Annotated in this window: 421 protein-coding genes, 6 tRNA genes, 3 pseudogenes and 4 riboswitches (1 of these 434 cut by a window edge); of the genes and pseudogenes, 214 read left to right on the forward strand and 216 right to left on the reverse strand. The window is 59.7% G+C overall.

Annotated features, from left to right (window positions below):
* The first annotated feature begins 826 nt into the window (after positions 1–826).
* Positions 827–4054, forward strand: coding sequence for a TonB-dependent receptor (locus tag QM647_RS05885; RefSeq protein ID WP_414994576.1), 3228 nt, complete (start codon positions 827–829; stop codon positions 4052–4054).
* Between the two features lie 326 nt (positions 4055–4380).
* A complete protein-coding gene (locus tag QM647_RS05890) occupies positions 4381–5118 on the forward strand; it encodes a FadR/GntR family transcriptional regulator (RefSeq protein WP_414994577.1) in 738 nt (245 codons plus the stop codon).
* Between the two features lies 1 nt (position 5119).
* On the opposite strand, the gene QM647_RS05895 is transcribed toward QM647_RS05890, so the two are convergent.
* From QM647_RS05895 to QM647_RS05905, 3 genes are all read right to left on the reverse strand, one after another.
* Positions 5120–6076 carry a glycoside hydrolase family 43 protein gene (locus tag QM647_RS05895; protein WP_414994578.1) on the reverse strand — a complete coding sequence of 319 codons (957 nt, stop codon included), beginning with the start codon at positions 6074–6076 and terminating at the stop codon, positions 5120–5122.
* Positions 6073–7092 (reverse strand): family 43 glycosylhydrolase, encoded by a 1020-nt coding sequence (locus tag QM647_RS05900; RefSeq protein WP_414994579.1) that lies wholly within the window; start codon positions 7090–7092, stop codon positions 6073–6075. The genes QM647_RS05895 and QM647_RS05900 overlap by 4 nt, the downstream gene beginning before the upstream one ends.
* Before the next feature lie 209 nt (positions 7093–7301).
* Positions 7302–10052 carry a TonB-dependent receptor gene (locus tag QM647_RS05905; RefSeq protein ID WP_414994580.1) on the reverse strand — a complete coding sequence of 917 codons (2751 nt, stop codon included), beginning with the start codon at positions 10050–10052 and terminating at the stop codon, positions 7302–7304.
* Between the two features lie 688 nt (positions 10053–10740).
* Here QM647_RS05905 and QM647_RS05910 point away from each other — a divergent pair.
* Positions 10741–12243 carry a tryptophan halogenase family protein gene (locus tag QM647_RS05910; RefSeq protein WP_414994581.1) on the forward strand — a complete coding sequence of 501 codons (1503 nt, stop codon included), beginning with the start codon at positions 10741–10743 and terminating at the stop codon, positions 12241–12243.
* 35 nt (positions 12244–12278) lie between these two features.
* Here the strand turns inward: QM647_RS05910 and QM647_RS05915 are convergent, their stop codons facing one another.
* From QM647_RS05915 to QM647_RS05940, 6 genes are all read right to left on the reverse strand, one after another.
* Positions 12279–13442, reverse strand: a complete 1164-nt coding sequence (locus QM647_RS05915) for a 1,4-beta-xylanase (protein WP_414994582.1) — start codon at positions 13440–13442, stop codon at positions 12279–12281.
* 19 nt (positions 13443–13461) lie between these two features.
* Positions 13462–14604: an aldose epimerase family protein gene (locus QM647_RS05920; RefSeq protein ID WP_414994583.1), complete on the reverse strand. Its 1143-nt coding sequence runs from the start codon at positions 14602–14604 to the stop codon at positions 13462–13464.
* Between the two features lie 119 nt (positions 14605–14723).
* Complete coding sequence (locus tag QM647_RS05925) at positions 14724–16046, reverse strand: extracellular solute-binding protein (protein ID WP_414994584.1); 1323 nt, start codon at positions 16044–16046, stop codon at positions 14724–14726.
* A complete protein-coding gene (locus QM647_RS05930) occupies positions 16043–16879 on the reverse strand; it encodes a carbohydrate ABC transporter permease (protein ID WP_414994585.1) in 837 nt (278 codons plus the stop codon). The genes QM647_RS05925 and QM647_RS05930 overlap by 4 nt, the downstream gene beginning before the upstream one ends.
* Positions 16876–17775 (reverse strand): carbohydrate ABC transporter permease, encoded by a 900-nt coding sequence (locus QM647_RS05935; RefSeq protein ID WP_414994586.1) that lies wholly within the window; start codon positions 17773–17775, stop codon positions 16876–16878. Before QM647_RS05935 ends, QM647_RS05930 begins: the two co-directional genes overlap by 4 nt.
* The gene (locus tag QM647_RS05940; RefSeq protein WP_414994587.1) at positions 17775–18884 is read right to left on the reverse strand and encodes an ABC transporter ATP-binding protein; all 1110 of its coding nucleotides are present in this window, start codon (positions 18882–18884) and stop codon (positions 17775–17777) included. Before QM647_RS05940 ends, QM647_RS05935 begins: the two co-directional genes overlap by 1 nt.
* Positions 18885–19043: 159 nt before the next feature.
* Here QM647_RS05940 and QM647_RS05945 point away from each other — a divergent pair, with 159 nt between their 5' ends.
* The 4 genes from QM647_RS05945 to QM647_RS05960 all read left to right on the forward strand — a co-directional run bounded on the left by QM647_RS05945 (position 19044) and on the right by QM647_RS05960 (position 24570).
* Positions 19044–19463: an antitoxin Xre/MbcA/ParS toxin-binding domain-containing protein gene (locus QM647_RS05945; RefSeq protein ID WP_414994588.1), complete on the forward strand. Its 420-nt coding sequence runs from the start codon at positions 19044–19046 to the stop codon at positions 19461–19463.
* The gene (locus QM647_RS05950) at positions 19460–19990 is read left to right on the forward strand and encodes an RES family NAD+ phosphorylase (RefSeq protein ID WP_414994589.1); all 531 of its coding nucleotides are present in this window, start codon (positions 19460–19462) and stop codon (positions 19988–19990) included. Before QM647_RS05945 ends, QM647_RS05950 begins: the two co-directional genes overlap by 4 nt.
* A gap of 118 nt (positions 19991–20108) precedes the next feature.
* Positions 20109–20987: an ABC transporter ATP-binding protein gene (locus QM647_RS05955; RefSeq protein WP_414994590.1), complete on the forward strand. Its 879-nt coding sequence runs from the start codon at positions 20109–20111 to the stop codon at positions 20985–20987.
* 1 nt (position 20988) lies between these two features.
* Positions 20989–24570 carry a M1 family aminopeptidase gene (locus tag QM647_RS05960; RefSeq protein WP_414994591.1) on the forward strand — a complete coding sequence of 1194 codons (3582 nt, stop codon included), beginning with the start codon at positions 20989–20991 and terminating at the stop codon, positions 24568–24570.
* Positions 24571–24597: 27 nt separating this feature from the next.
* Here QM647_RS05960 and QM647_RS05965 read toward each other — a convergent pair whose 3' ends face one another.
* Together QM647_RS05965 and QM647_RS05970 are read right to left on the reverse strand one after the other, a co-directional pair.
* Positions 24598–25392 (reverse strand): DUF1365 domain-containing protein, encoded by a 795-nt coding sequence (locus QM647_RS05965; protein ID WP_414994592.1) that lies wholly within the window; start codon positions 25390–25392, stop codon positions 24598–24600.
* Entirely contained in the window at positions 25389–26762 is a 1374-nt protein-coding gene (locus tag QM647_RS05970; RefSeq protein ID WP_414994593.1) for an NAD(P)/FAD-dependent oxidoreductase, read from the reverse strand. The genes QM647_RS05965 and QM647_RS05970 overlap by 4 nt, the downstream gene beginning before the upstream one ends.
* 106 nt (positions 26763–26868) lie before the next feature.
* On the opposite strand from QM647_RS05970, the gene QM647_RS05975 reads away from it, so the two are divergent.
* From QM647_RS05975 to QM647_RS05995, 5 genes are all read left to right on the forward strand, one after another.
* Complete coding sequence (locus QM647_RS05975; protein WP_414994594.1) at positions 26869–27534, forward strand: sigma-70 family RNA polymerase sigma factor; 666 nt, start codon at positions 26869–26871, stop codon at positions 27532–27534.
* Positions 27531–28187 (forward strand): ChrR family anti-sigma-E factor, encoded by a 657-nt coding sequence (locus QM647_RS05980; protein ID WP_414994595.1) that lies wholly within the window; start codon positions 27531–27533, stop codon positions 28185–28187. Before QM647_RS05975 ends, QM647_RS05980 begins: the two co-directional genes overlap by 4 nt.
* A gap of 7 nt (positions 28188–28194) precedes the next feature.
* Positions 28195–28611: a DUF2177 family protein gene (locus QM647_RS05985; protein WP_414994596.1), complete on the forward strand. Its 417-nt coding sequence runs from the start codon at positions 28195–28197 to the stop codon at positions 28609–28611.
* 37 nt (positions 28612–28648) lie between these two features.
* Positions 28649–30100 carry a DUF6880 family protein gene (locus tag QM647_RS05990; RefSeq protein WP_414994597.1) on the forward strand — a complete coding sequence of 484 codons (1452 nt, stop codon included), beginning with the start codon at positions 28649–28651 and terminating at the stop codon, positions 30098–30100.
* 280 nt (positions 30101–30380) lie between these two features.
* Positions 30381–31184, forward strand: a complete 804-nt coding sequence (locus QM647_RS05995) for a DUF1295 domain-containing protein (protein WP_414994598.1) — start codon at positions 30381–30383, stop codon at positions 31182–31184.
* A gap of 1 nt (position 31185) precedes the next feature.
* On the opposite strand, the gene QM647_RS06000 is transcribed toward QM647_RS05995, so the two are convergent.
* From QM647_RS06000 to QM647_RS06020, 5 genes are read right to left on the reverse strand one after another with little or no spacing between them, the layout of a single operon-like run.
* A complete protein-coding gene (locus QM647_RS06000; RefSeq protein ID WP_414994599.1) occupies positions 31186–31725 on the reverse strand; it encodes a hypothetical protein in 540 nt (179 codons plus the stop codon).
* Positions 31726–31744: 19 nt separating this feature from the next.
* Entirely contained in the window at positions 31745–34189 is a 2445-nt protein-coding gene (locus QM647_RS06005) for an ABC transporter permease (RefSeq protein ID WP_414994600.1), read from the reverse strand.
* 42 nt (positions 34190–34231) lie between these two features.
* On the reverse strand, positions 34232–36676 hold the full coding sequence (locus QM647_RS06010) for an ABC transporter permease (RefSeq protein ID WP_414994601.1): 2445 nt from the start codon (positions 36674–36676) through the stop codon (positions 34232–34234).
* 12 nt (positions 36677–36688) lie between these two features.
* Positions 36689–37369, reverse strand: coding sequence for an ABC transporter ATP-binding protein (locus tag QM647_RS06015; RefSeq protein ID WP_414994602.1), 681 nt, complete (start codon positions 37367–37369; stop codon positions 36689–36691).
* Positions 37366–38667, reverse strand: coding sequence for an efflux RND transporter periplasmic adaptor subunit (locus tag QM647_RS06020; protein ID WP_414994603.1), 1302 nt, complete (start codon positions 38665–38667; stop codon positions 37366–37368). Before QM647_RS06020 ends, QM647_RS06015 begins: the two co-directional genes overlap by 4 nt.
* 174 nt (positions 38668–38841) lie before the next feature.
* Here QM647_RS06020 and QM647_RS06025 point away from each other — a divergent pair, with 174 nt between their 5' ends.
* A complete protein-coding gene (locus QM647_RS06025; RefSeq protein WP_414994604.1) occupies positions 38842–39375 on the forward strand; it encodes a response regulator transcription factor in 534 nt (177 codons plus the stop codon).
* Positions 39365–40594: a sensor histidine kinase gene (locus tag QM647_RS06030; protein ID WP_414994605.1), complete on the forward strand. Its 1230-nt coding sequence runs from the start codon at positions 39365–39367 to the stop codon at positions 40592–40594. The genes QM647_RS06025 and QM647_RS06030 overlap by 11 nt, the downstream gene beginning before the upstream one ends.
* A gap of 93 nt (positions 40595–40687) precedes the next feature.
* Here the strand turns inward: QM647_RS06030 and QM647_RS06035 are convergent, their stop codons facing one another.
* Complete coding sequence (locus QM647_RS06035) at positions 40688–43573, reverse strand: TonB-dependent receptor (RefSeq protein ID WP_414994606.1); 2886 nt, start codon at positions 43571–43573, stop codon at positions 40688–40690.
* A gap of 709 nt (positions 43574–44282) precedes the next feature.
* Here QM647_RS06035 and QM647_RS06040 point away from each other — a divergent pair.
* Positions 44283–45128, forward strand: coding sequence for an IclR family transcriptional regulator (locus tag QM647_RS06040; RefSeq protein WP_414995213.1), 846 nt, complete (start codon positions 44283–44285; stop codon positions 45126–45128).
* Here the strand turns inward: QM647_RS06040 and QM647_RS06045 are convergent.
* From QM647_RS06045 to QM647_RS06055, 3 genes are all read right to left on the reverse strand, one after another.
* Positions 45096–47255 carry a malate synthase G gene (locus QM647_RS06045; protein ID WP_414994607.1) on the reverse strand — a complete coding sequence of 720 codons (2160 nt, stop codon included), beginning with the start codon at positions 47253–47255 and terminating at the stop codon, positions 45096–45098. The genes QM647_RS06040 and QM647_RS06045 overlap by 33 nt on opposite strands.
* A 135-nt stretch (positions 47256–47390) precedes the next feature.
* The gene (locus QM647_RS06050) at positions 47391–48152 is read right to left on the reverse strand and encodes an SDR family NAD(P)-dependent oxidoreductase (RefSeq protein WP_414994608.1); all 762 of its coding nucleotides are present in this window, start codon (positions 48150–48152) and stop codon (positions 47391–47393) included.
* Positions 48153–48161: 9 nt separating this feature from the next.
* On the reverse strand, positions 48162–48989 hold the full coding sequence (locus QM647_RS06055; protein WP_414994609.1) for an IclR family transcriptional regulator: 828 nt from the start codon (positions 48987–48989) through the stop codon (positions 48162–48164).
* A 104-nt stretch (positions 48990–49093) separates the two neighbouring features.
* Here QM647_RS06055 and rhmD point away from each other — a divergent pair, with 104 nt between their 5' ends.
* The 5 genes from rhmD to rhaT are packed head-to-tail and all read left to right on the forward strand — an operon-like array spanning position 49094 to position 53951.
* Positions 49094–50293 carry an L-rhamnonate dehydratase gene (gene rhmD, locus QM647_RS06060; protein ID WP_414994610.1) on the forward strand — a complete coding sequence of 400 codons (1200 nt, stop codon included), beginning with the start codon at positions 49094–49096 and terminating at the stop codon, positions 50291–50293.
* A 10-nt stretch (positions 50294–50303) separates the two neighbouring features.
* Complete coding sequence (locus tag QM647_RS06065; protein ID WP_414994611.1) at positions 50304–51176, forward strand: fumarylacetoacetate hydrolase family protein; 873 nt, start codon at positions 50304–50306, stop codon at positions 51174–51176.
* Positions 51173–51919, forward strand: coding sequence for an SDR family NAD(P)-dependent oxidoreductase (locus tag QM647_RS06070; RefSeq protein WP_414994612.1), 747 nt, complete (start codon positions 51173–51175; stop codon positions 51917–51919). Before QM647_RS06065 ends, QM647_RS06070 begins: the two co-directional genes overlap by 4 nt.
* A 57-nt stretch (positions 51920–51976) precedes the next feature.
* Positions 51977–52864 (forward strand): amidohydrolase family protein, encoded by an 888-nt coding sequence (locus QM647_RS06075; RefSeq protein ID WP_414994613.1) that lies wholly within the window; start codon positions 51977–51979, stop codon positions 52862–52864.
* Positions 52865–52886: 22 nt separating this feature from the next.
* The gene (gene rhaT, locus QM647_RS06080) at positions 52887–53951 is read left to right on the forward strand and encodes an L-rhamnose/proton symporter RhaT (RefSeq protein ID WP_414994614.1); all 1065 of its coding nucleotides are present in this window, start codon (positions 52887–52889) and stop codon (positions 53949–53951) included.
* A gap of 52 nt (positions 53952–54003) precedes the next feature.
* Here rhaT and QM647_RS06085 read toward each other — a convergent pair whose 3' ends face one another.
* From QM647_RS06085 to QM647_RS06105, 5 genes are all read right to left on the reverse strand, one after another.
* Positions 54004–56811, reverse strand: coding sequence for a TonB-dependent receptor (locus QM647_RS06085; RefSeq protein ID WP_414994615.1), 2808 nt, complete (start codon positions 56809–56811; stop codon positions 54004–54006).
* A 437-nt stretch (positions 56812–57248) separates the two neighbouring features.
* The gene (locus tag QM647_RS06090; RefSeq protein WP_414994616.1) at positions 57249–58784 is read right to left on the reverse strand and encodes an FAD-dependent oxidoreductase; all 1536 of its coding nucleotides are present in this window, start codon (positions 58782–58784) and stop codon (positions 57249–57251) included.
* Positions 58781–60277, reverse strand: a complete 1497-nt coding sequence (gene glpK, locus QM647_RS06095) for a glycerol kinase GlpK (RefSeq protein ID WP_414994617.1) — start codon at positions 60275–60277, stop codon at positions 58781–58783. Before glpK ends, QM647_RS06090 begins: the two co-directional genes overlap by 4 nt.
* Positions 60274–61956 (reverse strand): carboxylesterase/lipase family protein, encoded by a 1683-nt coding sequence (locus tag QM647_RS06100; RefSeq protein WP_414994618.1) that lies wholly within the window; start codon positions 61954–61956, stop codon positions 60274–60276. Before QM647_RS06100 ends, glpK begins: the two co-directional genes overlap by 4 nt.
* Positions 61957–62038: 82 nt before the next feature.
* On the reverse strand, positions 62039–62443 hold the full coding sequence (locus tag QM647_RS06105; RefSeq protein ID WP_414994619.1) for a helix-turn-helix domain-containing protein: 405 nt from the start codon (positions 62441–62443) through the stop codon (positions 62039–62041).
* An 885-nt stretch (positions 62444–63328) separates the two neighbouring features.
* On the opposite strand from QM647_RS06105, the gene cas9 reads away from it, so the two are divergent.
* Positions 63329–66439, forward strand: coding sequence for a type II CRISPR RNA-guided endonuclease Cas9 (gene cas9, locus QM647_RS06110; RefSeq protein WP_414994620.1), 3111 nt, complete (start codon positions 63329–63331; stop codon positions 66437–66439).
* Between the two features lie 362 nt (positions 66440–66801).
* Here cas9 and QM647_RS06115 read toward each other — a convergent pair.
* Positions 66802–66936: pseudogene (locus tag QM647_RS06115) on the reverse strand (IS3 family transposase); the annotation flags it as partial.
* Between the two features lie 947 nt (positions 66937–67883).
* Between QM647_RS06115 and QM647_RS06120 the strand changes: the two are divergent.
* Positions 67884–68349, forward strand: a pseudogene (locus QM647_RS06120) (integrase core domain-containing protein); the annotation flags it as partial.
* A gap of 9 nt (positions 68350–68358) precedes the next feature.
* Here QM647_RS06120 and QM647_RS06125 read toward each other — a convergent pair.
* Positions 68359–69861, reverse strand: a complete 1503-nt coding sequence (locus QM647_RS06125; protein ID WP_414994621.1) for a phosphomannomutase/phosphoglucomutase — start codon at positions 69859–69861, stop codon at positions 68359–68361.
* Between the two features lie 102 nt (positions 69862–69963).
* Positions 69964–70839 carry a UTP--glucose-1-phosphate uridylyltransferase gene (locus QM647_RS06130; protein WP_414994622.1) on the reverse strand — a complete coding sequence of 292 codons (876 nt, stop codon included), beginning with the start codon at positions 70837–70839 and terminating at the stop codon, positions 69964–69966.
* 383 nt (positions 70840–71222) lie between these two features.
* Between QM647_RS06130 and QM647_RS06135 the strand changes: the two genes are divergently transcribed.
* Complete coding sequence (locus tag QM647_RS06135) at positions 71223–72452, forward strand: glycoside hydrolase family 27 protein (protein WP_414994623.1); 1230 nt, start codon at positions 71223–71225, stop codon at positions 72450–72452.
* Between the two features lie 33 nt (positions 72453–72485).
* Here QM647_RS06135 and QM647_RS06140 read toward each other — a convergent pair whose 3' ends face one another.
* Positions 72486–72776, reverse strand: coding sequence for a hypothetical protein (locus QM647_RS06140; RefSeq protein WP_414994624.1), 291 nt, complete (start codon positions 72774–72776; stop codon positions 72486–72488).
* Between the two features lie 508 nt (positions 72777–73284).
* Complete coding sequence (locus QM647_RS06145) at positions 73285–73983, reverse strand: FadR/GntR family transcriptional regulator (protein WP_414994625.1); 699 nt, start codon at positions 73981–73983, stop codon at positions 73285–73287.
* A 229-nt stretch (positions 73984–74212) separates the two neighbouring features.
* Here QM647_RS06145 and QM647_RS06150 point away from each other — a divergent pair, with 229 nt between their 5' ends.
* From QM647_RS06150 to dxs, 7 genes are all read left to right on the forward strand, one after another.
* Entirely contained in the window at positions 74213–75880 is a 1668-nt protein-coding gene (locus tag QM647_RS06150; RefSeq protein ID WP_414994626.1) for a DUF5597 domain-containing protein, read from the forward strand.
* A 100-nt stretch (positions 75881–75980) separates the two neighbouring features.
* Positions 75981–78854 (forward strand): TIM-barrel domain-containing protein, encoded by a 2874-nt coding sequence (locus QM647_RS06155; RefSeq protein WP_414994627.1) that lies wholly within the window; start codon positions 75981–75983, stop codon positions 78852–78854.
* A gap of 165 nt (positions 78855–79019) precedes the next feature.
* Positions 79020–80261 carry a class I SAM-dependent methyltransferase gene (locus QM647_RS06160; protein WP_414994628.1) on the forward strand — a complete coding sequence of 414 codons (1242 nt, stop codon included), beginning with the start codon at positions 79020–79022 and terminating at the stop codon, positions 80259–80261.
* Positions 80262–80379: 118 nt separating this feature from the next.
* A complete protein-coding gene (locus QM647_RS06165; RefSeq protein ID WP_414994629.1) occupies positions 80380–81012 on the forward strand; it encodes a phosphoglycerate mutase family protein in 633 nt (210 codons plus the stop codon).
* Positions 81009–81245: an exodeoxyribonuclease VII small subunit gene (locus QM647_RS06170; protein ID WP_414994630.1), complete on the forward strand. Its 237-nt coding sequence runs from the start codon at positions 81009–81011 to the stop codon at positions 81243–81245. The genes QM647_RS06165 and QM647_RS06170 overlap by 4 nt, the downstream gene beginning before the upstream one ends.
* Positions 81246–81248: 3 nt before the next feature.
* Positions 81249–82160 (forward strand): polyprenyl synthetase family protein, encoded by a 912-nt coding sequence (locus tag QM647_RS06175; protein ID WP_414994631.1) that lies wholly within the window; start codon positions 81249–81251, stop codon positions 82158–82160.
* Positions 82161–82267: 107 nt separating this feature from the next.
* Complete coding sequence (dxs, locus tag QM647_RS06180; RefSeq protein WP_414994632.1) at positions 82268–84184, forward strand: 1-deoxy-D-xylulose-5-phosphate synthase; 1917 nt, start codon at positions 82268–82270, stop codon at positions 84182–84184.
* A gap of 41 nt (positions 84185–84225) precedes the next feature.
* Here dxs and QM647_RS06185 read toward each other — a convergent pair whose 3' ends face one another.
* From QM647_RS06185 to QM647_RS06200, 4 genes are all read right to left on the reverse strand, one after another.
* Positions 84226–84564: an RcnB family protein gene (locus QM647_RS06185; protein WP_414994633.1), complete on the reverse strand. Its 339-nt coding sequence runs from the start codon at positions 84562–84564 to the stop codon at positions 84226–84228.
* 197 nt (positions 84565–84761) lie between these two features.
* Positions 84762–85160: an RcnB family protein gene (locus QM647_RS06190; protein ID WP_414994634.1), complete on the reverse strand. Its 399-nt coding sequence runs from the start codon at positions 85158–85160 to the stop codon at positions 84762–84764.
* A gap of 96 nt (positions 85161–85256) precedes the next feature.
* Complete coding sequence (locus QM647_RS06195) at positions 85257–85793, reverse strand: DUF1285 domain-containing protein (RefSeq protein WP_414994635.1); 537 nt, start codon at positions 85791–85793, stop codon at positions 85257–85259.
* Positions 85793–86884: an alpha/beta hydrolase fold domain-containing protein gene (locus tag QM647_RS06200; protein ID WP_414994636.1), complete on the reverse strand. Its 1092-nt coding sequence runs from the start codon at positions 86882–86884 to the stop codon at positions 85793–85795. The genes QM647_RS06195 and QM647_RS06200 overlap by 1 nt, the downstream gene beginning before the upstream one ends.
* A gap of 314 nt (positions 86885–87198) precedes the next feature.
* Here QM647_RS06200 and QM647_RS06205 point away from each other — a divergent pair, with 314 nt between their 5' ends.
* Entirely contained in the window at positions 87199–87402 is a 204-nt protein-coding gene (locus QM647_RS06205; protein WP_090648391.1) for a cold-shock protein, read from the forward strand.
* Between the two features lie 68 nt (positions 87403–87470).
* Here the strand turns inward: QM647_RS06205 and gluQRS are convergent, their stop codons facing one another.
* Positions 87471–88268, reverse strand: a complete 798-nt coding sequence (gene gluQRS / locus QM647_RS06210) for a tRNA glutamyl-Q(34) synthetase GluQRS (RefSeq protein ID WP_414994637.1) — start codon at positions 88266–88268, stop codon at positions 87471–87473.
* A gap of 205 nt (positions 88269–88473) precedes the next feature.
* On the opposite strand from gluQRS, the gene QM647_RS06215 reads away from it, so the two are divergent.
* The 3 genes from QM647_RS06215 to QM647_RS06225 are packed head-to-tail and all read left to right on the forward strand — an operon-like array spanning position 88474 to position 90653.
* Positions 88474–89034 carry an HNH endonuclease gene (locus QM647_RS06215; RefSeq protein WP_414994638.1) on the forward strand — a complete coding sequence of 187 codons (561 nt, stop codon included), beginning with the start codon at positions 88474–88476 and terminating at the stop codon, positions 89032–89034.
* A 44-nt stretch (positions 89035–89078) separates the two neighbouring features.
* The gene (locus tag QM647_RS06220) at positions 89079–89408 is read left to right on the forward strand and encodes a hypothetical protein (protein ID WP_414994639.1); all 330 of its coding nucleotides are present in this window, start codon (positions 89079–89081) and stop codon (positions 89406–89408) included.
* A gap of 3 nt (positions 89409–89411) precedes the next feature.
* Positions 89412–90653, forward strand: coding sequence for a hypothetical protein (locus QM647_RS06225; RefSeq protein WP_414994640.1), 1242 nt, complete (start codon positions 89412–89414; stop codon positions 90651–90653).
* Here the strand turns inward: QM647_RS06225 and QM647_RS06230 are convergent.
* Genes QM647_RS06230 through QM647_RS06245 form a run of 4 tightly spaced genes read right to left on the reverse strand, consistent with a single transcriptional unit; the run spans position 90625 to position 93685 of the window.
* Positions 90625–91890 (reverse strand): NRAMP family divalent metal transporter, encoded by a 1266-nt coding sequence (locus tag QM647_RS06230; protein WP_414994641.1) that lies wholly within the window; start codon positions 91888–91890, stop codon positions 90625–90627. The two genes, QM647_RS06225 and QM647_RS06230, sit on opposite strands and share 29 nt — an antisense overlap.
* A gap of 45 nt (positions 91891–91935) precedes the next feature.
* Positions 91936–92502, reverse strand: coding sequence for a demethoxyubiquinone hydroxylase family protein (locus QM647_RS06235; RefSeq protein WP_414994642.1), 567 nt, complete (start codon positions 92500–92502; stop codon positions 91936–91938).
* A 10-nt stretch (positions 92503–92512) separates the two neighbouring features.
* Complete coding sequence (locus tag QM647_RS06240) at positions 92513–93088, reverse strand: disulfide bond formation protein B (protein WP_414994643.1); 576 nt, start codon at positions 93086–93088, stop codon at positions 92513–92515.
* Positions 93089–93103: 15 nt separating this feature from the next.
* Positions 93104–93685 carry a YqaA family protein gene (locus tag QM647_RS06245; RefSeq protein ID WP_414994644.1) on the reverse strand — a complete coding sequence of 194 codons (582 nt, stop codon included), beginning with the start codon at positions 93683–93685 and terminating at the stop codon, positions 93104–93106.
* A 240-nt stretch (positions 93686–93925) separates the two neighbouring features.
* Between QM647_RS06245 and QM647_RS06250 the strand changes: the two genes are divergently transcribed.
* From QM647_RS06250 to QM647_RS06275, 6 genes are all read left to right on the forward strand, one after another.
* A complete protein-coding gene (locus QM647_RS06250; RefSeq protein ID WP_414994645.1) occupies positions 93926–94387 on the forward strand; it encodes a MarR family winged helix-turn-helix transcriptional regulator in 462 nt (153 codons plus the stop codon).
* Positions 94388–94485: 98 nt separating this feature from the next.
* Positions 94486–95223, forward strand: coding sequence for a hypothetical protein (locus QM647_RS06255; protein WP_414994646.1), 738 nt, complete (start codon positions 94486–94488; stop codon positions 95221–95223).
* A gap of 3 nt (positions 95224–95226) precedes the next feature.
* Complete coding sequence (locus QM647_RS06260) at positions 95227–96084, forward strand: hypothetical protein (protein WP_414994647.1); 858 nt, start codon at positions 95227–95229, stop codon at positions 96082–96084.
* 73 nt (positions 96085–96157) lie between these two features.
* Positions 96158–96242 (forward strand) — tRNA-Leu (locus QM647_RS06265).
* Positions 96243–96566: 324 nt separating this feature from the next.
* Complete coding sequence (locus tag QM647_RS06270) at positions 96567–97448, forward strand: TonB-dependent receptor plug domain-containing protein (protein WP_414994648.1); 882 nt, start codon at positions 96567–96569, stop codon at positions 97446–97448.
* Positions 97420–98427: an outer membrane beta-barrel family protein gene (locus QM647_RS06275; protein WP_414994649.1), complete on the forward strand. Its 1008-nt coding sequence runs from the start codon at positions 97420–97422 to the stop codon at positions 98425–98427. Before QM647_RS06270 ends, QM647_RS06275 begins: the two co-directional genes overlap by 29 nt.
* 14 nt (positions 98428–98441) lie before the next feature.
* On the opposite strand, the gene QM647_RS06280 is transcribed toward QM647_RS06275, so the two are convergent.
* Positions 98442–99728 carry a sensor histidine kinase gene (locus tag QM647_RS06280; protein WP_414994650.1) on the reverse strand — a complete coding sequence of 429 codons (1287 nt, stop codon included), beginning with the start codon at positions 99726–99728 and terminating at the stop codon, positions 98442–98444.
* Entirely contained in the window at positions 99725–101089 is a 1365-nt protein-coding gene (locus QM647_RS06285; protein ID WP_414994651.1) for a sigma-54-dependent transcriptional regulator, read from the reverse strand. The genes QM647_RS06280 and QM647_RS06285 overlap by 4 nt, the downstream gene beginning before the upstream one ends.
* A gap of 170 nt (positions 101090–101259) precedes the next feature.
* Between QM647_RS06285 and QM647_RS06290 the strand changes: the two genes are divergently transcribed.
* From QM647_RS06290 to QM647_RS06300, 3 genes are all read left to right on the forward strand, one after another.
* Positions 101260–101694, forward strand: a complete 435-nt coding sequence (locus QM647_RS06290) for an ATP-binding cassette domain-containing protein (protein ID WP_414994652.1) — start codon at positions 101260–101262, stop codon at positions 101692–101694.
* Between the two features lie 61 nt (positions 101695–101755).
* Positions 101756–102025 (forward strand): hypothetical protein, encoded by a 270-nt coding sequence (locus QM647_RS06295; RefSeq protein ID WP_414994653.1) that lies wholly within the window; start codon positions 101756–101758, stop codon positions 102023–102025.
* Complete coding sequence (locus QM647_RS06300; RefSeq protein WP_414994654.1) at positions 102022–102636, forward strand: hypothetical protein; 615 nt, start codon at positions 102022–102024, stop codon at positions 102634–102636. The genes QM647_RS06295 and QM647_RS06300 overlap by 4 nt, the downstream gene beginning before the upstream one ends.
* A 24-nt stretch (positions 102637–102660) precedes the next feature.
* On the opposite strand, the gene QM647_RS06305 is transcribed toward QM647_RS06300, so the two are convergent.
* The 7 genes from QM647_RS06305 to QM647_RS06335 form a co-directional block, all read right to left on the reverse strand.
* Entirely contained in the window at positions 102661–103569 is a 909-nt protein-coding gene (locus QM647_RS06305; protein WP_414994655.1) for a LysR family transcriptional regulator, read from the reverse strand.
* Positions 103570–103634: 65 nt separating this feature from the next.
* Positions 103635–104435, reverse strand: a complete 801-nt coding sequence (locus tag QM647_RS06310) for an ABC transporter permease (RefSeq protein WP_414994656.1) — start codon at positions 104433–104435, stop codon at positions 103635–103637.
* Positions 104432–105352, reverse strand: a complete 921-nt coding sequence (locus QM647_RS06315) for an ABC transporter permease (RefSeq protein WP_414994657.1) — start codon at positions 105350–105352, stop codon at positions 104432–104434. Before QM647_RS06315 ends, QM647_RS06310 begins: the two co-directional genes overlap by 4 nt.
* A gap of 53 nt (positions 105353–105405) precedes the next feature.
* Positions 105406–106575 carry an ABC transporter substrate-binding protein gene (locus QM647_RS06320; RefSeq protein WP_414994658.1) on the reverse strand — a complete coding sequence of 390 codons (1170 nt, stop codon included), beginning with the start codon at positions 106573–106575 and terminating at the stop codon, positions 105406–105408.
* A gap of 36 nt (positions 106576–106611) precedes the next feature.
* Entirely contained in the window at positions 106612–107607 is a 996-nt protein-coding gene (locus QM647_RS06325; protein ID WP_414994659.1) for an ABC transporter ATP-binding protein, read from the reverse strand.
* Positions 107604–109034: a gamma-aminobutyraldehyde dehydrogenase gene (locus QM647_RS06330; protein ID WP_414994660.1), complete on the reverse strand. Its 1431-nt coding sequence runs from the start codon at positions 109032–109034 to the stop codon at positions 107604–107606. The genes QM647_RS06325 and QM647_RS06330 overlap by 4 nt, the downstream gene beginning before the upstream one ends.
* A 251-nt stretch (positions 109035–109285) precedes the next feature.
* On the reverse strand, positions 109286–109750 hold the full coding sequence (locus QM647_RS06335; RefSeq protein ID WP_414994661.1) for a hypothetical protein: 465 nt from the start codon (positions 109748–109750) through the stop codon (positions 109286–109288).
* Positions 109751–110045: 295 nt separating this feature from the next.
* Here QM647_RS06335 and QM647_RS06340 point away from each other — a divergent pair, with 295 nt between their 5' ends.
* Entirely contained in the window at positions 110046–110360 is a 315-nt protein-coding gene (locus QM647_RS06340; RefSeq protein ID WP_414994662.1) for a hypothetical protein, read from the forward strand.
* Between the two features lie 7 nt (positions 110361–110367).
* Here the strand turns inward: QM647_RS06340 and QM647_RS06345 are convergent, their stop codons facing one another.
* From QM647_RS06345 to QM647_RS06360, 4 genes are read right to left on the reverse strand one after another with little or no spacing between them, the layout of a single operon-like run.
* Positions 110368–111735: an amidase family protein gene (locus QM647_RS06345; protein ID WP_414994663.1), complete on the reverse strand. Its 1368-nt coding sequence runs from the start codon at positions 111733–111735 to the stop codon at positions 110368–110370.
* Positions 111732–112709, reverse strand: coding sequence for an alpha/beta hydrolase (locus tag QM647_RS06350; RefSeq protein ID WP_414994664.1), 978 nt, complete (start codon positions 112707–112709; stop codon positions 111732–111734). Before QM647_RS06350 ends, QM647_RS06345 begins: the two co-directional genes overlap by 4 nt.
* Before the next feature lie 24 nt (positions 112710–112733).
* Complete coding sequence (locus QM647_RS06355; RefSeq protein WP_414994665.1) at positions 112734–114881, reverse strand: S9 family peptidase; 2148 nt, start codon at positions 114879–114881, stop codon at positions 112734–112736.
* 24 nt (positions 114882–114905) lie between these two features.
* Entirely contained in the window at positions 114906–117146 is a 2241-nt protein-coding gene (locus QM647_RS06360) for a TonB-dependent receptor (protein ID WP_414994666.1), read from the reverse strand.
* Positions 117147–117388: 242 nt separating this feature from the next.
* Here QM647_RS06360 and QM647_RS06365 point away from each other — a divergent pair, with 242 nt between their 5' ends.
* Positions 117389–118189 carry an AraC family transcriptional regulator gene (locus QM647_RS06365; protein ID WP_414994667.1) on the forward strand — a complete coding sequence of 267 codons (801 nt, stop codon included), beginning with the start codon at positions 117389–117391 and terminating at the stop codon, positions 118187–118189.
* A 2-nt stretch (positions 118190–118191) separates the two neighbouring features.
* Here QM647_RS06365 and QM647_RS06370 read toward each other — a convergent pair whose 3' ends face one another.
* Entirely contained in the window at positions 118192–118818 is a 627-nt protein-coding gene (locus QM647_RS06370) for an FMN-binding negative transcriptional regulator (protein WP_414994668.1), read from the reverse strand.
* 168 nt (positions 118819–118986) lie between these two features.
* On the opposite strand from QM647_RS06370, the gene yghU reads away from it, so the two are divergent.
* Positions 118987–119967 carry a glutathione-dependent disulfide-bond oxidoreductase gene (gene yghU / locus QM647_RS06375; RefSeq protein ID WP_414994669.1) on the forward strand — a complete coding sequence of 327 codons (981 nt, stop codon included), beginning with the start codon at positions 118987–118989 and terminating at the stop codon, positions 119965–119967.
* A 438-nt stretch (positions 119968–120405) separates the two neighbouring features.
* On the opposite strand, the gene QM647_RS06380 is transcribed toward yghU, so the two are convergent.
* On the reverse strand, positions 120406–120843 hold the full coding sequence (locus QM647_RS06380; protein WP_414994670.1) for a GNAT family N-acetyltransferase: 438 nt from the start codon (positions 120841–120843) through the stop codon (positions 120406–120408).
* Between the two features lie 111 nt (positions 120844–120954).
* Between QM647_RS06380 and QM647_RS06385 the strand changes: the two genes are divergently transcribed.
* From QM647_RS06385 to QM647_RS06400, 4 genes are all read left to right on the forward strand, one after another.
* Complete coding sequence (locus QM647_RS06385; RefSeq protein ID WP_414994671.1) at positions 120955–121410, forward strand: hypothetical protein; 456 nt, start codon at positions 120955–120957, stop codon at positions 121408–121410.
* An 81-nt stretch (positions 121411–121491) separates the two neighbouring features.
* The gene (locus QM647_RS06390) at positions 121492–121707 is read left to right on the forward strand and encodes an alkylphosphonate utilization protein (RefSeq protein WP_414995214.1); all 216 of its coding nucleotides are present in this window, start codon (positions 121492–121494) and stop codon (positions 121705–121707) included.
* A 5-nt stretch (positions 121708–121712) separates the two neighbouring features.
* Complete coding sequence (locus QM647_RS06395) at positions 121713–122483, forward strand: hypothetical protein (protein WP_414994672.1); 771 nt, start codon at positions 121713–121715, stop codon at positions 122481–122483.
* Positions 122484–122921: a GNAT family N-acetyltransferase gene (locus QM647_RS06400; RefSeq protein ID WP_414994673.1), complete on the forward strand. Its 438-nt coding sequence runs from the start codon at positions 122484–122486 to the stop codon at positions 122919–122921.
* 126 nt (positions 122922–123047) lie between these two features.
* Here QM647_RS06400 and QM647_RS06405 read toward each other — a convergent pair whose 3' ends face one another.
* Both QM647_RS06405 and QM647_RS06410 read right to left on the reverse strand, forming a co-directional pair.
* Positions 123048–123254, reverse strand: coding sequence for a helix-turn-helix transcriptional regulator (locus QM647_RS06405; protein ID WP_414994674.1), 207 nt, complete (start codon positions 123252–123254; stop codon positions 123048–123050).
* Positions 123251–123649 (reverse strand): hypothetical protein, encoded by a 399-nt coding sequence (locus tag QM647_RS06410; protein ID WP_414994675.1) that lies wholly within the window; start codon positions 123647–123649, stop codon positions 123251–123253. The genes QM647_RS06405 and QM647_RS06410 overlap by 4 nt, the downstream gene beginning before the upstream one ends.
* Before the next feature lie 206 nt (positions 123650–123855).
* On the opposite strand from QM647_RS06410, the gene QM647_RS06415 reads away from it, so the two are divergent.
* Positions 123856–125055: an acyltransferase family protein gene (locus QM647_RS06415; RefSeq protein ID WP_414994676.1), complete on the forward strand. Its 1200-nt coding sequence runs from the start codon at positions 123856–123858 to the stop codon at positions 125053–125055.
* A gap of 13 nt (positions 125056–125068) precedes the next feature.
* On the opposite strand, the gene QM647_RS06420 is transcribed toward QM647_RS06415, so the two are convergent.
* Genes QM647_RS06420 through QM647_RS06430 form a run of 3 tightly spaced genes read right to left on the reverse strand, consistent with a single transcriptional unit; the run spans position 125069 to position 127310 of the window.
* Positions 125069–126271, reverse strand: a complete 1203-nt coding sequence (locus QM647_RS06420; RefSeq protein ID WP_414994677.1) for a glycoside hydrolase family 5 protein — start codon at positions 126269–126271, stop codon at positions 125069–125071.
* 54 nt (positions 126272–126325) lie between these two features.
* Entirely contained in the window at positions 126326–126646 is a 321-nt protein-coding gene (locus QM647_RS06425; RefSeq protein ID WP_414994678.1) for a rhodanese-like domain-containing protein, read from the reverse strand.
* Between the two features lie 40 nt (positions 126647–126686).
* Positions 126687–127310 carry a DUF4166 domain-containing protein gene (locus QM647_RS06430; protein WP_414994679.1) on the reverse strand — a complete coding sequence of 208 codons (624 nt, stop codon included), beginning with the start codon at positions 127308–127310 and terminating at the stop codon, positions 126687–126689.
* A 165-nt stretch (positions 127311–127475) separates the two neighbouring features.
* Here QM647_RS06430 and QM647_RS06435 point away from each other — a divergent pair, with 165 nt between their 5' ends.
* The 4 genes from QM647_RS06435 to QM647_RS06450 all read left to right on the forward strand — a co-directional run bounded on the left by QM647_RS06435 (position 127476) and on the right by QM647_RS06450 (position 133083).
* Complete coding sequence (locus QM647_RS06435) at positions 127476–127793, forward strand: metalloregulator ArsR/SmtB family transcription factor (RefSeq protein WP_414994680.1); 318 nt, start codon at positions 127476–127478, stop codon at positions 127791–127793.
* Between the two features lie 91 nt (positions 127794–127884).
* Positions 127885–128550 carry an OmpW/AlkL family protein gene (locus QM647_RS06440; protein WP_414994681.1) on the forward strand — a complete coding sequence of 222 codons (666 nt, stop codon included), beginning with the start codon at positions 127885–127887 and terminating at the stop codon, positions 128548–128550.
* Between the two features lie 124 nt (positions 128551–128674).
* Positions 128675–130789 carry an exo-alpha-sialidase gene (locus QM647_RS06445; protein WP_414994682.1) on the forward strand — a complete coding sequence of 705 codons (2115 nt, stop codon included), beginning with the start codon at positions 128675–128677 and terminating at the stop codon, positions 130787–130789.
* 146 nt (positions 130790–130935) lie between these two features.
* A complete protein-coding gene (locus QM647_RS06450) occupies positions 130936–133083 on the forward strand; it encodes an exo-alpha-sialidase (RefSeq protein WP_414994683.1) in 2148 nt (715 codons plus the stop codon).
* A 192-nt stretch (positions 133084–133275) separates the two neighbouring features.
* Here the strand turns inward: QM647_RS06450 and QM647_RS06455 are convergent, their stop codons facing one another.
* Both QM647_RS06455 and QM647_RS06460 read right to left on the reverse strand, forming a co-directional pair.
* Positions 133276–133812 (reverse strand): hypothetical protein, encoded by a 537-nt coding sequence (locus QM647_RS06455; RefSeq protein WP_414994684.1) that lies wholly within the window; start codon positions 133810–133812, stop codon positions 133276–133278.
* Positions 133813–133883: 71 nt separating this feature from the next.
* Entirely contained in the window at positions 133884–135005 is a 1122-nt protein-coding gene (locus tag QM647_RS06460; RefSeq protein WP_414994685.1) for an endo-1,4-beta-xylanase, read from the reverse strand.
* A gap of 125 nt (positions 135006–135130) precedes the next feature.
* Here QM647_RS06460 and QM647_RS06465 point away from each other — a divergent pair, with 125 nt between their 5' ends.
* From QM647_RS06465 to QM647_RS06505, 9 genes are all read left to right on the forward strand, one after another.
* Positions 135131–137530 carry a glycoside hydrolase family 3 N-terminal domain-containing protein gene (locus QM647_RS06465; RefSeq protein WP_414994686.1) on the forward strand — a complete coding sequence of 800 codons (2400 nt, stop codon included), beginning with the start codon at positions 135131–135133 and terminating at the stop codon, positions 137528–137530.
* A gap of 14 nt (positions 137531–137544) precedes the next feature.
* A complete protein-coding gene (locus QM647_RS06470; RefSeq protein WP_414994687.1) occupies positions 137545–138396 on the forward strand; it encodes a GDSL-type esterase/lipase family protein in 852 nt (283 codons plus the stop codon).
* Positions 138396–140033, forward strand: a complete 1638-nt coding sequence (locus tag QM647_RS06475; protein ID WP_414994688.1) for an alpha-L-fucosidase — start codon at positions 138396–138398, stop codon at positions 140031–140033. The genes QM647_RS06470 and QM647_RS06475 overlap by 1 nt, the downstream gene beginning before the upstream one ends.
* The gene (locus QM647_RS06480) at positions 140033–141475 is read left to right on the forward strand and encodes a DUF5597 domain-containing protein (RefSeq protein WP_414994689.1); all 1443 of its coding nucleotides are present in this window, start codon (positions 140033–140035) and stop codon (positions 141473–141475) included. Before QM647_RS06475 ends, QM647_RS06480 begins: the two co-directional genes overlap by 1 nt.
* Position 141476: 1 nt before the next feature.
* Positions 141477–142481 (forward strand): cupin-like domain-containing protein, encoded by a 1005-nt coding sequence (locus QM647_RS06485; protein WP_414994690.1) that lies wholly within the window; start codon positions 141477–141479, stop codon positions 142479–142481.
* Position 142482: 1 nt separating this feature from the next.
* Positions 142483–145071, forward strand: coding sequence for a glycosyl hydrolase 115 family protein (locus QM647_RS06490; RefSeq protein ID WP_414994691.1), 2589 nt, complete (start codon positions 142483–142485; stop codon positions 145069–145071).
* A 669-nt stretch (positions 145072–145740) separates the two neighbouring features.
* A complete protein-coding gene (locus tag QM647_RS06495; RefSeq protein WP_414994692.1) occupies positions 145741–148773 on the forward strand; it encodes a TonB-dependent receptor in 3033 nt (1010 codons plus the stop codon).
* Positions 148774–149325: 552 nt separating this feature from the next.
* Entirely contained in the window at positions 149326–152400 is a 3075-nt protein-coding gene (locus QM647_RS06500; protein ID WP_414994693.1) for a TonB-dependent receptor, read from the forward strand.
* Positions 152401–152650: 250 nt separating this feature from the next.
* Entirely contained in the window at positions 152651–152860 is a 210-nt protein-coding gene (locus QM647_RS06505; RefSeq protein ID WP_414994694.1) for a DUF2061 domain-containing protein, read from the forward strand.
* 4 nt (positions 152861–152864) lie between these two features.
* Here QM647_RS06505 and QM647_RS06510 read toward each other — a convergent pair whose 3' ends face one another.
* From QM647_RS06510 to QM647_RS06540, 7 genes are all read right to left on the reverse strand, one after another.
* Positions 152865–153710, reverse strand: a complete 846-nt coding sequence (locus tag QM647_RS06510; protein WP_414994695.1) for a fumarylacetoacetate hydrolase family protein — start codon at positions 153708–153710, stop codon at positions 152865–152867.
* 75 nt (positions 153711–153785) lie between these two features.
* Positions 153786–154511 (reverse strand): SDR family oxidoreductase, encoded by a 726-nt coding sequence (locus QM647_RS06515; protein ID WP_414994696.1) that lies wholly within the window; start codon positions 154509–154511, stop codon positions 153786–153788.
* Positions 154512–154594: 83 nt separating this feature from the next.
* Positions 154595–155995 carry a DUF4832 domain-containing protein gene (locus QM647_RS06520; protein WP_414994697.1) on the reverse strand — a complete coding sequence of 467 codons (1401 nt, stop codon included), beginning with the start codon at positions 155993–155995 and terminating at the stop codon, positions 154595–154597.
* Between the two features lie 162 nt (positions 155996–156157).
* Positions 156158–158875 carry a TonB-dependent receptor gene (locus QM647_RS06525; protein ID WP_414994698.1) on the reverse strand — a complete coding sequence of 906 codons (2718 nt, stop codon included), beginning with the start codon at positions 158873–158875 and terminating at the stop codon, positions 156158–156160.
* A gap of 596 nt (positions 158876–159471) precedes the next feature.
* Positions 159472–159615, reverse strand: coding sequence for a hypothetical protein (locus QM647_RS06530; protein ID WP_414994699.1), 144 nt, complete (start codon positions 159613–159615; stop codon positions 159472–159474).
* A gap of 302 nt (positions 159616–159917) precedes the next feature.
* The gene (gene thiC, locus QM647_RS06535) at positions 159918–161765 is read right to left on the reverse strand and encodes a phosphomethylpyrimidine synthase ThiC (protein ID WP_414994700.1); all 1848 of its coding nucleotides are present in this window, start codon (positions 161763–161765) and stop codon (positions 159918–159920) included.
* A 69-nt stretch (positions 161766–161834) separates the two neighbouring features.
* A riboswitch (TPP riboswitch) is annotated at positions 161835–161955 on the reverse strand.
* A 33-nt stretch (positions 161956–161988) separates the two neighbouring features.
* The gene (locus tag QM647_RS06540; RefSeq protein WP_414994701.1) at positions 161989–163689 is read right to left on the reverse strand and encodes a hypothetical protein; all 1701 of its coding nucleotides are present in this window, start codon (positions 163687–163689) and stop codon (positions 161989–161991) included.
* 233 nt (positions 163690–163922) lie between these two features.
* On the opposite strand from QM647_RS06540, the gene QM647_RS06545 reads away from it, so the two are divergent.
* Entirely contained in the window at positions 163923–164756 is an 834-nt protein-coding gene (locus tag QM647_RS06545) for a TIGR00266 family protein (RefSeq protein WP_414994702.1), read from the forward strand.
* 88 nt (positions 164757–164844) lie between these two features.
* Positions 164845–166158, forward strand: a complete 1314-nt coding sequence (cytX, locus tag QM647_RS06550) for a putative hydroxymethylpyrimidine transporter CytX (RefSeq protein ID WP_414994703.1) — start codon at positions 164845–164847, stop codon at positions 166156–166158.
* Here cytX and QM647_RS06555 read toward each other — a convergent pair.
* Together QM647_RS06555 and QM647_RS06560 are read right to left on the reverse strand one after the other, a co-directional pair.
* Positions 166103–167242 carry an acyltransferase family protein gene (locus QM647_RS06555; protein ID WP_414994704.1) on the reverse strand — a complete coding sequence of 380 codons (1140 nt, stop codon included), beginning with the start codon at positions 167240–167242 and terminating at the stop codon, positions 166103–166105. The two genes, cytX and QM647_RS06555, sit on opposite strands and share 56 nt — an antisense overlap.
* Before the next feature lie 291 nt (positions 167243–167533).
* On the reverse strand, positions 167534–168145 hold the full coding sequence (locus tag QM647_RS06560; RefSeq protein WP_414994705.1) for a TetR/AcrR family transcriptional regulator C-terminal domain-containing protein: 612 nt from the start codon (positions 168143–168145) through the stop codon (positions 167534–167536).
* 65 nt (positions 168146–168210) lie between these two features.
* Here QM647_RS06560 and QM647_RS06565 point away from each other — a divergent pair, with 65 nt between their 5' ends.
* Positions 168211–169395, forward strand: coding sequence for a TCR/Tet family MFS transporter (locus QM647_RS06565; protein WP_414994706.1), 1185 nt, complete (start codon positions 168211–168213; stop codon positions 169393–169395).
* Here the strand turns inward: QM647_RS06565 and QM647_RS06570 are convergent.
* Positions 169386–169859, reverse strand: a complete 474-nt coding sequence (locus tag QM647_RS06570; RefSeq protein ID WP_414994707.1) for a hemerythrin domain-containing protein — start codon at positions 169857–169859, stop codon at positions 169386–169388. The two genes, QM647_RS06565 and QM647_RS06570, sit on opposite strands and share 10 nt — an antisense overlap.
* A 177-nt stretch (positions 169860–170036) precedes the next feature.
* Here QM647_RS06570 and QM647_RS06575 point away from each other — a divergent pair, with 177 nt between their 5' ends.
* From QM647_RS06575 to QM647_RS06590, 4 genes are all read left to right on the forward strand, one after another.
* Positions 170037–170408, forward strand: a complete 372-nt coding sequence (locus tag QM647_RS06575) for a hypothetical protein (RefSeq protein ID WP_414994708.1) — start codon at positions 170037–170039, stop codon at positions 170406–170408.
* Between the two features lie 66 nt (positions 170409–170474).
* Positions 170475–172100, forward strand: a complete 1626-nt coding sequence (locus QM647_RS06580) for an alpha-amylase family glycosyl hydrolase (protein ID WP_414994709.1) — start codon at positions 170475–170477, stop codon at positions 172098–172100.
* 121 nt (positions 172101–172221) lie between these two features.
* The gene (locus tag QM647_RS06585) at positions 172222–174249 is read left to right on the forward strand and encodes an alpha/beta hydrolase family protein (RefSeq protein ID WP_414994710.1); all 2028 of its coding nucleotides are present in this window, start codon (positions 172222–172224) and stop codon (positions 174247–174249) included.
* 193 nt (positions 174250–174442) lie between these two features.
* The gene (locus QM647_RS06590) at positions 174443–177439 is read left to right on the forward strand and encodes a TonB-dependent receptor plug domain-containing protein (protein WP_414994711.1); all 2997 of its coding nucleotides are present in this window, start codon (positions 174443–174445) and stop codon (positions 177437–177439) included.
* A 125-nt stretch (positions 177440–177564) separates the two neighbouring features.
* Here QM647_RS06590 and QM647_RS06595 read toward each other — a convergent pair whose 3' ends face one another.
* Positions 177565–178359: a PhoH family protein gene (locus tag QM647_RS06595; protein ID WP_414994712.1), complete on the reverse strand. Its 795-nt coding sequence runs from the start codon at positions 178357–178359 to the stop codon at positions 177565–177567.
* 330 nt (positions 178360–178689) lie between these two features.
* Between QM647_RS06595 and QM647_RS06600 the strand changes: the two genes are divergently transcribed.
* Both QM647_RS06600 and QM647_RS06605 read left to right on the forward strand, forming a co-directional pair.
* The gene (locus QM647_RS06600) at positions 178690–179220 is read left to right on the forward strand and encodes a gamma carbonic anhydrase family protein (RefSeq protein WP_414994713.1); all 531 of its coding nucleotides are present in this window, start codon (positions 178690–178692) and stop codon (positions 179218–179220) included.
* A 54-nt stretch (positions 179221–179274) separates the two neighbouring features.
* Complete coding sequence (locus QM647_RS06605) at positions 179275–179565, forward strand: zf-TFIIB domain-containing protein (RefSeq protein ID WP_414994714.1); 291 nt, start codon at positions 179275–179277, stop codon at positions 179563–179565.
* Between the two features lie 28 nt (positions 179566–179593).
* Here QM647_RS06605 and QM647_RS06610 read toward each other — a convergent pair whose 3' ends face one another.
* The 3 genes from QM647_RS06610 to ispH form a co-directional block, all read right to left on the reverse strand.
* Complete coding sequence (locus QM647_RS06610; RefSeq protein ID WP_414994715.1) at positions 179594–180424, reverse strand: flagellin; 831 nt, start codon at positions 180422–180424, stop codon at positions 179594–179596.
* A 124-nt stretch (positions 180425–180548) separates the two neighbouring features.
* Complete coding sequence (gene rnhA, locus QM647_RS06615) at positions 180549–181001, reverse strand: ribonuclease HI (protein ID WP_414994716.1); 453 nt, start codon at positions 180999–181001, stop codon at positions 180549–180551.
* Positions 181002–181054: 53 nt separating this feature from the next.
* Positions 181055–182014 (reverse strand): 4-hydroxy-3-methylbut-2-enyl diphosphate reductase, encoded by a 960-nt coding sequence (gene ispH / locus QM647_RS06620; RefSeq protein WP_414994717.1) that lies wholly within the window; start codon positions 182012–182014, stop codon positions 181055–181057.
* Positions 182015–182216: 202 nt separating this feature from the next.
* Here ispH and QM647_RS06625 point away from each other — a divergent pair, with 202 nt between their 5' ends.
* The 12 genes from QM647_RS06625 (at position 182217) to QM647_RS06680 (ending at position 193169) form a co-directional block, all read left to right on the forward strand.
* A complete protein-coding gene (locus QM647_RS06625) occupies positions 182217–182942 on the forward strand; it encodes a Tat pathway signal sequence domain protein (protein WP_414994718.1) in 726 nt (241 codons plus the stop codon).
* A 61-nt stretch (positions 182943–183003) separates the two neighbouring features.
* On the forward strand, positions 183004–184839 hold the full coding sequence (gene argS, locus QM647_RS06630) for an arginine--tRNA ligase (protein WP_414994719.1): 1836 nt from the start codon (positions 183004–183006) through the stop codon (positions 184837–184839).
* 185 nt (positions 184840–185024) lie between these two features.
* The gene (locus QM647_RS06635; protein WP_414994720.1) at positions 185025–185756 is read left to right on the forward strand and encodes an NYN domain-containing protein; all 732 of its coding nucleotides are present in this window, start codon (positions 185025–185027) and stop codon (positions 185754–185756) included.
* Positions 185749–186183, forward strand: a complete 435-nt coding sequence (locus QM647_RS06640; protein WP_414994721.1) for a hypothetical protein — start codon at positions 185749–185751, stop codon at positions 186181–186183. The genes QM647_RS06635 and QM647_RS06640 overlap by 8 nt, the downstream gene beginning before the upstream one ends.
* Complete coding sequence (locus QM647_RS06645; RefSeq protein WP_414994722.1) at positions 186180–186656, forward strand: hypothetical protein; 477 nt, start codon at positions 186180–186182, stop codon at positions 186654–186656. The genes QM647_RS06640 and QM647_RS06645 overlap by 4 nt, the downstream gene beginning before the upstream one ends.
* A gap of 58 nt (positions 186657–186714) precedes the next feature.
* Positions 186715–186803: riboswitch (glycine riboswitch) on the forward strand.
* Positions 186804–186910: 107 nt separating this feature from the next.
* Complete coding sequence (gcvT, locus tag QM647_RS06650; protein WP_414994723.1) at positions 186911–188047, forward strand: glycine cleavage system aminomethyltransferase GcvT; 1137 nt, start codon at positions 186911–186913, stop codon at positions 188045–188047.
* Between the two features lie 11 nt (positions 188048–188058).
* The gene (gene gcvH, locus QM647_RS06655; protein WP_414994724.1) at positions 188059–188424 is read left to right on the forward strand and encodes a glycine cleavage system protein GcvH; all 366 of its coding nucleotides are present in this window, start codon (positions 188059–188061) and stop codon (positions 188422–188424) included.
* Between the two features lie 173 nt (positions 188425–188597).
* Positions 188598–189938 carry an aminomethyl-transferring glycine dehydrogenase subunit GcvPA gene (gene gcvPA / locus QM647_RS06660; RefSeq protein WP_414994725.1) on the forward strand — a complete coding sequence of 447 codons (1341 nt, stop codon included), beginning with the start codon at positions 188598–188600 and terminating at the stop codon, positions 189936–189938.
* Positions 189935–191473, forward strand: coding sequence for an aminomethyl-transferring glycine dehydrogenase subunit GcvPB (gene gcvPB, locus QM647_RS06665; protein ID WP_414994726.1), 1539 nt, complete (start codon positions 189935–189937; stop codon positions 191471–191473). The genes gcvPA and gcvPB overlap by 4 nt, the downstream gene beginning before the upstream one ends.
* 80 nt (positions 191474–191553) lie before the next feature.
* On the forward strand, positions 191554–191958 hold the full coding sequence (locus tag QM647_RS06670) for a PGPGW domain-containing protein (protein ID WP_414994727.1): 405 nt from the start codon (positions 191554–191556) through the stop codon (positions 191956–191958).
* Between the two features lie 266 nt (positions 191959–192224).
* Positions 192225–192677 (forward strand): hypothetical protein, encoded by a 453-nt coding sequence (locus tag QM647_RS06675; RefSeq protein WP_414994728.1) that lies wholly within the window; start codon positions 192225–192227, stop codon positions 192675–192677.
* Between the two features lie 117 nt (positions 192678–192794).
* Positions 192795–193169 carry a hypothetical protein gene (locus tag QM647_RS06680; RefSeq protein WP_414994729.1) on the forward strand — a complete coding sequence of 125 codons (375 nt, stop codon included), beginning with the start codon at positions 192795–192797 and terminating at the stop codon, positions 193167–193169.
* Between the two features lie 9 nt (positions 193170–193178).
* On the opposite strand, the gene QM647_RS06685 is transcribed toward QM647_RS06680, so the two are convergent.
* The 11 genes from QM647_RS06685 to QM647_RS06735 all read right to left on the reverse strand — a co-directional run bounded on the left by QM647_RS06685 (position 193179) and on the right by QM647_RS06735 (position 203013).
* Positions 193179–193604, reverse strand: a complete 426-nt coding sequence (locus QM647_RS06685) for a hypothetical protein (RefSeq protein ID WP_414994730.1) — start codon at positions 193602–193604, stop codon at positions 193179–193181.
* 111 nt (positions 193605–193715) lie between these two features.
* Positions 193716–194207, reverse strand: a complete 492-nt coding sequence (locus tag QM647_RS06690; protein WP_414994731.1) for an ATP F0F1 synthase subunit B — start codon at positions 194205–194207, stop codon at positions 193716–193718.
* Between the two features lie 3 nt (positions 194208–194210).
* A complete protein-coding gene (locus tag QM647_RS06695; protein WP_414994732.1) occupies positions 194211–194906 on the reverse strand; it encodes a hypothetical protein in 696 nt (231 codons plus the stop codon).
* A gap of 75 nt (positions 194907–194981) precedes the next feature.
* Positions 194982–195239 (reverse strand): F0F1 ATP synthase subunit C, encoded by a 258-nt coding sequence (locus tag QM647_RS06700; protein ID WP_414994733.1) that lies wholly within the window; start codon positions 195237–195239, stop codon positions 194982–194984.
* A gap of 50 nt (positions 195240–195289) precedes the next feature.
* Positions 195290–196051, reverse strand: coding sequence for a F0F1 ATP synthase subunit A (locus tag QM647_RS06705; RefSeq protein WP_414994734.1), 762 nt, complete (start codon positions 196049–196051; stop codon positions 195290–195292).
* Positions 196052–196111: 60 nt separating this feature from the next.
* Positions 196112–196408: an AtpZ/AtpI family protein gene (locus tag QM647_RS06710; RefSeq protein ID WP_414994735.1), complete on the reverse strand. Its 297-nt coding sequence runs from the start codon at positions 196406–196408 to the stop codon at positions 196112–196114.
* Between the two features lie 381 nt (positions 196409–196789).
* Positions 196790–200263 (reverse strand): chromosome segregation protein SMC, encoded by a 3474-nt coding sequence (gene smc / locus QM647_RS06715; protein ID WP_414995215.1) that lies wholly within the window; start codon positions 200261–200263, stop codon positions 196790–196792.
* A 188-nt stretch (positions 200264–200451) separates the two neighbouring features.
* Positions 200452–201072, reverse strand: coding sequence for a thioredoxin domain-containing protein (locus QM647_RS06720; RefSeq protein WP_414994736.1), 621 nt, complete (start codon positions 201070–201072; stop codon positions 200452–200454).
* Between the two features lie 3 nt (positions 201073–201075).
* The gene (locus tag QM647_RS06725; protein WP_414994737.1) at positions 201076–201696 is read right to left on the reverse strand and encodes a thioredoxin domain-containing protein; all 621 of its coding nucleotides are present in this window, start codon (positions 201694–201696) and stop codon (positions 201076–201078) included.
* Between the two features lie 9 nt (positions 201697–201705).
* Complete coding sequence (locus tag QM647_RS06730; RefSeq protein WP_414994738.1) at positions 201706–202353, reverse strand: thioredoxin domain-containing protein; 648 nt, start codon at positions 202351–202353, stop codon at positions 201706–201708.
* Between the two features lie 105 nt (positions 202354–202458).
* Positions 202459–203013, reverse strand: a complete 555-nt coding sequence (locus QM647_RS06735) for a DUF721 domain-containing protein (protein WP_414994739.1) — start codon at positions 203011–203013, stop codon at positions 202459–202461.
* Between QM647_RS06735 and QM647_RS06740 the strand changes: the two genes are divergently transcribed.
* Positions 203012–204115 (forward strand): A/G-specific adenine glycosylase, encoded by a 1104-nt coding sequence (locus QM647_RS06740; protein ID WP_414994740.1) that lies wholly within the window; start codon positions 203012–203014, stop codon positions 204113–204115. The two genes, QM647_RS06735 and QM647_RS06740, sit on opposite strands and share 2 nt — an antisense overlap.
* A gap of 198 nt (positions 204116–204313) precedes the next feature.
* On the opposite strand, the gene QM647_RS06745 is transcribed toward QM647_RS06740, so the two are convergent.
* The 8 genes from QM647_RS06745 to QM647_RS06780 form a co-directional block, all read right to left on the reverse strand.
* Complete coding sequence (locus tag QM647_RS06745; RefSeq protein ID WP_414994741.1) at positions 204314–204601, reverse strand: superinfection immunity protein; 288 nt, start codon at positions 204599–204601, stop codon at positions 204314–204316.
* A gap of 88 nt (positions 204602–204689) precedes the next feature.
* A complete protein-coding gene (locus tag QM647_RS06750) occupies positions 204690–206273 on the reverse strand; it encodes a hypothetical protein (protein WP_414994742.1) in 1584 nt (527 codons plus the stop codon).
* Positions 206274–206383: 110 nt separating this feature from the next.
* A complete protein-coding gene (locus QM647_RS06755) occupies positions 206384–207505 on the reverse strand; it encodes a site-specific DNA-methyltransferase (RefSeq protein ID WP_414994743.1) in 1122 nt (373 codons plus the stop codon).
* Between the two features lie 184 nt (positions 207506–207689).
* Positions 207690–208295, reverse strand: a complete 606-nt coding sequence (locus QM647_RS06760; RefSeq protein ID WP_414994744.1) for a ribonuclease HII — start codon at positions 208293–208295, stop codon at positions 207690–207692.
* Between the two features lie 29 nt (positions 208296–208324).
* A complete protein-coding gene (locus QM647_RS06765) occupies positions 208325–208921 on the reverse strand; it encodes a DUF805 domain-containing protein (RefSeq protein WP_414994745.1) in 597 nt (198 codons plus the stop codon).
* A gap of 20 nt (positions 208922–208941) precedes the next feature.
* Positions 208942–209469 carry a DUF805 domain-containing protein gene (locus tag QM647_RS06770; protein ID WP_414994746.1) on the reverse strand — a complete coding sequence of 176 codons (528 nt, stop codon included), beginning with the start codon at positions 209467–209469 and terminating at the stop codon, positions 208942–208944.
* A gap of 31 nt (positions 209470–209500) precedes the next feature.
* On the reverse strand, positions 209501–210085 hold the full coding sequence (locus QM647_RS06775; protein WP_414994747.1) for a DNA-3-methyladenine glycosylase I: 585 nt from the start codon (positions 210083–210085) through the stop codon (positions 209501–209503).
* Between the two features lie 13 nt (positions 210086–210098).
* On the reverse strand, positions 210099–210947 hold the full coding sequence (locus QM647_RS06780) for a YgfZ/GcvT domain-containing protein (protein WP_414994748.1): 849 nt from the start codon (positions 210945–210947) through the stop codon (positions 210099–210101).
* A gap of 41 nt (positions 210948–210988) precedes the next feature.
* Here QM647_RS06780 and QM647_RS06785 point away from each other — a divergent pair, with 41 nt between their 5' ends.
* Together QM647_RS06785 and QM647_RS06790 are read left to right on the forward strand one after the other, a co-directional pair.
* The gene (locus QM647_RS06785) at positions 210989–211948 is read left to right on the forward strand and encodes a glycosyltransferase family 9 protein (protein ID WP_414994749.1); all 960 of its coding nucleotides are present in this window, start codon (positions 210989–210991) and stop codon (positions 211946–211948) included.
* 108 nt (positions 211949–212056) lie between these two features.
* Positions 212057–213385 carry a dihydroorotase gene (locus QM647_RS06790; protein WP_414994750.1) on the forward strand — a complete coding sequence of 443 codons (1329 nt, stop codon included), beginning with the start codon at positions 212057–212059 and terminating at the stop codon, positions 213383–213385.
* Between the two features lie 15 nt (positions 213386–213400).
* Here the strand turns inward: QM647_RS06790 and QM647_RS06795 are convergent, their stop codons facing one another.
* Positions 213401–214231 (reverse strand): hypothetical protein, encoded by an 831-nt coding sequence (locus QM647_RS06795; RefSeq protein WP_414994751.1) that lies wholly within the window; start codon positions 214229–214231, stop codon positions 213401–213403.
* 114 nt (positions 214232–214345) lie between these two features.
* Entirely contained in the window at positions 214346–215788 is a 1443-nt protein-coding gene (locus QM647_RS06800; RefSeq protein ID WP_414994752.1) for a hypothetical protein, read from the reverse strand.
* Positions 215789–215973: 185 nt separating this feature from the next.
* On the opposite strand from QM647_RS06800, the gene QM647_RS06805 reads away from it, so the two are divergent.
* The 5 genes from QM647_RS06805 to QM647_RS06825 all read left to right on the forward strand — a co-directional run bounded on the left by QM647_RS06805 (position 215974) and on the right by QM647_RS06825 (position 219946).
* Complete coding sequence (locus QM647_RS06805; protein ID WP_414994753.1) at positions 215974–216729, forward strand: enoyl-CoA hydratase-related protein; 756 nt, start codon at positions 215974–215976, stop codon at positions 216727–216729.
* A gap of 135 nt (positions 216730–216864) precedes the next feature.
* Positions 216865–217377, forward strand: coding sequence for a GNAT family N-acetyltransferase (locus QM647_RS06810; protein WP_414994754.1), 513 nt, complete (start codon positions 216865–216867; stop codon positions 217375–217377).
* 30 nt (positions 217378–217407) lie between these two features.
* The gene (locus QM647_RS06815; protein ID WP_414994755.1) at positions 217408–218625 is read left to right on the forward strand and encodes a CCA tRNA nucleotidyltransferase; all 1218 of its coding nucleotides are present in this window, start codon (positions 217408–217410) and stop codon (positions 218623–218625) included.
* A 36-nt stretch (positions 218626–218661) separates the two neighbouring features.
* A complete protein-coding gene (locus QM647_RS06820) occupies positions 218662–219378 on the forward strand; it encodes a type 1 glutamine amidotransferase (protein ID WP_414994756.1) in 717 nt (238 codons plus the stop codon).
* Positions 219379–219715: 337 nt separating this feature from the next.
* Complete coding sequence (locus tag QM647_RS06825; protein WP_414994757.1) at positions 219716–219946, forward strand: YdeI/OmpD-associated family protein; 231 nt, start codon at positions 219716–219718, stop codon at positions 219944–219946.
* Between the two features lies 1 nt (position 219947).
* Here the strand turns inward: QM647_RS06825 and hemF are convergent, their stop codons facing one another.
* Entirely contained in the window at positions 219948–220835 is an 888-nt protein-coding gene (hemF, locus tag QM647_RS06830) for an oxygen-dependent coproporphyrinogen oxidase (protein ID WP_414994758.1), read from the reverse strand.
* Positions 220836–220956: 121 nt separating this feature from the next.
* Here hemF and hemN point away from each other — a divergent pair, with 121 nt between their 5' ends.
* Positions 220957–222345: an oxygen-independent coproporphyrinogen III oxidase gene (hemN, locus tag QM647_RS06835; protein WP_414994759.1), complete on the forward strand. Its 1389-nt coding sequence runs from the start codon at positions 220957–220959 to the stop codon at positions 222343–222345.
* Between the two features lies 1 nt (position 222346).
* Here hemN and QM647_RS06840 read toward each other — a convergent pair whose 3' ends face one another.
* Positions 222347–222817 carry a tRNA (cytidine(34)-2'-O)-methyltransferase gene (locus tag QM647_RS06840; RefSeq protein ID WP_414994760.1) on the reverse strand — a complete coding sequence of 157 codons (471 nt, stop codon included), beginning with the start codon at positions 222815–222817 and terminating at the stop codon, positions 222347–222349.
* A 348-nt stretch (positions 222818–223165) separates the two neighbouring features.
* On the opposite strand from QM647_RS06840, the gene petA reads away from it, so the two are divergent.
* The 3 genes from petA to QM647_RS06855 are packed head-to-tail and all read left to right on the forward strand — an operon-like array spanning position 223166 to position 225879.
* Positions 223166–223699, forward strand: coding sequence for a ubiquinol-cytochrome c reductase iron-sulfur subunit (gene petA, locus QM647_RS06845; protein WP_414994761.1), 534 nt, complete (start codon positions 223166–223168; stop codon positions 223697–223699).
* Positions 223700–225010, forward strand: a complete 1311-nt coding sequence (locus QM647_RS06850; RefSeq protein ID WP_414994762.1) for a cytochrome b — start codon at positions 223700–223702, stop codon at positions 225008–225010.
* A gap of 5 nt (positions 225011–225015) precedes the next feature.
* Complete coding sequence (locus QM647_RS06855) at positions 225016–225879, forward strand: cytochrome c1 (protein WP_414994763.1); 864 nt, start codon at positions 225016–225018, stop codon at positions 225877–225879.
* Positions 225880–226059: 180 nt separating this feature from the next.
* Here the strand turns inward: QM647_RS06855 and ychF are convergent, their stop codons facing one another.
* The 8 genes from ychF to lgt form a co-directional block, all read right to left on the reverse strand.
* Positions 226060–227172, reverse strand: a complete 1113-nt coding sequence (ychF, locus tag QM647_RS06860; protein WP_414994764.1) for a redox-regulated ATPase YchF — start codon at positions 227170–227172, stop codon at positions 226060–226062.
* A gap of 67 nt (positions 227173–227239) precedes the next feature.
* Positions 227240–227872, reverse strand: a complete 633-nt coding sequence (gene pth, locus QM647_RS06865) for an aminoacyl-tRNA hydrolase (protein ID WP_414994765.1) — start codon at positions 227870–227872, stop codon at positions 227240–227242.
* A gap of 138 nt (positions 227873–228010) precedes the next feature.
* Positions 228011–228610 (reverse strand): 50S ribosomal protein L25/general stress protein Ctc, encoded by a 600-nt coding sequence (locus QM647_RS06870; RefSeq protein WP_414994766.1) that lies wholly within the window; start codon positions 228608–228610, stop codon positions 228011–228013.
* Between the two features lie 173 nt (positions 228611–228783).
* On the reverse strand, positions 228784–230064 hold the full coding sequence (locus QM647_RS06875) for a hypothetical protein (protein WP_414994767.1): 1281 nt from the start codon (positions 230062–230064) through the stop codon (positions 228784–228786).
* Positions 230065–230351: 287 nt separating this feature from the next.
* On the reverse strand, positions 230352–231287 hold the full coding sequence (locus QM647_RS06880; RefSeq protein WP_414994768.1) for a ribose-phosphate pyrophosphokinase: 936 nt from the start codon (positions 231285–231287) through the stop codon (positions 230352–230354).
* A gap of 159 nt (positions 231288–231446) precedes the next feature.
* Positions 231447–232226 carry a peptidoglycan editing factor PgeF gene (pgeF, locus tag QM647_RS06885; RefSeq protein ID WP_414994769.1) on the reverse strand — a complete coding sequence of 260 codons (780 nt, stop codon included), beginning with the start codon at positions 232224–232226 and terminating at the stop codon, positions 231447–231449.
* Positions 232227–232389: 163 nt separating this feature from the next.
* Positions 232390–233466, reverse strand: a complete 1077-nt coding sequence (locus tag QM647_RS06890; protein WP_414994770.1) for a class I SAM-dependent methyltransferase — start codon at positions 233464–233466, stop codon at positions 232390–232392.
* Positions 233459–234364, reverse strand: a complete 906-nt coding sequence (gene lgt / locus QM647_RS06895) for a prolipoprotein diacylglyceryl transferase (RefSeq protein WP_414995216.1) — start codon at positions 234362–234364, stop codon at positions 233459–233461. Before lgt ends, QM647_RS06890 begins: the two co-directional genes overlap by 8 nt.
* Before the next feature lie 236 nt (positions 234365–234600).
* On the opposite strand from lgt, the gene QM647_RS06900 reads away from it, so the two are divergent.
* The 3 genes from QM647_RS06900 (at position 234601) to proC (ending at position 236333) form a co-directional block, all read left to right on the forward strand.
* Positions 234601–234864 (forward strand): accessory factor UbiK family protein, encoded by a 264-nt coding sequence (locus QM647_RS06900; protein ID WP_414994771.1) that lies wholly within the window; start codon positions 234601–234603, stop codon positions 234862–234864.
* A gap of 18 nt (positions 234865–234882) precedes the next feature.
* On the forward strand, positions 234883–235440 hold the full coding sequence (locus tag QM647_RS06905; protein ID WP_414994772.1) for a YbjN domain-containing protein: 558 nt from the start codon (positions 234883–234885) through the stop codon (positions 235438–235440).
* 89 nt (positions 235441–235529) lie between these two features.
* Positions 235530–236333 carry a pyrroline-5-carboxylate reductase gene (gene proC, locus QM647_RS06910; protein ID WP_414994773.1) on the forward strand — a complete coding sequence of 268 codons (804 nt, stop codon included), beginning with the start codon at positions 235530–235532 and terminating at the stop codon, positions 236331–236333.
* Positions 236334–236389: 56 nt separating this feature from the next.
* On the opposite strand, the gene QM647_RS06915 is transcribed toward proC, so the two are convergent.
* A complete protein-coding gene (locus tag QM647_RS06915; RefSeq protein WP_414994774.1) occupies positions 236390–237508 on the reverse strand; it encodes a phytase in 1119 nt (372 codons plus the stop codon).
* A 96-nt stretch (positions 237509–237604) separates the two neighbouring features.
* Here QM647_RS06915 and QM647_RS06920 point away from each other — a divergent pair, with 96 nt between their 5' ends.
* Positions 237605–240178 (forward strand): TonB-dependent receptor, encoded by a 2574-nt coding sequence (locus QM647_RS06920; RefSeq protein WP_414994775.1) that lies wholly within the window; start codon positions 237605–237607, stop codon positions 240176–240178.
* 95 nt (positions 240179–240273) lie between these two features.
* On the forward strand, positions 240274–241902 hold the full coding sequence (locus QM647_RS06925) for an NAD(P)/FAD-dependent oxidoreductase (RefSeq protein WP_414994776.1): 1629 nt from the start codon (positions 240274–240276) through the stop codon (positions 241900–241902).
* Here QM647_RS06925 and QM647_RS06930 read toward each other — a convergent pair.
* The 3 genes from QM647_RS06930 to QM647_RS06940 form a co-directional block, all read right to left on the reverse strand.
* Positions 241899–243191 carry an ATP-binding protein gene (locus QM647_RS06930; RefSeq protein WP_414995217.1) on the reverse strand — a complete coding sequence of 431 codons (1293 nt, stop codon included), beginning with the start codon at positions 243189–243191 and terminating at the stop codon, positions 241899–241901. The genes QM647_RS06925 and QM647_RS06930 overlap by 4 nt on opposite strands.
* Positions 243192–243272: 81 nt before the next feature.
* Positions 243273–243986, reverse strand: a complete 714-nt coding sequence (locus tag QM647_RS06935) for a response regulator (RefSeq protein WP_414994777.1) — start codon at positions 243984–243986, stop codon at positions 243273–243275.
* 106 nt (positions 243987–244092) lie between these two features.
* A complete protein-coding gene (locus QM647_RS06940) occupies positions 244093–247440 on the reverse strand; it encodes a tetratricopeptide repeat protein (RefSeq protein WP_414994778.1) in 3348 nt (1115 codons plus the stop codon).
* A gap of 117 nt (positions 247441–247557) precedes the next feature.
* On the opposite strand from QM647_RS06940, the gene QM647_RS06945 reads away from it, so the two are divergent.
* The 3 genes from QM647_RS06945 (at position 247558) to QM647_RS06955 (ending at position 253377) form a co-directional block, all read left to right on the forward strand.
* A complete protein-coding gene (locus tag QM647_RS06945) occupies positions 247558–249183 on the forward strand; it encodes a sulfotransferase (protein WP_414994779.1) in 1626 nt (541 codons plus the stop codon).
* Between the two features lie 203 nt (positions 249184–249386).
* Entirely contained in the window at positions 249387–251969 is a 2583-nt protein-coding gene (locus tag QM647_RS06950; protein ID WP_414994780.1) for a TonB-dependent receptor, read from the forward strand.
* Between the two features lie 121 nt (positions 251970–252090).
* Positions 252091–253377 carry a NupC/NupG family nucleoside CNT transporter gene (locus tag QM647_RS06955; RefSeq protein WP_414994781.1) on the forward strand — a complete coding sequence of 429 codons (1287 nt, stop codon included), beginning with the start codon at positions 252091–252093 and terminating at the stop codon, positions 253375–253377.
* Here QM647_RS06955 and QM647_RS06960 read toward each other — a convergent pair whose 3' ends face one another.
* A complete protein-coding gene (locus QM647_RS06960) occupies positions 253378–253836 on the reverse strand; it encodes a PaaI family thioesterase (RefSeq protein ID WP_414994782.1) in 459 nt (152 codons plus the stop codon).
* A 30-nt stretch (positions 253837–253866) separates the two neighbouring features.
* On the opposite strand from QM647_RS06960, the gene QM647_RS06965 reads away from it, so the two are divergent.
* The 5 genes from QM647_RS06965 (at position 253867) to QM647_RS06985 (ending at position 257877) form a co-directional block, all read left to right on the forward strand.
* Positions 253867–254130 carry a DUF3253 domain-containing protein gene (locus QM647_RS06965; RefSeq protein ID WP_414994783.1) on the forward strand — a complete coding sequence of 88 codons (264 nt, stop codon included), beginning with the start codon at positions 253867–253869 and terminating at the stop codon, positions 254128–254130.
* A gap of 128 nt (positions 254131–254258) precedes the next feature.
* The gene (locus QM647_RS06970) at positions 254259–255428 is read left to right on the forward strand and encodes an MlaE family ABC transporter permease (RefSeq protein ID WP_414994784.1); all 1170 of its coding nucleotides are present in this window, start codon (positions 254259–254261) and stop codon (positions 255426–255428) included.
* Positions 255428–256216, forward strand: coding sequence for an ABC transporter ATP-binding protein (locus QM647_RS06975; RefSeq protein WP_414994785.1), 789 nt, complete (start codon positions 255428–255430; stop codon positions 256214–256216). The genes QM647_RS06970 and QM647_RS06975 overlap by 1 nt, the downstream gene beginning before the upstream one ends.
* An 18-nt stretch (positions 256217–256234) precedes the next feature.
* Positions 256235–257170: an MlaD family protein gene (locus tag QM647_RS06980; protein WP_414994786.1), complete on the forward strand. Its 936-nt coding sequence runs from the start codon at positions 256235–256237 to the stop codon at positions 257168–257170.
* 8 nt (positions 257171–257178) lie between these two features.
* Positions 257179–257877 (forward strand): ABC-type transport auxiliary lipoprotein family protein, encoded by a 699-nt coding sequence (locus QM647_RS06985; RefSeq protein WP_414994787.1) that lies wholly within the window; start codon positions 257179–257181, stop codon positions 257875–257877.
* Positions 257878–257912: 35 nt separating this feature from the next.
* On the opposite strand, the gene QM647_RS06990 is transcribed toward QM647_RS06985, so the two are convergent.
* The 7 genes from QM647_RS06990 to QM647_RS07020 form a co-directional block, all read right to left on the reverse strand.
* A complete protein-coding gene (locus QM647_RS06990; RefSeq protein ID WP_414994788.1) occupies positions 257913–258554 on the reverse strand; it encodes a 3-oxoacid CoA-transferase subunit B in 642 nt (213 codons plus the stop codon).
* Entirely contained in the window at positions 258554–259267 is a 714-nt protein-coding gene (locus QM647_RS06995; RefSeq protein ID WP_414994789.1) for a CoA transferase subunit A, read from the reverse strand. Before QM647_RS06995 ends, QM647_RS06990 begins: the two co-directional genes overlap by 1 nt.
* A 95-nt stretch (positions 259268–259362) precedes the next feature.
* Positions 259363–260583, reverse strand: coding sequence for an NAD(P)/FAD-dependent oxidoreductase (locus QM647_RS07000; protein WP_414994790.1), 1221 nt, complete (start codon positions 260581–260583; stop codon positions 259363–259365).
* A complete protein-coding gene (locus tag QM647_RS07005; RefSeq protein ID WP_414994791.1) occupies positions 260584–261507 on the reverse strand; it encodes a bifunctional 5,10-methylenetetrahydrofolate dehydrogenase/5,10-methenyltetrahydrofolate cyclohydrolase in 924 nt (307 codons plus the stop codon).
* 15 nt (positions 261508–261522) lie between these two features.
* Entirely contained in the window at positions 261523–262338 is an 816-nt protein-coding gene (hutG, locus tag QM647_RS07010; protein WP_414994792.1) for an N-formylglutamate deformylase, read from the reverse strand.
* Between the two features lie 32 nt (positions 262339–262370).
* Entirely contained in the window at positions 262371–263120 is a 750-nt protein-coding gene (locus QM647_RS07015; RefSeq protein WP_414994793.1) for a class I SAM-dependent methyltransferase, read from the reverse strand.
* A gap of 40 nt (positions 263121–263160) precedes the next feature.
* Positions 263161–264585: a GH1 family beta-glucosidase gene (locus QM647_RS07020; protein WP_414994794.1), complete on the reverse strand. Its 1425-nt coding sequence runs from the start codon at positions 264583–264585 to the stop codon at positions 263161–263163.
* Positions 264586–264736: 151 nt separating this feature from the next.
* Here QM647_RS07020 and QM647_RS07025 point away from each other — a divergent pair, with 151 nt between their 5' ends.
* Positions 264737–266554, forward strand: a complete 1818-nt coding sequence (locus tag QM647_RS07025) for a monovalent cation:proton antiporter-2 (CPA2) family protein (protein ID WP_414994795.1) — start codon at positions 264737–264739, stop codon at positions 266552–266554.
* A 4-nt stretch (positions 266555–266558) separates the two neighbouring features.
* Here QM647_RS07025 and QM647_RS07030 read toward each other — a convergent pair whose 3' ends face one another.
* Positions 266559–267278 (reverse strand): response regulator, encoded by a 720-nt coding sequence (locus QM647_RS07030; protein WP_414994796.1) that lies wholly within the window; start codon positions 267276–267278, stop codon positions 266559–266561.
* 145 nt (positions 267279–267423) lie between these two features.
* Here QM647_RS07030 and QM647_RS07035 point away from each other — a divergent pair, with 145 nt between their 5' ends.
* Both QM647_RS07035 and QM647_RS07040 read left to right on the forward strand, forming a co-directional pair.
* Positions 267424–268470: a glycoside hydrolase family 43 protein gene (locus QM647_RS07035; protein ID WP_414994797.1), complete on the forward strand. Its 1047-nt coding sequence runs from the start codon at positions 267424–267426 to the stop codon at positions 268468–268470.
* An 81-nt stretch (positions 268471–268551) separates the two neighbouring features.
* Positions 268552–268737, forward strand: a complete 186-nt coding sequence (locus QM647_RS07040) for a hypothetical protein (protein ID WP_414994798.1) — start codon at positions 268552–268554, stop codon at positions 268735–268737.
* 104 nt (positions 268738–268841) lie between these two features.
* Here the strand turns inward: QM647_RS07040 and QM647_RS07045 are convergent.
* A tRNA-Val gene (locus QM647_RS07045) sits at positions 268842–268916 on the reverse strand.
* Between the two features lie 59 nt (positions 268917–268975).
* Positions 268976–269650, reverse strand: a complete 675-nt coding sequence (locus QM647_RS07050; RefSeq protein WP_414994799.1) for an HAD hydrolase-like protein — start codon at positions 269648–269650, stop codon at positions 268976–268978.
* Between the two features lie 85 nt (positions 269651–269735).
* Between QM647_RS07050 and glmU the strand changes: the two genes are divergently transcribed.
* From glmU to QM647_RS07090, 8 genes are all read left to right on the forward strand, one after another.
* Positions 269736–271097 carry a bifunctional UDP-N-acetylglucosamine diphosphorylase/glucosamine-1-phosphate N-acetyltransferase GlmU gene (gene glmU / locus QM647_RS07055; RefSeq protein ID WP_414994800.1) on the forward strand — a complete coding sequence of 454 codons (1362 nt, stop codon included), beginning with the start codon at positions 269736–269738 and terminating at the stop codon, positions 271095–271097.
* On the forward strand, positions 271097–271789 hold the full coding sequence (rpiA, locus tag QM647_RS07060; protein WP_414994801.1) for a ribose-5-phosphate isomerase RpiA: 693 nt from the start codon (positions 271097–271099) through the stop codon (positions 271787–271789). The genes glmU and rpiA overlap by 1 nt, the downstream gene beginning before the upstream one ends.
* A gap of 33 nt (positions 271790–271822) precedes the next feature.
* On the forward strand, positions 271823–273199 hold the full coding sequence (gene gorA, locus QM647_RS07065; RefSeq protein ID WP_414994802.1) for a glutathione-disulfide reductase: 1377 nt from the start codon (positions 271823–271825) through the stop codon (positions 273197–273199).
* A complete protein-coding gene (locus tag QM647_RS07070; RefSeq protein WP_414994803.1) occupies positions 273196–274575 on the forward strand; it encodes an O-antigen ligase family protein in 1380 nt (459 codons plus the stop codon). Before gorA ends, QM647_RS07070 begins: the two co-directional genes overlap by 4 nt.
* A gap of 98 nt (positions 274576–274673) precedes the next feature.
* Positions 274674–276047: a class II 3-deoxy-7-phosphoheptulonate synthase gene (locus tag QM647_RS07075; protein ID WP_414994804.1), complete on the forward strand. Its 1374-nt coding sequence runs from the start codon at positions 274674–274676 to the stop codon at positions 276045–276047.
* A gap of 56 nt (positions 276048–276103) precedes the next feature.
* Positions 276104–276775 (forward strand): hypothetical protein, encoded by a 672-nt coding sequence (locus tag QM647_RS07080; protein WP_414994805.1) that lies wholly within the window; start codon positions 276104–276106, stop codon positions 276773–276775.
* A 144-nt stretch (positions 276776–276919) separates the two neighbouring features.
* Positions 276920–277594, forward strand: coding sequence for an MATE family efflux transporter (locus QM647_RS07085; RefSeq protein ID WP_414994806.1), 675 nt, complete (start codon positions 276920–276922; stop codon positions 277592–277594).
* Between the two features lie 125 nt (positions 277595–277719).
* Positions 277720–278301, forward strand: a complete 582-nt coding sequence (locus tag QM647_RS07090; RefSeq protein ID WP_414994807.1) for an MATE family efflux transporter — start codon at positions 277720–277722, stop codon at positions 278299–278301.
* Here QM647_RS07090 and QM647_RS07095 read toward each other — a convergent pair.
* Positions 278273–278602, reverse strand: a complete 330-nt coding sequence (locus QM647_RS07095; RefSeq protein WP_414994808.1) for a YnfA family protein — start codon at positions 278600–278602, stop codon at positions 278273–278275. The genes QM647_RS07090 and QM647_RS07095 overlap by 29 nt on opposite strands.
* Positions 278595–279503: a cobalamin biosynthesis protein CbiG gene (locus tag QM647_RS07100; protein WP_414994809.1), complete on the reverse strand. Its 909-nt coding sequence runs from the start codon at positions 279501–279503 to the stop codon at positions 278595–278597. The genes QM647_RS07095 and QM647_RS07100 overlap by 8 nt, the downstream gene beginning before the upstream one ends.
* A gap of 190 nt (positions 279504–279693) precedes the next feature.
* On the opposite strand from QM647_RS07100, the gene QM647_RS07105 reads away from it, so the two are divergent.
* Complete coding sequence (locus QM647_RS07105; protein WP_414994810.1) at positions 279694–280653, forward strand: Gfo/Idh/MocA family protein; 960 nt, start codon at positions 279694–279696, stop codon at positions 280651–280653.
* Here QM647_RS07105 and QM647_RS07110 read toward each other — a convergent pair.
* From QM647_RS07110 to QM647_RS07140, 7 genes are all read right to left on the reverse strand, one after another.
* Complete coding sequence (locus QM647_RS07110; RefSeq protein WP_414994811.1) at positions 280634–280810, reverse strand: hypothetical protein; 177 nt, start codon at positions 280808–280810, stop codon at positions 280634–280636. The two genes, QM647_RS07105 and QM647_RS07110, sit on opposite strands and share 20 nt — an antisense overlap.
* Before the next feature lie 127 nt (positions 280811–280937).
* Positions 280938–281624, reverse strand: coding sequence for an NnrU family protein (locus tag QM647_RS07115; protein ID WP_414994812.1), 687 nt, complete (start codon positions 281622–281624; stop codon positions 280938–280940).
* 67 nt (positions 281625–281691) lie between these two features.
* Positions 281692–282432: a hypothetical protein gene (locus QM647_RS07120; RefSeq protein ID WP_414994813.1), complete on the reverse strand. Its 741-nt coding sequence runs from the start codon at positions 282430–282432 to the stop codon at positions 281692–281694.
* Positions 282433–282503: 71 nt separating this feature from the next.
* Positions 282504–283199, reverse strand: a complete 696-nt coding sequence (locus tag QM647_RS07125) for a hypothetical protein (RefSeq protein ID WP_414994814.1) — start codon at positions 283197–283199, stop codon at positions 282504–282506.
* Between the two features lie 55 nt (positions 283200–283254).
* Positions 283255–284058: an exodeoxyribonuclease III gene (xth, locus tag QM647_RS07130; RefSeq protein ID WP_414994815.1), complete on the reverse strand. Its 804-nt coding sequence runs from the start codon at positions 284056–284058 to the stop codon at positions 283255–283257.
* A 59-nt stretch (positions 284059–284117) separates the two neighbouring features.
* A complete protein-coding gene (locus QM647_RS07135) occupies positions 284118–284519 on the reverse strand; it encodes a VOC family protein (protein ID WP_414994816.1) in 402 nt (133 codons plus the stop codon).
* Between the two features lie 43 nt (positions 284520–284562).
* A complete protein-coding gene (locus QM647_RS07140; RefSeq protein ID WP_414994817.1) occupies positions 284563–284940 on the reverse strand; it encodes a HesB/IscA family protein in 378 nt (125 codons plus the stop codon).
* Positions 284941–285003: 63 nt separating this feature from the next.
* Between QM647_RS07140 and QM647_RS07145 the strand changes: the two genes are divergently transcribed.
* Together QM647_RS07145 and QM647_RS07150 are read left to right on the forward strand one after the other, a co-directional pair.
* Positions 285004–286161, forward strand: a complete 1158-nt coding sequence (locus QM647_RS07145) for a deoxyguanosinetriphosphate triphosphohydrolase (protein ID WP_414994818.1) — start codon at positions 285004–285006, stop codon at positions 286159–286161.
* 148 nt (positions 286162–286309) lie between these two features.
* Complete coding sequence (locus tag QM647_RS07150) at positions 286310–286534, forward strand: hypothetical protein (protein ID WP_414994819.1); 225 nt, start codon at positions 286310–286312, stop codon at positions 286532–286534.
* 245 nt (positions 286535–286779) lie between these two features.
* On the opposite strand, the gene QM647_RS07155 is transcribed toward QM647_RS07150, so the two are convergent.
* Positions 286780–287661, reverse strand: a complete 882-nt coding sequence (locus QM647_RS07155; protein ID WP_414994820.1) for a GGDEF domain-containing protein — start codon at positions 287659–287661, stop codon at positions 286780–286782.
* Between the two features lie 235 nt (positions 287662–287896).
* Here QM647_RS07155 and purE point away from each other — a divergent pair, with 235 nt between their 5' ends.
* From purE to QM647_RS07170, 3 genes are all read left to right on the forward strand, one after another.
* The gene (gene purE / locus QM647_RS07160) at positions 287897–288388 is read left to right on the forward strand and encodes a 5-(carboxyamino)imidazole ribonucleotide mutase (RefSeq protein ID WP_414994821.1); all 492 of its coding nucleotides are present in this window, start codon (positions 287897–287899) and stop codon (positions 288386–288388) included.
* A gap of 2 nt (positions 288389–288390) precedes the next feature.
* On the forward strand, positions 288391–289467 hold the full coding sequence (locus QM647_RS07165; RefSeq protein WP_414994822.1) for a 5-(carboxyamino)imidazole ribonucleotide synthase: 1077 nt from the start codon (positions 288391–288393) through the stop codon (positions 289465–289467).
* A gap of 87 nt (positions 289468–289554) precedes the next feature.
* Entirely contained in the window at positions 289555–289857 is a 303-nt protein-coding gene (locus QM647_RS07170; RefSeq protein WP_414994823.1) for a YciI family protein, read from the forward strand.
* Positions 289858–289915: 58 nt separating this feature from the next.
* Here the strand turns inward: QM647_RS07170 and QM647_RS07175 are convergent, their stop codons facing one another.
* From QM647_RS07175 to QM647_RS07185, 3 genes are read right to left on the reverse strand one after another with little or no spacing between them, the layout of a single operon-like run.
* Positions 289916–291202 carry a hypothetical protein gene (locus tag QM647_RS07175; protein WP_414994824.1) on the reverse strand — a complete coding sequence of 429 codons (1287 nt, stop codon included), beginning with the start codon at positions 291200–291202 and terminating at the stop codon, positions 289916–289918.
* Between the two features lie 42 nt (positions 291203–291244).
* Positions 291245–291616: a hypothetical protein gene (locus QM647_RS07180; protein WP_414994825.1), complete on the reverse strand. Its 372-nt coding sequence runs from the start codon at positions 291614–291616 to the stop codon at positions 291245–291247.
* The gene (locus tag QM647_RS07185; protein ID WP_414994826.1) at positions 291613–292275 is read right to left on the reverse strand and encodes a COQ9 family protein; all 663 of its coding nucleotides are present in this window, start codon (positions 292273–292275) and stop codon (positions 291613–291615) included. The genes QM647_RS07180 and QM647_RS07185 overlap by 4 nt, the downstream gene beginning before the upstream one ends.
* Before the next feature lie 316 nt (positions 292276–292591).
* On the opposite strand from QM647_RS07185, the gene rpsU reads away from it, so the two are divergent.
* The 3 genes from rpsU to QM647_RS07200 all read left to right on the forward strand — a co-directional run bounded on the left by rpsU (position 292592) and on the right by QM647_RS07200 (position 293963).
* Positions 292592–292831, forward strand: a complete 240-nt coding sequence (gene rpsU, locus QM647_RS07190; protein ID WP_414994827.1) for a 30S ribosomal protein S21 — start codon at positions 292592–292594, stop codon at positions 292829–292831.
* Positions 292832–292929: 98 nt separating this feature from the next.
* Positions 292930–293367, forward strand: a complete 438-nt coding sequence (locus tag QM647_RS07195) for an acyl-CoA thioesterase (RefSeq protein WP_414994828.1) — start codon at positions 292930–292932, stop codon at positions 293365–293367.
* 92 nt (positions 293368–293459) lie between these two features.
* The gene (locus tag QM647_RS07200) at positions 293460–293963 is read left to right on the forward strand and encodes a hypothetical protein (RefSeq protein ID WP_414994829.1); all 504 of its coding nucleotides are present in this window, start codon (positions 293460–293462) and stop codon (positions 293961–293963) included.
* Between the two features lie 3 nt (positions 293964–293966).
* On the opposite strand, the gene QM647_RS07205 is transcribed toward QM647_RS07200, so the two are convergent.
* The 10 genes from QM647_RS07205 to QM647_RS07250 form a co-directional block, all read right to left on the reverse strand.
* Complete coding sequence (locus QM647_RS07205) at positions 293967–294692, reverse strand: hypothetical protein (RefSeq protein WP_414994830.1); 726 nt, start codon at positions 294690–294692, stop codon at positions 293967–293969.
* A gap of 122 nt (positions 294693–294814) precedes the next feature.
* Positions 294815–295495 (reverse strand): hypothetical protein, encoded by a 681-nt coding sequence (locus QM647_RS07210; RefSeq protein ID WP_414994831.1) that lies wholly within the window; start codon positions 295493–295495, stop codon positions 294815–294817.
* A 127-nt stretch (positions 295496–295622) separates the two neighbouring features.
* Entirely contained in the window at positions 295623–297041 is a 1419-nt protein-coding gene (locus tag QM647_RS07215) for an NAD(P)(+) transhydrogenase (Re/Si-specific) subunit beta (RefSeq protein WP_414994832.1), read from the reverse strand.
* Complete coding sequence (locus QM647_RS07220; protein ID WP_414994833.1) at positions 297041–297409, reverse strand: NAD(P) transhydrogenase subunit alpha; 369 nt, start codon at positions 297407–297409, stop codon at positions 297041–297043. Before QM647_RS07220 ends, QM647_RS07215 begins: the two co-directional genes overlap by 1 nt.
* Positions 297396–297782: a nuclear transport factor 2 family protein gene (locus tag QM647_RS07225; protein WP_414994834.1), complete on the reverse strand. Its 387-nt coding sequence runs from the start codon at positions 297780–297782 to the stop codon at positions 297396–297398. Before QM647_RS07225 ends, QM647_RS07220 begins: the two co-directional genes overlap by 14 nt.
* Positions 297782–298918: a Re/Si-specific NAD(P)(+) transhydrogenase subunit alpha gene (locus QM647_RS07230; protein ID WP_414994835.1), complete on the reverse strand. Its 1137-nt coding sequence runs from the start codon at positions 298916–298918 to the stop codon at positions 297782–297784. Before QM647_RS07230 ends, QM647_RS07225 begins: the two co-directional genes overlap by 1 nt.
* Before the next feature lie 219 nt (positions 298919–299137).
* Positions 299138–299383 carry an aa3-type cytochrome c oxidase subunit IV gene (locus QM647_RS07235; RefSeq protein ID WP_414994836.1) on the reverse strand — a complete coding sequence of 82 codons (246 nt, stop codon included), beginning with the start codon at positions 299381–299383 and terminating at the stop codon, positions 299138–299140.
* Between the two features lie 62 nt (positions 299384–299445).
* On the reverse strand, positions 299446–300606 hold the full coding sequence (locus tag QM647_RS07240; protein WP_414994837.1) for an FAD-dependent oxidoreductase: 1161 nt from the start codon (positions 300604–300606) through the stop codon (positions 299446–299448).
* A gap of 138 nt (positions 300607–300744) precedes the next feature.
* Positions 300745–302043 (reverse strand): amidohydrolase family protein, encoded by a 1299-nt coding sequence (locus QM647_RS07245; protein ID WP_414994838.1) that lies wholly within the window; start codon positions 302041–302043, stop codon positions 300745–300747.
* A 67-nt stretch (positions 302044–302110) separates the two neighbouring features.
* Positions 302111–303916 carry a M3 family oligoendopeptidase gene (locus QM647_RS07250; protein WP_414994839.1) on the reverse strand — a complete coding sequence of 602 codons (1806 nt, stop codon included), beginning with the start codon at positions 303914–303916 and terminating at the stop codon, positions 302111–302113.
* 207 nt (positions 303917–304123) lie between these two features.
* Here QM647_RS07250 and QM647_RS07255 point away from each other — a divergent pair, with 207 nt between their 5' ends.
* Positions 304124–305584: a sigma-54-dependent transcriptional regulator gene (locus QM647_RS07255; protein ID WP_414994840.1), complete on the forward strand. Its 1461-nt coding sequence runs from the start codon at positions 304124–304126 to the stop codon at positions 305582–305584.
* Here the strand turns inward: QM647_RS07255 and QM647_RS07260 are convergent.
* Positions 305568–306962, reverse strand: a complete 1395-nt coding sequence (locus QM647_RS07260) for an MFS transporter (RefSeq protein WP_414994841.1) — start codon at positions 306960–306962, stop codon at positions 305568–305570. The genes QM647_RS07255 and QM647_RS07260 overlap by 17 nt on opposite strands.
* A 138-nt stretch (positions 306963–307100) precedes the next feature.
* On the opposite strand from QM647_RS07260, the gene QM647_RS07265 reads away from it, so the two are divergent.
* On the forward strand, positions 307101–308225 hold the full coding sequence (locus QM647_RS07265) for a lactonase family protein (protein ID WP_414994842.1): 1125 nt from the start codon (positions 307101–307103) through the stop codon (positions 308223–308225).
* Here QM647_RS07265 and QM647_RS07270 read toward each other — a convergent pair.
* The 6 genes from QM647_RS07270 to ykgO form a co-directional block, all read right to left on the reverse strand.
* Positions 308222–310558, reverse strand: a complete 2337-nt coding sequence (locus QM647_RS07270) for a GH36-type glycosyl hydrolase domain-containing protein (protein WP_414994843.1) — start codon at positions 310556–310558, stop codon at positions 308222–308224. The genes QM647_RS07265 and QM647_RS07270 overlap by 4 nt on opposite strands.
* Positions 310555–311916 carry an MFS transporter gene (locus QM647_RS07275; RefSeq protein ID WP_414994844.1) on the reverse strand — a complete coding sequence of 454 codons (1362 nt, stop codon included), beginning with the start codon at positions 311914–311916 and terminating at the stop codon, positions 310555–310557. Before QM647_RS07275 ends, QM647_RS07270 begins: the two co-directional genes overlap by 4 nt.
* 79 nt (positions 311917–311995) lie before the next feature.
* Entirely contained in the window at positions 311996–313009 is a 1014-nt protein-coding gene (locus QM647_RS07280) for a hypothetical protein (protein WP_414994845.1), read from the reverse strand.
* Positions 313006–313380, reverse strand: a complete 375-nt coding sequence (locus QM647_RS07285) for a hypothetical protein (RefSeq protein WP_414994846.1) — start codon at positions 313378–313380, stop codon at positions 313006–313008. Before QM647_RS07285 ends, QM647_RS07280 begins: the two co-directional genes overlap by 4 nt.
* Positions 313381–313465: 85 nt before the next feature.
* Positions 313466–313744 (reverse strand): DUF2312 domain-containing protein, encoded by a 279-nt coding sequence (locus tag QM647_RS07290; RefSeq protein ID WP_414994847.1) that lies wholly within the window; start codon positions 313742–313744, stop codon positions 313466–313468.
* A gap of 179 nt (positions 313745–313923) precedes the next feature.
* Positions 313924–314049 (reverse strand): type B 50S ribosomal protein L36, encoded by a 126-nt coding sequence (gene ykgO / locus QM647_RS07295; RefSeq protein WP_090644072.1) that lies wholly within the window; start codon positions 314047–314049, stop codon positions 313924–313926.
* Between the two features lie 322 nt (positions 314050–314371).
* On the opposite strand from ykgO, the gene QM647_RS07300 reads away from it, so the two are divergent.
* The 9 genes from QM647_RS07300 (at position 314372) to QM647_RS07340 (ending at position 321526) form a co-directional block, all read left to right on the forward strand.
* Positions 314372–315691, forward strand: a complete 1320-nt coding sequence (locus QM647_RS07300; protein WP_414994848.1) for a lytic murein transglycosylase — start codon at positions 314372–314374, stop codon at positions 315689–315691.
* A 66-nt stretch (positions 315692–315757) separates the two neighbouring features.
* A complete protein-coding gene (locus QM647_RS07305) occupies positions 315758–316513 on the forward strand; it encodes a VOC family protein (RefSeq protein WP_414994849.1) in 756 nt (251 codons plus the stop codon).
* A gap of 125 nt (positions 316514–316638) precedes the next feature.
* The gene (gene motA, locus QM647_RS07310) at positions 316639–317508 is read left to right on the forward strand and encodes a flagellar motor stator protein MotA (protein ID WP_414994850.1); all 870 of its coding nucleotides are present in this window, start codon (positions 316639–316641) and stop codon (positions 317506–317508) included.
* Positions 317509–317805: 297 nt separating this feature from the next.
* On the forward strand, positions 317806–318021 hold the full coding sequence (locus tag QM647_RS07315) for a hypothetical protein (protein ID WP_414994851.1): 216 nt from the start codon (positions 317806–317808) through the stop codon (positions 318019–318021).
* Between the two features lie 80 nt (positions 318022–318101).
* Entirely contained in the window at positions 318102–318281 is a 180-nt protein-coding gene (locus tag QM647_RS07320; RefSeq protein ID WP_414994852.1) for a hypothetical protein, read from the forward strand.
* A gap of 84 nt (positions 318282–318365) precedes the next feature.
* Positions 318366–320150, forward strand: a complete 1785-nt coding sequence (mnmD, locus tag QM647_RS07325) for a tRNA (5-methylaminomethyl-2-thiouridine)(34)-methyltransferase MnmD (RefSeq protein WP_414994853.1) — start codon at positions 318366–318368, stop codon at positions 320148–320150.
* Between the two features lie 76 nt (positions 320151–320226).
* Positions 320227–320682, forward strand: coding sequence for a DUF6491 family protein (locus tag QM647_RS07330; protein ID WP_414994854.1), 456 nt, complete (start codon positions 320227–320229; stop codon positions 320680–320682).
* Positions 320683–320696: 14 nt separating this feature from the next.
* Positions 320697–321116 carry a DUF6491 family protein gene (locus QM647_RS07335; RefSeq protein WP_414994855.1) on the forward strand — a complete coding sequence of 140 codons (420 nt, stop codon included), beginning with the start codon at positions 320697–320699 and terminating at the stop codon, positions 321114–321116.
* Positions 321117–321118: 2 nt separating this feature from the next.
* Positions 321119–321526, forward strand: a complete 408-nt coding sequence (locus tag QM647_RS07340) for a DUF6491 family protein (protein WP_414994856.1) — start codon at positions 321119–321121, stop codon at positions 321524–321526.
* 6 nt (positions 321527–321532) lie between these two features.
* On the opposite strand, the gene QM647_RS07345 is transcribed toward QM647_RS07340, so the two are convergent.
* The gene (locus tag QM647_RS07345) at positions 321533–322318 is read right to left on the reverse strand and encodes a response regulator (protein WP_414994857.1); all 786 of its coding nucleotides are present in this window, start codon (positions 322316–322318) and stop codon (positions 321533–321535) included.
* A 164-nt stretch (positions 322319–322482) separates the two neighbouring features.
* On the reverse strand, positions 322483–324288 hold the full coding sequence (lepA, locus tag QM647_RS07350; RefSeq protein ID WP_414994858.1) for a translation elongation factor 4: 1806 nt from the start codon (positions 324286–324288) through the stop codon (positions 322483–322485).
* Between the two features lie 233 nt (positions 324289–324521).
* Between lepA and QM647_RS07355 the strand changes: the two genes are divergently transcribed.
* Positions 324522–324971, forward strand: a complete 450-nt coding sequence (locus QM647_RS07355) for a hypothetical protein (RefSeq protein ID WP_414994859.1) — start codon at positions 324522–324524, stop codon at positions 324969–324971.
* Between the two features lie 127 nt (positions 324972–325098).
* A complete protein-coding gene (locus tag QM647_RS07360; RefSeq protein ID WP_414994860.1) occupies positions 325099–325848 on the forward strand; it encodes an SDR family NAD(P)-dependent oxidoreductase in 750 nt (249 codons plus the stop codon).
* Between the two features lie 13 nt (positions 325849–325861).
* Here QM647_RS07360 and QM647_RS07365 read toward each other — a convergent pair whose 3' ends face one another.
* Complete coding sequence (locus QM647_RS07365; RefSeq protein WP_414994861.1) at positions 325862–327097, reverse strand: SGNH/GDSL hydrolase family protein; 1236 nt, start codon at positions 327095–327097, stop codon at positions 325862–325864.
* A gap of 145 nt (positions 327098–327242) precedes the next feature.
* Between QM647_RS07365 and QM647_RS07370 the strand changes: the two genes are divergently transcribed.
* Positions 327243–328871 (forward strand): M28 family metallopeptidase, encoded by a 1629-nt coding sequence (locus tag QM647_RS07370; RefSeq protein WP_414995218.1) that lies wholly within the window; start codon positions 327243–327245, stop codon positions 328869–328871.
* Position 328872: 1 nt separating this feature from the next.
* On the opposite strand, the gene QM647_RS07375 is transcribed toward QM647_RS07370, so the two are convergent.
* On the reverse strand, positions 328873–329226 hold the full coding sequence (locus tag QM647_RS07375) for a hypothetical protein (protein WP_414994862.1): 354 nt from the start codon (positions 329224–329226) through the stop codon (positions 328873–328875).
* Between the two features lie 208 nt (positions 329227–329434).
* Here QM647_RS07375 and QM647_RS07380 point away from each other — a divergent pair, with 208 nt between their 5' ends.
* The gene (locus QM647_RS07380) at positions 329435–330055 is read left to right on the forward strand and encodes a DUF1134 domain-containing protein (RefSeq protein WP_414994863.1); all 621 of its coding nucleotides are present in this window, start codon (positions 329435–329437) and stop codon (positions 330053–330055) included.
* Here the strand turns inward: QM647_RS07380 and QM647_RS07385 are convergent.
* The 5 genes from QM647_RS07385 to QM647_RS07405 all read right to left on the reverse strand — a co-directional run bounded on the left by QM647_RS07385 (position 330050) and on the right by QM647_RS07405 (position 333330).
* Complete coding sequence (locus tag QM647_RS07385) at positions 330050–331093, reverse strand: oxidoreductase (RefSeq protein WP_414994864.1); 1044 nt, start codon at positions 331091–331093, stop codon at positions 330050–330052. The genes QM647_RS07380 and QM647_RS07385 overlap by 6 nt on opposite strands.
* Positions 331086–331730, reverse strand: a complete 645-nt coding sequence (locus QM647_RS07390) for a TIGR02466 family protein (protein ID WP_414994865.1) — start codon at positions 331728–331730, stop codon at positions 331086–331088. Before QM647_RS07390 ends, QM647_RS07385 begins: the two co-directional genes overlap by 8 nt.
* 38 nt (positions 331731–331768) lie before the next feature.
* A complete protein-coding gene (locus tag QM647_RS07395) occupies positions 331769–332266 on the reverse strand; it encodes a DUF805 domain-containing protein (RefSeq protein ID WP_414994866.1) in 498 nt (165 codons plus the stop codon).
* 57 nt (positions 332267–332323) lie between these two features.
* On the reverse strand, positions 332324–332464 hold the full coding sequence (locus tag QM647_RS07400) for a hypothetical protein (protein WP_414994867.1): 141 nt from the start codon (positions 332462–332464) through the stop codon (positions 332324–332326).
* A gap of 119 nt (positions 332465–332583) precedes the next feature.
* Positions 332584–333330 (reverse strand): SIMPL domain-containing protein, encoded by a 747-nt coding sequence (locus tag QM647_RS07405; protein ID WP_414994868.1) that lies wholly within the window; start codon positions 333328–333330, stop codon positions 332584–332586.
* A 165-nt stretch (positions 333331–333495) separates the two neighbouring features.
* Here QM647_RS07405 and QM647_RS07410 point away from each other — a divergent pair.
* Positions 333496–333571: transfer RNA gene (locus tag QM647_RS07410), tRNA-Ile, on the forward strand.
* Between the two features lie 33 nt (positions 333572–333604).
* On the opposite strand, the gene QM647_RS07415 is transcribed toward QM647_RS07410, so the two are convergent.
* The 3 genes from QM647_RS07415 to QM647_RS07425 form a co-directional block, all read right to left on the reverse strand.
* Positions 333605–333973, reverse strand: a complete 369-nt coding sequence (locus tag QM647_RS07415; protein WP_414994869.1) for a hypothetical protein — start codon at positions 333971–333973, stop codon at positions 333605–333607.
* 173 nt (positions 333974–334146) lie between these two features.
* On the reverse strand, positions 334147–334389 hold the full coding sequence (locus QM647_RS07420; protein ID WP_414994870.1) for a hypothetical protein: 243 nt from the start codon (positions 334387–334389) through the stop codon (positions 334147–334149).
* Between the two features lie 121 nt (positions 334390–334510).
* Positions 334511–335779, reverse strand: coding sequence for an MFS transporter (locus tag QM647_RS07425; protein ID WP_414994871.1), 1269 nt, complete (start codon positions 335777–335779; stop codon positions 334511–334513).
* Positions 335780–335847: 68 nt separating this feature from the next.
* Here QM647_RS07425 and QM647_RS07430 point away from each other — a divergent pair, with 68 nt between their 5' ends.
* Together QM647_RS07430 and QM647_RS07435 are read left to right on the forward strand one after the other, a co-directional pair.
* On the forward strand, positions 335848–336411 hold the full coding sequence (locus QM647_RS07430; RefSeq protein ID WP_414994872.1) for a TetR/AcrR family transcriptional regulator: 564 nt from the start codon (positions 335848–335850) through the stop codon (positions 336409–336411).
* Positions 336412–336494: 83 nt separating this feature from the next.
* The gene (locus QM647_RS07435) at positions 336495–337700 is read left to right on the forward strand and encodes an ATP-binding protein (RefSeq protein WP_414994873.1); all 1206 of its coding nucleotides are present in this window, start codon (positions 336495–336497) and stop codon (positions 337698–337700) included.
* Here the strand turns inward: QM647_RS07435 and QM647_RS07440 are convergent.
* Positions 337697–337957, reverse strand: coding sequence for a GNAT family N-acetyltransferase (locus tag QM647_RS07440; protein WP_414994874.1), 261 nt, complete (start codon positions 337955–337957; stop codon positions 337697–337699). The two genes, QM647_RS07435 and QM647_RS07440, sit on opposite strands and share 4 nt — an antisense overlap.
* 236 nt (positions 337958–338193) lie before the next feature.
* On the opposite strand from QM647_RS07440, the gene QM647_RS07445 reads away from it, so the two are divergent.
* The 10 genes from QM647_RS07445 to QM647_RS07490 all read left to right on the forward strand — a co-directional run bounded on the left by QM647_RS07445 (position 338194) and on the right by QM647_RS07490 (position 346751).
* Positions 338194–339060, forward strand: coding sequence for an SPOR domain-containing protein (locus QM647_RS07445; RefSeq protein ID WP_414994875.1), 867 nt, complete (start codon positions 338194–338196; stop codon positions 339058–339060).
* A gap of 5 nt (positions 339061–339065) precedes the next feature.
* Positions 339066–340154 (forward strand): beta-N-acetylhexosaminidase, encoded by a 1089-nt coding sequence (nagZ, locus tag QM647_RS07450; protein ID WP_414994876.1) that lies wholly within the window; start codon positions 339066–339068, stop codon positions 340152–340154.
* Positions 340151–341011: a segregation and condensation protein A gene (locus tag QM647_RS07455; RefSeq protein ID WP_414994877.1), complete on the forward strand. Its 861-nt coding sequence runs from the start codon at positions 340151–340153 to the stop codon at positions 341009–341011. The genes nagZ and QM647_RS07455 overlap by 4 nt, the downstream gene beginning before the upstream one ends.
* On the forward strand, positions 341008–341649 hold the full coding sequence (scpB, locus tag QM647_RS07460) for an SMC-Scp complex subunit ScpB (RefSeq protein WP_414994878.1): 642 nt from the start codon (positions 341008–341010) through the stop codon (positions 341647–341649). The genes QM647_RS07455 and scpB overlap by 4 nt, the downstream gene beginning before the upstream one ends.
* 167 nt (positions 341650–341816) lie before the next feature.
* Entirely contained in the window at positions 341817–342002 is a 186-nt protein-coding gene (locus QM647_RS07465; protein WP_414994879.1) for a twin-arginine translocase TatA/TatE family subunit, read from the forward strand.
* 46 nt (positions 342003–342048) lie between these two features.
* Positions 342049–342567 carry a Sec-independent protein translocase protein TatB gene (gene tatB, locus QM647_RS07470; protein WP_414994880.1) on the forward strand — a complete coding sequence of 173 codons (519 nt, stop codon included), beginning with the start codon at positions 342049–342051 and terminating at the stop codon, positions 342565–342567.
* A complete protein-coding gene (gene tatC / locus QM647_RS07475; RefSeq protein WP_414994881.1) occupies positions 342564–343496 on the forward strand; it encodes a twin-arginine translocase subunit TatC in 933 nt (310 codons plus the stop codon). The genes tatB and tatC overlap by 4 nt, the downstream gene beginning before the upstream one ends.
* A gap of 180 nt (positions 343497–343676) precedes the next feature.
* The gene (serS, locus tag QM647_RS07480) at positions 343677–345110 is read left to right on the forward strand and encodes a serine--tRNA ligase (RefSeq protein WP_414994882.1); all 1434 of its coding nucleotides are present in this window, start codon (positions 343677–343679) and stop codon (positions 345108–345110) included.
* Between the two features lie 211 nt (positions 345111–345321).
* Positions 345322–346113, forward strand: coding sequence for a 5'/3'-nucleotidase SurE (gene surE, locus QM647_RS07485; RefSeq protein ID WP_414994883.1), 792 nt, complete (start codon positions 345322–345324; stop codon positions 346111–346113).
* On the forward strand, positions 346110–346751 hold the full coding sequence (locus QM647_RS07490) for a protein-L-isoaspartate(D-aspartate) O-methyltransferase (RefSeq protein WP_414994884.1): 642 nt from the start codon (positions 346110–346112) through the stop codon (positions 346749–346751). Before surE ends, QM647_RS07490 begins: the two co-directional genes overlap by 4 nt.
* 25 nt (positions 346752–346776) lie before the next feature.
* Here QM647_RS07490 and QM647_RS07495 read toward each other — a convergent pair whose 3' ends face one another.
* Genes QM647_RS07495 through QM647_RS07510 form a run of 4 tightly spaced genes read right to left on the reverse strand, consistent with a single transcriptional unit; the run spans position 346777 to position 348252 of the window.
* Entirely contained in the window at positions 346777–347058 is a 282-nt protein-coding gene (locus tag QM647_RS07495; protein ID WP_414994885.1) for a hypothetical protein, read from the reverse strand.
* 19 nt (positions 347059–347077) lie between these two features.
* Positions 347078–347617 carry an RNA polymerase sigma factor gene (locus QM647_RS07500; protein WP_414994886.1) on the reverse strand — a complete coding sequence of 180 codons (540 nt, stop codon included), beginning with the start codon at positions 347615–347617 and terminating at the stop codon, positions 347078–347080.
* A gap of 10 nt (positions 347618–347627) precedes the next feature.
* The gene (locus QM647_RS07505) at positions 347628–348050 is read right to left on the reverse strand and encodes a hypothetical protein (RefSeq protein WP_414994887.1); all 423 of its coding nucleotides are present in this window, start codon (positions 348048–348050) and stop codon (positions 347628–347630) included.
* 10 nt (positions 348051–348060) lie between these two features.
* Entirely contained in the window at positions 348061–348252 is a 192-nt protein-coding gene (locus tag QM647_RS07510; RefSeq protein ID WP_414994888.1) for a hypothetical protein, read from the reverse strand.
* Between the two features lie 411 nt (positions 348253–348663).
* Here QM647_RS07510 and QM647_RS07515 point away from each other — a divergent pair, with 411 nt between their 5' ends.
* From QM647_RS07515 to QM647_RS07545, 7 genes are all read left to right on the forward strand, one after another.
* The gene (locus QM647_RS07515; protein WP_414994889.1) at positions 348664–349902 is read left to right on the forward strand and encodes a peptidoglycan DD-metalloendopeptidase family protein; all 1239 of its coding nucleotides are present in this window, start codon (positions 348664–348666) and stop codon (positions 349900–349902) included.
* Between the two features lie 156 nt (positions 349903–350058).
* Complete coding sequence (yajC, locus tag QM647_RS07520) at positions 350059–350421, forward strand: preprotein translocase subunit YajC (protein ID WP_414994890.1); 363 nt, start codon at positions 350059–350061, stop codon at positions 350419–350421.
* A 33-nt stretch (positions 350422–350454) separates the two neighbouring features.
* The gene (secD, locus tag QM647_RS07525; protein ID WP_414994891.1) at positions 350455–352050 is read left to right on the forward strand and encodes a protein translocase subunit SecD; all 1596 of its coding nucleotides are present in this window, start codon (positions 350455–350457) and stop codon (positions 352048–352050) included.
* 11 nt (positions 352051–352061) lie between these two features.
* Complete coding sequence (gene secF, locus QM647_RS07530) at positions 352062–353036, forward strand: protein translocase subunit SecF (RefSeq protein ID WP_414994892.1); 975 nt, start codon at positions 352062–352064, stop codon at positions 353034–353036.
* Between the two features lie 14 nt (positions 353037–353050).
* Positions 353051–353677: a DUF998 domain-containing protein gene (locus tag QM647_RS07535; protein ID WP_414994893.1), complete on the forward strand. Its 627-nt coding sequence runs from the start codon at positions 353051–353053 to the stop codon at positions 353675–353677.
* A gap of 32 nt (positions 353678–353709) precedes the next feature.
* Positions 353710–354348: a hypothetical protein gene (locus QM647_RS07540; protein WP_414994894.1), complete on the forward strand. Its 639-nt coding sequence runs from the start codon at positions 353710–353712 to the stop codon at positions 354346–354348.
* A 56-nt stretch (positions 354349–354404) separates the two neighbouring features.
* Positions 354405–355088, forward strand: a complete 684-nt coding sequence (locus tag QM647_RS07545) for a squalene/phytoene synthase family protein (protein ID WP_414994895.1) — start codon at positions 354405–354407, stop codon at positions 355086–355088.
* Here the strand turns inward: QM647_RS07545 and QM647_RS07550 are convergent.
* Together QM647_RS07550 and trmFO are read right to left on the reverse strand one after the other, a co-directional pair.
* Positions 355085–355807: a DUF1353 domain-containing protein gene (locus QM647_RS07550; protein WP_414995219.1), complete on the reverse strand. Its 723-nt coding sequence runs from the start codon at positions 355805–355807 to the stop codon at positions 355085–355087. The two genes, QM647_RS07545 and QM647_RS07550, sit on opposite strands and share 4 nt — an antisense overlap.
* 69 nt (positions 355808–355876) lie before the next feature.
* Entirely contained in the window at positions 355877–357277 is a 1401-nt protein-coding gene (trmFO, locus tag QM647_RS07555) for a methylenetetrahydrofolate--tRNA-(uracil(54)-C(5))-methyltransferase (FADH(2)-oxidizing) TrmFO (protein ID WP_414994896.1), read from the reverse strand.
* Between the two features lie 184 nt (positions 357278–357461).
* On the opposite strand from trmFO, the gene QM647_RS07560 reads away from it, so the two are divergent.
* On the forward strand, positions 357462–358265 hold the full coding sequence (locus QM647_RS07560) for a hypothetical protein (protein WP_414994897.1): 804 nt from the start codon (positions 357462–357464) through the stop codon (positions 358263–358265).
* A gap of 37 nt (positions 358266–358302) precedes the next feature.
* Positions 358303–359238, forward strand: coding sequence for a hypothetical protein (locus QM647_RS07565; RefSeq protein WP_414994898.1), 936 nt, complete (start codon positions 358303–358305; stop codon positions 359236–359238).
* On the opposite strand, the gene QM647_RS07570 is transcribed toward QM647_RS07565, so the two are convergent.
* Together QM647_RS07570 and uvrA are read right to left on the reverse strand one after the other, a co-directional pair.
* Positions 359235–360065, reverse strand: coding sequence for a carbonic anhydrase (locus QM647_RS07570; protein ID WP_414994899.1), 831 nt, complete (start codon positions 360063–360065; stop codon positions 359235–359237). The two genes, QM647_RS07565 and QM647_RS07570, sit on opposite strands and share 4 nt — an antisense overlap.
* A 58-nt stretch (positions 360066–360123) precedes the next feature.
* A complete protein-coding gene (gene uvrA / locus QM647_RS07575; protein WP_414994900.1) occupies positions 360124–363033 on the reverse strand; it encodes an excinuclease ABC subunit UvrA in 2910 nt (969 codons plus the stop codon).
* Positions 363034–363279: 246 nt separating this feature from the next.
* Here uvrA and QM647_RS07580 point away from each other — a divergent pair, with 246 nt between their 5' ends.
* Complete coding sequence (locus QM647_RS07580) at positions 363280–364362, forward strand: hypothetical protein (RefSeq protein ID WP_414994901.1); 1083 nt, start codon at positions 363280–363282, stop codon at positions 364360–364362.
* 2 nt (positions 364363–364364) lie between these two features.
* On the opposite strand, the gene QM647_RS07585 is transcribed toward QM647_RS07580, so the two are convergent.
* Genes QM647_RS07585 through QM647_RS07595 form a run of 3 tightly spaced genes read right to left on the reverse strand, consistent with a single transcriptional unit; the run spans position 364365 to position 366322 of the window.
* On the reverse strand, positions 364365–364805 hold the full coding sequence (locus QM647_RS07585; RefSeq protein ID WP_414994902.1) for a flagellar basal-body protein FlbY: 441 nt from the start codon (positions 364803–364805) through the stop codon (positions 364365–364367).
* Positions 364805–365179, reverse strand: a complete 375-nt coding sequence (locus QM647_RS07590; RefSeq protein WP_414994903.1) for a rod-binding protein — start codon at positions 365177–365179, stop codon at positions 364805–364807. Before QM647_RS07590 ends, QM647_RS07585 begins: the two co-directional genes overlap by 1 nt.
* A gap of 15 nt (positions 365180–365194) precedes the next feature.
* Positions 365195–366322 carry a flagellar basal body P-ring protein FlgI gene (locus QM647_RS07595; RefSeq protein WP_414994904.1) on the reverse strand — a complete coding sequence of 376 codons (1128 nt, stop codon included), beginning with the start codon at positions 366320–366322 and terminating at the stop codon, positions 365195–365197.
* A 287-nt stretch (positions 366323–366609) separates the two neighbouring features.
* Between QM647_RS07595 and QM647_RS07600 the strand changes: the two genes are divergently transcribed.
* The 3 genes from QM647_RS07600 to dksA all read left to right on the forward strand — a co-directional run bounded on the left by QM647_RS07600 (position 366610) and on the right by dksA (position 368298).
* The gene (locus QM647_RS07600; RefSeq protein ID WP_414994905.1) at positions 366610–367035 is read left to right on the forward strand and encodes a flagellar assembly protein FliX; all 426 of its coding nucleotides are present in this window, start codon (positions 366610–366612) and stop codon (positions 367033–367035) included.
* A complete protein-coding gene (locus tag QM647_RS07605) occupies positions 367035–367631 on the forward strand; it encodes a hypothetical protein (RefSeq protein WP_414994906.1) in 597 nt (198 codons plus the stop codon). Before QM647_RS07600 ends, QM647_RS07605 begins: the two co-directional genes overlap by 1 nt.
* Positions 367632–367878: 247 nt before the next feature.
* Positions 367879–368298 carry an RNA polymerase-binding protein DksA gene (gene dksA, locus QM647_RS07610; protein ID WP_414994907.1) on the forward strand — a complete coding sequence of 140 codons (420 nt, stop codon included), beginning with the start codon at positions 367879–367881 and terminating at the stop codon, positions 368296–368298.
* A 35-nt stretch (positions 368299–368333) separates the two neighbouring features.
* Here dksA and QM647_RS07615 read toward each other — a convergent pair whose 3' ends face one another.
* On the reverse strand, positions 368334–370472 hold the full coding sequence (locus QM647_RS07615; RefSeq protein ID WP_414994908.1) for a putative bifunctional diguanylate cyclase/phosphodiesterase: 2139 nt from the start codon (positions 370470–370472) through the stop codon (positions 368334–368336).
* 204 nt (positions 370473–370676) lie between these two features.
* Between QM647_RS07615 and gltX the strand changes: the two genes are divergently transcribed.
* On the forward strand, positions 370677–372017 hold the full coding sequence (gene gltX, locus QM647_RS07620) for a glutamate--tRNA ligase (protein ID WP_414994909.1): 1341 nt from the start codon (positions 370677–370679) through the stop codon (positions 372015–372017).
* A gap of 3 nt (positions 372018–372020) precedes the next feature.
* On the opposite strand, the gene QM647_RS07625 is transcribed toward gltX, so the two are convergent.
* A complete protein-coding gene (locus QM647_RS07625) occupies positions 372021–372617 on the reverse strand; it encodes a TIGR00730 family Rossman fold protein (protein ID WP_414994910.1) in 597 nt (198 codons plus the stop codon).
* Positions 372618–372729: 112 nt separating this feature from the next.
* Here QM647_RS07625 and QM647_RS07630 point away from each other — a divergent pair, with 112 nt between their 5' ends.
* Positions 372730–373512 carry a hypothetical protein gene (locus tag QM647_RS07630; protein ID WP_414994911.1) on the forward strand — a complete coding sequence of 261 codons (783 nt, stop codon included), beginning with the start codon at positions 372730–372732 and terminating at the stop codon, positions 373510–373512.
* A gap of 133 nt (positions 373513–373645) precedes the next feature.
* Here QM647_RS07630 and QM647_RS07635 read toward each other — a convergent pair whose 3' ends face one another.
* Both QM647_RS07635 and QM647_RS07640 read right to left on the reverse strand, forming a co-directional pair.
* Positions 373646–374278 carry a 2OG-Fe(II) oxygenase gene (locus tag QM647_RS07635; protein WP_414994912.1) on the reverse strand — a complete coding sequence of 211 codons (633 nt, stop codon included), beginning with the start codon at positions 374276–374278 and terminating at the stop codon, positions 373646–373648.
* A 60-nt stretch (positions 374279–374338) separates the two neighbouring features.
* A complete protein-coding gene (locus tag QM647_RS07640; protein WP_414994913.1) occupies positions 374339–375079 on the reverse strand; it encodes an aspartate/glutamate racemase family protein in 741 nt (246 codons plus the stop codon).
* A 127-nt stretch (positions 375080–375206) separates the two neighbouring features.
* Here QM647_RS07640 and QM647_RS07645 point away from each other — a divergent pair, with 127 nt between their 5' ends.
* Positions 375207–375671: an Lrp/AsnC family transcriptional regulator gene (locus QM647_RS07645; protein WP_414994914.1), complete on the forward strand. Its 465-nt coding sequence runs from the start codon at positions 375207–375209 to the stop codon at positions 375669–375671.
* Here the strand turns inward: QM647_RS07645 and QM647_RS07650 are convergent.
* The 7 genes from QM647_RS07650 to QM647_RS07680 form a co-directional block, all read right to left on the reverse strand.
* Positions 375668–375868, reverse strand: a complete 201-nt coding sequence (locus tag QM647_RS07650; protein WP_414994915.1) for a hypothetical protein — start codon at positions 375866–375868, stop codon at positions 375668–375670. The two genes, QM647_RS07645 and QM647_RS07650, sit on opposite strands and share 4 nt — an antisense overlap.
* 2 nt (positions 375869–375870) lie before the next feature.
* Positions 375871–376104: a hypothetical protein gene (locus QM647_RS07655; RefSeq protein ID WP_414994916.1), complete on the reverse strand. Its 234-nt coding sequence runs from the start codon at positions 376102–376104 to the stop codon at positions 375871–375873.
* 115 nt (positions 376105–376219) lie between these two features.
* Positions 376220–377410 carry a DUF5009 domain-containing protein gene (locus tag QM647_RS07660; protein WP_414994917.1) on the reverse strand — a complete coding sequence of 397 codons (1191 nt, stop codon included), beginning with the start codon at positions 377408–377410 and terminating at the stop codon, positions 376220–376222.
* A 54-nt stretch (positions 377411–377464) separates the two neighbouring features.
* Positions 377465–378229 carry a 3-oxoacyl-ACP reductase gene (locus QM647_RS07665; RefSeq protein ID WP_414994918.1) on the reverse strand — a complete coding sequence of 255 codons (765 nt, stop codon included), beginning with the start codon at positions 378227–378229 and terminating at the stop codon, positions 377465–377467.
* Between the two features lie 45 nt (positions 378230–378274).
* Positions 378275–378370, reverse strand: a riboswitch (TPP riboswitch).
* Positions 378371–378430: 60 nt separating this feature from the next.
* Complete coding sequence (locus QM647_RS07670) at positions 378431–379339, reverse strand: DMT family transporter (RefSeq protein ID WP_414994919.1); 909 nt, start codon at positions 379337–379339, stop codon at positions 378431–378433.
* A 126-nt stretch (positions 379340–379465) separates the two neighbouring features.
* Positions 379466–381172: a Na/Pi cotransporter family protein gene (locus QM647_RS07675; RefSeq protein ID WP_414994920.1), complete on the reverse strand. Its 1707-nt coding sequence runs from the start codon at positions 381170–381172 to the stop codon at positions 379466–379468.
* 261 nt (positions 381173–381433) lie between these two features.
* Positions 381434–381509 (reverse strand) — tRNA-Asn (locus QM647_RS07680).
* Positions 381510–381828: 319 nt separating this feature from the next.
* Here QM647_RS07680 and QM647_RS07685 point away from each other — a divergent pair.
* Positions 381829–383118, forward strand: a complete 1290-nt coding sequence (locus tag QM647_RS07685; RefSeq protein WP_414994921.1) for a methyl-accepting chemotaxis protein — start codon at positions 381829–381831, stop codon at positions 383116–383118.
* A gap of 2 nt (positions 383119–383120) precedes the next feature.
* On the opposite strand, the gene QM647_RS07690 is transcribed toward QM647_RS07685, so the two are convergent.
* The 3 genes from QM647_RS07690 to QM647_RS07700 all read right to left on the reverse strand — a co-directional run bounded on the left by QM647_RS07690 (position 383121) and on the right by QM647_RS07700 (position 384303).
* Complete coding sequence (locus QM647_RS07690; RefSeq protein ID WP_414994922.1) at positions 383121–383702, reverse strand: rhomboid family intramembrane serine protease; 582 nt, start codon at positions 383700–383702, stop codon at positions 383121–383123.
* A 51-nt stretch (positions 383703–383753) separates the two neighbouring features.
* Positions 383754–384179 (reverse strand): MarR family winged helix-turn-helix transcriptional regulator, encoded by a 426-nt coding sequence (locus QM647_RS07695; RefSeq protein ID WP_414994923.1) that lies wholly within the window; start codon positions 384177–384179, stop codon positions 383754–383756.
* Between the two features lie 50 nt (positions 384180–384229).
* A tRNA-Cys gene (locus QM647_RS07700) sits at positions 384230–384303 on the reverse strand.
* Positions 384304–384518: 215 nt separating this feature from the next.
* On the opposite strand from QM647_RS07700, the gene QM647_RS07705 reads away from it, so the two are divergent.
* The 4 genes from QM647_RS07705 to QM647_RS07720 all read left to right on the forward strand — a co-directional run bounded on the left by QM647_RS07705 (position 384519) and on the right by QM647_RS07720 (position 390336).
* Positions 384519–385148 (forward strand): protein-L-isoaspartate O-methyltransferase family protein, encoded by a 630-nt coding sequence (locus tag QM647_RS07705; RefSeq protein WP_414994924.1) that lies wholly within the window; start codon positions 384519–384521, stop codon positions 385146–385148.
* 257 nt (positions 385149–385405) lie between these two features.
* The gene (locus QM647_RS07710) at positions 385406–386806 is read left to right on the forward strand and encodes a TolC family outer membrane protein (protein ID WP_414994925.1); all 1401 of its coding nucleotides are present in this window, start codon (positions 385406–385408) and stop codon (positions 386804–386806) included.
* Between the two features lie 190 nt (positions 386807–386996).
* Entirely contained in the window at positions 386997–387557 is a 561-nt protein-coding gene (locus tag QM647_RS07715) for a DUF2497 domain-containing protein (RefSeq protein ID WP_414994926.1), read from the forward strand.
* An 82-nt stretch (positions 387558–387639) separates the two neighbouring features.
* Positions 387640–390336 carry a valine--tRNA ligase gene (locus tag QM647_RS07720; protein ID WP_414994927.1) on the forward strand — a complete coding sequence of 899 codons (2697 nt, stop codon included), beginning with the start codon at positions 387640–387642 and terminating at the stop codon, positions 390334–390336.
* Between the two features lie 34 nt (positions 390337–390370).
* Here the strand turns inward: QM647_RS07720 and QM647_RS07725 are convergent, their stop codons facing one another.
* Positions 390371–391627, reverse strand: coding sequence for a hypothetical protein (locus QM647_RS07725; RefSeq protein WP_414994928.1), 1257 nt, complete (start codon positions 391625–391627; stop codon positions 390371–390373).
* Positions 391627–392868 (reverse strand): hypothetical protein, encoded by a 1242-nt coding sequence (locus QM647_RS07730; protein WP_414994929.1) that lies wholly within the window; start codon positions 392866–392868, stop codon positions 391627–391629. Before QM647_RS07730 ends, QM647_RS07725 begins: the two co-directional genes overlap by 1 nt.
* Before the next feature lie 225 nt (positions 392869–393093).
* Here QM647_RS07730 and QM647_RS07735 point away from each other — a divergent pair, with 225 nt between their 5' ends.
* Positions 393094–394263: a glycosyltransferase gene (locus QM647_RS07735; RefSeq protein WP_414994930.1), complete on the forward strand. Its 1170-nt coding sequence runs from the start codon at positions 393094–393096 to the stop codon at positions 394261–394263.
* Positions 394264–394317: 54 nt separating this feature from the next.
* Here the strand turns inward: QM647_RS07735 and QM647_RS07740 are convergent, their stop codons facing one another.
* Positions 394318–394740 carry a glycine zipper domain-containing protein gene (locus QM647_RS07740; RefSeq protein WP_414994931.1) on the reverse strand — a complete coding sequence of 141 codons (423 nt, stop codon included), beginning with the start codon at positions 394738–394740 and terminating at the stop codon, positions 394318–394320.
* Positions 394741–394900: 160 nt separating this feature from the next.
* Positions 394901–395326, reverse strand: a complete 426-nt coding sequence (locus QM647_RS07745; RefSeq protein ID WP_414994932.1) for a hypothetical protein — start codon at positions 395324–395326, stop codon at positions 394901–394903.
* A 150-nt stretch (positions 395327–395476) separates the two neighbouring features.
* Here QM647_RS07745 and QM647_RS07750 point away from each other — a divergent pair, with 150 nt between their 5' ends.
* Both QM647_RS07750 and QM647_RS07755 read left to right on the forward strand, forming a co-directional pair.
* A complete protein-coding gene (locus QM647_RS07750; protein WP_414994933.1) occupies positions 395477–396715 on the forward strand; it encodes a class I SAM-dependent RNA methyltransferase in 1239 nt (412 codons plus the stop codon).
* A gap of 11 nt (positions 396716–396726) precedes the next feature.
* Positions 396727–397380, forward strand: a complete 654-nt coding sequence (locus QM647_RS07755; RefSeq protein ID WP_414994934.1) for a glycosyltransferase — start codon at positions 396727–396729, stop codon at positions 397378–397380.
* On the opposite strand, the gene QM647_RS07760 is transcribed toward QM647_RS07755, so the two are convergent.
* Positions 397381–399780 (reverse strand): transglycosylase SLT domain-containing protein, encoded by a 2400-nt coding sequence (locus QM647_RS07760; protein WP_414994935.1) that lies wholly within the window; start codon positions 399778–399780, stop codon positions 397381–397383.
* Positions 399781–399979: 199 nt separating this feature from the next.
* A complete protein-coding gene (locus QM647_RS07765; RefSeq protein WP_414994936.1) occupies positions 399980–400807 on the reverse strand; it encodes a uracil-DNA glycosylase in 828 nt (275 codons plus the stop codon).
* Between the two features lie 148 nt (positions 400808–400955).
* Here QM647_RS07765 and QM647_RS07770 point away from each other — a divergent pair, with 148 nt between their 5' ends.
* The 3 genes from QM647_RS07770 (at position 400956) to QM647_RS07780 (ending at position 405416) form a co-directional block, all read left to right on the forward strand.
* Positions 400956–402638, forward strand: a complete 1683-nt coding sequence (locus QM647_RS07770) for a 4Fe-4S dicluster domain-containing protein (protein ID WP_414994937.1) — start codon at positions 400956–400958, stop codon at positions 402636–402638.
* A gap of 111 nt (positions 402639–402749) precedes the next feature.
* Complete coding sequence (locus QM647_RS07775; protein ID WP_414994938.1) at positions 402750–404549, forward strand: tetratricopeptide repeat protein; 1800 nt, start codon at positions 402750–402752, stop codon at positions 404547–404549.
* Between the two features lie 3 nt (positions 404550–404552).
* The gene (locus QM647_RS07780; RefSeq protein ID WP_414994939.1) at positions 404553–405416 is read left to right on the forward strand and encodes a 4-(cytidine 5'-diphospho)-2-C-methyl-D-erythritol kinase; all 864 of its coding nucleotides are present in this window, start codon (positions 404553–404555) and stop codon (positions 405414–405416) included.
* Here QM647_RS07780 and QM647_RS07785 read toward each other — a convergent pair.
* Positions 405351–405830 (reverse strand): DUF6157 family protein, encoded by a 480-nt coding sequence (locus QM647_RS07785; protein WP_414994940.1) that lies wholly within the window; start codon positions 405828–405830, stop codon positions 405351–405353. The two genes, QM647_RS07780 and QM647_RS07785, sit on opposite strands and share 66 nt — an antisense overlap.
* Before the next feature lie 98 nt (positions 405831–405928).
* Entirely contained in the window at positions 405929–407242 is a 1314-nt protein-coding gene (locus QM647_RS07790; protein ID WP_414994941.1) for an AmpG family muropeptide MFS transporter, read from the reverse strand.
* A 138-nt stretch (positions 407243–407380) separates the two neighbouring features.
* Between QM647_RS07790 and QM647_RS07795 the strand changes: the two genes are divergently transcribed.
* From QM647_RS07795 to QM647_RS07815, 5 genes are all read left to right on the forward strand, one after another.
* Positions 407381–408268 carry a glycine--tRNA ligase subunit alpha gene (locus QM647_RS07795; RefSeq protein WP_414994942.1) on the forward strand — a complete coding sequence of 296 codons (888 nt, stop codon included), beginning with the start codon at positions 407381–407383 and terminating at the stop codon, positions 408266–408268.
* Entirely contained in the window at positions 408268–410577 is a 2310-nt protein-coding gene (gene glyS / locus QM647_RS07800) for a glycine--tRNA ligase subunit beta (RefSeq protein WP_414994943.1), read from the forward strand. Before QM647_RS07795 ends, glyS begins: the two co-directional genes overlap by 1 nt.
* 96 nt (positions 410578–410673) lie before the next feature.
* The gene (gene ppdK, locus QM647_RS07805; protein ID WP_414994944.1) at positions 410674–413340 is read left to right on the forward strand and encodes a pyruvate, phosphate dikinase; all 2667 of its coding nucleotides are present in this window, start codon (positions 410674–410676) and stop codon (positions 413338–413340) included.
* Between the two features lie 135 nt (positions 413341–413475).
* Positions 413476–414414, forward strand: coding sequence for an OmpA family protein (locus QM647_RS07810; RefSeq protein ID WP_414994945.1), 939 nt, complete (start codon positions 413476–413478; stop codon positions 414412–414414).
* A 129-nt stretch (positions 414415–414543) separates the two neighbouring features.
* Positions 414544–415287, forward strand: coding sequence for a hypothetical protein (locus QM647_RS07815; RefSeq protein WP_414994946.1), 744 nt, complete (start codon positions 414544–414546; stop codon positions 415285–415287).
* Between the two features lie 7 nt (positions 415288–415294).
* Here QM647_RS07815 and QM647_RS07820 read toward each other — a convergent pair whose 3' ends face one another.
* A complete protein-coding gene (locus tag QM647_RS07820) occupies positions 415295–416245 on the reverse strand; it encodes an NUDIX hydrolase (protein WP_414994947.1) in 951 nt (316 codons plus the stop codon).
* 3 nt (positions 416246–416248) lie between these two features.
* A complete protein-coding gene (locus QM647_RS07825; protein ID WP_414995220.1) occupies positions 416249–416809 on the reverse strand; it encodes an HD family hydrolase in 561 nt (186 codons plus the stop codon).
* Between the two features lie 236 nt (positions 416810–417045).
* Between QM647_RS07825 and QM647_RS07830 the strand changes: the two genes are divergently transcribed.
* Positions 417046–417882: a universal stress protein gene (locus QM647_RS07830; RefSeq protein ID WP_414994948.1), complete on the forward strand. Its 837-nt coding sequence runs from the start codon at positions 417046–417048 to the stop codon at positions 417880–417882.
* A gap of 8 nt (positions 417883–417890) precedes the next feature.
* On the opposite strand, the gene QM647_RS07835 is transcribed toward QM647_RS07830, so the two are convergent.
* Genes QM647_RS07835 through QM647_RS07845 form a run of 3 tightly spaced genes read right to left on the reverse strand, consistent with a single transcriptional unit; the run spans position 417891 to position 422482 of the window.
* A complete protein-coding gene (locus QM647_RS07835) occupies positions 417891–419048 on the reverse strand; it encodes an FkbM family methyltransferase (RefSeq protein ID WP_414994949.1) in 1158 nt (385 codons plus the stop codon).
* Between the two features lie 22 nt (positions 419049–419070).
* The gene (locus tag QM647_RS07840) at positions 419071–420594 is read right to left on the reverse strand and encodes a tetratricopeptide repeat protein (RefSeq protein ID WP_414994950.1); all 1524 of its coding nucleotides are present in this window, start codon (positions 420592–420594) and stop codon (positions 419071–419073) included.
* Positions 420584–422482, reverse strand: coding sequence for a tetratricopeptide repeat protein (locus QM647_RS07845; protein ID WP_414994951.1), 1899 nt, complete (start codon positions 422480–422482; stop codon positions 420584–420586). The genes QM647_RS07840 and QM647_RS07845 overlap by 11 nt, the downstream gene beginning before the upstream one ends.
* Positions 422483–422685: 203 nt before the next feature.
* Here QM647_RS07845 and flbT point away from each other — a divergent pair, with 203 nt between their 5' ends.
* From flbT to QM647_RS07910, 13 genes are all read left to right on the forward strand, one after another.
* Positions 422686–423081 carry a flagellar biosynthesis repressor FlbT gene (gene flbT / locus QM647_RS07850; protein WP_414994952.1) on the forward strand — a complete coding sequence of 132 codons (396 nt, stop codon included), beginning with the start codon at positions 422686–422688 and terminating at the stop codon, positions 423079–423081.
* Positions 423071–423469, forward strand: a complete 399-nt coding sequence (gene flaF / locus QM647_RS07855; RefSeq protein ID WP_414994953.1) for a flagellar biosynthesis regulator FlaF — start codon at positions 423071–423073, stop codon at positions 423467–423469. Before flbT ends, flaF begins: the two co-directional genes overlap by 11 nt.
* A 332-nt stretch (positions 423470–423801) precedes the next feature.
* The gene (locus QM647_RS07860; protein ID WP_414994954.1) at positions 423802–424632 is read left to right on the forward strand and encodes a flagellin; all 831 of its coding nucleotides are present in this window, start codon (positions 423802–423804) and stop codon (positions 424630–424632) included.
* 294 nt (positions 424633–424926) lie between these two features.
* The gene (locus QM647_RS07865; RefSeq protein WP_414994955.1) at positions 424927–425757 is read left to right on the forward strand and encodes a flagellin; all 831 of its coding nucleotides are present in this window, start codon (positions 424927–424929) and stop codon (positions 425755–425757) included.
* A 112-nt stretch (positions 425758–425869) separates the two neighbouring features.
* Positions 425870–426205, forward strand: a complete 336-nt coding sequence (locus tag QM647_RS07870) for a flagellar biosynthesis protein FlaG (RefSeq protein WP_414994956.1) — start codon at positions 425870–425872, stop codon at positions 426203–426205.
* Positions 426206–426350: 145 nt separating this feature from the next.
* A complete protein-coding gene (locus tag QM647_RS07875; protein WP_414994957.1) occupies positions 426351–427181 on the forward strand; it encodes a flagellin in 831 nt (276 codons plus the stop codon).
* Positions 427182–427357: 176 nt separating this feature from the next.
* Positions 427358–430327 carry a transcriptional regulator gene (locus QM647_RS07880; protein WP_414994958.1) on the forward strand — a complete coding sequence of 990 codons (2970 nt, stop codon included), beginning with the start codon at positions 427358–427360 and terminating at the stop codon, positions 430325–430327.
* A gap of 148 nt (positions 430328–430475) precedes the next feature.
* Complete coding sequence (locus QM647_RS07885) at positions 430476–431150, forward strand: hypothetical protein (protein WP_414994959.1); 675 nt, start codon at positions 430476–430478, stop codon at positions 431148–431150.
* Positions 431151–431231: 81 nt separating this feature from the next.
* The gene (locus QM647_RS07890; RefSeq protein ID WP_414994960.1) at positions 431232–431690 is read left to right on the forward strand and encodes a hypothetical protein; all 459 of its coding nucleotides are present in this window, start codon (positions 431232–431234) and stop codon (positions 431688–431690) included.
* A 175-nt stretch (positions 431691–431865) separates the two neighbouring features.
* Complete coding sequence (gene ssb, locus QM647_RS07895) at positions 431866–432363, forward strand: single-stranded DNA-binding protein (RefSeq protein ID WP_414994961.1); 498 nt, start codon at positions 431866–431868, stop codon at positions 432361–432363.
* A gap of 82 nt (positions 432364–432445) precedes the next feature.
* Complete coding sequence (gene gyrA / locus QM647_RS07900) at positions 432446–435250, forward strand: DNA gyrase subunit A (RefSeq protein WP_414994962.1); 2805 nt, start codon at positions 432446–432448, stop codon at positions 435248–435250.
* Positions 435251–435272: 22 nt separating this feature from the next.
* Complete coding sequence (coaD, locus tag QM647_RS07905) at positions 435273–435779, forward strand: pantetheine-phosphate adenylyltransferase (protein ID WP_414994963.1); 507 nt, start codon at positions 435273–435275, stop codon at positions 435777–435779.
* An 18-nt stretch (positions 435780–435797) separates the two neighbouring features.
* Positions 435798–436694: a peptidylprolyl isomerase gene (locus tag QM647_RS07910; protein WP_414994964.1), complete on the forward strand. Its 897-nt coding sequence runs from the start codon at positions 435798–435800 to the stop codon at positions 436692–436694.
* A 50-nt stretch (positions 436695–436744) separates the two neighbouring features.
* On the opposite strand, the gene QM647_RS07915 is transcribed toward QM647_RS07910, so the two are convergent.
* Positions 436745–437932 carry a Ppx/GppA phosphatase family protein gene (locus QM647_RS07915; RefSeq protein WP_414994965.1) on the reverse strand — a complete coding sequence of 396 codons (1188 nt, stop codon included), beginning with the start codon at positions 437930–437932 and terminating at the stop codon, positions 436745–436747.
* A gap of 283 nt (positions 437933–438215) precedes the next feature.
* Between QM647_RS07915 and hspQ the strand changes: the two genes are divergently transcribed.
* A complete protein-coding gene (hspQ, locus tag QM647_RS07920) occupies positions 438216–438548 on the forward strand; it encodes a heat shock protein HspQ (protein WP_414995221.1) in 333 nt (110 codons plus the stop codon).
* A gap of 139 nt (positions 438549–438687) precedes the next feature.
* Here the strand turns inward: hspQ and QM647_RS07925 are convergent.
* Positions 438688–438764 (reverse strand) — tRNA-Lys (locus tag QM647_RS07925).
* 258 nt (positions 438765–439022) lie between these two features.
* Here QM647_RS07925 and QM647_RS07930 point away from each other — a divergent pair.
* Positions 439023–439688, forward strand: a complete 666-nt coding sequence (locus QM647_RS07930) for a hypothetical protein (RefSeq protein WP_414994966.1) — start codon at positions 439023–439025, stop codon at positions 439686–439688.
* Here the strand turns inward: QM647_RS07930 and tgt are convergent.
* The 7 genes from tgt to QM647_RS07965 all read right to left on the reverse strand — a co-directional run bounded on the left by tgt (position 439685) and on the right by QM647_RS07965 (position 444195).
* The gene (gene tgt / locus QM647_RS07935; RefSeq protein ID WP_414994967.1) at positions 439685–440818 is read right to left on the reverse strand and encodes a tRNA guanosine(34) transglycosylase Tgt; all 1134 of its coding nucleotides are present in this window, start codon (positions 440816–440818) and stop codon (positions 439685–439687) included. The genes QM647_RS07930 and tgt overlap by 4 nt on opposite strands.
* Positions 440815–441876 (reverse strand): tRNA preQ1(34) S-adenosylmethionine ribosyltransferase-isomerase QueA, encoded by a 1062-nt coding sequence (gene queA / locus QM647_RS07940; protein ID WP_414994968.1) that lies wholly within the window; start codon positions 441874–441876, stop codon positions 440815–440817. The genes tgt and queA overlap by 4 nt, the downstream gene beginning before the upstream one ends.
* Before the next feature lie 39 nt (positions 441877–441915).
* Positions 441916–442317, reverse strand: a complete 402-nt coding sequence (locus QM647_RS07945) for a hypothetical protein (RefSeq protein WP_414994969.1) — start codon at positions 442315–442317, stop codon at positions 441916–441918.
* Positions 442314–442724, reverse strand: a complete 411-nt coding sequence (locus tag QM647_RS07950; RefSeq protein ID WP_414994970.1) for a hypothetical protein — start codon at positions 442722–442724, stop codon at positions 442314–442316. The genes QM647_RS07945 and QM647_RS07950 overlap by 4 nt, the downstream gene beginning before the upstream one ends.
* A 62-nt stretch (positions 442725–442786) precedes the next feature.
* Positions 442787–443191 carry a hypothetical protein gene (locus QM647_RS07955; protein ID WP_414994971.1) on the reverse strand — a complete coding sequence of 135 codons (405 nt, stop codon included), beginning with the start codon at positions 443189–443191 and terminating at the stop codon, positions 442787–442789.
* A 120-nt stretch (positions 443192–443311) separates the two neighbouring features.
* The gene (locus tag QM647_RS07960; protein WP_414994972.1) at positions 443312–443779 is read right to left on the reverse strand and encodes a peptidylprolyl isomerase; all 468 of its coding nucleotides are present in this window, start codon (positions 443777–443779) and stop codon (positions 443312–443314) included.
* Positions 443780–443847: 68 nt separating this feature from the next.
* Entirely contained in the window at positions 443848–444195 is a 348-nt protein-coding gene (locus QM647_RS07965; protein WP_414994973.1) for a hypothetical protein, read from the reverse strand.
* Between the two features lie 93 nt (positions 444196–444288).
* Here QM647_RS07965 and QM647_RS07970 point away from each other — a divergent pair, with 93 nt between their 5' ends.
* On the forward strand, positions 444289–445017 hold the full coding sequence (locus QM647_RS07970; RefSeq protein WP_414994974.1) for an RlmE family RNA methyltransferase: 729 nt from the start codon (positions 444289–444291) through the stop codon (positions 445015–445017).
* Positions 445018–445024: 7 nt separating this feature from the next.
* Here QM647_RS07970 and QM647_RS07975 read toward each other — a convergent pair whose 3' ends face one another.
* From QM647_RS07975 to QM647_RS07990, 4 genes are all read right to left on the reverse strand, one after another.
* Entirely contained in the window at positions 445025–445483 is a 459-nt protein-coding gene (locus tag QM647_RS07975) for a response regulator (RefSeq protein WP_414994975.1), read from the reverse strand.
* Positions 445484–445568: 85 nt separating this feature from the next.
* The gene (locus tag QM647_RS07980) at positions 445569–446372 is read right to left on the reverse strand and encodes a response regulator (protein ID WP_414994976.1); all 804 of its coding nucleotides are present in this window, start codon (positions 446370–446372) and stop codon (positions 445569–445571) included.
* Positions 446356–446754 (reverse strand): response regulator, encoded by a 399-nt coding sequence (locus QM647_RS07985; RefSeq protein WP_414994977.1) that lies wholly within the window; start codon positions 446752–446754, stop codon positions 446356–446358. The genes QM647_RS07980 and QM647_RS07985 overlap by 17 nt, the downstream gene beginning before the upstream one ends.
* Entirely contained in the window at positions 446751–447893 is a 1143-nt protein-coding gene (locus QM647_RS07990; RefSeq protein WP_414994978.1) for a sensor histidine kinase, read from the reverse strand. The genes QM647_RS07985 and QM647_RS07990 overlap by 4 nt, the downstream gene beginning before the upstream one ends.
* 221 nt (positions 447894–448114) lie before the next feature.
* Positions 448115–448180, forward strand: a riboswitch (guanidine-III (ykkC-III) riboswitch).
* Between the two features lie 46 nt (positions 448181–448226).
* Between QM647_RS07990 and QM647_RS07995 the strand changes: the two genes are divergently transcribed.
* The 5 genes from QM647_RS07995 to guaA all read left to right on the forward strand — a co-directional run bounded on the left by QM647_RS07995 (position 448227) and on the right by guaA (position 453423).
* Positions 448227–448553, forward strand: coding sequence for a DMT family transporter (locus QM647_RS07995; RefSeq protein WP_414995222.1), 327 nt, complete (start codon positions 448227–448229; stop codon positions 448551–448553).
* Between the two features lie 95 nt (positions 448554–448648).
* Complete coding sequence (gene guaB / locus QM647_RS08000) at positions 448649–450106, forward strand: IMP dehydrogenase (protein ID WP_414994979.1); 1458 nt, start codon at positions 448649–448651, stop codon at positions 450104–450106.
* Between the two features lie 31 nt (positions 450107–450137).
* On the forward strand, positions 450138–450530 hold the full coding sequence (locus QM647_RS08005) for an MAPEG family protein (RefSeq protein ID WP_414994980.1): 393 nt from the start codon (positions 450138–450140) through the stop codon (positions 450528–450530).
* A 14-nt stretch (positions 450531–450544) separates the two neighbouring features.
* On the forward strand, positions 450545–451873 hold the full coding sequence (locus QM647_RS08010; protein ID WP_414994981.1) for an RsmB/NOP family class I SAM-dependent RNA methyltransferase: 1329 nt from the start codon (positions 450545–450547) through the stop codon (positions 451871–451873).
* Positions 451874–451875: 2 nt separating this feature from the next.
* Positions 451876–453423 (forward strand): glutamine-hydrolyzing GMP synthase, encoded by a 1548-nt coding sequence (gene guaA / locus QM647_RS08015; protein ID WP_414994982.1) that lies wholly within the window; start codon positions 451876–451878, stop codon positions 453421–453423.
* 435 nt (positions 453424–453858) lie between these two features.
* On the opposite strand, the pseudogene QM647_RS08020 reads toward guaA, so the two are convergent.
* A pseudogene (locus QM647_RS08020) lies at positions 453859–453997 on the reverse strand (P-type conjugative transfer ATPase TrbB); the annotation flags it as partial.
* Positions 453998–454572: 575 nt separating this feature from the next.
* On the opposite strand from QM647_RS08020, the gene QM647_RS08025 reads away from it, so the two are divergent.
* Together QM647_RS08025 and QM647_RS08030 are read left to right on the forward strand one after the other, a co-directional pair.
* Positions 454573–456405 (forward strand): CocE/NonD family hydrolase, encoded by a 1833-nt coding sequence (locus QM647_RS08025; RefSeq protein ID WP_414994983.1) that lies wholly within the window; start codon positions 454573–454575, stop codon positions 456403–456405.
* A 207-nt stretch (positions 456406–456612) separates the two neighbouring features.
* Positions 456613–456862, forward strand: partial view of a TonB-dependent siderophore receptor gene (locus QM647_RS08030; protein ID WP_414994984.1) — the beginning only. 1718 nt of this gene lie beyond the right edge of the window; only the first 250 of its 1968 coding nucleotides appear in the window; its start codon is at positions 456613–456615; its stop codon lies off the right edge, out of view.

Here is a 456862-nt window from a genome sequence, read left to right on the forward strand (position 1 = left end):
CCTGGGCACTTTCCCCTCGATTGCACAGCTCGATGACACCGGCCTGTTTCAGTGCGTCCGGATAGGCGGGAGGCCAGGAGCGGCCGACCATGGCCGTTCTGGTCTCGGGACAGGCTTCACGAATCCATGCAGTCAACGTTGTGCGCCCCCGGAGCAAATTTTGATGGCTCGATCTATCGATTAAGATCGATCAGTCCTTCTTGGTGGGTGACTTATGAACTCATGCCATTATTGTGGCGCGGGGTGGCTGCTAACGCAGAAATCAGCGCACCGAGCACGATCGCTTTCGGCGTCAATTCTCGATGGTTTCGGTCTGTGCAGGACCTTTATTGTAAAAACATAGCTTCAGATGCCAAAAACGTAATGAAAATGCCGAACAGTCGCGAGACCTTAAATTCTATGACATTATTGGCACTATTGTCCCTTTCCTGAAATGACACTATGGTGACGATTTCGAGTCAATCCCGCGAGACTGCGGCGTTAATCGCAGAGAGCGCCATACATAAGCATCATTATGTATCACGTGCGCAATAATGTTTCACAATAAATATATTACTTGGCATATATTTGAAGCATTGTATCTAAATGGTAATTTAGATTTCGAATTTTATGTAAATTGCGATAATTATCCCACAATAATTCAACATGTCGCCATGTATGCCAAATTCAACTGGTCTGTGGCAGTTCTTCGACCATATAACCCAATTTGAAATAATTATTATTTCCCTCGAGTCCGAGACGCAACCGATCGAGGGGAATGAAATTAGATCGCGTTTCATAAGCACGGTCATATGTGTTGATGACTGTAGAAAAGCTGGGAGAGAAGATGAAGACGTCACGCCGCAAGGCACCCTCACACCTGAAATCCGCCGTTTCCCTGATTGCCCTCGCCGCTTTTGCCTCGGGCATGAGCAGCGGTGCCATGGCTCAGGAGACGACGACGGCGGCAACAACCGACGCCACCACGACAGACACCAGTGAACCGAAGGAAGTGGTCGTTGTTGGTGTGCGTAAGTCACTGCAATCGGCCCAGCAGATCAAGAAAAACGCCGATACTGTCGTCGATTCGATCACTGCCAACGATATCGGTTCATTCCCCGACAAGTCGGTGGCCGAAGCGCTGCAGCGCGTGGCCGGTATCACTGTCAACCGTTTCGCCGCTACCGGCGACACGGCTCACTTCTCAGCGGAACCCTCCGGCGTTATCGTCCGTGGCTTGCAGCAGGTGCGCTCCGAATTCAACGGTCGCGATATCTTCACGGCCGACTCCAACCGCGGCCTGTCCTGGTCGGACGTCTCGCCGGAACTGATGGGCGGCATCGATGTCTACAAGAATCAGACCGCGGATCTGATCGAAGGCGGTATTGCTGGCACGATCTCCCTGCGCACCCGCCTGCCCTTCGACCAGAAGGGCCGCCTGATCGCCGCCACGGCGGAGTATACCTATGGCGACCTGGCCGAGGACGGCAAGCTCGGCTATTCTGGCATCTATTCTGACCGCTGGCAGACCGATGCCGGCGAATTCGGTGTCATGCTGAACTTGGCCCATTCAGAGGTGACGACCAACTCGGAAGGCATCAAGTACGGCCGTATCGTCAAAGTGTCCAACGAGAACAACTGGGGCACGACCGATACCCGCTACATCCCCTCCTCTATCGGCATCAGCGACAATACCTACGACCGCGTCCGTGACGGTGGCTCTTTCGCTGCCCAATGGCAGAACAACGACCACACCATGCTGGCCACCTTCCAGTACAATATATCGCGCAAGCACGAGACGTGGGAAGAGTATGTGATGACCTCGTCTTCGGGCGCCAGCGCCTATGGCAAGGACTACGATTATCTGTCCACCTCCGATAGTGAAGTGCAGTGCCTCAACGGCACGACCTGTACCTTCGACGACGACGGTTTCTTATCTTCCGGAACCTTGGTGAGCGGTGGCAATTCCTACAAAGGCCAGGTGACACAGGCGGACGGTACGGACTGGATCAATTATGACTGGAGCGGCGGTGGCGGTCAGCTGGGCACCGACTTCACTACCACGACGCGGTACAGCGACAGCGTGAACGATACGCAGGACGCCTCGTTCAACTTCAAGTGGGACCCCACCGATCGCCTGAAGCTGAACTTCGATGTCCAATACATCAAGGCGACCCAGACCAATTACGACATCTCAGCTGAATTGGCGACCTATGCCGATACAAGCTGGGATCTAACGGGGGATATACCGCACTTCACGGTTAGCAACCCGACCAATATCGACGTCACCGAAGGCGGTATCACCGATCCGGCCAATTATCGCCTGACCGATCTCATGGACCATGTGACCGATAGCGATGGCACGGAAGCCGCCGCTCGTTTCGACGCAGAATACAGCTTCGACTCGCCGTGGCTGAGAAGCATCAAGGTGGGCGCGCGCGTTGCCGACCGTGACCAGACGGTGCGCTGGACGACGTACAACTGGGCCAGTGTCGTGAACTACTGGAGCAGCTATAGCGCCGACGACTATTTCATCACCGGCAGCTCGTTCCCGGATTCGAACGCCTACGGCGTGAAGAACTTCGATTCCAATTTCTTCGGTGGCGGCGTCACCAATGCCACATCGGCCGTATTCTTCAACATCGATTACCTGAAGAACCAGTCCCTGATGGCCGAGATGTTCGGCAAGGACAATTACACCGCCGGCGGTTCCAATGCGTGGGAATCGGTTTGTGACCGCGATGGCCTGGTAGAAGGCTGCTTCAAGGCGGCGGAAATCGCCAAGGTCTCCGAATCGACCAAAGCCTTGTATGCCGAACTCAAGTTCGGCGGCAATGAAGCGACCATCTTCAATGGTGTGACGGTCAGCGGCAATATCGGCCTGCGCTATGTTGTCACTCAGAATGACAGCACAGGCGGCGTGAACTATTCAAGCGGCCTGACCTATTCGACAAGTGCGACCGAAACTCAGGCAGACGGTACGGTCATCCCGAGCATGACCTATTATATCAGTGCCGACGACCGCCTGTTCATGACCTCAAGTGATGAGATATATACGGCTTCGGTTACCCATCGGAACTGGTTGCCCAGTTTCAACGTCCGGTTCGGTCTGTCGGACAAGTGGTTCGTCCGCTTCGCGGCCTCGAAGGCCATGTCGCGCCCGGATATCGGCAATCTGAAATACTACAAGACGGTCAGCGCCACCACGCCGAGTTCCAGCGAACTGAGCTGCGGCGTCGGTTTCACCTGTGATGCCGACGGCAACATCGTCAGCACAAACATCACATACACGGCTCAAGCCAATAACCCGTATCTGAAGCCGATCACCGCCGACCAGTTCGACCTGACGCTAGAGAACTACTTCTCCAGCACGGGATCATTCACCTTCAACCTGTTCTACAAGAAGTTCCACGACTACATCCAGTATGGCAAGTGGTACCAAGACTTCACCAACAATGGGGTAACGCGTACGGTTGAAGTCAGTGGCCCAATCAACGGCCAGGGCGCTTCCGTCAAGGGCTTCGAAGTGGCCTATCAGCGCTTCTTCGACTTCCTGCCCTCACCGTGGAACGGTCTGGGTGTCCAGGCCAACTACACCCACATCAAGAACACCGGCGTCAGCAGCACGGGTCTGGCCGTCAATTCCGGCGACGGTTCCTCCGGTCAATCGGGTGGCGGCACCACAAAGAGCGCCAATACCTACAACGATCTGCCACTGGAAGGCCTGTCAGACGATACGTTTAACGTCGTCGGTATGTTCGAAAAGGGCAAATGGTCGGCCCGCGCTGCCTATAACTGGCGTTCCCAGTATCTGGTTACGGCCCAGGATTGTTGCGTCGCCTACCCAGTTTGGCAGCGCGCTGCAGGATATCTCGATGCCCGTATCGCATATCGCCTAAACGACAATTGGGAGCTGTCGCTGGAAGGTTCCAACCTGCTTAACACCCGCACGGAGCTCATGCAGCAGGTTGAGGGGCCGACGGATGAGAATCCGGACACCGCTCGCAAGCTCGTCGACTACGCCTGGTATCAGAATGACCGCCGCCTGCAGGCAACGGTTCGCCTGAAGTTCTAGGGCATACACTACGCAGGCCAGCCCTCCCTTTTCTGATCTGAAATGGGGAGGGCTGGCTTACGTGTGTTTCTATTAGTTAAATATAAACAGTAATTTATATTTAATTCAGCGTAGAACGACCTCTATCGTGGAGAGGGTGAAATAATCGTCTCCAAAGTTATCCATATAGGGTGGAGGCGCCGCGCCCGAGAGACGCGGTGCTTTTTTTGTGCCTTGCCTCATCAGGGTTGATGCGCCCGTTCAGCCGATAAATACGATCAGAACTTTCTATTTAAACAATTTGTGGTTACATGGGGCCCGGTTTAGCTCCGTGGGTTATCTACTGAATGTTTGTTGAGAAAGATGGCGATCCCTCAGCCCTCCTCGGCCGTAATCTGACGATTGGGCTGCTCGATCATGTCGGCAAGGCGATCGTCACCGGCGTCTACGATAACAAGCCCTTCCCCACCGAGGCGCAGCTTGCTGATCAATACCGCGTCAGTCGCTCGGTCACACGCGAAGCCGTAAAGATGCTCACCGCCAAGGGTCTGCTGACGGCGCGGCCGAGGCAAGGCACGGTGATCCAGGCGACCCTGCACTGGAACCTGCTCGACAAGGACGTGCTTCGCTGGTTGCTGGAGCGCAAGTTTTCCCTGCAGCTACTACGCCAGTTCACCGAACTGCGTGTCTCGATCGAGCCCAAGGGCGCTGAGTTGGCGGCCAATAACGCAACTTATAACGACCTGCAGCGCATGAAGGCCGCGTTCGACCGCATGGTGTTGGCCGATGGCGGGGAAGGCGATCCGACCGAGGCTGACATCAACTTCCACGTCTCCATCCTCTATGCGTCGGGCAATCCGTTCTATTATCAGTTTCAGGAAATGATCCGCACGGCGCTGATGACCTCGATCTCGTTCACCACACGCGTCAACGGCGTGACTCCGAACATCGTGGCGCATGAGAATATCATGAAGGCCATTTTCGACCGCGACCCGCGCCGCGCCTATGACGCCATGCACCTGATCGTCAATGACGTGCTGATGGTCATTTACGAGCAGGAAGCCCAGAACAAGCTGAAAGCCTAATTTACGGCCGGATGACCGGCTTGCCGTCCACCCAGTCGAGTGGCGAGATATACATGGCACGGTAGCGCTTGCGCGGATTTTCAGTGTTGCGCCAGCCATGATAGGCGATCCAGGTCCGCCCCTGGAACTCAAAGACGCTCTGGTGGCCCGGACCGATCAGATCCGTGGCGCTCTTGAGAATAGGGTTTTCCGATGCATCCTGGCATGGCCCGACCGGACCGGTGCAGAGCGCATAACCGGTGGCGTACTTGTCACTGCCATAGTCGTTAGCGGCGTAGATCATGTAGTAGCGACCATCGTGCTTGATCATCTGCTCGCCTTCGACCACCCCGCCTTCCCAAGGCTGGTCATTGGTCACGCCTTCGACAAGCGCCGGCTGACCGGCCAGGTGCAAGCCATCGGGCGTCAGGCGCTGGGCGATGATACCGATGGGCACACCGCAGCAATTGCCATCGGTCTTGACGTAGAGCCAGAGATCATCGCCGTCGCGAAAGGGACTGGCGTCGATGGCGCCCAGTTCGCCACCGCAGGTCAAGGGTGCGGATTGCGGCTTAAAGGGGCCTTCTGGCTTGTCGGCGACCGCAGCGCCCACACAGAGGGTCAGGCCATCCGGACGCATCCGTGTCTTGTGCCGGCCCGCGAAATACATGACGTATTTATCGCCGATCTTCATCACCTCGGGGGCCCAGATATCCGGTCCGTCAGATCGCACCCAGCGTGGGAGTTCCGGCATGGCCTCGATGGGCGCACTCCAGCTTTTCCCGTCGCTTGAGCGTGAGAAGGGAATGTGCAGCGGCTTGCCGTTCGGCTTGCCATTTGTGGCATAGGCGACCAGTCCCTCCCCTACCGGCAGGACCAGGGGGTCGGGGAAATTGACATCTAGCACTGGCGTTGCAGCATGGACGGAGCCGGCCATAAAGCCCAGCGCCGTCAGGGCAGCGGAAAAGTGACGCTTCATTTGGGTGCCTCGAAGGGTACGTTTTCCTTGACGGGTTCGCCGAAGACCGGATGGCCGTCAGGTCCCCAAGTGAAGGGCTGAATATGCGGTGCGCGTTTCGGCGAGCAGCCCATGCCGGGCCCGGAATTCGCGTGATAGATGATCCAGTTGGTCTTGCCATCGGGCGAGGTGAAGAAGCCGTTATGGCCCGTGGCATAGACGCCATTGGCCACAGACTTGGAAAGCACCGGTGTCGGCGATTTGGTCCAGGCCTTGGGATCGGTCGGGTCGCTGCCCTTTGGCGCGCTCAGGAGGCCTAGGGCATAGTCGTCTGACCAGCAGGCGCTGGCGGAATAGGTAATGAACAACTGGCCGTCCGGTCCCGGCAAGAACTCAGGCCCTTCGACGATCTTGCGGCCACCCTGCTGTTCCCACGTCTGATCGGGGATGGCAATGATGGTCTCGCCGCCGGTCAGGGTCCAGGGGTTGGACATCAGGGAAATGCTCAGCACGCTGCCAATCTCGGCGTAGGCGGAATAGATGAAATAGGATTTGCCGTCATATTCGAAAGTCGTTCCGTCGATACCGGGAAGGGCTGTATTCACCCGCCCCTTGTCGGTCCAGCTGCCTTCGGTGGGATCGGCATTGTCGTTTTCCAGCACGAAGACGCCACGATGCTGGTCATCGTCAGCCCCCGCCTGCGCCGCCGTATAATAGAGGAACCACTTGCCGTCGATCTTGTGCAGTTCCGGCGCCCAGATCGAGATGGAATTGATCGCATCGCGCGGCGGCACCCAGGTCTTGCGCTTCGCCTTGTCGAGCGCCGTGAGATCGTCGGTCTTCCAGATGGTGATCTTGTTGCCCAGGGTATGCATGTAATAATAGGTGTCGCCGTCACGCGTCACCCATGGGTCCGGCCCCGATGGCAGCAGCGGATTTGTGTAGGTGCCGGCCGACGTTTCAGCATTGGCGACAAGCGGCGCCGCCAGCATCATGGCCGCGGCAAGAAGGGGTAAACCCAGGGCGGATTTCGGCATTGCTTCAGGCTCCCTAAATTATATTATTTATAGGACCATAACCAAGATACTATTGATAGACAACAGGATTCTGGCGGCTTGATTCAAAAAAGAGGCCTTTCTGCGCGGGGCAGAAAGGCCAGGACCAGCTATAGTCAGGGAACCATGCCGGGGAGAAATCTTTTCGCTCTATATCTTCCCCCGCTCACGCAGGGGAGGATCAAGAACGACTAGTAATGGAAGTGGATACCCACCGAGTAGACAGTTTCTTCGGTGCGGACACCAAGGGTGTACTTTCCGCCGGTGCTGCCGTTGATGTCATTCAGATAGACACGGTACAGTTGCAACGGCTTCGGGAACAGGTTGTTCAGATCCAGCGAGAGACTCAGATTATCCGAAAGCTTGTACCCGGCCGAGAAGTCGATGCGCTGCGTACCCTTGTAGTAGACGCAACCCGGATTGCCGGCATATTCATCATTGGTATCGCAATAGCTCAACCACTTGCTGCGGGCATTATAGGTCAGACGCGCCGACCAAGGGCCGTTTTCGAACATACCAGTGAGGTTGCCAGTCAGGCGCGAAACGCCGGCCTGGTTCTTATCTTGCTCCGCCGTACTCTTCACATGGCTGTCCATGTAGGTCGCATTGGCCTGGATGCCGAAGTGACTGGCCCAGGTCGGCAGGAAGTCAAAGTCGAAGAAGGTGTTGAACTGCACTTCCGCACCCTTGAACGCGACGTGGGCAGAATTGTAAGGCACCGTGATTTTCACGTTCTGCGTATCGGTCGGGTATTGCGGCGTCGTTTCCGTCGCGGGACGATCCGGGTCCGGCGTTGTATCGTTGGTGAAGCTCGTGTCGGTGATCGTGATCGTGTGATAGTTGATGAAGCCATCGACCTCGCGATTGAACAGGTCGGCCGCGAACAAGCCCGTCGTGCCGAAATAATGTTCGTAGGTGACGTCGAAATTATCAGAGGTGTAAGGCTTCAAATCGATATTACCCGAACTGCCGCCGTTGTGGTAGAATATGCTGCCATCATAAGAAAGACCGTCGCCCGGATTCACCGTATAGTTGGGGTTCAGGTCGGAGAAGTTCGGACGCGTCCGGGTCTTGTTGGCCGCCAGGCGCACCTGCGTCTTGTCGGACAGGTGGAAGCGCATGCTGGCGGTCGGGAGGGTGTCGGTATAGTCACTGTCCGAGGTACGCTGGCTGCTGGTTACGCTTTCGTCGGTTTTGACGACACGCACGCCGACAATGCCATCGACCGGCACGGTCCCCAGATTAAAGGCATAGCTGCCCTGTACGAAGCCGGCCAGAGACTGTTCGTCCGCCGTGAAATGAGACGAGGTACTATAGGGCGGCGCACCGGTATCCCACCCCATCAATTGGCGAAGCATGGTGACATTGTTACGGATTGAGTCGTAGGTCGGCGTCACCCAGCTGCGCACAGACGGATAGGTACTGCCCACAAACCCTGCCTGACCGATTACCAGATCCAGACCCAGATCCGACATGAGGATATTACGATCTTCAACATTCAGATAACGATCACCGTTATCATAGCCCGCCTTCCTGTCGACGGCACGCATACCAAACTTGACCCGCGGCAACCACGACAGATTGGTCCGGTATTCGGCATCCGTGCGGAACTGGATGTCACGGCCGCGAGCTGCCAGTTGCCGGTCATAGAAGCCGCGCAATTTGAAATTGCTGGGGTCGGTCGTATCGAAATCATCGAGGGTGAAATTCACGCCGCCGTACTCGCCGGCATTATAATCGACATTGACGGTAGGGGTGCTGGTGGCCGCCCAGTCCAGACTGTAGACCGACAGCACATATTTCGACTCGGTGGTCGCCAGGTCGGTCGTGATCGTCCAGTTGCCGGGCGTCCATTTCGCGCCGATGGCTTCCTGCCAGGTGTCGGTGTGGTCGGTCGTGCCCGCCTGCCAGCCCTGCATACGGACCGGGTTGGTGACGCTCATACTCTCGATCTGTTTGCCGTCGTCACTCAGCTCGATATTGCTGTAATCGGAGCCACCCCATAGCGGCACTTCCATGTTGCGGTCCGAGGTCTTGGAGTTATAGCCTTGGTAAAGGAAGTCGGCATAAAGCTCCAATTCCTGATTGGGGCGCCATTGCAGCGCCGCATTGGCTGATGGACGCTCGCGGTCGTGTTGCGAATAGTTGACACCGATGTCGTCAGCAAAGCGGTTGCCGCCCGTAGACGCACTGACCCAGTTACCGATGAAGCGGTTCGAGTCGAGATACTGGAAGCGGTTGTAGGAAACGTTCAGCAGCGCGCCGAACTCCCCATGCGAGGTCGCCCAGCGGTCGCTGATCAGGAAGTTGCCGTTCGGCGAATACTTCTTAGACTGGTTGGCATAGAGATAATTGACCATGCCGGAGATTTCGCGGCCCTTGAAATCGAACGGACGGCGGCCACGCACGTTGATCAGGCCGGCAATGCCGCCTTCGACCTGGTCGGCGGTGGTAGACTTGTAGACTTCCAGCGCGGCCACGTTGCCGGCGGCGAAATCCTGCGAGGCGACAAAGCGGCCTTCAGCGGTGAAGATATCGCGGCCATTATAGCTCGTGGCGATATTCGGCAGGCCGCGCACCAGCACGCTGTCGGCTTCGCCGCCATCGCGCCCCACGGTAACGCCGGTCACCCGCGCCAGCGAGTCGGAGACAGTGGTATCCGGCAGCTTGCCGATTTCGGAGGCGACGACCGCGTCGACGATCTGGTCGGAATTCTTTTTCAGCGAGCGCGAAGAGGCCATGCTCTTGCGGATACCGGTCACTACGACCGTGGTGCTGGCATCGCCAGTGCCGCTGTCGGGCGTGGCGGACGTCTGGTCGGTGGTCGTGCTTGTGGTGGTCTGATTGGTCGTCTGGTTCGCGTCCTGAGCCAGCGCAGCGCCGCTCATGGCCAGAATCGACACGGCCGAGGCCGTAGCCAGTATATAAGCTTTGGTTTTCATTCCCTGTTCCGTTCTTGGATCGAGTTTTCGCGCTTTGTGGCAGTGCGCGCTGATTGCGATATATTATTTATATGATTATTAGTGCAATTCATTTTTTTATGGAAAGCAGCAATCTGCGGCCTATGATGCAATTATGCTACAATTTAAATATCGTCATAATTTCAGTTACATAACTTCAATAATCAGCAATTTTACTCCCTCGGCCATGCCGTGAAGACTAGCAAGTGCTTCATATTTATAATACTTTTTAGATGACTCTATCACAGGCCACGGTGCTGGAGTTTGCAGAGCAGGCGCAAAAAACCTAGATGCACCTTATGCCCGCAATTTTGCGGAATTGTCGAAAACAGCCTAATCCCGACAAAACGTTTTCTGCGCCCCCTCCAGGGAGTCGCTTCCGTGCGGTAAAGTTTAGTAAAAAAGTCTCGTAAAATCCTATAAAACAGGGGTTTCACGACTTTTGGGCACGATGCGTGAATTCACACGTCGCATTGCGGTCGCATTTCGCTCGGTCTTTATAAGGCGCGCACTTATGACAGCGACCACAAGCGCAGACACCAAAACAATTTTGTCTTTATTATCGTACAAATTAATTGTCAGCGCTGGTTACCGATGATAGGCAAACCGGCAGATACATGAAGAAGCATCCTTCAGATGCCGATAATAACAAGTCTTTCGGAGAAAACGCATGGATCGCCACATCCGTAATATCGTCATTGTTGGCGGCGGCTCCGCCGGCTGGATGGCCGCGGCCGCCCTGGGCAATGCCGTGCAGAAAGACTGTTCGATCACCCTGATCGAATCGGAGGATATCGGCACGGTCGGCGTCGGCGAAGCGACCATTCCGCCGATCCTGCGCTTCAACCAGACCCTCGGCATCGACGAGGCCGAGTTCATGCGCGCCACGCAAGGCTCGTTCAAACTTGGCATCCAGTTCGTCAACTGGGGTAAGCAGGGTCACAGCTATTTCCACCCCTTCGGTACCTTTGGCCGACCATTCGATCTGGTGAACCTGCATCACTACTGGTGGCAGGCCTTTGAAAACGGCGAAGTGACGGGCCTTGACGACTACTGCATGGCCTGGTCGGCGGCGAAACGCAACCGCTTCGCCCCGCCCTCGCATGATCCCCGCCATGTGCTGTCGACCTATGATTATGCCTATCATTTCGACGCCGGCCTCTATGCCCGCATGCTGCGCGGCTATGCCGAGGCCAAGGGGGTAAAACGCCAGGAAGGCAAGATCGTCGATGTCGCGCTCAATCCGGAAACCGGATACGTGCAGTCGGTGACACTGCAGGGCGGGCAGGTTATTGCCGGTGAGATGTTTATCGATTGCTCGGGCTTCCGTGGGTTACTGATCGAAGGCGCGCTCAAGACCGGCTACGACAACTGGTCGCACTGGCTGCCATGCGACCGCGCCCTGGCGGTCCCTTGTGCTGCCTCAGCCGATTTTACCCCCTATACCCGCTCGACCGCCCATCAGGCCGGCTGGCAGTGGCGCATCCCCTTGCAGCACCGTACCGGCAACGGCCATGTCTATGCCTCGCAATTTATCAGTGATGACGAGGCCGCGCGAGTGCTGATGGAAAATCTCGATGGCGCGCCTCTGGCCGATCCGCGCCCCCTCGCCTTTGTCACCGGCCGCCGACGCCAGTTCTGGAACAAGAATGTTGTCGCTATTGGTTTATCGAGCGGTTTTATGGAGCCGCTGGAATCGACCAGTCTCTACCTGATCCAGTCCGGAATCGCGAAGCTCCTGACCCTTTTCCCTGACAAGGATTTCGATCCTGTGCTGCGCAATGAATTCAACCGTCAGGCCCTTACGGAATTCGAGCGCATTCGTGACTTCATCATTCTGCACTACAAGCTAACCCAGCGTGACGATTCCCCGCTATGGCGTTATTGCGCTAATATGGAGGTGCCAGACTCATTGCAGGACTCGCTGGAACTGTTCGGGCGCTACGGCAAGATCCCCAGCAAGGAACTGGACCTCTTTGGCATGCATTCCTGGTTGGCGGTCCATATCGGCCAGCTGCATTTCCCGAAGCGCAACGATCCCCTCGCCGCTTATCGCAACACCGATGGCGTCGCCTGGCTCAATCGTTTCCGCGGCCTGATCGAAAATGCCGCGGAAGGACTGCCATCGCATATGGGCTATATCAAACAGGCCGGCATGTCAGCGCAGGCATAAAAAAGCCGGAAGCTTTTGGGCTTCCGGCTTTTTTATTACTTCTTCTTGAACGCCTTTTCGGCCTCTGCGGTCATGGCCTTGATCTGGGCCGGTTCGGCGGCACGATAGGGTGTACCGTCCGGATAGAAGATATCGTGGAACCAAAGGGTCGGCGGGGTCTTGGTATAGGGCTTTTCCCATGAGTCCCAAGGCATGTTGGTCTGGCTCTTGCCCAGCACGAAGCCCCAGTTGATGGCGCCGACATTGTATTTGCGCGCCATCGGCAGGGCTGAATCAAACGTTGAGCCGTTACCCCGGGCCATATATTCGGTCATGATCAGCGGACGACCATAGGGCTGCAGCGACTTGATGCGTTCTTCCAGGCGTTCGGGCCAGTCATAGCTGTGGAAGCTGATGACGTCCGACTCGTCGATCTGCACGCGCTCAACCGCGTTCAGCTTACCGTTCGGCGACCAGTCGTCATTGTGCCACACGCCCGAGGTCAGCGGTTGGATCGGGTCTTGCGTCCGCGCCCAGGCAAAGACCTGCGGCAGCAGCTTGGCGACCTGCGTCGTCTTGGTGGCTTCATCGAGCTGCTTGTAATTGCCGCCGCCCTGGTTATCTGGCTCGTTCCACACATCCCAGGCCAGGATGCGGTCATCCTTGGCAAAGGCACCGACAATGCCCTTGACATAGGATTCGTACTGGCTCCAGCCAGCCTCGTCCATCAGGCCGGCGGTGCCAGGCGACTGCACCCAGCCGGAATTATGCACACCGGGGATCGGCGGATGCTGCGGCCCCAGCTTCGGGTTCGGATCCCAGCAGGAATCGAACAGGACCAGCATCGGCTTGATGTGGTGCTTGGCCGCCAGATCGAGCACGATATTGATGCGCTTTTTGAAGCCTTCCGGATCCTGCGCCCACAACTGGTCTTGCAGGAAGATGCGCATGGTGTTCATGCCGATGCCCTCGGCATACCCGAACTCCTTGTCGATTTCGGCCGGGTTGAAGGTATCGGCCTGCCACATCTCGAACTGGTTGATCGCGTCGGTTGGCAGGAAGTTGGACCCCACCAGCCAGTGCTGCTGGCCATACCAAGAATTGGCCTTCGCCGCGGACCACCGAGACGTCTCGGCATGGGCAGGGGCGAACAGGCCCTGGGTCGATAAGGTCAGGGCACTCGCCACCATAAATACCTTCGCTACGGATGTCATTTTCATACGGAATTCCTCCCTGATCTTATTGAGTGCTGAAACGGTAGATCAGCGTGTTGGAATAGGTCTCTCCTGGGTGCAGCAGGGCAGAGCCGAAGGCCGGCTGGTTCGGCGTGTCCGGGAAGATCTGGGGTTCCAGCACGAAGGCGTCGCTCTCGCGGTAGATGCCGCCCGACTTGCCGGACGAGGTGCCATCCAGGAAATTGCCGGAATAGAACTGGATGCCCGGCTGATCGGAAAGCAGTTCGAGCTTGCGGCCCGAAACGTCGTCCTCCACGACGGCCATCAGGCGCGGTGCCGCCGCCTTTTCACGGCTGGCGACCCAGTTGTGATCATAGCCACGGCCGTAGACCAGTTGCTGATCCGAGGCATCGCGCACACGGGCACCGATGGGAGTTGGCGTGCGGAAATCGAACGCCGTGCCCTCGACCTTACGCACCTCACCCGTCGGAATGGCGCCGGAATCGGTAGGCAGGTAAGCGTCGGCCAGCAGGGTCAGCTTCGAGTCATTGACGCTGTGGGCCGAGCCCTCGCCGTTCAGGTTCCAGTAGGTGTGGTTAGTGATATTGACGATCGTCGTCCTGGTTGTCGTGGCTGTATACTTGATCGTCAGTTCGTTATTTTCATTGAGCGAATAGGTCGCGTGAACCGTCATCTGACCGGGATAGCCCATATCGCCATCCGGGCTGACATATTCCAGCTCGACCGAGGCGCTGTCGCCATCGGCGACCTGCACAACCTTCCAGTTGACCTTGTCGAAACCCTTGGTGCCGCCGTGCAGTGAATTGACGCCGTTATTGACCGGCGCCTGATAGGCCTTGCCATCGATCTTGTACTTGCCTTTGGCGATGCGATTGGCGAAGCGGCCGACCGTGGCCCCGAAATACTGCGGATTGGAGACATAGGTAGCGAGATCGCCATAGCCCAGCGCGATATCGGCCGGCTTGCCGTTGCGGTCCAGCGTCACCAAGGCCTGCAGGCTAGCGCCATAGGTAATGACCGTGGCGGACGTGCCCTTGTGATTGCTGAGCGTTATGGCCTCGACCGTCTGGCCACCGGCCAGCTTGCCGAAATCGCTGCGCTTGGCCTCGGCGCATTGACCCGCCATCGCTAGGGAAGCCCCCAGCAACAGGGTTAAAGCGCCCACCAGAGGCTGAACTCTACCCATTGTCGTTTCCTCACTTCAATTGTGTTTTGTCGTCGAACTGGGTCTTATCCTATTTATCTTATAATTAAAAGTCTGAATCTGCTTTGCTTATCGAAGCTGTGGAAACACTTCTGCGGGGCTCAGGAGAGATTGGTCAGCATGTCATTGATGCGGGTTTCGGCATCGGAGAGCGCACGATCAATAGGTTTTATGCCCACGATCGCCGCGTTCATTTCCTCGCTGACGATTTCCTGAATGGCGAACTGCTTCTGCACATCGCCCGGCAAACCCTGGCCATAGGCCGTGATAGAGGTGAGGTCGCTGCGATGCGGCTGGGCCTGGTAGGCCGGGTCGCTGATCACAGCCGCCAGGGAGGACAGGTGCCCGGATCGCGTCCATTCGGCCTCATGGGTTTTGAGGAATTTCAGCAGCCTGAACGCCGCCTCGGTCTCGGCCGGGGTGCGCGTCTTCACCGGCATTACCCAGGCATGGCCGTCGACAAAGGCCGCCGGACGGCTGCCGAACAGCTGTGGATAGGGCATGACTGTATAGCCCTTATAAAGCGGCCGACCCGGCGTATCGGCCTCGGCATCGAAGGCACCGATCATCCAGGTGCCGACGATATAGACTCCGCCCTGGCCATTGACAAAGGCCGCGGTCGCCGTGGCGTAGTCCTGGTCCCTCGTTGTCAGGTTTTCATCATAGAGCTGCTTGAACAGCCCGACGATCTCACGCGCATGCGGCGTATTCAGCCGTATATGTTTCGGGTCCGGGAAGATGACCTCATCCTGGGCCAGCAGGTAGGTATAGAGATTGCGCGCGAAGGCGGCCCGCTCATTGACCGTGGACTGGACGAAATAAGGTTTGCCGGTGCGCTGGCGGAACTGACGGACCTGAACCAGCAGTTCGGCGGCATTGCGCGGCAGGACAGGACGGCCGTTGCGCACCAGCCCGGCCTTGGCGAACAGGTTCATATTGATGTGAAACAGCTGCGTCCAGCTGTCGAACGGCAGGCCATAGATATCGCCATCCAGGGTCACGGCGCGGCGTGACACCGGCGTGAACTGATCGGGCGTTATGCCTTCGCGTGCCAGCCCCTCCCCTAGCGGCATCAACAGGTGATGCTTCTGGTAATCGGGGATCACCACCATATGCATGGTCACCAGATCCGGTGCATCCTCGGCGGCGAACTGGGCCGACAACTGGTCATAGCCCGGCCAGGCCACCGTATTGACCGTCAGGCGGATATCGGGATTTTCGGCTTCGAAACGGTCCAGCAGAGATGTGACGATCTCGCATTCGCCGTTGGGATTGAGGCGCGGCGGCTGGCCTTTAGGCACATGGGCACGGCAATCGCCAAAAATGCGCTGGACGACCAGAGGCGTGCGCGGATCGGGCTTTTCGCATGAGCCTGCGGTCAGCGGCAGCAGCAGGATCAGCAGGAGACGAAACCAGGTCTTCACAGCCGTATGATCCCTGTGATCGCCGAAACGATATGCTTCTGGAAGACAATATAGACCATCAGGACCGGAAGGCCGGCCAGGACCGCTTCTGCCATCAGCACCCCCATGCCGGTCACCTCGGCATAGTTGGTCTGGGCCGCGGCCATGCCCTCGGTCAGGGTATACATATCTGGCCGGGTCGCCGAGATCAGCGGCCACCAGTAGTCGTTCCATGATTGCAGGAAGGTATAGATACCGAGACTGGCCAGGGCGGGCACGGTCTGGGGCAAGAGAATGCGCCAGAAGATGGCGAAGGACGAGGCACGGTCGAGCCGGGCGGCATCTTCCAAGCCCTGTGGCAGGGCGCGGAAGGTTTCGGTCATCAGGAAGACGCCGAGTGGCGCCGACAGGCCCGGCAGGACCAGGGCGAGATAAGTGTTGTGCAAGTGCAGGGTGGAAAAAATGTGGTGGCGGGTTAAAATCAATGATTGATCTGGAATGGCCAGGCCCAGCAGGACCAGGACATATAGCCAGTTACGCAGAGGAAAATTCAGGCGACCGAAGGCATAGCCGGCAAACGACGACAGGGTCAGGACACCCAAGACTGATAAGGTGGATACGATCAGCGAGTTGAGGAACCAGCGGAAGATCGCCGGGGTCTTCAGCAGGGCGCCGTAATTGGCCACCGTGTAGGAGCCCAGCGGATTGAGCGGCGCCTGACGCATCAAATCCGTATTGCTGCGAAGGGACAGGAATACCGTCCACAACAGCGGCAGGAGGATCAGGGCCAGCATGACGGCACAGAACCCCCAGCGCAACCAGCGCCAGACATCGCGGCCCCGCACGGTACTCATCGCCACCTCCGCCGGAACTGCTCGGCCAGCCAGCGCCATACCGGCGGCACCATAACGACCGTCAGCACCAGGGCGAACAGCATCTGCGAAGCCGCCGCCGCATAGCCCATGTCCCAGTGATTGAAGCCGGTCTCATAGATATAGAGGACGAGCGAGCGCGACGCCCCATTGGGACCGCCTTGAGTCAAAAGCTGGGGCTGCCCGAAGACCTGGAACTGCAAGGCGCATTCATAGGCGGTGACCAGAATCAGGGTCGAGGTGACGCCCGGCAGGGTGATGCGGCGAAAGATCGACCAGGGCGTGGCGCGGTCGAGCGCCGCCGCCTCATAGACCGACCGGGGTATCTGCTGGAGGGCGGACAGGAACAGCATCATCGGCAACCCTAAGCTCCACCAGACGGTAATAATGGCCAGGCTCGGCAGGACAAGGTTTTGGTCGCTGAGATAGGGCAAGGATTTCAGATGCAGGGCATGCGACAGGTGGGCGAGAAAGCCGCCATCGGGCACCAGGATCTGGCGCCAGATAAGGGTCAGGACCGTTACCGACAGGACCGACGAGGCGAAGACGGCGCTGCGCATGAAGGCGGAGAAGCGGTCAGCGCGGTTCAGAGCCAGCGCCAGGCATAGCGCCAGAACGACCAGAAGAGGCACGCTCAGGGCCACGAACAGCAGGCTGTTGACCAGGGCTTGCAGGAAGGTCCGGTCACGGAAGAGGCGAATATAGTTCTCGAAGGCGATGAAGTGTTCACCGCCGAACAGGTTGGCGCGGTAGAGGCTGAGGCGCATGCCGGCCAGCAGCGGATAGACCAGCAGCCACAAATAGATGCTGAGAAACGGCAGGGCGAACAAAAGATTGCGCCAGCCCTTCAGGCTGTATGGCTGGGAGGAGACCGCCATCAGGCCGGCTCCGGATGCCAGGCACGGCCATCGGCATCGAACAGATGGGCGCGGCCGCCATCCAGCTTCACACCGACGCGGTCGCCGGGCTGGTGGAGGCTGACGCCAGCCTCGGTGGCCACCAGTTCGCTGCCATCGGCCAGGCGGACATGGACCCACGACTGCTCACCCAACCGCTCGACAAAATCGACCGTGGCTGGGATATGCGGCGTCTTGGGCGTGGTCAGCTCGACATGTTCGGCGCGCAGGCCCAGTCGCCAGTCAGTGGATTGGGGTAGTGTATCGGTTCTGATGACGGTGTGGATGTCGCCTTCGGGCAGACGAAAGATCGCCCGGCCCCCCTCGCCCGCGACCACGTCCCCCATGAGCACATTCATCGGCGTTGCGCCGACAAACTGCGCCACGAACAGATTGGCCGGCCGGCTGAACAGCTCCAGCGGCGTGCCGATCTGCTGGATACGATGATCGTGCATGACCATGATGCGCGAGGCCAGGGTCATGGCCTCGACCTGATCGTGGGTCACCATGACGACCGTGGCCAGGAGGCTGCGCCCCAGAGTCGCCAGTTCGCGGCGGGTCTTCAGGCGCAGGGCGGGATCGAGGCTGGAAAGTGGCTCATCCATCAGCAGGATGTCAGGCTTTTTCACCAGGGCGCGGCCAAGGGCGACGCGCTGTTGCTGACCGCCAGAAAGCTTGCCAGGCTTCTTGTCGAGAAAGGAGTCAATGGCCAGGCTTCTGGCCGTCTCCTGAATGCGCACGGCGATCTCGACCGGGGGCACACCCATATTGCGCAGGCCAAAGGCCAGGTTTTCCGCCACCGTCATGTGCGGATAGAGGGCATAGTCCTGGAAAACCATGGCCACGCCGCGATCGCCGGCCTCCATAGCGTGGATCGGGCGGCCATTCAGGAATATCTCACCGCCATCGACAGCCTCAAGGCCGGCGATCAGGCGCAGCAGGGTGGTCTTGCCGCAGCCGGAGGGGCCCAGGATCACAAAGAATTCGCCCTTGCCGATCGTCAGGTTCAGGTTATCGAGCACCCGGTTGCCATCAAAGGCCTTGGCCACGGCGCGGAATTCGAGCCCCTGATTTTCCGGCGAGTTATCCATTTCGTTCCCTGAAGCGGCTTTTCAGCCTTGGGCGACCTTATATCAGGGTATAGGGAAACCGAAAGCCCTGATCGCTCACCGTGTTACAAGCCCCGTGTTACGAGCCTTGCATTTTCGTCCATATGAGACTATTTTTTGTCTCAAGAGAGAGATAATGTCATGACAGCCGCAGCGCTAGACCATATCAGACAAGCCGCTGGTGGCGCCGCCGCCAGCCCGGAATTCCTTCAGCAGATGCGCGAAGGCCTGCCGGTTGAGGCTGTACGCTGGCTGGCGCAGGATATCGCGCCGTCGGAATCAGGCTTTGCCGAACGGCTTGTGCCGCGCGCCACCCTCGCCCGTTTCAAGGCGCGTCGCCGCCTGTCCCAGGCAGCCAGCGAACGCATTGTGCGCATCAGTAATATCTGGAACCTGGCCCTCACCGTCTTCCAGAACCGGGACAAGGCCTATCGCTTTCTCACCACGCCCAATCTGATGCTGGGCAACCAGTTGCCCCTCGATGTGGCGCTTGACGGCGAAGCCGGCGGGCGGCGTGTCGAAAATATTCTTGGCCGCCTGCTTTACGGGGCGGCGGCTTGATTGCCCAGATTCTGGACCGCCAGCTGATGGCGTTCCGCATCGGTGATCCGGCCGGCCGCTTCCCAATCTATGACGGCACCGGCGCCGGTCTCTATCCCGGCCGGTGGAACACGGCGCGGTCACCACTTATCTATGCCAGCGCCAACTACGCCACGGCCCTGCTGGAAAAGCTGGTCCACGGCGGCGGTATCCTGCCCGACAACCAGCATTTCATCCAGATCACCATACCGCCGCAGGTCAGCTATGAGCGCTACGACACAAAGGCGCATCCCGGCTGGGATTCATCAGACGAGCGCCAATGCAAGACCTATGGCGACGCCTGGTACGCGGAAAGGCGCTCGGTCATCCTGCTGGTCAAAAGCGCCGTCACCAAGATCGATGACAATATTCTGATCAATCCGACCCATCCTGAATTCGGGCGGCTCACCGCTTCGCTGCATGAGCCGGTCTATTGGGACGAGCGGCTGTTTCCCTCCATCACCGCCCTGCCCGTCCGGCCTCGGCGCGCCCGCCGCGACAAGGATTAGGCTTGGAAATACCGTTTCTGGCAAGCGTGCTGGAAATAACCGATACATGACAAATCGGTCAGATGACAAATGGCAAAAGTGATATAGATTGCAACCGGATATTGGGCGGGAGGCACACATGTTGCGCATTACGGATCTGGTACATGTCTACGGTAACGGTGTGCGGGCGCTGGATGGGGTGAGCCTCGACATACCGCCTGGCATGTTCGGCCTTCTGGGGCCTAACGGCGCCGGCAAGTCCAGCCTGATGCGTTGCATCGCCACACTGCAGACTCCGACCTCCGGCCAGATCCGTTTCGGCGATCTCGATGTCTTAGGTCAGCCCGAAAAGCTGCGCGAATCGCTGGGTTACCTGCCGCAGGATTTCGGCGTCTATCCGCGCATCTCCGCCTATGCCATGCTCGATCACCTGGCCGTGCTCAAGGGCATATCGAAGGCCGGCGAGCGGAACGATGTGGTCTGCACTCTCTTGCAGCAGGTCAATCTCTGGGGCGTGCGCAACAAGGCCCTGGCCGGGTTTTCCGGGGGCATGAGACAGCGCTTCGGCATCGCTCAGGCCCTGCTCGGCAATCCGAAGCTGATCATTGTCGACGAGCCCACGGCGGGCCTCGATCCGGAGGAGCGCAATCGCTTTCTCAACCTTTTGGCCGGGATCGGCGAGGACGTGGTGGTCATCCTGTCAACCCACATCGTGGAAGATGTCGCCGATCTCTGTCCGCGCATGGCCATCCTGGCCGGCGGACGCATCCAGCTGGAAGGCGCGCCGCTCGATCTCATCACTTCGCTGAAGGGGCGCATCTGGAAAAAGACCATAGAGCGCGGCGAACTCGAGGCCTACAAGGCGAAATATACACTGATCTCGCAGCGCCTCTTCGCCGGCAAGACGGTCGTGCATATCGTGGCCGACAGCGATCCGGGCGACGGTTTCGAGGCGGTTTCCGGCTCGCTGGAAGACCTCTATTTCATGACCATCCAGACCCCCGCAAAGGCCGCCTGAGATGTGGAGCGCCATCGCCGGATTCGAGCTAAGATATCAACTTAAAAGCCCGACCTTCTGGGTCTCCTTCATCCTCTTTCTGCTGATGGGCTTCGGCCTGGTGGCAACACCGAATGTCACCATCGCGGCAGGGGCCAATGTCTACAAGAACGCGCCGCTGGTCGTTGCCTACGGCCTGATGATCCTGACGACCTTCTTCATGTTCGTCACCACGGCTTTCGGCGCCAATGTCATCATCCGCGATCAGGAAACCGCGTTCGGTCCCCTGCTCTACACGACGCGCATCGGGCGCTCGGACTATGTCTTCGGCCGCACGCTCGGTGCCTTTATCGTCTGTGCCCTGTGCCTGATCAGCGCACCGCTCGGCATGCTGATCGGCTCCCTGATGCCCTGGCTCGACAAGGAAACCATCGGGCCTTTCAATATCGCATACTACGCCTGGCCCTTCCTGACCATGGCTCTGCCGTCGGTTCTGTTCATGGTGGCAGTGTTTTCGAGTGCCGCGACCCTCACCAAGTCGATGATGGGCAGCTACCTTACCACGGTTGGCATGCTTGTCATCTATTTCAGCTTAAGCGCCCTGTCGGGCAAGAGCGAGCTGGCCCGCCACATCTATGCCTGGCTCGATCCGTTCGGCCTGGGGGCGGTCTCCGACGTGACCCGCTACTGGACGCCGGACGAAAGCAATACCCGCCTCCTGCCCCTCTCCGGCGTGATCCTCGGCAATCGCCTGCTGTTTGCCGCTCTGGGCATTGCACTCGTCATCGTGACACGCCTGGTCCTGCGTTTCGATATCTCCGGCGCCAAGCCGACAAGAACGCAAAAACTACAGAAAAAACTGGAAACGGCCACGGCGCCGAAGACGATCGACCTGAATGGTGTCAAGCCCAGCTTCGGCACCGCCACGGCTATCGCTATCCTGATCAAACGTACCCGTTTCGAAATCGCGCAAGTCTTTACCGGCCCGGTCTACCCGATCCTGATGCTGCTGGCCATGGCCATGACCGTCCTTTTGACCTTCACCGCGAACCAGCTCTACGGCACGGTCGTTTATCCGGTCACACGCGTCATGGTCTCAGTCGTCAGCGCCGGCTTTATTCTGCTGGCAAAGATCATTGCCATCTTCTACGCCGGCCAGGTGATATGGCGTGAACGCGACCGCCGCATCAGCGAGATCATCGATTCCACCGCCATCCCTAACTGGGCCTTCCTGATCCCCAAGACCATCGCCCTGCTGATCGTACTGGCGTCCACCCTGATTTTTTCGGTTGCCGCAGATGTGGCTGTCCAGCTCTTCAAGGGCTACACCCATTTTGAATTCGGCAAGTACCTTATGTGGTTCGTGCTGCCGCTGACGGTGAATTTCGGACTGACAGGTGTGCTGGCAATATTCGTGCAGGCGCTGTCACCCAACAAGTTCGCGGGCTGGGCCATCATGGTGGTCTACACGGTCTTCACCATGGTCGCCGGCTTCATGGGCTGGAACCACGTGCTCTACATGTATGGCAACTCGCCGCCCATGCCGCTATCAGACATGAACGGGCTAGGCCACATGTGGCAAGGCTGGCTGACGGTCAAGCTCTACTGGGTGGCTTTCGCTGTCGCCCTTCTGGCCATCGCGCACCTGCTCTGGCGCCGCGGCGTCGTCTCGGGTCTCAAGGCGCGTCTGTCAGCGGTGCGAGGGCGCCTTACAGGCGGCGCCGGTCTGGTTCTGGTAGGCGCCCTGGCGGTGTTCGTAGGGCTGGGTGTCTTCATCTTCTATAACACCAATACCCTCAACATCTATCGTGGCAAGTCGCAGACCGAAAAGAACGAGGTCGCCTATGAAAAGACCTTTACACCGGTCACGGGTCTGCCCCTGCCGAACGTCACAGATGTGAAACTGGCAGTCGATCTTTATCCGCATGATCTGAAGTTCGCTGTGAAGGGCGTCTATACGCTGGAAAATCGAACTTCCGGACCGATTACCGAAGTCTATCTCAATTCGCCCGAACAACTCGAATACAGCGATATCTCCATCGACGGCGCGCACCAAGCCAAGGAATGGAAGAATTTCGGTGTGCGCCGCTTTGTATTCGACAAGCCCATGCGGCCAGGCGACACGCGCACCCTTGCCTTCTCCGCCAGCCAGGCACAGAAAGGCTTTGGCAATGATGGCATCACCACGCGCATTGTCGACAACGGCACCTTTCTGAACAATTTCGAGTTTGCCCCGCGGGTAGGTATCACCGATGCACAGGCCATGCAGGACAAGCGCCTGCGCCGCAAGTACGGCCTGCCCCTGCTCAAGCGCATGAATTCGCTGGACGACAAGACAGCCGATGTGCGCAACTATATCGGGGCCGACTGGACAAGATCGGACATCACGGTCTCGACCGTGGCCGATCAGACGCCGGTGGCGCCGGGCTACAAGCTCTCGGATGCTACCGCCAACGGACGGCGCACCGCCCGCTTCGTCTCCGATACACCGATCCTGAACTTCTTCTCGGTGCAGTCGGCGCATTATCAGGAAAAACACCTGAAGCATGGCGACATCGACCTGACCGTCTATTACGATGCCCAGCATCCCTACAATGTCGATCGCATGCTGTCGGCCATGGGAACCTCGCTCGATTATTACCAGGCCAATTTCTCCCCTTTCCAGTTCCGCCAGGCACGTATCCTGGAATTCCCGGCCTACGCCACCTTCGCCCAGTCTTTCGCCAATACCATCCCCTATTCGGAAGGGATCGGCTTCATCGCCGACGTGCGTAACCCCGACAAGATCGATTACACCACCTATGTGACCGCCCACGAACTCGGTCATCAGTGGTGGGCGCACCAGATCATCGGGGCCGACAAGGAAGGCGCCGAGGTGCTGTCGGAAACCCTGGCGCAATATTCCGCCCTGATGGTGATGGAAAAGCTCTACGGCCCGGACAAGATCCGCCGCTTCCTGAAATACGAGCTGAATACATACCTGATTGGACGCCAGACCGATCCGGATCAGGAAATGCCGCTCTATCGCGCCCAGCACGAGCAATATATCCACTATAACAAGGGCTCGCTGGTCATGTACCTGCTGAAGGACCGCATGGGCGAGGACAAGGTCAATGCAGCCTTGCGCAGCCTGCTGGCCAAATACGCCTTCAAGGGCGCGCCCTATCCGAAGTCCACGGACCTGATCGACGCCCTGCGCGCCCAGGCCTCGCCTGCCGATCAGGCCCTGATCACTGATCTGTTCGAAAAGATCACCCTGGTCGACCTCCGCGCCCGTGACGCCAAGGCCGTGAAGCGGCCGGACGGCAAATACGACGTGACCTTCACAATCGAAGCGCACAAGTTCTATGCCGAAGGCAAGGGCAAGGAGACCGAAGCGCCTTTCGATCAACCGGTCGATCTCGGTGTCTTCACCGCCAAGCCTGGGGAAGGCAAGTTCGGCGCGGGTAATGTGCTGGTTATGGAACGCCGCCAGGTGAAGACAGGGATTCAGACGGTGACCTTTACCGTCAACGCCAAGCCGTCCTTTGCCGGGATCGATCCTTATAACAAGTGGATTGACCGCGATTCCGACGACAATCTGACCGAGATCAAAGGCAATTAGGCCAGTGCCGATAAGCCTCTTCAGGTATCAGGATTTGTAGGCGCTGATGGCGGATCGTTCGGTGACAGGCTTTGGCTTTAGCGCTATGCCTTTCAGTGCGATCCGCAGGGCCTCCCAATGAATGCCGGCCACGACTTTCAGGGTCATCAGCGGCAGACCGAAAAACAACCGCCAAAGCGTCGCGTCGTCGAGCGCCTGGCGCTGCCCCATAAAGCCGGCAAACAGCATGTCCTGGCCGGTCGTCCGGCGAAGATGGATATTGAGGGTAAAGGTCTCCGCCGGCGTACTGAGGGCGAAGTCATAGACCATGTCACGCGTATCCATGAAGGGCGAAACATGCAGGCGCTTGGGCGCGGTCTGGTGAATCTGCCGGTCCGGCGCGCTGGCTGGCAGGATTAAGGCTGGAAGCACATAGGAATGGCGATCGCCAAAGGTATTGTTGACCTCGTACACCACGGTCGTCACCTGCCCTTTCCAGTTGGTGACGAAATACAGGCAGATCGGATTGAAGACGAAGCCCAGTACGCGCGGCATGGTCAGCAGGAACAGCCGGTCGCCCTCGGCAAGCCGTCCCTGTTGCCTGAGCATCGCGGTCATGCGGCCGTACAGGGTACCGGAGCGGTCAGCCTGGTCCGGCCCATGGTCGCGGTCATGAAAGCTGAACAGGTTGAAGCGGTTGTGCGAGAGAAAACGCAGCGGCCGCAGGTCTTCTTCCACCCGACCCAGATCGATCAGCATCATGAAGATGCGATAGCACAGCCGGTGCCGGCGCGGCGCGAACCGCTGATGCACCACTTCGCCGCTGTAAAGCCCGGTCTTCATTCCGCCGCCTCAACCCTGTCTGCTTCCGGCTCGGACCACGGGTTCCAGGCAATGCGGCTGCGCGACCAGTCCATAGGCCACGGGCGGCGAATGCCACTGATCGCCTCGGCAACCGCAAGCCCGGCCTGCAGGCCGTCCTCATGGAAGCCTGAGCCGAAATAGGCGCCACAGAACCAGGTGCCGTTCTGTCCCTGCAGGTCGCCTAGTCGCGCCTGTGCGGCGATGGCGCAGCTGTCAAAAAGCGGATGCTCGAAGACGATGCGTTTGATGATCGCCGCTTCGGCGACCGGATGCGTGGGATTAAGCGTCACGAAATAGTTCTGCCTTGTGCTGAGCACCTGAAGCAGGTTCATCCAGTAGGTCACACACAGCTGCTGCTCATCGCTGGCGGTACGTTCGCCGCGATAGTTCCAGCTCGACCAGGCGGCACGGCGGCGCGGCATGAAGCTGTCATCCGTATGCAGCACCACCTCGTTCGGTGTGTAGCGGAAGCAACCGAGCACTTCGTGCTCAGCCACCGTGGCCTCATCCCCCAGAATTTTCAGTGTTGTATCGGCGTGAGTGGCGAAGATAACCTGATCATGGATATGGCTGACGCCTTGCGCGTCCGTCAACACCACGCCGCGCGGGGTGCGCCGAACCGAGATAATGGCCGCGCCGGTGTGGATACGGTGACGAAACGGGGCGATTAGTTTGCCGACATAGGCCTGGGCGCCGCCGATCACGCTGCGCCACAGGATGCGGTCGGCAATCTTCAGCAGGCCGTGATTCTCGAAAAAGGCGATAAAGGCGCGGAAGGGATAGTCCATGATGGCCCGAGCCGAGGTCGACCAGATGGCGGCCGCCTGTGGCAGCAGGTGGTCGTCAATAAAGGCACGGCCATAATTACGGTCACGCAGGTAATCGCCCAGCCGGTAATCCTCGCGATTGCGCGCCGCCTGGTCCCTGGGCGCTTCACGGTAAAAACGCACGATGTCCAGGAGAAGCGACAGGAAGCGCGGCCGGAACAGGTTGCGCGTCTGGGCGAACAGGCCGCGCAGCCCCAGGCTGCTGTATTCCAGCCGACCGCGGTCGATCGAGACGCCGAACGACATGTCGCTTAGCTGGTGCGCTACGCCGATATGGTTATAGAGCGCCGTCAGATTGGGATAGCAGGGCGCGTTGAAGACGATGAAGCCCATGTCGATCCAAAGGGGATCGGCCTCGCTGCCAACATTGACGCTGTGGCTATGGCCGCCGATGCTGTCTTCGCTTTCGTAAACCATGATGTCGCAATGCGGGTGCAGCATCCACGCCGCCGACAGCCCGGCGATGCCACTGCCAACCACGGCGATTTTCTGGCGGGCGGGCTGTGTATCCGGTTCGGTCATCGCGGCTGGCTCCAGGCTTTACCGGAAGTCTACGAAGAAGCCAGGGCGGCGGATCACTCAAGCGCCGGGTGATCCCCGGTGTGATCCATGACGGGATCAGAGCCGTATGACAAGCAACCTGCCAATCGAGGCCCTGACGCACATGACCTTTGACCGCGCCGACATTATAGGCTCTTGTGGGCGCATGACAGACCCGCACGCCGCCACTGTGTCTTCGGCCATGGTCCCTTCGCCGGAAGAGCTGATCGTGCGTATCGCCGACCAGCGTGACCGGTCGGCCTATGCGACGCTCTTCATGCAATTTGCCCCGCGCCTCAAGGCCTTTGTCATGGGACTGGGCCTGACGGCGCAGGAGGCCGAGGATCTGGCCCAGGACACCCTGCTCACCGTGTGGCGCAAGGCCGATCTGTTCAATCCGCAAAAAGCCCGGGCCTCGACCTGGATCTATTCCATCGCCCGCAACCTACGCATCGACCTGGCTCGCAAGGCGAAACGCATCCGCGACCTGCCGGAAGACCTGTGGCAGCCAGAAGCCGAAAAAACAGGCGATCAGGCCCTGATCGACGGCGAGGACAGCGGCTCGGTCAAGGCGATACTGAAGATACTACCGCCGGAACAGCTGGCCATACTGAAACTGTCGTTTTACGAAGATCTGTCGCACGCCGATATCGCCCGCAACCTCTCCCTGCCGCTCGGCACGGTAAAATCCCGCCTGCGGTTGGCCATGGAACGGTTGCGGAGCACTCTCAAACAAACCGGCGGTGTGGCATGACGCAAGCCATAGTCCATCATCCGAGCGAAGACCTGCTGTGGGCGCTCCACAAGGGGAAGCTACCGCCCGGCCTCAGCCTGGCTGTAGCGGGCCATGTTGACATCTGCCCGCATTGCCGCGGCCAACTGAACCTGCTCGATGCCATAGGCGGCGCCCTGCTAGAGGATGTCGCCGGCGTGGATATGTCGGAAAATGCCCTCAACCTGGCCCTGGCACGGATAGAGCGTCCTGAGCCCGCAATCGCGCCACAAAAACCGCAGCCGTTATTTTTAAAGGGATTCGAGCTGCCCGTACCCTTGCGCAAAGCGCAGATTACCGGCCGCTACTGGGCCGCGCCGGGCGTATGGATGGCGCCGGTGCATCTTGACGGCGCCCCGCCGGGAGACAAGACCTACCTGATGTCAGTCAAGGCGGGAATGGTGATGCCGGAACACAGCCACCACTGCCTCGAGGCCACCCTGATGCTCAAAGGGCGCTTCTCCGATAACCTTGGCGAATATACCGTTGGCGATTTCCTGCTGTGCGATCCGGATATTTCGCACGCCCCAGCCATGGCGCCGGATGAGGACTGCCTGTGCCTAATCTGGCAGGACGCGCCGATCCGACCCAAGACCTGGCTCGGCCGCCTGTTGCAGCCGTTTGCACGTATCTGAGGTGGGCATGCGTTTTTTGGTTTGCGTCATCACCACGCTCGGCGTCATGATTGCCAGCGATGCCATCTGGCTAGGGCTAAGCTATGTACCGCTGTACCAGCCACAGATGGCCGCCCTGCTCAGCGCGAAACCGAACCTGGCGGCAGCCTCTGCCTTTTACCTGCTCTACGCGCTGGCGCTCAATGCCCTGATCGTCTGGCCGCTCGTCAAGACAGGCCAAACCGACTGGCCATCGCTCCTGTGGCGCGCGGCCCTGTTCGGACTGGTCACCTACGGCACCTACGACCTTACCGGGCTGGCGGTTATCAGTTACTGGCCCCTGCCTTTGAGCCTGATCGATATGGCCTGGGGCATGGTCATCACTCTGTTTGGAGCTGCCGGCGCTGCGCTCGCCGTAAGCCTGGTGTGGCGAAGATCAAAATAGATGCGATATTTAGCCTAACGCCCTTGCCGATTTTCATTTGATCCCCATAAATCTGAAGATGGTCTCCAAGACAGCGCTAAACGCTAAAAATCTGGAATCGTTGGGCACCCATCGATTGGCTGCCTTGCTGATGGAGGTCAGTGAGGGCAATGCAAATGCCCGACGTCGTCTTCGCCTCGAGCTCGCTGGAAGCGAAAGTCCCGACAAGCTCGCAAACGAGATTCGCAAACGCTTGACCGTCTTAGCTGAAGCGACGTCCAACATCGGCCCACGAACCCTCAAAGGGTTTCGAGGCGACCTGAACAGCCAGCGTAAACTTATTATGGAGCAAGTCCTACCTGATGCTCCACAGTTGGCATCAGAGTTAATGTGGCAGTTCATTGGATTGGGCGACTTAGTAATCGAGCGCTCTGGAGACTCTACAGGAGAAACTATCGAAATTTTTAAGGCGGCATGCGACGATGTCGGGTATGTGGAACAATTAATCGCTTCGCCAGCGGAGGAATTGTATAGGCGCACTGCGGCTGTTCAGATGGCCAACAGTTACGGGCAAAACGACAAGTTAATATCCGCCATGACGCCTTTGCTGGGACCGCAACACCTCGTCGAGCTGCGAGAACTAATTAGAAACGCTTCTAAACATGTGCCTCGTGCATCGCGCGTCAAGCCGAGGACAGGACGGCGATGGCGCAAGCGCTTACTTTCCTCATCGGAATTGCTAACCAAACGCACCCCCGAGAAAATGATGCGCGTGAGTCTCTTAAGCATCGCCGATGCGCTTGGCGATGTCGACGCTTACATCGCCCTTATGGCTGATGCTTACAATCCCAATACAGCTACCCAGATCGCACTGCGCTTATTAAAGGCAAACCGCGCGAACGATGCATTAATTGCGCTTGATCGTGCGCGTTTGGCCAGCCGTCTGCCGATGCCTTCCGAATGGATTGGTTTGCGCATTGATGCCCTGGAGCTGTTAGATCGTAAGGCAGAGGCGCAGAAGGCTCGTCTCGACCAGTTTCACCAAACGCTTGAGCCCCACTATCTTCGTGAGTACCTGAAACGCTTGCCGGACTTCGAAGACGTTGAGGCTGAGGATGAAGTTCTTGACCAGGTTTTGGACTTTCCGGATCCCAATGAAGCCCTGACCCTTTTAATTAGCTGGCCCTCGCCACAGCGCGCAGCCGAGCTCGTTAAGCGGCGCGTTTTCGAACTGGATGGCAAACACACGATTACGATGGGCCACGCTGCCGACCGCTTGTCGGCCCGCTACCCGCTCGCTGCAGTAATGCTCCATCGCCAGATCGTCGAAGCCAGTCTAGACACCCTCTTGGAACCGGCGCATGCAGCTGCAGCAATTAATGCGCTTGAAGCGGAAAGCTTATCTCGCCATGTCGAAGATTTTGACCGATATGACAATCACGAAACTTGGATGAGTAAACTTACTACAGCACATAGTCGGCGAAGGGCATTCTGGAACGCGCTCGCGTAAATTCGGGCACCAACACTATGAGCTTATTTCTTAGATGCAACCTCTGTAAGTGAGGTCTCCAGCCTGACCGGCTAGCAAGTCAATTCTATTGGACTTGCGGTCTCCGTCACCTTCAACAGAACTTATAGATTTCGAAAGACCTCTATCTCCATTTCGAGCTAGGGCTGGATTACGATTTTGGCTAATTCGACGTCAATTAAAGCACAGCCCTCGCCATGCGCTAGTTCCTGCGAATTTGACGATAGATGAACTGTTGCGCCTGACGCGTCGTATCAGGATCATGACCCCGTTCCTCGTCCTTACCCTAGCTGCCATACTCAGCCTCATGATGGCGGTGGCCTGGCTCGTCCAGCGCCAGACGCGCAACAGCGGCTGGATCGACGTCATCTGGTCGGCCGCCACTGGCCTGAGTGGCGCGGTCGGTGCCTTGTGGCCGTCCTTACATGTCGACCATGGTCGCCAGGTTCTGGTAGCCATGTTGATACTATTGTGGGCGGCGCGCCTGGCCGGTCACATTGCCTTGCGTGCCGCGAAAGGCGGAGACGATCCACGCTATGCCGACATGGCTCAGAAGGCCGGCGCTCGGTGGCCGCTGGAGCTGTTCGTGTTCCTGCAAATCCAGGCCGCAGCCGCTCTTGTTCTGGTTCTTTCCGTTCGGATGGCGGCCATTCATCCTGGGCCGTTTCCCGGCATCGGCGACATGGCCGGCGTGACCCTGCTTGTGATCGCGGTCGTGGGCGAAGGCCTGGCCGATGCGCAACTGGCGCGGTTTTCTGCCAAGCATAAGGGCCAGGTCTGCGATACCGGTCTGTGGCGCTATTCACGCCATCCGAACTATTTCTTCGAATGGCTGGGCTGGTGCGCCTTCGCAGTCATTGCCATCGCGCCCGACGCGCCGTTCTGGAACTGGGTTGCGCTTTCGGCGCCGGTCCTGATGTACGGACTGCTCGTCTACGTATCGGGCATTCCGCCACTGGAAGCCCACATGCTTAGGACTCGCGGCGACGCCTTCCGCGCCTACCAGGCCCGCACCAGCGCCTTCTTTCCTTTACCGGTGCGCAGACGCCTTGGAGGCGAGACATAACCTATTTTGCGGCGTCAGTTGCTGAAGCATTGGCTGTAGCGTCTTCCCAATAGGTTTCAGATTCGATTTCGCAATGCATCTCGGGTGATTTTTGATGGGCTTGACGAATGGGGCCGATATAGGAATGGCAGTCCACCACCTTGCCAGGCACGCCGCTGCCCAGAACCGTCACCAAAACCAAAGGTTCGCCTTCGATCGTCTTGCGAAGTGCCTTTGACTCGATACCAGCGGCATAGAGGTGTACGCGACGCGAAGTGGCCGGATAATCCCAGGTTTCGCGACCCAGGCGAATGCGGTGAAGGCTGTCAGCCTCGGCGCTGAAGGCAGGCTTTACATGGCCGTAATAATAGGCATCAACCGTCAGGCCCTCGGAGGTTTTTAGCGCCGCCTCCGCCTTGGGCGAGGTCTTCAGGACCAGGTCATCGGCATCGGGCCCGTCCTTTGGCTTCGGATTATGGATCGCCTCGATCACATCACACTGTGTCAGCCCCAGAATTAAGGGCAGCACGGCCAGATACCTGACAGGATTAAAGCGCATCATGTTGTTCCTCTCCCTGAGGCTATTCGTGTCTCAATGCCTTGCCGGGTTCCACGCTCGCCGCGCCGAAGGCGACACCCGCCACAGTGATCAACGCAATCGCCAGCGCCGTCACCGATGCCACGGGGAAGATCCAGTAAGGCATGGCGATGGCGTCGTCGAACTGGCTGAGCCAGTGACTGAGTACCAGCCAGGCGACCGGCCAGGCGACCAGGCTGGCCACGGCTACCGGCCGCAGGAACTGCAGCAACAGCAGCCATACCACCTGCCCGCGTGAGGCACCCAGCACCTTGCGCACACCGATTTCGCGGATACGCCGCGAGGTATTGAAGGCGGCCAGACCGTAGAGACCGATACAGCCGATCAGGGCGGCGATGCCCGTGCCGATGCTGAACAGGTGATTACGGTCGCGTTCGGGCTTGTAATACTTGTCGAGGTTTTCAGTCACCGATGTCACTTCGAACGGTACGCTCGGCGCAATCTGACGCCACAGGGCGCGCAGACGCTCCCGCATCTGCGGCTCGGTTACGCCCTGATAACGCACCATACCCGCCGCGGCATAGGAGACATGAGCATCGTAGAGATAGAGCTTCGGTGGAATGGCCTCGTTGGGGTTATAAAAGCGCATGTCTTCGACAACGCCAATAATGCGGACATGGTGGTCGTTGAAGGTGGCGGGCTGGTTGACCGCAGCCTGAGGCGAGGCGAAGCCCATGTTTTTTGCGGCCTTGCGGCTGATGATGACGCTGTAGACCGTTTCCTTGTTATCCTTTGACCAATCCCACATCTGGTCCTCGCCACGGCCAGGCTCGAAGAAGCGACCGGCAATCAGTTTCGTACCCAGCAGCTCAAAATAACCGTCCCCAACCATCGACCAGTTAAGCGAAGGTGACAGGCTGATATTATCCGACTGGCCAGGTCGCACGATATTGGAACTGTTAGAGGTGCTCTGGTCACCAGGAATAGCATTACCGACCGTGGCGCGGGTCACCCCCCGCACCCCCTTCACTGCCGTCATATAGGCATCGCGCTGAGCCTGGTTGACACCGGAATCGCGAAAAGCCGTGATAATCATGAAGTTATCTCGGCCAAAGCCGATATCTGCCTTTTGGATATGATCTATCTGCAGGATAAAGCCCATTATCAGGACGAAAGCGGAGACGACGGCCGTGAATTGCAGCATGGCCAGGCCTGCGCGAATACGGCCGCCCATGCGGCCGCCACCGGGGGTGCGGCTGGAAGCCAAAACCTGTGACGGCTTGAAGGCCGACAGCACAAATGCCGGATAAAGTGCCGCCAAAAGACCGGCACCCAGAACGACACCGAGCAAGGATAAAATCCATAAGGCATCGCCACGGTAGTCGATGGACAGCGACAGGCCGCCAGCGCTGTTGATCAAAGGCAAGCTAAGTTCGACACCAGAAAGCGCCACGAGAAAGGCCAGCAGCAAGGTCAGTATGGCTTCCCCAAGGAACTGCAGGCGCAGGGCGGCAGGCGGTGCGCCCAAGGTCTTGCGTACGGCCACTTCTCGCGCCCGCATACCGGCGCGCGCCGTGGCCAGGTTGATATAGTTGATCAGGGCGAGTGTCAGGGCGACGACACCAACCAGACCCAGTGAAATAATGGCTGCCTTGAGTTTGGGATCGATCAGGTGTCCATCAGCCAGCGGCACTACCTTCAGTTCGAGCAACTTGTGCGGCGTAATGTCGGGACCGAAGGTGTCGCCAACCTGGCGGTCCGTAAAAGCCGGCATCTGCTTTTCAAAGGCCAAAGCCTCGGCGCGATCTTTAAATTTCACATAAGTGTTCAACTGGCCGGAGCCCCAGTGATGCCAGGTCTCTTTTTCCATGGCCGTACGCTGAGATGTCATAAGGCGAAGTATATCCAGCTTCATTTCGGTATTTTTTGGCAGGTCGCGCATGACGGCGCTGACCGTATAGGCCTTCAAACCTTCCTCGTCACTGAGCGTGATGGTGCGGCCTATGACATCCGCCGTGCCGAAATATTTACGCGCCATAGTCTCACTCAGAACAATCCGGGAGGGATCGGTCAGGGCGGTGGCCGCATCCCCCTGAAGCATCGGTACATTGAAGAAGGTGAGAAAGTTGGCGTCGACCAGGTCTCCCTGTTCGCTGAAAACCTCCGCGCCCTTATGGATAGTGACCGTATTCGGCCAATCCCTTGTCCCGTCGGTCTGAGGATAAGCCGTCTTGAACTCTTCCAGCAGCCCCCCCATTGAGCTGGATCGAATCTCTTCGCTCATGCCGGGGAAATGGTAGCGTGTGCCCATGAAATAGATCTGCGGCAGCTCGGGGCTCCAGCTTTCATAACTCGTTTCGAAGCGGTAGAGCAGGCTGAGCGCGATAAAGACGGCAATGCCAAAGCTGAGGCCCAGCATGTTCAGCAACGCATAGAGCGGATGTCGGGTAAAGCCGCGCAGGAAGGCGGTGAAGGCACTTTTCAGCATTGTGAAGCTCTTTGGGTCAAACTCATTTGGGGCGAGATACGGTTAATCATGGCGCAGGGCCTTGCCGGGCGCTTTACCAGCCGTGGCAAAGGCCAGGCCGGTGACGGTCAGGGCGGCAATCAACAGGGCCGCGAGGCTGGGAGCCAGGAATTGAAAGGGATTGAGCGCAACGGCATCATCAAACTGCGACAGCCAGTTTTTCAGCACCCACCAGGCCACCGGCCAGGCGATCAGGTTGGCGATGAGGACCGGCCTGAGGAACTGAAAGGCAAGCAGCCGCACGACCTGGCCCCGCGAGGCTCCCAGGGTTTTGCGTAAGCCGATCTCCAGCGCGCGGCGCGAGGTATTGAAAGCCGCCATGCCGTAAAGACCGATGGAACCGATCACTGCGGCGATCAAGGCGCCGATGCCGAGCAGGTTGGAGCGGTTGCGTTCGGGCTTATAGTATTTGTCGAGATTTTCCTCGGCCGAAACCACCTGGAACGGCACATTCGGCGCCACCTGCTTCCAGGCCGCCGCCATACGGTCGCGCATCAGGGGTTCCGGCACATCGGCGAAACGCAGGGTCACGATCGGATTGTGTGTCGGGTGCGCATCGAAAATATAGACCATGGGCGGTACTTTTTCGTTGGGTGACTGCAGCCGCATATCCTCGACCACGCCGATCACCCGCACCTTGTCGTAGCCGAGGGTCAGGATCTTGCCCAAAGCCGCTTGTGGCGACGCATAGTTCATCAGTTTTGTAGCCCCCCGGCTGAGCACGATATTACTCAAGGGAATGGGGGTTTCCGGCGGCGCGGTCTTGATTGCCTCCAGGGACGAGCGCTGGTCTTCACCATGGTTCAGGTCAAGGACGCGCCCGGCCAGCAGGCGTGTGCCGTAGGTTTTGAAGAAGTCCGGCCCCGTAATGGTCCAGCTGCTGTGAGGCGGACTGTTGCCATTATAGCCTTCCGGGGTGAGATTCTCGGCATTGGACTCGGAGTCGTCGCCGGGGGCGGCATTGGCGAAGGTGACACCTGCCACTTGCGGCATGCGCGATAAGGCCGTTACGTAGGCGTCCACCTGCGCCGGGGTTACATTGGGGTCAGTGGTGACACGGGTAATAAGCAATCCCTCGCGCCTGAAGCCGATATCCGCCGTCTTCATGTGCGCAATCTGGCTGTAGAATCCGGTCACCAGCACGAAAAATGCGACGACAACCGCAAACTGCACGACCACCAGGCCTTCACGCACCCGCGCGCCAAGCCGTCCGCCCGCCGGCGTGCGCGAGGTAGCCAGCACCAGGGCCGGCCGAAAGCCAGACAGGACAAGCGCTGGATAAATGCCCGCCAGACAGCCGGTGAGCGCAAGCCCCCCCACGATCGCGGCTAGGGCCGGCCAGTCGTGCGCGTAGTCAAGCTTGAGCGACAGACCACCCACGGCATTCATGACCGGCAAGGTCAGTTCCACCAGGCTAAATCCGATAAGCACCGCCAGGAGCATGTTGCAGACCGCTTCGAACAGGAACTGACCAATCAGTCCGGTTCGGGTGGCGCCTAGCGTCTTGCGTACTGCCACCTCACGGGCCCGCATCCCGGCGCGGGCCGTGGCCAGGTTGATGTAATTGATGGCGGCGATCAGGAACGCGAGGCTGCCGACCACACCCAGGATGATAACCGCCGTGCGGGATTTAGCATCGTCCAGATGAATTGATGTCATTGGCTGGAAACCGATCTGCACCACTTTGTGAGGGACATTATCGCCGAAGGCGTGCCCCCCCTTTCGGTCGACAAAGCCCGGCATGGAAGCCTTGAGATTTCTGGCCTCGGCGGGTTTGAGACGCAGATAGGTGGTCAGGTTTTCCGATCCCCAGTGATACCAGTTGCCGCTCAGCATCCGCGCTTTGGTAAGCGGCCGGATCAGCCGGAAGCGTTCGCTGGACTGTTCGGAGACATCCCTGAACACTGCCGTGACCCGATAAGGCGAGGTGCCCAGTTCATCACTCAGTATAAGGGTTTGCCCGAAGGCCGGGCGATCGGGGAAATACTTTTTCGCCAGGCTTTCAGACAGCATGACGCTTTGCGGATCGCGCAGAGCCACGGTCTTGTCACCGGCGATTAGGTCGAGGTCGAAAACCTTGAAGAAATCGGGGTCCACCTGGACTGCGTATTCTTCGGACAAGGTGTCGCCGCTGTGGACAATGGCGCCGCTGCCATGCAGACGCGTGCCGATAAGCTGCGGATAGTCTTCATGCAACTGGTCAAGGAGTCCGCCCATGGTGCTGAAGTCTTTTTGGGCCGGCCGGTTTGGAAAGGTCCAGGTCGTGGTGATCGCCTGGATATCCGCCGCGCCGCGCCAGAAGCTGTCATAGCCCATTTCATAGCGCACGAACTGGCCCATGGTGATGAAGACGGCGATCCCCAGGCTCAGACCCAGCAGATTCAGCAGCGCATACAATGGATGGCGCGTGAACGAACGAAGGAAGGCGATGCCGGCGGATTTGAACATCACATCTGCTTGCTACAAAACCTGGGCGACCGAGGCGACCAGCTGGCCGTCTAGGATATCGATGCGGCGCGAGGCCTGATCGGCATGGCTCGGCGAGTGGGTGACCATGATGATGGTGGCGCCGGACTTGTTCAGCCCGTGCAGGATATCCATGACCTGCGCACCGTTTTCCGTATCGAGATTGCCGGTGGGTTCGTCGGCCAGGATCAGGTCGGGTTCGCCGACTATGGCGCGGGCGATGGCGGCGCGCTGCTGCTGGCCGCCCGAAAGCTGATGAGGGAAATGGCGGGCGCGGTGGGCGATCCCGACGCGGTCCATGGCCGCCTCGACCGCCTTGCGGCGCGAGCCCTTGCGATCCTTGCGATAAAGCAGACCTAATTCGATGTTTTCCTGGATCGTCAGGTCATCGACCAGGTTGAAACTCTGGAAGATAAAACCGAGGTGTTTGGCTCGATGGCGCGCCAGATTGACCTCGGTCATCCGCGCCAGATCCTCACCTTCAAAAAGATAGGCGCCGGAGGTCGGCCGGTCGATGGTGCCGAGAATGTTCAACAGGGTTGATTTTCCGCACCCCGAAGGCCCCATGATAGCGACGAACTCGCCGCGACCTATGGTGAGCGAGATATTATGCAGCGCCGTCGTTTCTATCTCGTCGGCGCGATACAGGCGGGTGATGTTCTTGAGTTCGATCATGACGACTTCTTCTGGCTGAGGCGGATGTGTTTGGCGCGAGTGTAGTCTGTAAGCGGGGCGACAATGATGCGCTCGCCGGGCTTGAGGCCGCTCAAGACCTCGACCTGGTCGGGATTGCGGCGGCCTGTAGAGATGGCCCGGCGGTCGGCGCGGTCGCCTTTCTGATTGAGCACGAAGGCGTAGGTGCCATTGGTATCGCCGATCCATGAGCCGCCGGGGGCGAGTATGGCTTCGCTCGACTTGCCGAGCGACAGGCGGACATCTATCGCCTCGCCACGTTTCAGATCCTGCGGCATGGCGCCATCGAACTGCATCTCGACGGTGATATGGCCGTCATGGACCTGGGGATAGACGCGCGTGATATGGACGCCGGTCTCCTGGCCATGGACGGTGGCCACTGCCTTCAGGCCGGGACTGAGACGCGCCAGATAGAATTCATCGACCTCAGCCGACAGCTTCCAGGCATTATCGGAATCGACCTCGGCCAGGGTGTCGCCAGGCTTAACGGCCTGGCCCGGTTTGAGATCGAAGCCAGTCAGGCGGCCGGCTATGGGGGCGCGGATAGTCAGGGCCTCCAGGCCCTGCCGTACGGCGGAGAGCGAGCGCCGCAGGTCATTGGCCGAGGCGTCGATCTGCTGCCCCTGGCTGGCGAAGAAGCTGTCGTCAGAGGCTTGCGCCTTTTTCAGCGCCGCCACGCGGTCACGCTGATAACCGGCCTCGTCGGCATAGGGCTTTACCCCGGCATCATTGACCACGCCCTGGTCACGTAGACGTTCGTACTTCTTCAGGGTCTCCTCGGCCTTGTGCAGGGCATAGAGCGCGTCCGACATAGCCTGATCGCGGTCGGCCCGGGTGTTGCGCAGGCTCATCATCTGGCTGTTGGTATTGCTGAGCTGGCCGGACACCTCCGCCTCCTTAGACGCGACCTGCAGCGTCAGGTCCGGGTTGGCCAGCCGCGCCAGTTCCTGGCCAGGCGCCACCAGATCACCATCCTGGGCGGAAATCGCACCGACCTGTCCGCCTGAAATGGCGGTGATATAGGTGATTTCGAGCGGCACCACGGTGGAACGCAGCGGTACATAGTCTTGAAACTCACCGCGCGTGACTGTCCCCGTCTCCATCGCATCGGCCGAGGCTGTCACCGTGCCCGGCGCCGGCAGGGTCAGGTACAGGAGGCCTGCGCCCACGACAATGGCAACCGCCACGACGATCAGGAGCGGCGCGCGTTTTTGCCACCACGGCCTGCTGATCTTGCGGTCCATTTTGGGCGCGGGTGCGGTAAAGGTATTATCTGCCATGAAGACAGATTAGCACGCTGTTTTCAATAGACATAACCATCTAAATATATTTGACTTTTTGATATTTTTAGACTCAAATTGCTCTCAAGGAAAAGCTCAGGGTGTCCGAAAACGAACATGTCAGATCTACAGTCGGCAGACAGTGAAAGAGCTTCAAAGGCAAGGCCGCGCGCCTTGTTTCTCGACGATGACTCGGATGTGCTGGCGGCCGCCGAATTGGTGCTGACCCGGGCCGGATTCGACCTTTTGACCGCCCAGACGCCAGAGACCGCCGAGGGCGTTCTTGCGGGCGGCGGCATCGATATTCTGCTGCTCGATCTCAATTACCGCCGGGGCGATACCTCCGGCGAGGCGGGACTGACCTTTCTGCGCAAGCGCATGGATGACATGCCGCATCTGCCGATCGTGGTCGTCACCGGCCATTCGGGCATGGCCATAGCGGTCGAGGCGATGCGGCTGGGGGCACAGGATTTCGTCGTCAAGCCATGGAACAATGACCGCTTCGTCGCCAGCATCCGTTCGGCGCTGGAAAATCCGCGTTTGCCGGTGCCCGCGCCGCCACCGCGCGACCTTAATCTTGAGCGGTCGGAACGCGACCTGATCCGGCTGGCCCTGGAGCGCCACCAGTTCAACATCTCGCAGGCGGCCAAGGATCTGGGCCTGACACGGGCGGCGCTCTACCGGCGGATGGAAAAGCATGGACTATAGGCGCCTCCTGCTGACGCTCGGCGCACAGGCCGGTGTCTTTGCCGCCGGCGCCCTGGCCTGGATCGCCTTCGCGCACGGGCTGTTCGCCACAGCCTCGCTATGCCTGCTGGCGGCGGGGTTCCTCGCCAGTATCGGCGCAACCACCACCTTCGTGCGGCTGGGTAAGGACTTCCTGCGCCGTCATGGCCCGGCTGGCGCTACCTACACGGCCGAGCTGAGCCGTCGCCGTCTGCAGATCCTGCTGGACCAAACGCCCTCACCGCTCTTGCTCGGCACCGGCGATGGCCAACTGATCGCGGTCAATCGCGCGGCGCGACGCCTGTTCAATGTCTCCTACGCCCTGCCCGTGGCGGTCAAGCGCGCGCTTCTGGGCGAGGCTGCGGACATCACCAGGATCGGCGGCCAGATCAACTGGCAGGGCGGCAGCTGGTCGGTGGAACGCACGGAGATCGACGAGAGCAACCGCAGTTCGCATCTGGCCGTTCTGACCGATATTTCCGCCGAGGTGCGCGCGGCAGAGGCCACCGCCCTGCGTGATTTACTGCGCGTGCTCAATCATGAACTGATGAACGCCCTGACGCCCGTCGCCTCGATGAGCCGCTCGGCGCTCGATATCCTGCGCGAAGGCGAACCACAGGCCACGGCCCAGGCGATCAAGGCGCTGGAGCGGGTCGTTGCCCGTACCGACGGCCTGACGCAGTTTATCAACGCCTATCGCGCCCTCACCCGCCTGCCGCCACCGGACCTGCGGCCCGTCGATGTCGATCCCTGGCTCGATGTGATGCGCGAAAGCTTTGCCGCCCAATGGAGCGAACGCGGCGTGGCGTTCGATATCCAGGTGCCTGCCGGGCTGCGGGCCATCATGGACGAGGACCAGATGTGGCTGTGCGTTGGCAACCTGCTCAATAACGGCGCCCAGGCGGCCCTCGAAAAATCGGCAGCGGAAAAGACCTCGCCGGCGGTGCGGCTGCATGTGATCGCCGAAGACGACCGCATAGCCTTCCGGCTGCAGGATTCCGGCCCCGGCATCCGACCTGAACAGGCGACACAGGTGTTCCTGCCCTTCTATACAACCAAGGACACCGGTACGGGCGTGGGCCTCAGCCTGGCCCGCCAGATTGTACAGGGCCATGGGGCGACCTTGCGGCTATGTCCTGATCACCAGTCGGAGGACCTGCCCGGCGCCTGTTTCGAATTTGAGCTGAAAAGCGCGGCATAAAATGCGCTGCCTTTTCAGGCAGCGCCAGCATGGATATCTAAGCCGATACCATTATGAACCGGGCGGGTGCTTCACCGGCCCGGTTCATACCTCTTACATTTTCCAGCGGAAGCCGATGGAGAAGGTACGGCCGAGGATGGTGGAACCAAGATTGTCTGTATCCTGGCCACCATAGCCGCCGTTGAAATAGTAATAGTTCTGCTGAAGCTCGTCGGTCAGGTTGACGGCATCGACAGATACCGACAGGCGCGGGCTTATATTGTAGTTCAGCTGCAGGTCGAGGTCCTTTTCCGGCCGGCGCCAGACACCGATCGGATTGGCAAAAGAGGAAGCCTCGTTGCTGGCCAGGAAGCGATCGCGCCAGACATAGGACAAACGCGCGCCAAGCGGGCCGTGCTCGTAGGCCAGCGTTATATTATAGGACAGTTTTGACACGCCGAAGAAGTCGGTTTTGAGCTGACCAATAATTTCGCCCTCCGAATTGACGTTCGGCACATTCTGTGAAGAATCGAGCTTAGTGACACTGGCCTGGACGCCCAGACCGTTCAGAACCCCGGGCAGATCCTTCGGGAAATAGGTCAGGCCCAGCTCCATGCCTTCAAGCACGCCATTGGACGCATTATACGGGGTGCTGACCAGGTATGAGCCCGTATTGCCTGTTGCCGTATTGGTCGTGTCTTCCTGAAGCGCCATAGTGACCACCAGACCGTCGATTTTACGCTGGAACAGGGTACCGTAGAGGGCGCTGTCTTTCGAGAAGTACCATTCAGCCGTCAGGTCGAGATTTTTCGCATGGGTCGCCGTCAGGTCCGGATTCCCTTTCGAACCCGAACCGTAACCGCTGTTCGTCACGGCGTCGGTCAAGGTCGTATAAGGATTGAGATCGCCGAAGTTCGGACGACGAAGGGTTTCGCCATAGTTCAGACGGACAAGGATGTCGTCACTGACGTCATAGCGCAGGGTCGCGCTCGGCAAGACCTTGCTGATCTGTTTTTGCGCCGTGGTTTCCACAACACTGGAATCCACGAGCTGATAGAAGTTCAGATCGGTCTCTATATCGACATAACGCAAGCCAAATTGACTGCGCAGCCGACGGCCCAGTAGCTGGTTTTCGAGGTCGGCCTGGGCATAGAGTGACGTCGTTTTTTCATCGGCGCGGAAGTTGGTGAACAGCGACAGCTCATCGGTCGTCTTGAAGCTGGAATCGACCGAATGATATAGTTCCCGGATTTCGTCGATATGGTCGCGTATATAGTAGCCGTTGGCCACCACCCAAGAGGTCGGTACGTCAGAACGGCCATCGTAGAAATCAGTGTTATAATACTGCAGGCCGGAATCAAGGCTGCTAAGGGCCTGCCCCAGATAGGCGCTCTGGCCACGGGCGGCCTCCTCCGCCTTGCGATCGTCATAGCGGACGCCGAAGCTGATCTTTTTTACCGGTCCCCAGTCCGCCTCATAGACACCATCCAGAGATGCTGTGCCGGCATACCCCTTGTTACGGTTGGCGTTGTCGTAAAATTGGGCGACGGTCCACTGCGACGGATCGGCCAGCAGGCTGTTGTCGTCGAAGCTGAAGGCGGCAATGCCATCATGAGCATTGAAATCAGCTGTAATCGAACCCGCCGTGCGTTCGGTGCGCATGGCCATGAATTCCGAGGTATAGACGCTGTTCTGATAGGACAGGTCGCCGACCAGGCTGAAGCGATCGCCGATGTTCCATTTGCCATTCAGGGCATAAATGAAGCTATCGGTTTTCGCCGTGGTCAGATCACCCGAGTTGAAACCATAGACCGAGCCCGTGGTGCGCGACTTGATGATATTGGTGCCAGGGTAAAGCGTGAAACTGCTTGACGGGTCATCGCCCAAGTCCCACCAGCCATCGACGTAAGAAAACAGCAAGTTGCTGAATGTCGTATTTCTATAACCGTCATACATGAACTCGAAGGTATAGACAGCATCGGCGTTCGGTTGCCATTGCAGGGCGATATTAGCTGCCGGCCGTTCGCGATCCCCGGTCAGATCGGTAGCAAAGACAGCATCGCGGGACAGGTAATAGGGCACATCGACGCCATTGATATTGAGCGTGGCGCCTTCCTCAGACGAGAGGCCAGTATTGGTACCCGGCTGCCAGAAGGTGGCGCCACCGGCGCGCGCATCGCCATTGAACAGGCGCTCCAACGCACTCCAGCCGGCCGGTGGATCGTCCACCGTCGCGAATGGGACCAAAGCGCCCGCAGTTACGGTCTGGACACGGTATTTAGCACGGGAATAACTCAGATTCAGCAAGGCACCGAAATCACCCGCGCCTGTTGACCACCGGTTACTGATCAGACCGCTGACATTGGGATTGAAATTGCCAGACTGTTCATCGTAGCTGCCGCGCCCGGCCAGCGAAACCTCGAAACCCTTGAAATCAAAGGGCCGTAGTGTCGAGACATCGATCTGGCCGGCGATGCCAGACTCTAGCTGTGATGCAGAGCGGGTTTTATAGACATCGATCTGTCGAACCAGGGTCGAGGGGATGTCCTGCAGCGACAGTTGACGACTGGAGGCAGTAAACACATTGCGCCCGTTCCATGTGGTGCTGATATCGGGCATGCCGCGGATCGAGATGGTACCGACCTCGCCACCCCCACGGTCGGTCACCTGAACGCCAGCGACCCGTTGCAAGGCCTCGATCACATTATTGTCGGGCAATTTGCCGATATCTTCAGCAACGATGGAATCCACAACCTGTGTGCTCCGGCGCTTGGTGGCCAGGCTTTTAGTGATGCTGGCGCGAACCCCTTTGACAACAACAACGGTGCTGTCGTCGGGTGCTGCCTGTGCGGTGGGTGTTGTTTGGCTAGGCGTCTGAGCGGTTTCCTGAGCTTGGGCGGCCAACCCAAGTCCTAAGACGCAGACGGGAATGGCCGCGGTCAGCCAAAGCGGAGTCAGGCGCGCATGATGGCGCGAATTGCCAGAAGCGGCAGTTTGCATGGTAATCTCCCTGTGAATCTCGGATCATTGCGAGAATTCTGCGAGATTTATTGTCCGACAATAATGATGAGTCAATAGGGTGACCATAGCCTACCCGGTCGATATAAACTTGTTTTCGACCCGGGTGTATCAAATTAACAACGATAAACAACTTTCAGTATTTTAATAGTTTCTTTTATAAAATCTTATTTCACGTCAGACGCATAATTTGCACAAACACGACAAAAGCGCACCCATTTTAGGCCGCATTTACTCAGACATTATTTCCATTTTGAATTATTATTAAACTTGCGCCTTCTCGCCTCGCAATCGAAGCTTACGGGGCAGTGGTACCACTGCCTTTTTTTGTGCTTAAATACGCTCGCCCATCTCCCCCATACGATCGATTATCCACACCTGACTTCAGGTAAAAAGTTATGCAACGCACGTATTCCCTTTCTAGGCGATTAATTTGAAAAATCGCTTCTTTTTCGAATTCTCCGCAACATATTGTTTAAGTTGATCCTCCGGAGGAAAAATGGTGACCGTCAGAGGCGCTCCCATTGTTCGTAAAGATTTATAAATTCATCCTATAGTAGAAATTTACAGACAATCCACAACCTGTTAATTTCGTGGATAATTTACGCTCACGCCTCAACCATCCCCGCTTGCCGCGCCTAAGCAGTCATGGCATCAATCAAGGAGCCCCCATTGCCACCGGAGATGCGCCATCACCCCCGTCAAACCGCCTAGTGTCGCTTCCGGTCGCCCGCGTGGGAGGCCCAAAGAGGCGCGCTTTCTCAAACCTGTCGAGACCCCGGTCAATCAATCGCTGGAAAAGGCATTGGGCCTGCTGAAAACGCTATCCGATCATGACGGGCTGACACTGACTGAGCTGTCCGAAGCCACGGGCCTGCCGCCTTCGACCGCGCACCGCCTGTTGGGCACCCTGTCGGTTCACGAGCTGGCCATTATGGACGAGGCCAGCCAGAAATGGTCGATAGGTATCGAATCCCTGCGTATCGGCGCGGCTTTCCAGCGGCGCAACAGCGTCATTTCCGCCGGCCGCGCCGCCATGACCGACCTGATGGAAGCCACCGGCGAAACGGTTAATCTGGCGATATTGGACCGCTTCGAGGTGGTGTTCGTCTCGCAGGTCGAATGTCACGAACCCATCCGCGCCTTCTTCGCCATCGGCCAGCGTCGCGCCATTCATGCCTCGGGGATTGGCAAGGCCCTGCTGGCCCATATGCCGGTCGACCGGCTCAATGGCTGGCTGGCCAGGGCCGCTCTTCCCGGTTTTACGCCAGCTACCATCACGGATGCAGACGAGTTGCGTGCCGAACTGACCGTCACAAAGGCGCGCGGCTGGGCACTGGATGATGAGGAAGCCAATCCAGGCATGCGCTGCATCGCGGCGCCAGTGTACAATGTCTATGGCGAAGCCACGGCCGGGATATCCTTATCCGGCCCCTCGACCCGTCTGACACCCCAGAGGCTGCCAGAGCTTGGCCTGAAGGTGCGCGAAACCGCCGACCATATTTCACGCCTCACAGGCGGCGGCCTGCTGGCGTGAGAGCCCAGCCGCTTTCGCTTCGCGACGCTGGCTGTGCAGGATGAACTCGGTATAGCCATTGGGCTGGTTCAGCCCCTCGAACACAAGATCGCAGGCCGCCTGGAAGGCGATGCCATCGTAACCAGGTGCTATCGGCCGGTAGGCCGGGTCACCGGCGTTCTGGCGGTCGACCACCTGCGCCATATGCTTCAACCGTGCCATTACAGTTTCACGATCCACCATGCCGTGATGCAGCCAGTTGGCGATATGCTGACTGGAGATGCGCAGGGTGGCGCGGTCCTCCATCAGACCGATATCGTGGATATCCGGCACCTTGGAGCAGCCGACGCCCTGGTCGATCCAGCGCACGACATACCCCAATAGGCCTTGCAGATTGTTGTCCAGTTCCTCGGCAATATCCTGCGGCGCGTAGTTGCGGTCGGCCAGCGGCGGCGTCAGCAAATCATCCAGCGAAGCGCGTGGCCGCGTGGCGATCTGCGCCTGGACCTGCGGCACGTCGACCATATGGTAATGCATGGCATGCAAGGTGGCGGCCGTGGGCGACGGCACCCAGGCGGTCGTGGCGCCGGATTTAGGGTGGCCGATCTTCTGCGCCAGCATGTCCTTCATCATATCGGGCGCCGCCCACATACCCTTGCCGATCTGGGCATGGCCGGGCAAGCCGCATTCCAAGCCAATATCGACATTGGCATCCTCATAAGCCTTGATCCACTTTGCGCCTTTGATGTCGCTCTTGCGCAGGATCGGACCGGCCTGCATGGAGGTGTGGATTTCGTCACCCGTGCGGTCGAGAAAGCCGGTATTGATGAAGAAAACGCGTTCCCTTGCCGCCTCGATACAGGCCATCAGGTTGACGCTGGTGCGGCGCTCTTCGTCCATAATGCCGATCTTCAGGGTCTTGTCCGGCAGGCTTAGGGCCCTTTCGGCAAAGGCGAAGGTCTCGATCACGAAGGCGACCTCGTCGGGTCCGTGCATCTTCGGCTTGACGATATAGGCCGCCCCCGACCGGCTGTTTTTACCCGTGTCATGCTTTGCGATCAGGGCTGTGACCATCAGGTCGATCAGACCTTCCGGCACAGGCCTGCCATCTGCATCCAGCACCATGTCGCTATACATATGCAGGCCGACATTGCGCGACAGCATCAGACTGCGGCCATGCAGGGTCAGGGCGCCGCCATCCGGTGCCGTATAGCTGCGGTCGGGATTGAGCGCACGAGTCAGGCTTTGGCCACCCTTTTCGAAACGATCGGTCAGGATGCCTTTGGTCAGGCCCAGCCAGTTGCGATAGAGCCCGACCTTGTCCGCCGCATCGACCGCGGCCACACTGTCTTCCATGTCCATAATGGCCGAAAGGGCTGCCTCCAAAACGATATCAGCCACGCCGGCGGGATCGTTTTTACCCACCGGATGGGCGCGGTCGATGATCAGGTCCAGATGCAAGCCATTATGACGCAGCAGGATTGAGTTCGGCGCCGCCGGGTCACCGGTAAATCCGGCGAGTTGTTCCCGCGATTGCAAGGCGACAGGGCCGGCCGGTGTCTGCGCTGTAAGGGCCCCCTGCTCGACCCTGTAGGTCGTGCAATCGGCGTGGCTGGCGCCTTCCAGCGGTACGAACTGATCGAGCCAGGCCTTGGCCTGCGCCTGCACAGCGGCACCACGCTCGGGGTCATAGCCTTTTACTTTTGAAGGCGGCAGCAAGGCATCTGTGCCATAGAGAGCGTCATAGAGGCTACCCCAGCGCGCATTGGCGGCATTCAGGGCATAGCGGGCATTGGAGACCGGTACCACCAGTTGCGGACCGGCCAGACGAGCGATCTCGTCATCTACATGACTGGTACTAACGGTGAAGGGCGCCGGTTCCGGTTGCAGATAGCCGATTTCACTCAGGAAGGCCTTATAGGCTGCCGGCTCGAAGGGGTTGCTACGGTGCCAGTCGTCGATCTGAGTTTGCAGGGCGTCGCGATGCGTCAGGAGCGCTTGATTGCGCCCTGCGAAAGTCAGTAAAAGCCTGGCCAGCCCTTGCCAGAAATCTTCGGCGGTGACGCCCGATCCCGGCAAGGCTTCATCGACTATAAAATCGTTTAGTTCCGGCGCGGCGAAAAATCCATGAAAAGCGATACGGGCCATATGTCACGCTCCTGAAGAGATACGTTGAGTATGAACCAGCTATCGTAGATATCAATTTTTCCGGAAATTATTTCCGTTTCACGCAATAAATAATAATAAATTGTTTTTATTAAACAATTTATTTTCCAATGCGACCTATTGCAGGTTCACGAAGGCGCCGCCATCGACCAGGACGTGGGCGCCGGTCATGTAACCCGCCAGATCCGAGGCCAGGAAGACGACCACCTTGCCGATGTCATCGGGCTTGCCCAGGCGGCCGAGCGGAATGCGGCCTTCCATGTAGGCGCGCTTGGCGGGATCGGCGAGGTCGTCCTTGTTGATGTCGGTGGCGATGGTACCCGGCAGGATTGAGTTGGCACGAATACCATGCTTGCCCAGCGCGATGGCGACGGACTGCATCAGCGAGTGTTGTCCCGCCTTGGTCGGCGTATAATGGGACTGCATTTCCCCGCCAACTAGAGCAGAGATCGAGCTGATGGCGATTAGCGAGCCCCCTGTGCCTTGTTTGACCATCTGATTGGCCGCCGCCTGACACATATAGTAGGTGCCCATCAGGTTGACGTCGACGACGCGCCTGACCAGATCGACCGGCATGTCAAGGAAGCTGTGGAACGGGCATATACCCGCATTCGAGACCATATGATCGACACCGCCCAACCCGTTTACGGCCGCAGCGATAAAAGCCGAGGCGCTTTCGGGATCGGCCACATCGCCGATGGAGACCACCGCCTTGCGGCCCAGGGCTTCGATTTCCGCCACAAGGCTATCAACGGAGTCAGAGGCCGCCGACGCATTGATGGCGATATCGGCGCCATGCTTCGCGCATTCAATGGCGGCGCCGCGACCGATGCCGCGTGAGGCGCCGGTAATTAGAATGCGCTGTCCCTGTAAAAGCATTTTATGATCCTATGACTTGAGAATGGTCTCGCTCCAGCCGAATTCATGCGAGATGGCATGGACCGTCGCCAGCACCTGATCGGTCAGGGCGCTCATGCGTGCGTCATCCATATATTGCGCGGCGGACGAGACGCTGATCGAGCCGATAATGCGATTGCCGGCATCGCGGATCGGCGCCGCTACGCAGCGGATGCGGTCTTCGTTTTCTTCGAGATCGTATGCATAGCCCTTGGCGGCGTAATCGCGCATGCGGGCGATCCAGGTGGCAAAATCGACCCTGTAAGCTGGCCAGTCACGCGCTTCGCGATGATAGATGGTTGCCATCTCTTCTTCCGAGGCATCGAGCAGCAGAGCCTTGCCAATCCCGGTCGATCTCAGGGGCTGGCGCTCACCGATGCGCGAACTGATTTCGATGCGGCGGCTGCCCTGCACCTTGTCGAGATAAAGCGCGCGCTCGCCATCCAGTATGCCCAGATGGACCGTATCGCCCGTATCCAGCGACAGCGCTAGCAGGTGATCATGGGCGATGCGCGGCAGATTCATCTGGCGCGAGGCGAGATGGCCTAGTTCCAGCAGCTTTGGCCCCAACGAATAGCCGACACGCGGGGTGAAATTGAGGAAGCGTTGCTCAACCAGGGTCGTCGCCAGGCGATGCGTCGTCGAGCGCGTCAGTCCAAGAACTTCTGACAGTTGAGCCAGGCTGCGCGCATTGGCGGCCACCGCCATCATGACATCGAGGCCGCGCACCAGGGTCTGGGCGCCGGCTAGCGATTTGCCGCTGCCATCCCCCTCTCCGTCCCTGTTGCTCAAATTATCGATTGACGCCGTTTGTTTCATTATTTAATGCTCATATCTAAATTGTGGGATGAATACAAGTCATTCACCCCAAAATCGATGCAGGGATAATGGGATGTGACTTACTGTCCCAAATGGTGAGACTAATGCGAAATTTTCCTAAGATCAAGCAAGTGCGCGCCTCGGTGATCAAGGGCGGAGACGGCGGCGGAGGTGCCGACTATCATGACCAGGGCGAAGGCCACTGGATCGATAACCATATCGCCACTTCGATGGGCCGTTATCCGGAATACCGCCAAAGCCGCAAGTCCTTCGGTATCAATGTATTGGGTACGCTGGTGGCCGAGATCGAGGCAGATGACGGCACGGTCGGTTTCGCGGTGACCACCGGCGGAGAGCCAGCCGCCTATATGGTCGAAAAGCACTTTGCGCGTTTTCTGGAGGGCCGTTCGCCCTTCGATTACGAGACCATCTGGGACCAGATGTATTTCGCCTCGCAGTATTATGGCCGCAAAGGCTTGGTGGTGAACGCCATCTCTGGCGTAGATCTCGCTCTGTGGGACCTAATGGGCCGCCTGCGCGGCGAGCCAGTCTATCATATGCTGGGGGGAGCGGTGCGTAACGAGTTGCAGTTCTATGCCACTGGCGCCCGGCCGGACCTTGCCAAGCAGATGGATTTTATCGGCGGCAAGCTGCCTCTGCTGCACGGACCGATCGAAGGCGACGAAGGCCTAAAAAAGAACGTCGAGCTGCTGGCGGATATGCGACAGCGATGCGGTGATGATTTCTGGCTGATGTATGATTGCTGGATGGCGCTGGACGTCAACTACGCCACCAAGCTGGCCCATGCCTGTGCCCCACACGGTTTGAAGTGGATCGAGGAAGCGATCTCGCCGGATGACTATTGGGGCTACCAGCAACTCAAGAAGAACGTACCCGCCGGCATGCTGGTCACGACCGGCGAGCACGAGGCTACGCGTTGGGGCTTCCGCATGCTGATGGAAATGGACTGCTGCGATCTGATCCAGCCCGATGTCGGCTGGTGCGGCGGGGTAACCGAATTGCTGAAGATTTCCGCCATGGCGGATTCCCGCGGCATCATGGTCGTACCGCACGGCTCGTCCGTCTATTCCTATCACTTCGTCATCACCCGGCATAATTCGCCGTTTGCCGAATTCCTGATGATGGCGCCAAAGGCCGACCATGTCGCCCCGATGTTTCACCCGCAATTGCTGGGCGAACCGGTGCCGGAAAATGGCCGCCTCAATGTCAATAAGCTGGATAAGCCGGGTTTCGGGGTCGAACTGAACCCCGAAATCAAGCTTCACCGCCCCTACACGCACTAAGGATTAGAATATGAAACTCTGCCGCTATGGGCCCAAAGGCCAGGAAAAACCAGGTGTCGTTGATGGCGATGGCCGCATTCGCGACCTGTCGGCCTTCGTCGGTGATATCACTGCCAACGAGGTCCGCCTGTCGCAGCTGGCGAAGCTGAAGGCCACTGATATCGGCACGCTTCCCATAGTAGACGGCCAGCCGCGCTACGGCGTGCCCGTGGCCAACATCGGCAAGATCATCGCGGTTGGCCTGAACTATGCGGACCATGCCGCCGAATCCAATTTGCCTGTGCCGCCGGAGCCGATCTATTTCACCAAGGCGACCTCATCGCTCACCGGCCCTAATGATGATGTCATGAAGCCGCGCGACGCCACCAAGATGGACTGGGAAGTCGAGTTGGGCTTCATCATCGGCAAGACCTGCCGCTATGTCGATCAGAAGGACGCGCTCGATCATATCGCGGGCTATGTGCTGGTCAATGACGTATCCGAGCGACAGTTCCAGAAGGAGCGCGGCACGCAGTGGGTGAAGGGCAAGGGCTGCGACACCTTCTGCCCGACTGGCCCCTGGCTCGTCACGGCCGATGAACTGGGTGATCCGCAAACGCTCGATATGTTCCTGGATGTTAATGGCCAGCGCATGCAGACGGGTAATACCAGGACCATGATCTTCCCGGTCGCCGAGGCCCTCAGCTATATCAGCCGCTTCGTCACCCTGCAGCCTGGCGACATGGTCATCACCGGCACCCCGCCTGGTGTCGGCGAAGGCAAGAAGCCAAACCCGATCTGGCTCGAAGTCGGCGATGTGATGCACCTGGGCGTCTCCAAGCTTGGCGAGCAGACACAGACCGTCATCCCCTTCGGTCTCGAAGGCCTGGAGATCATCGAATGATCTACACAGACCGTTTTAAAGGTCGCACCGCCATCGTCACCGGGGCCGCTTCCGGCCTCGGCAAGGCGGTCGCTGCCCGCATCGTCGCCGAGGGCGGCAAGGTGGTGCTCTGGGACCTGAATGCTTCCGCGCTTGAAATGGCCAAGGATGAGACCGGTGCCGTTGCGAGTTTTGCTCTGGATGTGTCCGATCTGGCCGCCGTTTCGGCCGCTGCCAAGGCCTCGAAGGACGTTCTCGGCAAGATCGATATCCTGGTCAATTCGGCCGGCATCACCGGTGCCACCGTGCCGGTTTGGGAATTCCCCGTCGAGTCGTGGCTGAAGGTGATGGACATCAATCTCAACGGCCTCTTCTACTGCTGCCGTGAGGTTATTCCCTTTCTGCTGGATAACGGCTTTGGACGCATCGTCAATGTAGCCAGTGTCGCCGGTAAGGAAGGTAACCCGAATGCTTCGGCCTACTCGGCTTCCAAGGCGGGGGTAATCGGCCTGACCAAGAGCCTCGGCAAGGAACTGGCGACAAAGGGCGTGATCGTCAATGCCCTGACGCCTGCAACCTTCGAGAGCCCCATCCTCGATCAATTGCCGCAAAGCCAGGTCGAATACATGCGCTCTAAGATTCCGATGGGACGTTTGGGCGTCGTCGATGAATCGGCGGCTATTGTCTGCTTCATGGCCTCTGAAGAATGCTCCTTCACGACCGCTTCGGTCTTCGACACGTCTGGCGGACGTACAACCTACTAAACGCGTAAAAACAGCCAGGCGGGGATCAACCCCGCCTTGAAACAACAGGTGGATATGATGGCGATCAGGCGTTTTGTCGACGCACACATGCATCTCTGGCAACTGGGGCAACTGCGCTATCCGTGGCTGTCGCCGCCCTTTGCCGATGACGGCCCCAATGGCAGCGTCGAAACCATCGCCAGCGACTATACCTTACCTGACTATTTCCGCGATTCTGCCGGTTTCCGGGTCGAGAAGATTGTGCATATAGATGCCGGCGCCCATCCAGACGACGCTCTGGCCGAGCCGAAATGGCTGCAATCCCTGGCGGATCAGGACGCACAACCCGCCGCCATCGTCGCCTTCGCCGCGCTGAACGAGCCCGACGTCGAACGCCTGCTGGCGGCTCATGCCGAGCAGCCCAATGTGCGCGGCATCCGCCACATCCTCAACTGGCATGCCGATCGAAAACGTACCTATACGCCGCGCAATCTGCTCGATGATGAGTCCTTTGACCGTGGCTATGGCCTGCTGGCAAAATATAACCTCTCCTTCGACCTGCAAATCTATCCCGGCCAAATGCAGCAGGCAGCTGCCCTGGCCGCGCGGCATCCGGACGTGCCGGTGATCCTCAACCATATGGGCATGCCGGTAGATGTCGATCTTACCGAATGGCAGGAAGGTCTCAAGGCGCTGGCTGCCCTACCCCATGTAGCGGTCAAGATATCCGGCATGGGCTTTGTCGACCGCCAATGGACCACGGCCTCGATGCGGCCGCTGATCCTCCAGGTGATCGAGACCTTTGGCCCGGCGCGTTGCGCCTTCGCCAGCGACTTCCCGACCGACAAGCTGTTCAACAGCTACGGCAAGGCCCTCGATGCCTATGACGAGATAACGAAAGACTTCAGCGCCGACGAGCGGGACGCCCTGTTCGCCGGAAGCGCCGAGCGCCTCTACAGACTATAATAAATAATCACAGGAAACGCGCATGAACCCCAACCCCTTACTCGGTGTCCTCTTTCACTGGCTGGGCGGCCTGTCTTCCGCCAGCTTCTATGTCCCCTACAAACGTATCCGGCTATGGTCGTGGGAGATTTTCTGGCTGACTGGCGGCATCTTCTCGTGGGTGCTGGCGCCGTGGATCGGCGCCTTTATCGGCAGCAAGGATCTGATCCATGTCCTGTCGTCGGCGCCCACCCAGACCCTGCTGGTCTGCTATCTGTGTGGCGCCGGCTGGGGCTTTGGCGGTCTGACCTTCGGCCTGACCATGCGTTATCTCGGCCTGAGCCTCGGCATGGCAGTGGCCTTGGGCCTGACCACGGTGATCGGCACGCTGGGGCCACCGATCGTTCAGGGCACGCTCGGTGAGGTCATCGCCAAGCATGGCAGCCAATATACCTTCATCGGTATCGCCGTGGTCATCGTCGGAATCATCGTCGTCGCCATGGCCGGTGGCGCCAAGGAAAAGCAGCTGGCTAGTGTGTCCGGTGATGCGCAAGCCCCGGATCGTGGTGAGTTCGATCTGAAGAAAGGCCTGCTGATCGCCGTCTTTTCCGGTGTGATGTCGTCCTTCTTCTCATTCGGCCTGGCGGCGGGCGACCCCATCCGTGCGGCCACCGCTGCGGCCGGTACCGGTCCGCTGTGGGTCGGCTTGCCGGTCCTGTGCGTGGTGCTCGCCGGCGGCTTCACCACCAACTTTCTGTGGTGCCTCTACCTGATCGCAAAAAACAAATCCGCCGGTGAATGGACGGGAAAGGTTACCGGCGGCAAAGCCCCCCTGCTGGCCAATTACACCTTAGCAGCTCTTGGCGGCACCTTGTGGTACTTCCAGTTCTTTTTCTACACCATGGGCGAAAGCCAGATGGGCAAGTTCGGCTTCTCATCCTGGACCCTGCACATGGCTTCAATCATCCTGTTCTCGACCCTGTGGGGTTTCGCCCTTAAGGAATGGAAGGGGACGGCCAGCCGCACGCAGTTCCTGGTGTGGCTGGGCATCGGCACATTGATCATCTCGACCGTGATCATAGGCATCGGCAACATGCTCGCGGCCTGACGCAAAAAAGCCTGCCGCAGTGCGGCAGGCTTCTTCGTTATCGATAGAATATTTAGTACCGGAAACGGGCGCCGATCTGGATGGTCCTGGCCTGTTTACGTACTTCCGCCGGGAAGTATGTATAGCCGTAATAACCGACCTGGTTATTGCCCAGCAGGTTGGTACCTTCCAGCGTATAGGTCCAGTTCTTGACCGGTGTCCACGCCAGCGATACGTCCAGACGCGAGGTCGCGTCATTCACATAGGTATATTCCGGATAGTCGGTATTGATATCCGACAGATACTTTGACCGGTAATTATAGGCGACACGGGCATTGAAGGTCGGTGTATCGTAGAACAGCTGGATATTATAAGTATCCTTCGACGTCCAAGGCGCATGGTTAGCGACATAACCATCTACTTCCAGCTCTGCCGGATATTCCAGCTTGTAAATCTGGTTGTAGGTATAGTTGAAGCCCGCCCCGAAGTGCTTCCAGAAGCCAGGCAGGAACTCGAAGAAGCTCTGGGCATTGAATTCAAAGCCCTGATAGGTGCCTTGGCCGGCATTGAAATACGAGCCATAGGTGATGGGTGTGGTTATGCCCAGTTCCGGGAAGCTCTGCTCACTGGTATAGTAGATGATCTGATGTTCCGGCTTCTTGAGATAAGCCGCGAACGAAATCATGCCGCCCTGACCAAAATAGTACTCGAGCGAAGCATCGTAGTTCGGGCCTTTCATCGGTTGCAGGTCGGGGTTGCCACCCCAGCCGCTGGTAGCCGTGCCGTCAGCGCCGTAGGTCAGGTGGACGCCACCGGCCAACTGTGAAAAGGCCGGACGCTGAACCATGTAGGTATAGGCCAGACGCAGTTGCAGATCCTTACGGAAATGGATGGTCGCATTATAGCTCGGCAGAATATCGCGATAACTGCCTGCCGAGACAGCGTCGCCCCGTACAGCGGCAACCGTGACCCCAGACGAGTTGGTATAGGCGTCTTGGAACCAGGTGTTTTCCGACTGACCGTCGGTATTGACAACGCGGACACCAATGACACCATCTACGGGGAAATAAGCGTTGAAGGCGTAGTTGAACTGGCCGTACCAGGCGAAAGTGAATTCCTTTTCGGAGTAGGAATTGTTGTCCTTGTCGTCCGGATCGGTCGTCGTCCAGTTATCGGATACGCCGCTGCTGGACAGATAGCTCAGGACAGTGTCCCAATTATTGAGCAAGGCGGCGTTATCCAGATGGTAGAAGCCGGCAATACCACTACCGCTCAGGGCGCTGTAGACTACCGGAATGGCGCCACCTGCAAAATCCGACAACGCATTGCTTGAGATAGCGGCATCGCGATAAGCCGTGTAATAGCGTGAGAAGTGGCTGGTCTGACGAATACCGGCCTGAACCGATCGGATCGGGAAGGTATCGCTGATCTGGTAGGTAAGGTCAATCTGGCCGTTGAAATCACGGCTGAACGAATTGTCCATACCCTGGTGGAAGTTCAGCATATTGTAATTGCTGATATCGTTCAGCGCGTCGGCATTCGAAAGCGATATCGACGGTTTACCGCCGTTATCGAAATCGATCGAAGCTGAATCTATGCCGTCAACCGTGAGGTCCTGGTAGATGCTGTTCGAATAATAGTTGCTCCAGTTGTACTGAATGCTGCCATTGATCTGCAGTTTGTCGGTGTGATAGTGGGTCTCGAAATTGGTCGTATAGGTGTCCGACTTGTTCTTCCAGTAGGCTGAAATGAATTCGAGGTAGTTGTTGCTGCCGCTGCTGCCGGTATTCACCGTCATGGACTTGACCGTCACACCGTCGGCTTGTGTAACAAGATCGGTATAGTCCGGGTTTGCATCGCCCGATGTTTTCAGGGACGCGTAGTTGTTCTCACTGGTTTCGCGCGAACCCAACCAGGTGCCTTCAATTACAAAGTCGAGGTTCTCGTTCGGGCGCCACTGATAAGCCAGGTTTGCCGTCGGCCGTGAACGTGTGCCCTTCTGGGTGCCGTTCCAGACCCGATAAGCCGTCAGATAAGGACTGCCAGACGCATCCTCGGTACTGCCGTCCGCCGTCGTGATCGTGCCGCTCGAATAGAATTTTTGCACGGTTTCAGTCACCAGGTGGTCTTCCTGATAGCGGTTCTGTTCATAGCCGAGGTTTACCAGGAAACCCATCTCACCTATGCCGGTGTCGAAGCGCTTAGCGACCAGAAGACTGGTATAGGGGCTCAAGGTGTTACCGATGCTGCTCTGCGCCATGCGATAGCTGCCGGCGACTGTCCAGCCTTTTTGCAAATCGAGCGGACGGCGAAGCTCGACATTGACTACGCCGCCGATACCACCTTCAACCTGATCGGCCGTCCGAGTCTTGTAGACGGTCACTTCCTTGATCAGCGCGGCCGGCACGTCGCTCAGGGTCGGGCCCTGGTCATTACACTGGCCGGCGATCATGGCGATGGTACAGGTACCGCCGTTTTCGGCGTTGTGGTTCATCGACCGCATATTGCCGCCGCCGACAGCATTGCCATTGACCGTTGTGCCGACTTCCTGGATGCCGCGGATAGCGATATCGGTGCCTTCGCCGTGTTGACGCTGAATCTGGACGCCGGTCAGGTGTGCCAGGGCTTCGGTGACGTTGTTGTCCGGCAACTTGCCGGCGTCTTCGGCCGAAACCGTGTCGGAAATCTGCTTGGACTTGCGCTTCTTGCTAGCGGAGTCCTTCATGGAGCCCCGCACGCCGCGAACGATGATAACTTCGTCGCTCTGGGCTTCGGCCTTGGCAGTCGCTGCCTTTTCTTCGGCGGTCGGTTCTTTCGTTGTCGTATCCTGCGCAAACGCGTGAACACTCATCATCGCAACCGACAATCCGGTGGCAGCCATAAGACCTATTTTTCTCGCTCTGGTAGTCATTCAACACTTCCCTTTTTAAGAACTGATAAAAGGAGGCCATGAAACCAAATTGAGGTCAAAATATTTTATACGATATACAGCTGTCACATTTGCTTTTTATTGGTAGGACAAATAACTGTCGCACTTTAGCAACAGTTTGCGGCCGATCACGGATTTGAAAAGTCAGTTATTTTTCAACATAATTTATTGAATTTATGATCTTTTTATCAAAAAATACAATTCAAAATTACCGACAATGCCATATAAGTCACTGACGAAATGAATCGAGCCTGACGAAACAATAACGACATGATGTGGCTGTCATTACTCAGAGTTATGTCCCGCCGGACACATGACATATTCACTGAAATATCAGACAATAGCTGTTCCCTTTTGGTGGGGGACCTGGGAGAGAAGCAACTCATCTTTTAATTGAGTTCGCATCGATATCCGCGCGCCAAGTCTGCGAAGGCAGATATCTGTGTAGCCTTCCAAACTGAATCCCGGCTCAATTCCTCCGACATAATATCGGCGACGCGGGACACCATGGACATACAGGCCGTTGCATCGAGGAACAAGGCTCGCAAACGGCGCGCCAGAACATCCTCGACCGTCCGGGCGTGCTCGTAGCGTACGGCCCAGCGTACTTCGGCCTCGGTATAGGGTAGATCGGGATGCAGGCGGATATCGCCGCCAGGGAGCGCCCGCACTGCGGCAGCATCGCTGCCATAAACGTCGCCCTCTTCCGCCCAACCATGCAGGCGCAGGGTATCGGTCACGCTGGCCCAGGGCGTCAGTCGGCCTTCAGTGACCGCCAGGTCGATGACATCCTCGCCCATGCGACGATAGGTGGTCCATTTGCCGCCGGTCAGTGTGATCAGTCCGCTGTCCGAGACCGACAGGGCGTGCTCGCGCGACAGTGACTTAGTCTCCTGGCTATCCGCCCTGACCAGCGGACGCAAGCCAGCAAACACGCTCAGTATGTCTTCGCGCCCCGGCGCCGGATCGAGATAGTCTGCTGCCGTCTTCAGGATGAAATCGATCTCGGCATTTAGCGCGCGGGGCTCCAGGCTGATCTGCGGCACCGGCGTGTCCGTCGTGCCGATCAGGGTGCGGTCATGCCAGGGCACGGCGAACAGCACCCGTCCGTCCCGCGTGCGCGGCACCATCAGGGCCGTATCGCCCGGCAGGAACCGCCGCCCCACCACGATATGCGCGCCTTGGCTGGGCGTCAGGGTGGGCGCGGCGTCCGGATCGTCGAGCAGGCGGACCTGATCGGCGAAAATGCCGGTCGCATTAATGACAACCCGCGCCAGGGCCTGATGGCTGCGGCCGGTCTCACGGTCCAGGAAAGTCACGCCCTTGAGCTTGCCAAAACTCTTAAGCAGGCCGGTGACCGGCGCGGCATTGAGCGCCACGCCACCCTGATCCTCGAGCGTGCGCATTAGCGTGATGGCCAGCCGGCTATCATCGAACTGGCCATCGAAATAAAGCACGCCGCCCTTGAGGCCGGCCTGACGCAGGGTTGGCACATGCGCCAGACTGGCCTTAGCGTTCAGTATACCACTGGGGCGCAGGTTCAGAGACCCCGCCAGCAGGTCATAAAGCTTCAGGCCCAGGCCGTAGAAGGGCAACCGCCAACCCTGATAGGCCGCCACCAGGAAGCCGAGGTCATGGACCAGGTGGGGCGCGTTGCGCTTCAGGAGCCCGCGCTCATGCAGGGATTCCCGCACCAGATGGATATGGCCCTGAGCGAGATAGCGTACCCCGCCATGGATCAGCTTGGTCGAGCGACTGCTGGTGCCCTTGCCGTAGTCATGCGCTTCCAGCAGCAGGGTCGAATAACCACGTGAAGCCGCTTCCACGGCCGTGCCCAGGCCTGAGGCCCCGCCGCCAATGACGATGACGTCCCACTGGACCTCAGCGGTCGCCCTGGCCAGAATTCCTGGGCGCGGATCGCTCATCCCTCCTCTTCCCAATCCAGACTGCGACTTACCGCCTTCTTCCAGCGCATCATCCTCGCAGCGCGCCGATCGGCACTCATGGCCGGTTCGAACACCCGATCGACTTGCCATTGCCGGCGCAGGTCTTCGACGCTGCGCCAGTAGCCCACGGCCAGTCCGGCCAGATAAGCGGCCCCCAGGGCGGTGGTTTCGGTAATCTTCGGCCGCACGACTGGCACACCCAGTATATCGGCCTGGAACTGCATCAGCAGGTTATTATGGCTGGCCCCGCCATCGACACGCAGTTCCGTCAATCCGCCATCGGCATCCGAGGTCATGGCCTCCAGCAGTTCCGCCGATTGAAAGGCAATGGCTTCCAGCGCCGCGCGAGCGATATGAGCCTTTGTGGAGCCGCGCGTCAGGCCGATGAGCGTGCCGCGCGCATAGGCATCCCAGTGCGGTGCGCCTAAGCCCACAAAGGCCGGCACCAGATGGACGCCGCCACTATCGGGCACGGAGGCCGCCAGAGCCTCGATCTCGCCGCTAGAGCGGATAATGCCCACCCCGTCGCGCAGCCACTGCACCAGGGCGCCGGCGACAAAGACCGAGCCTTCCAAGGCGTAGGTGCGCTGCCCTCCGTGTTGCCAGGCTATGGTGGTCAGGAGCTTGTGGCGGCTGGTCATGGCCTCCTTGCCGGTATTCATCAGCATGAAGCAGCCCGTACCACAGGTGTTCTTGGCCATGCCGCTGTCCAGACACGCCTGTCCGAAGGTGGCGGCCTGCTGATCCCCCGCCATGCCAGCGATGAGGATGCGCGCGCCGAAAAGGCCGACGGCCGTCTCGCCATAAACCTCGCTGTTGCCGCGCACCTGCGGTAGCAATTGGGGGGGAATTGATAGCAATTCGAGCAATTCGTCGTCCCAGGCGCCGGTATGGATATTGAACAGCAGGGTGCGGCTCGCATTACTGGCATCGGTGATATGCAGGGCGCCGCCCGTGAGGTTCCACACCAGCCAGCTGTCGATTGTGCCGAAGGCCAACTCGCCCCTCAGGGCCCGGTCACGCGCGCCGGGCACGTGATCGAGCAGCCATCTGATCTTGGTGCCGCTGAAATAGGCATCGAGCCGCAGGCCCGTCTTTTGCTCGAACAGCAGCTCATGGCCCGCCCGGATCAGTTCATCGCACAGCGCCGCCGTGCGTCGGTCCTGCCAGACTATGGCGTTGTGGATCGGCTGGCCGGTGGCGCGGTCCCAGATGACAGTGGTTTCGCGCTGATTGGTGATGCCTATGGCGGCAATATCCGCGGCGCGCAGGCCCGCAGCCGTAATGGCCTCCTGCGCCATGCCCATCTGGGTACTCCATATCTCGCGCGCATCGTGCTCAACCCAGCCGCCCTGCGGAAATATCTGACGAAATTCCTTCTGGGCCATGCGAACAATATTGCCGGCTTCGTCGACAATCATGGCGCGGCTAGAAGTCGTGCCCTGATCGAGGGCCAGGATATACCGGCTCAATCCGCAACCTCTTCCTGCCAGATCCGGCGTGCCGCCGCCTCCGGATCGTTTTCCACCTGGCAGATGGAACTGATCCGCATGACCGGGCGATCCTTAGTGGTATAGCGCGGCCAATCCGGCTGGCCCGGTGCCGAAGGCTTGCCGGTGCGGGCAAAGTTCGCCCAGAAGGCGCTCATGTGCGTCGAGGCTTCTTCGAGACCCGGACCATTGCCCTCAAGCCCTGGCTGGTCGGTATTAGCAAAAAGCGAGGCGATTTCCGTCGCATGTCCGGCCTTTAGCGTGGCTGCCGTGCCGGGGATGGGGAAATTGGATTCATAATCGTAATGATAGCGGTAGACCGGCGCCGGCTGCAGTGACTTGCGGTCGGCCGTTGTGGCGGAATCGGCACCAAACCAGCGCGCCGAGGCGATGGCGATGTAAAGCTCGCTCGGCGTGGCCTTTGGATAGGTGGCGCGATAAACATTGAAAAGCTTTTCAGCATCGCCGGCAAATTCGACGGCCAGCCGCGCCTTCAGGCCGGCCTCATCGAGCTTGAAAGTGTCCGGCCGGCCCATATTGAAGAAGGTGGCCTCATCGCGATTATGGCCAACGATCAGCGGCACATCATTCATCAGGGGCGAAGCCACAGGATCGAACGGATCGGCCGGTAGGACCGTGCCATCGACCACCGGGCCGTAGCTGCCGGGCAACCAGAAGCCCGCCTTGTGCAGCCGACCGTCGCGGCCCACGGGCGCGGAACCATCCGACGGCAAGGTCAGCGCCCCCTGCCCCTGCTCGCCCGCCAGCTGGACGGCCAGTATCTGTTCGGCAGGCACCTCGGCCAGTTTGTGCAATTCATTCGGCGCGATGCCGAGGCCTTTGAGAACCCGCAGCGCCGTCTCGGTCGCCATGGCTTTCGGCATACGGGTCAGGGCCGCGCCGCTCTGGATGCTGGCCTTGTGGAACAGCCCCTTCGCTGCCGGCATGGCCAGAAGCGTGCCGACCTTGAAGCCACCGCCGGATTCGCCGAAAAGGGTGACATTATCGGGGTTGCCGCCAAAGCTGGCGATATTGGCTTTCACCCAGCGAAGCCCAGCCACGATATCGAGCATGCCCTGGTTGCCTGAAGTCGCCCAGTTGGCGCCGCCGATTTCGCCAAGATAGAGATAACCCAACAGGCCCAGGCGATGGTTGGTGGCGACCACCACCACGTCATAGAGGGCGGCCAGCCGTGCGCCATCCTGGGCGGTCGAGCCGGCAGAGCCCGTGGCAAAGCCACCGCCGTGGCAATAGAAAAGAACCGGACGCCGTTTGTCATCATTGACCGCAGGGGTCCAGACATTGAGCACCAGGCAATCCTCAGCATAGGCCGGTTCCTGTTCGCCGTAAGTGGATTTGGCCTTTTGCAGCGAGGGCGGGCCCAGCCGGGTGGCGTCACGGACACCGATCCATGGCACGACCGGCGGCGCCTCGCGGAAACGCCCCGCACCGCTCACCGGACCGGCATAGGGGATACCCTTGAAAGCCAGGGCGCCACGGCTATGACCACCGCGCAGCCGGCCATCGGCAATCTCGACCTCGACATCGGGGCCGGTCGTCACTGTCGAACGCGGCACCCCTTGCGCCAGGGCCAAACGCCCCAGGCCGAAAGCCGCCGCGGCGGCCATACCGCCACTCAAGGCCGATCTGCGACTCCACATGGTATCCTCCGGTTATGTTCTCTTTTCAGGACCATAACACGAGGCACCGGGGGACGACAGTTAGCTGTTTGTCAGAGCGGTACTATTCGCTGAGCGCCTTGACCAGTTCCAGCAGCTTGCGGCGACGACTGGCGCTGCGGATGCGGGGGAAGGCCTCCGCCAATTCGACGCCCTCGACGGTGGCAAGGAAATCATGGACGGAACGCTCAGAATCGGATTCGACAAAGCCGTCTTCCTCCCCACCGACGCCTTCGAAGAAATAGGGCACCGGCACTTTCAGGAAGCGCGCCATTTCGTGGAGCTTCGAGGCGCTGATGCGGTTGGCGCCGCGCTCGTACTTCTGCACCTGCTGGAAGGTCAGGCCAAGTGCATTACCCAGGGCCTCCTGGCTCAACCCCAGTAACTTGCGCCGCAGACGAACGCGGCTGCCGACATGCAGATCGACGGGATTCTTGTCTTTGATATCGATAATCATAGGCTTACTCATACTTGAACTTACCAGCCATACGTGCCACACGAGAACTCCGTTAACAATGGTTCGCGCCTGCGAGGCGATCCTGCCTGCCAAGACTCTCGCGCATAGTTGCTTTTAACTACGATGAGCCAAATCTCCCATTATAGCACTCACACTTTTACAACGGCTTTTTGCCTATTCATCGACTATCTATTCATGCATCGGCATGATGTACCGGTTAAAATATCGTAAGGGCCCCTTGTCTAAGATTGCACCTTTCGATCCAAATCTCAGGTCTCAGGTTCGCGAAAATTCATTTCCCTAGCATTTATTCGCAATTATAGGGTTTGCAATGTTCGTCGTCGAGTGGCAATTATGAGAGTGGGTGGGGTAACTGTGCGGATATCCTGGGGGGCTGGGCTCGTTTGCCTTCAAGGCATTTCCATCCAACGCTCATTTTCAATCTCGGCTATATAAGCCGAACATGTACGGCGCGACTTCTAAGGAGGAAATGCCGTACAGATCGATCAAGGACTTTTGTCGGCTAAGGAAAGGTCCTGCCTCCGACTTCCTCTAGAACAGATTTTAAATTGGCCTTCCATACGACCATCCTGCGGAGAACCGGGTCAGGTAGACGAAAAGAGCGATGCGCAAACACAAGTTGCCCACCTCATCCACACAACTAACAATTGCAATGTCAACAGGCTGTTTGGACGATCTTCGCTCTCTTGCGTACGTATGGCTAGTCAGCATGACCACACTATACAAACGAAAAGGGCAGCCCGTAGACTGCCCTCATCTGGTGAGAATTCTCTCTTGTTAACGGAGAGGCCACCGACGTCGTCTCTGCTAAGACAGCGTACTTGAACACGCCGCTCAATTCATGTCAAGGTCGGGCAAAATCGACAAAGGACTAATATGAGCGAGAAAGATAAACGGTATCGGTTTGCCTTCGATCTCGGCACAAACTCGATTGGCTGGGCTGTTTTTGAGCTCAGCGCAGGCCTGGCCCCGGTCAGCCTAACCGATGCCGGTGTGCGCATGTTCTCCGATAGTCGCGATCCGAAAAGCGGTGCATCCTTGGCAGAGGTCCGACGCGCGGCGCGCACCACGCGCCGTAACCGCGACCGATACCTACAACGCCGCACCTTCCTGATGGCCGAACTGATCAAGGCCGGGCTGATGCCGGCAGTCGACGCCGACCGTAAGGCGCTGGAAAGGCTTGACCCCTACGATCTGCGCCGCAAAGGGCTTTATGAAGCGCTGAACCTTCATGAATTCGGTCGCGTCCTATTCCATCTAAACCAACGGCGCGGCTTCCAGTCCAATCGCATTGCCGATTCCGACACGGATGGAGAAGACGGCAAGATCAAAAAGGCCGCGGCGGCGCTGAATATCCTTATGGCCGCAAATGATTGTAAGACGTACGGCGAATTCCTCGCCAAGCGCCATGATCAACGAGAAAATGTTCGCATCCGCCTGCGCGGAAAAAACGCCAAGACGCAGTACGATTTCTATCCCACACGCGATATGCTGAAAGCTGAGTTCAATAAATTATGGACAGAACAGACAAAGCATCACCCCAATTTGACGCCTGAATGGCACAGCCGCTTGCATGAAATCCTGTTCTTCCAACGGCCGCTGAAACCGCCGCTCGTCGGCAAATGTACCTTTTTCCCGACCGAGGAGCGCCTGGCCAAGGCACATCCGCTCTCACAGGCCCGCCGTATCTATCAGCATCTGAACCATCTGCGCCTGATCGTCCATGGCCAGCCCCCCGTCCGGTTAAGCAAAGGTGACCGCGATAAGCTTGCCTCCGTACTGCTTTCGGGTGAGGACGTGACTTTCAAGACCGGAATGCACAAACACCTGGGTCTGCCTGCAGGCACGACTTCGACGCTTGAGGAAAGCGGCAAAACCGACCGGCTGGCTGGCGACCAAGTGGCAGCGCGTCTGGCCAATCCGAGGAAGGGCCCCTTACGTCAGACCTGGGGCAATCTGACCACCGAAGAGCGAGCCGATATCGTCCTGCGACTGAATAGCGTACAAAGCGAAGAGGCGCTGATCGCCTATCTGATGGCGACCTACGGCCTAGCTGAAGACACCGCCCGTGCCACTGCCAATATTCGCCTGCCCGAAGGCCATGACAATCTCGGCCTGACCGCCACCACACATATCCTGGAGGCCCTGAAAGCCAACGTCATAACCTATGACAAGGCAGTGAAAGCCGCCTTTCCGGACAAGCATCATTCCCATGAACGAGAAAGCGAAGTCTTCGACCAACTGCCCTATTACGGCGAGGTACTGCAACGCCATACCCTCGGCGGTACGCTCAATCCGGCCGATAAGCCCGACAAGAAATACGGCCGGCTTTCCAACCCCACCGTTCATGTCGCGCTTAACCAACTGCGCCGTGTCGTAAATGGGCTGGTGAAAGAATACGGCCATCCAGAGCAGATCGTCCTCGAACTGGCGCGTGACCTGAAACTATCGCAGAAGCAGAAAGACGAACTGGCCAAATCCCAGAAAGACAACGAAAAGAACAATGCCCGCCGCAAGGCTGAGATCGAGGCGCTGGAACGGGTAGCGACGCCGAATACCTTAATGCTTATGCGGCTGTGGGAAGAGCTTGGTTCGCCGATACAGCGCAGTTGCGTCTATACTGGCCGGCCCATTAGTCTGGAACAGCTTCTGAGCGGCGAGGTCGAGATCGAGCATATCCTGCCCTACTCACGCACGCTCGACGGCACTTTTGCTAACCGCACCCTAGCCATGCGCGGCGCCAACCGTAGTAAACGCAATATGGCGCCGAGCGAAGCTTATCAGGGCATGGATTATGAAGCCATCCGCGAACGCGCCCGCGCCCTGCCGCCGAACAAACGCTGGCGTTTCGAACCGGAAGCTATGCAACGCTTTGAAGGTGAAGACCGCGATTTTTTGACGCGCCAATTAAATGAGACGCGCCATCTGGCAACCCTCGTCCGTAAATACGTGATCGGCATTTGTAACGATCCAAATGCGGTTTGGGTGGTTACCGGTCAGTTAACGGCGCTACTGCGCGCCCGCTTTGGCCTAAATACCATCCTAGACAATCACCCTCAAAACCGTGCGGACCACCGTCACCATGCCGTCAGTGCCTGCGTGGTTGGTATTATCGATCGCGCCTTTTTACAACGCGTTAGCCGTGTCGCCGGTAGACATGAGCATAAGGACGATCTGACATACATCACTCGGAACGTGCCAGAGCCATTCGAACACTTCCGCGATCATGTGAAAGCGCAGATTAAAGCGATTATTGTGTCCCACAAGCCTGAACATGGTTTGGGCGGCGCCCTGCATAAGGATACCAATTACGGCATTGTCACCGGTGCCGATCGGGTCTATGGCGACGTAGTCAGGCGAAAGGCCATCGACGCCTTGACCTGGAATGAAATTGAAAAGGTGCGCGATCTAAAACTGCGCGACCAACTTCAACAGATCAAGCACGATGTCGGCCAGGATGCAAAAGCTTTACAAACAGCTCTCAGCGATTTTGGCGACAGGACTGGCATTCGCCGAGTTCGAATTTTCAAAAAACATGAAGACCTTATCCGGATCAACAATCAAAAGTCGGGCGAGGCCTATCGTGCCGTCATTCCGGGCTCTATTCACCACGTCGATATAGTGGAAGACAATAAAGGCCAGTGGCATGGGCACTTCGTAAACATGTACGAGGCAAACCAAAGGGATTGGACGCCTGCATGGAAGAATGTAAAGGAAAGCTATAAATTTGTCGGTAAACTATTTAAAGGAGATATAGCCGAAATTGAAGGAAAATCAGGTTTCAAAGAAATTGTAAAAGTATATAGAATTAATCCTTCGAATAATACGATATTTTTTGCACCACACAATGAAGGCGGAAAATTAGATGATAGACATAGAGACGCGGAAGATAAATTTGAATGGTTAATAACGTCTATTAGTGTTTTAAAATGCAGAATGTTTAGGAAAATTCTAGTAAATGATTTAGGAAAAATACATAATCTATAAATTTCTGATATAAATATATTAAATAGTCACATAATAGTCTAAATGAGACGTTTGCCCCTCGTAATCGGAACGTTTGTCGACCCGGCTCGAATAAAGCAATATGATCGAGTGGGCGTCCTAATCGTCACCAGCGGTCCGCACATCATACGCTTCAACTGTCGTGACCAGATCATTCTTTCAATTTCTCAACCCATGTGACGAGGATGCTCTTGGCAGTACAAAATGCCACCTGCCGTCCCCTTACGCGCAAAATCCTTAGATTTGAAAGAAAAACGTTGGTGCTCGACCGTAACAACATAGTTTCGCGGTTTTTTCGAGCTTGGCATCTCGGCAGAGAATGCGCGGCCTAAAGAGCACTGTAGCAGAACCTTGCATCTGAACCCGTCCATGATGGCGACGAAGTAAAGAAAGCCGCGGCGCATAGGGATGTAGGTGATGTCGGCACACCAGACCTGATTGGGCTGGTCGATGGTCAAGCCGCGCAGCAGATAGGGCCAGGTATCAATGCCGGATGAAATTTCCCCAAAAGTGCCGAAGTAAAATTCCCCACTTTTTCCGCTCAGGGCGGGAAGGCACCATGTCCGATTTCTGGGATCACCTCGCTCCCTTCCATGCCGCCCTTGGTGTGCCCGATCAACCGTCCGACATACGATTTCAATGGTCCCTTTTTACCGACAGCACTGAACCGGTGCATTCCACCTTCAAAAGTCGCGCCGATCAGTGTGCGTTCCGTCTGGGCGTCACACACGCCCGCTCTCGTCCTGACGCAGTAGCTGCTGCGGTGCAGAGTGTCTTGTGCGGACCATAAGCCGCAGCCGCCTCCGGCCAGCGCAGTCCGTCGCGAGATGAGTCGGCTCTACGCTCGGCGGTCATCCACGAGGGGCTTGCCGTGGTTCGTTGACAAATAGAATTAAAACCGAGCCATTTACTCGTCTAACCGCCTGTCAACAAGTGATGGGCAATCCTTCAGATTCCTGAGGAATCTGCATCAGATCCGCACATATCAAACCAATAGGACAAAGCCTAAAAAGGTGTGGCGGTCTCAGTTGAGAAAACGTCCAAGCCAAGCCGCCACCGATGCATTCCTATTCAATCGTCAATGTCTTAGCAGAGATATGTCGGAGCCCAACCGCAACAATAATCCATTCGAGGAAAAGACCCCGACTGATTTTTAGCAGAGAAAACGTCGTAGTCAAAGCATAATGACATATCGATGGACGGCTCTGAACCGGCATCATGGACATCTTTGGCAATTAACCCCGGTGGCACTGACGTAGCAACCTCGGCTGGCCGCGAAGCAAGTCCATAATGCTATCGCATTTGTTGGTCTCGGCCTCCTCGCGGGCAATCGCAGCTTCAGCCAAGGCAAAAGACCAGCTAAAGCCTCGTCCGCCTGTGTCGCAACAGCCGGCGTAAAGTTTTCTTCCCCTATTGGCCGAAGACCGCCATCGACCGGCCATCCAAGTTCGCCGTTATTGAACTCTATACCAAGGCAGGAAAGATGGCCCAGTTCCTGCGCAACCCGATCAGCCCTGTGCCCTACACCACCCACACCAGTATGACCGACAGTGGCGTACAGTTCACCAATCGGGAGCGGCATACCATGCCTTCCATCACATCTTCGACGGGGTCTGCGAAGAAAACGCCACTGAACACCGTCTAACTAAGGTGAAGCGTCCTTGGACAAGCGGGCAAGTCGAGCGGATGAACCTCACCATCAAGGATGCAACCGTAAGCGCTTTCACTACGACGCTCATGCGCAACTCAAGAAGCACCTGGTCGATTTCATTGACGCTTACAACTTCGAGCGGCGTTTAAAGACACTCGAGCGCCTTCCGCCATAGAAGTTCATCTGCAAACAATGGACAACTGAGCCAAAAAGATTCAAGCTAAATCCAATCCATCGAATATCTAAATACCTAGATTTCCTGATTGTAGTCAGTTATTTCGGGATATTTGGCCAGGCGCGGCTTCACTTCCTTGCGGAACAGATCGCGCATATCATCTTCCGAGCGCAGGCTCTCGACCACGACCACCAGTTCCGGCTTGTTGGAGGAAGCACGGACCAGCACCCAGGAGCCGTCTTCGAGATGGACGCGGGCGCCATTGACCGTGATGACCTCGGTGACCTTGCGGCCGAGGATCGAGCCACCGGCGGCGAGCAGGTCCTCATATTCCTTAACGATCTTTTCCAGGATCTGGTACTTCACCTCGTCGGCGCAGTGCGGGCTCATGGTGAGCGAGGTCCAGGCGACCGGCAGGGCGTTCTTCAGTTCGGACAGGCTCTTGCCCGGATTACGGTCGAGCATGGCGAGGATCGCTTCGGCCGCCTTCAGGCCATCGTCATAGCCGCGGCCGATCGGCGGAGCCAGGAAGAAGTGGCCCGACTTTTCAAAGCCAGCCAGGGCCTTCAGTTCGTCGGTCTTGCGTTTGATGTAGGAGTGGCCGGTCTTCCAGTAGACGGTCTTGGCGCCATTCTTCTTGAGCACTTCGTCGGTGGCGTAGAGGCCGGTCGACTTCACATCGACCACGAAGGTGGCGTCCTTGTAGATTTCCGACAGGTCGCGGGCCAGCATCAGGCCGATCTTGTCGGCGAAGATCTCATTGCCCTCGTTGTCGACCACGCCGCAGCGATCACCATCGCCATCGAAGCCCAGGGCGACATCGGCGCCATATGCCTTCACGGCCTTGGCCATGTCGACCAGCATTTCGTGGTCTTCGGGGTTCGGGTTGTACTTCGGGAAGGTCGAGTCGAGATTGGTGTCGAGTTCGATGACCTCGGCCCCCATGGCGCGCAGAGTTTGCGGCGCGAAGGCGCCGGCCGTGCCGTTGCCGCAGGCGCAGATGACCTTCAGCTTGCGCTTAAGCTGCAGCTTGGAGGAGATGTCGTCCATATAGCGCTGCTGCACGCCCTCGACGCGGGTCAGCTTGCCGCCGGGGCGCTCGACGCCGAGGCCGCCCATGACGATCTCCTTCAGGCGGGTCATTTCCTCGGGACCGAAGGTCAGCGGCGCCTGGCAGCCCATCTTCACGCCGGTCCAGCCATTATCATTGTGCGAGGCGGTGACCATGGCAACGCAGGAGGCGTCCTGGTCGAACTGGGCGAAATAGGCGATGGGCGACAGACACAGGCCGATATCGATGACCTCGATGCCGGCCTGCATCAGGCCGAGGATCAGGGCGTTCTTGATATTGGTCGAGTAGGAGCGGAAGTCATGGCCGGTCACCAGCTTCGGCGTGACGCCGCGCTCGTGGATATAGGTACCCAGCCCCAGGCCCAAGGCCTGGATGCCCAAAAGGTTGATTTCCTTGCCGAAGACCCAACGCGCGTCATATTCGCGGAAACCCGTCGCCTTCACCTTGGCCTGGGTCTCATATTCATAGGTATTCTCGGCGATATCGGGCTTGGGCAGCAGCGTCATTTCAGGCAGGTCCTCAGATATGTAGGCACGGTATAGGCGTCCTATGCCACATCGAAAAGTAAAAATTCAAAGCCTCTCGGATCATGAGGCGATTGAGCAAGCTTACAGGAAGAAAGGCGCCAGGGCCGCGCGGGCGGCCTCACCCAGTTCCGGGTGTTTCAGGGCCAGGGCGACATTGGCGCGCAGGAGGCCGATCTTGTCGCCGCAGTCGTAGGTGATACCCTCATATTCCAGCGCGTGGAAGGTCTGGCTTTCCATCAGGCGGAACATGGAGTCGGTCAGCTGAATCTCGCCACCGGCGCCCTTTTCCTGCGAGGCCAGCAGCTCGAAGATTTCCGGCTGCAGGATATAGCGGCCGGAGACGATCAGGTTGGAGGGCGCAGTGCCTGGCGCGGGCTTTTCTACCATGCCGGTCATCCGGTTCAGGCGTCCACCCTGGGTCTCGATCGCGACCACGCCATACTGATGCGTCTGATCGTGCGGCACCGGTTCGACGACGATGATATTGCCGCCGACCTCATCATAGGCATTGATCGCCTGCTTGAGCGCGGAAACCTCGGCGTCCATGACCATGTCCGGCAGGATGACGGCGAAGGGTTCGTCGCCGATGACATCGCGGGCGCACCAGACGGCGTGACCGAGGCCATGCGGCTGCATCTGGCGGATAAAGCTCATCTCGCCGGCTTTGGGCAACTCGGCCAGCAGGCCATTCAGAATGGCGGTCTTGTTCTTGGCAGCGAGCTGCGCTTCCAGTTCAACCTGGTGATCGAAATAGTCCTCGATGGCGCCCTTGGCACGGCCCGTCACGAAAACGAAGTGCTCGATCCCCGCGGCCCGTGCCTCGGCGACCACATAGGAGAGGATGGGGCGGTCCACCACATTCAGCAGTTCCTTGGGCACCACCTTGGTGCCGGGCAGAACACGGGTTCCCAGACCGGCTACGGGAACAACGGCTTTGCGAACGCGCTTGTTTGACAAAAGAACCTCTGGTGTAACGTGGCTTTGGCCACCTGATATTATGTTTTCAGACAAGGGCGGGGACTCGATCCGGCGGGACGTTAGAGTGTCAACTCGAAAACAGCAACCGTTGGAATAGGCTTTCCCGTATTGTCACAAAAATTTATAGCCGCTGTTGTTGACTGAAATGTGTTAAAAAATAAGCCTGTTATGCGAAAATACGAATGAGTTGCCAAAAACACCGGGAATGGTGGGAGGGTAGCTTCTCATTTCAAAAATACCAGTGGCGGAGAATAATAAAAATAAATTTATTTAATCGCCGCGGCCTGCTTGCCAAAATGCATTTTGTAATATTTATTTCGCCGCAAAAGCAGCGAAAAGCCAGCGATTTTTGGGAGCGAACAATGGAACTGTCTATAGTCTTGCGAAGCGGGATTTTGCGTATCGGTGCGGCGGCCCTGTTACTGACGCCGGTTTTCGGCTTTGGCGTGGCCTCGGCGCACGAAACCCTGGGGCTTGAGGCGCCCAAACCCGAGGTGGCCATGACACCGCCGATGGGCTGGAATTCATGGAACAAGTTTGGCTGCAATATCGATGAAGCCAAGATTCGCGGTGTTGCCGATGCCATGGCCTCTTCCGGCATGAAGGACGCCGGCTATCAGTATATCGTCATCGATGACTGCTGGCAGAAGGATCGCGCGGCCGATGGCACCATCCAGGCCGATCCGGAGCGTTTTCCTTCGGGGATCAAGGCCCTGGCCGATTATGTCCATTCCAAGGGACTCAAGTTCGGTCTCTATTCCGATATCGGCGCCAAGACCTGTGGTGGCCGTCCGGGCAGCCGCGGATATGAATTTCAGGATGCGCGCACCTGGGCGTCCTGGGGCGTCGACTATGTGAAGGTTGACTGGTGCTACACCGGCTCCAGTGAGGCGAATTCGTCCTATACCATCATGGCCAAGGCGCTGCGGGCTTCAGGCCGGGATATTGTCTTTTCCATCTGCGAATGGGGCGATAACAAGCCGGAAGAATGGGCAGCGCCCCTTGGTCACCTGTGGCGTACGACCGGCGACATTCGCGATTCGTGGGATAAGGATGAGGGCTATAGCCATTCCTTCCTGTGGATTCTCGATCATAATGCCAATCTCTGGGCCAATTCCGGTCCGAACCATTGGAACGACCCGGACATGCTGGAGGTCGGTAATGGCGGCATGACCGATGTGGAATACCGCTCGCACTTCTCGCTGTGGGCCATGCTGGCCGCGCCGCTGATCGCTGGCAATGACCTGTCGAATATGGACAAGGCGACGGTCGATATCCTGACCAACAAGGATGTCATTGCCATCGACCAGGACAAGCTGGGCCAGCAGGCGCGTCGCGTGGCGCAAAATGGCGATGCCGAGGTCTGGGTGCGGCCCCTGGCTGGCGGCGATCGCGCCGTCGTGCTGTTTAACCGCTCCGCCGAGGCCAAGACGATCTCTGTGGATTGGGATGATCTGCAATGGGCGCCGGGCCTGAAGGCCAGCGTCAAGGACCTGTGGTCGAAGTCCGTAAAGAAGGGTGTCAAGGGCGGCTATGGTGCCGAGGTTGCACCACATGGCGTGGTGATGGTGCGGATTTCGCCGACCATTTGATGAGGGGGAAGCGCCGGATATCTCCGGCGCTTTTTACCGACGCTGATTGACAACCTGACGTGCGGCGTCCGGGATGCGGATATTTTCCAGCAGGGCGGTCATGCTGACCAGCCGTCCGGCGGGATCGTACACGCCGACCGTTGTACCTTTCGGCAGATACGGCCTGACGCGCTTCAGCAGGTACTCCGAAACGCTCACCGTGCCCGGCATGGAGCGAAAGCGTTCAAAATCCTTTTCCAACTGGGTGCGGCTGTTCAGGCCTACGGCCACATGCAGCCGGTCAACTGTCTTAATGTATTCAAGCAAATCACGAATATTGGACATAAACCTCTCCGGAATTACACGCGGATACTGGTACGCCTTTACTGGTGAAGAGGTTGGTTTTTAAAATAAACCTATTGTCCCCGCCCTCTTATCTGTTCAAAACTATGTCATAAAAGTAAAAAATTTATACCTACGCATAATTGTTGTGAATAGGGGCGATGTGTTGCCTTATAATACTCAGTCAATTTAAATTTTTGCGAATTATACTACTATTAAAGCGCGAAAGTCGCATAGATCATACGTTTCGCGAAATGTGATGGATCGTATGGTTATAATCGGTCAGCTCTCTTCATATTTGTAGTTATAATGCAAAGCATATGTTTGAAAGCTATCCCGTTTATGTAGATAGCCTGAGTAAACGGGCTGAGGGCCGTAAAACAGAATTTTCGTATTTGAAGTGGTTACATAATTTGAGGCTGGAGCCTCATTGGCACGTGACAGGCCAGGCAGAACTATAGGCGCACTCATCAATAATATGCGTCTCATAAAACATAGCCTTTGGATTTGTTTAGCCGGCTTGTGCTTTTTCAATAAAATTCAGCGATTCCAGCAGAATTTCTTCCGAAGCCTTGCGCGCGGTGGCGGCATCGCCTTTTTCGATGGCGACCAGTATGGCCTCGTGGGCATCGATATCGGCCATATGGCCGGAAATCTTGTTGGTCAGCTGGATCGACAGGTGCAGGGCATTGGTGATCAGCGGCTTCAGGCGCCAGAAAAACGGATTGCCCGAGGCCTTCAGTATGGCGACGTGGAAGTCGATATCGGCCTGGAGCGCCAGGTCAGACTGGCTGGCGTGGTCGATCATGGCCTGCAGACCCTCGCGGATGCCGGCAATGGCGCGCTTGTCCTGAAGTTCGGCCGCCAGGGCCGCTGCTACCGGCTCAATGGCCAGGCGCATCTGGGCGAATTCGCGGAAGATCTTGTTGGAGTAGGGGCGTTCCATCAGCCAGCGCAGCACGTCCGGATCGAGCAGGTTCCAGTTCTCGACCGGCTCGACGCGCGTGCCCTGGCGCTGGCGCGAACTGATCAGCCCCTTGGCGGAGAGCATCTTGACCGCTTCGCGCATGACCGTGCGGCTGGCGCCGAACTTGGCGCAAAGTTCGGCTTCGGTCGGAAAGCCGGTCTTTTCATATTCGCCGGTGACAATGGCCTGTCCGAGCGTGGAAAGGAGCCCGTAGGCGAGGCTGACGCCGAGTTCGGAACGCATGGAATCCGCTTTCTTGTATTTACATCCCTGTGGCCAGTCTGATCATGGGATTCGACCACCGGCTGTGACAGGTTACATAAAAAAGTATTATTTAAAATCGGAATCTTGAATTGGCGCTTGCCGATGGCTCCGCCGCTCATGTAAGACTTTTTCAAATATGACCGTAAAAATCGCAGGTAAAACTTTGCGATAAGAAGTGAAGCGGCAGGCTTTTGTTGGGAGCGAAGACATGAAAATCTTTAAACACATCTCACGCGGCGGGTGTCTGGTAGCGTTATCAGCCAGCGTATTGGGGCTCGCCGGCGCCCTGTCGGCCCAGGCGGCGACACCGATGCCGGAGCTGGTGCAGAAGAATGGCAAGTACGCCCTGATGGTCGATGGCGCGCCGTTTCTGGTATTGGGTGGGCAGGCCAACAATTCGAGCAATTATGAAGCGGCCTTGCCGAAGGTCTGGCCGGCGATCAAGGATCTGCACGCCAATACCCTGACCATGCCGGTGGCGTGGGAGCAGATCGAACCGGTTGAAGGCAAGTTCGATTTCAGCTTTGTCGATGCCCTGGTGACGCAGGCGCGTGAAAACAATGTCCGCCTGGTGATCCTGTGGTTCGGCACCTGGAAGAACACCGGGCCATCCTATACCCCCACCTGGGTCAAGACCGACAATAAGCGTTTCCCGCGCCTGACAAACAAGGACGGCACCACCTCCTATGCGCTGTCGCCGCTCTACGATTCGACGCGCGAGGCCGACAAGAAGGCCTATGTTGAACTCGTCAAGCACATCAAGGCGATCGATGGCGACCAGCACACCGTCATCATGCTTCAGCCGGAAAACGAGGTCGGGGTCTATGGCGCGGCGCGTGACTATTCGAAAAAGGCCGATGCGCTTATGGCTAAGCCGGTGCCGGCGGCGCTGCTGAAAAAGTACAACAAGAAATCAGGGGACTGGAACACGGTCTTCGGCAAGGATGCCGACGAATACTTCCATGCCTGGTCGATCGCCAGCTATATCGACGATATCGTGGCGGCGGGCGATGCGGTCTATCCGCTGCCGACCTATGTCAATGCGGCGCTGAAAGACCCGCTCAATCCGGACCAGCCGGCCGGCTCCTATGCCTCCGGCGGGCCGGTCTACAGCGTGATGGATGTCTGGAAAGCGGCCGCGCCGCATATCGAATTCCTGGCGCCGGACCTCTATACGCCGACCTCGCAATCCTATGAGGCGACACTGAACTGGTATGCCCGCAAGGACAATCCGCTCTATGTCGCCGAGAGCGGCAACAAACCGATCTATGCCCGCTACATCTTCTCGGTGCTGGGACGTCAGGGTATCGGTTTTGATCCGTTCGGCTTCGATTATACCCGTTATTCCAATCACCCGCTGGGCACGACCCTGGTCAATGCCGACATGGTGAAACCCTTCGCCACGGTCTACAAGCTGTTCGGCGGCATGGACCGCGAATGGGCAAAGCTGAGTTTTGAATCGCAGGTCTGGGGCGTGTCCGAACCGGATGACCATTCGGATCAGAAGCTGGATTTCGGCCCGAAGTGGAACGCCGTGGTCAGCTATCGCGAATGGCAGTTCGGTCTGCGCAAGTGGGACCCTGAAAACAAGAATGGCTTCCCGGAAGGTTCGGAAATCCCCAGCGGCGGCGTGGTCGTGGCCAGGCTGAGCGACAATGAGTTCCTGGTGGCTGGCCTGAATGCCCGCGTGACCTTCGGGGCCGGTGAGGCCAATGCGAAGAAGGGCATGTTGCTCGATCGCGTTGAGGAAGGCCACTTTGAAGACGGCAAATGGGTCTTCGAGCGCGTGTGGAATGGCGACCAGACGGATTACGGGCTCAACTTCACCGGCGAACCCGTGATATTGAAGGTCCGACTGGCGACCTACGAACAGTAAGCCAACGAACAGTAAGTAAGGGCGAAAAGCCCCCTCCGGCGAGACACGCTCGTCACCTCCCCACAAGCAGGGGAGGAGAAGATAATCTGGGAGAGTTGAGATGAAAGCAGCGAAGGTTCTGGCCTCGGTTTCGATCGTGGCCCTGATGATGTCGGCGGGCGCGGCCCTGGCCGGCAGTTACGAAAAGACCACCACCGGCATTGTCGTGAAGCCCGATACCGGCACCGCAAAGGAAGTCCGCCTCGAAGTGATGAGCGATTCCATCATCCATGTGCTGGCCACCGACGATCCGGCGCGCCAGCAGATGCCCTCCCTGATGACCATCGCCACGCCGGGCGGCGATTTCACGGTCTCGGAAACCAAGACCAGCGTCACCCTGAAAGCCAAAAAGGCCTCGGCCGTGGTCTCGCTGGAGACCGGGCTCGTCACCTTTTACAATGTCGATGGCAGGCCGGTCCTGACCGAGGCCGCCGCCAGTATCACGCCGGTGACGGTCGAAGGCCAGTCATACGTCGCGACCCACGCCCAGTTCAACCGCGGCACGACCGAAGGCTTCTATGGCTTGGGCCAGCATCAGAACGCGCAGATGGACATGAACGGCGAGGATGTGCTGCTCTCCCAGCACAACATGGACGTCGCCATTCCGTTCGTGATGTCGGACCGCAATTACGGTCTCCTCTGGGACAACAACTCGATCACCCGCTGGGGCAACCCGACGTCCTATGCCCTGTTCAGCCGCGATCTCAAGCTGGCCGCCGAGGATGGCACGCCAGGCCTGACCGCCAAATACTATGTCGATGGCAAGCTGGTCCTGACCCGCGTGGAAAGCGACATCAAATACCAGTACCTGAGCGATGTCGCCGCCAACTGGCCCACCGATCCGGCGCTTTCCAAGGAAGCGACCGCCGGCAAGAAGGTTCTGGTGGTCTGGGACGGCACCATGACCTCGGAGATTTCCGGCGTCCACAAGATGCAGCTCTATGCCTCGGATTATGCTGACCTGACCATAGACGGCAAGAAGGTGCTCAGCGTCTGGCGTCAGGGCTGGAACCCCTGGTATCACAATTTCGAACAGAGCTTCTCCAAGGACAAGCCTGTCAAACTGCATCTCGAATGGCAGCCCTCCGGTGGTATGGTGGCGATCACCCACAACAATCCGCAAGCCGTGGCCGATGCCCACTCGCTGCAGTTCTCGTCGGAAGCCGGCACGGGCCTCAACTACTATTTCATCGCTTCGGACAGCATGGACGGTGTCATCGGCGGCTATCGTCACCTGACCGGCCAGGCGCCGCTGATGCCGAAGTGGGCCTACGGCTTCTGGCAGTCGCGTCAGCGTTACGAGACGCAGGATCAACTGCTGGGCGTGCTCAAGACCTATCGCGACATGCAGATACCGATCGACAACATGGTGCAGGACTGGTTCTACTGGCCGGAAGACCAGTGGGGTTCGCATACTTTCGATCCGCAGCGCTTCCCCGATCCGCAGAAGATGGTCGATGAGGTGCATAAACAGAATGCCCACATCATGATCTCGATCTGGGGCAAGTTCTACGCCAATACCGACAACTACAAGGCCTTCGAGAAGAAGGGCTATATGTGGACGAAGAATGTCGAGGAAGGCCAGCTGGACTGGGTGGGCAAGGGCTATCTCAACAGCCACTATTCGCCCTATAACCAGGAAGCGCGCGACATGTACTACAAGCAGCTTCACGACACCCTGGTCGTGAAGGGCTTCGACGCCTGGTGGATGGATAATACCGAGCCGGACGTGCGCTCTAATACTTCGCCGGAAGAATTCGCCGCCCTGATCACCCCGACCCAGATGGGACCGGGCGCCATCGTCCATAACCCCTATGCCCTGATGAACACCAAGGCGATGTATGAAGGTCTGGAAAAGGACCAGCCGGATACTCGCCAGTTCATCCTGACCCGTTCGGGCTTCGCCGGCGTGCAGCGCAATGCCGCGGCGGTCTGGTCGGGCGATACGGCCGGGCGCTGGAACAATCTCTATGACCAGATCGCCGCTGGTGTGAACTTCTCGATGTCGGGCGTGCCGAACTGGACCCACGATATCGGCGGCTATGCCCAGGAAACGCGCTTTCAGGGCACTGACGTTGGTGGCCTGCAGGAAAACCGCGCTTCGGGCGGCACCGGCACGGCCGAGGACCTGAAGGAATGGCGCGAGCTGAATCAGCGCTGGTTCCAGTTCGGCGCCTTCTCGCCGCTGTTCCGTTCGCACGGCGAGGGCGTGAAGCGCGAGATCTTCGAGATCGCGCCGGCAGGCTCCGAGATGCGCGATAACATGATCTGGTTCGACAAGCTGCGCTATCGCCTGATGCCCTATATCTACGCCACGGCCTCGGACACCTACCACAATTCCGGCACCATTATGCGGGGCCTGGTGATGGATTTCCGCGATCCTCGCGTGAAAGATATCAAGGACGAGTACCTGTTCGGCCACGCCTTCCTGGTGGCGCCGGTGACCGAGTACAAGGCGACCTCACGCAGCGTCTACCTGCCGGCGGGACCCAACTGGTATGATTTCTATACCGGGGAACGTTATGTCGGTGGCAAGACGATCACCGCTAATGCGCCCCTGAGCCAGATGCCGCTCTATATCCGAGCCGGCGCAGTGGTGCCGATGGGACCGGTGACGCAGTATGTCGATGAAAAGCCGGACGCGCCCCTGACCATCGTTGTCTATACCGGCGCCGACGGCACCTTCAGCCTCTATGAGGATGACGGCGTCAGCAATGGCTATACGCATGGGGAGTTCAGCCGCATTCCGCTGAGCTGGAGCGAACGGACCGGGACACTGACCATCGGAGAGCGCACCGGCAGTTACAAGGGCATGTTGGCCAACCGGACCTTCCGCGTGCGCTTCATCCAGGCCGGCACCTCCACCAGCGGGGCGCTGGATGCCTTCGACAAGGAAGTGGCCTATTCCGGCGGCGCCGTGGTCGTGAAGCGCTGATAACGCCGATGTTTATTAACATCTTCGTGAAAAGGCCCGGTCATGGCACCGGGCCTTTTTGCGTTCGGCTTGTTTTCTGTTAGCGTGTTTATATATGTGAATAAGTGCCCGCGATGACGGGCATGGCATACCGTTTGAGTACTCTCTGAGGAAAGGCCGCTGTTCATGACTTCCGTTTCTTCCGGTGAATCCGATATCGCCCATATCCTGAAAGACCAGCCCTTTGTGGTGCGCAAGGGTGTCGAAACCCTCCAAAAGGTCTGGGCGTTCGGGACGCTGGAGGTCGTGTTTCCCGATGGCCGGCACATGACGCTGGAAGGCAGGGAAGCGGGGCCGACCGGAACGCTTCTGGTCAAGGACTTCAGTTTCATGAAGCGCGTCATGTCGTCCGGCGATATCGGTTTCTGTGATGGCTACCGCGAAGGGGAGTGGGATACGCCGGACCTGGCGGCCCTGCTGACCGTTCTGACCCTGAACAGCGAGAAGCTGGGGCAGCTCTTTACAGGCAATTTCATCACCCGGACGGTCAATCGCCTGCTGCATGCTCTGCGCAAGAACACGAAAACGGGCTCGAAACGCAATATTTTCGATCACTATGACTTAGGCAACAATTTCTACGATCAGTGGCTCGATCAGTCGATGACCTACTCCTCGGCGCTGTTCGAGGGCGAGCGTTTCCGCGAGCATAAGGATTTGGGCGCGGCCCAAACGGCCAAGTACGCCAAGCTGGCGAAGATGGTCGATCTCAAGCCCGGTCAGCATGTGCTGGAAATCGGCTGCGGCTGGGGCGGTTTTGCACAATATGCCGCCGAGACCGTCGGGGCGCGCGTCACTGGGGTGACGATCTCCCAGGCCCAGCATGACTATGCCGTCGAACGCATGAAGCGGCTGGGACTGGAAGACAAGGTCGAGATCGTGATGATGGATTATCGCGATATTAAGGGCCAGTTCGACGCCGTGGTCTCGATCGAGATGTTCGAGGCGGTAGGGGAAAGCTATTGGAGTACCTATTTCACCAAGCTGCACGATGTGTTGAAAAAGGGCGGCAAGGCGGGGCTGCAGATCATCACCATCGCTGACGAGATGTTCGAGGACTATCGCACACGTGCTGATTTCATTCAGAAATACGTCTTCCCAGGCGGCATGTTGCCCTCGGCGCAGAAGCTGCTGGAGCAGACTCAGGCGGCGGGCCTGAAAGCCATCTCCTCCTTCAAGTTCGGTGGTGACTATGCCGAGACCCTGAAACAGTGGGGGCAGCGCTTCGAGGCAGCGTGGAAAGAAGGCCGTATCAAGGGTTTCGACGGACACTTCCGCAAGCTGTGGCTGTTCTACCTGGCCTATTGCGAAGCCGGCTTCCGCACCCAGCGTACCAATGTGGTCCATCTGGAGCTTCAGCGCGCAGACTGAAGCTGAGCCGCCTGAGCGGAAAAAATGCCTTGCCGGGCCTCCGCAAGGACGTTACCAACGGCCTCTGTCTAATGACCAACGGCGAATCTGAATTCGGATTTGCCGGTCTGGGGGTCTGTTGCGCGATACGAATATGATCGAACGAGGGAAGGACGCGGCCGTCAGGGCTGGAGCGATTACCCTTGTGCGCCATGGTGAGCCGGCGTTGTCGCGCCGGGTCAAGCTGGACTGGCGCGGTTATGTCGAGTGGTGGGCCAGGTACGACCAGGTTGGTTTGCTGGAAGGCCAGACCCCGCCGCAAATTCTGAAAACATTCGCCCACGAAGCCCGCTATATCTTTTCTTCAACCTTGCCGCGTTCGATTGAAACCGCCGAAGCGGTGTGCGACGGCAAGGCGTTTACCTCGCTGGAAGCCTTGATCGAGGCACCTTTACCTCCGCCGCACCTGCCATCTTTTATCAAACTGACACCCAATTCCTACGCCTGGGGTTTCCTGGCGCGGATCTGCTGGTGGTATCTCAATATCCATGGCGATGTCGAAGGCCGCGAAGTGGCCAAGGTACGCGCCCGCAAGGTGGCCGAGTTTCTGTTTGACAAGGCCAGCGAAGGCGGTGACGTGCTGGTTCTGGCCCACGGTTTCTTCAATCTGATGGTCAGTATCGAACTGAAGAAAATGGGCTATAGAAAAACCCTGGAAGAGGGGTTTAAATACTGGGGGTGCCGCCGCTACGAACTAAGGAAGCGCAAATGACTGAAACCGCAGACCTCTCGTTTGAAGATGCGCTGAAGCAACTGGAAAAGATCGTTGCGGAGCTTGAATCCGGTCAGGCGCCTCTGGAAAAGTCGCTGGAACTCTATCAGCGCGGTGCCGAACTGAAGGCCCTGTGCGAAGCGCGTCTGGAAGCCGCGCGCCTTCAGGTCGAGAAGATTTCGCTGAACAAGTCCGGCGCCGTCGAAGGCGTCGCGCCTGCCGAGTTTGGCTAAGCCATGACCCTCATTGCCGCCAATTCCGACCTGCCGCCGCTACAGGCTCGCATGGCCGAAACGGCCGATCTGGTGACGATGGCCCTGGATGAACTGCTGCCGCGCGGCGAAGGCGCCGAAATGCGCCTGACCGAGGCCATGCGCTATGCGGCGCTCGGGCCCGGCAAGCGCCTGCGACCCTTCTTCGCCCTGGAAGCCGGACGGCTGTTCGATGCAGATGAAAACGCCGTCCTGCGTGCCGCCTGCGCGCTGGAATGCATCCATGCCTACAGCCTGGTGCATGACGACCTGCCGTGCATGGACGATGACGATATCCGCCGGGGTCGCCTGACGGTCCACCGCGCCTATGACGAGGCGACGGCGGTGCTGGCAGGCGATGCCCTGCAAAGCGTGGCCTTCGAGATTTTGGCGCACGAGGATACCCACGAAGACCCGCTGGTGCGCGTCGAACTGATCCGTATGCTGGCGGTCGCCTCCGGTGCACAGGGCATGGCCGGGGGCCAGATGATCGACCTGATCGGCGTGCCTGACGATCTCGGCGGCGTGGCGCGGATGCAGCGCCTGAAGACCGGCGCCCTGATCGTCTATGCCTTCCAGATTCCGCTGATCATAGCCGGCGCCTCCGACAAGGAAGGCGTGGCCCTGACACATTTTGCCCAGGATCTTGGCCTGGCCTACCAGATCGCCGACGATGTACTGGATGTCGAGGGCGACCCGGAGGAAATGGGCAAGGCGTCGGGCGGCAAGGACGCCGCCATGGGCAAGACCAATTTCGTCACCCTGCTGGGACTCGAAGAAGCCAAGAGCCGGGTGCGTATTCTGGCGGATCAAGCGAAGTCGCGTCTCGAGATTTTCGGCAGCCAGGGGCGCTACCTGCGTGACAGCGTGGATTTTGTGCTGAACCGGCGCGCTTAAGCCAATTTGCCGGTTTGTTCTTAGAAACCAATGGCTATTTTGCTGCAATGCGATTAAGACAGTTTCTATTACGTCAAAACTGTTTGCGCCCAATATAGTTCAGTTGAATGCCTGACACCCCCATTCTCGACACCCTGACCACACCCGAGGCCATTCGCGACCTGATACCTCTTCAGGTGAAGGCGCTGGCGGATGAGGTGCGCAGCGAGACCATTGACGTGGTGTCGAAGATCGGTGGGCACCTGGGGTCTTCGCTCGGCGTTGTCGAGCTGACCGTCGCCCTGCATCATGTTTTCGAGACGCCGCGTGATATCCTGATCTGGGATGTCGGCCACCAGTGCTATCCGCACAAGATACTGACCGGCCGCCGCGACCGCATCCGATCCTTACGCCAGGGCGGCGGGCTTTCCGGTTTCACCAAGCGTTCGGAAAGCGTCTATGACCCCTTTGGCGCTGCCCATGCCGCCACCTCGATCTCGGCCGCCCTGGGATTCTGTGCCGCGCGCGACCAGAAGGGCGACGACAACAACGTCATCGCCGTGATCGGTGACGGCTCGATGTCGGCCGGCATGGCCTATGAGGCCATGAACAATGCCGCCGAGACGACCAAGCACCTGACGGTTATCCTCAACGACAACGACATGTCGATTGCGCCGCCGGTTGGTGGCATGAGCGCCTATCTGGCTAATCTGGTTTCCGGCGGTGCCTATCAGTCCCTGCGCCGCTGGGGCAAGAGCGTGGCCGAGCGTTTGCCGCGTCCGCTGTTCGAGATGGTGCGCAAGTCGGAAGAGTTTTCGCGCACCTGGTTCACCGGCGGTACCTTTTTCGAGGAACTGGGCTTCTACTATGTCGGGCCGATCGATGGCCACGATATGGAAAACCTGTTGGCGGTGCTGAAGCGCGTCAAGGATATCAAAGACCGCCCGGTGCTGGTCCATGTGGTGACGCAAAAGGGCAAGGGTTATGCCCCGGCCGAAACCGCACCGGACAAGTATCACGGCGTGGCCAAGTTCGATGTCATTACCGGCGAGCAGTCCAGGCCCAAGGCCAATGCGCCGAGCTACACCGATATCTTCGCTTCGGAACTGATCAAGCAGGCACGCGATGACGACCGGATCGTCGCCATCACCGCCGCCATGCCTTCGGGTACCGGACTGGACCGCTTCGCCGAGGTCTTCCCGGCGCGCACCTATGATGTCGGGATTGCCGAACAACACGCTGTCACCTTCGCGGCCGGTCTGGCGGCGGATGGCATGAAGCCGTTCTGCGCCATCTATTCGACCTTCCTGCAGCGCGGTTACGATCAGGTGGCGCATGACGTCTCCTTGCAGAACCTGCCGGTGCGTTTTGCGCTTGATCGCGCCGGCCTGGTGGGGGCGGATGGCGCCACGCACGCCGGTTCCTTCGATATCGGTTATCTCGGCGCCCTGCCGAATATGATGATCATGGCGGCGGCCGACGAAGCCGAACTGGCGGCGATGATCGCCACGGCCGCGGCCTATGATGACGGCCCCTCGGCCTTCCGCTATCCGCGCGGCGAGGCCACAGGCATTGCCATTCCTGAGCGGTCCCTGCCGCTGAATATCGGCAAAGGACGTATCCTGCGCGAAGGTTCCAAGGTCGCGATCCTGTCGCTGGGTACGCGTCTGGGCGATGCGCTGAAGGCGGCGGATATGCTGGCGGCGCGCGGTTTATCGACCACGGTGGCTGATGCTCGTTTCGCCAAACCGATCGACAAGGATCTTGTGCTGCAACTGGCGAAGAACCACGAATGCCTGATCACAGTGGAAGAGGGCGCTATCGGTGGTTTCGGCGCGTTCGTTCTGCATTATCTGGCGGGCGAAGGCGCGCTCGATGCCGGCCTGAAAATCCGTACGCTTGTGTTGCCGGATATCTACCAGGACCACGATTCTCAGGCCAACCAGTATGCCGAGGCCGGACTGGACGCGGCGGGCATTACCCTGACGGCCTTGAAGGCGCTTGGGCTGGAAGATGCCCAGAGCCTGAAGCTTCTCAAGCGATAAGACATAAAAAGAGCGCTTCCGGGGGAAGCGCTCTTTAAGTTTTAGTTCGACAGAATGATCGAGGCGATCAGGCCGGTGGCGACAGCGGCCAGCACATAGTTGCCGTCGACTTCGCGCCACTCATAGCCCTTCGGCGGCTTGCGCAGGTTCTTGTGCTGGCGATAATCAACCTTCTGACCGCGGCCCCAGTCGGCCTTGTCCATCTTGTGGCCCTTCTTCCATTCCGGATGCGCCTTGTGGCCATTGTCATGGTGGTCCGGACCGCCGTTTTGTTCGGGGCGGCCGTTGTCATGATGGTCTTGCTGGGCAAAGGCGGCGCTGCCGAACGCCAGGCTGCCGGCGACGAGGGACAGGGCTGTGGCTGTGATAAAACGTTTCATGATAAAAAATCCTTGTATTGAACCCCGGAAACCAGGCTTTACCGCCGTGAACCTGAACCTTGCCTGAATATCATAAGCAGGCGATTGTTTTGCAAAGGGATATGTATAAAATTGCGGTATTTTGTTACTGCGGTGAAATGTGGTGTCAAAAAAGCGGCGCCCATTCAGGCGCCGCTTCCTTCAGTCTGGTTGGTAATCTAATAGCCGCCGTTCAGGACGACCGAGGCGATCAGACCGGTGGCCACCGCCGCCAGGACATAGTTGTCATCTACCCGGCGCCATTCGTAACCGCGGGGCGGTTGGCGCAGATGGTAACGGCGATAATCGACGTAGTAACCGCGATGCCAGTCATTGTAGGACACATAACCGCCGCGGCGCCAGTCGGAACGCTCGCGCCAGCCGCGGTGGTAGCCACGGTCATAGCCTCGGTCGTAACGACGATCGCCATAGCGATCGTGTCGGTCATAGTGGCGGTCATCATAATGACGGTCGTGGCCGCGATCGTAGTAGCGATCCGGTTGGGCCGAAGCCGCGCTGCTGATCGCGAATGTGCCTGCCATCACGGCCAGGGCCGCGGAAATCATAAATCGTTTCATGGCGATTTTCCTTCTTCTATCGCCCCCATGCTGAGCAGAATACCCCCCTGCGCCTGAACCCAGCATGAATATGTCTGTCATGTAATAATGTGTGGATTACAAATGATCCGCCGGGATGACAGGAAAGAATAAGTTTCCGGAGGGGATGCCAAACCACGAGGTATTTTCCTGTTTGCGCACCTCACCCAACGCCGCCAGATCCTGTGCCAGCGGACGTGACAGGCGGGCTTCCAACCCATTGCGGACATGAACATAGGGCCGGAAACCGTCATTGCCGGTTTCAAAGCGAAGCGGATGATCGGCATCGACGGTGAGGCGATCGCCGACATTGGTGCGGAAGATCAGTCCGGTGGGCATGATTTCCATCTCTACGGCAATAAAGGGGACGTCTTCGACGGTAATCCCGACCTTTTCGACCGGCGTGACCAGGAAATAGGCGCCAGTTTCCCGGCGCAGGATACGCGCGAACAGCCGGACCATTTCCGGACGGCCTATCGGTGAACCGTTATAAAACCAGATGCCGTCATGGGTAATGTGCATGTCGATATCGCCGCAGAAGGGCGGATGCCATTTATCGACCGGCGGCAGGGCACCTTGCGCTTCAATCTCACCATAAAGACGGGACAGATCCATCACGCGACCTGATGGCGCAAAAGGTCGAGCCAGGTGGCGGCGATATCCTGTGTGGCCTGCTGTACACCCTCCACAAGTCCGGCGAAGAGGTCGAAACCCAGGGGCAGGGTGTCGTAACGACGATAAACCGTGGGCACACCGGCGGCGATCAATCGCCGGGCGCAAGCCTCGCCCTGGAATGCCAGGGGATCGAACCCGCCGGAAACGATCAGGGTTTTGGGTAGTGCTTCGGTCAGTTCGGCGCGCGCGGGCGATAGCCGGGGGTCGGTCAGATCGGTGCCGGCGCCGGCATAGTGGTCGGCCAGCAGATCCAGATCGGCCGCCGCCAGGGGCCACAGAGCGGGTGTGGTTGCGGATTTCAGCGCGGGATCGGCGAAATCGAGCAGGGGGGTGACCAGCAGTAGCCCGGCGGGGAGGGGCTTGTCTTCGCGCTGCAGGTCAAGAGCGATGCGCAGGGCCATGCCTGCGCCGGTCAAGATACCGCTAATGGCTGTCTGGCCGGAACGCGCGCCCAGCCGCATGGCATTGGCCTGCGCCCATTCAAAGGCTGCGCGGGCATCTTCCAGCCCGGCCGGAAAGCGATTGAGCGGCGCCAGGCGGTATTCTGGTATGAAGATGGGGCAATGGGCTTCATGGGCCATCAGGGCGCCGAAGGCCCGGCTTAGCCCTGGGCCGCCAAGCACGCCGCCGCCCTGATGAAGGAGCACGAGAACAGGCGCATCCTCGGAGATACGTTCCGGCCGTATCAACAGGCCCGCCGGCGCGCCGGCCTCATTCAGGTTTTCAAAACGGACGCGAATATCGGCGGGCAGACCGAACAGATCCACCGTTGCCTGCCACTCTTCGCGAGCCGTTTCCAGTGATTTTCCCGTCAGGGAAAGGCCGACATAACCACCTGGGCGGGTAAAAAATCCGCGCCACAGGAACTGTATCTGTGGGTCCAGGGTTCGGCCCTGGCTATAGGTCACGCCGCCGCCAGACAGACCGCGCAGTAAGGCGGATGGCAGGCTGAGCCCCCATTTCAGCAGGTAGCTATTGAGACTGGACAGGTGCACGAGACCTCGACAAGGGCGGTAAGACCTGATCGTCATCTAGCATTTCCGGGCCTGAATCGCAGCGCGTAGTGATAAAAAATCCGGCAAACCGGGATATTTTTGTCAAATTTCCGGTAAAATACGCGTCCAACACCCCAAATATGACGTGTTTTTGTTTGACCGTTTTCAAAACCTGCGTCTTAATATCCCTACAATCCGTTAGTCTGGCTGCCTACGCTAAAGGGATTTGAAGAAACGACGGCACCCGCCGCACGTCTTTGGTCTCGCCCGCTGCTACCGAGATACACGATTGTATGGTGAGGGGTAACAGCCTCACGCCTCGTAACAGCTTGAGACCCAGGAGAGCATTGATGGCTGAAGGTACGGTCAAGTGGTTCAATACCACTAAGGGTTATGGTTTTATCCAGCCTGCTGAAGGCGGTAACGACGTCTTCGTTCACATTTCCGCTGTTCAGCGCGCCGGCCTGCAAGGCCTGGCCGATGGCCAGAAGGTATCCTACGAACTGCAGAACGAACGCGGCAAGACCGCGGCCGTTGATATCCAGCTTCTGTAAGCGCCGGACTTATCTGAGATAAAAAAGCGCAGATGGCGTCAGGCCGTCTGCGCTTTTTTGTGTCCGGATCAGACCTTTTGCGCCTGGGTGATCAGGGCACGGATATTGCTCGGTGTCAGACCTTCTGTCCGATAATCCCTGAGCGATTTCGAGCCCTTGCGCTTGGCCAGGCGTCGACCTTCGCTGTCGAGCAGCAGGGCATGATGGCTGTAGTGCGGAGTCGGCAGGTCGAGCAGGGCCTGCAGCAGCACCTGGGTGTGGGTGGCATCATAAAGATCATGGCCGCGCACGATGTGGGTGATGCCCTGGCGGGCATCATCGATCACTACGGCGAGATGATAGGCCACGCCGATATCCTTGCGACCGAGGATGACGTCGCCATTGACCGCCGGATCAGCCTTCTGCGCTACACCTTTTTCCAGAAAAGTCAGGGCCTTGTAGCGCGCGCCGAGATAATTGCGCGCCGCTTCGAGGCATAGCCGCCAGGCCGGATTGGCCGGCGCGGACTGTGGCATCGCATCGTCCGCCTGCGGGGCGCTGAGCGCCGCCTCGGCCTCCCCCTTGCGCGTGCGGCTGTCGGCATAGAGCAGACCCAGGCCTTTCAGTCTTTCCAGTGCGGCCTGATAGTCAGCCAGATGTTCGCTCTGGCGCAGGACGGGCGTTTGCCACTCCATACCGAGCCAGTCCAGGTCTTCGTATATGGCCGCTTCGAATGGCGGGCGGCTGCGCGTGTGGTCAATATCCTCGATGCGCAGGATGAATTCGCCGCCGTTTGCTTGCGCCGCCTCGAAGGCCGTCAGGGCGCTGAAGGCATGGCCGAGATGCAGGTAGCCGGTGGGGGAAGGCGCGAAGCGGGTGCGGTACATAGGTATAGATTAACGTACGGATAACGGCGGCGCCGCAAAAATTTCATAAAAATTTGCCATTCCTTTTTACGGGAATCGGGCCCACACTGCCTGTACAGCCTGATTTATGACTGCCTGCTTTTTCATGAGGAGGATACGTCTTCAAACAGTTCGCTACCCGTAGAGTACCGCCGTCTGCCTGTTATTTCCTGGAATGGAGGCTGACATGCAGGTTCTGAAAAGCCCGCCGTCGGACTGGCGCGCCCTCGTGCTCAATGCCGATTTCCGCCCTCTGTCCTATTATCCGCTGTCGACCAAGCCCTGGCAGGATGTGGTCAAGGCCGTCTTCGAAGGCCGGGTCGATGTGGTTTCGACCTACGATATCGAAATCCACTCTCCGTCAATCAAGATGCGCCTGCCGAGCGTAGTGTCGCTCAAGACCTATATCGACCAGAACCGTCCGCCCGCCTTCACGCGCTACAATGTCTTCCTGCGCGATGAGTTTTCCTGCCAGTACTGCGGGATCGATGAAGACCTGACCTTCGATCACGTCGTGCCGGTCAGCCAGGGCGGCAAGTCGAGCTGGACCAATATCCTGACCGCCTGTGCGCCGTGCAACTTACGCAAGGGGGGAAAAACACCCCAACAGGCACGCATGATGCCGACAAAAAATCCACACCGGCCGACAATGTATCAGTTGCAGGAACTGGGGCGGCGTTTTCCCCCTAACTATCTTCACGAAAGTTGGATAGACTACCTGTATTGGGATACGCTACTCGAAGGGTGACCTTCCGGCGTACCGGGGGAATTCCGGCTTGAGCGTGGCATTGTATGTCGTCTGAGAACTCATCACCCGTGCGTTTTGTCATGGACGAGCGCCGATTTGGCCTTGTGTCGTTTCCACGGCCCAAGGGGCGGACCCGTATTCCGCTCGAACCCTTGCAGGGCGCGCTGGAAGCCACCTTGGGCGTGCGTTTCGAGGTGAAGCGCGAGCGCCTGTTCGGGCCGAAAATCCTCAGCTTTACCTATATGGGCGAACGCGTGAAGATCCGCCTGCTGGAAACCGGCGACGCCCAGATCGACCTGGCGACAGTTGATGACGATGTGCGGGAAATCATTCTGGAACACCTGCGCCAAAGCCACGATTTCGAGGCAAACTAACGAATGGACGCGCTTTCGGTCCTGCGGCGCCTGACCGCTTTCAAGCCGCTTCTGCTCCTGTTCATGCTGTTCTGCGCATGGCCGATCGTGGCGGGCATGTATCACATGATCACCCACCATGCCTGGATGATGATGGATATCGACGCCGTGCTGTGCGGCGCCCGCACCCTGGCGGCCGGCCATTCGCCCTATGCCATCCATCCGCCGACCTGCGCCGGCGTCCGGCCTGCCGCCTATGTCTACGCGCCGCAGGTGGCCTACCTCTTCATGCCCTTCGTCGAACAGTTCGGCATCAATGGCGCGCGCACCCTTTTCCAATGGGTATTGCTCTATCCGGCGAGCCTGTTCCTGCTGTGGTTCGCCCTGATCAGGCCATTCGCCAATATCGATATCCGCTGGCGCTGGCTGGCCTTTTCCGGCCTGACCGCCATGACCTTCCTGTGCGCCAATGTCGGGATCGTCATGCACGCCCTGGTGCTGGCCAGCCTGCTTCTGTTCCGCCGCAAGGGTGTGGTGCAAAAGGATTTGAGCCAAAAGGATTTTTTCCTGTCGCGCCTGCCCTTTACGATGGCTGTGCTGCTGTGTTCCTGCGTCAAGCCGACCTTCCTGTGCTATTTCGTCCTCTTCATGTTCGATGATGTCGCCTTGTGGCGGCGGGTTTTTGCCTTCGCCTGGCGGGCGGTGGTGGGCGTCGGTGTCAATCAGCTTATGGTGCTCACCGATGGCCATTTCGGCAAGGCCTGGCAAAGAACCCTGCATTCGGTGACCCTGGCGCGGCAACCCGGCATGGGCTGGTTCGAACTGACCAATCTCGTCTTCCATGTGCCGGGCAAGTCTGATCTGAACTGGCAGCTGGCCCTGGGGTTCATGGTGGTGATGGGACTGGCCGGCATGGCGATCGCGCAGTGGGGCAGGCTGGAAGAGGACGAGCGTCTGCTGTTCGGCATGGGGCTGGTGCCGCTGATGACCCCGCGTATCCTAGACTATGACATGATCCTGATCGCGCCCTATGCCGCCCTGTTGATGGCGCTCGTTTATCGCGTCGGCGGCGGGGTGTTCCGCTTCGTGCTGTCGTGGCTGTTCGCCGGCTGGATGATCTGGGGCGTGTTCAGTTTCATACTCGATGTGGACGGTTGGCACCGAACTTCAATGGCCATGCTGTTGTTCGGCTGCCTGACCGTAATTGTGGCTGGGCGTGTTGTGGCGTTCCGGATAATTACGCCGCAAACTGGAAATACAGCATGAAGCCGGCCGCGGCGGTCATCAGCAGCAGGGCCAGACCGCCGAGCACATTCGACCAGGCGCCATTGGTGTATTTACCCATGACGGCTTTGTTGTTGGAAATATGCAGCACGATGGCGATGATCACCGGCGAGGTTACGCCATAGAGTATGGCGGACCAGATCAGGGCCTGGATCGGGCTGATGCCGATATAGTTGATGCCAAGTCCGACCAGCAGGGAGACGATGATCACGCCATAAAAGGCGGGGGCTTCGCGCAGGTGCTTGTCCAGGCCTTCCTGCCAGCCGAAGGTCTCTGAAATGATATAGGACAGGGAGCCGCTGAGCACCGGAATGGCCAGGAAGCCGGTGCCGATGATGCCGATGGCGAAGAGATAATAGGCGCCCGGTCCGGCGATCGGTTCCAGCGCCTTGGCGGCCTGCTCCACGGTGTCGATCTGGTGGATGCCGGCATTGAATAGCACGGTGCCGGTGGTCAGGATGATGAAGAACATGACGATATTGGAGAACAGCATCCCCATATCGACATCGAAGCCGACATCCTTGATGTAGCGCTTATCGATCACGACCTGTTTGTGCTTGATGTGCTCCACCTCCATGGTGGCCTGCCAGAAGAAGAGGTAGGGCGAGATGGTGGTGCCGAGAATGGCGACCAGCACGCTGACATAGTCCTTGTTGAACTGGATGGCTGGAATGAAGGTGTGGCGGGCCACGCTGAGCCAGTCGGTTTTGACCAGGAACGGCACCACCAGATAGACCAGCAGTATGGCGCACAGCCATTTCAATATGGCCGCGAAGCGCGAATAGGGCAGGGCGATGATGGCGCCGAGTAGCAGAATGGTGAAAACGACGCTGGCGATCAGCGGACTTACGGCTGGAAAAATCAGATTGGTGACCGCGCCCATGCCGGCGATATCAGCGCCGATATTGAGGATGATGGCGGGAAAGCTGAACAGTACCATCAGCCAAAGGACTGGCGCTGGATAGGTCTGCCGCAGTATGCCGGTCAGGCCTTGCGAGGTCACCACGCCGATGCGGGCGCACATCTCCTGCACGGCGGCCATCAGCGGAAAGGTGATCAGGGCGGTCCACAGGGTGGTAAGGCCGTATTGTGCGCCGGCCTGCGAATAGGTAGCGATGCCGGAAGGGTCATCATCGCTGGCGCCGGTGATCAGACCCGGCCCCAGCAGGTTCCACAGGGTTCTCAAACCTTTGGGCTTTTCGTCGTCAGAGTTCGGCATGGGCAGTCCTTGAAGGGCGGCAAATGCGCAAGCCTGCGATATCGCCTATAGTTTTTCGCTGAGTTTGATGGCGACGCGGCATCCGGTCTTGATAAGGGCGGACAGCAGCGGATAACCGGTCGCTTCGCGCGCGCCCTGGTCGACGGCGCGGTCGTGGTGGCCGATCTCATCCTCGCGGAACTGCACCAGGCGCTGCGCCAGCGCCGGATCGCTGGTTTCAAGCTCGGCGATCTGTTCGGCATAGTGATCGGCAATGACCTCTTCGACCGCTTCGGTGCAGGCATGGGCGGCCTTCTCACCGAGCAGGGCCGTGCCGACGCCAAGGCCGAGGGCCGCCAGGCGCCAGACGGGCGTCAGCGCCGTGGGACGGACGTTTCGCTCGCGCAGCAGGCCCTCGAAGGCATCGAGATGCACCTGCTCCTCGCCCTGCATGTGGCTGAACTGTTCGCTCAATTCCCGCTTCGGCGTATCCCTGAAGACCATGCTCTGGCCCTTGTAGATCTGCACGGCCGCCAGTTCGCCGGCGTGATCGACACGCAGAATCTCCTCCAGCCTGCGGCGCGGGGCGCCGAAGCCGGGACGGGGAGGGGGTGGTTTCGCGGCAGAACTCATGGGGCTGATCTTAATAGGACCGGGTGGAGCGGTACTTCGACTTGAAGCGCATCGAAGCCAGCAGGCTCAAAACGGCCAGAAGGGCGGATATGATGGCATTATAGCCGGCCATGGACAGGCCGAACATGCGCCATTGCGCCACATCGCACATGGGGGCACTGGAAGCCGCGCCGGCCAGGAAAGCCGCCATCTGGTCGAGGCTGATCTCGGCGCCGGACGCAGTGCAGCTTTCCGGACCGCGCCACCATTTCAGCTCGACCCCGGCATGGAAGAAGGCCAGGGCAGTGCCGGTCAGGAAGATGGCGAACAGCACGAAGGAAAAGACACGCGGCGGGCCCTTGGCGCCGGTGAACAGCGCCCAGACGCTGGCGACCAGCGATACGCCAACGGCGATCCAGTAGATATCGCGCTGCTTCAGGCAAAGATGGCAGGGATTGAGGTGGGCGAACAGCTGGAACGACCAGGCCGTCGCCAGCATGGCCAGGGAAATGACCAGGGCCGTGATGCTCCACCAGCGGCCAAAGGCCAGCATGAGCTTCTTGCCGATCCGATTCGATTTGTGCGCGGTCAGGGTGCCAGTGGCCATTGCGGGCGTCCGTAATCAGTGCGGAAGAAGTTTGACGGCGAGAATGCCTATCACGACCAGGGCGACAACAACAGTACCCACAAGATAGAAACGTTTTTCGATCAGCTCGGTGATTTCCGGGCCGAATTTCTTCACCAGGGCGGCCACGGCGAAGAAGCGCGCGGTGCGCGTGACAGCGGTGGCGACGAAGAACCAGAAGAGGTTGAACTTGGCGATGCCGGCCGTGATGGTGACCAGTTTGAATGGGATGGGCGTCAGGCCCTTGATGAAGATCAGAAACACGCCCCACTTGGCGAACCAGACGTGGAATTCCTCCAGGCCCTGTGGATGGCCGAACAGGGTCAGGATCCACTGGCCCAGCGGCTGGGCGTAAAATCCAATGGCGTAGCCCAGGAAGGCGCCGAGAATCGAAGCCAGCGAGCAGATCAGGGCGGTGCGCCAGGCGCGTTCCGGCCGTGACAATACCATGGGAATGACCATGACATCGGGTGGAATCGGGAAGAAGGAAGCTTCGGCGAACGAGACGACGGCCAGCACTTTTTCGGCGTGTTTCGTGCCGGAAAGGGTGAGCAGGCGGTTATAGAGGCGACGCAGCAAGAAAGCTCCTTGGAAATATCTCAGAGACGGTGGGACGGACTGCATAACAGGCATTCGCAGGCTTGTCGCGGGGATGACGCCAGAGTGGGCTAAAAAACCACGCCAAATATCCATGGGCGCGATATTTTTTGGTGCGCAGAGGGCGCATTAGGTGAATTAGATGATCCCTTAATTATAACTCATTTGTAATTGGTATCCTGTCAGCGCATTTAGTAGCCTCCCTACGAAGGATTCGTATTAATGCCGCAAGATTCGCTTACCCTCGACGAGTATATGCCTTACCGTTTGGCCGTAGCCTCCAGCGCCGTCAGTGCGCTGATCTCGACGGCCTATGAAAGCCTTTACGGTCTCAAGATACCGGAATGGCGCCTGATCTTCATCTTGCGCGAAGATGGTCCGACCACTCAACAGGCTCTGGTCAAGCGCGCCGGTATGGATAAGGTGACGATTTCGCGTGCCGCTCAGGCCTTGGCCAAGCGCCGCCTGATCACGCGCGCGCCGCATGAGCACGATGGCCGCTCGCACCACCTGATCCTGACGGCCGAAGGCGAACGCCTCTATGCCGACGTGGCGCCAGCCGCTGCTGAATATGAGCGCATCATGCTGGCCGACTTTTCGCCTGAGGAAGTGACGCTGTTCAAGAAGCTGTTGCGCCGCGTCGAGGAAGCTGCGACCAAGGCGCATAACGGCGGCGCGAGCTAAAGGGACGGGTTCGCAAAATAGGCGTTGCGGACTCGCATCCCTGTTGGCAATCTGTTAACCTTCCGGCTGGTCTGCGGCGTTTGAAAAGGGGAGGGTTCATGATGCATGGCGGATATGACGCTCCCGACGGTCCTGACCCGACCCAGTCACCCAGTGATTTCCCGTCTGACCCGGTTTTCTACACCGACTGGCCGCTCTATAGCCTGATCGGCTGGGCGCTTGTGCTGGCCCTGATCGTCTGGACGGTTTACAGGCTGGCGCGACGCAATCAGTGGGAAAGCTTCTTTGCTCATGAGCGCGCGGTGCGGCTGGTCGAAAAGGCCTCGCGCCAGGCCCTGACCAAGGCCTATGAGACGCCTGGCACCCTGACGCCCGATGTAGTTGGGTTGGTCAATGACCTGACCGGTGAAAGCCGCCGTTGCGGCAAGGAAATCAAGGACGTCTTCGGCAAGTTGGAAAAGGCGCTGGGCGGGGTGAAGGAGGTCGATGCGCCGCCGGGGCAGGCGACGGGTGCGATCGGCGAAAATTCCGGCACCATCATAAATATTGCTGTCAGCAACGGACCGAATGGCCAGCCGGTGGCCGATGGGGTGCGCACCGCGGTCGGCAGCAATGGTCAGGCCGTGGTACAGGCGGGCACACCCTATGCGCCGCCACCGCCCGCGCCGCTTAGTCATCAGGCGCGCATCTATAAGGCGCTCAATGCCCTGCACGAAGAATGGAAAAGCACGCGCTCCATGGCGGGGGTGCTGGAAGATGCGCGCCACCAATTGATCGATACGCCGGTCTGGACCCCGCCGCTTCTGCGTCCAAGCGAACCTGTGGTGCGAGGCTAGGGTATGGCGTTGCTTTTCCTCGATTCCGATTTTAACGGGACGTTCAACGATACGTCTCCGGGGGGCTATTATGGCGACCCGGGTTTCGGCTTCAATCCTATATTGTTGTATATCCTACTGGCGTTGATGGTGACCGTGGTGATCGCGGTGGCGATCGGCACCTATATTGGCCGCCGGCAGGCAGCTATGCGGCTGGACGAAGACAAGCGGCGCTCAGTTGATCATATTTATGGCAGCATCGCTTACCGCATCAATCAAGCCCTCGAAGCCAGAGGGCTGGCGATCATCGAGCGCGCGGCGCTGGTGCGCGAGGAGGTGCATAGCCGCCTGGGCCATGTCATGGCGCTAACGGACAAGCCGGGCAAGACACTGGGTGAGCTGGAAAAAGCGCTGCCGCCGCCCGTACCGCCCAAGCCGGAGGTCGCGAAGCCGACCAAGGTCAAGGTAGCTATGTCGGCCGAGGAGCAGATGATCGCGGTGTGGGAAAGTCTTAATATGCTGCGGGTCTTCTGGAACAATGAGGAGCATGTCAAAGGCCTCCTGCGCGCGGCGCAGGATGAACTGGCGCGGACGGATTCCTTCGCCTTTGTCCGCCAACTGGAAGCAAAGTACATGCCGGCTCCGGAACTGGCGGGTTGGCGGCCTGCTTGGACTTTGGGCAAAAAAGCCAGTGCGGAAGCCATCGTCACAGGTGCGCTGAAAGATGCCGACAAGGCCGGGAGTGTGGCGCCAGCACTGGCGGCGTCGTCAATGCCGGAGGTCGAGGCGCCTCCGCCGCAGCCTGACCCTTCGCCGCCGCCGGCACCTAAGCCACCCTCTCTCAAGAAGCTGCCAGCGCACAAGCGCAACATGCTGGCCTGATTTGCTTGATTCATGGCCGCTTTGATCTTGCGTGCGGGGTGAAAAGCCTTTATCAACCCGCTTCCTTCCCTGCGCCCCTGTGGTGGAATTGGTAGACGCGCCGGATTCAAAATCCGGTACCGAGAGGTGTGTCGGTTCGAGTCCGACCGGGGGCACCAAGGCTACGTCCGCCATTGTGCGTTGATGTTTGAAAATCCCTTAAAATTATTGATTTCTACGTATGTCTGACGCGACAATTCTCATTGCCCGTTAAGCGTCTTCGTTAGAACCACACGCTCCTTATGCGTCCGCTGGTGAACGTGAAGATGTCCGAAATTGGACGTATGGACGCGGCATATTCAAAAATATGCAATAAAATCAATTGCGAAAAGCTGAACGTCAAAAAGCAGTGTTCTGACTACAATGCGATCGGTCGAATAAGCAGGCAGATTCCATAGGCGATAACCTCTCTTCGACCGGATTGATAACAAGGGGGCAGGCGCATGACGAAAAAGGCACTGACACGTAAAGGCGTTCTTCTGATAACGGCAGGCCATGTGGCCTTGCTCGGATTTGGCTTTGCCGCAAAGTCTCAGGAGACAGCTTCTGCTCCGTCTGCCAAGTCTTCGCCATCAGCCGAGGCTGACAAGGAAAGTAAACATACGACCATTGTCGTTACCGGGCGACGCCCGGAAGTCTCGAACAAGATCGACCGGCGCGTGTATGACGTCAGATCCAATCCTCAATCTGATATCGCTTCATTGAATGATGTGCTTTCAAGCGTTCCGTCCGTGACGATTGATCCGAAAGGACGGATCGCCCTGCGCGGCGACACTCAGGTCAAGATGCTGATTGACGGAAATCCGGCCAATCCCGCTATTTTGAGGACCTTAACCGCAGGTCAGATAGATCGGATTGAAGTGATCACCAACCCATCGGCTCAATTTAGCTCGGATGGCGCCGGCGGAATTATCAATATCGTGTTGAAGAAAAAACGATCAAACGGTTGGAGCGGCACGGTGAATGCTCGCGGCGACGATGATGGTCGCTATAACCTTGACATGTCTGCGGCAGTGAAACGGGGAAAGTGGGCCTTGAACATGGCCGCTGGCATCGCTCACGAGAAAGAACGGACCCGTGAAGACGGAGAGCAGTCTTCAACAGATGAGAGCGGAACCGAGATCACAAAAGGATTTGATCTCAGTCGGTCTGCCCGCCGGCAATGGTATGCAAATGCTGAGGTTGATCGTCAATTTACGCCGAATGACACACTGAGCCTGACGGCCCGTCTGAATAATGCGCGCATGATGGCGAGAGATTCTGGAGTAACAGACATCACGGATGGCGCCGGAGCTATTGCGCAAGAATACGCTACCGAATGCTAGCCGGCGCACGACCGACAACATAGCCGCCATTGTGCCTGGCCTTGCGGATGAAGCCTACAATTTTAAATTTCTGGGCCGAACCTATGCGGGCTATGTCACCTATCAAAAACGGTGGGGCAAGTGGGCGTTTCTCCCAGGACTGCGCGTCGAGGTCCAGCACTGGGACTCCCGCCTTTCACCTGGCGATGTCGATTCCAGCCGGGATTATACGCGCTGGCTGCCAACACTGCATATTAATCGCGATCTGGACGACAATTTGAAACTGGTCGCCAGCTATAGTCATCGGACGCAAAAACCGACGATGTACGATCTCAATCCGGCACTCATCTATTACTCAAAATCATTCGCGCACGTCGGTAACGTGAATCTCAAGCCGCAGGATACGGATTCTTTTGAGTTTGGTTATGAATATGAAAAAGGCCAGTTCAGCTCGAACGCTGATATCTATTATCGCAAAAACGAAAATCCGATCGTTCCGACACGTGCGTTTTCGGGCGACGGATTTATTCTCGCTTCTTCAGATAATGCCTCGCATAGCACCTTCATGGGCGCGGAGCTTACTCTGAAAGGCAAATTCACTCGGGAACTGCAATATTCGGCAAATTTGAACGGCTTCAATAGTGAAGTGGTCGGTCTCGTCGCGGGTGACATGATCAGTCGTAGCGGCATCACCTATTCCGGCAATGCGGTACTGGAATATTCGCCGAGCGCACGTGACTGGTTCCAGGTGACCTACAGCCTGCAGGGCAAGACGCTTACCCTGCAGGGCTATACAACCGGCTTCAATCGCCTGGATATCACCCTGAAGCATCGTATCAATCCGAAGTGGAATGTTTCGGTGCGGGGGTTCGATCTGTTGAACTCGTTGAAGCAGGAGCGGATATTTATCGCCTCAAATGGGCAGGCCAGAACCATCAGCCGCACGGATCGGCTAGGTATTCTCGTCGGTCTGGTCTACAAGTTCGGGAAGTCGAGATAGCCTGTTTATAGGGGCTACCCTGGCAGGGTGAGCCGGAAGGTTGCGCCAGCAGGATGGGTAGACAGGACTTCAATTTGGCCGCCGTGAGCGATGGCGATCTGCCGCGTGAGACTGAGGCCAATGCCTGAACCGTTCGGCCTGGTCGTGAAAAATGGCACGAACAGTCGCTCCCGAACCTCTTCGGATAGCCCTTTACCATTATCCATGACTTCGATGCAGACCGCTTCGTCGGCATTAAAGGCCCTTAGATTTATCGTCGGCATGGGCGTGTCAGCCACGGCTTCAACCGCGTTCCTAACAAGATTGATAAGCGCTTGTTCGATAAGATAAGGATCCACATTGGCAGACAAATCTGATGGCTGGACAGTAATGAGAAGGCTTATGCCATGCGCTTTCGCTTCCGTGGAAAACAGCTGCTCGATGGACTTCAGCAGAGGGAGCACCGGCACAGAGTGCAGATTCACCCGCGGCATCTCGGCTACTTCTCGATAGCGTGCTACAAACTGCATCAGGGCGCGGCTACGATTTTCAATAACAGTCAGGGCTTCGCCCGCCTCGGCGTTTTCAGTCAGGGGGCGAAGGCTTTGCGCCAGCGATGCGATGGGGGTCAGCGAGTTCATCATTTCGTGGGAAAGAATCCGGACAAGATCCTGCCATGCCTTGATTTCGACAGCGTCGAGTTCGGACTCGATGCTTTGCAATGAGATGAGTTTTTGGGTTTCGCCTTCCGCCGAATAGCTGACCGTCAGAGCCAGTATGCGTTGGCCATTGGAGAGGCGAACGACTTCCCGGCTGCCGGGGCGAGAGGCAGCCAGCAAGCGCAGCAGGTCTGATTCAAGTACGCCCATTTCCTCCAGACGGTGTGCCGCTCTGTTGATGCTCGTGATTCCACCGGATTCCTGAACAACGAACAGGGCCGCGGTCACCGTATCCGTCAGAGACCGGAAGTGATCGATTTGCGCTTGCTGAGACCTGCGCATTTCTGAAATGGTGGCCTGAAGATGAGACATGGCTTCGCTCATATGACCCAGCCCTCGAAGACGGCTTTTCCCACGTCCCGAAAGCTCCGGTTCATTGGCTTCGACCGCGCTGATCAGCCGGCTCAGTTGACGATCCACAAGCCTGGCATGACGAAGCAGGTCGAGCACAAGAGCAAGTGCAAGCAAGCTAAGAAGAAACAGGCTGGCAAAGCGATGCAAGCTGAGCATCTGGTAGCTCAGGACGGCGATCGCGCCAATAGCCATGGCTCGCAGAACGAGTCCCAGTGAAAATCCGATGGTTTGAAGATCGGCGCGTCTCACTGAGTGAAACCGTGTTTTTCGAGTCGGCGGTAAAGCGCCGGTCGTGTAAGCCCCAGGGCGGCGGCGGCCATGGTGATATTACCATTGAAATGGGACATCGCCCTTGCAATCGCCTGGCGCTCGATCTCTTCGAGATTAAAACTCTCGACGCTGGATGTTCTGGCAGAGTGAGCGAACAGGAAGGGAAAATCCTCCAGCCTCAGACTTTCATCGCCAACAAATAAGGTGGCTCTTTCGGCAGCTTGCCGAAGTTCACGGATATTGCCTGGCCAGCGATAGTCTTCGATCCATTTGAGGAGCTCGGCCGGCATGCGACGGCGAGGCAGGTTATGACGCCGGGCAAAGGCTGCCAGGAAGTGCTCCATAAGGGGGGCGATGTCGTCGCGTCGTTCCCGGAGCGGCGGAACCTGTATCTCCACCGTCCTTAATCGCATAAGCAGGCCCGGATGAAAGAAGTCACCGTTTTCGATGTCTTCCTTCTTGCGCTGAGTGGCCGCCACGAGCCGCACATTAATGGCAACGTGACGAGAACTTCCGATGGCAGTCACTTCGCCTCTATCGATCGTCGCGGAAAGCTTGCGTTGGATATGAAGTGGCAGTGCCACTATGTCCTCTATATAAAGCGTGCCTCCATTTGCGGCCTGCAGGCGGCCGGCCCGGTCGGTATCGGCACCGGGAAAGGCGCCGCGGCGGTGGCCAAACAACTCGCTTTCGAGAAGTCCCTCCGGAACGGAGGTGACGTCGATTGCGACAAATGGCGCGTTTTGACGGACCGACAGGCGGTGCAGTTCTCTCGCGATTGTCTCCCGCCCGCTTCCCGGTTCGCCGAGGACAAGGACGTTTGTTTCCGTTGGCGCGACACGCCGGAGCTGTCGCATAACCTTTTGATGTTCGGCAGAGCTACCTACCATTTCACCGGGACGAAGGGTGGATTCGTGGTGGCGAAGCTTCAGGCTGTCCGCTTCCCTTTTAGCCGTGGTGAGGGCGACTGCTGCGGTGATCGTCGCCACGAGCTTTTCGTTCTGCCAGGGCTTCAAGACAAAATCGACAGCACCGGCCTTGAGTGTTTCCACCGCCAGGCTGACCCCCCCATAGGCGGTCATCATCACGATTGACAGTTTTGGATCGAGCCTGTGGAAAATCGTCAGCAGATCTAGCCCGTCACGGCCGGAATTAGCGCCTGGGCGGAAGTTCATATCCAGAAGGACGGCGTCAAATGCTTCCCGATCGATCCGGTCATCAATTCCCTCTATTGTCGAAGATGTCTCGACCTGAGTGAAATAAGGAGACAAGGCCAGCCGCGCGGCTAGCAATACGCCTTCATCATCATCGACGATCAGGATATGGCCTTCAGTTTTCATGACCGATAATGAACGTTGGTTGTTCGTTTTTGTACGCCCAAGGATCAGGAAACGCTAGTGGCCGGAAAAATCAAGATGCAAAATCGTTACGCAGACCACCCCTGATTGTGTAGTGTAGGGTTGCTGAGCCCCGTTAAGCGCTGTCCCCATTAGTTAAAGTCAGAGCGATCATGTTCATTCTCGATGGCATAACCCGCAGATATCAGGTGGCAGAAGCCGAGACTCTTGCACTCGACCAGGTTTCACTTCGTCTTGTGCCGGGCGAGTTCGTCGCTGTTATGGGGCCTTCGGGCTGCGGAAAGTCGACGCTTCTCAATATTCTGGGCATGCTGGATGGTCCGGATGAAGGCAACTATCTCTTCAATGGCGATGACGTGGCGCGGTATTCCGAAACACGACTGACGAAAATCCGTCGTGACCACATTGGGTTTATCTTCCAGAATTTTAATCTGATCGATGACCTGAGTGTGGCGGAAAGACCTGAGGCTTCTTTTAGGATTAACCTTTGCAGTCACCGTTCTGGGCAAATTGCTGACGGTAGCAGTGCCTTTTTTCTACAAATGGAGCGTATCGGGCTTAAATCTTTACGATCATTCGCAGGGTAAAGGCGTCACATGGGCATTCTGGAGCAGCGTAACGCCTCTTGTTCTTGTCGGCGCCTTCGGAGTGGCTCGCTTTCTGTCGCAGGCTTTGAACAATGTTCGGGATGCCATGTTTATCCCGGTGCGCTGTCATGTTAACGCCTCACTATCGCACCTGGCATTCGAACATCTTCACAAGCTGGGTTTAGCTTTTCATCGCGACCGGCGCGCCAGCGCGACATCGAGGTTCATTGAACGCGGCAAGCTCTCTGCGGATGCAATCCTGCGCGTGGGTGTTGGGATTACCGACAAGCCTGTTTTCGTTGGACATACCCCCTTATTGGCCGGGCTTTGAAGGATCGAAACTTTAACTGGTTGATTGCCGAACCAGCGCCTTATGGTCTCAGCCCCCAAAGCCTTCAGGACTATAACTACAACACCTTTTCCTGCCGGACTGGCAACATCTACACAACGGCTTTGCTATTGCAGTGGACGCGATGGGCGCTCGGCATTTCCGACGTTCCGACGGAAGTCTGGAGCGACGGACAAAACTATTTTGACCCCTTTCGGCCAGCGATCGAACCGGGGGGATTTTTATCCTGTGAGGAAATGATCCGGTCACGCATGGAAACACTCGGTGCATTTCGTAAATGCATAGAGACATCGAGAATACGGGCAAAGACGCCTGGCGGAAACCGCAGAGCCTTATCCGAATATATTTCAGGACTCGAATTGCTGAATGCCGAGCGCTACCTGCCGATGGGCGCCGCAGTTATCCCGCAACCTCATGAGACCATTGTGGATGGCTGTAAAACGGAAGCACGATTTTCCGTCGGTTCTCGTCGATTGAGTGTAGGCAGCTTCATCGACGATGAACTTCATCCGGAAAGCGACCTAAGCCATATGAATGAGGCGTTTGGGGAGCTGTGGCTGCGGCAGTTTCTTACGCAGCTGGCAATGGCATAGGCCATCGCGAGGCTTCCGGCGTGGTCAGGTTCTTTGCGGCTGCTTCAGGGTCACGGCCACGTCGATCAGGCCCTGGATCGGCGCGCTGAGCACGGAACCGCGACGCCAGGCGATGACGGCTTCGGTCACCGGCAGGTTTTCCGACACGCGATGCGCCTCGATCTTGTCGCCATCCAGCGACCACGGCCGGTAGACCAGATCCGGCATGATGGCGATGGCGTGGCGCACGGCCACCAGCCCACGCGCCGCCTCCACCGAGTCGGTCTTGAAGATGGCCGGCAGGGTAGTGTTCAGCGTGCGGTGCAGACTCAGGATCGCGTCCGACAGTTCGTCGCTTGCCAGGATGATATGTTTTTCATGCGCCAGGTGGCGCAGGGACAGGAGGTCCTTGCTGCCCGCCGGATGTCCGATCGGCAGCCAGACGCGGTAGTGAGAGAGATTGACCAGCTCAGTACGCAGGGAAGAGGGGCGGGTATCGGGCTGCAGCACCATCAGGGCCACGTCGATCTCGCCACCGACCAGCATGTGTTCGAGATGGGCGGAGGTCTCCTCCATCAACACGACTTCAACACCGGGAAATTCGCGTGTGAAATCGGCCAGCAGGCGCGGCAGCAGATAGCCGGCGATCAGGCGGGTGACGCCCAGTACGATGCGGCCGGTATCGGACTTCTCCTGCCGGCGCAGGAATTCGCGGGCATCGCTGACATCGGCCAGGATGCGGTGGCAGTGGCGCAGGAACTGCTGGCCCTTGAGCGTCAGGTTGACGCCGCGGGCATGGCGCTCGAAAAGCTTGCAGTTCAGGTCTATTTCCAGATCGCGCAGGGCCTCGGTTACGGTGGACTGCGAGATGGCGAGTGACTGCGCGGCAAGGGATACGGAGCCGCAGCGCGCCACCGCCTCGAAATACCGCACCTGCCGCAAGGAAAAGCTCATCTGCGCCCCTTCTACCGGCAGGCTAAGCGCAAATCATATGGCCGGTCAATGGGTTACATGCGGAGTTATACTCTCCCGGCATCGCCCGAAAGACGCTGGACCAGCAGGACCGGGATCAGGGTGAAGACGATCACGGCACTGACCACGACATTGACCTCCGGCAGGCTCTGGCCCAGCCGGATCGCCCCCAGCACCCATAGTGGCAAGGTGGTCTGGGTGCCGGCGGTGAAGGTGGTCACGATCACCTCGTCGAACGACAGGGCGAAGGCCAGCAGGGCGGAGGCGGTGATGGCGGAACCGACCAGAGGCAGGGTGACGCGAGCGAAGGTATAGAAACCGTCCCCGCCGAGATCGGCCGAAGCCTCGGCGAAGGATTTCGGCAGACGGGCCAGACGGCCGACCACGGTATTGTAGACGATCGGCGTGCAGAAGGTGGCGTGGGCGATCACCAGGGTCCAGAAACTCAGATGAATGCCGAGGAAGGCGAAGAAGGAACTCATGGCCATGCCGGTAATGATGCCGGGCAGGGCGATCGGCAGGGTGATGAAAAAGGCGGCGCTGTCGCGACCGAAGAACTTGAAGCTGTGAATGGCGAAAGCAGCCAGGCAGCCGAGCAGGGTGGCGATCACGGTGGCCAGGCAGGCGACCTGCACCGAAATGGCGGCGCTTTCGCGCACCTGCGGATCATGTATCGCCTGATGGACCCAGTGCGCCGACCAGGAATGGATCGGGAAGGTCTGCACGTTCGAGGCGCTGAAGGCATAGGTGATAACGAGGATGATCGGCGCCATCAGGAAGCACAGCACGACCACGGAGGCGATGATGACGCCCAGGCGTCCCCAGACAACGGCGGGGTAGGTATTCATATGGCGGTCTCCCTGTCGAGCACCCGCGTGGCCCACAGGTAGAGCCCCATAACCACTAGCGGCACCACGGCGAGCGCGGCCGCGAAGGGGATGTCATTGGCCACGCCGACCGTCTTATAGATGACATTGCCAATGAAATCGGAGCTGGGGCCGCCGACGAGGATAGGCGTCACATAGTCGCCGAGCGTCAGCGAGAAGGTGAAGATCGAACCGGCGATCATGCCGGGCAGGGCCAGGGGCAGGACGACGCGACGCAGGGTGGTGAAGCCATGCCCGCCGAGATCGGCCGAAGCCTCCAGCAGATTGCGCGGCACGCGCTCCAGCGCCGTGGCGATCGGCAGGATCATGAAGGGCAGCCACAGATAGGTGAAGGTCAGGGTCATGGCCCAGTTGGAATAGCCAATGCCGTTTTCACCGAGCCCCATCCCGCGCAGCAGCCAGTTGAGGATGCCGTCATGCGACAGGATCAGCCGCCAGGCATAGACGCGGGCGAGATAGCTCGACCACAGGGGAATGAGCACGCAGACGCCCAGTACGGCGCGCATTTTCGGACCGGCCATGACGCCCATCCAGTAGGCGACGGGAAAGGCCAGGAGAATATCGATGAAGGTGACTGCCGCGGCGATGCCGATCGTGCGGAAGATGACCGTGTGGTAGATCGGTGTCTCCCACAGGCTCTGGAAATTATGCAGGCTGAAACCGGGTTTGAGTGCGCCGGTCAGGCTGTCGACGCTCCAGAAGGCGGCGACGATCAGCACGGCCAGCGGTATCAGGTAGAACAGCAGGAACCACAGGGACGGCGGCAGGCCGAGCGCGGTAAGCCGCAGGCCTGGCAGCCGCCATAGCAGGGTCGACAGCGCGCGCAGCGGGCGGGCGGCGGGGCTTCTGGCAGCGGTCATGTCTGCGGTCTGGGTCATGTTCATCCCTGAAAAGGACCCCGCCATTGTTGCAATGGCGGGGCTTGTCGTCGTCAGCCCTTCACCTCAAGCCAGCGCTTTTGCCATTCGGCATAGTCGAGGCAGGTGTTCTGGCCGTTGCCGCACTGCGTCTGCGGGGTCTTCCAGAAGTGGATCTGGTCGAAATATTCCTTCGGCGCATCAGCATGGTACTGCTTGCAGGTGCCAGGGCCGCCCTGCTTGTCCATCTCGGCGCAGGCCAGCTTGTTGACCGGGGTTTCGCCGAAATAGATCGCCTGCTGGGCCTGGACCACCGGGGTGGAGACCCAGTTTAGCCACTTGTAGGCACAGTTCTGGTGGGTGGACTTGGCCGAGATCATCCAGGTATCGGCCCAGCCGGTGGCGCCTTCGGTAGGGATGGTGTCCTCGACCGGCACGGGCGGCTTGCTGGCCTTCAGCGTATTGGTCTGGTAGGGCCAGGCGGCGCCGATCACTGCATCGCCATTGGCGAACAGCGAGATTTCATCCGAAGCCAGGGCCCAGTATTTCTTGATCAGCGGCTTCTGGTCTTTCAGCAGGGCCACGGCGGCATCCATCTGGGCAGCGTTCAGCTCATACGGATCGGTGATGCCCAGTTCCGGCTTGGTCTTCATCAGGTAGAGCGCGGCGTCGGCAATCTGGATGGCATTGTCGGGCACGGTGACCTTGCCCTTGTATTGCGCATCGTAGATGGAGGCCCAGCTCGTTGGCGCCGTCTTCACGGCCTTGGTGTTATAGAGCAGGACATTGGGGCCCCACTCGTAGGTGATGCCATAGTGGACGCCATCGACTGTATTGAAGACCGGCGCCTGCAGGCTTTCGGTGAAATTGGCGAAGTCAGCGATCAGGGCGGTATTAACAGGCAGCACGTTCTTGCCGGCGATCAGGCGCAGGGTGGCGTCGCCCGAGGCCGAGACAACATCGTACTGACCGTCGTTCTGGCGCATCAGGGCCACCATTTCATCCGACGAGCCGGCATATTTGCGCGTCACTTTACAGCCGGTCTGCTCTTCGAACGGCTTGACCCACTGGTCTTCGGCATAGCCTTCCCAACTGACAATGCTGAGAGCGCCTTCACCGGCCCCGATCTCGGTCGGCAGCTTGGGGCCGGTGGCCTCCGGCGGCTTCTGCTGGCAGCCGGCAACGGCAAACGAAAGCGCGGCGATGACCGCACATATCCTGAAACCTTTGGTACGCATAGACATGGTCAGCTCCTTTAAAGGTAATGGGGGAAGGTCGTATTAGAGGACGTGTACGCTATCGGGGCTATAACCGACCCAGACCGGCTGGCCGCGCGTGAAGCGGGGCTGGCTCTGGCTGGAGCGGGCATTCAGTTCGAGGGCGGTCAGGTCATCGCCACCCTCTGTGCGGATCAGATATCGCGTCATCAGGCCGACATAGACGATATCGGAAATCTCGCCTGGCAGGATTTCGACCGACCGGCTTTCGGGCGCGATGTCGTAGAGCTTCAGCTTTTCCGGCCGGATCATGATCGCCTTGCCGTCGCGCTGGATGACATTGGAGACGCCGACGAATTTGGCGACGTAAGGATTGACCGGGCGCTCATAGACATCGGCCGGTGTGCCGATCTGGGCGATCTCGCCGGTATCGAAAACGGCGATGCGGTCGCTCATGGTCAGGGCTTCTTCCTGATCGTGGGTGACATAGACGAAGGTGATGCCGAGATCGCGGTGGATCTTCTTCAGCTCGATCTGCATTTCGTGGCGCAGCTTGAGATCGAGCGCGCCCAGCGGCTCATCGAGAAGCAGGACAGCTGGGCGATTGACCACGGCGCGGGCCAGGGCGATGCGCTGCCTCTGGCCGCCGGAGAGCTGAGCCGGCTTACGGGTCATGAAGTCGGTCAGCCGCACCATGTCCAGCGCTTCAGTGGCGCGCTTTTTTATCTCGGCTTCCGGCAGTTTTTGAGTGCGCAGGCCATAGGCCACGTTCTCGAACAGGCTCATATGCGGGAATAGGGCATAGTCCTGAAAGACGGTATTGACGTTGCGTTCGTAGGGCGGCTTGTCGGCGACGTTCTGGCCGTCGATTTCCACCCGTCCGGCATCGGGCCGCTCGAAGCCCGAAATCAGCCGCAGGGTGGTCGTCTTGCCCGAGCCGGAAGGCCCCAGCAGGGTGAAGAATTCACCGCGCTCAATTGTCAGATTGAGTTTTTTCAAGGCGGTAAAGCTGCCGTAGGTCTTTACGACATCCACCAGATTGATGAGAACGTCGCTCATGCCCCCAGCCTGACCATCACGTGGCGCGCCACCGTATAGTCTTCCAGGGCGTAGAGGCTGAGATCCTTGCCGTAGCCAGAGCGCTTCAGCCCGCCGTGCGGCATTTCGTTGACCAGCAGGAAGTGGGTGTTGACCCAGGTGCAGCCGTAGCGCAGCTGCGCCGCCACGCCCATGGCCTTGGCCGTATCGCCAGACCAGACCGAGGAAGCCAGGCCATAATCGGAATCGTTGGCATAGCCGATGGCCTGGGCGGTGTCGTCGAAACGGGTGATTGAGACCACGGGGCCGAAGACCTCGCGCTGGACGATTTCGTCGCTTTGCAGGGCGCCGGCGATGACGGTCGGTTGATAAAAGAAACCGGGACCGCTGACCGTCTGTCCGCCCGTCGTGACTTCGATGTGTGCGGATTCGCGGGCGCGCTCGACGAAGGAGGCGACCCGCGCCTGCTGGCGGGCGGAGATCAGCGGACCGATCTCGTTCTGCTCATCATCGGCGTTGTTATAGGCGAGGGTGGAGACCGCGCCGGACAGCTCGGCCACCAGTTTGTCGTAGATGTTCTTCTGCGCATAAACGCGGCAGGCGGCGGTGCAATCCTGGCCGGCATTGTAATAGCCGAAGGTGCGCAGGCCATCGACCACTTCCTTGAGGTCGGCGTCATCGAACACGATGACCGGGGCCTTGCCGCCCAGTTCGAGGTGGGTGCGCTTGATCGATTTCTGCGCCACGGCCAGCACCTTGCGGCCGGTGGCGACATCGCCGGTCAGGGAAATCATGTCGATCTCGGCATGGTCGATCAGGGCCTGGCCCACCGTATGGCCGCGGCCGACCACCACATTGGCGACGCCTTCCGGCAGGGTCTCCGCCAGGATACGCGCCAGCCGGAGCGTGGTCAGGGGCGTCTGTTCGGAGGGCTTGATAATGACCGTATTGCCGCCAGCCAGGGCAGGAGCCAGTTTCCATGCCGCCATCATCAGCGGGTAGTTCCACGGGGCGATGGAGGCGACCACGCCCACGGGATCGCGACGGATCATCGAGGTGTAGCCGGCCATGTATTCGCCGGCCAGAACGCCCGGCATGCAGCGCACGGCGCCGGCGAAGAAGCGGAAGCAATCGACCACCGCCGGAATCTCGTCGCGCAGGACGACATGATAGGGCTTGCCGCAGTTGCGCGCTTCCAGCCGGGCGAGATCCTCGGCGTCGGCCTCAATGCGGTCGGCGATCTTCAGCAGGTAACCGGAACGTTCGGCGGGCGTGGTGCGCGACCAGCCGGCGAAGGCGGCGCGGGCGGCTTTGGCGGCGCGGTCCACCTGATCGAGGCTGGCTTCCTCCAGATCGAGGATCAGGCCGCCGGTACGCGGGTCAATGACGCTTTCGGTCTCCCCGCGGCCGGACTCGAAGCTGGAACCGATGAGCATGTCGATATTCATGAGCCGTCTCCGTTAACCGCTTTGAGGCAAAGGGAACGGCAAGAAGCGGTATTTGAACAGCTAGAATATTCAGAATACGTCTATCGGAATTTCCGATGGATTGTGAGGTGTCGTATTTCCTGCTCGAGAGATGGCTTTGAATTTTCTCTTGAAATTATCAAAATCAAGGCGATCCGGAGCGCCATTTCGCCAATCGATTATTTCGATTTCTACACTCTTTGGGATGTGCGCCACCTCTTTGGCAGGTAATCCTAGGCGACCATTATCCGGTGGTCGATACGCGCCGTCACCGGATTGGCGCGCGCGGCATCGATATAGCTGTCCTTGTTCGGTGCCATCAGCCACCCCATGGCCTCATGATAATCCGTGAACATGCAGATGGTCTCATTAGGGAAATGCTTCGAGGCGGCGGGTATCCGGACCTGATCCCAGGCATCTAGCGACACGACTGCCACGTGGCTGTGATACGACTGGCCATGGGTTATGTCGGCCCACAGCACGGCGGCCTCTTCAATATCCTCCTGGGTCAGCAGGCCCTCATAGCGGCGCAGATCGGCCAGCCGACGGTAGGTCCAAGGTGCTTCGACCTTGCGATAGGCTTCGAACAGGGTGGCAATATAGAGAGCGCCCGGCATGGGACCGATCGGCCGGTAGATGATAATCCGACGCACGGCATCGACAAAAAAGTCCAGGCGGCAGGGCAGGCTGATATCCATTGGAATTCTTCCGGACAGGTACACAACACAGGTCTTATGACCGTCCGGCATTTATACATAACCGTCGTGAAATAGTTATTAAAGCGATCAGGACATTTTTATTGAAAACCAAATTTAATAAGAATTTGCGTCCTGAAAAATCATTGCAAAATCATGCAATTTTATGTTGGGCTGACGAGGCCGCTATGTCGTCGCCCTTGCTTCAATTGATAACCATGATTGATAACCATGGCGCACACATTGATTCCTTATGCGAATGGGTATTGCCTTCTGCGTCAACCTTATGAGGTGGACCATGCAGACGCATCCGGCGCTTATCGAGCGGTCCGTAGGGGCCACGCTTCGCACCCTGTCACGCGGACAAATGACACGCGAGGAAGCTACCCTCGATCTGATTGAGTTGATTGCCAGTCAGATTGTCGGCAAGACCGATTACGCCATGGCGGTCATCGGTTACTATGTCCGCGCGGTTTTGAACGGTTATGCCGACAACCACATCGCCCTGGCTGATGCCTTCGATGCCTTTACCGACGCGGCCGCGGAAGCCGGTCATGGCCATGTGGCGGTGTCGCTCAGACTGTCCCAGCCGCTTCTCGGCCTGCGGCACTGACGAGCTGTCAGGCATATCCCCAGGGCAAGGCGGCGTCCAGCTCGAAGGCAAGGGCCAGCAACAGGGCTTCGTGGCCGCGATTGCCAGCGAACATGACACCGGCGGGCAGGCCATTGGCCCTGTGCAGCGGCAGAGAAATGGCCGGGGTGCCGGCCAGGTTCTGCAGCGGCGTGAAGCCGAGGAAGCCGAACATGCGCTCCAGCAGTGTTTCGCCGTCCACCGTCGGCGCCTGTTCGCCAATGAGCGGCGGCAGATGGCTCAGGGTAGGCGAGAGCATTACATCATAATCGCGGTGGAAATCGTCGAGCTGACGCGGCAAGTCGGCCAGCTGCCGGTAGGCATCTTCCAGGGCAGAGACCGGCAGGGTCTCGGCCATATGGCCCAGGGCATTGGTCCACGGCTCCAGCACCGCTTCTGGGTCTTGCCCACCGGCGCGGCAGGCATCAACGCAGTCGGCGCCGATATGCATCCACAACGTCCGCTCGGCGGCCTCGGCGGCGGGGGCATCGATGGGGTAGTCCGTGAAGGTGATCTGATGGCCCAGGCGGGCGCACAGTTCAGCCGTTGCGTTCACGGCCGCGATCAGCTCAGGGGCTGCCGGCGCCCCCGAAAGGGTCCGGGTCGTGATGGCGATGCGCAGCCGCCGGGCATCGGGTCCGGTCACCGGTGCGGGCGTAGCCGGATGCGTCAGGGAAAAACCGGCGGCGACATCGCGCACGCTGCGCGCCATCAGGCCATCGCCAACCAACAGATCTTCAATCACATGGCGCGAACGCACGCGTACCGTGGTGCCGCGGCCAGGCTTCAGCCCCACCACGCCGCAACAGGAGGCGGGAATGCGGATCGAGCCCGCGCCATCCGAACCATGCGCCACTGGCACCAGACCGGCGGCCACCGCCGCACCGGCGCCACCGCTCGAACCGCCCGGCGAATGCGCGGGCGACCACGGATTACGCGTGGCCGGACGGATCAGGGGTTCCGTGACCGGCAGGAGGCCGAATTCCGGCATGGCGCTCTTGCCGACCGCCACCAGCCCGGCGGCGCGCAGGCGCTCGACATAGGGATAGGCCGATGTCTTCGGCGTGTCGCTTTTGCTGCGCGAACCGCCCCGGCTGGGCATGCCGGGATAATCGAGCGAATCCTTCACCAGCCAGGGCACTCCAGCCAGCGGGCTGTTCGGCAAGGGCTTTGCGGCTTCAGCGCGGGCCTGATCATAGGCCTTGTGGCTGACCGCATGAAGCTGACCATCCAACGCCTCGATGCGCAGGATCGCGGCCTCGGTCAGTTCCAAAGCCGATAGTTCACGGTTACGCACCAGCGCGGCCTGATCATGGCCATCCAGCCGCCCGATGGCGAGCGCCTCATCCAGGGTCATGCCGAAACGCCTTGTCGAGCGAACTGGGTCTTGAGCCAGTCGGCGCCCTCGGCAATGGCGCGTTCGGCCAGGGGCGAGATCGACATCGCTTCCAGAAAGCTGTGTGAAGCGCCCTGATAGATTTCGCTGCGCGCCGGCACGCCTGCCGCGCGGAATTTTTCCGCCATGGCCACGCTCTGGCCATGCAGCACGTCGCACTCGGGGATGGTGAAGAAGGCGGGGGGCAGGCCGCTGACATCGGCGCGCATCGGCACGGCCAGCGGGTTCTGCCGTTCGGTATCGTCCGTGAGATAGTTCTCCCAGAACATCACCATCTCGGCGCTGGAAAGCATATAACCTTCGCCCCCGTAACGGATATGGTCTTCCGGCGCGGAATCGTCATCGAAGGCGCCATAGTGCAGCATCAGCCCCTTGAGCAGGCCGCCATCGCCCGCATCGCGCAGCTTCAGCGCCGCCGCCACCGACATATTGCCGCCGACGCTGTCGCCACCGATGGCGATTCGGTCCGGGTCTATACCGAGCGTCGCCGCGCGATCATGCGCCCAGCGCACAGTTTCGACCACCTGATCGAGCGCCACCGGGAACTTCGCCGCCGGGGCATAACTGTAATCCATGGCGATGACGATGACGCCGGCGCGCGCCGCATACTCGCGCACTAACCGGTCATGGGTATCGATGGAGAACAGCATCCATCCGCCGCCATGGATGTAGACTAGGGCCGGCTTGGGTTCACGCGAAGGCGTCGGATCGAGCAGGCGCACCCGCATGCCATCAAGATCGAAATCCTCGGTGCGCGCCATGACAGGGCCGCCCTGACGCCACGGCGCCCGCACGATCTCGCAGACGGCGCGCATCTCTTCCGGCGTCAGGCTGTCAAAAGGCGGATGATCGCCATAGGCCGCGCCGGTTTCCCGGATGAAGCGGCGGATATCGGGGTCGAGATCGGCGCCGAAGACGCTGACAGGGGTAGGCATAGACAAATACTCTTTTCAGGGACTTCAGGTCCAGGACTTCAGACTCAGTTCGGCGAAGGACCAGAACAGGGCGTATTGCGCGAAGGCATCGGACAGGCCGGAGGCATTCTGATGACCGCCGGCCATATTGATGCGGAACAGGATCGGCTTGCGCGTGGTGGTGTGGGTCCGCAGGGCCGCCACCCACTTGCCGGGTTCCCAGTAGCTTACCCGGTTGTCGCGTACGCCCGCGGTGGCCAGCACCATCGGATAGGCCGCGGTGTGGACGTTCTCATAGGGCGAGATCGAGGCGATATAGTCGTAGGCCTGCGGATCGGCCAGCGGGTCGCCCCAGTCCGGACGGAAGGCCGGGACCAGCGGGTGCGTGGCGTCGGACATGGTGTTGAGCATATCGACAAACGGCACTTGGGCGATGACGCCGCCGTATAGCTCTGGCCGCAGGTTGAGAGCGCCGCCGACCAGCAGCCCGCCCGCCGAAAGTCCGTAGGCGACGATATGGCGCGGCCTGGTGTATCCCTCGGCAACCAGGTAATCGGCGCAGGCGTTGAAATCGGTGAAGCTGTTGCGCTTTTTGAACTTGCGGCCATCCAGAAACCAGCTGCGGCCCTTTTCCGAACCGCCGCGCACATGGGCGATGGCGAAGATCCAGCCCTGGTCGACCAGGGCGATATTGGCGATCGAGAAATCGGCCTCGGAGGAAATGCCGTAGGCGCCGTAGCCATAGATCAGCAGGGGCGATGTGCCGTCGAGCTTGGTTCCGGCCTTCATCAGCACGGTCAGCGGCACCTGTTGTCCATCGGGCGCCGGGGCGAAAAGGGCGCGCACTTCATAGGCATCAGGGTTATAGCCGGCGATATCGGAGGCCATGATGACGGTCTGCGCGCCCGTGGCCATGTTGCAGGCCAGCCAGCGCTCCGGCGTCTTTGGCGACTGATAGACCAGGCGCAGCGTATCGGAGGCAAATTCCTGGGTCTCGGCCAGAGAGACATCATAGGCGGCTTCATCGAAGGCGATCTTTTTCGCGGCGCCATCCTTCGCCATGACGACGATTTCCAGCTTGCCGTCCAGGCGCTGGACCAGGACAAAATGATCGCGGAAAGGCTTAATGGTGATGAAGTGGCGGCCGGTTTCCGCCGCCACCCAGTCATGCCAGTTTGCCTTGCCGGGCGCGGCGATATCGGTCGTCATCAGATGGCCATCGACCGCACCGCCGGCATCGGTCAGCAGCACCAGCTTTCCATTCCATTCCTCGACCCAGTAATGCAGGCCGACCGTACGTGGTTCGATCAGTATGGGATCGGCTTGCGGTGTCGCAGCCGGGATCAGGCGCCATTCGTCGAGATCGGGTCCGGAAATGCGGATGGTGGTGTGGCTGTCTGAGGCGGTGCGGCCGAGCGAGACGAACAAGGCGCCGTCGTGCTCCTCGTAGACCAGCACCTCGGTCCAGTCCCCGCGCGCCGGCATGCGAAACACCTTCGCTGGTCGGCCATACTGATTGCGCTGAATGCGGAAGAGCCATTGCGAACACGGCGAGATGATGACGCCCAGCCAGCCATAGGTATCCGTGGTGGTGGTCACCGTCACCTGGCCGGTGGTCAGGTCGTGGATGCCGATATCGAAGCGGTCGCCGCCGCCCAGATCCTCGGCCCAGACGAACAGGCTGTGGTCCGGCGAATGCTGCGCGTCCTCGGTACGGTAATAGTCATGGCCTTTTGCGCGGGCCTGCTCATCGAGCAGGATCTGCTCATCGCCGCCGTTGCGCGGCTTGCGCGCGTGAACAACATGGTCCTCGCCGGGACGCACATAGGTGTAGTAGTCCCAGTCGCCATCGGGTGATGGCGGCGTATCCGATGCCTTGCCTACCATAGCGGTCATGGCGGTGACATATTGCGCCTGACGCGCCTTTGTCGGTGCCAGAACGGCCTCGGCGTAGCGGTTTTCGTCATCGAGATGCTGGCGGATGGCCGGCTGCATCTTCGAGGTATCGACAAAGACCTCGGCCCAGTTCGGATCGCGCAGCCAGGCATAGTTGTCGATGCGCACCCGCCCGAGCTGCTCGATCCGTTTCGGGATCATGGCGGTTTCGGGCGGGCGCACAGCACTTTTGGCGAACGAAAGTCCGGGCAAAAAGGCGCTGGTGGCCGCGGTGAAAAGAAAGCCCCTGCGATTCATGCCCGTTACTCCTCGATTCTCTCCTTACATACCCCAGGTGACGCGCATGCCAAGGGTGCGCGGCTTGATAATGCCCTGGCCGGTGCCATTGACTTCGCTGACCTGGCGGGTCACGCCGCGTTCGTCGGCGATGTTGTCGGCATAGAAGCTGAGGCTGGTGCCATCACCGATATCGATCTTCAGGCGGGCATTGAACAGGTTGTAGTCACCCTGATAGTTCGGCGAACCGATCGCCGCCGAACTGAGATCGCTGAGGCCGCGAGACAGATAGCTATGCGTCAGGGTGAAGACTGGGTTCAGCGGCCCGCTGAAGCGGTAGGCCAGGCTGTTGGCGACCGACCATTTTGAAGACCCCGGCAGGGCCGTTCCCGCCTTGGCCGTGCCGTAGTAGAGGATGTACATGTCCTCGGTCAGTTCGGCGTCGGTGTAGGTGATGCTGGTCGACAGATCCAGCCGGTCGGTGGCGCGCCAGGTGGCGGCGAATTCGACACCCTGGCTCTTCGCGGCACCGCCATTGGCGGAGTAGTTGAAGTAGTCCGGCGTCTGCAGGCGCAGCTGGATATCGGTCCAGTCGACATAGAACAGGGTCGCATCGAGCAGCAGCTTATTGCCAAGCCAGTTCGAACGCATGCCCACCTCGTAGTTGATCAGTTCATCACTGGTCGAACCCGACGGAATATCATAGGCGCTGAGGCCCGGCACGTTCGGCGAGCCAAAGCGGAAGCCCTTGGAAACCAGACCGTAGACCATCAGATCTTCGGACGGCTTCCAGGTCAGGGCCACCTTCGGCGAGAAGCCGGAATCCTTGCTGGTGGATTCCGAGAAGACCGGCGTATCGATATGGGTCGTGGTGTTGTAGGTCGAGAAACCGTCTTGCAGGGTGCCCGAATAGACCTCGGTCTGGAACAGGCGGCCGCCGAAAGTCAGCTTCCATTTCGATGTAAAGTTGTAAGATAGCTCGCCGAAGACGGCCTGCTCGGTGCCCTTGACCGTGGTGTAGTAGCCATTGAAGACCTCGCCATCGGGCGCGATGACTGAGCCGGCGTTAGAGTCATTCGCCCAGGACGACTGGTTGAAGGCCGCCGCCGCGCCTTCGGCCCCGATCACCTCGGTCAGGTCCTTGTCGGACTTGTAGTACATGGCGCCGATCAGCCATTCCCACTTATCACCCTTGGGCGAGGCCAGGCGGGCTTCGAAAGTGGTGTTCTTGCTGGAACCACCGTCCTTGATATAGAGCGGCGAGGTCAGGTTAAGGTCAAGATCGGCGTTGTAGTAGATTTCATACGGCGTGTAATCGATCGTCCATTCCTGAGACTTGGTGCCATAGGAGGCCAGGCCGGTGAAGGTGGCCCAGCCGAAATCGTGATCGACGCGCAGGGAATGCAGCTCGACGTCGGTCTTGACCGGCTCAAGCTGGGCGCTGGTGCGCTTCAGGTCGCCGAGCGAGGGGATCATGTAGCTGGAATCCGCGGCGTCGGTCTGCTGGTACAGGCTGAGCCAGGTCAGCTTGGTGTCGGCCGAGGGCGTATAGACGAAGGACAGGCGGCCGCCGGTGGTCTTGACCTCGTTCGAACCGTCGACGCCGGCGCCGATATTGTCGAGATAGCCCTTCTCGTCGCTGGCATAGCCGACAACGCGGAAGGCCAGCTTGTCCTCGATCAGCGGCACGTTCAGCATGATCTTCATGCCGGTGCTGACATCGGCGTTCTTCGTCGAGGAGACATCGCCCTCGATCTTGTAGTCGAACCCCTTGGTGCTGGCGACATTGGAGACGTAGTTGACCGCGCCGCCCATCGAGGCCGCACCGAACAGGGTGCCTTGCGGGCCGCGCAGTACTTCGACGCGGTTGACATCAAAGGTATCGATGTCGGGCACGACGATCGTCCAGCCGGGCTCTGTCAGGGGAATATCATTGATGTAATAGCCGGTCGTGCCCTGGCCCTGGGCATTGCCCGAGGTGGTGGCGATGCCGCGCAGGGTGACGTGCGAAACACCGGGCATGTAGTTGTTGAACACGGCGCCGGGCACGCGCTGGATATAGTCGGCATAGGAGTCGGCGCCAATGTCTTCCAGCTGCTTGCCGGTGACGGCGGACACGGATGCCGAGACGGAGCGAACCTTTTCGGAACGCTTGGTGACAGTGACAATAACGCCATCATCGGCCGTGGTCGATTCAGGTGCATTCTGGGCGAAGGTCGGCGCGGAAATCGCCAGCCAGGCAGCGCCGGCCAGCAAGGCAGTCTTCAGGTGAGCGGATGCAGGCATGTCTTAGTCCCCTTTAAAAACAGCGGTTTGGTTCTTTCGCTCCCGGTGCGCGGCGTTTCTTTCGTGTCATTTCTGAGAACGACTATCGAAGACTGTATGACGGAATTGCGATATCGCCAGTTTCGCCGAGGTCATTGATTTGAGCGAACGGGCCAAGGCAGACACACAAATGACCGATTTATTTCGCCCCTGTGTCTGGCGCGCTACAGACGATTTTTAGAAAATCATCAATAGTGGGCCACATGTTTGCACGCAGTACCCATGGTATAGACTATCAGAAGGTCAATCGTCCGATTGGCGTCCTGATCGACGAGTACATGCCAGGTTTCATAGATCCCTGGCATAGTCATGAGCGGGCGCAACTGGTCTACGCAACCACCGGCGTCATGTCGGTCGTGACCGACGAGGCCAGTTTCACCATTCCCCCCCAGAGAGGCGTATGGATTCCCGCCGGCGTCCGGCACGAGGCCCAGTGCCGCGGGCATGTGTCCTTACGCACTCTGTATGTCGAGCCGGAAGCTGATACCCGCCTGCCGCGGCAGTGCATGAGCCTGAAAATATCGCCCCTGTTGCGCGAATTGATCATCGAAGCCGGAAACCTGCCGGTCGAATACAGCCTCAATGGCCGCGAGGCACGGATCATGGAACTGATCCTGGACGAGATTGCCGAAGCCGTGGAGCATCCGGCCTCGGCACTGAATATTCCCATGCCGACCGATGCTCGGCTTGTGCGTATCTGCCGCTCCATCATGTCCGATCCTGCCAGCGAGGACGATCTGGATCACTGGGCCGATGTGGCCTGCATGGGGCGGCGTACCTTTACCCGTGCGTTTCGTCGTGAAACCGGGGTGAGTTTTTCCGAATGGCGCCAGCAGGTCAGGCTGGCCGAGGCGGTGTCCATGCTGGCTTCGGGAAAGTCCGTCACCACGGTGGCCTATGAGGTCGGCTATAACAGCCCGAGCGCTTTCGGCACCATGTTCCAGCGCGCTTTCGGTACGCCGCCCAGTCAGTATTTCAATCACCTCAGGCCGGGTGGCGAATAGAGTTAGCGTTCTGGCCGCCCTGGATTCTGGGTGCGCATGGCGGCGACCAGGTCTGCTGCGCCCTCGCGGTCCAGAACGGCCATCATTTCCTCATATTCACGGTCGGCTTCGTCCTGGCCCAGCTTGAAGGTCGCCTGTCGATCGGTGATCGTTGCACGGAAGCCCACGACACCACGCGCCAGCCGGGCCGCGCGTTCGCCCATATCATCCAGTGACCAGGCATTTTCGCGTCCTGCCTCCTGCGAGTCGATCAGGTCGCGCAACAGGGCCTCTATGCCGGCGGCATCTTCGATCAGCTCTAGCTCACAGGCAAAGGCCGCGCTGGCATAGTTCCAGGTTGGCGCCTGGGTGCGGTCGCTCAGCCATGACGGTGAGATGTAACCATGCGCTCCCATGAACAGGATATGGGCGTGGGGATCGGCGCGCAGCCGTTCGACCTGCGGATTGTTGCGGCCGAAGTGCCCCAGAAAGCCCGTTAGCTGCCCGTTCCCGATAACCGGACGGATCGGCAAGGGGCTGGCATTGAAGGTGCCGCCATTTGAAACGACCCAGGCAAAAGGGAAGTTGAAAATGAGATCGATGATATTCTGATCGGATTTAGGCGCGTATTTCGCCGGTTTGGGATCCACGGTCTATCCTTCACGATTGATATTGGGAGCGGGATCGGAAGGGTAGCGATGTCGCACCCCATCCATCCTGCGAGCCGTCAGGAACAAATCATATTTCGACGGTGATCACTTTATAAAAAAGATCAAAAATCTTTTCCTTCAGGCCAATAGTTCCGGTCAAGGGGCCGGATGAAGGGGGGCGGGCCGAAGCTGATCCGTTTACTTTGCCGGCAGGTCTTGCGTCGTATTTATGTGTCGCCATATCGATACGAGAATAATGGATGCTTTCGGAGTATGAAAATGGCTGATAACGATCCTGCCACCAACCAGCCGGCCGGTTATGTGCCGCCCCAGGTCTGGCAATGGGATAAGCAAGGAGGCGGGCGTTTCGCCAATATCAACCGCCCCGTTTCAGGCGCCACGCACGACAAGGCCTTGCCCGTCGGCAGGCATCCGCTTCAGCTTTACTCGCTGGGTACGCCCAACGGCATAAAGGTCACCATCCTGCTGGAGGAATTGTTGGCCGCCGGCTTTAGTCAGGCCGAATATGATGCCTGGCTGATCAATATAGGAGAGGGCGATCAGTTCGGCAGCGGTTTTGTTTCGGTCAATCCGAATTCAAAGATTCCCGCCCTGCTGGATTATTCGACAAACCCGCCGACACGACTTTTTGAAAGCGGCTCCATCCTCTTCTACCTGGCTGAGAAGTTCGGTGTCTTTTTCCCGACGGAACCGCGAAAGCGCGCCGAAACCATGAACTGGCTGATGTGGCAGATGGGCTCGGCGCCATTCGTGGGCGGTGGGTTCGGGCACTTTTACGCCTATGCGCCATTCAAGATTGAATACGCGATCAATAGATACGCCATGGAGACGAAGCGCCAGCTTCATGTGCTGGACACACAACTGGCAAACACGACCTATGTGGCGGGCGATGACTACACCATAGCCGATATGGCGATCTATCCGTGGTATGGCGGTTTGCTGAATGGCGCTTATTCGGCGAGTGAATTCCTGGCGGCGGAAGAATATTCACATATTCGCCGCTGGATGACACTGCTGGAAGCCAGGGAGGGAGTCCGGCGTGGCCGCCTTGTCAACAGGGCCGATGGATTGGCGGAGCGACACGAAGCGGCTGATTTTAACAGGCTTGAGGGATTCGCGGCGGTCTGACAGCATGAGGCGGCGCTCAGGGCGGTGGTGGACAGTTCTTGCCTGAGGCCATTTCCCCTGGCTGGCAGGGTTTGACGGGGAATATGGCTTTCAGGACTTGCCACCAGAAGAGCATGCATAGCAGCGCACTGAAAATAAAGACAATGCCTCTTAAAGAAACGCGCATGTTCATTTTGCGTGCAGCCCTTCTGTATGGAGGTGTGTTGTCTGTTTTCTAAGGAAATGGTCTCGCACGCTGAAAATATAATCCGCTGACTGGCAGGTTCTGTTTTCTGAATGCGGACAACAAGTCTCATCGCCGGCGTATTACGTCAACGCGGCAAACCTCCATAAGCGTGCATAGAATGACTGTGTTGGCCTGTGAATAGTGTTGAGATTAACTATATCTACTTTACAGGCCTTTGTATGCGCTTGCATTTGTTCAATCGTATCGAAAAATCAGGCGAGCGTCTTTTCCATCCGGATGTGAGGGATGGTCACTTCCTCGAAAATGTCGCCGACGGCTTCATAACCATTGCGGGCATAGAAGGGCTGGGCCGTCACGCGTGCGGTCAGGGTGATGTGCGTCCGGCGGGCGGCGAGGGCGGCCGCTTCGGCCGCGGCCAGCAACTGCGCGCCAACGCCCTGGCCCTGCACTGATTCATCCACCGCCATCTGGCGCAGCTTCATGGTCGTCTCGTCATAGGGGGTCAGGGTAACGGTGCCGACCAGTTCTTCGTCCTCAAAGGCGGCCAGGTGAATATCGCCGGTTTCGGCGGCCAGTTGCGCCGAGGTAAAGTCGAGGCCCAGCGGTGTGCGCAGCAGGGCGCGGCGCAGGTTGACGACGGCGGCATATTCGGCGGAGCCATGGGTAATCGGACGAAGGGAGAGGGGCATGATCATTCCTTAAGGCCAACCGAGCCTTTATTAACTGGCGGCAAAGCCCAATGGCTTTACATATTCTGGCGTTCTAATCCTTGGAGAACCGGCCCTGCAATGGAGATATTGATGAAAAGCCATGTCGTGTTCACCGCCCTGGCCATGATTGGCTGTGTTGTCGCCCTGGGAGCCTGTTCGCCGAAGCCGGGCGCCGATGATGTCGCGGCATCGGAAGCGTCCGAATCGGCGGCCATGTCGATCACCGCCGCTGAGGCTGCTTCCCAGGCCGTGGCCGAGGCCATGACCAGCGTGGATGCCACTGGCTATGTCGGCAAGTGGACCGGCCCGGAGGGCACTTCGCTGACCGTGACGCCGGCGGGCAGCGATTACGAGGTGGTCATCACCAACCTCGACGGCCCGCGCACCTTTACGGGCACGTTGCAGGGAGACGGTATCCACATAACGCGTGACGGTGCGCCCCTGGTCATTCACAAGGGCGATGGCGAGGCGACCGGCATGAAGTGGCTGGCCGACAAGCACGATTGCCTCGTGGTCGCGGCGAATGAAGGATTCTGCAAGGATTAGTCATTTGCAGACAGGGGCGTGATACGATAGCGGAGAACCATATCTGGTTAGGGGCATGTGTTAGTGGCTGACGAAGACGACATCATTGTGAAGGATGCCAATGGCACGCGTCTGCAGGACGGCGACAGCGTGACCCTGATCAAGGACCTGAAGGTCAAGGGCAGCGGGGGCGTGACTCTCAAGCGCGGTACCCTGATCAAGAATATCCGCCTGACCTATGACGAGGCGGAAATCGAGTGCAACGCGGAAAAGGTCAAGGGGCTGGTTCTGCGGACGGAATTCGTCAAGAAAGCGTAGGGGCCATGCGGCGTGGGGTGCAATCGGTTGCGATACTGGCACTGGCTATCGGCCAGATCCTGACCGCGCGCCTCATGGAAGCCCTCGGTATCGGTGAACCGGTCGAGGTGCAGACGGCCTTGGTCTCCCATCCCCTGGTGCCTTACCGGACCGCCTACCTGCTGTGGGGGCTGATCTATGCCTATGCCCTGATCGCCGCCATCTGGCAGGTGCTGCCGCGCCAGAAGGAAAGCGTGGCGCTGGAAACGGTCGACTGGAACGTCATTGTCATCTGGCTGATCGATTCGCTATGGCAGATGTGGGTATCGGCGATCGGTCTGGAGTGGGTCAGTTTCTGCCTGATTTTCGTAGCGGTCTTCGCCGGGTTGAATGGGCTCCTGAAGCTGCGTCACGAATTGAACCTGACACTGAAGGAAAAGATTCTGGTGGCCGGACCGCTGGCCCTGGTAACCGGCTGGCTGACCGCCACTTGCTTTGTCAACTTCACCTCGGCGATGATCTGGACGGGTTTCGGGCTCGATCCGCAGAATACCGCCGTGGCCGTGGTTTTCCTGCTGGCTCTCATTGCTTTTGGTGCCCGGATGGTCTGGCAGACGGAGAACAGCCTCTATGCCGCCGGCCTGTGCTGGGCCCTGCTGTGGATTCTGGTGGCTAACCAGAACCGCGACCATGAACCTTCGATGGTGATCCTCGCCGCGATCGGCATTGCCGTAGTGGCCGGGACGCGGCTCTATGCCCTGTGGCGCAAGCCCCATGCGCTGGCGGGCGCGGAGTAAATGGATATCGTCGCGGCGAAACCCGAAGACAAGGCGGAATGGCTGCCGCTGTGGCGTGCCTATCTCGAGTTCTACAAGCACAGTCTCGATGATGAGATCACCGACCTGACCTTCGCGCGGGCGCTGGCGCCGGGCGAGCACCTCAATCTGCTGGTCGCCAAGGCGGAGGGGCGCATTATCGGTTTCGCCACCTATGTGCTGCACCGTTCAAGCTGGGCCCGGAACTGGTATTGCTATCTCGAAGACCTGTTCGTCGTCGAAGATCAACGCGGCAAGGGCGTGGCGCGCACCCTGATCGCCGCCGTGGCCGAGGCGGGCCGGGCACAGGGCGCCGAGCGGCTCTACTGGGTGACGGACGCCGCTAACCGCACCGCCCAGGCGCTTTACGAGAAGCTGGCGGACCGGACAGACTTCATCCAGTTTCGCTGCGATCTGTAGATCAATGGTGACCTGACGAGATAGCGGCCACTATGGCGATGATGATGGCGATCAGGGCCATCGGGCGGTTGAAAAGGCTGCCATTGTGAAATGACTGGCAAAAACGCTGGAACATGACGGACTCCTTCAGTTGCGTGGGCGATAGGGATTTTCGAAGATGTCTTCCACAGGCCGATCAAAGACGGCGGAAATCTTGTAGGCGAGGTCGAGCGACGGCGAGTGCTTGTCGGTTTCCAGAGCGATGACGGCCTGGCGGGAGACGCCCAGTTGATTGGCCAGGTCGGCCTGGGTCAGGCCTTTTTCGGTGCGCAGTTCACGTAGGATCTGTTTCATGCGCGCCCCCTGATGGCGCTGACCGCACCGACCAGGCCGAAGCAGACCCAGAACAGGATGTAGACGTAGTAGAGATCGAAGTGCTGCACATTGGCGTAGTTCTCAAGGAAGCCATAGGCAGTGCAGATGAACAGGGTTAGGCCGGTGGTGAGGATGAAGCGCTGCGACATGACTGAGCGGACATATTCGTCGCTCTTTGCGATGAAGCGCAGGATGACCCAGATCGATCCACCAACGGGCAAGGCAGGCAGGATGGCCAGGGTATAGAGCAGGGGACCGGTCGGCGTCTGCTGGCGGAAATAGAAACCGTTGAAGACAATGGCCACGACATAGAGGCTCATCCACAGGATCATGCCGAAAGTGTATCGGGTGGCGGGGGATTGGGTTTGCAACATGGCGCGGTTCCATAAGGGTGAATATGTAAGGTGAACCTTACATGCGGAAAATGTAATGTCAACCTGACATCGTGAAAAAATGTCAGGTAAGCATTACATTTTTATTGGTGTCTTATTGGTCCTGATGTGGATGAAACCGCTGTGCTCTTGGCAAGTGCGGAAAGCTGTGAGAGTGTCCGGCGATACAGATAAGGCAGGGGGCGCGGATGTCGGCCGAGATACTCAAGTTCGAAAAGCGGGAAAAGCCGAAGGCGGAAAAGTCAGCCAATAACGCGCTGAAAGTAAAGCGTTTCGAAGCGCTGGATATCCTGCGTGGCCTGTTCATCATCGGTATGCTGCTGGCCAATAATGCCGGCGACTGGTCACATATCTGGGGGCCGTTCGACCATGCCGAATGGCATGGCTTCACCATGACAGATCTGGTCTTTCCGGGTTTCATGGTCTGTGTCGGTATTTCCATGACGCTGTCCATGGGGCGACGGATCGGCGCCGGCGGTAAAAAAGAAATGGCCTTCCATGTGGTGTGCCGCGCCGCGATCCTCATCGCCATCGGCCTGTTCCTCAACCTGTTGCCGCATTTCGATTTCGCCCACTGGCGTTATCCGGGCGTTCTGCAGCGGATTGGCCTGTGCTATGCCCTGGCGGCGGGGCTCGTCCTGCTGCACAGCCATGTCGCGGCCGGCCGTCTGGTGCTGCATGCCCGGCCCCTGGCCATCTGGGCGGCGGGGCTGGTTCTGGGCTATGCCATATTGTTGAAGGCCGTCCCGGTGCCAGGCTTTGGCCTCGGCGACTCGTTCGGGCCGGAAGGCTCATGGCCGGCCTATATCGACCGTATCATTCCCGGCGTGCAGCATATCTACCAGGGCGGCACCAATGAAGCCGGTCAGGTGGTCTATGATCCCGAAGGCCTGCTGTCGACCTTTCCGGCGATCTTCAATATCCTGGCCGGTATTCTGATCGGACTGCTGATCCAGAAGCAGACCCCGGCGAGGGCCGTCGGCAGCGTGGGCCTGTGTGGCCTGATGCTGGTGCTGGTGGCCCTGGCGCTCGATAGCCAGATTCCGATCATCAAGAAACTATGGACCTCATCGTTCGCGTTTCTGACCAGCGGCCTGGCCATGCTGATCCTCTCCGGCCTGATGCTGGTCATGGACCGCTTGGGCTATACGAAATGGGCCATGCCGATCCGCGTCTTCGGCACCAATGCCATACTGGCCTATGTCTTTGCCTGGCTGTTTTCGGTGTTTCTCGATGTCAGCGGTGTGAGTCGTGTGGTGACTGGCTGGATACTGGGCGTGGTGCATGACCCTTATGCCATGTCCTTCCTGTTCGCCTTCGGCGTGCTAGTCATCTGCTGGTTGTTCGTGCTGCCTTTCTATCTGAAGAAGATCTTCCTGAAGATATAGCCTTGCCAGAAGCTTACTTCATATGGGCTTCAATCACCTTCATCAGCGGGCCGCCGCGCTTCAGCTTGTCAGCCTTGCCCTGTTCACGCAGGTAATAGAACTGGCCCTGGGTCACCTCGGGCGACAGCTCGTAATCCATGGCGTCCCAGCCGTCCTCGCGGAAGCCATAAAAGGCCCAGTGCGCATGGTAGCTGTTCAGGGTATCGAGCACATCGCCGAGATAGGCGCCGCAATCGACCCATTGCCGCACGCAGCCATATTCGGCCGCCACCATGCGATTGGCCGGCACATCATGCGCCTTCGCCCAATCGAACGGACCGGCCAGATAGCGCTGCATCACCGCCTTGTCCCAGCTCACCTTTTCCCCGCCAAGCCAGGCCTGCGTGCCCGGATAGCGCAACTGCGGCTGGCGCTTCAGGTTGGGCGCGCTGGTCGCTTCATAGGGTTCATACATGTGGAAGGCGTAGAGCACTTTGTCGTCGGAAAGGCGCGTTGGCCAATAGCTGAATGACCAGGCATTGGCGTACCAGCCGCCATCGACCATGATTGGCGTCACCGGATCGACGGAACGCACCGCCTTGATCAGTTGCTCATAGAAGTCCGGCAGGTCATGCGTCGTGCCTTTGTATTTGGCGTACCAGGCCTGCCGGACAGCCGGATTGGCGTGTTCATCGAGCCCCAGGCCCTTTTCCGGCGTCGGTTCATTGATCAGGTTGTAGCCCGCCACGGCCGGATGATTCTTCAGTGCTGTGGCGAGATCGCGCCAGAAAGCGGTAGACTGGTCCCAGTATTTCGGATCGTTCCACAGGCGGTCGTCTGTCTTGTTGCCATTCTGCTGGCTCCAGCGGTCACCGGGCAGGGAAAGCGGCACGATCACCACCTTGATCCCGGCGCTTTCCGCCGCATCCAGGCATTTGATCAGAGTAGCGAGGTCTGAGGCCGGAATGCCCTTATAGTCATCGGCATTGCCGATCAGGAAATCTCGGCCTTCCCCCTTCCATTTCGAGAAGGTCAGCCGCACCCAGGTGGCGCCGGTGGCCTTCAGCGCCCGGAAGTAGGCCTCGTCGGGGACAGCCTCGTTGAAGCTGTTGCCGCCATATTGCGGCGTGTCCCAGAAGGTGATCGGCGTTGCGGCGTGAACCGGCGCCGCAAGGCAGAGGGCCAGCGCGGCCAGAAAAGCGGCCACAAAAGCTGGCAGAGCAAACAGGCGTTTCATAGGGGCTCCCTTTTTTGCCGGAGACTGCCCTAAACGCCTTTTAAACGCCAGAGCTCAACGTTCCACCGGCAAGCCGGCTGCCACCCAGGCGCGCAGGCCGCCGGCGAGGTGGTCGTGGATATCGAGACCGGCTGCCTGACATTGCTGGGCTGCCGTTACTGAACGGACGCCGCCAGCACAGGACAGCACGACATACTTGCCTTCGGCCGAGGGCAGGGCGGAAGGATCGAGCGTCGACAGGGGATAGTTGACGGCGCCTTCGATACGGGCGTCGGCAAATTCATGCGGCTCACGCACATCGACCAGCAGGATTTCGTCGGCGGCCAGGGCGGCGCTGACCTCTTCGGGCGTCATATTGCGGATCGGTGTGGACATGGTGGAGCCTTTCTACAGCGTTTCCGGCCTATATGGCAGCTTAAGGTCTCTGGCGGAAGATGCCAGTCTGGTAAAAGGTGCGACCCAGCTGGCGATGATCCATCGAGATGGTGAAGCGGAAATCGCCGCCACCGAGATCGGCGTGAATGACATGGGTTTCGCCGGGGGACAGCCAATGCGGCAAGGGCACCTGCACGCCGGCGATTTCCCAGAAATAGCGCTCGCTGACGAAATGCAGAGCGCCATTGCTGGCAAAGACGCGCAGCCTCATGCCGAAACCCATCCCGACATACTCACAAAGCTGGCCTTTCGTGTTCGCGCGTTTGGCGGAAATGACCGTAAAGGGGTGGGCAAAGCCATAGGTGCGCTGCCACCAGACGCCGCCGCCCTCGCGTCTGGTGAGCAGGACCTGCATGGGCACATTATGTCCGCGATGGGCGGTCAAAGGATTGCCGATCAGGCGTGTCAGCTGCGCGAACAGCCAGCCGGCCTTCGAGCAATAAACGGTCTCCATCACGCCTTCGTAGAGGACGGGCTTTTCCGGCTCATGCGCGAAGCGGGCGCGTACGGAAGGATGCAGACGGTACCAGTTGCCCCCCAGCAACCTTGGCAGAAGCGGGCTTTCATCCCCTGAAGCCGTTTCATTTTTGCGTACCGCCTGCATCGCTCCCTCCTGGCCAAACCGGGCCTGCCAGTCTTGATCTGCCAGCCTTGACCTACCAGGCGAAGCGCCTTACAATTAGCTAATAGGCGAATTGTTAGTGGCGTATCTTTATTTAGTCAAGAGTCTAATTGTCTAATTATTGATGCGCATTTTTGGGGTCACCGCATGCGTATGGTAAAAACCTTCGAAGCCCTGGCTTCGGAGCCGAGACTGAAGATACTGGCCTATCTCTCCAAGGCCACGATGACGGCGGGCGAGATCGCCGAACGCTTCGACATGGCCAAGCCGTCGCTCTCAAAGCACCTCAGCATCCTTGAAAACGCCGGCCTGATCACCGGCGTCAAGAAGGGCAAGTTCATCCATTACAGCATCGTGCAGGACAACATCGTCAATTCGCTGGACGGCTATCTGCAGGAGGTCTGCCCGACGCGCAAACCCCTGCGCGAGGAGAGCGCCGCCAAGGCGAAGGTGCAGGAAGAATAAACCTGCGACAGCCTGACGCGCGGCAGGATGCGCAGGTTATCCGTATAAAATTTGTGGATATATGGGCGCCATCACCTCAGCAAGAAGGAGCATGGCTGTCATGACACGTAATCTCAAACTTTTCGCCGCTGTGGGCGCACTCGCCCTGGTCGCCGCTGCCGGCGTCACTCACGCGGCGGATTATACCCCGAAACAGAAGGGCACCTTTATCGTCGCCGCTCGTGTAACCACCGTGGCGCCCGATGAGAGCGGCGATATCAAGACGGCGGCCGGCGCGGATTCCGGGCTGGATGTCGATGTCAATAACAGCACCGTGCCGACACTTGGCTTCAGCTATTTCTTCACCGATCATATCGCGGTGGAAGGCATTCTTGGCACCTCGAAGCACCAGATCAAGGCCGTGGGGCCGGATACCGATGTCGAGGTTCACGAAACCTGGGTGCTGCCGCCGGTGGTGACCCTGCAATATCACTTCAATCCGGCCGGCAAGGTCAGCCCTTATCTTGGTGTCGGCGTCAACTATATGGACTGGTATGGCGGCAAGGATCAGAACGGCTTCAAGGTGCGGCTGAAGAGTGGAGCGGGCACCGCGCTTCAGGCCGGGGTCGATATCGCGCTGAAAGGACCGTGGTCGCTTAATCTCGATGTCAAGAAGGTCTTCTACAGCACCGATGCGAAGATCAATGACGGCGCGCTGGTCTCCAAGGTCACGCTCGATCCGCTGGTGGCCTCGGCCGGTATCGCCTACCGCTTCTGATTACACACCTTCAACTGTCCCCCCGACTGCGGCGGCCCTGTTCGAGCAGGCCGCCGTTTTTTTGTCTTGTCTGTCGTATGATCAATCGGCAGGATAGCGCTAACATAATACGGGAGAGAGACTCATGAAGCGGACCCTTGCGGCCCTGGCGGCCGGATGTCTGATGCTGGGGGCCTTGCCCGCCGTGGCCGAGACCTATGACTGGCGGACCATCCCGTTCCAGGGCGGCGGTTTTGTCGATGGCTTTCTCTATCACCCGAAAACACCGGGCCTGCTCTATGCCCGCACCGATGTCGGCGGCATGTATCGCTTTGATTTCGCGCGTAAAAGCTGGGTGCCGCTGATGGACGGCTTCGGCAGGGATGATTGGGACTGTTTCGGCGTCATGACCATGGCGGTTGATCCGAACCATCCGGACCGGCTCTATGCCACCTGCGGCCTCTATCTCAGCGATCGCGTGCCGGATGGCGCGGTGGTGCGCTCGGACGACCGCGGCGCGACCTGGGCGATTACGCGCCTGCCGGGCATCAAGCTCGGCGGCAATGCCATGGGGCGGGGCACCGGCGAGCGTTTGCAGGTTGATCCGGCGGATGGCAATACCCTGTGGCTCGGCACCAATCGCGATGGCCTGTGGGTGAGCCATGATCGCGGCCAGAGCTTCACCCGTTCGGCTTACGCGCAGACCTCAGTGACAACGGTCCTGATCAGCGGCCAGACCCTCTATGTGGGTTCCGGCGAGGTGGGCGAGGGACTGTTCCGCAGCCGTGACGGCGGCAAGACCTTTAGCGCCGTGCCGGGCTCGCCGAAGATGATCCCGCACCAGATGGCGCAGGGCAAGGACGGCGCGCTTTATGTCACCTTCAGCGATAATCTGGGCCCGCACGGCGTGACCGATGGCGCGGTATGGAAGCTGACGGGCGATAGCTGGACCGACATCACGCCGGTAAAGCCGTCCAAGGAAACGCCTTTCGGCTATTCCGGCCTCGATCTGCAGGCGGACCGACTGGTGGTCTCGACCTCCGATCGTTACAGCGGCAGCGGCGATGATCTTTACATCAGTCAGGATGGCGGGGCGCACTGGATGCCGGTCGGGCCGCAGGCGGTGCACGATACGTCAGGCCATCCGTGGCTGATCGATTATATGGGCGGCGACGACAAGGACGCCGTGGCCCGCAAGCATATGGGCCACTGGATGGACGCGGTGAAGATCAATCCGTTCAATCCAAAAGAACTGCTGTACGGCACGGGCTATGGTGTCTGGGTGACCGAAAACCTCGATGCCCTGGGCGGTGAACGGAAGATCGAATTTGCTTTTGAAAACAACAATCTCGAAGAAACGGTTATACTGGGACTTGAGAGCCCGCCGCAAGGCCCCAGGGTGCTGATGGCGGCGGGGGATGTTGCCGGCTCGGCCTTTACGGACCTGAGCCGGACGCCTTCGCACGGGCTGTTTTCGCCGACCAACAGGACCAATCAGGGCGTGGCCTTTGCCGCCCTGAAGCCCAATATCATTGTCCGCAGCGTCGATGCCGAGGAGGGGCACGGCTATATCTCGACCGATGGCGCCGAAAGCTGGACCGCGTTGAACCCGCCGCCGCCCCTGGCCACGACCGACTGGCATAATCACCGCGCCGGCAAGCTGGCGATGTCGAGCCAGGGGACGCACCTGGTCTGGGTGCCGGAGAAAGAAGCGGCGTGGGTGTCTGGCGATCTCGGAAAGAGCTGGACGCTTTCCGAAGGCTGGCCAGCACCGGAACGTGGGCAGGAAGCGATCGCTGATACGGTCAATGACCGGGTGTTTTACGCATTCGACCATGGCACAGGCACGGTTCTGGTCAGCCGCGATGGCGGTATGTCGTTTGCGCCGCTTTACAGGCTGACGGCCGGAGCGGGGCAATTGCGCGCCGTACCCGGCCATGAGGGAGATCTGTGGCTGGCGGCGGGCAGCGCGCTTTATCACGGGCAAACGGCGATCGCCGGGGTTGATGCCGCCTGGCAGGTCACTTTTGGCAAGGCGGCGCCGGGCCAGACCTATCCGGCGGTCTTCCTGTGGGGCAAGGTGAAGGGCGAGGAGGGGCTGTGGCGCTCCGATGACGCAGGCGCGACCTGGGAACGTATCAATGACGACGCTCACCGTTTCGGCCAGATGCGCGCCATTGCCGGCGATCTGCGTGAATACGGCACGCTCTATATCGCCCCCGATGGCCGCGGCGTCATGGTGGGGCGGGCGGTTAAATAAGACACCTGTGAAACAAGTAGCGGCATATATAGCGCGGTTCGCCAATTCAATCGCCGATCGCTTGACCGCGCGTCGAACCCTGATAATTGTACGATAATTGTTAGCGCTCACAGTTACACAAGAAGCGCTTTTCGGGGAGATATCATATGCGGAAATTCATGACCTGCGCCGTGGCGGCGCTGATGCTGGGCTTTGCGGGCGCGGCGGCGCAAGGGGCTGAGCCGGCGCCCTATAGCTGGCAAAGCGTGCCCTTCGGCGCCGGCGGCTTTGTCGATGGTTTCCTTTATCACCCGAAACAGAAGGACATGCTCTACGCCCGCACCGATATCGGTGGCATGTACCGCTATGATTTCGCGAACAAAAGCTGGGTGCCGCTGCTCGATCACTTCGGCCATGACGAATCCGAACTGATGGGCGTGCTGAGCATGGCCGTCGATCCGAACAATCCCGACAAGCTCTATGCCGCGACCGGCGAATACCTGCATCAGTGGGCGCATCTCGGCGCCGTCCTGCGCTCGGACGATCGCGGCCAGACCTGGCAGAAGACCGATCTCAGCGTCAAACTCGGTGGCAATTCGGAAGGCCGCGGCTCCGGCGAACGGCTGGTGGTCGATCCGAAAGACGGCAATATTCTGTGGCTTGGCACCAGCCAGGACGGGTTGTGGAAAAGCACGGACGGCGGCAAATCGTTCAGCAAGGCGGCCTCGCCCGGCAAGGCGATCAGCCTGGTGCTGATCGGGCCGGATGGCGCGGTCTATGCCGGCACTTCAGACGGCAAGGGTGGCCTGTTTGTCAGCCGTGACGGCGGCGGTTTCGCGGCGGTCGACGGCGCGCCGCAGCAGACTCCGCAACATGCGGTCTTCAGCCCGGATGGCACGCTTTACGTCACTTTCGCGGCTGGGGACGGCAAGATCGCGGTCAACCCCAATGGCGCGTCGGCGGGCGGGGTCTGGGCGTTCAAGGACGGCAAGGCGCGTAACATTTCGCCGGCGCAACCCTCGGCGGGTGGCGTCACTTTCGGTTATTCCGGCATCGATGTGCAGGGCGGCGTTCTGGTGGTCTCGACCCTCGATCGCTGGGTGACCGGCGACGATGTCTACCGCTCGACAGACGGCGGCGCGCACTGGACGCCGCTGGGCGCGCAATCGCGCCATGACGCCACTGCCTACCCGTGGCTCGTCAACTATATGAACGGCGAGGACAAGATGGGCCACTGGCTGTCTGACATCAAGCTCAACCCGTTCAATCCGGACGAAGCCATCTACGGCACCGGCTATGGCCTGTGGATGAGCCAGAACCTGAGCAAGGCCGGGGCCGAGCCGATCCGCTGGGATTTCAACGTCAAAAACTTCGAGGAAACCGCGACCTTCCAGCTGACCTCACCGACCGGCGGCGCCATCGTGCTGGCGGCCTTCGGCGATGTCGGCGGCGGCGCCTGGGACGATGTGGCGAAGACACCGGGGGCGCCGTTCATCCCCACCAGTGAAAGCAATTTCAGCGTCGATTATGCCGGTCTGAACCCCAGCATCGTGGCGCGTACCACCGACAAGACCGGCAATAACGGTTATTATTCGGAGGACGGCGGTGCCAGCTGGGCGGCCTTCGGGTCTTCGCCCTACAAGCGTCAGGATGCGCAAGGCAACTGGCACAGCGCCGGGCAGGTGGCGGTCTCCGCCAAGGGGACCTCGCTGCTGTGGGTGCCGGAAAAGCAGGCCGCGGTCTATTCGACCGACAAGGGCAAGACCTGGAAGGAAAGCACCGGCTGGCCGGCGGGGCGCGATATCGTCCTGGTGCCGGTGGCGGACAAGGCGATCGATGGCGTCTTCTATGTCTATGACCGGTTCAATAACCAGATACTGATCAGTATCGATGGCGGCGCCAGCTTCAAGCCATCGGTGACCAGCATGAACAGGATAGAGGGCTGGCAGCGGATGCAACTGGCTGTGGTGCCGGGCCGGATGCGCGATCTGTGGCTGGCCGCACCCTATGGTCTGGTCCATTCACCGGCGGCCGACCAGCCTGTCAAGGCGATGCCGGGTGTCGATGAGGCCTGGCAGGTGGGCTTTGGCAAGTCGGCCAGCGTGGGCGGCTACCCGGCGGTCTATCTGTGGGGCAAGGTGAAGGGCGTTGAAGGCCTGTGGCGCTCGGACGACGAAGGCAAGACCTGGACACGCCTCAATGACGATGCGCACAGGTTCGGCTGGATCAACGCGATCAGCGGCGATCCGCTCGACTACGGCATGGTCTATATCGCACCCGGTGGGCGCGGGATTATGATGGGGAAACCGAAATAGGAAAGGGGAACCACGAAAAGCACGAAAAAGAGAAAAGCACGAAAACGTGCGGGTTTTCTTCGGCCAAATGGCAATAACCATCTGTGGCCTCAGGCATGAGACAATAGACGCTTCGCGCGGATGTTAGAACCTGTTGTTCGTGCTTTTCTCTTTTTCGTGCTTTTCGTGGTTAAACCCTTCGCAAGCCAGTGACTAAGCCTGGCCCATATTGAGAATAAAGGCCGGCCCCAGATAGATGGTCTGCTTGCCAGTATTGAGATGGATGGTCAGGGCGGATGTCTTTGACGCGTGGTCCTCGGTAGCGGTGAATTCGAGGGTTTGCATCTGCCAGTCCGGGCCCACGCTGATCGCCTTTTCGCCAAAAGAGGCATAGGGCGGCGAACTGACCTGCAGGCGCATATTGAGATTAGCCGGCAAATTGTCGGCGGTCTTCGAGCGCGTCCAGACCGCCACGACGATCTTGTCACCCTTGCTGATTTTGCCGGTGATCTGGCTTTCGGCTGCCGCGTCCCATGGGTTGCCGCCGGTGCCGGCGATTTTGATCTCCATGGCCTGGCCGCCCTGGACATTGGCGTCCTTGACCTGCTTGTTGGTCTGGGCGGCGCCATAGATGTTCCAGGCGCCGGGTTCATTGATCAATTTCTTGGATATGTCGTCCTGGGCAAGGGCCGGCAAGGCGGTTGCGCCTGCGAGGGCGCACGCCCCCATCAGCAGGTAGCGTCTATTCATGTGTCATCTCCCCGAGTGTTCTCGTTTTCAGGAAGCCTGCCACAGATCAGGACGATTTTCCAGAGGCACGATTACCGCGTCGGTGCTGTTTTGAACGCCGCCGCTACCGCATCATAAAGCGGCTTGGGCTTGAAATCGGCGTCGAACGGCGTCGGGCGCAGGGGCAGGCCGTCCTTGCGGGGCGTAAATTCCTGCAGCCAGTTATAGGAGTCCGGCATCCCCCAGAACAACACGTCCTTTGTCTGTGTGTAGCTCAGCATCTGATCGAGATAGATGCGCCCGACCGTGGCGACGATGGCGTCGCGCTGTGCGATATCGCCGGTCGGGATGGTCTGGTCATCGACATCGAACTCGGTGATCAGCAGGTCGAGGTCGAGCGACACCACCTCATCGAGGAAGTCTTTCCACTGATTGACCTGGCCGCCCATGAGGTCGAAGCCGTTGCCGATGTGGGATTGCACGCCGAGCGCATCGATCGGCACATGATTGTCGCGGAACCAGTGCAGCAGCTTGAGCACCCCTTTGCGGTGGGCTTCGTTGCCGGCTTCCCAGCTCATATAGTCGTTATAGACCAACTGAGTCTTCGGCAGGTGTTCGCGGGTGGCCTCGTAGGCGATGCGCAGGGCGTCCATGCCGAGCACGCGCGAAAAGGCATTGTCGCGCACCTCGCCGGTCTTCGGATCGATGGTCTCATTGACCACGTCCCATGAGGTCAGGCGGTCGCCATAGTAATTGGCGACGGTGGCGATATAGTCGCGCAGCAACTTTTCGGCGGCCACCTTGGGCTTCGAGCCAAAGTCGTATTCTTTCAGCCACTTCGGTGTGAATTCGTCGCGCGCCCAGAAGAGGTTGTGGCCGCGCATGGCGATATGGTTGGCGGAGGCCCAGGCCAGCAGGTCGTCCGCCGGCTTGAAATTGTAGCCGGTCGCGTTGTCATTATGCGTGACATACATCTTCAGCTCGTTTTCCGGCACGATGATGTCGCATTCGCGGATAATCAGGTCGCGCACCTTGGGATCGGCGAACATTTTCGCACCGATGGCGGTGCCGAAGCGCAGGCCCTTGGCGGCGGCCAGATCCTTCAATGCGGGCGTGGTATCTGCGAAGGCGGGCAGGGCCGTTGAAGCGGCGGCGGCGGCCCCCAGAGTCAGGGCGGCGCGGCGCGAGAGTTTTGCGTCTCTAATTTTAGGCATAAAATTTTCCCTGTTGAATTTTATTCTGTTAGCGCTAACAGTGTCACCGTTCAATTCCGCCGTCAAGCGCGGGCTGGTTCGCCTCCAGGCGGACCCGTGAAAACAGAAACAGGGATGAAGATATCATGACGAAGCAGAGCCTTACCGTCACCCGCCGCCTGTTTGGCGCCTCCACGATTGCCCTCACGGCCGCTACGGCCGGTGGCGCCTTGGCCAAGGCCAAGAACAAGGAAGCCTTACCCTACAAGGACGCAAGCCTGAGCATCGAGGCGCGTGTCGCCGATCTGCTCGATCGCATGACGCTGGAGGAAAAGGTCGCCCAGATGGAATGCGTCTGGCAGAAGAAGGGCGATATCCAAGACCCGGACGGCAAGTTCAACCCGGCCAAGGCCTCCAAGGTCTGGCCGAATGGCCTGGGCATGGTGGCGCGTCCGTCCGACCAGCAGGGCCTGGCCACCACGACCGGCGCGGGTGATTCCGGCGCCATGGGCAACCGTGACGCCTTCAACACCGCCACCCACGTCAACGCCATGCAGAAATGGGCGGTCGAGCAGACTCGCCTCGGTATTCCCATGATCATGCACGAGGAATCGCTGCACGGCTATGTCGCCAAGGACGCCACCTCCTTCCCGCAGGCCATCGGCCTGGCCTCGTCGTTCGATCCCGACATGGCCACGAAGATCTTCTCGGTGGCCGCCCGTGAAATGCGCGCCCGCGGCGCCAATTTCGCCCTGGCGCCGGTCGTCGATGTGGCGCGTGAACCGCGCTGGGGCCGTATCGAGGAAACCTATGGCGAAGACCCGCACCTCTGCGGCGCCATGGGCAAGGCGGCCGTGATCGGCTTCCAGGGCGAGACCCTGCCGCTGGCCAAGGACAAGGTGTTCGCCACGCTCAAGCACATGACCGGACACGGCCAGCCGGAAAACGGCACCAATGTCGGCCCGGCCGAGGTGAGCGAGCGCACCCTGCGCGAGGACTTCTTCCCGCCGTTTGAGAAGATCGTCAAGGAAACCAATATCCGCGCCGTCATGCCCTCCTATAACGAGATCGACGGTGTGCCGAGCCACGCCAACAAATGGCTGCTGACCACCATTCTGCGCAATGAGTGGGGCTTCAAGGGTGTAACAGTCTCCGACTATTTCGCTATCAATGAAATGATCACCCGCCACAAGCTGGTGCCGAACACGACTGAAGCGGCCTTCCGCGCCCTCAAGGCCGGCGTCGATGTCGAAACCCCGGACAATCAGACCTATGGCAATCTGGTCGATCTGGTGAAGGCTGGCCGCATCTCGGAAGACGAAATCAATGCGGTGGTCACCCGCATTCTGGAACTGAAGTTCCAGTCGGGCCTTTTTGAGACTCCCTATGTCGATGCGAAAAAGGCCGACAGCCTGACCGCGGCGCCGGACGCTGTGGCTCTGGCGCGTGAAGCCGCCACCCGGTCGGTGGTGCTGCTGAAGAACAACGGCGTCCTGCCGCTCGATGCGAAAAAGGTCGGCAAGCTGCTGGTGCTCGGCACCCATGCGAAGGATTGCCCGATCGGTGGCTATTCCGACAAGCCGCGCCATGTCGTTTCCATGCTCGAAGGCCTGGAAGCCGAAGGCAAAAAGGGCGGCTTCTCGGTGACCTTCTCGGAAGGCGTGCGCCTGACCGAGCAGCGCATCTGGGGCCAGGATGTGATCAATTTCACGCCAGATTCGGTCAATGACAAGCTGATTGCCGACGCCGTCGAAGCCGCCAAATCGGCCGATACCATCGTCATGGTGCTGGGCGATAACGAACAGACCTCGCGCGAGGCCTGGGCCGACAACCATATGGGCGACCGCCAGTCTCTTGATCTTATTGGTCGCCAGAACGATCTCGCGGCGCAGATATTCGCTCTTGGCAAGCCGACCGTCGTCCTGTTGCTCAATGGCCGGCCGCTGTCGGTCAACCTGCTGAACGAGAAGGCAGATGCCCTGATCGAAGGCTGGTACATGGGCCAGGAAACCGGCTGGGCCGCTGCCGATATCCTGTTCGGCCGGGCCAATCCCGGTGGCAAGCTGCCGGTCTCGATCGCGCGCAATGTCGGCCAGCTGCCGATCTATTATAACTACAAGCCGACCGCCCGCCGCGGCTATCTCGATGGCACCACGTCGCCATTGTTCCCCTTTGGCTACGGGCTTTCCTACACTACCTTCGACATCTCGGCGCCAAAGCTGGAAAAGGACACCATCGGTACGGCGGACAGCGTCGTGGTCTCGGTCGAGGTCAGGAACACAGGTGCGGTAAAGGGGGATGAGGTTGTCCAGCTCTATATCCGCGACGACTTCTCCTCGGTCACTCGTCCGGTTAAGGAACTGAAGGGCTTCAAACGTCTCACGCTCGATGCCGGCGCCAGTCAGACGGTCAGCTTCACCATCACCCCGGCCGAGCTGCAGTTCTATAATATGGATATGCAGCGCGTTGTCGAACCGGGCACCTTTACGATCTCGGTCGGACCCAATAGTGTGGACCTCAAGACGGTGACCCTGACGGTCGCCTGATTAGGGATTACAGGATGACGGATATCGGGCGGCGGCATATCATAACCGGGGCGCTGGCAGGCGGAGCTGCGCTGGCAGTCGCTTCCAAGGCTGGGGCTCAGACGGGCGCGTCGGTGGTCGAGGGGACACCGGCCGCTGGTCCGGCTCCGCAGCTGAAGGGCCAGCCCAATGCCGAGGCGCAGGGCATCCAGTCCGCTCTGCAGGATTTCAACGATCCTAAGGCCCTGGCGGTCCAGCCGGTCGGTAACGACTGGGCGCAGCTTCGCCGTTATCATCTCGCCAATATTGAGACAGCCAAGCTACCTGACAGCCAGCGCCGTGTCGTCATGATGGGCGATTCGATCACCGATGGCTGGCCGGGTCAATCGGGCAACTTCTACGCAGATAATGGCCTGATCGGGCGTGGCATTGGCGGGCAGGTCTCGGCCCAGATGCTGGTGCGCTTTATGGCCGATGTCGTGGGGCTTGGCGCTGAGGTCGTGCATATCATGGCCGGCACCAACGATATCGCCCAGAACCAGGACCCTTACGATCCGGTAGCGACCACCAACAACCTGCAGGCCATGGCCAGCCTGGCCAGCATCCATGGCATTAAGGTGATCCTGGCCTCGGTGCCGCCGGCGGACCATTTCCCGTGGCGGCCGGAGGTCGGCAATCCGGTCGAGAAGATCAGGGCGCTGAATGTCTGGATCAAGTCGATCTGCGAGGCGCAGGGCTATACCTATGTCGATTACTGGCCGGCCCTGGCCACAGCAAACGGTAGCCTGCGGCCCAATTTCGGCAATGATGGGGTCCACCCCAATGCTATCGCCTATGCCGCCATGGCGCCCTATACCCTGGCGGCCATCGATACGGCGATGGTCTGATGACGCTGAACCGGCGTCAACTGCTGACCTCCGGCACCGGGCTGGCCATCACCGCCACACCGGCCATGTCTGCGCCAGCGAAAGAGACCGGGTTCACGCCGGACTGGAAGTCGCTGGTCGAGAACTACCAGGTGCCGACCTGGTTCCGGGACGCCAAGTTTGGCATCTGGGCGCACTGGTCGGCGCAATGCGTGCCCGAGCAGGGTGACTGGTATGCCCGCCGCATGTATCTCCAGGGCGAGCCCGCCTATGACCATCATCTGAAAACCTACGGCCATCCGGCCGACAGCGGCTTCATGGAGATCAACAACCTTTGGAAGGCCGAGAACTGGAAGCCCGGCGAACTGCTCGATCTCTACAAGGCGGCCGGCGCGAAATACTTCATGGCCCTGGCCAGCCATTGCGACAATTTCGACGCTTACGACTCGAAGTTCATGGATTGGAACGCCACGAAGGTCGGGCCGAAAAAGGATATTGTCGGCATCTGGGCGAAGGAAGCGCGGGCGAGGGGGCTTAAATTCGCCGTCTCCCAGCATGCCGCCCATGCCTGGCACTGGATGCAGGTGGCCTATGCCTATGATCCGGAAGGGCCGCGCGCTGGCCAGCGTTATGACGGCTATCGCCTGAGGCTGGCCGATGGCGCCGGCAAGTGGTGGCAAGGGCTCGATCCGCAGGAACTCTATGGCGGGCCGGTTATGGTCATGCCGGAGGGCCTCACCACCATAGCCGCCGCCAACAAGTGGCACGATGAAAACGATGGCCCGTTCCCGGAAGCTCCGCCCGCGGCCAATCCGGCCTTTACGCGCCAGTTCTATCTGCGCACCAAAGACCTGATCGACAGCTACCACCCCGACCTGGTTTATTTCGACAATGGCGACCTGCCGCTGGGTCAGGTGGGGCTCGATCTCGCCTCTCACTATTATAATGCCGGGCTGAAATGGCATGGCGGCAAACAGGAGGTGGTGGTCACCATCAAACTGGTGCCGGAAGACCACAAATCGGCGGTGGTCGAGGATGTCGAACGCGGCAACCGCTCAGGCATCGAGCCGCATCCCTTCCAGACCGATACCTGCCTGGGCGACTGGCACTACAACCGCCAGCGCTTTATCGACAAGTCCTACGTGCCGGCGCGTGATGTCATCCACCGCCTGTGTGATGTCGTGGCCAAGAACGGCAATCTGATGCTGTCGGTGCCGGTGCGCGGTGACGGCACGATAGACGACGAGGAGCGTCGCATCGTCGGCGAGATCGGCGAATGGAACCGGCGCTATGGCGAGGCCATCTTCGGCACCCGGCCGTGGAAGATCGCTGGCGAAGGCCCGACCGAGGTGGTGTCCGGCCAGTTTATCAATGGTGATCCGAAACTGGATTTCACCGCGCAGGATATCCGTTTTACCCGCAAGCGGCGGGCCCTCTATGCCATCACCCTGGGCGAGGCCGCCGGGCAGATCACGATTGCCAGCCTGGCCGCGACAGCGGAAACCGGACAGGGGACGGTCAGGCGCGTCGAAGCGGTGGACACCGGGGCGCGACTGGCCTTCACCCGTGACGAGACGGGGCTGCATATCGATATTCCGCAGGGAGCCAGCCATCCGTTTGGCATGGCGGTCAAAATAACTGGGCAGGGATTGCTTTGATGCGTCTGGGACTACTGAGTTTATTGGCTGTATTGGCGGCGACACCGGTTACCGCCGGGATGCCGCACCTGGCGAACGGGCAACTGATCGTCGATGGCAAGCCGTTCCTGATCCTGGGGGGCGAACTGGGCAACAGTTCCGCCTCCGATCCGAAATATCTCGATAAGCTGTGGCCAAGGCTTGACCGCATCGGGCTCAATACGCTGCTGGTACCGGTGGAATGGGACCAGATCGAGCCGGTTCAGGGGCAGTTCGATTTCACCGTGCTCGATGGCGTTCTGGCTCAGGCGCGGACGCATAACACCCGCGTGGTGCTGCTGTGGTTCGGCGCGTGGAAGAACTCGATGAGTACCTATGCGCCGGCCTGGGTGAAGCACGATCCGAAGCGCTTCTCCAAGGCGAAATCGGCAGCCGGGGAAACGCAGGATATTCTGTCGCCCTTCGATCCGGATAATCTGGCGGCTGATCAGGCGGCCTTTGTCGCCCTGATGACGCATCTGAAGGCCACCGACCCGCAGCATACGGTGCTGATGATTCAGGTCGAGAACGAGATCGGCATGTTGCCCGATGCCCGCGATTACAGCGTCGCCTATAAGGGGCAAGATGACGAGGCCTTCCAGGCGAAGGCCTTCGCGCGCTATGTCGAGGCCGAGGTCAAGGCAGGGAAGGCGGTCTATCCGCTGCCGATGTACGTTAATGCCGCCCTGAACCGGCCGGGAAAAAAGCCCGGCGAGTATCCCTCGGGTGGACCGCTGCCGCACCTGTTCGATATCTGGAAAAAGGAGGCGCCGTCGCTCGACTTGCTGGCGCCGGATATCTATTTCCCGGATTTCGTCAACCGGGTGGATCAGTTCGCCGGGCGCAACACCCTGTTCATTCCTGAAGCCAACCAGGCCGGATCGCCGGAAGCTGCCGCCAATGCGCTCTATGCCATAGGCGAACACCGGGCTATCGGTTTTTCGCCGTTCTCGATCGAGGATCTGTCGGAAGGGGATCCTCTGGTCGGCGCCTATGCCATGATCAACCAGCTGTCGCCGCTGATCCTGTCCGGCAAGCCGATGAAGGGCCTGCGTCCGCCTGTCGATTACCAGGGAACGGTTGACGAGACGCCGCAGACCTTTACGCTGGGCGGCTACAGTTTCACCGCCAGCTTTGTCGATCCGTGGACGCCGAAGGACAAGCAGAACGTGGCGACGCACGGCGCGATCCTGATCCAGACCGGGCCGGATGAGTTTATTGCCGCTGGGTCGGGTGTGACCCTGACCTTTGCCACGCAGACGGGCCGCGTGGGCATCGAGCAGGTGATAGAAGGGACGTATGAGGACGGACAGTTCGTGCCTGGCCGCTGGCTGAATGGTGACCAGACCCATCAAGGACGACACGTGCGTCTGCCTCTGGAGCAATGGTCGATCCAGAAGCTCAAACTCTACAGGTACGAGTGACATGCAAACCATCCGCGCCATTGAGGGTGTCGATCGCAATCGTTTTGAAGCGGAAATCCTGCCGGCACGCCAGCCGGTAGTGATGAAAGGTCTGGTCGGGAATTGGCCGGTCGTGCACGCGGCAAGGCAGTCTGACGCAGGGCTGGCGGACATGCTCAAGATGTGGGACGTCAGTGGCAAGTCGGCCAGGATCAGCATATTGCCGCCAGCGCATAAGGGAAATTTCTTCTACAACGACGATTTGAGCGGCTATAATTTCATGGTCGACCAGACGACGGTTTCAAATCTGGTAGATCGTCTGCTGGCGAACACGGATCGCGTAGATTTCGTGACGATCTACGCACAGTCTCTGATCCTGGCTGATTATATGCCGGCTTTTGAGGCCTTGCATCCCTTGCCTGTGCTGACATCATCGACCGGTCCGCGACTTTGGCTCGGTAATCGGGTCCGCACCCAGACCCATTTCGATCCGGCGCACAATATTGCCTGTGCCGTGGCCGGAAGACGGCGGTTCACGCTGTTTCCGCCGGAGCAGATCGATAATCTCTATCCCGGGCCGTTCGACTTCACGCCCGGTGGTGTGCCGATCAGCATGGTTACGCTGGAAAATCCCGACCTCGAAAAATATCCCCTGTTTGCCAAGGCGCTGGAAACCGCCCAGATGGCCGAACTGGAACCAGGGGATGCACTCTATATCCCCTATGGCTGGTGGCATCATGTCCAGTCGCTGAGCGGCTTCAATGCCCTGGTCAATTACTGGTGGAACGAGGCGGGCAATGACTGGCTGCCACCCGTGACCGCGCTCTATGCGGCCGTGCTGACCCTGCGTGACCTGCCGCCGGACCAGAGACGGATATGGCAGCATATCATGCAGCGTTATGTGTTCGATGATACAGCCGCAGCGGTGGCGCATTTGCCTGAAAAGGGGCGGCATGGGTTCGGACGGCTGACGGCGGAAGTTCGGGCGCGCCTCAAGGCGTTTGTTATCCGCACGCTCGGAGGATAGAATGAAGTGGCTCGTGGGTGGTCTTGCCATGATGTTTCTGCCCTTGCAGGCACTGGCCTGTGAAGGGGCAGTGTCGGTTTGTGAAGGGGCTTCCGCAACCGACTTCGCGCTGATCAAGTCAGGCCGGCCCGCGACGGTCTATGTGGCGGGCGATGCGCCAAAGCCGGTGCTGCGCGTGGCCAATGATTTCGCTGCCGATCTGGAACGGGTGTCCGGCGTTCGGCCAGCGGTCGTACACGATCTGAAAGCGGTCTCCGGCGATGTGGTGGTTATCGCCGAGGCGGGGCATTCGCCTCTGCCGGTCGATGACAGGGGCGTGATCGGAAAATGGGAAGCTTATGCCCAGACCGTGGTTTCCCGGCCGGAAGGTGGCAAGGCGCTGGTCATAGTGGGCGCCGATCCGCGCGGCGCCATCTACGGCACCTACGATATCTCCGCGAAGATGGGAGTCTCGCCATGGTACTGGTGGGCCGATGTGCCGGTGGTCAAAAAGAGCGATCTCTATGTGACGGCGGGCTATCGTACCGATGCCCCGAAGGTGAAATATCGCGGCTTCTTTATCAATGACGAGGAGCCGTCGTTCGGCGGCTGGGCGCGTGAAAAGTTCGGCGGCATCAATCATGACCTCTATGGTCATGTCTTCGAGCTGGAGCTGCGCCTGAAGGGCAATTATCTGTGGCCGGCCATGTGGGGCAAGGCCTTCTGGGACGACGATCCGCTGAATCCACAGACGGCCGCCGACTATGGTATCGTCATGGGCACTTCGCATCACGAGCCGATGACCCGGGCGCAGGATGAATGGCACCGCCATACCGATGGCGGCGTGACCGGTGGCAAATGGGATTATAGGACCAATGCCGCAAATCTGCGCACCTTCTGGCGTGGCGGCATCGAGCGTATGCAGGCGGGCGGTCAGCCCTCAAGTAGCGGAGCGGTAGGGCAACCTTATGAAAACGTGGTCACTATCGGCATGCGCGGCGATGGTGACGAGCCGATGAGCGAGGGCACGGCGACGCATCTGCTGGAAGGGATCGTGGCCGACCAGCGTCAGATCATCGCCGATGTCACCGGCAAGCCGGCCGATCAGACGCCGCAGGTCTGGGCCTTGTATAAAGAGGTGCAGGACTATTACGACCACGGCATGAAGGTGCCGGATGACGTGACTCTGCTGTTTTCCGACGATAACTGGGGACAGATTCGGCGCTTGCCCGATCTCGGGCCCGATCCTGGTAAGATGCGGGCCGGGGGCTATGGTGTCTATTACCACTTCGACTATGTCGGCGGGCCGCGTAATTATAAATGGCTGAATACCAACCAGATCGAAAAGACCTGGCAGCAGATGGATCTGGCCTGGGAAAGCGGCGCCGACCGGTTATGGATCGTCAATGTCGGCGATATCAAGCCCCTGGAATTTCCCTTGAGCTTCTTCATGGACATGGCCTGGAACCCGGACGCCATGACGCCGGAAGCGTTACAGGCCTATCCGGCAAAATGGGCCGGCCAGCAGTTTGGCGATGACGATGCGGCGGAGATTGGCGAAATACTGACGCGCTATAGCCAGTATAATGCGCGTCGGAAGCCGGAATTGCTGAATGCAACGAGCTTCAACCTGGATAGCTATAATGAGTTCGGAGACGCTTTTCTGCACTATGATTTTGTGGGTATGGCGGCCAAGGCACAGCAGGCTAAGCTGCCTGATGTGGCGCAGTCTTCATACTTTCAACTGGTGCAGTATCCCGTCGCTGCCAGCGCCAATCTGTATGACCTCTACCTGACGGTGGCGCGAAATAAGGATTTCGCATCCCAAAATGATGGGCGCGCCAATGAAATGGCGGTTGCCGCCAAATCGGCATTTGCAGAGGACCAGGCTCTGAGCGATCAGTACAATACCGTTTCTGATGGGAAGTGGCGCCACATGATGGACCAAACTCATATCGGCTATACAGGATGGCAGCAGCCGGACACGCAGGTTATGCCGGAAGTTGTCACGCTTTCCGCACCGAATGTGCCTGAGACGCCCAAGTATGGAAACTTGTCCTGGTCCGTGGCCAAGACTTTTGATGGCACGGGGCGAGCTTTGGAAGACGATGGTTACATCGCTATCGAGGCCGAGCACTATAGCCGCAAGGTGGATGGCCCAAATGTTCACTGGCAAGTGATTCCCAATCTGGGCCGCACCTTGTCGTCGGTCATTTCCATGCCCCAGACGGCCGCACCGGCCACGAACAATTCCATGCGACTGGAGTACAATATACGGACGGCCAAGACCGCCGATGCCACGCTCCACCTTTATCTCGCGCCGACGCTGGATACGCGCGGGGGCGGGGGCTTGCGCATTGCTGTCTCCATCGACGAGCGGCCACCGCAAGCCTTGAGCTTCGATCTCAAGCCGGAAACGCCGGAATGGAACCAGGCGGTTTCCGATAATATCGTTATCCTGAAAGCGCCTTTCAAAGGCTTGAAGGCGGGCAGGCATACGATCAAGGTCTTCCGTATCGATGGCAATGTGGTGCTTGAGCGACTGGTGCTCGATACGGGGGGGCTCAAACCCAGCTATCTAGGTCCGCCGGAAAGTGCGGGGATCAATTGATCTGTTCCTGAAGCCTGACGAGCCAGGAAACTTTTGCCGCGGTAGTCATGCGCGACTTCAATTCCGCATTGACAGGACTGCCACGTCTGGAACAAAACTCGAACAATATGGCGGCTCACCAGAAGGCGGGTTTTGACAGGCGGTGACAGGAATGGCTCTCTGCTTGGTGAGTGAAAGCGTATGGACAGATTGGTAGATTGTTGCTGGGTGGAGCTCGAAGGCGAGCTGCGTCCGCAATTGGTGATCCGTAAGCGCTTGAAACCGCTTATTTTTGCGGTGGGAGAATGGCTTTATACCGAAAGTGGTATTCCGATGCCGCATAATCCGCACGCGCCGCGTATCCGGCTTATTTTACATCCGTTGACACATGGTATCAGGAAAGTAATTTAGAATATTATTGTTTCTTTCGTGAATTAAATTTGTTTTTCTTGAAATATCTTATTTATTAATTTCAAATTTCAGAACATCGATATTTACCATTTGTGTGTCTTAAGATGGTCTTTTTTATAATTTATTTGAATTATTCGTATCTTTATTAGAACAGGTATCGTTTGTTATTAAATTATGCGTAATGTTACGTTGACGCTTGTGTGACAACGCCCCTTACCTTGCCACCAGACGGACAGGTTTCTGCCCGTTTTCAATTGTGACACGCGAGGAGTGAGGCGTATGACAAGAAACAAAATAACCCAAAAACGCAGCCTGATGGCGACAACGACCTTGTTCGGCGTTGTGCTGACAGGCGCCATGGCGGCCGGTTTGGCCGGTACCGTGGCAACCCTTCTGCCCACGACGGCGGAAGCGCAGGACTATACCAGCGGTGCCGTCATAGGCTCCGTATCCGACAGTTCAGGCAAGCCTGTCAGCGGTGCAACCGTGACCCTGACTTCTGCAGCTCAGGGCCAGACCCGCACACTGACTTCCAGCGCGGCCGGTTCCTTCTCAGCTACCGGACTGGCGCCAGGTGAATACAGTATTACGGTGAGCTCGGCTGGCTTTGATGATTTTACCAGCACGCTAACGGTTGTGATTTCGCAGGAAGTCCGTATCGATGCCTCACTGCAAACCGCTGGTGCGGCACAGACCGTGGTGGTCAAGGGCAAGCGCGTTCGTCAGGACTTCGCCAAGACGACGACAGGGCTCGTGGTTGATCTGGACACACTGGTGAAGCAGCAGCCTGTCGGTCGCAGCCTGACCTCGGTAATGATGCTGGCCCCGACCGTGGTTAAGGGCGATTCTGATTTCGGTGATGTTGCCTCGATCGGCGGCGCTTCAGTGGCCGAAAATGCCTACTACATCAACGGGCTGAACATTACCAACCCCGATACCTATGTCAGTTCGGCCCAAGTGCCGTTTGACTTCTACAAGACTATCGAAGTTAAGACGGGCGGCTATGCGGCGGAATATGGCCGCGCCACCGGCGGTGTGATCAATGCTGTCACCAAGTCGGGCTCTAATGATTTCATGTTCGCGCTGCATGGCAATTTCGCACCGAGCGACTTGCGCGCACATAACGCCGACACCTATTCATCGCGTGGTGACTACAAGTCCGCCAGTACGGCGTCCATGACGGCTGAAGCCAGCGGCGCTCTGATCAAGGACAAGCTGTTTGCTTACGGCATGTACTCGACCAATAATAACACAAGCAGCTCTGCAGGTCGCTTGAGCGGTGTTTATTCGACCTATAAGGCGACTGATCCGTTCTATGGCTTAAAGCTGGATGGTTACATCACACCGACCCAGCATCTTGAACTGACCTACTTCTCGACCAAAACAACAACTACCCAGACGACTTATGACTATGACGACGATGGGGCCGGAACGATTGGCGATGCGATTGTAAACGGCAAGGGGTATTATGAAACTGGTGGTGATAATTATGTGCTGAAGTACACCGGCGCAGTTACTGATTGGTTCACGATTTCGGCCGCCTATGGCGTCAGTAAGGATGCCGACAACTTCACGCCGCAAAATACGACCGACAATTATGTGCGTCAGTACGTCATCGGCACCGGCTATGTACGGACCTCTACGACCCAGCCTTTCAGCAGCATCACTAAGGACGAGACAAAACGCGAGTTTTACCGTCTGGATGGTGATATGCGTTTCGACTGGATGGGCCATCACCATGTCCGTTTCGGCGTGGATGATGAAGAACTCTCAATGGATAAGACCAGCCGTTACACTGGTACCAATCCAATGTATTACAGCATCCTGCCTGATTATGGGTACTTCTACATTCGTTACGGCACATTTGGCGGCAACGTATCGGCCACCAACCAATCGGCATATATCCAGGATTCCTGGGATGTTACACCGAAGCTGAATCTGCAGATTGGTCTGCGCGACGATGTGTTCAAGCAGAACAACCTCTCGGGCGAACAATATATGGACCTAAAGGATAACTGGGGACCGCGCCTGGGCTTCAGCTATGACGTACGAGGTGATGGTTCCTGGCGGATCTACGGCAATATCGGCCGTTATTACATCCCGCCCGCGATGAACCTCGGTTATCGCGGCAAGGATCTCTACTATCTGCAATATGTTGACTATGATGGTGAGCTTGACGCTACCACCGGCCTGCCTACAAGCACAGGCGTGGCGGATAACAGTGACGATTCATGCTCCTCCGCCGCCGATATCACCGGCGCCGCCGGTATCCCGGCCGGGATCAATTCGACTAATTCGTGTGTCTATTATGGCGACGGTTCTCAGGAGCCGGCTAATGCCAAGGCGGCCATCGGCCTCAAAGCGAGCTCGGAAAACGAATATATCTTAGGCACTGACTATCGGATCAACGACCTGTGGAGCGTAGGTATTAATCTGACCTATCGTAACCTGGATCAGGTTTCAGAAGACACCGACTTCACCGACCAGATCAACGAATGGCTGGTGGCTAACGGTTACTCGACCTCGGACTACACTTCGACCAATAACTACTATGTCTGGAATCCCGGCAGCAGCGTCACCATCCGTCTGAAGAGCGCTCTTGCGGGCGAAACGGAACAGAAGGTCATCACTTTGACCGGGCTGACTTTCCCGAAAGCCAAGCGTGAATACAAGGCGCTGACCTTGACCTTTAAGCGTGCTTTCGACGGCAAGTGGGGGCTGCAAGGGTCTTACGTCTGGTCGCGTTCGCACGGAAACTATGAAGGTACGGTGTTGTCGGATGTCGGTAACGACGTTCAGGATGACGCGGGCGCAACGGTTTCCTACGACTATCTCGGTTTGACGGATTACTCCACAGGCCTGCTACCGAACCACCGTGCTCACACGTTCAAGGCCTATGGCTCATATGCCTTAAGTTCGAACTTCATGGTGGGGGCGAATCTGCTGGTCCAGTCGCCGGCTCATCTGTCGTGTGAAGGGTCTTATCCAGATAGCGATAATACCGCTTTCTACTATGGCTCAATCAGCTATTACTGCAATGGCGAGCCTTCGCCGCGTGGCACGGGTCTGAAAACGGACTGGCTGAAGACGGTCGACCTGTCTCTGCGTTACACGGTCGAACGCTCAGCGGATAAGCGTGGCAATCTCGTGCTGCGGGCTGATATCTTCAACCTGTTTAACGATAAGGCTGTGACCGGATATTACATCCAGCATGAGGTTGATTACACCTATACGGTTGATCCGAACTACGGAAAGGTCACCAGCTACACCACGCCGCGTTATGTACGTCTCGGTTTCGACCTGACCTACTAATCAAGGTTTGCCTGGCTTTGGCTTCCTCTCCGGGTTGCCGCAGGGCCGGGCGAAAAACGGGCAGGGTGTTGGCGCGCCCTGTCCAAAACGGAAAACCCCGCGATGGTGACATCGTGGGGTTTTTTGCGATCGAAAAGACGTCATCGCATGTAATAAAAAAGTCACAACTAGGGCTAAAAGGGCATTTTTTATGGCTGTCTGGTCACATAATTTGCCGCGTGAATTGTGGGCACATCTTTGGGTTGATTTTACTTTGTGCCTGGCATCGGGATTAACGATGACGTATGAGGCAAGCTCCCCGAAGTGAGGAATTTACAGGCGACATATGGGGGAAATATTTCCAATAACTGTGATTTTTGGAAAAATAATTCGCAAAAAATGTGTTAATAACGATGGTATATGCCTGAGAGCGCTTCCAGTTTGCGCAATATTTCACAATTGAAACACGCTATGATTGCTGTTCTTCAAGGCGGGTTTGTGAGAGTGGGCGCGCACTGTCCTGGGGGGATAGGGCAGGTTCGTGCCTAAAAACTGCATACCCCGGAGATGAAATTGCGCAATATCGCGAACCGTCGCAACCTTATGGCGACGACGACAATCTGCTCGGCCCTGATGATGGCCGCACCGGCCCTGCTGGCCACAACTGCACTTCTGCCGACCACGGCTGCCGCCCAGGATTACACCTCGGGCGCCCTGGTTGGTTCCGTGGCGGATTCCAATGGCGCTCCCGTCGCCAACGCCACCGTCACCCTGACCTCGACCGCCCAGAACCAGTCGCGCACCCTGACCTCCAGCGCCGCTGGTTCCTTCTCGGCCACCGGCCTCCAGCCGGGCGAATACACCGTCGCCGTGGAAGCTCCCGGTTTCGACAAGTATGAGACCACGGTTAGCGTCGTTATCTCGCAGGAAGTGCGCCTCGATGCGTCCCTGCAAACGACCGGCGCCGTCCAGACCGTCGTCGTCAAGGCCAAGCGCGTCCGCCAAGACTTCACCAAGACCACCACGGGTCTGACTGTCGATCTCGACACCCTGACCTCGCAACAGCCGATCGCCCGCAACCTGACCGCCGTGACCATGCTGGCCCCGACCGTCACCATGGGCAATCCCGGCTTCGGCACCGGCGATCGTGCTGTGGCCTCGTTCGGCGGCGGTTCGGTGGCTGAAAACGCCTACTATATCGACGGCCTGAACATCACCAATCCGGACACATATGTGTCGTCTGCCCGCGTGCCGTTCGACTTCTACAAGACCGTCGAAGTCAAGACCGGCGGCTACGCCGCTGAATTCGGCCGCGCCACCGGCGGTGTCGTCAATGCCACCACCAAGTCGGGTACCAACACCTTCATGTTCGCGGTCCACGGCAACTATCAGCCGACCACCCTGCGCAACGATCAACTCGATACCTATGACTACCGCGGCAAGTTCTCGTCGGTTCAGAACAATTCGCTGTCGGTCGAAGCCGGCGGCCCGATCATCAAGGATCGCCTGTTCGCCTACGGCCTGTACCAGTTCAACGACTATGCTTCGACCACGGCCGGCCTCAACACCAATACCTACACCAAGACCAAGAACACCGATCCGTTCCTGGGCCTGAAGCTGGATGGTTATATCACCCCGACCCAGCACGTCTCGCTGACCTATTTCGACACGACCAACTCGGACAAGTCGGACCAGTACGACTTTGATCCGTCGACCGACACCATCGGCGCCTACAAGGCCTCGACCAAGGAAGAACTGGGCGGCCAGAACTGGGTGCTGAACTATGCCGGCAAGGTAACGGACTGGTTCTCGGTCTCGGCTGCGGTCGGTGACATGAAAGACCGCGACAACCTGCTGCCGTCCGATCTGACAGGCTACTATGTCCGTCATTACGCCGTTGATGGCAGCTATGACGTGATCTCGACGGGCCAACCCAACTCGGCGATCAATGTCGTCGACATGGAACGCAAGTTCTGGCGTGCCGATGGCGACATCCGTTTTGACGCCTGGGGCCACCACCATGTTCGCTTCGGTATCGACCACGAAAAGAACTCGGAACTGAAGACGACCGATCTGACCGGCGGTGTGCCCGTCCAGTACCGCTTCCGCGATCTGGCTGACCGCACCGTCCTGAACGTGATCTATGAGCACCTGGGCGGCAATGTGTCGTCGGAAGGCCAGGCGGTTTACATCCAGGATTCGTGGGATGTCACCAAGAACCTGAACCTCCAGTTCGGCCTGCGCGACGATACGTTCAAGCAATTCAACCTGTCGGGTCAGCAATATATGGACCTGACTGGTAATGTGGCGCCGCGTCTCGGCTTTGCCTGGGACCCGACCGGCGAAGGCCAGTGGAAGGTCTTTGGCTCGTTCGGCGTGAACTACATCCCGCCCGCGATGAACATGGGCTTCCGCGGCAAAGACCTGTATTATCAGGAATATTTTGAAGCACCAGCCGGTGGCTGGGTGCTTGATGCGGCGACCGGCCTGCCGGAATCGGTGGGTACGCCCTACGCCAAGTATGATGCCCCGTGCCCGACCTCGAACCTGGGGTCAGCGCCTGGCTTCTCGGGTGTCGACGTATCCGGCAACTATTGCTACGTCTACGGCAATGGCACGCAGGAAGGTGCCAACTCGAAGACGGCGGAAGGCCTGAACGCTACCCATGTTGACGAAGTGATCCTGGGTACCAGCTACAAGATCAACGATCTGTGGACCGTTGGTGTCACTGGCACCTTGCGTTCGACCAAGGACGTTTCGGAAGATTCGGACTTCACTGACGCTATCATCACCTATCTCGACCAGAACGGGCTGGATTCCTCGCAGTACACCAGCGGCGAAATTTCCAACAACTACTATGTCTGGAACGTTGGCGATCATGACGTCACCATCCGCCTGAAGGATGCCCTGCCGGGTGAAAGCGAACAGCGCGTCATCACGCTGACCGCTGACCAGCTCGGTCACTTCCACGATGCGAAGCGCGAATACCAGGCGCTGACCTTCGATTTCAAACGTGCCTTCGACGGCAAATGGGGCCTGCAAGGCTCCTATACCTACTCGCGCCTGTCGGGTAATTACTCCGGCACCGTTACCGAGTATGCCAACACCGTTCAGGACGACGCCGGTGCCACCTATGGCTGGGATTCCCCGGGCATGGAAAACTATTCCGGCGGCCTGCTGCCGGGCGATCGTACCCATACCTTCAAGCTGTGGGGCTCCTATCAGCTCACGCCGTCCTTCCTGATTGGCGCGAACATGATCGTGCAGTCGCCTGAGCGTTTCTCCTGCCTCGGTATCAATGCGGATGACGCCTACGCGGCCGGTTATGAATCCGTCTCGCACTACTGCGGCGGACTGCCGGCCCAGCAGGGCAAGGGGCTGAAGTCCGACTGGACCAAGAATATCGACGTTTCCATGCGCTACACGGTTCCGGCCAAGTACGCCATGGGCGGCAATCTGGTCCTGCGCGCCGATATCTTCAACCTGTTCGACACGCACAGTGTCGTCACCCGCTACGTCACCTACGACTCGGCGCGTGAAGAGAATGATGATGGCAGCTACACCTACTACAAGGACGAATCCTACGGCACGCCGACCAACTACAACACGCCGCGTTACGTGCGCGTCGGTTTCGACCTGACCTACTAAGGGCGATGCGCCGGGCTGCCTTTCGGGGTGGTCTGGCGTGGTCTGACTTTTGTCCGGAAAGGCTTCCTCTCCGGGTTGCCGCAGGCCGGACGAAAAGCGGGCAGGGTGTTGGCGCATCCTGTCCAAACGGAAAACCCCGCGATGGTGACATCGCGGGGTTTTCTAATTTTTCTTATGGAGAAATAAAAAATTATCGATTTTATTTATTGAAGGGCGCCGCCTACATTCAGGACAGATTGGAGTTTCCGTTATGCGCCTTGCCCTGAAAACCCTCAGCTATGCCAGCCTGCACGTCTGCGTCGCCTCATCGGTTGCCTTTGTCCTTACAGGCAACTGGAAAGCGGCGCTGGGCATTGGTCTTCTGGAACCGCTGGTACAGACCTTTGTCTTTCCCCTGCATGACTGGGTATGGGAGCGAAAGGCCGTGAAGATCGATCTGCTGCACGGCCATTCGCATTAGACCATCAGGCTGCGCCGACGGTCTGCTTTTGCGTGCCCAGGCCTTCGATGCCCAGTTCCATGACGTCGCCGACATTGAGATAGATCGGGTCCGGCTTCTGACCCAGGCCAACGCCCGGAGGCGTGCCGGTCGAGATGACGTCGCCCGGATGCAGGCTCATGAACTGCGAAACGTAATGGACCAGGAAGGCGGGCTTGAAGACCATGGTGGCTGTCGAGCCGTTCTGGAAGCGCTTGCCGTTGACGTCGAGCCACATTTTCAGATTGTTGACATCGCCGGCTTCATCCTTGGTCACCAGCCACGGACCGATCGGACCGAAAGTGTCGCAGCCCTTGCCCTTGTCCCAGGTGCCGCCGCGCTCGGTCTGGAAGTTGCGCTCGGAGACGTCGTTGATGGTGCAGAAACCGGCGACGTAGTCCAGCGCCTCGGCTTCGGAGACATAGGACGCCTTTTTGCCGATGACGAGGCCCAGTTCGACCTCCCAGTCGAGCTTGGTCGAACCGCGCGGTTTCAATACCTCGTCGTTCGGGCCCACGATGGCAGAGGTGGCCTTCATGAACAGGACGGGCTCGTCCGGCACGGGCAGGTTGCTCTCGGCGGCATGGTCGGCATAGTTCAGGCCGATGCAGATGAACTTGCCGACGCGGCCGACGCAGGGGCCATAGCGCGAACCGGCCGGGGCGAGGGGCAGGGTAGCCGGATCGACGGCGGCGATCTTCGCCAGGCCTTCGGCGGACAGCACGTCGCCGGCGACATCGTCGACCACGCCGGACAGGTCGCGGATCTGGCCTTCGGCATCGAGAAGGCCGGGTTTTTCAGCGCCCGACGGGCCGAAGCGGAGCAGTTTCATTTTGTAATCCTGAATAGAGACGGGGAGGCGTGGTTCAACGCAGTCGAGTAACGGGTCAAGGGGCCGCGCCCCTTGCTAGTTGAGCCAGCCGCCATCGATAATGTGTGCCTGGCCGGTCGTAAAGCTGGATTCGTCGGATGCGAGATAAACGGCGAAGGCGGCCAGTTCTTCCGGCTTGCCGAGGCGGCCGGTCGGCTGGCGGGCCAGGAACATGGCGCGGCCTTTTTCATAGTCGCCGGTGTCGCGCATGCGCTGCTGAAGCGAGGGGGTGTCGATCGTGCCGGGGCAGATGGCGTTGCAGCGGATGCCTTGAGCCACATAATCGGCGGCGACCGACTTGGTCAGGCCGACCACGGCGGCCTTGGAGGCGCCATAGGCCAGGCGGTTGGGCACGCCCTTGAAGGCGGCCACGCTGGCCATATTGATGATCGAGCCGCTTTTGCGCTCCAGCATCTTCGGCAGGAAGGCCTGGATGGTGTGGAACATGGCGGTGACATTGATATCGAAGCTGAACTGCCAGGCCTTCAGATCGGTATCGAGCACGGTGCCGGCATGGACGTAGCCGGCGCAGTTGTAAAGGACGTCAACTTCCGGAAACTCGGCGGCAAGCGTACGGATGGCCGCCGGATCGGTAGCGTCCAGTTGCCGGCAGATTGCAGCTTCCAGGCCATCGAGGCATTCGCGCTTGATATCCGTGGCGATGACGGTGGCACCCTCGGCGATAAAGGCTTCGGCGGCGGCCCGGCCCATGCCCTGGCCAGCGGCGGTGATAAAGGCGGTCTTGCCCGTCAGGCGTCCCATATGCGTCTCCATTAACATAATATGTATTATGTTTTTGATTTAGAGAAGTGGAACCTGTCTGTCAATGACTTAAGGGGAAATGGTCAGGGCACCGTAAGCCTTCCCAGCTCATAGATATCTGAATCTTCACGGACCTTCAGCGGTAGCGCCATGGTGCGTCCGCTGCCTTTCGGATCAATCACTTGTACCTGCAGGTCATAGGCGCCCGAAGGTATTTTATCCAGGCAGGCCGTGCTCTCGCTCGTTTCTCCCGGCATGATCTTCGGCAGGTCGATGACGGTCTCACGTTCAATGCTTACGGTTGCCAATCGAATATGGATGCGCCAGGGTTCGTAGGCCGGCGCCACACCGTCATTACGCCAGCCGATTTTCAGCGCCAGAGCGCAGTCATCGGTTTGGCGATATTGGATCGTCACCGGCACGTAGCGGTAACCGGCGCGATCGCCGGATCGCAGCAAGGCCGCCTGTTTGTCGGCGGGCAGATCGCTCCACTGGCCAACATTGAAATTGCCGTTGCCGATGGCGCTGATGTGGTAGTCCTCGACCTGTTTGACGATGCCGTCGAGGCCGGCTTCGAAAACCTTGTCCCAGCCGTAGGATTCGACAATGAAGGGCGCTGTTTGCCAGCGGCTCAACACCAGGTCACGATCAAGTCCCGTCAGGTCGCCCAGCAGGCTTTCGCCGAACATTCTGGCCCCCCAGCTGTCGCGACGCATGCCGATCCGTGGCGACCGCTTCAGGGCGTGGACCAGAACCGCCTTATCATCGGTCATGGCGATGAGTTGCGTGTGCGGGAAGGCATCGATAATGGCGTCGACCAGTGCAATACGACTGTCGAGGGCGCCGGGTGCGGCGCCATTAAGGTTTACCGCGGGATCGTCATAGGGGAATTGCGACCAATGATAGGCGTTGGCGCCGGCCACATGGCCCTCACCCCAGTTGCCGTAACCGCGCAGGTCAACCCAGGCGATACGTGGGTCACCGTCAAAATGCCGTCCCAGGGCCGCGAACAGTTTCTGCCAGCGATCAAGCAGGTAGGGGCTGTTCCAGTCAGGCACATAGACTGTATCGACATGACCGTAATTGCCGGGGTCGGCCTTGATGCGGAATCCCTTCGGCATGTGGGCCTTAAGATAGGGCGGGATGTCATCGCCCTTATGGCCGCTGCAGCATGTATCCATCATGAGGATGCCGAATGCGAGACGGTTACCCTTCGGCATCCGGTTCAGGGCCGCGTCGATTTTAGAAAAATCGTAGACACCTTCGCGCAACTCGAGATCGGCCCACGCGAAACGTTGGTAGTCTTCCGAAGACGGACGGGGCAGGGGAACGATACCGCCCTCCCAGCCATAGAGACCGCGCAGAGGATTGGTGAGCAATGGGCGGCTGTCAATCGCCGGCGGTGGCAGGCTCTGCCAGTCCTGCGCCAGGGCAGATGTGGCCGTTAAGGCGGCCAGCAGGCATAGAAGGTTTTTGATAGGCATGCGTTTCCCCTGTTTCCCGCCATCCTATCGCAATCGGCGTCGAAAAAAAGCCCGCCGCTTCCGAGGAAGGGCGGGCCAAGGGGCCTCTGTCACCGGACCCGTAAAACGGGTGAATACAGGTCCGGACGATTACGCAACAGACAGCAGGTTGGGAGAAACAGACTAGAAGCGGAGGCGGACACCGGCCGTAAGGCGTGAACCGGCATCGCGGTATTCCTTGGTGCGGTTGGGCGTCACCGAGTAGATGAATTCCTTTTCATCGTTGAGATTCAGGCCGTCGATAAAGAGGGTGTAGTGGTCGTTGAGATCATAGGACAGGCTGGCATCGAGCTGGCCATAAGCGTCGAAATATTCCGGCTCGCCGTTACGACCCGAAGCAACCTGCAGGAACCGGTCACGCCAGGTGTAGGCAACGCGGGCCTGGATGCCGTACTTTTCATAGAAACCGACCAGCGAGTAGCTGTACTTCGAGAGGCCTTCCAGACCGTAGGATACGTCTGCGACCGTATTGGTGTAATGCGCGTCGGATTCGGCGTATGTGAAGGAGGTCTGAACACCGAGACCATCCCAGGGCGATGGCAGGTGGCCGAAGGATTGGCGGTACCCTAATTCGAAACCTTTGACCACAGCGCCCTTGCCGTTGGTCGGTACGGTAACCTGGAAGGTCACCTGGTCGACCAACTCAGCGGTGGTTTGGTGTGTCACGAAAGAGTCGATATTCTTGTAGAAGGCCGCAAAGGACAGCAGAGACAGGCGGTCAAAATACCATTCGACGCTGCTTTCAACCTGACTGGCCCGGAAGGGCTGCAGGTCAGGATTGCCATGTGAAATGGTTTCATTGCCCGGATTAGTCTGGATCGACTGGGCAGGCGACAGGTCGCTCAGGGTCGGGCGGGTCATGACGCGCGAAGCGTCAAAGCGCACGATCAGGTCATCACGCACATTGAGGCGAGCATTCAATGACGGCAGGATATCCGTGTAGTGGCCCGAGAAGCTGATGGGGACAACATCCGACAAGGTAATGATGTTTTGCCCACCACCATTCGGGACAGCGGACAGGACGGTTTGCGAAGCGCCTGAAGATGTGTAGTTCGTATCCTCGATGCGCACCCCGACGTTAATGCTGAGCGGCATGCCCGCCACGTCGTTCTTCAGGTCGGCCATGACATAGCCGAGCTTGACTTTCTCATTGATATCGGACGAACCGGCCGGATCATGCACGCCTTGTTCGAAAGTTTTACCTTGCGATTCAGCAATGCCGTGAACGGCCTCGACCAGTGCCAGCGGGTCATAGGCAATCCAGTCGTGCAGGATATTGCCGTTGTAATCCGACATGAAGTCCGAGTTGGTCGAGGAGAACAGCGAGGAGGGGAGGGCTACGTCCGAATTACAGTACAGGCACTGCTGGCCGAAAGGCATGGAGTTGGCGTCGGTGATCTTCTCGCGCGTATTGTAAGCCAGGCCACCGTATAGTGTGGCATTGTCAGAAGCGAACCATTTGCCATCGACCTTTACTTCATTGGTCTTATCGTCGTAGTCGGTGCCCCCGCCCCAGATATAGTAGTGCGCGGTCAGTCCGTCCGAGCTGGTGGCGACATCATTGCCATTCAGGTCGGTAAAGCCATAATCATAGATTGGGCTGCCCGAACGACGGTCGTACCAAAGATCGACATGCTTGCGACGGATGGTGGTGAAAAGAGCGTCTTCCTTGCCGGTGCGCTTGGCTTCAGAGGTAGAGGCGTCGAAGCTCAATTGATAGTTATCGACCTTCCACAGGGCATTGAAGCCTATGGCCGTCGTATCGACATTGCGCGGGTCCTTTTCGACGATTTCGTCGACGAAGCCATCGTGATACTTCTGATAAAGGACATTGTTATCGGAATCGACTACCTGATCGACCAGTGTGCCGCCCGAGAAATCATAGGCCAGGCCGGTTTGCAGGTCGGTCTGCTTCACCTTGGTGTACAGGCCATCCAGGGTCAGCGTCAGGTTTTCGCTTGGCTTCCACTGGACGGAGGTATTGATACCGGACATGGTCTTGTCGCGCGTATAGAGGAAGGGCGACAGATTGGACGGCATGTCGACATCGGTGAAATCGCCGACACTCGAATCGACACGACCGGCAAAATAGCTGTCATCGGATGACCGCTGGACGTGACCGGCGCCAATGGTGAATTCGTCGTCTCGAGTATTTTCCTTGCTATAAGAGAGGGCCACAGCGACGCCGAAATTGCGGCTGGCGTTATGCCAGGAGACGACACCCGAGGCTTGAGCATTGTTGCTGTCTGCCAGGCTGGCGTTCATGTTGGCAATCGATGCCGCCGCCACGAAGGCTTTCTGGTCGAGCGGGCGCATGGTGCGAATATCGATGGTGGCACCGATTGAGGAGCCGTTGATATTGGCTTGCGGCGACTTGTAGACATCGGCGCCGGAGATCAGTTCGGACGGCAGCACATCGAAAGAGAACTCGCGGCCTTCGTTGTCCGTCGCCAGGGTCCGGCCATTGACTGTGACCGCATTGAATTTCGGGCCGAAGCCGCGCACGGTGACATACTGGCCTTCGCCACGGTTGCGGTCGATGGTCACGCCAGGGATACGCTGCAGGGATTCGGCAACGTTCTGATCGGGAAGCTTGCCGAGATCTTCGGAGGCGATGGAGTCAACGGCGCCAATGGCGCTTTTCTTGATATCGAGCGCGGCCTTGATGCCGCGGCGAATGCCGCGGACGATAACGACCTGCGATTCATCAGGCGTGGTGGTTGCGGCGGGGGCGGCTGCGGCCTCAGCGGGAGCGGCTTCCTGCGCAAAAGCAAAGGCCGGCGCGACGATCGCGGCGGCCGATAAGGCTGTGGCGGCCAAAAGGACGAGTTTCCTGGACATGATTTCCTTCCTTGATCGCCCCGTTATGGGAGGGGCTGATGGCTTGACACTATTTCAAGGTAATATGTGTGTCAAATTATCATCATATGTCTGACAATATATGTGACGGGAAGGTGTTTGTGGCGTTACAGCTATGTTTGATGACGAAGGAAGGATGGAATTTAGTGCGGATCATTGCCTGTATGTTTCCTCAAGCCCGTGAATCTGTGTTCAAGTGACTGTATTCGGTCGGCTTTATATGGACGATCTCCGGACTGCCTGGCGGATGAAAGGTGAACTTTCAGCGGCATGCATGATTGAAATACGATTTTGCCGATGCTTTTATGTCTGCAGTTTAACGCATTTGCCTCATTTCGACGACTGAAAAAGAGGTATTTGCTGCTCTAGGCGTGACGGCTTAAATCACATTGTAAATATAGAAATTTTTATTGAAGTAAGTCCGATTGAGGCCTGACCGGGTTGTGACTTTTAATGAATTTGTGAATGTGACCAAATGATCACATCTGTTCTTTGTCTGTAATAAAAGACATCAATAAATGATCAAATTTGATTTAATCGTTTTTGTTTTGTCTGAGTTTATTGGCTTTCAGGCAAGCCTAGTCGATCATATCGGCGACCAGACGTTGCAGTTCACGACGGCTGAAGCCGAGCGTGACAGGCACGGGCGGGTTGCGCAGTGCGCGGGCAGCGACGACACGCAGATCGGGGCGGGTATGGGTCTTTTGGGTAAGGGTAGTCATAATAATAGTCCTTTGCCGCCGGTTCTACTCGGCGGTCTTTCTTATGGGTAATAAAGCGATTGAGGGTTCAATAGCCGGTTCAGCCACACGAAACACGCGCGGCGATCTACGGGATATGATGAGAAAACTCAGGGGCCAGGGCGCAATGGCATATAGCGCTGGTGACGGACATATCGGCGTCGACAGAAGCTATATAGACGCTTTCCAGGCGAATTTCAAGTTTCGTGAGAAACTATACAGACTTGGGAGAAAAAAGCGTGGGGTCACAGACCCCACGCCCGATAACAAAAGTGCTCTCTGATTTACTCAGCCGGCACGTCGATTTCCGAGCCCAATGCCTTGAACTTCTTAGACATATCTTCCATGCCGCGCTCGATATCGGCCTTTTCGTTGTCGGACATTCCGGCGGCGAAGTCGCGCACCTCCTGGCTGATCTTCATCGAGCAGAACTTAGGGCCGCACATCGAGCAGAAGTGGGCCGTCTTGTGTGCCTCCTTCGGCAGGGTCTCATCATGGAAGGCGCGGGCGGTATCCGGATCGAGGCCCAGGTTGAACTGGTCCTCCCAGCGGAATTCGAAGCGCGCGCGGCTCATGGCGTCGTCCCACATCTGCGCACCCGGGTGACCCTTGGCCAGGTCGGCGGCGTGGGCGGCGATCTTGTAGGTGATCACGCCGGTCTTGACGTCGTCGCGGTTAGGCAGGCCCAGATGCTCTTTCGGCGTGACGTAGCACAGCATGGCGGTGCCAAACCAGCCGATCATGGCCGCCCCGATCCCCGAGGTGATATGGTCATAACCCGGCGCGATATCGGTGGTCAGTGGCCCCAATGTATAGAAGGGAGCTTCGCCGCATGTCTTTAGTTGTTTGTCCATATTGGCCTTGATCTTGTGCATCGGCACGTGGCCGGGCCCCTCGATCATCACCTGGCAGCCCTTTTTCCAGGCGATCTGCGTCAGCTCGCCCAGGGTCTCCAGTTCGGCGAACTGCGCGCGATCATTGGCATCGGCGATCGAGCCGGGGCGCAGACCGTCACCGAGCGAGAACGACACATCATAGGCGCGCATGATGTCGCAGATCTCCTCGAAGTGCGTGTAGAGGAAGTTCTCCTTGTGGTGCGCCAGGCACCACTTGGCCATGATCGAACCACCGCGCGACACGATGCCGGTGACGCGTTTCGCCGTCAGGTGGACGTAGGCCAGGCGCACGCCGGCGTGGATGGTGAAGTAATCGACGCCCTGCTGGGCCTGCTCGATCAGGGTGTCGCGATAGACCTCCCAGGTCAGGTCCTCGGCCACGCCATTGACCTTTTCCAGCGCCTGATAGATCGGCACGGTGCCGATCGGGGCGGGGCTGTTGCGGATGATCCACTCGCGGATATTATGGATATTGCGGCCGGTCGATAGGTCCATGACGTTATCGGCGCCCCAGCGGATGGCCCAGACCATCTTTTCGACCTCTTCCTCCATCGAGGAGGTGACGGCCGAATTGCCGATATTGGCGTTGATCTTGACCAGGAAGTTGCGGCCGATGATCATCGGTTCCACTTCGGGATGGTTGATATTGGCGGGGATAATGGCCCGGCCGCGGGCGATTTCGGAGCGGACGAATTCCGGCGTCACATAGTCGGGGATCTCAGCGCCGAAGTCCTCGCCATCGCGGACGGTCTCGGCCAGTTGCTGGCCCAGTTCTTGGCGGCGCAGGTTTTCGCGGATGGCGACATATTCCATTTCGGCGGTGATGATGCCGGCGCGGGCATATTCGTACTGGGTGACGGACCTGTTCCCGGTGGCGCGCATCACGTTCGGCAGGTTGGGAAATTGCGGGGCCAGGGCGCCGGCCGAAACATTGCCGTTGTCTTCCGGTTTGACCTCGCGTGCCTCGATGTTCTCGACATCGCCGCGTTGCCGGATCCAGTCTTCACGCAGGCGGGGCAGGCCTTTTTCGATATCGGGCGTGAAGGTCATGTCGGTATAGGGACCGGAGGAATCATAGACGGTCAGCGGTGGCTCTTTGGCGCTTTTATGCAGGGCAATCTCGCGGAACGGTACGCGGATATCGGGGAAAAGCGTGCCCGGTGCATAGACCTTTTTCGAGCCGGGAAAGGCCGAATGCTCGACCTTGATGGGTTTGTGTATGAGAGGCTTGTTCATGTGTAATCCCTTAAAAATAAAGGGATCATGCGCGTAGATTGCGGGCGCTCGTGACCATTTCAGGCCAGGATATAAGCGTATCCAACTCCCTTCGCCGGCATGACCCGGATCAGGTTCGGCGGTTTTAGGGTGCGGCATCAAGCGCCCAGTCTCAGCCCGCATAAGCTTGCGGACACTCCGGTGAACTGCCCGGCAGCATAGAAGGAATGCTTAGGGGGTCAAGTTACTTTCTGAGGGGGACCGGTTTGGCCGGATTCGCTGCCAGGGCCGTCATGCGGTCGATTACCGTCTGGGCTTCGCGCTTATATTGTGCGGAAAGACGCGAGGCATTCACCACGGTCACGGTCACGCCGTAAACCGGCGTATTGTCGTTGATATAGGTGTCGTTGTCGCCATCGGAGCTGACATCCATGACGGCATAGACCACGACGCCGCAACGATTGGTTTCGCCGGGCGCCGCGGCGGCATGATCATAGGCGCGGGTGCCGAAGCGATCGGCATAGACGGCCGCCAGCGGCCAGTTGCTGTCCAGGCCATCATAGGCATATTTCGACACGCAATAGGTGGCGGGAGTCTGGCGGCCGGACAGTGCCTTGTAGAGGCTCATGAAGGCCGGACCACCGGGATCGAGCGGCGCCGAGACGTCAAAACTGGCATTGTTCAGCCGGATCTGCTTCTGTTTGCCATCCAGGGATTGATAGGTCGACCATATTTCCGGCTGTAGGGGTGTTTCGCCGTCCGGGAAGACCCAGGCGACCAGGTTGCGGAAAACGAAGGATGGTGTGCCCAGTTGGGTGCGCAGCGGGTCGACTACGGCGTTGAGAGGTTGCGGAATGATGCGGTTCCCCAGAAGGGGGCGACCATTGGCGTCCTGTGGTGTATTGTCATTGAAACGCTGGACGCGTTTGATGGCGATCACTGTGCCATCCGGTGCATATTGCAGCGTGAGCGTGTTGTCATCCTCGTGGCCCGTGCCGGCGCAATGCAGGCAGAAACGGGTCATTTTAACATACGAACTGGCAAGCCCATTGATGGCCGCTGTGTTTTCAGGACGGGCCAGCCACGTGTTGACCCCCAGATAGTCCGGCGCGTAAGCTACGCCGCCCTTCTGATAGGCGTCCCAGGCCAGCAACCTGGCACCCTGCTGGATATTGCCGGCTGTGTATGTCAGGTCGTGGGTTTGTGACGTAATGCGCACTTCGCCGTTCTCGTTAGCGCAAAGCGCATCTATCGCCTTTTTCCGGGTCATCCCCAGTTCGATGCCGCGCAGGGAAATGGTCGCGGCCGTTTCCGCCTCGGCGGTATTGAACAGGCAAGGCTCCTTGCGCATTTCATTGATATAATAGGGAATGGTGCCCCAAACCTCGGAGCCTTCCGCTTCATCTTGACGATGGTTGGCTTCCGTGAGCACCGGGCTCGTCGCGATGGCGCGGCGCAGGTATTTTTGCTGGACATTGGCCAGGAGAACCGCCTGCGCAATGGCGCTGCGGTGGGCGCTGATATCCGCCGCGTGATCCAGGGCGCCGTTGGTTTCGTTGCCATTGTAATCGTCGTTTTCCGGATCGATCTGGGCCAGTTGCGCATTTTCGATCGAGATCTGGCGCTTGAATTCCTGAATCTGGGATTTGCGGGCCTGGACATAGACGGCCATTCGGTCAAGCAGGCCGGGGCCCTTGGTGTTCAGGGTCGCTTTCAGTTCGTTGTCGAGCCGTTCATTTTCCGACTTAACCTTCGCCTTGAAGGCCGTGCGCGCCGCTTCCGGCATCTTCCCAAGGATCGCGCGCGCGTATGGCATGGCCGCGGCGGGATTTTTGGCAATATCCTCCGGAGGGCTGCGGGTATCGGTACAGGCAGACAGACCGCCGGTCATGAACATCAGGGCTAACAGGAGCCGCGCCAACCTGGCATGTGAAGTTATCAGCATAGCTTCCCCAGCCACCCGTATCGATAATCCGAAATTACTGTGAATATGTCGAAATCCATGTGTAGACACAAGGGTCTAGGAGTCGCCTCCCATGGCAAGGGCCTCATTAAGATTTTCGACAGCTGTTACTGTTCAGGCACTGGAGACCCGCACTTCTAACTTCCTTTTGCAAAGTTTCTTCCTTTTGCGTCAGGCGTGCCTACATCCTGAATACATATCGCAAGAGGAAACCCATGCTGCCTTCCGTTCCCGTCACCCATCACCGCCAGTCCGGTATTGCCGACGATATCGATTTCGAGATCAAGGGCCAGGAACTGCAATTCGTCGAAATCGAGCTGGACCCGGGCGAAAGCGCCATTGCCGAGGCCGGCGCCATGGTCTGGAAGGACAGCCCGGTCGGCATGACCACCGTCTTCGGCGATGGGTCTGGCCAGCAGGGCGGCGGTTTCATGGGCGCTCTGCTGGGAGCGGGAAAGCGCCTGATTACCGGTGAGAGCCTGTTCACCACGGTTTTTACCCATAATGGCTATGGCAAGGCGCGCGTGGCTTTTTCAGCCCCGGTGCCGGGCGCCATCGTGCCGATCAAGCTGTCGGATGTCGGCGGACGGCTGATCTGTCAGAAGGACGCCTTTCTTTGCGCGGCCAAGGGAGTTTCCCTCGGCATCGCCTTCCAGAAGCGCGTCATGACCGGTCTTTTCGGTGGCGAGGGTTTCATCATGCAGAAGCTCGAAGGCGATGGCTGGGTGTTCGTCCAGTTTGGCGGCATGGTGATCGAGCGCGAACTGAAGGCCGGCGAGGAATTGCACGTCGATACGGGCTGTGTGGCCGCCTTCACCGATACGGTCGATTTCGACCTGATCCAGGCCGGCGGAGTGAAATCCATGCTGTTCGGCGGGGAAGGCGTATTTTTCGCGCGCCTGACCGGGCCCGGCAAGGTGTGGGTGCAGTCCCTGCCGTTTGCCCGTCTGGCCGGACGGATCGGCGCGGCCATCGGCGGCGGTGGGCCCAATCGTGGCGAAGGTTCGGTGCTCGGTGGCCTGGGCGACCTGATCGGCGGGAATAATTAAACACAACGCGCCTGGGGTGTCCTGGGGTGTCCTGGGGCGGCAAGTCTGTTAAGGATAAGGTCTCTGCCCGATTCCCTTATTCCGTACCATGACAGATATTTCCGATCAGGACGCCTATGATCCCCTCGTGCCGGTGCCCGCGAACAAGCGCACCCTGACCCTGCGGGATGCCTTTTCACTGTGGTTTTCGCTGGGGATCGGCCTGCTGGTGCTGCAGGCCGGCGCCTATCTGGTGCCGGGTCTGTCATTAACGGAAGGGCTCATCGCCATTATCATCGGCAGTCTGGCCGGAGGGATATTGCTAGGTCTGGCGGGTGTGGTTGGCGCCGATACCGGCCTCTCCACCATGGGGGCATTGCGTCCGACTCTAGGTGTGCGCGGGGCATCGGTAGCGGCAGTTCTCAACATCATCCAACTGGTCGGCTGGGGCGCCTTCGAGATCATCGCCATGCGCGATGCCGCCAATAGGCTTTCGACCAATGCTTTTCATTTTACGCTGCCGGTTCTCTGGACACTGGTGTTCGGCGCGGCGGCGACCGGGCTGGCCATCCTGGGGCCGCTCAGCTTTGTCCGTCGTTTCCTGCGCCACTGGGGCATCTGGCTACTGCTGGCAGGGGCGGCCTGGATGACCTGGGCCCTGCTGGCGGATCATAACCTTGCGGAAGCCTTTGCACGCAAGGGCGATGGCTCCCTGTCTCTCGGCGGCGGCATTGATCTGGTCATCGCCATGCCCCTGTCGTGGTTGCCGCTGATCGCCGACTATACCCGCTTTGGCACGTCTTCCGGTGCGGTTTTCAAGGGCTCGACCCTGGGCTACCTGCTGGCCAATATCTGGTTCTTCGCGCTGGGCGCCGCCTATGCCCTGATGGCAGAGGGCAATCCCGACCAGTTGCTGTTGTCAGCCCTGGCGACTACCGGCGGCGGGCTGGCTCTGTTGCTGATCCTGATCGATGAGACGGACAATGTCTTTGCCGATATTTTCTCGGCCGCCACATCGCTTGGCAGCCTGCTGCATTTCCGCATCCGCCATCTGGTGATCGGGTTCGGCGTGGTCTGTACCCTGATTGCCCTGTTCGTGCCTATGGCCGAGTTCATGAGCTTTCTTTATATGATCGGCTCGGTGTTCACGCCGCTATATGGCGTACTGCTGGTCGATCATTTCCTGATCCGCAAGCGTCAGGTGGTGGCCAGGGATATCAGCCGTATCAATGGCGTCTACCGCTTCAGCTACGGCGTACATATCAGCGCCTTCGTTGCCTGGGGGGCAGGCGTGGCGACCTACTACTATTTCCTCAGCCTGCTGCCTGCTGCCGGCGCCACCTTGCCGGCCTTCTTTGTCGCTGCCGTTACCTACTGGGCGCTGGCAATGATGTTTTCAAGGCCGGTGTCTTCCGACGTGTAAGGCGTGAAAGGCGGGCAACCAGGGCGCGCTCGACCTTGAGCACCCAGGGCTTCAGGCGCAGGAAGCCTTTTTCGATAAGATGCCATGAAGCGATGGCCGCGACCAGGGCAAGTGGAAAGCTGAGCGCCATATTGAGCCACCACTTATGTGTCCACGACTGCGTCGCTACCATCTGCTGGATCGGGAAGCTGTATAGATAGATGCCGTAGGAATAGTCACCAAGCCGCGCCACGGGCAGCAATTTCGGTAGCTGGAGCCCAAGATAGACCGTCAGGTAGGCGATGGGCAGGGCGACCACGGCCGTACCGCCAAGTCTTTCCAGCAGCAGAAAGGTTATGGCCAGGGCTGTCGCCGCCAGGCTCCAGTGCAGCCGTATGCGGTGGCGGTATAGATGAAGGGCGGTTCCGGCAATGAAGCACAAGGGAAGCTGGGGACCAATGATATCCGCCCTGGCGGGATTGATAAACAGCTGAACGAGCAGGGCCAGTTGCATGACCGCCATCAGTATGAGGACCATGCGGCCGGCAAGCAGATGGCGGGTGACCATCAGGAGCGCCATGATCGCATAGCATCCCAGTTCCACCGGGATGGTCCACAGCGACAGATTTACGGAATTGGGCAGCGGATTGGCTGTGAAAACGCCCGGAAGTTCGAAATGTATCCAGCCCGTCGCGGACAGCAGATAGGCCTGGCTGGTTCCCGACAGGAAATATTCATCCAGGCGGACCTGGGTCATCAGCGGACCTAGCAACAGCGCACTCAGCAGGACCTCAACGATCAGGGCGGGGAAAATGCGAAAGGCGCGCAGCAGGCCGAAAGAAATCAATGTCCGGCAGCGTGCCGCACTGGCGCTGATCAGGAAACCGCTCAGGGCGAAGAACATCGGCAGGCGGAAAAACAGCAAGGGGCGCCATGGGGTATTGGCGACGATATGAATGAACTGATCGCCCTGACCGCTGACCATGGCGGCATGCCAGGTTGTAACGCCCAGGGCCAGAAACAGGCGTAAATATCCGAAACCGGCTGGCCGTTCATTTGCATTATCCGCAATGCAGGCAATGGTTGTCGTTTTTCTAAACGGCATGTCAGATCGCGCCCCTCAGCAGCGATGGTATTATGGAGCCGGTTGGGTTAAAAAATTATTCTTAAAAATCAATATATTAAAAGTTTTTTTAAAAAACTATCCAGATTTGAATTCGGTCAGCAAGGGGTGGCTCGCACTTTTTTGCCTGCGCCATTAACAACCTATAGTCTTGTTTCTATTGTGAAATATATGGGCACCTAAATGCAACTACAGGGGCGAGCGGCGTTTTCTGGTCTCTGTATTTCGTAAGGTTTTTTGGTTTGAAATATGCGGCTACAAATTACCGCGCAATCACGAGCTGGCATGCCGGGTCTCGAAACCGGTGATCAGCAGGTCCAGTCCGGCCAGGAAATGGACTTCCGGGCTGTTGGTGCGATAGCTGGCCAGTGCCGCCGCCACGTGCGGGAAGGCCTGGGCACGGGCATCGAGCGCCTCGATCTGTTGAGGTGAGGGGGCTTCGCTCTGTTCCTCCAGCACGCAGCCGACCACATAGCGACTGGTGGCGATGCTCAGGGACATGGCGTCGGCCGGCTCTATACCCTGCCGGGTCATGAAGACCATCAGGCGCTCGATCTGCTCGACATGGTCCGGCTCGGCCTCGGTACCGGCGTGCAGTCGAGCGCCGTCACGCACGCTCAGCAGTGCCTTCCGGAAGGTGATCATGTTGCGGCGGAAGAAGGACTGCCAGGTCTCGTCCGGGGCTGGTTCATAGGTATCGTAACGCGCCTGGATGGCGGCGTTGAGCGCATCGAGAAGGGCGCGCTTGTTTTTGAAATGCCAGTAAAGTGCCGGCTGCTGCACACCCAGCTTCTGCGCCAGGGCTCGCGTGGACAGGGCATCGATGCCCACTTCATTGAGCAGGTCCAGCGCGGCGTCGATAATGGTGGATTTGTCGAGTTTCATTTTCACCTTGACTCATGTGTGCCTTTTCCTTATCACCGATAAATAACTTATCAGTGATAAATTTTATGAAAACCTCCCGCTTCGCCCTTTTCGCCATCTTCCTGACCGTCACGCTCGACATGGCCGGCATCGGCCTGGTGCTGCCCGTTTTGCCGGACCTCTTCGGCGCCACCAAATCGGGTGCCGCTGCGGGCCAAAGTACTGGCATGGCCTATGGCCTGTTTCTGTCGCTCTATGCGCTGATGCAGTTCCTGTGCGCGCCACTGCTGGGGGGCTGGAGCGATCGTATCGGCCGCAAACCGGTGCTGACCCTCTCGCTGATCGGGGCGGCGCTGAACTATGCCGTCATGGCTTGCCTGCCGCCCTTATGGGTGCTGTTCGTGGCGCGGGCCATCGCCGGCGTTACCGGCGCCAATATGTCAGTGGCACAAGCCTATCTTACCGATATCACGGCGCCGGAAGACCGCGCCAGGCGCTTCGGTCAGCTCAATGCCTGCATGGGGATCGGTTTCATCCTGGGGCCGGCGGCGGGGGGGCTGTTACGTGAGTTCGGCCTGATGTGGCCGTTCGCCCTGGCGGCGGTGCTCACCGTCATCAACCTGCTGCTCTGCCTGTTCGTGCTGCCGGAATCCCGTGCCGCCAAGCCCGGCACCGAGAAGCTCAATCCTCTGGCGCCGCTGACCAGCCTGACCGCCTTCAAGGGGATTGGCGCTCTGCTGGTGGCGGGCGGCCTGTTCGCCATCATCGGCGAGATCGGCGGCAGCGTCTGGGTGCTCTATGTCGAGCAGCGCTATGGCTGGCAAGGTATAAGCGTGGGGTTATCCTTGACCCTGTTCGGCCTGTTTCATGCCCTGGCGCAGGCCTTCCTGGTGGGGCCGATGACCGGACGCTTAAGCGAACGCGGCGCGCTTCTGACCGGAGTGTTTGCTGACATGGCCTGTTATGTGGCTCTGGGCCTGGTAACGCGAGGCGACTATATCTGGATGCTGATCCCGTTGCTGAGCGTTGGCGGCATTGCGCCCAGCATACTGATGTCGGTCATCACCAAACAGGTCAGTGAGGATCGGCAGGGCCAGTTGCAGGGCGTTATCGCCAGCCTGCAAAGCCTGGCGGCGATCATCGGACCCGTGCTGTTGCTGAACATCTATTTCCTGTCACGGGACACTTTCCCCGGACTGGTCTGGATTATAGGTGCGGTGCTTTACCTGCCCATGCTGCCCATCGTCATGCGGCGATCGCTCTATAAATAGATTGTCGTTGTGTCGTCGTGACCGGCCAGGATCTGCTGTTTCAACGCATCCATCTGCAGGGCCAGCCGGTGCGCATCGAGCGGGGTGAGGACCGCCTTGGCCTGCGGAAAAATTTCCCCTTCCTCCCTGGCAACATGGTGCTCGATGGCGAATTTGAGCTCGCCGAACTTCTCCATCCATTCCCCGCTGCCGACCGACAGCCGGCTCAGCACATGCATCAGGGCCTTGATTTCGTGATGCTCATGCTCGGAAAGTTCGAGCCGGTCATTCATGACCTGGGTTTGGGTGGCGTTCTCCACCGCGGCATAGAAGGTCCGCTCCTCGGCATCGCTGTGCGCTGACAGTTCGGTTTGAATCTGCCTGAACAGGGGCTGCCGGACCGCCGGTACACGGATTGACATCAGGTCGTCCATCAGGCCTGCCAGCCTGCGGTGATCACGGATGATATAGCTGTAAATATCCATGGCTGGACCTCCCGTTATCCACAGAGGCTGCGCCAGAGAATGCCATGATGAAATGCGGGACAGGGCTCTCTTTATAAGAAAGCCATAAGTTTTATCCCCGCAATTCACAAGTTGTGGAAATTATCTTGACCTTAAGTTTTGAGGACTAAGCTGTAGTCACTGAGGAATGGTTGCATCATGGTACCATCGACTGTCAGGTTTACGCTTATCGCCGGATTGGCCGCTGGCCTTTGCGGCTGCAATCATCTCGGTCTGTGTTCTGAAGACCATCTGAAGGAGGTCAAATCTCCGACCGGTCATTATCAGGCGGAGATTGTCCAGCGGAAGTGCATCGGCTCCGCGGCCGTGCAAAAGGTGCTGATGCGCCGCACGCAAGGCTTTCTGAATGGCGCCACGGCAGTCGCCGTCTTCGATGCCGCCGAACCGGAACGGCTGTCGGACCTGTCCGTCCGCTGGCGGGGGGAACATCGTATCGTCATCACGGCCAATGACGCCAAGGTCTGGTATTTCCAGCCGAACTGGCGCGATGTACGGGTGATGAAGCGCTGAGCATACGTATTCAGCTTCCCAAGCTGAATACGAGATGTCACCCTGAATAAAAACAGGGAGCTGATCATGTCTTTCAAGGTCTTGGCGCTGGGCGCCGTTGCGTGCGTGGCCGTTCTGGCGGGGAACGCCAGCGCCCAGATAGATGTTTCGCCGGTGGCCGTGGAAAACAAGGCCAGCGCCTTGCCGAAGGACTGGAACCGGACGGCGGCCTTCATGGAAATTTTTGTGCGCTCCTACAAGGATAGCGACGGTGACGGCATAGGCGATTTCAATGGCCTGACCTCGCAGCTCGATTACCTGCATGATCTGGGCGTGACCGGCATCTGGCTGATGCCGATGATGCCTTCGGAAGACGGTGACCATGGCTATGCGGTCAATGATTATCGCGCCGTCAATCCGGACTATGGCACCATGGCGGATTTTGAGCGCTTCGTGCAGGAGGCTCACAAGCGCGGCATCGGCGTGATCCTCGATTTCGTCGTCAACCATTCCGGCAGCGGAAATGCGCTCTTTCAGGACGCGGCGAAATCGAAGGCCAGTCCGTATCGGGAATGGTATGTCTTCGCCGACAAGAACCCCGGTTGGTATAATGAGAAAATGCGCGGCGTCAGCGGTGCCTATTATACCGATCCGTGGAAGCCGGCCGCGAAGGCAGTGCCGGGCGGCGTTGGTCTCTATTACGGCGTCTTTTCCAATTCAATGCCCGACCTGAACCTGAAGAATCCGAAGGTTATCGGCTATCTTCAGGACACGATGCGCTTCTGGATGAACAAGGGCGTCGATGGCTTCCGCCTCGATGCGGTGACCATGCTGATCGAGGATGGACCCAAGGCCTATTTCAACAATCCGGCCAATCCGGGTATCGTCGCCAAACTGCGCCAGACACTCGATGAGTACGACAACCGCTACATGATCTGCGAGGCTTCGGAAGGGGCGGACATGTATGTCAAGGCGTGCAGCGCCTTTGCCTATGGTGTCCAGCAATCGATCATCGAAGGCGCGAAGAAGGGGGCCGTGCCGGCGCCGCTGATTGCCCAGCTGCAGAATCCGCATGCTGACCTGATGCCGCTGGCCCTGCAAAGCCACGATGCCTATGTCGGCGACCGGCTGATCAATCAGTTCGGCGTCAATGACATAGCCGATTACAAGCTGTCGGCAGCGATATCTATCCTGGCCTCCAGCACGCCCTTTGCCTATTACGGCGAGGAAATCGGCATGAGCAATGGCGGGACCTTCAACGATCCCGGCATCCGTTCGCCGATGAGCTGGACGGGCTATCCACGTACAGCCGGTTTTACCATCGGTACGCCTTATCGCGATGTGGCGATCAATGTGGCCAGTCACAATGTGGCGGCCGAGGCCGGCGATCCCAATTCGCTGCTTGAATATTACCGCGCACTCTATGCCGTTCGCCGTGCCCATCCGGTTCTCGGCACGGGGGGGATGGACCTGCAATCGAAGCCCGGCGATCCCGTACTGGTCTTTACGCGCAAGGACAGTGACGATGAGGTGGCGGTGCTGGTCAATCTGAGCGATCGGCCGCAGACCGTGAAAGTCATGTTGACAACAGGTACCTATACGCCGGCGCTGCATGTATTGGGTGAAACAGAAGCCGCGTCTTTAAGAGCTGAAGGCAACGCGATGACGATTACCATTCCGGCCAAGACGACCTGGTTATTCGCGCGCGAATAGAAAGGGTATTTGTTACAAGTTGGTAATGTTGCTGCGCGTATTTCGAAAATCAGGCGGAGGCGGGTTGACGGTCCCGTAACCATGTGTCCAGTTTGTTGCAAACATACCGGAGTTTGTTGCTATGGCGCGCCGAAAATCTGCCCCCTTGAAAATCCTGATGAAATCCACGGCGCTCGCCGCGTTGGCGGCGGGCCTGCTGACGGGTAGTCTGGCCCACGCTGCCTATACGCCGCCCGCGCAGCCTCTGTCGATCGACGATCTGGCGCAATATGATGCGCTGACCAGTGTGTCCATCTCGCCGGATGGCAAGCATATTGCGGGCCTGATCGCCGTTAAAGGGCAGAAGTGGCCGGTCATATCGATCTGGGATACGGACGATCTCGGCAAGAAGCCGATCTGGATTCCCTCTGAGACCCAGCGGATTATTCAGGTCGACTTCTTCAGCAATGACAAGGTCTACTTCGTCACCGAACAGCCGATCACCGGGTTCGACGGCAAACCGACCTTCACGAACAAGCTCTACTATTCCGATCTTGAAGGCCGCAAGATTGAGGAGCCGTTCAAAATGACCGGTACCCTGAACAAGGATGTGCGCGATTCCATGGCCAAAGGCATTTCGGCCACCGTGTTCAACCGCAATCTCTATGATGACACCAAGATACTCATGGAGACGGTTAATCCGGATGATTTTGCCCAGAAGATCTTCGAGCTCGACACCAGGACCGGCAAGACGCGTACGGTGGCGCTGGGGTCCAGCGAATTCAATTACCTTGCCGCGGGAGTGGACCTGAATACCGGTGAGCCACTGATCAAGGAACAGATCGATGATGTGGGCGGCGAATACTGGTACAAGCTCTACATCAAGGACAAGACCACAGGGGAATGGGTCTATCATGCGCCTTTAAGCTACAAGGTGGCAGAGCGTAAGAACATAACAATACTCGGATTTGATACAGATCCGGGCCAGCTTGTCATCTCAACCAATATCAATGGCGACAAAAGTGCCATCTACGATTACGATATCAAGGCGCAGAAATTCTCGGCTCAGCCGCTGTTTGCAAACAGCAAATACGACATCAATCGCGTCAGTTTCGCCATAGACCGTGCGAACAAAAAGACCGACATCCTGGCCGTGGCTGTGGAAGGTCCTAGCACGATCGTTAGTTATCTTGATCCCAGGTGGGCGGCGGCGCAGAAGTCGATAGAGGCCAATTTCCCTGGCAAGAATGTACATCTGACAATCAATCGGGACACCTACCAGACGGCCGTGGTCGAGGTCGAGGCGCCTGATCTTCCGCCGCAATATTACCTTTATAAGGACGGCAAGCTCCAGCCTCTGGGAGGCGCCAAGCCCTGGATTGACCCAAAGAGCCTCGGCAAGGCAGAGTTTGTTACCTACAAGGCGCGCGACGGTCTGGAAATTCCGGCCTTCATCACCTATCCGCCGGGCTGGACACCGGATCAGGGGCCGGTGCCGCTGATCGTCATGCCGCATGGCGGTCCGTGGGCGCGCGACGAATTTGGCTGGGACATGGCGGGCTGGCCGCAATTCTTTGCCACACGCGGCATTGCCGTCATCCAACCGCAATATCGCGGATCGGAGGGCTGGGGCGACAAGTTGTGGAAAGCCGGTGACAAGGAGTGGGGGCTGAAGATGTCGGACGACAATGACGATGCCGCGGCCTATCTGGTGTCGCGTGGTATCGCCGATCCGAAGCGCCTGGCGATCATGGGATACTCATATGGTGGTTTTGCCGCAATTGCAGCAAGTGTCAGGCCGAATAGTCCTTACAAATGCGCGATTGCCGGCGCTGGCGTTTCAAGCTTGCAGCGTATAGGTAATCTGTGGGGCAACAGTCATATCCAGCGTGACATACAAGGCAAGACTGTTGCAGGCATGGACCCTTTGAAGAACGTCGACAAGGGCAATATCCCGATTTTGCTCTATCATGGCGATCATGACCGTCAGGCCGATACTGAGCATTCGCGTATGTTCTATGCCGCCATGAAATCAGCTGGGAAAGACGTGCAATATACGGAAATCAAGGGCATGTGGCACACCTTGCCTTGGCATGTCGAATGGCAGGAACAGAGTCTGGGACTGATGGAAGATTTTCTGAAAAGTCCGAAATGCGGCCTGATCGGTTAGGTGTAATATTGCCGCTAATCCACTGATGGAAGAAGAGCCTTGCAACCTGCGAGGCTTTTTTCATGTCCCGTATGCGACAAACTCGTCACATATATGGCGGTAAGTTGTTCCTGTGCCAATTTTGGTATTGCGTCGCAAATGTGACCAGATAGTGTCTGTTTCAAGTCCGGGGACTTACACTATGGAGTTATTCATGTCGAAGCAGATGAATTTGACGCGTAAATGGTTGCTGACAGGCACCATTTTGACCACTCTGGTTGTGGGTTTGCCGGCCATGGCTCAGGACACGCCGCCGCCAGCAGACGATACCACTGCCGCTCCCGCCACACCGGATGCTGCGGCAACGGACCAGTCCACTGAAATCGTCGTGACCGGATCACGCATCCGCAAGAGTGAATTCACCTCAACGGCCCCGGTCCAGGTAATCACGGCCGAAAAGTCCAGCATGGCCGGCATGATCGATGCCGCGCAAATTCTGCAATCCTCGTCCATCGCCTCCGGTTCCGGCCAGATCAACAACACCTTCACCGGTTATGTCGTGGATGGCGGTGACGGCATCAATACCCTGTCGCTTCGCGGTCTTGGCGCTCAGCGCACTCTGGTCCTGATCAATGGTCGTCGTATGCCGCCAGCCGGTGTCGGTGGCACGGTTGGTCCGGTCGACCTCAACTTCATTCCGCAATCGATGGTATCGCGCTATGAAATCCTGAAGGATGGCGCGTCATCAATCTATGGTTCCGATGCCGTTGCCGGCGTCGTCAACATCATTACCACCAAGAATTATGATGGCTTCCACATGGAAGCTTCCGGCCTGAAATCCGAGAAGAACGGTGGCGACAGCTATACCGTCTCGGCCATGTACGGCAAGACGTTCGACAAGGGCGGTATCCTGATCTCGGGTGAATATTACGAGCAGAAGGAGCTGACCTATCGCGATCGCAAGGGGCTGGCCTGTCCGCAACTGCTGCGCACCAGCACGGCCGATGGCTCCCGCGCCGACCGGATCGATCCGCGTACCGGCGACTATAAGTGCTATAACGCGTCCGGTGTCTGGGGTGGCGCTATTATCGATGGCTATTACGGTGATTATTATTTCTATGCGCCCGGTCATACCGATGGCCCTCTGAACGATTACGTCAGGTACGATAGTTCATCACCGGAAGCCGTTGCACGGACAGTTGTCTGGGAAGATGACAATCCCGACGCCGCACTGGATACGACAGCTATTTCACCGGTCAAGCGGGCCACCCTGTTCGTACAGGGGCAGTGGCGTCCGGATTGGCTGAACGGTGCGGAACTCTACACCGAGTTGATGTTTGGCGAGCGTCAATCTTCGCAACGCAGCTGGGCGCAACTGTTCCCCTACTACTCGACCCACTCCAGCGTGAATATCCTGCCTTCACAGTTTACGCCGGAAGAACAGGCTTATTATGGCCTCGGGTCAGGCGGTCTATACGCTGAGCCGGTAACGATCTTTGAGTCGGATTCGTCGCAAAAGGTTGACCTGGGGAGGTTCCTTGGTGGTGTGCGTGGTACCCTGTCCTCCTGGAACTGGGATACCTATGTGTCCTATTCGAAAAGCCACGGCACTTATGACAATACGGCTATCTACGCTGACCGCGTGAACTGGGGAACGGGCTTCGATCAGAACACCTTTGAGGAAATTGACGAGTGCGGTGCCGGCGCTCCAGCCGGTTGCGTGCCTCTGAACCTGTTCAGCCCGGAAGCACAGACGACCGGTAAACTGACCCAGGCGGAATACGACTACTATTTCACCGTCGATCATGGCCGCACGGATTATACGCAACTGACGGCCGAAGCCACGGCCACGGGTGATCTCTTCCAGCTGCCAGCCGGCGCACTGGCCGGTGCCTTCGGGGTCAGCTTCCGCAAGGACGAGATCAATGACGTGCCGGGTGAACTGTCGCGTAGCGGCAATTCCTATAACCGGACATCTTCGGGGATTACCAAGGGCTCTGACCAGTTGAAGGAAGTCTATGGCGAACTGGAAGTGCCCGTCATCCGTGGCAAGTTCCTGTTTGAAGATCTCACCCTGAGCCTGTCAGGGCGCTACAGCGATTATGACAGTGTAGGCGATGCCACCACTTATAAGGCGGGCTTCAGCTGGGCCGTGGACAACACCTTCCGCATCCGCGGAACGGCGGGCACCTCTTTCCGTGCGCCGGGATTGTATGAACTGTATCTCAACGACCAGACCAGCTATCTCGGCCAGTTGAGCGTTGACCCGTGTATCAACTACGGTGAACTGGGGGCAGACGGAGAATTCAAAACCAATGCCACCATTCGCGCCAACTGCGCGGCAGACGGCGTGCCGGACGATTATACCGGTAGCAACCCCTCCGCGACCATCACGACGGGCGGCGGTCTCGGCCTTGAGCCGGAAACGTCTTACGCCACCACGCTTGGTTTCGTGCTGACTCCGCCGGATACCGGCTTCCAGTTTGCCATGGATATCTGGAAGACCAAGATCAGCAACCAGATCACCTCCAGCGGGGCCGCGGTCGTGGGGGCCTGCTACGGCAGCGTCCAGTTCCGCTCACAGCCGGGCTTCTGTGATGACTTCGTGCGCGATACGGACCCGACCTCGCCGACCTATCTGGCGATTACGGCGATCGACGGCAGCTACCGCAACATCCCGACCGAAGAAACGGCTGGTATCGACTTCACGGTCAGTTACGAGCACGAGTTCAATTTCGGTAAGTTGTCCTCTGATGCCCAGTTCAGCTGGTACAAGTATTACAAGAGCCAGCAGTACGAAGGCGCCGTGATCGACGACTATGTCGGCAAGATCGGTCAACCGAGCTGGGTTGGCGACGTACAGACCAAGTTTACCCATAAGGACTGGCAGGTTGCCTGGACCTTCAACTATACCGGCGCCGCCAGCAACCTCGGCTGGTACGGTGAAACCGGTACCAACAGTGCCGGCACCTATACCTATGTCGCTTCGGTGCCGCCGTTCGTGACCCATGATCTGGAAGTTCGCTATCGTGGTAAATCCTTCGAAGTCATCGCCGGTATCAACAATATCTTTGACAAGTATGCGCCGGAAATCGGTTCGGGCCTCTATTCCGGTTCGGCCGCACGCCTGGGCAACTACCCGTTCTCCAGCCAGTACCTGACCGGTATCATTGGCCGCCAGTTCTTCCTGAATATCTCGAAGGACTTCTAGGTCTGATCTGCCTGTAAACCAGAAAAGCGGCGAGGGTGACTTCGCCGCTTTTTTCTTTGGCATCTTCAAATAAAAACGGCGGACCTCGCGGCCCGCCGTTCGTTCCCCGGACGTAAATGCTGCGCCTACAGCACGCCCAGCATCTGCGCCACCAAGGGATGACGCACGATGTCCTTGTCCTTCAGGCGGACGACCTTGATCGTATCGACCGTCTCGAACTTGTCGGCCACATCGGCCAGACCGGAAATGCCTGGCAGCAGGTCGGACTGCGCCGGATCGCCGGTGACGACCATGGTCGAGTTCCAGCCCAGGCGGGTCAGCAGCATCTTGAGCTGGACATAGGTGCAGTTCTGCGCCTCATCGATGACCACGAAGGCGTTGTTGAGCGTGCGGCCGCGCATGTAGCCGACCGGAGCGATCTCGATCAGGCCCTCGGCCATCAGGGCCTTGACCCGCTTCATGCTGAGGCGGTCGGTCAGGGCGTCATAGAGCGGGCGCAGATAAGGGGCCAGCTTGTCCTCCATATCGCCCGGCAGGAAGCCGATCGATTCCCCGGCCTCGACGGCGGGACGGGAGAGCACGATGCGGCCCACCTTGCCGGCCTCCAGGGCCTCCACCGCTTTCGCAATGGCGAGATAGGTCTTGCCGGTGCCCGCGGGGCCAAGCGCCAGGACGAGGTTCTTCTCGTCCATGGCCGACATCAGTGCCGCCTGGCCTTCGGATTTCGGTTTTATGGTCTTTACATAGGATTGGGTGCGATCTTCGTTGGCCGGTGACCAGTTACTGTTCACCCCGGCACCATGCACGTTCATGCGGCGCACTTTCGTATCCGGGGCGAATTGCTCCGCATCCAGATTGCCTTCGCGCATAAAACGTTTAGCGGCTCGCTTGGTCATGGTGGGCTCCTTGAAAAAGAACATGAAAAAAGGCGACGCCGGAAATGGCTCGCCTTTGGGTACGGGATACGCGGGTAGGGGAGGAAATTCGGCAACAGCCGGGAGAGCCGTCATCGCCCATTGAGGGCGGTGGAGGAGAGGCGGGGGAGGATGATACAACCCGTATAGCCACTAAAAACCTCTAAGGCTGGAACCTTAAGTCTGATGCCGATCGCGGAAGAGGCGTACTGATTCCTCATCCTGTAACGACGCTATCAGATTCGCCGACGATGGTTAGCGTTATCTTAATGGCGCCGGTCACTTTCATAATTTCGCAAATGCGTCATAAAGAAACAATCGGAAAAGGAGGCGCCCATGGCCATCTATAAACTCGGAGACAAGGCGCCGAACCTGCCGCCGGACGAGCGTTTCTGGATCGCACCATCGGCCGATGTGATGGGCGATGTGACGCTCAAGGCAGACGCCAGCATCTGGTTCTGCGCTGTGGTGCGCGGCGATAATGATCCCATCACCATCGGTGCGCGCACCAATATCCAGGACGGCGCTGTGCTGCATTCGGATGACGGCCTGCCCCTGACCATAGGCGACGATGTGACCGTGGGACACAAGGCGATGATCCATAGCTGCGAGATCGGCAATAACAGCCTGATCGGCATCGGTGCGGTTATCCTGGCGCGGGCGAAGATCGGCAGGAACACGATTGTCGGCGCCGGCGCCCTGGTGCCTGAGGGGAAAGAATATCCCGATGGCGTACTGCTGATCGGCCAGCCGGCGCGGGTGGCGCGTGAACTGACGCCCGAACAGATCGGCAAGCTGACCCAATCGGCGGCGCATTATGTGCGTAACTGGCGCCGTTTCAAACACGACCTGACGGCGATCTCTTGACTTTGCGTTTTACAGTTCCATGTCAGCAAGGTGAGCCTAGCCTGAGGAGTAGCCATGTCTGCCCTGATCTGTCCCGTTTGCCAGGGTGCGTTTCGCGAGGTCATTCGTGAAGGCATACTGATTGATATCTGCACCCAATGCCAGGGCGTGTGGCTGGACCGCGGCGAACTGGAAAAGCTGATCGCGCTGTCGAAGGACGACCGGGATATTCCCCTGCCGCCGCCCTCCCAGCCAAAGCCGCGGCGCGATGACGACTACGACCGGCGATATGAAGGCCGCGATTTTTCCCACAAGAAGAAAAAGAGGGGTTTCGACTTCGGCGATATTTTCGATTTTGGTGACTAGCACTTTCCTGAAAGTGCGCCCCAAAATCTCAGGACCGATTGAAAAGGTTCAGTACCCAGCTGTCGGACTGTGTGGATATGGACAGCATCTGGATGGCAAGCTGCTGCTTGACCTGCAGGGATTGCAGGGTGGCGCTTTCCTTGGCCATGTCGGCATCGACCAGGTTACCGATGCCGGCTGTGATCGAATCCTGAAGCTTCCCGATAAAGGTCTGGTGATTGTCGAGCATCTTTGACGATGTGCCGAGCTTGGCCAGGGCCGCCGAGACATTGTTAATCGAGGATTCAAGCGTCGACAGCAGGGCGCTGGCCGAGGACGCACTGGCGAAGGCGGCGCTGGCGCCGAGCGTGATGATGCTGCCGCCGAGCGACATGTTCTCCGCGGCCACGGTCAGGCGGCTGGTGCCCTGGGCATTGGCCAGGGCCGAGATCGACGACTTGGAGCCGTCGAGCAGGTTGGTTCCATTGAAGCTGGAATTCTGCAGGGTCTTGGTGATCTGGTTGCGGATGGAAATGAAGTCTTCGTTCAGCGCGTTGCGGGACGCCGTATCGAGCGAGGTGTCGGAGGCTTCCAGGGCCTTGGCCTTCATCTGGGAAAGCAGGTCGGATATCGATTCGCCGGCCGTCAGGGCGACATCGACGGCAGACGAATTACGTGACAGGGAGTCTTTCACCGCATCGAGCGAAGATACCGTCGAGCGCTGGCTCTGGGCGATGGCCCAGGTCGCACCGTCATCCTTGGCGCTGGCCACCTTCAGCCCCGTCGAGATGCGGTTCTGCGTCGTCTCAAGGCTGGCATTGATGCCGTTGAGAGTCTGCAGGGCAATCATGGCCCCGATATTGGTGTTTATGGAGTTCACTGCTGAACCTCCGCTGGCTACGGCGACATTCTGTCAAGCGTGATTATGCCATGGCAGGGCTAACGGATGTTAAAGAAGATAACATTCCGGAAATATTTTTTAGGCTGAATGCTTGCTGTGGGCTTCAGGTCCGCGCCCGCGCTTCCTCAATACCCTTGTTGGCCAGCTGATCGGCGCGCTCGTTCATCTCGTTGCCGGCGTGGCCCTTGACCCAGATCCACTTGATCTTGTGCGGCTTGGCGGCGGTATCGAGCCTGATCCACAGGTCGTCGTTCTTGACCGGCTTCTTGTCGGCGGTCTTCCAGCCACGCGCCTTCCAGCCTCTGATCCATTCGGTCATACCCTTCAGGACATACTGGCTGTCGATATAGAGCTTGACGTCACAGGGCTTTTTCAGCGCCTCCAGACCAGAGATAGCGGCCATCAGCTCCATGCGGTTATTGGTGGTGCTGGGCTCGTAGCCGTAGAGTTCCTTCTCGTGCAGGCCGGACATCAGGATGCAGCCCCAGCCGCCGGGACCGGGATTGCCCTTGCAGGCGCCGTCTGTGTAGAGGGTGACGTGTGTGCGTTCGGTCATCAGCCGCTTATCATCGAGTCGAAAAGAATAGGCAAGCGCTGTCGGCCCTTGCTTTAAGCGACGGCTTTCGGCAACTTGAAGGTAACGGTCTCGCGTACACCGTTGTTTTCGATGACCTCGGCGTCGAAACGGGCGGCCACGGCGGCGACCAGCTCTTCGATCAGGTTTTCCGGCGCCGAGGCCCCGGCGGAAATACCCAGCACGTCCACGCCATCAAACCAGCTCCAGTCGACATGCGAGGCGTCATCGACCAGATAGGCGGCCCTGGCGCCGCCGCGCAAGGCGACTTCGACCAGACGCTGGGAGTTCGAGGACTTGGCCGAGCCGATCACCAGCACCAGGTCGCAATCGGCCGAAACCTGCTTGACCGCATCCTGGCGGTTGGTGGTGGCGTAACAGATGTCTTCCTTGTGCGGCACCTTGATCTGCGGGAAGCGGGCCTTCAGGGCGCCGACGATCTCAGCGGTGTCATCCACGGAAAGCGTGGTCTGGGTGACAAAGGCCAGGTTGTCCGGATCGACAGGCTCAAATTCACGCGCCTGCTCGACGGTTTCGATAAGCTTGACCGTGCCTTCCGGCAGTTGGCCCATGGTGCCGATGACTTCCGGGTGACCGGCATGACCGATCAGGATGATCTCGCGGCCTTCATTATGATGGCGTTCGGCCTCGACATGGACCTTGGAGACCAGCGGGCAGGTGGCGTCCAGGTAAAACATCTGGCGATTCTGCGCGTCGGCGGGCACGGATTTCGGCACGCCGTGCGCCGAAAAGACGACCGGGCGATCCGGCGGGCACTGGTCCAGTTCCTTGACAAACACGGCGCCCAGGCCCTTCAGACGGTCCACCACATGCTTGTTATGCACGATCTCATGGCGAACATAGACCGGCGCGCCGTAGCGTTCGATGGCGCGTTCGACGATCTGTATGGCGCGATCGACACCGGCGCAGAAGCCGCGCGGCGTGGCGAGATAGACCTTCAGGGGGCGGGCCAGGGAGGGAAGAGGGACGCTCATAGGCTTCACATAAGTCTTTTCGGTGGATTGCGCCACTGGTAATCCGAGATATCAGAGGTGATGGTCTTCCGCCGCACTTTGGCCGCAAGTGCTCCATAAAACCCTTTGAAAAGTGATTTCAAGACGCTACACATCCGTTAAGGATGCGCTTCGCTGAAAGCCGCTTCGTCATCTTGTTCGCTATTTGGGGATCTTCACGCCTATGTCAGTTGTTATGCGCCGTATCCTGGCTCGTCGTGTTTGGGCCGGAGTTTGTCTGGGTGTGTTGCTCAGCGCCGGTACGGCCGGTGTTGCCTCGGCCCAGATGGGCGGTGGTATGGGGGGCGGCATGGGCGGAAGTGGTGGCGGTGATGACCAGCAGGCCGCGTCCGATCGCGCCAAGAAGGACGCGGAATGGGGTGACAAGAGCCTGAACCTCAAGAAGCGCAAGGCGGAAGGCCCTTGCCCCTATGTCAAGGTACTCTATGACGCCGCACGCTATCACGAGTTCAAGAACAATGTCGAAACCACCTCGGCGGCCATGTGGACCGGCGAGATCAACGGTATCCACTCGGAATGCGCCTATACCGGCACCAATCCAATCCAGGTTGGCATGGATATCAGCTTCTCGCTCGGTCGTGGGCCGCAGGCCGAGGGGCTGAGCAATACCTATCATTACTGGATCGCTGTCACCGAGCGCGACAAGACGGTGCTGGCCAAACAGGAATTCGAGTTGCCGGTGACCTTTGCCGAAGGTCAGGACAAGGTCGACGTCAATACGCGCCTGGAAGGCATCTATATCCCGCGCAAGGACATAACCATTTCGGGCGAGAACTTCGAAGTGTTGATCGGTTTCGACGTGACGCCGCAGATGGCCGAGTTCAACCGCGAGGGCAAGCACTTCCGCTATGTTACGCCGGCCGAACAGAAGCCGGCGCAATCGCAATAAGGTTCTTGTCTTAGGGCTAGCGAGTGCCTATTACGGCGGAAGTTTTTCCCCGGATATGACAATGCCCGCCTTTACCGAAGCTTTTATTGACTCCCGTGACTTCAAGACCGAGCTGACCGGCAGCGCGGGCGCCGCCTTTGTGGCGGAAGGCTTCGATGCCTCGGCGGGTCGCGTGAATGCTTCGGACCGCCCGGATCTGGCCGATTTCCAGTGCAATGGCGCCTTGGCGGTCGCGAAGGCGGCGAAGGCCAATCCGCGCGAGGTGGCGACGAAAATCGTCTCGCACTTTGACGGTGACGCGCGCCTGGACAAGCTGGAAATCGCCGGGCCGGGCTTTCTCAACTTCACCCTGTCGCATGAAGCCCTCAGTGCTCGCGCCAATGCCCTGGCGGCAGATCCGCGTATCGGCGCGCCTCTTGTGGCGCAAAAGCGCAAGGTGATGATCGATTTCGGCGGGCCCAATGTCGCCAAGGAAATGCATATCGGCCACCTGCGCACGGCGGTGATCGGTGAAAGCCTCAAGCGCACCCTGCGTTTTCTCGGCGATGAAGTGATCGGCGATGCGCACTTTGGTGACTGGGGGCTGCAAATGGGCCAACTGATCGTCGGTCTCTCCGAAGAACAGCCTGACCTGCCGTATTTCGATGCGGCCTATACAGGGCCATATCCGGTGGAAACGCCGGTGACCCTGGCTGATCTCGGCCGCATCTATCCCAAATCGAGCGCGCGCATCAAGGCGAAGGACGCTGAGTTTCTGGCAGCGGCCCGCAAGGCGACGAAGGAACTGCAGGACGGCCGTCCGGGCTATCGCGCCCTGTGGCAGCATTTCGTCGTGGTCAGCCGCGAGGCCCTGAAGCGCGACTATGCCGATCTGGGTGTGGAGTTCGACCTGTGGTACGGCGAATCCGATGCCGATCCTTATGTCGAGCCGATGATCGCCGATCTTAAAGCCAAGGGCCTACTGGTCGAGGACAATGGCGCCCAGGTGGTACATGTCGCGCGCGCCGGCGAGACCCGTAAGAAGAAACTGGATGACGGCTCGGTCATCGAAGTGCCGAGCCCGCCGCCCTTGCTGGCTGTCTCTTCTGAAGGTTCGGCCATGTATGGCACCACGGATGTGGCCACCATCGTGCAGCGCCAGAAGGAATTCGGCCCCGATCTCAGTCTCTACATCGTCGACCAGCGTCAGGCCGAGCACTTCGAGCAGGTCTTCCGCACCGCCTATCTGGCCGGCTATGCGCAGGAAGGCCAACTGGAACATGCCGCCAACGGTACGGTCAACGGTCCGGACGGCACGCCTTTCAAGACGCGCGATGGCGGTACGCTCAAGCTGGGCGACCTGATCAGTCAGGCGGTGGAAAAAGCCAATGCCCGTCTGCATGAAGCTGGTCTGGGCGAGGGGCTTTCGGAAGCGGCCTTTGCCGATACGGCGCACAAGGTGGCCGTGGCGGCGCTGAAGTTTGCAGAACTCAGCAATCACCGCCTGACCAACTACATTTTCGATCTCGACCGCTTCATGAGCTTCGAGGGCAAGACCGGGCCATATCTGCTCTATCAGGCGGTGCGGATGAAATCGATCCTTCGGAAGGCTGGCGAGCAAGGACTCGCGGCCGGTCAGATCGCCGTGGCTGAACCGGCCGAGCGCGAACTGGTGCTGCTGCTCGATGGCTTCGATAACGCTCTGAAGGAAACCTACCTCAAGCGCGCGCCGAATATTTTGGCCGATCACGTCTATCGTCTGGCACAGGGCTTCTCGAAGTTCTATGCCGCCTGTCCGGTGCTGGTGGGGGAAGATGCCGCGCTGAAGGCCTCGCGTCTGGGGCTGGTCAGCCTGACCCTGCGCCAGCTCGAACTGGGCCTAGACCTGATGGGCCTCAGCGCACCGGATCAGATGTAGCAGGGGCACGGCCCCTGCACCCATTTATACCTCTCCGACTTGTCGGGGAGGGGGACCGACGCGCCCTTGCGCGTTGGTGGTGGGGTTTCTTACTTTCCTTAAATTCTAACTGCACAAAACCTGCTGACAAACGCCCGTAACTGAGGTTTATTGTTACCAAGACGTTAACGGGTGGGTTTGAGGTCATGTCCAAGGGGCGGGAGACAGGTTCGGGAGGCGGCTGGTCTTTCCCCTTCTTCCGCAAGCGGGCCGCCTTCTATTATGACGGTTTCAACCTCTATCACGCCGTCGATGCCTACAAGCGCCCCTATCTCAAATGGCTGAATCTCAAGGCGCTCGGCCGGGCGATTGCGCCTAAGTCCGAGGTGGTCAAGCGCGTGGTCTGGTGCTCGGCCTTCTCGCCGACGCATCGCTCCAAGCTGCAACGCCACGAAGATTACCGCAAGGCGCTGGTGGGGCAGGGCGTGATCTGCCGCATGGGCCACTTTATCCACGCCATGGACGGCTGCAACAGCTGCGGGCATAAGTGGCAGATCTCGGTGGAGAAGCAGGGCGATGTCAATCTGGCGCTCTCCATCGCCGCCGATGCCGAGGATAACCTGTTCGACGTCTGCTATCTGGTGACGGCCGATGGTGACCACGCCGCCACGGCGCGTTATTTCAAGGAGCGCTTTCCGAAAAAGAAACTGGTGCTTGTCACGCCGCCGGGGCGCTATCATAATCGCCACATCGAACGCATTGCCGATCAATGCATCGAAATCCAAACCCATCACCTGGAGGCGTCGCTCTTGCCGGAAATGGCGAAATACAAACAGCGTTTCCTTGGGACCAAAGAAGTGGTGCCGCGTCCGGCGATTTATGACCCGCCCCAGGTGCGCGTCAAAAGCCACCTGAAGCTTGTCGTCAATAATGGTTAAGCCGTTCGAGAAGGGGCTTTACGACCTGTTGGGTACGCGCCTGAGCCCGGAATGCCTTGAGGCTTTCAAGGCGCGTGGCGATGACGCCTATGTGCTGGGCGATCTCGATGGCGATGCCGAGACGGACTTCTATATCGATGACATGATGACCCTGCTGGCTATCCATGGCGTCAAGCCGCCGGCGGAGGAGCGTGTCAGCCCTTTCTGGTGGCTGTGGCCCGACAAGTGCCTGGTCTATCGCGATTTTACGGTCGGCGAACTGAAGGCGCTGGCGAAAAGCAAGGTCTGGCCGGCGGATGCCTATGCCTACGAGCCCGTCCCCCTGTCGCAGAAACTGACCAGCCTGACGGTGATGCTGGTCCTGGCCGGGCTGGTACTCGGGATTATAGCGCTGCTGGGCTTTTGGCTCGGGCGCTGGTTAAAGTGACGCCCGAGGAATTTGAGGCAGGTCTATATGCCTTACTTGGCAAAGACCTTGATTCAGAAACCGTGGGCGCCTTCAAGGCCAAAGGCGATGAGGCGTTTGTGTTTGCTGATCTATGCTCAATTGCCGATGTTGAACCACAGGACTACGAAAACGAATTACTCGATTTCATGGCTGAAGCTGGGGTTCCTGAATTTCCCGGTTTAAATCGTCGGGCAGGTTTTCAAATCTGGCCAAGTCGACAAGTGGAATTTCGGGATTTCACAGTTGGAGAATTGAAGCGCGTTTTTGCTGACAAAGCTTGGGCTGAGGGCACATATACTTTCAAAACTTTGTCCTTGTCGAACAAACTCTTAAGGTTGGTAATTACTCCGGTCGCAATCTTGGTGACGATTGTCGTTGGCATTCCAGTGCTGGTTATTCTTTTTGCGTATAAAGGGCTTAGTACGATTTGGACAAAGCTATTAAGCCGTTAAAAAGACGGTGATGTCAGACGCCATCGCTTGACTCTTCACAGCGCCTGCCGCACAAGCGAAAAGACTCGCGGGAGAGAGTGTGACACTCACACCGCCGAAGGCGCAACCGCCCCGGAAACGCTCAGGCAAACGGACCGCAAGACACATTAAAACGCTGGAAAGTAGAACCCCGGAGGTTCTCGCCGAAGGAGCAAATCTCTCAGGCTAAAAAGGACAGCGGGGGCAGAACGTATTCAAACCGTCTGCGAGCCCCCATGTCTGAACCGAGCGAATCCCTCAAGAATACCCCTCTATTTGACCAGCATGTCGCGCTGAGTGGCCAGATGGTGCCCTTTGCCGGCTACAATATGCCGGTAAAGTATGAAGGCGTGCTGGCCGAGCACAAGTGGACCCGCGCCGAGGCGGGCCTGTTCGACGTCTCCCACATGGGCCAGGCGCGCCTGAGCGGCGAGGGCGCCATTGCCGTGCTCGAAGCCCTGACCCCGACCGATTTCGCCATCCTGCCCCAGGGCAAGCAGAAATATTCGCTGCTGCTTAACGACGAAGGCGGTATCCTCGATGACTGGATGGTCTCGCGGCCCTTCGCCGAAGGTTTCATGCTGGTGGTCAATGCCGCCTGCAAGGATCAGGATTTTGATATCATCGCCGACTTTATCGCCAATGACGAGGCGGGGGCTGACGTCGAGTTCGAGGTGCTGACCGATCGCGCCTTGCTGGCCCTGCAAGGCCCCAAGGCGAAGGATGTCATGAAAGAACTCTGCCCGGCCGCTACTGAAATGTATTTCATGGAATGCGGCACCTTCCAGCTTCTCGGCGAGGTCGCCTATATCTCGCGCTCCGGCTATACCGGCGAGGATGGTTTTGAAATCAGCTTCCCGGCCGCGCGTGTCGCCGATCTGTGGGATGAGCTGCTGTCAAACCCTATCGTTAAGCCGATCGGCCTGGGTGCCCGCGATTCCCTGCGCCTTGAAGCGGGTATGCCGCTCTACGGCCATGAAATGGATGCCGGCTACACCCTGGTCGAATCTAACCTCGGCTTTGCCATGAACAAGTCGCGCCTGACGCGTGGTGACATCAGGGGCATCGATCGCCTGCGCGCCCAGCTCGATGGCAAGCTCGACCGTGTCCGCGTGGCCATCCGCGTGCTCGAAGGCCCGCCCGCTCGTGAAGGCGCAAAGATCGTCGGTGAAAATGGCGCCGAACTGGGCATCGTCACGTCTGGCGTGCCGTCGCCGTCGCTCGGTTACTCAATTGCCATGGGCTATGTGCCGCCGGCCGCGTCCGCTATCGGCACCAAGTTGAAACTGGAAACCCGCGGCCGCCAATACGCCGCTGAAATCGTCTGTCTGCCGTTCGTTGCCAACGGCTATCACCGTAAACCCAAAGCTTAAGGGATAAAGCCATGAAGTTCACCAAAGACCACGAATGGGTCAATGTCACCGGCAATGAAGCCTTTGTCGGCATCACCGCCTACGCCGCCGAAGCCCTGGGCGACGTCGTCTTCGTCGAAGTGCCGGAAGTCGGCAAGACCCTGAAGACCGGCGACAGCTTCGCCGTGGTCGAAAGCGTCAAGGCCGCGTCGGACGTCTACGCGCCGGTGTCGGGCGAAGTGATCGAAGCCAATACCGAGCTGACGAGTGCGCCGGAGACCATCAACGCCGTGCCGGAAGCCGGCGGCTGGATCGCCAAGATCAAGCTGGCCGACGCCTCGGAACTCGACGGTCTGATGGACCGCGCCGCCTACGAAGCCTATCTGGCGACGCTGTAATCAAGAACCTCCCCTGATTTTAGGGGAGGGTGCCCGAAGGGCGGGTGGGGTTAAATTCCCAACTGCCAACTTGCTGCGGCGCCGGTTTAACCCCCTCCGGCCTTTCAGGCCACCTCCCCCTGAAATCAGGGGGAGTTCTGCTAGGCGAGTAACGCCGTTGGTAGGATTGTAAAATGAGATATCTCCCCTTAAGCACCGGCGATCGCGCCGCCATGCTGGAAAAGATCGGCGTTGATAGCGTCGATGCCCTGTTTGTCGATGTGCCGGAATCGGCGCGCCGTTCGGGCACGGTCGACCTGCCAGCCTTTGCCGGTGAACTGGAAGTCGAGGCGCAACTGAACGCCTTCGCCGCGCAGAACGTGTCGCCGGCCAAGGTGCCGTTCTTTGTCGGCGCCGGTGCCTATCGCCACCATATCCCGGCGACCGTGGACCACATCATCCAGCGCTCGGAATTCCTGACCAGCTATACGCCCTACCAGCCGGAAATCGCGCAGGGCACGCTCCAGGTCCTGTTCGAATTCCAGTCCCAGGTGGCCCGCCTGACCGGCATGCCGGTGGCCAACGCCTCGCTCTATGACGGTTCGACCGCCGCGGCCGAAGGCGTGCTGATGGCCACCCGCGTCACCAAGCGCAACAAGGCCGTGCTCTCCGGCGGCCTGCACCCGCACTACCGCGAAACGGTCGAGACGCTTGCTCATGCGGTTGGCATCGAAACCGAAGCCTGTGCCGTCGCCGTCGATAACGAAGCCGATGTGCTGCAACATATCGACGCCAACACCGCCTGCGTCGTCGTCCAGACCCCGAACGTCTTCGGCACGGCCACGGACGTCACCAAGATCGCCGAGGCCGCCCAGGCCGCCGGCGCCCTGCTGATCGTGGTCGTTACCGAGGCCATGTCGCTTGGCCTGCTGAAATCGCCCGGTGAAATGGGCGCCGATGTCGTGGCCGTCGAAGGCCAGTCGATTGGTGTGCCGCTTTCCTACGGCGGTCCCTATGTCGGTCTTTTCGCCGCCAAGGAAAAGTATCTGCGCCAGTTGCCTGGCCGTCTGTGCGGCGAGACCGTCGATGCCGATGGCGAGCGCGGCTTCGTGCTGACTCTTTCCACCCGCGAGCAGCATATCCGCCGCGATAAGGCGACCTCGAATATCTGCACCAATTCCGGCCTTTGCGCCCTGGCCTTCAGCATCCACATGAGCCTGCTGGGCCAGACCGGCCTGAAGCGCGTCGCCAAGATTAATTACGCCAAGGCGCACGACGCCAAGGACCAACTGGTGGCTGCCGGTTTCGAAGTGGTCACTCCGCGTTTCTTCAATGAATTCACGGTGAAGCTGGCCAAGCCGGCTATCGCGGTCGTGGAAGCCCTGGCGGCGAAGAACGTCCTCGGTGGCGTGCCGTTCGCCCGCCTGCAAAACGCGCCAGGCTTCGAGAACCACCTGATCGTTGCGGTTACCGAAACCGTCTCGGATGCCGATATCGCTACCCTTGTCGCCACGCTTAAGGAGGTCGCCCAATGAGCATGAACTCTGTCGGTCGTCCCTCGGCCCCCGAAATTACGGTTGAAGCCACCTCGTTCAAGACCCTGCTCGGCGGTAAGGGCCTGCTGCAATCCGAAAAGCTGATCTTCGAGAAGGACGATTACAGCCGTACCGGCGTCGATTTCGCCGATGTCGTCATCGACGCCTCGGATCTCGATGGCCTGCTGCGTGACGACCTGTCGCTGCCTGGCCTGACCGAGCCGGAAGCCATGCGCCACTATGTGCGCCTGTCGCAGAAGAACCACGCTATCGACCTGGCGCTCTATCCGCTCGGTTCCTGCACCATGAAGCACAATCCGCGCCTCAACGAGAAGATGGCGCGTGTGGCTGGTCTCGGCGATATCCACCCGCTCCAGCCGGTCTCGACCGTGCAGGGCGCGCTGGCCCTGATGGATACGCTCAGCCACTGGCTGAAGGTCCTGACCGGCATGCCCGCCGTCGCCATTACGCCCAAAGCGGGCGCTCATGGCGAACTGTGCGGCCTGCTGGCCATCAAGGCGGCGCACGAGGCCAAGGGCGAAGGCCATCGCCGCACTGTCCTGGTGCCGACCTCGGCCCACGGCACCAACCCCGCCACCGCAGCCTTCGTCGGCTACACGGTCAAGGAAGTGGCCCAGACCGCAGACGGTCGCGTCGATGTTGCCGACCTGACCGCCAAGCTCGGTCCGGATATCGCCGCCATCATGGTGACCAACCCCAATACCTGCGGCCTGTTCGAGCGCGACATCGTTGAGATCGCCCGTGTCACCCATGAGGCCGGCGCCTATTTCTACTGCGACGGCGCCAACTTCAACGCCATCGTCGGCCGCGTCCGTCCGGGTGATCTCGGCGTTGACGCCATGCATATCAACCTGCACAAAACCTTCTCAACGCCGCACGGCGGCGGCGGTCCGGGCGCCGGTCCGGTGGTGCTGTCTGAAGCGCTGGCCGCGTATGCGCCCAAGCCCTGGGTCGTGGCCGGTGCCAATGGCTTTGATATGCTGGAACACGATGAAGCCAGCTCGGCGGCGAACTTCGGCCGCATGTGCGCCTTCCACGGCCAGATGGGCATGTTCATCCGCGCCCTGACCTATATGCTGAGCCATGGTTCAGACGGCCTCAAGCAGGTCGCAGAGGACGCCGTGCTCAATGCCAACTATATCAAGGCCAGCCTGCAGGATCTGATGAGCGTGCCGTTCCCGGAAGGGCCGTGCATGCACGAAGCCCTGTTCGACGACGCCTGGCTGGAAGGCACCGGCGTGACCACGCTCGATTTCGCCAAGGCGATGATCGACGAGGGCTTCCACCCGATGACCATGTACTTCCCGCTGGTCGTCCACGGCGCCATGCTGATTGAGCCGACGGAAACCGAGTCCAAGGACGAGCTGGACGGCTTTATCGCCGTACTGCGCGCCCTGGCCGAAGCGGCGAAGGCCGGCGATGTGGCCCGCTTCAAGGGCGCCCCTTACCTGGCGCCGGCAAAGCGTCTGGACGAGACCCGCGCCGCCCGTGCGCCGCGCCTCTCTTATACCTAAGAGCTGGCTAACCACTTTTTTATCGCGCCACAGGCGAAGATGGGATGGACTTCCGATGAGGTCCATCCCATCTTCATATCATGACGGTGTTCTTCAAACTGCTGATGACTGTATTGGGCCTTGTACTGATGGCTGTGGGGGTGGTGATTACGCCGCTGCCGGGGCCGTTCGGCGTCCCTGTGATTTTGCTGGGTCTGATCATCCTGTTGCGCAGTTCAATGTGGGTGAAGCGTTTGTTCATGCGGCTGGTGAAGCGCCATCCGAAGCTTCTCAAGCCCTTGCGCGCCATGCTGCGGCCCGGCGCCAAGGTGGTGGCCATGCTCTGGCTTCAGGCCCTGCGGCTGGAACGCCGTGTGCTGCCCAAGAACCGCCGGATGCTCTATCGTTTCCGCCATGATCTGAAGATGATTCTCCGTAACCGGCGGCCACGTCCGAAGCCTGATAATTCACAGGTTCACAGGCCGCGCAAAGTGCTGTCATATTAAGTGATAAGCTGCGGTCGGACGCCGCATCGCATCCTGACATTTCCTTGCCTATATAGGGTTTACGGTTGTCGAAAGGCCGTAATGTAGGGCTTGGTTTTCCCTTGGGTTACTTTGGGGTCACTTGAGGGCGAATTAATTTTTATCCACATTCACCGGATATTCAGCACGAGCCTTTACATTGCCGTATTGCCTCTCCATATGAGGCCAACAACGCTATATTGCGATGCAAAATTCTGGTGGGATGCGAGAGCATTCAGGTAAGTACAATGTCGAGTGAAAGCGGCGCGTCCGCGCCCGAAAAAGCCTTGGTTGCCACTCATTCCAGCGCCCGCCGGGACTGGAAGGCGAAAGCGCGCTCGGTCAAGCGCGCGGCGAAGCGCTTCTCGAAGAAGGTGCTTGGCTGGCTGATGATCGCGCTCGGTTTCGTCTGCCTGGCGGCCGGCTTCCTGCTGATCATCGTGCCAGGTCACTATTTCCTGGTGGTCGTCGGCCTGATTCTGATTCTGCGTAATGCCTATTGGGCACGCCGCCAGTTCGTCCATCTCAAGCGCCGTCACCCCAACTGGATCATGCCGCTGCGCAAGCTGCTGCGCCGTAATCCGCAGGTCGCCTCGGTCTTCTGGCAGCAGGTGCTCAAGTTCGAGCGCATGGTCCTGCGCGGGAGGGGGCAGCTGGTCGGTATCCGCCGCCGATTTCTCCGCAAGCCGCGCACGGTCTAGGCAGAGCAAGTGAATTTGAAAAGCCCTCCGGTTTCGCCGGAGGGCTTTTTTGCGCTTTGCGCTTTCCGTGTTAACCTCGTTTCTGTCGTGTCAGACGCGACAAATGGGGAGGGGAAAATGCAACCTTATATTCGTACATTAATGATGGCCAAGCCGTGGGATGTATTCGGCGGCCTGACCATAGTGGTCAAATTTCTGGTGATGATCATGCTGGTTGCCGGCTTAGTGGCGGCCATCACGGCCTTTATACGCCGGTTCAATGGTGGGCCGCGGTCTGGCTTGCTCTCTGCCATGGGCATTACCGCCCTGGTGTGTGGCGTTTTAGGCGCTGCATATAACGGCCTCAATTCTTACATTGCTTATCAGATGGTGAAGCCTGTGCGTTTCATCGTCGTGTTCCCGTCGGTCATCGAGGCCACTTACGTTCTGATGCTTGGGCTGATCATCTGGGCAATATCCATGTGGGGCAACGCCGGTGCCCGTCGCGCCTGAGCTGTCCGGTCAGATTAGATCCGCCTTGACCAGGGTATCCGACAGACTGATATCGCCGTAGTCCAGGCATTTGATCAAGCCGTCAACAGAGAGACCGTAGTTCTCGCGCTTGCGATCGATTACAAAGGCCGGGAAGGGGGGCAGGGGGCGCTCGTCAAGCGACAGCAGGCGTTCCATGACCAGATAGCGCCCGCTGTCGCTCAGGCCCCATACGCGGGCGAAGAGGGCGCGCAGGGCGGGTTGGCCGTGCATCTGGTTCCATAGAAGCCATTCGGTGAAGTTGGCGCGGCAGGGCAGGCGGTTCTGCACCTTGATGACCACATCGTCGCGCCCGTTATGGCGGTACACCGTCCGGTTCACGCCGATGCCAACCTGCTCGCCAATAAAGGGATGCAGGTCGTCATCGCTGAAAAGAATCGGAATCGGCGCGGTCATGCCGTCAGCATAATGGAAAAGGCCCGGTGTAAAAACACCGGGCCTTTAATTTTAGAACCCCGACCGAATAGTAAACGCTACCGAGTTATGGGGGCCAGGGGGCTTCGCACCCTAGTTAAAGCGGCCTTCGAGCTGGCCGATGGCCTTGTCCGCATGGGCGTCGGTCTTGGCCTTGGCGACCTGATCGAGCAGGACCTGCTCGGCCAGCTGCGCAGCCAGATCGGCGGCGGCGGACTTGACGTCGGCAGCGGCGTTGGCTTCGGCCTGGGCGATCTTGCGTTCGGCCAGTTCCTCGCGGCGCTTGATCGTCTCTTCCAGCTTGACGCGGGCTTCAGCGGCCAGGCGGGCGGCTTCTTCCTCGGCATAGGCGATCAGTTCGCGGGCCTTCTGCTCGGACGCCAGGCGCTGGGCCTTGATCGAGTTGAGCAGGTCGGTCGCTTCCTGGCGGATGCGTACGGCTTCATCGAGTTCGGCACGGACGGCTTCACCCGTGGCGCCCCACGACTTCCAGAGCTTGCCCGGCACGCCGGCGAAGATCAGGATCAGGAAGAAGACGCCGAGGGCAACGCGGACCCAGAATTCCGCTTCTTGCAACATTTCCATGGCTTAGACCTTTCCCAGCGCGGACTTGAGGGCGGCGGCCGTGGCGGCCTTGCCCGTCAGCTTTTCGACCAGAAGCGAGGCCGTTTCCTGCGCGATGTCGCTGACATGGCCCATGGCCTCGTCGCGTTGCGAGCGGATGCGGGCTTCGGCTTCACCGAGGCGCTTGCCAAGCTTTTCATCTTCCGCGGCGGTGGCGGCGGCGATTTCGGCATTGGAGCGGGCCAGGGCTTCGGCCGCCAGCTTGCGCGCAGTGGCGTGGGCTTCGGCGGTTTCGGCAGCGGCCTGCTTGGCCTGGGCCTCGGCCTCGTCGCGGTTGGCGCGGGCATTGGCCAGGTCTTCGGCGATGGTGGCGCCGCGGGTATCGATGACCTTGCGCAGGCGCGGCACGAAGACCTTCGCCATCAGCACGAGGAAGATGGCGAAGATGACCACGAGCCAGAGCATCTGACCGGCCCACTGGGTGGTGTCCAGCTGCGGCAGGCCGCCTTCTTTGGCCTCATGATGACCTTCGGCGCCGACCGTTTCGGTGGTCGCCGAAACGTCATGGCCTTGCGCGTCATGAGACGGAAGCTGGCTTTCGGCAACAGCCTGACCCGGCACCAGGGTGGCAACCGTGGTCACGCTCGGCGTCGCCGAGAACGAAGCGCCGGAGGCGTCGTCTGCAGAAATGGGGGCCTCAGGTGAGGTAGCGGTTGTCATGTCTTGAACTTTTACCTGTGTTGAAAAACCTGTGACCGGCGCAAGGGTCGCTCACGCCGGAAGCAAGTCTTCAGATTACAGGCTCGGGGCGTTGAAGAGGATCAGCAGCGCGATAACGAAGGCGAAGATGCCGAGGGCTTCGGTCAGCGCCATGCCGATGAAGAGGTTGGTTTGCTGGGTCTTGGCAGCCGAAGGGTTACGCAGGGCGCCGACATAGTAGTTGCCGAACAGGATGCCGAGGCCGATACCGGCACCGATCATGCCGAGGGTGGCCAGGCCGGCACCGATGTACTTGAGGCCGCCGGCGATGAGGGTTGCTGATTGAGCGTCCATTGGGTGTTAACTCCGAGTTTGGAAAAGGGACAGATTGATAAAAGAGGAACCTAGTGGTGGCCGATATTGACCACGTCACTGAGATAAACGCAGGTCAGAACCGCGAACACGAAGGCTTGCAGGTAGGCGACCAGGAATTCGAGGGTTGTCAGCGCCACGATGGTGGAGAGCGACAGGAAGCCGATCGCGTAGCCCAGGCCGCTCATGGCGATGCCGGTGATGATGAAGCCGGCGAAGACCTTCATGACGATGTGACCGCCCAGCATGTTGCCGAACAACCGGAGCGTCAGGGTGACGGGGCGCATGATGAAGGCGATGACTTCGATCGGCACCAGCACCAGCAGGATGTACCAGGGCACGCCCGACGGCACGAACATCTTGAAGAAGCCCAGCCCATGGCGGATCACGCCGACGGCGATCACCAGCAGGATGGTCATGGCGGCGAGCGACAGGGTGACGGCGATCTGCGAGGTGGCGGTGAAATAGGTGAACATGCCGAGCAGGTTACAGCTCAGGATGAAGAGGAACAGGGTCAGGACGTAAGGCAGGAACTGACGGCCGTCGTGACCGATGATCGAATCCGCCATGTCGTCGATCAGGCCGAAGATACCCTCGGCCATGACCTGGCCGCGGCCGGGGATGATGCTGGCGCGGGCGGTGGTCAGGAAAAAGAAGAGGCAGGTCAGGCCGACAGCAATCAGCATGGCCATGACGGAATTGGTGATGGACAGATCGACCGGCAGGCCGCCGATGTTGAACGTGGGGAGTTCGACGATCTTTTCGATCTTAAACTGGTGTAACGGATCGGCCATAAGCCCCAAAACCTCTTTAGACAATGTCTTGCCCATATGGGCGAATTTCAAAACGTTCTTCTATCCGTTCCGGCTCGACCGGACGATCGCATAGACCGCCACAATCATGCCCAGGATAGCGCCGATGATCACCCCGAAGGGCCGCGTATGCAGGTACTGATCACTCAGCCAGCCCAGGCCCAGACCGCCACCGATGCCACCGATCAGTTCGCCCAGAGCCTGATAGCCCTGATTGGCGCCCACCTCGCCGCTGACATCATGCGTCTTGCGCTTACGCGCTTCGATCGCCTTGAGCCGCTTGTCAAGATCGTTGAGTTCGTCTTGATCCGAGGACCTATCGGGTGGTTCATCTGTCACGTTCAGCACCTGGCAGGCGGAATAACAGGGATCGCTATTCCGGCTAAGAACGGCGCGGAACCTACTCAAGTGCCACTGAAAGGTCAAGCAATTGCGCGGCACAAAGTGGAGTTGTTTGAAATAAAATAGAAAACAACGCTGTCAGCGCTTTTTCAAGATCATTTTTTGCGGCGCAGAAAGGTTAGAATGCCGCATGATAATATAGCGGAACGGTTTATACCGCAGCGCTTATAACTAATAAGTGCCTTTCATAAATGACTGGTCGCCAGGCAAATCTCAGATTTCCAAATTTCTTAGTGAAATTTGGCAAGGGCGACCGCCCGCCGCGCACGTTTGCGCGTATCCTCTTACTAAAAAAGCCTTAGTGGCAGAACATGTGGCTTAGGCCACATGTTCTGCCACTAAGGCCTCTGCTTGCGACAGATCGACGCTGACCAGCTGCGATACACCGCGCTCGCTCATGGTGACGCCGAACAGGCGGTTCATGCGCGACATGGTGACCGGATTGTGGGTGATGGCGATGAAGCGCGTCTTGGTGCGTTCGCGCATCTCGGCCAGCAAACGGCAATAACGGTCCACGTTCGCGTCATCGAGCGGGGCATCGACTTCGTCCAGCACGCAGACCGGCGCCGGATTGGCGAGGAAGACGCCGAAGATCAGGGCCGTGGCGGTCAGGGCCTGCTCGCCGCCGGACATCAGGCTCATGGTCGAGAGGCGCTTACCTGGCGGGCAGGCGTAGATTTCCAGACCGGCTTCCAGCGGATCGTCCGATTCGACCAGGCGCAGCTCGGCCGAACCGCCATCGAACAGGGTGACGAACAGGGTCTTGAAGTGCTCGTTGATGATCTCGAAGGCGGCCAGCAGGCGCTCGCGGCCCTCGGCGTTCAGCTCATCGATACCGTCGCGCAGCTTGGCGATGGCGGTGATCAGGTCGGCGCGCTCCTTGGAAAGCGTATCCAGCCGGCTTTCGTATTCGGTGGCCTCTTCTTCGGCGCGCAGGTTGACCGCGCCCAGCTGGTCGCGCTCGCGCTCCAGACCGGACAGCAGGGATTCGGCGCCGGAGGCATCGGCCGGGGTGGCGATGGCTTCTTCCTTCAGGCGGCGGCCCAGTTCGTCGGGTGTGCCTTGCGTCTGATCGAGGATGACGGCCTCGATCTCGGCCGCCTTGCCCTGGATGGCTTCGAGGCGCGCGGCCGCGCCGGCGCGTTCCTCGCGGGCAGCGGAGGCTTCCTGCTCGCGGGCGCGGACATCGATATCGGCGTCGCGGCGGGTTGATTCGGCCAGATTCAGTTTTTCACGCGCCTCGTTCAGGCGTTTCTCGGCGGTCTGCAGCGAATCGATCAGGCCGATGCGCTTGCTCTCGAATTCGCGAGGCGCCGATTGCGCGGCTTCCAGCGCGCCCTGTGCCGTCGTCTGATCCTTTTCCAGTTTGAGCAGGCGGGCGGCGGAGTCGCTGGTGCGGCGGCTCCAGTCGGTCAGTTCGCGGGTCAGGGTGCGCTCACGGGCTTCGCGGGCCTGACGGTCGCGGGCATCCTGATCGAGATCGGCGCGGGCGCGCATCACGGCCTGACGGTGGCTGTCGGCCAAGGCACGGGCATCGCCCAGGCGCGCCTTCATGGTGTCGGTATCGAGTGCGGCCGACTGGCTGGCCAGCAGGGCATCATAAGCCGTTTTGGCTTCGGCGTGTTCGGCGGTCAGGCGTGTGAGGGTGGCCTCAAGCGATTCCAGGCGGGCCTCGAACTGGGTCTGTGCGCGCTGGCGGGCATCCAGATCAGCCTGACGGGTGCGCAGGGTGCGTTCCATATCGGGCAGGCGATTGCGGGCCTGGCGCAGACTGTCTTCATGGCTGCGCTGGGCTTCGGCGGCGGCGGTCTGCGCCTTGCGCGACTCTTCCAGCCTGGGCTTCAGACCGTCGATCTCGGTTTCGAGTTCGTCGTGGCGCGTGCGCTGGGCCAGCCGGACGGCGGCAGGCTTGGGCGCCTTGGCGCGGACGATCAGGCCATCCCAGCGCCACAGATCGCCTTCCTTCGAGACCAGTCGCGCGCCGATGGGCAATTGTCCCTGCAGACGGTCGCCATCTCCTTGCGTCACTACGCCGATGGTAGACAGACGCAAGGTCAGGGCGGCCGGCGCCTTCACATAGGCGCTGAGCGGCGTGACGCCAAGCGCGGCCATGTCTATGCTCTTGGCCTGGCTCTCGAAATCTTCGCTCCAGAAGGCGAGCGCGGTCTGCACGGCCTTTTTCGACAGGCTGAGATTGAGGTCGTCACCCAGGGCGGCGGCCAGAGCGAGTTCATATCCCTTGTCGGGGCGCACGGCATCGAGCACGGGCGCGCCTTCCTTGCGCACGCTGGTCAGGATCTGCGACAGGCCGCGCGCCTCGGCGGTGAGGCGGCCCAACTGGTCTTCGATCTCACGCAGGGCCTTGCGCGCCTGCGCTTCGGCATTTGCCAGCGCCGGACGGGCCGTTTCCAGTTCCTCGGCGGCCTTGCGGGCGGCTTCCAGATCGCTCTGGGCGGTAGCGGCCTGGGATTTGAGCCCGTCCAGCGCGCCATAATCGAATGCGCCCAGCGCCTTGCGGTCGTTCTCCGCCGTTTGCAGTTGCTGGCTCAGGCGATCGAAGCGCGATTTCGCCTCACCGAGACGCGAGGCCTCCAGCCGCTGGCGTTCCACCTGCGCCGCCTGTTCGGCGGCAATGGCTTCGATGGCCTGATCGGCCTTGACGCGCCCGGCCTCGGCGGCCTCGACGGCGTGTTTCAACTCGGGTTCGCGTGAAGGCGCATTGGCGATCTCTTCCTGCACACGCGCCAGACCCGACTGCAGGCGTTCGACCTGCATCGAGCCATCGGACGACAGATCGACTTCGCGCTGGAAATCGCCGCGCAGGCGCGCGATGTCGCCTTTCAGGCGCTCGATCTCGCTGGCAACCTGCTTTTCCTCCAGGTCGAGGCGTTCCTTCTCGATATTGAGCCGGTGATTGACCGTGGCCGCGACCGCCTCTTCTTCACGCAGGGGCGCGATGGCTTCGGCAGCCTTGAGGGCTACGGTCTGGGCCACGGCCGCGGCGCGGGTAGTGGTCTCTACGCGCTGGCTCTGTGCCTGCATGTCGCTGACCGCGCCCTCGAGCAGAGCACGCACCTCCAGCCACTTGGCGTGCAGGATGGCCTTCTGCAGGGCGCGGATTTCGGCGGAAATCTTCTTGTACTTGTCGGCCTGCCGGGCTTCGCGTTTCAGGCGGGAGAGGGCCGAGTCCAGTTCGCGAGCGATGTCATCGAGGCGCGACAGGTTCGATTCGGCGGCCGAAAGGCGCAACTCGGCTTCGTGACGGCGGGTGTGCAGGCCGGAAACCCCGCCGGCCTCTTCCAGCACGCGGCGGCGGTTCTGTGGCTTGGCGGCGATCAGTTCCGAAATCTGGCCCTGACGGACCAGGGCCGGCGAATTGGCGCCGGTGGAGGCATCGGCAAAAAGCAGTTGCACATCGCGGGCACGCACTTCCTTGCCGTTGATCTTGTAGGAAGAGCCGGCGCCGCGATCGATGCGGCGGGCGACATCTAGCACCGGCTGATCGGTAAAGGGCTGGGGCGCCAGGCGTTCGGAATTGTCGATGGTAAGCGTCACTTCGGCCCAGTTGCGCGACGGGCGCTTGTCCGAGCCGGCGAAGATGACGTCATCCATGCCCGAGCCGCGCATCGCCTTGGCGGAAGTGGCGCCCATGACCCAGCGCAGAGCCTCAAGCAGGTTCGACTTGCCGCAGCCATTCGGCCCGACAATGCCGGTCAGGCCCGGATCGATGCGAAACTCGGTCGCATCGACAAAGGACTTGAACCCCGAAAGCTTGATCTTCTGAAAGTGCAAGGACGGCCCAAAGGTTTGTTGGAGTCCGGTTTCCATTTTGGAAACCGGCAAGCATGACCCTGCGCCCGAGCTGATGCGAGGAGCCTCGCGGCACCTGAGCGACAAAAAGTCGATTCATCCACCTTCATACCAGAACGGCGGGCGTCAAGAAACTTTGCTTGGGACAGGATTAATTCCTGTGGATGAGCTTACTTCGCTGCCTTGATGGCCGCTTCCACGCTATCGAGATCGTGCTGTTCCACCGCCTTGCCATTGACATAGAGGGTCGGCGTGGCGCGAACACCGGCATCGAGGGCGGCCTTATGGGCAGCCTGCAGGCGGCTAAGGCCCGCCGCGTCGCTGGCGCAGGTGTTATAGGCGGCTTCCGACAGGCCGAAGGAGGCAGCGATCTTCACCAGGATCGGCTGGGCGATGATATTGCTTTCACCCCAGGCGTAATATTCCTTCTGGCCGCGCATCACGGCATCGACCACGGCGAAATACTTGTCGTTGCCGGCGCATTCAGCCATGCGCGTGCCGGCCACGGCGATCACCGGCACGCCGGTCAGCATGGGGCGAAAGACATAGCGCACCTGGCCGGTATCGATATATTTCGCCTTGAGTTGCGGAAAGACCGACTCGTTGAACGAGGCGCAGGCCGGGCAGGCGACCGAACCGTATTCGATGATCGTGACCGGCGCCGAGGCGCTGCCCAGGACGTGGTCGGTGGGCGCAATCTTGGTCAGGGCGGGGGAGAGGTCCGCCGCCTGGGCCAGGGGCGCGGCGATCAGGAACGAGGTGAGGACAACAGCCGCGATACGCCGGATCATGTTTTACTTACCTGCCAGCAGAGGGGCGAAGGCTTCGTCGAAATCGGCGATCGTGCCGGTTTTGCGTTCGAACTTCTTGCCATTGATGTAGAAGGTCGGCGTGCCGGTGACATCGTCTTCCTTCATGTACTTATCGACATTGTCCTGGATGCGCGCCAGGCCCTTTTCGTCGGTGATGCAGTCATCGAAGGCCTTGTCCTTGATGCCGACCGATGCGCCGATGCGCTTGAGCACCGGCAGGGCATTGGTGGTGGTGCCGTCGCCGAACATCTCGCCCTGGGCCTTCATGATCTGGTCGATGACCTTGAAGTAGTTTTCCTTGCCGGAGCAGCGCGCCAGCAGGATGCCGGCCGCCGAAACATCCTGCGGTGCTGTGAGGAATTCGCGATAGACATAGCGAATCTTACCGGGCGTGATGTACTTGGCCATCAGTTCGGGCATGACGTCCTTGTTGAATTCGGCGCAGTGGGCGCAGGTCACCGAGGCATATTCAATCAGGGTGATCTTGGCGTTTTCACCGGCGCCGAGGCTCATATCGCCTTCGACCGGCTTGATCGACTTACCGCAGCCGGCCAGCATCAAAGCGGCGGCAGTGAAGGTCAGGAAAATCCGTCTGGAGGTCATGGCGGTTCCTTATTTGCCAAGATAGGGCTTCAGGGCTTCGTCGAAGTCCTGGATGGTCTGTGGGATGCGGTCGTACTTCTTGCCGTTGATCAGGAAGGTCGGGGTGCCGTTGATGCCGTCCTTGGTCAGGTACTTCTGGTTCAGGTCGTTCAGGCGGGCCAGGCCCTTTTCATCGGTGATGCACTTGTTGAAGTCGGTCTCCGACATGCCGAGCGCCTGACCGATGCTGAAAAGAACAGGACGGGCATTGGCATAGCCGGTTTCTTCGCCGCCCATGGCGCCTTGCGAACGCATGACCTGGTCGACAACGTTGAAATACTTGTCCTTGCCGGCGCATTCGGCCAGCAGGTGGCCGGCGGCGGCGACGGCCGGATTGCCGGTCATCATCGGACGGTAGACATAGCGCACCTTGCCGGTGTCGATATATTTTGCCTTGAACTGCGGCATGACGCTTTCATTGACGTGGGCACAGATCGGGCAGGCGACCGAGGCGTATTCGATGACCGTGATCTTGGCATCGGCCGGACCCATCGACATTTCATCCGGCGCGACCGTGGCGCTCGAATTGCTCTTGCTGCAGCCGGCGGCCAGCAGGGCCAGGCCCATGGCCGCGGCGACGCCGATCAGGCGGAGGGTTTTGCCGACAGGATTTTGCATATTTCAGCCCCGAAGATGGTTTTAGATAAGGGAGAGTCGTCCCCGAAAGTCCGTGCCTTTTTAAAGCGTTCCATTGCGCTGTAAATATGGCATTTGTATTTTGTCCTAAAGCCGTGACTTTTCATGCTTCAGAATGGAGCGGCCAAGCTGGAGCAGCGACTTTTTCAACTTCTCGTCCGCAACGTCGCTCAAGGATTGCTGGAGTGCCAGTTCCTCCTGCGCCGAAAGCGGCTTGGGCTTTGGGGGCGCCGGCGGTTTTTTCGCTGTCTGGGTCAGCGGACCCTGGATCAGGCGCAGGCGATCTATAGTTCTGGCCCCAAGGAACAGGTTGATCCGGTCGATCAGCGTGGCCGACTGGTGCTGGACCAGCGGCGCATAGGCGCCCATGACGCGGATTTCCAGCGCGCCGGCGCCGTGCGTGCGGCCCTTGATGATGCGGACGGGCTCGCACAGCTTGGCCAGGCTTTCGCCGACGATCTCCGGCCAGCGGTTTTTAAGCTTGCCAGACCCGTCATCCATCTGCTCAAACCGCGCCTGCAGGCTCTTCACCAGCGGCTGCACCTGTCGGGTAATCGGCGGTGGCGCCTTGGGCATGCGCTTTGTCCGCGTGGTGCGCAGGATGTGCAGGGACTCTTCGAGGGATGGCAACTGACGTTTCATGAGCGGAATTATACTGAAGGACAAGGCCGTTGTCTTGTCACAGAAAAAGATTTGGCACTTAAGAGACGGTCTGCTGGCCTGGTACGATGCCCATGGCCGCAAGTTGCCCTGGAGGCAAGGCGCGCGTGATCCGTATCGCGTCTGGCTATCGGAAGTCATGCTCCAGCAGACGACCGTGCCGCACGCCGCACCCTATTATGAAAAATTCCTGACGCTCTGGCCCACCGTGCGAGATCTGGCCGCCGCCGAGGATGGCCGGGTGATGGCCGAATGGGCGGGGCTCGGCTATTACGCCCGCGCCCGCAAGCTGCTGGAATGCGCCCGCACCGTGATGCGCGAACATGGCGGCATCTTCCCGGCGGACGAGGCGGAGTTGCTGAAACTGCCGGGTTTCGGGCCCTATACTTCGGCGGCGGTGGCGGCGATTGCCTTCGGCCAGGCGGCCAATGTGGTCGATGGCAATATCGAACGCATCATGACGCGGCTCTATGCCATCGAAACGCCCATGCCGGCCGCCAGACCCCAGGTGCGCGAAGCGGCGGGGCAATGGGTGGCCGAGGATCGCGCCGGTGACTGGCCGCAGGCGCTGATGGACATGGCGACCCTGATTTGCCGACCGAAATCTCCTGTGTGCGCAGAATGCCCACTGGCTTCGGCCTGTATGGCGCGGGCACGCGGCGAACAGGAACGCTTTCCGGTCAAGCTGGCCAAGGCGCCCAAGCCGCGCCGGTATGGCGTGGTATTTGTAATGCGGGCTGGCGACAGCGTGGTGGTCGAGCGCCGGGCCGAGAAGGGATTGCTTGGCGGCATGCTGGGCCTGCCGCACACCGAGTGGCGCTCAGAGCCTTATCGGGTTGAGGAAGTGACGCCGCCCTTATCCGCCGCCTTCGAGACGTTGGGGGGCTACGAGCATGTCTTCACCCATTTCGCTCTGACACAAGAGGTCTGGTCCGCACAGCTTTCGGATGAAGCGATGAGTGATTTCCTGCGCCAGAACAACCGGTTCCAGCTTATGCCTCTGGCTGAAAAAGCCTTGCCGACCGTCTTTGCCAAGGCCCTGAAGCTCAGCACGGCACCGGTTTCGCGCGATCTGTTTGGCTAAGGCCTGAAATCACATTTTATTGACATTAATGTCAAATGTGGCGTGGCGGGAGTTTCTGCGGTAAACTGACACTCAGAAAATAAGAGAGTGGAGGTTACGATGCATATCTTGTCCCATGGTTTCGCAGACGTCTTAAGCCTGATGATCCGCTGGCTGGCAATGGTCGCCAACTATCCGTGCTCGATGCGGTAAGGGCAATTACAGCGGGGCGCTGGTCCTTGGCCGGCCTTTTTCGAGCGCCCAAAGCAAGGACACGCACCAGCCGACCAGGGTCCAGCCCAGCAGGAGGTTGAGCCAGAAGACAGCGCCCGGCTGCGGGTGATCCTTGCTGCCGGCGATAATGGCCGGCACGAAATAGATGACGGGCACGAAGAAGAAAGACACCAGCAGGATGTGCAGGCTCTGATTACCATCGGCCGGCTGGGCCATGGCCAGGGACGGCATGGCCGCCGCAAGGATTACCGCACTGACCAGTCTGCTTTTCACGGTCGCCCCCATAAACAGCAGCAGAAAACAGCAGATACGGGACGGTAACACCGGCGGCCGAGAGGAACAACCGGTTTAACCTGCCAGGTTAATTATAGGGCGAAGGGAAATCGTAGCTATCGATATAGCCGTAACGCGCCACGGCGGCCTTTACGTCCTCACGCGCGACCACGGCGGCGGCCACCTGGTTCATCTGCTTTTCAATGGCGGTCTGATAAGGCTCAGGCCGGTAATTTTGCAGGGTCTGCAGCGCATCGTTGCGGTCTTCGGGATCGTCAAGCCGCCTGATGGTGAGCGTCGCCAGTCCGTCGACATCACCGGTGCACAGCAGGGCCGCTCGCGCCGGGCCATAGCCATCCTTGGCATGGGCACGGATATACTCAAGCGATTTGGTCAGATTGGCCTGGTCATTGAGCTGAGCATAGGCGCAGGCCCGGACTTCCTCGGCGGCCATGAGACCGTAAGGACTTGAGTCCTTTGCAACTATGCCCTTTACCTGTTCCAGCGCCTCCTGGGGGCGGCCCTGTTCGTAGTAGAAAGCGCCGAGATTGATCCTCTGGCTGACGACGTCGTCATTCTTCGCCAGGGATTCATCGCGGGACTGGATCTGCGAAGCCTCGCTTTCGGCATAGCGCCCCAGCTTTTCCAGAACACGGGTGCGTGTGTTGAGGAACCAGTGCCACTGATCATCCATGTCATCGAAGGCCGGCTTGTTGGCGGGGGCCGCGGTCGCGCGCGCCAGGGTATCATCGGCTAGGGCCAGCGCTTCGGACAGGCGATTGGCGTCCATCAGATCGAATATCAGCGCGTTGATACCTTCCAGTTCGCGCGGATGAGCCTGGGAGCGAGCGCGGCTGTCTTCCACTGCCTTGTCGATCAGGCTTTTCAGGTTGAAGTGCGCCGGATCGGCCTCGGCATAGGAGCGGTACCGCTTATCAACTTGAAGGCTGATATAGGTGGCCGGAAATTGGAAGGCTTGGGCAAGTTCCTTTGCCCTGGCGGTGTCGCCCTTGGCGACCTTGATCCTGAACAGGCTGAACCACAGCCCTTCGGCAGAGTAGTAGCCGCCGGGTTTGTATTTAGCCGCCCAAAGGGCTTCAAGCGCTTTTTCGCGACGGGCGTCACCATCCGGCAGATCCTTGGCGTTGTTCACCGTCTGGTAAATGTAGGGTTCGTAATAGCCGCTGATATCCTCCGGACTGGTCGTAGCCAGAGTCGTCATCGCATCGATGGCATCGCCATATTTCTTCAGGTGCGTGCTGACCTTCCAGAGAAGATACCAGTAATATTCGTCACGAAAATCCGGCGCGACAGAGGCGATCTGCATAAGGTTGGCGTATGCCTCGTCATATTTCTGGCGCTCCGATTGTGCGGCCGCGAGATTGCCGTAGACGGCGTACTTCAGCTCCGGCGACAGTAGGGTGAAATCGGCATCATTGATGATGAAGGTGAATTCTTCTTCGGCCGCTTCATAATCTTCCTGGTTGATCTTGTTCACGGCCTGCTGGAACAGAACTCGCATGCGCGCCATCTTGGTGGCCTGTTGCGCCTCGATGACCGCGTTCTTCGACATGGCGTGTGCGGCCGGTGTGGTGGCCAGAAGAATGGCAGCCAGAGCTGTCGCCAGAGTCTTTGTCAGACCGGCGGCCAGGTAATTTGTGGACTTTGACATGACATCCCCCCGTTGCAATCAAGGTAGGCAGCAACCTTGGTTTTGTCACGTAAAAAAGCGCGGACGTCGCCATCCGCGCTTTAAAAACTTATGGTCCTAGGGGCTTGCCCCTAGTTCATGTCGGCGCGGATGCGGGAGCGCAGGTCGTCGATCGGCTTGAGGCCGGCGTCGGTCTTGAAGCGCCAGTAGGTCCAGCCATTGCAGGCCGGGGCCTGTTCCATCATGGCGCCCATCTTGTGGATCGAACCGCTCAGATCCCCATGGACCAGAGAGCCGTCAGCGCGGACGCGGGCGGTCTTGTCGCCTTTGGGGGTATAGAGAATATCGCCCGGTTGCAGCAGGCCTGCCTCTACCACGGCGCCGAAGGGGACGCGCGGCTCGGCCTTCTTGGAACCCATGACGGCCAGGTCTTCGGCGGTGGCCGGGATGACGCGTGCGATGCGTTCGCTGGCCACCTTGCGATAGGCTTCCTCGCGCTCGATACCGATGAAATGGCGGCCCAGACGCTTGGCGGCCGCACCGGTGGTGCCGGTGCCGAAGAAGGGATCGAGCACGACATGGCCGGGCTTGGTGCAGGCCAGCAGGACGCGGTAAAGCAGGGCTTCCGGCTTCTGGGTCGGGTGGGCCTTGTTGCCGTTCTCATCCTTCAGGCGCTCATCGCCGGTGCAGAGCGGAATCGACCAGTCCGAACGCATCTGCGTGTCTTCGTTGAAAGCCTTCAGGGCATCATAATTGAAGGTGTAGCGCTTCTGGCCCTTGGCCTTGGTGGCCCAGATCAGGGTTTCGTGGGCATTGGTGAAGCGCGTGCCCTTGAAGTTCGGCATCGGATTGGCCTTGCGCCAGATGACATCGTTCATCACCCAGAAACCGAGGTCCTGCATGGCGACGCCGAGGCGGAAGATGTTGTGGTAGGAGCCGATGACCCAGATGGCGCCGTCGTCCTTCAGCACGCGGCGGCATTCGCGCATCCATTCGCGCGTGAACTTGTCATAGGCCTCGAAGCTGGCGAACTGGTCCCAATCGTCATCTACGGCATCGACCTTGGAATTGTCCGGGCGCAGCAGGTCGCCGCCGAGCTGGAGGTTATAGGGCGGATCGGCGAAGACGAGATCGACCGAGGCGTCGGGCAGGGTCTTCAGCACCTCGATGCACTCACCAAGATGGATGGTGTCGAGCTTGAGGGGCGCTTGCGAAAGGGACAGAGCGGTTTTGAGGGCGGTCGATTTACGCAAGACGAAGATCCTTCTGACACGGGTATTTCGTGACCTGTTTTTGCAGGTCAGCGGGCACATAAGTGCCTGAATCCAATGACTAGAATCGTTTTGCGGTTAATGGCGGGTTAAATTAACCATAGTTGCGAATCGTGCGATTCGCTTTTTTTGAAGTGAGTCTTTCAGGACTCACTTTTGGCCCCGTTCAGGCGCTTTCGCCCCAGCTCAGTTCGCGGATGGTCGCCCAGCTGGTGCGGTGGATCGGCGAGGGGCCATGAGTACGCAGGGCCTCCAGGTGGCCGGCGGCCTGATAGCCCTTATGCTTTTTGAAGCCGTAGACCGGGTAGACGATGTCCATTTCGATCATGATGCGGTCGCGAGCGGTCTTGGCCAGGATCGAGGCCGCGGCGATGGACAGCGAGCGCGCATCACCGCCGACCAGCGGGGTTGAGGGGATGGCCAGCTTGGGGCAACGGTTGCCATCGATCAGGGCGTGATCGGCGCAGGGGCTTAAGGCTTCCACGGCCCGCTTCATGCCCTCCATGGTGGCGGCCAGAATGTTGAGCGTGTCGATTTCCTCAACCGTCATGGTGATTACCGACCAGCCGATGGCCGCCTGCTTGATCAAGGGCTCCAGTTCGAAGCGGCGTTTCTCGGTCAGGGCCTTGGAATCGTCGATACCTTCGGGAATACGGGCCGGATCGAGAATGACGGCCGCCACGCACAGCGGACCGGCGCACGGACCGCGCCCGGCTTCATCGACGCCGCAGATAAGCCCGGCAAGGGTGGATTCGAAACTCAGATCAGCCATGCGGCAGCCATACGCCGATTCAGCCGGTTTTAAAACATCACTTCCGGCGTCTCCATGACGCCGCGACCCTTCGGATCGGGGCCAAAGCGATTGGCGCCGGGCGTGCCATCGCTAACATAGAAGACTAACATGACGATTTCCGCCACCAGAACCGGCAGGAAAACGAACAGGAACATCGAGCCCATGACCGTGAAGAACAGTTTCATGCCTTGCGCATCGGTCATGGTGCCTTCGCCAGTGCCGATGGCCGAAAAGAGTTGTGTGCCGGCAAAAATGAAGAACAGAACTACGCCGACAATGGCGACAACGATCGGCATGATGTACCACCAGCCGCTGCGATTAGTATCATGCAGGCGGCGGACGGCCACGGCGATACTGGGCAGCAGCAGGCCCAGATTCACGATCTGGAGGAGGGGCATGACGGTGAAATAGCGGCCCATGAATTGCGATGGATCAGGGTGCTGAAAGTTCATGCCGGAGAACATGACAGTGGTTATCACCGTGCCCATCACCATGCCAACAACGATGCGGAGCAGCACCCACAGCCAGAATTCGGAGCGCCGGGCCCGACCCTGGAAGTCGACATACTTGACCAGCGGCTGAAAAATCAAAGGCACATTTGACATCGAAAACCCCCTTATATCGATCAGAATACGCTTGTATCGCCGCCACGCCCTTTCGGATCGGGGCCGAAGCGATTCGGGCCCGCCGTGCCGTCCATGACATTGAACACGAAGGTCACCAAAGCGGCCGCGAACCAGGCGGCAATCACCCACCACATGGGGGCGAAGGCTTTCATCATGGCCATGGACTGATCGGGTGTCGGGTTGGGACCGACATTGGCAAAGGAAGCCAGGGTGCTGAAGAAGCTCGCACCATTGATGGAAATAAAGATCACGAAGGCGACGATGAACACAACGGCGGGAAAGAGCAGCCACCAGCCGGTGCGGTTGATATCGTGGAAACGGCGCACGCCCACGGCAATGCTGGGGATAAGGATGGCCAGGGAGAAGAGGCCGTTGAGCAGTTCAGCCGTTTCACCGATGACAGATCTCAGGATGTTGAAGACAATGCTGACAATTATCTGGAACAGGAACCACAGCCAGAATTCCCTGCGGCGTGCGCGGCCGTTGAAATCGGCGTAACGCTTCAGCGGTTGAAACATCAGTTCCATGATCGTCCCCCGTATTATGTGGTAATTCAGGCTAGCGTGTTTTCACCATGTCCGCAATCTCGGCATGGCGGAAACAATCGACCGTGTGGTCATTCACCATGCCGACCGCCTGCATGAAGGCATAGACGATAACCGGGCCGCAGAACTTGTAGCCCTTGCTTTTCAGCAGTTTAGCCAGTTCCTGCGACGTTTTTGTTTCCGCCGGCACTTCGCCATGACGGAAATGGTTGGTGACCGGCTTGTGATCCTGGATCGCCCAGATCAGGTCTTTGAAGTCCGTGCCCTTGTCGCGCAGATCGAGCGTGATCCGGGCGCTGTCGATGGCGGAGACGATCTTGGCGCGCGAGCGGATGATGCCGGCATCATTCATCAGACGCTCGATATCGGCGTCATCGAAGCGCGCCACCTTTTCCGGATCAAAACCGGCAAAGGCCGAACGGAGGGCGTCGCGCTTGCGCAGGATGGTGATCCATGAAAGCCCGGCCTGGAACCCGTCGAGCACCAGCTTTTCCCACAGGGCGCGTGAATCGTATTCCGGTACGCCCCACTCCTCGTCATGATAAGCGCAATAGAGCGGATCGGTCTTTGGCCAGTGGCAGCGTGGCTTGTCGCACATGGGTAAGGTCCTGTCAGTCGGTAGTGGCTTCCGACAGCACGGGCGCTATCCAGGCCGGAATATTCAGGGTGATGGGCTGATCCGCCGTTGTCAGTTCGCCGTCGCGCCGATCGATCCGCATCAGGGCTAAACCAGCGCCTTGCATCGCCGCCAGCACTTCGCCTGCCCGTTTATCAATATTGAGAATTTCCGCGCCGGGTTCGGGAGTGGCGCCGTCGTAGCGGAAGCCCAGTATGCGGTTCTTGATCTGGCCACGCCGCTTCATGCGCGAGGTCAGTTCTTGCCCGACATAACAGCCTTTGTGAAAATCGATGGCGTCCAGCAGGTCGAGATTGGCGTCGATGGCGTACAGCGCGTCCTTGCCAAAGTCCGTGCCCGCCTCGGCGAGGCTGTGGGCATAGCGGAAGGCGCGCCAGTCATCGGGCGTGGCGGTGACGGGATGGGGTGCATAGGCAAAGCCAAATGATGAATCAATCATTGAAGATCGCGGGTCGGCCATAAAGCCTTCCGGCAGATCGCTGCCGAATGCCACATATACCTGATGATCGAGCGCCGTGATCGTCACCTTGGCGCGCAGCCTGTACATGTTGAGTTTGGCCAGCAGTTCATCACGCTCGGATAACGGAACATCCAGCCAGATTTCGTCAGCAGCGGCCGCATGCAGCAGCACGTCACAGATCATCTTGCCCTGGGGCCGCAAAAATGCCCCGTAATGTAGTCTATGGAACACGCCCCCGGCCGTTTCCTCGACAATGCTGTCGATAAAGGCGGTGCAAAGCCCCTTGAGAAACCGCGCCCAGTCCGGGCCGGAAACGGCGATCAGGCCGCGATGGGGAAGGGCGGTAATGGCAGCAATGGTCATGATGGTCTTGTTATGATCGTCTCAGGAATTAAGTATGGCGTATGACTGGTGAATTTCCGATTCTGTTGCTGGCTCTGTGCGAACCCGCGAAGGCCCTGGGCTTAAGCGGTGTGATCGCACGCCTGAAAGCGGAAATCCCCCATGCCCGTATGACACTGGCAACGACGCGGGAGGCAGCGGCGCTTTACCAAGATGACGACTTGATCGACGAGATACAAGCCTTCGACGGCGCCTTATTTAAACTGAAGTCGCTTCACGGGCTCAGCGAACTGAGCCGTCGCCAGTGGGGGCTTTGCGTCGATATCGGCCCCACCCTGATCTCGCGCATGATGAAGGCGAAGACACGCTTCACGCTGAATCCGAACGATTCCGCCGGTGTGCTTGAACAGATCGCGGTCAGGCTCAAGCTCGATCCGCTGGAAATCATGCCGACTCTGCGAGTCTCGCCGCGCCGGGAGGCTCAGGTCCGCAGCCTGATCGACAATGGCCGCGAAACGGCGCCGCTGATCGCCATGGCCCCCGGCGCCGGCTGGCTCGGCCGTCGCTGGCCGACCGAACGCTTCGCCGTCCTGGCCACCCGGCTGATGCGCGAGGAGGGGCCTTTTGCCAATCACCGTCTGCTGATCATCGGCTCCGAAGCCGAGCGCGATACCCTGCAGGCCTTACGCCTGGCTACGTCACGCGCGCAGGTCATGGAAATCAGTGGCGAGGCAACGGGACTCAATGCCTATGCCGCTTTGAAGCAGGCCGTGCTTTTCGTCGGTAATGACGAGCTGTGGCTGCACCTTGCGGCGGCGGCGGGTATTCCGGCCTTCGGTTTGTTCGGACCCTCGGACGAGGCGGAGGGGCCAATCGGCAACAATGTGCTGACCATTCGCGGACCGCGCAGCTTCGCGGATATCCAGACGGCCGACCCCAAACTGAAGCTGAACGTCTGCCATATGCTCGACCTGACCATCGACCATGTGGCGGCGGTCATTGAAAGAGAAATGGCGCGCTAACGAGAACTGACGCCCCTGAAGTTTCGCTTCACTTCGTAGTGTGCGCGCTTGCGGTGAGGGGAGGCGAGGTCTAGTGTCCGGCGCAAACGACTCTCAGGAACAACAGCTATGCCACGCAATTTCGACCTTATCATCCGCAATGCCGATATCATCAATCACGCCGGGCGGGGCAAGGGCGATATCGGCATCACCGGTGGCAAGTTCGCCGCCTTTGGCGATCTGTCACAAGCCTCGGCGGGCGAGATTTTCGACGCCACTGGCCTGCTGGCCATGCCGGGCGTGATCGATACCCAGGTTCACTTCCGCGAACCGGGCCTGGAATGGAAGGAAGACCTCGAAACGGGCTCGCAGGCTGCTGTCATGGGGGGGGTCGTGGCCGTGTTCGAAATGCCGAACACCAACCCGACCACCACCAATGCCGAAGCCTTTGCCGACAAGCTGAAGCGCGCTCATCACCGCATGCACTGCGACCATGCCTTCTATGTCGGCGGCACGCATGAAAACGTCCACGAACTGGGCGAACTGGAGCGCATCAAGGGCTGCTGTGGCGTCAAGGTGTTCATGGGCGCCTCGACCGGCACCCTGCTGATCGCCGATGACGAGGGCGTGGCGCAGGTGCTGGCCAATGTCAATCGCCGCGCCACCTTCCACTCGGAGGACGAATACCGCCTGGCCGAGCGCCGTCCGCTGGCGCGCGAAGGCGACTGGACGAGCCACGATTTCGTCCGTGACGCCCAGTCGGCCATCCAGTCGACCCACCGTCTGGTGCGTCTGGCGCGCGAGGCCGGCAAGCGCATACACGTGCTTCATGTGACGACGAAGGAAGAGATCGATTTCCTTTCGGAAAACAAGGACATCGCCACGGTCGAGATTACGCCGCAGCACCTGACCCTGGTGGCTCCGGAGGCCTACGAGCGCCTCAAGGGGCTGGCCCAGATGAACCCGCCGATCCGCGACCAGTATCATGTCGATGGCCTGTGGCACGGCATCAATGGCGGCATTGCCGACGTTTTGGGCTCGGATCACGCGCCGCACACCCTGGAAGAAAAGGCCAAGCCCTATCCGGCCTCGCCATCGGGCATGCCGGGCGTGCAGACCCTGCTGCCGGTGATGCTCAACCATGTCGCCCATGGCCGGATGTCGCTGGAGCGTCTGGTTGATCTGACCTCGGCCGGCGCACAGCGTGTCTTCGGCGTGGCCGGCAAGGGCCGCATGGCCGAGGGCTATGACGGCGACGTGACCCTGGTCGATCTCAACCACAAGCGTGTGCTGCGCCACGCCGACATGCGCACGCGTTCCGGCTGGACCCCCTTCGATGGTCTGGAAGTGACCGGCTGGCCAAAGGCGACCATTATCCGTGGGCAGGTGGTCATGCGCGATGACGAGATCGTGCGCCCGAGCCTGGGGGAATCCTGCCGCTTTATGGAAAGCCTTTAAAGCCTGGGTCTTTAGCTACGGACAGGCTTTCAGCAAGTGTGCCTTGTGTGTTTCATATTCCGCTGAAGGCCGTGCGCGGGAAACAAACAGATCGGGTGACAGTGCCTTGTCGGCTGTGCCCATCCACTGGCCTTCGGTATCGATGATTAGGCCGGGCAGGCAGGCCGGCGTGCCGCGCGGCAGGGCGAACAGATCGATCAGATTGGCCGAGCGGTCGGGGCGGCGCTGCAGCAGCCAGGCCTTGTCGCCGACGATCACCACCTCGCCATTGAGCGGCAGCACATAGCGGTCGTCGCCGACCTTCTGGGCGCAGCTGGCTTTCAGCGGGTCGCCGGAATCGACAGCCATGTCGCGCACGCACAGGCCCCTGGCTTTCAGGGCTGCACCTGTCTCCACCGAATAGGCCGTGAAATAGGTCGAGAAACTGGCGTCCTGCAGGCCGATGCGCAGGCCATCGAACAGGCCGCGCTGGACGCCGTCAAACCCGGCCAGACTGACCAGTACATGCCGTCCTGCATTACCGACGGGCCGCCACAGATCCGGGCTGTAGGCAGAGCCGGTGGGCATCATCACCGACAGATAGGGCAGGGCGGTAGCCTCGGTCTTGGGCAGCGGCTGCCATTTTTCACCGGCCAAGGTTTCGCAGCTGTCCTTGTCGCAATCACCAGACCGTACCTCAACGGAAGGTCGGATCGCCTTGGGATCGGTGGCGGGATAGAGTTGAATCTCTCCCTTGCCGGAGGGGGCGGGTATGGCATATGCGGGCCCGGTTTCCGGTTTGGTGAACAGGTTGCAGCCACCCAGCAGGACCAGCGTCAGGGCGGTCGGGACAATCCAAAGCTTCATATCTGTCTCCATCTGCGCCCGGCCGCATGTGGTGCCTCTTAAAGCATCAAATCGGCATGAAAAAGGCCCGCGTGGTGGAAAACCACGCGGGCCGCTCTGTTCTGTTCTCGGGCTTTAATCGGCCGAAGAATAGGTGCCGTTGCCGGGAATTTCGCACTGGATCGGGTCCTTGTGCGACTTGGCGATCGTACAGGGCACGCTGTCGGTCAAGCTGTTGCGGTTGGCTGCCAGGATAGCGATATAGCCGCGCTTGTTACTGCAGGCGATTTCGACAATGACAGCGCCTTCGACGCCATCGGATTCACCGATGTAACGCACGTCGCTGATGTCGCAGTTCTTGCCGGGCTGGGCAATCTTGATCAGCTTGTCGAGCTGGGCGCGCAACTGCGGCTCGGTGACATAGGTGCAGTTCTTGCGGCTGGTCTGGTCGATGAAGCAATCGTTGACGCGCACAGTCGAGGTGCTGCCCGGCTGCGGTACGAAGCCGATCAGACCCCACGGCTGTTCCTTGCACTTGAAGTCGACATAGTCGCGCTTGGTCTGTTCCTGAGTGCCGATGACGGTATAATCCGTAACCGTGCAGGGGAAGCCAGCCTTGGCCAATTGTGCCGAATAGGTGCCGTTGGCGTCCGCCGCGGCGGTGCCGGCGTCGGTGAACTTGCAGCCGCCCAGGCCGGCCGCGCTGGCGCAGGGAATGCTGCGCTCGAACGTGTTGTCCAGCTTGGTCAGGACCATGAAGCCCGGCTTGTTGGCGCAGCCAAACTCATAGAAATTGCCGTCGTTTTCCTTGTTGACGCCGACGAAGCGAGCGTTGTTGACCTGGCAGTCCTTGTCGGCGGTGGCGGCAATCGGCTTGAGGCCGGCCGTCATCTGGTCCTTGGTGGTGAATTCACAGGCGGAACTGGTGCCTTCGACGGCGAGGCAGCTCTTGAATTCGGTCGGGGTGGTGGCGCCGAGCTGGGCGTAATCGAGAACGCCGCCGGCCTGCGCGCCGCAGCCGATTTCATAGCGGTCGATCAGGGGTTCGGTCGAGGTTGAGCCGATCACGCGGGCATTGCTGATCTGGCAGCCAGGCACGAAGGGCTGAACCACCGGCGTGAGCCAGGCGTAGTGTGGCTTGTTTTCCGGCAGAACGCATTCGATCGAGCCGGGATTCTTGGCGGCCAGCTTTGCCGCAAGCGAGCAGGTGAAAGCCTGACCTACTTCGGTCGGAGACACGCTGGTGACGATAAAGCCCGGACCGGTTTTACAGGCCACTTCGTAGAGCTGGCCCTTAGCCTTGGTGCCGTCGGCCTTGGCAAATTCCGTTGGCCCCAGCAGATACGCGTCGGACGGATCGCAATTGACCTTGGCCAAAGCGATGATGGCCGGAATTTCGGTCATGCTCTTCGCCTGCACGGCCGGGTCGATCTTGAACTCGCCGGTGGGCGCTTCCGCCTTTTTCGGAGCGGCATAGGCGGCCTGGCTGCCGGCACTGGCGACGATGGCGAGGCCGAGGGCGATGGCAAGGGTTTGTACCCTTTGCGTCATCTTTTTGAACTCAAGGGATATTTTCATTTGGGGAGACTCTCCGCTGCTCCAGGCCTGTGAGTGAACCGTCGCGGTTTGCCCCGCCACGAATTAATTTTCAATAGGTTTATTCAGGCTGTGTGGCGAATGCAAGGCGGGGAATTGTTGCCGCTTACCTTGCCGTTAACGTCAACTTCGTTTAAGTTATGCAGGCATAACAGGGAGATAGAAAAATGAACGATGTTACCGCGCATCTCGACAACGGTGTGCTTACCCTGAAACTTAATCGCCCGGCCAAAAAAAATGCCCTGACCAAGGCGATGTATACCGCCCTGACCGAAGAACTGGCGCGTGCCTTGTCGGACGAAACGGTAAAGGTGGTTGTGATCGCGGCGGAAGGCGACGACTTCTGCGCTGGCAATGATATTCTCGATTTCGCCCAGGACCTGCCCGTCTATCAGGATGAAACAGCGGCGCATGACGACCTGCCGGTTTTTCGCTTTCTGAAAGCGATCACCTTCTTTGACAAGCCGCTGGTCGCCGTCGTGCAGGGCCAGGCTGTAGGCGTAGGCGTCACGCTCCTTCTGCACTGCGATCTGGTCGTGGCAGCGGACGATGCGCGCCTCAGCCTGCCTTTCCTCAAGCTGGGCCTGGTGCCGGAAGCCGGCTCGACCCTGCTGCTGCCACAGCGGATCGGCCATCAGCGGGCGTTTGAATGGCTGGCCATGGGGCAGGTCGTCCCGGCGGAGGACGCCCGGCAGATGGGGCTGATCAACCGGGTGGTGCCTCTGGAAAACTTGCCGGAAGCCGTGGCGGCTTTTACGGACCGGTTACGGGTGCTGTCGCCTTCGGCGTTGATGGCCACAAAGAGGCTGATGCGCGATCCGGAAACGCTATGGCAGGTGGTGCGGGCCGAGGGGGCGCTGTTCCGCCAGCAACTGGTCCGCCCGGAGACCCAGGCCGCCTTCCGCGCCTTTCTTTCAAGATAAACCGGGCGCTCTGAATAGACCCTGGCGAAATAAACCGACTTAATAATTGCGGTGTATATGATTGACCTTGTCATGCTGTGGTCTTATTGGGCCGCCAGTATTGTGCCGCATCTATTGTAAAACAGGATCGGGTAGTTGGCTCTGGACGCATTGGCCTTGGATTTTTCGATCTGTCTTGAGACACCCGACCTCGATCAGCGCATCCTGGCCCTGACCGACCATGCCTTCGGGCCGGGCCGCTACGTCAAGACCGCCGAACGCCTGCGCGAAGGCGCGCACATTCTGCCGGATATGAGCTTTGTGGCGCTGGATGGCGATCGCCTGCTCGGCAGCGTACGGATGTGGCCGATCGATGTGCGCGAAGGTGAAGCCTGCGAACGCATTGCCTTTCTCGGTCCGATCGTAGTCGACGATGCCTGCCGGGGACGCGGTGTCGGCAAGGCCCTGATCCACGCCTGTCTGGAAGCGGCCTTTGCCAAGGGACTGCGCGCGGTGCTGCTGGTCGGCACGCCCGGCTACTTTCTGCCATTTGGCTTTGAAAAGGCGAAGGATATTACCCTGCCGGGGCCGGTCGATCCGAATCGCCTGATGATCCACTATAGCCAGCCGGGCCTGGCCTTTACCGGCCGCGTCAGCAAGGCCGTTTGATCCGAACCAGCTGAGGCGCTAGGTTACGGCATGACTATGATTCCGCTCTCTGAAGACATGGCCTCCGCCGCCACGCGTGCGGTTTTTGCCGCTCTTGAAGCCAAAGGCGGCAAGGGCTGCGTACGCTTTGTCGGCGGCTGCGTGCGCAATCTGATCATGGGAAAGCCGGCCAGCGATCTCGATCTGTCGACCCAGCTGTCGCCGGACGAGACCGAGGCCGCGCTGGCAGCGGCCGGTATTCGCAGCGTCCCTACCGGCAAGGCGTATGGCACCATCACCGCTGTGGTCGATGGTGCTCCTTACGAAATCACCAGCTTACGCGAAGATGTCGAGACCGATGGCCGCCGCGCGGTGGTGACATATACCACCGATTGGGCGAAGGATGCCCTGCGTCGCGATTTCTACCTCAATGCGCTCTATGCCGATATCGATGGCCAGGTGTACGATCCGACGGGCAAGGGGCTGGCCGATGCGCAGGCCGGACGCGTGCGCTTTATCGGCGAGGCCGAGCAGCGCATCCGCGAGGATTACCTGCGCATCTTACGCTTCTTTCGGTTCAGCGCCGGTTATGCGCGGGAGATCGATCCCGCCTCACTGGCCGCCTGTGTGGCCCTGAAGACCGGTATAGACGGGCTGTCCGGCGAGCGTATCCAGCAGGAATTGCTGAAGACCCTGGCCCTGCCGCAACCGCTGGCGGCCTTTGCCGCCATGCAGGCGCACGGACTGATGCCGCATGTCGTGCCGGGCTGGCAGGCCGAGGAAGGTAAGCTGCCGGAACTAGCGGTGGTCATCGGCCTGAGCGATGATCCGGAAATCCGGCTGATGGCCCTGATCGACAGCGGGGTAGGGCTTGCGGCCACGGCGCTCCATGCCTGCCAGACGCGACTCAAGTGGTCGCAGCGCCTCTATAACCGCCTGCGCGATGCCGGCCGGGCGCTGGATTTGCTGGCTGAAAATGCGCCGTTCGCGCGGCTGATGTACCTGCACGGTCGTCAGGCTACGGAGGATGCCATCTATCTGGCGGCGGCACACCAGGGCAAGGAAGCCGCCGCGGTCGCCTATGTTATGCGCATGCTGCAAGGTCTTGAAATCCCTGTCTTTCCGGTGAAAGGTGCCGACCTGATCGCCCGTGGTCTGCCTGCCGGACCCGAAGTGGGAAGGGCTCTTAAGCAATTGGAAACCGAATGGATCAATCATGATTTTTCACAAAGCGTGATTGAGGCGGCCCTTGACGCTCTGGCGAAATGAGCCAAATCTCGAAGTGTATTTTCGGGGAACGTGTGTATGCGTAACGATTACATCGCCATTCTGGAAACCGGCGTGCCGCCTGCGGGGCTGGACTCCACCTACGGCACCTATGCCGACATGTTCGCCGACCTGCTGGCCAGCGAAGGGCGTTCCTTCAAGGTTTTCAAAACACTGGCAGGCGAACTTCCCGATCCGGATGAAAACCTGAAAGGTGTAGTGATCACTGGCTCGCCGTCGGGCGTCTATGAGGACGATCCGTGGATCGCCGCCCTGATGGGCTGGCTGCGCGCGCTCGATACCGAAACCCCCGTTGTTGGTATTTGTTTTGGCCATCAGGTGATGGCTCAGGCCTGGGGGGGGCATGTCGAGAAATCGCACAAGGGCTGGGGCGTCGGGCTGCACGAGTATGAGGTTCAGGCGCATGACCTGTGGCAGGAACTGGCCGGCGTGAAAAACGTCAAGATCGCCTGTGCGGTCACCCATCAGGATCAGGTCGTTACCAAGCCGGAAAAGGCTATCGTGCTGGCCGGTTCGGACTTCACCCCGCATGGCGCGCTCTACTATACCGACCGCAAGGGCCTGTCCTTCCAGTGCCATCCGGAATTCTGCCAGGACTTCGCCAGCGATCTGCTGATCAGCCGCCGGGGCATCCGCATTGACGCCGCTTTGGTAGACCATGCCGTGCAGACCCTGAAAAAGCCAAGCCAGCGCCATGAACTGCTAGGCGCGATTTCGAAGTTCTTGGGCGCCTAGTATCTTTGGGATTTATAACAACAGTTCTTTTTTGCTGCGTAACTCTTGTTTGCTTGCCGTTTAGTATTTTTATCAATCAAGAATACATTGACTGGTATAACGAAAAGCACCCCGAACGGAATATGCGTCATGCACCTATGAGAAACATGTTTTTTGGCATTGAACTTTTCTTGGCGAAGATAGAGCCCTCAATGAAGCCAGCTCTAGCTATGAAGCTCAAGGTTCACAAAATTGGCTTTCCGCTCATTTGGCTTGGAATAATTCTCTACATTGCTATCTGTTTTGCAATTTTCTAGTTATCTTGATGTGATGGCGTGAGCGGCAAATGCCAAAGGATATGAGTACGCTGACCCGCGACATTCACCCCATCCCCAACGATGTCCGACAGCTTCTGCATGATCGCGGTCTGTGGGAGGCCTATCAGGCCCGCCCGCCCTATCAGCAAAACGACTATATCGGATGGATCGAGCAGGCGAAGCGTGAAGAAACCCGCCAGAACCGCATCGACCAGATGCTGGATGAACTGAAGGCCGGCGGTCTCTATATGAAGATGAGGTGGAATGGCTAGTTTAAGGCCACTTTACCACGGGCGGCATGGACGACATGATCGACGGCACATAACCACCTGTTTTCAAACCGAAAATCGTGCCGCGGTCATACAGCAGGTTGAACTCGACATAGCGGCCGCGCTGGATCAGTTGCGCCTCGCGCTCGTCACCCGTCCATGATTGATTGATGCGCCCGCGCACGATCTGCGGATAGATGGCGAGAAAGGCCCGCCCCACGTCCTGGGTGAAAGCAAAGTCGGCGGCGTGGTCGCCGGAATTCAGGTGATCGTAGAATATGCCGCCCACGCCGCGCGGTTCATTGCGGTGGGGCAGGTAGAAGTATTCCTCGCACCAGGCCCGGAACTTTTCGTAATAGGCCGGATCGGCGACATCGCACACATCCTTAAAAGCCTTGTGGAAGGCGATGGCATCCGGCGCCTCGGCATGACGATCGGCGGCCATCAGCGGGGTCAGATCGGCGCCACCGCCGAACCAGCTTTGGGTCGTGGTGATAAAGCGGGTATTCATATGCACTGCCGGCACATGCGGATTGGTCATATGGGCGATCAGCGAAATGCCGGTGGCATGGAAACGCGGATCGACATCGGCGCCGGGGATCGACTTGGCGAATTCCGGCGAGAAGCTGCCATGGACGGTCGAGATATGTACCCCGACCTTCTCGAACAACCGGCCCTTCATGATCGACATCTCGCCGCCACCGCCGGCTTCGCGCTGCCACGGCGTACGTTCGAAACGCCCGGCGGTTTCGCCGTAGAGCGCCGCCGGCGCCTCATCCTCCAACTGCTCGAAAGCGGCGCAGATCGAATCGCGCAGGGAGCGGAACCAGGCGGCGGCCTGAGTCTGGCGGTCGGCTAAAAGATCGGTGGGGAGAGGGGCGGCCTGTGTCATGCCGCTCTGATAGCGCGGGCGATCAATACTCGCTACAGGTTTTTCGTGCGACCAATAGCCACATAAATTATATGGAAATTATCGGCTATAGCCAAGGCTCACCGCACAGGAGCCGACACGCATGGCCGCTATTGTTGAAAAGCCTCGTAATGGGCCAAGAAGCTGGCAGGAACATGACCTGCTCAATCGCGAGGCGCCGCGCTACACCAGCTATCCGTCGGCGCATCATTTCAAACCCCTGTCGCCGGACATCCATGCCGACTGGCTGCGCGGTTTGTCCTCTGGCGGCAGTATCGGTCTCTATATCCACATTCCCTATTGCGAGCAGATGTGCTGGTTCTGCGGCTGCAACACCCAGGTGACGCGCCGCTATGAGGCCGTCAGCGCCTATGTCGATCAGCTGGTCGCCGAAATCGCCCATGTCAGCCGCCGGATCGCCATGCGCCCCTATGTCCACAGCCTGCATTTCGGTGGCGGTTCACCCGGCCTGCTTCAGGCCAGGGACATGGAACTGTTGTTCGACGTCCTGCGCGATCACTTCGTTTTCCTGGCCGACGCCGAAATCTCCATCGAACTGGACCCGCGGCGGGTAACGCCGGACATGGCGCGCGTTTATGCCGGACTGGGATTCAATCGTGTCAGTCTGGGCTTGCAGGACACCGACCCGCAGGTGCAGACCGCCATCAACCGCGTCCAGCCCATGCCGATGGTGCGCGCCTGCGTCGATGCCCTGCGCGAGGCCGGCATCAAGGCCCTGGGGCTGGATCTGATCTACGGCCTGCCGTTCCAGGATGAGGCGTCTTTCGGCGCCACCCTGGCCGATGCCTTAAGCCTGCATCCCGATCGTCTGAGCGGTTTTTCCTATGCCCATGTGCCGTGGGCGCGTAAGCATCAACGATTGATCGACGCCACGGCCCTGCCGGATGCCGCGCATAAGCTAATCTTGTTCGAACGCATGACGGAAACCCTCTCCACGGCTGGATATACGCCCGTCGGCATCGATCATTTCGCCCGCGCTGAGGATGGCCTGGCCGTCGCGCTCAGGCATCGCCGCCTGCGTCGCAATTTCATGGGCTATACCGACCAGCCCAATGACCGCCTGCTGGCCTTCGGGGCCTCCGCCATCAGCGAATTCGACGAAGGCCTGGCCCAAAACATCAGCCAGAGCGCGACCTATCAACGGTTGATCCGTGAAGAAGGCCTGGCTACGGCGCGGGGCTGGGCCTATCGCGAAGACGATGGCGTGCGCCGTGCGGTCATCGCCGAACTGATGTGTTATTTCGAGGCCGATATCGGCGACATTCTCGTGCGCCACGGCATGCCGTTCAACTATCTCGACGCCGAGCTGGAACGGCTGAAACCTCTGGAAAGCCTGGGTGTGGTTGAATGCCACCGCCGGGTGGTGCGCCTGACCTCGCCGTTGAAGATGCTGATTCGCAATGTCTGCGCGGTTTTTGACCGCTATATGCAGCAGCCGGACGGCCAGGCCCGCTATTCACGGGTGGCTTGAACTAAGGCCTTGTCGGAAAACCGCCGGTCTGCCGCAGCGCTTCACCCAGCGCCATGGCGGCCGCATTGATCACATTGATCGACCGCGCCTCGGCGCTGATCGGAATGAACAAGCGGGCATCGGCGCGGGCATGGACCTCTTCGGGCACGCCGGCGCTTTCGCGGCCCATCAGCAGGATGTCATCCGGCTGGAAAGTGAATCCGTAGGCCGGTTCGGCCGATTTGGTGGTGAAGAGCACCAGTCGCGCGGTCGGCATTTCGGACTGCAAAAAGCCGAGATAGGCCTCCCATGACATGTGGTGCGACACTTTGGCGCAGCGGCCGTAATCCATGGCGGCGCGTTTGATCGCCTTGTCGCCGAGCGGAAAGCCGCAGGGCTCGATGACATCGAGATCGATCTCGAAGGCGGCGCTAAGCCGGATGGCGGCGCCGAGGTTTTGCGGAATATCCGGTTGATAAAGCGCCAGGCGCATGGGGCGGACCGTTCGGGGAAGCGGAGAGGGGAGGCGGGCGTTTTCAGCGCTTTGGCGGGCTCCTGTCCAGTCCAAAACAGCAAATTGCAAATCATTCTCAGTATTTTGCCTGAATTGAAGCGCAACTGAGGCGGAAATTCGTCACGAAAGGCTCTTGCCGGTTTGTATCCGTCATGGAATTGTGGTTATAGACGCAGTAGGTATGAGTATACGTGCCGGATTCTGACCTGTTTCCTTGACGCGGCTTCGCTTCTTTCGGGGAATCAGGTTCGGGTGATTAAGAATTTTTGAGGGAGCCGGGGACGGGGGCAAACCACCGACCGGGCTGCGAAACGAAGAGGTGGCAAGGTGAGCGAACCTGAGAACGGTGGCGATAAAGATCCGAATCGTCGCGACTTTATCTACATTGCAGCTGGGGCCGGCGCCGCGGGGGCGGCGGCCATGACCCTGGTGCCGTTGATCGGCCAGATGAACCCGGCCGCCGATACCCTGGCCCTGGCCTCGATCGAATACGACCTCTCCAAGGTGGAAGAAGGCATGCAGGCGGTCGTCAAGTGGCGCGGCAAGCCGCTGTTCGTCCGCTATCGCACCAAGAAAGAAATCGCCGAGGCCCAGGCCGTCGACATCAAGACCCTGCGCGATCCGCAGACCGATGCCGAACGCGTCAAGGCTGGCCACGAGCAGTATCTCGTACTCGTGGGGGTCTGCACCCACCTCGGCTGCGTGCCCAATTTCGGCACCGGTGATTACGGTGGCTGGTTCTGCCCCTGCCATGGTTCGCAATACGATACCTCCGGTCGCATCCGTGGCGGCCCCGCGCCGAAGAACCTTGAAGTGCCCGAGTACAGCTTCCTGTCCGACACCAAGATCAAGGTGGGCTAAATGAGCGATCATCCTTCGACCTACGCGCCGAAATCCGGCATTGAAAAGTGGCTGGATTCGCGCCTGCCGATCGTCCGCCTGGCCTATGACAGCTTCGTCGATTACCCGACCCCGAAGAACCTGAACTACTGGTGGACCTTCGGTGGCATCCTGTCGCTGTGCCTGGGCGTGCAGATCCTGACCGGCGTCATCCTGGCCATGCACTATACGGCCAATGCGGCCCTGGCCTTTGACAGCGTCGAGCGCATCATGCGCGACGTCAATTATGGCTGGCTGATCCGCTATGTTCACGCCAATGGCGCCTCGATGTTCTTCTTCGCCGTCTATATCCACATGTTCCGCGGCCTCTATTACGGCTCCTACAAGGCGCCGCGCGAGGTTCTGTGGCTGCTGGGCTGCATCATCTACTTCCTGATGATCGCCACCGCCTTCATGGGCTATGTCCTGCCCTGGGGCCAGATGTCCTATTACGGCGCGGTCGTCATCACCAACCTGATCGGCGCCATCCCGGTGGTTGGCCCCTCGATCCTGACCTGGCTGCAGGGCGGCTTCAGCGTCGATAACCCGACGCTCAACCGCTTCTTCTCGCTGCACTACCTGCTGCCGTTCGTCATTGCCGGTGTCGTCGTCCTGCATATCTGGGCGCTGCATGTCGTCGGCCAGAACAACCCGACCGGCGTCGAGATCAAGTCCAAGGAAGACACCCTGCCGTTCACGCCCTACGCCACGGTCAAGGACGGCCTGGCCATGATCTTCTTCCTGATCGTGTTCTCGGTCTTCGTCTTCTTCGCCCCCGATGCCATGGGCCATGCCGACAACTATGTGAAGGCCAACCCGCTGCAGACCCCGGCGCACATCGTGCCCGAATGGTACATGCTGCCTTTCTACGCCATCCTGCGCGCCATCACCTTCGATATCGGGCCGATCCCCGCCAAGCTGCTCGGCGTCGGCGCCATGTTCGGCGCCATCGCCCTGATCTTCGCCCTGCCATGGCTGGATACCTCGAAGGTCAAGTCGATGCGCTATCGTCCGGTGATGCGCTGGTTCTTCGTCCTGTTCGTCATCGCTTGCCTCGGCCTCGGCTGGTGCGGCGGGCAGATGCCGGATAACCTGGTGTTCTCGATCACCACGGATGCGCATGGCAATGAAATCGGCCTCAAGGTCGTCTGGCTGTCCCAGCTTCTGGCCGTCTACTATTTCGCCTTCTTCCTCGTCATCATGCCATGGATCGGCCTGAAGGAAGACCCGCTGCCCGTCCCGGCCTCGATCTCCGAAGCCGTCCTGGCCGCTCACGCCAAGACAAAGGGCTAAGTCACATGACCACTCTCATGACGAAATCCCTTAAAGTCGTGGCGGGCCTCGCCGTGGTGTTTTCCCTGACCGCCGGCGCTCATGCCATGGCCAGCGAAGGCTACAAGGAGCCGGAGGATCATCACTTCACCTTCGAGGGGCCCTTCGGCACCTTCGATCAGGCCCAGCTGCAGCGCGGCTACAAGGTCTATCGCGAGGTCTGTTCGGCCTGTCACTCGATGCACCTGATGTCGTTCCGCAACCTCGGCCAGAAGGGCGGCCCCTTCTACGACCCGAAGTACAAGAACCCGAATGATAACCCGGTGGTCAAGCAGATTGCCTCCGAGTTCGATATTCCCGATATCGACCCGGATACCGGCGATGACATCACCCGCAAGGGCACGACCTCCGACCGTTTCCCGTCGCCCTTCAAGAACGAGGAGGCGGCCAAGGCCTCCAACAGCGGCGCCATCCCGCCGGACCTGTCGGTAATCACCAAGGCGCGCGAAGGCGGGGCTAACTATGTCGCCTCGCTGCTGGCCGGTTTCCAGCCGGCGCCGGATGGCCTGACCGTGGCCGCCACCCAGCACTATAACCCTTACGTCCATGGCGCCCTGGCGACCTCGTGGCACGGCGATCCGCACAAGGTACCGCTGGGTGGGGTTCTGGCCATGCCGCCGCCCCTGGTGGCCGACAAGGTCTCCTACGATGACGGCACCAAGGCAACGCTTCGCCAGGAGTCGGAAGATGTCGCGGCCTTCCTGGAATGGGCCGGCGACCCGCACGCCACAGAGCGCAAGCAGATGGGCGTGGCGGTCATCGCCTTCCTTCTGCTGATGGCCGGCGTGACCTATGCGGCTTACCGTCAGGTCTGGCGCGGTAAACACTAAAGGCGGGAACGCCCTGACGGGCTGCAAACCGCCGTCTCGCTGCGTCATGCCGTCCCCGCACCGCGCGGCACAAAGAATAAAGAAAGCCCGCCGGAGATCGTCCAGCGGGCTTATCTTTTGATCCTCACCTGCAAAGCGGGGGAGGTGTCGGCGCGAACTCGCCGACGCAGGGGGTAACCTTTAAACGTTAAACCGGAAGTTCAGAACATCGCCGTCCTTGACCAGGTATTCCTTGCCTTCCTGACGGAACTTGCCGGCTTCCTTGGCGCCGGATTCGCCGTTGAACTTGACGTAGTCGTCATAGGCGATGGTTTCGGCGCGGATGAAGCCCTTCTCGAAATCGGTATGGATGACGCCGGCCGCCTGCGGGGCGGTATCGCCGACATGGATGGTCCAGGCGCGGGCTTCCTTGGGGCCGACCGTGAAATAGGATTGCAGACCCAGCAGCTTGTAAGCCTCGCGGATCAGGCGGTTCAGGCCGGGTTCTTCCAGGCCGAGGGTCTCTAAGAATTCGGTGCGCTCCTCGGCATCGAGCAGGGCGATTTCCGACTCGATCTGCGCCGAAATGACGACGCTGTTGGCGTGGTCGGTCTTGGCGCGTTCAGCCACCTTGGCAGAAAGGTCGTTACCGGTAGCGGCCGCGTCTTCTTCCACGTTACAGACATAAAGGGCGGGCTTGGAGGTCAGCAGTTGCAGCATCTCCCAGGCCTTGGTGTCTTCCTTGGAAATTTTACCGCTTTCGAAGGCCACGCGCGCCGGACGGCCATTGCGCAGCTGCTCCAGGGCGGCATTGATCAGGGAGACGGTGAGGGCGGCTTCCTTGTCGCCGCCGGACTTGGCGCGCTTCTCCAGGTTCGGCAGGCGTTTTTCCAGCGATTCCAGATCGGCCAGCATCAGTTCGGTCTCGATGATTTCGAGATCGGACAGCGGATCGATGCGGCCTTCGACGTGGGTGATGTCGGTATTGACGAAGCAGCGCGCCACGAAGGCGATGGCGTCGCAATCGCGGATATTGGCGAGGAACTGATTACCAAGGCCTTCGCCCTTCGAGGCGCCGCGCACCAGGCCGGCGATGTCGACGAAGTTCATGCGCGCCGGGATGATTTCCTTGGAACCGACGATCTTGGCCAGCACGTCGAGTCGCGGTTCCGGCACGGCGACATCGCCAGTATTGGGCTCGATGGTACAGAAGGGATAGTTGGCGGCCTGGGCCGATGCGGTCTGGGTCAGGGCATTGAACAGTGTGGACTTGCCGACATTGGGCAGACCGACGATAGCGACTTTAAGGGCCATGGAAAAAGCTTTTCAGAAAACGGAAATTGCGCCGTTCCCTAAAGCATTTTTCCTCGGCACACCAGTCCTAGCCGTCCTTTTGTGCGTTCAGTTGCCGCGTATCGAGCTTTGGCGCGGGCGCCTGGCGCATGACCTCAGTCGTGTAGCGTTCGGAAGCATCGGGCAGGCCGGAGAGCAACACGGGCAGGGCACGCACGCAGGCGTCATTGAAGGCGGTGAGCCAGCCCTGGTCAGCCTTGGCGAAGTCGCCAAGCACCCACGGCAGCACATCCTCCTTGGCGCCGGGATGACCGATACCCATGCGACCGCGCATGAAGTTGGGGCCGATATTGGCCATGATCGAGCGCAGGCCGTTATGGCCGGCATGACCACCGCCCATTTTCACGCGCAGGCGGCCAGGGGCGAGGTCGAGTTCGTCGTGGAAGACGATGACGCGTTCCGGCTTGATCTTGTAGAACTGCATGGCCTTTTGCACGCTCTGGCCGGAGAGGTTCATATAGGTCTGCGGCTTGAGCGCCAGCACCTTTTCCATGCCCTTGGCGGTCTCGATCTGTCCATCGGAGGTGATGCCGTCGAAGTTCTTCTTCTCGGGGCCGAAGGTAGCGCCGCGGATCAGTTCGTCGATCATCATGAAGCCGATATTGTGGCGGTTCTTCGCGTATTGCGCACCGGGATTGCCAAGGCCAACGATCAGATACACGGCGAACTCCTGAGACTAATGGGGTTTGGGGGGCGTGCCCCCATATCTTCTTCTATCCAATAAAAAAGACCCGTCCAGAGGACGGGCCTTCTTTTATTGGAAAAGCAAAGGACTTGGGGGCGCAGCCCCCAAACCCCATTAGCCTTCCGAAGCGGCTTCGGCTTCTTCGCTCTTCGACGCGCCCGAGGCGGTGATCGAGGCGACGACTTCAGCGCCGGCGACGTGCGCCTTGACGTCCGAAGGCAGCTTCAGGTCGGAGACGTGGACGCTCTGGCCGATTTCAAGGCCGGTCAGGTCGACAATGATGTCTTCCGGAATGTGATCGGCCGGAACCAGGATTTCCAGTTCGTGGATAGCGACGTTCAAGGCAGCGCCCTTCTTCAGGCCGGGCGACAGTTCGTGGTTCTTGAAGTGAACCGGAACCGAGATCTTGATCTGGGCGTGTTCATCGACGCGGTACAGGTCGAAGTGCAGCGGCACATCGGTGACCGGGTGGAAGTCGATCGACTTGGCGATGACCTTCTGCGTTTCCGAGCCGTACTTCAGCGTGACCAGGTGGCCGTTCAGCTTGCCGGTGTAGAGCGCCTTCTTGAAGGCGTTCAGGCTGACGGCGATCGCGACGGGCGCCTTGTCACCACCGTAGAGAATGCCCGGCACCTTGCCGGCATTGCGGGTTTCGCGCGCGCCACCGGTGCCGGTGCGCTCACGGATTTCAACGTCAAGAATGATATCGGCCATAGCCATAAACCTCATAAGAAATACGCCGGTGCCACGATTGGTCCGGCGGTCCGAATTTCTGGAGGCGGCCTCGATACACGACAATCCCTGCCAAGGCAAGGATCAGACACAAAAAAGCGGCAGGACGCTTGTCGCACCCTGCCGCTTTAAACCCAATCAGGCGAACCGGAAGATTACTTTTTCTTCTTGGCCGCGGTGCTGGTCTTCTTCTTGGCAGGAGCCTTCTTGACCGGCGCCGGCTTCAGATAGGGCTTCGGATCGCCATAGGCCGAGGTGCCATCGGCCTTGAAACCGACGCGGGTGACGGGCGCGAAGCTCAGCGCATTGCTCGACATCTTGCCGAGGCATTGGCCGGTGTCCATCAGTACGTGCTGGCCGACGCAGAAAACGTCCTCATAGTGCGGCTTGGCCACGGCCAGGCACTGATAGAGGTTGAGCTTGCTCATCTGCAGACAGCGCGGGCCATCGCCATCGTCCAGCAGGCTGGTCAGGGTCGGCAGGTTGTTTTCGCCGCCTTCACCGAGCAGGGCCAGGGCGGCGATAGTCAGAGCGCGGTTCACCGCCTGTGTATAGGGCTGATTGAACAGGTCCGGACGGTCGAACGCGCTGGTCGAGGCCGAGGTGGCGCTGGCCTCGGCCGGCGTCGGCGCGGTGCCGGCGTCAGGGATCAAGGCAGGGTTGCCGCCAATAACGGGGGTGGCTTGCGTGGCCTGGACCGGCAGACCGGTCTGAACCGTCGTCTGGCCGGTCGATTGGCCGGTATCGGCGCTGGTGACCAGGCCTTGGCCGGAAAGGGCGGCCGCCAGCAGCTTGGCGCTATCATCGCTCTGGACGCTGACCAGGGTTACGGAATTGCTCTTGGCCAGGGCCAGACGGCCGGCCGGATCAGCGATGAATTCCTTCGACCACTTGTCATGCTGGATGTCATAGGCCGCCTGCTTGACGCTCGAACCCGCCTTGTAGACCGACTGGCCGTCGCTGGAGAGCGCCAGGATAACGCGGCGGGCGGCGGCATCGGCGCCTGGGATGACGGCGGCATAGGCCGGATCGGCCAGAAGCTTGGCCTTGATATCGGCGCGCGTGACGTCATTGGCGGCATAGGTGCGCAGCATCGAGCGGAAGGCGGGCTCCTGCATGGCCACGACGGCGGCATAGGCGACCGCGCCATGGGCCAGCTGATTGGGCTCAAAAGATTCCGCCGAAGCCAGCTGCGTCTGGACGGAGGCGCCATCGACATACTGGCCCTTCATCGCCGAGGCCTTCTCGATATAGTCCTGATAGACCGAGGCGAGGTCGGTGATTTCGGAGGCAAGGGCGACTGGCGGGCCGGCGGGGGCCGGTGGCGGTGGCGGTGGCGGTGGTGGCGGTGCATCCGTGGCGCAACCGGCCAGAGTGATGGCAAAGCTAAGGGCGACCAGGCTGGTGCAAAAGCCCTTGGTGAGTGCCAGCTTCATACGCATATTCCCCTTTAGAGTCCAAGGTGTCCGCGAGTGGCCAGAGCCAGGCGGAGATAATCGATGTGTTGTTGCGAAAGGCGTTCACGCCCCCTCAGAAAGGCTTAACGCGTGTGGCGCAGTGTTCAACAGGAAAAACGCCGAAATTATGACGCGGCGCAACCTAAAGGGTTAATGGGCGCGAATGCAAAACAGCCCATTGTTTAATAAAAACAATGGGCTGTTCGGTTAATTGTGCGGTATTTCCGGCTTGAGGTGTCACGAAAAGTTTTCCGTGAGTCGCAAGCTTAATCGAAGAGTTTTGACACGGATTCTTCGTTGGCGATACGGCGGATGGCTTCGCCGATCAGCGGCGCCACGCCGACGATGCGCACCTTCGGGTGATTGCGGATCGTCTCGGTGGCTTCGATGGAGTCGGTGATCACCAGTTCCTTCAGCACGGATTTGTCGACCCGGTCCATAGCGGCGCCGGAGAGGACGCCGTGGCTGATATAGGCGGAAACCGATGTGGCGCCGCGCTCCAGGATCGCCTTGGCGGCGTTGACCAGGGTGCCGCCGGAATCGACGATATCGTCGAACAGGATACAGTCACGGCCGGTGACATCGCCGATGATGTTCATCACTTCGGATTCGCCGGCACGCGGGCGGCGCTTGTCGACGATGGCCAGGTCACCGCCAAGGCGGTCGGCCAGGGCGCGGGCGCGGACGACGCCGCCGACATCGGGCGACACGATCATCAGTTCGGCCGACTTCTTGTAATTGGCCTGGATATCCTTGGCCATGAAGGGGATGGCGACCAGGTTGTCGGTCGGGATGTCGAAGAAGCCCTGAATCTGGCCGGCGTGCAGGTCCATGGTGAGCACGCGGTGAGCGCCGGCGCGGGTGATCAGGTTGGCCACCAGCTTGGCCGAGATCGGGGTGCGGCCACCGGTCTTGCGGTCCTGGCGGGCATAGCCGAAATAGGGGATGACGGCGGTGATGCGCTTGGCCGAGGCGCGCGTCAGGGCGTCGATGCAGATCAGCAGTTCCATCAGGTTGTCATTGGCCGGATAGCTGGTCGACTGGATGACGAAGACATCCTCGCCGCGCACGTTTTCATCGATGGTGACGAAGATTTCGTTGTCGGCGAAACGCTGGACACGCGCCTTGCACAGCGGCATGTCGAGATAATCGCCGATATTCTGGGCCAGGGTCCGGTTGGAATTGGCGGAGAGGAGTTTCATGTCGGCGTTTCCCATGACGGCTGTGAGGGGATTGGTCATCTGGGGCGGCTTTTAGCAGGGTAAGGCCGGGGTTCAAGACCAAAACGTCGTAAATAGTTAAAAATAACCGCTCCACGCTTTTATACCTCCCCGGCAAGCCGGGGAGGGGGGCAAGCAGGGCTAAGCCCGGATCATGATGCAGGAGATCAGGCGGCCATAATCGGGCTCGCCGGTCTTGACGGCACGGCGGTTGGAATAGAATTGCGCGCTGTCGGCACAGGTGTCGTGGCCGGTCGAGGCCGTCTCGGCGCAACCCGCGCGCTTCAGGCGCATCTGGCAGTAGCCCGGCAGGTCGAACATCCGCTTGTCGATCTCGCTGCCGGCAATGAAGAAGGCCCTGGATTCGGGATCTTCCTTGGCGAAAGTGGCCTCGTAATCGGCGCCGACCTCATAGGAGGCTTGCTGGATGCAGGGGCCGATGACCGCGCGGATGCGTTCAGCCTTGGCGCCCTGCTGGCACATGGCCTTGATGGTGGATTCGATAATGCCGCCGAGCGCGCCCTTCCAGCCGGCATGGCAGGAGCCGACCACGCGGCTTTGCGGATCGCAGAACAGGATCGGCGCGCAATCGGCCGACAGGGCGGAGAGGACAACGCCGGCGCGGGCGGTCACCAGGCCGTCGGCCTCCGGACGTTCGCCCTGGAAGGGCTCATTGACCTTCAGAGCGATATTGGAATGAATTTGGTAGAGCGACAGGAGGTAGTTTTCCGGCCGTCCGAAAGAGGCCGCCACGCGCTTGCGGTTTTCCAGCACGGCGTCCTGGTCGTCGTTCGAGCCGAGGCCGAGATTGAGGCTGCCATAGATATCCTGCGAGACGCCGCCATGACGGGTGAAGAAGCCGTGTTGAATCTGGGCGAGGTCGAGGAGGGGGTGCAGGATACGCGAAGGCAGCAGGGACATGGGGAAACCTGTAAGTATAATAGAAACGGTAATCGCGGGTCGTTAAGACCGCGATGGCCGGCAACGTGGATGTCTGTGTTCTGGTACCGCCATCAAGGCGGAGGGCTGCGGCGGTTTTGTGTCCGCTATCGGGCCGAAGGCGCTTTTTGCACTTGTTTTTATCCTACAGGTCCGGGGCAGCTGCTTCAAGCGCGAAGAGGTTAACAGCGGGCGGGAAGGCGAGGCCCAGAACCTTGAATAGCGTGCCCATCTGGTCCGGTGCCATCAGGCGATCGTATTGGCGCTGAAGCTTTTCCGCATGGTCCGGATTACGCTGCATAAGCGCCGCGTGGCGCGCATCGATACCCAGCTGCTGAAGGAAATTCCGCTGGGTAACAATCGGGCTGACTTTGGCGCCGGTTCTGGCCGCCACGGCCGCGACGGAGGGAAAATCGGCCCAGACGGTCAGGTCGTGCTGGCCGGGGGCTTCCAGGGGATCGTGCTTCTGGTGCCGGTAAAGCGCCTGTAGTGTATCGCCGGGTTCGGGCTGGTCGCGGCCGTAATCGATCAGCAGGGCGGCGCCGGTGGCCTGTTTCAACAGCAGGGCCAGATTTTCGGCCAGGCGGGTCTGGGCCGGTGAAATCTCGACCAGATCGCCGATGGCCGCCTCGAACGGCGGCGCAAAATCCTCACCGGCCGGCACCAGTCCGAAGGCCAGGGCGCCGTCCTGCAGGCCGATGCGGCGCTCGAACCAGCCGGTCTCAGTGCGCACAAACTGCCGCGCGGGCAGACAATCGAGCAGTTCGTTGGCGATCAGGATCACCGGCAGGTCTTCCGGCACCTGATCGATTGAGGGCAGGAAGGTCGCCGACGGCACCTTATCCGCCTGCAGGGCGCGCAGGCGCTGCGAAGGCTCCACCAGTGTAACCTTTGCGGCCTCTGGCAGGCCGGGCACGCGTGCCACCACCCGCAGGATATCGCTCGTCAGGGTGCCATTGCCACCGCCGATTTCCACCAGACGGAAGGCGGCCGGCGAACCCAGGGCCTGCCAGGTCTGCGCCACCCAGACACCGATCATTTCGCCGAACATCTGCGAAATCAGCGGTGCGGTAAGGAAGTCACCCTCGGCCCCCAGCGCAACATGTTTCGTATAGTAGCCATCGACCGGATCGAGCAGGCAGGCGGCCATATAGGCATCCACCGGCAGGGGGCCATCGAGCGTGATCTGTTCGATCAGGCGATCTTTCAGAGAGTTAGCCATCAAGCTCGGTGGTCTCGGCGGGCACTTCAGGTTCGGGCTCGGGCGCCGGTTCCGGTGTCTTGAGTGCGCGCCAGATCAGGAAGCCGCCAGCGGCCACCATGATCAGGGACAGCGACTGTCCCATAGTGATGACATTCTTGAAGAAGGGCAGCATCTGCGCGTCGGGTTCGCGGACGTTTTCCAGCAGGATACGGATCAGGCCATAGCCGGCGATGAAGGTGCCGGTGATCAGGCCGGGGCGATTGAACTTGCGGTAGACATTGGCCAGCACCCACAGCAGGATGAACAGCAGCAGGCCTTCGCCCAGGGCTTCATAAAGCTGGCTGGGGTGACGGGGCTCCAGCCCTGCCGGGCAGATGTCGTTATATTGCTTCTCGATGTACTGATTACAGAAGACCATGCCCCAGGGCACATGGGTGACGCGACCCCACAGTTCGCCATTGATGAAGTTGGCGATGCGGCCGAAGAACAGGCCGATCGGTGCGGCGCAAGCCAGGAGATCGCCGAGATTGAGCAGGCGGGGCAGGGAAAATTTCTGGACACGGCAATAGATCAGGGTGGCCACGACAACGCCGGTGAAACCGCCATGGAAGGACATGCCGCCATGCTGGATCATGAAGACTTCGAGCGGCTGTTTCCAGATGATCGAGGCGTCATAGAAGAGAATGTAGCCGATGCGCCCACCGAAGATGATGCCGAGCGTGAGCCACAGGATCAAGTCATCGAGCTGGGTGTTGCTGACGGGTGGCCTGCGAGGCGCCCACAGGGCGTCCTTCTTGATCAGGGAAGAAACATAGAGCCAGCCACAGACAATACCCGCTATGTAAGCAATGGCATACCAGCGAATTTCCAGCGGCCCCAGATGCAGCATCACTGGATTAATGTTTGGCATGTTCAGGGGCATAAAGTCTCCATATGTGTTCCGAAGTCATCGATTCCGACAAGGGCAAGCGCCCGCCGCCGCTGATGCGGCGAGCCTGCGCGGCCTCTGAGCGCATAATGCCCGTCTTTAACAACTTCCCTGTGACTCGTCGCCACAAAAGAGAAGCGGCCTCGCCAGAATCATGAAAAGTTTGTTGGAAATAAGATAAGGGCCTATATAGACGGCACCTGATCTTCAATGGAGCCTCCGCCATGCAAAGCCAAAATCCCTTCTTCGACGAACTGGCCAAGATGACCACGGGCGCCATGTCGCTGGCTCAGGCGGCGGGCGAAGAGGCCAAGGCCGCCTTCCGCGCGCAGGGCGATCGCTTCGTGGCTGATATGGATCTGGTGCGCCGCGATGAAATGGACGCTCTGAAGGCCGAGGTTGCCGAACTGCGTGCGATGGTTGCTGCCTTGTCGGTAAAACCAAAGGGCAAGGTCGTAAAGCCAGACGTCGACCTGCCGCAAGACTAATTCTCAAAGAAAACTGACATGAATACCCCGCAAACTCTCGACAGCGATGCCCCGTTCGATCCGCTCGACATGGTGGAATCCATCCTGACCGAGGAAGGTCTGGAATTTGAGCGCACGCCGGAAGGCGATCTGGGTTTTGCCCTGGCGGGGGACTGGCGCACCTACGAGATGTGGTTCTCGTGGCGGCCGGAAGGCGAATGCCTGCAACTCTGTTGTTCGCTCGATGTCGAGAGCGGTGTCGGCAAGCCGTTGGCGGAAAACCGCCTGGCAGGGCTTTACGAGCTGCTGTGCCTGATCAATTCGCATGTCTGGTTCGGCCACTTCGAGGTCTTCCGCGATACGGAAGCCGCCGATGGCCAGGGCGCGTCGCAGGGTGGCTATGATGTCATTTTCCGCCATACCGTCGCGCTCAATCCGCTCGACCGGACCTCGGTGACCATCAGCGCGCACATGATCAACAGTGCCGCCGAAGCGGTCGATCGTTTCTTCCCGGCCTTCGATTTCTGGTTCAAGGGCGTCAATACGGCGTCCGATGCCTTCGCGGCCTGCCTGTTCGAAACGCGCGGCGAGGCCTGATTTTAGCGTTCGAAGGCCCTTTGGGCGCTTGTGCCAATGATTTGTGACGCTTATTAAGACAGACCTGTTCTGTCTGAGGATTCCCACACATGAGTCTCGCCAAACCGATCCTGCTTGTGGGCGCTGGTGCGCTCGGTTCGTCGATCCTGAAAGGCTTTCGCGTCCAGGGGCATGTCACCCCTGCCGATGTGATGATCCTGGACCTGAAGCCTGGCGATGAAGCGCAAGCCTATGCCGCCGATGGCGCCCAGCTCAATCCGCAGCCAGAGACCTGGCACAGGGCTAAGACCATCATCCTGGCCGTCAAGCCGCAGGGCTGGCACGCCGTGGCGCAGATCCTCAAGCCGAACATCAATCCGGACGTGGTCTTTGTTTCGGTCATGGCCGGGGTCACGACGACCCAGCTCAAGCAGGCTTTCGCTAATCATTCGATCGCCCGCGTTATGCCGACCACGGGTGTGGCGACCGGCAAAGGCGTGGCCAGTCTGTATGCCGATACGGCCGCCGGTATGGATGCGGCGCGCGGCCTGTTCGCGCCCATGGCCCAGACGGTCGAACTGGCTGACGAGGACCAGATCAATTCGGCCACCGCTGTTTCCGGTTCCGGTCCGGCCTATGTCTATGCCTTCGTGCGGGCCCTTGAAAAGGCTGGCCGCGCCAATGGCCTGTCCTCCAGCCATGCCCGCGACCTGGCGCGCGGTACGCTGATTTCGGCGGCGCGTCTGCTCGATGAAACCGGCGAAGAGCCGGATGCCCTGATCAAGAAGGTGGCCTCGCCTGGCGGCACGACTGAGGCAGCGCTCAATATTCTCTGCAAGCCGGGAGAAGGGCTTGACGAACTGATCCTGGCCTCGGTCGAGGCAGCGCACAAACGCTCGAAGGAACTGGGCTAATGAAAAGGCGGCTGTTTTGACAGCCGCCTTTCGTCTTTCTTATTGTATCTTCAGGCTTATTGTATCTTCAGAGCGTCGCGGACCGAGTTCCAGTCGACGATCTTGAAGTTCTGACGGACACGGGTCGTGGCCGGGGTTTCGCCGTCGGTATCGGAATCATCCTGCATTACCACCACGCCACGGCCATAGGGGCCGACCTGACCGCCCAGCGCCGCTACGCCGTCCGTGCCGGTGACCGCATCTATGCCATTGCCGGCAAAAACGGAGAAACGGCCCTGATAGACCGGCGTTTCGCCTTCCACGCGCCAGACGGCAAAGGCGCTGTCCCCCTGGGATGAGGCGATCAGGAAGGTTTGCGGGCCTTCACGTAGTAAGGTCAGGCCTTCGATATCGGCCACCAGCTTTTGCGACGGCAGGGTTTCGACCGCCGTGCGCGCCGTGCCGCTGGCCGGATCGAGATCGTATTGCCACAGAGCGGTGTTTTCCTCGGCAATATAAAGACGGCCGGGGGTGTCATCGATCACGCAGCCTTCGGACTGGCTGCCGACCGGGAACTGCCGGACGATCTCACCCTTTGGCTGGCCATTGTCGCTGGTGATAACCGACTGGGTGATATCGCCATCCTTGCCGACCATGACGAAGGTCAACTGGTTGGCCTTGGTCACGCCCATGCAGAAGCCATAGGCCTCGCTGGTCGGCATGGCCACGAAGCCCCAATAGGTGGTTTGCAGCGTGACGGGATCAAGCTTGAACAGCGCCGCGCCGCCCTTGACGCGATCGGAGGCGGCGATAACCGTTTCGGGCAGACCGGCGATGGTCAGGCCGCTGCGCAGATCGACATTGTTCATCGGGCCGACCGGCAGGAACTGGACCTGCTTGCCGCTCAGATCGTAGCTGTAAAGCCCGGCCTTCTTGTCGGTGGCATAGATCAGGGCGCGATTCGAATCTTTTGCATCGACCCAGATTTCCGGATCATCGGCACTGTCGAGATTATGCGTGGCCACCGCTTCGGTTTCCGCAGAGGCGAATAACGGTGTTCCGGTTCCGTGAGAGACCAGGGTTGAATCTGATATCAGCTCCTTATGTATAGGGGCGCAGGCTGACAAAGCAGCAACACTTATTAATACAAAGCGCTTTGTCATATTACTGTAATAAAACTTTCCGAAATCTATCATCTGCTGTCCCTATTAGCGTCCATATTCGGTTGATAGCAAAAATTTACATTCGGTGAACTGTAAATTTTTATCAGTATGGGGCTTTAAATGACTTACATGAAATATTTACTTGCTGGTGCGGCGATGACACCGCTGGCCTTTACCCTGTCAGCGCATGCGCAGGACACGGTTACGGCGGCTGCCGCTGCGGATGCGCCGGTCGAGGTTGTCGTTTTCGGCACGCGCAACGCCGAGCGCCAGTCGATGGGCCAGAAGAAGGCCGCGCTGGTCACCAAGGAAGTGGTCACCGCCAACGACGCCGGCAAGCTGCCGGACCAGAACGTTGCTGAAGTGGTGGCGCGTATGCCGGGCGTGGCCGTGGCCGACGACCAGGGCGAAGGCCGCTATGTCGTGATCCGCGGTCTGGATCCGGCGCTCGCCGCCGTACGCATCAATGGCCAGGATGCCGCTGCCCCCGAAACCGATACGCGTTCGGTGAAGATGGACACGATCCCGACCGGCCTGATCGGCAGCGTTGAAGTGATCAAGGACCAGACTGCCGAATACGACGCCAGCGCCATCGCCGGCGTGGTCAATGTCAAGACCCTCACCGCCTTCGACCGCAAGAAGCCCTTCCTGACCGCGCGTTACAGCGCCGGCTATATCGAGCTGAACGAAAAGACCTCTTACGATGCCGACCTGACCGCCGGAACGCGTTTTGGCGCGAACGGTGAATTCGGTATCGTGGCCGCTCTCAATGCGTCGCGCCGTGCGCAAGCCTCTGACAATCTGCAAGGCAGCGAATCCTGGGAAGACGTCAATGACAATGGCCACGTCGTGCCGGATGCCTGGAAACTGCGTGACTATTACGTCATTCGCAATCGCCAGGGCGCAGCGCTGAACTTCGACTACAAGCCGAACGATGACATCCATCTTTGGGCGCACACCCTGTTCTCGCATTTCACCGATATGGAACAACGCCAACAGTTTGGTGTTTCCTTCTCCAAAGCGACCTACAGCGACCAGACCGACACCACCGGTGACTACACTGCCGGCAAGGTCGCCAAGCGCGACGCCAAGTACCGTTATGAAGACGAGCATATCTCGACAGTCAATCTGGGCGGTGAATTCACCCTAGGTGCCGGCAAGCTCGAAGTGGACGTCACCAACTCGACCGCCATCAAGGACGATGATCCCCGTTACAACTTCTCTTATGTGACCAAGGGCAAGAAGGATGCCTCGGGCTCCTACGATCTGTCGGATGTCCTGTATACGGTGACGCCGAATGCCCTGGCCTATGACGCTTCGGACTATGTGGCGGATGAAGCCGAGCTGGAAGCCGACCACTATCGCGAAATCCTGAACCAGGGTTCGGCCGACTATACCCTGCCGACCAGCCTGTTCGGCGGCGACACCACCTTCAAAATGGGCGTGAAATATTCGGACCGCCACAAGCGCTCTAATGTCGAATATCGTCTGTATGACGTATCGGATTCGGACCTGTCGCTCGCCGACTATCAATCCTATACCGGCGCTACCCTTTATAACGGCAAGTACAACTTCGGTCCGACCGTCGACTTCCTGAAGTCGCTGGCCGCCGCCGAGGCTGCGGGCGTCCTGACCGACCAAAATCTGGAATGGGCCGATACCGCTGCCGGCGAACTGGGCAGCGACTACGATGTCAGCGAAACGGTTACGGCTGGTTATGTGCAGGCGACGATCAAAAACGGCGGCCTGACCGTTGTTCCGGGCGTTCGTGTCGAGCATACTTCGAATGAATCCGCCGCGAAGTCTTTCGATGCCGCCACTATCACTACGGTGGAAGGGCTGAATGTGCCGTTCAACAGCTTCGGCAAGAAGGATTATACGAACCTCTTCCCGTCGCTGGTTGGCCGTTATGATTTCAGCGGCAATTCGCTGGTGCGCTTCGCCGCCACCACCTCGATCGGTCGTCCCAACTACGTCGATCTCGCGCCGACCGTCTATTACGACAGCGATGCCGAAGAGCTGGAACTGGGCAATGCTGACCTGAAGCCGCTGACCTCGGTCAATCTGGATGCCGGTTACGAGCACTACTTCGCCAATAAGGGCATGATCTCGGTCGCCGCCTTCTACAAGTCGATCGATAATCCGATCTTCTCGACCGGTCACACGGCCGAAAATGAAACGATCAATGGTGTCGTCTATAATGATGTGCTGGTGACCCAGCCGAAGAACCTGAAGTCGGCCAAGGTTTCGGGCGTCGAATTCAACTACATCATGCAGTACGACATGCTGCCGGCGCCGTTTGACGGTCTCGGCACATCGTTCAACCTGACTGTGCAGGATTCGAGCACCGATGGGGCGCCGAACCGCACGGAAGATGTGGCTCTGATCAATACATCGGATGTGACCGGCACGGCCGAACTGACCTACGAAAAGTACGGCTGGAACGCCCGTATCGCCTATACCTATCGCTCTAAATATCTCGATACCCTGGGCGATACCAAGGCGACCGACATCTATACCGCTGCCAATGGCAAGCTGGATATGAAGATCGCTTACGCGGTGAATGCCAACTGGCAGGTCTTTGTCGAAGGCAAGAACCTGAACGAGGCCCAATGGCGCCGTTATATCGGTAATTCGCACCAACTGGTGGAAAATGAGTTCTACGGCCGTACCTATCGCGTCGGCGTCGCCGCGAAATTTTAAATCTTTTCAAGTGTGCTCAAACTTGGCCCCGCATTCGTGCGGGGCTTTTTTTGCGCCCGGTTGCACAGCGAGGGCATTGCCGGTAAAGCACCGCCATGCTGCGTATAACCGAACTGAAACTACCGCTCGACCATCCACCGGAGGCCCTGCCGGCCGCCATCTGCCAGCGCCTGGGTGTCGTGGCTGCCGAATTGCTGTCGTTCGAGGTCGCGCGCCGGGCCAATGACGCGCGCAAAAAGTCGGCCATCCTGCTGATCTATTCGGTTGATGTGGTCCTGAAGGACGAGGCCGCCGTGTTGGCGCGGCTGGCGGGTGATCCGTCCGTGAAGCCGACGCCGGATACCGAATATCGCTTTATCGGCCATGCGCCGGCCAATAGCTCGAAGCGCCGGCCTGTGGTCATCGGCGCGGGGCCCTGTGGTCTGTTCGCTGCCCTGATTCTGGCGCAGATGGGGCTGAAACCCATCATCCTTGACCGTGGCAAGGTGGTGCGCGAGCGCACCAAAGACACCTGGGGACTTTGGCGCAAGAGTGAGCTCAATCCGGAATCCAACGTCCAGTTCGGCGAGGGCGGGGCGGGCACTTTTTCCGATGGCAAGCTCTACAGCCAGATCAAGGACACACGCCATCTCGGTCGCAAGGTCCTGACCGAGTTCGTCAAGGCCGGGGCGCCGCCGGAAATCCTGACCGAGGCCCATCCGCATATCGGCACCTTCCGGCTGGTTTCGATGGTCGAGCATATGCGCCAGACCATCGAGGGGCTGGGCGGCGAATATCGCTGGCAGACGCGCGTGACCGATATCGACATTGAGGCCACTGGGGATGACAAGCGCCAGATACGCGGCCTGCATCTCCATGATGGCGGTTATCTGGAGGCCGATCAGGTGGTGCTGGCGGTCGGCCATAGCGCCCGCGATACCTTTTCTATGCTTCATGATCGCGGCGTCTTTATCGAGGCCAAGCCGTTTTCCATCGGCGTGCGTATCGAGCATCCGCAGTCGTGGATCGACATGGCGCGTTTCGGCGCCTGCGCTGGACACCCTGACCTTGGCGCGGCGGCCTACAGTCTGTCGCACCACTGCCGAAACGACCGCACGGTTTACAGTTTCTGCATGTGCCCCGGCGGACGCGTGGTTGCGGCGACCTCCGAACCTGGCCGCGTCGTCACCAATGGCATGAGCCAGTATTCGCGCAAGGAATTCAACGCCAATGCGGGATTCGTGGTTGGAATCGAACCGGAGCGCGACTATCCCGGCCATCCGCTGGCGGGGATTGAACTGCAACGCCGGCTGGAGGCGCAGGCTTTCGTGGCCGGCGGTTCCACCTATCAGGCGCCGGGACAGAAGGTGGGAGATTTCCTGGCCGGACGTGCCTCCACTGAATTTGGCGAGGTATTGCCGTCATACAAGCCGGGCGTCCGCCTGACCAATCTCGATCAGTGCCTGCCGGCGTTTGTGATCGAGGCGATGCGCGAGGCCCTGCCGGTCTTCGGCCGCCAGATCCGGCGCTATGACGATCCGGACGCCATGCTGACCGGCGTGGAGACGCGCACCTCGTCGCCCATTCGCATCACGCGCGGCAAGGATCTGCAAAGCCTGAATACCCAGGGTCTCTATCCGGCGGGCGAGGGGGCGGGCTATGCTGGCGGTATTCTCTCGGCCGCTATTGACGGCATCAAGATCGCCGAAGCCGTGGCGCGCGAATTGGTGGAAGTGGCGGCTTAAGCTTCCGATATTGGCAGGCTGATTACGGCGCGCAGGCCGCCCATCGGACTGATGTCCAGTGTCAGGTCGCCGCCATGGCCGCGTACGATATCGCGGGCGATGGCCAGGCCCAGCCCGACGCCCTTGATATTCTGGTTGCGCGATTCATCCAGGCGAGAGAAGGGTTTGAAGGCCTCCTCGCGCTTTTCCGGCGCGATACCGGGGCCGTCATCGTCGACGATCAGATGCAGCACATCGGCATCTGGCGTTTCGGCGTGAAAACGGACGTGCTTGCCGTAATGGAAGCCGTTCATGATCAGGTTCGTCAGGGCGCGCTGAACTGACATCTCGCGGATATTGACGCGCTGGTCTTCTGCCAAGGGGTCGGTTTCCAGCTTGTGGCCGGCGCGTGCCACGCTGTCAGCCACGCTGTCCATCAGGCCCTGGACGGAGACTGTTTCGGTTTCCTCGGCCATTTCGCCACGTGCGAAGGCCAGGTATTCATCGATCATGTAGGCCATTTCCGACACGTCCTGCTTCATGCGCTCGGTGGCGGTATCCTGCGTGGCCATGGCCAGTTCGAGCTTGAGGCGGGTCAGGGGCGTGCGCAGGTCGTGGCTGACCGAGGCGAGCAAGGTGGTGCGCTGTTCGATCTGCCGCTGGATGCGTGACTTCATTTCGATAAAGGCGCGGGCGGCCGAGCGGACCTCGGTAGCGCCGTAGGGCTTGAAGGCCGGATCGTCCTCGCCGCGCCCGAAGCGTTCGGCGGCCTGGGAGAGGCGCTCGATGGCGCGCACCTGATTGCGGATAAACAGCATGGCGACGGTGGTCAGGATGATGGTAGCGCCAAGCATGTAGAAGATGAAGATATAGCCGGTGGTGGCGAAGGCGCGGTCCTTTGGTGCGATAAAGCGCAGTATGCCTCCGTCTACCTGTACCCGGATATCGACATAGCCAGGATAGTAGGTGGTGTCGAACCAGTAGGGTTCGTCCAGCTGATCGCCCAGGGCCTTGTCCATGGTGCGGTTCAGCGCCAGGAAAATCGAGGCCCGGCGTGATTTGGGAATCTGAACGTCCTTGCGCAGGCTGATCGACAGCTGCATGCTCTTTTCAGCCTGATTACTGATCTTGCGAAGGTTCTCCGGGGTCGGGTCTTCTTCGTAGGCATGGACGGCCCAGGCAACATCGCCCGCCAGGCCTTCGGAAAGCTTGGCAGTTACGATTTCCCAGTGTTTGTCGAAGAACATCCAGGTGATCGCGATCTGCATGATGGCGATCGGCAGGACGATGATCAGCAGGACGCGCGCCATCAGGGTGCGCGGGAACTTCCGCTTCAGAACGGCGGGCCAGAACTTGATCTTCGGCAGTTTTCTTTTAGGCGCCACCTCGGCTTAATCCGGCGCCAGCATGTAACCCTTGCCGCGCACTGTCTGCAGATAGCGGGGGTTTTTCGGGTCCTGTTCGATCTTTCGGCGCAGGCGCGTGACCTGGACATCGACGGCGCGGCCGGTGGTATCGACGCTGTCCTTGGCCAGGTCCATGCGGTCGACCGGCACATTGGCGCGCTCGGCCAGGTATTTCAGCAGTTGCGATTCGGCTTCGGTCAGGCGGACCAGGGTGCCGTTCTTGCTCAGCTCCGAGCGTTCGAGATCGAAGCTGAAGGGACCCATGGCGATCGATTTCGGCAAGGCGGGCTTGACGCCGGTACGGCGCAGGATGGCCTCGATGCGCAGCAGCAGCTCCTGCGGTTCGAACGGTTTGGAGAGATAGTCGTCGGCGCCGAGCGACAAGCCCATGATGCGGTCATCGGGCAGGCCGCGCGCCGTCAGGATCAGGATCGGCACATTGGAATTGGTGCGGACCCATTTCGACAAAGAAAACCCGTCCTCGCCCGGCATCATGACGTCGAGGATCAGCAGATCGAAATCGAGCAGTTGCAGCATGCGCTTGGCGGCATCGGCATGGGCGGCGGCGGTGACGCGGAAACCCTGTCGACTCAGGAACTCCTTCAGCAGGGTGCGGATGCGGTCGTCATCGTCGACCACCAGCAGGTGGCGCGTGGTGGCGTCGTTTTGCGGCGTGGTTTGCCCTGTGGCCAGGCTCATTTTGGCAGCTCTTTCTGTCAGTCTTTCAGTGACTCTAAACAGACATGTCTGAATTTACAGATCACTATTCGTTGATTTTTGTAAAGAGCGGGGTTGCTTTCACTGATTAACCGTCTGTGGAAGCCGGTTTGACAGGGGCGGGGGGCTTGTTATCTGGATAGATGCCGTAATCCGCAAAGATCTTGTCCATACCGGCATAGATATCCCGCGCCGCCTTCAGATCTGCATCGCTGCCGGCAATATCCCCCTTGCGGCGTTTGGCTATGCCACGTCCGTACAGGGAATCCGCTTGCTTGGGTTCAATGGCCAGGGCGGCGTCATAATCCGCAATGGCGGCATCGTATTGCCCCAGACGGAGTTTCACGAAGGCGCGGCTGTCCAGAATGGCAGACGACCTGGGCGACAGAGCCGCTGCGGCTTCGCACTGGCTGAGGGCCTTGTCGAGTTGGATATTGTGAGTCGCGCGCGTCCAGCAGGCGCTGTTCAGCCAACTGGCATTTTTCGGGGATATTTCGATGAGGTGGTCCCAGTCCCTGAGCGCCTCTTCCATCATGTTTTGTTGTTCGTAGGTCGTGGCCCGCACCTGGTAAGCCTGCTCGAAGTCAGGGTCTATGGCCAGAACGGAAGCCACGTCTGCGCGCGCCTTTTCATATTCCTTCATGCTCAGATAAAGGGAGGCCCGCGCGGTCAGGGTAAATACGGATTGTGGCTCCAGGGCCAGGGCCGCGTTTATGTCCTTCATCTTCAGGTCGAAATCCTTGGCGCCACGCATTTGCGACCGGGCCGTATAGGCATAGGCGGTCGGCTTGATCGCTATCGACTCATCATAGGCATGAATGCCCATCTGGTGCTGGGCGGTGCAGGCGTCCTTGTCGGGCAGCCTGGGGCTGCAGTACAACAGCATGTCACCGAGTTCGGACGGTAACTGGGCGTTGGCCGGATCGGCCTTCATGCGCTCATCGTAAATGGCAACTGCCTTTTCCGGCTGTCCTGTGTGAACATAGACAAAAGCCAGAAGAGCCTTTGCCGATGTCGAGTCAGGCTGCAGGCTGTTATATAGTTCGGCATCCTCAATGGCCGAATCATAGTCTTCCGACGCCAGATAGGCCCGAATGCGATTTTCGCGGGCATAGTTATTGTCGGAATTCAGCTCTATGGCGCGGCTGAAAGCAGCGATGGCCTGGGCATACTTGCCATCCCTCATGTAGAACATGCCGCGGCCGTTATAGGCAAGCCAGGCTCTGGGATTGAGCTTAATGGCGGCGTCAAAGTCCGCCTTTGCCCCTTCGCTGTCCTTGTTGAAAAGTCTGGCGCTGCCCCGTTGGGCCAGAATGGTGTCGTTATTCGGTTCCAGCTTCAGGGCGGCATCGTAGTCACGAATGGCAGCGGACAGCTGGTTGTTTCTCTGCAGCGTCATGGCGCGCGCGGCATATTCATCGGCCGTTTTGGGATCACCTGATGTAATGGCCGCGACATCTTTCTCGGAGGCTTTGTAGTTTACCGGAGCCTCGACATATACGACGCTGTCCCACAGGGCTTTCAGTTCCTTCGTCGCCTTTTCCATCTCATCATAACTGATTTCGCGCTGAAGATAACGGCTGGAGGCATCCATGGAAAAGACGCCGTCCTTGATGGCGACCGTACGCTTATAGGCTACGCCGGCCAGGGTGGCGTCAACGGAGTCGCCAATCACCTGGAAGTCCACGCCCTTGTTCGGTAGCCGAATGGTTTCGTGAGAGGCGGAGTAGGACGGGTATGACAATCGCACGGGATCGTGGGCGTGCGGACCGGGATCACGCTTCAGGTCCGGATTTCGGCCCAGACCGTATCCATCTGTCTCATAACGGCGGCCATGCGGATATTCAGCTTGCGCCCACTCCATTTTCGCTTCGCCATCCAGGACGAGTTTCTCTTCTCCGGTCGCCGGATCGAAGGAGGCGGAAACAGTGGCTGGTTCGATCCAGTCATAATCATCCTTCCAAAACTCGCGCAAATGCTTGTCGAGTTCGGCTGCCGTGATGCTGTGAGCCGCCAGGTTGAACTGTATCGCGAAGTCGCCGCGATAGATGCGCTCCAGGTGTGCAGGCGCCTTGGCATCCAGTCCGGCGGTGGCGTCCAGGGTGACAAAGGTTTCCGTGAAGGGTTTGTCAGCGGGCGGAGGGGTAAGCTTGGTCAGGTCGCTGCCGGGCTGTGTGAGGGGCAGAGCCCAGTCCAGATCGGGCACGGACAGGCTCTCCAGGTCCCGGTCGCCATAGCGCGTGGCGTCCAGCCAATAGACCTTACCGTCAATTCTGGCGCGTACGATGACGTGGTCGAACAAGGCCAGCGTGGGCAGGCGGTTGTCATAGCCGTCACCGCTATAGCTGTTGACCAATACGGCGTCTGCCTCGATACCAAGTTCATGCAGCAGGGCGAGAAGCAGGGCGGACTTGCCCTTGCAGTCGCCAAAGCGCCGCGTCCAGGTAAGATCGGCGTTGGCCGGGACATATCCGCCCAGGTTCATGCCCAAAAAGACATAACGCACGCGTTCCTCGACCAGATGCAGGGCCGCGGCCGCCTGAGCCCTGGGATCGGGATTGGCGGCCCTTATCTTCGCCGCTTCCGTCTTCAGCGGCGAATCGGTCGTCAGGGTGGCGGCGGTCTGGTAGAGCGGGGCCAGCTGTTGCGACATTTCCTGCCAGCTCGCGAATTGCGTCAGTTCGATATGCCCGGAGAGATTGAAACGAAGCGGGGCAAAGTGAATGGCATCTGGGTCCTTGACATTGGTCATGTCGATCAGAAGCTCATTGCCCTCTGCCGTGCTGTTCAACTTGACAGCCAGGTCGGGCGTCGCTTTCCAGCGGATATTACGATCTTTCGGCCAGACCGCCCGCAACACCATGTGATCGACAATATTGTCGGTGAAGAGGTTGTTGATCTGCCCTTCGACCTTGCCCTGCATGACCGGATCCTTGCGGGTCATTGTATAGGCGTAGTTCACAATATCCCCGACCTCGACGCCTTCGGGTTGCAGAACCCCCGTCAGGAAACCATTCAGCATTGACTTGTCCAGGTCGGCTTCGCGCCGCAGGATGGTAAAGGTCTGTCCTTTGCCGAGCAGATCGATCACCTGTCCGTTGCGTATGAGATGGACCTTGTTGATGGTGACCGAGTCCGTATCCGGGTTCCATAGAACACTGGGCTGGACGCCCTGCAGGCCCTGGGCATTTTCAATACGCACGGCATATTCGTTGTAAGAACTCACGCCGGCATTATCCAGCCTGACCTGAACGTTCTCAAGCAGGACAGAGACTATGCCTTCGGCTGGCTTGGCGGGGTCGGTGGCGGCCGGCAGGGCTATGGTTTTTACCCAGTTTTCGGCTGGCGCATAGGTCAGGCTGTCCGAAGCCTGAGCCCTGTTCGCAACGGTCAGAGCAGCGAGCGCTGCCAGGCTGGCCTGTATGATTTTACGCATATATCCCCCAAGGTCTTGCCATCGGAAGCGTAGCGCAATTCCCGGTAAGGTGGCAATCCATCTGTGACGTAAGGATTTCGGTTTACAAGCCCGATTTTGTATTGAACACATTCAGGCATGAGCGCCACACCTGAAAATGCCCCGCGTCCTGAAGAGATCGCCATCCGGCAGGGGATGCAGAATCCCGACCTGATGAACGCCGCGCTGGCGCTTTACGATAACCGCCTGGAAGTGGCCGAGCCGATCCTGCGTGCCCATCTGAAACGCGATCCGTTCGATGTGGCGGCCATCCGGATGCTGGCCGAGGTGGCGGCGCGGATCGGCCGCTATCGTGATTCCGAGACCCTGTTGCGCCGGGCGCTGGAACTGGCGCCAGACTTCGGGGCGGCGCGCGCCAACCTGGCCAGCGTGCTTTACAAGCAGCATCGCGCGCCGGAAGCCATTGCCGAACTGGACCTGCTGATCGACGCCGGCAGCGAGAACCTGGGCCTGAACAATCTCAAGGCGGCCGCGCTCAGCAAGATCGGTGGCTTCGAGGAGGCGATCGGCCTGTACAGGGACGTACTTGAAAAGGCGCCCAACCAGCCGAAGGTTTGGATGAGCCTGGGGCACATGCTCAAGACCGTCGGCCAGCAGGCGGAGAGCATCGCCGCCTATCGTGAGGCCCTGGCCCTGACTCCGACCCTGGGCGAGGTGTGGTGGAGCCTGGCCAACCTCAAGACGGTGCGCTTTACTGAGGCCGACATCGCCGCCATGGAAAGCGCCCTGACGCAGCCGGACCTGCGCGACGAGGATCGTTTTCACCTCGATTTCGCGCTGGGCAAGGCGCGCGAGGATCAGAAGGCCTATGCGGCATCTTTCGCCCATTATGCCGCCGGCAATGCCCTGCGCCGCCAGAGCGTCGATTATGACGCGGACGAGACCACGGCCTTTGTCGACCGCAGCATCGCCTTGTTTACGTCCGGATTTTTTGCCGAACGGGCCGGGCAGGGGCATGAAGCCCGCGATCCGATCTTTATCCTCGGCATGCCGCGCGCGGGCTCGACCCTGGTCGAGCAGATCCTGTCCAGTCACAGCCAGGTCGAAGGTACGTCGGAACTGCCGGATATTCCGGCCCTGGCGCGCGATGGCAAGGACTATCCGGTGCGTATCGGCGACCTGACGCCCGAACGGCTGAAGGCGCTGGGCGAAAGCTACCTGTCGCGCACCCGTATCCAGCGCAAAACGGATCGACCGCTGTTCATCGACAAGCTGCCGAACAACTGGGCGCACGTGCCCTTCATCCACCTGATCCTGCCGAACGCCCTCATCATCGATGCCCGTCGCCATCCGCTGGCCTGCGGCTTCTCCAACTTCAAGCAGCATTTCGCCAAGGGCCAGACCTTTAGCTACAGCCTGGAAGACATGGGGCGTTACTATGCCGACTATGTACGGCTGATGACGCACATCGATACGGTTCTGCCGGGACGTGTGCATCGTGTCATCTATGAACGCATGGTCGATGATACCGAGGTCGAGGTGAGGGCGCTACTGGCCGCCTGCGGTCTCGAATTTGAGAACAGCTGCCTGCGTTTCCATGAAACAGAACGGGCCGTGCGTACCGCTTCCAGCGAGCAGGTGCGTCGGCCGATCTTCCGCGAAGGCACCGAAGGCTGGCAAGGTTTCGAACCGTGGCTGGTCCCACTCAAGGTGGCCCTGGGGCCGGTTCTGGAAGCCTATTCGGGCACACCTGAAGCGAATTGACCTAACGTAAGGATGATTGTGCGGTGCGGGAAAATTCCCTTTTAAAAACAATGGAACGCCGTTTTCTTAGTGACGCGAAAGTCATGTAAACGTGGCAATTGCGACACATTTGTGATCGCATTTTTGCATTGCGACAAATTGCCGTTGACGGTTTTACAACTCGGCCACAGTCTGGTCGAATTAACCGACATACGGGGGTTTCAATGAATGCGCGTCGCCTAAACACCAGCCTGGCTACTACCCTGCTCACGAGCACCATGCTGGCCACCCTGCCAGCCCTGGCCTTCGCGCAGGAAACACCCCCGGCGCCTGCCGCGGCTGAGCCGGAACCCACCGAAGTCATTGTCACGGCGCAGAAGCGCAGTCAGAAGCTTCAGGACGTGCCGATCAGCATTCAAGTGCTGGGCACCAAGAAACTGGACGAACTGCATGTCAACAATTTCAACGACTATGCCGCACAGTTGCCGAGCGTGTCTTTCCAAACCTCACAGCCCGGCTCGACCAAGGTGTATTTCCGCGGCGTAGCGTCGGGCGGCGATGGCAACCACTCCGGCTCCCTGCCGAGCGTCGGTATCTATCTCGACGAACAGCCAGTGACCACGATCGACGGCGCGCTCGATGTCCACGTCTACGATATCGCCCGTATCGAGTCGCTGGCGGGGCCGCAGGGTACGCTCTACGGCGCTTCGTCCGAAGCTGGCACCCTGCGCATCATCACCAACAAGCCGACCCTCGGCGCCACCTATGGCCGGTTCGACAGCGAGATCAACCAGGTCGAGAATGGCGGCATGGGCGGTCAGCTCGAAGGCATGTTCAACGTGCCGCTCAGCGACAAGATCGCGTTGCGTCTGGTCGGCTGGTACGAAAAGGACGCCGGCTATATCGACAATGTGGCGGGGACGCGCACCTTCCTGGGGGCGTCGGACGGAGAGGGCGGCTACCTGCCTGGCATTACCGTCAATAACGACAAGTATGTCGAAAAGGATTACAACGACACTGAGGTCATGGGGGGGCGTGCTGCGCTGAAGGTCGATCTTGATGAAAACTGGACGGTGACCGGCACGTTGTTGGCCCAGGATACGCGTAGCCATGGCAGCTATGGCTACGATCCGACCGTTGGTGACCTCAAGGTGCAACGCTTCTATCCGGAATCGAGCCACGACCGCTTCGCTCAGGCAGCCCTGACGGTCCAGGGCAAGATCGGCAATTTCGATGTCACCTATGCCGGTGCCTACATGGAGCGCAAGGTGACTTCGGTATCGGACTATACCGACTATGCCGAGGCCTATGATGCCCTCTATGCCTCCTACGGCGGTATCGCCAACTATCAGTATTTCACTGACAACGACGGCAATACTATCGATCCACGCCAGATGATCGTCGGTACGGACAAGTTCACCAAGCAGAGCCATGAAATCCGCATCGCCTCGCCGGCGGAAAACCGCCTGCGCTTCGTGGCAGGCGCCTTCTATCAGTACCAGACGCACGATATCCTGCAGGACTACCAGGTGCCGGGCCTTTCGGCCGCCATGTCGGTCAATGGCTGGGAAGGCACGCTATGGCTAACCAAGCAGAGCCGCATCGACCGCGACGCCGCCATCTTCGGCGAGCTCTATTACGACATCACGCCGAAACTGACCCTGACCGTCGGCGGCCGCTCCTTTACCTATGACAATTCGCTGATCGGCTTCTTCGGCTTCGGTCGCAGCGAAGGCTTCCTGGCCGGTACCGATGCCCCGAATGCGACCTATGGTTCATCGGGCGTGCGCCGCTGCTTCACCACCGATACCTATGGCGTCGATAACCCGAAAGACCCGACCGGTACCCTGCTGACGGGCGGTGTCGCCGATACCCCCTGTACCGACCTCGGCGTGCAGAACGCCGACGGCAGCATTTCGCCGAAGCACGCCACAGGCAGCGGCTTCTCGCCGAAGCTGAACCTGTCGTGGAAGGCAACGCCGGATCTGATGGTGTACGGTACCTGGTCGAAGGGGTTCCGCCCGGGGGGGATCAACCGCCGCGCCAGCGTGCCCAACTATGCGCCGGATTATCTGACCAACCTGGAATTCGGCTGGAAAGCCAGCCTGTTTGATAAGAAGGTTCATCTGAACGGCGCCATCTATGACCAGAAGTGGGAAGCCTTCCAGTTCGCCTTCCTGGGCCAGAACAGCTTTACCGAAATCCACAACGGGCCTGATGCCGATATCAAGGGCCTGGAACTGGACATGACCTGGAACCCGACCGAGCACCTGTCGATCGGGGCCAGCGGCGCTATTACCGATGCAAAGACTACCAGTAATCTGTGTGCTTATGAAGGCGATACGGCGTCGGATTGTTCCGGTGTCGTTACCACCTATGAAACCCAGTACCCGGATGGAGTCGCTACGATCATAGCCACGGAGCATCAGGACTCGATTGCGGCCCCGGTGGGGACACGCCTGCCGATTACGCCGAAGCTGAAACTGGCGGCCAATGCCCGTTACACCTGGCAGGTCGGCGATCTGAGCCCCTACTGGCAGATTGACGCCGCCTACCAGGCGGGGGCTTCGACCGATATCCGTGTCGCCGAGGCCGCGCTCATGGGCGACCTGAAGGAATATACGACCATCAATTTCGCCCTGGGCACGGACTACAAGTCCTGGACTCTGGAAGCCTATATCCGCAACCTGACGGATGAACGCGGCCAACTGTCCAAATATGTTCAGTGCAGCATCTGCTATCAGCGTTCCTACATCGTTGCGACCACGCCGCGGACCTTCGGCCTGCGCCTCGGCTCGAAATTCTAGGTCTGCGTTTAATTTCATGAGAAGGCGGGTCTCGACAGGGCCCGCCTTTTTGTATCTATTGTCACAATATCTGTAAGTTCCGGATGTATCCGGAATCCCTGTACCCTTGAGGAAGATTGCCTTGCCCTTTCATTATGGCCCGGAAAACCTGCAAAGCCTGTTCGGCATCGTTGCCATCCTGCTGATCTGCTGGTTGATGTCGGAGAACCGCCGCAAGTTCCCGGTCCGCCTGGCCATCGGCGCCATTGCCATCCAGGTGGCGCTGATCCTGGCGCTGTTCGCCATTCCGCAATCCCATGCCTTGCTGGGTGGGGTCGCCAATGGCATGAGCGCCTTGTCTGACGCGACCGACCAGGGCATGCAGTTCGTCTTCGGTTATATGGGCGGCGGCGACCAGCCTTATCAGGTCACCAATTCCGGCGCGCTGTTTGTCTTTGCGCTCAAGGTTTTGCCGCTGATCCTGGTCATTTCGGCCCTGTCGGCCCTGCTGTGGCACATTGGCGTGCTCAAGATCATCATCCGCGGGCTGGGCTATATCTTCGAAAAAACGATCGGCCTGGGCGGCGCCACCTCGCTTGGCGTCGCTTCGGGTATCTTCGTCGGCAATGTCGAGAGCATGATCATCATCAAGGGCTATCTCGACAAGCTGACGCGTTCGGAATTGTTCGTGCTGATCGTGATCGGCATGGCCAATGTGTCCGGTTCCACCATGGTGGCCTATGTGCTGATCCTGCAGAACGTCCTGCCCGATGCGGCGGGTCATATTCTGGCGGCGGCCGTGGTCTCGGCGCCGGCGGGGGTCCTGCTGTCGCGGATCATCGTGCCGGACCTGATGAATCACAAGGTTGAGAAGCTCGATTACGGCAGCGAACTGAAATACGATTCCGCCATCGACGCCGTTTCGAAGGGCACGGTCGACGGCATGACCGTGGCCATGAATATCGCCGCCATCCTGGTGGTCATGGTCGCCTTGGCGGCCCTGGCCAATGCGATCCTGACGATTATCCCGCCGATTGGCGGACAGCCGGTGACGGTCGAGCGCATACTGGGGGTCATTTTCACCCCGCTGGCCTGGGTGATCGGCGTGCCGTGGAACGAAGCGGCGAAGGGCGGCGAAATCCTCGGCGTCAAAATGGTGCTGACCGAGTTTGTCGCCTTCCTGAAACTGGCGGCGGTGCCGCTGACCGACATGACGCCGCGCACGCGCATTCTGCTGACCTACGCCACCTGCGGCTTCGCCAATATTGGTTCGGTGGGGATTACCGTGGCCGGCTTCGGCGCCCTGATGCCGGAGCGCCGTCAGGAGATCATCGACATGATCTGGAAGGGACTGGCCGCGGCCTTCCTGGCCACCTGTCTGTCGGCGGCCATTGTCGGCGCTCTGCCGAACGCGGTGTATGGGCTTTAATTAAGCATCCCCGGACGGCTTGAGCGCTTTACGTGCCATAATACCGGAATAGCTCAACAGGATACGGTCGCCGCAGGTCAGCTGACCACGACCGAAAACCACCGTCTTGCCAGCACGGGTGATCTCGCCGGTTGCCACGATGATGTCCCCCTCGCGGCCGGGGGTCTGGAATTGCGAGTCGAGCTGCAGGGTCACCGCGCCGCCATCGCCGAGATGGGGCAGGGCGAAAATGAACAGCGAGGTGTCTGCCAGGGTCAGCAGGCAGCCGCCATGCACGGTGCCGCCGCCATTGAGGTGACGTTTTTCCGCCTTGAAGGCCACTTTGACATTGGCGGGGTCATCGATCTGGTAGTAATAGGGCCCGACAAGTCCGTTGAAGCTCTCGCTCTCGGACGACCTGACCCAGCCGGCAAAATCGCCTTCGGTTATTTTCTCATACGGGCTGGTGTCTGTGGTCATGACTGAACTCATCCATTGAAAGGCACACGCATGTCTCAGCTTATCGAAGAGACCCTGTTTGATCTTCTGTCGCAGGTGCGAAAAGATGAGTCCATTAGTCCCAATCAGGTGGCCAAGGCAATAGACGCCACCAACTGGCAGCGCGAACTGCCAAAGATCCGGGCCGTCATCATCGGCCTGGCGCGGCAGGGCCGCATCGAGGTGCTGCGCAAGGGCAAGCCTGTCGAACCCGAAGGATTCAAGGGTGTTTATCGGGTGCGTCTGGTGGACGGCGAAACCCAAAGCGAAACATAATCGCCATAAAAGTGAACGGTACTGTACGGTTTTTTCCGCTTCGCTATTGCCATTTTATCAATATGGCGCATGTATGATCGGACATCCACGCGCGATCGGAACCTGAAATAAAGACCGCCAACCAAAGCATGTCCAGGGCGACTTCCAAACCGGCCAAGGCTGAATTTACCGTTACGGCGCCCCCAAAGGGCGGCGAGGGGACAGCCGTGCTCAATCTGAGCGGCCAGTGGATCATCACGCGCCTGGAAGGCATTGCCGACCGTATGCAGGCCGCGCTGAAAAAATACAACAGGGTGCGCGTCACGACCGATGGGCTGGAGGTGATGGACAGCGCCGGCGCCTTTGCTCTGCATTATGCCCTGACCGACAAGCTCGACGGCGAGATTTTTCCGGATAACGAAAACTACGCGCGGCTCTATGCCCTGGTCGGGGCGAACCGCCCGACCATGGACACCTACAACCGGGAAAACCCGGAGGTCAAAAAATTCTGGCTGCACCCGATCTATTACGGCCTGGTCAATCTCGGCCAGCTGATGTCGGGTTTCTGGCGCGGTTTCCTGGCGCAGTCGGTCTTCATGGGTCATGTCATGACCCTGATCATGCTGTCGATCGTCCGGCCGTCGCGTGTCCGCTGGGCGCCGCTGTTCAACATCATGCAGCGGGCGGGGCTAGAGGCCCTGCCGATTGTTGCCCTCACCAATATGTTCGTCGGCGCCGTGCTGGCCTTCCTGATGGTGCTGTCGCTGAAGGCCTATGGCGGGGCGGTGTTCTCCATAGATTTCGTTTCCATCGGCGTCATGCGCGAATTCGCGCCGGTCATCGCCGCCGTGCTGATTGCCGGCCGTTCGGCCTCGGGCTTTGCCGCCGAAATCGGCTCGATGAAGATGAATCAGGAAATCGACGCCATGCGGGTCATGGGCATCGATCCCTATGAGGCCCTGGTCGTGCCGCGCGTCGTGGCCCTGGTCATCATGACGCCATTGGTTACCTTTATCGGCGCCCTGGCCGGCATGCTCGGTGGTTCCCTGGCCATCTGGGGCTCGCTGGGCCTCGGGCCGCAATATTTCGTCCAGCGTCTCTATGACTATGTCCCGACCGTCAACCTGTTCGTCGGCATGATCCGCACGCCGGTCTTCGCCATCACCATCGCCGTGGTCGGCTGCCGCCTCGGTATGGCGGTGAAGGACGATGTCATCAGCCTGGGCCGTCAGGTCACCAAGGCCGTGGTGCAGTCCATTTTCCTGATCTTCATGATCGATGCCATCTTCGCCATTCTTTTCAACGGGTTCGTGTTCTGATGAAAAGGCAGGTCGTCCCCCCGCTGAAGGAAGAATCAGAAGACCCGATCGTTATTACGGGCCTGAACAACAGCTTTGGCAGCAATGTCATCCATGAGAACCTCGAACTGACCGTCAAGCGCGGCGAGGTGCTGGGCATTGTCGGCGGCTCCGGCTCCGGCAAGACCGTCCTCCTGCGTTCCATTCTGGGCCTGCAAAAGCCGACCTCCGGCGATATTCGCCTGTTCGGCCACCGCCTCTATGAGGGCAGCGACGAAAAGACCCGCCAGATCCAGGCCAAGACCGGCGTGCTGTTCCAGAGCGGCGCGCTGTTTTCCACCCTGACCGTGGCGGAAAACATCATGGCGCCGATCATGGAATTCACCCGCCTGAGCCGCCGCGAGGCCCGGGCCGTGGCTCTGCTGAAGATGTCCATGGCCGGCCTGCCGCTGACCGCCGCCGACCTGGCACCATCCGAGCTGTCCGGCGGCATGATCAAGCGCACGGCCCTGGCGCGGGCGCTGGCGCTGGATGCGCAACTGCTGTTTCTCGATGAACCGACCGCGGGGCTCGACCCTATAGGCGCGGCGGCCTTCGATACCCTGATCCGTGAACTGGCGAGCAGCCTCGACCTCACGGTCTTTATGATTACCCACGATCTTGATAGTCTCTATGCCATCTGTGACGAAATCGCCGTGCTGGCCGATCGTCACGTGGTGGAGAAGGGGCCTGTCTCGCAACTGGAAAAATCCACGCATCCGTGGATATACGAATACTTCCACGGTCCTCGCGGACGGGTGAAAGATTAGAAAGCGAAAGCATAGAACATGGAACGTCAAGCCCATTATGCTCTGGTTGGTCTTGCCACATTTGCCCTCGCACTTGTGTTGCTGGTCTTTGCCTTCTGGTTCATCCAGTTCGACTTCAACAAGAGCTTCGGCACCTATGAGGTCGAATTTAACACGCCGGTCGACGGCCTGACCAAGGGGGCGGAAGTCCATTTCAACGGTATCAAGGTCGGTGAAGTGACCGGCCTGCGCCTGGGCAACGCCAATACCCACCAGGTCATCGCCACGGTCCAGCTCGACGAGGGCACGCCGGTGCGCGTCGATTCCGTCGCGTCGCTGGAGCCGCAGGGCATTACCGGCCTGTACTATATGCAGATTTCGCCGGGCTCGGCCAATGCGCCGCTGCTGAAGCACAAGCAGGGGGCGCCGCCGCCGCTGATCCACAGCCAGGAAAGCGCACTTTCCAAGCTGCTGTCGGGATCCGGGTCAGTGATCGAGAACACCTATGAGAGCCTGAACCGCGTCAACCGTCTGTTGTCCGACCAGAATATCAAAACCTTCTCCGACAGCCTGAGCAACCTGCAGGCCATCACGGCCGAGCTGAAGGGCCGTGAGCAGATGATCGATGACGCCCATGCTGCCATTGTCAGCGCCGGTGAAGCCGCCGATGCCGTGACGCGGCTGGCCAATTCGACCAATGGCGTGGCTTCGGAAAAACTGCCGGAAACGCTCGACCAGATCAATGCGGCCACCAAGAAACTGGCCGATGCCGCCGAGCATGTCGAGACCCTGGCCGATGCCATGAAGGCGCCGGCTGACCAGCTCAATACGACCACCCTGCCGGAACTGCAGGAAAGCCTGCGCAACCTCAATGACGCCTCGGAATCGGTCAAGGATCTCGTCGATTCCGTGCAGGCCAGCCCGCAGGGGCTGATCAACAAGCCCGTCGCCAAGGAAAGAAAGGTGAGCCAATGAGTGCGCTTATGAAAACCCTGAGGACGGCAACCGTGCTTGGCGCGGCTATTGCGCTCACTGGCTGCGTGACCCTGCTGCCCAAGACCAAGCCCGCCCAACTCTATCGCTTCGGCTATACACCGGAACTGGTGGAACAGAAGGCAGTCGCGGCGGGGACGGCTGGCCGTGCGGTCGGCATGGCGCCCACGGGCATCGTGTTCGGCACGGTGACCTTCCCGCAGGACAGCGCCGGCGATCGCATCATGACGGTGGAAGGCAGCCAGGTCTCCTATATCGCCGAAGCGCGCTGGACCTCGGCGGCGTCGGGCCTGTTCAAGGACGCCATCTCGACCGGCTTCGCGCGCGGCGGCCAGACGGTGACGCTTGAGCCGCGCGGCCCGACGGCGGCCAATTTCCGCCTCGATATCAGCGTGCGCAAGTTCGAGACGGACTATACGCGCAATCGCCCGACGGTTTCCATCGCGCTCGATGCCCGCCTGATCCGCCTGTCAGACCGGCTGGTCGTGGGGCAGAAGTTCATCAGCGCCGATATCGCGGTTCGCAAGAATGACATGTCATTGATGAGTGAGGGATATAATCAGGCAACCACGCAGGTGGTAACGAGCCTGATCGATTTCAGCGAGGATGCCCTGGCCAACTATGCCCAGACGGCGACACCGCAGGAGATGGCCAAGCCTTCAGCTTCGCAGAAGGTCGAGGGTCTCTAAAACAAAAGCCCCGGAGTTTCCTCCGGGGCTTTTTACTATAGCGCCACCTCGTAGGCGGCTTCGGTCTTTTCGGCGATCTCTTCCAGCGTTACCTCGGGCGCCAGTTCGATCAGTTTCAGGCCCGAGCCATCCGGCTTGACCTCGAACACGCCCAGATTGGTGATGATCAGATTGACCACCTTCGTGCCGGTCAGCGGCAGGGTACAGGCCTTCAGCACCTTGGATTCGCCGTGCTTGTTGGCATGATCCATGACCACCACCACGCGCTTGACGCCGGCCACCAGATCCATCGCCCCGCCCATGCCCTTGACCAGCTTGCCAGGGATCATCCAGTTGGCGATGTCGCCGTTTTCGGCCACTTCCATGGCGCCGAGGATGGTCAGGTTGATATGGCCGCCACGGATCATGGCGAAGCTGTCCGATGACGAGAAATAGCTCGTCTCATCCAGTTCAGTGATGGTCTGCTTGCCGGCATTGATCAGGTCAGCGTCGATCTCGTCCTCATAGGGGAACGGCCCCATGCCCAGCATGCCGTTTTCCGATTGCAGCGTGACGGTCATGCCCTCGGGAATATGGTTGGCCACCAGCGTCGGGATGCCGATGCCGAGATTGACGTAGAAGCCATCCTGCAATTCGGCGGCAGCGCGCTTGGCGAGATCGTCTCTGGTCCAGGGCATTAGACAGCCTCCCTTACACGCACGGTGCGTTGTTCAATTCGCTTTTCAAATGTGCCCTGCACGATGCGATCGACATAGATGCCGGGCGTATGGATATTGTCCGGATCGAGCGACCCCACCGGCACGATTTCCTCGACCTCGGCGATGCACACCTTGCCGGCCGTCGCCATCATCGGGTTGAAGTTGCGCGCCGTCTTGCGGAAGATCAGGTTGCCGCGGGCATCACCCTTCCAGGCCTTGATGATGGAAAGATCAGCCACCAGGCCGGTTTCCAGCACGTAGTCGCGGCCGTTGAAATTCTTGATTTCCTTGCCCTCGGCCACGATGGTGCCGACGCCGGTGGCGGTATAGAAGCCGGGAATACCGGCGCCCCCGGCGCGAATGCGTTCGGCCAGCGTGCCTTGCGGATTGAACTCCAGCTCCAGTTCTCCGGCGAGATACTGGCGCTCGAATTCCTTGTTCTCGCCAACGTAAGACGAGATCATTTTCCTGATCTGGCGGGTTTCGAGCAACTGGCCAAGGCCAAAGCCATCGACGCCGGCATTGTTGGAGATGACGGTGATCCCTTTGACGCCGGAATCACGCAGGGCGGCGATCAGGTTTTCAGGGATTCCGCACAGGCCAAAGCCGCCGGACATGACGGTCATGCCGTCAAACGCCAGACCTTTAAGGGCAGCTGTGGCATCAGAAAAGACTTTAGGGGAACTGGTCATTGAGTCCTCATGGGGAGGTTTCATTTGCCCTGACCTAAGCGCAATCCGCCGGTAATGTCACCTCAATTTTGTGCGCTGCGACACTGTGGCGCCGGCTATTTTTGCAGGTATGGCTTCAGTGAAACCTCAGGGTCAGCAATGGCGTCATCCAGCGCAACACCCTTGGCGCTCAACAGCTTGGCGGCCATGAAATCGGCCGGCTTGCTGACGCATTCGGCGGTGCGCAAGCGGCCTTCACCATCAACATGGAAGACACTGAAGGCACCGCTGGCCGGATCGCCGCGAAGGATGGCACGGCAGCCAGGACGTAGCAGGCCGGCGATCTGCAGCTTGAACTCGTACTGGTCCGACCAGAACCAGGGCGTCTCCACGACCGGCGGCTTGTAGCCGGTGATGGCGGCGGCGGCCTGCTTGGCCTGTTCCAACGCATTGGGCACGCTCTCCAGGCGGAAACGGCCGTCGTATATGGGCAGGGTGCGTGAAGTCACGTCGCCAATGGCGAAGATGGCCGGGTCACTGGTGCGTGCCTCAGCATCGACCACAATGCCATTCGCGCAGGTGAGGGCTGCGCCTTGTGCCAGGTCATCATTGGCCAGCGCCCCGATGCCGACCAGCAGCAGATCAAATTCATGCGTCCGGCCATCGGCGAGATGAACGATCTTCTTGTCCTTCTGGCCGAGCGACAGTTCGCTAATGGCCGCTTCAGTAAAGATACCGACGCCACGGCCCATGTGCATTTCGGTGAAGAAGTTTGACAGGGCCGGTGAGGCGACGCGTGCCAGTATGCGGCTTTCGCGCTCGAACACGGTGACTTCGCAGCCGAGATGGCGCGCCGAAGCGGCGACTTCCAGCCCGACATAGCCCGCGCCGATCAGGCCGATGCGGTGGCCGGGCTGAAGGGCATTCTTCAGGGCTTCGGCGTCATCGAGCGTGCGCAGCAGGTGATGCGGCACACGGTCGGCGCCGGGCACCGGAAATGGCCGTGCCTTGGAACCGGTGGCGATAATCAGATGCTCATAGGGCAGGGTAATCCCGCCCAGAAGGGTGACGGTCTGGCCGGCGCTATCGATGGAGACTACCTGTGTATTGACACGTGCATCGATGTTCTGATCTGCGTAGAAGGTATCACCGCGCAGATAGAGATCATCGAGCGAGGCCTCGCCCTTGAGCCAGGCCTTGGAGAGCGGCGGGCGCTGATAGGGCAGGTAGGGTTCGGCGCCGATCAGGGTGATATGTCCGTTGTAGCCGTACTGGCGCAGGAAACCGGCTGCCGATCCGCCGGCATGTCCGGCCCCGATGATGACGACCCCTGACATTTATACGCCTTCCGGAACCGGCAGCTTGTTTTGCAGGCAGAAGGCCTTGATGGTGTTGTTGAGCAGGCAGGCGATGGTCATGGGGCCGACGCCCTTCGGCACCGGCGTGATGGCCAGGGCGCGATCCTTGGCGCCATCGAAATCGACATCGCCGACCAGCTTGCCCTTACCGTCCACCTCGATACGGTTGATGCCGACATCGATCACATAGGCGCCGTCTTTTACCCAGTCGCCAGCGATAAACTTCGGTCGGCCGACAGCCGCTACGAGAATATCGGCGGCGCGGCAGACCTCGGCCAGATCCCTGGTCTTCGAATGGGCTATGGTGACCGTGCAGTCCTGGTTCAGCAGCAACTGCGCCATCGGCTTGCCGACGATGTTGGAACGGCCGACGATGACGGCATTCTTGCCGGCCAGGCTATCGCCATGGGCGGCCGCGGCGTCCTTCAGCAGCATCAGCGAGCCCAGCGGGGTGCAGGGGACGATGCCATCGAGGCCCACGGCCAGCTTGCCGGCATTGGAGACATGGAAGCCATCTACATCCTTATCCGGATTGATGGCATCGATCACTTTCAGCGAGGACATGTGCTTCGGCAGGGGCAGTTGCACCAGAATACCATTGACCACGCTGTCGCGGTTGAGATCGTCGATGATCTTCAGAAGTTCGTCTTCCGAGGTGGTGTCGGGCAGGCGGATGGTGCGCGATTCCATGCCGATGGCCTGGGTCATCTCGCCCTTCGACTTGACATAGACCTGGCTGGCGGGGTCGTCGCCGACGATGACCACGACGAGACAGGGCGTCAGGCCATGGGCGGCTTTCAGGTTAGTCACATGGACGGCGAGGCGGTCGCGCAGGGCGGCGGCATAGCCCGCGCCGTCGATGATATTGCCACGCTTGGCGGTGATCTGGTGAAAAGCGGTCATAAGCGCACCTTTGAATTAGAGGGCCGCGACCAGCGCCTCAACAAGTGGACGCAGGGTGTTGCTCAACGGGGCGGCGATCCCGGCGTCATACAGGTGCGGCGCGCGTGAGTCTAGGTAAGTATCCTGAACAATTTCAATCTGCAGGGCCTGAATCTGCGGAGACAGGGCCCCGTAATGGCGCGTGGTGTAGCCGCCCTTGAAGCGGCCATCGAGCACATGGCTGTAGGTCTCTGTTTTGGCTCGCCAATCCTGCAACGCCTTCAGCGTGTCGCCGCGCAAGGTCTGACCGCTGTTGGTGCCGAAATTGAGATCGGGCAGGCGGCCTTCGAACAGGCTGGGGATCACGCCGCGAATCGAGTGGGCATCGATCAGCAGTGCCTTGCCATGGCGCGCCACGGCGGCATCGAGCGCGGCCTTGAGCTGATCGTGATAGGGCTGCCAGTAGGTTTCGCGGCGAAAGTCTATCTCGGTAGCGCAGGGGGTATGGCCGTCGGGATAGATCGGATTCTGGTCGAAATCGCTGATCGGGCACAGGCCGGTTTCGAACTTGCCGGGATAGAGATTGGCGCCGGCCGGATCGCGGTTGAGATCGACGACATAACGCGAATGGGTGGCGAAAAGCGTGGTGGCGCCAAGCTCTTGGGCGAAATCGAACAGCCTGTGGACATGAAAATCGGTCTCACGCACGGCCAGGCCGGTGTCATTCAGTTTTGCCGCGATATCGGGCGGGATATAGGTGCCGACATGCGGCGCGGCGATGACGAGCGGCGAGGCGCCCTCAGTAAAGGCGAAGACAGGATGATCCGAAGGCGGAATATTATCGGCGGGCATGGTTTCAGTTGAGCCTATCCGGCTGTCCTATGTCAAGCTGTGACTTGTCCGGCCTTCACCATCAGGGGCCAGGTCAGCGTGCGCACATGGTCCGGATTGCCCCACAGGTTTTGCAGGATGGGGGCATAGCCGTCGATCGGGTTTTCGTCGGTCGCCTTTTCCATACGGGCGGTGGCTGACCAGCTGCGGAAATAGCCGAGCAGGCGATGCAGATCCCATTGCGCGGTCATTCGGAAAACCGGCGCTTCGATCTGTTCAAAGGGGAAGGCCAGGTTAATATAACCGTTCTCGACTTCGTGCCGTTCCGGTGGCCAGTAGGGACCAACGATAACGTTATGCAGGTGATTTATGGCCTCGGTCAGGGCATCGTCATCGGCACGCAGCAGGCCATAGCTCCAGACGGCGATCACGCCGCCGGGTTTGAGGGTGCGCCGGACCTCGGCGTAGAAAGCGTCGAGATCGAACCAGTGCAGGGCCTGGGCCACCGTCACCAGATCGGCAGAGCCATCCGGCAGGCCGCTTTCGACACCGACATGGGTAGTGATATGCGGGTGCGCCGGCAGGGAAGCCAGCTGCGCGGCGCTGATATCCGAGGCCCGGACCTGCGCGAACCGTTCCGCCAGGGCGAGGGAGGCCTGACCGGAACCGGCGCCGGCATCCCAGACCTGGCCGCGTGCCGGAGACACGTCGGCCAGCCAGTCGAACAGGGCATCGGGATAGGTGGGGCGGGCCTCGGCATATTGTCTGGCGACGGTGGAAAAATGATCGTTGGTTTGGGACATATCCTGATCAACCTGTCTTTGCCGGGGCCCGCCTGTCTCGCTACACTATGCGACCCTGGCGGATGACTTCCTTGTACCACAGGGCGCTGAGTTTGGGTGTGCGTGTCTGGGTGGCGAAATCGACATAGTGTATGCCGAAGCGCTTGCCATAACCATCGGCCCATTCGAAATTGTCCATCAGGCTCCACAGGAAATAGCCCTTGAGCGGATAGCCTTCGGCGACCAGGCGGCGGAAACTGCCGAAATAGTTCCGCAGGTACATGACCCGGTCGACATCGTCGATATGGCCGTTGATGACGGGATCGTCCGCCGAGGCGCCGTTTTCGGAAATATAGAGCGTCTTCGGGCCCCACAGTTCGCTGACCAGACGCGGCCCCCAGTAGGCGACCTCCGGACCGACCACCAGCCAGGGCGAGGCCATGCGCGGCGACGAGGCGATGTGCGGGATGGTGACATAGCCCGTGGGGCCGTCATCGGCGCGCACCCATTCCGGCGTATAGACATTGAGCGCCACGAAATCGAGCGGGCTGGAGATGGCGGCCATGTCGCCGGCCTGAACCTTCGGCGCGGCGGCGCCCTGTTCGGTCAGGTATTCGTCGATATAGCGGCCTTCCATGATGGCGGTCAGGAACATGGCGTTCTTCTCGCGCGTGGCTTTCTTGGCGGCGGCGATATGTTCCGGTGTTTCCATGACCGGGCAGTAGAAGACCGTATTGTCGGCCAGCCCGACCTGGATGCCCGGCTTGGCGTGGGCGCGAATGGCCTGCACGCCGAGGCCGTGCGCCAGGACGCCATGGTGACGGACCTGATTGACGCCGGCGGCGTCCAGCTTCAGGCCCGGTGCATGGAGGCCGATCTGGTGGCCGAGGTCGGTGAAACAGCGCAGTTCGTTGACCGTCATGAAATTATGCACGCGGTCGGAAAGCTTGCCGGCCATGTAGCCGGCATAGTCGGCGAAGGCCAGGGCCGTGTCGCGGTTCTGCCAGCCGCCGGGCAAGGCCTGCGGCAAATCCCAGTGGAACAGGGTGACATAGGGTTCGATCCCGGCCGCCAGCAGCGTATCGACCACGCGATTATAATAGTCGACGCCCTTCTGGTTGGGCTTGCCGCGGCCTTCCGGGAAGATGCGCGACCAGGCCAGCGACATCCGATAGGTGCCGACGCCGAGGTTCTTCATCAGCTGAACATCGTCAGCGTAGCGGTGATAGCTGTCGCAGGCCACGTCGCCGGTATCGCCGTTGGCGATGCGTCCGGGCGTATGGCTGAACACGTCCCAGTTGGTCTGGCCGCGTCCGTCTTCCTTCACGGCGCCCTCGATCTGGTAGGCCGCGGTGGCGACGCCCCAGCGGAAATCCTTGGGGAAGCTCAGGTCGATGGGGGCGGCCTTTGTGGTGCCTGCCAGCCCGGCGCCGATCAGGCCGGCCGCCAGTCCTTGTCCTAGGAGACGTCTGTTGATGTGGGGCATGGTATCCTCTCTCAAATATTGTTTTTATGGTCTGATCACTCTCCGATGTTTCACGGATATTCGCAAGAGCGCGATATGGTCACAGGAAAGACTTGTCATTCCGGGGGCCATACCTAGATACTGCGATCTTGCAGATTCTGGAGGCGGCGGCATGGACATTCACCTTTTACTCAATGTGTTTGTCTTCCTTCTGGCGGGGTGCGTGGTGGTGCCTCTGGCCCAGCGCTTCCGGCTGGGCTCCGTGCTGGGCTATCTGCTGGCCGGCATCATTATCGGCCCGTTCGTGCTCGGCCTGATCGGTGAGGCGGAAAAGGTCATGCACTTCGCCGAATTCGGCGTCATCATGATGATGTTCCTGATCGGTATGGAACTGGAACCGGCCGTCCTGTGGCGGCTGCGCCGGCAGATCGTCGGCCTGGGCGGGCTGCAGGTGACCCTGACTTCGCTGGCCCTGATGGTCACGGGTATCCTGCTCGGACATGGCTGGCAGTCGTCCCTGGCCGTGGGTATGGCGCTGGCCATGTCATCGACAGCCCTGGTCATGCAGATGCTGCGCGAAAAGAACCTGACCCATTCGGCGGTAGGGGAAACCTCGTTTTCCATCCTGCTGTTCCAGGATATCTCGGTGATCCCGATCCTGATCCTGATACCGATCCTGGCCGCCAGCCTCAACGGCGGGGCACCAGTCACCGCCACCGGGGAAAGCGCCAGCCTGATCGCCAGTTGGCCGGCCTGGCTTCAGCCCTTGGCGGTGGTGGCGGTGATCGCCACCGTCATTTTCAGCGGCAAATATCTGTCGCGTTATGTGTTCGGCGCCATTGCCCGCGCCAATCTGCGCGAGGTCTTCACCGCCGCCTCTCTGGCCCTGGTCATCGGCGTCACTATCCTGATGGAACTGGTCGGTGTTTCGCCGGCCTTGGGGGCCTTTATCGCCGGGGTGGTTCTGGCCAATTCGGAATATCGCCGCACCATCGAGACCGATATCGAACCCTTCAAAGGGTTGCTGCTGGGCCTATTCTTCATCTCGGTCGGCATGGGCATGGACTTCACCGTGCTGGTGGCGCATCCGGTGGGGCTGATCGCGGCGGTGCTGTGCGTCATGATCGTCAAGGGCCTGATCCTGTTCGGTCTGGGGCGCGTGTTCGGCCTGGGCAGTTCTCCGGCCATCGGCTTGGCCACCGGCCTTTGCCAGGGAGGCGAATTTGCCTTCGTGCTGCTGCAACTGATTGGCGGCTTGAAGCTGATCGATCCGGAAATCCAGAAGTTCCTGGTCCTGCTAGTGGCGCTCTCCATCGCGCTGACGCCGATCCTGGTGGCTGGCTTCGCCAAGTTCATCCAGCCGCGTTTCATGAGCCTGCTGCCGGTGCGCGACTATGATGAAATCGATGAGCATAATGGCGTCATCATCGCCGGCTTCGGGCGGTTCGGTCAGATCGTCGGCCGCTTCATGGTCAGCCAGGGGCTGGACATTACCGTTCTGGAAAAGAGCCCGGAACAGGTCGAACTGCTGCGCAAGTTCGGCTCCAAGGCCTATTTCGGCGACGCCACGCGGCTGGATCTGCTGCGCAGCGCTGGGGCCGAGGAGGCGCGCCTGCTGGTGGTGGCGGTCGATGATGCCGACAGCGCCATCGAGATCGTCAAGATCGCCAAGCAGCACTTCCCAAAGCTCAAGGTCTTTGCCCGCGCCCGCAACCGCCGTCACGCCTTCGATCTCAACCGCGCCGGTGCCGACTATTACCATCGCGAACTGCTGGATTCGTCGCTGACCGTGGCGCGTGACGCCATGATCGCGCTCGGCTATCCGAAGGCCGATATCGAACGACGCGCCAAGAAGTTCCGCAACCACGACATGGAAACCCTGCGCCGCTCATTTGCCTTCTTCGAGAGCGAGCCGGACATGATCAACTTCGCCAAACTGTCCCGCGAGGAGCTGGAAGGTATCCTGCGCGAGGACCAGCAGGAAGCCTAGTGCTCTAATGGTTAAAGGCGGCCAGCCGGGTTTCAAGCTCGCTGGGATTGAACGGCTTGGCGACATATTCGTCCATGCCGGCATCGATGCAGCGCTCACGGTCGCCGGATAACGCATGGGCCGTAATGCCGATGATCGGCAGGTGCGGGCGATGCTCCTGGCGCTCGAAATCACGGATCGCCATGGTCGCCTCTATGCCGTCCATGTCGTGCATCTGCACGTCCATCAGGCAGGCGATGTAGCGGTTGCGCCGCGCGAGAGTGACCGCCTCGACGCCATTGTCGGCGACATCGTAGTCATAACCGAACTTTTCCAGATAGGTGGCCACCACCAGGGCATTGGGGGCATAGTCATCGACCAGCAGTACCCGTGGCTTGTGATCCGGTTCCGAAGGCGGCGGGGCGTGCGGCAGCTCGGTTTCGGGTGCGTTGAGGGGGGAGGGCATAACTCTTTGGGCCTTCTGGCCATTGTTTTCCAGCAGGCGGTTGACCTGTTCGGCCAGGGCGCCGGCGGAAGCCTTGAGTGTTTTGATGAATTCTTTTTGCCGGCCGGTCAGCGGCTCGCTCTGCGCCAGCAGGTCACACAGGCCCAGCACGGCGTTCAGCGGCGAGCGGATATCGTGGGCGATGGCCCGGTTGGCGTCGGCGCGCGAGGGCATCGTCGCTTCGGGATGCTCCGGCGACGATGCGGCGTGGAAGTCTCGTGGCGAAGACTGATCGGACATCATGCTGGCCCTGATATAACCTGAGTCGATACCATCAGGGTGCGGTATGGCGGATAAGGGATCAATGAGGATGAAACGGCGAGACATCACGGTCTTGTCAGGGGCGCATCGCCTTTCTATGGTCCGGTTATACGGGAGAAAACAGATGTGCAAATCGATGAAGGTCGCCATTGGCGTTACGGCCCTGCTGCTTGCGGCCTTTCCGGCGCTGGCCGGCAATCCGATCGTGCCCGGCTGGTATGCCGATCCGGAAATCCGCATTTTCAATCACCAGTACTGGATATACCCCACGGTTTCCGCGCCCGACGCCAGCGACCCGATGCTTCCGGAACTGTCGGAACAACAGCGGAAATTACGCGCCAATCCGAATATCTGGGCGCCCTTCCTGAAACAGACCTTCATGGATGCTTTTTCGTCCGATGATCTGGTGCACTGGCAGAAACACAAGCATGTGCTCGATGTGCAGAATGTCGCCTGGGCCGCTTACGCGCTGTGGGCGCCTTCGGCCATCGAGAAAGACGGGAAATATTACCTGTTCTTCGGCGCCAACGATGTCCATGCCGGCGAGCTGGGCGGCATCGGCGTGGCGGTGTCCGACCGGCCGGAAGGCCCCTTCAGGGATGCGCTCGGCCATCCGCTGATCGGCGATATCCATAACGGCGCCCAGCCGATCGACCAGATGGTCTTCCGTGACGACGACGGCCAGTACTACATGTATTACGGTGGCTGGAAGCACTGCAATGTGGTGAAGCTGGCCCCTGACCTGAAAAGCGTGGTGCCGTTTCCCGATGGCGAGACCTACAAGGAGATCACGCCCGATCCCGACTATGTCGAGGGTTCGTTCATGATCAAGCGCAATGGCATCTATTACCTGATGTGGTCTGAAGGCGAGTGGACCGGACCGGATTACAGCGTGGCCTACGCCATGGGGCCGACGCCCTTCGGTCCTTTTAAAAGCGAAGGCAAGATCCTCCAGCAGGATATGCGCATCGCGCGCGGCGCCGGCCATCATTCGGTGGTCAATGTACCGGGCACGGATGACTGGTACATCGTCTATCACCGCCGCCCCTTAAGCGAGACCGATGGCAATCACCGCGAAATGGCCATCGACCGGATGTATTTCGAGCCTGACGGCCATATTCGGCCGGTGGTAATGACGAATGATGGCGTGGCGGCAAGACCCTTGCCCTGATTTACCCCAGATTTACTGTTTATCTTAAACATGGGGAAAGGGCAGTGGGGCATAGTTAAGATCAGTAATCGGAGTATTCCCATGCGTACCGCCACAGTCGAAGACGATCTGCCCAAGGTTTCTCCCGCCATCGCCATCTTGAGCGGTTTCATTATGGTGTGCCTGGCGCTGCTGGTCTTCGAGATCGGCTACATGACGCGCGACCATGCGGATGCGGCGCCCCAATCGGCCCAGCCCCATACGGACTGGCGCAGCCTGACTCAATGAGCTTTTCTTAAATAACGACCAGGCGGGCGCGCAGCCTGCGTGGCGCCAAGGCGCTCTGCGCCTGAACGCCAGAGAAAAATTTTCATTTTCGAAGAAAATGGAAATGGTGGACGCGGCAGGGATTGAACCTGCGACCCTTCGCGTGTGAAGCGAATGCTCTCCCGCTGAGCTACGCGTCCGTTACCGGTGGGGAGGCGCGGGTATTAGCGTGCGCAAACGCCCCGCGCAAGTGTCTTTTCTATTTTATACACGCCTGCACCGCCGCCGGCAGTTCGCGGTAATGATCCAGCAGGGCATTGGCGTTCAGTTCGGCCAGCGGGCGCTCGCTGTAGCCATGGGTGAACAGGATGCACGGCACATCGGCGGCTTTCGCCGTCAGGAAGTCGGTTTCCGAGTCGCCGATCATGATCGCCTTCGCCATATCGCCGTGCATTTCGTCGATGCAGGCGCGCAGATGGCCGGCGGCGGGCTTCTTGTTGGGCACCACGTCGGCGCCCTTGATCGAACCGAAGCGCTGTGACAGGCCGATGGTCTCGATCAGTTTCACGGCCAGATAGTTGGGCTTGTTGGTGCAGACGGCGAAGCGCGCGCCGGCGGCCTCCAGCGTATCGAGCGCTTCGACCAGCCCGTCATAGACGCGGCTGTGATCGTAGATATGCTGCTCGTAATGCTCCAGCAGGCGGTTAAGCAGCGGCTTTTCCTGGTCGGCGGCCAGGGGCGCGCCGGCCAGGGCAAAGCCCCGGCGCAGCAGCTCCATGGCGCCGCGGCCGATCAGCGGACGGGCTTCCTCCAGATGGTAGGGCTTCACGTCCTGTTCCTGCAGGACGACATTCAGGGCATTGATGATATCGGGGGCACTATCCACCAGTGTGCCGTCAAGATCGAAAGCCAGGATATATCCGTCCAGGGTCATTTTCGCAGAGGTCCGTCTTTTTCATCGAATTTGTGTTCGCTTTGGGCTAAATCGGCCCAACAGGCAAACGAAAAGAGTCGCTATCATGGCTGAAACTCCCTCCATCCGACGCGCCGCAGTCATCCTCGCGGCAGGGCAGGGCACGCGGATGAAGAGCCCGCTGCCCAAGGTGCTGCACAAGATCGGCGGGCGCACCATGCTCGACCGCGCCATCGACGCGGCCTATGAGGTCGGGTGCGAAAAGGTCATCGTGGTGGTCGGCAATCATAGCCCGGCGGTACGCGAGACGGCGACCCGGCGCGTCGGTATCGAAAACATCGTGACGCAGGACCCGCCTATGGGCACGGCGCATGCGGTCAATGTGGCGCGTGAGGCCCTGGCCGGGTTTGATGGCAAGGTCATCGTCACCTATGCCGATAGCCCGCTGATGGCGGCCAAGGTACTGGAGCCGGTATTTGCGCTCGATGCCGACATGGCGGTGCTGGGCTTTGAAGCGGTCGATCCGGCGGCCTATGGCCGTCTGGTGCTGGACGGCGACAGGCTCAACGCCATTATCGAGATGCGCGAATGCACGCCGGAGCAACTGAAGATCAAGGCCTGCAACTCCGGCGTCATCGCCTGCGATCGCGAGCAGCTGTTCTCGCTGTTGTCGGAGGTGAAGAACGAGAATTCCAAGGGCGAATATTACCTGACCGATATTGTCGGTCTGGCCCGCGCCCGGGGCTTGCAGCCGCGCGTCACCTTCGCGAAGGAAAACGAGGTGCTGGGCGCCAACAGCCAGGCCGAACTGGCGGTGATTGAGAAGGTCTGGCAGGACGGTGTCCGCCAGGCTTTTATGGACAACGGCGTGCATATGCCGGCGCCGGGAACGGTTTTCTTCTCTTACGATACCCAGATTGCCGCCGGCGTGACCATCGAGCCTAATGTCGTCTTCGCCGAGGGCGTGACGGTCAGGACCGGTGCGGTGATCCGGGCCTTTTCGCACCTTGAAGGCGCGAAGGTGGGCGAGGGCGCCCTGATCGGCCCCTATGCCCGTCTGCGGCCGGGCGCCGACATCGGCAAGGACGTGCATATCGGCAATTTCGTCGAAGTGAAGAACGTGACGATCGGCGAAGGCGCCAAGGCCAATCACCTGAGCTATCTCGGCGATGGCAGCGTGGGGGCGGGCTCGAATATCGGCGCTGGCACCATCTTCTGCAATTACGATGGCTATTTCAAATACAAGACCACCATCGGCGCGCACGCCTTTATCGGCTCCAATACCTCGCTGGTGGCGCCGGTAACGGTGGGCGATGGCGCCATGACGGGCTCCGGCTCGGTGATCACCGCCGATGTCGCACCGGGGGCTCTGGCCTTCGAACGGGCGCAACAGATTGAAAAGGCAGGCTGGGCCACGGCCTTCCGTGAACGCAAATCCGCAGAAAAAGCTGCAAAGGGTAAAAAGTGATGACCGCCGACGAACAGAAAAAACAGGTGGGCGATGCTGCCGCCGAATATGTGAAGGACGGCATGAAGGTCGGCCTGGGCACCGGTTCGACGGCCGCCTGGTTCGTCAAGGCGCTGGCCGAAAAGGTTCAGGCGGGCATGAAGCTGACCCTGGTCTCGACCTCGATCCAGACCACGCAACTGGCCGAAAGCCTGGGTCTGACGATCAGGGATATCAATGATGTCGGAACCCTGGACCTCTGTGTTGATGGCGCAGATGAGGTCGGGCCCGGCCTCGCCCTGATCAAGGGCGGCGGTGCGGCCCTGCTGCGCGAAAAGCTGACCTGGGAGCAGGCGAAGTCGTGCATCGTCATCGCCGACGCCGCCAAGAATGTGCCGTTGCTCGGCAAGTTCCCGCTGCCGATCGAGGTCGAGCCGTTCGCCTGGAAGGGAACGGTCAACCGGATTTCGGACGTTCTTGTCGAGTTCGACATCAACATGATGCCGAAGGTTCGTAAGAAGGGTGATGACTACTGGATTACCGATGGCGGCAATCTTATCTTCGACGTGGCTTGCGGGGCGATCCACGAGCCGGCGGGACTGGCGCACGAGCTGAAGTCGCTGACCGGCGTGGTCGATCACGGCCTGTTCCTCGATCTGGCGGATGTCGCCCTGATCGGTGGATCGGACGGCGTGACGGTCCTGCATCCGTAACATTATCGCGGGCGTTCCGCCGAAAGTATCGACATGGATAAGTACGACTACGATCTGTTTGTTATCGGCGCCGGTTCGGGCGGTGTACGCGCGGCGCGGCTGGCGGCGCAACTGGGCCTGAAAGTGGCTGTGGCCGAGGAAGACCGCCCCGGCGGCACCTGTGTGCTGCGCGGCTGTGTCCCGAAGAAGTTCATGGTCTATGCCTCGGAATTTTCCGAACAGGTGCATTACGCCAAGGGCTTCGGCTGGAACGAGGCCAGTGCCGGTGCTTTCGACTGGAACGCATTCAAAAGCACCAATGACGCCGAACTGACGCGCCTGTCGCAGATCTATACCGCCAATCTGGTCAAGGCCGGGGTAGAGGTCATCGCCGCCCATGCTGCCTTTAAGGATGAGCATCACCTCATCCTGACGACGAAGCAGGGCGGGGAACGCGTTGTTTCGGCGAAGAATATCCTGATCGCCGTAGGCGGCTGGCCCTTCCTGCCGCAGCACTGCCCCGGCGTGGCCGAGCACGGCCTGACTTCGAACGACATGTTCAATCTGCCAGAATTGCCGAAGAGCCTCGCCATTGTCGGTGGCGGCTATATCGCGGTGGAATTCGCCGGCATCATGCACGGCCTCGGTGTCGATGTGACCCTGCTGTACCGTGGCCAGAAGATACTGCGCGGCTTCGATGACGATGTGCGCGATCATCTGGCCAGCGAAATGGCCCTGCGCGGCATCAGGATCCGCACCGAGCTCGATCCTGTGGCGCTGAAGAAGACCGATGAGGGCATGCAGATATCGCTCAACGACGGCACGACCATGCTGGCCGACGAGGTGCTCTATGCTTCCGGCCGCAAGCCAAAGACCGAAGGCCTGAACCTCGACGCCATCGGCCTCACACTGGATGTGCATGGCGCCGTGCCGGTCGATGCCTTCTCCCGCACGAGCCACAAACATATTTACGCTATCGGCGATGTCACCAACCGCCTGAACCTGACGCCGGTGGCCATCCGTGAGGCTATCGCCTTTGTCGAGACCGCCTTCAAGGACAATCCGACCGCCTACGATTATGAGAACATCCCGACGGCGGTGTTCTCGCAACCGCAGATCGGCACTGTGGGCCTGACCGAGGCGGAAGCCATCGCCAAAGGCATCGCATACGATGTTTACCAGACGCGCTTCCGGCCGATGAAGACGGCCTTTGTCCAGGGCGAAAGCCGCGTTTTCATGAAGCTGATCGTGGACCGGCAAACTGACGTGGTCCTGGGTGTCCATATGGTCGGCGGCGAGGCGGGGGAAATCATCCAACTGGCCGGTGTCGCCGTGAAAGCGAAGCTGACCAAGGCGCAGTGGGATGCCACTTGCGCCGTCCACCCGACAGCCGCAGAGGAACTCGTCACCCTGAAAGATAAGCGCGCATGACGCAGGATAAGCTGGGGCTGCTGAGCGCCGATCGTAACAAAAGCCTGTGGCGCCGGGTCACGGAAGGCTACACCTCATGGATACTCTATGGCGGGCTGACCATATTCGGTCCGTGGGTCTATGTCTCGACCACGGGCCTGCCAGCGCTGATGCTGCTGATCGGCCTGTTCAGCCTGGGGCACCTGTGTCTGTCGCACGGCTCGTGGAAGGCCTTCGCGCCCTTCCTGGCCATGACCGCCCTGCTGCTGGTGCTCGGCCTGCTGCGTTCGGATTTTGCCGAGGCGGTAGCGCGCGGCGTGCCGCTGGCCCAGGCCTATAAGGGCTCACAGCTTGTCATTACCGGCGATGTCACCATAACCGTACCCATGCTGCTGTGGGTCATCTGCTGGGCATCGATCTTCGCGGCCCGGTCGCTCAGTGACGCCCGCGCCTTCGCCCTGTTCAAATGGTTTGTCTATGTGCTGACCGCCCTGGCGGTGGTGCAGTTCATGGAAGCGATCACCCATTTTGGCCTGCGCCAGATGCTGAGCGCCAATGTCTCGAAAAGCCGCGACAACATGCTGATTGTCGGTTTTTCCAATACCAACTGCGCGCTTCTGATGCTGTTCTGGCCACTGGTCATGGTGCAGATGTCACGCGGACGGCCGATCGTTGTCGCCCTGACGGCGGTGGCCCTGATCGCCGCGGCCTTCGTCAGCGATACCAATGCGCACCTGCTTGCCCTGGCGGCATCGGCGGCGGTCTTCTTCGCCGTGAAATACTGGCCCCGGGCCCTGAAAGCCCTGGCGCCGGAGCGGGTGATGGCGGTCTTAAGCCTGATCCCCATGCTGCTGTTCCCGGCAATCATCTATGGCCTGATGCAGGGCGGCCTGGCGCAGAAGATCAAGACCGACCTTCTGCCCTCCTGGGCGGCACGCATCGATATCTGGACCTTCGCCGTTTCCCGCGCGCTGGAAAAGCCCATATGGGGCTGGGGATACGAGTCCTCGCGCCGTTTCGATCCGATGATCCCCAATCACCCGCACGACATGGCCCTGCAGGCCTGGCTGGAGCTTGGCATTCCCGGCCTGTTGCTGCTGGCCGCTTTCTGGTTCTGGCTGTTCTGGAACATGCAGGTTCGGGGCGAGGTCGCTGCGCCAAAGGCATTGCCGGGGGAGCTTCGGTCACTGGATCACAAACACGAAACGCCGGCGGAAGGCAATCTGGCCCTGCGCTTCCAGCCCTACCTGATGGCGCAGGCCACCTGTTTTCTGGTCATCGGCACCATCAGTTACGGACTGTGGCGGGCCTGGTTCTACTGCCTCGGCGCGCTCGCGGTCATGGCAGCAGTCCTGGCCATAAAAGCCGCGCGCGAGAGCATAAAGTTACGAATTTAACTACAAGCCTCGGACTTTACAGTAGATTTTCAGTCACTATATTCAGCGGAAAATAGTTTGACGGTTGATAATAGCCGGCCACATGAGTAAATAGCGTTATGAAAAAGACATGGTCCCCCCAAGACTGGCGTTCGCTGCCGGCTTTGCATATCCCGAATGACTATCCGGATGCGCAGGCCCTGAACGCCGTGGAAAATGAACTCTCGCACCTGCCGCCGCTGGTTTTTGCCGGTGAGGCGCGCCGCCTGACGACGGCGCTCGGCAAGGTGGCGGAAGGCAATGGCTTCCTCCTGCAAGGCGGGGACTGTGCTGAATCCTTTAAGGAATTCTCGGCCGACAATATCCGTGACAGCTTCCGGCTGATCCTGCAGATGGCGGTCATTCTGACCTTCGCCGGCGGCAAGCCGGTGGTCAAGGTGGGGCGCATTGCCGGCCAGTTCGGCAAGCCGCGCTCCTCGGCGATCGAAACCATCGATGGCGTCACCCTGCCGTCCTATCGTGGCGACAATATCAACGGCATGGAATTCACGCCGGAAGCCCGCCTGCCGGACCCGCAGCGCCTGATCAAGGCCTATCACCAGTCCTCGGCCACGCTGAACCTGCTACGCGCCTTCGCGCAGGGCGGCTATGCCGACCTGTACAATATCCACAAGTGGACCCTGGGCTTCGTTTCCGGTTCGCCACAGGGCGAGCGTTACCGCGCCCTGGCCGACAAGATTTCCGAGACGCTGAGCTTCATGTCGGCCATCGGCATTACGCCAGATCGCCAGCCGGAAATCCGCCAGGTCGATTTCTTCACCTCGCACGAGGCCCTGCTGCTCAATTATGAGCAGGCGATGACGCGCATCGATTCCACTTCCGGCGACTGGTACGATACCTCGGCCCACATGCTGTGGATCGGCGAGCGCACCCGTCAGCTCGATGGTGCGCACGTCAACTATATGAAGGGCATCAAGAACCCGATCGGCGTCAAGGCCGGCCCGACCATCGAGCCGGACGACCTGCTGCGTCTGATCGATACGCTCAATCCGGAAGGCATTCCGGGCCGCATGACCATCATCGGCCGCTTCGGTTCCGACAAGGTGGCCGAGCGTCTGCCGCGCCTGATGGCCGCCACCAAGAAGCACGGCTCTCCGGTCATCTGGTCGATCGATCCGATGCACGGCAATGTCGTCAAGGCGAACAATGGCTACAAGACCCGTCCGTTCGACCGTATCCTGGGTGAGGTGCGTTCCTTCGTCGATATCGCGGCGTCGGAAGGCGTCCATCCGGGCGGCATGCACCTGGAAATGACCGGCCAGAACGTGACCGAATGCACCGGCGGCGCCTTCGCGCTTTCGGAAGAGGATCTGCAGGACCGCTACCATACGCACTGCGATCCGCGCCTCAATGCCGACCAGGCGCTGGAACTCAGCTTCCTGGTGGCCGAGCGCCTGCACCGACTCAAGTCTGCGACCAGCAAGGCGGCCTGAGCCCCTTTTGGTTTTCTGGAATAAAGCCCGGGCAGAGCACTGTCCGGGCTTTATTTATGGTGCGTTCCGATTACGGTGACAGGATATCAGTTGCCTCATTTCACCGCCGCATTCCTGAAATCTATCCCCTCCCACATTTCCTGCTGCATCCTGTCCGGATGTCTCAGGATGACCGCACAGCACAGGAACACCTGACCCCGGATGAGCGGCGCAAGCTTTTGCGTGCCTTTGCCGACCGGATGCTGCTCAGGGTCACCGCCATGGATGATCCCGAAGATCTCTCGGGCATAGAGAAGGCCGTCCGCGTGGCCGCTATGATCGAGCGCATCTACAGCCGCTGCGACCGCGCCGAGCGCCAGAAGACGGACCCACGCAAGGTCGAGGCCGAACGCGCTACCCATGAGGAAGCGGCGATCAAGGCGCGGGTTTCCCTGGCCAGCACACTGAAATGGGGTGACGCCCGCCGCCGCGATCTGGGGTCATGGTGGGAGGCCGCCCAAAACGTCATAAAGACCGAGGTTGAGGTGCCCGCCCGCCCTCAAGAGCCCGCCGTACCGGAAGTCCAGCCGGCGGCGGCTTGCCTCAAGGCGGCCCTGGCGGCACAGCAGGTCACCTATGTCGATTACACCGAGGCTATCGAAGCGGCGCGGGCCGAACTGGCCTTGCAGAGACGAGCGGCGGCGAAATCGACGCAAAGCGCCGCGCCACCGTTTCGCGGCCCAGGCTGACGATCCGGTTGAAGCCCTTACTTACTCTCTCTCCTCCCTGACGGGGGAGAGGGCGGCACGTGGTTCCGAACGATGGCCACATCAGCCGTGCCTCGTCGCCATGCCCGATTGAACGTGATCACAAACTCGGCTATAGCGCCGGGCATGATAACCCTGATCTCCCGGATTGAGCCTCAGACGAGGGCGGCGTTTGCCGCCCTTTTTCGACTGTCATGGCCGGTGGTGGCTTCGCGCGTGGGCGTCATGCTGATGGCGCTGATGGATACCATTATTGTCGGCCAGCACAGTTCCGCCGAACTGGGCCATCTGACCCTGGCGCAGGCGCTGCACTGGGTGCCGGCCCTGACCTCCATGGGGCTGCTGATGGGGGTACAGGTCAAGACCTCGCATTTCATAGGTGCCGGCGATCTGCATCGTGTGGGGGCCGTCTTTCAGCGCGGCATCGGCTATGCCCTGATGCTTGGCCTTGGCTTCATGACGCTCCTGCTGCTTGGCGGTACGCATTTCCTCGCCCTCGTGGTCAAGCCGGACATGGTGGCGGGGGCGCATCTGCCTCTGATCCTGTTCGCCTGCTCGATCCCGGTTTTCCTGCCGGGGCAGGTCGGTTCGCTGTTCCTCGAAGCCCTGGGCCGGACGCGGGATACCCTGATCGCCACCCTGATCGCCAATGCGCTGAATGTCGTTCTGCTGCTGCTTCTGGTGCCCGGACATGTCACCGTCTTCGGCATCCATTTCGAAGGCGCCATGGGGGCGGCGACCGCCACCCTGATCGCCCGCGCTTTGCAATCCGCAGGCCTGCTGATCCATACCTGCGCCTGAAGGAAACCCGTCCGTTCGATCTGCTGGGACGTCAGGAAAACGACCCTCACGGCGCCGCCGAGCAACGCCATGTCGGCTTTGCCACGGGGGCGGCCTATTTCATTGAGGTGGGCGCCTTCGCCGGCATGACTATGTTCGCCGGCCATATCGGCGAGATCGAGGTGGCGAGCTGGACCATCGTACTCAACTTTGCCAGCGTTGTGTTCATGGTGCCGATGGGACTTTCGGCCGGCTGTTCGGTGCTGGTCGGCAAGGCCTTCGGCGCTGGGGATTTCGCCGCTTTGGCGCGCATGGGCCGGGTCAGCTTCATCTCGGCGGCGGCTTTCATGGTCTGTGTGGTGATTTTCACCGCCGTGTTCGCGGGCGTGATTTCGCGCTTCTACAGCCACGATCCGCTGCTGTTGCCGGATGTGAAGACCGGCCTGCTGCTCTCCTGCTTCTTCTTTATCCCGGATGGCCTGCAGGTGGTGGCGGCGCAGGCCCTGCGTGCCCGCAAGGACATACTGGCGCCGACTATAATCCACTATCTGTCATACGGTGCGATCATGCTGCCCTTGGGCTTCGTGTTCAGCATCGTCTTCGGGTGGGGCGTAGCGGGGCTGGTCTGGGCCGTGGTGGTGGCCTCGCTGATTTCCGGCACTTTCCAGACAGCGCGCTTCCTGTGGCTTGACCGCCAAATCAGCCGTGGCGTGGCGCAAACAGGATAACGGCGGAGCCCGCCAGACAGAGCACAAGCCCGGCCAGATCCCACAGGTCGGGGCGCTGCTTCTCGATACACCACAGCCAGCCGATCGAGGCGGTGATGTAGATGGCGCCGTAAGCCGCATAAGCCCGGCCGGCGGCGGGGGTATCGATCAGGGTCAGGAGCCAGGCGAAGGCGCACAGGGACAGCGCGCCAGGAACCAGCCACAGCGGTGACTTTCCCATTTTGAGTACGGCCCACAGGCTGAAGCAGCCCGCGATTTCGGCGATGGCGGCCAGGATATAGACGGTGAGGGGCTTAAACACCCAGTATCCAGCCTTCTTCGCCGGCGGCAGCTTCGGCATCGGCTTCGCTCAGGCCCTTCGGCGTGGCGAACAGCCCGCCAAGCTGTCCTTTGTCGTCGGCCTCTGCCAGGGCCTGCGCCGCAACGCGCACACCGGTGGCGTCCTTGACCTCGCCGGGGGCGGCCTCACCGTCGAAGACCGCCGGATAGACCTCGGCGATCAGGGTGGAGACGCCCTCAAGCGCCGCCTCATCCAGCCCGCCAAAACCGGTCTGGAACGGCCAGATCTTCGCACCATCTCCCAGACCTTCGGCCAAGGCCTTAAAGGCGGGGATGCCGAGCATGGTCTGGCCGGCCACAACGCCGGCGCCGTGCATCTGCCACAGGCTTTTTGCGGTTTGCGCCTTCTTGTGTGCCTTGCGCGCGGCCTCTTCGGTCAGGCGGAATTCGGGGAAATCGCCCAGGCTATCCGGCTTGAGCGTCGACAGCCACTTCTGGGCGTCGCTCTTGGGGCAACCCCAGAAAGGATAGGCCTCGTCGGTCATCAGGCGGTTCATCTTGGCTGCCACCTGGAAGCGGTTGTTCTTGTTATCGGGCTTGTCGACGATGTTTTTCGTCAGGAAGTCCCACATGCCCTGCCAGTTCGCACCTTTCACCTGAAGGTGTGCGGCTGTGCCGCGTGGGAAGCCGAGGGCGAAATCGAGGCCGAGCAGGACGCGATCGCCGCGTTTGTGGAGGTCGGCAAGGATGGTTTTCAGCAGGGCGATGGCCTCGGCGCGCGTGGCCGGATTGTGCGACTCGTAGGAGAGGCGGAAGCGGACATCGCGCTTCATCACGCCGATCCAGACCGAAGATTCGCCGGTCTTCTTGCCTTCAGCGGCGCTGTAGTCAACGATCACATAGGCGCCAAACAGACGTGTCACGAGCTTGCCTCCGCAAACGCTACCGGTTCTAAGGCGGGGTAGCGGTAATAAAGTCCGCTCTTTTAGACCTGATAGGCGTGGCGAAAAAGCGGTTTATGTGGCTGTGCACAATATTATGTAGCCTGATGTGTATTCCATTTCAGGGGCAAAGCGGAGTAAGCAGGACGCACAAATGTCGGAAGAGATTGTCATGACTAAGATTTTGCGGGTGGGCGTGGCGGGCGCCGGTGTTTTCGGCGGCTATCATGCCAATAAATACAAGCAGGCGACGGCCGTCGATTTTGTCGGTATCTATGACCTCGACAAGGCGCGCGCCGAGGCTCTGGCGGCCCAGCATGGCGTCAAGGCCTTCGGTGGCGATGAACTGGCAGACTTCCTGGCGGCCATCGATGCGGTCACCATCGCCACGCCGGCTTTCGCTCATGCGGCGGTTGCCCTGAAGGCCCTGGATGCCGGTGTGCACGTCTATTCCGAAAAGCCGCTGGCGGTGAAGGAAGCCGATGCCGTGGCCATGGTCGACCTGGCGGCGGAGAAAGGACTCGTCCTGGCCTGCGGTCACCAGGAACGCGCGGTTTTCGAAGCCATGGGTCTTTATGATGTGCCGCAAACCCCGCTGCGTCTGGAAGCCGTGCGCAATGGCACGGCCTCGACGCGCAATCTCGATGTCTCCGTGGTGCTCGATCTGATGATTCACGATCTCGACCTGGCGCGGACGCTGGCCGATGCCGGACCGGGCGGACTGGTGGCGTCGGCGCGTTATCGCACGGACGAGGGCTATAAGGCCGTCGGCGCTGACGAGGTGACAGCCGAGATCGAGTTCGAGAACGGCATGACGACCCGCTTCCAGGCCTCGCGCATGGCCGAGGCGCGCGAACGCACCATGCGCATCGTCTATCCCAGCGGCGAAGTGCGCATCGACCTGCTGAACCGGACCTTCGAGAACACCACGCCCTTCGCGCTGAACGCCGATTTCGCCGAAGCCGATATCGCGAAAGATCCCCTGGGCACCAGTGTATTCCGTTTCCTGGATACGGTGCGCGGGACGCGTGAGCGGCCCCTGTGTACCGGCGCCGAGGCGCTGAAGGCTCTGCAACTGGCCCTGTCGATCGATGAGGAAGTGTCGCCCGAACCTAGCGTGTCTCGCCTTTGAAGACGATGCCGAAGCTGAGGACGGCGAAAGCGGCCGTCATCAGCCAGTAGGCGTATTCGCTTATATGGGGAACCGGGCGGAAGTGGCCGAGCAGGCTGGCGCCTACCAGCGCCACGGCAACGAAAAATAACAGCAAGGTAAAAGCTGATAGCTTCATAACCGACGCGAACCCACCCATCTGAATTATTCAGATCGCTATAGCCCCATTTGTTCAAACATTTGTGATAAGATCAATGGCAAATTAACCCAAATTGGGTGCGCTGCCGCATTTTTTAGTCGCAAACTCAAATGGCGCGAGCAGTGAACAACAGTTCGTGCAGAACGGTTATGGCCGCGAACATGGATGTCGCCAGCAGCATCCGCGCCACGCCCAGTTCCTCAGGGGCAAAGGCGATGCGGCCTTCGATGATGGCGACGAACGGAATGATCGAGGTGCGGCGCTTGATCGAGGCATAGGCATCGCCCATCAGAGCCATACGCTTGCGGTCGATATTATTGGCGCCCAGGGCACATAGGGCCAGCATGGAGCCGAAGAAGATCCAGGCCGCCAGGTTTCCGTTACAGATCATGTGGATAGCCGCCCAGATGCCGATACCGGACAGGATTGGGTGACGCGAAATGCGGTTGATGCCGTACACGGTTTTGTCAGGCAGGCGGAACAGCGCGGTCAGCTTGGTGGCGGAGGGGGTGACGATACCGATCACGACCAGGAACATGGCGATGAAATTGCCGAACAGGCCGATGACGCGCAGGAAGGTTTCGGACTTCCACAGCACCACATTCATTGGATCGCCGAGGGCGATGCCGAAGGCGATGATCATCCAGGCCAGACCGCCGATCGAGAACAGTGAAAAGAGAATATAGTAGGCGACGCCACCGATGCGCCCGATGATCTGCTCCTTGAGGCTGGTGCCACTGATCATCAGATGGATGCAGAGGAAGAAGGCGCACGCAAGTGCCAGGGTCCACATTACTTACGGTCTCCGACCAGGCTCGAGTTCAGTCATGCCTAACATGATGAGGCGGGGAAAGTACAGGTCAGAGATAGGGGATGAGGGGAGCATTCAGCACATCGCCTTCCGGCTTTGTGGGCGGTGTCGTGGCTGGCGCCGGAGAAACCGGTGTAGCGGCGGCCACAAGCGGCAGCGGGGGCGGTGGCGGTGTGGTTGACGGGGGCGGCACAAAATCGGACATCTTAACGGCGGCCGCGGCCGCAGGCGCGCCGACGACCGGTTGAGGCGCACTGATTGTACGGCGCAGGACGGCCTCGACATGGTAGAACCACTTGCGCACATTGTTCATGGCGGCGCGTGGCCCTTCGGCGCGGGCGGTCAGGGTATCATTGGGGTCCCAGATGACCAGTTCAAAGCTGGGAAAGGCCGGATCGTCCAGGACCAGGCGCATGCTGACGCGATGCACGACCGGCGCCAGGTCATCCAGCATGATATGCGGCCCGCTGCGCATGACGCGGCCGATGACCTTGTCATCGACAATCACTTCCATGCCGAGCAATTGCGCCATCTTGTAGGGGCGATGCGGTTTTTTGCCGAAATCCTCGACGATGATCAGCCGGTCGCCCGAAAAGGAGCTGGCGGCCGCTGCTTTGCGGACTGGCTCCAGCACCATGACATCGGCCTTGAATTCCCCCAGCCCTTCACGCAGTTCGTCTTCCAGCTTCTTCGGCTGCTCGACGCGCGAGTCATAAATGCGGTACAGCACCACCAGAATAGCCAGCGCGGCGGCGGCGAGGATGACGATCGTGGGCAGATAGGTCGGCACAGCACTTATCCGGAAACAACTATTGAATTCTCAACAGGAAGTTAACCACGATTTTCCACGGAGGTTAAGTCTTAAGCGCCGTCCCGCCGTTTTTCGTCGCCATAAGTGTCGTTTGTGTCATCGTCGTCATTGCCCTCCCACGGCGGCAGGTCATTGAATGACGGTTTGGCGGGCGCTGACGATGGCTTGCGCGGCGGGCTGGCCACGGCGTCTTCCGGCAGGGAAGTAGAGGGGGATTCCGCCGGCAGACGTTTGATCACGGCATCGATATGCGACAGCCATTTGCGGCCGATGCGCACGGCCTCGGCGGCGGTCTTGGCGTGGACCGGATTGTGGCTGACATCGCCGAACAGGTTGACCTCGAATTCCGGCGTATGCACGTCGTCGAACATCAGGCGCAGGGTGACGCGCGAGGCCTGGGCGTGGGTTTCGTTGAGCACCCGGCGTGCTTCGCCTTTCTGGGCACGGGCGACAACGCGCTCATCGACGATCAGTTCGGCGCCTTCGATCTCATCAAAGGCAAAGACCAGGCCTTGCGCGCCGGTCTTCCACATGATGGCCAGGTCGCCAGCAGTAAAATCGAGGGCGGCGGCCTTCCGGCCATCCAGATCGTAGATCACGGCATCCGCCGGCTTGCCCAGGGCGGAATTGAGCGCGCGGGCCAGGCGGCGCGAGGCTTCGAACCACCACATCAGGCCGGAAGCGATCAGGGTCAGGCCGATGCCGGCAAACAGGAAATAGAGCAGGATGCGCGCGGCATGGGCCATGGACAGTCACGCCTGGGATTTATGGCTAACAAACCCTTATTGTGACGAAGCGGGGTTAAGATTTTGTTCTCAACTCAACGGCAACGGGTACGTGATCGGACGGTTTGGCCTCGTCATGCGTGCGGCCGCGCGTGTCCTTGTGGATCACTATATCCGCCAGCCGGTCCGCCGCCTGGGGAGAGAGCAGGTGGTGGTCGATACGGATGCCTTCGTTCTTCTGCCAGGCGCCGGCCTGGTAATCCCAGAAGGTATAGCGGTTGCCTTCCGGCGAAAGGGCCTCAAAGGCATCAGTATAGCCGAGGTTCTTCAGACCCTGATAGGCGCGGCGCACGGCCGGCTGGTAGAGGGCGTCCCCCAACCAGGGACCTTCCTTCCACAGATCAGCCTTGCCCGGTATGATGTTGAAATCACCAGCTAAAACGGTGATTTCCTCATGCTTCAGCAAGGCTTCGGCATGGGCATGCAGGCGTTCGAGCCAGCGCAGCTTGTAGGCATATTTATCGGTGCCGAGGGGATTGCCGTTGGGCAGGTAGAGGCAGCCGAAACGGACGGGTTCGGCGGCTTCGATCACGGCTTCGATATAGCGCGAATGGTCGTCGATATCGGCTTCTTCTTTCGGCAGGCCGCGCTGGATATCGCTCATCGGAAACTTGGAGAGGATGGCGACGCCATTATAAGTCTTCTGGCCGTGGACGGCGCAGTTATAGCCCAACGATTCAAATGCTTCGTAGGGAAACTTCTCGTCGATGCACTTGATTTCCTGCAGGCCGCAAACATCGGGTTGCGCCTCGCGAAACCATTCCAGCAGGAGGGGCAGGCGGGCATTGACGGAGTTGACGTTCCAGGTGGCAATTTTCATGTGTAGGTTTTTAGGCTGCGAACCGGATTCGAGCAAGTCGATTGCTTCAGGTGAAATACTTATGTGAAATCCTGGACCGCGTCCGGACGGGCTTCGCAGACATGCCACAGCACGCCCGCCGGGTCATAAACGAAAGCGACGCGCAGGCCCCAGGGCTGCATTTTCGGTGCCTTGGGCGGCTGGACACCGAAGCGGCCCGGCAGGTCGAGGCTGTTTATATGCGTCCACCAGGCATCAAGGTCTTCGACCATCAGCTGCATCATGAAATTGTGGGCCCATTGTTCGACCCAGGCATTTTGCAGGATAAAGCCGCCGGCGCCTTCACAGGCGAAGATAGCCACCTCGCTGTCGAGCAGTTTTTTGAAGCCCAGCGCCTCGTAAAACGCCTTGCTGACGGCGAAATCCTTTGCCGGCATAAACGGGCGGGCAACGATGGCAGGCAAAGGCGCTGATGGGGTCATGGACGCATCCTCAACGGTTGAATGACCGGCAGATCTGAATTTCTTACAGCGAAAAGCTGGTGCCGCAACCGCAGGAAGCCACGGCCAGCGGATTCAGGATCTTGAACTGCGAACCGACCAGTTCCTCGACATAATCAATCATTGAACCGGCCATCAGAGGGGCGGAAACCTCATCGACCAGGGCCGTGGCGCCGTCATGCTCGATCCGGCTCTCATCCGGGTTTGCCGCGTCGGTCAGGTCGAGCACATACTGGAAGCCGGAGCAGCCGCCGCCCTCGACCATGACACGCAACATGACCGGATGACCGGCGTCATGGCTCAGGGCATTGAGATGTTTCGCGGCGGAGGCGGTGAGGGTGATATTGTGGCTCATGGCGGCAATATGGGCGCATTCGGCGGCAAAATCAGCCCCTAAGGCCATATTTTCCGAAGATTTTTTAGGGAAATCAGTATAGCCAACCGTTAAACTGCGTGTGGAGAGATCATGAAGCCCCTGGCCCCCTTTGCCTGCGATGTCGAAAAGAGCCTCGGCCGTCTCTATCCTGAAGCGGAAAGCGCCACGCGTACGGCCTATGCCCGCGACCGCGACCGCATCATCCATTCGACCGCCTTCCGGCGCCTGAAAGGCAAGACCCAGGTCTTTGTGGCCAATGAGGGTGACTATTTCCGCACCCGCCTGACCCACAGCCTGGAGGTGGCGCAGATTGCCCGCTCGCTGGCCCATTCGCTGGCGCTGGACGAGGACCTGGCGGAGACCATCGCCCTGTCGCACGATCTCGGTCACCCGCCCTTCGGCCATGCCGGCGAGGACCAGCTTCATGACTGCATGAAGCCCTGGGGCGGCTTCGATCACAATGTCCAGACCTTCCGCGTCATCACCCGGCTGGAGGTGCGCTATCCGGCTTTCGAGGGGCTGAACCTGACATGGGAAACACTGGAGGGCGTTATCAAGCACAACGGACCGGTCACGCATCACATGGCTGAGCCGTCGTGGAAATCCATCGTTGATTTCAATGCCCAGTGGGACCTGAGGCCGGATACCTTTGCCTCCATGGAAGCCCAGTGTGCGGCGATTGCTGACGACATCGCCTATAACAACCACGATGTCGATGACGGTCTGCGTGCCGAACTTTTCACCATCGAGGATCTGCTGGAGGTGCCACTGATCGGCCCAGCTCTGGTTTCGGTGCAAAAGGACTGGCCGTCAATCGACCGCCGGCTGCTGCGCCTGGAAGGCGTGCGCCGCATGATCGGCCTGATGATGAAGGATGTGATGGCTGAAACCGCCCGCCGGCTTCTGGCGGACGGTATCCATACGGGTGAGGACGTGCGTCTGGCGCGCCGGCCGATGGTCGCCTTCTCGAAACCGGTCTATGACGACCTTTCACGCCTGCGCGGCTTCCTGTTCGAGCGCATGTACAAGCATTACAAGCTTAACCGCACGCGCAGCCACGCCAAGCGCATACTGAACGAGATGTTCAGTCTCTTCATGGCCGAACCGGATACCCTGCCGACTGACTGGTTCCAGCGCGTCTGTTCGAAGGATACGGAAACCGCGCGGGCCCGTGTGATCTGCGACTATATCGCCGGCATGACGGATGCCTTTGCCACCGAAGAACACAAGCGGCTGTTCTCCTTCTGAGACCGGTTTTGTGACGTAAGGTTAACACCACTCCTTTATGGAATGCGGCGCGCAAACGCGCTGCGATTTTGCGATTTGTGGCTCAGATTTCAGGGGCCGGACGGCGCAGAGCCCGGTTCGGTTTCACAATGAATGAAGGAATCCCGTCATGCGTAAAACCTTTATCCAGTCTGCATCCGCCGCCGCCCTGATCGCCCTGGCCAGCACGCTCGTGGCTTGCGCGTCCGGCTCCGAGACCACCACCACGACCAGCACGGTCACTTCGACCGATGGGGCGGTCACCGGTGCCTCGACCCAGACGACCACCAGCTCCGTCTCGCCGGACGGCACGGTGACTTCGTCGAGCACCGCCAGCAGTTCGTCTTCCTATTGATCAAAAAAAGCCGGAGATATCCTCCGGCTTTTTTTATTTTCAGGTGCGATATGCGAAAGAGATATGTTCCGGTTCTGGCGGCCTTAAACTTTCTGGCGATGCTGGCGGGCTGTTCTTCGTGGATGGCGGACAAGAGCCCGACTCCGCCCCCGGTCGATAGCGCCTTGCCGGGCGTTGAAGGGGCTTCCTCATCGGCGTCATCTTCTTCCCGGTAACATCTTCTTCCCGGTAACAAGGGCCGATGATCAGCGCGACGATTTCTTGACCAGGAACATGGCGGCATCGGCCTCGCTCAGCCAGGATTCGGCCGAGGCCTGACCGGCATAGGCGCGTACGCCGAAGGAGCCGCCGGTCTTCAGATGCAGGCCGCCATATTCGAACGTCCCCATCATCAGCTCGGCTTCCAGCTTCATCGCCTTGATGCGTGAGGATTGCAGATCGGCCCGGCGCAGCAGGATGGCGAATTCATCGCCGCCGATCCGCCCGACGCTGTCGCCTTCGCGCACGCTGGCATTCAGGGTCTGCGCGACATAGATCAGGGCGGCATCGCCCGCCGCGTGGCCGTGGGCGTCATTGATGCTCTTGAAGCCATCCATATCGAGGAAGATCAGGCAGGCATCCTCACCGTAGCGGCGGCAATCGGCCATGGCGCGCTGCATTTCGCGCAGGAAGGCGCGGCGGTTGAGGGTAGGGGTCAGCACGTCGCTGTCAGCCAGGCCCTGCGCGTTTTGCAGTTGAAGGGTCTGTTCCCTGAGCTGTTCGCGCAGGCGCTCGTTTTCCTGGCGCAGCGAATCGATCAGGGTTTGCGCCGAGGCCGGCCAATCCTGTGAAGGCGCGGCAGACGTCTCTTCCGGCTGCTGGGCCTGGGCAGAAGGTGAACCCGTGGGCGCACTCACTGGCGTACTTAGGGCATCAAGGCGGACGGCCTCGAAAGGCGCCGTGTCCTGAACGGGCGGATTGGTCTCGAAATAATGGGCGAGCAGGCTCTGCATGGAAGCCGTGGTGGCGCGCGCCGGCCGCTCCGCGGCGGGCGCGGTCTGGCCGGTTTCCGACGTCTCTTCGGTATTTTGCAGGTGCGAATCGAGTCCCATTCGGTCCGATAGTCTGATGATAGTAGCACTGGTCATTGAGCGGCTTATCAAAGCATGGAAGGGCGCCCGGCGCAATGCGCGACACCCTCGATTAACCAAGCATTTCTGTGGGATGACAGGGTATATCCGGGCAAAAAAGCCTGGCTTTCAGGGGATAAAAGGCTTGTTTTTTTGCACAGCAGAGAGGGGCTTGCAGTACGGAAGCTTCTGACTATACTCCGCGCCTTTCCTGAACCGCCCGCTTTTTCCCGTCTATTCAAGGAATTCTAACATGGCTGAAATGCCGCAGGTCGCCATCATCATGGGTTCGCGTTCCGACTGGTCCGTGATGAAGGCCGCCGCCACCATCCTTGAACAACTGGGCGTCAGCCATGTCTCGCGTGTCGTCTCGGCGCACCGCACGCCGCAGCGTCTGTACGAATTCGCCACGGGCGCCAGGGCCGCCGGTTTCAAGGTGATCATCGCCGGCGCCGGTGGGGCGGCGCACCTGCCCGGTATGACGGCCTCCATGACTACCCTGCCGGTGCTGGGCGTGCCAGTGCCGGTGCGTGACGGGCTGAAGGGCATCGATTCCCTGCTGTCCATCGTCCAGATGCCAGGCGGCGTGCCGGTGGGTACGTTGGCAGTCGGCGAAGCGGGCGCGAAGAACGCCGGCCTGCTGGCGGCGCAGATCCTGGCGCTGAACGATCCTGAACTGGCCGGGCGCATCGAAGCCCTGCGCCAGGCACAGACGGACAGCGTTCCTGACACAGTAGAAGATTAAAGATGTTGCAATCCCCTCTGCCGCTCGGCAGCACGATCGGTATTCTCGGTGATGGCCAGCTCGGCCGGATGCTTTCGCAGGCCGCCTCGCGCCTAGGATTCAAGGTCGTGACCTTCGGGCCGGATGTCGGATCGCCCGCCGCCCAGGTGTCGCTGGCCTCCAAGGTGGCGGCCTATACGGACGAGGCCGTGCTGGCCCGCCTGGCCGAAGGCTGCGATGTCATCACCTTCGAATTCGAAAACGTTCCTGCCGCCAGCCTCGATTTCCTGACCGGCAAGGGCGCCGTGGTGGCGCCGTCTTCCAAGGCGCTGCGCATCACCCAGGATCGCGTGCTGGAAAAAAGCTTCGCGCGTGAGGCCGGTATCGGCACGGTCGATTTCTACGAAATCAACAGCCTGACTGATCTGCAAGACGCGCTGGCCAAGTCCGGCCTGCCGGCCCTGTTGAAGACGCGCCGTGAAGGCTATGACGGCAAGGGCCAGGTGTGGATCAGAAGCCTGGAAGAGGCCCCCGCCGCCTATGACTCGCTGAATGGCCGCCCGTCGATCCTGGAGGCAAAGGCCAGCTTTACCCGCGAAATCTCGGTAGTGGCGGCGCGCGGCTGGAACGGCGAGGTCCGGACCTTCCCGATCGGCGAAAACCACCATGTCGGTGGTATCCTGTCGACCACCCTGGCACCGGCGCAGGTCTCCGAAGCGGTCAGCGCGGCGGCGCACGAGATCGCCCGCAAGGTGCTGGAAGGCCTTGACTATGTTGGCGTGCTGGCGGTGGAACTGTTTGTCCTGCCCGGCGACGACCTGCTGCTGAACGAGATCGCGCCCCGCGTCCATAATTCCGGTCACTGGACCCAGGACGGCTGCCTGTGCGACCAGTTCGAACAGCACATCCGCGCCGTCACCGGCTGGCCGCTGGGCGATACCACTGCCCGTTGCACGGTCGAAATGACCAATCTGCTGGGGCCGGATATCCTGAAATGGCCGGAACTCTCCGCCGAGCCGCAGGCCCGTCTCTATGTCTATGGCAAGGACGAGCCGCGTCCCGGCCGGAAGATGGGCCACATCAATCGCATCAAGGCCTGAAACGCCACACAGGCACGTTTTTTGCAGTTGCGAATTGATTTTTGATCCCTGGCCGGTCAAAATGTGCCCAAGTTAAAGGAAATCATTATGTTTATTGTCACCCTGACCTACACGGTCCCCAATGACGAAATCGATCGCCATCTCGAGGCGCACATGGCCTGGCTGAAGGAAGGCTACACCAGCGGCCTGTTCCTGGCCGCCGGCCGCCGCGTTCCGCGCACGGGCGGCATGATCTTCGCCGAAGGCAGCCGTGAGGCCGTCGAAACCATGCTGCGCCGTGATCCGTTCCACACCAATGGCGTGTCGGAATATACGATTTCCGAGGTCAACATCACCTCGACCGCGACAGGCCTGGAAGGCCTCAAGGCAAAGGCCGATCTGGCCGCCTGAGCTATTTGAGCGCTGATAATCAAAACCCCGCCGGAGCCTGCTCCGGCGGGGTTTTTCGTTACATCTTCATCTGGCCTGACATCGGGTTCAGCTTCCACTGCAGGAAGGCGACCGTGCCATTGGGATGGTCGCCATAGACCGACTTCAGGGCGTCCGGCACTGTATTGAACTGACGCACCAGCCCCAGGCCGAGGGTCATGTTATGAGCCAGTCTGAAGGTGCGGATGGCGCCGACTTCGGTCTTGGCCACCCAGTAGGCGCCCGTGTCGACCAGTTCGTCATTATAGACACGCTCATAACGACCGAGCGCCATCCATTTCTCATTAAATTTGAAGGTGTTCTCGAAGAGGAAGGCGTCTGAGGCCTTTTCTTCGCTGTGCTCGATCTCCTTGCGTCCGTAGGCCAGGGTCGAATAGAGCGTTCCGGCCCTGAAGGCGTGGTTATAGTCGATGCTGATCGATCGGCGTTGCAGGTCCTCATCCGGATGCAATTGTTCCGGGCTGATCTGGTGCGCCCATGAGGCCTGGGCGGTCAGGGCCTCATTCAGGCTCCAGGTCAGGCGAACAGAGGTGGAATCAAGCTTCGGCGTATCGAGATTGAAGCGGTACTGATCCGGTTCGCGGCCAGTGAATTGCGTCACCTCCAGCTGCAGAGGCCCTTTGGCGAGCCCACCCGTCACCACGCCCATGCTGATATGGCCGGAATCGAGCCAGTGGTGCGAGATCGGCGCGGTCGGGAAGTTCTCGCCCGAGGCGCGGTGCATGAAGGCGGTCGGGCCGAAGCCGAATTCACCCGGCCAGCCGACAAGCACAAAGGCCCTGGTGTCGCCATCGAAGCGATGGGTCAGTTTGGCGGTGGCGCCCATGAAAAAATCATGCGGATGCTGGGCGTCGGTCAGGTGATGCTCGCCATCGGCGGTTTCGCCGGTCTGTAGCAGAAGGGGATAGCCGCCCTTACCCATGAAGGCATCGGGCGAAAGCATCAGGTTGAGGTCGAGCGTATTGCGGTCATCGAGCTTGCGCGAGGCCATGACCATAACCATACCTTCGGCGAAGTTTTTCGAACCGCCGCGCGGACCTTCCTGGTTATCGGCCACGAAATTCAGCGTGGCGTGGGTCATGATCTGCCAACCGGACTGCGGGGCGTCCATGTTCATATGATCCATATGCGACATGTCCATATCGGACATATCCATGTCAGACATGTCGTGGCCAGACATATCGTGGCCAGACATATCGTGATCCGTGGTTTGCGAGGAAGGGCTGGTTGTATCCTGGGCGCAGACCGGCACGGCGGACAACGCAAAAAGCACCGCCAGGGCGGTTGTTCGTTTTAGGTGGGACATAGGCTGTCTCCTGAAAATGTTTGATGGGAAAGGATTATTCCATCAAATTAGTTTCGGAGGACGCGGTTCCAGGCGTGAAGGCAGGCTGGTCAGGGGCGCGGCCGGCGCTGGCATCAGGCGGGTGACTTCAAAAGGCCGCGACAACAGCCTGACAGGCTCAGCCGTGGCTGCCAGCACGGGCTGGCTACAGCAGGGCATGACGGTTTGCGTATCGCCCGGAACGTTCGGCTTGTGATGAGAGACCGGCATATCGGTCATCTTCATGCCGCTCATGGCCATGCCGTCCATATGACAGGACATGTCCTGATTCTTGTCCTGAGCCAGATTCTTGTCCTGAGCCAGACTCGGCGTTGCGGTTGCCGTCAGCGAAAACAGCAGCCAGACGCAGGCGAGCAAGGCGCGAAAAGCGGTCATGCCGCGTCGTGTCCGAATCTCAGGCGCCCCAGGGTACGGGCGAGGTTGAGCGCGATCTCTTCCGGCTTGACGGGCAGTTTGGCCTTGAACTTTTCGAACTGCATGACCTGTTCGATATTGCGGTCGATCTGTTCCAGCTGCGCGTCACGCCCCCGCGACAGGCGTGTCATCATGGCGGTGGTGATAATGCCGGAAACGATCAGGCGCTTGGAATAATGGTTTTCATCCAGCGCCTTATCGCCGGCCAGCCGCCAGATAGTGCCGGCGGTCTCCCACAGCAGGCGATGATAGAGGGCGGCATTCTGGGGCAAGGCGAAGAAGCCCATCAGGCGCTTCGCCAGCTTCTCATCCTGTGCGGCCTCATCGAGGCGCAGGTTGAGCAGGTAGCCGATCTTCTCGCGAATCTTCATGCCGGCCAGCGATTCGGCGGTTTCGGGCGTGAGCAGCACCTCGTCATGCCCGCGCCACAGGATGGCGGCGATATCGGGGGCGCCATGCGGGGCGATCAGGTCACGCTCACCGTCGCCAAACCCCAGGCTGTAGGCGCCGGCCTCCACGCTCTGGCGATTCAGGCCCAGCTCAGGGATATAGGCAGCCACGGCCTTTGCCAGGCGGGATTCGGCAGCCTTGATGCCGGAAAGGGGGGCGGACATGGTCATGAGGCTTACAATAGGCCCTGTCAGGCACCGCGCCAAGAGGGCAGGGGCGGTATTTCGGCAACAAATTGTCGCAGCGCGGAAGGACGTAAAGGTCTCGACCGCAAAGAAAAACAGTAAAAAACCGATCAAAAATCCCTTTTGAGGCGGGCTTTGTCTGGACAAGGCGGATCGCCTCATGTATGGGCAAGGCCGATCTTCCTGCAGACTTATGGTTTGCGGGCGTAAGTTTCTTTTTCACAATTTGGCTGACGGAACGCTGCCGGGCATCTGGCGCACCTCCCCACCGGCCTTCGAACCCTGAATGGAGAGATACCTTTTGGTACAGATTTTCGTCCGTGACAACAATGTCGACCAGGCCCTGAAGGCCCTGAAGAAGAAGATGCAGCGCGAAGGTTCCTTCCGCGAAATGAAGCGTCACGTACACTACGAAAAGCCCTCCGAAAAGCGCGCCCGCCAGCAGGCGGAAGCTGTTCGCCGTGCCCGCAAGCTGGCCCGCAAGCGCATCCAGCGCGAAGGCGGCGCCTCCGCTTCGCCCGCGCGTCCGGCCAAGGCCTAAGTTCCCGGCGCCTGTTGCGGCGCAGCGAATTTGACAATAAGCTTCGAAGGCGTTGAAGGCTCGGCTTTCAGCGCCTTAGTTGTATCTGAGGATTGATTATGGCTAACAGCCCGCACGACCATTCCGACCTGCCCGATCCCGCCGACCTCGGCATACTGACCACCGCGATGCCGGCCGACACCAACCCGTCGGGCGATATTTTCGGCGGCTGGCTGATGTCGCAGATGGACCTCGCGGCCGGCAATATCGCCGCGCGCCTCTCCCGCGGCCGGGTGGCCACCATCGCCGTCGATGGCATGGTCTTTCTCACCCCGGTGCAGGTGGGAGACGAGGTGACGGTCTATGCCAAGGTGATTTCCGTGGGGCGCACCTCGATGAAGATGAAGGTCGATGCCTATCGCCGCCCGCGCGAAGGCGAGGACAAGAAGCGCGTGACCGAGGGTATCTTCACCTTTGTGGCCATTGACGACGAGGGCAAGCCGCGAGCGGTGCACGGCGGCCGCTCGCCGAAATTCGCATTTGGCCAGCAGGACTGACCGGGGGCGATTGCGTCCGAAATAAGGCATTGACCGATGAGCCCTACAGGGACATCTATATGTCTGATCTATCGAGGTGAGGGGAAATTCCTATGGCCAAATCGTCGTTCGCCCGTTTCCAGGACTGGCTCAGCGAATGGGATGACGGCAAGACGCGTCAGCTGCTGATGGTCGTGCTGGTCGTGCTGTCGGGCTTGCTGCTGGGCATGCTGGTCTATACGATCGCCAAATATGTGCTCGATCAGTTCTTCCCGTTCCCGCCGGGCCTTTACATGGTCGATGCCGAGCAGAAGGCCGAACTGATGAAGACAGTGGCCGGGCAGGTCTTCATCATCATCCCCATCACCTGGGCGGTCGGGGCGCTGATCGGCGGCTATTTCGCAACCCTGATGGGCAAGGTCGGGCAGTTTCCGGCCTGGCTGACCGGCATCCTGTTGACGGCCTATTTCTGGATCGACCTGCTGCACCTGCCCTATACGACGACCCTGTTCATCCTGTGTCCGGTGATCGTCGGCCTCTGCGCCGCTGCCAGTGGCTGGCTGGGTATGTACATGACGGCGCAGAAGGCGATGAAATCGCAGCAAGCGGAAGTTTAGAGCCTATTTCGGGGCATTGTCGTAATGCGCCAGGCTGACCGTGCTGCTGAAATGCAGGCGGACAGCGCCATTCATCTCTGACGGCACATAATAGGGCGTTCCAGCGGGATATTCGCCGGAGGTCGTGGTGCGGGGCAGGGGCTTCTTCTGACCATTGGCCAGTTCGGCCTCGCCGGTGCCGCCACCGACAAAATATACGCGGTCGAGCTTCGGCACCATCAGGGCCAGCGCCCCGGCGATCTTGCCCATGGCGGCATTGCCCTGCTTGATGCCGGTATTCAGGGCGGCGGCATCGTAGGTTCTGCCATCGGGCTGCGGGGAATAGACGTGCAACTTCATGGCATAGGTGCCGCCGGCCGGTCCGCTGACCGTAATGCGCGCACCACCATTCAGTTGTTCACGCGTCGGCAGGGGCGAGATGCGGCCATCCGGAGCGATGCGCAAGGGAAGAGTCTGGCCATTATAGGCCATGCTGATCTTCACAGCGGCCGGGTCGGCGCGCTTGATGCGGACGGCGTAATAGATGGCCAGCTGGCTACGATCGGCCGCCGGGAGGTTTAGAAATCCCCTCAGGCCCGGAAAGGCTTCCGAAGCGGCGGCCTCCTGTGTGGTGATACCATTGGCGGTGGTTTGCGCCAGAACGGGCGTCGCCGCCAGGGGGGCGCTGGTCAGGCTCAGGGCCAGCAGGCCGGACGCGGTTTTTGACAGGGATTTCATCAGCTTGGACATGGTTACCATCACTACAGTTTTGTTATGAAGCTATCATAACGTCCGGTATTGTAAAAAATTAAGGCTGAACCGTAGCTGAACGTATCCGAAAGCCTTTTGCTGAGTTCAGAAGGGGGGAATGGCTAGTTTCGGTCCATGATCAGCAGACGGGACGGCATGTCAGGGAAGGTCAGGGTGACGGCGGTTGGCCACTCGGAAGGGACAAAGGCGATATAGGCGGGACTGTAAGCACCATTTTTTTCCTTTGCCGCAGGCGTTAGCGGCAGGGTGCGAATATCTCCATTGGCCAGCCGTACCTGCCCGCTACTGACGCCATATATACCGACGCGATCCAGAGTAGGTACGGCCATGGCCAGCAGGCCGGCGGCTTTTTTGGCGCCTGCAGAGGCCTGGTTTACGGCAAGAGCCAGATTGTGAGCATCAAGGGTAGGGGCTGGTAATTGGCTCGGTATCACATCGAGAGACACACCGAACTTCGCGCCAGTGGGGCGCGTAAAGGTCAATTGCGCCCTGTTCTTTAGCTGAGCCGATGTTGGCAGGGGGGATAAGGTATTACGGCCGTCCGGCACGATTTGTGTACCGTCCGTCAATTTCAGGCTGATCTGATCGGGTTGAGCGCCCTGAATGATCAGGCGATAGGAAAGCCGGAATTGACTACGCTCTGTAGGGGGCAGATTGTAATAATTGCTGAGGAAAGGGAAAAATTTCTCAGCGGGAATGGTTTTTGATTCCGTGGCAGGCACTGCCTGGGCCGGCAGGGTTAGGAAAGCGACGACGGAAGCGAGAAGGGCGCGGCGGTGCATGATATCCCCCAAAATCTTACCGCTGAAACTTATCGCCCATTGTGTGGAATTTAAGGCATCAGGTGGCCGTATTTCGCCTTCATTTCCCGTGCCGGGGCAATGGTTGCGGACGGCCGTGTCCTGATGCTTAAAGTCCCTTCACAATGCCTTCGACCATCTTCTTGGCATCCCCAAAGAGCATCATGGTGTTGTCCTTGAAGAACAGCTCGTTTTCCACGCCGGCATAGCCCGCCGACATGCCGCGTTTGATAAAGAGGATGGTACGCGCCTTCTCAACCTCAAGGATCGGCATGCCGAAAATGGCGGAGCTTGGGTCGGTCTTGGCCGCCGGATTGGTGACGTCATTGGCGCCGATGACGAAGGCGACATCTGCCGTGGCGAACTCGGAATTGATGTCCTCCAGCTCGAACACCTCATCATAAGGCACATTGGCTTCTGCCAGCAGGACGTTCATGTGGCCCGGCATCCGTCCGGCCACGGGGTGAATGGCGTATTTCACCTCCACGCCTTCCTCCTTCAGCTTGTCGGCCATTTCGCGCAGGGCGTGCTGGGCCTGGGCGACCGCCATGCCGTAGCCGGGGACGATTATGACCTTGGAGGCGTTCTTCATGATAAAGGCGGCGTCGTCGGCCGAGCCTTGCTTGACCGGGCGCGTTTCGACCTTGCCACCGGCGGCAGCGGCCGTATCCCCGCCGAAGCCGCCCATGATGACGCTGAAGAAGTTGCGGTTCATGCCCTTGCACATGATGTAGCTGAGAATGGCGCCAGAGGAGCCGACCAGCGCGCCGGTGATGATCAGGGCGATATTTTCCAGCGTAAAACCGAGTGCCGCCGCCGCCCAGCCGGAATAGGAGTTGAGCATGGAGACGACGACCGGCATGTCGGCGCCGCCGATCGGGATGATCAGGGTGATGCCGAGCACCAGGGCCAGCAGGAAGATGCCCCAGAAGGCCCAGGTGGCCAGGCCGTGGGTGGCGATCAGGGTAACGATCAGCGCTACGATGGCGACGCCCAGGGCAATGTTGATCAGATGACGGGCCGGCAGGATGATCGGTGCGCCGGACATATTGCCATTGAGCTTGGCGAAGGCGATGACCGAACCGGTGAAAGTAATGGCGCCGATGGCCACACCGAGCGACAGTTCGATCAATGATTGCGCCTTGATACCGCCGGCGCCGTCATCGATGCCGAAGGCTTGCGGGGCATAGAGGGCGCCGACCGCCACCATGCAGGCGGCGAGGCCGACCAGCGAGTGGAAGGCGGCAACGAGCTGCGGCATGGAGGTCATGGAGACCTTCTGCGCGATGGTCATGCCGACAATGCCGCCGACCGCGATGCCGCACAGGATGATGACGATGGTAACCGGATCGAGATCGCCCTTGCCGAGGAGCGACAGCAAGGTAACGCCGATGGCGATGGCCATACCGATCATGCCGTAGAGATTGCCCTTGCGGCTGGTTTCAGGAGATGAAAGCCCGCGCAGAGCCAGAATGAAAAGGACGCCCGAAACGAGATAGGAAAGGGCGGAGATATTGGCGAAATCCATTATTCAGCCTCCTTTTTCACATTTTTTTGCCCTACCGCTTCGCTGCTTGAGGGCTGAGGCTTTTCCTTCTTCTTGTACATGGCCAGCATCCGGCGCGTGACCATGAAGCCGCCGAATATATTGACGGCTGCCAGCGCCGACGCGATGCCGCCGGCGCCTTTCGATACCCAGACGCCGATCCCTGCGCCATCGGCATGGGCCGCGGCGGCGATCAGGGCACCGACGATGATGACCGAGGAAATGGCGTTGGTGACCGCCATCAGCGGCGTATGCAGAGCGGGTGTGACGCTCCAGACCACATAGTAACCGACAAAGATCGCCAGCACGAAGATGGCCAGGCGGAAGATGGTGGGATCAACGGCTTCCATAGTTTTTCCTCTTGATCGGAGCGGTCGAGAAGGCGGCAGTGGCCCGGCGGATCAGGCCTTGGTCATCATATTCAAAGGTCTCGGTGACGATGTGGCTCGACTGATTGCGATAAACGAGCGTATGGCCCTGCACGCTCAGGCAGTTGGCAACCGGCTCATATTTCAGGTTTGGTATCCGCGGCAACATATTGGAAACATAGGCATAGAAGGCCTGGATGTCGGTCAGCGCGCCATCGTCGGACAGGCCAAGCTTGCGGATGAATGGCGAGGTGAAAACCAGATCATCGGCGTAAAGATCGCAAATGTTCTGCGCATCGCGCGCGTTCCACGCTTCGTACCATTCGGCGGCTTTTTGTTCGTAATCTACGGCCATCAGGCACTCTTCAGGTTGGGGTGAACGATCGCACCGCCTGAGGTGACCAGCGCGGCCTTGAGGATTTCATCTTCGCTGTCCGGCGCCAGATGGCCGTCCTTGTCGATCAGCAGGCCGACAAAGGCTTGCAGGTTCTTGGCGTATAGCGCGGAGGCATCGGCGGCGATGGAGGCGACGATATTGGAGACGCCGATGATCCTGACCCCGTTCACATCCACCACCTGATCGGCGATGCAGCCTTCGACATTGCCGCCCTGGGGGGCGGCGAGGTCGATCAGCACCGAGCCGGGCTTCATGCTGGCCACCATCTCCTTCGTCACCAGGATTGGCGCCTGACGGCCGGGGATCAGGGCTGTGGTGATGACGATATCCTGTTTGGCGATATGCGAAGCGGTCAGTGCGGCCTGCTTGGCCTTGTATTCCGCCGACATCTCCTTGGCGTAGCCGCCGGCGGTCTGGGCATTTTTGAATTCCTCGTCCTCAACCGCCAGGAACTTGGCGCCCAGGCTCTCCACCTGTTCCTTGGTCGCCGGACGGACATCGGTGGCGGTGACGACCGCGCCCAGCCGGCGGGCGGTGGCGATGGCCTGCAGGCCGGCAACGCCGACGCCCATGATAAAGGCCTTGGCGGGGGCGACCGTGCCGGCGGCGGTCATCATCATCGGGAAGGCCTTGCCATAGGCATGGGCGGCCTCGATGACGGCGCGGTAGCCGGCGAGATTGGCTTGCGACGACAGCACGTCCATCACCTGAGCGCGGGTGATGCGCGGCACGAATTCCATGGCATAGGCCGAGGCGCCTTTGTCAGCGAGCGCTTTCAGCGTATCGGCTTCGCGGTAGGGATCGAGCGTGGCGATGACAATGGCGCCGGCTTTCAGCGCGGTGATCTCATCCTTTGCCGGGCCGCGCACCTTGAGCACGATATCGGCATCCTTGAGTGCGTCCTTGGCAGATTTGACGATCGTAGCGCCAGCGGCGGTGAAGGCCTCGTCAGTGATCGAGGCCTTGAGGCCCGCGCCCGACTGGATTTTCACTGTCAGGCCGGCCGAGGTCCATTTCTTCACCGTGTCCGGGGTGGCGGCCACGCGGGTCTCGCCCGCGGTTTGTTCCGTGGTGACGGCAAGGGTTAAGCCCACGATATTGTCCCTCTGCTGCGGTCATATGTAACGACGTGAGAGTCGCGTTATTTTCGATTTGTTTGTTATGGACAAACAGGCGTCAAGTCAAAGCCTCGTGACGCGATATTCAATAACGTCAGGCTTTACCAAAACTAAATTGACACCGGTGTCATTGATTCATCGCAAGCAGGTGCTGGCTGGGGCAGCTTTACGTCCATGCGATATCGAAGAAAGGATTCAGTGCGCGGAGTCAGGCTTTGTCTTGAGCATGAACCAGCCGACGGCGGCCACGACGATGGCACTGATCAGGGCGGTGAGCCAGCCCAACTTGGTGCAGGTCAGGATAACGAGGAAGACCAGTATGACCGCCAGGAACAGGCTGCACCACTTGGTCAGGTGCGTGAACAGCTCATACGAGCTCTGTTGCTGATGGATATCCATCTGGCCGTGAACGTAATCGGAATCATCGTGAGAGTCGGCCATGATCATATATCCTTAAACGGGCAGGTGTTTGTCCCTGCGAACAGTGTTTCCTGCCTCAAGTCTTACAAAAGGCCACCCGTTTGGTCAATGTGCTTTGGCCGCGTCAAAAAGTCCAATGACAACCGCCCCTTCAGCTTGCGCAAGATGCGCCGCGCCGTCCAGTAGGGACCGGTGCCGACCGCATTGCCGCGACCGCGCAGCGAGCTTTTGAGCGAGGTCCGGTCGTTGCGGCGCTTGACCGGATCGTTGTAGAAGCTGACGATCTTGTCGCGGCCCATGCCGGGCGTGGCCAGCCAGTGCGGCAGATGGTGCCGGGCCAGGCGGCTGACATCGTAAAGGACGCGCAGCATGCCGGTGCCGGAGGCTGGGCAGGGGGAATGAAAGGCATCGCCTATGAGAACGACGCCGTCGCGGCGATGACCGCTGACTTTGTACAGGTCCGTGCCGCGCGCTTCGCAGCGCCCCTTGAGTTCGGCCCCTTGCAGCCATTGCGCCGCTTCCGGGCAGATTTCAGCGAGTCCGGTAAGGGGATCGCGGCTCATCGCGCGTGTCCACGGATGGTTCAGGCCGCGAAAACTGAAGATATTGACGCGCGTCTCGCCCGGCATCGGAAAGACGCTGACATAGCCGATGCCGCTGTCACTGAGCGGAAAGAAGATCCGCGAGGCGATGAAACGGTCGGTGGTCAAGCTGAAGCCCAGGCAGACGGAATGGTTTTCGCTGATCGTGCGGGACTGGATACCGAGGCTGGCGCGCAGGGCGGGCATGCGTCCGGACGCTAGAACGACGAGGCGGCCGGTAAAGCGTTCGCCGCTAGGGGTAATGACCGTCTGGCGGTCTACGGATGTCTCCACCTGTTCGATCATGGCTTCGACAAAGCGCACGCTTGCCGGCCAGGCGGATCTGACGCTGGCCACCCAATCATGGTGGTGGGCGCCGCAATCGGTCAGACTGGGGTTTGCAGTATAGGCATGGGGATGCCCTTTCGGTGGGTGACAGACGCTGGCAAAGCAATCCAGCGCCTCTAGCTCACGCAGAAGGGCGATCTGTTCCGTCCCCAGCTTCTCATTGCGGAACATCGGTTTGGGCGTGCGGTGCGGATCGAAGACGGTCACGGCATGACCGTCTCGGGCCAGGATCAGGGCCAGGAGCGAGCCAGCAATACCGCCGCCGACGATCAATACGCGATCAGTATCCTGGGGTTCTGAGATATGGGCCGGCATGGCGCACCTGATAGACGGAAAAATCCATCATGGCATGAAGGCCCTAATTCTCCCTTAAGGGCGCCGGGCGTCGATCATTTTAATTCAACGTTTACAACGCATTGCGTCTGCTTTGTAATAAAATACCTCCGCTGCGGGTCAGGAGGGATCGACCGGCTTACCATCGCGCTTGTAGATATCGCCGCCCTTCATGACAAAGGCAGGGTGCTCCAGCACGGTGACGTCGCTCAGCGGGTCGCCGGTGACGCCGACGATATCGCCGTAGTGCCCGACCTTCAGGCTGCCGACATCGTCCTTCCAGCCCAGGGCCTCGCTGGCGGTCACCGTAGCGGTCTGGATGGCCTGCAGGGGCGTGGCGCCGTAGCGGACCATAACGGCGAACTGTCTGGCGTTATCGCCGTGCGGATAGATGCCGGCGTCGGTGCCGAAGATCATCTTCACGCCAGCCTTGAGCGACTTGCGGAAATTCTCGCGCTGGATTTCGCCGATATCCGCATCCTTCTTTAGGTTCTCCGGCAGGACGCCGTTTTTCGCGCCCTCGGACTGAGTGTAGTCGGTATTGTAGATATCCATCGAGAAATAGCTGCCGTGCTGGACGGCCAGCCTGATGCCTTCGTCATCGACGAGGCTGGCGTGCTCGATGGTATCGACACCGGCGCGGATAGCGTCGGCAATGCCCGAGGCGCCGTGCGCGTGCGCGGCCACCTTCAGACCGTCCATATGGGCTTCATCGACAATCGCCTTCATTTCAGCCAGCGACAGTTGCTGGGCGCCGGGCGTGTCGCCACGCGAGAAGACGCCGCCAGTAGCGCAGATCTTGATGACCGTGGCGCCGTATTTCTTGAGGGTCCGGACCGTCTTTACGCCTTCCTCGGGGCTATCGACATTATACGGGCCGTGCGCATTGAAGGAGGGCGGAAAGTAGGTTTCGTCGCAATGGCCGCCGGTGGCGCCGAAGGCATAGGTGGCGGTGACCATGCGCGGGCCGATGACATAGCCGTTGTCGATGCCTTCACGCAGGCCGACATCGTTGAAATCGTCCGAACCGACGTTGCGCACGGTGGTGAAGCCGGCCTGGAGCGTCTTGCGGGCGTTCTTCACCGCCACCGTCATCCAGAAGCGGTCCGACATCTGCAGATAGTTATAGCCGCTGAATTCCGGCGTGGAATCGATATGGACGTGCATGTCGATAAGGCCGGGCAGCAGGGTGACGCCAGGCAGATCGACTTTTTCGGCATCGGTGGGGATGGCCACCTGGCCCTGAACGCCTTCGGCGGTGATGCGCCCGTCGGTAATGACGACCACCGGATGGGGGACGACCTTGCCGGTTTCGACCTCGATCAGCTTGTCGGCGGTGACCGCCACGGTTTTGGCGTGAGCGGCCGACGCCAGGACGGATAAGGCGGCGGTCAAAAGCAGCAGGTGTTTCATGATCATCCCCGGAAAATCGTAAGATTGGAGACGATCATGAAACGATGATGAGATCAAGCGCCAGAAGTGTGAACTACACCAGGGCCTCAAAAGCATCGATCAGGCCTTCCAGACGGGCACAGCCCATCTTCCAGAAGGCCTTGTCGCGCGGGTTCATGCCGAAGGGCGTCAGCGCCTCGACATAGGTCTTCGTGCCGCCGCCGGCCAGCAGTTCGCGATAGAGCGGCGTGAAGGCTTCGGGATTCTCGCGACGCTTTTCCATCAGGGCTGAGACCAGCAGATCGCCGAAAGCATAGGCGTAGACATAGAAGGGTGAGTGGACGAAGTGGCTGACATAGGCCCAGTAGACCTCGTAGCCATCGTTCAGCTTGATCGCCGGCCCCAGGGATTCGCCCATGACGTCCAGCCACAGGGCATTGATCTGATCGAGCGCCACTTCGCCTTCGAGACGGGCGGCATGGAACTTTTCCTCGAAACGGTGGAAGGCGATCTGACGAATGACGCTGTTGAGGCCATCCTCGATCTTGCCAGCCAGCAGCGCCTTCTTCTCTTCCAGAGTGGCGGTCGCGACCAGATGCTCGAACACCAGGCCTTCGGCGAAGATGGAGGCGGTTTCAGCCAGGGTCAGCGGGGTATCGGCCAGGATCGAGCCGAGCGGCTGGCAGAGGGTCTGGTGGACGGCGTGGCCGAGCTCATGCGCCAGGGTCAGGACTTCGCGGCGGTCGCCGGTGAAGTTGAGCATGACGTAAGGATGGCGGTTGGCCGTCACCGGATGGGCATAGGCGCCGGAGGATTTGCCGGGGCGCGGCGCGGCATCGATCCATGGTTGATCGAAAAAGCGCTGGGCGCGTTCGGCGAATTCCGGACCCATCTGGGCGAAGCTGTCGAGCACGATCTTTTTCGCTTCGGACCAGCTGTAAAGCTTCTGCACATCCTGGGTCAGGGGGGCGTTGCGGTCCCAGTAATCCAGTTGCTTGCGGCCCATGATCCTGGCCTTCAGTCTGTAATAGCGGTGCGACAGGTTGGTGTAGGATTCGCTGACGGCCTCGGCCATGGCGTCGACCGCGTCCTTGTCGACCTCATTGGCGAGGTGGCGCGAGGCGGCGGGATCTTCATACTTGCGCCAGCGGTCTTCGACCTGCTTTTCAAAGGCCAGGGTATTGAGCGACAGGGCCAGGATCGGCGCATTGTCCTTCAGGGCGGCGCTGAGGCCGGCCGCGGCCGCCTTGCGCACCGGAGCCTGCGGTGCGGAGAGGCGGGTGAGGGCCTCGTTTAGCGTTAGGGACTCTTTTCCGACCTTGGCGCGCAGGCGTGTCAGGGTCTCGTCGAACAGGCGCGTCCACTGGCCGACGGCGGGCATGCGCTCCAGCAGCAGGCGTTCGAGATCTGGCGTCAGTTCGTGCGGGCGGCTGGCGCGGATACGGCGCAGCCACGGGCGCCACTTCTGGGCCTTGTCAACGGCTTTAAGCGCGTTCTCGATTTCCCAGTCCTCGAGCTGGTTCAGTTCGAGCGACAGGAACAGGCTGTCGGCCGAGATCATTGCGGCCTGGGTGCCGAGATCGGACTGCATCTTGGCGATGCGGGCATTCTCGCGATCAATGGTTGAGGCAAGCGTGGCATAGGCCAGGGCGCCGCCCATATCGTCCATCGCCTTCTCGTACAGGCTGGCGGCCTGATCGATCAGCAGACCGAGCCGTTCCGGATTGGCACGTGCCGAAACGAACTGCCCCTGCAGTTTGGCCAGTTCCTTGACGCTTTTCTCTCCGCGCGCGAAATCCTGCGCAATTTTCGGGTCTTCCGGGCCGTTATAGAGGTCGGAGAGGTCCCAGATCGGGAGCTGCTGGGCGGAATCGGCGGAAAGGGATGTGTGCGTGTTCATGAGATCGGACATAGCCATAAAGCGGCAAAAAATCGAGGGGCATCCGGCATTTTCTATTAGGGGCGTTTCGATCCCGATGTCCCGATCGGTGCGAAAACGGGACATTAACTATAGGTCTACACCTCATTTTCACCCGCTGAGGGTAGGTTTGTCTCAAAACAGGCCGATGTCAAAGACGCGGCCACTCAGACTGATGGTGAAATTGAAATGGCGAAAACGATCCTGATCTGTGACGACGACCCGACGCAGCGCCGCCTGATCCAGGCGGTTCTGGAGCGCGAGGGCTTCTCCGTGCTCCATGCGGAAAATGGCGCCCAGGCCTATGAGCGCCTGTCGCAGAATTCAGGCATCGACGCCGTCATTCTCGATCTGGTCATGCCCGGCCAGTCCGGCATCGATACGCTGAAGGAAATCCGCGCCGCCGGCATCCGTACGCCGGTGGTGGTGCTGACCGCTTCGGGCGGGATCGACACCGTGGTCAAGGCCATGCAGGCCGGGGCGCAGGACTTCTTCATCAAGCCGGCCTCGCCCGAACGCATTCTGGTATCGGTGCGCAACGCCCTGCAGATGGGCGACATGGTTGCCGAGGTGGCGCGCCTGAAGAAGCACACCGCGAACCGCACCTCCTTCGATGACCTGATCGGCACCTCGCCGGCCATGCAGATGGTCCGTCGCCTGGGCGAACGCGCCGCCCGCTCCTCCATTCCCGTGCTGATCCTTGGCGAAAGCGGCGTCGGTAAGGAACTGATCGCCCGCGCCATCCAGGGCTCCTCCGACCGCGCCGGCAAGCCGTTCGTGGCGGTCAACTGCGGCGCCTTGCCGGAAAACCTGGTCGAATCCATCCTTTTTGGTCACGAAAAGGGTTCGTTCACCGGCGCTTCGGATAAGCACCTCGGCAAGTTCCAGGAAGCCAATGGCGGCACCCTGTTCCTCGACGAGGTGGGTGAACTGCCGCTCGACATGCAGGTCAAGCTGCTGCGCGCCCTGCAGGAAGGCGAGATTGATCCGGTTGGTTCCAAGCGTCCGGTAAAGGTCGATGTTCGCATCATTTCGGCGACCAACCGCAACCTGGCCGATCAGGTCAAGGCGGGTGCCTTCCGTGAAGATTTATTCTATCGTCTCAATGTCTTCCCGGTGGAAGCGCCGTCTTTACGTGAGCGTCGCGACGATATCCCGGCCCTGATCGATCACTTCATCCGCCGCTTTAACGTGGAAGAGGGCAAGCGCGTCAGCGGCGTATCGGCCGAGGCCATGCAGCTTCTGTGCGCCTATGACTGGCCGGGCAATGTCCGCCAGCTCGAAAACACCGTCTATCGCGCCATTGTCCTGGCCGACAGCCCGCATCTGCAGGCCTTCGACTTCCCGGCGATCAGCGGCCAGGTGGCGCCCCTGCTGCCTGTGGCGGACACCCAGGTCTATGCGGTTGAACCTCACGCCCATGTTGAGGATCACCACGATGCTCTGCATGACGCACCTGTCCGTATCCTCGATGAGGCCGGCCATCTGCGCAAGCTGGAAGATATCGAGCGTGATCTGATCGAGCACGCCATCGGCGTCTATGCGGGGCATATGTCGGAAGTCGCCCGCAGGCTGGGCATTGGTCGATCGACCCTCTATCGCAAGGTCCGTGACTGCGGGCTGGAAGGCCTGGTCAGGGAAGCCGGTTAGTTTCTGCCGGCTTGGGGGAAAAGGTCGCCAGTAATTGCGCCTGCAGCCTGAGCACCTTTTCCGGTGTCAGGTTGTAAAGATAGATCACGCCGATACCAGCCAGTGCCAGCCCGGCGGGCGCCGGTCCCATCAGCAGGCGGATATTTTCGATGACCAGTGGCGGGGGCGTGGCCTTGCCGGCATAGCTGGACAGAGCCCAGCCGATAAAACCGGCCGCAGCTGCGGCGCCGATTTTTTTCGAGAACATAATCATAGAATAGGTCATGGCCGTAGCGCGATGACCGCTTTTCCAGGCGTTGAAATCGGCGGCGTCGGCGCACATGGCGAAGGTCAGGGTGCCGATAAGGCCGAAGGCCGCGCCACCTGTCGCCTGAAGCGTGAACATCAGGGGCACCTGGCCCGGTGTGCAGGCGAACAGGCCGGCGCCGGAAAGCGCAATGACACCCAGGGCCAGGGCAATCAGATGTGTCCGGGGCATCAGGCGCGTCAGGAAGGCAACGGCTGCTGATCCGGCCGCCAGTCCCAGGGTGAAGGTCATGACATAGTTGACGACCAGCTTCGGATGCCCGGCATAGATCTTCATGTAGAAGGGGGTGATGGAGGTCCACATCATCGAAGCGGCCGTGACAATCCCTGCCAGAATGAAGAGGACCACCCAGGGACGGGCACCGAACAGGTCTCGCACATCATGCAACGGATTGACATGCGGCTTTGAGGTCAGGGCGAAGCGCTCACGCGTATGCAGGAACAGATTGAGCAGGATGATGACGGCGAAGACGCCATAAATGGTCATGACCAGTTGCCAGCCCAGGGCCTGGTTGTCACGGCTGGCCCAGGCGACGAAGCCGGGCGTTAGCCAAGTGATGAAAACGGCGCTGAGATAAGCCCCGCCGAAGCGCGTGCTCATGATCAGCTCGCGCTGGGAAGAGTCGGGCGTAATGACGCCGGAGAGCGCGTTATAGGCGGTATTGGCGGCCGTATAGATCAGGTTCATCAGGATGAGGCTGAAATAGGCGCTGAAGAGCTGCGATTCGGCGGGCAGGCTGCCAATCGAGAAGAACAGGATGGTGGCCGCTGCTAGCGGCAGGGCCAACCACAGCAACCATGGGCGATAGCGGCCATATTCCGTCTGGGTGCGATCGGCGATGGCGCCGAACACCGGATCGGCGACCGCGCTGATCAGGCGCATGACCACCAGCAGGGTCGCGATACTGGCGAGACTCAGGCCCACGACCTCATTGAGATAAACCATCAGAAAGGCCGACAACGGCGCCCAGTACAGATTGAAACCGGCATCGCCCAGGCTGTAGCTGGCGACTTCGAGGCGACTGACCGGCTCAAAGGCCTGCAGGGGGGATTTATCGCTGGCGGTAGGCATAGGTACGCAACTTGGAGTGAGGATTTCTTGGAGTGAGGATTTCGCAACCATTGTTACCCGCATCCCTTAACGAAACGGAAAGGGTGGCGCTGGTGACGGGACTCCGTCTAAGATGTAGTCAAAAATGAGGAGATACCCATGACGGACAATTCAAATATACCTGTCGGTCTTATCGATCGGCGGTTATTTCTGGCTGGTACGGTGGCGGCGATGGCCGTGCCGGCTTTGGCGAAAGCGGAGGGCACCGACCTGAACCTGTTTGTCGGCACCTACAGTTCGGATACGGCGAAGGGTATTTATCCGCTGACCTATACCGTCGCCACGGACAGCTGGAACCTGGGCCCTGCAAACCCCGCCATTGAGAATGTTTCCTTCGGCGCGTACAGCCCGGCGGCCAAGCGCTGGTATCTGCTCAATGAAAAGGATGAGGGCCGCATCGACGTTTACGATCAATCATGGACTCAGGCCTATGAGGTCTCCAGCCAGGGCAGCAGTCCGTGCTACGCGGCGGTTGATCCGACCGGTGGCTGGCTGGCGGTGGCCAACTATTCCTCAGGCAATGTCGTGGTGTTCAAAATCGGTGAGGAGGGCGGGTTGCAACAGCCGCCCGTCAACCGCCAGAACAAGGGCACGGGGCCGAACAAGGCCCGCCAGGAAGGACCGCACGCGCACTGGGTGCAGTTCCATGGCGACCATATCTACAGTGTCGATCTCGGCACGGACCAGGTGCTGGGCTATGACTTCGACGCATCCGGTGGGGCCATTGGCGAGGCATTCGAGGCCTATAAGGCACCGGGCGGCGCCGGACCGCGCCATCTGGCCTTCCATCCCGACGGCGTTCACGCCTTTCTGGTCACCGAGCTGAGCAGCGTCGTGATCGTGCTGAAAAAGACGGCGAACGGCCGCTTCGAGGCCATACAGACGATCAGCGCCTTGCCGGCTGACTTCAAGGGCGAAAGTTTCTGCGCCCATATCACCCTGAATGCTGCCGCCGACCGTCTCTATGTCTCCAATCGTGGCCACAACAGCATCGCCGTTTTCGATGTGGCCTCGGATGGCCGCCTGACCCTGCGACAGATCGCGCCAACGCTCGGCAACTGGCCGCGCTTCTTTGCCCTTTACGAGGCACAGAAGCGGCTGGTGGTGGCGCACCAGAAGGGTAATGACCTCGTTGTCTTTGAGGTCAAAAGCGATGGAACGCTGGCGCCGAAAAACCAGAGGATCGAGGTGTCGATCCCGGTCTTTATCGGCACGGTGGTCTAGATATTGACGCGTAAATAGTAGGTCTTGCCGGCGACGATGTCTTTAATCGTATCGCCGGCAATGGCCTGTCCATCTACCGTAAGGCCCGGCGTGCCGCGGGATATATCGATCTCGAATGTCGCCCCCCGAAAATGTCGGATCACACGCGCTGAAGGCCAGTCTGGCGGCAGTTGCGGCCGTATGCGCAGGCCTTCTCGGCAGCCTTTCAGGCCGAACAGCCCTTCGATCAGGCTGCGGTAGAGCCAGGCCGCCGTGCCGGTGTTGAACAGGTGTGACGACCGACCGGAGGCCTGGGGATGCTGGCGATGCGCGCCGCGATAGTAGTTGGGCACAAAGACCGGCAACTGCCCGCGCCGCAGATAGTCTTCGTCATTCGGACCGGTCAGCATTTTACGCAATAATTCAAAAGCTTTTTCGGTTTCGTTCACCTGATACAGTGAGTAGATATAGAAGATGGCGGCGTGGTTATAGACCGAACCGTTTTCGGCCACGCCGGGGAACTTCTGAGTCAGGCGGCCGACATCCTCGCGCATGTGGGTATAGGCCGGCGCGATCATTTCGACCCCATAGGGCGTTTCCATTTGCTCGGTGATTGCGGCCACCATGCGGGCCTGCCTGTCACTATTGGCGGCGCCGCTCATCAGGGCGAAGCTCTGCGGATTGAGATAGATACGGCCCTCTGTATCGGCCTTGATGCCGAATTTCACATCGTCATCGGTGATGCCTCGCCCGTACCAGTCGCCATCCCACAGATGGGTGTTCATGGCGTCGTTGAAGGTCTTCGCCGCCCCCGCGAAGGTGCTGCCATCCCGGCCGTCGCTCTCCAGGATCTGCGACCATAGGCGCAGGGAATGCGCCGTCGCCAGTGACAGCCAGCCGGACACGCCCTTGCCCTTCCAGCCGACCATGTTCATCGGATCGTTCCAGTCGCCCTGATCGATGAAGTTCAGCCCGCGACGATCGATCGCCTGTATCAACCATTGATTAGCCGCGGAGATACGGTCGCGCACGGTGCGGGCCAGGCCGGTTTCCACGTCGGTGACCAGTGTGTCGAGCACAGCATAGTCATCGGTCTCGTCGAGATAGGCTTCCATGAGCAGAGCTAGCCAGACGCTGTGATCGGTATGCGGCACCTGATTGATGTATTTCAGCTCGGCGCCGTCATACATGCGGATGCCATCCGGCATGGAGCCATTGGCGTGCTGCTGGGAAAGTGCCTTGAGCAGGGTCTTTCGCGCGGTTTCCGGCTTCACATAGACGCTGCCTATGGCGTCCTGCAGGAAGTTGCGTGTCTGCGGGTCAGTGCTCAGACGGTTGGTGTCGCCGTGATAATAGACCTGGCGCGGCAGCCAGCTATTGACGAAAGCATCCAGGTGCGGATCAGGTGTCTCTATATGGATCGATTTCGCACCAGCCGAAATATAGCCGGCATAGGCCGCGCGGGCGTTCGCAAAACCGTCCGCGGAGAGATAGAGTGATTTCAGGCGGCTGATCTCGGTGTCATCGAAAGCCGGCGCGAACAGGAAGCGATGGCTGACGCTTTCGCCCTTTTCCAGGTCATGATCGAACTGCATCGCGGCGATCGGGTTTTCATACAGCGCCTCGCCATTATCCATCTGCGCGGCCATGATGGCGTCGGGTTTGTGCAGTCCGCCTTCGCCTTCAAATCGGGCCTGCCGGGTCTCGAAGGCGAGCGGCGCCTGTTCACTCAGGAAGGCAACTTTATCTTTCAAGTTTTTGTTTTTGAAATAGTCTTCGATCTTTTGGTAGGCGGTAACGCAGTTGGCGATTATGCCGGCATGCTTGGGATCGTAGGTGGCCGACTGGTTCATCCAGCTCATCAGACCCAGCGGGAAGGCGGGGTACAGGCTCACCTTGCGGTCACGCTTGCCGCTGTTGGTCAGCGTAACCTCCCACAATTCGCAGGCATCCTCGACCGGCAGGGTCAGGGTCAGTTCGATGCGCAGACCGGGGCGGTCAATAATCCAGCGGATATCGGTCGGCGTGACCTCGAAGGCGAAGGCTTCGACCGGGGCGCGCACGGGTTCGTAGGGCGCGGAAAACAGGCCGCCGGTTTCGCGGTCTTTTACGTAGAAAAAGCGGCCGGGGTGGTGGGCATAGGTGCCCTGTTCCGGCAGCATGAAGTGCTTGGCTTCCATGATCTGGGCGCGGGCATACTTGCTGGGTTCCGGCTGCATGAACTGTGCTGTGGCGTAACCGCGCGCCGTCATGTGGATCATCATGTGCGGGTTCCACAGGAAGCCGGCGGCCAGGGGCAGGGCGGTCGGGCTGGTAAGCGTACAGCGGTCGGCGGTAAACGAGATCAAACTCACGATTGGGATTTCCGTTCGGCAAGAGCGGCCTGGATTTCGGCCAGGCGGGTATCGGTCAGGTTATAGAAACACATCAGGATGGCGGCGAGCAGGGCCATGACGCCGGGCACGACGCTGACCAGCAGGACGATGCCGGTTTGCGAGGCGCCGCTCTGCGCCTGGTTGGCGACATAACCCAGACCGGCCAGGACACTGGCAATGACGAAGGAGGCCAGGGCGCCGCCCAGTTTCTGCGAGAAGGTGGCGGCGGCGAAGGTCATGGCGGTGGCGCGGCGGCCGGTTTTCCATTCATTGTAGTCGGCGCAATCGGCATACATCGAAAAGGTCAGGGGTGATTTCGGACCCAGGCACAGGCCGATAGCGATCTGCAGAGCGTACATCAGAGCGATCTGGTCCTTCGGGATAAAGACGAAGACCGAGGACAGGAGACCGACCAGCACCATCAATATGATCAGCAGCCGGCGCTTATCGATCAGGCGGGTGAGCAGGGGCGTGATCAGAGAGCCGGCGGCCAGGGCCACACCATAGGCGGTCAGAAACCATTTGGTCTGATCAGGCCGCTCAACATAGTATTTGATGTAATAGGCGCTGGCCCCCATGCGCGTGCTGATCGTGACCATAACCACCAGCGCCAGCGCAAACATGATCAGCCAGGGGCGGTTTTGCAGCAGGTCGCCTATATCCTTCCACGGGCTGACCTTTTGCTCCATAACCGGCACAACGCGTTCGCGGGCGGTCAGGAACAGGGTGACGAACAGCACGCAGGCGATGAAGCCGTAAATCGTCATGGTCAGTTGCCAGCCCAGAACCTCATTGGCGCCGCCCAGCCATTTCACCAGTGTGGGGGTCATATAGGTGACGAAGGTGCCGCCGAGAAAGCCGCCGACGAAGCGGAAACTGTTGAGCTGGGTACGGGCCTGCGGTGCGTTGGTCAGCACGCCGGAAAGCGCACCGTAAGGGATATTGACCACCGAATAGATGACCATCATCAGGGCGAAGGTGGTGTAGGCATAGATCAGCTTGGCGGTCGAATCGAGATCGGGCGTGGTGAAGGTCAGCACGCCGGACGCGGCCAGCGGCACGGCGCCCCACAGCAGCCAGGGTCGAAAGCGCCCCCATTTCGTGCGTGTGCGATCGGCTATCGCGCCCATGATGGGATCGGCGAAGGCGTCGACCAGCTTGGTGGTGAGCAGCATGGTGCCGGCGGCCGCGGCATTGAGGCCGAAGCTGTCGGTATAGAAGATCAGCAGAAAGGCGCTGATGGTCGTCCAGTAGAGATTGAAACCGAAATCGCCCGATCCATAGCTGATCTTTTCCACCCAGCCGGGCGTGCTGCGCGCCTGTGCCTTGCCTGCCATTCTTCCCAACATATTCTTGTTTTGTTGAGTGGATTTAAACAGGGATTGACAGCCTTGTCACTATCAAAGCGCCTGGAAGTCAGCGCAGGAACTTGGCGCTCATCTGCCGGCAGGTTTCCAGTTCCCGCGAGCCAAAGGCCGTGGAGGGCTCGATCTGGCTGGCCTCGTGCCATTCATTGAATGACACGATCAGTATCCAGTCGGGTTTGGCGGCGATCGCCGCATTCCACAGGTCGCGGAAAGGCTTGCCGTCCTCGCGTTTGATGACCGGGCGCTTGCCCTTGCGGTCCAGTTGCAGGCGGTCGTCGAAACCGGGCAGGATGGTTGCGGTGGTGACCTTCGCGCCGCTCTGCGCCTTGACCCAATCAGTGTAGTACTTGGTCCGCCACAGGGAGGGCAGGAGACGCGTTTCGGCGCCCTCAAACTGCTGCGAATAGATGTGCAGCCCATCGAAAGCGCTTTTGCGCCCCTTGATTTCCTTAAGCGTATTGGCCGTGGCGACATAGCTGATCGCATTGGGCGCCTGCTTTTCGATCAGGACGCGGGCCTTTTGCCAACCGTCGAGGCCGATGTCCTGCATCAGGCGGTCGAAATACATGATGACCGGCTTATTATTGAGACGCAGCCAGGCCGGATGGCGGCTGTAGGTCTGGTAGAGATAGAGCGTATCCGCTGCCACGCCTTCGGCGCTGGCCACCTGCTCGACATAAGCGGTGACCTTCAGCCCTTGCGCGCCGGCGGCATCGAGTACGCGCCGCAGCTGGTCGTTGGTTCGGTCGGTCTGGCCCCACCAGGAAACGATCAGGCCGGTAATGCCGGCACTTTTGATCTCCGACATCTGGCGGGCGATGACGGCGGGATCGAGGCTGTCATAAGGGCCGCCCACCGGATAGTTGGGTGCATCGGCGATGCGTTCGCGGACGGTATCGGGGTTCAGCCAGTGGATGTCCTGGCCGGAGTAGGCCCTCGTGCCGTACCAGCCATAATAGAAGACCAGCACCTCCTTGCGCGGGAGGCTTTGGGACAGCGCCTTGAGCGGCAGAAGCGCTGCGGCAGTCAGAACAGAAAGCAGGTGGCGGCGGTTCGGTTTCATTCGTTTTCCTCTTCTTCCTCAGTCTGCTGGCCTTTTTGGGCTTTTTTACGGATTTCCCGGAGCTTTACGCCCTGGCGTAAGGACAGGGTGCCGTTCATGGCGCCCTTGTCCGGATCGGCGAAGGCGCGGCCGTAGGTTTTTACCCGCTCTGTAACGCCATTGAGGAATTCGGTTTCCCAGTCGGACAGATCGACGCCCTGTTCGGCGGCAGTGCGGCGGGCCTTTTCCAGCGCGCGGATCGTTGCTGCCTGAATCTTGTTCTTTTGTGCCTTAATCTGGTCGGCAGGGGACAGCGGTTTGGCCTGAAGGGGCTTTCTGGTTTGCAAGCCCTTCGTACGCGTCATGCCTTTTGACGGCGTTTTAAAAGCCATGACTGCACCCGCGACCGAACCCGCATGAAAAAGCCGTCCTCATGCGGCAAACATGAGGACGGCGTCTTGTCTTAGTCAATATGTTTTAGCGGTCGCCGATGGCGGTCAGGTACAGGTCGAGGATGGTTTCCTCTTCCTCGCGCTTCTGGCGGTCCTTCTTGCGCAGAGAAACGACCTTGCGCAGGATCTTCACGTCAAAGCCTTCGCCCTTGGCTTCGTCATAAACTTCCTTGATGTCGCCCATGATGCCGGCCTTGTCTTCCTCAAGGCGTTCGATGCGCTCGATGATGGTGCGCAGGCGGGTCTGGGCGGCGCCGGAAATGACGTCGTCGGATGAAAAGGAGAGGGGGGCGTCGTCGGCCATGGCGGATATCCTGTAAAAGCTCTGACCTTAACCATAGCGGTTGCGAATCAGCTTCTCAACGGTAGCCTTGAGGATAAGTCCCGATGACCTGTGGATGAATGGGCGAACACCGCGCACGAAAAAACGCTTAAAGCGTGCGCCTTAAGCGTTATTCGAATGCATCAGAGCAACAGGCGTGATTAGCCTTGCTTGGCCTTGAAGCGCGGATCGGTCTTGTTGATCACATAGACGATGCCCTTGCGGCGCACGATCTTGCAATCGCGGTGACGACCCTTGAGCGACTTGAGCGAGCTGCGGACTTTCATTGGTTTTCACCTGATCTTAGAATGACTGCGAAAGAAGCCGGAACAGGGCAGCACAACCGGGTCGCGCGCTTGACCAACTTCGTTAGAGGGCGGGTATCTAGGGGAGAGGTCCGGAATTGTCAACGAAGATTTGCGCAAATGCGCCGATTTCCAGTCACTCACATCATTCTGACAACAAAGTGAGGCTTTTAAGGACTTGGAAAGGCGAACGCAATGAGGTTACCTGACCGAGTTTGCCGCACCCGTGGACCTTAGACGCCCACTGCGCTTAAGCAGCGCAAGGGGCCAGCCATCCGGCGGTAGCGCACTAAAAGGAATTATCATGCGGTTACGTTACATCAGCCTGTTTGCCGTCCTCACCGCCTGCAGCACGGTGGTGCCTCAGCAGGAGACGGCGCCTGTAACGCCCGCCGCGCCGGCCGCTTCCGCCAGTGCGTCCTCGGCATCGAGCGAGGCCGCGACGCCGGCCGCGCCGGCTGCTACACCTCTGCCGGCCAATGCCACTTTTGACGACTGGAAGCAGAGCTTTATCGCCAAGGCGGCCGGGCAGGGCTTCGATCCGCTGTTTACGGCCCAGGTCCTGAGCAATGTCGTGCCGCAGGCCAGCGTCACCTCGTCCGATTCGCAGCAGCCGGAATTTTCCAAGCCCGCCAGTGCCTACATCCGTCAGGCCGTGACCGATTCCCGCTTTGCCGCGGCGCGCACCCGGCTTGACGCCAATCCGAATGTGCCTGACATCGTCAAAACCTATGGCGTGCCCGCCGAGGTGCTGGGCGGCATCTGGACCATGGAAAGTGATCTTGGCCGCGTGCAGGGCAATATAGATGTGGTTTCGGCGCTGGCGACCCTGGCCTATAATGGCCGCCGCCGCGACTGGGCGGAAAGCGAACTGATCGCCTGTCTGAAAATCCTGCGCGATTCCGGCATCAGCCGCGATACCCTGAAAGGCTCCTGGGCCGGGGCCATGGGCCAGACCCAGTTCCTGCCCGACAACTACCTGACGCTCGGCGTCGATGGCGATCATGATGGCAAGGTCGATATCTGGACCTCCGATTCCGATGCCCTGGCCTCGACCGCGAATCTTTTGGCTAAGGCGGGCTGGAAGCCGGACGAGGAATGGGCCGTCGAGGTCATGCTGCCGGTCGGGTTCGACTACTATCTGGCCGAGACGGCGAAGAAGACGCCGACCGAATGGGCCGCGCTGGGTGTCAAGCGCGCCGATGGCGGTTACTGGAAGCCGGCGGAGATGAATGAAAGTTCGACCATACTGCTGCCTTCGGGCGCCAGGGGGCCGGCCTATCTCGCCCTGCCGAACCATTATGTCATCCGCAAGTACAACAATTCCACCGCCTATGCGCTGGGCGTGGGCCTGCTGGCCGATGGCATTGCCGGCCACACCGGACCTGTCACGCCGTGGCCGGTGGAACAGCCGCTCAGCCTGAACCAGCGCCTTAAGTCGCAGCAGGCCCTGAAGGCCGCCGGTTTCGATCCGGGGGTGATCGACGGCGTGATCGGTGTCGGCACCCGCCAGGCGATCCGGGACTGGCAGCGCGCCAATCACCTGACGGCCGATGGTTATCTCAGCTTTGATCTGGCCAACCAGTTCGTGGTCATGACCGGCGGCACCGCAGAAGTCAGATAACCGAGCTGCTGACACTTTTCGTCCTGCCGCGTCCCTAGTATGATGGACGGAATAAGGGAGGACAAAATGGCCAGCCACTTCATTTGGTACGAACTGATCACCTCGGATATCGACGCGGCGATAAGCTTTTACAGCGATGTTATCGGCTGGCGTGTTGTCGCCAGTCAGACACCCGGCATGGATTACCGGCGGATAGAGGCCGCGGGCGAGCCCGTTGGCGGCATGATGAAGGTGCCTGACGGGACGGGTATGCCGCCCGCGTGGTTCGGCTATATCAATGTGGCGGACGTGGACGGCGAAATCACGGCTTTTGAAGCAGCCGGCGGCCGGGTCTGCTGGCCGGCCAATGACATTCCTGGCATAGGGCGCATGGCCATGGTCGGCGATCCGCAGGGGGCGACGATCTATGTCATGGCGCCGATCGGCGAGGGGCGGAGCCGGGCCTTCGAATCCACCACGCCGGGCCATTGTGGCTGGAACGAATATCACGCCACGGATTGGGAAGCGGCTTTCGCCTTTTATGCCGGGCGCTTTGGCTGGGTGAAGGATATGGCTATGGACATGGGGCCTATGGGCACCTACCAGACGTTCACCGCCGAAGGCATTCAAACCGGGGCGATGATGAACAATCCGCTGCCGCAACAGGCCTGGCTGTTTTATTTCAATGTGGGGGATATCGACGCGGCGATGGCGCGCATTGTTTCTGGCGGCGGGACCATTCAACTGGCGCCGATCGAAGTGCCGGGCGGACAATGGGCGCTGGTGGCGATCGATCCGCAGGGCGCCATGTTCGGTCTGCTGGGATCACGCGCCGCAGCCTGAGAAGAGGGGCGTTTTATGTTGCAACGGGGTCATAAAAGTTAAGAAACGCGGTTAATAGCTAACGCCCCTTTAAGAATTGGACACCATAGTCAGGCTCATAAACGAGTCGCTGGGTGTTCCTCTAGATGTTTCAGATTATCGGTATTGTCTGCCTGTTCGCCATGGTGTTCGGCAGCTACATCATTTCCGGCGGCAACATGGCGCCGATTCTCCATGCCCTGCCTCACGAACTGATGGCCATCGGCGGCGCCGCTGTCGGCGCTACCCTGATCTCGAACAGCCTGACCACCCTGAAAGGCATGGGCGGGGGCATGGGAAAGGTGTTTGGCGGCCCGAAGTGGAAGGCCAGCGACTACCGTGACCTTTTGTCCCTGCTGTTCCTGCTGACCAAGACGATGAAGTCCAAGGGCGTCATCGCCCTGGAAAGCCACATTGAAAAGCCGCACGATTCGACGATCTTCAACCGCTTTCCCAAGATCGTGCACGATCACTTCGCCACGGACTTTATCTGCGACACCCTGCGCATGATGACGATGAACCTCGAAGACCCGCACCAGGTCGAGGATGCCATGGAAAAGCAGCTGGAAAAGCATCACCATGAGGCTTTGCATCCGGCGCACGCCATGCAGTCGCTGGGCGACGCCCTGCCGGCCCTGGGGATCGTCGCGGCCGTTCTCGGCGTCGTCAAGACCATGGGCTCGATCACCGAGCCGCCCGAAATCCTGGGTGAAATGATCGGCGGCGCGCTCGTCGGTACCTTCCTCGGTATTCTTCTGGCCTATGGCCTGGTCGGGCCGTTCGCCGCGCGCATGAACGGCGTGATCGAGGAGGATGCGGCCTTCTACAAGATCATCCAGGCGGTTCTGGTGGCGCACCTGCATGGCAATGCGGCGCAGATCTCGGTTGAAATCGGTCGCGGCAATATCCCGTCGACCCTGCAGCCGACCTTCCTGGAAATGGAAGAGGCGCTCAACAGTATACCAGCTGAGGCCTAAAAACTGACGCGGGGGAAGGGGGGAGCGAAGTAAGGACGCAAGATGAGTTTGAATAATGGCGTCCAGTTCACGGTCTTGATCACATTTTAACGGCTGTTTCGCTGTTAATAATGATTAAGATTGGTTTTTTTCGACCGAAATACCTCACTTCTGATTAAAAAGCCGGTATTCTTCACAGATGCGATCACACTTTTGTGAAATATTCGCTTGCGGGACTCGGACAAAATAGGTATGTAGAAGATGGGCAAGGGGACTGCTTCTCTGGCTCTCATCTGATGGAAAACAGGATCTGATTGCATGACCTCCAAGATCGTTCGCACCGCCCTGGTTGTTGCCGCTGCTGCGGCTGCCCTGTCGGTTGCCGCCTGCCAGAAGCCCGCCGCCCCCGAAGAAAGCGCTGCCTCGGAAATGGCTCCGGAAGCCGCCCCGGCCGATGCCGCGGATTCGTCGGCCGCCGTTGACGCCGCCGTCGCCGCTTCGCCCTCCGCCGCCGAAGCCTCGGCTGCGTCCTAATCACGAGATTTGACGGGGAATTCCCCGTCAATAGGTTCAGGAATGGTCCTGCGCCTTTATCCTAGCAAAGGAATTGATCCATGACCTCCAAGATCGTTCGTATCGCCCTGATCGCTGCCGTTGCCGGCGCTGCCCTGTCGGTTGCCGCCTGCACCCCGAAGCCCGCCACTGAAGAAGCTGCTTCTTCGGAAGCCGTTTCGGACGCCGTCGTTGAGTCGGAAGCCACTTCGGAAGTTGCTTCGGAAGCCGTTTCTTCCTAATCATTCGCCTTCGGGCATTGATTTGAAAGGAGGGTTGTCGCAAGACAGCCCTCTTTTTTATTGCCTGAAACTTGCCGAGTCCCGATGTCCATAACCGACCCCGAACTCTATTTCGCCGAGGATGGCGCGCCACGCTCAGGACGGTTTGGAGATATTTATTACTCCCTGCAGGATGGCCTGAGTGAAGCCCGCGCTGTCTTTCTGACAGGATGCGGCATGCCGGAGATATGGGGCGGCCGGACGGATTTCACCCTGCTGGAACTGGGTTTCGGCACCGGCCTGAACATCGCGGCCGTCATGGAACTATGGTCAAAAACGCGCCCGGCCGGCGGATATCTGCATATCTTCTCCGTCGAAGGTTTCCTGATGAACGCCGATGAAGCGGCGCGGGCGCTCGGGGCCTGGCCGGAACTGAGGGAATTCACCGGCGCCCTGCTGGCGCAATGGCCGAAAGCCCGGCGTGGCTTTCATCACATGGAGTTCCCGCAGTGGGGCGTCAGCCTGACGCTTGGCCTGATGGATGTGCGTGCGGCGCTCTCTGCCTGGGAAGGTGCAGCGGATGCCGTCTTTCTCGATGGTTTCTCTCCGGCCCTCAATCCCGACATGTGGGGCGAGGATGTCATGGCCCTGATCGCGGCCCGCACCCGTCCGGGCGCGTCGCTGGCAACCTTTACCGTCGCAGGGTTTGTGCGCCGGGGACTTCAGGCAGCGGGTTTTTCCGTCGAGAAGAGGCCGGGTTTCGGCAGGAAGCGTGAGCGGCTGGAGGCGATCCGCAGCGGGGAGGCGGTAGAGGCGAAGCGGCCCGGACGTATCGCCATCATCGGCGCCGGTATTGCCGGCTGCGCCCTGTATTGGCAGGCGCGGCAACTGGGAGTGTCGGCGGACATCTTTGATGCCTCCGAGCCCGGCGCTGGTGCTTCGGGCAATCCGGCGGCCCTGGTGACGCCGCGGCTGGATGCCGGAGATAATGATATCTCGGCCCTGTTTGCCGATGCTTTCAGCTATGCCATAGCGCTTTACCATCGCCTGTGTCCGCAGGCCATTCTGGGGGAAGGGGTGCGGCTGTGCGCCGATGCACCGAAAGCCGTCGAGCGCTTTACCCGCATTGCCGGTCAGGCGGGCTTCGCGGCGGGCGATCTGGAGGTGTTCGGCAAGGGCGCGGCGCAGGATCTGCCGGAGAGCGAAGGGCTCCACTTGAAAACGGCCCTGCATGTCGAGCCGCAGACCGTACTTAAGGCCCTGCTCGGTGGTCATGAGCCGATACGTGAACGCATCCTCGGCTATGATCGGGCAGAAGACGGACTAATCCGCCTGAAGACTGAGGATGGCCGGTCGTTGGCAGGTTATGATCGGATCATTCTGGCCTGCGGGGAAGGTTTATTCGACATGCCGGAGGCGGGGCCGGCAGAGCTGCGCGCGGTGCGAGGGCAGGTCGAGCAGGTGGCCGATAAGGTGCCGCTGGCCGAAGGCCTGAGCTGGGGCGGCTATGCCATTCCGCTGAATGATGGTTTCCTGTTCGGCGCCACGCATGAGCGCAATGACCGTGCCAGCGATATCCGCGACGCCAGCCGCGCGTACAACCTGGCCAGCCTGTCAGCCGTCATGCCGGAACGCGCCGCCCGTATCGCCGCAGGCCCCTTTCAGTCGCGCGCCTCGATCCGGGTCACAACCCGTGATTACCTGCCAGTGGCCGGGTCTGTCGAGGCGGGTATCTATCTCTTTACTGGCCTTGGCGCACGTGGTTTTTGCCTGGCGCCTTTGCTGGCAAAGAGCTTGCTAAATGACATTATCGGCGTACCGTCCGTGTTGCCGCGAGGCATGAAAAAATCGCTAGGTCCGGAACGTTTTTTACGCACCAGCAATTTATAGGCCGATTATGAGGACTATTATGTTCATCTCGCGTTCAGCTTGGGAAGCCTACCACTTGTTGTAAAGAGGTGCCGTCATGAAGACATCGACCTGTATCGCCGCCCTTATAGCCGCTGGCCTGGGGGCTCTTGTTGTGGGCACCGCCGCTCTGGCGATGTCGGCCGGGCGTCCGGCGCCGGACAACAAACCGGCCCGCGATCCGCGTGCCTGTTTTTCCTCGTCAGAGGTTCGTAGCTTCCAGACGGAAAAGGATGACAAGATCATCATTATTTCCAATTGGAACGAAGCCTATGAACTGACGATGACGCCAGCCTGTATTGGTCTCGATTCGAGTTTCCGCATTGGTATCAAGTCACGCGGTACCGGCCTGAGCGATATTTGCGGACCTTTCGACGGCGAGATCGTCTACAGCGATATGGGCGATCGCCCGCTGAAGACCTGTCCGATCCAGGCCGTGCGCCACCTGACGCCGGAAGAAGCCGCCGCCTATGGTATAAAGCCACGGGCTGAAAAGCCAAAAGACACGAAATGATGGGGAGTATGATGATGACCAGGAAAACATATCTGTTGGCCGCTTTGGCCCTGGGGGCAGGCTTGGTGGTCGTAACCGCCTGCGCCAGTACGCCGCCGGCAGCTGGTACCCAGGCCTCGGCGGATCAGGCCAAGGCCACGCCCAAATGCCTCGATGGCCGCAATATCGGTCGCAAGCATGTGGTCGATCCGCATACCCTGCTGGTCTACGATACCTGGGGTAATCCCTATAAGATGGATATCGGCGGACCGTGCCAGTCGATGACCGACTTCTCGCAGATCGGTTTCGAATTCGCCGGTGGCAGCCAGATATGTCAGGCGCATGACGCCAAGATTTTGCGCTCGGAAAACGGCGAACGGCCGGTCACTTGTCTGATCAACAGTGTTGAGCCGATCACGCGCGAGGCGGCCAAGCTTCTGGATAAGGACAACTGAGCATGAGTCAGCAGAAACTGATCCTGGCGGGCGCGTCAGCGATTCTGGCCGTTGCGGTTGTCGGTTGTGCGGCCGCTTCGCAGGCCGATAAAAAGGTCAATCCCGGTGTCCGTTCCGTGGCGCCGAACCAATGCGTGTCATCGCCGTTGGAGGATTCGACGGTGATCGATCGCGAAACCCTGCTGCTGACCGATCGTAGCGGCAACAGCCTGATCCTGCACATGACCGGTCCATGCATGACGAAAAATGAGGCCATCAAGCTGGAATGGCGTGGCACTACCCGCGTGTGCGGCCCGCTGGATGTCGATATTACCGGCGATATCAGTACCGTGGTGCCGATGCGCTGTATGATCGATACGGTCGAGCCCCTGAACAAGGCCGAGACCATCGCCTACAAGAAGGCGCATTAAACGGCTTCACAGAAAATAGGTCGTGTTCTCTTCCGGCTTGTGGAGGCATTTGTTGACCGCTTCCAGAAGCTGGTCCTGTCCGAACGGTTTGGCCAAGGCCAGCGCCGCGCCTTTTTGTACGGCGGACTGCAAGGCGTCGCCCTCCCGGGTGTAGCCGGTCATGGCGATAATGGGAACATCCGGCCAGGTCGAGCTGATGATGCGAATACCGGCCAGTCCGCCTATGCCGTCCATCACCAGATCGGTCAGAACCAGGTCGACGCGCGTGATATCCAGCCGCCCGAGGGCTTCCTCGACCGATGAACTTTCCGATATGAAGTAGCCTTCGTTTTCCAGGTAGCTCCTGTAGATCATCCGGGTGGTCGTATCGTCGTCGATGATCAGGACCTTGATGAACTGGCGTCTGTGCCGGCGGATATACTGCGTCTCTTCGACCACCTGACGTATATCCTCAAGACTGAACGGCTTGGGCAGCAGGAAATCGACCTTCGCCCGGCGGGCCTGATTGAGAGCCTGACTGGCGGCCAGCGGCTGGTCACGGCGGCCAGCCGTCATGATAGCGACCGGTGCATTGGGCGCCAGCTTGCGCAGCCTCGGCAGGTGGTCGAGTGTATTGTCCACACCGACGAAGACATCCAGGACAATCAGGCTGTATCCCCTCTGTCCCAGTTTCTTGATGGCGCTATTGATGTCGTGGGCATAGTCGGCAATCAGGCCGCATTTCTCAAAGAGGCCGCCTACGATATGGGCCTGGGTCTTGCTGTCTTCGAGAATTAAAACGTAATCGGACATGAGGTATCACTTGGCAGGCAACGCGCTGTGAATCTCACGCTCTATTACAATTTGTTTCAGTGCAAGAGCCAAAATACGTAAGGAAGGGTTTTCTTTGCGCACGTGTCTGTGATTGCCCGTCTTGGGCTAAAGTGGTCCTGTTGGGCGGGAGGGATGGTCTCTGATTAGTCATTGTCCATCTTGAGGGCGGCGATAAAGGCCTCCTGCGGGATTTCGACCTTACCGAACTGCCGCATCTTCTTCTTGCCTTCCTTCTGCTTTTCCAGAAGCTTCTTTTTCCGCGTGGCGTCACCGCCGTAGCACTTCGCCGTCACGTCCTTTCGCAGGGCGCGCACGGTTTCGCGGGCGATGATCCGGCCGCCAATGGCCGCCTGGATCGGAATGACGAACAGGTGCTGCGGGATCAATTCGCGCATCTTCTCGCACATGCCCCGGCCGCGCATTTCGGCGCGATCGCGGTGGACCAGCATGGATAGCGCATCGACCGGCTCGGAATTGACCAGGATCGACATCTTGACCAGATCGCCCTCGCGATATTCCTCGATTGTGTAGTCGAACGAGGCATATCCCTTGGAGACCGACTTCAGGCGATCGTAGAAATCGAACACCACCTCATTCAGCGGCAGGTAATAGACCGCCATGGCGCGGCTACCGACATAGGACAGGTCGGCCTGGATGCCGCGGCGGTCCTGGCAGAGCTTGATGACTGCGCCAAGATAATCGTCCGGCGTGAAGATGGTCGCCTTGATCCACGGCTCCTCGATATGGTCGATCTTGACCGGATCGGGCATGTCGGCCGGATTGTGCAAATGAATGCGATCGCCGTTATTCATGTAGATTTCGTACACGACGGACGGTGCGGTGGCGATCAGATCGAGATTGAATTCGCGGCTGAGGCGCTCCTGTATGATTTCCAGATGCAGCAGTCCCAGGAAGCCGCAGCGGAAGCCGAAGCCCAGAGCGGCCGAGGTTTCCATTTCGAACGAGAAGCTGGCGTCATTGAGTCGCAGGCGACCCATGGCGGCGCGCAGGTCCTCGAAATCGGCGGCATCGACCGGGAAGATACCGCAGAAAACCACCGGCTGGACTTCCTTGAAGCCCGTCAGGGCCTGGGCGGTCGGCTTACGTTCGTCGGTGATAGTGTCGCCGACGGCAGCATCAGACACTTCCTTGATCTGGCCGGTGAAGAAGCCGACCTCGCCGGGGCCGAGGCTTTCGACATCGGTGGCCTTGGGACTGAAGACGCCGAGCTTATCGATCTTGTAGGTGGCGCCGGCATTCATCAGCTTGACCTGCTGGCCCGGCTTCATGCGACCGTTGAACACGCGCACCAGGACAACGACGCCGAGATAGGGATCATACCAGGCATCGACCAGCAGGGCCTTCAACGGTTCATTTTCCTCGCCCTTAGGCGCGGGCAGGCGAGTGACGACGGCTTCCAGCACATCCTCGATGCCGAGGCCGGACTTGGCCGAACAGAGCACGGCGTCCGAGGCATCAATGCCGATAACATCCTCGATCTGGGCGCGGATGCGCTCCGGCTCGGCGGCTGGCAGGTCGATCTTGTTGAGAACCGGGACGATCTCGTGGTTATTGTCGATGGCCTGATAGACATTGGCCAGGGTCTGGGCCTCGACGCCCTGCGAGGCATCGACGACGAGGATCGAGCCTTCGCAGGCGGCCAGCGAGCGCGAGACCTCGTAGGCGAAATCGACGTGGCCTGGCGTGTCCATCAGGTTCAGCACATAGGTTTCACCATCATGCGCCTTGTAGTTGAGGCGGACAGTCTGGGCCTTGATGGTGATGCCGCGTTCGCGCTCGATATCCATGTTGTCGAGCACCTGTTCCTTCATCTCGCGCGCGGTGAGGCCGCCGGTGAACTGGATCAGGCGGTCGGACAGGGTGGATTTGCCGTGGTCGATGTGGGCGACGATGGAAAAATTGCGGATCTTGGAAAGGTCTGTGCTCATGCGGGTGCGGATAGCATGATGCGCCGCAAGAGGGAAGGGCCACCAGGGTCTCGACCCTGGACCCTTTTGTTTTAAGTTTTACGAAAAAGCCGGCGCTCACTGGCAAGCGCGTCTTCTGGCATTAACCACCTATCCCGAAATTAGGGATTGCAGGAATCCCCTAATTGATCCCTTATGTCTGGCAGTGGCTTACTGACGCAAATTCGGCTGTAAATTCGGGTGAGAGTGGGCTGATGAAAACGACTGTATTTTCGCTTTCGCTTCTGTGTGGTCTGGCGGCCGCGCAGGCCATGGCGCAGGACGCGACCGCCACAGGCGGCGGCGTGCATTGCCAGCCCATAGCCGCGCCGGTCATTGCCGACGGCACGCGTCTCTTTACACGCAACAGCGATCTCAGCCAGGCTGGCGAATATCCGTCTCTGGCCAAGGTCGCCCTGATCGAAGGGCAGGCGCAGGTCGATTGCCAGATCGGCGCCGATGGCATGCTCGATCAATGTATTGTTTCCGGTGAAAGCCGCGCCGGCTATGGCCTCGGCCAGGCATTGGCGATCACGGTCGTCAAATGGGCCCAGACCGATACCAGCAAACCCGGTCATGCGCCGGGGGACTGGCTGCGCTTCACCACCAACTGGAAGCTGCCGGGGGGCGCCCCGGCCCAGCAACTGGCGGCCGGCAGCCGCTAAGTCCTAAATTGCAACTATATCGGTGTTTTCCCTAGTCTGGTCACATTTGTAATTCATTAGGTTCCTAATTAATTTTGTCATCGGCAACAGGTGTCCCTGACAGATTAAGACTATCAGGAGCATTGATATGGAACTGCAAAACCAGGCTATTATCGTCACCGGTGGCGCCAGCGGCATCGGCCATGAAGCCGCTCGAGCTCTGGCCGCCAAGGGCGCCAATCTCATTATCGCGGATTTCAACGAAGAGGGCGCGAAGTCAGTCGCCGCGGAGATTACGGCGCTGGGGGGAAAGGCCTTTCCGTTCAAGGTCGATGTCTCGAAGGCGGAAGAGATCGAGGCCCTGGTCGAGTTCGCCGTTGAAAAGCTCGGCACGCTCAACGGCATTTTCAACAATGCCGGCATCGGTTTGGTGAAGCCCTTCCTCGAAATGGACCCGGCCAGTTATCATAAGGTCATCGATGTTGATCAGCACAGCGTCTATTACGGCATGTACTATGCCGCGAAGAAGATGGTGGCGATCGGCGCCAAGGGCACGTTTGTCAATACCGCCTCGATCTACGGCACGATGGCGGCACGCGGTAGCTTCAACTACAACGCCGCCAAGGCTGCCGTGGTGATGATGTCGAAATCCGCCGCGCTGGAACTGGCCGAATACGGCATCCGGGTTGTGGGCGTGGCGCCAGGCTTCATCAATACGCCAATCCTCGGCAAGGACGAGGCCATGAAATCAGCACTGGGCCGTCAGCATATGCACCACAAGCTGATCGAGCCGGAAAAGGTGGCCAGCGTCGTGGCCTTCCTGTTCACCGACGCCGCTTCGGCCATCAATGGCTCGACTCTGCCAGTGGACGACGGCTTCCTGCAGACCAAGGACTAAGTCAGATGGTGGATCAGCGGTCGAACAGCCGCAGATCCACGGCTTCGGCCATGGCCTTGTAGCCGGCCTGTGATGGATGGAGATGGTCTCCGCTGTCATAGGCTGGCAGCAAATGATCCGGCCGGGTCGGGTCGCGCAGGGCGGCATCGAAATCGATCACCGCGTCGAAGGCACCAGACGTTCGGATCCATTGATTGATCGCCTGACGGTCGGCTTCGTTCAGCGCGTCGGGGTGATAGTAGTCCATGCCCATGAAAGGGGTAATGGTGCCGCCGTAGATCTTCAGGCCGCGATTATGCGCTTTCGCTATCATCTGCAGATAGGCGGCCTTTATCCGGGCAACCATATCCGCGTGCGCGGCCGGCGTGGCCGGCGCATCACGCGTCAGCATGCCCAGGTCGTTCACGCCTTCCAGCACAATGACGTATTTCACGCCGTCATGAACCAGGGCATCGCGCTCGAACCGCGCAAGCCCATTGCTGCCCAGTCCGTCATTCAGCAGGCGATTGCCGCCGATACCGGCATTGAGCACGGCCAGCGGTTTTCCTTCAAGGCGTGCGGCCAGGAAGTTCGGCCAGCGGGTGTCGCTGTTCGGTGTGATGCCGTAGCCATCGGTGATCGAATCGCCAAAGGCCACGATAGCGGCCCTGGACGATCCGGCCTGGATATCGACGCTGGCGATATTGAACCAGTGATCGAAATGTCTGGCGTCGGAAAAGTCGGCATCGGATACATGGTTGCCGGTGACGAGCCAGGATGTGGTGCGTGAGCCGGGATGCCCGGTCTGCTGCGGCAACACTTCAGGCATATGGAAGCTGATGGCCAGGGTGGACTGATCGGCCACGGCCAGGTCAATCGGATCGGAAACATAGTCGGCGCCCGCCGGTATAACGATGTCGGACAGGCTGCTGAAAGTCACCGCGCGATCGCTGGCGGGGGCGATGGACGATCCGCCGGTCTCGCGAGTCAGGGCGACATGGACACTGTCCAGCCTGAGGGCTTGGGTGCCCATGATATTCGACAGGCGGATGCGCAGGGTCTTGCCGCCACGCGCTATGTGCACGGTCTGACGCAGGGTGGAATCGGTCGCATCGGACGGGGAGAGAGCACTGTCGGTACCGGGCGTCATCTGGGCGGTGGACCAGACTGTAACCCAGGGAACGTGGGGCTTGGCATAAGCTGGCAGGGCCAGGCACAGAACGAGGCTGACCGCGATAGCCGAGCGGCATGTCAGTTTGAACAGGCCCATGAAATTTCCTCGCCGATATTATTGTTAGCGTTACCATGAGGTATGGCGAGGAATTCCGCCGCGAGCAAGCCATAAAAAGACGTGCTTGACTCTGCAGGACCGGGAACTAGCATCACCCGAAACCAGTTTCAGGAGATGCGCCGTGTTGAAATCCCTCCTTTTGGCCTCGTCAGCCCTGTTGTGCCTGTCCACAGCGGCCGAGGCGCAAGTGATCAGCGCCGCGCGCATTTCCGACGATATCAAGGTGCTGTCATCCGATGCATATGAGGGACGCGGCATCACCACACCGGCCGAACAGAAGACCATCGACTATATGGTGAAGGGTTTCTCGGCGGCCGGTTTCCAGCCCGGCGGTGACAATGGCGGCTGGACGCAGGACGTCCACCTGCGCCAGTTCGTGGTCAGCGATCCGAAACTGGCCTTCGACCTGCCGGGCGGCGGCCAGATAGATCTGCATCAGGGCCAGGAAATCACCGTCAATACGCGCGGGGCGCTCAGCGATGTGGCCTTCGACAAGACACCGCTGGTCTTTGTCGGTTATGGCGTCACGGCGCCGGAGCGTGGCTGGGACGATTTCAAGGGGCTCGATGTGAAAGGCAAGATCCTGGTCGAGCTGATCAACGATCCGGATTTTGCCGAGCCGCAACTGATGACGTTCGGCGGCAAGGCGATGACCTATTACGGCCGCTGGACCTACAAGTATGAGGAAGCCGCCCGTCGCGGGGCCGCCGGCGTGCTGATCATTCATGATACCGATGCCGCCGCCTATGGTTGGGATACGGTGCGCAATTCCAATAATGGCTCGAAATTCGATATCGTCCGGCCTGATCCATCGAAAGTCAGCCCGAAGCTGGAATCGTGGATCAGCCACGAGACCGCCGATGCGCTGTTCAAGGCCGCAGGGCTCGATCTGGCCGCCCTGCGGGTCAAGGCGCGTTCGAAGGATTTCCAGCCCGTGCCGATGAACGTGACCTTGAGCGGTGGTTACAAGGTGACGGCGACGGAGATCACCACACACAACATTCTGGCGCGTCTGCCGGGGACGAAATATCCGGACGAGACGGTGCTCTTTACCGGCCATTGGGACCATCTCGGGATCTGTGCGCCGCAGGCGGCCGACAAGATCTGCAATGGCGCCGTCGATAACGGTACGGGTATCGCCACCCTGCTGGAACTGGCTCGGGCCTTTGGAAAAGCCAAAAAGCCCGAGCGTTCGATTGTCATGATCGCCTTCACGGCTGAGGAGAGCGGCCTGCTGGGCTCGGAATACTATGCCAGCAATCCGGTCTATCCGCTCAGCAAGACGGTAGCGGGCATCAATATGGATGCGTTGAACGTCAATGGCGCCACAAAGGATATCGTCGTCGAGGGGGTAGGGCAGTCGTCACTGGATGATCTGGTGGCGAAATATGCCGCCGCTCAGAACCGCACGATCACCCCCGAACCGCGTCCGGAAGCCGGCGGCTTTTTCCGCTCGGATCACTTCCCTCTGGTCAAGCGGGGCGTGCCCATGCTGGTGGCCAGTTCCGGGGATGACATGGTCAAGGGCGGCAAGGCAGCCGGTGAGGCTTTTTCGAAGGACTATACCGATAATCGCTATCACCAGCCCGGTGATGAGTGGTCGGCGGACTGGGATCTGAGCGGTCTGGTCGAGGACGCGACGCTTTATTACGAGATCGGATCGGTTCTGGCCAATTCGCATCAGTGGCCGGCCTGGCGCGACACCTCCGAGTTCAAGGCGGCGCGTGACGTGACCGACACTGAGCGGAAATAGCTTACTTGCTCGGCTTCTGCGGCTCGAAAAGAGGTGTTATATTATTGTAGAAGCAGATATCGCCCGAGATTTGCGAGCGATACATGGTGGTGGACAGCGGCGTGAGCAGTGCAAGCCCCAGGGCAATGATCTGGGGCACCATCCACCACAAACTGTTGCGGTCGGTAACGCTGATATAGGCCATGAGCAGAATGACAAGTGCCCAAAGCAGCAAAATGATAAATCGTGCCGCCAGCGGCTCGCATGGCGCGGCCGTCGAACTGGCGACCAATACGATGGCGAGAAGTAGGTAATTCGCTACTACGGCAATATTCACGCCCTGTCGGCGCGTAAAAAAGGATATGACTTCTGTCATTCTGCCCCTCCATCCTCACAATCTACACTATTTTTTTGTGCATCGCATTAAGAAATGCGGCCAAGCTATGGCGTTTAAAGCCCTATTCAGGACACACGACGCTGGCACCTTCACCGGACTGGGGAAATGGCGCGTAACCCGATGTTAGTAAACGCCTGTTAACCTTCGTGATCGTAAACCCGCAGCTCATTACTAGGAGTACCTGTTTATGGAGCGCCGCTCATTTCTTCTGGCCGGTGTGGCCGCCGCCACGCCCCTGATCGCCGGCCTGGCGCCGCGCCTGGCTTCCGCCCAGACCTACCCGACCGAAAAAGGCCAGCCCGCTGAACCGAAGGAATATCGCTACTATACCCGCGATGAAATTCTGACGGCGGGGTCCGATTTCCTTGGCGTCACGGTCGAGGCCCTGGGCGGTGCCCTGGAAAAGATCTTTGCCGACTATGGCGATCACCCCACGGCCTATATCGCCGGTACGGAAGCCTCCGGTGCCGTTGGCGTCGGCGTGCGCTACGGCAAGGGCAACCTGTTCATGAAGGATGTGCCGGAGCCGACTCAAATGTACTGGCAGGGCCCATCGATCGGTTTCGATACGGGCGCCAACGCTTCGCGCGTCTTTACCCTGGTCTATAATCTGCGTGAGCCGATCTTCATGTATCGCCGCTTCCCCGGTGTCGAAGGCTCGGCCTATTTCATTGGCGGTCTCGGCATCACCTATCAGCGCGCCGAGGGCATTGTACTGGCGCCGATCCGCGCCGGTGTCGGTTTCCGCCTGGGCGCCAATGTCGGCTATATGAGCTTCTCCAAGAAGCGTCGTATTCTGCCTTTATAGGTGCTCGGAGGCCGCTATTTTCCGGCCCTCGCGGGAACTGACAAAGCCCAGTTCCAGCAGTTTCATAACCCTGAGCGCGTCCAGTCCGGTCACCGGATTGGGCGCGTTTTCGCGTAGGGTTCGGGCGATGGCCTCGTAATAGGCGAGGTAGTTGCCCGGTATGGCCACAACCTCTTCCGTCGGGCCTGCCGCTTCATTCACTACCGGTGTAAACAGGCCCAGAACCGGATCGGCGCCCCAGCCGTCATCGCCCGGTGTGCGGCCGGCCTTCAGCATGTCTTCCTGCGTATCCATGCCGAACTTGACGAAGGCGCCGTGCGCGCCCTGCGCCTCGAACGCCGGGCCGGGAATGGTGGTCATCATCGACGAATGCAGGATGACGCGCAGCGGTCCATAGCCCAGTATGGCGTGGAAATAGTCGTCGGTCTGCGCGCCGGGCCTCTGGCCGCCGATATCGGCCCAAATCCATTCCGGCCAGCCGAAAAGGCTCAGTGACTGGTCGACCAGGTGCGAACCGAGATCGAACCAGATGCCGGAACCAGGGCCGGCGCGCTCCCGCCAGCGATTGCGCACCACCGGGCGCAGGCGGTCATAGCGCAGGACCACCTGATAGAGATCGCCCAGCCGCGGCCGCAGGGCCTGAAGGGTCAGGTAATTGCTGTCCCAGCGCCGGCAGTGGAAGACCGAGACCGTCTTGCCGACGCGTTCGGCATGGGCCAGCACGGAGTCACCCTCCGCCACGCTGAGGGCAAACGGCTTGTCGATCACCACATGCTTGCCGGCATCGAGCGCTTCGTGCGCCATGGCGGCATGGACATCGTTTGGCGTGGCGATAACCACCAGTTCAATGCCAGGGTCGGCCAGCGCGGTGGCGAGATCGGGTGCGACCGCCATGCCTGGCAGGTCGGCCTGCACATCTGCCGGGCGCGAGGAAACGACTGTGGCCAGATCCAGCCCCTTTGCCGCGTGGATCAGCGGGGCATGGATGGTCTTGCCGGCATAGCCATAGCCAGCGAGTGCTACCTTGATATCAGCCATAGTTGAAGCTCACCGAAATGCGCACGTCGTCGCTGAGATTGATTGGCACCTCATGACGCAGCCAGCTTTCCCACAAAAGCACCGTCCCGGCCTGAGGTGTGACATTGACGAAGGTCTGGTGCTCGGGCTTGCCATTGGCCTTGCGCAGGGGGGCGTTCATCATGAAGCCGAGACGGGGGTCTTCCAGGCGCAGGGCGCTGGCGCCTTCGGGGATGGAGACATAGAAGGTGCCGGAAATGACGCTATGCGGGTGGAGGTGGCTGGAATGGTGCCCCATCGGCTCCAGTATGTTGATCCACAAAGAGTTCATTCGCAGCTTCTGGCCGTTCAGGTCGAAATCGAGCCTGTCGGCAAAGGCCGCGACATGGCCGTCGAGCAGGGTTTTCAGGTCGGCAAAGACGCTGGCGCGCGCCGGCAGGTCGTTCAATGAGGCATATGAAGTGTAGCCAAGATAGCCCTTGGTCTGCGACCAGGTCTGGCCAGCCTCGTCCTCGTCGGCAATGGCGCGGCAGGTGTCATCCAGTTCGGCCAGGAAGTCGTCGAAGCCAGGCTGCGCGGCCAGATCGGCGCGATAGAGCTCGGTGACGAACAGAGGCGATACGGTCGCTTGCGACGTTTGGGGGGCTGTCTTGCTCATGGCCCTGTCCTAATCCTGCCGGACGGGGAGGGCAAGGTTCAAAACACGTCGGACTTGTCCATATCCGGTTGGCGGGGGGATGGGCCATACTGGTTTGGGCCTTTGTTTCCAGGCCACAGAGCCAGCGCCAGTGTACAGGCTGATATAGTATAAAAGGCAATTGTGGTCGCCATAAGAGTCCAGTGAAGTGTCGGATTGTAGGCGTGATCCAACAGGGCTCGCGACTGGATGAAGGACGCAATGAAATTGAGAATGCCCGGCACGGAAGCCAGCAGTGCTAAAAAGCCGCTCAAACCCACATCATGCAGGCGCTTGAATGTCACGGCAAACAGTGGCCACAAGACTATAAGATGGCAGATGGTGATAATGCCCAGCACCATGGTCACAGAAGAGACTGGAAGAGAGTAGGCCCGCATGACATGCGGTACACAAGCGAAAAACAGCTTGAATGGCAGAACGGTCAGGGCGAAAGGCAGGCGTGTCACGCGACCTTTGAGCGAAAAGAAAAACGCCCAGAAATGAAATTGCCGCTGCATTCCAGCCCCCACTTAATGCGGGCAGACTAGATGAGCTTTTTCAAGCGGGCAATCGTGTCAGGCGTTCATGCCGAAAAGCAGGGCGGCGAGGAAGATGCCGACATTCACCGGATTGAACGCGCTGTCGACGGCCAGCCAGGCGGGGAGCGCCGGCGCGACCTTGGCAACAGCATAGACGGGCGCACGTTTTCCAAACATGCGGGCAGGTTAATAAAGTCTTAATTTGGCGTCGAGCTGATAATCGTCCTGATTGAATCCATACACAGAAAAAGCCTGCCGAGGGCATCGGCAGGCTTCATGTCAGGGCTTGCAGGCGCCTATTCCAGTTCGAAGGTCGCCGACACATTGACGCTCAGTTGCAACTCGCCGGAAGAGACCGGGGTCGAGGCATCGGCCATCTTGGCGCGGGCAAACATGACCGGCTGCGGCTGGTTGTAGACCGGCCCGCCTTCCTCGATCGAGATGATGCGCTTGACCTTCATGCCGGTGGCGGCGGCATAGAGATTGGCGCGCTTGAGCAGGGTGGCGACCGCGGCTTGGCGCGCCTGGTCGGTAATTTCTTCATCGTTCTTCAGGCCGAAATTGATGGCATTGACCTGATTGATGCCGGCCTTGATCACCGCATCGATCACCGGACCTGTCTGGGTCAGGTCATTGACGCGCACGGTGATCTGGTTCTGCGCCTGATAGCCGGTCAGCTTCGGCGCCTGGCCATCGGTGTAATCGTATTGTGGGTTGAGGTTCAGGCTCGACGTCTGGATATCCTTTGCCGCGATGCCGGCAGTCTTCAGCGCGGCCATGACCGTATTCATGCGCACATTATTGGCCTTCATGGCGTCGGAGGCGGTTGCGCCTTGCGTCACCACGGCGAAATTGATGGTCGCCATGTCGGGCGTGGCGCTGACCTCGCCATTAGCGCTGAGCGACAGGGTGCTCTGGGCCGGCATGACCAGTACGGGCGCGGACTGGGTTTCAGCATTCGCCATCAGGGGCGCGGCCATGAGGCCGGCGGTCAGGGCCCCAAGGGCGAACGACTTCAGCAAGGCGGATTTGATGACGGACATGTGGATGGTCTTTCTATAGTGTTTTATGGGCCGGCGGCTTTGATAGCCATACGGTAGGGCTATGATGGTGGATGGCGCATGAATACGGGCTGAACGGCGCGGATAACTGAAAAATGGCCTTTAAATCCGGGCGCGTGCATGTTAGCACGGCCTCCCTTGCATTGGGGGCCTGTAGCTCAATGGTTAGAGCCGACCGCTCATAACGGTCTGGTTGGGGGTTCGAGTCCCTCCGGGCCTACCACTTTCAGAAAATATGTCCCTGAGCCGCAAATGGCTAAGGCTTGGCCTTTTCCAGCGTATGCTTGAAGTCGGCCATCACGCTCCACAGATCGCGGTCGCACTGACCCGGATCGGGCGCGCCGCAGCGGACATCGATATCGAACTTGTATTTCTTGTTGCCGGCGTTGGGGCGTTTGGTGACGGTCATGGCCACGCCCGTTTCACCGACCGGAGACGGGTAGGTCGCGATGGTGGTACTGGTCGTCGTCTTGATCTTGTAGCTAGCTGTACCCGTTACAAACTGCTGGGCAGCGGACCATTTGGCGGCGCAATCCTCATCGCCCTGGCAGGCGGGAGGATTCGTCTTGTAATCCTTGAGTATGGCCTGCCGTCTCGCCGTATCTTGCGGCGAAGGTTTCGCCATTGCGACCGCAGGGATCACGACAAGGAAGAGGGTGGCGAGAAGGAATCTGTTCTTTTTCATTGTCAGCCATCAAAAGAGCCGCGCAGGTCGATGCCTGCAACTCTCTCTGTCGCATACGCCGATTCGCGGAATGGCCGGCGGGAGAACCGCGCGGCTATTACACAATTTGAGCGTCAGTTGGTGGCTTTTTCCAGGTTGCGCTCGACGTTCTTGGCCGGCGGCTGGTCGCCCAGCTGATCCGCGGCCTTGTCCAGACCATGCGGCGCGGCTTCAATCGCGTCGCCAACACGCTCGCTGCCCGACCGGTTATCCTGCATCAGGTATACGGCGCCGACCGCCAGTATGGCAATAACGGCGACGATGAGGACGACAATCAGGCTGTTGCTGCCGGAAGATTGAGTGTTTGAGATGGCCATATGGGTCTCCTTGCTGCTTGACGGCCACCCTAAACAGCCAGGCTGCAAAGAGGCTGTAACGACATGCCGTCTCAACAATAAACAGACGATCAGTTTTATGCCGATGGCCGTAATGGCGCGTTCAGACCGCAGCGGGCGTTGCCTTCGGCCGCACGATCAGCAGAACGAAGAATGCCGCGAAGAGGCACAGGCCGCCGGCAATCAGGAAGGCCGGAATATAGGTAGCATAGGTCGTGCGGATATAGCCGGCGGTGAAGGCGATAGCCGCCGCCCCCAGCTGGTGGCCGGCGAAAATCCAGCCAAAGACCATGCCGGCCTTTTCACGACCGAACTTTTCCGCTGTCAGTTTCAGGGTCGGCGGCACGGTGGCGATCCAGTCGAGACCATAGAAGACGGCGAACAATGACAGGCCACCGAAGGTGAAGTCGGTATGCGGCAGGTAGAGCAGGGAAAGCCCGCGCAGGCCGTAATACCAGAACAGCAGCCAGCGGGAATCGAAGCGGTCGGACAGCCAGCCGGAACCGATAGTGCCGATGAAGTCGAATATGCCCATCATGGCCAGTACGCCGGCCGCTGTCACCGCCGCCATGCCGTAATCGCCGCACAAAGACACGAAGTGGGTCTGGATCAGACCGTTGGTTGAAGCGCCGCAGACGAAGAAACTGGCAAAGAGTATCCAGAAGGTGCGGGTGCGGCCGGCTTCCCCCAGTACGCCGATCGGTGACAGCTGGGCCGGGGGCGGCGTCGGCAGGGTTTCGGTTTCGCCATAAGGCAGGAGGCCCAGGTCGGACGGTCGGTCGCGCAGGAACAATAGAACCATGGTAAGCGTCACGCCCAACAAGCCCACCACCAGCATCAGGGCGGCGCGCCAGCCATAGCTTTCCGACATACGGGCGACCAGCGGCAGGAAGGCAAGCTGCCCGGTGGCCGAACTGGCGGTCAGAAGGCCGATCACCAGACCGCGGCGGTGCGTGAACCAGCGCGTGGCCACCGTAGCGCCCAGAACGATCGCCGTCATGCCGGCGCCGGTGCCGACGCAGATGCCCCACAGCAGGACCAGTTGCCACATCTGCGTCATCAGCATCGAAAGGCCCAGTCCGGTGACGATCAGGGCCAGGGCCAGCGACACCACCCTTTTGAGGCCGAACCTTAGCATCAGCGCCGCCGCGAAGGGCGCGATGGCGCCGAAAAGGATCAGCCGCAGGGCGAGGGCGCCGGAAATATCGGCCGTGGTCCAGCCGAATTCCTTTTCCAGCGGCGGCATGAGCACGCCAGGCGCCCCCAGTGCACAGGCGGTGGTGAGCATGACCAGAAAGGTGACGGCCGCCATTACCCAGCCGTAGTGGATGTTGCGGCGCTGAAGCTGCGAGGCGAGAACGGTCGATATCATGATGGACTCAATTTTACATGATCATTGTCATGATTGCATTTATGATAGTGATCATGTATAGTCAAGGTATGAAAACATCGAAGGCAAATGTCGAGGCCAATCGGCAGAAGCTGCTTGAAGCCGCATCGGAGGGATTCCGTCAGCACGGCTTTGATGGCGTGAAGGTGGCCGATGTCATGCAGGCGGCCGGCCTGTCGCATGGCGGTTTCTATACCTATTTCGAATCCAAGGACGATCTGGCCGCCCAGGCCTGCGCCGCGTCGCTGGACCGCCAGGCCGAACGGTTGAAAGGTGCCGAGGGCGAGCCCAGGGCCGAACTCAGAGCCTATGTCGAGCGGTATCTTTCCACGAAAAACCGGGACCTGCCGGGACAGGCCTGCCTGTTCCCCTCACTGGCCGCAGAGGTGTCGCGTCAGGCGGCGCCTGTCAGGCAGGTTTTCAGCGAGGGCGTGGCGCATTATCTCGATGCTCTGGCCACTTTAAGCGACGGCGGGGAAGGGCGGCAAAAGGCCATAGCCCTGTTATCCGAACTGGTCGGTGCCATGGTCCTTGCGCGCGCCGTTGGGGATGAGGCGCTGTCGGATGAAATCCTGATCGCGGTCAGGTCAGATTTATCTGCGCGTTTCGGATAATTTTCCACCCTTTCGCGCGCGTTTTGACCATAGCGCCGTTACGGGAGAAATCAGTATTTGCTTTGCCTGGGCATGTGTGAACAATGCCCCGCATGGACGCGCTGGGACTCACAGGCAAGCACGATTTTCAGGCGGATCTGGATGCTGTCGCCGGCATATCCGCCGTGCCGCGCATTCTCGATCTGGTCTGCCGCACGACAGGCATGGGTTTCGCCGCGGTGGCGCGGGTGACGCCGGAACGATGGATCGCCTGCAGTGTGCAGGATAATGTCGCCTTTGGCTTGCGTTCCGGTGACGAACTCAAGGTCGAAACCACGCTTTGCCATGAAATCCGCCAGAGCCGGCAGCCGGTCGTCTTTGACAATGCGCCGGAAGACCCGCGCTATGCGGCGCATCACACGCCGGCGATCTATGGCCTGAAAAGCTATATTTCCGTACCGATCATCCTACCTGACGGCCGGTTCTTCGGCACGCTGTGCGCGATCGACAGCCGGCCGGCCAGGGTCAATACGCCGGAAGTGATCGGCATGTTCGAGCTTTATGCCGAACTGATCGCCCATCATCTCGATGGGCACGAACATATCATGGCGGCGCAAAATCAGCTGGTCGAGGCGCAAAAAGCCGCGGAACTGCGCGAGCACTTCATTGCCGTGCTCGGGCATGACCTGCGCAATCCGCTGGGGGCCATCACCTCCGGTGTCGCCCTGCTGGAGCGGACGCCGCTGAACGAACGTGGTATGGCCCTGGTGGCCATGATGCAGAAATGCACGAACCGCATGACCGAACTGATTGAAAATGTGCTCGATTTTGCCCACGGTCGCCTGGGGGGCGGCATCACGCTCGACATGCGGGCAGCGGTCGATCTGGAGCCGGTCCTGCATCATGTGGTCAGCGAATTGCGCACCACCTGGCAGGACCGCGTGATTATCGAGACCTATGACCTGCGCGGTCCGGTGACCTGCGATCCGGACCGTATTGCCCAGCTGTTTTCCAATCTGCTTGGCAATGCGCTCAACTATGGTGCGCCGGACCTGCGCGTGCGGGTCGGGGCCCAGAGCCGTGCCGGTGAGTTCGAACTGTTTGTGGCCAATGGCGGCCGTCCCATTCCGGAGAGCGCCATGGCGAGGCTTTTTCAGCCCTTCGTGCGTGGTGGCGGCGGAGAGACACAGCCGCAGGGACTGGGGCTGGGGCTCTATATCGCATCGGAAATCGCCCGGGCGCATGGCGGTGCGCTCCAGGTCGTTTCGAACACTAGTGAAACGCGCTTTACCCTGAAAATCCCCGCCTAAAGCTTGCGATGCCTGCGCATCCAGGCCGCAGCGTAACCGCAGATGGGCACGACCGCATAACTCTTTTGGGCGGCCGCCGTCATGACGCCCTCCATCAGCTGGCCGGCAGCCCCGGTGCCGCGCAGGGGGAGGGGCGCTTCGACATAGTCGATATAGAGGGTATCGCCCGTGACGTGGTAATCAGCATGGGCGACATGGCCGTCGATCTCCAGTTCGAACCGGCTGCGGGCGGCATTGTCGATAACGGTGGCGGTCATGTTTCTCTCCTCTGCTGCCCCTGATTTAGGAAGGCGGGGATAAGAGAGCAATACCACCCTATTCACAACCTGCCGGTTCGCAAATGAAACCACAGGGATTTTTGGCCACAGGACTGTCAAAATCACCCTGTAATCGATATGTTCGCGCCCGATTCCACACGACATTCTCCCGGAATCGGACCTATTGTTACTTTTTTGCCGGCAAGCCCTTGCCGGGTCTCTGGGGATTTTCCACCATGTCAGACAAGGATCGCGGCACCTATTCGCCCCCGACCGAGGACAATCTGAACTATGAAACGCGCCGCGCGCCCGCCTCGCGCGACAAGGCGCCGGTCACCCTGATCATAAGTGGAATCTGCCTCGTCGTTCTGCTGCTTGTCGTCGTGATCTTCTATAATTACGGCATGAACAAGCATGGCAAGATCGCGCCGGAAGTCGGTGATTCCCTGGGTGATATCAAGGAGGGCCAGATCCAGGACGCACAGCCCCTGTCTGATCAGGATTTGAGCGATTCGGGTGTCACTGCCTTCGCGCCGGGCGCGGAAGAGCCGGGTGCGCGTCCGGCCGCCAGCGCCTCGACGGTCGATATCGCGCCCCTGCCGGCCGCCCCGATCGAAGGGCCGCTGCCTTCGCAGGCGGGCTCGGTTGCCGCCAATCCGCCAGCGCCTTCCGTGCCGGTCCCGGCACCGGCCGCTCCGGCCTCGGCGGCTCCCAAACCTGTCGTGTCCTCCGCTGCCACCAATCCGCCAGTGATCAAACCGACGGTCAAACCGGCAACACCTGTCCTGACGCCGCCCAAGCCGGTGACAGCGCCGGCCGCGTCTTCGGCGGCACCCGTGGCTTCGGTCAAGCCGGCGGCCGCCAGCGGTGGGGCGGCGGTGCAGATCGGCGCCTATGACACGCCGGAGATCGCCAACAAGGAATATGCCAAGGTGGCTTCGTCCTACGGCCTGTTTGTCGGCGGCGCCGGTAAGCGCGTTGAAAAGGTCACCACGCCCAATGGCACCTTTTATCGTACGGCCTTCACCGGCCTGAGCCCGGAAAAGGCGAAATCCTTCTGCTCGGCGCTCAAGGCCTCGGGCCACGACTGCATCGTAAAGTAGGCGTCATGCGGGGTGTCGCCGCCAGTAAGGTCAAGGCCAGGAAGGTCTCAGCCTGCATTCTGGGGCTCGCGGGCACCGAACTGACGCCGGAAGAGCGCCGTTTCTTCCACGATGTCCAGCCCCTGGGGTTCATTCTGTTTCGCCGTAATATCGAAACGCCGGAACAGGTGAAGACCCTGGTGGCCTCTCTCAAAGGCCTCGTGGCGCATGAGGCGCTGATCCTGATCGACCAGGAAGGCGGCCGGGTCCGTCGCCTGCGCCCCCCGCACTGGCCGGACTATCCCGCTGCCGGCCGTTATGCCGAAGTGACCAATGATCCTGCCGAACAGCGCGAGATCGTGCGTATCGGCGCGCGGCTGATGGCGCATGATCTCATCGAACTTGGCATCAATGTTGATTGCGCGCCGGTACTGGATGTGCCGCAGCCGGGCGCCCACGAAATCGTCGGTGACCGCGCCTATGGCCTGACGGCGCAGGACGTCGCGATCATGGGGCGGGCGGCCTGCGAAGGGTTTCTGGCGGGGGGCGTGCTGCCCGTGATCAAGCACGCGCCGGGCCACGGTCGTGGTGGGGCGGATTCGCACATGGACCTGCCGAAGGTCGATGCGAAACTGGCCGATCTGTTGCATACCGACTTCTATCCATTCCAGGTCAATGCCGACATGCCGGCGGCCATGACCGCCCACGTGCTTTACCGCGCCATCGACCGGCGAAATCCGGCGACGACCTCAAGGAAGTGCATCAAGATTATTCGTGAAGTAATTGGTTTCGATGGCCTTTTGATCACAGACGATCTCTCCATGAATGCGCTTTCGGGCACTTTGGCCAAACGCGCCAGGGCCGCTCTGCGGGCGGGTGTCGATATCATCCTGCATTGCAGTGGCCAGATGGATGAGATGAAATCGGTGGTGGGCGAGGTGACGAAGCTCAAGGGGGAGGCCCTGCGTCGTGCCAATGCCGCCATTGGCCGTCTGTTGAAAGTTCCCGAACCGCTGGACGTCGTTGACGCAAGAGCGCGTTTCGATGTCGTCCTGTCGCGCGGGCAGGAAACCGCCGTGAAAATCGATCCGACCGAAGGGCATCTGCCCGCATGAGCCGCGACACGACACCCAAGGGGTTTGAAAACGACGTCCTGCAAAGGCGGCTGGATTTCGATGGCCCCGGCCCCGAGGTCGCCGAGGAAATCGCCAATGACGAGGCGCTGATCCTGGATCTGGAAGGCTACGAAGGCCCTCTGCATGTGCTGCTGGCCCTGGCGCGGCAGCAGAAGGTTGATCTGCTCAAGATTTCGATTACCCGCCTGGCCGAGCAATATCTCGCCTTTATCCAGGAAGCACGCCGGCTGCGCTTTGCCCTGGCGGCCGATTATCTCGTCATGGCCTCGTGGCTGGCCTATCTGAAATCGCGCTTGCTGCTGCCCAAGGCCGAGCGCAAGCAGACCAACGAGCCGGCGCCGGAAGAACTGGCGCTGTCGCTGGCCTATCGCCTGCAGAAACTGGAAGCCATCCGCAAGGCGGTCGAGGCCCTGACCTCGCGGCCTCAGCTCAAGCGTGATGTCTTCGCGCGCGGCGATCCGGAGGCCCGGCTGATCATCCCGTCCTCGCGCATCGAGGCCAATGTGTTCGACCTGATGAGCGCCTATGTCACCCAGCGCCGCCGTGAGATCGAGCGCCATTATGACCCGACGCGCCGCATCGAGGCCTATTCGCTGGAGGACGCCCGTGATAATCTGCGGGCGCAGCTGCCGAAGCTAACCAACTGGACGGCGCTGGACGAGGTGGCGCCGCAGCCGCGCTCGACCAATGGGCCGCGCCGGGTCTCTTATGTGGCCTCGACTCTGTCCGCCTCGCTGGAACTGGCCAAGGAAGGCCATTTGCAGCTCCAGCAACTGGCCACTTTCGAAACCCTGTATATGCGCAAAAGGCAGGCGCTGATGGGAGACAAGTCATGACGCCGGAAACCGTCGAACGCGCCATCGAGGCGCTGCTGTTTGCCGCCGATGGGCCGCTGTCGGCTTCGGAAATCGCCTATCGCCTGCCGGAAGGCGCCGATGTCGGCAAGGCGCTGGCGGCGTTGAAGGCGCGCTATGCCGGGCGCGGGGTTGCGCTCGAAATCATCAATGACCGCTGGCAGTTCCGCACGGCGGCCGATCTCAGCTATCTGATGGTCGAGGAACGCGAGGAACCGCGCCGGCTTTCGAAAGCGGCGCTCGAGACCCTGGCCATCATCGCCTATCACCAGCCGGTGACGCGCGCCGAGATCGAGGCCGTACGCGGGGTGGGCCTGTCACGCGGGACGCTCGACGTGCTGCACGAGATGAACCTGGTCAAGCTGCGCGGCCGCCGGCGGTCCCCCGGCCGGCCGGTGACCTATGGCACGACCGACTACTTCCTGGAGCAGTTTTCGCTGCCTTCGCTGGCGGATCTGCCGGGCGCGGCGGAAATGCGTGCGGCGGGCCTGCTCGATATCAATGTACCGGCCGATTTCATGGTGCCGGACCCTTCCAGTGGACAGACCACGGAAGACCCGCTGCTGCTGGAAGAGATGGAAGAACCTGAGTTCGCTCAGGACTTCTTCGAGAAGGAATAGCTGTGACTCAGGCGTGAAATAGATTTTATCGTTCTATTTTTTCAGCCAAACCCTTCCATGACCGGCTAAAACGCGCTTATAAGAGCGTAAATTGGTCCATAAGGACTGACATTTGAAGCGCGGACGCCTATTTTAAGGTGGGGCGAGCGCTTACAGGAGATTGTAAAATGGGTGGAATGAGTATCTGGCACTGGGCCATCGTTGCCCTGGTGGTGGTGCTTCTGTTCGGCGGTGGCAAGCTGTCGGGCCTGATGGGCGATGCCGCCAAGGGCATCAAGGCCTTCAAGCAGGGCCTGAAGGACGACGATGACGACGTGAAGACCAAGAAGCCCGACGAAGAGCCCAAGGCGTAAGCCTGAATTCTGTCTGCGTCTGAACTTGTAAGAGAAAGTCTTTCACATGGTGCCCGGTATCGGGGGCGGTGAACTCGTCCTCATTGCGGTCGTGGCCCTCGTTGTCGTTGGCCCCAAGGACCTGCCCAAGCTGCTGCGTCAGGTCGGCCGCTTCGTCGGCAAGATGCGCCGCATGGCCGATGAGTTCCGCACCTCTTTTGAGGACATGGCGCGGCAGAGCGAGCTTGAGGATCTGCGCAAGGAGGTCGATGCCTTGCGCGCCGGGCAGATCAAGGCCTTTGATGATGTCAGTCACCAGATGAAGGCCATCGAGACCGACATCAATTCCAGTCTCAACAGCTCGACGCCGGAATACAAGCCCAATACCTATGATCTGGCGGCAACGGCCGAGACGCCCGCCGAGCCGGTAAACCCGCAGCTGGAAGGCCTGCCGCCGGCCGAGAAGGAAACGCCGGCGAAGCCCCGGCGGGTCCGTAAGCCCAAGGCCGTAGTGGAAGCCAGCGTCGAGCCCGAACCGACCGTCACGCCCGTCAAGCGGACCCGCACGAAGAAGACCGTCGCATGAGCGAAGAGACCCAGCTGCCGGCGACCGTCCCCGCGGAGATCGAGGACAAGTCCAAGCGCAACATCATCACCGCTGACCAGGACGAACTGGACATCGAGTCGTCACGCGCGCCTTTGATGGACCACCTGATCGAACTGCGCTCGCGCATCATCGTCATGGTGGTGGCGTTCGTCGTCTGTGTTATCGGCTGCTATGCCTTCCACAACACCATCCTGTCGCTGCTGACCCATCCTTTGGCGGTGGCCTCGTCGCTCTATGAGGAGCAGAAGGCCCACGGTCATGGCGGTCCGTTCGACCTGATATCCGTCCTGCTGGGCATCAAGACCATCGGCAATGTCAAGGAAATCCCGCTGATCGCCACAGCGCCGATGGAGGTCTTCTTCACCAACCTGCGCCTGGCCATGTTCGGCGGGGTGATCGTCAGCTTTCCGGTCCTGGCCTTCCAGGTCTATCGCTTTGTGGCGCCGGGGCTCTACAAGCGCGAACGCATGGCCTTCCTGCCGTTCCTGATCGCTGCCCCCGTGCTGTTCCTGCTCGGCATGGCCATGGTCTATTTCCTGATGCTGCCGATGGTGCTGTGGTTCTCGCTGAACCAGCAGGTGACCGGTGCGGGCGGGGTGGTCGTTCAGTTCATGCCCAAGGTGTCGGAATATCTGCAGCTGATCGAAACCCTGATGATCGCCTTCGGCCTTTGCTTCCAGCTGCCGGTGGTGCTGACCCTGCTGGGCCTGACCGGTCTGGTGACCTCGAAGATGCTGGGCTCGTTGCGCCGCTATGCCATCCTCGGCATCGTCATCGTCGCGGCCATTGTGACGCCGCCGGACCCGATCTCACAATGCATGCTGTCGGTACCGATCTGGCTGCTCTACGAAATCTCGATCCTGTGCGTGAAGATCATCGAACTCAGAAGAGGCAAGCAAGGGGCGTAACGCCCCTTGACCCGCAACTCGACAGCGTGTGTGGCGCTGTCTCTGGGCTTGCCTGATATAGACCACACAGTATAAGACGCTCTTTCTCCTCCCTTGCGAGCCTTTTGGCGAAGCGGGGGAGGGGGCGCGCTTGTCGCGCCGGAGGGGGCCGTTCCCCGTATACACGTCAAGGCTCATAAAATGCACGATATCAAGGCGATCCGCGAAAACCCTCAGAGCTTTGTTCAGGGCTGGTCACGTCGTGGCCGCGAAACGGCGCAATCGGATGTCGATGCCCTGCTGGCGCTGGACTCTGACCTGCGCGCTGCGCAGACCGCCTTTCAGGCAGCCCAGAGCCGCCGCAATGAGGCCTCGAAGCTGATCGGCCAGGCCAAGGCCCAGAAGGACGAGACGAAAGCGCAGGCCCTGATGGCCGAGGTGGCGGAACTGAAAACCACCATCGAAACGACGCAGGAAGCCGAGCGCGTGAAGGGCGAGGAGTTGCGTAATCTGCTGGCCTCGCTGCCGAACGTGCCGTTTGAGGATGTGCCGGAAGGCGCCGATGAGCACGGCAATGTCGAGGTTCGCAAGCATGGCGCGCCTAATATCCTCAGCTTCCCGGCCAAGGATCATGCCGATCTCGGCGAAGCTCTGAAGATGATGGATTTCGAGGCGGCGGCCAAGATGTCTGGTTCTCGCTTTGTGGTGTTAAAGGGACAGTTGGCACGTCTTGAACGTGCCATTGGTCAGTTCATGTTGGACTTTCAGACAATTGAACACGGCTATATCGAGGTAAACCCGCCTGTACTTGTTCGTGAACAAGCTTTATTTGGTACTGGGCAACTCCCTAAATTTGAGGAAGATTTGTTTTTCGCCACTTCTCTTTATAAGGCCGACCGAGAGGATTTGAAAAACGGAGAATTTGGAGCTGGCTTGTATTTAAAAAAAGGGCCAGATACCGAAATCTATCTTGATGCAAATGACAAAATTCATTTGCGAATAGACCCAACAGGCTCCAAATTAGTAAGCCCGCCACATTATCTCATTCCGACAGCCGAAGTCACTCTGACCAACCTCGTGCGTGAAGCCATCACTGCCGAGGAAGAGCTGCCGCTGCGCCTGACCGCCCTGACCAACTGCTTCCGGGCTGAGGCCGGTTCGGCCGGGCGCGACACCAAAGGCATGATCCGTCAGCACCAGTTCCAGAAGGTCGAACTCGTCTCCATCACCACGCCAGAGCAATCCGACGCCGAACATGACCGCATGACCACCTGCGCCGAGACGATCCTGAAAAAGCTCGATCTCAGCTTCCGCACCATGCTGCTGTGTACCGGCGATATGGGCTTTGGCGCGAAGAAGACCTACGATCTCGAAGTCTGGCTGCCTTCGCAGAATACCTATCGCGAAATCTCGTCCTGCTCGAACTGCGGGGATTTCCAGGCGCGCCGCATGGACGCCCGTACGCGTAAAGCCGGTGAGAAGGGCACGCGCTTTGTCCATACACTGAATGGCTCCGGCCTGGCGGTTGGCCGCACGCTTGTGGCCGTCATGGAGAACTATCAGGACGAGGGCGGCAAGATCGCCATCCCGGCCGTTCTCCAGCCCTATATGGGCGGTCTGACGCACATCGGGTAAGGAAGGCTTATCCACAGATAAGCGCAGATGTTTATGGGCATTTCTGATTTTGTGTTGAATGATATCTGAGGCGCGAAGCGCCATCTGTGCTTATCTGGCTTATCTGTGGATTCTTTACCTCGATCTGAGCGCGGCACGCGCATCGTTTGGTCATCAAAAAAAGCACCGCCACCGCTTGCCCCGGCAGCGAAAATCGCCGTACAAACGCCCCATGCGTATCCTGCTCACCAATGATGACGGTATCGATGCCTTTGGGCTGAAGGTGCTTTACGATATCGCTTCGGCGCTCAGCGACGATGTCTGGGTCTGCGCGCCGGTGCTGGAGCAATCCGGCAAGGGGCGCGGTGTTTCCCTGCACGATCCGGTCCGGGTGCGCCGCCTGGGCGAGCGCCGTTTCGCCGCCGCCGGCACGCCCACCGACTGTGTGCAGATCGCCGTCAATGACCTGCTGGATACCCCGCCCGATCTGGTGCTTTCCGGCGTCAACCGCGGCTTCAATCTGGCGCAGGACGTCACCCTTTCCGGCACGGTGGCTGGCGCGCTGCAGGGCATGTCGCTCGGTATTCCCTCCATCGCCCTGTCGCAGTGCCTCGATTTCGATCTCGATATCGAAGCGCAATGGCAGGCGGCGCAGGTTTATGGCGCGCCGGTGATCAGCAATCTGATCCGGCAGGGCTGGCCGGCCGATGTCATCATGAACATCAACTTCCCGGATTGCGCCGCCGACGATGTGACCGGCGTTGAGGTCACTCGTCAGGGCATTCGCAACCTGCACGAAATGCATGCCGTTCGGCGCACCGATCCGCGCGGCCGCGATTATTACTGGATCGATTTTCATAATTACGAGCAATCATTGATTGACGGCACCGATCTGAAGGCCATTGCCGAGAAGCGCGTCTCGGTGACGCCGCTGCATCTCGACCTGACGCATAACGAAACCCTGCACCGCCTGAAGAAAACCCTGGGCGGTGTGGCGCCGAAGAAGGTGGAGGCGACACAGTGAGCGAGGAACCGACGCGTCTTGAGCGCCTCTTGAGCACGTTGAAAGCGCAGGGCATTACGGACAAGAAGGTCCTGCATGCCATGGAATATACGCCGCGCGACCTCTTCGTGCCGGAACTGTTCCTCGATCGCTCGTGGGAAGATTCCGCCATTCCGATCAACTGTGGACAGACGATTTCCCAGCCCTATATCGTGGCCCTGATGACGCAGGCGCTGAAGATCGAAGGTCGCCATCGTGTACTCGAAATCGGCACGGGCAGCGGTTACCAGACCGCCGTGCTTAGCCGTCTGGCGCGCTATGTCTATACCATCGAACGCTATCGTTCTCTGATGGTCGAGGCGGAAATCCGCCACAAGCGGCTGATGCTGGAAAATATCATCTATCGCTTCGGCGATGGCTGGGAAGGCTGGCCGGAGCAGGCGCCGTTCGACCGCATCCTTGTCACCGCCGCCCTGCCGGAAGAGCCGACCATGCTGCTGTCACAGCTGAAGCCAAAGGGGATCATGGTGGGGCCGCAGGGCCGCGGCTCGACCCAGCGCCTGCTGCGCTACACCAAGACGGCGGATGGCTATGAGACCGAAGACCTCGGCGAGGTGCGTTTTGTGCCGCTGATCGCCGGCGTGGCCAGGGAAACTTAAAACCGAGAGACTTAAAACCAGAAAGCTAGAAAAGCCGCCAGCCGAAAACACGGCGCGCCTGATCGAAGCCGTAGAGCGAGCACAGGACGGCCGCTGCCGCAATGACTTCCGGCCACAGGGAGTGCCCGATGGTGGTCAGGGCCGGGGTGATATAGGGCATGACCAGGAATAAAAGCGCCGTGCCCGCTACCGTGACGGTGAACAGCCAGCTCAGGTTTTCCATCAGGCGGCGCTGTTCGATCCGTTTCATGACGGCGACGACAAAGCCCAGGTCGCGCGCCGGTGGGGCGGGCGGTTCGGCTGCCATCAACATTGCTTTTAAAGGGTCATTGGTCATCGGGTACACCCAGAAGAGCATTGAGTTTGGCTCTTCCCTTGAGAATATGCGACTTAATCGTGCCGAGCGGAAGGCTTAAAATCTCGGCGGCCTCGGCGTGGCTGTAATCGCTCGCCACACAGAGCGAAATGGCGGCGCGCTGGTCGAGCGGCAAACTGGCCAGCGCGGCCTGAACGGTCAGCTTTTCATCAACCGTTGACAGGCGTGACTGTGCCTGCAGACCGAACCAGGCGGTTTCGCGGGTGCCGGCGCGGTTGAAGCGCCGGCGGTCATTCAACGCCTTGCGATAGGCGATGCCGCAGACAAAGGTGCGGAAGGCAACGCCGTCGCGCAGCTTGTGGAGGTTGGCCCAGGCGGTCACGAAGGCTTCCTGCGCCAGGTCGTCGGCATCGTCGGGCACGGCGGCGAGGCGGCGCACGAAGGCGCGCACCGCCTGCTGGTGTTCCGCCACCAGCCGCGAGAAGGCGCTGTCGGAACCCTCTCTGGCCTGGCGGATCCACTGCGCCTCATGACCGTTGCAATCCCCCATCTTGACCGTTTCAGGCCTTCGGTCCGCTGAAGGTGGCGATCAGCGCCCAGATCAGCGAGGCGGCGGCGGCCACGGTAAAGGCGATGCCGAGCGCGCTGAAGATCTGATTGGCTTCGCCCAGCTGCGTATAGTGGCCGGCATAGGTGAAGCCGGCGGCCAGCGCGCCCCAGACCACCACCTTGCGCCAGCAGCCAAAGCGTCCATACCGATCATAGCGGTTGTAGCGGTAGCTCATGGCGCGATCCTCGTCTGTGCGCAGGGCATCGAGCAGGGCAGCGGGCGGTTCCTTGCCCTGGTCGGCATAGGTCTTGATCAGTTTCAGCGTCTCGCTGCGGTGGCGGAAATGGCCCAGCATGGCCACAAAGCCCATGCCCATGCCGAAGATCGGGAAGATCAGCCACCAGTAGCTGCTGGCAAATTCAGTTGCGGTCATTGCGGTCTCCCTAGTATGTGCAGCGGCGGAGCAGGGCCAGCAGTTCGGCGGGCGGTTCCTTGCCCTGGTCGGTATAACTGCGGATCAGCGACAGGGTGCGGCGGTTTTCTTCGTCCCGCAACAGGCTGCGGACCAGGCTGAGCACGCAGAAGCCGAGGGGGAATATCATCCACCAGTAGTGATCGAAAAGGGTTACGAGCATCTGTCTCTCCATGGCAAGCCGATTTAGCTTTCTGAGACTGAATGTCCGACAGGGGCCGGTCTGGATGCGGCAAGTGAAAATATTTTTTCAGGAGAGGGGAGTGGAGGCCTGCCCCCGAATTGAACGGGGCTGCACGGAGTTGCAATCCGTGGCGTAAACTCTCCGCCAACAGGCCATGGTCGAGATTATAGCAGGTACTTATAAACGCAAAGTTATTCGCGCGAACGACGCAATTTAACCAAATCAGGTGCCTGAAGACGCAGACCGGCGGCCCGGTGCCTTCACGGCGTTTTGAAGGCTGAAATCATTAAGGAAATATTCAACGCACCTTAACGAATCGTTAGCCATAAGTTTAGATAGAGTAGGTTTGCCCTAAGCTTTGCGCGCCTTAGGGTCCCGTGGGAGCCCCTGATGAATCCGCATAGTCTTCATTTCGCCAATCTTTCGCATAGCCTGGCGCATCGCCTGGGCTTCAGGCTGGTCCTGGCCGGACTTGGAGGCCTTCTGATGCTGGCGGTGCAGGGCTGTACCACGGCGAACATGCCGCAGCCGAAATATCCGATCTATATGCAGGACAAGCCGGCCGCGCCGACCTCGACCCTGCCGCCTGCACCCGTCGAGGCCGCGCCGCCGCCGGTAACGACGCCGTCGCCTTCCGGCAGCGTGCAGTCGAGCGAACTGGCGCCGCTGACGCCGCCACCTCCGCCGCCACCTCCGGCTGAAACCCTGCACCCCTCGACACCGGTCGCTGCGGCGCCATCGCGGCCCAAACCGTCCGCAGTGCCCCCAGCGCCTGCGGAGCCGGCTGGTGCGGCTTACGTCTATGTCATGCAGCCCAAGGATACGCTGTTCGGCGTGTCGCGCCGCTTCAATGTGAACATTCACCAGATCTATGCGTTGAACGACCTGTCGGCCGACTCGCCGATCCGCGTGGGGCAGAAGATACTATTGCCGGCTTTTGCCAGCGACAAGGGCGCGGAGGAACATGCCAATGGCCCCGGACCGGTCAAGGTAAAGGCCAGCCTGGCGGCCGCAACGCCCGCTGTGTCGCCGGGCAAACTTGCTGTAACGGCTCCGCCACCTCCGCCGGTTGTGAAGCCGTCTACGACGACCACGACAACCACGACGACGACGGTGACCAAACCGACCGTGGCTCCGCCTGTTACTCAGGCAGCAACTCAACCGTCAAAGCCGGTTGTGGCCAAACCTGTCGCGCCGCCGCCGGGCTTTCCGGCCAATGCGCAACTGGCCCAGATGGGCAAGGGTAAATTCATATGGCCGGTGAAGGGGCATGTGCTGGTGCCCTTCGGCCAGCTGGCGCCGAACGTGCGCAATGACGGCATCAATATCGCGGCCGGCAGCGGCACCGAGGTCAAGGCCGCGGCGGATGGTGTCGTTGTCTATGAAGGTGACCAGGTCAAGGAACTGGGAAACACCATCTATATCAAGCACGACAATGGCTGGTACACGGGTTATTCCCACCTTAAGACGATGAAGGTGCAGAATAATGAGCATGTCACCAAAGGGCAGGTAATAGGCACGGTGGGCGAGACCGGCACGATCGACAAGCCACAGTTGCACTTCGAGATTCGTTATACGCCATCAACCGATATTGCGCGGCCGATTGATCCGACGATCGTTCTGCCCTGAGCGCTTTTAAAGTCAAAGCTATCAGGCATTTTAGCCCGTAAGGAGGTCGTGGCAAATATGTCATTGACCTTTTTCGGGTTGTGCCTATGTATGGCGAACAAATTTTTACCGGTTTTTTAAATGGCCGATAAAAAGTCAATGTTTTAGGAGACGTTCGTGTTCGCAACACCCGCCTTTGCCCAGGCCGCCGGCGCCGCCGGTTCTACCGGTAACGACCTCATCACCATGCTGCCCATGATGCTGATCCTCTTCGGCGCCATGTATTTCTTCATGATCCGCCCGCAGAGCCAGCAGGCCAAGAAGCACAAGGCGATGCTGGGCGCGCTGAAGCGCAATGACACGGTCGTTTTGTCTTCGGGCATGATCGGCAAGGTGACCCGCATCGAGGATGCGGAAATCATGGTCGAAATCGCCACCGGCGTGAATGTGCGCGTGGTCAAGGCGATGATCACCGAGGTCCGCGTCAAGGGCGAACCGGCGCCGGCCAACGACGCCAAGTCCAGCGATACCAAAAGCTAAGCTGTTACAGTTTCAAGACCGAGCATTCCGATCATGATCAATCTATCACGCTGGAAGGTGGGGCTGGTAATCGTCGCCGTCCTTCTGGGCATCCTGTTTTCCTTGCCCAATTTCCTTCCTGCCAGCGTGCGGGATCAGGTCAAGAGCTTCATGCCGACCCAGATACTCAATCTGGGCCTGGACCTTCAGGGCGGTTCCTACCTGCTGATGGAGGTCGATACCGATGACCTCATCAAGACCAAGGTCAACAGCCTCACCGAAGAGGTGCGCTCGGGCCTGAATGACAAGTCCATTGCCTTTACCGGCCTGGCCGCTTCCGGTTCTTCGGTCACGGTGCGCGTCACCGATCCGGCAGCGATGAACGACGCTTACGGCATCCTCTCGAAGCTGGCCTCGACTCTGCCGAACAATGCCTCTGCCAAGGACCTGACCGTCCAGCGCGGTAATGACCAGACCTTCACGCTCACCCTGACCCAGGAAGGCATTCGCTCGACCTCGGCCGGCGCGGTGGAAACCTCCATCGAGGTCATCCGCAAGCGGATCGACAGCCTGGGCACCAAGGAGCCCTCGATCAGCCGCCAGGGCATCAACCGCATCGTTATCGAAGCGCCGGGCGAAAGCGATCCGGAACAGCTGAAGCGCGTTATTGGCCGTACCGCCAAGCTGACCTTCCAGATGGTCGATGAAACCGTCAGCCAGGCTGATCTGGCCGCCGGCCGTATTCCACCAGGTTCGGAAGCCTTGCCGGATGACAGCCGGGGTGGCACCCCCATCGTAGTACGCAAAGCCATCCTGGTGGCAGGTAACAGCCTGAACAAAGCAAATGTCGGTGTCGATCAGTATCAGCGTCCGGCGATTGACTTTGGCTTTAACGGGGAAGGCGCCAAGGCTTTTGGTGATGCAACCGCGCGTAATATTGGCAAGCGCTTTGCCATTATTCTGGATGGTCATATCGTTTCCGCCCCGACCATCCAAGGTGCCATCACTGGTGGCAGCGGCCAGATCACTGGCTCCTTTACGCACGAAGAAGCATCAGAAATCGTCAATATCCTTAAGAGCGGTGCGCTGCCGGCCAAGCTGAACTTCGAGAGCCAGCGCACGGTCGGCGCCGAACTGGGGGCCGACGCCGTCCATGCCGGTATCGTTTCGACTGTGATCGCCTTCATCACCATCGTCGTCTTCATGTTCCTGGCCTATGGCTTCGTTTTCGGTGGCGTTTCCATCGCGGCCCTGCTGGTCAACCTGCTGCTGATCATCGCCTCGATGACGGTCTTCCAGGCCACCCTGACCCTGCCGGGCGTGGCGGGCCTGATCCTGTCGCTGGCCGTGGCCGTCGACGCCAACGTGCTGATCTATGAACGCATCCGTGACGAGGAACGCGCCGGTCACAAGCCGATTGCCGCCCTCGATGTCGGCTTCTCGCGCGCCCTGGTTTCCATCATGGACGCTAACATTACCTCGCTGATCTCGGCCCTGATCATGTTCGTCTTCGGCGCCGGTCCGGTGCGCGGCTTCGCCTGGACCCTGATGATCGGTGTGTTCACCTCGGTCTTCTCGGCCATCCTGGTCAGCCAGGTCCTGCTCGGTTTCTGGTATCGCGCCACGAAGCCCAAGAAACTCCCGATCTAAGGTATAGCGTCATGCATTGGCCACTTATCAAAAACCTGCCGACCGAGTTCCACTTCCGCTTTACGAAGTACGCTCCGGTTGCCGCTGTCCTGTCGGGATTAGCCATCCTCGCCACCATCGCGGTCCTTTTTCTGCAAGGTCTGAACCTCGGCACCGATTTCGCCGGCGGTAACGTGCTGGAAGTCGAAACCCCCGCTGCCGCCAACCTGGCTGATCTGCGGGCGCGCATGGGCGATTTCGGGGCGGAAGATGCCTCGGTCCAGGCTTTCGGCAGCGCGCGCGACGTCATCATCAAGTTCAAGCTGAACGCCCAGGACCAGAACAACGAGGGGGTCGAAGCCGTAAAGGCCAAGCTGGCCGCCGCGGTGCCGGGCATCACCTTCAAGCGCACCGAAGTGGTCGGCCCGAAAGTGTCGTCGGAACTGCTGCGTTCGGGCTTCCTGGCGCTGGGCGCGGCACTCCTGCTGATGCTGGTCTATATCTGGATTCGCTTCCCCTCCGGCCTGCAGTTCGGTTCGGGCGCGGTCATCGCCGTTCTGCACGATGTGGCCCTGACCATCGGCATGATGGCCTTCCTGCGCATCGAATTCACCATGACCTCGATCGCCGCGCTGCTGACCGTCATCGGCTATTCGATGAACGAAAAAGTCATTACCTTCGACCGGTTGCGTGAAAACCTGCGCAAGTTCAAGAAGACGCCGCTGGCCGATATCATCAACCTCTCCGAAAACGAGCGTCTGTCGCGGACCATCATCACCGGTTCGACCGCGGTTCTGGCCCTGGCTGGCATGCTGTTCCTCGGTGGTCCGGCCCTGTTTCCGCTGGTCTTCGCCATGGTCTTCGGCATCCTGATCGGCACCTATTCATCGATCTATGTCGCCCTGCCGATCATCCTGATCTGGGGCGTCAACCGCAATGATCCTGATGCCGAGGTGATCGACCTGGGCGGTATGAAGAACAATAAGAAACCGAAGCAGATGCCCTGATGCGCCAAGCGGCATTGCGTAAGTTTGCATTCAGTCTGCTGATACTGGGCGAGGTCATCTACCTCGCCCTTATCTGTATCGGCGGTGTCTATTACCCAGGCTATGACCATGGCCGTCAGTACATAAGCGAACTGGGCGCGAAGGGGACGGTGACCGGCTGGGCGGTCAGCTGGCTGGGTTTCCTGCCGAGCGGCTTGCTGATTACCGCCTTCTGCCTGATCGCTGCCTTCGACCTGCGCCGGCATGTCCTCTCGGCGATCAGCCTGTGCCTCCTGGCCTGGTATGCGGCAGGGCTTATCGCCAGCGCCCTCTATCCGTGCAATTTCGAATGCGGACATGCCACCATGACCCTGTCGCAGTGGCTGCATGACCTGATGAGCGGTACGGGCTATCTGACCGGTATAGTTGGGGTCTTCCTGGCAGGCTATGCGGCGCGCGGAAGCCGGGCAGGGTGGCTGCATCCGCTAGGTATTGCCTGTGCGATCATCGGCGCCATCGGCCTGTCGGGTGTAATGGTGGATATCCCTTACGGCGGTCTGTCGCAGCGCGCACTGGAACTGGTCATGGGCATTTTCCTGCTGGCCTATGGCTGGGCCTTTGCCACCGGACGGCTGGTTGGCATTGGCGGCAAAATCGCTTAAGACAGTCAGCGGGTTTTCACGAGGGCAGGACAATGGCGGGTTTTCTGGGTAATTTGCGCAACGTGATGATTGTCAGCCTGTTGCTGGCGATCGTGGTCATGGTCGGTTTCGGCATGCACGGCTCCGGCTTCAACGAGTTCTTCCTGATGGCGGTGCTGCGCTGGGCGCACGTCCTCTGCGGCGTACTCTGGATTGGCCTGCTCTACTATTTCAATTTCGTGCAGATCCGTGTCATGCCGGATATTCCGGCCGATCTGAAACCGGCGGTCAGCAAGTATATCGCGCCGGAAGCCCTGTTCTGGTTCCGTTATGCGGCCCTGTTCACCGTGCTGCTGGGACTGGCCCTGGCCTGGGTGCGCGGTTATATCGCCCAGGCGCTGAGCTTCGGGTTTGCCACACCGACCGCCGCCGGCTATGTCTTTGGCTTCAACTCCGCCAATACCTCTTTTGTCTTTATCGGTGTCGGCATGTGGCTGGGCCTGATCATGTTCTTCAATGTTTGGCACATGATCTGGCCGGCACAGAAGATCGCTCTGGGCATCCGTGAAGGCTTCACGCCGGAGCAGAAGGCCGCTGCCGCGAAGAAGGCGATGATCTTCAGCCGCATCAATACCTTGCTGTCCCTGCCGATGCTGGCGAGCATGGCCATGTACCAGACCATTTTCGGCTAGGCCGAAATGGCTGGATATAAGTTAAAAAGCACCAGACTATTTTTGGGTAAGAGTTAGTGACGTCCTCAGAAATTTTGCCCCAAGATATTAAAGTAAAATCCGAGGACGTCCGTCTCGCTTGTGCCTTTATATCTGATGCAGGCAAACGCGCAGAGATATTAGCCCTGTTCGCGTTTCTGGAAACCCTGCGCGATATCCCTGAACGAACCACTGAGCCGCTGATGGGGGAAATACGCTTACGCTGGTGGTATGAGGCGTTGGACGAAATCGCCGAAAAGCGGCCGGTTCGCTACCATCCGCTGACAGAAGCCATCAAGGCGATGGTTGCGCGCTACGATCTGTCGCCGGTAGTTTTCCAGGATATGATCGAGGGCCAGATGCCCCTGCTCGACAAGGGGGCTGTGACCGTCAAGGAGGCGCTTGGCGTCGTCGATCGTGGTGAGGGCAATCTGTTCCGCCTGGCGGCGCAGGTGCTGGGCGAGGATATGGCCCTGACGGAGATCGCGCGCCTGCATGGCATGACCCAGATCAAGCTCACCCGTGGCCTGAGCGATGCCGGCGAGATGGAATTCAGCCACCTGAAGCGCGAAGCCGCCAAGGCTGCCAAGGCACTTCCGACTGCTCTGATGCCGCTCGCCCTGCCATCAGGTCTGGCAGCGACCTACTGGCAGGAAAAGGTGCCGGGGCCCTTGTCCAAACGCCTTCGGTTGTTCTGGTCGTTCGTGACCGGCCGGATCTAGTCTGTCTTTTTCTTGCCCCAGGGCAGTTTCTTCATCACATCATCCAGCGGCTTTTCCGTCACGACGACCGGCGGCGGTACGGCGATGATCACCGGCTTGTCCGGATAGGCGCGCCAGCCCGACTGGATCAGTTCGTTGAAGCCCTGGCATTTCGGCATGATGCGCACGGCACCGGTGCGCGGCCTGGGGAAGGGCGGCAGTTGCTTCACGTCCTGGTGCGCCGGATCGGTGAACTGCCAGTCGGAAGCCAGACCATAGCCACTCTGACCGCCGACATGGACGGCATTATAGGCGATACGCGCCTGAATTTCCGGCACACCATACTTGATCATGGCGCGATAGAAGATGCCGTCGGCCACGTCGCGCTTGCCGGGTTCGCCGATGGTGTAGAGCCAGTCATGGATGATGGCGGCGCGGGCAGTCGGGCCCTGCGGATCGATAACGCTCTGACCGTACCAGGGCACGGAGGCGAAGTCGGTGACGTACCATTTGGGCACGACGATCACCATGCCGGTGCCGGGATCGCAGTAGGGGAATTCGGCGTTCAGGGTAAAGAGCTTGCGGCCCTGCTTGGTCTGGTTGAACAGCATGATCGGCAGCGGCGTCAGCGAACTGGGCAGCACGGGGGCGGCCACCGGCACATAAACGGTCTCTGTCGTCTTGGTGGTGCCGCAACCGGTAGCCAGCAACAGGGCCGCGCCTGCGGCGGCCTTCAACATGAATTTCAACAAACGCACGACAATGACCTGAATTGATGTCCCCACAACTTCCGGCGATTAGCCGGAAATTCAGGCGATATTTAGCCAGTCCTGCAAATCCTGCAAGGCGCGCAGGGACATCAGGCGCTTTTTGGCGCGACCACGCTCTTTCAGCGGGATTTTTTTGCCCTCTTCATCGACCTTTGGCGCTTCCAGCTGGGGCAGAAGGCCATAGTTGATGTTCATCGGCTGGAAGGAACCGCCTTCAAGGTGACCAATGGTGATGTGGTTGAGCAGGGCACCCAGCGCCGTGGTTTCCGGCGGGGCGGGCAGGGCACGGCCCAAGGCCTGGGCGGCGGCGAACCGGCCGGCCAGCAGGCCGATGGCGGCGCTTTCGACATAGCCTTCCACGCCGGTGATCTGGCCGGCGAACCGCGCTGCCGGGTGTGATTTGAGGCGCAGCTCGCGATCGAGAATTTTGGGCGACTGGATAAAGGTATTGCGGTGCAGGCCACCCAGACGGGCGAACTGGGCGTTTTCCAGGCCGGGGATCATGCGGAAGACATCGGCTTGCGCGCCGTGCTTCAGCTTGGTCTGAAAACCGACCATATTATACAAGGTTCCCAACGCGTTATCCTGGCGCAGTTGAATAATCGCATGCGCCTTGATGGTCGGGTTGTGCGGGTTAGTCAGGCCCACCGGCTTCATCGGCCCGTAACGCAGGGTCTCGCGACCGCGTTCGGCCATCACCTCGATCGGCAGGCAGCCGTCGAAATAGGGCACATGCTCCCAGTCCTTGAACTCGGCCTTCGGGCCATCGAGCAGGGCGTCGATAAAGGCCTCGTACTGGTCCTTGTCCATCGGGCAGTTGATATAGGCCGCGGCATCGCCGCCGGGGCCTTCCTTGTCATAGCGCGATTGCTTCCACGCTTTCGACATATCGATGGAGTCGTAATGGATGATCGGCGCAATGGCGTCGAAGAAGCTGAGCTGGCCTTCACCGGAGACATCGAGCACATATTGCGACAGGGCTTCGGAGGTGAGGGGGCCGGTGGCAACCACCACATTATGCCAGTCCTTATTGGCCAGGGTGGTGACTTCCTCGCGCACAATCGTCACCAGCGGGTGGCTGGCCAGGGCTTCGGTCACTGCGGCGGAGAAGTTTTCACGGTCCATGGCCAGGGCGCCGCCGGCGGGCACCTGATGCTGGTCGGCACTTTTCAGGATCAGCGAACCGGCCCGGCGCATTTCCTCGTGCAGCAGGCCCACGGCATTAAATTGCCAGTCATCGGAACGGAAGGAATTCGAGCAGACCAACTCGGCCAGGCCATCGGTCTGGTGGGCATTGGTGGTGATCGGCTGGCCGTCGCGCGTGCCGCCGCGCATCTCGTGGAGGATGACCGGAACGCCGGCGGAAACAAGCTGCCAGCAGGCTTCGGAACCGGCGAGACCGCCGCCGATAACGTGTACGGGAGAGGGAGAAACTGTCATGCGCCCGCTCTATAGTAAGGCCGTCGCACTGTGAAGCACTATGTGCGCGCCATATGTGTTGCATCGTGGCAAGAGGCGGATGAAAATCCGGCGGCGTTAACGAAATAAGCTTTTAAAGCGAATGGATTTGTTTCTAAATCCGGATTGGCCTGAAATGAGTGCGCTGGCCAGGCTTGGGGGTATTATGAGTTCGGGTTTTTCGGTAACGCAGGCGCTCTGGGCCGCCGTGAGCTTTGTGCCGCGGGCCTGGCAGGGAGCGTGGCTGGTGCTGGGGCTGATGCTGGTCGCGACGGTGGGCCTGTCCTTTTTTGCCATGTCGCATCAGCTGAAGCTGATAAGTCTGTTGATTGTATTGCTTCTTTTCCTTCTGAAGCTGGTCGCTCAAGGAGCGCTTTACCGTATCGCACTCTTTGGACGTGACGCCAGGGCCGAAGGGCTGGGCTTCGGCGGCCTGCAGTTCGGCTGGCCGGAATTACGGCTGCTGTGGGCTACCGTGGTGGTGTCGCTGTTCGTATTGATGATCGTGGCGACTGTAGGCATCGTCTTCGCCATTGCCTTCAGCATGTCGGGCCTGGCATCGGGCTATGAAGACTCGATGGCGGCGCTCATCGCGCTGGTGAAACGGCACAGCGGGGCCGATTATGTCTTTATCGGCTATCTCGCTTTCGCAGGCCTGTATCTCATCTTCCTGTCGCTGAAACTGGTGCTGGTGCCAGTGGCCAATATCGGCGGCCGCAAGCTGGTCACCCTGAATGCGCTCGGCCTGACCACGGGCTATGTAGGCCGGCTGTTTCTGGGGTTGGCGGCACTCGTTGTGCCTTTCTTGCTGATTGCCGGCGGTGTGGCGCATACACTGCCCCTTAAGGGCAATGGCGGCATTCTGGTGCATATGGCGCTTCTATTGCTGGATATTTTCGGCCTTTTCCCGCTTATTGTCGGTTTTTTGACCTCGGCCTATAGGCAGATCATGGCGATCAGGTCTAAATAGTCCGGTCCGCGCACGTGCGGGCGCATGAGACGCGTACATGAACCTGACGTTCGATTTTGCCTTCGAGGGCTTTCGCATCATCCGTGAACGGCCGAAGCTGATCGCTTTCTGGGGCGCGATTACCCTGTTCGGCTATGGCGTGATGAGCCTGATCATGGTCCATGTCGCCGGACCGCAGATCATGGCTTTCGTCAAGATGATAATCGCTCAGGCGGATACAGGTAGTGCGGGTGTGGATCAGGCGTTCATGATCAACATATCGCAACAGATCTTGCTGGCCGGATTGATGTGTCTGCCGGTTCATGTCGTCATGACCTCGGTCGTGCTCGGCGCCGTTTGCCGCGTGGCGTTCGGCGAGACGGACGACCGGTTGGGTTTTCTCGCCTTCGGCTGGCAGGAAATCCGCCTGATCGCGGTCAAGACAGCTAGTCTGGCTGTGATCGCTGCGCTTTTCCTGGGCGTGGCGCTTGTCGGCACCATGGCCGGGCTGTTGATCGGTGGGGCTAATTCACAGGCTGCTACGGGCCTGCAAACCCTTGGTGTCATCGCCGGCCTGGGCGCTGCCATATGGCTGTCCCTGCGGCTTTCACTCAATGGGCCGCACAGTTTCGACAGTCAGAGCCTGAATATCTTCGGCAGCCTTGCCATGACGAATGAGCGATTCTGGTCGCTGTTCACCGGCTATGCCACGGCTACGGCGTTGGCGATGGTTGTGCGTTTCCTGTGTGACAAGATCATCGAGGCCGTTCAGGTCCTCAGCCTGGGCCTCAGGGTCACAGGCGACATGATCATGCCGGACATGACCAGCATCGTCAGCTTCCTGACGCCGGCCTCGGTTATCGCCCTGGCGTTGACCTTTGCCGTGGTGGCTCCCTTGATGGCCGCCATTCAGCTGGGCGCGCCGGTCGCCGCCTATCGCGCGCTGAAGGGGCGCACGCCGGTCCGCAAGGTTAAGGAAGAAGCCGCTCGCTAATTGGTGCCAACCACGCGGAAGAAATCACGGGCATTGCGCGCCTGAAGCGGCCGGGCATTAGGCCCGATCAGGCGCTGGAAGGCGTCGGCCTGTTCGGCGCTGACAGTCAGGGGCGAGGCATAGACCATCCAGGTCACGGCCTCGGTGCAGGGCGGCGTGGTCAGTGAGCCGGAATAGACATAGAAATCCTGCGTGCCCGGCATCAGGTCCTGCGCATTGATCAGCAGATCGGCCAAGGGCATCGGCTGGCCCGGATCGGTGGGCAGGTAGGTCCACAGAGAGCCCAGCATCGGATCGGCGGCGCCGATATCGTACAGCACGGCCACGATCAGCGTGTGGCCTTCGGCATCGACATGGACGAACTGGCTCTCCAGAGTGGACTGGTGGCCGTTCAGCGCGTGTTCGCTGGGGCTGTGGAATTCGACATATTTCAGCGGGTACTTGTCGCCGTCCAGATCGAGTTCGCCGCCGTTGGCCGGCGTCACGCGGATCGTCTTGCCGGTATTCTGGATAGTGGCGGTCACCGAATTATAGTTCAGCAGCATGTGGGAGAGCTGCATCTTAGGCTGGCCGACAATATCGACCGGCGATTGCCGCTGGCCAGTACCGCACAGCTCAGCCCCGCCCAACTGTCCCCAGTGCATGGGGCCGGTATCGCCGTCATAGGTCCATTTGGCCACAGGCTGGCTGCCGTGCGCTTCACCATGCTCGCCTCCTTGTTCGCTTGTGGGCGTATGCTCCTCCGCCTTTTTGCCGGAACAGGCAGCGAGGGAGAGGGCCAGCAGGCTGGTCATCAGGACGAGGGAGGCACGACTCAGGCTTTTCATGCCTGCACAGTGCCGAAAAATGGTTAACGGAGGTTAAGCGCCTCGCCTGATGGGGGAACTATTCCGCCAGCTCCGGCTGGCGCTGATGATGGCGCGCCAGAATCTCCTTCAGATACTTTCCGGTCCAGCTCCGCTCATTGACCGCCACCTGCTCCGGCGTGCCGGAAGCGATGATCTCACCGCCACCATCGCCGCCTTCCGGCCCAAAATCGAGCAGCCAGTCGGCCGTCTTGATGACATCGAGATTATGCTCGATGACCACGACCGTATTGCCGTTGTCGGTCAGTTCGTGCAGCACCTCCAGCAGCTTGCGCGTATCCTCGAAATGCAGGCCGGTGGTCGGCTCGTCGAGGATATAGAGCGTTTTGCCGGTGGCGCGCTTGGACAACTCCTTGGAAAGCTTGACGCGCTGGGCCTCACCGCCGGACAGGGTGGTGGCCTGCTGGCCGATCTTGATATAGCCGAGGCCCACGCGTTTGAGGGTCTCCAGCTTATCACGGATGGATGGCACGGCCTTGAAGAGGTCCGCACCTTCTTCCACTGTCATGTCGAGTACATCGGCGATCGAATAGCCGCGGAAGACGATGTCGAGCGTCTCGCGATTGTAGCGTTTGCCCTTGCAGACATCGCAGGTGACATAGACGTCCGGCAGGAAATGCATCTCGATCTTGATCAGACCGTCGCCCGAACAGGCCTCGCAGCGGCCACCCTTGACGTTGAACGAGAAGCGGCCAGGGCCATAGCCGCGGGCTTTCGATTCCGGCAGGCCGGCGTACCAGTCGCGGATCGGACCGAAGGCGCCCGTATAGGTGGCCGGGTTGGAACGCGGTGTGCGGCCGATGGGCGACTGATCGATCTCGACGATCTTGTCGAAGAACTCCAGCCCCTCGATCTTGTCGTGCGGCGCCGGGTGCGCCGAGGCATTGTTCAGGCGCCGGGCGGCGGCCTTGTACAGGGTCTCCAGCGTGAAGGTCGACTTGCCGCCGCCGGAAACGCCGGTAATGCAGGTCATGACGCCGACCGGAATTTCGCCAGTGACGCTTTTCAGATTGTTACCGCGCGCGCCGATCACCTTCAGCATCTTCTTTTTATTGACCGGGCGGCGCTGGTTGTTGTGACCGGCGCCATAGAAGAGCGGAATTTCCTTCTTGCCGGTCAGGTACTGACCGGTGATCGACTCCGGATTGGCCTTGATATCGGCGGGCGTCCCCTGGGCGATGATCTGGCCGCCATGCACCCCGGCGGCGGGGCCCATGTCGATGACATAGTCGGCAGTCAGGATGGCATCTTCGTCGTGCTCAACCACCAGAACTGAATTGCCGAGGTCGCGCAGGCCCTTCAGGCTTTCCAGCAGGCGGTCGTTGTCGCGCTGGTGCAGGCCTATGGAGGGTTCATCGAGCACATAGAGCACGCCGGTCAGGCCGGAACCGATCTGCGAGGCCAGGCGGATACGCTGACTCTCGCCACCCGACAGCGTGCCGGAGTTGCGCGACAGGTTGAGATAATCCAGACCCACATCATTAAGAAAACGCAGCCGGTCCTTGATTTCTTTCAGAATTCGCCGAGCGATTTCCAGCTGCTTTTCCGTCAGCTTGCCTTCGATAGCATTAAACCATTCATGCGCTTTCTTGATCGACAGCCCGGAAATCTGGGCAATATCCTTCGCGTCGATCTTGACCGCCAATGCCTCGGGTTTCAGGCGCTTGCCACCGCAGGCCTCGCACGGGGTTTCCGACTGGTAGCGCGCCAGATCCTCGCGCACCCACGACGAATCGGTTTCGCGCCAGCGCCGGTCCATGTTCGGGATGACGCCTTCAAATATCTTGGTAACATCGTAGCGGCGACTGCCGTCTTCGTAGACAAACTTGATCTTGTCCCCGCCGGAACCGTTCAGGATCACATTACGGACCTCGTCGCTCAGCTTTTCCCACGGCGTATCCATCTTGAAGCCGTAGTGAACGCTCAGGGCCTGCAGGGTCTGGGCGTAAAGCGGCGAGGGGCCTTTCGACCAGGGCGCGATGGCGCCATCTGTCAGGGACAGTTTCGGATCGGCGACGATCAGGCCCTGGTCGAAGGCCAACTTGACCCCCAGGCCGTCGCAGGTCGGGCAGGCGCCATATGGATTATTGAAGGAGAAGAGACGCGGCTCGATTTCGGCAATGGTGAAACCGGAAACCGGGCAGGCGAACTTTTCCGAGAAGATGATGCGCTTCGGTTCGGTCTCGCCCTCTTCAGTATCGGCATGTTCGGCTATGGCCAGGCCGTCGGCCAGCCGCAGCGCCGTTTCCAGCGAATCCGCCAGGCGCGCCATGATGCCTGACTTCACCACCACGCGGTCGATCACCACATCGATGTCGTGCTTGAATTTCTTGTCGAGTTTCGGTGCATCTTCAATGGGATAGTATTCGCCGTTGATCTTCAGTCTCTGGAAGCCCTGGCGCTGGAGATCGGCGATTTCCTTCTTGTATTCGCCCTTGCGGCCGCGCACGAAGGGCGCCAGCAGCAGCAGTCGGGTGCCTTCCGGCAGGGCCATGATCTTGTCGACCATCTGAGAAATAGTTTGGCTTTCGATCGGCAGGCCGGTGGCCGGCGAATAGGGCACGCCGACGCGCGCCCACAACAGGCGCATATAGTCATGGATTTCGGTGACGGTACCGACCGTCGAGCGCGGATTCTTCGAGGTGGTCTTCTGCTCGATGGAAATAGCCGGGGACAGGCCCTCGATCAGATCGACATCCGGCTTTGACATCAGCTCCAGGAACTGGCGGGCATAGGCCGACAGGCTCTCGACATAGCGGCGCTGACCCTCGGCATAGATGGTATCGAAGGCTAGGGAGGACTTGCCGGAGCCGGAGAGCCCGGTCAGGACCACCAGCTCGCCGCGCGGAATATCGACATCGACGCCCTTGAGGTTATGCTCCCGCGCACCGCGAACCTTGATGAAGTCCTGATCGGGAAGCCTGGCCATACGCGCATATCCTCAAAATTTGGAACAGGGGATTATATAGAGGCTTTGCCGCGATTTGCCAGTGGGGCGCAAGAACAATTTGGCAACATTAATAATCGGGCGCGGCATTGCCCATCGAACCTTAATAGTGCGCAAGGCGCGTGACGATATCTGTCAGCATGGGTTTTTGACTTAAGCTCATAAACAGGACACAGTAACGACGGAATCTTTTGGCTACTGGGCGGGGCGAAAGAGGAATAGCAGACTATGCAGGCTGGGTTTACCCGCATCAAAGACCGTGTCGGGGACGGCGTGGAGACCTGGCTTGCCGGCATGACGGCACGGACCAGCCGCCGCTCGCGCTTGGTGGGCGCCACGGCCATGGCGCTCGTGCTGCACGTTTTGCTATTCTGGATGCTGGTGGCCACCCATCCGGAGATGTGGAACATAGACAGCCGCTTCATTGACGATTCTTACACACCGGTTGAACTGTGGCCAGAACCACCCATCCCTCAGCCGGATGTGCAGCCTGAGCCCATTCCGCAAGTTGTGCCGCGCGAGGTCCAGCCCGTCGAGACACCCAAGCCGGCCGATCAGGCCCCGCGTGAGACGCAGGAAGCGCCGCCGTCGCCTGTGGTTGCGCCTGCGCCGCAGACTGTCCCTCAGCCTGTAGTACAGCCGCAACCGGCCAAACCGATCACTGTCAATATTCCTAAGGAAAAGCCGCTGGATATCGCGGGGCCAGCCACGCTTTCTGAAACCCCGGCGCCGCCTTCGGTCAGCACGCGGGTGAAGAAGAAAACGCAGGAAGAGATTCAGGCGAAGAGCCAGGCGGCGGTGGGACAGGTCAGCGATCTGAACCTGCACGAGGTGCCGAACGTCAATATGCCGGCGCTGGAAAAGGTATCGCCCTCCGGACTGGCGCCGCCCGCCGGAGGCGGCGGACGTCTGGGCAGCCTGCAGCCGCCGGCGGGGCTGCCGAGCGGCACGGGGGTACTGAAGGGCGGGCGTGGCCAGGTCACCCAGTCGCTGCAGAATCATGACTGGTGCGTTTCCGCCCAGCAGTCGGGCAAGCCCCTGCCGCCGGATTGCCAGATGACGGACCTGGCCAGCCAGAAGAACCTTGGTCCCAAGCCGGATGCCGACTTCCAGGCGGCCGTGGCGAAAAAGGATCAGAACCTGCGCTACAAGACCTCACCGGGCAATACCGCCTACTGGAACCGCGTCGTCCATGTACCGACGGCCACCGATCAGCGCGATCAGGCACCGCAGCCGGGGGCCTATTCCAACGCCAAGGACCAGCGGGGCATGGGCAATGGCGGTGGTACGGCTGACCCGGCTAGCGAGTAGGATCAGGCCTTGCGGCCAAAATTCAGCGATTGCGGGCCGCTGTCCAGCTGGCGCCCCCGGGCACCGTAGAGGGAGGTCTGGTTGCGCCGTGTATGCAGATCTGCGGCCACAGCGCTGATCACGCCCTCGGTAATGGTCTTGGCGGCGTTGACCGCCAGGCCATATTTACGCAGGCGCTCCTCGAACTGCACCGTCGCTTCGCGCAGGGCTTTTTTATCGATGGCGCTGATCCCTGCCAGCAGGCTGGGATCAGCCTTGATACGCATGGATTCGTGACGATAGAGATTGGAAAGGCTTCGCGTTTCCTCGATGCCGGCATAGATATCCTGCGGGCGCTGGGCCAGCAGGCAGAGGGTTTCGGCTTCCAGACGTTCGCCCAGACGTATGGTGAGGGCGGTCATCTGGCGGGCGCGGTCTGTGGGACTTGTCGCGGCGAGAGGCATCAGGCGTGTCCCTGTTCCTGCATCTGCAGAAGCTGCTTTTGCATCATGTCGGAAATGCCGAGGCCGCCGCGCTGGGCCATCTGCTTGGCTATAGCGTCGACATAGAAGGAGCGCATGGCTTCTTCGCCTTCACCGCCGCCAAAGGGACCGTCGGTTTGCAGGCCTTCGAACATCGGCGACAGTAGATTGCTGAGGCACATGGTTTCAAAATCCAGGCCGAGCTTGGCATTGCTCTTGCCGGAGGTCTTGTCGGTAGCCTTGTCCGCATCGGTGCCGGAGGCCGCCTGAAGCACTGCGGCCGAGGTTTTTTTCTGCTGTGAGGTCGCCGTCTGCGTCTGGGCGGCCTGGAGCGTGAGCAGGGATGAACTGTCCATAAGCATAATCTCCGTTTACATCACCTGGATGTCGGCCTGGAGGGCGCCGGCCGCCTTGATAGACTGCAGTATAGCAATCATATCGCGCGGCGTCACGCCCAGAGCGTTGAGGCCGGCGACCAGGTCGGAAAGCGAGGAGCCGCCGCCCAGCTGAATCAGCTGCTTGCCCTTTTCCTCATCGACGCTGACCGTGCTGTTGGGGACGACTGTGGTCTGACCCTGCGAAAGCGGTGCCGGCTGGCTGACGCCCGGCTGTTCATCGACGCGGATGGTCAGATTGCCCTGGGCGATGGCGACCTTGGAAATGCGGACATTCTCGCCCATGACGATGACGCCGTTGACTTCATCGATCACCACCTTGGCCGGGGAATCGACATCGACATTCATGGCTTCGATCTGGGTGACGAAATCCATCATGCTGGTGCCGGAGGGCGGCTTGATGGCGACGATCGAGGGATTTTCAGCAATGGCCGTGCCCGGATACTGGTGGGTAATGGTATCGGCAATACGGCGGGCGGTAGCGAAATCCGGATTGTGCAAGGTCAGGCGCACCACCGGCATCGAATTGAAGTTGAAGCCGGTTTCGCGTTCGACCGTGCCGCCAGAGGCAATACGGCCGGCCGTCGGCACGCCCTTGGTGACGGAGGAGCCGGACGCGCCGCCGGCCGAGACCGAACCGGTCTGAACGGTCCCTTGCGCCACGGCATAGGCCTCGCCATCGGCGCCGAGCAGGGGGGTGACCAGAAGCGTGCCACCGAGCAGGCTCTTGGCGTCGCCCATGGCCGAGACGGTCACATCCAGGCGCGCGCCGGAAGCATAGAAGGCCGGCAGGTCGGCGGTGACCATGACGGCAGCGGCATTCTTGGTGTTGAGGCTGGCATCGCGAACATTGACGCCCATGCGCTCCATCATGGCTTCCAGGCTCTGCTTTAGCATCGGCGAGTTTCGCACTGTATCGCCGGTGCCGCTAAGCCCGACCACAATGCCGTAACCGACCAGCTGGTTGGTTCGCACGCCTTCGACATCGACAATGTCCTTGATACGCGATGCGGCCTGGGCCGTGGGGCCATACAGAATCAAACCGGTCACGGCGACGACGCCCAACGTGGAGCCCAGAGCGGTTTTCAGTTTCGACAGGAGCATGAATTTACCCGTTAACCATAACTGGCCAATAGCCTGCGAAATCCGTGCCACGAATCATGCGCTTGTTTTTTTTATATTTTTCAGCGCTTTGGGTTTTGCGCTTGCACGTGGCATCGTCAACGGGAAAATTATGCCGGGGCGTTAAGGCTTCGCTTACCCTGAGGCGGCAATAATGACCCGGTAGACCTCCTGGCAAAAGCCGGTTTTCGCCTGACAGAGGCGAAAAGGCGGAAATACCGCGCGGCATTTCTATATATTATGTGTGGGTATCCAGACAGGCCAGTGCAATGACGTTCAGAATCAATTCGGTTACCGGCGCACCGATCAGCGGGGCGTCCAGCGGGGCAAAAAAGGCGGGCAGCGACTTTTCGCTATCCGGCAAGGACAGCGCGGGCAAATCCGCGGCCACCGCACAGACGTCTGCCGCCTTCGGCATGATGGGCATAGATGCCCTGATGGCCTTGCAAGGCGAGGAAGATGTGCTGACCGGCCGCCGCCGTCGCCAGATCAAGCGCTCGCATGATATTCTCGATGCTCTGGATGACCTGAAGGTCAGTGTACTTTCGGGCGAGATCGACGATGAGGCTCTGATCCGTCTGCAAGCGATGATCGCCCTGCAGAAGGAAGAGATCGAGGATGACCGCCTGCAGGGGGTGCTCAACGAGATCGAGACTCGCGCCTGTGTCGAACTGGCCAAGCGCCGCCTGATGTAATGCGCGATACCTTGTTTGTCCTGGCCCTGAAGCAGGAGACCAGGGGACTGCTGGAGCCGCTGGGCGCGGATATCCTCTATACAGGTATTGGCAAGGTCAATGCCGCCCATGTCCTGACCCGTGAACTGACCCTGCGCCGCCATCAGGGGCGCCTGCCGGCGCGCGTGGTCAATCTCGGCACCGCCGGCAGCCGTTCTTTCCGCACTGGTGAGCTGGTCGCCTGCCATCGCTTCGTACAGCGTGACATGGATGTGACCCCGCTTGGTTTTGCCCTGGGCGAGACCCCTTACGAATCCACACCGGTCATTCTGGAGACGGGTATCGTTTTTCCCGACCTGACGTCGGGCCTGTGCGGCAGTGGTGACAGTTTCGTAACCGGTGACCTGGCCATGTCGTGCGAGGTACTGGACATGGAAGCCTATGCCCTCGCCAAGGTTTGCCTGGGGGAGGCGATACCGTTTGCCGCCGTCAAATATATCACCGATGGTGCCGATGCGGATGCCGCCGAACACTGGCCGGAACGTCTGCGTCACGCGGCGGAAGCTTTTGCCGGATTTGTCCGCGACCGATTTCCGAACGCATCCCCAAATGTGTGACGCACTTCTGGGATCCGGATGTGCGTCAGATAAAACGCATAAATCGCCTGTCGGGTTTGCCGTGCAACGTAAAATCGCTTCACAGCTTCATAATACCCCTTTATAAGCCGCCGCAGCGCAGCCAAACCGGCGGGAAGGGCGGCGTCTGGTATCGTTTTTGCTGTTAGAGGTTCGCGATGTCCAGCCTTAAGACATCGGGACCACGCGCCTAACAATAGGGCGTCGATCAATAGGGGTGTCAAAGCACATGTCTGCTGCGCAAGTTTCAGAACAATATCGTCCGACAGAAGACGAAGAATATATGAATACCCGCCAACTGGCCTATTTCCGTTCCAAGCTACTGAACTGGAAAGATGAAATTCTGAAAGGCGCCAAGGAAACCGTCAATGTGATGCAGAAGGAGACGGAGAATCATCCGGATCTGGTGGATCGGGCGTCTTCCGAATCCGACCGTGCCCTCGAACTGCGCACCCGTGACCGCCAGCGCAAGCTGATCAGCAAGATCGACGAGGCCCTGTCACGCATCGACGATGGTTCTTACGGCTTCTGTGAGGAAACCGGCGAGCCGATCGGCCTGGGGCGCCTGGAAGCGCGTCCGACAGCGACGCTCTCGATCGAGGCCCAGGAACGCCACGAGCGTTCCGAACGTGTCCACCGGGACGACTGAGATTAAAAAAGGCGCCGGATCAACCGGCGCCTTTTTCATGTCCCGTACTTCCGCTCCGGCTTGGCGTAGGCTGTGATTTCCGGCGCCGGACGGCCGATCAGGTAGCCTTGCGCCTGACCGCAGTTGAGTTCGCGCAATGCCGTCATCTGGGCCTCGGTCTCGACCCCTTCCGCCGTGATAAGCACTCCCAGTGACCGCGCCATATCGGTGATGGCGCGCACGATCGACAGGGCATTGGTGTCGTTCGGCAGGTCGCGGATGAAGGATTGGTCGATCTTGATCTTGTCGAATGGGAAGGTGCGCAGGTAGCTCAAGGACGAATAGCCGGTGCCGAAATCGTCCATGGCGATGCGGACGCCCAAGGCGCGGATGGCGTTCAGTATGGCGAGGTTATGGGTCTCGTCCTTCAGGATGACGCTCTCGGTGATTTCCAGTTCGAGACGCGCCGGCGCTAACCCGGACGTTTTTAGCGCTTTTTTCACCAGATTTACCAACGACTTGTGGCGGAACTGCAAGGGAGAAATGTTGACCGCCACGCGCCAGGCCTGCGGCCAGCGGGCCGCCGTCCGGGTGGCTTCCATCAGTACCCATTCGCCGATCCGGCCGATCAGGCCACAGTCTTCGGCCACGGGAATGAATTCACCCGGGGAGATGAACCCGCGGGTCGGATGTATCCAGCGCAGCAGGGCTTCGAAGGAGACGACCTCGCCGGTTTCCATGTCGAGCAGCGGCTGGAAATAAAGCTGGAACTGATTTTCCGACAGGGCAGCCTTCAGGTCCACCTCCATCTCGATACGGCTCTGCAGTTGGGCATCCATTTCCGGCTGGTAGAAGCACCAGCTGTTGCGGCCTTCCGCCTTGACGCGATACATGGCCAGGTCGGCGCGCGACAGCAGGTTATTGGCGTCCATGCCATCGGTCGGTGCCAGGGCAATGCCGATGCTGGTCCCGACATCGAGCGCAATGTCATTGACCAGGATCGGCTGTTTCAGGGCATCGACAATGCGCGCCGCCAGGTGACGGGCGTCATCGGCGCTGTCGATATGCTGGATGATGGCGAACTCATCACCGCCCATACGGGCGATCACGTCGCTCTTGCGCACACAGCCGCGCAGGCGTTCGGCGACCTCGACCAGCAACTGGTCGCCGGTCATGTGGCCGTAGGAGTCGTTGATCGCCTTGAAGCGGTCGAGATCGAGACAGAGCAGGGCGATCTGTCCGTCCAGGCGCTGGACGCGGCTCAGGGCGGCATCCATTTCGCGCGTGAACAGGGCGCGGTTGGCCAGGCCGGTGAGGGGGTCGTAGTGCGCCAGATGGGCGATACGCGCCTCGGCCTGCTTCTGGTCGGTCAGGTCGGTACCGAGTGTCAGGATGCAGTCGGCCTCGCCGGATGGCGTGCGCAGGACCGTCTTCTTGAGCTGGATGATGCGTTTGCGGCCCTGGGAATCGGTGACATGCTCTTCCTTGAGCATGATGGCGTCCTGACTCTGCAGGGCCATTTGGTCATAGGTATTGTAAAGCGCCGCGCGCTCGGCCGTCATGAAGTCGCCGCTGGCATGGCCGACAACGGCGTCATGCGTGACGCCCAGCATGTCCTCGCCGACGCTGTTGAGCAGGATGACTTTCTGGTCGCCGGCATTCTTGACCAGCACCATGGCCGGAATATTCTGGATGACCATGTTGAGGAAGGTCTGGTGACGCTGCGATTCGGCGCCCAGCCGGACTAGATCGCCGGTCATTTCCTGCTGGCGTGTCAGGGAGTGCTGCAGGTCGGCGCTGATCGCCTTGAGGATCGACAGGGAGGTGCCAACGCCGGCATAGCGGCCGTCGCGCGTGACGATAAAGCCGCGCATCAGTTCCGAAGGGCGTTCGCTCAGGGTGGTTCGGGTAAAGTCGCGCAGGGGCGTGGCGGACTCGACGACGAGGGGCGCCGGGTCCATCAGGCTGGTGACCGGCTTGCGGCCATAAAGCGCGCGGCCGTATTCGGCGGCCATGGTCAGGTTGAAAGCGTGCCGCTCGATCAGGCCCAGCACTTCTCCGGCCTCATTGGCGACGGCCACGACCATCAGGTCGGATTCGTCGCGAAACATTTCGTAGAGGGTTGAATTATCGCACTGGGGACGAACCGGATCGATCCGGTCCATGATATCGGAAATGCACAGCAGTTTTTGCACGAGAATGCCTGACGCTACCTGACGCGATTTCTGCGTCACGGCGGCAGGGATAGGCGCAAGTCCTTAACCGGCGCTTGATGTCATAAAAGATTGACGGGACTGTCACGGTGCCTAAGCGCCATTTACCGTGTTTCGTATCAAAGCCTTTTCAAATCGGGCGCGGAGGGGTAAGGGAAGGCTCCTTTTTACCAACGAGACCCGATCATGACCGTCAAGGTTCGCTTTGCTCCTTCACCCACCGGCCGCATCCACGCCGGCAATGTGCGTGCCGCTGTCCAGAACTGGCTGTTCGCGCAGAAGCACCAGGGTGTGTTCGTGTTGCGGATCGATGATACCGATATCGAGCGTTCCACCAAAGAGAACGAAGACCTGATCGAGACCGACCTGACCTGGCTCGGGCTCGAATGGGGCGAGCGCTACAATCAGTCGAAGCGTTTCGACATTTACCAGAAGTGCGCCGATGCCCTGAAGGCCGATGGCCGCCTCTACGCCTGTTATGAAACGGCCGATGAACTGGACCGCCGCCGCAAGGTACAGCTGTCGCGCGGTCTGCCGCCGGTCTATGACCGCGCCGCGCTCAAGCTGACCGATGACGAGAAGGCCGCCTATGAGGCCGAAGGACGCCGACCGCACTGGCGCTTCAAGCTCGATGGCAAGCGCGTGACCTGGGAAGATCTGGTGCGCGGCCACTGCGAAGTCGATACAACCTCGATGTCCGATCCGGTGTTGATACGCGAGGACGGCGCCTTCCTCTACACCCTGCCATCGGTGGTGGACGATATCGACATGAAGATCACCCACGTCATCCGCGGGGAGGATCACGTCGCTAACACCGGGACGCAGCTGGAAATCTTCGAGGCCCTTTCCGCCTTCTTCGGCGGTTCGCCACTGCCGGTCTTCGCTCATATGCCGCTGCTGGTCGGCGCCGATGGCGAGGGGCTTTCCAAGCGCCTCGGTTCGATGTCGATTTCGCAGATGCGCGACGACGGCCTGGAGCCGCTGGCCATCACCTCGCACCTCGCCCGCATCGGCACCTCCGATGCGCTGGAGGCCGCGCCGTCCCTGCTGGCCTTGGTGGAAGGCCAGGACTTCGGCAAGATGGGCCGTGCCCCGGCGCGCTATGATTTCGACGATCTGATGCGTCTCAATGCCCAGGTTTTGCAGGCCATGTCCTATGCCGAGGCGAAGCCGCGACTCGAAGCCGTGAACGCCGATCTGGGGGAGCTGTTCTGGGATACGGTGAAGATGAACCTGCACAAGTTCGCCGAGGTGACGGACTGGGCCCGGATCGTCGGTGGTGACATCACGCCTAAGATCGAGGATGCAGCCTTTGCCTCTAAGGCCCTGGAACTGCTGCCGGCGGACTATGGCCGTGACAGCTGGTCTCAGTGGTCGGGCGCGATCAAGGAAGCCACGGGCGCCAAAGGCAAGGCCCTCTTCATGCCGCTGCGCCAGGCCCTGACCGGCATGGACCACGGTCCGGACATGGGGGCTTTGAGCTTCCTGATCGGCCGCGAAAAAATCGCCAAGCGTCTGCAGGGCTAAGGCTCAGACCACCCGGCGTGTATCGATATCCACATTGTACGCGCCGGCGCGGGCGATCGCCGGCAGGACCTCTTCGACCGAATTGACGCTGAGATAGGTGTCGAGGAAGGCCGATGGCGTAAAGCCTTCAGATTCGGTATGACGGATGAGGGAGAAAAACGGCTCCCAGTAGTCGTTGATGTTCAGGAAGATCACTGGCTTCTTGTGCAGGTCCAGTCGACGCCAGGACATCAGTTCGATGGCTTCTTCCAACGTACCGACGCCGCCGGGCACCACGACGAAAGCGTCAGCCTCTTCGAACATCATCATCTTGCGTTCGTGCATGTTGTCGACGATGCGGGTTTCGACCTCGCCGAAGACGCTTTCACGCGACTGCAGGAATTTCGGCATGATGCCGAGCACCTGGCCGCCGGCTTCATGGACGGCGCGCGCCGTTTCGCCCATCAGGCCAACCCCGCCGCCGCCATAGACCAGACGCATGCCGGCCCCGGCTAGAATCTGACCCAGATCGTGCGCCGCTTGCCGGTAAAGGGGATTTCCGCCGAAGGAGGAGCCGCAATAGACGCAGACGGAACGGATTTCAGGTTTGGCGGAAGACATGGGTAATAGGTCTCTGAGGTTTGGCGATTCGGATTGTCATCCGAATAAAAGCGAATGGCAATTGCTGTTGAAGGGCTGTTCGTATGGGCGGAAAACGGATACTGATGTCAATATGTTCCTGAATGATGTCAAAAAATTCGCGTATGTCTTCGGGTTTTCGAGCCTGGCCCTGCTGGCCGGCTGTAAGGAGAAACCCAAGGCGACCGATGCGGTCAGCGCCATGGAGGCGGCTGGCTACTGGCGGGCGCCAGAGATCACGGCGGTGACCCAGGCTGATTCCAGCTTGTTCGTTGTCCTGGGCCAGACCATTCCCAATGCGCGGGTCCGTTTTGGCTATGGCGGGCAGCGCGCTGTCGGCGTCACTTCGGATTCCAAGGGGAATTTCCGCGCCGAACTGCCGACCGGCCCGGATGGCGGGCTTTACGATCTCTCCACCGAGGATAATGGCCGCTCCATGCATGCTGATGGCCGCCTGTTCATTCCCGGTGGTGCGCCGGAAAAGGCGGTGCTGATGCGCTCCGGTGCGCCCAGTCTGGCGCTGTTCAATGACGATCAGGAAGTGGCGGTGATCGACTATGACCGCGCCGGCGCCCTGGCCATCGCCGGTCGCGTGGCGCCCTCGACGGCAGTGGAAATCATGCTCAATGGCGAGATACGGGCGCGGACGATCAGCGACGATCGCGGTTTCTATTCGGCCACCACCCAGATCGACCCGCCGGGCGACGCGGAAACCAGCAACAGTCTGTCGGTTTCAGCTGGCGGCAAGGAAAAGCCGCTGACTTTTAGCGATTCCCGCCCAAAGGCCGAGGGCGATCACATTACGCGCTTTGGCGAGAGCTGGCGTGTCGATTGGTCCCTGCCAGGTGGCGGAATGCAAACAACGCTTGTCTTTTAAAGCCTGGCTTTAAAAGACAAGCGTTGTTTGCATTCTATCCGGAAGACACCTCGCAAAGGCTCAGGCGGGTAGTCGCCCTTGCCTCCAGTCGATAAATGACTGTCGGATTTCAGGCTTTCCTGCCTAAACCGCCTTACATCATTTCGTCTTGCTTGGTCTTCGAGAACATCTTCTTGAGGAATTCGGTGATGCCGTGGCGCTTGGCCTTGCGCGCCACCGCGTCTTCGCTGACCAGCCAGGCGATCTGGACGACGCGGCGCTCACCCTCGAACGGCGTATGGCCGTGCCAGCTGTTATCGAGACGCGGGAAGGCGATGAAGTGGCCGTAGCCGGGGTTGACTTCCTGGGTGCCGGGGCCGTCCTGATCCGGGCCTTCGAGGAAGCGCAGGTTGCCGCCGCTGCTGCCTTCGGGATTGAGATAGATCAGGGCCGAGGCCAGCTTGTCGGCGCCATCGGTATGCGGGCGGCCGTCCTTCAGCGCCGACCATTTGCGCACCGTCACCCAGGTCGGCTTGCCAGCCAGATCGACGCCGAGCTTCTCACCGATCGCCTTGGCGAAGGCCGGACCGCGCACCTCTGCCAGTAGGGTCTTGAACGACGGGCCCATCTGAAAATCTTCGGGACGCATGAAGCCGGTCTTGTCGATCTGCGGGAAATCGCGGGCGATATCGCCTTCCAGTTCCGGCGGCATGATGTCGGCGCCGATCAGGTTACGGAAGGGATAATCGGAGGCCGGGGTGGCGGCAATGGACTCATAACGCAGCATGGCAGATACCTTGAAATTTCAGGCTCGCTTATAGCACGTCCAAAAACGCAGCGGCAAGGTTCAGATATAGGCCCCGGCCATGACGAATTGCCGCGCCGGCCATAAAGGCTTTTCTGTAAGCGCGAATTCGACCGCGGCCTGCGCATGGATATGAGTCGAGTCGAAACAGGGCAGGGGCAGGCAGCTGGCATCGACGCTCAGGCCCAGTTCGGTACAGCCGAGTATGACGCAGTCCGCACCCATGTCCGCGCCGCGTCGGGTCATGTCGATCAGGGCCTGACGCGCGCGCGGGCTGACCACGCCCTGGCACAGTTCGTCAAAAATGGCATTGTGGCAGATCAGGCGGTCATCCGCTTCGGGGACGATCACGTCGAGACCGTGGCGGCGCATGTGTTCGGCATAGAAGCCGTGCTCCATGGTGTAACGCGTGGCCAAAAGCAGTGGCCGGCGGTGACCGGCCGCCTTGATCGTCTTGCCCGTTTCGCCAATGATGTGGATCAGCGGCACATCGCAGCTGGCGGCCACCTGTTCGGCGACCAGGTGCATGGTGTTGGTGCAGATCAGGATGCAGTCAGCGCCCGCAACCTCAAGTCCTTGCGCGGCATCGCCCAGCAAACATGCGGCCTCGTCCCAGCGGTCGGCCTTCTGCAGGGCGACAATGGTCTGGAAATCGAGCGAGCGCATCAGGATATCGGCTGAGGCGAGGCCGCCCAGCGCCTGGCGGATACCTTCATTGATAAGCTTGTAGTAGGTCGCGGTGCTCTCCCAGCTCATGCCGCCCAGCAAACCGATCTTGCGCATACATATCTCCTTTAATACTGGATCAGCATATGTCGGCTTGAGGGAAAATGGCGCGCGTTCTTTGGATAAATTTAGGCCCTATGCGCTTAAATATTGCGTATTTATGTGAAAATGTGCAAAATGTGTCATGCTTGATGATCGTGACCGCAAACTGCTGGCCCTGCTGCAAAAGGATTCGGATACGCCGCTGGCCGAGCTGTCGGAGCGGTTGAACCTTTCGGCTTCCGCCTGTTCGCGGCGGATCAGCCGGCTGCGGGAAGAGGGCTATATCACGCGCAATGTGGCGGTGGCCGACCGCCGGCGCTTAAGGCTCGGCACGACGGTTTTCGTGGTGGTCAAGACGGCGCATCATACGGCCGACTGGCTGGAACGCTTTCGAGCCGGCGTGGCGGATATTCCGGAAATTGTCGAGGTGCACCGTCTGGCAGGCAATCTCGACTATATCATCAAGATCGTGGTGACCGATATCGCGCACTATGATGCTATCTACAAGCGACTGGTCAGCCGCATCGATCTGTTTGACGTCTCGGCCTATATCTCGATGGAAACCCTGAAGGATGAGCGCGCCATCCCTCCCGATTATGCGATTTAAGCTGCCGCCTTTTCAGGCGTGGCATCGGTTACCGGCAATTTGTCTTCGTCCGGCACGTAATTGACTTCAACGGCATCGGCCTTTGCCGCTTCCTCGGCCTTTGCGTGCGACCAGGCGGCCGCCGACAATATGGCCAGTAATACGAGGGCGAAAAAGCCGGTCAGGACCAGAGGGGTGAGACTGCGTGAAGACAGCATGATCAGGCCTCCACCAGGCTGAGCGGGCGCTCGGCCACGGTCTGGTGGCTGATCTCGATGGCGCCGCCCGGCAAGGCCGCCTTGGCCTCGAAGGCGTGGCCGATATAGAGCACGAAGCCCGAAACGATCAGCATCAGGGACAGAAAAGCCACCAGGCTTTCAAAGATAACCCACTCACGTCCGTCGCTGGGACGGACTTCCTTGTAGGGGGGAATATAGACAGCACTCCGGGCCATGGCGGGCCTCCCTCTGAAACAACGATTTCAGGGTGCGCGTTTGCGGGTAAGAAAAATATTGGCCACGCGATGGGCGATTATAAAAACCGCCTGAGTCCCAGTCCTTATCGGGTATTTACAGTTTCAGGCGGAGACCCGCACGCCGCAGAGCGGCAGTCACCCAGACGCAGGCCAGGGCAAAAATCAGCGACTTGATCAGACCGAGGCCGCCGGTCAGCCAGGGATCGGGCAGTTCCAGGCCGGTGGCATCGATCAGGCCATAGAGAAACAGTGGCACCAGGTAGCACAGCAGGGTATCGGTGCCCGCTGGCCGGATGACCGCAAACCAGCGGGCTTTTCCAGCGAGGTCGGTGACGGTATAGATGGCCATAAAGACCAGCAGGGTCAGGGCACTGCACAGGAATAGCCAGGCCGGAGTGGCGGCAAGTTTCGATATCCCCCAGTAGGGCCGGGTCCAGACGGCCAGGCCGATCAGGCAGAGGGCGATGACCGCAAGGATCGTCAGCAAGCGCGCTTTCCGGTCGCGGTTCTGGAATATCTGGAACAGCCGGGCGGTCACCACGCCACCCAGGGTAAGCGCAGTCATGGTACCGTCGATGATCGGCTCGGGAAGGAGGTGCAGGGGAGCCGGCACCAGTTTTGCCGCATACAGCAGGCTTAAGGCGCTGAAAGCGGCCCACGCCATGACGAGCATCGTCAGACGGCCCTTCGCGGCAATCACGACCAGCGCCGATACAAGATAGGCCCAGCCGATCAGGCCAAGAATGCCCCACCATTGCGGGGTAAAAGAGGTTAGATGTCCGGCTTCTCCGCCGCGATAGATAAAAGCCAGAACAAGCAAAGTCAGGACGCCCAGGCCTTTCATGGCATGGCGCACCCAGGTTGGCAGGCGTGAAGGGTAACTGTTCCACACCAGAATGAAGGCGGTGGCGCACAGAACATCCCACAGGCTGCCGCTGAAACCGGTGGCCTTTGGGTTGATCGTCTCGCCATTGACCAGGAAGACGCCCATGACCAGCAGGGCGACGGCGCGCAGGATCGCATGGCCGGCCAGCTGCCGGTCGCTGTCACCTTTGGCCCGCCGGTGATCGATGGCGAAGGGCAGGGACATGCCGACGATGAAGAGGAAGGCTGGAAAAACCGTATCGGCCAGTCCCAGCCCGTCGACGCCGCGTGGCACATGCTCAAGCCAGCCGGGAATGCCGGTCAGCGACCACAGGTCATTGACGAAGATCATCAGCACCATGGTCATGGCGCGTAATATATCTATGGCGTCAACGCGGGCGGAAGGAGTGGCATCAGACATGCGCCGATTATGGCCGCCGAAATGTCGCCTCAGCAAGATTTATATTGGCTGGCTTTAGCCGAAAACGAGCCCGCCATCGACGATCAGGTTCTGCCCGGTGACAGAGCGCGCCCAGGGGCTGGCGAAGAACAGGACCGCATCGGCCGCTTCCTCGGGCGTCGTGACACTACGCAGCGGGGTATTGGCGGCGATCAGGTCGAAAATGGCATCCGGCGTGCCCGCGCTGGCATCGGTGGTGCGCAGCAACCCGCCCGAAACCATGTTGACCGTGATGCCGTCCGGCCCCAGTTCGGCGGCGGCCGTGCGCGTGAAGGCCATCAGGGCCGCCTTGGCCGCGGTATAGTCGTGATAGGGGACGACGGGGTTCTGCACCAGATTGGTGCCGATGGTGACGATGCGGCCAAAGCGGGCGGCCTTCATGGCCGGACGCACGGCCCGGATCACGTTGAGGGCGCCGCCCACGGCGGTTTCCGTTTGGGCCTGAAGATGATCCCAGGCGAGCGTGTCGAGAGTTTCCCGGCCATCGCCATTGAAGCTGTAATCGGCCAGGGCATTATGGACGAGGGTGGTCGGCGCGCCGAACTCGATCTCGATATCCTTTACCATGCGGGCAATTTCGGACGGCTGGCGCACATCGGCCTGAAAAGCCCGGGCATGACTGCCCAGGCTGGCCGCCAGCGCCTCGGCGGCTTCCTTGCTTTTGCGGTAATTGATCGCGACTTTCGCGCCTTCGCGGGCAAAGGCCCTGGCAATGGCCGCGCCGAGGCCGCGGCCCGCGCCGGTGACCAGAACGACTTGTTGATTGAGGGGGAGGCTCATCGCATAACTCCATCTGTTTGTGACGGAGGAAAAGGCTTGGGTACGGCATGACCGAAACCGACTCCCTCCGCCGGCATGATCCGGTTCAGGTTCAAAGGGTACTTCTCAGCCTGCGTGACGCAGACGCCCCTGTCAGGGTGAAGCACTAGCAGACTATGAAGCCGTGTGCGCGGTATTTTTATGTGAAGGCAGCAGGGCGGCCTAGCTGGCCCGGCGGTCCTGCGTTCTGAGCAGGGGATAGAATTCAACGAGCACGATCGCCACAAAGATCAGGCCGCAGCCCAGCCAGTTGATCATGCCCAAGCGTTCATGCAGCAACAAAGCCCCGCCAAGCGCGGCAAACAGGGCTTCGGCCGACATGATGATGGCGGCATCGGAGGCCGGCGTGTGCTGCTGAGCCAGGGCCTGAAGGGTAAAACCTATGCCGCCGGAAATCACGCCGGCATAAAGTAGCGGGATGGCGTTTTCGAACAGGCTGGAAAGGGTAATGCCTTCAAAACCGGCACCCAGCCCGATCCCAAGGATGACACAGGTCAGGTGCTGGGTCATGCACAGCAGGGCGGGCCTCTGAACGCGCCGGGCCAGGATGCCCATCAGATTGATCTGCAAGGCAAAACAGACGGCGCACAGAAGCTCAAGCGTATCTCCGGCCGATAGCGGGGTCAGTCCGCCGCCATTGAGCAGGAAGGCGCCGACCAGAGCCAGCGCGCAGGCTGGCCACACGATGAAAGACTGGGCGTGCCGAAAGGGCAGCAAGGCGATGACGGGCGTGAAGACGACATAAAGCGTCGTCAGAAAACCGGCATTGGTGACGCTCGTCATGCGGATACCGGCCTGCTGGAGGTAGACCCCGGCAAAAAAGCTCAGGGCCATGCTGGCCATCAGCCAGCGATCGGTGGGGGTAATGCGCGGTCTGACAGCCGGACTTTTCAGCTCGAAATAAAGAAGCGGCGCTATGGTCAGTGCCGACAGGATCGACCGGATGCCCAGGAAACCGAGCGGTCCAATCCCGGTCATGCCGGTCTTCTGGGCAACAAAGGCCAGGCCCCAGATCGCGGCGGTCAAAAGAAGGAGCAGGTCCGCCTGCAGGCGTGTGGGGCGAAAGGTCATGCGAAACTGATGATAAGCGGCTGGAGGCCTCTCTTGCCCCGGATATCACCGAAATGGCAACAGTCTCTTGGTTATCGCCCAAAGCTTATCCGGAAGCGCGCATGAATGATCGCAGTGGAAACGACTTCAAGTATTCGCTCTCTTTGAACGGGGCAGGGAGACCAGGGTCATTGAGGGAATGCCCGAACCGGCGGTCAGCTTGTTGTTTTGTTTCGTTTTGCCGTCCTTGCTGCGCATGATGGCAACTGCGATTGACACCAGATGATCATTGATCTGCCGAAGGTCGTGCAAGGTATCGATTTCCAACGCACTGGTCTCTATACCATCCACCGAGCCTTCACGCAGGCGATCCAGGTGAATCTGCGACGCCCTGGCCTCGAGCCGATCCATGGTGTGCTTTTCCTCGAAAAGCCGTTTCATGGCGCGTTTTTCTCCGGTCATGAAAACCGTCGAGGTCAGGCTTACGTTGGATGTCACGTGCTGGAAAATCGGCGCCAGGTCTGCCAGGGTTTCGCTGGACAACACCTGCTGCCGCTTCAGGAGCTTTCCAACCCGACCCGCGAGATTGTTGCTGATGATGTCACCGACCTGTTCAAATGTCATGGCCGCATAGACCACCTGATCCAATCGCCGCCGGTCTGTATCGCTGAGTGCGTTGGCGGGAATGGAGGTGAGGTAGATCTTGATGCTGCGGTTCAGTGCATCGAGCACATCGTCCGTATGCCGGATGCCCGCGATCTGATCTTGCCCCTGGGTGTGAAAGGCCGTTGAAACCTCAACCAGCATGTTCTGGGCAATATCTGACATCCGCATGACTTCACGTGAGGCGGCGGCAATGGCCAGACTCGGAGTCGCCGTCAGATGATCCTCAAGATAGAGGGGGGCCGCGGCATCCACGCCCACCGTTTCCGGTAGCCACTGCTCAAGCCGTTTGGCAATAAAGCCGAGAAACGGCAGGAAAAGCAGGGCGGTCAATAGATTGAAGAGCAGATGAAACAGAGCGGGGGCCTGGTTGGCGCTGGCCGTGAGCGCCGGCTGGCTGGCGGCCAGGCCCAGCAATGGAAAAGCGGCGACACCCCCTATCAGGCGGTTGATCAGGTTGCCGATCGGCAGGCGCAGGGCGGCCGGATTCTTCCTGGTCATCATATTCAGAACGGGATTGATGGCGCTGCCCAGATTGGCCCCCAATACCATCGCGAAACCGGAGGGCAGGGGCAGAAGGCCTTCCAGCGTGAAGGACATGATCAGCAGCACGACCGCAATGCTGGAGTGCATGGTCCAGGCGAGCAGGGCGCCCAGTCCGACACAAAGGACCGGATCGGCGGTCATCACCATCAACAAGGTTTTGAAATTATCCGCCTTTGAAGCTTCAGACAGGAGCCCGGTCATATGGCTGAGGGCAAAGAGCATCAGGCCCAGGCCGATCACCGCCCTGGCAATGTCTTTCTGTCGGTCCGTGCGGCCGAATTTGCTCAGCATGACGCCGGCCAGAACCAGTATCGGTATCAAAGCGGTTATGTTGAAGGACAACAGCAGGACGATCAGGGTGGTGCCCACATTGGCTCCCAGCATGATGCCGAGGCCGGTGACGAGATCGATCAGGCCGCTGGCCGTGAAGCCTGCCGCAATCAGACCTGTCGCTGTGCTGCTCTGCAACAGCGTCGTGGTGCCAAGACCGGCGGCAAATGCCGTCAGCCTGTGCTTCAGGCTGTGGCGGAGTATCTTGCGGATGGCTGCGCCATAGGCGTCCATGACGCCACCCTGCACGAGGTGAAGCCCCCAAAGCAGCAGCGCAACGAAACCGGCTAAGTCCAGAAGTCCCAGAAATTCCATGAGTGTATCCAGATTCGATATCTGAATAATATGTCCGTGTTCGGATTAATTCAAGGCGCGATTTTCGCGGGTTGTTCAGGGAAAACGGCGGACACAGGTCGACGAGAATGCCACCAGTGTCGTCAAGTCAAAAGACAGCGCTGCCGTTCGCCATTGCGAGTTCACAGACCTGTTCTGAGGCCAATCACGACGAACGGACTTTCAAAGCCGCTAAACAATCATATTGTGGGAGGGTGTTGCCGAATGCTGGCAAAAGCTTGCTGGCTCCCCGAACAGGACTCGAACCTGTGACAAGTCGATTAACAGTCGACTGCTCTACCAACTGAGCTATCGGGGAACACGCTGGCAAGGCGCGCCCTATAGCAAGGCTTCGCGGCGCATGGCAAGCCCCAAGGCAAAAGTTTTGCACAATTCTGTGCGGGAAACGCAATGAATCTGATTTCAAACGAAAAAAAGCCCGAAAGAGCTTCGGGCTTTTAAAGTTTGGTGATGGTGGGTGTCTTCAGATAAGCAAAGACAACGCCGTTATGAAGGCGTTTGGGTTAACGAGGGGTAAATGCGCGCGTTTGGCGAAATGTCGCAGGCGGTTATTTATTCATCACTCCTTAACCGCAACGGTAACAGGTTCCTTATCGACCATAATCAGGGAATCATCCGTGCGCCTGCCTCCGATCAAGATTCGTATCCGTGCCTTGCTGGCCTTGTTCTTCATCGGGCTTGGCGCGGCAACCTATGTCGCCTGGTCGCACACAGTGACTATAGACCGCCTGTTGGCGCGGGGGGACAGCCTCGCCCAGGTACAGGCCTTGGAGAAGCAGTTCGCCGGCATGAGCCTTCTGGCGGCCTTTGCGGTCGGCATAGCGGGGCTGGGAGCGGCCATCTATTTCGACCGCGAGGTGTTTTCGGTCCTGGATCGACTGAGCCGCCACACCGATCGCCTGGCCAGGCGCGAATTCGATGGTTCAGCCGAAGGGATGCACCGGTCGGACGAGATCGGTCGCCTGGCCTCGGCGCTTGAGGTGTTGCGTGCCAACGGTCAAAAGCTCGAAGGTTTGGAAGCGGAAGCGGTCCATCACGCCGGCGCCATCGCCGCCGAACGCCGCACGGCCCTGCACGAACTGGCGGGCAAGCTGGAAACCCAGGTCGCCGCCCTGTTGGAAGGTTTGACGCAATCGTCGCGCGCCATGATCGCCTCGTCCGATACTATGAGCCAGTCAGCCTTCAATGCCTCTGAAAGCGCCGGTAAGGTGGCTTCGGTCGCCATCTCGACCTCCAAAAACGCCCAGAAGGTGGCAGTCACGGTAATGGAGCTGTCGCAAACCGCCGATGAAATCGCCAGTTCTACTCATGCTTCGACCCAGGTGTCGGCACGCGCCTCGGCTGAAGCCGATTCGACCTCGGCCCTGATGGGGCGCCTGAGCCGCAGCGCCGGCGAGATCAGTGCCGTGGTTGACATGATCGCCTCCATTGCGCAGCAAACCAATCTTCTGGCGCTCAACGCCACCATTGAAGCCGCGCGTGCCGGCGAGCATGGCGCCGGCTTCGCGGTGGTGGCCGCCGAGGTCAAGACCCTGTCGCAGCAGACGGAAAAGGCGACTCGCGAGATCACCACTAAGGTGCAGCAGATCCAGAGCGATGCCGATGACGCGACCACCGCCATTGCGGGTATTGTCGGCACTATCGCCGAACTGCGCTCTGGCGCTGACAATATCGCGCGTTCGGTCGCCGCCCAGCAACTGGCGACCAGCGAGATCGCTAATACAGTCGAATCGCTGGCGCAGGGCTCGCAGGGCGTGGGGCAGGACATCGATGCCGTGCGCGACGTGGCCGATGAAACCGGACAGGTGGCCAGCGTAGTGTTTGAAGAAGCCAAATCGGTAAGCCGCGCCTCCGACCAGCTCAAGATGGAACTGGCCAGATTCCTGACCAGCCTGCGCGCGGCCTGATTTCAGCCCGCAGGTCCTGATTTGGCTTTCAGAGCCAGCCCTGACAGAAGGCCGACGATCAATCCGGCGATATGACCGGCCTTGAGCGTGTGGGCATGGGCGAGATCGAGGCCAAGAGAGATCGCCAGATACAGCAGGGCGGCGATCCGTCCGCAGCGATGCACCCTGAGGCACAGGACAGCAGCGCAGACCGCCAGCGCGGCCTGGGAGGCGCCCGAACTGACCAGATCGGGATAGGCGATCAGGCTGGCCAGTTGGCCTGCCAGTCCACCGACACAGTAAATCCAGGCCAGGTGAACCGCGCCGAAGCGTATTTCCAGCGCAGAGCCCGTGAGTCCAATCGCCAATACATTGAAGAGCAGGTGCAGGAACTGGCTGTGCAGCCATTGCGAGGTGACCAGCCGCCACCACTCATGCGTGGCATGAACATCGCCATTGAGGGCGCCGAAGCGCAGCAGGTCACGGCTCGATTGTATAGCGAAGGGCGCCTGATGCAGGGCCGAAGCCACCGAGAACCAGACGACCAGAAGGCTGAGCGCCAATAAGGGGGCCAAAAAGGGACGCGGAACAGGGGTAAGACGCATGGCAGCCTCCGCATATCTATATGCGTAGCTATGCTACATATTTGCAGTCTGTCAAGACCTCGGTTTATCGGCCATCATGACCTGCAGCCTGTCCAGGGCCTGCATCAGGTCGGCGACGGTCTCGGGTTTCAGTTGCTTGAGCAGGGCATCGATTAGGACCAGGCGTCGGGCATAGATGGCCTCGTACGTGCTTTTGCCGGCAGGGCTCAGGCTGAGGCGATGGGTACGGCGGTCGTGCGCATCCGGCTGCCGTTCAATCAGGCCGTTGCGCATCAGGCCGCTGACGATTCGGCTCATGGTGGGGTGGGCGACCCTTTCCAGTTCGGCCAGTTCGGTCAGGCTGAGGGCAGGGTGGCTATTGAGGGTGGAAAGGGCGCAATATTGCGCGCTGGTCAGTTGCGAGCCTTCTTCAAGCACGCGGGCTCGGCGCAGGAAACGCGTGGCGTAATTCTGTATGCGGGCGGCGTCTTCGGTCATGCGCGACCTATAACGCGCGCATCCTGAAAGGAAAAGACGGAAGAGAAGTGTGGAGGCCTGACCCGGAGTCGAACCGGGCTTCACGGATTTGCAATCCGGTGCGTAACCGCTCCGCCATCAGGCCTCACTCAGAGCGGATGCGTTCGCTACCAGATCGGAAGTGCCCCTGCAATTGTCTCTGGCATAAAAATGCCAATAAATGTGCATAAGCCGGTCTGAATATGTGCTTTTTGCCGACAAATCCCTGCTGATGGCGATTGAAGCGGACCGCGCTTGCTTTTATAAGCGGTGCAAAGCGTTCGATTAAAGACTCCCAAAAAGCCTCCAAGGATCAGTATTATGGATTTTCACGCCGCCCGTCAGAATATGGTCGAATCCCAGGTTCGCGTGAACGATGTGACCGATCCGGCGCTTCAGGTCGCCATGCGTCATATCCAGCGTGAACGCCTGTGTGCGCCGGCGCAAGGCTTCAGCGCCTATGGCGAGGTCGAGGCGGCGATTGCGCCGGGCCGTGGCCTGATGAAGCCGCGCGACATCTCCAAGCTGCTGCAGACGGCCGAACCGAAGGCCGGCGAAACCGTTCTGGCCATCGCGGCGCCCTATGCGGCGGCTGTGCTTCAGCACGCCGGCCTGACCGTCACGGCGCAGGAATCGGATCCACGCGTTCTGGCCGTAATCGAGCCTTACCTTACTGAGCTGGGCGTCAAGACTGTCACCGCCGACCTGAAGGCGCCGGCGGGCGGCGAATATGACGTTATCATTGCCGAAGGCGCGGTGGCCGAGGTGCCGGATGCTTGGTTGAAGGCGCTGAAGGTCGGTGGCCGTCTGGTGGTGGTGGTGAAGGATGGTCCGGTGGGCCGCGCCCGTATCTATCTGCGCCTGGAAAACGGTTTTTCGGAGCGCGAAGCCTTTGATTCCTCGCCCTCGACCCTGCCGGGCTTCGCACGGACCCCGAGCTTCGAATTCTGAGTTTCAACATTCTCACGTACTGACAAAAATCGGCAGGCGGCACTACTATGGTGCCGCCTGTTGCGTTTTGGTGACCAATATGTGTCTATGAAACGTCAAACGTGAAAAATCCTTAACTCGCCAACTCTATGATCTTCTGGCAGTAGGATTTCAGAGGTAATCTGTAGCATAGACCCGAAGAGGCGCGCGTTCAGGCGTCCGGCGGGCACTTCAGGCTGGCGTTTCGCCGGCCTTCAAGACGTGGGGACATCCGTTTTATGACCAATTCCAAGTTCGCGACCTTCGGTCTGGCCGCCGCCGTTTCCATGCTGGCCCTGGGCATGGTGGCCAGTGTTCAGGCGGAGACGCTGAATGACGCCATCGCCATGGCCTATGCTCAGAACCCGACCCTGCTGCGCAGCCGCGCCACGCAGCGCGCGACGGATGAAGGCTATGTTCAGACACGCTCGCAACTGGGACCATCGGTCAGTGCCAGCGCTTCAGCCAGCTATTATGACGTCCCTCAAGATCTGGCCGGTAACCGGTCCTATACATCGGCGACTCTGTCCGCGAGTCAGACCCTCTTTGCTTCGGGGGGCATTGCGTCCTCGCTGAAGGCGTCGCGTGCGACTGTCCTTTCTGGCCAGGAAGGGCTCCGCAGTACTGAATCCAGTGTCCTGCTAGATGTTATCAGTATCTACACGGCTGTGCGCCGCGATCAGCAAGCCTTGCAGATTTCGCAAGACAACTACGATATTCTCAAGCAACAGCTTGACCAGACCCAGGCCCAGTTCGAAGCTGGACAACTGACGCGTACCGATGTGGCGCAATCCCAGGCGCGTCTGTCGGCCTCCGCGTCTTCCCTGGCCTCGGCACAGTCGCAGCTTGATTCGGACCGGGCTTCCTATGTAGCTATCGTGGGGCAGTCGCCGGTCGCTCTGGACGCGGAACCGCCACTACCCGGACTGCCGAATGACTTCAATGCCGCCCTGGACGCGGCCGAAAAGAATAACCCGGATCTGCAGTCGGCGGTTTATGCCGCTGATGCCGCCAAGGCGCAGGTCAAGGCCGAGCGCTCGGTCTTTGGGCCGACCGTAGGGCTTTCCGGATCTTCCGGAGGCACGCAGCCCGGCATCGGTGTTGGTGACTTGGCTGACAACGATTCGAATACGGCCACCCTGCGTCTGTCGATTCCGCTGTTCAGCGCGGGTCTGAATGGTTCCAAGGTGCGCCAGGCGACAGAAAACTATAATGCCCAGCTTCAGGTCGTCGAATCGACGCGCCGGTCGGTCGTCTCTTCGGTGTCGCAGGCCTGGTCGCAGATGCTGGCGGCCAAATCGTCGGTGTCGTCGAACCAGGAGCAGGTCAAGGCGGCACAGATTGCAGCCGACGGGGTCAAGGTCGAGCAACAGGTTGGGCTGCGCACCAATATCGAAGTGCTGAACGCCCAGCAGGACCTGAAGTCGGCGCAATTGGCGCTGATCGAAGCTGAGCGCACGCAGTATGTGGCGGGCAGTCAACTTCTGTCGGTGATGGGAGGACTCACGGCCAAGGCCTTTGTACCGGATATCCAGGTCTATGATCCGGAAAAGCACTTCGACGACGTTAAATCGAAGGGGTGGACGCCGCTCGAACCCGTAGCCAAAGCGCTTGATGGCCTGGCGGCTGGTGGAAACTAGGCCATATTGTCTTTTTACATTCTATAGTGCGGAGGAGGGCTGCAAAGCCTTCCAATTCTTCACAGAAAATTCGTCACTATGGCGAAATTCGGCAGTAAAAACCGCCTAAAGAGTTGCAAAAAGCGGCGAACCCGTGTCACCCTCCTGAGGGTTTCAGTTCCCGAACCCGATTCGCAGCAGTTAAAAACACATGGCAGAACAATCCGCACACGAACCGACAATGGAGGAAATCCTCGCCTCGATTCGCCGCATCATCTCGGAAGATGACGCGCCGGAAGAAGCGGCGGCTCAGGCCGCGCCGGAACCGGCCGCTGAGGTCGAGGAAGAAGATGCCTTTGCCGCTGCTGAACTGGAGCCCGAACCCGAGGTCGAAGAGGCCGAAGAGGAAGACGATGTGCTCGAACTGACCGAAACCTATGAAGCACCGTCTTCTGTTTCGATCGGCGATATCGAAGCCTATGAGCCCGCTGCCGCCGCACCGGAACCGGCCCCTGCGCCGAAGCCCGCACCCGCACCCCGTTCGGCAGTGAGCGGCCTGGTCAGCGAGCGCACGGAAACGATCGCGGCTTCGTCCTTCGGCGCCTTGACCAACAATCTGCTGGTGCCGCATAGTGATCGCACCCTTGAGGATGTGGCCAAGGAACTGCTTCGTCCGATGCTGCAGGCCTGGCTGGACCAGAACCTGCCGTCTATCGTTGAGGAGCAGGTGCGCATCGAAGTGGAACGGATCGCCCGTCAGAGCCGACGCTAAAACATAGATTTTATAAAGATCACCTGTTAAGAGGGCGGCATCAGCGGATGATGCCGCTCTTTTCATTTATTTGTTTGAGACCATGCTGGAAAAAACCTTCGATCCCTCGGCCGTTGAACCCCGTCTGTACAAGAAGTGGGAGGAGAGCGGTGTCTTCTCGCCTTCGGATGCGCATGAGACCTTTTCGATTGTTATTCCGCCCCCCAATGTGACGGGCAGCCTGCATATCGGCCACGCGCTGAACAATACTCTGCAGGATGTGCTGACGCGTTTTGAGCGCATGCGTGGCAAGGCGGCGCTGTGGTTGCCCGGCACGGACCATGCCGGCATTGCTACTCAGATGGTGGTGGAGCGGCAACTGGCGGCCTCTGGGAATGAAGGCCGTCGCGAAATGGGGCGTGACAAGTTCGTCGACAAGGTCTGGGAATGGAAGGCCGAGTCGGGAGGCACCATTGTGCGCCAGCTGCGCCGTCTGGGGGCGTCGTGCGATTGGTCGCGAGAGCGTTTTACCCTCGATGATGGGCTTTCGGCGGCGGTGCGTAAGGTGTTCGTCACCCTACACAAGCAAGGACTGATGTATCGTGACAAGCGGCTGGTCAACTGGGATCCGCAGTTCCAGACCGCTATTTCCGATCTCGAAGTCGAGCAGAAGGAGGTCGATGGCCATTACTGGCATTTCGCCTATCCGCTGGCGGACGGCGTGACCTATGAGTTCCCGGTCAAGGATGAAGAGGGCAACGAGACGACGGAGACGCGCGACTATATCGTTGTCGCGACCACGCGCCCGGAAACCATGCTGGGTGATACCGGCGTGGCCGTCCATCCGGAAGACGAGCGCTACAAGGATCTGGTTGGTAAGTTCGTGATCCTGCCGATCACCGGTCGCCGCATTCCGATCGTGGCCGACGAATATGCCGATCCTTCCAAGGGCTCCGGCGCGGTCAAGATCACGCCGGCGCACGATTTCAACGACTTCCAGGTCGGCAAACGCCATGATCTGGAGCAGATCAACATCCTCGATGCCCAGGCCAATCTGCTGGCCTTCGACCCTGTGCCGGAAGCCTATCGCGGCATGGAGCGGTTTGCTGCTCGCAAGGCAATCATCGCCCGCGCGGAAGAAGAAGGCTGGCTCAAGGCCATCGAGAAGACGAAGCACATGGTGCCGCATGGCGACCGCTCCGGCGTCGTCATCGAACCTTTCCTGACCGATCAGTGGTACGTCAATGCCGGCGAGCTGGCCAAGGAAGCCATCAAGGCGGTCGAGGACGGCCGCACGGTGTTCGAGCCGCGCAACTGGGAAAAGACCTATTTCGAATGGATGCGCAACATCGAGCCGTGGTGCGTGTCGCGCCAGCTTTGGTGGGGGCATCGCATTCCGGCCTGGTATGCCGAGGACGGTTTCATCTTTGTCGCCGAAAGCGAAGCCGAGGCCCTGGCTCAGGCCGAAGCCCATTTCGGCAAAAAGGTCACGCTGAAGCACGATGAAGACGTCCTTGATACCTGGTTCTCGTCGGCGCTGTGGCCGTTCTCGACCATGGGGTGGCCGGAGAATACCGAAGACCTGAAGCGCTTCTATCCGACCCATACCCTGATCACCGGTTTCGACATTATCTTCTTCTGGGTGGCCCGGATGATGATGATGGGGCTGCATTTCACCGGCCAGGCGCCGTTCAAGCGCGTCTTTATCAATGCCCTGGTCCGTGACGACAAGGGCCAGAAGATGTCGAAGTCCAAGGGCAATGTCATGGACCCGCTGGTGCTGATCGACGAGTTCGGCGCCGATGCCCTGCGCTTCACCCTGACCGCCATGTCGGGGCAGGGACGCGATATCAAGCTGGCCAAACAACGCATCGAAGGCTATCGCAATTTCGGCACCAAGCTGTGGAACGCCACGCGCTTCACCCAGATGAATGAATGCGCCCGTGTTGAAGGCTTCGACCCGTCAGCGGTCAAGCTGACCCTCAGCCGCTGGATACGCGGCGAGGTGCAGAAGACCCTGTCGGCGGTCACCCAGACGCTGGAAGCCTGCGCCTTCGATGACGCGGCAAATGTGCTGTACAAGTTCATCTGGAACGTCTTCTGCGACTGGTATCTCGAACTGGCCAAGCCGATCCTCAACGGCGATGACGAGGCCGCCAAGACGGAAATTCGCGCCATGACGGCCTGGGTGCTCGATCAGGCGATGATCCTGCTGCATCCGGTCATGCCGTTCATCACCGAAGAACTGTGGGAGAAGACCGGCGGTAAAGGCATGCTGATCGCGCATACCTGGCCCCGGTTCGATGCAACCGCTATCGATGCCGAGGCCGACGAAGAGATCAACTGGCTGATCGACCTGATCAGCGAGATTCGCTCGATCCGTTCGGAAATGAACGTGCCGGGGTCGGCGCGCGCGCCGCTGTCCCTGAGCGGGGCCTCGGAGGTGACCGCCGAGCGTCTGAAGACCCACAAGGACCTGATCCTGTTCCTCGGGCGTCTGTCCGAAGCCAGGGTCGGGGAGGCGGCGCCGGGGTCGGTGCCTTTCGTGGCCGGCGAGGCGACGGCGCACTTGGCTATTGCCGAATTCATCGACCTGAAGGCCGAGATGGCGCGACTGGCGAAAGGCGTGGCCGATTTCGACAAGACGATCGAAGGCGTGCGTCGCAAGCTCGATAATCCGGCCTTTGTCAGCAAGGCGCCGGAAGAGGTGATCACGGAAAATCGCGAACGCCTGGAAGAAGCGGAAAGTGGCAAGGCCAGGCTTTCCGCCGCACTCGAACGCCTGAAAGCGGCTCAATAATAAGAAAGCCCCGCCGGATGGCGGGGCTTTCTTATTATACGCGCTGAGCCAGTATGTCTTGCAGGACAGGTAGGGGATTACGGAACCAGCCGATAATCCGCTGCCTCTGGGGCCAGGCGGTGAGCCCGGCCACCGTCAGCACGATCAGGCTGTAAGCGAAGATGGCCACCGGTGCGCGGTGAACGACGCGGACCTCCAGTATATTGCACACCACGCAGAAGACGAGCGTGGCGGTAAAGGCCCAGCTGATCCAGGCAAAGGCCTTGTGGCCGAGAGGCCGGGGCATCAGGATGACCATGGCCATGCAGGGCGCCAGGGTGAACATGTCATAGTCCATGAGGCGCGGATTGAGGAACTGCGATAGCCCCAGGCCGAATATAATGCGTTCCTCGGTATTGAGACCACCCCATTCCGCCAGGGTTAGTCCGGCCAGTCCCATGCAGAGGGCGAAGGCGGCCAGGGCGATCAGGGTGAAGGGCGAAGCCGTATCCAGGCCCAGTGCCGAGGTCGTGGCGAAGAAGCCGATGCCGGGCTGTTCGAGGATCACTATGGCGTTCAGGGTGTGGCGCCATTCATCGCTGAAGGTGCCGGCCGTCAGGAACAGCGTGGCAAGGGCGGCTATGCCTATGATCATCGACAGGCCAAAAGTGCGCAGCCGGGCGATGAAAGGTCGGTTTTCGAGCATGAGCACGACCAGGTAGGTCAGGAAGACCGGCTTGACCAGTGCGCCGCAGATCACCATGGCGATGAAGGGCAGACGCGATTTCGACATCTGCAGGGCCGCCAGTATGGTCAGGGCGTGCAGAAGTAATCCGATATTGCCGCAGGAAATGACGCTGCCGACCATGGCGGCCAAGGTCATCAGGCGCAAATGCCAGGGCGCCTTGTCGATGGGCTTCAGCACCGCATACCAGAACAGCCACAGCATGGCAGGCGCGTAAACCAGGGCAAAGGCCCAGCGCGTGCCGCCCAGACCGAAGACGGTTTCGAGCGGCGCAAAGAAATGGGCGACCTGAGGGGCATAGACGAACGGGGTGGGGCGGATGCCGTCGCAGACAGGGGTGAGGTCATAGGGTGACAGGCCATGCGAGACATTGTGCGCTGCGCAAAGCACGGCGTCGAAATCGGGCAGCCAATAGCGCGCCTTGGTCAGGCGGCTGACCAGGTTGCCGACCAGCGGAAACAGGAAGAACAGCGAAAAAAACCACAGGTTCCGCTTTCGCTGGGTAAAGCGCTCGAACCAGGTCAGGGCATCCACAGTCGGGGTATGCAGCCAGGCAGGGAGTTTCATCAATTTACAGTCGATCCGGATTTACGCGCCCCACCAAGAGTCATGGTAAGCCGAAGCGCCAGAAGACGGAAGGGGGCATTCGAGAAACGCGCGCCCAGCCACAGGATGAACAGACTGAAGCCCAGCAGTATGACCGGTTCGCTGTAATCCGCCAGTCCGGTGAGGGCGCCGGCCAGGGCCACGGCACATAGCGCAAAGACAATGCCGGGCGCGTTTTTGAGCGCGGTTTCATATTTTGTAGCCCTTTCAGCCGCGCGGTTTGCGACGATCAGCAGGCCCGGCCCAAGCAGGGCCATGTCCTCGGCCATAATGCGCGGAATTAGCAGCACGGCCAACGAAAGTCCTAACCAGAGTCTTTCCCGTGTATTCAGTTTCAGTGACCTGGCGAGAACGAGACCGCTCAGAGTCATCAGGCCGGCAAAGACGAGATAGGCCAGCTTGGCGCCGACAGGGGCTGAATTGATGCCGACCAGTTCCAGCCAGCCGAAGAAGCCCACGCCAGGGGTCACGTCATAGACATAGTGCGATAGCAGGTCATACCATTGCCTGGCCAGTTCGCCGCCATTGAGAACGAAAGCCGCCATCGGCGCCAGCCCGGCGATCGCGCCCGTGGCCAGCAACTGGCAGCGGCGCTTTAGCGGCTGATCAAGCAGCAGGATAACCATCAGGTAGGTCAGAAAGATCGGTTTGACCCAGGCGGTCACCACCACGGCGGCGACGAACAGCCAGGGTGAAATTTCTATGGCCAGCACGCCGGCCAGCACGATGCCGTGCAGGATGACGGCGATATTGCCGAGCATGAAGCCGCTGCCGCTGAGAAAGACGGCGAAAGGTAGTTTGTCGCGCCAGTGGCCGGGCGCTTTGCGGCCCAGAAGGGGGACGAAAACCAGAGCGACGGCGGCGGCCACATAAAGCAGCAGATAGAGAACCATAAAGCCCGGTTCGGTCAGCAGGCGTTCAAAAAAGGCGGCGAATTGCGCCACGCCGGGAATATAGACAAAGCTGGCAGCGCGCATGCCTTCACATTGCAGGTTGAGCGCATAGATGGGCTGGCCGGAGAGGGCCTTGAGTCCGGCGCAGGCGACCGACTGGTATTCGGAAAAGATATATTTCGAACGCAGGATCTTGGTGATTATGCCAACGATCAGCGGCAGGAAAAAAATAAGCGGCAGCCAGGCGGGCGTGGGCGTCGATGTGGGTGACGCATGGCCGGGGAGGCGGGGGAGGCTGAGTTTGACCATTGAATTATAGGCTCTAAACGGATAATGAGCATTTTCTTATTTAGGACTTAACGAGTCCGAACGGCGTTAGTTGGGCCCTTTTGTGTCAGGCCTGATGCGGGTGTTGAATTTCGGGGCAGGGGGCCACCATAGATTTGCCATCCTCTGCGCTCTTAAGGTGAACAACGGTTTTTTTGTTGATGGCTGAAGGTCCCAGGGGGCACGGAGGCTGTGGGAGTTTCCTTTTTGAAGAATATCGAGTCTGCCTCCGCCGCCGGCGCCGGCCCTGATCTCAGCCTGATCATCTGCACCCTGAACGAGGGCGCCGCTATCCGCAGTGTTATTACAGAGATCAGTGACACTCTTTCTGGCATCAGCCATGAAATCATCGTGGTCGATGATAATTCGGCCGATAACACTGCCGCCGAGGTGCTTGACCTGGCGAAGACGCGGCCGAATGTCCGCCTGCACGTCCGCGTCAATGAGCGCGGCCTGTCTTCCGCGGCGATCAAGGGCTGGGATATCGCCAACGGCCGCTATCTCGGCGTCATGGACGGCGATGGCCAGCACGATCCGCACGCGATCCGTGCCCTTGCCGATATGATCATGAAAGGTGACAAGGATCTGGTCTGTGTTTCCCGCTATATCGGCACGACCGATACCGGCTTGAGCGGCATCCGCGATATCGGCTCGAAGGCGGCCACCTGGGCGACTGGCCTGGTGCTGCGCGTCCCGCTGTCCGATCCGATGAGCGGCTGCTTCCTGATGACGCGTGAATATTACGAATCCGCGCGCCCCAAGCTGACGGGGATCGGCTTCAAGATTTTGCTTGATATTGCCGCTTCGGCACCCAAAAAGCCGCGCTTCGGCGAGGTCAAGGCGGCATTGCGTGAACGCCAAGGCGGTGTCTCCAAGCTCGACCTGCGCGTGGTGCTCGATCTTGGTGCGCTGCTGGTGGAAAAGGCGACGGGCGGTCTGCTGCCGGCCAAGTTCGTTCTGTTCGCCGGCGTCGGCCTGAGCGGCGTCGTGATTTACACGATCCTGCTTTTTCTGGGGCACCACTTCCTGACAGTGCCGGGGCAGTTCCCGATCTACCGCTACCAGTACAACAAGGAAGACCTTATCAATTACAGCCTGGCCATCTGGCTGTCGATGACCTGGAACTTCTTTCTCAATAACCTGATCACCTTCCGTGACCGCCGCCTCAAGGGCTGGCGCGTTCTCGGCGGTCTGATCCGTTTCTATATTGCCTGTTCGCTCGGCGCGCTGATCAGTCTCTGCCTGTCCCTGTTCATGAAGGACCAACTGCATATCCATTATGTTGTGGCAGGCATTATCGCCACCCTGATCTCCAGTGTGTGGAATTACTGGGCCTCAACCCTGCTGTCTTGGAACGTCAAGAAACCCAAGGTCTGATCGCAGCCTAAGTTCATTAAAAAGCCTCCGGATGTTTCCGGAGGCTTTTTTCGTTTACCAGTGACGGTCGTAGCGGTCGTGGCGATAATAACGCTCGCGGTAATAACCGCGCGGCGGAGGCGGAGGGGCGTAGCCGCGCTCGCGATAGTAGGTCCGCGGATAGCCGTTATAATAGCGGCGGTCATAGCGGTCATCATAACTATAACCGTCGTCGTAGCGGCATTCGTCATTGCTGTCGTCAATGGCGGCGCCCGCCACCGCGCCGATCACGGCGCCGGCGGCCGTACCGGCACCCCGGTCATGACGGCCGGACGCTGCGTTGCCAATGGCTGCACCGGCAATGGCGCCGACAATGGCACCATCGGCATTGCTGTCATGATAGCAGCGCGCCGCTGCCGCCGGCATGGCCATGGCCGCCGCCGCCGTCACGGCAAGGGCGGAAAGCGCGATCTTGTGGGTGAGTGTCATCCTGGTCATGATAATCTCCTTCGCTGTTACGGCGCGGTTCGCGGGAAGGGGAAACGGGGCCGTTTGTAACGAGGTTTATACAGTGTGCAACATGAACGGGATTTGAGCGGTTCGTTCATGTTTGTTCATAATTAACCCTGATCGTCAGAGCTGTCCTTAATAGCCGCCATCAGTAACCATCGTCATAGCGGCTGCCAGAACCATAGCTATATGACTGGCGTGTGGCCTGGCGGTACTCGTGTTCGCCCTTCCAGTTGTAGGTCCGGTAGTAGGCAGTGCGGCCGTAACGACAGCCGCAGGCATAATCGCGACCATTGTAGTCGCGTTCATAACTACGCGTATAACCGTGGCGATAGCCGGAGCTGCGATATCCATACCGGTCATACTGGGCGTGGTAGCTGTCATCCATGTAGGGCGTATCGCCGGCATATTGCTCGCCGCCGTAATAATAGGTCGAACGGCCATAACCATCGCGATCACCGGCCGTGGCGGCAGTCGGCAGCAACAGAGCGGCCAAGGTGGCCAGCAGAAGGGCTATGGTCACGTAAGGGTTGAGATGATGAGAGGGATGTGGCGCAGGGTAGGGGCGGGGCATGGTGAGTCTCCGGAAAGCTACAGGGTTAATATCGCCGTTATGCGGAAAGGTTCATGTGCGGATTTTGGCCAGCCACATAAAAATTCGATAAAACTTGCATTTTGACCGCCGTGCTTTATGCGGGCGTCTTTTCCCGTAAACGGAAACGACATGTCGGAATTCGAGGCACATATCGAGAGAATTGGCTTTCAGGGCGATGGCCTGACGGCTGGCGGCCTCGTTGTGCCCCTGACCCTGCCCGGTGAGCGCGTAAGGGTACGGCAGGGAAAAGACCGGTTGGAACTGCTCGAAGTGCTCGATGCCAGTCCTGAGCGGATCGCGCCGGTTTGCGCCCATTTCACTGCCTGTGGTGGCTGCGCCCTGCAGCACTGGGACCTGCCGGCTTACAGCGCGTGGAAGCAGAACATGGTGTCGGGCTTGTTGCGTCGTGCTGGTCTGGAAACCGAGGTATTGCCGATACTGACCACGCCAGTGCAGAGCCGCCGCCGCGTGGGTCTGCATGTGCGCAAGGTTGGGAAATCGGTCGAACTGGGCTTCAAGGCGCGCAAGTCGTGGAATCTGGTCGCCATACGCGAATGCCCGGTATCCGATCCGGCGATCGTGAGCGCGCTGCCGCAGCTGAAGGCCTTGGCGGGCTATCTGTTCGAACATCCGAAATCTGCGCCGATCCTGCATGTCACGGCCTCGCTGACTGGGCTCGATATCGATATTTCCGGCGTCGAGCGCACGAAATCTGGCGGCCTGTCGGCCGATGCCCGCATGAATATCGCCATGTGCGCCGCCGAAGCCGATTTCGCTCGTGTCACCATGGGCGATGACATGTTGTACATGGCCCGTACCCCAAGCGTGCGTTTCGGCAAGGCGCGGGTGGGGCTGCCGATCGGGCCTTTCCTGCAGGCCACCGTGCCGGCGGAAAACGACATGGTGAGCCTGGTCAAGGCCGGTGTCGGCGAAGCCGCCCGCGTAGCCGATCTTTTTTGCGGTGCGGGCACCTTCAGCTTCCCGTTGGCGGAAAAGGCCGTGGTCTATGCCGCCGATGGGGCGGCGCCGGCGATAGCCAGCCTGAAAGCGGCGCTGGGCTCCGCACCGGGTCTCAAGACCATCACCGCAGAAGTGCGCGACCTGTTCCGCCGGCCGATGCTGGCCGAGGAGATGAAGGGCTTCGACGCTATTGTCTTCGATCCGCCGCGCGCTGGGGCCGAGGCCCAGTCCGCGGAGATCGCCCGCTCGCAGGTGGCGCGCGTGGTCGCGGTCAGCTGCAATCCCTCGACCTTTGTCCGCGACGCTAACATCCTTGTGAAAGCCGGGTTTTCGCTGGACAGGGTGAGCCCGATCGATCAGTTCTTGTGGTCCGGTCATGTTGAGCTGGTAGGAGTGTTTTCGCGTTGATTTCCGTCGTCATGCCAACCCTGAACGCCGAAGATCACCTGGCGCGCACCCTTTCCGCCCTAGTGCCGGGGGTCGTGGAAGGTGTGATCAAGGAGGTCGTCATTGTCGACGGTGGCTCGGACGACGCGACGCTCGAAATCGCCGATTCGACCGGCTGCCGGATCGTTAATACCGATCATGAACGCGGCCTGCAGCTCTGGCAGGGCTGCCGTGAGGCGCGTGGCGACTGGCTGCTGATTCTGCATTCGGATTCGCAGCTGGGCGAGGGCTGGATGGATCAGGTGCAGGCGCATATGAAGCACTATCCGCTCCAGGCGGGCTATTTCCATCTGCGCTTCGACGATCCGTCGATTCTGGTGGGGCTATGGGCGGAAATGCTGGCCCTGCGCGCCCGCTGGCTTGCCATGCCAAGTGGCGACCATGGCCTTCTGCTGTCGCGCGCGCTGTACGATTCCATCGGCGGCTACAAGGATCAGGTGGCCTTCGAGGATGTTGCGCTCTCTATGGCGCTCGGTCGTGCGCGCCTTCGGCCAATGGGGGCCTCGCTGACCACCAATGCCACGCGTTTTCACGCCCGGGGCGCGCTGTGGAGAGGGATCGCCAAGAGCTTTGGCTTCCTGGCCTATATGCTGGGCGTGCCGCCAAAGCCACCAAAGAAGGCCTGATTAATCCGCCAGGGCGACATTGTCGCTCGGTAAGGGCGCATCTGCTGAGATATCGATGATGCGCGCGTCGTTGGCAGCCTGGGCCAAGGTCTTGCTGTCCTTGCCCATGATCTGGCGGTAAATCCAGTAATTGGCGACGACTTCCTCGACATATTGCCGGGTCTGGGCCACCGGAATGGATTCCATCACCAGCAGCGAATCGGCGTCATTGCCGAGTGAATCGACCGCGTCCTTCACCGGACGGGCGCCGGCATTATAGGCGGCGATGGTGCGCAACAGGTCGCCATCGACGATCGATGAGCCCGACAGACGGTTGATATAGTTCTGGCCGACACTCAGGTTTACCGACGGGATCAGCAGTTGCTTGGGCTTGCTGTTGAAGCTCGGATCGGACTGCACCAGAGCGGCCGTGGCCGGCATCAGCTGCAGCAGGCCATAGGCGCCGGCATAGCTGTGGGCCTGTGCATTGAACTTGCTTTCCTTGCGGGCAATGGCGAAGATCAGCGCCTTGTCGACCTTGTAGCCGCCCTTGGGGGTGATGTCGGGGATCGGATAGAGCGACACGTCGAACAGGTGGTCGGTGGGCTTCAGCTGGTTGACCTGGACGTGGGTCTTGGCACCGAAGGCCAGCCAGCGGTCGCGCTCCTCACCATTGGCAGCGCTCTGTATGGCGGTCTGCAACTCTGTCTTGGCGTCGGCATTGCGTCCGACCTGGACCAGGGCATTGACGCGCTGGGCGCGCGGCTGGTTCTGCGTCCAGCTGAAATCGTCGGTCAGGCTGGCGCTGAGCGCAGAGCGGTCCTCGCGGCCAAAAGTCGGCGGCAGGCCCTTCTTGGCCAGGCTGATGGCGGAGGTTACACCCAGGCGTTCCTCGGCAAGCAGACCATAGAAGGTGAAGGGGAAACTGGCGGCCAGTTGCAGGAAAGTCTCGGCATCGTCCGTCCGGTTGAGCTTCTGCGCGCAGCGTGCCGCCCAGTAGGCGCCGCTCGACCGGGTCCAGGCATTGGTGCTGGGGTCGGAACTGACGAAACGGAATTCCGCCATGGCGTCGTCATAACGCTTGAGGCGCCAGGCGGCGAGGCCGGCGACCCAGTGATCTCCGATCTGGCGGCCGAGCGTCACGGCCTGGGTCAGTTGGCCGTTGTTATAGGCCGAACGCGCCGATTTCGGCGTCAGGTCGGTATCGCTGGAAGGGGCGGCGTCATCCGAACCCGTGGCATAGCTGCTGCCGGACAGGGTGGTCATGCCGGCCAACTGCACGCCGGCACCGCCGGTAAGCGTGCCCGGTGCCTGCGCGCCCGCCGCCAGCAGGGGCAGGGCGGGATCGGGCGCACCGGAGGGCTTCTTGCGCCTGGCCAGGGACCAGACCTGCATGGCCATGGGGTGATCGCCATAGGCCTGCAGCCAGGCGGTCAGTTCTTCATAGGTCGACGAATAACCGGCGCTGAACAGTTTGTGATACTGGGCATAGCCCATCAGACGCTTGTCGCCGACCTGAGCCAGCTGGGCGTCGGCCCCGGCAAAATCACCCTTGTCCATCAGGGTATAGGCGGTCTGGTACAGCGCGGCATCGGCGGAATTGAGCGCATTGTTCAGCGGGGTGGGCGCCAGTGTGCCCTGGCCTGCGACCGTATGATAAGGCACCGGGCCGTTATTGACCGGCGTGGCCACCTCGATTTTGGGGAATTCTGGCGAGGGCAGGAAGGTGATCGGCTTGACGGCCGCCAGCTGCTTGGCCAGGGCGCGGTCGGCCTTCTTCTTTTCGGTGGCGGCGGCCAGTTGCGCGGCCTTGCATTTTTTGGTTTTCGCCTTGGCCTTCGTGCCACAGGCATCGGCCAGCTTTATACGCGTAGCCTTGCTGATATCCTTGTCGCTATCCTTGGAAGCCAGCTTTTTCGCGGCCGGCGCGTCATCGTCATCGCGATCGGCGGCAGGCTTCTTGCCGCTCTTGCCAGCGTTCTTCCCGGTGCTCTTTGAAGATGTGGCGTCGGCCAGTTCGGTTTTCTTAGTGGCCTTGCCCGACTTGGTCTCGGGGCTGTCTGTCTTTTTCGAGGATGTGTCAGCGACCTTTTCGGCAGTCCTGGTCTTGGCGCCGGTCTTGGCGCCGGTCTTGGTCGTATCGGCCTTGGTTTTTACCGTCTTGGCGTCGTCATTTTTGTCCGCCGCCTTTTTGCTTTTGGTGCTGGCCGAGGCCTTTACCGTCTTTGCCGTATCGCTCTTCTTGCTGTCCGTCTTGTTCGCTTCCGCGGTCTTTTTCTTGGTGACGGCGGCCCGCAGTTCAGGCTGGGCCTTTTCCGTCTTGCCCGGTTCTTTCGTGGTGGCTGACCAGGCGGGGGCGCCGGTCATGAGAATAAAGCCCAGGGCAGTCAGGCTGATAAGAGTGCGGTGGCGTAGGGGCAAAAGCGGCTTCCTGTTTCAGTGCGGGACCGGCTGGAAGTCGAAGGCGCCGGTGCCGTTTGATATTCGTTAACGAGCTTATCAAAGATTGATTTTATGGCAAGCGATCCCGCTTGCCGTCTTACGAGGTACAGTGGATATGCGCCATCAATAAGGCAAGTCACAGTGCCCGTGGGTTGAATCACACTCTGTTGATACCGCTTTAAAGACCAGCCTCGACGACCAGTTGCAGCAGGTCGCGCCAGAAAAGGCCCTTGGCCTGGGGCTGTTTCAGCAGGAAATTCGGCGGATAACTGGCCATGACGGGCAAGGGGGACTCCGCTGTGTATTTCACGATGCGGCCGCGTAGCTTGGCCAGGCTCTGGTCGAGATTCATGACGCAGGAGACCGCCGGAGAGCCGAGCAGAAGTATGGCTTTAGGTGCGGTCAGCCGGACCAGGGCCTGGATAAAGGGGGCGTTCAGGCTGATGTCTTCGGGCGTGAGGGGACGGCCGCCGGCCGGGCGCCAGAAAACGCAAGGGGCCAGCAGGCTCTTTTCGAAAACCCCGGCGGCTTTCAGTGCCTTGTCCATCATCTCGCCTGGCTTGCCGGCGAAGGCGGTGCTGGCCGCGTCTTCCTCGGCATCCGGACATTCGCCGATCACCAGCAGGTCGGGGTCGGGATTGCCGCGGAAGCGCACAATGCCCTTGCCGCCTTCGTGGCGCAGCGGCATGTGCTGGAAGGCCTCCAGTTCGGCATAGAGCTCATCAAGCGTGCGCGCGGCCGTGGCGCGTTGCCGGGCCTCGTGCAGAACTGTGCCGGTATCGAGATGGGCCAGACCCTGGGGTTTCAGGGCGTTGACAGTGTGTCCCGGTTGCGCCGGTATAACGTGAATTTGCGCGGATGCCGCAGGGGCACGCTTAAATGCCTGTTTATTTTCAGAGAGAGTCCGATTAAGAGGCTCAGTTTCATAGATGTCCTCCAGCTCATGATCGATCAGGAAGCCGAGATAGCTTTCGATCTCTGAACGGAGGTCATCGGACGGAATCATAACGGGCAGGGGCCTCAAGCGAATATAGTCCGACTAGTCATAGTGACGGCGGGCGCAAAATTCAAAGCAAAAGAAAGCCCCGGAACGAAAGCCCGCCACGACAGAGTTATGCAGGACGCACAGGCGTCCGGTGAAGGAGTTGAAGATCATGGCCGATACCCAAGCCGACATTATCGAGCGCGAGGCCATGGAATATGACGTCGTCATCGTCGGCGGCGGTCCGGCCGGCCTGTCGGCGGCCATCCGGCTGAAGCAGCAGGCGCAGAAGGCGGGGCAGGAAATCAGCGTCGCCCTGCTGGAAAAGGGCTCCGAGATCGGCGCCCATATTCTCTCAGGCGCGGTGATCGATCCCTCGGGCCTGAACCAGCTCTTTCCCAACTGGAAAGAATTGGGCGCGCCGCTGGAAACGCCGGTGACGGACGACAAGTTCATCTATCTGGGGCCGCAGGGCGCCATGGATATCTCTGCCCTGCCCAAGCCCGGCTATATGAGCAATCACGGCTGCTATATCGCCTCGCTTGGTAATCTGAGCCGTTGGCTGGCCGAGCAGGCGGAAGGCCTGGGCGTGGAGATCTATCCCGGCATGGCCTGTTCGGAAGTGCTTTATGACGACGAGGGCGCAGTCGCCGGCGTCGTGGCCGGGGTGTTCGGCATTGCCCGCGATGGCCATCACAAGCCGGACTACCAGCCGGGCCTGGAACTGCGCGCCAAATATACGCTGTTTGCCGAAGGCGCGCGTGGCTCGCTGTCGCAACTGGTCATCCGCAAGTTCGAGCTGGACGCCAAGAGCGATGTGCAAAAATACGGCATCGGCCTGAAGGAACTGTGGAAGGTCAAGCCGGAAAAGTTCAAGCCCGGCCTGGTGCAGCACACGCTGGGCTGGCCGCTGGATGACCGCACGGGCGGCGGTTCCTTCCTCTATCACTTCGGCGATCACTATGTCTCGATCGGCTTTGTGGTCCATCTCAATTACGAGAACCCGTACCTGTCGCCGTTCGATGAGTTCCAGCGCTTCAAGCAGCATCCGTCGATCCGCGAGGTGCTGGAAGGCGGCGAGCGCGTGGCCTATGGCGCCCGCGCCATCAATGAAGGCGGTTACCAGTCCGTGCCGCGACTGGTCTTCCCCGGTGGGGCGCTGATCGGCTGTTCGGCAGGCTTCGTCAATGTGCCGCGTATCAAGGGCAGTCACAACGCTATGAAGACGGCCATCATGGCCGCCGATGCGGTCGTGAAAGCACTTGGCTCGGGTGAGGCGCCGCGGGTGCTGGAAGGCTACCAGAAGGCCTATGACCATTCTGACGTGAAAAAAGAGCTGAAGCTTGTCCGCAACGTCAAGCCGCTGCTGACAAGGTTCGGCACCAATCTCGGCACCCTGATCAGTGGCGTCGAGATGTGGCTGACGAACCTGATGGGCGGCACCTCGATCTTCGGCACCCTGCATCACACCAAGAGCGATGCCCATTCGCTCAAGCCGGCGGCGCAGTTCAAACCGATCGCCTATCCGAAGCCGGACGGTGTGATTTCCTTCGACAAGCTGTCTTCGGTCTTCATTTCCTCGACCAATCACGAGGAAGACCAGCCAGTCCACCTGAAGCTCAAGGACCCGCATATCCCGATCGATATCAATCTGGCAAAATATGCTGAGCCGGCGCAGCGTTATTGTCCGGCTGGGGTCTACGAGATTGTCGGGCTTGAAACGCGTGAGCCGCGCCTGCAGATCAACGCGCAGAACTGCGTCCACTGCAAGACCTGCGATATCAAGGATCCGACCAACAATATCGTCTGGGTGTGCCCCGAAGGCGGTGGCGGCCCCAATTATCCGAACATGTAAACTTTTATGTTACGCATTTTCGCCCTATATTGGAGGCAGTCTGAGCCAATCCTGGGCCAATTCTGGGTTTGAGCACCCTTTAATGAAAGCAAGCGTGACGTGAAAAAGAGTATGCTGCGGACGACCGGCCTGGGCTTGACCCTTGCTTTTGCGGGCCTGACCTTCCATGCGCCGGTGCAGGCCAGCACCCCTGCGGCGGCCGCTCCACGCGTGATCTATGCCGATGCGCGTCAGGAACTGTCGGTCTATCCCAGCCCCTATGCCAATTATCTGGTCGGGCGTTTCGCCATGGCCCAGGGCGATGTTCGCACGGCCGCCCGGGCGCTCGGCGATGCCACGGCCGCTGATCCGACCCAAGCCGATTTGCGTGAAAAAGCCTTTCTGATCAGCATATTGGGCGGTGATATCGACCGCGCCGCTACATTGGCCCAGGGTATGGCGGCCACGAACGATACCAGTCAGCAAATGATCGGCCTGGTTGGGGCGGTGCGCGCCGTCAAGGCCGATAAACCGGCGCAGGCGCTTAAAAGCATCGACGCCCTGCTGAAGGCGAGCCCGCATGATCGCAATGGCCTTTTGCTGCGGCCCTATATTCTGGCCATGAACGGCCAGTCGAAAGCGGCGCTGGACGAATCGGCCGACTCTTCTCTGCAGGGCAATGACAGTGACCGGCTCCTGTCCTACTTGATCAAGGCCGAGCGGGCGCGAATCAACGAGATCAAGGGCCACGCCGACGCGGCCGAAGCGCTTTACAAGTCGCTGTATCAGCCAGGAGCGGCCAGCTACATCTTTGGCCCGGACTATGCGTCCTTCTTGGAGCGGCAGGGGCGCAAGGACGACGCAAAGGCCATTTGGCAAAATATTGCGGACCAGACCAATGATGTCGTGGCGACTCAGGCGCTGAAACGTCTGGCCTCCGGCGACGGCAAGGCGCCCGCCCTGCCGGGTCTGACGGAGAGTATGGCGCAGGCTCTGTTTGTCTCGGCCACTGTGTCGTTCAGTGAGCACGACAGCGAGTTTGCCCTGGCGAACCTGCATCTCTCGATGTATCTCGATGACAATTCGGACCGCGAACGCATCTTCCTCGGTCAGGTTCAGTCGGAGCTTAAAGACCCGGATGCGGCTCAGGCCGCTTGGGCCAGCATCCAGCCTGACTCGCCTTTCTACAATGAATCGGTCTTGCGCCGTATCTGGGCCATGCGTGGCGATGATGATCAGGATAATGCCCTGTCCCTGGTCGATACTGCGCTGGATCATGATCCAGATAATATCAGCCTCGTGATCGAAAAAGCGGGCATCCTTCACGCCATGGACCGTGACAAGGACGCCCTGGCCGTGATGAATGCGCGCATCCAGCGCGTCGGTGACAAGGACTTCGGCTGGCAGGCGCTCTACACCCAGGCCATCGTCTACGAAGGCCTGGACCGTTGGAGCGATGCGGAAGCCGCCATCAGCAAGGCGCGGGCGATCAACGGTAACCAGCCGGAAATCCTCAACTTCCTGGGCTATGGCTGGATCAACCGCGGTGAAAAGATCGATGACGGCATGGACCTGATCCGTCTGGCCTTGAAGAGCAATCCCAAGTCCGGCGCGATCATCGATTCGCTTGGCTGGGGCTACTACAAGAAGGGCCAGTACGATGAGGCGCTCGGCTTCATCGAGCAGGCTGTGCAGATGGAGCCGGCCGATCCAGAGATCAACGAGCATCTGGGTGATGTTTACAAGGCCCTGGGACGCAGCACGGAGGCCGGCTATGAATGGTCGCGCGTGCTGACGCTCAAGACGACGGAAAAGCAGGCGGCGATCGTGCGCCAGAAGCTGGCGGCCAATGCCACCGCGCCAGCGGTGGCGGAGAGCAAGCAGAAGGCGCCGACCACAGCGCTGAACGACGAGCACAAAACCCGTCGGTAACTCATGCTGGCCCCGGCTAAGATCAATCTCTACCTGCATGTCGCAGCGCCCGACTCACGCGGCTATCATCCGTTACAAAGTCTTGTGACCTTCGCCGACATCGGCGATGAAGTGACGCTTTTACCGGCTGAAGCGAAATTGCCGCTGCTGTCGATAACCGGACCTTTTGCCGGCGGCCTTGAGGCAGGCGAAGGCAATCTGATCGTAAAGGCCGTGCGCCGGTTCGAGGCATGGACTGGCATTGCGATCGATAAACATCGTATCGAGCTGGTGAAAAACCTGCCTTTGGCCTCCGGTATCGGTGGCGGCAGCGCGGATGCCGGCGCGACGTTGCGTAGTCTGCGTGAGAGCTACGCGCCGGACATGAGCGACGATGATCTGGCGACGATAGCAGGCCAGACGGGCGCAGATGGCGTCATGTGCCTGTGGAGCCGTCCGGCCTTCGCGGAAGGCTATGGCGAGCGCATTACCCCTGTAAGTCTGCCGCCGGTGAATGCAATAATGATCAATCCGGGTGTTGAGTGTCCAACCGCGCAGGTTTATGGGGGATTCGATGCCCTGGGGCATGTGCATGAGATCGACGCGGCTGCGGAATTTGAAGGCGTTAACGATATCCATGCCCTGATCGCGGCACTGAGTCATACACGCAATGATCTTCAGGCGCCCGCCATTGCCCTTCAGACCGCCATCGCCGATGTGTTGACCTTGCTGGAAGCGCAGGATGAAACCCTGTTCGCGCGCATGTCCGGTTCCGGTGCGACCTGCTTTGCCTTGTGCGAAACGGCCGAAGCGGCCGAAGCCTTAGGCGTGCGAATGCAGGCGATGTTGCCCGGTGCGTGGGTGCGCAACTGCCGGCTTGGTGGCTGATTGGCCGGTCGGCGCGGGGCGTTTTGAACGCATGGCCATTTCCACCCGGTTCTCAGGATCGTTCAGAAGTTTCTGGTAAGCAATGGAATCGACAGGGTAAATGGCGATTTTTCCCGCCCCGTTGTAGTGTGCGCCAAAGCCATGCGTCTTGGTCAGCGGCGAGGCGCGCATGCACGGATGTCCCTTCGAAAAGAAGGCCTCGCGATGGCTGTCGCGCTCGGCCTGAGGGATATCGTTGCGCCGACAGTAGATTTCGAAATTGAAGCTGTCGAGGTCGTATTCGTAGGGATGCTCGCTCAGCAACTCGTAATGCATCCGTGCGACGGTGGGTTTGCCGGGTTTCTCAGGCGGGACCACGCCCATGGTGGCCGTGCTGTCATCGGCGATACGGATAAAGGCGTTGGTGATTTTCATAACTCACCCCTGTGGCAAAATTTCTTTTTATGACAGACAGTTAATGCGTGCCGGCATAAAAAGACGATATGATTGTCAGCAGACTCAATGACTCAGTTTTAGCGCTCTGAGAATACGCCTTTTTGCCGCAGACACCAGCACAGGATCAGGCAGGGCAGGCCGATGGCGGCGGTGATCATGAAGAAGGCGGAGTAGGCATTATCCAGCCCCAGGGAGGGGGCCAGGCTATCCACTGCCAGGCCGGTGAAGCCCTTCAGGATTTTGCCGGTCAGAGCGGCGACCGAATACATCAGAGCATAGTGGGTGAGGGTGTGGTCGCGGCCGGTCATGCGCGTCATGAAGGCGATCAGGGCGGTTTCGGCAATGCCGTTGGAGAGATTGTCGGCCAGCAGGGTCAGGCCGAAAACGCTCAAATTTCCGTGCGCCACCGACATGCACGAAAAGCACAGGTTGGAGACCGGCCCGATCAGGGCGCCGAGAATGAAGGTGCGCTGCAGTCCGAACACCAACAGGCAGGTGCCGCCGGCAGCCACGCCCAGCAGCGAGGCCCACAGCCCGACCCCGGCGCGCATGGCGGCTATGGCATCCGGATCGATGCCCGTATCGACGTACATGGTGCCGGCGAGATTGGTCAGGTAGTCGGGCAGGCGATAAAGCGCCAGGGTCAGCAGGATCAGCCCGGCCGTTCCCTTGTGCTCCTGGAAGAAACTGACAAAGGGATCGACGATCAGTTCGCGGAAGGTTTTGGCCGCGGCGGTATGGTGTTGTTCGACCTCGGTGCGGTGCGCAAGCAGGGTCGCGGTCACGCCTATGACCAGCAGGGCAGCGATGGCCGTATAGGAGAGAGGCCAGCCCATCCGTTTGGACAGGACGAGGATCAGCGAGTCGGTCAGGAGTATGCCGCCGCGCCAGCCATAGGCCCAGAAACTGGGATTGAGCGCCTGATCGGCGGCATTGGCGGTCTGTTCGACCCGCCAGGCATCGACTGCGATTTCCTGGGAAGCGGCGGAAAAGGCCACGAAGGTGGCGGCCGCCAGGAACAGGCCCATATGGTGCGGGCCGATCGCCGCCATGCCGACCAGTCCAAGCGCGATGCCGATCTGGCTCAGCAGCATGTAGCTGCGCCTCTGGCCTAGCCAGCCATAGAGCAGGGGCAGGCGGGCCTTGTCCATGAAAGGCGCCCACAGGAACTTGAAGCCGTAGAGCAGGCTGACCCAGCCGGTAAAGCTGATCAGGGTGAGGGAAATATGCTCGGCACGCAACCAGAAGGCCAGGGTGCCGCCCACTAGCAGATAAGGCAGGGCGCAGGAAAAGCCGAGCGCCAGCAAAAGCCAGGAGGTCGGCTGTTTCAGCGCCTGCTTTACGGCGGCGAGGCGGCTTTTCAGTGTCGGTTTGGTATCGCTTGCGATCATCTGGTGGCTCCCTGGGCGATCAAGCCAGATTCTCATCGTCGCGGACAGGTTTTCTTTGAAAATACCGGGTCTTTTGGCTTGCTCGACAGCGGCGGCCCCTCTATGTTCGCCGAAAATTCGGCTGCCCTCTAAAAGAACATGTCAAACGCAGAGCCCTTATCGTTCCAGGACCTCATCCTGACTCTTCATGCCTACTGGTCCGAGCAGGGCTGCGCGATTCTCCAGCCTTACGACGTTGAGGTGGGGGCGGGGACACTGCATCCGGCGACGGTTCTGCGCGCGCTCGGCAAGAAGCCGTGGAAGGCCGCCTATGTCCAGCCGTCGCGCCGTCCGGTCGACGGGCGCTATGGTGAGAACCCCAACCGCCTCCAGCACTATTATCAGTATCAGGTCATCCTGAAGCCGAACCCGGAAAACCTGCAAGAACTGTATCTCGGTTCGCTGAAGGCCATCGGACTCGATCCGCAACTGCACGATATCCGCTTTGTCGAGGACGACTGGGAAAACCCAACGGTCGGTGCCTGGGGCCTCGGCTGGGAAGTGTGGTGCGACGGCATGGAAGTGACGCAGTACACCTATTTCCAGGGCGTTGGTGGCATCGAGGTCGATGTTGTGTCCGGGGAGCTGACCTACGGGCTGGAGCGTCTGGCGATGTATGTCCAGAACGTCGACAATGTCTACGACCTGAAGTTCAACAAGGCCGGCGTGAAATACGGCGACGTGTTCAAGGAGCAGGAACGCCAGTTCTCGGCCTTCAATTTCGAGGCCTCCGATGTGGCCACGCTCAAGCGCCAGTTCGAGGATATGGAAATCCAGGTGAAGCGTATTCTGGAAACAAAGAACTCCCTGGGGTATCCGCTGGTCCTGCCGGCCTATGACCATGTGCTCAAGGCGTCGCACCTGTTCAACCTGATGGATGCACGCGGCGCCATCGCCGTGGCCGAGCGCCAGTCCTATATTGGCCGTATCCGTGATCTCTGTAAGGCCTGCGCCCTCGAATGGGCCAAGCAGGAGGAGACACGCTAATGGCTCAGTTGTTGATTGAACTGTTTTCTGAGGAAATTCCGGCCCGCATGCAATTGGGCGCGGCGCGTGATTTCGGCCGGTTATTCCAACAAGCTTTGTACAAAGCTGGCTTAGATGACGCCAGCTTTAACGTTGATGCTAATAAAACCTATGAGCTTCGCACGTTCGTCGGGCCTCGTCGTCTGACTCTTGTTGTCGACGGGTTGGCGAAGGAAACGGCAGCAATAAATGACGTGTTGCGTGGTCCGAAAGTTAGTGCTCCGGAACAAGCTTTGGAGGGTTTTCTTCGCAAAGCTGGTGTAACGCGTGATGCTTTGACTGAAAGTGTTGATGGCACATGGACAGCGCATATCTATAAGCCGGGACGCAAAACGATTGATTTGCTTCCGGAGATGCTGCGTGAGGTCATCCTCAGCTTCCCTTGGCCGAAGTCGATGCGTTCGGGCACCTCCACCTTCCGCTGGGTGCGGCCGTTGAAACGCATCCTGTTCCTGTTCGATGGCGAGGTCATCCCGTTTGAACTGGAGGGGTTGACGGCTTCCAATCTGACCGAAGGGCATCGTTTCCTCGGCTCGGGCCAGGCGCTGCCGGTCAGCGATTTTGCCAGCTACCAGAAGGCCTTGGCCGATAATTCTGTCATTCTGGATCATGCCGAGCGCCAGAAAATCATTCTGGAACAGGCCAAGGCGGCCTGCGCCGCCGCCGGTTGCGAACTGATCGAGGATCAGGGGCTGCTGGAGGAAGTGGCCGGTCTGAACGAATTCCCCGTGCCACTGTTGGGCGACATGGACCCGCAGTTCCTGACCCTGCCGCCCGAAGTCATCAAGACCTCGATGCGCACGCACCAGAAGTATTTCGCTGTGCGCGACGCTGCGGGAAAGATGGCCGCAAAGTTCGTCATTACCTCGAACATGAAGGCGGTCGATGGCGGCGCGGAAATCAAGCGCGGCAATGCCAAGGTGCTGTCGGCGCGCCTGTCGGATGGTGTCTTTTTCTGGAAGGAAGACAACCGTCAGGGCAATTTTGATCAATGGTTGACCAAGCTGAATGGCGTGACCTTCCATGCCAAAATCGGCACCATGGCGCAGCGCGTGGCGCGCATCATCGAACTGACGAAGGCTATCGCCCCGTTCGTCCATGCCGATGCGACCGTGGCCGGTGAGGCGGCGCGTCTCGCCAAGGCCGACCTGGCCTCTTACATGGTGGGAGAGTTCCCCGAATTGCAGGGCATCATGGGCGGTTACTATGCCGATGCCGCAGGGCTGAAACCCGAGATCGCCAACGCCATCCGCGAACATTACAAGCCGCAAGGCCCTTCCGACACCGTGCCGGAAGCCGCCGTTTCGGCCGCGGTCGCCCTGGCTGACAAACTCGATACCCTGATCGGTTTCTTCGCCATCGATGAAAAGCCGACCGGCTCGAAGGATCCGTTTGCCCTGCGTCGTTCGGCGCTTGGCATTCTGCGTATCCTGCGCCAGCACAATGTGCGTGTCGCCCTGAGTGATCTCGTGGGCTTCTGGTACAAGAGCCTGCTGATCTATGCCGGGCCGGATCGCGCCGTCTATGTCGATACCGACAACTGGCGCGGTTCCGCCGGTCCGCGCGTGGCTGAAGGCGAGGGCGAGATCTTCGACAACTATCTGCGCGATTTCAAGCAAGGCCTGCTGGAAAGCCCGGTCTGGGTGATCCCGACTGATCGTGATTACGACCTCGATATCATGTACGAGCATGTGCCGAACGTGCCGGAAGTCGAAGGAGCTTTGCTGAGCTTCCGCAGCTATGCCCAGGTCGGCGCCGAAATCGAGGACTTCATGGCCGACCGCCTGAAGGTCCAGCTCAAGGACGAAGGCTTCCGCTTCGATGTCATCGAGGCTGTTTTTGCCCTGAAGGACGGCGATGTCGTCCGCCAGACGCAGAAGATCGCCGCGCTGGAAGCCATTCTGAAGGCGCCGGAAGGTGAAAACCTGCTGGCTGCCCATAAGCGCGCCGCCAATATCCTGGCCGCCGAAGCAAAAAAGGGCGACCTGCCGAAGGCCGATCCCAAGGCCCTGCCGGGCGCGCCCGCCGTGGAAACCGCGCTTCTGACGCGCCTCAATATGGCACATCGGGCCATTGGCACGGCGCTTGAACAGGAAAAATATATTGACGCCTTGCGAGAAATTGCTGCAATGCGAGAAAATATCGACGCCTTCCTTGAGGGCGTGCTGGTCAATGCGGAGGACGCGGACGTCCGCGCCAACCGTCTGGCCATGCTGAAAGCTGTGTGTGATTTGTCGGGCGGGATCGCTGATCTCAGCAGGATCGCCTGATCTATTTTTATATAATATTACGGGAAAACAACGAGTTTCCCGAAACACCTCGCTTTAAATAACAAGTACATGCTTTAAAATGAAAAGGGAAAGTTCATGTCGAAGCACTGGGTTTACGCCTTCAAAGCCGGAAAGGCCGATGGCAATGCCTCAATGAAGGCGCTTCTGGGCGGCAAGGGAGCCAATCTGGCTGAAATGTCGTCGCTTAATCTGCCGGTGCCGGCGGGTTTCACCATCACCACGGAAGCCTGCGTTCACTATTTCAGGAACGAACAGGCCCTGCCGGACGGTCTGGTGGACGAGGTCGAGAAGGCGCTCGCCGAACTGGAAGCGACCACCGGCAAGGGCTTCGGCCAGGTCGGAAATCCGCTGCTCGTCTCCGTCCGTTCCGGAGCGCGTGCTTCGATGCCGGGCATGATGGACACGGTCCTCAATCTCGGCCTGAACGATGAAACGGTTGAAGGTCTGGCGACCCTGACCGGCGACCGCCGCTTCGCGCTCGACTGCTACCGCCGCTTCATTACCATGTACTCGAACGTCGTGCTGGGCGTCAGCCACCACAGCTTCGAGGATATCCTCGACGATCACAAGGATCGCTTAGGCATTACGGTCGATACCGACATCACCGACAAGGACTGGACCCGTATCATCGCCGACTACAAGGCCATGGTAAAATCCGAGCTTGGCGAGGACTTCCCACAGGAGCCCAAGGCGCAGCTCTGGGGGGCCGTGAAGGCGGTTTTCAGTTCGTGGATGAACGACCGCGCCAAGTTCTATCGCAAGATGCATGATATCCCTGAGGACTGGGGCACGGCTGTCAATATCCAGTCGATGGTTTTCGGCAATATGGGCGAAACCTCGGCCACTGGCGTGGCCTTCACACGCAACCCTTCGACCGGCGACGGTGACCTGTACGGCGAGTTCCTGCTGAATGCGCAGGGCGAAGACGTGGTGGCCGGCATCCGCACCCCGCAGGCCCTGACCAAGAAGGCTCGCGAGGAAATGGGCGAACGCTCGCCTTCCATGGAAGAGTCGCTGCCGGACGTCTTCACCCAGTTCAAGTCAACGGTTGATACGCTGGAAAACCATTACCGCGACGTGCAGGACGTGGAGTTCACGGTCGAGCAGGGCAAGCTCTACATGCTCCAGACCCGCAACGCCAAGCGGACCTCCAAGGCCGCGCTCAAGATTGCCGTGGACATGGCCAAGGAAGGCCTGATCACGCCGCAGGAAGCGTTGATGCGCATCGATGCCGGCTCGCTCGATCAACTGTTGCACCCGATGCTCGACCCGAAGGCCGAGAAGGTCGTGATCGCGCGCGGCCTGCCGGCCTCGCCGGGCGCCGCCTCGGGCAAGATCGTTTTCACCGCCGATGACGCCGTGCGCTTTGCCGCGGCGGGCGAAGACGTCATCCTGGTGCGCGATGAAACCTCGCCGGAAGACATTCACGGCATGCACGCTGCCAAGGCCATCGTCACGGCGCGTGGCGGCATGACCTCCCACGCGGCGGTCGTGGCGCGCGGCATGGGCCGTCCGTGCGTTTCCGGCGCCGGTGAAATGAACATCTATGCCGAACGCGGTGAGTTCGTCTCGCGTGGCCAGACGTTCAAGCACGGCGAGATCATCACGCTCGATGGCTCTTCGGGCGAGATCATGAAGGGCGCCATCCGCATGATCGAGCCGGAGTTCTCCGAGGACTTCCACCAGATCATGCGCTGGGCCGACGAGTTCAAGACCCTGGCCATCCGCACCAATGCCGAGACGCCTGCGGATGCCCGCACGGCTGTCGGTTTCGGCGCCGAGGGCATCGGTTTGTGCCGTACCGAGCATATGTTCTTCGATGACGAACGTATCTCGGCGGTGCGCGAAATGATCCTGGCCGATGACGAGGCCGGCCGCCGCAAGGCACTGGAAAAGATCCAGCCGATGCAGAAGGCCGATTTCGCCGAACTGTTCCGCATCATGGACGGCCTGCCGGTGACCATCCGTCTGCTCGATCCGCCGCTGCACGAATTCCTGCCGCACACGGCGGAAGACATGCAGGCCGTGGCCGAGGCTTCCGGCGTGGGCGAGGAAAAGCTCTACAAGCGCACCAAGGAACTCAGCGAAACCAACCCCATGCTGGGCTGGCGCGGCTGCCGTCTGGGCGTCACCTTCCCGGAAATCTATGAAAGCCAGTTGACTGCCATCTTCGAGGCGGCGGTGGAAGTGGCGGCATCCGGTGGCAAGCCGCAGCCGGAAATCATGCACCCGCTGGTCGCCACCCGCGAGGAAATGGCTTTCCTGTCGGCCATGACGCACAAGATCGCCAAGGCGGTCTTCGCGGCCAAGGGTACGGAAGTCGCCTACAAGGTCGGCACCATGATCGAGCTGCCGCGCGCCGCCCTGCTGGCCGACAAGCTGGCCGAGACGGCGGAGTTCTTCTCCTTCGGCACCAATGACCTGACCCAGACCACCTTCGGCATCAGCCGCGATGACTCGGGCCGCTTCCTGAATCCCTATATCGAAAAGGGAATCTTCGAGAAGGACCCGTTCGTCTCGCTCGACCAGGACGGCGTTGGCGCGCTGATCAAGATCGCGGCGGGAAAAGGCAAGAAACAGCGCCCGGATATCAAGATGGGTATCTGCGGCGAGCATGGCGGCGATCCGGCTTCCATCGCCTTCTGCCATGGCGCCGGCCTGGCCTATGTCTCCTGTTCGCCCTATCGCGTCCCGGTGGCGCGTCTGGCGGCGGCGCAGGCGGCGATCGGCACCAGCGAATAGCACGAGCGTTACATCGAAAGCACAGCGGAGAGGGGGCAATTTATTTGTCCCCTCTCAGTTGTTTTGGGTGGTTGTTTGTTGCGCCTGCACGCGATAAAAAGGTTAACGCAATCTGACTTCGTGTGGGGGTAACCGATGACAGCTAGGGCCGTTTGGATCGCAGGACTGTGCGGCCTGGCGACCTTGAGCGCCGTCGGGCTTTATCGCGTTCTGCCTGCCATGCAAAGCGATCTCAAATCTAGCGTGGATCAGGCCCTGGCGAAGCGCGGACTCGATCAGGTCAAGGCGGACGTCTCCGGCCAGACCGTTATCCTGAGCGCAAAAACAGCAAGCCCTGAAGCACGGGCGCAATTGGCAGAGGCGCGCCAGACGCTCGACAGCGTTACCATGAATGCGCCGGTCCTGCCGGGTGGTAAGCTCGTCAATAGCCCGATCAGTCACATCGAAGTCGTGGGGCCAAAGATGCCGGTGCCCGTCCAGGCGCCCGTTCAAGGTGGGGCGGTGATCGTGGCCGCTGTCTCGTCTTCCGCCAGCGCCATCTCCCAAGCGGTAGCGTCGTCGTTTTCCCCTCCGCCGCCGGTTCAGCCGACAAAAGGGCAACCCATAGATATCATTCATGGCGATGGCGCTACGGCGGTGGCTTATTCGGGTGACCGGCCGCGCGTGGCCGGAGATAATGCCATAGATGCCAGTGCCCAGGCCGCCCGCGCCTGCGATCAGGACCTGGCCGTGGCCGTGGCCAGTCGTCAGATCAGCTACCAGCCGGGCACCTATAATCTGACGCCGGAGAGCGAGCGCCTGATCGCCGATGTATACAAGGCCGTCAATGCCTGTCCGGTGCCGGTGCGGGTCACGGTGTCGGGCTATACCGATAATCTCGGTGACGGCTTGGTCAACCAGACGATTTCACAGGCCCGCGCGCAGGCAGCGGCCGATGCGCTGGTGGCGCGCGGCCTGGCGCCGGATCGCGTGACGGTGCGCGGGTTTGGCGGCGCCTTGCCGATCGCCGATAATGTCACGGCCGAGGGACGGGCGAAAAACCGCCGCGTCGTTTTCACCGTCAACGCCGGATAGGGGGATAAAATGTTGCATCTGGTCATGGAATTGCGCTGGCTTCTGGCTGGCGCCGCGGCACTGGGGCTGGTCACAGGCTTTCTCGCCAAACGTGTCAGCCAGCCGAAACTGAAGCGATAAAGGCCAGTCATGACACTCCTGATCCTGAAATCGATGTCTCTGATGCTGGGCGCCTTTGTACTGTTTGGCTGGTTAGGCTGGAATCTGGCCCGCCGGACGCACAGCTATCATAGCGCGTTTGAGCGGCCGTCGCCGGTGTTCTTCGAGGTGCCCGAGGTGCTTGAAGCCGCCGATATCGTTGTGCCCCAACCGGCGGCGGAAGCGAAACTTGAGCTGGTTCCGGCCTCGCCGGTCTCCTATCTCGATGCCGCCGCCGAGGCCTTTACCAGCGGTGTGGTGGTTCCGTTCAAGGCGCCCGAAGCAGAAAAAGAAGCGGAAAAGGTTGTGGACAAGGCCCCTTACACACCTCTGCAGACCGCGCCGCGCTTTGAAACTGCCGCCGCTTCAGCGGCAAGTCTTGGGGCCAGCAATGTTTTTATTCATCGCGAAGGCTTCAGCCTGCAAAGACGCGCCTCGAGCCTGGCCAGCATGACGCCGGAGAGTGTGCAGGTGGCCGTTCAGCAGGCGGGTTCGGGTCTGGAGCCCATCCGCGTCGGTGTTCCACAAAGCCCGCCAGATGACCTGACGGTGATTTCCGGTATCGATGAGGCGCGCCAGACCGAGCTGAATGGTCTGGGTATCTTCTACTTCTGGCAGGTGGCCGGCTGGTCGCCGGAAAATGTCGCCTGGATGTCCAGCCGCCTCTTGTCGCCGGAACGCCTGGTGCGCGAGAACTGGATGTCACAGGCGGCGCGTTTGGCCAGGCTGCATTAAGCATTTTTCACGCCCTGGGCAGGCTCAAACCCAGCGATGGCGCGAAACGGAACTGTTCCTGGTCATAGGTGTAGAGCTCGGCAGGGCGCCCGCCGGTGTCTTCACGCATCACGCCCAGCGGCCTGACGAAGCCAGTGCGTTCCAGGCCACGCCGGAAATTCTGCTTGTGCAGGCGCAGACCGGAAAGAGCTTCCAGTGATTTCTGCAGTTCGAGCAGGGTGAAACGCTCCGGCATCAGTTCGAAAATGACCGGACGGTATTTCAGCTTGCCACGCAGGCGTGACAGGCCGGTCGCCAGAATGCGGCGATGGTCGGAGGTCATGGGGTCGCCGGAGAAGGGCGCACCGGCCGCGCCATCATGGCGGTGGGCTTCACCGGCCAGACCCACATTGTATAACAGTTCGTAGCGGTCGAGCACGCGCTCCTCGTTCCAGTTGTCGAAGTCTTCCGGAAAGAGTGTGGCTACACGCCGCAAACGCAGGGCGCGCTCACTGGTGGTCTCGGCGGTCTCGCTCCAGTGCAGCAGGGCAGGGCGCAGGGCATCCAGCGCCGGATTTTCGCCCAGTCGCCAGTCTTCCCACGGGAAGAAGCGATGAAAGGGCTGCCAGGCGGCATCGAAACGCGCCTGACTCCCGGCCTCGGGTGTCAGGGCCAGGTAACCCACCGAGACGACACGATCGACTTCCGGGTTATCGGCCGGTGCGCTGGCGGCAATGCCCTGGCGGCCGTCATCGCCGAAGCTGTAAAGCTGCTCGACATAGCCGATGGCGAAACCGGTCTGCTCCCGCACGAAGGCACGCAGCGCCAGATCGAAGGTGCGATGGTTCTGCGGCAAGAATGGACCGGAGGGCAGGGCAAAGGCCTCCGTCTCGCCTTTCGGCAGGGTGAGGCACAGGACAACGGCCTCATTGTCCCTGACGGTTACGACCACGGCCGAGAGTTCGATCGCCAGCGACATGGCCTAGCCCTTGAGCTGCATCAGCTGATTGAAGCGCCCGACAAAAGCCTCTCGCGCTTCGCGATCGGACAACGGGGTGATTGTCAGCTCAAAACCGGCCGGAGGCGTGCCGAAATACTGCCGGGCCTCGGCGTCGCTAAAGCCGGCCAGCTGTGTAGCCTCGAAATAGGCGCAGGCATGATCGGCCTGCTTGATCAGGGTTTTAACAGTTGCCGGCATCAGGGCGGGCAGGCCGAAGCGGATGAAGATGGCCTGTTCGAGATGGGCTTCGAAGCGCTTGTAATCGAGCCCCAGCGCGGCTTTGAAGGGCGAGATCATATCGCCGATGACGTATTCCGGCGCATCGTGCAGCAGGGCCATCAGGCGATGGGCCGGGCTGAGTGAGGGTTCGATATGCCGGCAGATGTCATCGACCACCAGGCAGTGCTGGGCAACACTGAAGCCATAGTCGCCGGTGGTCTGGCCGTTCCAGCGCGCCACGCGCGACAGGCCGAGTGCAATGTCGTCTATCTCGATATCGATAGCGGCCGGGTCCAGCAGGTCCAGCCGCCGCCCGGACAGCATGCGTTGCCAGGCGCGCGGAACAGCTTTGTGCGCGGTTTTGGGGGCTGCTTTTTTGGTCCTGGAGGGCGCGGCAGTCTGAGGCATGGAGTCTCGTAAAATGGATATCGGAGGCTATTGCCCAATTTGTCACATCGGGTTTTTATCTCGGCGGGTATATACTTATAGCACAGGCGGCGCACCTGGCCGTCAAATAGAAATGTATTCACAGGTATTGGACAGAGCGAATGGAGGCGGCCATGACAGGATCATCATCCAGCACCGGCGGACAGGCCTGGTCACGGATCAGCGTGCCGGTCAGCGGCACAAGTAGTGAAACCCTGTCACTTGAACTGGCAGCTTATCTGGCAAAGGCCTTTCAGGCCCAGCTGAACGTGTTGTTCACGCCGCCCGATCCGGCCGAACTGGCGCCCTGGCTTGGCGAGGGGTTTATGGGGACGGTCCAGATGGCGACCATGGACAGCCTGAAAGTTGCGGCGGAAGACTCGGAGCGGGCGGCGCGGGCACAGTTCGACGTCATAGATTGTCCGGGCAAGAGCTTTACGGCCCTCAATTCACCGGTCTGGCAGGATCTGGCCATGGAAACGCGGCTGTCCGACCTGATGGTCTTTTCGGATGTCAGCGCCAAAGGGCAGGGCATGCTGTCGGAAGCCTTCCAGCAGGTGCTGATGGAGGAGCGCACTGGCGTTTTTATCGCGCGTAAGGCGTTCGATGTCGGCGGTACGGCCATTGTGGCCTGGGATGGCAAGGAGCCGTCATCGCGCGCGGCGCGACGCGCGGCGCCTTTGCTGAAGAAGGCCGCGAAAGTGGTCATTGTCGGTGGTCCGATCGGTGACCAGCCGCCGGAACTGGAACGCCTGGCGGCCTATTACGGCGCGCATGGCCTTAAGGCCGAGATCGATCAGCTGCCAAAGGGCGACATCGTGCAAGGCCTGACGGCCGCCGCCGAGCGGTACAAGGCCGATTACATGGTGGCCGGCGCCTATGGCCGGTCACGCCTGCGCGAATTTGCTTTTGGCGGCACCACACGCGCGTTATTGCAGCACACCCAGCTCAATCTCTACATGGCGCACTAGGTGGCGCATCACAGCGCGTAAATGACGCTGTCGAAAATGATTGGCGAGTAGTGGCGCAGGGTCAGGCGATAGTCGTCACGCAGGTCTTTCAGCGTGTCGAGGATCGTCTGGAAGTCGTCGGCCTTGTGGTAAGCACTGATGGCCAGTTTTGGCTTGTAATCCGCAATCAGTTTGCGGGCGCCTTGCAGGGCCTGAACTTCCGCACCTTCAACGTCCAGCTTGATCAGACTGACGGGCCCCAGTTCCAGGTTGTCGAGGGCATTCAGTGGCACCTTGATCTCGGCGGCTTCGCTGACGCGGCTGCCATTATCCGGCCGGTGCTCGATGCCCATTTCGGCCGGCTCATTCCACAGGCCGACACGATGGATCGAAAGGTTCGGTATGTCTTGCGTTTTGAAAGCAAGGGCGTCGGCATTGACCGGATCGATTTCAAAAGAGTGGATATGGCTGTAACATTCGCCGGTCTTGGCGATGAAATCGCGGACCGTGTCGCCATCATAGGCCCCGCCGTCGACCAGAACTTCGTGATCGGTCAGCGGCATGACATCTGGCTCGAAATAGATGGCCTTTTCCGGCTTGGCGATAGCGGCGATATGGCGACTGTCCCAGGTTAGCCGATAGAGCATGATAGCGTCGAGCGTGCGGCGGCTTACAGGATCGGTAAAAGCGCTCTTTGCCTTTTCATGCAAGGACACGATCAGGTCTGGATCGGAAAAAGAGGGCAGGAAGCTCAGCCGATGCCCGGCCGCTTCCGCTGGCAACTGGCCGAGGACGTCGAAATAGCTGAGCAGGGCTTGCGGACGTTGTCCCCAGACGCCGGTAAAATAGGCGATGGCATTTTCCGAGCCGCAGCAGAGGATACCGATGGCATCGGGCGCCTTTAACAGCAGGGTCGGCAAGGCCGTATCGGCGATATAGGGAATGCCATTCAGGCTCTGGCCGGCGCGGACATTATCGACCAGGGCCATGACCTGTCCCTGGGAGATCGCGTAGGCCACGAAATCCTGGGCCAACATCGAACCAGCGCCCAGTAGGATGAGAGGGTGGGTGAGTACATGGCGATCAGCCCTGCGCGCCGCAATTTCTTTCAGCCACGCTCTAATTGGCGTGGCGTTCAGATCGAGTTCACCAAGGGCAACGGGCGGAGCAGGAAGATCATAGGGCATGACAGGGGTTCCAAAGCTAGCCTTACAGAGCGAAGCGTTCCTTGAGGGCGGCGGCGATGTCGTCAATCGCAGGTTTCCAGTTTCCCAGGGCCGGCGGGGCGAACATCTGGACGGAGGGATACCAGGGGTAATGGTCGGTGCCAAGTTGCAGCCAGCCATTGGCCTGAGACAGGAACCAGGTCGGCACGCCACAGGCCGCGGAGATATTACTGGTCGCGTTTGAGGGCGAAACCACCAAATCCAGCGCCGTGCACAGAGCGGCCAGGTCGTCGAGATCGTCCTTGAGATCGATACCCGGCAAGGTGCGCATGGTCAGGCCGTTCTGCTCTGCTAGGATCGCTTCGGCGCTGCTGTTGCCATATTGCAGGTTGATGAAGGTGACATTCTCAAGGGTCAGTAGCCCGAACATATCCTCAAACGCTGGGAAGTAACGGTCCCGCTGGGCGCTTTGCTTCAGGCTTTTCCACAGCAGCCCGACCTTGGGCTTCTCACTTATGGCTGCCAGTTCCCGCCGCCAGTGCGCGACGCGCTCGGGATCAGGTGTCAGGAAGCGATTCTCAGCCGGAAAATCCTCGACCGTCTTGCGGTAAACGGGCAGGAAATCGCCCAGAAGGGCCCAGCCATCCGTAACGGCATTTTCCAGCGCAGGAAAACTCCGTTGCAAAAGGCCATCGATTATTTGCGTGCGGTGGCCAACGACCTGGGCCTGCGGAAAGCTGCGCTGGAACAGCGGCACCAAGCGAGGCTCAACCGCCAGATAAAGTATTCCTTCCGGTCCGATATCGCGGATCATATCCGGCAGGATGGAAGCAAAAAGTACTTCATCGCCAAGGCCTTGTTCGGCGCTGACAAGCAGGTTGCGATTCGCAAGTGGCTGTCCTTCGCGCCAACGCTGTGACCACAGAGCATAATGCACCTGTTTGGCGGTGCCGAAGCGCTCACGGCCTTCGTAGGCGCGCCAGCCCTCATCGAGCCTGCCGGCGATGAGCAGGCCCTGCGCATAGGCTATCTGCGCCGAGGCCCGGTTGTCCGGATCGTCGAAGGCGTTCGCACAGGCGCCCAGGTCTTCGAGGCTGGCGTTGACTTCACCCTGGTCCAGCAGGGCGCAGCCGCGGTTGAAACGGGCGTGCAAATTGGATGGTGTCAGCCGCAGGGCTTCATTGAAGAATGTCAGAGCGTTGCCACCATCGCCCTGCGCCATCATAACGGTGCCAAGGCCCTCCCACAGAGAGGACTCATCCGGCCGCTGGTTGATGACTGTCTTCAGCACGTCGATTGCTTCTTCGTACCTTGACTGTTCACGTAAGGAGGCGGCAAAGCTGGTGATTACCGACATGTTGTGGATGCCGTGGGTGATCAGGTGGCTGTACAGTTTTTCGGCCATCGGCCACATGTTGAGTCGGAAAGCTAGGGCAGCCAGGCGCGTCGCGATCTCAAGCGAGTCCGGCGCCAGTTTTAGCGCCTCTTCGTAGAGATCGAATGCCTTAGGAAAGTCGAGATTGGCTTCGGCTTCCGCTGCCTGACTGACCAGTTGCTTAATTTGCATCGACGAAGGTTTCAATCAGGGCGTCCTTGATCCGGCCCATGACCGGTGACCAGTCGAGCAGGGATTCAGAGAAGAAGACGCGTGTGGACGGATACCAGGGCAGATAGTCGGTGCCCAGGGAGGTCCATGAATTTTCAGGCGTTATCATCCATACTGTGGCGCCCGCAGCCCCGGCAATATTGCTGGTAGCGTTGGCCGGCGAAAGGGTGCAATCGAGGGCGACACACAGGGCAGACAGTTCGTCGAGGTCGTCTTTCAGATTGATATCCGGTGTCCAGATATTCAATCCGGCCTGCTCGGCGAGAGCCAATTCCTCCGAGGTATCGCCATATTGCAGATTGACGATCTGAATGTCTTCCATGCGCAGAATGTCTTCCCATTGTGCGAAGGGGGAATAGTAGCGGTCGCGGCGAGAGTGCTTGATCAGGGATTTCCACAAAATCCCAACCTTGGGCTTGCCATTCAGGTTATCGAGAACGGATTTCCAGTAGGCAACGCGCTCCGGATCGGGCCTGAACCAGCTGTACGGCTTGCCGTTTTCGGAGGTCGGAAAATCATCGATGGTCTTGCGATAGCGCGACAGGAAGTCACCCATGATCGCCCAGTAATCGTAGCCCCCCCAATCGGTAATTTCGGGGAACAGGCGAACCGGCAGGTTCTTGTGCTTGGTGGTGTGATGCCGGGTGACCTTTGCCGTCGGGAAAGCCTTCTGGAACAGGGGCACCAGTCGCGGCTCGACCCCAATGGCGAGATGGCCCTCCGGTCCCAGTTCAGCCTGCAGATCGGGTAGAAGATTGGAAAACAGGATCTCATCGCCCAGGCCCTGTTCGGCCGATACGAAGATACGCTTGCCTTCCAGCGGCATGTCCGGCGTCCAGTGCGGACGATTGATCAGGTAATGCACCTTCTCGGAGGTATTGTTTTTGTCGCGTGCCTCATACCATTTCCAGCCTTCCTCGTACTGGCCGAGATGCAGGTAGCAGAAGGCGATACTAAGTCGGCAGGTGTGGATATTCAACGGGTCTGTGAAAAGGGGCAGGGCTTCGAGCAGGTCGGCCAGGCCTTCTTCCGCGCGCCCTAGAACGGCCTTGGCATTGCCGAGATTATAGCGTGCGTGGACATGTTTGGGCCCGTGGCGCAGGGCTTCTTCGTAGAAGATTACGGCATTGTGTATGTCGCCCTGTGCATTGACCACAGTGCCCAGGGCATTCCACAATTGCACATCGGTCGGGTTTTCGGTGATGGCGTTGCGCAGCAGTTCGACGGCCTCGTCGAGCCTGTTCGTTTCGCGCATGGCGCTGGCCAGGTTGTTGATAGCCTCGACATGGCCCGGGCATTTTTCCAGGAAGAAGGTGAAGAACTTCTCCGCCAGATCATTCATGCCCATCTTGTAGGCCAGACGGCCAAGGTCGTTGGCGATGCCCGGATTGTCCGGCATAAGTTTCAGCGCGGTTTCATAACAGGTGATGGCGGAGTTGAAGTCGTTGCACTTGTCGCGCGCTATGGCGAGCATGTGCCAAGCCTCGCCGCACTTTTCATCGACATGCAAGGCTTTCAGCGCACTGTCTCCGCCGGCCTGCCATTCGCCCTTCTTGAAAAGCGCCAGCGCTTCCTTGAGGAGTTTGAGTGTGTCCTCCCGCTTGATGCGCTCCATCGTGCTGTTCAGCAGGTTCAGGGCTTCTGAGGAGCCCGAATCGCCGAGGATCTGAGCGGCCGGATTCAGTATCTCGACAGGCTGGAATACCGGTGTCGGTGCTTCGGGCATGTGGATGGCCAGCGAAACCGGCGCCGTCTCGGGTTTGGCGTCAGGCGCGGCTGAGCCGAACAGCAAAAGGCCCGTGGGGGTCTTACTATTTGATTTCTTTTGCGGTTTTACATTGAGCGACATGACTGGCTCCAAAGGCACTGACGTGTCATCCTGTAAAAAAGAGATTCGCTTAAAAACGCCTTAAGGAATTAAGGCCGCAAGCCCTTGAAGCCGATCAAATTCACGGCATAAGTTGATCACTGAAACCTGCTGTTAACTCCGCATGCGCTATAGACCTGTACCAACCGGGTCTGTGCGTACCGGCAGATCCGAAGGAAGAAATAATGCCCTTAAAACTGTCCCTGAAGCCAGGCGAAAAATTCGTGCTGAACGGCGCGGTCGTGCAGAATGGCGATCGTCGGTGTTCGCTGGTCCTGCAAAACAAGGCTTCGGTGCTGCGCGAAAAAGACATCATGCAGGAGGAGGAAGTCAATTCTCCGGCGCGCCATGTCTATTTCCCGGTGATGATGATGTATCTCGATGAAGCTGGCGCGGACAAATATTACGATGAGTTCCTGCGCCGCATGACGGAGTTCATGGGTGTGATTTCAAACCCGGCGGTCCTTGCGGAATGCGTAGGCATTTCCAAGAGCCTGATGGCGCGGGAATATTACAAGGCGTTGATGAGCTGTCGCCGGCTTATAGAGTATGAAGACGAGAGAATAGGACATGTCGCTTAAGGCGTACCAGGCCACGGCCCAGCGTGCCGAGAACCCGCGTCAGACGGAATACCGCCTGTTCGGGCAGGTAACGCGTGCCCTCATGGATGCGGAGCTGCTCGACAGGAGCTGCATTCGTGAGCGTATGGATGCCCTGGACTGGAACCGTCGCATGTGGTCCCTTTTCGGGAACGACTGCGCACGGTCGACCAATGGACTGCCCGATCAGCTGCGCGCTAATATCGTTTCCTTGTCGATCTGGGTGAACAAGCACACCTCGCTGGTGATGCGCAACAAGGAGGAGATCCGGCCGCTGATCGAGGTGAACCGGATCATCATGCAGGGACTTTTGCCGCAGACGCAGTCGCCGCCTGAAACGGGGGATACGGTTCGTCAGTCCTACGGCTGATGTGTGGCTGAAAATACGGAAAGTCTTTATTTTAAACCCGTTGCGCGTGCAGCGGGTTTTTTCATGCGCTCTGTGGCCGTGGAAAACATGGCTAACGGCCGGTTAAAATTGCCGCCCTGTCGGAAGGGGCGGAAGCTTTTGCCGGGGAGGTGAGGGGGGCGTGTGCGATTCGTTCTTTTGCAACCTTATAAAATCCTGTCTATTCAGTTATTTAATATAAAAACCACGTTCTTTCCTCATGGCCTTCGGCTTGCTCTGTGCTGCAACAGCTAAAACAGCTGAGCGGCAAAAGCCGTTTAATTTTCCCCGACCAGAATGGAAAGGACCTCCCGATGTTGAACAATTCGGTAAACACCAACACTGGCGCAATGGTTGCGCTGCAAAACCTGAACAAGACGAATTCGGATATTACAACCACCCAGAACCGCATCAGCACCGGTTTGAAGGTGGCCTCAGCCAAGGATGACGGTGCGACCTGGTCTATTGCTCAGAACCAGCGGTCGAGCGTTTCGTCCATGGATGCGGTGAAGGACTCACTGAACCGGGCAACGTCCACTGTGGATGTAGCCCTGTCGGCGGGCGAAAGTATTTCGGATATGCTTACACAGATGAAGGAGAAGGCGCTCGCCGCTTCCGATACCTCGTTGGATACGACCAGTCGGGAAGCCCTGAACACGGATTTCGAATCCTTGCGTGACCAGATCACCAAGACCATCGAAAATGCTTCGTTCAATGGCATCAACCTGCTCGATGGTTCCATGTCCGGCCTGGAGGCCTTGGCCAATGCGGATGGCGACTCGCGTTTGACGGTTGCGGCTCAGAAGCTGAGCCTCGGCGGGTCAATCGTGACGCTGGACTCGACGTCTGGGTTTGCGACCTCCTCGTCAGCGAGCGCTCTGCTCACCACCATTGATGAATCAATCAACAATGTGTCGGCAGCGCTCTCGAAGCTGGGGACGTCTTCCAAGGCTTTGGATGCGCATCTGAGCTTTGTTGGTAAATTACAAGACTCGGTTACGGCCGGCATTGGCAACCTGGTGGACGCCGACCTGGCAAAGGAAAGTGCAAAACTCCAGTCGCTGCAGACCAAGCAGCAGCTGGGCGTACAGGCGCTCTCCATTGCCAACAAGTCTCCGCAAACGGTGCTCAGCCTGTTCCAGTAACCCCTAAGCCGGGATGGGTAACTCCCGTCCCGGCCTATTTTTCACGCCCATCTTCGGAGGGTGGCGGTTTTTTGCGGGCAAAATCTGCCGGTGTCGGCAAAAAGTGCCGCCCGCAGGCAGAATTTGCCGGGCAAAAATATCCTTAATTCATAATTAAAGCGAACTATTTCAAACTATTATGGTTTTTTAGCCGGGCGCGTGCAACTGGCCCTCATCTTGCAGTCATTGGGGCAGGCAAAATGCCGCCGGTAGACAAAACGTCACCGGTTCATATCTAGAAGAAAGACTAGACCAATGTCGATGAATAGCGTCAATACCAACGCGGGTGCGATGATCGCCCTGCAAAGCCTGAACTCCACCAACACCCAAATTGAAACCACTCAGAACCGCATCAGCACGGGTCTGAAGGTCGCCTCGGCTAAAGACGACGGCGCGACCTGGTCGATTGCTCAAAACCAGCGCTCCAGCGTGTCGTCTCTCGACGCCGTCAAGGACTCGCTGAGCCGTGCAACTTCGACCGTTGATGTGGCTTCGTCCGCTGGGGAGTCGATCTCTGATCTGCTCACTCAGATGAAGGAAAAGGCCCTGGCCGCTTCCGATACCTCGCTGGACACCACCAGCCGCTCGGCCCTGCAAACGGACTTCGAGTCGCTGCGTGACCAGATCACCACCACGATCAAGAATGCTTCCTTCAACGGCATCAACCTGCTGGACGGCAGCCAAAGCAGCATCACTGCTCTGGCCAACTCTTCGGGTAGCAACGTTCTGACCGTTGAGGCTCAGAATCTGTCGTTGGGCGGCAGCATCGTTTCGCTCGCCAGCGACGCCAGCTTCGGCACCGCCTCTTCGGCGAGTGCTCTTCTGAGCACGCTCGACGATTCGATCACGGCCGTGTCGGCTGGTCTGTCCAAGCTGGGTACTGCCTCCAAGTCGCTGAGCAATCACAGCGATTTCGTTGGCAAGCTGCAAGACTCGATCACTGCCGGTATCGGTAACCTGGTCGATGCTGACCTGGCCAAGGAAAGCGCTAACCTGCAATCCCTGCAGACCAAGCAGTCGCTTGGTATTCAGGCTCTGTCGATTGCCAATGGCGCGACCAGCACGGTCCTCAGCCTCTTCCGCTAATAGGCCCGAAGCCTCTCGGAATCTGGGAGGCGGGCCTGGCTCGCCTCCCTTTTTCGTTTCAATCCATAATCGGAGGGCGTCTGTCGTATAGAAGCGCGGGCGTGATACGGAGATGATCAATAATGTCTTGAATTTTCCGCAGGTAACCGATGTGTCCCAGATCAAGCCTGCGTCTGATGTGCCTGCTGAAGTTCAGTCCAGCAGTGGTTCTGAGCAAAGCAAGAATGAAACCGGATCTGATCTGTCGAAGCAAAGCGGCAATCAGGAAACCCCGGCCTATCTGGTTCGCCTTTCGGTCGACCAGGACCCTGAGACGGGGGACTTTATTTACAAGTCCATCGACCGGGTGACAGGGGAAGTGGTTCGGATCATGCCGAGCCGGGAGCTGTTGAAATTGCGTCAGTCCGGCAATTACCAGGCCGGCTCAGTCATCAAGACGGACGTTTAAGCGGTATTTCAAAACCGCAAGATTGTGTTTATCCACCGTGCATTTCCTAATGCGCGGTAAAAGTCGTTTGCGCTCGTTAACCTTTTGCTTACCATAAAAGTTAAGACTTCACTGAGTCGGCGTTTTTATAGAAGGTATTTGGGCCATGACAGTGAGCGTTCATACGAACTCCTCCGCAATGATTGCCTTACAGAATTTGAATGCAACCAACAAAAATCTGGAGGATGCACAACAGAAGATCAGTACGGGCCTTGAGGTTTCCTCGGCCAAGGATAATGCCTCGGTCTACGCCATTGCCCAGGGGCAGAGGGCGGATCTTGGTGGGCTTGATGCCGTTACGGACAGCCTGAACCGCGCTTCATCGATTGCCGATGTTTCCACTGCCGCCGGCGAATCCGTATCCGATTTGCTTAATGAACTGCGCGAAAAAGTGGTCGGCGCCATGGATACGTCCATCGACACCACCTCACGCAATGCGCTGAACAGTGACTACAAGGCGATTCTCGGCCAGATCACTCACGTTGTCGAAAACGCGACCTTCAACGGCTCCAATATTCTCGACGGTTCGCTGTCCAGTTCGATCGAGTTCATCGCCAACGCCGATGCTAATTCAACGATTACGCTGAGCGTTCGCACCATTTCCCTGGGCGGGCAGATCATCACGATTTCCGCCAACAGCGATATCAGCACGGCATCGGGCGCGTCGGCTATATTGAGCCAGCTGGATACCTCCATCGATAACCTCAATGCCAATCTCGGTGCTCTGGGTTCGCAAGCCAAGCAGATCGAGGGCCATTTGAGCTTTGTATCGAAGCTTCAGGACTCCATTAACACCGGGATCGGCAACCTGGTCGATGCCGATATGGCCAAGGAAAGTTCGCGCCTTCAGGCCTTGCAGGTTCAGCAGCAGCTCGGCACCCAGGCGCTGTCGATTGCGAACCAGTCGCCGCAGCAAATCCTGCAGCTGTTCAAATAGGTAGGAATGTAACGGAAAAGGCGGGCTTCGGCCCGCTTTTTTTATGCCTGGATGCGGAGCGGAATTGCCTTGTTTTTCAAGGCCTGCCTGCGGAGTTAACGATACCTGTTTACGACTCTTAAGTATTGTTTCGGCATACTATTTTTTCAAGTGTGTAACTTTCTGTCGGAATTGTCGTGAGCGGTATCGATGCCTCATTGCTGACAAGCTACTACAGTGCGAGACTCGGCGTTTCGCAAGGCAGCTCGTCGTCTGGCAGTTCGTCTTACAGCTCCAGCAGTACCAAGACCAATTCGCCCACCGGTCAGTCAAGTGCGCCGACCGCCCCCTGGACCGGTGGCACCAGCATGGCGTCCGAAAGCGATCTGGTCAAAAAAGTTCTGAGCGGTTCGAAGTTCATCAATTCCAACGCCGTGACGTCGAACGTGAACGGTTCTTCACCGGACTACACCAAGCTTTTCACGCTTTATCAAGGCCTTAACGCTCTGGAAGGTCTCGCCAGCAAGGCGCAGGACAGCAGTACCTCGGCCCAAACCCTGGCCACGATCCAGAGGCGTTTTGCCGCAGGTATGAAAGAGGTCGGCGATTATATTTCGGATACCGACTATGACCACGTCGCCCTGACGGAGGGCACGCTGACCAGTGAGCTTCAGGGCACGACCGGCACGGCGCGGACCGATACGACCTATACCGGACCGTCCATCCAGTCCGGCTCGGCGAGCACGGCGGTCAAAGCCTTCGAGGGCGATGTCCAGTTCTCCATGAGCATCAAAAAGACCGGTACCCAGACGCCGTTCACGGTCAATATCGACCTGTCCGAAATGGGCACCCAGACGCGCAGCATGTCGAACGTGGTCAGCTTCATCAACAGCAAGCTGAAAGAGCAGGGGCTCCAGACGAAATTTGTGGTTAACCGCACGGCGGCAACGCCGACCACGGCGACGATCAACGGCAAAACGGTGACCCTTTCCGAGGGGCAGGATACATTCGGTCTGCAGATCAAGGGCACGACGACCGAAGCCGTGACGTTCAGTGCCGCGACCACGCAGGATTCAGTCTACGTCGTCCAGACCACCGGTGATCCGACGGTAACCACCACCAAGAAAAACGATGACGGCACCAAGACTGAAACCACCAGCGTCAGCTCACAAATCCTGAAGTTTCAGACGGATGCGACCAGCACCGGCACTGCTATATCGAAGCCAGGTGCGCAGTACTGGACGCAAGGCGAATCCGGCCAGACGACCCTGCCTGATTCCGTCGCCAATATTCAGGATAACGGCTCTTCGGACGATACCATCGCCAATGCCCTGCAGACGGCGGCGGGCCCGGACGGCTCGCTCTACGTGCTGGCCAATGTGAATAACACGACGGACGACCAGACGATCAAGGGTACGCAGGATGTGGCCCTGATCAAGTACGATTCCGCCGGCAATGTCGTCTACACGCGCACACTCGGTGCCGCCGATACGGCGTCGGGCCTGGCCATGTCGGTTTCGGCGGATGGCCGCGTTGCCATTGCCGGCTCCGTGACCGGCGCGCTCGATGTCGCCAGCACCACAACCACCACCTATGGCTCCGGCACCAGCAAGACGTCGAGCACGTCGACGACGACGACCAGCCTGAATGGGGTTGATGACACCACTTCGGACAGCTTTGTCACGGTCTTCGACGCCAATGGCGTCGAAGAGTGGACCCAGCGGCGTGGCTCAAGCGGTGCCGATCAGGCCACGTCGGTGACCTTCGGCGATGATGGCTCGGTCTATGTCGGCGGCAAGACGCAAGGAGTGATGCAGGGGGCCAGTAGTGCCAAGGGTGGTATTGACGGTTACGTCATGGGCTTTACCTCCACCGGCGACTACAAATTCACCGTCCAGACCGGCACTGCCCAGAGCGATACGGTGTCGCAGATCATGACTGACGGCAACACCCTCTATGTGGCGGGTGTCGAAAACGGCGATGCCGTGCTCAGAACCTTTGATCTCGGCAGCACGACCACGACTAATGCCAGCGGCGTCAGCACAACCAAGTATTCGGCGACTGAGACGGCGTCGCGTGACCTGGGCGGGATCGGCAGCGGCAGTATCAGTGGCATTTCCATCTATAATGGCAAGGTTTATCTTGGTGGCTCCTCCGGTTCCGGCAAGTTGCTGGGCGCCACGGGCACCACCACGGCACAGTATAATGGCGGTTACGACGCCTTTGCCCTGTCGGTAGACAAGGACCTGTCGGACACATCCGAGGACAAGATCGCCTTTTATGGTGGAACGGGCGTGGAGAAGGACGCCAAGGTCCAGTTCGCCAATGGCAAGGCATGGATTTCCGGCCAGACGACCGGCGAAATAGCTGGCACGACAAAGGTTAACAGCAAGGATGCCTATCTGGCGAAGCTGGATATCGATACCGGCACGGTCGAGTATCAGACACGCTATACCGGCACCAACGGCACGGTGACGCCCAATGCCATTGCCGTGTCCGCCAATTCCGGCAGTGTACTCGACCGCCTGGGGCTGCCTCTGGGCAAGGTGCAGACGACCGATTCCAACCTGATCGTTTCCGGCACCAGCGTGCGGGCAGGCGACCAGTTCTACCTGGTCGATTCCAAAACAGGAACGCGCAAGACCATTACCATCGATGCCAACGAGACGCTGAAAAGCCTGGCGACCAAGATTACGCGCGCTTCGGGCTACAAGCTGGACGTGGATGTCACCAAGATGCTGGGCAAACAGACCGATCGTCTGGATATCAAGCCGGGCAGCGATTCCAGCCAGATGGAGCTGGTCAGCGGGCCGGCTGGCAAGGATGCCCTGTCGGGTCTGGGGCTCACAAGCGGCATGATTACGGCCGACGCTGGCAAGACAATGGATGCGTCATCGCGCAACTACACGAAGTCGCAGAAGGCCATGGGGCTGGAATTCGATACGTCGCTGAATCTCAATTCGACGGCCAACATCGCCAAGGCGATAGCCTCCCTAAAGGAAACTATCAAGAACGTACAAAGCGTCTATACCTATCTGCGTTCGGGGGATCCGCAGGACAGCAGCAGCTCGAAAAAGGGCAAGTCGAGCGGCACCGTGCCGCAGTATCTGACCGACCAGATATCGAATTACCAGGCGGCGCTCAATCGCCTGACGGGCGGTTCTTAAACCGTGGCTTGACAGGTCCGGAAGAAGAGGGCCTTTACTCCGATGATTGTGGATCGATCCACCAGCCGCCACGCGGTTGACATCTTTCTGCGCCATGAGTTTTATGGTTAAGCTGAATTGGGCGCCATCGCGCCGACGAGGGGAGTTTATGGTCAGGGATCAAAAGCGCTGGATCGCCATTGGTGTCGGGGCGGCGGTGGCCGTCGGCGTCGGTATCTTGCTGGCCATGACCGTTTCGCGTGGCCACAAGAACGACGAAAAGATGAACGATCAGCCGACGGGCCTGACCTTCACCGTAGCCGATCCGACGCCCTCCCTTGATGTCAAGAAACCCCTGCGCTGCTATGTCAATGGGGCCTATGTCGGCGATGTCACCCTGGCGGAATGCGCCAAGAAAAATGGTGTGGCCGCCCAACAGCTCGATGTCGGCATAGACGATAACGGTAATCAGGTGGCGGCCCCGACGGCCTCTCTGGTGCCGGTGCCGGGTGCGCCGGCCAGCGGCGATGTTGCCCAGCCGGCGGATCCGGCTCAGGGCGCTGAAATCGTTCCGCCGACGGCGGCCGTCTCCGGTCCCGTGGCGGCCTGTCTGCGTTATTCAAGCAATTCCTGGAACAAGCTGTCGGATAATGTGACGCTTGGCCAATGCGCCATTCTGCTGTTCGATACGCGCTGCGTCTCGCCCGGCCAGGCCGCCTATGGCCGCTGGGGTAGCAAGACTCTCCGTCTGGTGCCGCGCCGGGTCGAGCAGTCGGATGACAATGCCACCTTCCGTCCACTGGTCGACCAGGGGCAGGGCTGTTCGGTGCCGATGGTACGTTGATGGGCTGCGCTAAATTTCTTTTGGGATTTGGCTTGCGAACATGATTAAATCCCGCCATCTCGAAACAGCTGGAGGAACGCTATGACCATTAAATACATCATCCTGGGTGGCGCGGTCATGGCCCTGTCGCTGACGGGCTGCCAGAAGCGCGTCCAGGCGCCAGAGGCCAATAATGCCTGCTATTTCATCGGTCATCCGCGCGATGGCAGCCTGAAGTTCAATGAACTGTCAAAAAACGAACCGGACCTGGAGCACTGCGCGGTGCGCCTCTATAATGCCCGTATGGACATGATGGCGACCCGCACCGCCGGTGAGCAGACGATCGGCGCTTATAATGGCGTGTTCCTGTTCGCCACCGGGCGTGAAGTGCGCTATTCGCAACACTATGAAGGGCCGGTTTTCCCCTTGCTGGTCAAGGCGCCTGATGGACGTCTGGTGGCGCCGGGTTCGGTGGTTCAGGAAGAGGCGCCGACGGGCCAGCCAGTGACAGTGGATATCCCCAAAGACCTGCCACAGATGCCTTCCGACCAGAAAAAGTAACTATCTGTGGAATAGATCGGCTTAGAGCCGGGCAGGGGCGTGCATGGCCCTTCCATTGCACGGCATAAGGTTCTAAAGTTAACCATTCGACTCGTTGTAGCGCAGGGCGATTCTGCCCGCGTGGAATGGAACAAAGGGGCGCGGAAAGCGCTCAGGCAATATAAGGAAAAGTACGATGGCAGGCAGTGTCAACAAGGTCATTCTCGTCGGCAACCTCGGCAAGGATCCCGAAATCCGCACGCTCAATTCCGGTGACCGCGTCGCCAACCTGACAATTGCCACCTCGGAAACCTGGCGCGACAAGATGAGCGGCGAGCGCAAGGAAAAGACAGAATGGCACCGCGTCGTGATCTTCAACGACAACCTCGCCAAGATCGCCGAACAATATCTGCGCAAGGGCTCCTCGGTCTATCTCGAAGGCAGCCTGCAGACCCGTAAATGGACCGATCAGCAGGGCGTTGAGAAGTACTCGACCGAAGTCGTGCTGCAACGCTTCAACGGTAACCTGACCCTTTTGGGCGGTCGTGGCGAAGGCGGCGGCATGTCCTCCTCCGGAGGCGGCTACGATCAGTATGAGGACTCTTACGGCGGCGCGCCAGCCTCTTCCGGTCCGAAGGCCGCGCCGTCCGGTGCGCCGCAGAACTTCGATCTCGACGATGAAATTCCGTTCTAGGCTGCGTCTGGTAACCTGTAACGCACTTTAACAATCCCCGCCGCCGCTCAGGCGGCGTGGGTGCATACAAGACAAAGAATTCATGAACGACACGACATCTGGCGAAGTGCTGGGGCCTGAGGACGACGAGCCCCGTAACGGTTTTGGCGGCCAGCCGCCGGCCGGAATCAGCTTCATCACGATCGAAGACGAACTGAAACGGTCCTATCTCGATTACGCCATGAGCGTGATCGTGTCGCGCGCCCTGCCGGATGCCCGTGACGGTCTGAAGCCCGTCCACCGCCGCATCATGTATTCGATGCACAAGGAAGGTCACACGCCGGAAAAGGCCTACGTCAAGTGCTCGCGTATCGTCGGTGACGTGATGGGTAAGTATCACCCGCACGGCGACCTGGCGATCTACAATTCCTTGGTGCGTATGGCGCAGCCCTTCTCGATGGGGCTGCTTCTGGTCGATGGCCAGGGCAATTTCGGCTCGGTGGATGGCGATGCGCCGGCCGCCATGCGTTATACGGAATCCCGTCTGTCCAAGCCGGCCATGTCGTTGCTGGCCGATATCGACAAGGACACGGTCGACTTCCAGCCCAACTATGACGGCAAGGAAGAAGAGCCCTCGGTCCTGCCGTCGCGCATCCCGAACCTGCTGGTCAATGGCGCCGGCGGCATCGCCGTCGGCATGGCCACCAATATCCCGCCGCATAACCTCGGCGAAGTGATCGACGCCTGCGTTACCCTGCTCGACAATCCGGCGGTTTCTCTGGAAGAACTGCTCGATATCGTGCCGGGGCCGGACTATCCGACTGGCGGTGAAATTCTCGGCCGTTCCGGCGCCCGTCAGGCCCTGATGACCGGGCGTGGTTCGGTCATCACGCGTGGCAAGGCCAGTGTCGAGACGATCCGCAAGGACCGTGAAGGCATTGTCATTACCGAAATTCCCTATCAGGTGAACAAGGCCGCTCTGATCGAATATATTGCCGATATGGTGCGTGAGAAGCGCATCGAAGGCATTTCCGACATCCGCGACGAAAGCGACCGCCAGGGTATGCGTATCGTCGTCGAGCTGAAGCGCGAAGCTTCGGGCGATGTCATTCTGAACCAGCTCTATCGCTACACGGCTCTGCAATCGAGCTTCGGCGTCAATATGCTGGCGCTGAACCACGGCCGCCCGCAACAGATGGGCCTGCGCAAGCTGCTGGAACTGTTCCTCGAATTCCGCGAGGAAGTGGTTGTCCGCCGTACACGTTACGAACTGGGCAAGGCGCGCGATCGCGGCCATACCCTGGTCGGTCTGTCGATCGCTGTCGCCAATATCGACGAAGTCATCCACATCATCCGCTCCTCAGCCGATCCGGCGGAAGCCCGCCAGCGCCTGACCGCGCGCACCTGGCCCTCCGGCGACATGGCGCCGATGATCGACCTGATCGCCGACCCGCGTTCGATCGTGCTGGAAGACCGCCAGGTCCGTTTGACCGACGAGCAGGCGCGCGCCATCCTGGCCCTGACCCTGTCGCGCCTGACCGGTCTCGGCCGCGATGAAATCGGCGACGAAATCAAGGCATTGGCGGCAGCCATTGCCGAATATCTCGAAATCCTCGGCTCGCGCGAACGCATCCTCGCCATCGTGCGCGAGGAACTGGTCGAGGTGAAGACGCTCTACGCCGTGCCGCGTCGCACCACCATCCTCGATGGTGAGGGCGATATCGAGGACGAAGACCTGATCCCGCGTGAGGATATGGTGGTCACGGTCACGCACTCCGGCTATGTCAAGCGCACGGCCCTGGCGGCCTATCGCGAGCAGCATCGCGGCGGCAAGGGCCGGTCCGGCATGGCGATGAAGGACGAGGACGCCATCATCGGCGTCTATTCGGCCACCACCCACCAGCCGATGCTGTTCTTCTCGTCCACCGGCAAGGTCTACAAGCTCAAGGTTTGGCGCCTGCCGCTCGGCAATCCGCAGTCCAAGGGCAAGGCCTTCGTCAACCTGCTGCCGCTCGATAGCGGCGAGACGATCACCAATATCCTGGCCCTGGCGGAAGACGAGGCGGCCTGGGACCGTCAGGACATCATCTTCGCCACCAAATCCGGCGATATCCGCCGCAACAAGCTGAGCGATTTTGTCAATGTCAATCGCGCTGGCAAGATTGCCATGAAGCTGGAAGCCAGCGACGCCATTGTCGGCGTGGCGATCTGTACGGAAGATCAGGATGTGCTGCTGGCGACGTCTGGTGGCCGCTCCATCCGTTTCGCCGTCGATGAAGTACGCGTCTTCAAGGGCCGGGATTCGACCGGCGTGCGCGGGGTGCGCCTGCTGGGAGACGACAGCGTTATCTCCATGGCCATACTGAAGCGCGTCGAGGCCACGCCGGCGGAACGCGCTGCCTATCTGAAATATGCTGCCCAGCAACGTGCCGCGGCCAATGCCGAGGAGGGCGAAGATACGCCTGCTCCGGCCGATGACGATAGCGAGGACGGCGCCGAGGAAGCCAGCCTGACGCCGGAACGCATTGCCGAACTGGCAGCGGGTGAAGAGTTCATCCTGACCGTGTCGGATATCGGCTTCGGCAAGCGCAGCTCGTCCTATGATTATCGCCGTACCGGCCGCGGTGGTCAGGGGATCACCGCGATGGACCTCAGCAAGCGCGGTGGTAAACTGGTTGCCTCCTTCCCGATAGAGGGTGGCGACGGCCTGCTGCTGGTTACCTCCGGCGGGCAGCTGATCCGCACCAATGTCACCACGGTGCGTGTCGCCAGCCGTAATACCCAGGGCGTCACTATCTTCCGCACCTCGGAAGGCCAGAAGGTCGTCTCGGTTGAGCGGGTCGTGGATTCGGGCGAGGACGATACAGGCACGACGGACGAAACCTCATCGGTCTCGGACGCGACCTGATCAGAAAACTTAGGGGCGTAGCATGACAGCGGGGCAGAGCACGGGGCAAAGAGTGGGCCTTTACCCGGGGACGTTCGATCCCATCACCAATGGCCACAGCGATATCATTGGCCGGGCAGTCAAGCTGGTCGACAAGCTGGTGATCGGTGTGGCGCGCAATATCGGCAAGGCGCCGATGTTCACGGTCGATGAACGCGTCGAGATGGTGCGAGAGGCCGTGGCGCCGCTTGGCGACCGGGTCGAGGTCAGGCCCTTTGACAGCCTGCTGATGCACTTTGCCCAGGAGATCGGTGCCGGTGTGATCATTCGCGGCTTGCGCGCCGTGGCGGATTTCGAGTACGAATTCCAGATGACGGCGATGAACCAGCAGCTTAACCGTGATATCGAAACGGTTTTTCTGATGGCTGACCCCCGGCATCAGGCGGTTGCGTCACGTTTGGTCAAAGAAATAGCCCAATTGGGCGGCAGTATCGCGCCGTTTGTGGCCCCCCAGGTGGCGGAACGCCTGCTGGGTAAGGTCCGGAAGTAATTTAGACAGGAATCATTGATGTCACTGGTGAAAAAGAAGACGCTTCTGGCGGGGGCGATAGCGGCTTTCATGGCAACGGCGGCATTTTCAACCTCCACACTGGCCCTCGATCCCGGCTATCGCGCCGCCGATCCCAACAATACCCTGGTGATCGACACCACGAAGGGGCAGGTGATCGTCGAACTCTATCCCAGCCTGGCGCCGAACCATGTCGAGCGCATGTTGACCCTGACGCGCCAGAAGTTCTATGACGGCCTGACCTTCCACCGCGTTATCGAAGACTTCATGGCCCAGACGGGCGACCCCAAGGGGGATGGCACGGGTGATTCCACCCTGCCGAACCTGACGCAGGAATTTATTACCCGTCGCGATGCCAGCTTCCCGATGACGGTCGTCCAGAACCCGCCGGGTTCGGTGATCGGCTTCGTTGGCGCCCTGCCGGTGCAGAGCCAGGTCAATGGCCTGATCCCGATCAGCAATGACGGCAAGGTCAATGTCTGGGGGCTTTACTGCCAGGGCGTTCTGGGTATGGCGCACAGCTACGATCCGAATTCGGGCAACAGCCAATTCTTCATCATGCGCGGCGCCAATTCCTCGCTGGAAAAGCACTACACGGCCTTTGGCGTGGTCCTGACGGGGCTTGATGTCGTGCGCAAGCTGAAGATCGGCGAACCGCCGGTCAATCCGGACAAGATGAATACCGTGCGTGTGCTGGCCGATATTCCGGAAGCCGAACGTCCGCAGGTCGAGGTTATGGATACGGCGTCGCCGCAGTTCCAGGCCGTGATCGATGCCGTGCGCAAGGACAAGGGAAGCACCTTCTCCGACTGCGACGTCACTGTGCCGGCTAAGATCCTCAATGCCGCACCGGCAACGGCCGATGCCAAGCCGGCAGCGCCTGCCAGTGGCCGGTAGCTTTATGCCAAAGTCGATATAAAAAAAACGCCGGTTCGCCCGGCGTTTTTTTATGCTTCCACGGCGGCAGGCACCCGACGGGGGCCTCCGCGTTTGCGGCGCCGGCGGTTCTTCTTTTTGATCATCGACAAAAGCAGGCCCTCGCGCAAGCCGCGATCGGCCACGCGCAGTCTGTGGCAGGGCCATGCGCGCTGGACCGCTTCCAATATGGCGGCGCCGGCCAATACGAGGTCGGCGCGATCCTTGCCGATACAGGGCTCAAGTTCACGGCCGCCATAGCCGAGTTCGAGCAGACGGCGGGTGACGACCTGCACGTGGCCCCGGGTCATCCACAGTCCATCGACGCGGGAGCGATCATAGCGTTCCAGACCCAGGTGCATACCGGCTAGGGATGTAATCGCGCCGGAGGTGCCGACAATATAGGCTTCTCCGCAGTCGAAATGCGGTCGCAGGGTTTCCGGCGCCGAAAAGGCGCGGACATGGGAATTGACCTCGCCGACCATGGCCTCGAACCAGGCATCGGTATCGCCATTGGTTGGTTCCGGAAAACGCTCAGCCAGATTGACGACGCCAATGGGCATGGAAATCCAGTATTTTGGCTTGGGCAATGGACGTCCGGTACGCAGGGCATTGGCTTGGGCCAGGGCCTGGGCATCGGCATGTGAGGCAGAGGGCGCCGCCGGTTCATTGGGCAGTTCCACCCAGCTCAGTTCTGTTGAGCCGCCACCGACATCCATCACCAGGGCCGCCCGGGCGGCTGGTGTCACGCCACGGACATCCAGCAGTGACGAGCACCCCATCACCGACAGATGCGCTTCCTCTTCCGGTGTGATGATGGTCAGTTTCAGGCCGGTTTCGCGTTCGACGCGGGCAATAAAATCTTTGCCATTGCGGGCAATGCGGCAGGCCTGGGTCGCCACGGCACGGATGCGCACCGCGCCGCGCTTTTCGATCTTTTCGGCACAGATTTTCAACGCCTTCAGCGCCCGGTCCATAGCTCGCTCCTGCAGGCAGCCGGAATGGGTCAGGCCCTCGCCGAGGCGGACGATGCGGGAAAAGGCTTCGACAATGCGGAATTGCGAATTGGTGAAGCTGGCGATCATCAGGCGGCAGTTATTGGTGCCGAGATCGAGCGCAGCATAGATCAGCGTCGGCTCGCCGCGCCTGACGGCGGGCTGGCTTTCGGCACTTTTGGCCGGAGTCCGCCGCCGGACGTCTTTTGAGGGAGCCCGATACATGGCTCATACCCCGCTATATGTGTGGCTGCTGTATCGACACCATGTCGAATCAAGGTGGCCGGCAGGGATGCCGGCTGGCCTGATATTCAGCCCTTCATGGCCACTGTAGGATTTGTAGGACCAACTGCCAACCCATAAATTCCATCCGCGAAAATGGGCGGTGGATGAGCCTGTCATCACCTTTCTTGAAAATGCCGAATTACCGACAACCGCATGGGGAAGGGCGATGCACCGGCATTGGCTTCGGAGCATGATGGGTACGCAAGAGGGGACGATGCATTCCATGCCAGAGCAACGGTCAGCAAAATTCGGGATCGGTCAGGTGGTCAAGCATAGCCTGTTCGAGTTCCGTGGCGTGGTCTTCGACGTGGACCCGGAATTCGCCAATACCGAGGAATGGTGGCAGGCGATTCCCGAAAGCGTGCGTCCACAGAAGAACCAGCCCTTCTATCACCTGCTGGCCACCAATGGGGACAGCTGCTACGTCGCCTATGCGTCCGAAGGCAATCTGTGCGCCGATGACACGGGACAACCGCTTAGTCATCCACAGACTTCGCTGATCTTCGATTGTTTCGAAAACGGGCGCTACAAGCCCAAGAGCCGTATGGCCAACTGACCGTTTCCCCAGATAAAAGCCCGATTCCAGCTGGTTCAGGTCAGGTTCATCTGGCCTGTGTCATATTGCGGCGATGATACATGTCACGGGAGTTTTGTTGCTTATCGCCATGAAATTGTCACGCAAATCCCGGAGGACTTGGTGAGCGCGCTGGGACTCGAACCCAGGACCCTCTGATTAAAAGTCAGATGCTCTAGCCGGCTGAGCTACGCGCTCATGAAGATAAGTCTGGCCGGAAAGCCCTTGGAAAGGCAGATCAGGCACGGGCCTCTTCATAGAGGGGAGTTTTCGTTTTCGCAAGCGCGAGGCGTTGAAAAAAGACGCTTTTTTTATGTATTGTTTTTTTATGTGCAGAATAAGCTATAACGCGTATAGACAGGACACTGGCGCCAACCGCGTTGGATTGATGTGATGAGGGGGATGCGTGTGAAACCTGCTATGGCTGTGGATACAAGGCTCCGATGCGGCGTCGTTATGGCGCTGGCCGTGGGAGCCCTGGTTTCCGGCTGTGCCTCCAAGCCGCATTACGATGCCAGTGGCAAGCCGGTTGAGACCGAGCATCGCAAACCTGAAGAGACTCAGGCCGTGCGATCCTCGACGGACGATCAGAGCAACAGCTGGGGCGATGCGGTCATGGCGCCGCTAGAAGACCTGAACCTTCGCAAGAAGGAAATCCCTGAAATCCTGAGCGATGCCGTCAGCAAGCCATATGATCTGACCGGACTGGATAATTGCGAGGCCATCGCTGCCGAAGTGACCAAGCTCGACAGCCTCCTGGGGGCGGATTTCGATGAACCGCCGCCACCCAAGGATGCAAAGAGCCTGCGCGAACGCGGCGGGGAAGCCGCCGGTGACATGGCCCGTGGTTCGGTGCGTAATGCTACGCGCAGCGTCATTCCGTTCCGCGGTCTGGTGCGCCAGATGACGGGCGCTCAAAAGCACCAGAAGGAAATGGATACATCTATCCAGGCCGGCAAGGTGCGCCGGGCCTATCTCAAGGGTGTAGGCATGAACAAGAATTGCGCGCCACCCGCTGCCCCCTCGTGGTTCGTGCCGCGCGTCTATACCGATACCTATGCCGGCGAAAAGACCGCCCCGAAGCCGATCCCCGTTCCGGACAAGCCGAAAAAGCGCCGCTAGTTTGCGCCTTTAGTCTCCGGGTTTTTCCAGCGGCTGAGCAGATCAGCGCGCAACACATCGAACGTGCCGTCGGTGATGGCGGCACGTATGCGGATCATCAGGGCCTGGAAGAAGGCGATATTGTGCCAGGAGAGCAGGGTCTGTCCGAGAATCTCTTCCGATTTGACGAGATGATGCAGATAGGCCTTGGAATAGTCGCGGCTGGCCGGACAGTCGCTTGAGGCATCAAGCGGCGTATCATCCTCGGCGAAGCGCGCATTTTTCATGTTGAGCGGGCCATCCCAGGTCCAGACCTGGCCATGGCGGCCGGAGCGGGTCGGCAGGACGCAGTCGAACATGTCGACGCCGCGCGCCACGCCTTCCAACAGGTCGATCGGCTTGCCGACACCCATCAGGTAGCGCGGACGCTCCCACGGGAGGAGGGGCGCGCTGTAATCGAGGGTATCGCACATGGCCTGGTGGCCTTCGCCGACGGCCAAGCCGCCGATGGCATAACCGTCGAAGCCGATATCGAGCAGGCGATCGGTCGATTCCCGGCGCAGATGCTCGAAGGTTGAGCCCTGCTGTATGCCAAACAGTGCCTGGCCATCGCGCGTACCGAAGGCCTGCTTCGAACGCAGGCCCCAGCGGGCCGAGAGTTGCAGCGCCTGTTGGGCACGCCTTTCCTCGGCGGGCCAGGACACGCACTCGTCCAGTTGCATGACGATATCCGAACCCAGCAGGTCGGCCTGGATTTCAATCGAACGCTCCGGCGAGAGCACGTGCCGCGAGCCATCGATATGACTCTGGAAGGTAACGGCGTCTTCCTTTACCTTGGAGATTTTCGACAGGCTCATCACTTGGAAACCGCCACTGTCGGTCAGGATAGGGCCGTCCCAGCCCATGAACCTGTGCAGTCCGCCCAGGCGCGAGACGCGTTCGGCGGTCGGGCGCAACATCAGGTGATAGGTGTTGCCCAGTATGATCTTGGCGTGGGCCTGTTTCACCATGTCGAGCGTCAGGGCCTTGACCGTGGCGGCGGTGCCGACCGGCATGAAGATGGGCGTCGGAATATCACCGCGCGGCGTCTTCAGCACGCCGGTGCGGGCCTGGCCCTGGGAAGCCGTGACGGTAAAGGGGAAAGCGCTCATTTCGATATATTGTCCAGCAAACAGGCATCGCCATAGGAAAAGAAGCGGTAACCGCTCTCTATAGCGTGGGCATAGGCCCTTTTCATGATTTCCGTACCCGCCAGCGCACAGACCAGCATGAACAGGGTCGACTTCGGCAGGTGAAAATTGGTCATCAGCAGGTCGCACGACCGTACCCTGACACCTGGCGTAATGAAGATGGCGGTCTCCGCTGCGAACGGATGGATCGCGCCCGTGTCATCGCAAGCGGATTCCAGCAGGCGGAGGCTCGTTGTGCCAACCGAGACGATCCGTCCGCCAGCGGCGCGTACGGCATTGATGCGGGCGGCGCTTTCCGGTGTGATGACGCCGAATTCGGCATGCATGATGTGGTCGTCGGTATCCTCAACCTTCACCGGCAGGAAGGTACCGGCCCCGACATGCAAGGTGATCCGTTCGAGGCTCACCCCTTTTTCTGTCAGCTTTTCCAGCAGGGCAGGGGTGAAGTGCAGGCCGGCGGTCGGGGCCGCAACCGAGCCCTCCTCGCGTGCGAAGACGGTCTGGTAATCGCTCTTGTCCTGTTCATCCTCATGACGCTTCGAACGGATATAGGGCGGCAGGGGCATGCCGCCCACCATGTGCAGTCGTTCCAGCAGTTCCTGCGGGCCATGCTGGAAATCAAGCGTATAAAGGCCATTGTCGTCCTTGGCGGAGACAGTCGCACGCAGTTCCGCAGTGTCGCTTTTAAACAGCAATGTATCGCCGGTCCGGACCTTGCGGCCGGGCTTGAGAAAGGCCTGCCATTGCGAACCGCCGGTATTTTTCACAAGGGTGGCCTCGATTGCCACCGTGCTGTCGTCGCGCAGGCGCTGCCCGTCGAGCTGGGTCGGGAGGACACGCGTATCGTTGACGACCAGCAGGTCGCCGGCTTTGAGAAAATCGCCGATATCGCCGATATGGCTGTCCGTCAGGCTGCCATCACTATCGACACGCAGCAGGCGTGCGCTTTCGCGCGGTTCGACAGGGCGCAGGGCAATGCGGTCTTCTGGCAGGTCAAAATCGAAGTCGGAAATCAGCATGCGGCTGTCTCAACCCGCAAAAGCGCGTCAGGTCAAGAATTAAACCGCTGTTTGCCCGGATCGGCCCGACTTGATCCATTCGAGGCCTTCGTCAAACGTACTGAAAATGTCTATGACCCGCCCCGGGAACTGTGCGCGCGTTGCCGGCAGACGCGCCATCGGAAAGGGATCGCTGGTGATAATGGCTGAGCGGCGACCGGCATCGCGACCATTGGCCAGTGCGCGCCAGCGGTCGCCCAGTTCCTGAAGCTCAGAACTGAGCAATACGCCGTCAAAACGGCGCAGGTCGAAAATGGCGTCGTAGGCCCACACCTGTTCGATATCGGAAAACTGGCTGATGCTGGTCTCGGTAATCGTCTGACCGTCGACATCGCCGATATATCGGATGAAAACGATCCGGGCTTCCTTGTCCGCCGTAAGGGTAATGCGCGAACGGGTCATGCGGTTACGGAGCTTGGTTGGTCATCAGGCGTTTGCAGCCAGTCTGTCGCGGCTTCCATTGTCTCGAAAACGCCGGACACGCGATCAGGAAAGATGGCATCACGTAGCGTTTTGCGGGCGCGGATCAGGGGATCGCTGGAAACAACGGCAATTCGGCGTCCGCGGTCGCGGCCTTTCGCCAGTTCAGCCCATATATGGCCAAAAGCTTCCGTATCGCTGGCCAGGATAACACCGTCGAGGCGGCGGGCATCGACCAGAAAATCATAAAGCCAGGGGCTTTCAACTTCTTTCAGGCTATCGAAAATCTGACCATAAAGCTGGTCGCCGGTCAGATTGCCAATATAGCGAAAGATAAGGGTCTTATTGGCTTCATCGATGGAAAAGGTGACGCGGGTGCGAAGGCTCATGAAAATACCGCCAAACTGGTTTTCTCCAGTTTATCATGAGCGACTTAAGGCTTGATTGACGGTCAGGCTGCCTGCCGGGCGTCGCGGCCGGCCTTGACCCAGTCCAGGCCTTCATCGAAGGTGTCAAAAACAGCGATATTTCGGTCCGGCATGACGGTCATGGCGGCTCTCAGATTGGTGGAGAGGACCTGATCGCCGCCGACCAGCGCCATGCAGCGTCCGTGGTCACGACCGCGCGTGAAGGTATTCCACTTGTCGGTCAGGAATTTGAGATAGTCGCGCGACAGCTCCGCCTCATAGCGGCGAAAATCGAACAGGGCATCATAAAGCCAAGGAGAGTCAATGGTGGCCAGCTGATCGATCAGATCGGGGCCGGGGGCTTGGCCATCTCGCAGGCTGTGAAAGCGGATGATCAGAAGCCGGTTGTCACGATCGGCTGTGACGGCAAAACGCGAACGCATACTCATACTAAAACCCTGTAGATACTCTACTATTTCGCAACAATTCTAGCGCGATAGTAGAGTATCTTGCTTTACAGGTCTTAATATGCGCTTAAACCGGAAGCTTAAGCGCCTCTTTACCACACGTTATGCGACGTCCGCGGCGACACGCATGCTGACGATCTTGCCCGGATTGCGTGGCGGTTCGCCCTTTGGCAGGGCATCGACATTTTCCATGCCTTCGGTGACCTGGCCCCAGACGGTATATTGCTTGTCGAGGAAGCGGGCGTCATCGAAGCAGATGAAGAACTGGCTGTCGGCCGAGTCCGGGTTTTGCGAACGCGCCATCGAGCAGACGCCGCGGACGTGCGGCTCGGCGTTGAATTCCGCCTTCAGTTTCTTGCCGGAACCGCCAAAGCCCTGACCGAGCGGATCGCCGCCCTGGGCCATGAAACCGGGGATGACGCGGTGGAAGACGATGCCGTCATAGAACCCTTCGCGGGCCAGTTCCTTGATGCGCGCGACATGGTTCGGCGCCAGGTCGGGACGCAGCTGGATGGTGACCGGACCGGTATCGAGCGTCAGGATCAGGGTGTTTTCGGGATCTGTGGACATGGACTGTCTCCTTGAGAAAAATCGTTGCCCTGACATAGGGGCTCATCAGGGCAATTGCAAAATAAAAACTATGCCGTGCATTTCGCCGGCTTCCTGTCCTCGGGGCCATACATGGCACAGGAACGGTCGATCTCGTCGCGGATCATCTGGCAGGTATTGGCGGCATTACAGGGCGGGTGCGTGGCTGGTGAGAGCATCAGGCAGCGCTGCACCAGGCGATCGGAGGCAGCCTTGCCGATTTCGGAGAGGCAGGTACCGTCGCTGGAAGAGGCGACAGCTTCAGACGGGGCGGCGGGAATGACAAACGATGACCGCACGGCTTCGGACGCTTCCGCAGACGCCGCGTCCTTTGGTGGCGCAGGTGTGCAGGCTGTAGCCAATATGAACAACAGCAAGATAGCAGGGATGGTGCGCATGGGCGTTCCTCTGTTTGCGCGTACCCTATCAGCTTTGCGTATAAGGAAAAAATAGTTTCCGCTTGATGGGCAAAACCCGGTATAGACGCGGCCATGAGTGATACACCTGACGATCCAACCAAGGATGAACCCCGTCGCCGCATGGTCAAACCGCCCGAAGGCGGTAACCTGTCCGGCCGTCACAAGGGGCACACGGCGGTCAAGACAGCGCGTTTTCGTACGCAATCCTCCGCCAAATGGCTGGAGCGCCAGCTGAACGACCCTTACGTCCAGAAGGCCAAGGCCGAGGGCTGGCGGTCACGCGCCGCTTTCAAGCTGATCGAGCTGGACGAGCGTTTCCACTTTCTGAAGAAGGGCGTGCGCGTAGTGGACTTGGGTTGCGCGCCTGGCGGCTGGGTGCAGGTGGCGATCAAGCGCGGCGCCTCGCACGTTGTCGGTGTCGACTTGTTGCCGGTCGATCCGGTGCCGGGCGCCGACCTGCTGGAAGCCGATTTCACCGATCCGTCTATTGGGCCAAAGCTGATGGAACTCATGGGCGGCAAGCCAGACGTCGTCCTGTCCGACCTGGCGCATAATACGGTGGGCCACAAGCAGACCGACCACCTCAAGATCATGGGCCTGTTGGAACTGGCGGGCGATTTCGCACTCGATAACCTGAAACCCGGTGGCGCCTTTGTTGCCAAGGCCTTCCAGGGCGGCGAGACCGAACAACTCCTGCTGCGGCTGAAACTGGCTTTCGAGACGGTGAAGCATTTCAAGCCGAAATCCAGCCGGGCCGGTTCAACCGAAATCTATATCGTGGCCCTGGGCTACAAGGGCTAAGGCACGATCAGATCAGGGATTTCTGCGCCACATTGCCCCATTCGACCTGAGAGGGCTGGGTGGGCGTGAAATGCGGCGCCGGGACGAAGCGTTCCAGCCGGCGCGTCAGTGAGGCCTCGGTGACCGGCTTGACGATATAATCGACCGCGCCGAGTTTCAGCGCTTTCTGAACGTCGTCACGGCCGTGATTGGCCGACAGAACGAGGATCGGCAGAGCGGCGGCCTCGGCAATGCGGCTGCGGTTCGCCAGGAACTGGAAGCCATCCATATCGGGCATGGACAGATCGAGCAGGATGCAATCCGGCCGGTATTTGACGATATAGGCCAGCCCACGCAAGCCGCTGTCCGCGACCTTTACATCATAGCCGAGGCTGCCGAGGACGAGGTGGACATAGTCCGTCACCATGGGATCGTCATCAACCACAAGGACGGATTTGGGACGCGGTTTGATCTGTTTTTCCGGCACGTCTTACACCTTGCCGGTTCTTCTGCCGGCGATTGTTGAGACAGGATTTACGCGGTTACATGATCAATTATTTACACGTATATGTTTAGTAATTGGTGAAGGCCCGCAGCAGGCGTCGCACCTTCACCGCGACCTCGGCTGGATCGAAGGGCTTGGTAATGTAATCGGCTGCACCGGCATTCAGGCCGCGATCAATGTGTTCGGGCGCATCGCTCGCCGTAATCATGACAATGGAGGTGTCGGCAAACTCACCCGTCTTCTTTAGGGTTTCAAGGAATTTGAGGCCCGTGATGGCGCCGGGCATGATATCGTCCAGCAGTACCAGATCGGGGCTGTGACGCCGCATGGCCGCCAGGGCTTCATCGCTGTTGGTCGCCGTCAGGATACGCGCCTCATGGCGAAACAGCTCGGTGAACAGGTCACGCATGGCGGGATCGTCATCAACCACAAGCATCAACGGCAGGCGCACCTTGACGTCAGTGACCGGTTCCATGGCCGTATTGCGGCGCCCGAACGACACCCGATCCGGGCGTGCCCCCTTGATTTCATCGCGCCCCAGCGCATTACGGCAGGCGACAACCAGCGGATAGATCAATTGCATCAGAGCAGCGGCCTTCATGTGCGGATGGGATTTGAGCTGGTCGTCTAGCGGACGGGCAGCGGCCGAAACAGCGGGGAAACCGTAGGTCTCACCCGTGCCTGCCAGGCGATGGGCCATGCTGCGCAGTTCATGCCGGTCACAGTCTTGCAGCGTGCCGTCTTCGCAATGGCGCAGGGTGACCTCGATTGGCCCTAGCAACTCTTTCATAGTGCTGAGATAGCGCAGGCGCAGGGCGCGCAGGCTGGCCTCCAGCGAAGGTTCCGCGGGCTCCTCAAGCTTGTTCGGCATGAAACGCCTCCCATGCTTTCTGCACTTCGGTTGAGAGAGCCATCGCATCGAAGGGCTTGGCGATCACGCCGGCAATGCCCTGTTTCAGATAGGCCCGGATCTCGGCGGACTGGATGCGCGCGGTCATGAAGATGACTGGGATATCCCGGATGCTTGCCCGCTTGCGCAGCGCCGCGAAGGTATCCGGGCCATTCATTTCAGGCATCATGACATCCAAAAGGATCAGGTCAGGTTTGAGGGCTTCGGCCTGAATGAGCGCCTCGCTGCCGCTCTCACAGGTGGTCACCTGATAGTGGCCGATCCGCTCCAGGCACATCTGCGCCACGTCCAGGATATCGCGTTCATCGTCGACGCAGAGAATACGGGTGAGGGGCGGGGTCATATGGCGCGCGCCTTGATAACGTTCGTTTCGCGCACCGTGCGCGTTTCCGGCTCGGGCAGTTCGAACCAGAAGGTCGCGCCATGCCCCGCCGCGGAATCGAAGCCGATACTGCCCCGCATATGCTCGATAATGCGCTTGCAGATATAGAGACCCAGTCCGGCGCCCTGTTTGGTGCGTGTCAGGGCGTCGTCGGCCTGCGAGAACTTCTGGAAGATATGAGCCCTGAAGTCCTCCCGAATGCCCGGTCCCTGGTCGCTGACATTGACGCGAACCCGGCCACTGGGCTGGGATTGAACGGAAATTGTCACCGTGCTGCCGGAAGGCGAATATTTGGCCGCGTTCGAAAGCAGGTTGGCCATCACCTGGGCAAGGCGCTTGGAATCGACATTGACGGTTACTTCGGGCGACGGCTCCAGCCAGACCTTGACGCCCAGCCGCGCGGCATAGACGGCATTGGTCTCGGCGGCCTGTTGGAGGATAAGCATCAGCGGTTCGGGCTTCATTTCATAATACATCTGCGCCGCATCGATCTTGTCGATGTCGAGGATGTCATTGATCAGGCGAATGAGGCGTTCGCTGTTTTTGTTGGCGATATTGACCAGATGCGAAACCTGCTGCGGCAGGTCGGTTTCCATGTCACCGGCGATCAGGCCCAGCGCGCCGTGAATAGCAGTGATGGGCGTGCGCAGTTCGTGACTGACCAGGGAAATGAACTCGCTTTTCATGTTCTCGATCTGTTTGCGCTGGATGGCGTGAAGCATCGACCGATTCAGCGCGGAGACGCTGGCCTTGTCCTTCAGCATATAGTCCTGGGCGCCGTTTTCCATGGCGCTCAGCTCCGTCTCACGGTCATCACGGCTGGTCAGAATGACGATGGGAACCTTGGGCGCCAGGTCTTGCAGGGCCTGCAAGCCGCTGAAGCCGACGACATCCGGCAGGCCGAGATCGAGCAGGACCACATCGAAATCGGCCGCTTCCAGAGCGTCTTTTGCGGAAGCGATATCCGCCACTCGCTTGATGCGGTAAGCGTATGGAGTGGCCTGCATAAGCGTGCGCTCGATATAGACCGCTTCTGCCTTGGAATCTTCCACAAGCAGTATGCGTAAGGCGTTCGTTCCGGAGTGGGCTATCCGATCCATAGGGTTACCTTAAGGCGAGTCTTACCTGATTTTTTGAGCTTATCGGCGTCTGTTGCGCAACCGTCAATGGAATATCCTTGAGGTTACTAAATCTATAAGAGCGCTTTGTGGCGCTAAGGTAGGAGTCGGGGGCGCTGATGAGCCGTTCGTTTGCTGGAGCTGAAAGCGAGGGTTGCTATTCAGAACGCTGTGGTCTTGTATTTTCTTGGCTTTGCCGTCGCACACGGTTATACCGGTCACGCTCCGGACGAGACGCGCCGTACCCGGTCAAGACAAGACGACGCCCTGTTTCGCGATAAATGGAGTGTGATCACAATGCCGTCATTTCTGCCCTTGCCCTGGCTTTACCTGATTATTGCCGGCCTTCTGGAGGTCTGCTGGGCCATTGGCCTGAAATACAGCGCCGGTTTCACCAAGCCGATTCCGTCGATCTTTACCCTGGTGACCCTGGCCCTGAGCATGGTGCTGTTGTCGAAGGCGGCGCAGACCCTGCCGATCGGCACCGCCTATGCCGTCTGGGTCGGGATTGGCGCGCTCGGTGCGGCGGTCTTAGGCATTTTCCTGTTTCATGAAGCCGTGACACCCCTGCGCATTCTGTTTCTGGTCATGTTGCTGAGCGCGATTATCGGGCTGAAAGCGACCGCCGGAAGTGCGGCGTGATCAGGTCTTAACCTTTGAAACAAATATTTTCCCGGAAGGGCTTTACGTAGCCGTCCGATTCCCATAGGAACAACCCGCAAAATGGAGAGTTCCTTATGGAAATACGCGAAGGCTTAACCTTCGATGACGTTTTGCTGGAGCCCGGTCCTTCGGACGTGGTGCCCACTCAGGTCGATACGAAAACCAAATTCACCCGCGAACTGTCGCTGAATATCCCGCTGATCTCTTCAGCTATGGATACGGTCACCGAAGCGCGCCTGGCTGTGGCCATGGCGCAGGCCGGCGGCATGGGCATTGTTCACCGCAATCTGACCAACGAAGAACAGGCCGATGAGATTCGCGCCGTGAAGCGCTTCGAGTCCGGTATGGTGATCAATCCGGTAGTGATCTATCCGGATACCAAGCTGGCTGAGGTGCGGGATATCATCGCCCGCAAGCATATTTCCGGTTTTCCGGTGGTGGAACGCGAAACCAACAAGCTGGTCGGCATCCTGACCAACCGCGATATCCGCTTCGAAAGCGAAGGTTCCAAGACCGCTGCCGAGCTGATGACGAAGGAAAACCTGATCACCGTCCGTGAGGGCATTGACCAGGACAAGGCAAGAGGCCTGATGGCCAAGCACCGCATCGAGCGCATCATCGTTGTCGATGAGGCCTATCGCGCGGTCGGCCTGATCACCGTCAAGGACATGGAAAAGAGCCAGGCCTATCCGCTGGCCGCCAAGGATGGTGCCGGCCGTCTGCTCGTCGGTGGCGCCTCCACCGTCGGTGACGCCGGTTTCGAACGCTCCATGGCGCTGGTGGATGCCGGCGCCGATGTGGTGGTCATCGATACCGCTCACGGCCACAGCATCCTCGTCTCGCAGGCCGTTGCGCGCCTGCGCAAGGAAACCAACAAGGTCCAGATCGTCGCCGGTAACGTCGCCACCTATGACGCCACTCGCGCCCTGATCGATGCCGGCGCCGATGCCGTCAAGGTCGGGATCGGGCCGGGCTCGATCTGCACCACGCGCATGGTTGCCGGTGTCGGCGTGCCGCAACTGACTGCCATCATCGACAGTGTTCGTGCCGCTGAAGGCACAGGCGTGCCGATCATCGCCGATGGCGGCATCAAGCTCTCCGGCGATCTGGCCAAGGCCATTGCTGCCGGCGCCTCGACCGCCATGCTGGGTTCGATGTTCGCAGGCACCGAGGAAGCGCCGGGTGAGGTCATTCTCTATCAGGGCCGGTCGTACAAGTCCTACCGCGGTATGGGCTCGGTCGGCGCCATGGCTTCCGGCTCGGCCGACCGCTATTTCCAGAAGGAAGTGCGCGACACCATGAAGCTGGTGCCGGAAGGCATCGAGGGCCAGGTGCCGTACAAGGGGCCGATCTCGCCGGTCATCCACCAGCTGGTTGGCGGCCTGCGCGCCTCCATGGGCTATGTCGGTGCGCACACCGTGCCGGAATTCCAGCAACGCGCGCGCTTCGTCAAGATCACCGGTGCGGGCCTGCGCGAAAGCCATGTCCACGACGTCATGATCACGCGAGAGGCGCCCAACTATCGCCAATGATGCCAGGACCAGTAACTGAAGGGAGAAGCGTATGACTTATGAACTTTGGATACTGGTCTGGGCCTCGATTCTGGGGCTCATCCAGGTTTGCCTGCCGCCGCTTTTCGCCATGTCGCGCAAGGGTTACGCCCGCTGGAACGCCGGTCCGCGCGATACCGAATTCGACATGGGACCGCTGGCCGGGCGCCTCAACCGTGCTTTCGCCAATTTCAAGGAAACATTTGTTTTCTTTGCCATTATCGTGATTGCGCTCGCCCTGTCTGGCAAGTCTTCGGAGCTGTCCCGCTGGGGCGCCGATATATACCTGGCGGGCCGCATCTTCTATATCCCGCTCTATGCGCTGGGTGTGGTTGGCGTCCGTTCGCTGGTGTGGATCGTCTCCCTGGTCGGCATTCTGCTGTGCCTCGCTACGCTCTTTATTTAATTTAAGGACCTCATTTGACTCCCGCCGCCCGACTCCAAGCCGCTGCTGAAATCCTCGACCAGCTTTCGGGGACCCGTGCGACTGCCGAGGCGGTGCTGAAACAGTGGGGACAGGTCAACCGCTATGCCGGCTCGAAAGATCGCCGGGCCATTGCCGATCGTGTCTATCGTTGCCTGCGCGGCCGCCAACGCCTCCTGTGGGCGATGGAACTGGGTGAGAAGTCGCCGGGGCAGGGGCGCGCGCTGGTTCTCGCTTCCCTGTCGCTGATCGATGGCCTGCCGATAAATGAGATCGACACCCTGTTCAGCGGCGCGGGCTATGCGCCCAAGGCACTGACCGACCATGAACGCGACCGTCTGGCAGCGGGGGAGGACGACGCGCCGGCCTGGGTGAAAACCGGCCTGCCGGAATTTGTCGTATCGCGGTTCGAGCAGCAGTTCGGCAAGACCTGGGCCGCCGAGGCCACCGATCTGATGTTGCCGCGCGCGCCCATCGACCTGCGGGTCAATGGCACGAAGACGACGCGCGAAGCCATGATCGCTGCGCTGGAAACTGACGGACTTGTGCCTGAGCCGACGCCGTTTTCGAAATATGGCATCCGCCTGCCGGCTGAGCCGCCGCCCAATCTTGCCAAACTCGATATCTACCAGTCAGGCCAGATCGAGATCCAGGACGAGGGTTCGCAACTGGCCGCCTTTATCGCCGGCGCCGGACTCCTGCCAGGCGCGGCCAAGGTGGTCGATTTCTGCGCCGGTGGCGGTGGCAAGACCCTGGCCCTGGCCCAGATGATGGACGGCAATGGTGAGATTTATGCCTGCGATGTCGTTGAAAAACGTCTTAAGGCCATCGAGCCGCGCCTGATCCGTGCCGGCGCCTCGGCGCACTTCCTGCATTTCTTCGATCCGGATGACACGGCCCAACTCGAATTGCTGAAAGGCGCCGATCTGGTGCTGGTTGATGCGCCGTGTTCCGGCTCCGGCACCTGGCGCCGCCATCCGGAGGAAGCGCATCGCCTCAGCGAAGGCAAGGTCGAGGAACTGCATAGCCTGCAAACGCAAATCCTTGACCGCGCCGCGTCCTGTGTGAAGGTCGGGGGCCGCCTCGTCTATGTCACCTGCTCGGTACTGGACGACGAAAATGCCCAGACCGCCGATGCTTTCGAAGCGGCCCATCCCAATTACGACGCCCTGCCGATCCACAGCCTGTTGGAACACAGCAGCCTGTTCATCGATCACGCCGCGCGTCTGACCAAACTGGCCAAAACCGGCCACAGACTATCCCTGACACCCCATTCGACACAGACCGACGGCTTCTTTATCGCCGCCTACACAAGGACGCAGTAACCTTGAGCACGCCTCACCACGAAACCCTTCTCATCATAGACTTCGGCTCGCAGGTCACACAGCTGATTGCGCGTCGTGTCCGCGAATGCGGCGTCTATTGCGAAATTCACCCCTTCACCAAGGCTTCTGAAAAGCTGGCCGCCCTGAAGCCCAAGGCCGTGATCCTGTCCGGTTCGCCGCACAGCGTCATCGATGCCGGTCCGCGCATTGACGCCGGCCTGTTCGACATGGGCGTGCCGGTTTTCGGCATCTGTTACGGCGAGCAGCTGATGTGCGAACTGCTGGGTGGCAAGGTCGAAAGCGGCCATGACCGCGAGTTCGGCCGTGCCGAGATCACCGTCAAGGGCCAGTCGCCGATCTTCAAAGGGCTCGATGCGGTCGAAACCGTGTGGATGAGCCATGGCGACCGTGTCACCGCCATCCCGCAAGGCTTCGAGGTCATCGCCACCTCGGAAGGCGCGCCCTATGCCGCCATCGCCGATGAAAAGCGCAAATTCTACGCCGTGCAGTTCCATCCTGAAGTGGTCCACACCAAGCGCGGCACCGACATGATCCGCAACTTCCTGTTCGAGATCGCCGGTTTCTCCGGTGACTGGTCGATGGCGGCTTTCCGCGAGGAGATGGTGGCGAAGATCCGCGCCCAGGTCGGCACCGGCAAGGTGATCTGCGGCCTGTCCGGCGGAGTCGATTCCTCGGTTGCGGCCATCCTGATTCACGAAGCGATCGGCGACCAACTGACCTGCGTGTTCGTCGATACCGGCCTGCTGCGCAAGAACGAGGGCGAGCAGGTCGTCTCGCTCTTCCGTAATCACTATAATATTCCGCTGGTCCATGTGCAGGCTCAAGACAAATTCCTGGGCGCCCTGGCCGGTGTCAGCGACCCGGAAACCAAACGCAAGACCATAGGCAAACTGTTCATCGACGTGTTCGATGAAGAGGCCGGCAAGATCGATGGCGCCGAGTTCCTCGCCCAGGGCACGCTCTATCCGGACGTGGTCGAGAGCATCTCGCCGCATGGCGGGCCGTCGACCGTCATCAAGTCGCACCACAATGTCGGTGGGCTGCCGGACTATATGAAGCTGAAGCTGGTCGAGCCCTTGCGTGAACTGTTCAAGGACGAAGTCCGCGCCCTGGGCCGCGAACTGGGCCTGGATAATGCCTTTGTCAGCCGTCATCCGTTCCCCGGACCGGGCCTGGCCATCCGCATCCCCGGCGAAGTGACGCCGGAAAAGGTCAAGACGCTCCAGGATGCTGATGCCATCTATCTCGATGAAATTCGCAAGGCCGGCCTCTATAACGAGATCTGGCAGGCCTTCGCTGTGCTGCTGCCAGTCAAGACGGTTGGGGTCATGGGCGATGCCCGTACCTATGAGGATGTGCTGGCCCTGCGTGCTGTTACCTCATCCGATGGTATGACAGCGGATTTCTATGAATTCCCGTGGCCGGTGCTCGGTCGCTGCGCCACCCGGATCGTCAACGAGGTGAGGGGCGTCAACCGCGTGGTTTACGATGTAACGTCGAAGCCTCCTGGCACCATCGAGTGGGAATAAATCTCGATAATCAACGCGCTATCCAAGATTATGGAAAATTTGTGTAAAAAATTGTTTTTAAAAGAAAAAAATATTCAAAAATCGTTCGCTAGCTTTCGCCTTGTAACGCAAATTTCTGACGGTATCTGTGACGGTGCCAGCTGATCTTGTAACGAGTACTTTTATGATACCGTCAGATGGACATCGGTCCCTGACGGTATTTTTTTGACCCTAAGAGCCTGATTTCAAAAAGTAAAAGGTGGCGTGTTCCCTTTTTTTGCTGACGGTATTTTCACTCCGCTGAGTGGCAATTTCTGATCAAAAAGGTGCTGAAATGCTTACGGAGATCGCACTTAAGTGTATGAAATATAATGAAAATAAGTCGGGTCTGCCGGCCGTGACAGTATGTGCATAATAATAAACAAGGGTGGCACTGTCACCTTTCGGTACGGTTACAGGTTCAACGGGCGGCAGCAAGCCTTCGAACCTTTCTCCTGTCTGCGGTAGCTCAGCCGCAGGCTGGCACATTGGCATGCACTTCTGCGCCTATGTGATGGGCTATGACCCTGATTATCCGATCGCCGCCGGAAGGCGACGGGCAGTCTCCAGTGTCCGGCAGGCCTCTGCGTCGGAATGAACGGTAAGGGGGGAGCGGTTTTGGCCCGATCGATATCGAAGTCTGATTGCTTGAAGGAGGGGGAGGTGACCGGTCGCATGAATACGGCCCGTTTTGCGCCAAAGCTGTAAAAGCCGTCCAACATCTAATCTGGCCCGAATTGTAGGCACTGACGCCCGAAGTGCGAAGCGCAGCGTAGCATTCTTGATACCATTGGATCGGGTACTTTCTCACCCTGCTGAACGCTCCACGGTCCGAGATAGGCGAGCGTAGGAGCGGGGCCAGGTGATGGACGAACATGAGAGCAAGAGCAGATGATAGGCAAACGCTTCTTTGAGCGGGCATTTAGGGAGGAGGGCGCCCAACCGCGACACTGCCGAAGCGAACGGCCAGCGGTGGACTGTGTCCGACGTACCGGATCCAGAGCAACCACGGCCGCTCTCCTCGTTTGTGGTTTTGTCTTCACCCCCGCCTTATCGGAGCCGTCCTTAAACTCTGCGGCAGCGACAGTAGCCTCCGAGCCGGACTACCGCCGTGAGGTCTTTGACATCCCGATGCGCGATGGCGTGCGTCTACATACGGTTATCCTGATCCCAGACAATAGCCGCAATGTTCCGATCCTGTTGACCCGCACGCCGTACGATGCCGAGGATATCGCCAGCCATATCAATGCCACAGGGGACGAACAGCCCTTCGACGGACTTGGCAGCCGACAGACAGGCGGCATTTATATACGTGTGCTGCAGGATATCCGAGGCCTGAATCGATCGGGCGGGCAGTTCGCGATGACCCCGCCGCTCGCCAATACAGGCGGCTATCGCAGCGACACGGATGAAGCGACGGACGCGTACGATACGGTTGACTGGCTCGTACACCACTTGCCGCAAAGCAATGGCGCAGTTGGCCTGATCGGCACATCCTACGATGGTTACACGGCGCTGATGGGCCTGGTGAAACCTCATCCGGCGATTAAGGCTGTTGTGGCCGTGAATCCTATGGTCGACGGCTGGCGGGGCGATGACTGGTTTCACAACGGTGCGTTTCGACAATTGATGCTGCCCTCTATTTGGGCCGATGGCAAACGTGACCTCGGTAATTTCCCCTGGCGCGCTGGCGAGGTCAAAAATGACTATGGCGCTGCCATCATGCGAGCAGGTTCGGTCGGCAGTTTCGCGCAGGGACGTGAGTTTGACACGGTCCCGTTCTGGCGGGATTTGCTCGCACATCCGGCCTATGACGATTATTGGAAAGCTCGAGCGGTTGACCGGGTCCTTACGGACCATCCGTCCCACGTCCCTCTGATGCTCGTCCACGGATTATGGGACCAGGAAGATATGTATGGTGCCATGGCCGTCTGGCGCGCGCTGAGGCCGGTGCGCGCGTCGGGCCGCGACATTTTCCTGAGCATAGGGCCATGGAACCACGGCCAAGCCTGGTACAGCGGCAGTGAACTTGGCCCCATGCGCTGGAATCAGGACACCTCGGCGTGGTGGCGTGAGCACGTTTTAGCGCCATTCCTGGCCCATTACCTATCCGGTAGCCCGATGGACATCGCTGCGGTCACGGCGTTCCGGTCCGGCGAAAACCAATGGATAAACCTGAGTGACTGGCCTGAGTCATCCTCAGCGACCGGTGCAAGGCCCTCCGATCAACAAGGCGAGCGAAACCTCTATTTCCTCCCAGGCCGTCATCTGGGCTTTGAGCCCGTGCGTGGCGACAGCCAATCGATCGGTTACATCTCTGATCCCGCGAACCCGGTCCCTTTCATGGCATCTTCCGGGCCTGACGCGGCATGGGACGACTGGCTGATCGCCGACCAAAGGTTTGTCGCTGATCGGCCGGATGTTTTGACCTTCACGTCCGCTCCGTTAACCGAGCCCCTGACAATTCAGGGAACCCCGGTGGTACATCTGACCGCCGCGAGCACGGGGTCGGACAGTGACTGGGTGATAAAGCTGATCGACGCCTACCCGGAGGACGATGCCCAAAGCCAGGCCGTTTCGGGGGCTCTGGTGCCGTTGGCGATGGATATTCTGCGTGGCCGGTATCGTGACGGGTTCACGCAGGCTCGCCCCCTTTCGCCAGATGCCGAGCACACTTATCGCCTCGAATTGCCGACGGTTTCCCATACCTTCGCGCCAGGGCACAGGATCGTCGTTCAGGTGCAGTCGAGCTGGTTTCCCTTGTACGACCGTAATCCGCAGACCTTTGAAAAGAACATCTTTTTGGCCCGTCCATCCGCGTACCGGGTGGCCAGTCAGCGCATCACCGTGAGCGGTAAGATGCAAAGCTACGTCTCATTGCCGATCATTTCCGAACCCTCACCAGACATCGTCAGCCGGGGGGAAGGCCGGGGAGAAGTAACGAATAGCGGGCATGACCGATGACTACCTCGATTTGATTTAGCCACTAAAAGGGGATTTCCGACCATGACTGTTTACATAGGCAAAAGTGAGCGAAGAACGGCTTCATTGACGGTTTTGCTGTTTGCGCTCCAGCTAGGTGCCGCATCCGCTGGCGCGCAAACCGCGTCTGCGGATGACGGGACTGCACAAAAAGATAATGGTGACGTTGTCACCGTCATCGGCAAACGTGTGATCAAGGGATCTGCAGGCGCCACGGGACTTGACCTGTCCCTGCGCCAGACACCGCAGTCAGTGACCGTGATGGACGCACAGCAGATCAAGGATTTTGGCCTGGACACCGCGAACAAGGTTTTGGCCAACATGACAGGTATCGTGGTCGATGCCATCGAAACCGATCGCACGGAATACAATGCCCGGGGCTTCGATATCACCAATTTCCAGGTCGACGGTGTCGGTCAACCGTTACTCTGGGGCACCC

The sequence above is a fragment of the Asticcacaulis sp. genome, assembly GCF_047605585.1.
GTDB lineage: Bacteria > Pseudomonadota > Alphaproteobacteria > Caulobacterales > Caulobacteraceae > Asticcacaulis.

Excerpts from the sequence above, each read along its gene's own strand:
- QM647_RS05885 (WP_414994576.1), top strand. The coding sequence starts at position 827 with ATGAAGACGTCACGCCGCAAGGCACCCTCACACCTGAAATCCGCCGTT.
- QM647_RS05890 (WP_414994577.1), top strand. The coding sequence starts at position 4,381 with ATGTTTGTTGAGAAAGATGGCGATCCCTCAGCCCTCCTCGGCCGTAAT.
- QM647_RS05895 (WP_414994578.1), bottom strand. The coding sequence starts at position 6,076 with ATGAAGCGTCACTTTTCCGCTGCCCTGACGGCGCTGGGCTTTATGGCC.
- QM647_RS05900 (WP_414994579.1), bottom strand. The coding sequence starts at position 7,092 with ATGCCGAAATCCGCCCTGGGTTTACCCCTTCTTGCCGCGGCCATGATG.
- QM647_RS05905 (WP_414994580.1), bottom strand. The coding sequence starts at position 10,052 with ATGAAAACCAAAGCTTATATACTGGCTACGGCCTCGGCCGTGTCGATT.
- QM647_RS05910 (WP_414994581.1), top strand. The coding sequence starts at position 10,741 with ATGGATCGCCACATCCGTAATATCGTCATTGTTGGCGGCGGCTCCGCC.
- QM647_RS05915 (WP_414994582.1), bottom strand. The coding sequence starts at position 13,442 with ATGAAAATGACATCCGTAGCGAAGGTATTTATGGTGGCGAGTGCCCTG.
- QM647_RS05920 (WP_414994583.1), bottom strand. The coding sequence starts at position 14,604 with ATGGGTAGAGTTCAGCCTCTGGTGGGCGCTTTAACCCTGTTGCTGGGG.
- QM647_RS05930 (WP_414994585.1), bottom strand. The coding sequence starts at position 16,879 with ATGAGTACCGTGCGGGGCCGCGATGTCTGGCGCTGGTTGCGCTGGGGG.
- QM647_RS05935 (WP_414994586.1), bottom strand. The coding sequence starts at position 17,775 with ATGGCGGTCTCCTCCCAGCCATACAGCCTGAAGGGCTGGCGCAATCTT.
- QM647_RS05940 (WP_414994587.1), bottom strand. The coding sequence starts at position 18,884 with ATGGATAACTCGCCGGAAAATCAGGGGCTCGAATTCCGCGCCGTGGCC.
- QM647_RS05945 (WP_414994588.1), top strand. The coding sequence starts at position 19,044 with ATGACAGCCGCAGCGCTAGACCATATCAGACAAGCCGCTGGTGGCGCC.
- QM647_RS05955 (WP_414994590.1), top strand. The coding sequence starts at position 20,109 with ATGTTGCGCATTACGGATCTGGTACATGTCTACGGTAACGGTGTGCGG.
- QM647_RS05960 (WP_414994591.1), top strand. The coding sequence starts at position 20,989 with ATGTGGAGCGCCATCGCCGGATTCGAGCTAAGATATCAACTTAAAAGC.
- QM647_RS05965 (WP_414994592.1), bottom strand. The coding sequence starts at position 25,392 with ATGAAGACCGGGCTTTACAGCGGCGAAGTGGTGCATCAGCGGTTCGCG.
- QM647_RS05970 (WP_414994593.1), bottom strand. The coding sequence starts at position 26,762 with ATGACCGAACCGGATACACAGCCCGCCCGCCAGAAAATCGCCGTGGTT.
- QM647_RS05975 (WP_414994594.1), top strand. The coding sequence starts at position 26,869 with ATGACAAGCAACCTGCCAATCGAGGCCCTGACGCACATGACCTTTGAC.
- QM647_RS05980 (WP_414994595.1), top strand. The coding sequence starts at position 27,531 with ATGACGCAAGCCATAGTCCATCATCCGAGCGAAGACCTGCTGTGGGCG.
- QM647_RS05985 (WP_414994596.1), top strand. The coding sequence starts at position 28,195 with ATGCGTTTTTTGGTTTGCGTCATCACCACGCTCGGCGTCATGATTGCC.
- QM647_RS05995 (WP_414994598.1), top strand. The coding sequence starts at position 30,381 with ATGACCCCGTTCCTCGTCCTTACCCTAGCTGCCATACTCAGCCTCATG.
- QM647_RS06000 (WP_414994599.1), bottom strand. The coding sequence starts at position 31,725 with ATGATGCGCTTTAATCCTGTCAGGTATCTGGCCGTGCTGCCCTTAATT.
- QM647_RS06005 (WP_414994600.1), bottom strand. The coding sequence starts at position 34,189 with ATGCTGAAAAGTGCCTTCACCGCCTTCCTGCGCGGCTTTACCCGACAT.
- QM647_RS06010 (WP_414994601.1), bottom strand. The coding sequence starts at position 36,676 with ATGTTCAAATCCGCCGGCATCGCCTTCCTTCGTTCGTTCACGCGCCAT.
- QM647_RS06015 (WP_414994602.1), bottom strand. The coding sequence starts at position 37,369 with ATGATCGAACTCAAGAACATCACCCGCCTGTATCGCGCCGACGAGATA.
- QM647_RS06020 (WP_414994603.1), bottom strand. The coding sequence starts at position 38,667 with ATGGCAGATAATACCTTTACCGCACCCGCGCCCAAAATGGACCGCAAG.
- QM647_RS06030 (WP_414994605.1), top strand. The coding sequence starts at position 39,365 with ATGGACTATAGGCGCCTCCTGCTGACGCTCGGCGCACAGGCCGGTGTC.
- QM647_RS06035 (WP_414994606.1), bottom strand. The coding sequence starts at position 43,573 with ATGCAAACTGCCGCTTCTGGCAATTCGCGCCATCATGCGCGCCTGACT.
- QM647_RS06045 (WP_414994607.1), bottom strand. The coding sequence starts at position 47,255 with ATGGCCCGTATCGCTTTTCATGGATTTTTCGCCGCGCCGGAACTAAAC.
- QM647_RS06050 (WP_414994608.1), bottom strand. The coding sequence starts at position 48,152 with ATGCTTTTACAGGGACAGCGCATTCTAATTACCGGCGCCTCACGCGGC.
- QM647_RS06055 (WP_414994609.1), bottom strand. The coding sequence starts at position 48,989 with ATGAAACAAACGGCGTCAATCGATAATTTGAGCAACAGGGACGGAGAG.
- rhmD (WP_414994610.1), top strand. The coding sequence starts at position 49,094 with ATGCGAAATTTTCCTAAGATCAAGCAAGTGCGCGCCTCGGTGATCAAG.
- QM647_RS06065 (WP_414994611.1), top strand. The coding sequence starts at position 50,304 with ATGAAACTCTGCCGCTATGGGCCCAAAGGCCAGGAAAAACCAGGTGTC.
- QM647_RS06070 (WP_414994612.1), top strand. The coding sequence starts at position 51,173 with ATGATCTACACAGACCGTTTTAAAGGTCGCACCGCCATCGTCACCGGG.
- QM647_RS06075 (WP_414994613.1), top strand. The coding sequence starts at position 51,977 with ATGGCGATCAGGCGTTTTGTCGACGCACACATGCATCTCTGGCAACTG.
- rhaT (WP_414994614.1), top strand. The coding sequence starts at position 52,887 with ATGAACCCCAACCCCTTACTCGGTGTCCTCTTTCACTGGCTGGGCGGC.
- QM647_RS06085 (WP_414994615.1), bottom strand. The coding sequence starts at position 56,811 with ATGGCTGCCACCGGATTGTCGGTTGCGATGATGAGTGTTCACGCGTTT.
- QM647_RS06090 (WP_414994616.1), bottom strand. The coding sequence starts at position 58,784 with ATGAGCGATCCGCGCCCAGGAATTCTGGCCAGGGCGACCGCTGAGGTC.
- QM647_RS06100 (WP_414994618.1), bottom strand. The coding sequence starts at position 61,956 with ATGTGGAGTCGCAGATCGGCCTTGAGTGGCGGTATGGCCGCCGCGGCG.
- QM647_RS06105 (WP_414994619.1), bottom strand. The coding sequence starts at position 62,443 with ATGAGTAAGCCTATGATTATCGATATCAAAGACAAGAATCCCGTCGAT.
- cas9 (WP_414994620.1), top strand. The coding sequence starts at position 63,329 with ATGAGCGAGAAAGATAAACGGTATCGGTTTGCCTTCGATCTCGGCACA.
- QM647_RS06125 (WP_414994621.1), bottom strand. The coding sequence starts at position 69,861 with ATGACGCTGCTGCCCAAGCCCGATATCGCCGAGAATACCTATGAATAT.
- QM647_RS06135 (WP_414994623.1), top strand. The coding sequence starts at position 71,223 with ATGGAACTGTCTATAGTCTTGCGAAGCGGGATTTTGCGTATCGGTGCG.
- QM647_RS06140 (WP_414994624.1), bottom strand. The coding sequence starts at position 72,776 with ATGTCCAATATTCGTGATTTGCTTGAATACATTAAGACAGTTGACCGG.
- QM647_RS06145 (WP_414994625.1), bottom strand. The coding sequence starts at position 73,983 with ATGCGTTCCGAACTCGGCGTCAGCCTCGCCTACGGGCTCCTTTCCACG.
- QM647_RS06150 (WP_414994626.1), top strand. The coding sequence starts at position 74,213 with ATGAAAATCTTTAAACACATCTCACGCGGCGGGTGTCTGGTAGCGTTA.
- QM647_RS06155 (WP_414994627.1), top strand. The coding sequence starts at position 75,981 with ATGAAAGCAGCGAAGGTTCTGGCCTCGGTTTCGATCGTGGCCCTGATG.
- QM647_RS06160 (WP_414994628.1), top strand. The coding sequence starts at position 79,020 with ATGACTTCCGTTTCTTCCGGTGAATCCGATATCGCCCATATCCTGAAA.
- QM647_RS06170 (WP_414994630.1), top strand. The coding sequence starts at position 81,009 with ATGACTGAAACCGCAGACCTCTCGTTTGAAGATGCGCTGAAGCAACTG.
- QM647_RS06175 (WP_414994631.1), top strand. The coding sequence starts at position 81,249 with ATGACCCTCATTGCCGCCAATTCCGACCTGCCGCCGCTACAGGCTCGC.
- dxs (WP_414994632.1), top strand. The coding sequence starts at position 82,268 with ATGCCTGACACCCCCATTCTCGACACCCTGACCACACCCGAGGCCATT.
- QM647_RS06185 (WP_414994633.1), bottom strand. The coding sequence starts at position 84,564 with ATGAAACGTTTTATCACAGCCACAGCCCTGTCCCTCGTCGCCGGCAGC.
- QM647_RS06190 (WP_414994634.1), bottom strand. The coding sequence starts at position 85,160 with ATGAAACGATTTATGATTTCCGCGGCCCTGGCCGTGATGGCAGGCACA.
- QM647_RS06195 (WP_414994635.1), bottom strand. The coding sequence starts at position 85,793 with ATGGATCTGTCCCGTCTTTATGGTGAGATTGAAGCGCAAGGTGCCCTG.
- QM647_RS06200 (WP_414994636.1), bottom strand. The coding sequence starts at position 86,884 with ATGACGATCAGGTCTTACCGCCCTTGTCGAGGTCTCGTGCACCTGTCC.
- QM647_RS06205 (WP_090648391.1), top strand. The coding sequence starts at position 87,199 with ATGGCTGAAGGTACGGTCAAGTGGTTCAATACCACTAAGGGTTATGGT.
- gluQRS (WP_414994637.1), bottom strand. The coding sequence starts at position 88,268 with ATGTACCGCACCCGCTTCGCGCCTTCCCCCACCGGCTACCTGCATCTC.
- QM647_RS06215 (WP_414994638.1), top strand. The coding sequence starts at position 88,474 with ATGCAGGTTCTGAAAAGCCCGCCGTCGGACTGGCGCGCCCTCGTGCTC.
- QM647_RS06220 (WP_414994639.1), top strand. The coding sequence starts at position 89,079 with ATGTCGTCTGAGAACTCATCACCCGTGCGTTTTGTCATGGACGAGCGC.
- QM647_RS06225 (WP_414994640.1), top strand. The coding sequence starts at position 89,412 with ATGGACGCGCTTTCGGTCCTGCGGCGCCTGACCGCTTTCAAGCCGCTT.
- QM647_RS06230 (WP_414994641.1), bottom strand. The coding sequence starts at position 91,890 with ATGCCGAACTCTGACGACGAAAAGCCCAAAGGTTTGAGAACCCTGTGG.
- QM647_RS06235 (WP_414994642.1), bottom strand. The coding sequence starts at position 92,502 with ATGAGTTCTGCCGCGAAACCACCCCCTCCCCGTCCCGGCTTCGGCGCC.
- QM647_RS06240 (WP_414994643.1), bottom strand. The coding sequence starts at position 93,088 with ATGGCCACTGGCACCCTGACCGCGCACAAATCGAATCGGATCGGCAAG.
- QM647_RS06250 (WP_414994645.1), top strand. The coding sequence starts at position 93,926 with ATGCCGCAAGATTCGCTTACCCTCGACGAGTATATGCCTTACCGTTTG.
- QM647_RS06255 (WP_414994646.1), top strand. The coding sequence starts at position 94,486 with ATGATGCATGGCGGATATGACGCTCCCGACGGTCCTGACCCGACCCAG.
- QM647_RS06260 (WP_414994647.1), top strand. The coding sequence starts at position 95,227 with ATGGCGTTGCTTTTCCTCGATTCCGATTTTAACGGGACGTTCAACGAT.
- QM647_RS06270 (WP_414994648.1), top strand. The coding sequence starts at position 96,567 with ATGACGAAAAAGGCACTGACACGTAAAGGCGTTCTTCTGATAACGGCA.
- QM647_RS06285 (WP_414994651.1), bottom strand. The coding sequence starts at position 101,089 with ATGAAAACTGAAGGCCATATCCTGATCGTCGATGATGATGAAGGCGTA.
- QM647_RS06290 (WP_414994652.1), top strand. The coding sequence starts at position 101,260 with ATGTTCATTCTCGATGGCATAACCCGCAGATATCAGGTGGCAGAAGCC.
- QM647_RS06305 (WP_414994655.1), bottom strand. The coding sequence starts at position 103,569 with ATGAGCTTTTCCTTGCGGCAGGTGCGGTATTTCGAGGCGGTGGCGCGC.
- QM647_RS06310 (WP_414994656.1), bottom strand. The coding sequence starts at position 104,435 with ATGAATACCTACCCCGCCGTTGTCTGGGGACGCCTGGGCGTCATCATC.
- QM647_RS06315 (WP_414994657.1), bottom strand. The coding sequence starts at position 105,352 with ATGACCCAGACCGCAGACATGACCGCTGCCAGAAGCCCCGCCGCCCGC.
- QM647_RS06320 (WP_414994658.1), bottom strand. The coding sequence starts at position 106,575 with ATGTCTATGCGTACCAAAGGTTTCAGGATATGTGCGGTCATCGCCGCG.
- QM647_RS06325 (WP_414994659.1), bottom strand. The coding sequence starts at position 107,607 with ATGAGCGACGTTCTCATCAATCTGGTGGATGTCGTAAAGACCTACGGC.
- QM647_RS06330 (WP_414994660.1), bottom strand. The coding sequence starts at position 109,034 with ATGAATATCGACATGCTCATCGGTTCCAGCTTCGAGTCCGGCCGCGGG.
- QM647_RS06335 (WP_414994661.1), bottom strand. The coding sequence starts at position 109,750 with ATGGATATCAGCCTGCCCTGCCGCCTGGACTTTTTTGTCGATGCCGTG.
- QM647_RS06340 (WP_414994662.1), top strand. The coding sequence starts at position 110,046 with ATGCAGACGCATCCGGCGCTTATCGAGCGGTCCGTAGGGGCCACGCTT.
- QM647_RS06345 (WP_414994663.1), bottom strand. The coding sequence starts at position 111,735 with ATGACCCTGGATGAGGCGCTCGCCATCGGGCGGCTGGATGGCCATGAT.
- QM647_RS06350 (WP_414994664.1), bottom strand. The coding sequence starts at position 112,709 with ATGCCTACCCCTGTCAGCGTCTTCGGCGCCGATCTCGACCCCGATATC.
- QM647_RS06355 (WP_414994665.1), bottom strand. The coding sequence starts at position 114,881 with ATGAATCGCAGGGGCTTTCTTTTCACCGCGGCCACCAGCGCCTTTTTG.
- QM647_RS06360 (WP_414994666.1), bottom strand. The coding sequence starts at position 117,146 with ATGCCTGCATCCGCTCACCTGAAGACTGCCTTGCTGGCCGGCGCTGCC.
- QM647_RS06365 (WP_414994667.1), top strand. The coding sequence starts at position 117,389 with ATGTTTGCACGCAGTACCCATGGTATAGACTATCAGAAGGTCAATCGT.
- yghU (WP_414994669.1), top strand. The coding sequence starts at position 118,987 with ATGAAGGGGGGCGGGCCGAAGCTGATCCGTTTACTTTGCCGGCAGGTC.
- QM647_RS06380 (WP_414994670.1), bottom strand. The coding sequence starts at position 120,843 with ATGCCCCTCTCCCTTCGTCCGATTACCCATGGCTCCGCCGAATATGCC.
- QM647_RS06385 (WP_414994671.1), top strand. The coding sequence starts at position 120,955 with ATGAAAAGCCATGTCGTGTTCACCGCCCTGGCCATGATTGGCTGTGTT.
- QM647_RS06395 (WP_414994672.1), top strand. The coding sequence starts at position 121,713 with ATGCGGCGTGGGGTGCAATCGGTTGCGATACTGGCACTGGCTATCGGC.
- QM647_RS06400 (WP_414994673.1), top strand. The coding sequence starts at position 122,484 with ATGGATATCGTCGCGGCGAAACCCGAAGACAAGGCGGAATGGCTGCCG.
- QM647_RS06405 (WP_414994674.1), bottom strand. The coding sequence starts at position 123,254 with ATGAAACAGATCCTACGTGAACTGCGCACCGAAAAAGGCCTGACCCAG.
- QM647_RS06410 (WP_414994675.1), bottom strand. The coding sequence starts at position 123,649 with ATGTTGCAAACCCAATCCCCCGCCACCCGATACACTTTCGGCATGATC.
- QM647_RS06415 (WP_414994676.1), top strand. The coding sequence starts at position 123,856 with ATGTCGGCCGAGATACTCAAGTTCGAAAAGCGGGAAAAGCCGAAGGCG.
- QM647_RS06420 (WP_414994677.1), bottom strand. The coding sequence starts at position 126,271 with ATGAAACGCCTGTTTGCTCTGCCAGCTTTTGTGGCCGCTTTTCTGGCC.
- QM647_RS06425 (WP_414994678.1), bottom strand. The coding sequence starts at position 126,646 with ATGTCCACACCGATCCGCAATATGACGCCCGAAGAGGTCAGCGCCGCC.
- QM647_RS06430 (WP_414994679.1), bottom strand. The coding sequence starts at position 127,310 with ATGCAGGCGGTACGCAAAAATGAAACGGCTTCAGGGGATGAAAGCCCG.
- QM647_RS06435 (WP_414994680.1), top strand. The coding sequence starts at position 127,476 with ATGCGTATGGTAAAAACCTTCGAAGCCCTGGCTTCGGAGCCGAGACTG.
- QM647_RS06440 (WP_414994681.1), top strand. The coding sequence starts at position 127,885 with ATGGCTGTCATGACACGTAATCTCAAACTTTTCGCCGCTGTGGGCGCA.
- QM647_RS06445 (WP_414994682.1), top strand. The coding sequence starts at position 128,675 with ATGAAGCGGACCCTTGCGGCCCTGGCGGCCGGATGTCTGATGCTGGGG.
- QM647_RS06450 (WP_414994683.1), top strand. The coding sequence starts at position 130,936 with ATGCGGAAATTCATGACCTGCGCCGTGGCGGCGCTGATGCTGGGCTTT.
- QM647_RS06455 (WP_414994684.1), bottom strand. The coding sequence starts at position 133,812 with ATGAATAGACGCTACCTGCTGATGGGGGCGTGCGCCCTCGCAGGCGCA.
- QM647_RS06460 (WP_414994685.1), bottom strand. The coding sequence starts at position 135,005 with ATGCCTAAAATTAGAGACGCAAAACTCTCGCGCCGCGCCGCCCTGACT.
- QM647_RS06465 (WP_414994686.1), top strand. The coding sequence starts at position 135,131 with ATGACGAAGCAGAGCCTTACCGTCACCCGCCGCCTGTTTGGCGCCTCC.
- QM647_RS06470 (WP_414994687.1), top strand. The coding sequence starts at position 137,545 with ATGACGGATATCGGGCGGCGGCATATCATAACCGGGGCGCTGGCAGGC.
- QM647_RS06475 (WP_414994688.1), top strand. The coding sequence starts at position 138,396 with ATGACGCTGAACCGGCGTCAACTGCTGACCTCCGGCACCGGGCTGGCC.
- QM647_RS06480 (WP_414994689.1), top strand. The coding sequence starts at position 140,033 with ATGCGTCTGGGACTACTGAGTTTATTGGCTGTATTGGCGGCGACACCG.
- QM647_RS06485 (WP_414994690.1), top strand. The coding sequence starts at position 141,477 with ATGCAAACCATCCGCGCCATTGAGGGTGTCGATCGCAATCGTTTTGAA.
- QM647_RS06490 (WP_414994691.1), top strand. The coding sequence starts at position 142,483 with ATGAAGTGGCTCGTGGGTGGTCTTGCCATGATGTTTCTGCCCTTGCAG.
- QM647_RS06495 (WP_414994692.1), top strand. The coding sequence starts at position 145,741 with ATGACAAGAAACAAAATAACCCAAAAACGCAGCCTGATGGCGACAACG.
- QM647_RS06505 (WP_414994694.1), top strand. The coding sequence starts at position 152,651 with ATGCGCCTTGCCCTGAAAACCCTCAGCTATGCCAGCCTGCACGTCTGC.
- QM647_RS06510 (WP_414994695.1), bottom strand. The coding sequence starts at position 153,710 with ATGAAACTGCTCCGCTTCGGCCCGTCGGGCGCTGAAAAACCCGGCCTT.
- QM647_RS06515 (WP_414994696.1), bottom strand. The coding sequence starts at position 154,511 with ATGGGACGCCTGACGGGCAAGACCGCCTTTATCACCGCCGCTGGCCAG.
- QM647_RS06520 (WP_414994697.1), bottom strand. The coding sequence starts at position 155,995 with ATGCCTATCAAAAACCTTCTATGCCTGCTGGCCGCCTTAACGGCCACA.
- QM647_RS06525 (WP_414994698.1), bottom strand. The coding sequence starts at position 158,875 with ATGTCCAGGAAACTCGTCCTTTTGGCCGCCACAGCCTTATCGGCCGCC.
- QM647_RS06530 (WP_414994699.1), bottom strand. The coding sequence starts at position 159,615 with ATGACTACCCTTACCCAAAAGACCCATACCCGCCCCGATCTGCGTGTC.
- thiC (WP_414994700.1), bottom strand. The coding sequence starts at position 161,765 with ATGAACAAGCCTCTCATACACAAACCCATCAAGGTCGAGCATTCGGCC.
- QM647_RS06540 (WP_414994701.1), bottom strand. The coding sequence starts at position 163,689 with ATGCTGATAACTTCACATGCCAGGTTGGCGCGGCTCCTGTTAGCCCTG.
- QM647_RS06545 (WP_414994702.1), top strand. The coding sequence starts at position 163,923 with ATGCTGCCTTCCGTTCCCGTCACCCATCACCGCCAGTCCGGTATTGCC.
- cytX (WP_414994703.1), top strand. The coding sequence starts at position 164,845 with ATGACAGATATTTCCGATCAGGACGCCTATGATCCCCTCGTGCCGGTG.
- QM647_RS06555 (WP_414994704.1), bottom strand. The coding sequence starts at position 167,242 with ATGCCGTTTAGAAAAACGACAACCATTGCCTGCATTGCGGATAATGCA.
- QM647_RS06560 (WP_414994705.1), bottom strand. The coding sequence starts at position 168,145 with ATGAAACTCGACAAATCCACCATTATCGACGCCGCGCTGGACCTGCTC.
- QM647_RS06565 (WP_414994706.1), top strand. The coding sequence starts at position 168,211 with ATGAAAACCTCCCGCTTCGCCCTTTTCGCCATCTTCCTGACCGTCACG.
- QM647_RS06570 (WP_414994707.1), bottom strand. The coding sequence starts at position 169,859 with ATGGATATTTACAGCTATATCATCCGTGATCACCGCAGGCTGGCAGGC.
- QM647_RS06575 (WP_414994708.1), top strand. The coding sequence starts at position 170,037 with ATGGTACCATCGACTGTCAGGTTTACGCTTATCGCCGGATTGGCCGCT.
- QM647_RS06580 (WP_414994709.1), top strand. The coding sequence starts at position 170,475 with ATGTCTTTCAAGGTCTTGGCGCTGGGCGCCGTTGCGTGCGTGGCCGTT.
- QM647_RS06585 (WP_414994710.1), top strand. The coding sequence starts at position 172,222 with ATGGCGCGCCGAAAATCTGCCCCCTTGAAAATCCTGATGAAATCCACG.
- QM647_RS06590 (WP_414994711.1), top strand. The coding sequence starts at position 174,443 with ATGTCGAAGCAGATGAATTTGACGCGTAAATGGTTGCTGACAGGCACC.
- QM647_RS06595 (WP_414994712.1), bottom strand. The coding sequence starts at position 178,359 with ATGTTCTTTTTCAAGGAGCCCACCATGACCAAGCGAGCCGCTAAACGT.
- QM647_RS06600 (WP_414994713.1), top strand. The coding sequence starts at position 178,690 with ATGGCCATCTATAAACTCGGAGACAAGGCGCCGAACCTGCCGCCGGAC.
- QM647_RS06605 (WP_414994714.1), top strand. The coding sequence starts at position 179,275 with ATGTCTGCCCTGATCTGTCCCGTTTGCCAGGGTGCGTTTCGCGAGGTC.
- rnhA (WP_414994716.1), bottom strand. The coding sequence starts at position 181,001 with ATGACCGAACGCACACACGTCACCCTCTACACAGACGGCGCCTGCAAG.
- ispH (WP_414994717.1), bottom strand. The coding sequence starts at position 182,014 with ATGAGCGTCCCTCTTCCCTCCCTGGCCCGCCCCCTGAAGGTCTATCTC.
- QM647_RS06625 (WP_414994718.1), top strand. The coding sequence starts at position 182,217 with ATGTCAGTTGTTATGCGCCGTATCCTGGCTCGTCGTGTTTGGGCCGGA.
- argS (WP_414994719.1), top strand. The coding sequence starts at position 183,004 with ATGCCCGCCTTTACCGAAGCTTTTATTGACTCCCGTGACTTCAAGACC.
- QM647_RS06635 (WP_414994720.1), top strand. The coding sequence starts at position 185,025 with ATGTCCAAGGGGCGGGAGACAGGTTCGGGAGGCGGCTGGTCTTTCCCC.
- QM647_RS06640 (WP_414994721.1), top strand. The coding sequence starts at position 185,749 with ATGGTTAAGCCGTTCGAGAAGGGGCTTTACGACCTGTTGGGTACGCGC.
- gcvT (WP_414994723.1), top strand. The coding sequence starts at position 186,911 with ATGTCTGAACCGAGCGAATCCCTCAAGAATACCCCTCTATTTGACCAG.
- gcvH (WP_414994724.1), top strand. The coding sequence starts at position 188,059 with ATGAAGTTCACCAAAGACCACGAATGGGTCAATGTCACCGGCAATGAA.
- gcvPA (WP_414994725.1), top strand. The coding sequence starts at position 188,598 with ATGAGATATCTCCCCTTAAGCACCGGCGATCGCGCCGCCATGCTGGAA.
- gcvPB (WP_414994726.1), top strand. The coding sequence starts at position 189,935 with ATGAGCATGAACTCTGTCGGTCGTCCCTCGGCCCCCGAAATTACGGTT.
- QM647_RS06670 (WP_414994727.1), top strand. The coding sequence starts at position 191,554 with ATGACGGTGTTCTTCAAACTGCTGATGACTGTATTGGGCCTTGTACTG.
- QM647_RS06675 (WP_414994728.1), top strand. The coding sequence starts at position 192,225 with ATGTCGAGTGAAAGCGGCGCGTCCGCGCCCGAAAAAGCCTTGGTTGCC.
- QM647_RS06680 (WP_414994729.1), top strand. The coding sequence starts at position 192,795 with ATGCAACCTTATATTCGTACATTAATGATGGCCAAGCCGTGGGATGTA.
- QM647_RS06685 (WP_414994730.1), bottom strand. The coding sequence starts at position 193,604 with ATGACCGCGCCGATTCCGATTCTTTTCAGCGATGACGACCTGCATCCC.
- QM647_RS06690 (WP_414994731.1), bottom strand. The coding sequence starts at position 194,207 with ATGGAAATGTTGCAAGAAGCGGAATTCTGGGTCCGCGTTGCCCTCGGC.
- QM647_RS06695 (WP_414994732.1), bottom strand. The coding sequence starts at position 194,906 with ATGACAACCGCTACCTCACCTGAGGCCCCCATTTCTGCAGACGACGCC.
- QM647_RS06700 (WP_414994733.1), bottom strand. The coding sequence starts at position 195,239 with ATGGACGCTCAATCAGCAACCCTCATCGCCGGCGGCCTCAAGTACATC.
- QM647_RS06705 (WP_414994734.1), bottom strand. The coding sequence starts at position 196,051 with ATGGCCGATCCGTTACACCAGTTTAAGATCGAAAAGATCGTCGAACTC.
- QM647_RS06720 (WP_414994736.1), bottom strand. The coding sequence starts at position 201,072 with ATGATCCGGCGTATCGCGGCTGTTGTCCTCACCTCGTTCCTGATCGCC.
- QM647_RS06725 (WP_414994737.1), bottom strand. The coding sequence starts at position 201,696 with ATGACCTCCAGACGGATTTTCCTGACCTTCACTGCCGCCGCTTTGATG.
- QM647_RS06730 (WP_414994738.1), bottom strand. The coding sequence starts at position 202,353 with ATGCAAAATCCTGTCGGCAAAACCCTCCGCCTGATCGGCGTCGCCGCG.
- QM647_RS06740 (WP_414994740.1), top strand. The coding sequence starts at position 203,012 with ATGAGCGGAATTATACTGAAGGACAAGGCCGTTGTCTTGTCACAGAAA.
- QM647_RS06735 (WP_414994739.1), bottom strand. The coding sequence starts at position 203,013 with ATGAAACGTCAGTTGCCATCCCTCGAAGAGTCCCTGCACATCCTGCGC.
- QM647_RS06750 (WP_414994742.1), bottom strand. The coding sequence starts at position 206,273 with ATGTCAAAGTCCACAAATTACCTGGCCGCCGGTCTGACAAAGACTCTG.
- QM647_RS06760 (WP_414994744.1), bottom strand. The coding sequence starts at position 208,295 with ATGGCTGATCTGAGTTTCGAATCCACCCTTGCCGGGCTTATCTGCGGC.
- QM647_RS06765 (WP_414994745.1), bottom strand. The coding sequence starts at position 208,921 with ATGTCAAATGTGCCTTTGATTTTTCAGCCGCTGGTCAAGTATGTCGAC.
- QM647_RS06770 (WP_414994746.1), bottom strand. The coding sequence starts at position 209,469 with ATGGAACTGATGTTTCAACCGCTGAAGCGTTACGCCGATTTCAACGGC.
- QM647_RS06775 (WP_414994747.1), bottom strand. The coding sequence starts at position 210,085 with ATGTGCGACAAGCCACGCTGCCACTGGCCAAAGACCGATCCGCTCTAT.
- QM647_RS06780 (WP_414994748.1), bottom strand. The coding sequence starts at position 210,947 with ATGACCATTGCTGCCATTACCGCCCTTCCCCATCGCGGCCTGATCGCC.
- QM647_RS06785 (WP_414994749.1), top strand. The coding sequence starts at position 210,989 with ATGACTGGTGAATTTCCGATTCTGTTGCTGGCTCTGTGCGAACCCGCG.
- QM647_RS06790 (WP_414994750.1), top strand. The coding sequence starts at position 212,057 with ATGCCACGCAATTTCGACCTTATCATCCGCAATGCCGATATCATCAAT.
- QM647_RS06795 (WP_414994751.1), bottom strand. The coding sequence starts at position 214,231 with ATGAAGCTTTGGATTGTCCCGACCGCCCTGACGCTGGTCCTGCTGGGT.
- QM647_RS06800 (WP_414994752.1), bottom strand. The coding sequence starts at position 215,788 with ATGAAAATATCCCTTGAGTTCAAAAAGATGACGCAAAGGGTACAAACC.
- QM647_RS06805 (WP_414994753.1), top strand. The coding sequence starts at position 215,974 with ATGAACGATGTTACCGCGCATCTCGACAACGGTGTGCTTACCCTGAAA.
- QM647_RS06815 (WP_414994755.1), top strand. The coding sequence starts at position 217,408 with ATGACTATGATTCCGCTCTCTGAAGACATGGCCTCCGCCGCCACGCGT.
- QM647_RS06820 (WP_414994756.1), top strand. The coding sequence starts at position 218,662 with ATGCGTAACGATTACATCGCCATTCTGGAAACCGGCGTGCCGCCTGCG.
- QM647_RS06825 (WP_414994757.1), top strand. The coding sequence starts at position 219,716 with ATGAGTACGCTGACCCGCGACATTCACCCCATCCCCAACGATGTCCGA.
- hemF (WP_414994758.1), bottom strand. The coding sequence starts at position 220,835 with ATGACACAGGCCGCCCCTCTCCCCACCGATCTTTTAGCCGACCGCCAG.
- hemN (WP_414994759.1), top strand. The coding sequence starts at position 220,957 with ATGGCCGCTATTGTTGAAAAGCCTCGTAATGGGCCAAGAAGCTGGCAG.
- QM647_RS06840 (WP_414994760.1), bottom strand. The coding sequence starts at position 222,817 with ATGCGCCTGGCGCTTTATCAACCGGATATTCCGCAAAACCTCGGCGCC.
- QM647_RS06850 (WP_414994762.1), top strand. The coding sequence starts at position 223,700 with ATGAGCGATCATCCTTCGACCTACGCGCCGAAATCCGGCATTGAAAAG.
- QM647_RS06855 (WP_414994763.1), top strand. The coding sequence starts at position 225,016 with ATGACCACTCTCATGACGAAATCCCTTAAAGTCGTGGCGGGCCTCGCC.
- ychF (WP_414994764.1), bottom strand. The coding sequence starts at position 227,172 with ATGGCCCTTAAAGTCGCTATCGTCGGTCTGCCCAATGTCGGCAAGTCC.
- QM647_RS06870 (WP_414994766.1), bottom strand. The coding sequence starts at position 228,610 with ATGGCCGATATCATTCTTGACGTTGAAATCCGTGAGCGCACCGGCACC.
- QM647_RS06875 (WP_414994767.1), bottom strand. The coding sequence starts at position 230,064 with ATGAAGCTGGCACTCACCAAGGGCTTTTGCACCAGCCTGGTCGCCCTT.
- QM647_RS06880 (WP_414994768.1), bottom strand. The coding sequence starts at position 231,287 with ATGAAACTCCTCTCCGCCAATTCCAACCGGACCCTGGCCCAGAATATC.
- pgeF (WP_414994769.1), bottom strand. The coding sequence starts at position 232,226 with ATGTCCCTGCTGCCTTCGCGTATCCTGCACCCCCTCCTCGACCTCGCC.
- QM647_RS06890 (WP_414994770.1), bottom strand. The coding sequence starts at position 233,466 with ATGGCTAACTCTCTGAAAGATCGCCTGATCGAACAGATCACGCTCGAT.
- QM647_RS06900 (WP_414994771.1), top strand. The coding sequence starts at position 234,601 with ATGCAAAGCCAAAATCCCTTCTTCGACGAACTGGCCAAGATGACCACG.
- QM647_RS06905 (WP_414994772.1), top strand. The coding sequence starts at position 234,883 with ATGAATACCCCGCAAACTCTCGACAGCGATGCCCCGTTCGATCCGCTC.
- proC (WP_414994773.1), top strand. The coding sequence starts at position 235,530 with ATGAGTCTCGCCAAACCGATCCTGCTTGTGGGCGCTGGTGCGCTCGGT.
- QM647_RS06915 (WP_414994774.1), bottom strand. The coding sequence starts at position 237,508 with ATGATAGATTTCGGAAAGTTTTATTACAGTAATATGACAAAGCGCTTT.
- QM647_RS06920 (WP_414994775.1), top strand. The coding sequence starts at position 237,605 with ATGAAATATTTACTTGCTGGTGCGGCGATGACACCGCTGGCCTTTACC.
- QM647_RS06925 (WP_414994776.1), top strand. The coding sequence starts at position 240,274 with ATGCTGCGTATAACCGAACTGAAACTACCGCTCGACCATCCACCGGAG.
- QM647_RS06930 (WP_414995217.1), bottom strand. The coding sequence starts at position 243,191 with ATGGCGCGCGTCCTGCTGATCATCGTCCTGCCGATCGCCATCATGCAG.
- QM647_RS06935 (WP_414994777.1), bottom strand. The coding sequence starts at position 243,986 with ATGAGCCTGGCCACAGGGCAAACCACGCCGCAAAACGACGCCACCACG.
- QM647_RS06940 (WP_414994778.1), bottom strand. The coding sequence starts at position 247,440 with ATGCGTAAAATCATACAGGCCAGCCTGGCAGCGCTCGCTGCTCTGACC.
- QM647_RS06945 (WP_414994779.1), top strand. The coding sequence starts at position 247,558 with ATGAGCGCCACACCTGAAAATGCCCCGCGTCCTGAAGAGATCGCCATC.
- QM647_RS06950 (WP_414994780.1), top strand. The coding sequence starts at position 249,387 with ATGAATGCGCGTCGCCTAAACACCAGCCTGGCTACTACCCTGCTCACG.
- QM647_RS06960 (WP_414994782.1), bottom strand. The coding sequence starts at position 253,836 with ATGACCACAGACACCAGCCCGTATGAGAAAATAACCGAAGGCGATTTT.
- QM647_RS06965 (WP_414994783.1), top strand. The coding sequence starts at position 253,867 with ATGTCTCAGCTTATCGAAGAGACCCTGTTTGATCTTCTGTCGCAGGTG.
- QM647_RS06970 (WP_414994784.1), top strand. The coding sequence starts at position 254,259 with ATGTCCAGGGCGACTTCCAAACCGGCCAAGGCTGAATTTACCGTTACG.
- QM647_RS06975 (WP_414994785.1), top strand. The coding sequence starts at position 255,428 with ATGAAAAGGCAGGTCGTCCCCCCGCTGAAGGAAGAATCAGAAGACCCG.
- QM647_RS06980 (WP_414994786.1), top strand. The coding sequence starts at position 256,235 with ATGGAACGTCAAGCCCATTATGCTCTGGTTGGTCTTGCCACATTTGCC.
- QM647_RS06985 (WP_414994787.1), top strand. The coding sequence starts at position 257,179 with ATGAAAACCCTGAGGACGGCAACCGTGCTTGGCGCGGCTATTGCGCTC.
- QM647_RS06990 (WP_414994788.1), bottom strand. The coding sequence starts at position 258,554 with ATGCCCTGGACCAGAGACGATCTCGCCAAGCGCGCTGCCGCCGAATTG.
- QM647_RS06995 (WP_414994789.1), bottom strand. The coding sequence starts at position 259,267 with ATGACCAGTTCCCCTAAAGTCTTTTCTGATGCCACAGCTGCCCTTAAA.
- QM647_RS07000 (WP_414994790.1), bottom strand. The coding sequence starts at position 260,583 with ATGTCAGGGGTCGTCATCATCGGGGCCGGACATGCCGGCGGATCGGCA.
- QM647_RS07005 (WP_414994791.1), bottom strand. The coding sequence starts at position 261,507 with ATGACCGCTTTTCACCAGATCACCGCCAAGCGTGGCAATATCATCGAC.
- hutG (WP_414994792.1), bottom strand. The coding sequence starts at position 262,338 with ATGCCCGCCGATAATATTCCGCCTTCGGATCATCCTGTCTTCGCCTTT.
- QM647_RS07015 (WP_414994793.1), bottom strand. The coding sequence starts at position 263,120 with ATGTCCCAAACCAACGATCATTTTTCCACCGTCGCCAGACAATATGCC.
- QM647_RS07020 (WP_414994794.1), bottom strand. The coding sequence starts at position 264,585 with ATGCCCCACATCAACAGACGTCTCCTAGGACAAGGACTGGCGGCCGGC.
- QM647_RS07025 (WP_414994795.1), top strand. The coding sequence starts at position 264,737 with ATGGACATTCACCTTTTACTCAATGTGTTTGTCTTCCTTCTGGCGGGG.
- QM647_RS07030 (WP_414994796.1), bottom strand. The coding sequence starts at position 267,278 with ATGTCCGATCAGTCTTCGCCACGAGACTTCCACGCCGCATCGTCGCCG.
- QM647_RS07035 (WP_414994797.1), top strand. The coding sequence starts at position 267,424 with ATGTGCAAATCGATGAAGGTCGCCATTGGCGTTACGGCCCTGCTGCTT.
- QM647_RS07040 (WP_414994798.1), top strand. The coding sequence starts at position 268,552 with ATGCGTACCGCCACAGTCGAAGACGATCTGCCCAAGGTTTCTCCCGCC.
- QM647_RS07050 (WP_414994799.1), bottom strand. The coding sequence starts at position 269,650 with ATGACCCTGGACGGATATATCCTGGCTTTCGATCTTGACGGCACACTG.
- glmU (WP_414994800.1), top strand. The coding sequence starts at position 269,736 with ATGGCTGAAACTCCCTCCATCCGACGCGCCGCAGTCATCCTCGCGGCA.
- rpiA (WP_414994801.1), top strand. The coding sequence starts at position 271,097 with ATGACCGCCGACGAACAGAAAAAACAGGTGGGCGATGCTGCCGCCGAA.
- gorA (WP_414994802.1), top strand. The coding sequence starts at position 271,823 with ATGGATAAGTACGACTACGATCTGTTTGTTATCGGCGCCGGTTCGGGC.
- QM647_RS07070 (WP_414994803.1), top strand. The coding sequence starts at position 273,196 with ATGACGCAGGATAAGCTGGGGCTGCTGAGCGCCGATCGTAACAAAAGC.
- QM647_RS07075 (WP_414994804.1), top strand. The coding sequence starts at position 274,674 with ATGAAAAAGACATGGTCCCCCCAAGACTGGCGTTCGCTGCCGGCTTTG.
- QM647_RS07080 (WP_414994805.1), top strand. The coding sequence starts at position 276,104 with ATGGTGCGTTCCGATTACGGTGACAGGATATCAGTTGCCTCATTTCAC.
- QM647_RS07085 (WP_414994806.1), top strand. The coding sequence starts at position 276,920 with ATGATAACCCTGATCTCCCGGATTGAGCCTCAGACGAGGGCGGCGTTT.
- QM647_RS07090 (WP_414994807.1), top strand. The coding sequence starts at position 277,720 with ATGACTATGTTCGCCGGCCATATCGGCGAGATCGAGGTGGCGAGCTGG.
- QM647_RS07105 (WP_414994810.1), top strand. The coding sequence starts at position 279,694 with ATGACTAAGATTTTGCGGGTGGGCGTGGCGGGCGCCGGTGTTTTCGGC.
- QM647_RS07110 (WP_414994811.1), bottom strand. The coding sequence starts at position 280,810 with ATGAAGCTATCAGCTTTTACCTTGCTGTTATTTTTCGTTGCCGTGGCG.
- QM647_RS07115 (WP_414994812.1), bottom strand. The coding sequence starts at position 281,624 with ATGTGGACCCTGGCACTTGCGTGCGCCTTCTTCCTCTGCATCCATCTG.
- QM647_RS07125 (WP_414994814.1), bottom strand. The coding sequence starts at position 283,199 with ATGGCCCATGCCGCGCGCATCCTGCTCTATTTCCTGTTTGCCGGCATC.
- xth (WP_414994815.1), bottom strand. The coding sequence starts at position 284,058 with ATGAAAATTGCCACCTGGAACGTCAACTCCGTCAATGCCCGCCTGCCC.
- QM647_RS07135 (WP_414994816.1), bottom strand. The coding sequence starts at position 284,519 with ATGACCCCATCAGCGCCTTTGCCTGCCATCGTTGCCCGCCCGTTTATG.
- QM647_RS07140 (WP_414994817.1), bottom strand. The coding sequence starts at position 284,940 with ATGGCCTTAGGGGCTGATTTTGCCGCCGAATGCGCCCATATTGCCGCC.
- QM647_RS07145 (WP_414994818.1), top strand. The coding sequence starts at position 285,004 with ATGAAGCCCCTGGCCCCCTTTGCCTGCGATGTCGAAAAGAGCCTCGGC.
- QM647_RS07150 (WP_414994819.1), top strand. The coding sequence starts at position 286,310 with ATGCGTAAAACCTTTATCCAGTCTGCATCCGCCGCCGCCCTGATCGCC.
- QM647_RS07155 (WP_414994820.1), bottom strand. The coding sequence starts at position 287,661 with ATGACCAGTGCTACTATCATCAGACTATCGGACCGAATGGGACTCGAT.
- purE (WP_414994821.1), top strand. The coding sequence starts at position 287,897 with ATGGCTGAAATGCCGCAGGTCGCCATCATCATGGGTTCGCGTTCCGAC.
- QM647_RS07165 (WP_414994822.1), top strand. The coding sequence starts at position 288,391 with ATGTTGCAATCCCCTCTGCCGCTCGGCAGCACGATCGGTATTCTCGGT.
- QM647_RS07170 (WP_414994823.1), top strand. The coding sequence starts at position 289,555 with ATGTTTATTGTCACCCTGACCTACACGGTCCCCAATGACGAAATCGAT.
- QM647_RS07175 (WP_414994824.1), bottom strand. The coding sequence starts at position 291,202 with ATGTCCCACCTAAAACGAACAACCGCCCTGGCGGTGCTTTTTGCGTTG.
- QM647_RS07180 (WP_414994825.1), bottom strand. The coding sequence starts at position 291,616 with ATGACCGCTTTTCGCGCCTTGCTCGCCTGCGTCTGGCTGCTGTTTTCG.
- QM647_RS07185 (WP_414994826.1), bottom strand. The coding sequence starts at position 292,275 with ATGACCATGTCCGCCCCCCTTTCCGGCATCAAGGCTGCCGAATCCCGC.
- QM647_RS07195 (WP_414994828.1), top strand. The coding sequence starts at position 292,930 with ATGGCTAACAGCCCGCACGACCATTCCGACCTGCCCGATCCCGCCGAC.
- QM647_RS07200 (WP_414994829.1), top strand. The coding sequence starts at position 293,460 with ATGGCCAAATCGTCGTTCGCCCGTTTCCAGGACTGGCTCAGCGAATGG.
- QM647_RS07205 (WP_414994830.1), bottom strand. The coding sequence starts at position 294,692 with ATGTCCAAGCTGATGAAATCCCTGTCAAAAACCGCGTCCGGCCTGCTG.
- QM647_RS07210 (WP_414994831.1), bottom strand. The coding sequence starts at position 295,495 with ATGCACCGCCGCGCCCTTCTCGCTTCCGTCGTCGCTTTCCTAACCCTG.
- QM647_RS07215 (WP_414994832.1), bottom strand. The coding sequence starts at position 297,041 with ATGGATTTCGCCAATATCTCCGCCCTTTCCTATCTCGTTTCGGGCGTC.
- QM647_RS07220 (WP_414994833.1), bottom strand. The coding sequence starts at position 297,409 with ATGGAAGCCGTTGATCCCACCATCTTCCGCCTGGCCATCTTCGTGCTG.
- QM647_RS07225 (WP_414994834.1), bottom strand. The coding sequence starts at position 297,782 with ATGGCCGTAGATTACGAACAAAAAGCCGCCGAATGGTACGAAGCGTGG.
- QM647_RS07235 (WP_414994836.1), bottom strand. The coding sequence starts at position 299,383 with ATGGCCGACTCTCACGATGATTCCGATTACGTTCACGGCCAGATGGAT.
- QM647_RS07240 (WP_414994837.1), bottom strand. The coding sequence starts at position 300,606 with ATGCCGGCCCATATCTCAGAACCCCAGGATACTGATCGCGTATTGATC.
- QM647_RS07245 (WP_414994838.1), bottom strand. The coding sequence starts at position 302,043 with ATGATCATGAAACACCTGCTGCTTTTGACCGCCGCCTTATCCGTCCTG.
- QM647_RS07250 (WP_414994839.1), bottom strand. The coding sequence starts at position 303,916 with ATGAACACGCACACATCCCTTTCCGCCGATTCCGCCCAGCAGCTCCCG.
- QM647_RS07255 (WP_414994840.1), top strand. The coding sequence starts at position 304,124 with ATGGCGAAAACGATCCTGATCTGTGACGACGACCCGACGCAGCGCCGC.
- QM647_RS07260 (WP_414994841.1), bottom strand. The coding sequence starts at position 306,962 with ATGCCTACCGCCAGCGATAAATCCCCCCTGCAGGCCTTTGAGCCGGTC.
- QM647_RS07265 (WP_414994842.1), top strand. The coding sequence starts at position 307,101 with ATGACGGACAATTCAAATATACCTGTCGGTCTTATCGATCGGCGGTTA.
- QM647_RS07275 (WP_414994844.1), bottom strand. The coding sequence starts at position 311,916 with ATGGCAGGCAAGGCACAGGCGCGCAGCACGCCCGGCTGGGTGGAAAAG.
- QM647_RS07280 (WP_414994845.1), bottom strand. The coding sequence starts at position 313,009 with ATGAAACCGAACCGCCGCCACCTGCTTTCTGTTCTGACTGCCGCAGCG.
- QM647_RS07285 (WP_414994846.1), bottom strand. The coding sequence starts at position 313,380 with ATGGCTTTTAAAACGCCGTCAAAAGGCATGACGCGTACGAAGGGCTTG.
- QM647_RS07290 (WP_414994847.1), bottom strand. The coding sequence starts at position 313,744 with ATGGCCGACGACGCCCCCCTCTCCTTTTCATCCGACGACGTCATTTCC.
- ykgO (WP_090644072.1), bottom strand. The coding sequence starts at position 314,049 with ATGAAAGTCCGCAGCTCGCTCAAGTCGCTCAAGGGTCGTCACCGCGAT.
- QM647_RS07300 (WP_414994848.1), top strand. The coding sequence starts at position 314,372 with ATGCGGTTACGTTACATCAGCCTGTTTGCCGTCCTCACCGCCTGCAGC.
- QM647_RS07305 (WP_414994849.1), top strand. The coding sequence starts at position 315,758 with ATGGCCAGCCACTTCATTTGGTACGAACTGATCACCTCGGATATCGAC.
- motA (WP_414994850.1), top strand. The coding sequence starts at position 316,639 with ATGTTTCAGATTATCGGTATTGTCTGCCTGTTCGCCATGGTGTTCGGC.
- QM647_RS07315 (WP_414994851.1), top strand. The coding sequence starts at position 317,806 with ATGACCTCCAAGATCGTTCGCACCGCCCTGGTTGTTGCCGCTGCTGCG.
- QM647_RS07320 (WP_414994852.1), top strand. The coding sequence starts at position 318,102 with ATGACCTCCAAGATCGTTCGTATCGCCCTGATCGCTGCCGTTGCCGGC.
- mnmD (WP_414994853.1), top strand. The coding sequence starts at position 318,366 with ATGTCCATAACCGACCCCGAACTCTATTTCGCCGAGGATGGCGCGCCA.
- QM647_RS07330 (WP_414994854.1), top strand. The coding sequence starts at position 320,227 with ATGAAGACATCGACCTGTATCGCCGCCCTTATAGCCGCTGGCCTGGGG.
- QM647_RS07335 (WP_414994855.1), top strand. The coding sequence starts at position 320,697 with ATGACCAGGAAAACATATCTGTTGGCCGCTTTGGCCCTGGGGGCAGGC.
- QM647_RS07340 (WP_414994856.1), top strand. The coding sequence starts at position 321,119 with ATGAGTCAGCAGAAACTGATCCTGGCGGGCGCGTCAGCGATTCTGGCC.
- QM647_RS07345 (WP_414994857.1), bottom strand. The coding sequence starts at position 322,318 with ATGTCCGATTACGTTTTAATTCTCGAAGACAGCAAGACCCAGGCCCAT.
- lepA (WP_414994858.1), bottom strand. The coding sequence starts at position 324,288 with ATGAGCACAGACCTTTCCAAGATCCGCAATTTTTCCATCGTCGCCCAC.
- QM647_RS07355 (WP_414994859.1), top strand. The coding sequence starts at position 324,522 with ATGAAAACGACTGTATTTTCGCTTTCGCTTCTGTGTGGTCTGGCGGCC.
- QM647_RS07360 (WP_414994860.1), top strand. The coding sequence starts at position 325,099 with ATGGAACTGCAAAACCAGGCTATTATCGTCACCGGTGGCGCCAGCGGC.
- QM647_RS07365 (WP_414994861.1), bottom strand. The coding sequence starts at position 327,097 with ATGGGCCTGTTCAAACTGACATGCCGCTCGGCTATCGCGGTCAGCCTC.
- QM647_RS07375 (WP_414994862.1), bottom strand. The coding sequence starts at position 329,226 with ATGACAGAAGTCATATCCTTTTTTACGCGCCGACAGGGCGTGAATATT.
- QM647_RS07380 (WP_414994863.1), top strand. The coding sequence starts at position 329,435 with ATGGAGCGCCGCTCATTTCTTCTGGCCGGTGTGGCCGCCGCCACGCCC.
- QM647_RS07385 (WP_414994864.1), bottom strand. The coding sequence starts at position 331,093 with ATGGCTGATATCAAGGTAGCACTCGCTGGCTATGGCTATGCCGGCAAG.
- QM647_RS07390 (WP_414994865.1), bottom strand. The coding sequence starts at position 331,730 with ATGAGCAAGACAGCCCCCCAAACGTCGCAAGCGACCGTATCGCCTCTG.
- QM647_RS07395 (WP_414994866.1), bottom strand. The coding sequence starts at position 332,266 with ATGCAGCGGCAATTTCATTTCTGGGCGTTTTTCTTTTCGCTCAAAGGT.
- QM647_RS07400 (WP_414994867.1), bottom strand. The coding sequence starts at position 332,464 with ATGTTTGGAAAACGTGCGCCCGTCTATGCTGTTGCCAAGGTCGCGCCG.
- QM647_RS07405 (WP_414994868.1), bottom strand. The coding sequence starts at position 333,330 with ATGTCCGTCATCAAATCCGCCTTGCTGAAGTCGTTCGCCCTTGGGGCC.
- QM647_RS07415 (WP_414994869.1), bottom strand. The coding sequence starts at position 333,973 with ATGGCGAAACCTTCGCCGCAAGATACGGCGAGACGGCAGGCCATACTC.
- QM647_RS07420 (WP_414994870.1), bottom strand. The coding sequence starts at position 334,389 with ATGGCCATCTCAAACACTCAATCTTCCGGCAGCAACAGCCTGATTGTC.
- QM647_RS07425 (WP_414994871.1), bottom strand. The coding sequence starts at position 335,779 with ATGATATCGACCGTTCTCGCCTCGCAGCTTCAGCGCCGCAACATCCAC.
- QM647_RS07430 (WP_414994872.1), top strand. The coding sequence starts at position 335,848 with ATGAAAACATCGAAGGCAAATGTCGAGGCCAATCGGCAGAAGCTGCTT.
- QM647_RS07435 (WP_414994873.1), top strand. The coding sequence starts at position 336,495 with ATGCCCCGCATGGACGCGCTGGGACTCACAGGCAAGCACGATTTTCAG.
- QM647_RS07440 (WP_414994874.1), bottom strand. The coding sequence starts at position 337,957 with ATGACCGCCACCGTTATCGACAATGCCGCCCGCAGCCGGTTCGAACTG.
- QM647_RS07445 (WP_414994875.1), top strand. The coding sequence starts at position 338,194 with ATGTCAGACAAGGATCGCGGCACCTATTCGCCCCCGACCGAGGACAAT.
- nagZ (WP_414994876.1), top strand. The coding sequence starts at position 339,066 with ATGCGGGGTGTCGCCGCCAGTAAGGTCAAGGCCAGGAAGGTCTCAGCC.
- QM647_RS07455 (WP_414994877.1), top strand. The coding sequence starts at position 340,151 with ATGAGCCGCGACACGACACCCAAGGGGTTTGAAAACGACGTCCTGCAA.
- scpB (WP_414994878.1), top strand. The coding sequence starts at position 341,008 with ATGACGCCGGAAACCGTCGAACGCGCCATCGAGGCGCTGCTGTTTGCC.
- QM647_RS07465 (WP_414994879.1), top strand. The coding sequence starts at position 341,817 with ATGGGTGGAATGAGTATCTGGCACTGGGCCATCGTTGCCCTGGTGGTG.
- tatB (WP_414994880.1), top strand. The coding sequence starts at position 342,049 with ATGGTGCCCGGTATCGGGGGCGGTGAACTCGTCCTCATTGCGGTCGTG.
- tatC (WP_414994881.1), top strand. The coding sequence starts at position 342,564 with ATGAGCGAAGAGACCCAGCTGCCGGCGACCGTCCCCGCGGAGATCGAG.
- serS (WP_414994882.1), top strand. The coding sequence starts at position 343,677 with ATGCACGATATCAAGGCGATCCGCGAAAACCCTCAGAGCTTTGTTCAG.
- surE (WP_414994883.1), top strand. The coding sequence starts at position 345,322 with ATGCGTATCCTGCTCACCAATGATGACGGTATCGATGCCTTTGGGCTG.
- QM647_RS07495 (WP_414994885.1), bottom strand. The coding sequence starts at position 347,058 with ATGGCAGCCGAACCGCCCGCCCCACCGGCGCGCGACCTGGGCTTTGTC.
- QM647_RS07500 (WP_414994886.1), bottom strand. The coding sequence starts at position 347,617 with ATGGGGGATTGCAACGGTCATGAGGCGCAGTGGATCCGCCAGGCCAGA.
- QM647_RS07505 (WP_414994887.1), bottom strand. The coding sequence starts at position 348,050 with ATGACCGCAACTGAATTTGCCAGCAGCTACTGGTGGCTGATCTTCCCG.
- QM647_RS07510 (WP_414994888.1), bottom strand. The coding sequence starts at position 348,252 with ATGCTCGTAACCCTTTTCGATCACTACTGGTGGATGATATTCCCCCTC.
- QM647_RS07515 (WP_414994889.1), top strand. The coding sequence starts at position 348,664 with ATGAATCCGCATAGTCTTCATTTCGCCAATCTTTCGCATAGCCTGGCG.
- secD (WP_414994891.1), top strand. The coding sequence starts at position 350,455 with ATGATCAATCTATCACGCTGGAAGGTGGGGCTGGTAATCGTCGCCGTC.
- secF (WP_414994892.1), top strand. The coding sequence starts at position 352,062 with ATGCATTGGCCACTTATCAAAAACCTGCCGACCGAGTTCCACTTCCGC.
- QM647_RS07540 (WP_414994894.1), top strand. The coding sequence starts at position 353,710 with ATGGCGGGTTTTCTGGGTAATTTGCGCAACGTGATGATTGTCAGCCTG.
- QM647_RS07550 (WP_414995219.1), bottom strand. The coding sequence starts at position 355,807 with ATGTTGAAGGCCGCCGCAGGCGCGGCCCTGTTGCTGGCTACCGGTTGC.
- trmFO (WP_414994896.1), bottom strand. The coding sequence starts at position 357,277 with ATGACAGTTTCTCCCTCTCCCGTACACGTTATCGGCGGCGGTCTCGCC.
- QM647_RS07560 (WP_414994897.1), top strand. The coding sequence starts at position 357,462 with ATGAGTTCGGGTTTTTCGGTAACGCAGGCGCTCTGGGCCGCCGTGAGC.
- QM647_RS07565 (WP_414994898.1), top strand. The coding sequence starts at position 358,303 with ATGAACCTGACGTTCGATTTTGCCTTCGAGGGCTTTCGCATCATCCGT.
- QM647_RS07570 (WP_414994899.1), bottom strand. The coding sequence starts at position 360,065 with ATGAAAAGCCTGAGTCGTGCCTCCCTCGTCCTGATGACCAGCCTGCTG.
- uvrA (WP_414994900.1), bottom strand. The coding sequence starts at position 363,033 with ATGGCCAGGCTTCCCGATCAGGACTTCATCAAGGTTCGCGGTGCGCGG.
- QM647_RS07580 (WP_414994901.1), top strand. The coding sequence starts at position 363,280 with ATGCAGGCTGGGTTTACCCGCATCAAAGACCGTGTCGGGGACGGCGTG.
- QM647_RS07585 (WP_414994902.1), bottom strand. The coding sequence starts at position 364,805 with ATGCCTCTCGCCGCGACAAGTCCCACAGACCGCGCCCGCCAGATGACC.
- QM647_RS07590 (WP_414994903.1), bottom strand. The coding sequence starts at position 365,179 with ATGGACAGTTCATCCCTGCTCACGCTCCAGGCCGCCCAGACGCAGACG.
- QM647_RS07595 (WP_414994904.1), bottom strand. The coding sequence starts at position 366,322 with ATGCTCCTGTCGAAACTGAAAACCGCTCTGGGCTCCACGTTGGGCGTC.
- QM647_RS07600 (WP_414994905.1), top strand. The coding sequence starts at position 366,610 with ATGACGTTCAGAATCAATTCGGTTACCGGCGCACCGATCAGCGGGGCG.
- QM647_RS07605 (WP_414994906.1), top strand. The coding sequence starts at position 367,035 with ATGCGCGATACCTTGTTTGTCCTGGCCCTGAAGCAGGAGACCAGGGGA.
- dksA (WP_414994907.1), top strand. The coding sequence starts at position 367,879 with ATGTCTGCTGCGCAAGTTTCAGAACAATATCGTCCGACAGAAGACGAA.
- gltX (WP_414994909.1), top strand. The coding sequence starts at position 370,677 with ATGACCGTCAAGGTTCGCTTTGCTCCTTCACCCACCGGCCGCATCCAC.
- QM647_RS07625 (WP_414994910.1), bottom strand. The coding sequence starts at position 372,617 with ATGTCTTCCGCCAAACCTGAAATCCGTTCCGTCTGCGTCTATTGCGGC.
- QM647_RS07630 (WP_414994911.1), top strand. The coding sequence starts at position 372,730 with ATGTTCCTGAATGATGTCAAAAAATTCGCGTATGTCTTCGGGTTTTCG.
- QM647_RS07635 (WP_414994912.1), bottom strand. The coding sequence starts at position 374,278 with ATGCTGCGTTATGAGTCCATTGCCGCCACCCCGGCCTCCGATTATCCC.
- QM647_RS07640 (WP_414994913.1), bottom strand. The coding sequence starts at position 375,079 with ATGCGCAAGATCGGTTTGCTGGGCGGCATGAGCTGGGAGAGCACCGCG.
- QM647_RS07645 (WP_414994914.1), top strand. The coding sequence starts at position 375,207 with ATGCTTGATGATCGTGACCGCAAACTGCTGGCCCTGCTGCAAAAGGAT.
- QM647_RS07650 (WP_414994915.1), bottom strand. The coding sequence starts at position 375,868 with ATGCTGTCTTCACGCAGTCTCACCCCTCTGGTCCTGACCGGCTTTTTC.
- QM647_RS07655 (WP_414994916.1), bottom strand. The coding sequence starts at position 376,104 with ATGGCCCGGAGTGCTGTCTATATTCCCCCCTACAAGGAAGTCCGTCCC.
- QM647_RS07660 (WP_414994917.1), bottom strand. The coding sequence starts at position 377,410 with ATGTCTGATGCCACTCCTTCCGCCCGCGTTGACGCCATAGATATATTA.
- QM647_RS07665 (WP_414994918.1), bottom strand. The coding sequence starts at position 378,229 with ATGAGCCTCCCCCTCAATCAACAAGTCGTTCTGGTCACCGGCGCGGGC.
- QM647_RS07670 (WP_414994919.1), bottom strand. The coding sequence starts at position 379,339 with ATGACCTTTCGCCCCACACGCCTGCAGGCGGACCTGCTCCTTCTTTTG.
- QM647_RS07675 (WP_414994920.1), bottom strand. The coding sequence starts at position 381,172 with ATGGAATTTCTGGGACTTCTGGACTTAGCCGGTTTCGTTGCGCTGCTG.
- QM647_RS07690 (WP_414994922.1), bottom strand. The coding sequence starts at position 383,702 with ATGCGTCTTACCCCTGTTCCGCGTCCCTTTTTGGCCCCCTTATTGGCG.
- QM647_RS07695 (WP_414994923.1), bottom strand. The coding sequence starts at position 384,179 with ATGACCGAAGACGCCGCCCGCATACAGAATTACGCCACGCGTTTCCTG.
- QM647_RS07705 (WP_414994924.1), top strand. The coding sequence starts at position 384,519 with ATGGATTTTCACGCCGCCCGTCAGAATATGGTCGAATCCCAGGTTCGC.
- QM647_RS07710 (WP_414994925.1), top strand. The coding sequence starts at position 385,406 with ATGACCAATTCCAAGTTCGCGACCTTCGGTCTGGCCGCCGCCGTTTCC.
- QM647_RS07715 (WP_414994926.1), top strand. The coding sequence starts at position 386,997 with ATGGCAGAACAATCCGCACACGAACCGACAATGGAGGAAATCCTCGCC.
- QM647_RS07720 (WP_414994927.1), top strand. The coding sequence starts at position 387,640 with ATGCTGGAAAAAACCTTCGATCCCTCGGCCGTTGAACCCCGTCTGTAC.
- QM647_RS07725 (WP_414994928.1), bottom strand. The coding sequence starts at position 391,627 with ATGAAACTCCCTGCCTGGCTGCATACCCCGACTGTGGATGCCCTGACC.
- QM647_RS07730 (WP_414994929.1), bottom strand. The coding sequence starts at position 392,868 with ATGGTCAAACTCAGCCTCCCCCGCCTCCCCGGCCATGCGTCACCCACA.
- QM647_RS07740 (WP_414994931.1), bottom strand. The coding sequence starts at position 394,740 with ATGACCAGGATGACACTCACCCACAAGATCGCGCTTTCCGCCCTTGCC.
- QM647_RS07745 (WP_414994932.1), bottom strand. The coding sequence starts at position 395,326 with ATGCCCCGCCCCTACCCTGCGCCACATCCCTCTCATCATCTCAACCCT.
- QM647_RS07750 (WP_414994933.1), top strand. The coding sequence starts at position 395,477 with ATGTCGGAATTCGAGGCACATATCGAGAGAATTGGCTTTCAGGGCGAT.
- QM647_RS07755 (WP_414994934.1), top strand. The coding sequence starts at position 396,727 with ATGCCAACCCTGAACGCCGAAGATCACCTGGCGCGCACCCTTTCCGCC.
- QM647_RS07765 (WP_414994936.1), bottom strand. The coding sequence starts at position 400,807 with ATGATTCCGTCCGATGACCTCCGTTCAGAGATCGAAAGCTATCTCGGC.
- QM647_RS07770 (WP_414994937.1), top strand. The coding sequence starts at position 400,956 with ATGGCCGATACCCAAGCCGACATTATCGAGCGCGAGGCCATGGAATAT.
- QM647_RS07775 (WP_414994938.1), top strand. The coding sequence starts at position 402,750 with ATGCTGCGGACGACCGGCCTGGGCTTGACCCTTGCTTTTGCGGGCCTG.
- QM647_RS07780 (WP_414994939.1), top strand. The coding sequence starts at position 404,553 with ATGCTGGCCCCGGCTAAGATCAATCTCTACCTGCATGTCGCAGCGCCC.
- QM647_RS07785 (WP_414994940.1), bottom strand. The coding sequence starts at position 405,830 with ATGAAAATCACCAACGCCTTTATCCGTATCGCCGATGACAGCACGGCC.
- QM647_RS07790 (WP_414994941.1), bottom strand. The coding sequence starts at position 407,242 with ATGATCGCAAGCGATACCAAACCGACACTGAAAAGCCGCCTCGCCGCC.
- QM647_RS07795 (WP_414994942.1), top strand. The coding sequence starts at position 407,381 with ATGTCAAACGCAGAGCCCTTATCGTTCCAGGACCTCATCCTGACTCTT.
- glyS (WP_414994943.1), top strand. The coding sequence starts at position 408,268 with ATGGCTCAGTTGTTGATTGAACTGTTTTCTGAGGAAATTCCGGCCCGC.
- ppdK (WP_414994944.1), top strand. The coding sequence starts at position 410,674 with ATGTCGAAGCACTGGGTTTACGCCTTCAAAGCCGGAAAGGCCGATGGC.
- QM647_RS07810 (WP_414994945.1), top strand. The coding sequence starts at position 413,476 with ATGACAGCTAGGGCCGTTTGGATCGCAGGACTGTGCGGCCTGGCGACC.
- QM647_RS07815 (WP_414994946.1), top strand. The coding sequence starts at position 414,544 with ATGACACTCCTGATCCTGAAATCGATGTCTCTGATGCTGGGCGCCTTT.
- QM647_RS07820 (WP_414994947.1), bottom strand. The coding sequence starts at position 416,245 with ATGTCGCTGGCGATCGAACTCTCGGCCGTGGTCGTAACCGTCAGGGAC.
- QM647_RS07825 (WP_414995220.1), bottom strand. The coding sequence starts at position 416,809 with ATGCTGTCCGGGCGGCGGCTGGACCTGCTGGACCCGGCCGCTATCGAT.
- QM647_RS07830 (WP_414994948.1), top strand. The coding sequence starts at position 417,046 with ATGACAGGATCATCATCCAGCACCGGCGGACAGGCCTGGTCACGGATC.
- QM647_RS07835 (WP_414994949.1), bottom strand. The coding sequence starts at position 419,048 with ATGCCCTATGATCTTCCTGCTCCGCCCGTTGCCCTTGGTGAACTCGAT.
- QM647_RS07840 (WP_414994950.1), bottom strand. The coding sequence starts at position 420,594 with ATGCAAATTAAGCAACTGGTCAGTCAGGCAGCGGAAGCCGAAGCCAAT.
- QM647_RS07845 (WP_414994951.1), bottom strand. The coding sequence starts at position 422,482 with ATGTCGCTCAATGTAAAACCGCAAAAGAAATCAAATAGTAAGACCCCC.
- flbT (WP_414994952.1), top strand. The coding sequence starts at position 422,686 with ATGCCCTTAAAACTGTCCCTGAAGCCAGGCGAAAAATTCGTGCTGAAC.
- flaF (WP_414994953.1), top strand. The coding sequence starts at position 423,071 with ATGTCGCTTAAGGCGTACCAGGCCACGGCCCAGCGTGCCGAGAACCCG.
- QM647_RS07860 (WP_414994954.1), top strand. The coding sequence starts at position 423,802 with ATGTTGAACAATTCGGTAAACACCAACACTGGCGCAATGGTTGCGCTG.
- QM647_RS07865 (WP_414994955.1), top strand. The coding sequence starts at position 424,927 with ATGTCGATGAATAGCGTCAATACCAACGCGGGTGCGATGATCGCCCTG.
- QM647_RS07870 (WP_414994956.1), top strand. The coding sequence starts at position 425,870 with ATGATCAATAATGTCTTGAATTTTCCGCAGGTAACCGATGTGTCCCAG.
- QM647_RS07875 (WP_414994957.1), top strand. The coding sequence starts at position 426,351 with ATGACAGTGAGCGTTCATACGAACTCCTCCGCAATGATTGCCTTACAG.
- QM647_RS07885 (WP_414994959.1), top strand. The coding sequence starts at position 430,476 with ATGGTCAGGGATCAAAAGCGCTGGATCGCCATTGGTGTCGGGGCGGCG.
- QM647_RS07890 (WP_414994960.1), top strand. The coding sequence starts at position 431,232 with ATGACCATTAAATACATCATCCTGGGTGGCGCGGTCATGGCCCTGTCG.
- ssb (WP_414994961.1), top strand. The coding sequence starts at position 431,866 with ATGGCAGGCAGTGTCAACAAGGTCATTCTCGTCGGCAACCTCGGCAAG.
- gyrA (WP_414994962.1), top strand. The coding sequence starts at position 432,446 with ATGAACGACACGACATCTGGCGAAGTGCTGGGGCCTGAGGACGACGAG.
- coaD (WP_414994963.1), top strand. The coding sequence starts at position 435,273 with ATGACAGCGGGGCAGAGCACGGGGCAAAGAGTGGGCCTTTACCCGGGG.
- QM647_RS07910 (WP_414994964.1), top strand. The coding sequence starts at position 435,798 with ATGTCACTGGTGAAAAAGAAGACGCTTCTGGCGGGGGCGATAGCGGCT.
- QM647_RS07915 (WP_414994965.1), bottom strand. The coding sequence starts at position 437,932 with ATGTATCGGGCTCCCTCAAAAGACGTCCGGCGGCGGACTCCGGCCAAA.
- hspQ (WP_414995221.1), top strand. The coding sequence starts at position 438,216 with ATGCCAGAGCAACGGTCAGCAAAATTCGGGATCGGTCAGGTGGTCAAG.
- QM647_RS07930 (WP_414994966.1), top strand. The coding sequence starts at position 439,023 with ATGGCGCTGGCCGTGGGAGCCCTGGTTTCCGGCTGTGCCTCCAAGCCG.
- tgt (WP_414994967.1), bottom strand. The coding sequence starts at position 440,818 with ATGAGCGCTTTCCCCTTTACCGTCACGGCTTCCCAGGGCCAGGCCCGC.
- queA (WP_414994968.1), bottom strand. The coding sequence starts at position 441,876 with ATGCTGATTTCCGACTTCGATTTTGACCTGCCAGAAGACCGCATTGCC.
- QM647_RS07945 (WP_414994969.1), bottom strand. The coding sequence starts at position 442,317 with ATGACCCGTTCGCGCATTACCCTTACGGCGGACAAGGAAGCCCGGATC.
- QM647_RS07950 (WP_414994970.1), bottom strand. The coding sequence starts at position 442,724 with ATGAGCCTTCGCACCCGCGTCACCTTTTCCATCGATGAAGCCAATAAG.
- QM647_RS07955 (WP_414994971.1), bottom strand. The coding sequence starts at position 443,191 with ATGAGTATGCGTTCGCGTTTTGCCGTCACAGCCGATCGTGACAACCGG.
- QM647_RS07960 (WP_414994972.1), bottom strand. The coding sequence starts at position 443,779 with ATGTCCACAGATCCCGAAAACACCCTGATCCTGACGCTCGATACCGGT.
- QM647_RS07965 (WP_414994973.1), bottom strand. The coding sequence starts at position 444,195 with ATGCGCACCATCCCTGCTATCTTGCTGTTGTTCATATTGGCTACAGCC.
- QM647_RS07970 (WP_414994974.1), top strand. The coding sequence starts at position 444,289 with ATGAGTGATACACCTGACGATCCAACCAAGGATGAACCCCGTCGCCGC.
- QM647_RS07980 (WP_414994976.1), bottom strand. The coding sequence starts at position 446,372 with ATGCCGAACAAGCTTGAGGAGCCCGCGGAACCTTCGCTGGAGGCCAGC.
- QM647_RS07985 (WP_414994977.1), bottom strand. The coding sequence starts at position 446,754 with ATGACCCCGCCCCTCACCCGTATTCTCTGCGTCGACGATGAACGCGAT.
- QM647_RS07990 (WP_414994978.1), bottom strand. The coding sequence starts at position 447,893 with ATGGATCGGATAGCCCACTCCGGAACGAACGCCTTACGCATACTGCTT.
- guaB (WP_414994979.1), top strand. The coding sequence starts at position 448,649 with ATGGAAATACGCGAAGGCTTAACCTTCGATGACGTTTTGCTGGAGCCC.
- QM647_RS08005 (WP_414994980.1), top strand. The coding sequence starts at position 450,138 with ATGACTTATGAACTTTGGATACTGGTCTGGGCCTCGATTCTGGGGCTC.
- QM647_RS08025 (WP_414994983.1), top strand. The coding sequence starts at position 454,573 with ATGCGCGATGGCGTGCGTCTACATACGGTTATCCTGATCCCAGACAAT.